The following is a 461,373-nucleotide window of genomic DNA, read 5'->3' on the forward strand; positions in this document are numbered from 1 at the left end:
ATAAGAGGAAACGTGCTATTGCAGCCTGATATCTTAAAACGTCTGCAAGAAGTCCAATTGGAGCGGATGAAGAAGCAGAGCAGTGATACGCAGCTGACAGAAAAGGAAGTCATTGTTCTAAAAGCCATTGCTAAAGGTCTTAAAAGCAAAGCGATTGCCTTTGATTTGGGTGTCTCTGAGAGAACTGTAAAGTCTAGATTAACGTCCATTTACAATAAATTAGGCGCGAATTCAAGAACTGAGGCAGTGACGATTGCCATGCAAAGAGGCATTCTGACATTAGACGAATAACATCATATATTTGAAATTTGCCCAAACGTACATGCCCGAATGTACGTTTTTTTTATTTCAATGTCAACTACAATGAGAAAGCAAAGAATGTTATCAAGCAATGTGCTGAAAGGAGATTATCATGTCTAGAATGTTATATAAATTAGGAGGATGGGTTGCTCGCAATCGCATAAAAGTAATATGTGCGTGGATCGTTGTGTTAGTTGCTTCGGTAGGCCTTGCAATCACGTTAAAACCAAGTTTTTCTGAGGATATGTCCATACCTGACACACCTTCGGAAAAAGCGATGGATATCATTCAAAAAGAATTTCCTCACGGTCCTGATAAAGGGAGCATACGGGTGATTTTCGGAGCTGAAGATGGAGAGAAACTTACTGCAGAGTCAGCCAAAAAAGCAATCGAAAATACGTTCAAGGAAATCAATAAAGATGATTCTGTTGACTCGATTGCAAGTCCTTTTGTTACAGGAACAATCGCGAAAGATGGCACCGTTGCCTATGCTGATATCAAGTATAAATCTTCAGCAGATGATATAAAAGATTACTCTATCAAACACTTAAAAGACAGTTTGAAATTGGCTGATGACGAGGGATTACAAACTGAGCTAAGCGGAGATGTACCAGGAGCCGAGATGGAGATAGGTGGAGTGTCTGAAATTGTCGGCATTATTTTGGCCTTTGTCGTTTTAGCCATTACATTCGGCTCCTTATTAATAGCAGGTTTGCCGATTTTAACTGCACTGATTGGATTAGGTGTAAGTATTGGACTTGTTTTGATTGGGACACAAGTATTTGATATTGCTTCCGTTAGTCTTTCATTAGCCGGAATGATTGGCCTTGCTGTTGGGATTGATTATGCTTTATTTATTTTTACGAAGCACCGCCAGTTTTTAGGCGAAGGTATACAAAAAAATGAATCAATCGCGAGAGCTACAGGAACAGCTGCGAGTGCAGTTGTTTTTGCCGGACTTACTGTTATCGTCGCACTTTGCGGATTGACTGTCGTTGACATTCCTTTTATGTCTGCAATGGGGCTGACAGCAGGGCTTAGTGTATTGTTAGCTGTCCTCGCTTCAATCACGCTTGTGCCTGCCGTCTTGTCGATAGCGGGGAAACGGATGGTTCCGAAATCAAACAAGAAAAAAGAAAAACAAAGCGCTGAAACAAATGTCTGGGGACGCTTTGTCACAAAAAATCCTATCATGCTAAGTGTATGCAGCATTCTCATTTTGCTTGTTATTAGTATCCCATCTATGCATTTGGAGCTGGGCTTGCCTGATGCAGGGATGAAAGCGAAGGATAATCCAGATCGTCGGGCTTATGACTTGCTTGCCGACGGTTTTGGAGAAGGATTTAATGGTCAATTAACAATCGTAGCGGATGCCACAAGTGTAACAGAAAATAAGGCGGAAGCCTTCGCAGATGCAGTGAAAGAAATAAAGGAACTAGACCATGTAGCGAGTGTCACGCCTGCAATGCCTAATAAAGAAGGGAACTTTGCCATCATTACGGTAGTTCCTACAACAGGTCCAAATGATGCAGCAACGAAGGATTTGGTAAAGGATGTACGCAGCTTATCAGATAAAAATAGGGTAGATTTGCTCGTTACTGGATCGACTGCAGTGAATATTGATATTTCAGATCGCCTTAATGATGCGATACCGGTGTTTGCTGTACTCATTGTTGGTTTTGCGTTTGTATTGCTGACAATCGTATTCCGTTCGTTGCTTGTGCCTCTTGTTGCTGTTGCGGGTTTCATATTGACGATGACAGCCACTCTTGGAATCTGTGTATTTGTTTTACAAGACGGGAATCTCATCGACTTTTTCAAAATACCTGAAAAAGGGCCGATACTCGCGTTCTTGCCGATTTTATCTATTGGGATACTGTTTGGATTAGCCATGGATTATCAAGTATTCCTTGTAAGCAGAATGCGTGAAGAATATGTGAAAACAAAGAATCCAGTACAAGCGATTCAAGCTGGATTAAAACACAGCGGTCCTGTTGTCACCGCAGCCGGCCTGATCATGATATTCGTTTTTGCTGGATTTATCTTTGCTGGTGAAGCTTCTATTAAAGCCAACGGATTGGCTCTTTCCTTTGGTGTGCTCTTTGATGCATTTATTGTACGAATGACACTGATTCCAAGTGTCATGAAGCTGATGGGGAATGCAGCCTGGTATTTGCCAAAATGGCTAGACAAGATTATTCCGAATGTGGACATAGAAGGGCATCAACTCACGAAGGAAATACAGCCAGAAATAGATCATGAACAAAAGAAACAAATCATGTAATAGAAAAAGCAGATCTTTTATGATCTGCTTTTTTTGCTTAACATTTATTCCCTGATCATGCTGTAGGCGATTTTATAGCCTTTCAATGTGGTAGTATTTAGAAGATGAAGCCGGCAGTTAAAAAGATGTTCAGATATTTTAAAAACAACAATTATTCAATTTTTATAGCGAGTAATGGCTTAATAGAGTATCAAAAAGCAATTGCGAGTTTTTATCAATGGACAGGTGGGTAAATGAAACATTTAGTATTCAACAAATACATATTCTTAATAAAAGTGATTTCGTTAATACTATTCTGCAAAAATACGTCATTCAACATGCAGCAGTTGTCGGAGACCGTCTATCTGACATATAAATGCGGCTAAAGATAATGGTTTGCTGGCAATCGGATGCCATTTTGATTTTGCAAAGGAAGAGGCCCAAGCTGACTTTGTCATACATGATTAATTGAGCTGGAAACATTATTGCCTGAGCTGAAATAGAGGATGCTAAGCGATAAGGCACCAGTGAATTTGCTGGTTTTGGAAAATAATCATTTATAGCCATTCATAGGGATTACAAACAAACATACCAAACGGTTTGATATGTTTTTGGGTTACAGCATTCATTTTAATAACTAATTACACTTACCGGTCCAAACTAGCCTAGATAATGTTATTCTTAACTATCTAATGATTCTGTTGAAGAAAGCATAACACTCATATATGGTTCTCTATTTTAATATACAAAGAATCATTGTCATCCTTACAATGATCTTGTTTTTTGTATGGATTTTGTATGGTACATTAAATATGTTGCTCAAAGGTGTGAATCAAAAAGGAGATCAAAAATGGGCTGTATTTCGTTCGGCCTTCCGATATACGATTCCGATTTAGGCAGGATTTTTATTTTTGGGGATTGCTTATGGAATCTTTATGCATTACTTAGGAATTCATGCAATCTATCCGAGCATCATGAGTTTCATCATTTTTACGGGATCAATGGAGTTTGTAGCCGCTCATTTTTTGCGAGGCGGTTTTGCAGAATTAAAGCTTGGGAGTCTAATTCATATGGTTCATGCACATGAAAAAAATCCTGTCTCGGCGACAATCCAGTTTTTTAACCGGCTAAACCAGTTGATCAGAACATCGCCCATGCGACAGAGATCAAACGCAGCAATCGCCCTGGATTCTATTGAATCGACATCTTACATGGCCAAAGTGAGATAACAGCCATGGATGCAATGTCTAATCGAAAGGATTATTATGTTATTTGAACTTGATAAAAATATGTAAGACTGACACAAGCTTATTATTTTAGAATCAACGCCGTGCCAATGCAAATAGCAGCTGCAATGTTTGCTGGTCATTTAAAAAAGTATTTACGGTAATCGGAGGATTTATCATGTCAAAGAAAGTTTCTTCTTCCTATATCATCATTATAGGATTAATGCTATTTGCATTGTTTTTTGGAGCAGGAAATCTCATTTTCCCGCCTATGCTTGGTCAAATGGCTGGAACAAATGTATGGATCGCCAATGCTGGCTTCTTAGTGACAGGAGTTGGCTTGCCATTGCTGGCAATGACAGCATTTGTTTTTTCAGGTAAACATAATCTACAATCGTTAGCCAGCCGTGTGCATCCAGTGTTTGGAATTGTGTTTACGACGATTCTCTATCTGGCAATCGGGCCTTTTTTCGCAATCCCGAGATCCGGGAACGTATCGTTTGAAATTGGAGTAAAACCTTTTTTATCAGATGATGCAGGCCCTGTTTCATTGATCATATTTACAATATTATTTTTCACAGTTGCATGTCTGTTATCACTCAACCCTACAAAAATTATTGATGTAGTCGGAAAATTTTTAACGCCAATTAAATTGACATTTATCGGATTGCTTGTAGTGGTAGCTGTTGTCCATCCAATCGGAACAATTCAAGCACCATCAAAAGGGTATACATCACATGTGTTTTTTAAAGGCTTTCAGGAAGGGTACCTGACTCTGGATGCCCTTGTAGCGTTTGTTTTTGGAATCATCATCGTGAATGCAATTAAAGAACAAGGTGCTGCCACCAAAAAACAGCTGGTGATCATTTGTGCAAAAGCAACTGCGATTGCTGCGACACTCCTAGCCCTTATCTATACGGCCCTTTCATATATGGGAGCCTCCAGCGTTGAAAAGCTGGGGCTTTTAGAAAATGGAGCCGAGGTTTTGGCTAAGGTTTCATCCTATTATTTTGGATCCTATGGTTCCATCATATTGGGCTTAATGATTACAGTAGCATGTCTGACAACAAGTGTCGGACTGATCACAGCGTGCTCTTCCTTTTTTCATGAATTATTTCCGAACATTTCGTATAAAAAAATAGCTGTAATGTTAGCAGTGTTTAGTACGCTTGTCTCAAATATAGGGTTAACTCAGCTCATTAAGGTGTCCATGCCTGTCTTAATGACGATGTATCCAATCGCGATTTCCTTAATCTTTTTAACGTTTTTGCATTCTGTATTTAAAGGGAAGGCTGAAGTGTATCAGGGCAGTTTACTGTTCACGTTTATCATTAGCCTATTTGACGGTTTGAATGAAGCTGGGATAAAAATTGAAGTCGTAAATCGCATTTTCACTCAGATTCTTCCTATGTACAGCATAGGGCTGGGATGGCTCATTCCAGCTATTATAGGGGGAATAGGCGGCTATATACTGAGTATGTTTCGAACAAAAAGATCATGATAAGCGCATTTATAAAACGAATAAAGGATTAATAGCGCTACTCATCTTCATAAATATTTTGATTTCCCTGGTCAGGGTACTAAAGAGTTGAACAATTACTCAGATCTGCAGGTGGAATAAAGCTCTTGTCCGCCTGCTTAATTGGGGGGAAGAAGATGGCTGATCAAAGAGAAGCTTTGTGTATGAGATTAGCAGAAATAGATAAACATGAAATATCGATACTTCGTGAGTTCCAGTTAGAACGGGAGAAGATCTTTTCAAGCTTAAGAGCATTAGAACGGTCTAGTAAAGAAAAGAAGCTCCCATCTCAAGTCGCGCTCGAACAAACAGCAAATGATGTAAAGACATATCGTGTAACATCAAAACCAATCCAACAGAAAAAAAGAAGACAGGGCAGAGCTGAATCAAAAGCCTCTCGTGAAGCAGCATTACACATATTAAAGCAGCAGGATAAGCCAATGAGCAGTATTGAGCTGAAAAGAAAGATTGAAAAGGAAACCGGTGTGCACATCTCTAATATGACATCATTTATGAATACTTTAATGAAAATGCACCCAGAGGTGAAAAAACCTTATAGAGGACAATATAGAATGATTTAATTCTTGCGTGGTATTCGGTTTCTGATTTCCAAAGGCTGAGCTTCATATTGTCTGATGCATAACAAGGTATCCTTGCTATTACGAATGTAGAACGGGGACTAAGGTAGTGGCAGGGAATGTCATTTTCACATGATACCAAGGGTTGTGAATACCTTGGTATTTTTTTTGTGCGTGTGTTGTGAAGTGAGCTGAGCTGCTGTCCGAAAACTGCCGCCTAGTCATTAGGGTTGGTTCATGTAGAAAAATAGAGCCCGATTAGAGAGACTTTATTATTGGAAAATATCCATACGGATACAATTCACTTCCTTATGAACCACTCACCATCTGTTTCACTGATAAAACATGGCGGCATTAGTGAATTCCGCTTTACTATCTGGAACACCCCCTTCCTTGAAGCCTGTGTTTGAAGCTCGACACTAAAAACGCAATCCAAATACATGAATCACGTAAATGACAATAGGCGGGATCAACAGGGACGGGAGCAGATTCAGCGTTTTAAACTTCTTAATTCCCAGAATGCTTAACCCTGAGCTGAGGATGAGTATGCCTCCTACAATTGTGATTTCGTTGATAAGGTCTGTATTGATTGCGCTCTCCATTACTTTAGCAAATAAATAGATGGAGCCCTGCCAGACAAATAATACAATGGCAGCCGCTGCGATTCCAAAACCAAAAGTCGAAGCAAGCACAATGGAGGTAATGCCATCTAACATCCCGTTTGTCAGGAGATACGTATAATTTTTATTTAGAGCCGCTTCAACAGGGCCCAATATTGACAGAGAACCTATACAAAATAATAAGATCGCAGTTGATAAACCCTCCGCTAAATTGCTTTTAGAGAATTTATTCACCAGCTTGTTGAATCGTAATTCCAGATTGATGCTTTGGCCAAGCAAACCTCCAAGGGCCAAACTCACGATAAAAAGAATGGGGTATTTACTATCAGGCAAATGCTGTGTAATCGCGTTGATCCCCAGCGCGACTGCAGCGAATCCCATTGCCTGCATCAGGATATCCTGGTATTCATCTTTAATGCCTTTTTTGAATAACCCGCCAATTATACTTCCTGCAATGATCATCACTGTGTTAAAAATGGTCCCAAACATAAGCTTTCTCCTCCAATAATGATTCCTGCATAAAAAATAAACCCTCAAGTTAGTAGAGAGTCAAGGGAGATTAAAAACATATTCATGAAATTTATTTGATGGGCAGCAGGATTTCAGTCACATAATTGTCTAGATTATTTGTAATCCCATAATCAATGAGTGTGATTTCGATTGAGTCTCCCGCTATCTCATAATGATGTTCGTTCATATATGCCAGTAACTGTTTGTAATATGGTTCGGCTTCTGGATGTGACCCTTTAAACCTGATTTGCAGATAGTCTCTTGGAGGAAAAATGATTTCGGATGAAGTTTCTTCATTTTCATCTTCAAGAATCATGAATATGCTGGAATATTTGTCGAACTGATTTGCTATTACATTTGCTGCTGAAATAGATAAACCGATCTTGCCTATAAATATATCCTCGTTCACATTCAGATGAGTTCTCAATTTGGCTAATGAATGTTCGATATCATGGCCGAGAATATACTCATGCTGTAAATAAGCCACACGTAATGCGGGAAGTTTGATTTTTGTAATGTGATGTAACGGCGTGTGGACGGCATCTTCTATTTGCATGATGCGGCGGGAGATCTTTTTTTCTATGCGTTCCAATTCTCTTTTTTTGCGATCAATTTCAGTTTGCTGGCTTTTCAGTAAATGAATCAGAGTGTTTGTATTTTGAGAATTATAAAAATCAAGAAGTTTATTGATTGGCAGGCCTAAAGCTCTCAAATACTTGATGGTATCCAACCGCTCGAACTGTTGGGTAGAATAAAATCTATAGTTCGTATGCTCGTCTTTATATTCCGGTTTCAAAAGACCAATTTCATCATAGTACCTAAGCGCAGAGACTTTCACATTGAATAGCTTTGAAACTTCTCCAATCGAAAAAAATTCCTTCATTTTAACAACCTTTCTGTTCATATGATTTATACATTCACATTATATAGTAAGGCGCGATAATGTCCGAACAAATTGACATTATCGAGGATAAAAAACATTTTTGAACAAACGGCATAAAGAAAAAGCTCCTTTTAAAAAGGAGCTTTTTCATTCTTCAAAATAAGGATTCACATGGATGAGCACTTCTTCAACATCTGGAAACTGTCTTTTGATTTCATTTCGGATTTCGCGGGCAATATCGTGTCCCTGTTTAATCGTCAAATCATGATCCAAAGATAGACGGACATCAAGCAATTTATAGTGGCCATGTTCTCTCGCGCGGATTCTATCGATTCGCTTTACTTGATCACATTGAAAAATAACAGCTTTATATTCCTCTATCAGCTCGGGAGCAACACTTTTCTCCATAAGAACATCAACAGACGGCCTGATTAATTCCATTGAAATCTTAAAAATAAGGTAAGCCACGATTGCACTGGCAATTGCATCGGCGTACAACAGATAGGACCATCCGCGGGTGTTTCCGACAATCGCCAATAGGACGCCGATAAAAGCGGCAAGAGAGGCAACGATATCGCCTTTATGATCGTATGCAATCGCTATAATCGCTTTGCTGTTCCATTTTTCCCCCTGCTTTATGGAATAACGATATAGGATCTCCTTAGCCACGTACGAAATCAGAGCTGCAAACAATGCGCTGTATTGTGGAACGCTTGGCCCTTCAACAAAGGACAGAATCGCTTCTATTAGGATATAAACGGATACGACCACTAAGATAATTCCTACAATCGCCTCACTAATGACTTCAGCTTTTCCATGCCCAAAAGGATGGTCTTGATCAGGCGGTTTATTGGAAATGCCGATCACTGCCAGGACAGCAATCGAAGCAACGACATCCGCTGCGGAATGGATTCCGTCTGCAAAAACAGCTTCACTATCGCCTATCAGCCCAAAAAAGACCTTTCCTGCCATTAAGATCAGATTGGCTATCAATGCAATCAAAGCAACCTTTTTGCTTATTTGTTCTCTTTCACTTGCCATTTTTTCCTCCTATAAAACTGCACAAAAAAATAGGAGTGCTTTTTATTCGCTCTCCGTATCCTTTCTTGTGTAATCACTTTGCTTATCATACCAATTCCATTTCGAGTGGGTCTATAGCAACGTTGTTTCCTGTTTACTAATAAATAAGGTGAAAGAAAAAAAGTTGGAGCCGGGCTAAAAGATCACACAGCAAACAAATAGGTTCTTATGTAACAAGCGGTGATGGTCAACTAAAATTCTGCTTCAGTGAAAAATTTCCACTTCATTTTTAAAAACCTGTTGACATTAGAATATCCGTGTTTTATTATTATCTCATATTCAAGATATTTTAATTCAAGATAAATTGCCAACGATCAAGCGTAAACCTGCGTGTTGCTGAATAATGTAGAGAATCTCAATCATTGTAAGTTCTTTTGAATTTCTGCAAGGTGATTTTTTATAAAGTAATATCTCGAATTCGAGATAAAAGGGGTGTATCGTAAATGACTGAATTTTCACAGCTAGTCAAAGAAAGAAGATCTGCAAGCAACTTCCTTCCAGATCATCCAATCACGAAAGATGAACTTAATGAGATGTTTGAATTGGTTGCATTGGCTCCATCGGCTTTTAATTTGCAGCATACAAAATATGTGACGGTTCTAGACCCGGATGTAAAAGAAAAGCTGAAACAGGCCGCAAACGGACAATATAAAGTGTTTAGCTCATCTGCGGTTCTTTTGGTATTAGGGGATAAGCAGGCATATCAGCAAGCGGCTGACATCTATGAAGGATTAAAGGTGTTAGGGATATTAAATAAGCAAGAGTATGATTACATGGTTCAAGACACCGTTTCGTTTTATGAAAACAGGGGAGAACAATTTAAGAGAGATGAGGCGATAAGGAATGCTTCACTTTCAGCGATGATGTTTATGCTGAGCGCTAAGGAAAAAGGCTGGGATACCTGCCCTATGATCGGCTTTGATGCGGAAGCCGTGAAACAGATTTTGAATATAGATGATCAATTTGAGGTTGTCATGATGATTACAATTGGGAAAGAAAAAACAGAGAGCAGAAGGCCGCGCGGCTATCGGAAGCCTGTAAATGAGTTTGTCGAGTATATCTAAATGAACGTTTAAAGGAGCGGATAAAAATGGCTAAAAAAACGATGGGAATCCATCATATTACAGCAATTGTCGGTCACCCTCAAGAAAACGCAGATTTCTACGCAGGAGTCCTGGGGCTTCGATTGGTCAAGCAAACGGTCAATTTTGATGATCCAGGCACGTATCATCTTTATTTTGGAAATGAAGGCGGGAAGCCGGGAACAATCATCACCTTCTTTCCGTGGGCGGGAGCCCGCCGAGGCATCATTGGAGATGGGCAAGTTGGCGTGACTTCTTATGTGGTGCCGAAGGGAGCTTTGGCTTTTTGGGAAAAGAGACTTGAAAAGTTCAACGTTCCATACACCAAAATCGAGCGTTTTGGAGAACAATATGTAGAATTTGATGATCCGCACGGCCTGCATGTAGAAATCGTGGAAAGAGAAGAAGGAGAAGCCAATACGTGGACGTTCGGAGATGTAACACCTGATGTTGCCATTAAAGGCTTTGGCGGTGCAACCCTGTTATCAGCGCAGCCTGATAAAACCGCTGAGCTATTAGAAAACATCATGGGGCTGGAACGAGTCGGCATGGAAGGAGACTTCGTTCGTTATCGTTCTGCCGGTGATATCGGAAATGTGATTGACCTTAAATTAACGCCTATTGGCCGCGGGCAAATGGGAGTCGGCACGGTGCATCACATCGCTTGGCGTGCTAGCGATGACGAAGATCAATTAGATTGGCAAAGATATATTGCTTCTCACGGATACGGTGTGACTCCTGTTCGGGATAGAAACTATTTTAATGCGATTTACTTCAGAGAACATGGGGAAATTCTGTTTGAAATCGCAACTGATCCGCCGGGCTTTGCACATGATGAATCACCAGAAACAATGGGTGGGAAATTGATGCTGCCTGTGCAGTATGAACCGCATCGAACACAAATTGAACAAGGGCTGCTGCCGTTTGAAGTGAGAGAGTTGGATGGATTTTAATGAATGCTGACGCATGATGAAAATAAAAGGCATATATTCAACAGATGATTGCTGGACGGTACTGGCGGCAAAGAATCAGACTGGTGCCTTTCAGCATATCATGTTACATGAAAAATAAGGAGAGATAAAAATGGAAGATGCAGGACTATTGCTTATTCGTATTATGATTGGTGTGGTGTTTCTGTTTTATGGATCACAAAAATTATTCGGCTGGTTTGGCGGATACGGGATTAAAGGAACCGGACAATGGTTCGAGTCAATTGGGGTTAAACCAGGTAACGTCGCGGCCGCTTTATCAGGTCTTGGGGAATTAGTAAGCGGAATTCTATTTATTTTAGGTGTGTTCCTCCCGCTTGGAGCTGCTATCATCACGATCATTATGTTAGGTGCTATCGTAAAAGTCCATGGAGCGAAAGGATTTGCGAATGGCGCCGGCGGTTTTGAATATAACGTGGTGCTGATTGCAGTCTCCATCGGGGTTGCACTCATCGGTTCAGGGGCTTACGCTTTGCATTTTTAATACGAAAGTATCTAAGAACAGTTACCGGCATGCGGTAACTGTTCTTTTGTTTTGCGATTTTCGGGCAAACTTGCAGGTACCCTGCAAAGCAAAAAAGCGGATATAATAAATATAAATGTGTATAGTGAATGATACGTATCGATGAGCTTGGTCATGAAAGACAGACCAATTTGAAGGAGTAAATGGATGAAAGAGATGACAGAATTACATTCATTAGATGCTATAGAGAATTTTATTAAACAGCATCAATTCAGTTTTATCTATATATCAAGGCCCGGCTGTACAGTATGTCACGCTGTTCTGCCGCAGCTCAGAATAGTCTTGGATCAGTTTCCAAATATCACATTGGGGCATATCAATGCTGACGATGTAGAAGAGGTCGCCGGCAGATTTTCAGTCTTCACCGTCCCTGTGCTTCTTTTGTTCATCGATGGGACTGAGTTTCTGAGAGAAGCCCGTTTTGTTCATTTTGAACAGCTCGAAGAAAGGCTGAAAAGGGTTTATCGGTTATATGAAGATGAATAAAGCTTTACGCTTTCCAAATGAAAAGGAGCTTTCTGAAATTGGGCTGGAGCAAATGAATCAATATGTTCTGCATTATAGAATGAGGATCAATCATGGGATATAAGTGATTGATCCATCAGCATATCAGTATTCCTCACTTCATCATATTTTCAGCAGCCATCCTGTGGAATATCTTGGGCTTGCATAGAAACATCACATCAAATCCAGCAAAATCATTTCTAAACAAACCAATAAGTGAAGCAAAAAAAGGGTGTTACAAGGTGTAGCATCCTTTTTGATTTTTTAGAAACAGTAATATTCAAATGACCATTCGACACTTTGTATACAATTAGCATCCATAGTGTAGGAAAGGGGCTTTATGAATGAAGAGCAAAGATGTTAAGAAAGAAGGGCATCATCGTGGGGATCGTCACAGGGGCAGAGGCGGTTCACAGCATCATGGACCAAAAACTTTTCGCCGCGGCAGGGCCATTGCCTTTTTAGAGATGATGCATTTGAAGCGCGCGACTATTAAGCAGCAGTTAGAACAGCCGGAATTCCAATCTATCCAGCAAATGCTTGTCGGCGAATTAAAAGCCATTGATATGGTGATCAACGAATTTATCCAGTTATTTGAAATACATGAAAGTGAAGCAAAGGATGTATCCGGAAAAGGTGAAGATACAGAGGCATCTTCAGAAAATGGAGAGAAAGGAAAGGAACCGAATGAAACAAATGAACAGTTATATTGATTCGTGTTTTCTAATGAAGATGATCTTTTGGAAGAAGTGGTTTCGTCCATCAAAGAAAATGGTATGCCTTCTATATCTGTATCTCCTTCTGCTGGAAAGCTGCACACCATGCTTGTGTCCATTTCAGGCGCCAAACATGTTCTGGAGATTGGGGCACTCGGGGGGGGGATAGCGGAATTTGCCTTGCCAGAGGATTCGGGAAAGAAGGAACCTTAACCTCTCTTGAATTAAAGAAGGAATATGCCGAGTTAGCGCACAGCAATCTAACAAAAGCCGCCTTTGGCGGTCAAGTCACATATATGACAGGTGCTGCGTTGCAAAGCCTTGAACAATTGGTCAAAAGTGATAAGCGATTTGATTTTTTCTTTATCGATGCTGACAAAGGGAATTATGAACAGTACTTGACACATTGCATTGAGCTTGCAAAGCCAGGTGCTGTCATTGTTGCAGATAATGTGCTTGCAGGTGGCAGTGTGGCAGATCAAAAAGGCTGCACCCCGGCGCCATACAGAAGTCATGAGGACATTCAATAAAACAGTGGCTCAGCATCCTCAGCTGGAATCCCTGCTGATCCCAATCGGCGACGGAATGACTGTTTCAAAAGTAAAGAAATAAACGAAAAACACCTGAGTGATTTCCTGACAAAAGGTGAGATACAAAAGCTGGAGAGGCACTTTCATCAAAATGTTTAAGAATTGGCTAAAAGCTTTTGGATAAGCTCTTGAAGTGAGTTTATCACTTGTTGACTCGAATATTGACTATTGGTGGAGCTTGTTTGACTAAAAAGGTTATATTGAAAAACAATTCCCTTATTCGATCCACCAACACCGGATTCTGATTTAGACATCGTTAGCGGACTGATAGAAAATGCGCCGCCAGTATTCGAGACGCTGTTTCCAGAAATCGAATGAATATTTGGATGTTTGTCCATTATATTTCTCCTCTCTCTGTATGAACTGCTTATTAGTTTACTCAGCGTGAGGATCGATTGGTTAAACGAAACGGTAAAAAATAACGTGAAAAAATCGAAAAGACGTCCAAAACAGGCGTCTTTTAATGCGGCTTATGAGGACTTGGTTTTACATTCTCATTGATTTTATCTATTCTAACCCTAACTGGCCGTTTGCTTCTAATGTCGCTTTTTTGACATCCGGTAGGTACTCTCTGAAGTCTCAGTTGCATTTCAAGCTGATCAGCTGTAAGCCTCATTTTTTTAAGTTTTCTGTATGTACATGTCTATTATCAATAACGATTCTCGCTTTTCCAGTTAGCCTTCACTTGAAGCCATTACATAAAGAGAGCAATCGTAAAGATTGCAGCTGCGATCAGTGTTTTGATGAGGTTGTGTTCGATGATGGGCTGAACGATAATCGTTCCGATAGAAATCCCGACATTCTCAGCAAGATGACATCAGATATAATGAGAACAAAATCTTCCCAAGTAAAGTTCATACTACCACTTGACCAGTTTAATTTAGATTTCTTTGAAATCCGAAAGGGTGGTCATTCATTCGTATAAGAATACCGGGCGGGTTCATTTGAGGATCATATTCACAGTCTCTCAACCATGACTGATTGTTGATTAGATGGTATAAATGTATCTTATTAAAGCCCTTTATCAAACGCGATGGTTTCGACTTGTCTTGGGTACGAAATGTGAAGAAGCCCGTTTAACAGCTGAAGCTGCAATAAATGGGATTCGGTGGCTTCAGGAAGATGAATCGTGCGCTCAATTTCGCCGTAATACCGTTCACGCAGCACCTCCATTTCGGCGGGAAAAACAGGCGTGATCGTTCCTTTGATCAGCAGCTGGGTTTTAGATATTAAGCGGATCGTTAATTCCTCTTCATACACACCGGGCATTTCCACAATGATAAAATTATTCTCTTCATCTTGATAAAAGTCATAAACGAACGTATAAGTATCGGAATCAAAAAATTGTTCTGGGGCTTTATGCTTGAGCACATTTGTCCAAAAATCACTTTGCTTATATTCATTCGTAATCTCAAGCCATTTTCGTATTTTTTCGATATCCATATGACGTTCTCCTTATATTTGATTTGCAATTGGTGCAGAAAAATTTCCGATTTTGTCTTGGTCACTGACGTCAGTATCAAGATTTCCAGTGTTTAAAAGCGAAGAAGAAGGCGAAAAATCCCCTAAAGAAAAGTTTGCTCCAAAATACTTGCTGTTCGCTGTATGACTGTTATGCAAAGTTGGACCGATATCCACATTCCCGTTTTGCGTAACTCCATTAACCTTAATATTCGCGATATTAATTTGATATGGCATAAACGATACCCCTTTAATCTAAGATTGGCGGCGGTACAATCGGAGGTGTATTAACATTGGATGTAGCAGAGCTGCCGATAGATGTCTGGTCATTAACATCAGGATCATTTAAGAAGTTTTCCATTACGGATTCTGTAGGTGATGTATCACCGAAAGAAGAGTTGATCCCTTGAGATTTATTATTGGCGGTATGGCTGTTATGCGCGGCTTCGCCTATTGTAATTGAACCATTGCCTGAAATGCTGTTGATCTTCAAATAATATAGATTGATTACTGTAGTCGGCATCCCATCACACCCTTCCATCATTCTGTACAGTACAGTATGCGCCGCTGCATCCAATTGTTCCTTGTATTGGGGATTCAATAAGCAGAAGAGAATGAGGCGGCCTGTATTAATGATATGAGGATAAAACGGGCGGCCAAGTCTGGATAAAAATGAAATTTATTGACATAAAATCCAATGGCATGAAATAATACTCACAAATAACATTACTTTTGAGTATCTTTTTGTGGAGGATGATCCTAGTTGAAAAGCAAAAAAGGACGTAAAGGGGAAGAAAGCCGGAAACGATTACTTAACGCTGCTGCTAATGAATTTGCGATTTGGGGATTTCATGAAACGAAAGTAAGTGAAATTGTGAAAAGAGCGGGACTGACGCAGCCTTCCTTTTATCTGTACTTTCAAAGCAAAGAAGCGATCTTTGAGGAGTTAATCAACGATTTTCACTCTCGTGTCAGAAAGCTGACAGAGTCACTCCTCCTAGAAAACGGATTACACACGGAGGATGTGTCAAAACGGGTGCTGTCTGCTGTGGAAACTGTTTTTCAATGTCTGGCTGAGGACAAGGATGTAACCAAGATCGGCTTTTTTCTCAACCCAGAGGCGAAACAAATGAAAAAAGACTTGGCGATGGCTTTGAAAGAAAACCTAGAAGCAGAACAGCGGCTTGGCTATTTTCACTCCGAGCTGGACATGGAAACGGTCGCTGAGTGTTTGATCGGCATGATCGAACATTTAACGGATTCCTTTTTGTTAACCGGAATAAAAGATCCGGCAAGCCTCGCCGCAGAGGTTGTAAATCTTTTAATATACGGGATGCTCCCAAAAGGGAGTGACGTAAGGTGATATCTATGATTATGAAAGTCAGTTTGGCAGCTTTTATGCTCGCGGGAGGCATCATAAAGGTGTTCCGCGTTCCCTTTCAAGTTGAGCATTGGCGGCATTATCAATATCCATTATGGTTTCTGACTGTTACTGGTATTCTTGAAATAGCCGGGGCACTTGCTATGACAGCGGGAATTTGGAATCGGTATGCAGCATTTGGAGCAGGCGTCCTGTTTGTCGTTCTCATGGCGGGAGCGGTTCATGCGCACATTGTTCGAGCGCATCAATCGCTTCTCATGACGATACCCGCAGCGATCTGTTTGATTATTTCGATCATGATCATTATTAGAGAGTTCACGTAAGCTTTTCTCTTATATTTCCACAGTCTTTTATTTTGGTTTGCAGGAAATCTATTTCTCTTATCGAATGATAGAGAGTCAGAGGCTTAAACCAGCTTATTTTTTATTTGTACGCAGTGATTGTCCGGCATTGGCTGGACTTTTTTCATAAGGAGGAAACAGGATGACGTTAACCTTGGAAGAGATGACTGTAGAAGAGTTCGAAGCATTTCGCGGGATGTCCGTGCAAAATTATGCGAAACAAAACATAAAATCGGGAACTTGGACAGAAAAGGAGGCGTTCGAAAAATCGGAGCAGGCATATGAAAACATGATTCCGGAGGGACGAAACAGCAGCAATCATTATTTTTGGAACATCACAAATGAACAAGGAGAAAGGATGGGGTGGCTCTGGCTGTATGCTGATCCGTTTCATCCGCAAAAGGAAGCGTTTATCTATTCCTTTGGATTGTATGAAGCCTTTCGCGGAAAAGGGCTGGCTCAATTGGCGCTTCAAACGCTGGATGAAAGAGCAAGAGAGCTTGGTGCGGAAAGACTTGCTCTTCATGTGTTTGCGCACAACGAGACAGCCGTCTATCTTTATCAGAAGATGGGATATGCCATGACCAATATACGTATGCGGAAACCGCTGTGCTGATAAAAGCTGCTTACTTAAGCGGTTTACCAAACACAATATGCCAATGTAGATGTTTAGAGTCCTGGTAAGCTCCTAAGTTGGTGATCACACGGCATGCGCCTTTTTCTTCCGTCACCATGGAAGCGACCTTTTGAATGACTCCCATTAATTCAAGAAGCAAGCCATGGTCGTGCTCTTCCAGGGTGATCAATGAGGAGATAAGGCTTTGTATGATAGTATGCCAATACGTTATCTGTCTCTAGTACCTTATTCACTTTCGTTTTGCCGCTAAAAACCTCATCACAGTAAAAGTCTTCAGTCATATGATCCATCCTCACTTTGTTTGTTTCATTTAATAATCTTCTGCATTTCTTCATCACCTCCCTTCTATTGTGGGAAATTTCCATTTGAATGATCAAGGGCCGCACACCCTTGATATTTTTTTGCCTATGAACATGAATTATCGCAGGCTTGATCGACGGCTAAAGGAGAGGCCTGCTGTTAAAAACAGCAAAAAAAGATTGACCTGTAAAATGTAAGGGGTTACAATTGAAAACAATTAGGAAAGACTTTCCCTGTTTTTAAATTAGTATTATAAATATTTTAGGAATTACTTTTATTTTCTAATGATATATAGGGAAAGACTTTCTTTATTTTCGCAGAATGGGAGTGGTAATCATGGGAAATGTACAGGTTGGGCTACTAGGTGCGGGACGGATGGGAGCTTTTCATGGAGAAAGTATTGCGTTCCGCGTGAAAGGGGCAGATTTGTATGCGGTTGCAGATCCGGTTCCGGGTAATGCAGAAGCACTAGCAAAAAAGCTCGGCTCAAATATTAAAGCGTTTACAGATCCGTTAGACATGCTGGAGCACCCGGATATTGATGCGGTCATTATTGCTTCGCCGGCAAGGACGCATGCCGCAAACATTATTGCAGCGGCAAAGAAGGGGAAAGCTGTATTTTGTGAGAAACCGATGGCTGTCACGCTGGAAGAAGCGGATGAAGTCATCAGGGTAGTGAATGAAGAGTCTGTTCCGCTTCAGATCGGTTTTAACAGACGTTTCGCTAAAGGCTTTCGCAGTGCGTATGAGGAAATCCGCGCAGGAAAAATCGGCACGCCTCAGTTAATGCGTTCCATCACAAGAGACCCGGCACTCGGTGATCCGACACCAATTCCTCAATGGACGATCTTCTTAGAGACGCTGATTCATGACTTTGATACGTTACTCTACCTCAATCCAAATGCGAAGCCGATTGAAGTCTATGCCGCTGCTGATGCGCTAGTCAGACCTGATTTTAAAGACAAAGGTTTTTTGGATACTGCAGTTGTCACGATCAAATTTGATAACGGAGCGATCGCAACGGCGGAAGCGAACTTCCAAGCCGTTTATGGATATGATGTCCGCGGAGAAGTGTTCGGTTCTGAAGGCATGCTGACCATCGGAGATATCCGCCATACAAACATGACAAGGTATAACAAAGACGGAGTCAGCTACAACACAATTCGCTACGACCAGGATTTATTATTTGATGCTTATGTTGATGAATTGCAATCGTTTGTTGATGCCGTTCGAAATAATAATCCAACCTCAGTAACAGGTGAAGATGCGCGTGCAGCACTTGCCATTGCCGCAGCTTGTATAGAATCTTGCAAAATGAAGCAGCCTGTCACATTAAAAGACGGAGTGCCGCAAACGGTTTGAGTTTTTCATAGAAGAAGCGCCTTTTTAAAAAGAAATTCCTGTCGGCATTCGTTTATACTAGAGAGGATCTATTTTATAAAGGTGGCCTTCTTAATGAAAACAACCATTTATGATGTTGCGAAGGAAGCAAACGTTTCAATCTCTACAGTTTCAAAGGTTCTTAATCATACAGGCAATATAAGTGAAAAAACGAAAAAAAGAATTTGGAAAGTGATTGAGGAGCTTCAATATCAGCCAAGTGTTGTGACTTCAACGAGAAAAATGATGAAGACCATCGGGCTGCTCATTCCTGACATCGCTAATCCATTTATGGCCGAGCTGGCCAGAGCTGTGGAGGACAGCGGCCGTAAAAAGGACTTTAGTGTCATCATATGCAGTACGGACAACAATTCACTGAGAGAAGAAGAATATATCACCATGCTGAAGCAAAAACATGTAGACGGCATTATTGTGGCGACGGGTCTCAAGAACAGTCAGGCGATACGTGAACTGATTGAAAGCGACATGCCTGTTGTCATGCTATCGAGAGATATACCGCATCTGCCTGTAGACACTGTAGTGGCGGATGATTTTAAAGGGGGATATGAGGCAGCCGTCCATTTAGCCCAATTAGGGCATACAAATATAGCTGTCATAGCAGAAAAGATTAACAATACATCAATTAAAAATCGTGTCATCGGCTTTAAAGAAGGACTGCAGGTTTCAGGAATCCAAATCGATGAATCAGCCATTCTGGACTGTCCGTATGACTTGTCAGCCAGTAAAGACATCAGTTTAAAGCTGCTTCATCAGAAACATAGGCCGACGGCTGTCTTTGTGACGACTGAGTTGCTTGGTTTAGGGGTTTTGCAGGCTGCAAGGCAGCTTCACATTTCTATTCCTTCATCTCTTTCACTGGTTGGGTTTGATAACAGCATCCTGGCAAAGATCAGTGATCCTCAGTTAACGACAATCGCACAGCCGACTGAAGAAATGGGAGAAAAGGCAATTGAACTGCTGATAGACGGCATGGCTCATTCAAAGCAAAAGAAAGCGGTACAGCGGGTGATGCTGTCTCCTTCATTAATCGTGCGGGATTCAACGGCCTCACTGTTATAACCCTTTTGGCATTGGGGGATCTTTCTCTAAAACGGAGGAATCTCCCTTGCTTAAACGTCAAATACTATAAGTTGGAGGTTTCTTGATGACATCCAAAAAGGCCTATATCAGTCTTATTTACTTTTTCGGGGCATTAGGAGGTTTGCTGTTCGGGTACGATACAGGTGTAATATCCGGCGCTCTGCTGTTTATAAGGGAAGACATGGAGCTGACTCCATTTTTAGAAGGATTAGTTGTCAGTGGAGTGCTGATTGGCGCTTTAGTTGGCGCAGCCTTTTGCGGAAGATTTTCCGATCGTTATGGCAGGAAAAAAACCATCATCTGGCTGGGTGTGCTTTTTACAATTGGAGCCATTGGAACAGGCCTGGCTCATAATATCGGAATATTATTACTATTCAGAATAGAACTGGGCATAGCGGTTGGAGGAGCCTCGGCAATTGTTCCTTTGTATTTGTCAGAAATGGCACCTGCCGCAATCAGAGGCAGAATCGCTTCATTGAATACACTGATGAATTCTTTCGGGATTCTCATGGCTTATATTGTGAACTTTGTTTTTTCATCTTCCGGCAGGTGGGATCTGATGCTCCTATTAGCAGTGATTCCCTCCTTCATTCTCATGGCCGGCATGTTTTTTATGCCTGAAAGCCCGCGATGGGTGTTGCAGAAAAGAAGTGAGGATGAAGCACGCCATATTTTGCTCCTGACGAGAGATCCGAAAACAATCGATGCTGAGATTCGCAGTATGAAAGAGATCAAGACGGAAGAGCGTGTTTCAATATCAATATTATTATCGCCGGCAATCAGGCCGATCTTATTTATCGGTATTGGGGTCGCCATCTTTCAGCAAGTGATAGGCACGAATACGATTATTTATTATACACCGACGATCTTAGAAAATGCGGGGTTCGGCGCTTCCAGTGCCATTGCAGGAACCATTGGCATCGGCATTATCAATGTCTTATTTACGATCCTCGGCTTGCTGCTGATTGATATGATAGGCCGAAGAAACCTCATGCTGATTGGCAATGTCGGAATGTCTTTGGCACTTGGTATTTTGGGGGTCAGTACGCTTTTCTTTCATGCACCCGGGTGGCTGCTGTTATCCTGCTTATGCTTGTTTATGGTAGCGTATTCAGCGAGCTGGGGAATGGTCGTTTGGGTTGTGCTGGCTGAAATTTTCCCGTTACACATCAGGGGGACGGCATTGGGGATCGCAAGTACTTGTCTGTGGCTGGCAAATATTGCGGTGTCGCTGTCCTTCCCGCTGCTTTTAGATCTGATTGGTACAGGTATTTTATTTCTCATGTACGGTGCCATTGGCGTCCTTGCCTTTCTCTTTGTCTATAAATTTGTGCCGGAGACAAAAGGCAAATCATTGGAACAGATTGAAGGAGAAATCATGTCAAAGAATACAGCTTCATCTTTCTAAAAGGGGGATTTCAATATGGGAAGAGAATATGGGTTATGCTTATGGACTTTCGGCAGCATTCCATTTGAACAAAAATGCCGGCTGGCTGCAGAAATCGGAGTAGACGGAGTTGAGGTCGAGGGGGATATTTCTCTGAATCCGAAAGAGCTTGCCGAAACACTGGCTGCTCATCATGTAAAGGTTTTATCGGTAACGCCAAGGAATGTGGATATTTCAAGCACGAATGAAGAGGTTCGGTCAAAGGCTGTACAATATTTCTTGGACTTACTGGACTGGGCTGTGGATTTAGGCGCTCCCCGTATCTGTCTTCACGGTGATGTCGGCAAAGTGAGAGGGAGCGGTGATGATGAGAGGGATTGGAGTTTATTGGTCGAAAGCTCTAAAAAGATTATGGCTAAAGCGGAGGAATTACAAATTCAGGTGGTATTCGAAGTATTGAACCGGTACGAAAATCATCAAGTGGTCACTGGCGAAGAAGCTCTACAATTCATACGTGATGTCGGCAGTTCCAAACTCGATGTTCTTCTCGATGCGTATCATATGAACATAGAAGAGGCTGATCCTGTGAAGGCCATTGAAATGACAGGGCAGAAACTCGGAGTCTATCACGTGGCTGATTCAAATCGCCAGGCCATCGGAAACGGCCATGCCAATCTGAAAGAGCAAATCGAAGCACTCCATTCTATCGGTTATAAAGGCCCGATTATTATGGAGATGGTGGCAGCCGGTCCTGACCCTTTTACTCCGGTAAAAGGAAATAGCTATCTGGAAGTGGTGACGGGGTACTTTAAGTCATCTCTAGAGACATTAAGGTCATGGGAAGGTTTGAAAATATAAAGAAAAAGGACAACATGTGTTGTTCTTTTTTTTTGTCAATATTCTATGGAGCTCCTCGCCTGTAACGACTAACCAAACTTATTTTCCTCCATTTAAATGAATCTGACTAATGTCAGTTTTTCAATTGAAAACCATTTAATAACAAATGATTATCATAAGTTTTTTATAAATTAACAGTTTACAATCTGACTAAGGTCAGGTAAAGTGAGTGTGACCAAATAAATCGATGAACAAAAAAGGAGAAGAAATCTGATGGAGGTACAAGTAGAAAAAATACATACTGCAAAAATGTGGTCCTTATCATTTATTTTTGTCACACTTTCAAATGCCTTTTTATTTATGGTGTTTGAAATGTTATTGCCGACATTGCCATTGTTTGTAACTGCTATCGGAGGAGGGGCAAAGCAAGTCGGATTGGTTACAGGTATTTTTATGATATCTGCCATTGCCATACGTCCTTTTGCAGGGGTTTTGGCAAAACGATTTAATAAAAAATATTTACTTATATTTGGAATTGTTATCAGTGCCTGCTCAACCGGTGCATATTATTTGGCGTCAGATGTGAGCGTCCTATTGCTCATTCGCTTAATACATGGTGCCGGTTTTGGATTAGCAACTACTTATTTTGCCACGATTGCCGCGGAAATTATTCCGAAGGAGCGCCGAGGTGAGGGGATTGGATATTTTGGGGTAGGCGAAACGATTGCAGTTTCGGTTGGACCTATGATTGGTATCGCAGCACTGGAGCTTTATGATTTTGAGAGGCTTTTTCTAGGCGGGATGTCCATTCTTTTACTGGCTGTGCTTATGGCTGCACTTGTGCGGAGGCGGCCTGAAGCAAAAGATACGGCTGAAAAGGGAATGGTAAAGGTAAAGGTGTTAGAAAGACGTGTGCTGTTTCCTTCGTTTCTTATTTTATTAGTAGGCATTGCTGCATCTGGGATCATGTCCTTCTTTTCACTCTATGCGATCGAAAAGGGTTTCCGAAGTGTCGGAATGTTCTTCTTTCTGATTGCGGCAGCCAGTTTTTTTATACGTCTTATCTCCGGGAAAGTATTTGACCGATTCGGAGCGGCAGCCATCCTTATTCCCGCATCAATATCTTCAATAGCAGGCCTTTCAATATTATATATTGCCCAAACCAATGCAATGTTTTTTACTGCGGCAATATGTTACGGTTTTGGGTTCGGCTCAATATTTCCGGCTATCCAGACATGGTGTATCAATCTTGTAGAAGAGCATGAACATGAGGATGCTATGGGGACATTCTTTAATTTTTTTGATATGGGTATTGGCGGAGGCTCGTTGTTATTAGGTGTGGTGGCAACGATCTATTCTTATCAGGAGCTTTATATCGCTTCCGTTTTGGTGTACCTGCTGTTTCTTTTATTATATATTTTATTTATCTGTTCCAAGAGAAAACGGAGAAATAATGTAGGGAGGGCAGAACAGTGACCCGTGAGAATATAAAACGTACAGCCGTTCGCCAATTTAATGAACTTGGCTACGAGGGAGTCAAAATGGCACATATTGCAAAAGAATTGGGAATTCGGAAACAATCTCTGTCCTACCATTTCTCGACAAAGAAGGATCTGCTGATGGAAGTATACCCCGAGATTGTTGAAGAAGAAGTAGCGTTTATCAATGATTTTTTTGAATCCCGAAAGCATTTGCCAGCCAAGAATCTTATATATGATTTTTTAAAAGAAACGCAGGTGCGCTTTCATGCTATGCCCAATGTAGCCTTTTTGCAGGCGATGTCGTTTAAGGCTCCTGCTGAAGTAAGTGACTTTATTTCAGCCCAGTACCTGATGTTTCTGCATGCTTTGAAAAGCCGGGTTGCACTTGTTTTTAAAGAATCGGACATCACCTGTCCGCCCGAGAAGTGTGCGATAGCCTTCATCACTCTTTTTGACGGTCTGAACATTCAGCTGGTATACGAGAATAAACAATCATTTGAGCGATCTTTAGAGATTTCCTTCGATATTTTTTGGCGAGGGCTGAAGGCGAAAACTTGAAAAATACCAAGGGCGAACAGCCCTTGGTATCCCTTACACGCTACTGATCCAGCTCTTTCATTCGTTTCGTAAGCTCATTGAAAGCCTGATCAAGCTCCTCGTACTCTTTATCATTCGGCGTCATAAAACTGAGCTTTCCCAGCACTTCTTGTCTTTCTGTTTCAAGCTTTAAACGAAGCTCTTCCCGGTCATTTCTTTCTGATGGAACGTCACTCAATTGCTTTTCGATGCCATTGTCCGAGATGACGAGTTTACTGTTTGTTGTTTTTTCGAGAAAGTATCGGTCATGTGAAACCGCCAGCAATGTGCCGCTATAGTGTGACAGTGTTTCTTCCAGTTGTTCGCGTGACGGCAGGTCGAGATGGTTTGTCGGCTCATCTAAAATCAGCACGTCTTTCTCCTCCAGAATATATGCCATCAGCTTGACCTTTACACGTTCACCCATACTCATATGCTTGATTGGCTCAGTCCATTGGGAAGCAGTAAAACCTAAGTGCCTCATCAGACTTTGAACGTGCCCTCTTGCTTTGTATGTTTCATTCTCAAATAACTCTTCCGGTGTTTGTTCTAAAGGTAAATCAAACACCTCCTGCGTTAAATAGCCGATATTTGCGGACGGTGACACCCACACACTTCCCTCAGCGGTTTCCTGTCCCAGAATGATTTTCAGTAATGTTGTTTTTCCGCTGCCATTGGGGCCTATGATCGCAACCTTTTCGCCGTGCTGAATTGTAAAATGTGCGTTTTTAAACAGGGTTCTTTCGCCAAAAGCCTTCGTTACATGCTGAACTTCTAAAAAACGTTTTCCTGTTTTTTTGGTTGTATCAATTGAAAAGCGGACAGTATATTTCGGCTCAACGGGTTCCGCCTTTACTTTTTCCAGTTCTTGTTCAAGCCGCTTCTGCTTAGATTTAACCTGGGCATCCGTACGCTTCGCTTTTACACGGTGATATTCTTTAAACCCTTCCTTTTTCGTCGATTGGGCGTGGGCTTTTTCCGACCATGAAGCAAGCTCATTCATTTGTGCTTCAATCCGTTCAACCATTTTTTGCTGCTTTTCATATTCACGCTGCTGGGCGAGTCTTTTCTTTTCTCGGTACTTCATATACCCAGAGTAATTTCCTTTGAATTCAATCAGGGTTTGAGCTTCAAGCGACCATATTTTTGTTGCAGCTTCGTCTAAAAAATAACGATCATGGGAAACAAGAATCACAGTGCCTCTATAACTTTTCAGCTGTTGAATGAGAAATTGCAAGCTTTCTTTATCAAGGTGGTTTGTCGGTTCATCTAATAGTAAAAGATCTGCATCCTCTGATAGTCCTTTCGCCAGCCGTGCTTTCAGTTTTTCACCGCCGCTTAACTGTTGGAAATCCCGGACGGGCACACGCCATTTCTCCAGTAATTTCTTTTCGGCAGGCGTCTGATCCGCAAAGCAATACGACGCGGTTTCCTGTTCAACCAACGTCATTTTTAACTCCTGCCGAAGGATTTGTCCCTGTGCAGGAGTTAAGTCATTGTGTATGAGGTGCAGCAGCGTAGATTTCCCAGCGCCATTTTTGCCGATAATCCCAATGATATCTCCCTGCTGAATACTGGCATTTACGTTTTTAAAAACAGTCATATCCTTCACTTCATAGCTGACATTTGTTAATGTTACGATCTCTTTCATTCATATCCCTCGCTTTAAAGGGAGAATAAAAAAATCCTCCCAAATGTGTTGGAAGGATTAGCCGCGCCGTTGCATGATCAAATAAGCTATTATTCATAAATAGCAATGTCGTATATATAGAAAATGGGCAGACTAATCCTATTTTTTCTGATTTGAAATATTGATTTCAAACGGTAAAAATAAGATTAGTTAATCATTGTCCACCCATCATCCCTTCTTGTTTTGATTACACGCACTATAGCATAACTTCAAATTCAAAAGCAAAGGTCATTTGTCATTTCTTTTCATTAAAAAACTCCTGCTCTCATTTCTGAGGCAGGAGCTGCGAATCTTATTGATGCTTCGCTTTTCTCACTTTATAAATCACAATCAGCAAAATAAACCAAACCGGCGTGACAAATAAGGAAACACGAGTATCCTGAGCCAATGCCAGCACAACTAGGATAAACGCCAGGAACGCAAGAATCAGGTAATTTGTAAACGGATAAAGCGGAAGCTTAAACTTGTTTGTTTTTGCTAATTCAGGTCTTGTTTTACGGTATTTCATATGGCAGATGACCGTAATACCCCAAATATAGATAAAGCAGACGGTTGAAATGCTTGTGATCAGGGTGAATACGCCTTCTGGCATGATGTAGTTTAACGTAACACCGATTAAAATCACGATAGCTGAAAAGAATAACGCATTTCTAGGTACTTTACGCGGAGTCAGTTTCGCCATTGATTCAGGCGCATTATGATCTTTCGCAAGGGAATAGACCATACGGCTTGTACTGAATACAGCGCTATTGCATGCTGAAGCAGCGGATGTCAATACAACAAAGTTGATAATGCTTGCTGCCCCGACGATGCCAACCGCGACAAACACCTGTACGAATGGGCTCTCGCTGGGATTGATGACATTCCAAGGATAGATACTCATAATCACGAGAAGAGCACCGATATAGAAAAGCAACACCCGGACAGGGATATTGTTGATCGCCTTAGGGATTACTTTTTCAGGGTTTTCTGTTTCACCGGCTGTCAGTCCGACCAGCTCAATGCCGACAAAGGCAAACACAACCATCTGGAACGATAGGATAAACCCGTGCATGCCATTCGGGAACATACCTCCGTGGCTCCAGAGATTTGTGAAACTGGAGACCCCAGTGCTTGTGGAAAAACCTTTAAATATCATCACAAGGCCAATGACGATCAGTGCCAAAATGGCAATGACTTTAATTAACGCAAACCAAAATTCTAATTCTCCAAAAAGCTTGACGGTTGCCAGGTTCATTATCAGTAATATGATCAGAGCGATTAAGCCGGGCACCCATTGCGGCACACCCGGGAGCCAATATTGAGTGTAGAGCCCGACGGCTGTCAGATCAGCCATTGCAATCGAAATCCAGCAGAACCAATAGGTCCAGCCGGTGATAAAGGCTGCCATATCGCCTAAATAGTCTTGTACAAAATCAACAAAAGAGTGATAGTTCAAATTCGATAACAGCAATTCACCCAGAGATCTCATAATTAAAAAGCAAATGATCCCTGTGATCATGTAAGCAAATAGAATCGACGGTCCGGCAAAATGAATCGATTTTCCTGAGCCGAGAAATAAGCCCGTTCCAATGGCCCCGCCGATGGCGATGAGCTGGATGTGCCTGTTTTTCAAGCCTCTCTCCAATTTTTGCTGATTTATATTGTCTTTCGTCATGTCGTCTGTCACTTTGTGTGTTCCTCCATTGAAAATTGTTTGTTGAGTCAGCAATATATTTTTAATGATTATTATAACACTAAAATTTCTATCTTTTTTACTATACAGGAAATATGAATAGAAATTTTAATGTTTTTGAACGACATCATAAAAAGCGGCTCACTTAGGAGCCGCTTTCTTTTATGCCATTTCTGTTTTTTTCATATACAGGTAGAGCCCATAATCTGTCGGAGCGGATGGGTAGCCTGTCTGCCGCAGCATTGCTGTGATATTGCCGCGGTGGTAAGTCCCGTGATTGACAACGTGGGGAACCAGCTCAGAAACAGTCGTTTTCATGATTCCGCCTGAGGGGTTTTGAATCTGAAGGGGCTTATTGAGCTGTTCTTTTTGCTGTAAAAATAATGTATAGCGCTCGGATAACGTCAGAAACAGGGCTTCCATTTCCTCCATTTCTTTTGCCTCTGTCTGTTCTTTGAGCTGTTCAGCTAATGCCAAAGCATCGGTCATGCTTTGGCCGGAAAACACTTCAATCCAGCCGAGATCAGAAAGATAAACATGAGACAACACATGGGATATCGACGGAAACACGCTTTGAATTTCTTGGCGATATACTTCTTTTGGAAGCTCTTTTAATCGGTTGAATATTTGCTGATTGGCCCAGACGTTATATTCATACAATTGTAATGAAAAATCTGACATGTTAAATTTCCCCTTTCGTGTTTCTAACGTCTATTATACACGAACAAGCGTTCTTGGTAAGGTGTTCGTAAATAAAATATGTTGACAGATATAGTTTAGGGGAATAAACTAATTGGCATTGATCATAAAGTTTAGAGGGGTAAACTATAATGAGGAGGGGAAGATGTTGAATGAACAAAAGCTATGTCAGGCCATAAACCTGTTTGTGGAAGTATTACTTGAAGGGACAGAGTTTGTGCATCATGAAATCAATCAGGATGTCTTCAAGCATATCTCAAGGGAACAGGCAGACCTGTTAAAAATTTTAAAAGTCAAGGGCCCAACCTCTCCTGGCAGCCTAGCCATGTATCAAAATGTACATAAAAGCGCGATTTCTAACAGACTGAAAAAGCTGCTCGATAAGGGATTGGTTGAATGGGATGACTGTCCAGCGAAAAGTGATAAGCGCTCTAAGCTTATTAACATCACAACCAGCGGTGAAACCATATTGGAAGAATTAGATTCTGCCATTTTTAACGCTCTCAAAGAGCTGATCGATGATATAGATGAGAAACACTTAAATTCTATCATAGAGATATTCACCATTCTAAAGAGCAAATTTAAAGGAGGAGATTCTGCAGAATGAGAGCAATCATCAAATTCAAGTGGGCAATTGCAGCGGTTATATTAGTACTTACCGTCGTTTTGAGTTTGTTTTCTCCGAACTTAACGGAGCTGGCCAATCAAAAGGGGCAGGCCCAGCTTCCTGCAGATGCTGTTTCAGAAAGAGCAAATGCCATTTTAAAACAAGCGGGAGAAGACAATAATTCGATCAGTATAGTCTTTACATTAGACCACGCTTTGAAGGAAGAAACAGAGGATCAGCTCCGGACAATGATCGATAAAGTCAAAAAGATCGACGGTGTAGAAGAAGTAACGTCTCCTCTGACAGCGGAAAAAGAAGTCAAAGACCAATTGATTTCAAAAGACAAGAAAACGGTTCTCATTCCTGTCACGATTACAGGTTCTGATAAAAAAGCGGAAAAAATCGCGGATGACATTTATACAATCGTTCCTGATGATGTGACGGCATATATTACGGGAGCCTCTCTTATCAATCAGGATTTCGCTCACAGCTCAGAGGAAGGGCTCAAGAAAACGGAAGTGATCACAGTCTGCTTGATCATTGGTTTACTGCTGATCGTGTTCCGATCTGTTGTGACGCCGTTTATCCCGATTGTGGTTGTCGGTTTCTCTTATCTGATCAGTCAATCCATACTGGGCATCCTTGTGTACAATGTTGATTTTCCTATCTCGACGTTTACGCAAACCTTCTTAGTCGCCATTCTGTTCGGGATCGGAACAGATTACTGCATTCTTCTTCTGACCCGATTCCGTGAAGAGTTAGCAAACGGGCATGACAAAAAAGAAGCGGCGCTTATCGCTTACCGTACAGGGGGAAAAACCTTATTTATCAGCGGATTTGCGGTATTGATCGGATTTTCCGCCTTAGGATTTGCGAAGTTTGCGATTTTCCAATCCGCAGTGGGAGTCGCAGTTGGAGTCGGAATTCTAATGATCATCCTCTACACATTGCTGCCATTATTTATGGTAACGCTGGGTGAAAAATTATTTTGGCCTTCTAAGAAAGTGCTGTCGCACAGTGACAACAAATTATGGGCGTTTCTCGGCAGATATTCCGTTGTGCGTCCGTTTCTGTTTATTGTCATCACGGTGATTATCACGCTTCCGTTCATTTTGACCTATGATGACCAGATTTCATTTGATTCGACTGCGGAAATCAGCAGCGATTATAAATCAGTAAAAGCTCTCGAGGCCATCAAGGATGGATTCGGTGAAGGGAAAGCGTTCCCGATCAATGTTGTCGTGAAAGGAGACAAGGATCTCACAACAGCTGATACAATCCCTTATCTCGGAAATATCAGCAAAGCGATCGAGAAAGTCGAGCATGTTGACTCTGTCATGACCATCACGCAGCCGACTGGTGAAAAAATCAAAGATTTATATATTGATAAACAGCTAGGCACGGTTTCAGACGGACTGGATAAGACGGTAAAAGGAATCACCGATGTCCAAAGCGGTTTAACGGATATAGAAAACGGGTTGAATCAAATGGCGGGGCAAACCGGCTCAGCCTCAAATAGCAGGTCCGGCGGTTCACTGGGTGATGCGGCAGACGGATTGGGCAAAATCAATCAGCAGCTGCAGCTCGTGAGCAAACAGATTTCCCAAACCGGCAATACTGCGCAGACCGTGCAGCAGCTTACGGCAATCAGCGGACAGCTTGGACAGATTCAAACCGGACTTGAACAAGCGAACCAGCAGCTCTCAGGCCAGCAGGCAGAAGCTGGAACGCTGACAGAAAGCCTGAAGAAGCTTGCCGGGGGCGTGAAGAGTGCTAATGATGGCCTGACGAAAATCTCTGACGGCATTACAGCTTCCAGTGATATGTTAGAGGACATGAGCAAAAGCTCAACCGTAAGGAATACAGGCATATTCATTCCTGATCAAGTAATGAAGGATAAAGACTTTAAGAAGTCAATTGACCAATATTCCTTTGCAGACGGCAAAGGCGTGCAATTAAGCGTCGTCCTGGACTCAAATCCTTATTCAGAACAAGCCATTGCAACAATAAACCAAATCAAAAAAGCTGTAGCAAACGAAGTTGACGGCACTCCTCTCGAGGATGCACAGATCGTATACGGCGGGGTCACGAGTGTGAATGCAGACTTAAAAGAGCTGTCTACAACGGACTTCTCCAGAACAATGGTGATCATGATTATTGGCCTGTTTATCGTGTTAACGATTTTGTTCCGTTCAATGATCATGCCGATTTATATGATCGCGTCACTGCTGCTGACGTACTATACGTCGATATCCATAACAGAATTAATTTTTGTAAACGGCTTAGGAAACGCCGGCGTCAGCTGGGCAGTACCGTTCTTCAGCTTTGTCATCTTGATCGCGTTAGGCGTAGATTATTCGATCTTCCTGCTGGACCGATTTAAGGAAGAGGTGCACCTTGGCATTGCGCAAGGTGTCGTCAGATCAATGAGCAAAATGGGATCCGTCATTATTACAGCGGCCATTATTTTGGCCGGAACGTTCGCAGCGATGATGCCTTCAGGCGTCAATACGCTGATGCAGGTGGCAAGTGTCATTATTATCGGGCTGCTGCTTTACGGCCTTGTCATTCTTCCGCTCTTCATTCCGGCAATCATCATGACCTTTGGCGAAGGCAACTGGTGGCCGTTTGGCAGGAAGAAAATCAAAGAATAACAGAGAGAAGAGTGATGAATGATCATCACTCTTTTTTTTTATGACTAAACGACAAAATAAATATCAAGGATTAACTTCAGACGTGTTAACCAAAAAATAGGTCAGACGATTGAACGGCGGCTGTATTTAAAATAAAGAGCCCGGAACATATTCCTGGGCTCTTTGTTTTATTTCCATTCTGCAATTGTATCAATCGGCAGACGGTAGGAAGCATAGCCTTCGTCTGCTGCTTTTCCGATAGAAAGAAGCATGACCGGTACATAACGTTCTTTATCTAATCCGAACGTTTCCGCGATGTTTTCTTTATCGTATCCGCCGATCGGGTTTGTATCGTAGCCGTGTGCACGTGCAGTCAGCATCAGCTGCATGGAAACAAGACCTCCGTCAATCAGGATCGTTTCGCGGTTCACCTGTGCCGGAAGCTTTTCAAAATGAGCGGTCAGCGCGGCGATTTGTCTGTCTTTGACCTCCTGCGGCATGTAACCGAGTTCCACGGCTTTTGAATAGATTTCTTCTAAGTAGTCTGCATTGTTCATGTCTGCAAATACAGCAATGACGGCAGATGATGTTGTGACTTGAGTTTGGTTAAAGCTTGCAAGCGGTGCGAGCTTTTCTTTTCCTTCCGGGCTGTCAATGACGAGAAAACGCCATGGCTGCGCGTTGACAGAAGATGGAGCAGTTGTTGCTTCTTCTAAGATTTCTGTCATTTCTTCTTTGCTGATTTTCACTGTCGGATCATAGTTGCGAATAGAACGGCGGCCTTTCATAATCTCCATAAAATCGTTTGTTTTGATCATGTTGATACACTCCTCTTATGCTTCAATATTGTCTATGTTGTTCCGCATACGCGCCAGCACGTCAATGAGCAGGCGGCGCTCGTCTGCACTTACATTTGCGAGCATTTCCTTCATGAAACGCTCCTTTTCTTTCTTCGAAGACTCGATTCGCTCTCTTCCTTGGTCTGTTAACCGAACAAGGGTGATGCGGTTGTCTTCAGGCTTGCGCCGTCTTGATACCATGCCTTTGGCTTCCAGCTGTTTCAGGTGTCTAGTAACGGCGGCGCTATCAATATTTACTTTCTTTTGAAGGTCGCTTTGACTGATCTCATCTGCATGATAAAGCAATGTCAGCAATTCCAAACGAGATTGGCTGATGCCCGTGCATGCCTCGAACTTCACGCCAATCACCTTGTTCACGCCTTGCAGCTGATATAAAACCTCGGCTTCCTCTGAACAAAATGACGCCAAAACCCATCCCTTCCTTCTTGTCAAAACTATTAATTGATATATCAATGATTGACTCGTCAACTAATATACAACGATTGATTTCATCTTGCAAGCCATTTGCATATTCGAAAAACCTCCCAGCGTATTTAACTGGGAGGTTGTTAGTCATCCTTGCGGCTCCGGATAGTACATCAGCAGAAAAAAACTGGCCGTTTCTTCAGATGAATTGATGTAGCTGTGCGGGGTTGCCCCTGTAAACTGCAAGGCGTCTCCAGAGGAGAGCATATGCTCCTGACCCTGCAGAATGACTGTTAATTCGCCTTCTTTAATTAAAATATATTCTTCTCCTAAATGTGTTTTTGCTTCATGTATACATCCAGGTTTCAGATCAACAACGTAAATTTCAAACTTTGTTTCAGGATTGTAGGGGAAAAAAGGATAGACGCTGTAGTTTTCTTCATTATCTGTAACAGGTTCGATATCCTGCAGATTGATTTTTCTAACTTTCGGCTTGTCTTCTTTCAGAAATACAGAAAAGGATACTTGAAGCCCGTTTGCGATCTTCCATAGCGTGGTGACAGTCGGGGTTGATTTCCCTTTTTCGATTTGTCCGAGCATCGCTTTACTGACACCCGTTAATTCAGAAACTTGATCAAGAGTCAGGTTCCTATTTTTTCTAAGCTTGACTAGATTCATTGCGATAATGGCTTGGATATCATCCATACATGTATCTCCTTACGTCAATATTCGCTTTATTATAACATATGGAAGTCTGTTATCACATTTTGTTGTCAGTTATAACATACGTGTGTATAATATGTTAGACGAGGAGGAGAACAGAATGATATCTGAAAAAGAAATGACTCATGCAAAAACTGACGAGCCAACATTCCTGCAGGGGTTTCAAGATTGTGTTCCGACGCTGGTCGGTTACATTAGTGTAGGCTTAGCTCTCGGAATCGTGGGGGTTGCGTCGCATTTAAGCGTGATGGAAATTGTGTTCATGTCAGGATTGGTTTTTGCAGGCGGCGCCCAATTCATTATGTGTGCATTGTTAGCGGCGAACAGCCCGATGTCCGCCATTATTCTGACTACGTTTATCGTGAATTTACGGAATTTTCTATTAAGTGCCGCGCTCGCTCCTCATTTTTCAAAGTATTCACTGGCGAAAAATGTAGGAATCGGCATGATGGTCACAGATGAATCGTTTGGTGTCGCTTCAAATAAGATTGTCAAAAACGAGCCGATTAACGATCGCTGGATGTTCGGTTTAAATCTTACAGCATATGCGTGCTGGGTGCTGTCTTGTGCGGCGGGTGCTGTTTTTGGCAAGTGGATTACCCATCCGGAATCGTTCGGACTAGATTTTGCGGTGACGGCTATGTTTTTAGCGCTGCTGGTTCTTCAACTAGAACATGTTGTGTCGGCGAAGCTTAAACATTATGTATCTCTCATTATCTATATGGTGATTGCCATGGTTGTGTTTTCTTTCTTTATGCCGTCTCATCTTGCGGTCATCATATCAACGTTCATCGTAGCCACAATCGGGGTGGTGACGGATAAATGAGTATCAATACATACATCTTGATGGTGATTATCGGCTGTGCGCTGGTCACAATGATTCCCCGCATCATTCCCTTTTTAGTTGTTCGGAATATTACTTTGCCGGAGCCCGTGCTCAAGTGGCTTTCCTATGTGCCGGTGTGTATATTGACAGCGCTTGTCGTAAAGGATTGTATGATTCAGTCTAATGATTCTCTTCAATTGAATTGGCCCGCAGCCGTCATCTTGATCCCGACTCTCTTGATTGCGATGAAAACAAAAAGTTTATCCATTACTGTGATCAGCGGTGTTCTTCTTATGGCGGGTTTGCGATTATGGGTATAGTACAACAGGAGCGGAACTCACTAGATCAGGGCAGAAGACCCTGATCTTTTTGTGTCTTTCGTTCAAGCTTTAAAGCTGCTTTCACAGGCTGAAAGTTATGATACAATATACAAATGTTTTACAGCTCCAATCCACCGCTGGAGTTGACATCGATTTTATATAAGGGACTAGGTTGAAGGGAAGGTTTGATAACATGCTGCACAATCCAACTGGAAAAGAACGCTTGGCATTGGCGTTTCTGCTCGGCATGCTTGCTATATTGGGCCCGCTTAATATAGATATGTATTTGCCAAGTTTTCCTGAAATCGCGGATGATTTATCAGCAAGTGCTTCACTTGTACAGTTAAGTTTAACAGCCTGTCTGGTCGGGCTTACGATCGGCCAGCTGATTGTCGGGCCGGTCAGTGACGCGCAGGGAAGACGGAAACCGCTATTAATCTGTATTTTTTTATTTGCATTATCTTCTCTGTTTTGTGCGCTGTCGCCCAATATTACAACATTAGTGGCTGCGCGTTTTTTACAGGGATTTACCGCTTCCGCAGGGCTTGTGCTGTCTCGCGCAATTGTCCGCGATGTGTTTACCGGAAGAGAGCTTTCTAAATTTTTCTCGCTGTTAATGGTCATTACAGCCGTTGCGCCAATGGTTGCGCCAATGACAGGCGGTGCCATTTTACTTTTGCCGTTCGCAACGTGGCATACGATCTTTCACGTGCTAACGATCATCGGATTTTTACTTGTTCTTCTGATTGCATTGAGGTTAAAAGAAACGCTGCCGCCAGAAAAACGGATTCCAAGCTCAATCGGAACATCTGTTAAAACGATGGGCAGCCTGCTGAAGGATCGATCCTTTATGGGGTACGCGTTAACGGTCGGGTTTATTCATGGGGGAAGCTTTGCATATGTGTCCGGTACGCCTTTTGTATACCAGGATATCTATGGAGTGTCGCCTCAGGTGTTTAGTATTCTTTTCGGCATTAACGGCCTGGCAATTATATCGGGCAGCTTTATTATCGGGCGCTTTGGCGGAATCATTCATGAAAAGAGCTTGCTTCGCATGGCGGTCATTACGGCTATGATTGCGACTGCTGTGCTTTTGACCATGACCATGATTCACGGCCCTCTCGCTACATTAGTCATATCTATTTTCATTTACATGATTACGATCGGCATGGTTCTGACCAGCACGTTTACGCTTGCCATGGAGAGGCAGGGGCACCGTGCCGGAAGTGCAAGTGCGCTGCTCGGAATGCTCCCGCTGCTCCTCGGTTCGATCGTGTCGCCGCTTGTAGGCATTAACGAGACGACAGCCATTCCGATGGGAGCGATCATGTTTGTGACAGCGGTCATCGGCGCACTGGCGTTTTTTGGATTAACGAAAGAACGAGCAGAGCAAAACTCATAAAAAAACCTGACATGAGGGACTGACCCCATAAGATGAGACAAATAAAAACACCTTCAAGTTTGAAAACGGATGATTGTTATCCGAAATTAGACTTGGAGGTGTTTTTTCTATGAGGACAAGAGTGAGTTATCCGGTTGAAGTGAAACAGCAGGCTGTAGAAATGAGATTGGCAGGCGTGCCTATGAAAGAGATCATGCAGAAATTGAATATTAAGTATAAGACACAGGTTCAGACATGGGTTAGATGGCATAAGGCTGGGGATATACATCGATTCGAACAGCCTGTTGGAAAGCAATACACTTACGGAAAAGGTCCAGAGTATTCTTCCGAATTAGAGAAACTGCTGGCAGAGAACCGTTATCTGAGACAACAGAATGAAGTTTTAAAAAAGTACAACGAATTGGAAAGGAAGTTGATAGCGAAACGTCAGTCGAACTTGTAGAAGTATTGCACAGCACAATGACCGTGCAGGATATCTGTATTCATTTAGGTATCTCTCGAGCGTCCTATTATCGTTGGAAGAAGAATCTGACGAAAGATTATCCCAAGCGCCATTTGGAAAAACAAATCGGCACGTTGTGCCGAGAGCACAGGTATCGATATGGATATCGAAAAATCACAGCCATACTAAAAAAGAGAATGCGTATTAACCATAAAACGGTTCAACGTATTATGCAGAAAAATCAATGGCAGTGCAAGGTTAAGGTGAAAAAGCGCAAGAAGAATGGGCAGCCATATGCCGTGGTCGATAATATATTGGATCGGAACTTTAAATCTGATCGCCCTCTTGAAAAACTAGTAACGGACATCACATATTTGCCTTATGGACAGAAACAATTGTACCTTTCCAGTATATTAGATTTATACAATGGAGAAGTGATTGCTTTTACGATTGGCGATAAGCAGGACACAGACTTTGTCTTAGACACACTTGATCAGCTGCCAACACTGCCTGAGAACTGCGTGTTACATAGTGACCAAGGTTCTGTGTATACATCTTACGAGTATCAAAAAGCTGTTAACACAAAAGGCATTACCATGAGCATGTCCCGCAAAGGGACGCCCGCTGATAATGCCTCCATCGAATCGTTTCATTCCTCACTAAAGTCTGAAACGTTCTATCTTAACAGCATTGATCGAACTACGACCGCCATCGTAGAACGCACTGTCATAGAATACATTCACTATTATAACAATATTCGTATTCAAACGAAACTAAACAACCAATCACCGATAAACTATCGGCAATTGGCTGTTTAAAAGGTGTTTTGATCCCTGTCTCAAAAACGGGGGTCAGTCCCTGACGTCAGGTTTCTTTATTTTATTTAGAATAACAACAGCAGGCCCGCAATCGCAGGAGTCAAGAAGATGGCTGATTTTAAGACCACCTTTGGCATGAGGTTGGTGAATTTCGCGCCTACATAGGCACCGCACATTGTGCCGACAAGAACCTTGATCAGCAATACATAATCGACAAATCCTTCTGTGATATATCCGATGCCTCCTCCTATAGCGAGAGGGATGATCACAAGCATAGTCGTTCCGACAGAATGGCGGATGGACAGGTTCAGCATAATCATTAAACCGATTTGAATAAAAGGCGCCGACCCGATGCCGAATGTGCCGGAAAGAACGCCTGCTACAATTCCTAAGATGACCGCTCTCGTATACGTTGAAAGAGAGCTTTGATTCACTTGAGCCTTCTCTTTTAAAAGAAATAATCTGATTAAAATGAGAATCGCTGATAAAAATAACATTCCCGCCGTCAAATAATGAAGCAAATCAGCCGGAATGAAAGATGTCAGCTTGGCGCCGAAAAATGAGCCAACCGCAGCAAAGCATCCGACTATTAAGCCGATTTTCATTTGAATGTTGCCCTCGCGATAATGGCTGTATGCCCCTGATAAGCTTGTAAAAGCCATGCCAGCGAGAGAAGTGCCTAAAGCCGTATGAATCGGGATATGGAAAAGAAGCGTTAAAAGAGCAATGACAAAGCCTGCTCCTCCGGCACCAATAAAGCCTAAAATAATTCCGAGAAGAAACATAACAAGAATAATGAGCATATTTTTTCCTCCATTGAAAAGATCTAAAAAAGTAATAGTGCGCTATTCTGGCGGAGGTATAGTGTCCTATTGACGAAGAAAAACATGACAGTTTTTCGGTTGCCAGTAGTCCGTCGACCGTCGTTCAGCAAACATATCGTACCTCAAATTCTGAGATCTGACAAGGCAGTTTGTTGCTTCCCATTACCATCTGTTATATGATTTTGATAAAGAAAAGCCCCTGAATATATTCAAAAGAGGTATTATATATGGACGATTTTAAATTAGACAAACCGACTCCTTACTACCTGCAATTTTATAACCAGCTGAAAAAAATGATCTTCAACGGGACTTTTAAGCCGGGGGAACGGATAAATGAAACACAGCTGGCGAAAAGCTTTGGCGTCAGCCGCTCTCCGATAAGAGAGGCCATGCGGCTGCTTGAGAAAGACGGTTTGTTAAAAGCAGATGACCGAAATGGATTTTCTATCACGTCGTTAACGGCAAAAGATGTAGATGAGATTTATAAAATCAGAATTCCGCTGGAGCAGCTGGCAGTCGAGTTAGTCATAGACGAAGCGGATGAGAAAGAGCTTGTCATGCTTGAAAAACAGCTTGAAGAAACAGAAAAAGCCATTCACAACGGAATGGAAGATACGGAAATCATCCATTTAAACCAAAAGTTTCATGAGCTGCTTGTTGATTTTAGCCATAACAGACATTTGAAAAATTTGCTTGAGCATGTAAATGATCTGATTCACTTTTGCAGAATCCTTAATTATACTGGCGACCACCGTGCAGAAACGATACTGAGTGAGCACCGCAACATATTGGAAGAAGTGAAAAAGAAAAACAAGGAAGCAGCCAAACAGTATGTGATGGCTCATTTCAATCATGACTGTGAGCATTTGAAGCGAGTGCTTGAAGAAGGAAAAGAGAATTGATTTGCGTGATACAGTACCAAGGGGAGCTGCTCCTTGGTTTTTTTGTTTTCACAAACATATAAAAGGGCTCCCGTTAATAACATTTTATGATGGATTTATTAACGAATAATGGGGGTTAAACATGTTTATCCATATCGTCCGGCCTGGTGATTCTTTGTTTTCCATAGGCAGAAGTTACGGTGCTTCTGTTGATCAAATCCGGGGTGTGAATGGGTTAGACGAAACGAATATCGTGCCGGGGCAGGCTCTTCTTATCCCTCTTTATGTATATACAGTCCAGCCGGGAGACACGCTGACCGCCATTGCGGCAAAAGCGTTTGTTCCCTTAGAGCGACTGCGGGCCGCAAACCCTGGCATCAGTCCAAATGCATTACAAGCGGGAGCGAAAATAACGATTCCTTCTATCTCAAATTACATTGCGGGAACGTTAAGTTTTTACGTCCTCCGAAACCCTGACCTCGATCGGGAATTAATCAATGATTATGCACCATACTCGTCTTCGATTTCAATTTTCGAATACCATATTGCACCTAACGGCGACATTGCAAACCAACTGAATGATGCGGCCGCTATTGAGACAACATGGCAAAGACGAGTGACGCCGCTTGCCACCATAACAAACCTTACATCAGAAGGCTTCAGTACAGAACTCGTTCACCAAGTCTTGAACAATCCGACAGCAAGAACCAATCTAGTTAACAATATTTATTACTTAGTCTCCACAAGGGGATATGGCGGTGTCACAATCGATTTTGAACAGGTGAGCGCCGCGGATCGTGATCTTTTCACTGGTTTTTTACGTCAGCTGAGAGATCGTCTTCAGGCGGGAGGGTATGTGCTGACGATAGCTGTTCCGGCAAAAACAAGCGATAATATCCCATGGTTGAGAGGCTACGATTACGGAGGAATAGGAGCGGTTGTCAATTATATGTTTATCATGGCTTATGATTGGCATCATGCCGGAAGTGAGCCGGGCCCTGTAGCACCGATTACTGAGATCAGGAGAACCATTGAGTTTGCGATTGCGCAGGTGCCGAGCAGAAAAATCATTATCGGAGTTCCGCTCTACGGGTACGACTGGATCATCCCGTACCAGCCGGGTACAGTTGCTTCAGCTATTTCAAATCAAAACGCAATCAAAACAGCGATGAGGTACCAAACCCCGATACAATATTCAGCAGAATATCAATCACCGTTTTTCCGGTACAGTGATCAGCAGGGGCGAACGCATGAGGTATGGTTTGAAGATGTCAGGAGCATGAGCCGGAAGATGCAGATCGTCCGCGAATACCGGTTGCAGGCTATAGGCGCTTGGCAGTTAACCTTGGGCTTCACGCCAGGCCCATGGCTTCTGCGGAAATTTTTTACGATCAGAAAGGTATAAAAAAAGGCACCAGGGCTCGGTGTCTTTTTTTGCTTCAGTCTAGAGGAGCAGAATAGTTCAATCATTTGTCCCTTGCGTGGGATTACGTCTCCATTTTACGATTAGTAGTAGTCTGATCAAACAAAGATTCAGAATACGATGTGAGAGGGAGTTGTCTAAATGAAGACAGTATTGATTTTAAATTTTCCTGCGGAAGGCCATGTGAATCCTACCTTAGGCATCACAAAAGCGTTTTCTGATAAGGGATATGACGTCCATTATATTTCCACTGAAAAATACAAAAAACGATTAGAAGCGGCGGGAGCAACTGTCCATCTTCACCGGGATCTGCTGCGAACAACACCTATTCATGTCGGTTCGCCCAATGGCATTCTTGAATTCTTGAAAATCCATATCAAAACCTCGCTGGATATTTTACAAATTGTGAAAGACTTATCTAAGAGCATTCAATTTGATTTTGTGTATTATGATAAATTCGGCGCGGGGGAATTGGTGAGGGATTACTTAGATATTCCAGGGGTTGCTTCATCAGCGTCCTTCCTGTTTGGCGAAGAGCATCTGAAAATCCTGCCGCTGCATCCTGACTCTGGAGCCCCGCTTGAGTTGGATCAAGAGTGCGAAGACCTTTTGGCAAAAATGAAAGAAACGTACGGTGTTGCCCCGAAAAACCTGGTTCAATTCATGAACAATAAAGGGGAATTGAATGTAGTGTATACAAGCCGTTATTTTCAGCCTGAAAGCGATCGTTTCGGGGATGAATGTCTGTTTATCGGCCCCAGCTTTCCAAAGAGAGCGGAAAAATCAGATTTCCCGATTGAACAGTTAAAAGATGAAAAGGTCATTTATATTTCAATGGGGACTGTTCTGGACAATACGGAGGAATTTTTCAACCTTTGTATTGATGCATTTTCTGGCTTTAACGGAAAAGTCGTCATCGCTGCCGGAGAAAAAGCGGACCTGACCAAATTAAAGAAGGCGCCGGAAAACTTTATCATCGCCCCATATGTCCCTCAGCTGGAAGTGCTGGAGCATGCCGATGTGTTCATTACACACGGCGGAATGAACAGCGTAAATGAAGGCATTCATTTCAATGTGCCTCTGGTTGTCATGCCTCATGACAAGGATCAGCCGATGGTGGCGCAGCGTCTCTCTGAACTCCATGCAGGCTATGTCATTTCTAAAGATGAAGTCGATGTACAAAAATTAAAACAGGGCGTAGATGAGGTTTTGCATCACGATCAATATACGGAAGGTATTAAAAAAATCAATCAAAGCTTCCAAGAGTCTATGAATATGGATGAAGTGATGGAGCGGATTGATGAATTCATTCGTCAAAAAAACAAATAAGCAAAGAACTCCCGTATCTGGTACGGGAGTTCTTCATTTAAAACTTGATTTTGATTTTTTGAGCATCACTGATTTTCTTATGGTTGTGGTCAAAGACGTCACTTGTTGTGATTTCGATCCACTTGATCTCTTTTTCTTTCTTCTTATCATCAGCATCTTCGTCATGTGCATGGCCGCTTGATGCGTTCACAATAAAGCCGAGATTTCCGGACTTTTCGGCTCCGCCTTCCAATTCGCCATTTAACTCTTCAAGATAAATGTCTTTGTTCCAATCAAAGGTTTCCCCTGTATTTGTTTTCATCAAGGCAATCGGCGCAACATTTACTTTCTTAGAAGATGTGTTCTTAATGTCAACGAAGACCTTAACGAAATCAAACTCTTCATCATGTGTTAACACATGAAAATAATCAATCATGCTGTAATCCGGACGCAAATGGATCAGCTTCATTTCTTTTACTGTTAACTCCACGTCGCCAATCTGATAGGTTTGATTCACTTGCTTGATATCCTTTAAAACAGCTTTTCCCTTGTCATCAGAAAACGTTTGGCCAACCTTCAGCAATGACCGGTCATCAGTTACTTGGGAATTAGGCTGATACTCATCTATACTGTCTTTTTGAGATGATGTGCTTTGCGGTGTGGCTTTTACCGCTTGCTCTCCGCCCGCACTTTGTTTTTCTGTATTGGCGTTCGATGAGCAGCCCGCAAGCACGATGGCAAAAACAAAAATTGAAAGAATTCTTTTCATGATGATTCCTCCATTAAAAAGAGAGCCCGTTACTTCATACAAGCAACGGGACACCTTGTATTCTTTTACTTATCGTTAATCTTAATGTTGTATTGTAAAGCCTTGAAGACATTTTTAGCGATTTGTGTATTATCGATTTGGCCGGCAAATGTCTCACTAGACGGTCCGTACGCATAGACGGGAACATCTTCACCAGTATGTCCGCCTGTCGTCCATCCAGTGTGAGAGCGTTTATTGAAAATCTCCTCGATCGCATTATCGATTTCAAGCACTTCTTTCGATTTTGCGGCTTTTTTAACAGATTGGATTTCTGATTCAGTTAAAGCCAATTTCTTTTGGTCAATATACGTTTTTAATGTTTTTTCAACATCTGCGCCGTCAGCGATTTTTTCTGCCATAAAGTCAGGTGTGCGTTTTGCGGCTTTAATTGGTTCACTGAACCAGTTGTAGATGCCGTCTGCACCGATGGAGTATCCGCCGGTCGAGTGGTCAGCCGTTGCCACAACCAATGTGTGCTTGTCCTTTTTGGCGAAATCAAGAGCCGCCTTATAAGCTTGTTCGAAGTCCTCCATTTCACTCATGGCGCCGACGATATCATTGTCATGCCCCGCCCAGTCAATCTGGCTGCCTTCCACCATGAGGAAGAATCCGTCTTTATCCCTGCTTAATTTTTTAATCGCTGTGTTTGTCATATCTTTTAATGAAGGAATGTCCTTCGTGCGGTCAATCTTTTTAGGCAGGCCGCCGTCAGCGAATAGGCCGAGAACTTGGCTGTCTTTATTTTTCAGCATGTCCTTGCGGTTATCCACATAGCTGTATCCCGCTTTTTTGAATTCCTTGATCAAATTGCGGTCCTTCCGGTCAAAGTTGCTTTTTCCTCCGCCTAGAAGGACATCAATTTTGTGCTTGCCGTTGACCATTTCATCAAAATAATCATCGGCAATCGAGTTCATATTTTTTCGGCTGTGATCGTGTGAACCGAAAGAGGCCGGAGTGGCGTGTGTAATTTCTGAAGTGGCCACAAGTCCTGTTGATTTTCCTTTCTCTTTCGCGGCTTCAAGTACTGTTTTGGCTTCTGAACCATCGTTATCCACAGCAATCGCATTGTTATATGTTTTGATCCCGGCTGACATAGCCGTTGCTGCAGATGCAGAATCTGTTACGTTTTGTTCTGGATCTTCAGGATAAGTCGTCTGCTGGCCGACAAGGTATTGATCAAAAGCGGTAGGCTCTACAAACTTTGTCTTTTTATTATCTTTTAAATAGCGATGAGCAGACGTATAGGACACACCCATACCATCACCAATCAGAACGATAACATTCTTAATTTCGTCTTGATTCCCCTTTTTCTTTTCCTGGGCGCTGGCTTCAGGCACACTGCCGCTGGCTAAGCTGCTGAACGCAATAGATGATAAAACCGCGATAGGCAGTAATTTCTTCGGGAATTTTTTCAACTGGATAACCTCCTAAAAATAGATGAATCTCAATGACAACCCCATTATATTTTTAAACTGTTAAGCTAGTGTTAATCGATTTTAAAGATTGGATTTACAAGAATAAGAGGATGACGGAAAATTGAGGAAAAGGGAGTGGGTTAAGTGAAGATGATTTGTGAATCAGGCCGGCTGAGTGATTATGTTTGTGAGTCGAAAGAAGTTGATTATTCCCATCCCATGATAAAGGAGAAGGCAGCTGAACTTTTTCATTCATCTCAAACAGAAATGGACAAAGCGAAAATTGCTTTTGAGTTCGTAAGGGATGAAATATCACATTCATGGGATATTCAAAGCAAACGAGTTACTTGTCATGCTTCAGATGTTCTGAGATTCAAAGAGGGGATTTGCTATGCCAAATCAAATCTTTTCGCTGCCTTACTGCGCGGAGAAGGAATTCCAACAGGATTCTGTTATCAAAGATTAATGCTGTTCGATACGCCGGACAAAGGTTATTGCATTCATGCTTTAAACGCTGTATATCTTTCTTCTGTTAGAAAATGGGTAAGGCTGGATGCCCGAGGGAATAAGGAGGGGGTCAATGCACAATTTTCGATTCATAAAGAGAGACTGGCTTTTCAGGTCAATGAGAGAATGGGTGAACAAGATAAGCCGATGATTTATACAAGTCCCCATTCAAAAACAGTAGCTGTATTAAATGGACATACAGATGCTTTAAAGATGTATCTATATCATTTACCGGATGATTTGTAAGCAGAAAGCAGGGATCTCTATGAGAATCCCTGCTTTTAATCAAATAAGGTCTTTTCATTAAGGGTAAACTGACTTGCGGAATAATGATTACCTTGCTTCCATTTCACTTCAATCGTAATATCATGGCCTTCAAGCTCATGTTCATCTATTCGCTCTAAAAAAGAAACGGACTCCTCTTTTGCGCTTCCATCGCGAGAAGTGCCGCCGGAATAATCTCGTATGGGGATTTCTGTATCAGAGCTCAGTAGAACCTCATCATCTTTTTTTACAATCAGTGATTCCACATAAGTGCTGTCTGCTTTATCTGTATCACCGATCCAATAAAGATTGCCGCTGTATTCATTCGGTGCATCTTCATTTTTTGTGAAAACAGCTTCCCAATTCCGATCTTTGCTTTCTCCCTGCCAGTTCGGATACTCCAATCGCACATAATGAATCAGCTGATAGGAAAAAAAGATCAAGCAGAAAGCCAATAATAGGGAAGCCGTGAAAATAAGAGGATATTTATAATGACTGGACATAAAAAACTCCTATTCGTTTAATCAATTACCTTTGAAAAAAGAATTTTATCCCGAATCAAAATGCCGTTTTCAGCTTTCTCGGGAATCTCCGGCTTGAGTCGCCTCGCTTCTTCAACTGCATTCGGAAACAATGCGGCGAATTGATAGCCTCTCTTTTGATAAAACGCCATCGCATGTACATTATCATTCGTTGTGATAAGCCTTGCATGTTTAGCCGTCTCTTCAACCTGCTGTAGGAAAGCTGTGCCGATTCCTTTCTTTTCAATGATACTATCTAATGAAATGATTTCACAATCTTTTCCATGTATCACGTATGTAATATAACCGATGATTTCGCCACCCTCATCTACAGCGGCATAGCCATCTAATTCATCACATCGAAAAATGCCGCTGGAAATCACCATCTCGGGTGACTCTCAATGCTTGGCAAAAAAATCGGTTATCGTATGTTTCGACAACTCACTGCTTGAGATAATCCTCATCCTCCTTTTAGAAAATGTGTAATATCATATATAACAATAACTAAAAAGATGTTGAGGTGACGGCATGGAAATCAACGATGTCATTTATGGGCAGCACCATATAGACAAGGTGCTGGAAGAGCTTATCAAGAGCGCGCCGGTACAAAGATTAAAAGGAATCTACCAAGGCGGAGCAAGCTTTTTAGTCAATCGAAAGTGGGATGTGACCCGGTATGAGCACTCTATCGGCGTGATGCTCCTCATCAAAAAGCTGGGAGGAACGATAGAAGAGCAGATAGCAGGCCTGCTTCACGACGTATCACACACGGCTTTTTCCCATGTAATCGATGTTGTCTTTGAAAATGAAGCGGAAGACTACCATGAAAATATCTTTCAACAAGTCATTGTTCACTCTGAGATTCCGGGAATTTTAGAAAAACACGGTTATGATGCTGAAGAACTTTTATCAGACGATACGAGATGGACATTGCTGGAACAGCCCGCACCAGAGCTCTGTGCCGATCGGACAGACTATACGCTGCGGGACATGTACCGATATGGGCACATTAGTCTGAGCGAAGCACAAACCTTTTTGGATCACCTCATTGTGAGAAACGGAAGGATGTTTCCGGATGGAATCGAAGCTGCCGAATGGTTTGTCCGGGTGTATTACATGGAGGTGATAGATTTCTTTTTGAATCCCGTGAATGTATATGGGTATGAATATTTAGCACAAACGTTGAAGGCTGCGTTACAGCATAATGTCATATCCGCAGAAGATCTGCTGAAAACGGATCAAGAGGTACTCGACATCTTGCACGCATCAAAAAATAAAGAAGTACTGAGCTTGCTTAAACATATTCATCCCCGCATCCAAGTAAAAGAAGATAACATTCAGTACGATTTCCATCAAAAGAAGAAAATGCGCCTCATCGATCCATCCATTTTTCATCATGACGAATGGGTCAAAGCATCAGCTGTATCCGAAAACGTCAGAAAAATGGGAGAGGCCGCTTATCAAAAAGCAAAAAAAGGTGTGTATATAAAAGTGTTACATCACTAATTGCCGCGTAACAGCGGCTTTTTTCATGTTTGACTATGCCAACCAAGGGGAATAGGACAAACTGTGGGAACGTTTTATGAGAATATCAGCGTATTTACATACCATTCGGGGGTATAGTATTATCGAAGAGCATGTTTGCTTGCAGATATGCGATTTTATTGTCTGCGGGCAAAAATCACAGTAAAAAATGAACCAAAGGAGAATGAACATGAAAATTACTAAAAAAGCACTGGGAATTCTGATGTTATCTCTTATTTTTGTTTTATCAGCTTGCGGCAATAACAATAGCACAAAAGAAAACACTCATGAAAATCATTCAGATTCGTCATCACATGAAGAAATGGAGCATTCCGGATCAGCTGACGTACCAGAGGGATTACAGGAATCTAAACATCCGAAATATAAAGTAGGAAGCCAAGTGGTCATCAATGCATCTCATATGAAAGGCATGAAAGGTGCCGAGGCTACAGTGACAGGAGCCTATGACACAACGGCGTATGTTGTCTCTTACACTCCGACAAACGGAGGGCAGCGCGTAGATCATCATAAATGGGTAATCCAAGAAGAAATCAAAGACGCGGGAGATAAAACATTAAACCCTGGAGATCAGGTGATTTTAGAGGCTTCTCATATGAAAGGCATGAAGGGAGCAACAGCCGAGATCGACTCCTCCGAAAAAACAACCGTATACATGGTTGACTATACATCGACAACGAGCGGTGGAAAAGTGAAAAACCACAAATGGGTGACCGAAGACGAGCTTTCAGCTAAATAATAAAAAATCCTCCTTTTACAAGGAGGATTTTTTAACTGTCTGAACAGGTCTTGTTAACGAAATTAAGGCAAACAGGACAGCGATAATGACAATCGATCCGCCGCACCATGCCGTTGAGACAACAGTACCCGTCTGATCCAAAACAACACCGCCAATGGCTGAGCCAAGGGCAATTCCGACTTGGAGGGCAGATGTATTAAAGCTTTGCTGAATGTCAGACGAATCTGGTGCAATTTCAATTAAATAGCTTTGTTGAGCCGGGGCGAGGCTCCAGCTCAGAAGACCCCAAATCACCATGACAGGCAAAAAGAAAATCATAGACGCTGTAGACAGCGGCAGTAAGAACATAATGATGGCAAAGGAACCGGTCACCAGCAAAATGCTCTTAAAGGAACCAAGCCGGTCAGAAAGCGCTCCTCCGAAAGGGCCTCCGCATACAGCAGATATCCCGAAAAGGAAATAACAAATGCTGACCCAGAAAGAGCTCAGGTGAAGAGTCTCTTCTAAAAACGGCGCAAAGTAAGCGTATAGCGTGTAGTGGCCAGCTAATGTAAACATCGTGACGAGGTGTGAACTCGCGATTTTCAGATTGCCAATCGTCTTGAGTTGTTCCCGGAAAGGAATCATTTTCTCCGCCGGTATTCGTTCAAAGAAGATTGAAATAATCAGCATGGAGACCAGTGCCAACAGGCCGATGCCAAGGAACAAAATGCGCCATCCGAAGGAGTTGCTGATTAAGATTCCGAGCGGCACGCCTAATGCGATAGCGGAGCTGAATCCCATAAAAATAATTCCGATTGCGCGGGCTCTGTATTCAGGCGCTACAATTTTCGGGGCAATCGTTAAAGAGAGCACAACAATCAGCCCTGTACTCATTGCTGCCAATACCCTAGATACCATCAGTGTTGCAAAATTAGGGCTGAAATAGGCGACAAGATTGCTTAGGAAGAAAACAAATAAGGCAATTAAATATAAACGCTTCCGCTCAATCTTCGCAGTCAATGCCAAAAGCAGCGGCCCTGACACTGCATATCCCAGCGCAAACACACTGATCAGCTGCCCGGCTGAGACAATGGAAATGTCTAAATCATTTGCGATCTGAGGAAGAATTCCTCCCACAATTAACTCAACCAATCCGACTGCAATCGTAGAAGCTGCAAGTAGGAAAACTTTAAAATTCATAACAAACTCCTTTACTTAAAAGTTTTGACAAATAAAAAAATCCTGATTACAAAAAATGTCATAAACAATTTTTGTAATCAGGATTTTACGGTTCCTGGTAGACACCCTCAAACCATATTATTGAGGTTATACAAGTGATAATAGCTATTTAATTGATTCGTTTCTGTTGATGAGTGTATCACATTATGAATGAATCTTCCATAGAAAAATTTACAAATCGATGAACCGGACAAGTAAATGATTATATTTATTTTTTAAAAGTATAGACATTTAAAAAATAATGACTATAATAAAAATTGTAAGCGTTTTAATCACAAGGGGGGATAGCAGTTGAAAAAAATATTACTGGCGTGCAGTTCAGGAATGTCTACCAGTTTATTGGTGACAAAAATGAAGGAATACGCACAATCCATCGGAGAGGAAGCGGAGATTTGGGCAGTCGGCCAAGATAAGGCGAAAGAAGATATGAGAAAAGCAGATGCCGTTTTGATCGGCCCGCAAATGAGCTTTCTGAAAAGCGAACTCCAAAAAGAGGCGGATCAATACAACATTCGGGTTGAAGTCATTGACATGATGGCCTACGGAATGGCAGATGGCAAAAAAGCGTATGAGCAAGCATTGTCCTTAATGGAGAATCAATAATGGAACAGATGAAAATCACGAATTTAACTGACGAACAAATCAGTTTTCAGCTTATCCTGCACAGCGGCAATGCCCGAAGCTCCATCATACAATCTCTGCGCACCTATAAGGAAGGGAACAAGGAGGAGGCGGATGCCCTCATTGCCAAGGCTGAGCAGGATTTATCCGCAGCCCATGACATTCACTTTCAAATGATACAGAAAGAATCCGGCGGGGAAGAGGCGGCTTTCTCCTTGCTGCTCATGCATGCGGAGGATCATCTGATGTCAACATTAACCATGAAAGAATTAGTGAAAGAACTGCTTGATCTCTTTAAAACAAAGAATCTATAAAAAAAATCGGGGTGGATAGGGTGTTCGAGAAAATCAGCCAATTCCTTGTTCCAATTGCAGGGAGGTTAAACAATAACCGCTATTTGCAAGTGCTGCGTGATGCATTCATGCTGGCTTTTCCGCTTACGATATTCGGTTCCATTTTTGTGGTGTTAACGAACCTGCCGTTCTTAAACAAAATCATGAATGCTTCAATGCTTACATCGTTTCAGTCTCATTTCGGCATTGCGTCCACAGCGACTATGGGCATTATGTCTGTCTTCGTCGTATTCGGGATAGGCTACTACCTGTCAAAAAGCTATCAGGTTGAAGCTGTATTTGGCGGCGCGATCGCTTTGGTATCCTTTTTGCTCTTAACGCCATTTATCGTTCAGCCGGAAACAGGAGATGCCATTACAGGGGTTATCCCGGTCGACCGTCTCGGTGCAAAAGGGATGTTTCTTGGCATGATTACGGCATTTCTTTCAGGTGAAATCTACAGAAGAATTGTTCAAAAAAACCTGACGATCAAAATGCCTGCCGGTGTTCCGCCTGCTGTAGCAAAATCATTTGCCGCACTTATTCCGGCTTTTATTACATTGACAGTGTTTTTGCTGATTAACGTTCTGGTGACACAGCTTTTTAAAACAAATATGCACGACGTTATTTATCATGCGATTCAGGCGCCGCTTGTCGGACTTGGAAGCGGTATCATCCCGACGCTGATTGCCGTGTTTTTCATTCAAATCCTTTGGTTTTTCGGACTGCACGGACAGATTATTATCAACTCCGTGATGGACCCGATTTGGAATACACTGCAAGTAGAAAACCTTTCTGCTTACACGGCGGGAAAAGAAATCCCTCATATTATTTCAAAACCGTTTATGGAGATTTATACAGTAGGGATGGGCGGAACCGGGATGACGCTTGCGATTGTGTTTACCATTCTCATATTCATGAAAAGCAGGCAGATGAAGCAAGTATCGAAACTCGGCCTCGCCCCCGGTATTTTTAACGTAAACGAACCGATTATCTTCGGGCTTCCGATTGTCATGAACCCGATCATTATTGTGCCTTGGGTGTTGGCGCCGATGGTTGTTACGCTCGTCACCTATCTGGCCATGTCAGCGGGGCTCGTTCCGCCTCCGACTGGTGTAACGGTGCCGTGGACGGTTCCATTATTCATTAATGGCATCATGGCGACGAACTCGATCATGGGGGGCGTGATGCAGCTTGTCAATCTGCTGATTGTCTTCGTGATATGGTTTCCGTTCCTGAAAGCAATGGATAAATTAAATCTGGCAAAAGAAAAGGAACAGGCTGTGCAGGAAACAGCTGCCCAGCAAAATGATAATAGTATCAAAATGTGACATAAGGGGAGAGAGACTTGGCACAAACAGAACAATATCGTTTTCCGAAAGATTTTTGGTGGGGCTCGTCCGCTTCAGCAACACAAACGGAGGGTGCCGCCGATAGAGACGGAAAAGGGCAGAATATATGGGATTATTGGTTTGAAAAAGAACCGCATCGTTTTTTTGATCATGTCGGGCCTGCAGCTACATCTCGATTTTACGACAACTATAAAGAAGATATCAGGCTGATGAAGGAGCTTGGCCACAACTCGTTCCGAATGTCGATTTCCTGGTCGCGTTTAATACCGGACGGAATAGGCGAGATCAATGTCAAAGCCGTGGATTTTTATAGTAGTGTCATTGATGAGTTGATCGTGAACGGAATAGAACCTTTTGTCAATTTGTTTCATTTTGATATGCCGATGGAACTTCAAAAAAACGGCGGCTGGGTAAACAGAGAAACGGTTGCCGCTTATGAAAACTATGCGAAAACAAGCTTTCGTTTATTTGGCGATCGGGTGAAAAAATGGTTTACGCATAATGAACCGATCGTCCCAGTAGAAGGCGGATACTTATATGATTTTCATTATCCAAACAAGGTTGATTTTAAAGAAGCCGTCCAGGTCGGATTTCACACAATGCTATCAAGTGCCCGAGCCATTCAGGCTTACAGGGAGATGAAGCAGGACGGAAAAATCGGCATCATCTTAAATTTGACCCCTTCATACCCAAGAAGCAGCCATCCGGCGGATGTAAGAGCAGGGGAAATAGCAGACGCGTTTTTTAACAGATCCTTTTTAGACCCTTCTGTCAAAGGGGAATTCCCAAAAGAGCTGGTTGAGATTTTAAAGAGCGAAGGCTTTTTGCCCTGCTATAAGAAAGAAGATCTTGAGGTCATCAAACACAATACGGTTGATCTGTTGGGTGTGAATTATTATCAGCCGAGACGTGTAAAGGCAAAAGAACATCTTCCGAATCCCGACGCTCCTTTTTTGCCCGACAGGTATTTTGATCCTTACGTCATGCCGGGCCGCAAAATGAATCCTCATCGCGGCTGGGAGATTTACGAAAAAGGCGTTTATGATATTTTGATCAATTTAAAAGAAAACTACGGGAACATCGAGTGCTTTATTTCTGAAAACGGGATGGGAGTTGAAGGCGAGGAACGCTTCAGGGATGAACAAGGCATTATTCAAGATGATTACCGGATTGAATTTATGAAAGAGCACCTCAAATGGATTCACCGTGCCATACAGGAAGGATCAAATGTAAAAGGCTATCACTTATGGACGTTCATGGACAACTGGTCTTGGACAAATGCCTATAAAAACCGATACGGGTTTGTGTCAGTCAACCTCGAGAAAGACGGGGAAAGGACCGTCAAAAAGAGCGGAAAATGGTTCAAAAAGGTTGCTGAGCAACACGGTTTCTAGATTTCCCAAAGATCCAGATCTTCCGGCAATCATCATGACGAATAGAGATCACGAACAGCCGCAACATTGATGAAATAGGGAAAAGAACTTATGATATCCGTAAAAGCTTATGTGATATCATACTCTAACAGCTGCCGGAGGATACCAATGAATAAATACGAAATCATTGCAAATGAAATGAGAGATAGAATCAAAAATAACGTATATCCGATTGATCAGCCCATTCCTGATGAAGTATCTCTTGCAAAAGAATTTAACTCAAGCCGCATGACGATGAAGAGGGCCTTGGATAATTTAGTTGCCGAGGGTCTGCTGTTTAGAAAACGGGGCCATGGCACGTTTATTATTCAATCAGCGATACAGGATGACCATGTCCATGTAGTCAGCAACGAGATTCTGGGATTGACTAACTTGTTGAAAGATAAGGAAATTAAAAGCAAGGTCATTCAGTTTGAAGTGCAATTTCCAACAGAGGAAGTGGCTGCCCATTTGTCCATCGATCAGAAGACACCCGTTTATTATCTCGTTCGGCTTCGGATTGTAGAGGGAGAGCCCTATGTCTTGGAAAAAACATATATGCCGACTCATTTAATACCGGGCATTAATGATGATGTTCTTCATGATTCGATCTACAACCACATCACAAACGAGCTGCAGCTCAAAATCGCCGGAACGCATCGGAAAATCAGAGCTTGCAAATCTGATCATATTGACCAGCAGCATTTGGGCTGCAAACAGGATGATCCAATTCTTGAAGTTGAACATGTGGGCTTCTTAGACAACGGCATTCCATTTGAGTATTCCTTTTCACGTCATCGGCATGACAAGTTTGTTGTTACTTCTGTAAACATACGGCGCTGATTGCGGAGACAACAAGGAGGCCATCTGCATGCTTGGCGGTATTGAAGCAGGCGGCACAAAGTTTGTTTGTGCTGTCGGTAAAGAAGATGGAACGATCATTGACCGGATAGAGTTCCCCACAACGATGCCGGATGAAACGATAGAGAAAGTGATTCGATATTTTCGCCAATTTTCTTTACAGGCTATCGGCATCGGCTCCTTTGGTCCCGTTAATAACGATAAAACCAGTAAAACATACGGAACCATTACGGCCACACCGAAAGCGGGCTGGAGACACTATCCCTTTTTGCAAACCGTTAAGAATGAAATGAAAATCCCAGTCGGTTTTAGTACGGATGTCAATGCTGCGGCGCTGGGTGAATTCCTTTTTGGTGAAGCGAGGGATCTCAACAGCTGCCTGTATATAACGATTGGCACTGGCATTGGTGCGGGCGCAATTGTAGAGGGCCGGCTCCTTCAGGGGCTGTCACACCCAGAGATGGGCCATATTTATATCCGGAGGCACCCGGATGATGTATACCAAGGAAAGTGCCCGTATCATAAGGATTGCTTTGAAGGTCTGGCTTCCGGTCCTGCCATAGAAGCGCGCTGGGGAAAAAAAGCTGCTGATTTATCAGAAATAACTCGAGTCTGGGAACTGGAAGGGTACTATATTGCCCAAGCGCTGGCTCAGTATATTTTGATCCTTGCACCTAAAAAAATTATTCTTGGCGGCGGCGTCATGAATCAGAAACAAGTGTTTCCTTATATTTATCAATATGTGCCGAAAATTATGAACAGCTACCTAGATTTTTCTGAATTATCAGATAGTATAAGAGATTATATTGTACCTCCACGTTTAGGCAGTAACGCCGGAATCATCGGCACGCTTGTTTTAGCGCATCAGGCTTTACAAGCAGAGCAAGCTTCCGGGGAGGTGCGGTCATGAAGCACCCTTTATTTTTGGAGCCTGTCTTTAAAAAGAGAATATGGGGAGGAACAAAGCTTCGGGATGCCTTCGGCTACGCGATACCCTCAGAAAAAACAGGTGAGTGCTGGGCCGTTTCTGCACATGCCCATGGCTCGTCGGCTGTTCAAAACGGCCCGCTGGCAGGAAAGACACTTGATCAAGTATGGCAGGATCATCCGGAGGTTTTCGGTTTTCCAGATGGAAAGGTGTTTCCGCTGCTGGTAAAGCTGCTGGATGCCAATATGGATCTCTCCGTGCAGGTACATCCTGATGATGATTATGCGATACTGCACGAAAACGGCGATCTCGGAAAAACGGAGTGCTGGTATATTATTGATTGCAAAAAAGACGCAGAACTGATTTTAGGCCATCACGCAAGCACAATGGAAGATTTTAAACGGCGAATGGAAAGTGGCGATTGGAACGGGCTGCTGAGGCGAATCAAAATCAACCCCGGAGATTTCTTTTATGTGCCAAGCGGTACGCTCCATGCCTTATGTGAGGGAACCCTTGTCCTTGAAATCCAGCAAAACTCTGATACAACGTATCGCGTATACGATTATGACCGCTGTAATGACCAGGGCCAAAAAAGAACTCTTCATATAGAAAAAGCCCTGGAAGTCATAACGATACCGCATATCGATAAAGTGCATACACCGAAAGTGAAAGAAGTTGGTAACGCGGTGATCACTGTTTATGTACAATCGGATTATTTCTCAGTTTACAAATGGAGGATTAGCGGCCGAGCTGTTTTTCCTTCTCATCAAACCTATTTGCTGGGGAGTGTTCTGAGCGGATCAGGACGAATCGTAAATAATGGTATTCAGTATGAGTACAATGCAGGCTCACACTTTATTTTGCCTGCGCAATTTGGCGAGTTTTCAATAGAAGGAACGTGTGAGTTGATGATATCTCATCCTTAATGAATGGGGGAATTGCATTTGTTTAAGAAACATACGATCTCTTTGCTCATTTTATTTTTACTTGCGTCTTGTATTACGGCAAAACCAATTGAAGCTCATACTGTGTCGCCTGTAAATCCTAATGCACAGCAGACAACAAAAGCAGTGATGAACTGGCTGGCTCATCTGCCGAATCGAACAGAAAACAAAGTCCTTTCCGGAGCGTTTGGAGGGTACAGTCATGACACATTCTCTATGGCTGAAGCTGATAGAATCCGAAGCACTGCCGGACAATCACCTGCTATTTACGGCTGTGATTATGCAAGAGGGTGGCTTGAAACTGCAAATATTGAAGATTCGATTGATGTAAGCTGCAACAGCGATTTACTTTCGTATTGGAAAAGCGGAGGAATCCCGCAAATCAGTTTGCACCTGGCGAATCCGGCTTTTCAGTCAGGGCATTTTAAAACACCGATCACAAACGATCAGTATAAAAACATATTAGATTCATCAACAGCGGAAGGGAAGCGGCTGAATGCTATGCTCAGCAAAATTGCTGACGGACTTCAAGAACTGGAGAACCAAGGTGTGCCTGTTCTGTTCAGGCCGCTGCATGAAATGAACGGTGAATGGTTTTGGTGGGGACTTACATCATATAATCAAAAGGATAATGAAAGAATCTCCCTATATAAACAGCTCTACAAGAAAATCTATCATTATATGACCGACACAAGAGGACTTGATCATTTGCTTTGGGTTTATTCTCCCGACGCCAATCGAGATTTTAAAACCGATTTTTACCCGGGGGCGTCTTACGTGGATATTGTCGGATTAGATGCATATTTTCAAGATGCCTATTCGATTAACGGATACGATCAGCTAATAGCGCTTAACAAACCATTTGCCTTTACAGAAGTCGGCCCGCAAAATGCAAACGGCAGCTTCGATTACAGCCTGTTGATCAATGCAATAAAACAAAAATATCCTAACACCATTTACTTTCTGGCATGGAATGATGAGTGGAGCCCAGCTGCAAACAAGGGTGCATCAGGTCTATATAACCACAGCTGGACACTCAATAAGGGAGAGATATGGAATGGTGATTCTTTAACGCCTATCGTTGAATGAATTCGAAGCAGAAGGTGCTCAAGAAATTTCTTGAGCACCTTCATACCTGATTAGGCATTCATATCGCCTAACCCAGGACTGTGTTCATTCGGCATTTCCGGAAGCACTGGTACAGGGAACCCTGCCGGAGGCTCTATTACTTGTAACTCTCCGCCATTTCTGCTCGGAGATGTTCCTTGAAAGATGTCGCCGATTCTTGTCTCATCCAATCTGAAATTAAACTGTGCATTGTGGTAGCCTAATTCAACATACTTTCTGCACTCAGGATATTTATTAATGTCGTAATTCGGCACGGGTAAGAGCTTCGCCCACTCAACACCCAATGTCTCGAGCGCTTTCGCAAACGCATTCTGGTGAGCATTGTCACGTACAATCAGAAAAGCAAGAGTCTCCCGAAACGTCTGGTTAGAACTCATTTCATAAATTCTTGTTTTTTGCAGCACGCCTGTTGACTCAAGAAGCAAGTTATCCAGCAGGTCTGTAATTAAGTTTCCATGGTTATACACCCATGACCCATTCCACGGATTGCCTCCTGCATCAACAGGAAGGGAACTTTGCGCCCCAATAATATAATGATGAGGATTAGCATGTTTAATCGCTTCATCAAGTGGTGCCTGATCTGCACCTTGACTGCCGACACCTGCACCGCCTGATTCATCTAATAAAGCATTAATTGTGTTTTGCACCAGTTCAACGTGGGCAATTTCCTCTAAAAAAATGCCACGGAGCAGATCGCGGTACTGTTTCTGTTTTCCTCTGAAATTAGAGCTTTGGAAAAAATACTGCATCATCGTACGCATTTCACCGTAATGTCCGCCTAATATTTCCTGCAGGACCTTAGCAGCTGCCGGGTCTGGCTTGTCCGGCTTAATGATATTTATCAGCACTTCTTTGTAGTAATACATAGCACACCTCATTTCTTTTCTAGTGATTGATTTCTTATATACTTTGTAAAAGGAGATAAAATATACGTATCACTAAGCTCGTAAAAGAATCTGAAAAAAATATAGATAAAGTGTTGACTGCAGAAATTGCACATGGTATATTATTAAACGTCGCTGATGAACAGCACGAAACAAAACGAAAACAAAAAAGTTTTCCTAAGGTGTTTACAAGTTTTTAAAAATGTGTATAATAAGAAAAGTCGAGTTAAAAAAAGATTCGATCTTCGAAAAAACATTTTAAAAAACCTCTTGACTTCAACATCAAATGATAGTATGATAGTTAAGTCGCTTAATAAGCGCCCGTAGCTCAATTGGATAGAGCGTTTGACTACGGATCAAAAGGTTAGGGGTTCGACTCCTCTCGGGCGCGCCAATATAAAGTACCACGCGGGTGTAGTTTAGTGGTAAAACCTCAGCCTTCCAAGCTGATGTCGTGAGTTCGATTCTCATCACCCGCTCCATTATTGAATGATCTTTGAAAACTAAACAAGACAAAACGTACCTGTTAATTCATTTTTTATAAAATCGCACAGCGATGTGCGTAGTCAGTCAAACTAAGGCCTGCACGACGCAGGTCACACAGGTGTCACCGCAGGATGCGGTGGACTTAACCTGTGATCCATTTATCGGAGAGTTTGATCCTGGCTCAGGACGAACGCTGGCGGCGTGCCTAATACATGCAAGTCGAGCGGACAGATGGGAGCTTGCTCCCTGATGTTAGCGGCGGACGGGTGAGTAACACGTGGGTAACCTGCCTGTAAGACTGGGATAACTCCGGGAAACCGGGGCTAATACCGGATGCTTGTTTGAACCGCATGGTTCAAACATAAAAGGTGGCTTCGGCTACCACTTACAGATGGACCCGCGGCGCATTAGCTAGTTGGTGAGGTAATGGCTCACCAAGGCAACGATGCGTAGCCGACCTGAGAGGGTGATCGGCCACACTGGGACTGAGACACGGCCCAGACTCCTACGGGAGGCAGCAGTAGGGAATCTTCCGCAATGGACGAAAGTCTGACGGAGCAACGCCGCGTGAGTGATGAAGGTTTTCGGATCGTAAAGCTCTGTTGTTAGGGAAGAACAAGTACCGTTCGAATAGGGCGGTACCTTGACGGTACCTAACCAGAAAGCCACGGCTAACTACGTGCCAGCAGCCGCGGTAATACGTAGGTGGCAAGCGTTGTCCGGAATTATTGGGCGTAAAGGGCTCGCAGGCGGTTTCTTAAGTCTGATGTGAAAGCCCCCGGCTCAACCGGGGAGGGTCATTGGAAACTGGGGAACTTGAGTGCAGAAGAGGAGAGTGGAATTCCACGTGTAGCGGTGAAATGCGTAGAGATGTGGAGGAACACCAGTGGCGAAGGCGACTCTCTGGTCTGTAACTGACGCTGAGGAGCGAAAGCGTGGGGAGCGAACAGGATTAGATACCCTGGTAGTCCACGCCGTAAACGATGAGTGCTAAGTGTTAGGGGGTTTCCGCCCCTTAGTGCTGCAGCTAACGCATTAAGCACTCCGCCTGGGGAGTACGGTCGCAAGACTGAAACTCAAAGGAATTGACGGGGGCCCGCACAAGCGGTGGAGCATGTGGTTTAATTCGAAGCAACGCGAAGAACCTTACCAGGTCTTGACATCCTCTGACAATCCTAGAGATAGGACGTCCCCTTCGGGGGCAGAGTGACAGGTGGTGCATGGTTGTCGTCAGCTCGTGTCGTGAGATGTTGGGTTAAGTCCCGCAACGAGCGCAACCCTTGATCTTAGTTGCCAGCATTCAGTTGGGCACTCTAAGGTGACTGCCGGTGACAAACCGGAGGAAGGTGGGGATGACGTCAAATCATCATGCCCCTTATGACCTGGGCTACACACGTGCTACAATGGACAGAACAAAGGGCAGCGAAACCGCGAGGTTAAGCCAATCCCACAAATCTGTTCTCAGTTCGGATCGCAGTCTGCAACTCGACTGCGTGAAGCTGGAATCGCTAGTAATCGCGGATCAGCATGCCGCGGTGAATACGTTCCCGGGCCTTGTACACACCGCCCGTCACACCACGAGAGTTTGTAACACCCGAAGTCGGTGAGGTAACCTTTTAGGAGCCAGCCGCCGAAGGTGGGACAGATGATTGGGGTGAAGTCGTAACAAGGTAGCCGTATCGGAAGGTGCGGCTGGATCACCTCCTTTCTAAGGATATTTATGGAATATAAGACCTTGGGTCTTATAAACAGAACGTTCCCTGTCTTGTTTAGTTTTGAAGGATCATTCCTTCGAAACGTGTTCTTTGAAAACTAGATAACAGTAGACATCACATTCAATTAGTAAGACAAGATATCACATAGTGATTCTTTTTAACGGTTAAGTTAGAAAGGGCGCACGGTGGATGCCTTGGCACTAGGAGCCGATGAAGGACGGGACGAACACCGATATGCTTCGGGGAGCTGTAAGCAAGCTTTGATCCGGAGATTTCCGAATGGGGAAACCCACCACTCGTAATGGAGTGGTATCCATATCTGAATTCATAGGATATGAGAAGGCAGACCCGGGGAACTGAAACATCTAAGTACCCGGAGGAAGAGAAAGCAAATGCGATTCCCTGAGTAGCGGCGAGCGAAACGGGATTAGCCCAAACCAAGAGGCTTGCCTCTTGGGGTTGTAGGACACTCTGTACGGAGTTACAAAAGAACGAGGTAGATGAAGAGGTCTGGAAAGGCCCGCCATAGAAGGTAACAGCCCTGTAGTCAAAACTTCGTTCTCTCCTGAGTGGATCCTGAGTACGGCGGAACACGTGAAATTCCGTCGGAATCCGGGAGGACCATCTCCCAAGGCTAAATACTCCCTAGTGACCGATAGTGAACCAGTACCGTGAGGGAAAGGTGAAAAGCACCCCGGAAGGGGAGTGAAAGAGATCCTGAAACCGTGTGCCTACAAGTAGTCAGAGCCCGTTAACGGGTGATGGCGTGCCTTTTGTAGAATGAACCGGCGAGTTACGATCCCGTGCAAGGTTAAGCAGAAGATGCGGAGCCGCAGCGAAAGCGAGTCTGAATAGGGCGCATGAGTACGTGGTCGTAGACCCGAAACCAGGTGATCTACCCATGTCCAGGGTGAAGTTCAGGTAACACTGAATGGAGGCCCGAACCCACGCACGTTGAAAAGTGCGGGGATGAGGTGTGGGTAGGGGTGAAATGCCAATCGAACCTGGAGATAGCTGGTTCTCTCCGAAATAGCTTTAGGGCTAGCCTCAAGGTAAGAGTCTTGGAGGTAGAGCACTGATTGGACTAGGGGCCCCTACCGGGTTACCGAATTCAGTCAAACTCCGAATGCCAATGACTTATCCTTGGGAGTCAGACTGCGAGTGATAAGATCCGTAGTCGAAAGGGAAACAGCCCAGACCGCCAGCTAAGGTCCCAAAGTATACGTTAAGTGGAAAAGGATGTGGAGTTGCTTAGACAACCAGGATGTTGGCTTAGAAGCAGCCACCATTTAAAGAGTGCGTAATAGCTCACTGGTCGAGTGACTCTGCGCCGAAAATGTACCGGGGCTAAACGTATCACCGAAGCTGCGGACTGTTCTTCGAACAGTGGTAGGAGAGCGTTCTAAGGGCTGTGAAGCCAGACCGGAAGGACTGGTGGAGCGCTTAGAAGTGAGAATGCCGGTATGAGTAGCGAAAGAGGGGTGAGAATCCCCTCCACCGAATGCCTAAGGTTTCCTGAGGAAGGCTCGTCCGCTCAGGGTTAGTCGGGACCTAAGCCGAGGCCGAAAGGCGTAGGCGATGGACAACAGGTTGATATTCCTGTACCACCTCCTCACCATTTGAGCAATGGGGGGACGCAGGAGGATAGGGTAAGCGCGGTATTGGATATCCGCGTCCAAGCAGTTAGGCTGGGAAATAGGCAAATCCGTTTCCCATAAGGCTGAGCTGTGATGGCGAGCGAAATTTAGTAGCGAAGTTCCTGATTCCACACTGCCAAGAAAAGCCTCTAGCGAGGTGAGAGGTGCCCGTACCGCAAACCGACACAGGTAGGCGAGGAGAGAATCCTAAGGTGATCGAGAGAACTCTCGTTAAGGAACTCGGCAAAATGACCCCGTAACTTCGGGAGAAGGGGTGCTCTGTTAGGGTGCAAGCCCGAGAGAGCCGCAGTGAATAGGCCCAGGCGACTGTTTAGCAAAAACACAGGTCTCTGCGAAGCCGTAAGGCGAAGTATAGGGGCTGACGCCTGCCCGGTGCTGGAAGGTTAAGAGGAGCGCTTAGCGTAAGCGAAGGTGCGAATTGAAGCCCCAGTAAACGGCGGCCGTAACTATAACGGTCCTAAGGTAGCGAAATTCCTTGTCGGGTAAGTTCCGACCCGCACGAAAGGCGCAACGATCTGGGCACTGTCTCAACGAGAGACTCGGTGAAATTATAGTACCTGTGAAGATGCAGGTTACCCGCGACAGGACGGAAAGACCCCGTGGAGCTTTACTGCAGCCTGATATTGAATGTTGGTACAGCTTGTACAGGATAGGTAGGAGCCTTGGAAACCGGAGCGCTAGCTTCGGTGGAGGCATCGGTGGGATACTACCCTGGCTGTATTGACCTTCTAACCCGCCGCCCTTATCGGGCGGGGAGACAGTGTCAGGTGGGCAGTTTGACTGGGGCGGTCGCCTCCTAAAAGGTAACGGAGGCGCCCAAAGGTTCCCTCAGAATGGTTGGAAATCATTCGCAGAGTGTAAAGGCACAAGGGAGCTTGACTGCGAGACCTACAAGTCGAGCAGGGACGAAAGTCGGGCTTAGTGATCCGGTGGTTCCGCATGGAAGGGCCATCGCTCAACGGATAAAAGCTACCCCGGGGATAACAGGCTTATCTCCCCCAAGAGTCCACATCGACGGGGAGGTTTGGCACCTCGATGTCGGCTCATCGCATCCTGGGGCTGTAGTCGGTCCCAAGGGTTGGGCTGTTCGCCCATTAAAGCGGTACGCGAGCTGGGTTCAGAACGTCGTGAGACAGTTCGGTCCCTATCCGTCGCGGGCGCAGGAAATTTGAGAGGAGCTGTCCTTAGTACGAGAGGACCGGGATGGACGCACCGCTGGTGTACCAGTTGTTCTGCCAAGGGCATCGCTGGGTAGCTATGTGCGGACGGGATAAGTGCTGAAAGCATCTAAGCATGAAGCCCCCCTCAAGATGAGATTTCCCATTCCGCAAGGAAGTAAGATCCCTGAAAGATGATCAGGTTGATAGGTCTGAGGTGGAAGTGTGGCGACACATGGAGCTGACAGATACTAATCGATCGAGGACTTAACCACATTTTGAATGATGTCACACCTGTTATCTAGTTTTGAGAGAACACTCTCAATTTGTTTGGTGGCGATAGCGAAGAGGTCACACCCGTTCCCATACCGAACACGGAAGTTAAGCTCTTCAGCGCCGATGGTAGTCGGGGGTTTCCCCCTGTGAGAGTAGGACGCCGCCAAGCTTTTATCTTAAATTATTATCATCGCGGGGTGGAGCAGTTCGGTAGCTCGTCGGGCTCATAACCCGAAGGTCGCAGGTTCAAATCCTGCCCCCGCAACCAAATATATAAATGATATAAGAAGTGCCCGAAGGGTGCAGCCAAAATCATTTTATACAAATATGGTCCGGTAGTTCAGTTGGTTAGAATGCCTGCCTGTCACGCAGGAGGTCGCGGGTTCGAGTCCCGTCCGGACCGCCATTATTGTAAACGAAACGATCATGTTTTCGTTTTTTTTTGTGTTTTCTTTTATTGTATCTTTCTGCTTGGTGTGATAACCAAGCTTTCTTTATATCGGCAATATCTTGGATATTCCAGCAAAATTCGATACACTAGGAAGAGTACATATAGGCATAAGCAGGTTGAAAGGAGGTTTTGGTTCATGGATGAATTTGATTTGATACATAGCATTACTCCGCGGACCATTCACCATTCTTCCGTTGATGTAGGAATAGGTGATGATGCAGCACTCTACACTGCGAAACACGGCGTTCAGGAAATTGTTTGTATGGATACTATGGTAGAAGATGTGCACTTTAAATTACACTATTCCTCACCTGAAGATATCGGGTATAAGGCGTTAGCCGTTAATATAAGTGATATTGCCGCGATGGGAGGCATTCCTAAATTTTATTTGGTATCACTTGCGGTACCTGCAAAATGGACGGAATCTGAAATCAAGGCAATGTATGAAGGAATGAATGAACTGGCGAAACTATATCATATGGATCTGATTGGCGGCGATACAGTCTCTACCTCTGATAAATTAGTCGTAACTGTCACTGTGATCGGTGAAGTAGAAAAGGGACGAGCTTGTTTGCGCAGCTTGGCAAGACCGAATGATATTGTGTTTGTAACTGGGGAAATTGGTTCATCTGCAGCAGGACTTTCTTTATTATTAGAGGAGAATAATCCTCAAAATTTATTTTTGGATACGGATTACTTTATCAACAGGCATAAACGGCCTCAGCCAAGAGTAAGCGTCGGGAGATTATGCTCGAGTATTAAGCGGGCAGCTTTAAATGATATCAGTGACGGATTAGCTAGTGAACTGAATGAGATTGCAGAAGCCAGCTGTGTTTCAATTGAAATTGATGAAAGCATCCTCCCGATCCATTCTGACTTGCCTAAGCTTCATTCTAACTGGAAAGAATGGGCTTTGTTTGGCGGAGAGGATTTTGAGCTGACTGGGACGGTTTCAAAGGAGGAATGGGAAGTGTTGAAGCAGGAGTGCAAAATTCGTCAACTGCCCATTACAAAGATTGGCCATGTCAGGGAAAAAACAGAATCCAACGTGATCCTAAAAACAGAAAAAACAACAATGGCCTTAGAGAAAAAAGGATATAATCATTTTAAATAAGACGGGTGACTCGTGTGAAGCAATTAAAGTGGAGAACTGTAAATCCTGAAGAAACAAAAGCGATAGCAAAACTTACGGCATCGTTTGCTAAGCCGGGAGACGTCCTGACATTAGAGGGCGATTTAGGTGCCGGAAAAACGACTTTCACGAAAGGTTTTGCGGAAGGACTTGGCATTACACGTGTTGTAAACAGTCCGACTTTTACAATTATAAAAGAATATAATGATGGCTCACTTCCTCTTTATCATATGGATGTGTATAGAATGGAAGACGAAAGCGAAGATTTGGGACTTGATGAATATTTTCACGGACAAGGTGTCTGTCTCGTTGAATGGGCCCATTTAATTGAAGAACAGCTTCCGCAGGAGCGACTGCAAATTGTCATCAAAAGAGTTGGTGATGATGAGCGGGAAATTACCTTTACTGCTGTCGGGAATCGGTATGAAATGCTTTGTGAGGAGATAAGTAGACATGACAATATTAGCAATTGATACATCAAATTATACGTTAGGCATTGCACTGCTTCGAGAAGATACCGTCATAGCAGAATACATTACATATTTAAAAAAGAACCATTCTGTAAGAGCGATGCCTGCTGTTCATTCATTGCTGAACGAATGTGATATGACACCGCAGGATCTATCTAAAATTGTTGTTGCCAAAGGCCCTGGTTCATACACAGGAGTAAGAATAGGTGTGACGCTCGCCAAAACACTTGCCTGGTCTTTACATATTCCGATTTCTGCTGTATCAAGCCTTGAGGCGCTTGCGGCAAATGGCCGGCATTTTGACGGTCTGATCAGTCCTATCTTTGATGCAAGACGGGGACAGGTGTATACAGGTCTGTATGAATACAAAAACGGGCTTTTGGAACAAGTGGTTCCTGATCAAAATGTGATGCTGGCCGAATGGCTGGAGATGCTAAAAGAAAAGGATCGCCCTGTTTTGTTTTTAGGTCATGATACTTCTATTCACAAGCAGATGATAGAGGATGTGCTTGGGACAAAAGGGATTGTTGGAGCTGCTGCTCAGCATAACCCGCGTCCTTCAGAATTGGCTTTTTTAGGGGCGGAAAAAGAAGAAGCTGATGTTCACGGGCTTGTCCCGGATTACTTGCGGCTGGCAGAAGCTGAAGCGAAATGGATTGAAAGTCAAAAGTAGGGTGATAGGATGAAAACAAAAGCAGCTGTCAGAAACATGCGGCTTGATGATATTGATCACGTATACGAAATCGAAACATCCTCTTTTACGTCTCCTTGGACGAAGGATTCGTTTTATCATGAGCTGATGGAAAATCCGTATGCTCATTATCTTGTGATTGAAAAGGACGGCCATGTTGCTGGGTATTGCGGGATTTGGATCGTGATGGACGACGCCCAAATTACAAATATAGCTATAAAACCCGAGTATCGCGGCCAGTCTTTAGGAGAAACGCTTTTTCGCTCAGCGATTGAACTGTGCAAAGAAAAAGACGCAAGACGGCTTTCGCTTGAAGTGAGGGTTTCTAATCATCCTGCTCAAGGCTTATATAAGAAGTTCGGGATGCAGCCCGGCGGAATAAGAAAGAACTATTATACTGATAACGGGGAAGATGCGTTAATTATGTGGGTGACGATAAATGAGTGAGCAAAAAGAGATTTACGTATTAGGAATTGAAACAAGCTGTGATGAAACAGCGGCAGCTATCGTAAAAAACGGGAAAGAAATCATATCAAACGTAGTAGCCTCTCAAATTGAAAGCCATAAGCGCTTTGGAGGCGTTGTTCCGGAAATTGCTTCCAGACATCATGTTGAGCAAATCACTTTGGTCATAGAAGAGGCTTTTCGTAAAGCTGGCATGACGTATAGTGATATTGATGCGATTGCAGTCACTGAAGGTCCGGGACTGGTGGGAGCGCTTCTTATCGGAGTGAACGCTGCTAAAGCATTGAGCTTTGCGCATAACATTCCGTTAGTTGGCGTCCATCATATAGCCGGTCATATATACGCGAACCGTCTTGTAGAAGAGATTGTGTTCCCGGCACTGGCGTTGGTCGTTTCAGGAGGCCATACGGAATTGGTTTATATGAAGGAGCACGGATCATTTGAAGTCATTGGAGAAACTCTCGATGATGCAGCAGGAGAAGCCTACGATAAAGTGGCGCGAACGATGGGACTGCCGTATCCGGGTGGACCGCAAATTGACAAGCTTGCTGAAAAAGGGAATGACAATATTCCGCTTCCTCGCGCATGGCTCGAAGAAGGCTCTTACAATTTCAGTTTCAGCGGGTTGAAGTCTGCGGTGATCAATACGCTTCATAATGCGTCTCAAAAAGGACAGGAGATTGCTCCGGAAGATTTGTCTGCCAGTTTCCAAAATAGTGTAATAGATGTCTTGGTAACAAAAACGGCGCGTGCGGCAAAGGAATATGGTGTCAAACAAGTCCTTTTAGCTGGAGGAGTAGCTGCAAATAGAGGCCTCAGAGCTGCATTAGAAAAGGAATTTGCCCAGCATGAGGGGATTACGCTTGTCATTCCTCCGTTAGCATTATGTACAGATAATGCTGCGATGATCGCTGCAGCTGGTACAATTGCTTTTGAGAAGGGAATTCGCGGTGCATATGATATGAATGGCCAGCCTGGCCTTGAATTGACTTCTTATCAAAGTCTCACGACCTAACGGAGTGAGGCTTTTTATCTGTTATTAACAGATAATTCTCAATTTATCCACATATCTGTTAGTAATTATGAAGATATCGATGGATAAAGGGCTGAAGACACTGTTAATAAAGTGGATAAATTCAGAATATTTTGTGGATAATGTGTATAAAGCGTTTACTTTGTTTGTTTATAAGGTTATTTTCTGTGGATAAAAAAGCACCTCTAAAAAGAGGTGCTTGACTTTTTTAATCTTCTTCTGTGGATAGTTCTTCCCATTCAGACAAAAGAGTTTCCAGCTCCTGATTGAGTTTCTCGTTGTCTGCATGGATGGCTTGTACCTTTTCATGGTCTTGATAGACTTCCGGATCACATAGCAATTCATCGTTATGACTAATGTTTTCTTCAATAGTTTGAACAGTGGTTTCAATTTCTTCAATCCGGCGGAGCCGTTGGCGCTCTTTCTTTTTCCATTCTTTTTCTTCCTCGTAAGAACGTTTGGAGTCAGACTTTACCGCAGCAGGCGTTTTTTCTATTTCCTCTTGCTGATTCATTTTCTCCAATTCAAGCTGCTCTGTTTTTTTCTCCGTATAATAATCGTAATCTCCCAGATACTCTTCTATATGATTTGAAGAAAGCTCCAATACTCTTGTGGCGATTCTGTTAATAAAATATCTGTCATGAGAGACAAATAACAGTGTGCCTGGATAATCAATCAGCGCGTTTTCAAGAACTTCTTTGCTGTCTAAGTCCAGATGGTTCGTCGGTTCATCAAGGATGAGAAAATTAGCTTTTTGAAGCATCAGCTTAGCAAGGGCCAATCTTGCTTTCTCACCCCCGCTCAGTGAATGGACGGGTTTCAGTACATCATCTCCGGAGAATAAGAAATTGCCGAGACAAGTTCGGATTTCTTTCTCCGGAAGACCAGGGTACTCATCCCACAGCTCATCAAGGACGCGTTTAGAGGAAGTCAGTTCAGCCTGCTCCTGATCATAGTAGCCGACACTGACATTCGAGCCGTATGAGATTGTTCCTTGATCTGGCTTTAGGGTGTCCATTAATGTTTTCAGCAATGTCGATTTACCGATTCCGTTAGGACCGACAAGAGCGGCGCTTTCTCCTCTTGTGAGCATGAACGACACTTCTGTTAAAAGCGGCGGCTGGTTTTCATAGCTGATTGTGAGATCCTGAACGCGCAGGACTTCATTTCCGCTCTGTTTTGTAATATCAAAATGAAAGTTTGCGGATTTTTCATCGCCGAGCGGTTTTGACATGACTTCCATTCGCTCCAGCTGCTTTCGGCGGCTTTGCGCTCTTTTTGTGGTAGAAGCTCTCGCAAGATTTCGGTCTACGAAGTCTTGAAGCTTTGCGATTTCATCCTGCTGCTTTTCATACACTTTAAGATCTTTTTCATACTGCGCGGCTTTTTGGTCGAGATAAGCGCTGTAGTTGCCGTGATATTTTTTGCTTTCAGCTCTTGATACCTCGTATACTTGGTTTACTACTTTGTCCAAAAAGTAGCGGTCATGCGAAACGATGAGAATGGCGCCTGAATAGCCTTGCAAATAATGTTCAAGCCAGGTTAGCGTATCAATATCGAGATGGTTTGTCGGCTCATCGAGAATGAGCAAATCAGGCTGTGTTAACAGAAGCTTACCAAGGGCCAGCCTTGTTTTCTGCCCCCCGCTGAGGCTTTGCACCTGTGTTGAATCGTCAAAATGGCTGAAACCAAGTCCGTGAAGCACAGATCTGACATCCGCTTCATATTGATATCCGCCTTTATCTTTGAATTCCTGCTGAAGCCGGTCATAGGTTTTCATGATGCTTTCCAATTCACCAGGATCAGCTGCCGCCATTTTTTCTTCGATAGCCCGCATTTCCTTTTCCATTGCTTTTAAGTGGTCAAAAACAGTCAGCAGTTCTTCTTTTATGGTAAGCTTAGAATCCAAGCCCGTATGCTGGGCAAGATATCCCATTGTAATATCTTTCGGTTTAATGAGTTCGCCCTTTTCATACGAAAGCTGGCCTGCGATAATTTTAAGCAGCGTGGATTTTCCCGCGCCATTTCTTCCTACAATGGCGACGCGATCACGATTTCTGACTTCCAGCTTTATATTGTTTAAAATAGTATCAGCACCAAATGATTTGGATAGCTGATTAACTTGTAAGATCATCATATTATTTCACCTCTGCTATAATAAGTTAAGTGTAGCTTATGAACCAGAAGTCAGCAAACAATACATTGGCTGAATAAGACATAGAGAAGAAAATAGTGTATGATCTGTTTAAGGAGAGTTTTAATATGAATGGATTTTCTCATTTTAATGAACAGGGCAGAGCCCAGATGGTGGACATCAGCGAAAAATCTTCGACTGTCCGTACTGCGGCGGCTGTTTCAAGCGTACACATGAAAAATGAAGTGTACGAGAAAATACAAAGTCATGATATCGGTAAAGGAGATGTACTGGCTGTTGCGCAGGTGGCAGGCATTATGGCCGCAAAGCAAACGTCGAATATCATTCCGATGTGCCATCCGCTTTCACTGAGCGGGGTAGATATATCGTTTGACTGGAAAATAAAAGAAGCAGAAGTTATACTTCATATAAAAGCACAGGTCAAAACGAAAGGGAGTACAGGTGTGGAAATGGAAGCGCTCACTTCTGCATCGGTGTGCGCTCTTACCGTTTACGATATGTGCAAGGCCCTTGATAAGGGAATGGTCATCGGCCCTACTTTCTTGCTGGAGAAGACAGGCGGGAAAAACGGTGACTTTAAAAGAGAACTATCCGAGTATAATGTGGAGGACCAAAAATGAATAAGGATCAATCAAAAATTCCGCAGGCGACGGCAAAACGGCTGCCGCTTTACTATCGCTTTTTAAAGAATCTGCATGCGTCAGGAAAACAGCGTGTATCATCCGCTGAACTCAGTGATGCCGTAAAGGTTGATTCTGCCACGATTCGCAGGGATTTTTCCTATTTTGGAGCTCTTGGCAAAAAAGGATATGGATATAATGTGGATTATTTGCTGTCATTTTTCCGAAAAACGCTTGATCAGGATGAGATGACAGACGTCATCTTGATTGGTGTGGGGAACTTGGGAACGGCATTTCTTCACTATAATTTCACAAAAAATAATAACACAAAAATTTCTATGGCTTTTGATATAAATGAGAGTAAAATAGGAACTGAGGTAGGCGGCGTGCCTGTCTATAACCTTGACGACCTTGAACAACACGTAAAAAATGAATCAGTTGCCATTCTTACAGTGCCAGCAGTTGCCGCTCAATCCATTACAGACAGATTGGTCGCGTTAGGAATCAAGGGAATCCTTAATTTTACGCCGGCCCGTTTGAATGTGCCGGAACACATTCGAATTCATCATATAGATTTAGCTGTAGAGCTTCAGTCACTGGTTTATTTCTTGAAGCATTATTCAGTTTTAGAGGAAATCGAATAGAGGGAAAGGAGGAGCCCAAATATGCCGATCGGTCCTGGAAGCCTTGCTGTTATCGCAATCGTTGCTCTGATCATCTTCGGTCCCAAAAAGCTGCCTGAACTGGGGAAAGCTGCTGGAGACACACTTCGTGAATTCAAAAATGCTACTAAAGGATTAACGAGTGATGACGAGGAAAAAAAGAAAGAAGATCAGTAAGTTAGGATGACACGAATGAAAGTGAATCAAATGTCGCTGCTGGAGCATATTGCTGAGCTTCGAAAACGATTGCTGGTTGTGGCGCTGGCATTTGTCGTTTTCTTTATCGCAGGATTTTTTTTAGCGAAGCCCATGATTGTTTATTTGCAAAAAACGGATGAAGCGAAGGAGCTTACGCTTAATGCGTTTAATCTGACAGACCCGCTTTTTGTGTTTATGCAGTTCGCGTTTATCATCGGGATTGTCCTAACCTCGCCGATTATTCTTTATCAGCTTTGGGCTTTTGTGAGTCCAGGCCTCTATGAGAAAGAGCGCAAAGTAACGCTCAGCTACATTCCGATCTCTATTTTGCTGTTTTTAGCGGGCTTATCTTTTTCATATTATATTTTATTTCCTTTTGTTGTTGATTTTATGAAGCGGATCTCTCAGGATTTGAATGTCAATCAGGTGATCGGAATTAATGAATATTTTCATTTTCTTTTGCAGCTGACGATTCCGTTTGGACTGCTGTTCCAAATGCCGGTCATCCTCATGTTTTTGACCAGGCTTGGAATTGTGACACCGATGTTCTTAGCGAAAATCAGAAAGTATGCGTATTTTACGCTGCTTGTGATCGCTGCCCTGATTACTCCGCCTGAGCTTTTGTCTCATATGATGGTTACTGTTCCGCTGTTGATTTTATATGAAATCAGTATTCTTATATCGAAGGCTGCCTATCGGAAAGCGCAGAAAAGCAGTGCTGCCGATCAGGACGTGTCTTCCGGACAATAATAAAAAATCCATTTCTCATGAGAGAAATGGATTTTCTTTATTTCTGGTTCTTTTTAATTTTAAATGAAAAGGCGAACATCTTAAAAGAAATGCTGATGTTGTAAGCGGCGAACACCATCAGCAGGATGGAGTAAAATGACCACATGCTGCCTGGCGAGCTTGCGGCAAGATAAGTAAAGATGCACCCTACGGCAAAGTAGATCATTCCCCAAACTACCGGGTTTCTCATAAAAATAATCCTCCAATAATCAATTGCATTTGTGTGCTCTGCTGTTCAAGGTAGTTCTGAACAGGCTCAAGCTGCATGATGACGACAAATGTATTCATCATGACATGGGCGAAAATCGGCACCCATATCCGTTTTGTTCTCGCATATAAAAATGCAAAGGTAAAACCCATTGCTGTATAAAGAAGAAGATGCTTCAAATCAGCGTGAACAATACCGAAAATAACCGAGCTGATCAGTCCGGCAAAGAAGAAATTCGTTTTTTCGTACAGTGTGCCGAAAATGATTTTTCTGAAGATGATTTCTTCTAATATAGGCCCGACGACAGAAGAAACCATAATCATGAGCGGGACTGCCTGAATGACATCTAGAATAGCTTGTGTATTTTCTGATTCTCTTCCGATGCCGAATACATAATATTCAATAGAGCCTGCTATTCCTTGAGAGAAAAGGGCAATGAAAAAACCGGCTATCGCCCAAAGGATAGAAAGTCCGACGGAGTCTTTCCGGCCGTTTCGAAGCGTTGTTTTCGGGACAGTTCGTAGAATAAGCAGAACGACTACGAGACAGGCGATAAAGCTGATAACGGACCATAATCCTTGTGCATGCAACATATTCTCCTTGGTAGGCTGTCCTCCGGCATAACCGAATTTAAATAACAAGGGAATCCCGATTAATGCGGAAAACTGCATGATGATATATGTCAAAATAATAAACCAATACTGTTTTCTCAAATGGTATGTACTCCTTTGTTAAATGGGTTTCGTTCATCTACAGCTATTGTAACATAATCGGAACGGGGGTGAAAAAGCTAAGGGATAAGGGAGCTGAAAAGAATCATGTAAGCGTGAAAAAATTTTTATCTTATCACTTGAAATTGGAAGGGAGATTCTTTATTATAAGAATTGTGTTAGCACTCTTTAGTGTCGAGTGCTAAAATTACATATTCATACTATTGAGGAGGTTATTACATTGTTAAAGCCATTAGGTGATCGCGTTGTCATTGAACTCGTAGAATCTGAAGAAAAAACTGCCAGCGGAATTGTGTTGCCGGATTCTGCAAAAGAAAAACCGCAAGAAGGCAAAATCGTGGCAGCTGGTTCAGGTCGCGTGTTAGAAAGCGGAGAGCGCGTTGCTTTAGAAGTAAAAGAGGGCGACCGCATTATCTTCTCAAAATACGCAGGTACTGAAGTGAAATACGAAGGTACTGAATACTTAATCTTACGTGAAAGCGACATTTTAGCTGTTATCGGCTAATTCTTAAATAAACAATACTTAAAACATTTGAGGAGGTCTTGTAAACATGGCAAAAGAAATTAAGTTTAGTGAAGAAGCTCGCCGCGCAATGCTTCGTGGTGTCGATGCACTTGCTGATGCTGTTAAAGTAACTTTAGGACCAAAAGGACGCAACGTGGTTCTAGAGAAAAAATTCGGTTCTCCGTTAATCACAAATGACGGTGTAACAATCGCAAAAGAAATCGAACTCGAAGATGCGTTTGAAAACATGGGTGCTAAGCTTGTTGCTGAAGTAGCCAGCAAAACAAATGACGTTGCCGGTGACGGTACAACAACTGCGACAGTTCTTGCGCAAGCAATGATCCGTGAAGGCCTTAAAAACGTAACAGCAGGCGCTAACCCTGTAGGCGTGCGTAAAGGTATGGAAAAAGCTGTAGCGGTTGCGATCGAAAACTTAAAAGAAATTTCTAAGCCAATCGAAGGCAAAGAGTCTATCGCTCAGGTTGCTGCGATCTCTGCTGCTGATGAGGAAGTCGGAAGCCTTATCGCTGAAGCAATGGAGCGCGTAGGAAACGACGGCGTTATCACAATCGAAGAGTCTAAAGGCTTCACAACTGAGCTTGAAGTTGTGGAAGGTATGCAATTCGACCGCGGATATGCGTCACCTTACATGGTAACTGACTCTGATAAGATGGAAGCGGTTCTTGACAATCCTTACATCTTAATCACAGACAAAAAAATCACAAACATTCAAGAAATCCTTCCTGTGCTTGAGCAGGTTGTTCAGCAAGGCAAACCATTGCTTCTGATCGCTGAGGATGTTGAAGGCGAAGCACTTGCAACACTTGTTGTGAACAAACTTCGCGGCACATTCAACGCAGTGGCTGTTAAAGCTCCTGGCTTCGGTGACCGCCGTAAAGCAATGCTTGAAGACATCGCTGTCCTTACTGGCGGAGAAGTCATCACAGAAGATCTTGGCCTTGACCTGAAATCTACTCAAATCACACAATTGGGACGCGCTTCTAAAGTTGTCGTTACAAAAGAAAACACAACAATCGTTGAAGGCGCTGGCGAAACAGACAAAATTTCTGCCCGCGTGACTCAAATCCGCGCTCAAGTGGAAGAAACAACTTCTGAGTTCGACAGAGAAAAATTACAAGAGCGTCTTGCGAAACTTGCTGGCGGCGTAGCTGTCATCAAAGTCGGCGCTGCGACTGAAACTGAGTTGAAAGAGCGTAAACTTCGCATCGAAGACGCCTTGAACTCAACTCGCGCAGCTGTTGAAGAAGGCATCGTATCCGGTGGTGGTACAGCGCTTGTCAACGTATATAACAAAGTGGCTGCAGTTGAAGCTGAAGGCGATGCTCAAACAGGTATCAACATCGTGCTTCGCGCACTTGAAGAGCCAATCCGTCAAATCGCGCACAACGCTGGTCTTGAAGGATCTGTCATCGTTGAACGCCTCAAAAACGAAGAAATCGGCGTAGGCTTCAACGCTGCAACTGGCGAATGGGTAAACATGATCGAAAAAGGTATCGTTGACCCAACAAAAGTTACACGCTCAGCTCTTCAAAACGCTGCGTCTGTAGCTGCAATGTTCTTAACAACAGAAGCCGTTGTCGCTGACAAGCCAGAAGAAAACGCTGGCGGCGCAGGAATGCCTGATATGGGCGGCATGGGCGGTATGGGTGGAATGATGTAATTTTGCTTACTGTATTCCACTAAATACGGTTACAAACCCTTGCATACTCTTTAATTGACCACGGGGAATGTGAGGATAAAACTTTCTTAAATAAGGGTCTAAATTAAAGGTTTCCCACGAGTTCTTTGAACTTTTGGGAAACCTCTTTTTGTCACATTCAAATAAATATTTCTTGTTGTATCTTCATCCCTGTGCCTTAATCGCTCCATTATTTGTAGAAACCCACTAGCTAACTTACTAGCTAATAGAGAGGTTTGAAGTATAGAGTAATTAACGGGGAGTAAGTTAAGTATGATTTTCTATTAATTAAAGTATAAAATTAAACGGATCTATAGTATTGTTAGTTTTCAGGTGTTAACAACTTATATTTTTACCCGTTATAGGTAAGGTTTTTATATCTGACAGATGCATAAGGTTTATTTAAATTTTTGGAGTTATACTCTTGTTTTTTTGATTTTAAATGAATGTCGTATTATTCTAGTTCTATTTAATTAGTGAATTAGTTTAAGAGATGTATAATTTATATTTTGAATAAATTTCACTTTCTTTTATTTTCCTTTTTCCTCTAATGTAGAAAGTCATTCATAAGTAAATTCTTCAAATGTATGCTACCTAGATTATTTTATTCTTAAAGACAGCAGTAGCAACTTCAATTTCTCTTTTAATTCGAAAAATCCCCTTTTTGGTATTCGCTCATGTTATTTTGAATTTATAGAAACTTTGTTTATTTCTGCTTAATTTATAAAATTTTCCTGAAAACATGATATAATGTCTATATATTATAGTATATAATTCATGGAGGAAAATATGGCCAAACTTTATTATGCGAAAGTTAATATAAATTCTAATATTTTTGATGTTTATGCTAAAAAAATCACTATTCAAGATATAATGAAAATGGTTTTTGATGCACTTGATGATAAAAGAGAATATAATAAAAAGGAAGTTAATACGTTCCTTGATGATCAGGGTGACACAAAAACAGTAGAGCGGGAAGAAATATACAACTTTTCAGAATTGAATAAAGTAGAGGATATTAATGAAAAATATATTACTGGTCGACTTGTTAAAAGGACGCCCACATTTGGAGAAGAATTTGACAGAGTATCACGGACTTCCAAAAAGGTAGTTCATAAGAATAATTCCATTAGTACTCTATTCTACTTTGATTTAGAAACAGAGATTGTAACTTTTTATTCTCGTCAAAAGTTAGGTTATAATCAGTTTATGGAAGCTTTTGAAAGCCTGTTAGATATTTATTTGGATAAAATCGGATTTAAGGTAATGTTAATTAAAGATCCATTCTCGATACAGGAACGGATGAAAATGTTACATAAAGTTAATAGAATAAAATCGACTATAATTCCTCCTAATGTAAATGAAGAAGAAATAAGGGCACTTCTAGAGAGGAAGTCGCAAGGAATGAAACATGCAAATATAACAAGAGAAACAAGAATTCTTGAAAGTCATAAGAAGAATGAAAAAGGTATAGATTTAAATTCAACAGAAGTAAAGGAAACATTAGAACTTAATGAAGCTTATAGTGCATATGGATACAGTAAATTAGAGGTGGATGGTGAAACAAAAGATGGTACCAGTCTAGTTTACGATTCTGATGAAAATTCTCCATATCAAACAACAATTCCAGATAGTAAAAAGGAAAATCTAGAAGGCTTCATTGAATACGTGAAGAAAGGTATCACTGCTTTATTAGCTAAGCGAACAATCGATAATCTAAAAAAATGAAGCTAAAGATTCAGAATGTCAAGGAAAATAAGTACAATGACTAATTATATGTTAGGGTGATGATATGGAAGCTAATGATTTCCCTAAAAGCTATACTTTTAAGGCTTTGTATAAAGAATTAGGGAAACCTAAACATATATTTAATTTTAAAAAGTTTGAAGGATACTTTTCCGTTATCTGTTCAGTAATATTAGTGATAATATGTTATAAATTTATTAACACTAATACTGAAAATAATATGGATTATATTGTTTCTACATTCCAGAATATGATTTTATATGCTATTGCCGGAATGCTAACAATGTTAGGCTTTGTGGTGAGTGGATTGGCGATAATTTCCGGAACAATAGGATATAAAGTTACTCATCAGATGGTACTTGAAAACAATTTTAAAACACTATTATCTATCTTATTTAGTTTTTACTATATTGGTTTTATTATTGGTATCTTAATTGTAAGTTATGTTTTTTGTTATTTTATCATGGGTATCAACATTCAATTTAATATGCCAGCATTCCTTTTATTGGTGTTTCTTTTATCTTATGGACTTTTCTTCACAATACTTTATGCAGTATCATTACTCGGAACTTGTATTAGCATGTTTACTATAAATTATTTTTACTCTAATACAAATGAAACCACAAATGAAGAAGTTGTTGAAGAAACTGCTATCAAAAATGATTTAAATATTATACTAAGTGATATAAGGTTCAATACAATATTAAATACTTTATTAAGCAAAAAGGTTGTAACAGAAGATGAATTCATTGATGGATTGAGCAAACGTATCAATGAGGATTGTCCGGAAGAATATAAAGTAGAAGTTAGAAGATTATTTAGAGAGTTTTATAAATTGGATAGGGATATTTAAACTTCTTTACTTTTATATCAACATTCAATTTGATTATTAGAGAAATGACTAAATTGTTAATATTTATAAAGAAGTTATTAGAATGACTAGTTTATAGAAACTTTGCCCCTAAAAATTTATAGCAGAGGGCCTTAATCAGTTATTCAACTAATAAGGCCTTTTTTGTTTATAAAAAGAGAAGGTGTGAGAGCGTTTGTTCCTAGATTGACCTTACACTTACAATACTACAATGTGATGTCACCATTTCCTTCAAGCATCATATCCAGTTCTTCCACCTCTCCCCGAATCCCAATCGCAGGCTCCCACGAATCAATCAAACGAATCGCCTTCTGATTAGCTTCCATCGCTTTCGTTTTCTCTCTTTTACGGTACAACAACTGTGCCATCCCATAATAATAATAGATCAACTCAACCTGATTCGCGTTATGTTTGTCATAGAGCATTTGCTCAAAGGCTCCTTCCGCTTTCTCAAATTGACCACATTTCACGTAAGCGACACCCAGATTGAAATAGGCTTCTATCGTTTTTTCGCCGCCGTACGTGGAGCTGATTTCATTTGCCGCTTCGTATAATTGAATGGCTTCTTCCTCATGGCCTCTCGCGAAGCTTAAGTCACCGCGAACCAGTAGAACCCTGTGTTGAATCGTAGGAGAAATCGGTTGATCTTCGATTTCGTTTAAAATGGTTTCTGCTTTTTCCTGTTGTCCGGCTTTTAAAAACAGTCTTGATTGCAGTGCGAGTCCCCAAACCTTTAGATCGTGAACGTCGTGCTCTGCCGCGTCTGATTGTTCCAGTATCTTTAAGCCAGCTTCAATTTGCTGTAAGGCCCCGTCTAAATCATTGACTTCCATCAGTGCCCAGCCAGCTGTGTCGATTCGGAAGTACGCTTCTCGTGTGTGTTTGCCTAATAGATGGGCGGCGTCGGCTGCTTTGCTTCCGTATTCGATTCGCAGAGGCAGGTTGATTCTGCTTAGAAAATGGCTGATACGGGTGATGAGTTCGATTAGGATTTCTTTTTGTCCGGTTTCGCTCGACCATTTGATGACCTTTAAGATGTTTGGCCATTCTTGTTTCATTTGATCTAAATTTCGTCCCAACAAATAGCTCCAATAGATGGAGTTTGGCTGTTCCCGCTTTAATTGGGTTGCGGCATAATCAATATAATAGTGCGCCCACCGGCTGCGGGCTTCTTTTTCATATTCGTGCTGTTCGGACAAGTGCTGTTCTCCGTAAGCGACAACGGTTTGATGCGCTAAGTACTGTGTTCTTCCTTCGCTTCGTTCCGGCTGAATCAGAGCAAAAGATCGCATTTGTTCAATTGCGTAATGAAAACGGCGAGCGTCTAATCCGGCCGCTGCCGCCAGGCTTTTTTCATCTGGCGGCTTGCTGAAAAAGCAAAGCGTCTGCCATAGCTTTCGCGTATCTTCGTTGCATCTGTCCCATGTGCGGCCAAAGAGGAACTCAAACAATTCCAGCAGAGAGTACCCCGCTTTTCCGAGCTCGTGAATCAGCTGCTGGGCGGGAATGTCATCGTCTGACATATAGGCGAGGCTGAGTGCCATGGCTTTCGGGTTTCCGGCAGTCGCTGAAATGAATTCGTACTTCAGTTCAGACGATAGATGTAACAGCTGCTCCAGCTTTTCCCGCTTATATGGGAGGTTGCATGTTTGTAAGCAGCGGTGCACTTCTTGCTGGAAAAATTCCAAGGCATCTGTTTGGTCAAGGCCGCTCAGCTGGATGGCTGCCATTTCTCCGAAGCTTTCCCGATAGGTTTGCTTTACGTTTTCCCGAGCTGTGAGGAGAACTTTCACGCCTTGCGGAAGGCTGGTGATAAATTCGTGAATCTCACGTTCTGCGGTATCGATGCTGTCAACAATCAGTAGTACTGGTTTTTCTCTAGTGTAATTGGCTAACGCATTGCGGACGACGAATCGTTTTTCATTGATTGATTTATCGATTTGTTCAGCGCGTCCGAGCTGATAGGCGATCGTATTTAAAAAATCGCTAAAGCTTAAGCCTTTCCAATCGGCGCTAACCCAGATGATGCTGTTGAATGCCGGCCAATCTGAAGTATCGTCGACACAGGAATAGGCGGCTTCAAGAGCGATTGTGGTTTTACCCATGCCGGCCCAGCCGGTGATTAAACAGACTGGTGACGGAGAAAGCATCCATTGCCGTATCGCTTCCATATCAAAGCTGCGACCGATGAAGTTTCCGGACCAGCGTGATGGTAAGTTATGCGTGATAGGCTGTTCTGAAAGCGCATTCGTTTCTTGGCCGGGGATATCATGAAACAGCCGCTTTACCGCTTTTTCAATATCGTTATCACTCGGTGCCCCGAATGACCCGTCTTTTCTCAGCGTCTTCGCTTTTTTCAAACAAGACGCTGCCCATACAGGCAACGGGGGTTTGATCACTGGAATGGTGGTGGTTTCCAGCAGGTTGGTCAACCACTCGATATCCAAGTCGGTCTTTTCGAGAATGATCCAGATCATTCCGAACAGTTTTCCGTCGTCGATTCTCCCGGGAATATAGTTTGCCCCCATCTGTCCGATCCAGCTTTTGATCGTGTTAGAGGAAACCCCCAGCTGGAGTGCGATTTTATCTATATAAGACTGTCCTGTTTTTTCGTTCTTTTTCCTTCTGACTTTATAATCAGGATGAAGTTTTAGCGTTTTGACGCCAGGTGCCAGCAGTTGTGCAAATTGTTTTCGGTTTTCAAGTTCAGCCATAAGCCTGCACCTCCTATTAGTACTATTTTATCAATCCAGCGTTTTTTGTATATGAGAAAATAGTAAAGTACAGTGCGGCTGTCCTTTTATACAGCAGGAAAGGCTGTTGAACGTGTTGCAAAGCAGATAAAATGGGGGCAGTAACAGAGAAAACAAAAATGTATGCACTTACATTTTATTTTCTAAAGAAAGGAATTTGCCAAATGACTCACACAGTACCTCAGAACATGAAAGCGGCTGTTATGCACAACACAAGAGAGATCAAAATTGAAACATTGCCTGTCCCTGACATCAATCATGATGAAGTGTTGATTAAAGTGATGGCTGTCGGAATTTGCGGATCGGATCTGCATTACTATACAAATGGCAGAATAGGCAACTATGTTGTGGAAAAACCATTTATCCTTGGCCATGAATGTGCGGGAGAAATTGCTGCTGTCGGATCAGCTGTCGATCAATTCAAGGTGGGAGACCGTGTCGCTGTAGAGCCGGGCGTCACGTGCGGACGCTGTGAGGCGTGCAAGGAAGGGCGCTATAATCTTTGTCCGGATGTGCAGTTTTTGGCTACACCGCCGGTAGATGGCGCGTTTGTCCAATATATCAAAATGCGGCAGGACTTTGTTTTTTTGATCCCCGATTCACTTTCCTATGAAGATGCTGCTTTGATCGAGCCGTTTTCTGTCGGCATTCATGCAGCGGCGAGAACGAAGCTACAGCCCGGATCAACAATTGCGATTATGGGGATGGGCCCTGTTGGGTTAATGGCTGTTGCGGCAGCTAAAGCATTTGGGGCAGGCACAATTATCGTGACCGACTTAGAGCAGCTGCGGTTAGAAGCCGCGAAAAAAATGGGAGCGACTCATGTCATCAATATCCGTGAACAGGACGCGCTTGAAGAAATTAAAACGATCACGAATGATAGAGGCGTTGATGTTGCTTGGGAAACAGCGGGGAATCCAGCGGCATTGCAATCTGCACTTGCTTCTGTGCGCCGGGGCGGGAAACTGGCGATTGTCGGTTTGCCTTCACAGAACGAGATTCCGCTCAATGTGCCGTTTATTGCGGATAATGAGATTGATATTTACGGGATCTTCCGTTATGCCAATACGTATCCAAAGGGAATCGAATTTCTCGCTTCAGGCATTGTGGACACGAAGCATCTAGTAACGGACCAATATTCGCTGGAGCAGACGCAAGAGGCGATGGAGCGGGCGCTACAATTTAAGAATGAATGTTTAAAAGTGATGGTGTATCCAAATCGCTGAGTGAACAGGGAGGATCTTTGTATTCTCCCTCTTGTTTACTGGAAATGAAAACGGATTCTTGGGGTGGGAAATGATGATTGAAACAGAAAAAGCAACGACATTGAAGGCGAAGCATCACGGTCTGTCCTGGTTTGAGCGAATCGGATATGGATTCGGCGATATGTCATATAATATTGTCTTTCAGTTTGTAAACGCATACTTATTATTCTATTATACAGACGTCGGCGGCATTCAGCCTGCGGTGATCGCAACGTTGTTTCTTGTTGTGCGGGTGCTGGATGCTATTTTTGACCCGATCATGGGATTGATTTTAGACAAAACGAACACAAGATGGGGAAAGGCAAGGCCATATCTGTTGTGGGTGGCATTTCCTTTTGCGCTTTTTACGGTTTTATGTTTCACGACGCCTCATTTCGGTGAGACGGGGAATATGGTATATGCGTACATCACCTATATTCTGCTGGGGATGTCCTTTAGTATGCAAACCATTCCGGTGAACAGCTTAACGGGGCGGATGACGAATTCTGTGGAGGAACGAACGGTTCTGACAACAACACGGATGATTTTGGTGTATATCGGCATCCTTTTATCTATTTCCTGTGCGACACCGCTTGCAACTGCTATCGGAGGAGAGGATCAGGCGTTTGGATTTCAGATGACAGCGCTCATCTATGCGGCGGTCAGCATCGTTTTGAATCTATTTAGTTTCTTTACTGTACGGGAGCGGATTCATCCTAAAAAGAGAAAAAAACAAGGGATCAAAAAGACGTTATCCGTTTTAATCCGAAACAAACCTTTGCTTATGTTAGTTTCATCATTTTTGGCTTTTGCGATCGGGTTTAATATTAAGCTCAGTACGATGGTGTACTATTTTACGTATAACGTAAATCATAAGGAATTTGTGTTTTTGGGAACTGTTTTATTTTTTGGAGCAGCGCTGATCAGCAATTTGTTTATTCCTTACTTTTCTGAGAAGTGGGGCAGAAAACAAGTTATGATGATCACGGCAGCTCTATCGCTTATTTCTTATGCCGGCCTGCATTTTACGCCGTATTCTTCTATTACACTCATTTTCATTTGGCTTTTCGCTTCGGGATTTTTCACAACGCCTTTAAATACGCTTGCTTGGGGAATGGTTGCGGATTGTGTCGATTATGCGGAATGGAAAACCGGAGTTCGCGCGGATGGTGTGGTGATTTCCAGCATGAGCTTTATTAATAAGCTGGGTGTTGCGTTAGCCGGGTCATTTTCGGCCATTTATTTAGGAATCGCCGGATATGTGGCGAATGCAGATCAGACAGTTACGTCATTGAATGCGATTAAAAATATGAATGCTTTGATTCCGGGATTTTTCATTTTGCTATCTATTATTCTCATCGCCTTCTATCCTTTAACGGAAAAAAGATATAAGCACATCATCTCTGAGCTAGAGCAAAGATCTGTAAGGTAAATATATGTAAAATTTTTAATATTCAATGTAAACGGTTGTATTTATGGCAGAAAGTAATATACTGAGACTGTAATCTAGACTTTATAAATGAGTGTGATAATATGCGTAGTCATTCTGTAGTTTGTATTGGAGAATTGTTAATTGATTTCTTTTGTACCGATGTTGACGTTGATTTAATGGAAGGGCGCCATTTCTTAAAAAGTGCCGGCGGTGCACCGGCGAATGTGTCAGCAGCCATTGCCAAGCTGGGCGGACAAGCTGCTTTCAGCGGAAAAGTGGGCAAGGATCCGTTTGGGTATTTTCTAAAGCAAACATTGGACGCTGTACACGTCGATACCTCTATGCTGGTCATGGATGAGAAAGCGCCTACAACGCTTGCTTTTGTTTCATTAAAACAAAATGGAGAGCGTGACTTTGTTTTTAATAGAGGCGCGGACGCTTTGTTTACTCTGGAGGACATTGACCAGGAAAAACTAAACGAAGCGAAAATTCTTCATTTCGGCTCTGCAACGGCACTGTTATCAGATCCGTTTTGCTCAGCCTATTTACGGCTTATGTCGATTGCGAAAGACAATGGACAGTTTATTTCGTTCGACCCTAACTATCGTGAAGATTTATGGAAGGGAAGGGTTTCAGAGTTTGTTAGTATCGCAAAAAAAGCGATTGCTGTAAGCGATTTTGTGAAAGTCAGTGACGAGGAGCTTGAGATTATCAGCGGTGTGAAGGATCATGAAAAGGGCGTTGCGATCCTTCATGAGATCGGAGCGAAAATGGTTGCTGTGACACTTGGGAAAAGCGGAACTCTTCTTTCGAATGGAAAAGATCATGAAATCATTCCAAGCATTCCGGTTACATCAATTGACTCAACAGGGGCGGGAGATGCTTTTGCCGGTGCGGCTTTATATCAATTGGCAAACTCGGATCACATTCAATCTGTAGATGCTGATTTTGCGAAGCTGCGTGAGATTGTGTCATTTGCCAATAAGGTGGGAGCTCTTGTGTGCACTAAAATTGGAGCGATTGATGCACTGCCCAGCATGGAAGAGATTGAAGTTTCTCTATAAAGATGAGGATGTTTCTTGAAAGTCTCTGGACTTTTGGGAGGCATCCTTTTTTATATTTATTTTTTTATTTTGCAGGTAAAAAGTTATGTATTTTTCTGTTTAAATGTCATTTTTTATTAAAAAAATGAAACTTTTAACGATAATAAATAGTATATGTAATAAAGGGTTTAACGAAATAGCTTCTAGGAGGAACGATATGATGAGTATAATTGGAAGATTCAAAGATATTATGTCCGCGAATATCAATGCTTTATTAGACAAGGCTGAAAATCCAGAGAAAATGGTAGATCAGTATTTAAGAAACATGAATAGCGATTTGGCTAAGGTTAAGGCAGAAACAGCAGCTGTTATGGCTGAGGAGCAGAGAGCAAAAAGAGAATGTCACGAGTGCCAGGCAGACATGGAAAAGATGGAAAGCTATGCAATGAAGGCACTGCAAGCGGGGAATGAGGGCGATGCGAGAAAATTCCTTGAAAGAAAAACATCTTTGGAATCAAAGCTTTCTGAGCTGCAGATGGCGAATCAAATTGCTGCAACCAATGCCGCACAGATGAGAAAAATGCATGACAAACTGGTTTCTGACATTGGAGAGCTGGAAGCACGCAAAAATATGATCAAGGCGAAGTGGGCAGTAGCGAAAACGCAAGAAAGAATGAACAAGCTTGGCGCTTCTGTTTCGAGTACAAGCCAATCAATGTCTGCATTCGGCAGAATGGAGGACAAAGTAAATAAGGCGCTTGATCAGGCCAATGCAATGGCTGAACTGAACAGTGCTCCGCAGGATGATATTGCTGATCTGACTGCAAAATATGACACTGCCGGCTCAAGTCAGGTTGATGATGAACTTGCGGCGTTAAAAGCGAAAATGATGCTGGATAAATAATACATAGGAGGCCGCAGCTTTCGGCTGCGGCACCATTTATCATAAGATTTGAGAGGGAACGGTAATGATAATATCTTATAAGTGTCCGAACTGCGGCAGTGATATGGCATTTGACAGTGAATCCGGCTCGTTATCCTGCGGCAGCTGCGGAAGACAGGACAATATTGAAAGCCTCCCGAAAGAAAACATTGCGGCGCGGTTTTCTGAAGATGAGGCAAAAGAATATCAATGTGAAAACTGCGGTGCCGTTTTGATCACGGAAGCTGAAACGACAGCGACGACTTGCAGCTTCTGCGGAGGTGCTGCAATACTTGCCGAGCGTTTATCAGGACATTTGGCACCGGCTAAGGTCATTCCATTTACAATCAGTAAACAAGAAGCGGAGCAGGCATTTCGAAAGTGGTGCAAAAAAGGCCTTCTGACACCAAGAGGATTCATGTCGGCCGATCGTATTAAAAGCATCACCGGCATGTATATTCCGTTTTGGATGTTTGATTTAAATAGTGAAGTACAGGTGAGGGCGAACTGTACCAGAGTCCATCAGTATGAAGAAGGGGATTATATTTGCACAGAAACAGAACATTTTGAAGCGTTTCGTGATATCAATCTCGATTATTTGAAAATCCCTGTCGATGCCTCTGAAAAAATGAATGATGAATTAATGGACAAATTGGAGCCTTATTCATACGATCAGCTGAAGGACTTTCAAACGGCATATTTGGCCGGTTATATTGCGGAAAAATACAATTATACCGATGAGGAGCTTTTTCCTAGGGCAAAAGAGAAAATCAGCAGTTATATAGATTCATACATACATTCTACTTTTTCCGGTTATACGTCGGTCAATGTGAGGGACAAACATATTCACACGAAAAATGTGAACAGCTTTTATGTTTTGCTTCCTGTTTGGATGGTCAGTTACGATTATGAAAGAGCAGAGCATATCTTTGCGATGAACGGCCAAACAGGAAAGGTTGTTGGAAAGCCGCCGATCAGTTCAGGAAAAGTGGCGGCATGGTTTAGCGGAATAGCAGGCGGGACATTTCTTGCATTGAAGCTCGTCTCATTGATGATGGGAGGCGGATTTTGATGCGCGGATTTTTAGGAAAAGCGATTCTTGTTGTGCTGGCTGTCTTCATGGTGATGCCGGTATTGGGGATCGAAGCGGCGAGAGCTTCTGAATCACAGCAGCATGTATATGATCAAGCCCATCTATTATCAAAAGCGGAAATCGGAAAACTTGAATCTCTCTCGGCAGAGCTGGGTGCAAAGAGGGACACTGACTTCATCATTATTACGACAAAAAGCACAAACGGTGAAGATATTGCCGATTATACCGGCGATTTTTATGATCGTTACGGGAAAGGCAGCACAGCCATTTTAACGATTGATATGGCAAACAAAGAAGTATTCATCGCGGGCTTCAAAAAAGCTGAACAGTATTTGGACAACAGCAGGCTAAACAGCATCAGAAATACGATTTCATCTGATTTATCAAATGAAGATTATTTCAAAGCTTTTAAGACCTATATTCAGCTTTCTTATAAAGATATGGGCATAAAACCGGGAGTCAATCCCGACAGCGTGTTCTTTACATGGTGGTTTCAGCTGGTAGCTGCCATCGCAGTCGGGGGAATCGCGGTTTCAATCATGCTTTATCATGCGGGCGGCAAAGTAACGGTTAATGGGAATACATATATGGATCATCGTACGTCTGATGTGATTGATCAATACGACACTTATATCAGAACGACTGTAACTAGAGAAAGAAAACCATCAAATGATAAAGACAGCGGCGGCGATGGCGGTGTTACGAAAGGCGGCACGTCATACAGCGGAAGCCGCGGCAGTTTCTAGTGGAAAAAAGTAGAGAAAGGAAGAGTTATGATGTCGTTTTTCAGAAACCAATTAGCAAATGTAGTAGAGTGGGAAGAATTTAGAGATGATATGATTTTTTATAAATGGAACAATCGTGAAATCAAAAAAGGGAGTCGTTTAATCATTCGTCCCGGACAGGATGCTGTCTTCTTGAACAATGGGCGAGTTGAAGGGATTTTTCAAGATGATGGCGATTATGATATTGAATCAGAAATTATTCCATTCCTTTCAACGTTGAAGGGCTTTAAGTTTGGGTTCAACAGCGGCATGCGCGCCGAGGTGCTGTTTGTCAATACGAAGGAATTTACCGTAAGATGGGGAACAAAGCAGGCGATCAATATTCCGGCAGCGGGAATGCCTGGCGGGATGCCAATTCGCGCAAACGGCACATTTCATTTCAAGGTGCAGGACTATATCAGCCTGATTGATAAAATCGCTGGCGTGAAGGATCAATACTTTGTAGAGGATATTAAAATCCGGATCACTTCTATTCTGGATCAGCTTCTTATGAAGTGGATCACAAGAGAAGGGAAAGATATGTTTAATCTCCAAGCCAACGCATTTGACATTGCGAAGGGGATTCAAGACGACTTAGATATGCAATTAATCAGCGACGGAATGACGATTACCGGTTTTCAAATCATGAGCTTTAACTACCCTCAAGAAGTTCAAGATATGATTACGAAGAACGCTTCCTACGGTATGGTTGGGGATGTAAACAAATACCAGCAAATATCAATGACGGATGGAATGGCATCCGGAAAGATGAGCGGAGGCGGAGCGGCTTCTGATATGGCTGGAATGATGATGGGAATGAATATGGCCAATCAGATGATGAATCAAATGAATCAAAATCAGCAGGTACAGTCATCAGGTTCACAGTCATCTGGCAACGGAAGCAAACCGAATTTCTGTCCGAACTGCGGAACAAAAACCGGTGAAGCCAATTTTTGCCCGAATTGCGGCCAGAAGCTTGTATAAACATCATGCAGTGAAAAGTCCGGAGTGATCAGACACTCGGGACTTTTTTACGCGTTGTCTATTGTCTGTTCCTGAACAGGCCATTTTCTGGCACCCGCTTGGACAATTCCCAGCAGCAATTGACGACGTTCCTTTAAAGAATTGACGGCAGTTTGAAATGTTTGCTTCGATAAAGCTGGTATGCCTGATTGTTGAAGTTTTGAGATGTCTGGTTCCGGCGGCGCTTGTTCAGCTGGATGGATATAGGCAGTATGAACGGTATCCAAGTAGTTTTTGATACTTGAGCGCGTTTCTTTGATGTGAAGCTGATTCGGCTGATATTGTTCAGGAATGCCGTATTTCAAAATGGTTAATGCCTCATCCAATACAGTGACAGCTATAATGGATGATTCCTGGCGCTGCGTGCTATGGTAAAAATGAAGGATAGGGAAGGCGTTATGCTGAGCGGTCAGCTTTCCCAGCTCTGATGAGATAGCGATAAGAAGAAAATCAATCTCGTGAAAATCTTTGCCGTTCCATGCATTCTGGACAATTTCTGTTCCATCACGCCCCAGACTCAATACACTTTGGGCAAATGAGCGCTTTTGATTAACAGCACTCAAGACGGAAATCAAATATGTGACAGAGAATGTGATGGTAAGCAGGCCTTGAGCCGTTTCAATAACCGTGACAAGCTTCCATAGGTCTCCGTTCGGTGCGAGGTCGCCATTTCCTAATGTAAACATGACATAACCGGAAAAATAAATTCGATCTGACCAGGATGCCGGTTCTTTAGATTGAGTTTCCACGAGTGAATGGGGGTCACTTGAGAAAATCAAAAACCACCCGCCCCAAAATAAAACGATCCATATCACTAACGTCAGGCATAACAGCAGAGGACCTGCTATGCTTAGAACCTTTGCATGGTCTCCGCTGATTTTACGGCAGCTTTTCCACAGCCATGCAGACAGACATCTTGTGATCGGGCCTGCACCGCTCTCTAACCATAATGTGGTCCATAAAAAATCAATCATCCCCGCTGTCAACAATAAAAGGCCTGCAATGATATAAACCTCATTCAATTTTGTTGCCTCCCCTAAGCCAGCCATCTTTTATTTTCTTTTCTATTTCCTTTTATCTTGAGTCTGAAACAATTGATCGAATGTTTGATAAGAGAGTCATTGCAGAGAAGATAAATAGGAGAAGTTACTCAACACTTAACCATTTTGTTTATAGTAGCAGATGAACAGAAACTCACAGAGATTTTGACTTGTTTTACGCAATTTCATGAAGAAAAAAGTTCATTTTCCCCTTGAATTGGTGATTTTTCTTTTATTGAGTAAAAAATTTTCAGAAATTTATATTGACTGAAAGCGTTTTTATAATTATGATGATATCAGATGTAACAAAAATGTCACTATGATATCACTATAATAGAACTATCAAATGACTATGAAGTAACAAATCACAAAGTATATGTGCAAGAAGTACTCACTGTTCTTTTAGCGAAAAAAATGAAATCGCTTTCAAGGGAGCTGACATGCTAAGAGGAAGGGAAGGTTATGAGGCCATTGGAGAAAAACATGATGAACTTTTTTCTGAAGCCTGCTTACGAAATGTGAGGAAGGCAGAAGCCCTAGAATAAGTTTTTGAAATACGTATTGATCGATTTTGAAAAAGACTGGGGGAAACAGTATGAATAAACAAGGCAATCAAATGTCATTTTTACGTACAATTATTTTAGTCTCGACTTTCGGCGGGCTCTTATTCGGTTATGATACCGGAGTGCTCAATGGAGCTTTGCCGTATATGGGAGAGCCGGACCAGCTTAACCTCAATGCCCTCACAGAGGGGCTCGTCACCAGTTCACTCCTTTTTGGAGCTGCGCTCGGTGCTGTGTTTGGCGGAAGGATGTCTGATTTTAACGGACGCCGCAAAAATATTTTGTTTCTCGCTGTTATATTTTTTATTTCAACGATCGGATGTACGTTTGCTCCAAATGTAACGATCATGATTATCTCCCGTTTTGTGCTCGGCATTGCGGTCGGGGGTGCATCAGTTACGGTTCCTGCTTATTTAGCGGAGATGTCTCCTGTGGAAAGCAGGGGGCGGATGGTGACGCAGAATGAATTGATGATTGTATCAGGACAGCTTTTGGCCTTTGTTTTTAATGCAATCCTTGGAACAACAATGGGAGACAACTCCCATGTGTGGAGATATATGCTGGTCATTGCGTCACTTCCAGCCCTATTCCTGTTTTTCGGCATGATCAGAATGCCTGAGAGTCCTCGCTGGCTCGTTTCTAAAGGTAGAAAAGAAGATGCTTTGCGTGTATTGAAAAAAATCAGGGATGAAAAGCGGGCGGCATCTGAGCTGCAAGAAATTGAATTCGCTTTCAAAAAAGAGGATCAGCTTGAAAAAGCGACGTTTAAAGATCTTTCGGTCCCATGGGTGCGCCGCATTGTGTTCATTGGGTTAGGGATTGCGATTGTACAGCAAATTACAGGTGTAAACTCGATTATGTATTATGGAACTGAAATTTTAAGAGATTCTGGTTTTCAAACGGAAGCCGCTTTAATCGGAAATATCGCCAATGGCGTGATTTCGGTATTGGCAACGTTCGTTGGAATCTGGCTGCTTGGTAAAGTAGGCCGCCGGCCGATGCTGATGACAGGCTTGATCGGTACGACAACGGCATTATTGCTGATCGGGATATTTTCACTTGTACTTGAAGGATCACCGGCTCTTCCATATGTGGTTCTTTCATTAACGGTTACATTCCTTGCTTTTCAGCAGGGTGCAATTTCACCAGTGACGTGGCTGATGCTTTCTGAAATTTTCCCGCTTCGCCTTCGCGGTCTGGGAATGGGTGTCACGGTATTCTGTCTGTGGATGGTGAATTTTGCAGTCAGTTTCACTTTCCCGATATTGCTGGCCGCCATCGGGCTGTCCACAACGTTCTTTATCTTCGTTGTATTAGGAATTTGCTCTGTACTGTTTGTGAAGAAGTTTTTACCGGAAACGAAAGGACTTTCGCTTGAACAGCTGGAGGAAAACTTCCGCGCTTATGATCGCGGCGAGGCGAAAAAAGATTCCAGCGCAGAAGTGATTGGATAAGATAAAAAAAGAATCCGCATACAGACGCGGATTCTTTTTGGTTTCAAATTAGTTAGGTCTGACAAGGATTTTGACTTGGTTTTTCTCTTTGATAAGAGCCCCGAAGCCTTCCTCAATCAAATCGTCTAATACGATTTTTTTCGTTACGAGTTTGTCCGCTGAGAAATAGCCTTCTTTCATTAATGACAATACAGCAGGGAATACGTCACGGTACCCGATGATTCCTTTCACTGTACGTTCTTTGATTACGATGTCGTTAGGGTGAATTTCAGCGCCTTTTTCCCAAATGCTGACGATGACTGTTTCACCGGCAATTGTAGTAGATTGGATCGCTTGCCGTAATACCACTGGAACGCCTGTGACTTCGAATGCTACGTCAACACCGCCTCCTGTACGTTCTGCAATCTCAGCGACTACATCGTCTGTTTTGGACGGATCAACGATGATCGCTCCAAGCTCCTCAGCTTTTTGCTGGCGTTCAGGTGAAAGCTCGACAGCATAAATATCAGTCGCACCGGCAGCTTTCAGCGCTTCAATCACCAGAAGTCCGATCGGGCCGCAGCCGAATACAGCCGCTTTGTCGCCGGCTTTGAGTTTGCTTGAGCGGACAGCATATAGAGCGACCGCAGAAGGTTCAACGAGCGCGCCTTGTTCATATGATAATTCATCAGGAAGTTTGAACAACAGTTCTTCATCTACAGAGACGTATTCAGAGAAACCGCCGCCTCCGCCGGCTAAGCCGAGGAATCCCATTTGTTCATCAAGGTTGTAGGCGCCCTGGTGGCCGTGTGTGGCAAAAATCGGTTCGACTACGACGCGGTCTCCAATTTTATAATTTTCAACGCCTTCTCCGACTTCAACAACTTCACCGGAGAATTCATGGCCCATTGTGACAGGTGCTGTTTCATTCGTTAATGGATGCGGTTTGTCAACCGGAATAAAGATCGGGCCGCCCAGATACTCGTGTAAATCACTGCCGCAGATGCCGCACCATTTGACTTTGATCTTTACTTTTCCCGGCTCCGTTTTTGGCTCTTCAATATTTTCAATACGGATATCCTTTTGGTTATGCCATCTTGCTGCCTTCATGGATTACCACTCCTATATCTTTTGATATGAGTAACATTCCGCACTGATCAATATGAACTGTTCACAAAATCGCCATTTTTAAAACCAAAAAAGAAATGAAATTTTTATATAATATAATTTATGTTTTTTTGAAAAAAGAAACTTTGAAGAAAAAAGAGTCTCGCACACTCTTTTTTCTTTAATATGAGAGAGTATGAGTCGTATACATAACTATGAATTTGGTTTGAACAATACGGTAATGGTTCGTTCATATTGAATGCGTTAACTACTCTATCAACAATTATAACGCTAACACTGCAATTATAATAGGATAATCTTCCATGGTTTATTTTAGCAGAGATAATTTTTCTGACTTTGTAACATTACTGTAAGGATATTGAAATAAAAAATCCCTGTTTCATCGTGTATAATTTTTCCTAGAAGTTAACAAACAGGGGGACGAAATGTTGAAGAAAGTCATTTTAGCCGCTTTTATCTTAGTAGGAAGTACTTTGGGAGCTTTCAGTTTTTCATCAGATGCCAGTGCGAAACATGTGAACGGAAATATTACTTGGTATAATGGAGTCGGGAAAAAAGGCTCTTCAGGTAAAAAACTTGGACATTGGGATTGTGCGACCAAGATCGGATTTGATGTTCCTAAAAACGGGACAAAAATCAGAGCTTATGCAAAAGCGAAGCCTAAAAAGGTAATTACGGTTTACAAAAATGATGTTGGCAGAATGCCTAATGCAGTACTGGATGTAAGCCCTAAAGCGTTTAAAGCGCTTGGATACCCATTAAGCAAAGGAAAAGTAGCGGGACATTACAGCTATTAATCTACATATATAATCTGTAAAGCAAGAAGCCACATTCTTGCTTTTTCTATTGGTGGAGATAAAAGATGAAAAAAAGAATCATATTATTGTTAACTGTCGTGATAGCAGCCGCTGTAGCGGGTTTTGCGTTTTATGCTGCAAAGGATAAAGGCCATGAGAGCACTGCTGGTGTTTCAGTACATGCGGAAAGCGGTGATAAACTGCTTGTTTCGATTACGAATACCGATCTGCAGACGAAGTATTATGAAAATGATAAGGTGATCCATGAGGAGAAGCTGACCAGCTATCCGGCATTTGCTTTGGATCAAAAGCAGCAAGTGCTCTATTATACGGGCAATAATGACCAAAATGAAATGAGGCTTTTTAAGCTGGATCTAAAGTCTAATAAAAAGACGATGCTTTATAAAGGCGCTGAGAGTGCGGACAGTTTGTTTTTGTCAAAAGACGGTTCAACCATCTATTTCCGCTTAGGAAAAGCGGACGAAAGCAATTTCCGGATTGCAGCTTTTGATCTGAAAACGAAGAAGTACAAAAACCTTTATCCTGCCGCTAATGATCAAGATGACACCGTCAGCAGCTTCTTTTATAACCAAAAAACAGATTCATTTGCATTGCTGCATTATTCTGTAGGAGAAGATTACAAGAAAACAGATGAAGCGAACGAAAAGGGAATCGATCCTGAACCGACAACGATTCATTTTGCGGCAGGCCATCAAAACAAATTTGATGAGCTGAAGAGCCTTGACCAGTTTATCAGCGATATTGCTGTTTCTGATGATGATAAACGGATTTTGTTTACATCATATACGCAGAAAGGCACGGAGCAAACCGCATCTATTAAGTTACTGAATGCGGATACGAAAAAATATGAAACCATCATTTCAAATCAAAAATCATTCAAGCTGTTAATTGACGCACAACCGCAGTTCTCTAAGGATGGAAAGAACATTTATTTTCTTGCCGAAGCCGAGGGGGCTAAAAAACTGAAGGATGAAACAGGGCGTGAAGCCAAGGTGCGGACGATTTATTCCTATAACTTTGAAAATAAGACGTTCAAAAAAGTATGGGAAAATCCAAACGGCATCATCAACAGCTTTTCTGTCATCAACTAATAAAAACCACTCGGCATGGGCTGAGTGGTTTTTTAATGGACGAGGTGCAGGGCTAATGATCCGAGCCATGTAAAGAGATGGATCAGAGGTATCGACAAAAACAGAAGTTCAACATAAGCGTTGATTGCAAGGTTCAGCTTTTTGAACCTAGCTCTTTTTTTCAAGTCTTTTTGCTGCTGGTTTGCGATCACGTTATCACCTCTTCAATATCCATATAATACCACACGAACAGACAAAAAGCCCTAAACATTTACAGTTTGGGCTTCTTTCAAATTTACGGACTCTTGCAATGAGAGGCTTTTATTCTGGATATAGAATTTGCGTCTCCGTTCGAGGATTGTTTGCTTGCAGGAGACTGCACTTGTTATAGGGAAGAGCTAGCTTGTTTTCGTTTGACTGTTGTTTTGGAGATTTACTAATGAACGGATGCCGTCGATCATTTTGCTTCCGCACAAAGGGCATGATGGCGAGTCACTGCTGGCAAAGTTTTTTCTGGTCCAGCCGTTGCAGTCTTCTTTTGTGCATTCCCATGTACTCACATCTTCTTTAGGCAGCGGTTCTTGATTACGTTTGTTATAGTAAGACATAAAGTCACTTCTTCCCTCATGTATTTTACTGCACATTTCTTATTGTCTCATACTTTTCCTCAATCTCCTAATTCCTTTTTCTTTATGGTTTTCCAATCAGACCATCTAAAAAGGAGAGGAGTGTACTGTTAAAAGCGTCGGACTCTTCTAAAAACGGGCAATGGCTGCTTTTAGAAAAGGTGACGAGCGTCGAGTTTGGAATATTGCTGCGCAAGTGTTCCCCAGCTGCTGTCGAGAAAAATTTCCGGTCTTCTCCGAAGCACAGCAATGTCGGCACATTGATGTTTTGAAGGGTGCCGCGGTAATCAGCAGCCGTTTGGTTAAATAAAATCGTGCTTGAAATGGCAGCCGGCTGTTTGAGGATTTCTGCCAGCATCCATTCTGTTTCTGTCTCGGCAGGCGGTTCTGCGAACATATTATGGATAAAACTCTCGTAGAATGGCAGCGGGTCAGTCTGAATGGCGTGCATCGCCGTTTTTAAGCCGTCAAAATCAAACGGGCCGTGTTCCCAGCCCTTCCACTGATAGTCGGAAGCGGATTGATCGATGATTACAGCTGCTTGTATGTTATCATTCCCAAATTGATTGAGATAATCCCATACGACGAAAGCGCCCATTGACCAGCCGGCAAGAACGGCATGATCGAGCTCCATTACTTTTAGAAATTCCCTTACGTCACGGGCATATTGAGAAATGGTGTGTCCGTGAAGCACTTTGTCAGATTCGCCGTGTCCTCTAAGGTCGAGACGAATACACTGATAATTGGCAGAAAGTGCTGAAAATTGTTTGTGGAAAAATTGTCCGCTCATCAGCACGCCGTGTATAAACAGGATCGGTGTACCACTCCCGTGCGTTTCATAATATAAGCGTGTCTGATCTTCTAATGTGATGTATGGCATGTTTTCCCTCCTTCTCTAGTTTCCGTCATGAGAATGACTGGCTGCTGTTGAGCTGATGATAGCAGCTGTCGCGGCTGCCTGCTGGGCTTGAATGACCGTTTCGATTGCGGTGTATAGTCCTGATTCCATCAGCAGATTTTTCTCCATATGCTCACTGAGATATAGGCTGACAGCAATTTTGAAATTCATTTCCTTTTGCCATTTAAATGCTTTTTCTTGGTTTAATTCGTGAGTGATGCCCAAAACGGTTTTGATATTTGGCTCTTCCAGAAATGTGAGAAGGGCAAGATCTGGATAATGGTAATCCTTTGGCTTTTTGAAAGAATCAGTGATGGATTGATATATATGTTTGCATTGGGAAACAAGCGTTTCAGGGTCTTTTTCACTTTGCAAGGCCAGAATATGGCTGACCTGGTGTAAGTACTGTCCTTTTTTAAACCCGTTGGCCGCCAGCAGCTGAAAGCATGTTTCCGCCTTGTTTACCGCCTGCAAACCTTTTCCGTTTTCGCCAAGAAGTACGGCAAGCGGAATATTCTGAGTTGAAGTGAGGAAATAATGATTTTTCTTCATCTGCTGATAAACAGATAGCCCCATGTTCATCTGTTCTCTTTTGTTTGTCGTTTCAGATTTGCCGGTGAGCAAGATCAGAGCGGAAAGGTACGTGAACATATCCCGCTTATATCCAAGCTTCACCATTTCATTGTATACATCGATGAAAGTATGAAACGTTTGTTTTGCCTCATGCTGAAAATGAATGTCCAGCATAGAAGCTACAGTAAAGCGGTGGTGCGAATTGAGTGTTGAGAAGCTGCTGATGTTTGATTTGATATAGCTGCTCAAATCATAAAAGCGCTGAAAGTCAAACTCTCTTTTATTCACAATATATGCAGAAGAAATGAGCATTAATATCTGATCGTGTGCAACTTTCCATTTTAATTTTGATTTTAATTCGGCATAAATGGAAATGTATTGTTTTGTTTTTTCATTTAGGTCGTTTGTCAGCATAAAAAGCAGCTCCTTTTTGCTGTTTTTATGTTATACGAAAAATGGGGCTATAAGTTTCATATAGAAAAAACTTGCCTGCGAGAGGCAAGTTTGTCGGGTTATTTACGGGGATCTGTTATATCCATCGGTCTCATCATGTCATAGTCTTCATGCTCAAGAATATGGCAGTGCCATACGTATCGTCCGCTGTACGGCCCGAATGTCGCCGCGATTCTCAGGACTTCACCTGCATGTGCTTGAATGGTGTCTTTCCAGCCCTTTTCACTTGGCGGCGGCGGGACAGCCGGGCCGGTGTAGGACAATTCCCCTCTTTCTTGATAACGCGCGATATCAAACGGACGCCGGTCTAACACACGGAAGGAGACCAAATGCAGGTGGATCGGATGTGTTCCGCGTGTCGGATTGACGATGGACCATATTTCAGTTGTGCCAGCTTTTGGTGCTTCTGTGACAGGATCGTGCCAGCGTTTGTTATTGAGAAGAAGGACGGGTCTGCCGTATTCGTCTTGGGTGCCTGCCAGTTTCAGTGTTCTGATGTTGTGTATTCTTTCATTCTGCACGGAAGGGTATGAGGCGAGGTACTTTGGCTTTCTGCTTTCGTCTTTTTGTGCCAACGGTTTTGTGACTCTGAATTGCATGATATTCGCATCTGTTTCTGGATTAACGTCACCTCCGCAGCCCTCGCTGTTTGCCAAGATGATTGATTGGCCTTCATAGGCTGTGAAGTCAATGATGATATCGTAACGTTCAGCGGGCGCAAGACTGAAAGAGTTCAGTTTTACAGAGCGCGGCAGGAGCCCTCCGTCTGAACCAATCTGAATAAACTCCCCGCCATTATCGAGTGACAGGTTATAGGTTCTCGTATTGGAGGCGTTGATGACGCGAAAGCGGTATTTCCTAGGTTCGACCTCCAAGTATGGCCATACCTTCCCGTTGACGAGTATGGTTTCTCCGCAAAAAGCCGGAACAATTGAAGGGTTAGGCAGTGACGGGGAAGGGTTTTCCGGCCCGCTTGGATAAAACAAAGAACCGTCCTCGTTGATCGTGCGGTCTGTGATCAGAAGCGGCACGTCGTATTCACCGGAAGGCAGCTTTAAGCGTTTTTCCTTTGGATCGTGAATAATATAAGCGCCAACAAGTCCGGCATAGACATTCAGCCTGGTGAGCGCCATGGCGTGATCGTGATACCACAAAATAGCACCGCGCTGCTGATTCGGATAATGATAAACCTCTCGTTTAAAGTAAGGGCCTGTTTGTTCAAAGTCTTTGGAAAACCAGGCCTCTGGATACCCGTCACTATCATCTGGCGTGACGCCTCCGTGTAAATGAACAACAGTCTTTACTTCTGGCTCTTCATGCTGGCTGTCACTGTGATGAATCGTGTGATCGATCGGAAGGAAATGCTCTGACGGAAGGTTATTCATCCATTTCACATACACGTTTTCGTTTCTTTTGGCCTCAATGGTAGGCCCGGGAAATAGGCCGTTGTAGCCCCACAGGTGGGTCGGGGGGAGATCGCGGTGAAGCTGATGGGCGCATTCCTCCATGGTGACTTCATAGTATGTTTTTTCTTTTGATTGCTGCACTGGCTTTAGTGTATCTGGGATTGGGAGAGCATCCACAAATTTTTCAAGTGTCATTTTCATCTGTCCTTATTTAAATTTTCCAAATTGGTATTATAGTTAATGATCATAAGGACGTGATGGTTACAAAAAAATCTGCGTGCCGCTGCCTTCCCTAAGAAGAAATAACAAAATCCTAAACGGCAGGTCGTTTAGGATTTGATCAGCATTTAAGGCAGGATGTCGGGCTGCTGTGTGACTGGCTTGGCTGCCGCTTTCTCGCTCACCTTCCGTTTTCTGAGCACCAGATAAGAAATCAGAACGATTCCCGTGATAACGCCTGTCAGCAGCAGCTCGTCTCTCATGGAATGAATAAACGCCATAGATACTAAAATTCCGCAGATGGCTATGATGGTTAAGTAGGTTAGGAAAGGGAAGAGCCACATTTTGATTTTCAATGCTTCAGGATTTGTTTTTTCGAGTTTTTTTCGCATTCTTAGCTGGGAAACAGCGATGACAAGATAGACGAGTAAAGCAATTGCGCCTGATGAGTTGACTAAGAATAAAAAGACGGTGTCCGGTGAAAAGTAGTTCATTACAACCGCGATATATGAGAAAAATGTTCCGGCGACAATGGCTTGTACAGGAACGCCTTTTTTGCTCAATTTCATAAAACGGCGCGGCGCTTCGTTTCTTTCTGCAAGCGAATACAGCATTCTGGATGTGGTGTACAAACCCGAATTCAGGCAAGAGAGTACTGCTGTGAGGACGATAAAGTTCATAATCTGTGCGGCTGCCGGCACTCCAATATGCTCAAGTACAGCGACGAAAGGGCTTTCTAAAATATTTGCTGAATTCCAAGGCAAAAGCGCCACAACAACGGCGATAGAGCCAACGTAAAAGACGATGATGCGCCATACAACGGATCGGGTCGCTTTTGTCACGGATTCGATCGGGTTGGATGTTTCTCCCGCTGCAATGGCAACAATTTCTGTTCCCATAAAAGAGAAGATGACAACGACAATGCCGAGCAATACGGAGCTGATGCCTTCCGGGAAAAATCCGCCTTTGCCTGTAATATTGGATAAACCCACTGGTTCACTGCCAGGCGCAAAGCCAAAAATAAAGGCAAAACCAACGATTAGAAACGCGATGATGGTAACAACTTTAATGAGGGAGAACCAATATTCGAACTCACCGAAAGACTTAACGGAGTAGACGTTAGTCAGGGTGAGCACGATCGTCAAGATCAAACTTGTCAGCCATAGCGGAATATCATGGAACCAGTATTGAATAATGCCAGCACCGGCAATGGCTTCGATTGCGATGACAATCACCCAGAAAAACCAATACAGCCAGCCGATTGTAAATCCTGCCCACGGCCCGATGGCATCATGAGCGTATTGAGAAAACGATCCGCTCGTCGGGTTTACGGCAGACATCTCACCGAGCATTCTCATGATAAAAATGACCAATAAACCGGCTAACGCGTAAGAAATAATGGCACCGGGTCCGGTCGAGTGAATCACTGAACCGCTGCCTACAAATAGGCCGGCTCCAATCACGCCGGCGATCGAAATCATTGTCATATGGCGGGTCTTTAATTCTTTTTTTAATCCTGATTGAGACTGGTTCATAAGTTGCCTCCTTTAAGAATGAAGTCATTACTGAATATTATGATAATTGAAACTCTATCATAAATATACAGTTTGTCGAAAATTCGTGTAAGAAAATATAACAGTTTATTTCAAATTTGTAGGGTTTTACTTACAAGTGTTTTCAGCAGATATGCTTGGAATAAAAGAAAAAATGTTTCTGTCATGATTCATTTTGTAGGCTGTTATAATTTCCTAATATACAGCAGATCACGAGATGTTTTGGTGTCATTGAATTTGAAGGTCTTTTTAGAGGAGAAAATAAATTGGTTTAGAGAAAAAATGTTCTATCGTCACTATTTTCCTGTGGCGGGTGAATCATGTTTCTGTAGACCCACTGCGGTTCAGCTTTGTATCATAATAATAGGAAAACGCGAGCGGAGAGGAGGTTTTGTATGGAGAGATATAACGAACTGAAAAAAGGAGAAACCGGGGCGCTGGTCAGTATTGCCGCGTACCTTGTTCTGTCCGCGATTAAGCTGATCATCGGTTATCTCTTTCATTCGGAAGCACTTACGGCAGACGGATTAAATAACACAACTGACATTATTGCTTCTGTTGCTGTGCTGATCGGCCTGCGCATCTCTCAAAAACCTCCTGACGAAGATCATCCATACGGCCACTTTCGGGCGGAAACGATTGCATCACTTATCGCATCTTTTATTATGATGGTTGTCGGACTGCAGGTGCTGTTCAGCGCCGGGGAATCTATTTTTTCTGCTAAACAAGAGACGCCGGATATGATTGCGGCTTGGACGGCAGCGGGCGGGGCAGCCCTGATACTTGCAGTCTACCAGTACAATAGAAGGCTGGCCAAAAAGGTGAAGAGCCAGGCGCTCCTTGCCGCGGCTGCTGATAATAAATCAGATGCGTTTGTCAGTATCGGTACGTTTATCGGAATTGTGGCTGCGCAATTTCACCTTGCTTGGATCGATACGGTCACGGCGTTTGTGATCGGTCTTCTCATTTGCAAAACGGCATGGGATATTTTTAAAGAATCATCTCACTCTTTGACAGATGGCTTCGACGTAAAGGACATTTCAGCTTATAAACAGACGATCGAAAAGATCTCGGGTGTAAGTCGTTTAAAAGACATTAAAGCGAGATACTTGGGCAGTACAGTCTACGTTGATGTGGTGATTGAGGTATCAGCAGATTTAAATATTACGGAAAGCCACGATATTGCCAATGAAATTGAGCGGAGAATGAAGGAGGAGCATGCGATTGATTATTCGCATGTTCATATGGAGCCTTTAGAACACAAGTAATTGAGCTTCCTGTCACAGGAAGCTTTTTTGTGTGATTTGTCCTGCTTTATTGGAAACAATTTGCTAGAATCGTTTTTTTATACAGATCGCTTTTTGTGGTAAAGTTAGGTTACAATATGAAGAATTTTGTAGATGACTAGGAGGAAAAGAATGGCATACCAAGAAGACCTGCATCCTTTGCTGGGGAAAGCAGTTGAACATATTAATAGAGTAATGGTTGGAAAACGAGACATCGCCATACTCAGCTTAGCAGCCATTCTTGCCAAAGGGCATGTGCTGCTTGAGGATGTACCCGGAGTCGGAAAAACGATGATGGTCCGCGCGCTGGCAAAGTCAATCGGCGCCGATTTCAAAAGAATCCAATTCACTCCGGATTTGCTGCCATCTGATGTAACAGGCGTATCCATCTATAATGCAAAAACGATGGAATTTGAATACCGTCCCGGCCCGATTATGGGAAATATCGTGCTGGCCGATGAAATCAACCGCACCTCTCCGAAGACACAGTCTGCTTTGCTTGAAGCGATGGAAGAGGGAAACGTAACGGTAGATGGCCATACGATGCCGCTTGCCGCTCCGTTTTTTGTAATGGCAACGCAAAACCCGGTCGAATATGAAGGGACCTATCCTTTGCCGGAAGCCCAGCTTGACCGTTTTTTATTCAAACTTCGCATGGGTTATCCGTCCTTTAAGGAAGAGTTGGACGTGTTATCTCTTCAGGAAAACAGCCATCCGATTGAGACGCTCGAGCCGGTTATAACAAAAGAAGACTTCATCCGTTTGCAGCGGGAAGTGCAAAATGTCCGCGCCGATGACAGCATAAAAGAATATATTGTTGAAATCGTGCAGAAAACGAGACAGCATGCTTCTGTTCAATTAGGCGTCAGTCCGCGTGGATCAATTGCTCTCATGAAAGCGGCCCAAGCATACGCGCTGCTACATCATCGCGACTATGTCATTCCGGATGATATTCAATATTTGGCTCCTTTTACGCTTCCACACCGGATGCTGCTGCAGCCTGAGGCGAAGTTTGATGGGATTGGGGCAGAAACGATTGTACGGGAGATCATGTCAGCTGTGAAGGTACCGGTTCAAAGGTCGTCGATCCACTGATGAAGAAGAAATTGCAATGGTTCGTATATGGGTGGAAGCTGATTGTATTAACGTTATTGACGGCTGCTGTTTTTTCTTACGCGATGTTTCAGGGCGGCTTTGTCAGCTGGTTTTTGTTTTACGCGTTTCTCCCTTTTGTCGTGTATGCCGGGCTGCTGGCGTTATATCCGCTCCGCTCTTTTCAGGCTTCACGGCAAATGGCCAAAACACAATTACATGCGGGGGACAGGCTGGGCGTGTCGGTTACGCTGAGAAGGAAGCTGCCGTTTCCCATGATGTATATGGTGATTGAAGATTGCCTGCCAGAAGGAATCGAGTCATTGAACCGAGACGAAGCCGTGGCCAAACGGCTCGTTTTTCCTTGGTTTAAACGGAGTATGACGATGTCGTATGAATTAGCTCGGGTACCGCGCGGAGAGCATCATTTTCATGCTGTCAGAGTGCGAACTGGGGATGTCCTCGGCTTGATTGAAAAAACAGCTTTTTATGAGCTGGAAGACACCCTATTTGTTTATCCATCCTTTCAGCGTCTTTCTTATCAGGTGAATGAGAAGCATCAGGAAGACGGTGTAAGCGGTTCTTCCCCTGTTCATCAGCACCATTCCGCAGTCGCAGCAAGTGTACGGAATTATCAGCCGGGAGACCGGTTTGCTGCATTAGACTGGAAAACTTCTGCACGGCGGAGCCAGCTGATGACGAAGGAATTTGAACCGTCTCGAAGCAAAAACCTATTTCTTCTGATGGACCGTTCTTCCTCTGAAGCATTCGAAGAGGTCGTTTCTGTGACAGCTTCAATTCTTCATTCTGTCTTAAAAAACGGCGTGGGGGCAGGCTTGGCCTCGGTCGGAAAGGAAAAAACGATTTTTCCAATTCAGGAGGGGGAGCATCATTTTAACCACATGCTTCGGCATTTAGCCGTCGCTCATTGTGATGCGGCTGACCCGGTAAGTCGATATGTACGGGAGGAGCTGGGGAAGCCATCTGTTCGCCAGGCTGACAAAGTGGTCGTCACGGGGCAGTTCACGGAAGATTTGCTGAACATCGCAGAAACCAGGGGAGGCCGGGTTACAGTGATACTGGCAAAAGAGAAAGATGCTGAACTTTCCCAAGCTGAAAATGTCATGATCGAACGGATGATGAAACGTCAAATCAGAGTTCAGGTCATGAGAGGCGGACGAGTTTCGCGTGTTGTTTAGAAAGAGAGGTGACGGGTGCACATGCCGCACGATGATCAGAAGGGAAGCCGTTTGAGCTTGCTGTTATTTTATTTTCTGGCGTTTTTATTGCTGTGGGAGTGGCTCAGGCCGCTTGACAGTTTTACAGATACGAAACATACGGGCTTTTTTAGTGTCTTTATCGGTTTGACGTTTCTGCTGACTTTTTTCAGGATGAGGTGGTTTGTCACCGTTCCTTTTTGTGTCATATTTACGTTGATCTCGATACACATCCTGTTTTATCAAGGTTCTATATTTGACTTGAGCTGGGTCAGCTCTTTTTTACAGGATATCTATTTGAATATTACGTTGATTCAATCAGGGCAATGGAATGACATGATTCCTTCGTTTCGGACCCTGCTGTTTTTTGTGCTGCTGTGGCTGTTGGTCTATCTCCTTCATTATTGGGTGATTTACCAGAGAAGAATTTTGTTTTTCTTTATCATGACAGTTGCGTATATTACGATTCTTGATACCTTTACGCCATATGATGCCACTTTTGCCGTCATCCGTATCGTGCTGATCGGCTTCTTTATGCTGGGCCTTTTATACTTAGACCGCATCAAGCTGATGGAAAGAATTACACTGCCAAAAACATCTGTCCTGAAATGGTTTCTTCCTTTATCTGTAATGGTTTTTTCTGCGGTGGGATTCGGACTTGCCGCTCCGAAATCAGAACCGGCTTGGCCCGATCCGGTACCTTTTCTCAAAAAAATCACGAATCAAGATCATGTGCCGGCTGGAGAAAGCAAAATCGGCTACGGGAACCATGATGAATCACTCGGCGGCCCGTTTCAGCAGGATGATACACCTGTTTTTACATGGCAGGGAAAAGAGCGTACGTATTTCCGTGTGGAAACGAAGGATACGTATACAGGAAAAGGCTGGATTGAAACAGACACAGGCATGTCCTATCAGCTTAGCGGAGGAAAAGTAGAAAATCTATGGTTTGACCATAAGGTTGCGACAGAGCGCAACACCGTCCGTGTAAAAGTCGATGAGCACTACGGGTATAACCATGTGATGTACCCGATCGGTGCAAAAACCATTCAGCCAAAGCGGGCTGTCTCACTTGAAATGAACGGGAACACGGAACAAATTTCTCCGATCAGTGAACAAGCCGGCGAGATCAGAAATATGGGGAGCTATAAAGTAACGTACAATTCCCCGGTCTACAAGCTGGATGAGCTGAGAAAGGTAAAAGTGAGAAACAACAGTGAGGAATACAGATTCAGCGACCGCTATATGCAGCTGCCGGATTCACTGCCTGAGCGGGTAAGAACCCTTGCGATCAAGCTGACTCAGGATCAAGATAATATGTTTGATAAGGTGAAAGCGGTCGAGGACTACTTAGGATCAAATGAGTTCACATATGAAACCGAAAACGTGTCCATCCCTAAGAATGATGAGGATTATGTCGATCAATTTCTGTTTGAATCAAAGATGGGCTACTGTGATAACTTTTCTTCCGCTATGGTGGTGCTACTGCGTTCGGCCGGCATTCCGGCCCGCTGGATAAAGGGTTATACGTCCGGTGAATATAAAGAAGCAGGAAACAAAAACGGCAGCATTTACGAAGTGACAAATAACAATGCCCATTCCTGGGTAGAGGTGTATTTCCCGGAACAGGGCTGGGTCACATTTGAGCCGACTAAAGGATTTACAAATCCGGCTGAGTTTACTTCCTCTGTCACAAAGGATTCTGGCAGCGAAAGCAGCAGCTCGCGGGAGAAAACAAAAGAGGAGCAGAAAGAAGAGAAAAAACAGCCGGAAAAAGAGGAAAAACAAAAGGAAAAACGGGAGCCAACTGGTTCTAAAAAGCCGTCCGCTTCACATACAAATGCCGGTGCGGGCTGGTATTTAGGACTTGCAGTTCTCGCAGTTCTCCTGGTGACAGCGGTATTGCTGTATGTTTTCCGTTCGTTATGGATTCCTGTTTTCATTGTGAGAAAATTGAAGCGGCGCAGCGATCAGTACGTGTTTTTTGAGGCGTATGGCGCGCTGCTGAAACAGCTGAAGAGAAGAGGACTGCCGAAACGAGACAGTGAAACGCTGCGTGATTATGCAAAACGAATCGATGGAAAATATGACTCAGAAGACATGTCAAAGCTGACATTACGCTATGAACGGGCGCTTTACAGAAATGAAGATTCGGCAGCACTTTGGAATGAATCCAGAGAGTTATGGGAAAATTTAATTAAAAGAAGATGGTCTTGACCGCTTATCAACGTGTTGTTAGAATTAGTGAATATTATCGGAGTCTGGAAGCGAGTTGCCTGACTCCGACAAAACGGCCTTGCCAAAGAGGGCGGAGCGAGCTTCATATCTGTCCTCGTTTTTTTCTGTGTCAAAAAACTTAGAGGAGATTAGGTGACAACCATGACAAAGTTAGTGAATGAAATGATTCTTGTCCTTGATTTCGGCAGTCAGTATAACCAGCTGATTACACGCCGTATCCGTGAATTCGGTGTATACAGCGAGCTGCATCCCCATACATTGACGGCTGAAGAAATTAAAGAAATGAATCCAAAAGGAATTATTTTATCCGGCGGTCCAAACAGTGTGTATGATGAAAACTCTTTCCGCTGTGACGAGAAAATCTTCGAGCTTGATATTCCTGTTTTGGGAATTTGCTACGGCATGCAGCTGATGACTCATTACCTTGGCGGTAAAGTTGAAGCGGCAAGCCAGCGTGAATACGGAAAAGCAAACATCCACATCGAAGGCACACCTGATTTGTTCAAAGATCTTCCGAACGAACAAGTGGTTTGGATGAGCCATGGCGATTTGGTTGTAGAAGTTCCTGAAGGCTTCACTGTTGACGCGACAAGCCATCACTGCCCGAATTCAGCGATGAGCAAAGCCGACAAAAGATGGTACGGCGTTCAATTCCACCCGGAAGTGCGCCACTCTGAATACGGCAATGACCTTCTGAAAAACTTTGTATTCGGCGTTTGCGATTGTGAAGGCAAATGGTCAATGGAGAACTTTATCGAAATCGAAATGCAAAAAATCCGTGAAACGGTCGGGGACAAACAGGTTCTTTGCGCGCTAAGCGGCGGCGTTGATTCCTCTGTTGTTGCTGTTTTGATTCATAAAGCGATCGGCGACCAGCTGACTTGTATCTTTGTAGACCATGGTCTTCTCCGTAAAGGCGAGGCTGAAGGTGTTATGAAAACATTCAGCGAAGGCTTTAACATGAACGTGATTAAAGTAGACGCGAAAGACAGATTCTTAAATAAACTAAAAGGCGTTTCTGACCCTGAGCAAAAACGCAAAATCATCGGTAATGAATTCATTTACGTGTTCGATGATGAAGCGGACAAGCTCAAAGGCATCGACTACCTTGCACAAGGAACGCTTTACACAGATATCATCGAGAGCGGTACTGCAACGGCGCAAACGATCAAATCTCACCACAATGTCGGCGGGCTTCCTGAAGACATGCAGTTTGAACTGATCGAGCCGTTAAACACGCTCTTCAAAGACGAAGTGCGCGCGCTTGGCACAGAGCTCGGCATTCCGGATGAAATCGTATGGCGCCAGCCTTTCCCAGGACCGGGCCTCGGAATCCGCGTTCTTGGTGAAGTAACAGAAGAAAAACTGGAAATCGTTCGCGAATCAGATGCGATTTTGCGTGAAGAAGTAGCAAATCACGGGTTAGAGCGTGATATCTGGCAATACTTCACTGTTCTTCCTGACATCCGCAGCGTTGGTGTTATGGGTGATGCAAGAACATATGATTACACAATCGGAATTCGCGCCGTTACATCAATCGACGGCATGACATCTGACTGGGCGCGTATCCCGTGGGATGTGCTAGAAGTCATTTCTACACGTATCGTAAACGAAGTGAAGCACATTAACCGCGTGGTGTACGATATTACAAGTAAGCCGCCTGCGACGATTGAGTGGGAATAATAATCAATTAACGGAAACCATCTTTTTGGCGATTTTGCCAAGAAGATGGTTTTTTCTGTTTATTACGAACAAAATCGAATTTCATCCGACTATTGTTCGTTTATTTATATTGTCATTTCAAATTGAAGTTGGTACAATAGACACAGAAATCAAATAAGATGAATTCGTATAATCGCGGGGATATGGCTCGCAAGTCTCTACCAAGCTACCGTAAATGGCTTGACTACGTAAACATTTCTTTCGTTTGATATAAATAAAACACGTTTATTTATTCAAACTGAAATCCGTCTGTAGTCAAGCGTCCCAAAATGTATTGGGGCGTTTTTTATTTGGCGTTTTCAGGACAGAATAAATAGCAAAGAGTGAAGGGAGTCAAATAGCTTGAAAACGTTTTTTCAGTTTGATGAGCTGGGCACCAGCTATCGCAATGAAATCATTGGCGGATTAACGACTTTTTTATCTATGGCATATATTCTGTTCGTCAATCCGATTACACTTGCTTTGGAGAGCGTGAAAGATTTTCCGGAGGCGCTGAGAATTGACCAAGGTGCGGTCTTTACAGCAACAGCGCTGGCGTCTGCAGCAGGCTGTATTTTAATGGGATTGATAGCGAGATATCCGATCGCCATTGCGCCCGGTATGGGGCTCAACGCGTTTTTTGCGTTTTCTGTCGTCCTTGGCATGGGCATTTCCTGGCAGGCAGCTTTGTCTGGTGTTTTTATTTCAGGTCTTATTTTTGTTGCTCTTTCTTTAACAGGTTTTCGTGAGAAGATCATCAACGCCATCCCGCCTGAGCTGAAATTGGCAGTCGGCGCGGGTATCGGCCTGTTTATTACATTTGTTGGATTACAAGGTTCAGGAATCATTACTGCAAACCCTTCTACCCTCGTCACCATCGGAAACATTCACAGCGGTCCTGTGTTGTTAACGATTTTCGGTGTGATTGTAACGGTTATTTTAATGGTGCTTCGCGTTAACGCGGGCGTGTTTATCGGGATGCTGTTAACAGCAGTTGCCGGCATGATTTTTGGTTTGGTTCCAGTACCGTCTCAAATCGTCGGAAGTGTGCCGAGCCTTGCGCCGACTTTCGGACAAGCTTGGATTCACCTGCCGGATATTTTCTCCGTACAAATGCTGATCGTCATTTTAACTTTCTTATTTGTCGGATTTTTTGATACAGCGGGTACACTTGTTGCTGTGGCAACTCAAGCTGGTTTAATGAAGGAAAACAAATTGCCGCGTGCGGGCCGTGCGCTTTTAGCTGATTCATCTTCCATTGTAATCGGTGCCGTGCTTGGTACGTCTACCACAACTTCTTACGTTGAATCAAGCTCAGGTGTCGCTGCGGGCGCCCGTTCAGGATTTGCGGCAATTGTAACAGGTATTCTCTTTTTACTGGCTACGTTTTTCTCGCCGCTTTTATCAGTCGTTACATCAAATGTAACAGCGCCGGCGCTTATTATTGTTGGTGCATTGATGGTGGCGCCGCTTGGCAAAATCGCTTGGGATAAGTTCGAGGTGGCCGTTCCCGCTTTCCTTACCATGATCATGATGCCGTTAACGTACAGCATTGCGACCGGGATTGCTATCGGATTTATTTTCTATCCGATTACAATGGTGTGCAAAGGAAAAGCCAAAGAGGTTCATCCGATCATGTACGGACTGTTTGCCGTATTTATCCTGTACTTTATCTTCTTAAAATAAGGAATGAAAACCAGCTGCCAAGGCGGCTGGTTTTTTTGTTGCAAAAGGTAAAACCATTTCATACGATATACCGTCATGTAGATGTGCCGCCATGCTTTACTTAAATGGAAATGACTTGACTGTTCAGGAAGGCTTCGGTACCTTATATAAGTGTTTTATTTTCTTGCTGAATGGTATTCCGCCGTATTTTTTTGATAGGAGTTGCTGACATGACGGAAGAAAGAAAAGAAACGTTTGAAGAAGAAGTTAACCAGAGTGAAAGAATAGATGCAGATGAAGAACCGCTATCGAGAATGTCCAGAAATGCCAGCAGGCAAAGCAAGCAGAAGCAAAAACAAAAGCAGAAACCGCACCAGGAACGCGGTGTATCAACTGCTAAAGACAAGCTTGCGTCTGTATGGGCAGCCATCAACAGATATTGCGGTTTTGCGTTCTCGATTTTGAAATCACCGGCGAAAACCGTCGTAGCGGATGGTTTTTCTCATTATAAGTATGGTTTGATTTCAATGCTTATATTCAGTATGATCTTTTCAATCGGGAACTGGTTTCAGTTAAAGGCGAGCTGGAATCGGCCGCTCGGTTTCGGAGAACGCCATCACGCTTTTTATGACGGATTTTTAGTCGTTCTTGTGTATTTGCTTCTCTTTTTCGCGGTAATGGTCTTAGCCGTATGGGCCGTCTCCCGCTATATGATGAAGCAGAAGGTGACGTTCAGGGAAGCGGCTGCCGGTTTGGGTTCATTGCTTGTACCAGTGATTGCTGTTTCAATCCTTTGGCTGATCTTTGCGATCGTGAATATCCCGATGCTGACAGTTCTGTTTACAGTGCTGATATTGTTTTCGATCTTTTTTATGATGGCGCTGTATGTGCAGCGTCTGTATCAGGCGGCACAGGATGCACCGATTGACTATATCTATTGTGTATTTGCTGTGGTTGCGATAGCGCTGCTGTTTGCGGCAGTGACTTGGCCGTTGATTTCTGAATATTTTACGGCGTCGCTGATTCCGCTTTAATGAAAAAACCGGCTAATCCAAGCCGGTTTTTTATGTCACACTTTTTACAAATATATCTAAAAAACATAGTTGATTTGTAGGATTAATCCATGTATGATAGGGAAAATGCTGTAAACGTCCAGCGCACAAACCTTTATGTTTAAGGAGGATGATGGACATGGCTGATTTACTTCGCCGAGCGATTAATCAAAAGAAACAATTTTTAAAAACCAAATTACTGCTCTCGGAATTTTATCAGGGAAGAGGGGAACAGCTGGCTCATTATACGCTGAGTGAGCTTGAGAAAGAATACAAGTCCCTTCTGAAAATGAAAAAAGAGATCTGACAATATATGAGAAGAGGTGAGTCTGCTGAAAAGCGGGCTTTTTTATTTTGATTTTGAAAAGGTGAGAAAGAGGGTAAACTACTACTGTTCACTCTCATAAAGCGTGTCGAAATATTTTCCTTAGGTTCATGGCCTCAGCTCATTGTAAACGACTCATTTCTCTAGTAGAATATGAATGCTTTATGCAAGATGAAGAGTAGGGGGATGAAATAAAATGATGCAAACCATCTTATCAAATGGGTTAGCCATGGTTCTCATAATTCTCATTATTAATATTGTCTATGTGTCATTTTTTACGATAAGAATGATTTTAACGCTGAAAGGCCAGCGTTATTTAGCGGCCGGCATCAGTACGATTGAAATACTGGTTTATGTGACAGGGCTGAGTCTAGTGCTCGATAACTTAGACCAGATTCAAAATGTGATCGCGTACGCGCTCGGTTACGGTCTTGGCGTGATTGTCGGCATGAAAATAGAAGAAAAATTGGCGCTTGGCTATATTATGGTCAATGTGATTACGAAGGAGCTCGATCTTGATCTTCCGAGGCAGCTCCGTGAAAAAGGCTACGGCGTGACAAACTGGGTGGCCGGCGGGCTTGAAGGTGACCGCACCGCCCTTCAGATTCTGACGCCGAGAAGATATGAACTTCAGCTATATGATACGATTAAAACACTTGATTCAAAAGCTTTTATTATTGCGTATGAACCAAAAACAATCCATGGCGGCTTCTGGGTCAAAGCGGTGAAGAAGAGGAGAATTAAAGAATAATGGCAAAGCCGAAGAAGAAAAAGTTTGAAGTAACAGAGCAGCAAACGATTGATGCGGTGCTTCAGCAAATGAAAGAAGAAGGATATCTGCCTGTAAGGCGAATGGAAGAGCCTATTTTTATGGAGAAAAAGGAAAATGGGACAATTCAGATCGTTCCGTGCGGGAAAAAAATCGTATTTGAAGGGAAATTGATCTAAAACACGAACATTAGTTGAATGAATTTTTGTATCGTTCGATAATATCGTTGACATTATCCATGTCCGTTGTTAAGATAAACATGAAATCAAAACACGACCTCATATAATCTTGGGAATATGGCCCATAAGTTTCTACCCGGCGACCGTAAATTGCCGGACTATGCAGGAAAGTGATCGATAAAACTGACATGGATATATCGCAGAAGCGAACGACTGACGATACATGTACCATGCCCGGTTTGTATTGCTTCCTCATAAGTGCAATGCAGAGCGGGTATTTTTTATTTTCTGAAAACAAAAGCATTAGAAGGTGGGAACAGAATGCAGCCGCTAGTAGGAATCATCATGGGAAGCACTTCCGATTGGGAGACAATGAAAAACGCATGCGACATACTTGACGAACTCAATGTTCCGTACGAAAAAAAGGTCGTTTCCGCTCACCGGACGCCTGATTTCATGTTTGAATACGCTGAAACTGCCAGAGAAAGAGGCATCAAGGTGATTATCGCCGGTGCCGGAGGAGCGGCCCATCTTCCAGGGATGACGGCGGCGAAAACAACTCTGCCGGTCATTGGAGTACCGGTTCAGTCCAAGGCGCTGAACGGGCTGGATTCACTTCTTTCTATCGTGCAAATGCCTGGAGGCGTGCCTGTTGCGACAACAGCCATCGGCAAAGCAGGCGCTGTGAACGCAGGCCTGTTAGCGGCGCAAATTTTGTCAGCTTTTGACGAAGACCTTGCCCGTAAGCTGGATGAGAGAAGAGAAAATACAAAACAGACGGTGTTAGAAAGCAGTGATCAGCTTGTCTAAACAAATCATCTATCCGGGAGCTGTAATCGGCATTATCGGCGGCGGCCAGCTTGGGAAAATGATGGCTGTGTCCGCCAAACAAATGGGGTATAAAGTCGCGGTCATTGATCCAGTGAAAGATTCGCCGTGCGGACAGGTTGCGGATATCGAAATTACCGCTCATTACAATGACCGTGAAGCGATTCGAAAATTGGCTGAAATCAGCGATATCATCACGTATGAGTTTGAAAACATCGACTATGATGCGCTGCATTGGCTAACAGGTCATGCGTATCTCCCGCAAGGAAGTGAGCTGCTGCTCATTACCCAAAACCGTGAAACGGAGAAAAAAGCAATTCAAGCCGCGGGCTGTGAAGTCGCGCCGTACAGCATCGTCAAAACAAAGGATGAACTGAAACAGGCGGTACAGGAGCTTGGGCTTCCAGCAGTCCTGAAAACATGCCGCGGCGGATACGACGGTAAAGGCCAAGTTGTAATCAAGGAAGAGGCGCAAATTGAGCAGGCTGCAGCTCTTTTAGAACACGGAACCTGCATTCTCGAAAGCTGGGTTTCTTTTAAAATGGAACTGTCGGTGATCGTCGTCAGATCGGTAAACGGCGAAATTGCAACATTTCCGGCAGCTGAAAACATTCACCACAACAATATTCTTTTCCAAAGCATCGTGCCTGCACGGGTGGAGGAAGGGATTCAGAAGAAGGCTGCTGATTTAGCCGTTAAGCTTGCAGACGAGCTTAACCTTGTCGGACCGCTTGCTGTTGAGACGTTCCTGACAGAAGACGGAGAGCTTTTGGTCAATGAACTGGCGCCAAGACCGCACAATTCAGGGCATTATACGCTGGACCTTTGCGAGACAAGCCAGTTTGAACAGCATATCAGAGCAGTATGCGGCCTTCCGCTCGGGAAAACAGATTTGCTGAAGCCGGGCATGATGGTGAATCTTCTCGGCGATGAAGTGAAGCTTGTGGAGGAAGAGCCGGAGCTTTTAAAAGAAGCAAAGCTATATATATACGGAAAACATGAAATCAAAAAAGGCCGCAAAATGGGGCATATTACATTTATGAAGCAGCCTGAAGACCATTGGATTCAGGAGATCACAAATAAATGGATGAATAGAGACGGAGGACAAGCAGAATGATCGAACGTTATTCAAGACCTGAAATGTCCGCGATTTGGACGGATGAAAACAGATTTCAAGCATGGCTGGAGGTAGAGATTCTTGCCTGTGAAGCGTGGGCGGAGCTGGGCGTCATTCCGAAAGAAGACGTAAAGGTCATGCGCGAGAACGCGTCATTTGACATCAACCGCATTTTAGAAATCGAACAGGACACGCGCCATGACGTTGTCGCTTTTACACGCGCCGTTTCCGAATCACTGGGTGAAGAAAGAAAATGGGTGCACTACGGCTTAACGTCAACTGACGTTGTTGATACTGCTCTTTCTTACTTATTAAAACAGGCAAACGATATTCTGCTCAAGGACCTTGAGAGATTTGTTGACATTATAAAAGAAAAAGCGAAAGAACATAAATACACAGTCATGATGGGGCGCACACACGGCGTACACGCTGAGCCTACAACATTCGGCTTAAAACTTGCGCTTTGGCATGAGGAAATGAAACGGAATCTTGAGCGTTTCAAACAAGCGAAAGAAGGCATCGAGGTTGGGAAGATTTCCGGCGCTGTCGGCACATATGCGAACATTGACCCGTTTGTTGAGCAATATGTATGTGAGAAGCTCGGATTGAAAGCAGCACCGATTTCAACTCAAACCCTTCAGCGTGACCGCCATGCTGACTATATGGCGACACTTGCTTTGATCGCGACAAGCATCGAGAAATTCGCAGTGGAAATCCGCGGACTGCAAAAGAGTGAAACACGCGAAGTTGAGGAATTTTTCGCGAAAGGGCAAAAGGGTTCATCTGCGATGCCGCACAAACGCAATCCGATCGGCTCTGAAAACATGACAGGCATGGCACGCGTGATCCGCGGCTACATGATGACGGCTTACGAAAATGTTCCATTATGGCATGAGCGCGATATTTCTCATTCTTCAGCAGAACGGATTATTCTTCCGGATGCGACAATCGCTCTGAACTACATGCTGAACCGCTTCTCTAACATCGTGAAGAACTTAACGGTCTTCCCGGAAAACATGAAGCGCAACATGGACCGCACACTCGGCCTTATCTACTCTCAGCGCGTGCTGCTTGCCTTGATTGACACAGGCCTGACTCGTGAAGAAGCCTATGATACAGTACAGCCAAAAGCAATGGAAGCGTGGGAAAAACAAGTGCCGTTCCGTGAACTTGTGGAAGCGGAAGAGAAAATCACGTCCCGTCTTTCTCCAGAAAAAATTGCTGACTGCTTTGATTACAACTACCATCTGAAAAATGTTGATCTGATCTTTGAACGTTTAGGTTTAGCATAGAAGAAGCTTTTAGGCGGCTTCTTCTATGCCGTCTTAGTTTGAAAATTCCCAACATTCGGGTTAGGAGGCCTTCCGTGAATATTGTGAAGAATGAACTTTTATATGAAGGAAAAGCAAAAAAGATCTACAAAACCGATGACGAAAACACGCTGTACGTCGTGTATAAAGACTCCGCCACTGCTTTTAACGGCGAGAAAAAAGCAGAAATCAGCGGAAAAGGGCGCTTAAATAACGAGATTTCAAGCTTAATTTTCAAACACCTTCATGCTAAAGGCATTAACAACCACTTTATCGAGCGTATTTCGGAAACAGAGCAGCTCATTAAAAAGGTAACGATTGTGCCGCTTGAAGTCGTAGTCAGAAATGTGGTAGCAGGAAGCATGTCCAAACGTCTCGGCATTCCAGAAGGCACAGAGCTTGAACAGCCGATTATCGAGTTTTACTACAAGGATGATGCGCTGGGTGATCCGCTTATCACAGAAGATCATATTTGGCTCTTAAAAGCAGCAACTCCTGAGCAGGTAGAAACCATTAAGTCCATTACAAAAACAGTAAATGAAGAGCTTCAAGCCATTTTCGACGATTGTCATGTCAGATTAATAGATTTCAAGCTTGAATTCGGTTTAGATGCAGACGGGCAAGTGCTTTTGGCGGATGAAATTTCACCTGACACATGCCGCTTGTGGGACAAAGACACGAACGAAAAGCTGGACAAAGATTTATTCAGACGCAATCTGGGAAGCTTAACCGACGCATACGAAGAGATTTTCAAAAGACTGGGAGGCATTCATCATGTATAAAGTAAAAGTTTATGTCAGCTTAAAAGAAAGTGTACTAGATCCACAAGGGAGCGCTGTCCAGCATGCCTTGCACAGTATGACTTATAACGAAGTTCAAGATGTGCGCATCGGAAAATACATGGAGCTTACCATTGAAAAATCTGACCGTGATCTTGACGTCCTGGTAAGAGAAATGTGCGAAAAACTTCTTGCGAATACAGTGATTGAAGATTACAGATACGAGGTTGAGGAGGTAGTCGCACAGTGAAATTTGCGGTGATTGTGTTACCCGGCTCCAACTGTGATATCGATATGTATCATGCTGTAAAGGATGAGCTCGGCCATGAAGTGGAATACGTCTGGCATGAGGAAACAAGCCTTGACGGCTTCGACGGCGTGTTAATTCCGGGAGGATTTTCTTACGGCGATTACTTGAGATGCGGCGCTATCGCCCGATTTGCGAATATTATGCCAGCTGTCAAACAGGCGGCCGCTGAAGGAAAACCTGTTCTTGGCGTCTGCAACGGATTCCAGATTTTACAGGAGCTTGGCCTTCTGCCAGGCGCAATGAGACGCAACAAAGATTTGAAGTTCATTTGCCGTCCGGTTGAATTAATTGTACAAAACGATGAAACATTATTCACATCTTCCTACGAAAAGGGCCAATCGATTACAATCCCGGTTGCCCACGGTGAAGGAAATTTCTACTGTGATGACGAAACGCTTGCTTCATTGAAAGAAAACAATCAAATTGCTTTCACATACGGCTCCAATATTAATGGAAGTGTCAGCGACATTGCCGGTGTCGTGAATGAGAAAGGCAACGTATTAGGCATGATGCCTCACCCTGAGCGCGCGGTCGATGAACTGCTTGGAAGCGCCGACGGTCTTAAATTGTTTCAGTCTATCGTGAAAAATTGGAGGGAAACTCATGTCACTACTGCTTGAACCAAGTAAAGAACAAATAAAAGAAGAGAAAATGTATCAGCAAATGGGTGTCAGTGATGATGAGTTTGCATTGATTGAATCCATTCTTGGCAGATTGCCGAACTACACAGAAATCGGAATTTTTTCTGTCATGTGGTCAGAGCATTGCAGCTACAAAAACTCAAAGCCGATTCTGCGTAAATTCCCGACAAGCGGAGAGCGTGTGCTGCAAGGTCCGGGGGAAGGCGCCGGAATCGTTGATATCGGTGACAACCAAGCGGTTGTGTTCAAAATTGAATCACATAACCACCCATCAGCTCTCGAACCTTACCAAGGCGCTGCGACTGGCGTAGGCGGCATTATCCGTGACGTTTTCTCAATGGGTGCCCGTCCAATCGCTGTATTGAACTCTCTTCGATTTGGTGAACTGACTTCACCGCGCGTGAAGTACTTGTTTGAAGAAGTAGTAGCGGGTATCGCCGGATACGGCAACTGTATCGGCATCCCGACAGTCGGCGGAGAAGTGCAGTTTGACAGCAGCTATGAAGGTAATCCGCTCGTCAACGCAATGTGCGTCGGTTTAATCAACCATGAAGACATCAAAAAAGGCCAGGCGAAGGGTGTCGGCAACACAGTAATGTACGTAGGAGCGAAAACGGGGCGTGACGGGATCCACGGCGCTACGTTTGCATCTGAAGAAATGTCTGATTCGTCTGAAGAAAAGCGCTCTGCTGTTCAAGTCGGCGATCCGTTTATGGAGAAGCTTTTGCTTGAAGCATGTCTGGAAGTCATCCAATGTGATGCGTTAGTCGGCATTCAGGATATGGGAGCTGCCGGTTTAACAAGCTCAAGTGCGGAAATGGCAAGTAAAGCCGGTTCTGGTATTGAGATGAATCTTGACCTGATCCCTCAGCGTGAAACAGGCATGACTGCGTATGAAATGATGCTTTCTGAATCACAGGAACGGATGCTTTTGGTCATCGAGCGCGGACGTGAGCAGGAAATTATCGATATTTTTGACAAGTACGAACTTGAAGCGGTTTCTGTCGGACGTGTAACAGATGATAAAATGCTTCGCCTCACACACAAAGGTAAGGTTGTATGTGAGCTGCCTGTTGATGCCTTGGCAGAAGAAGCTCCGGTTTACCACAAGCCTTCTCAAGAGCCTGCTTACTACCGCGAGTTTTTAGAGACAGACGTTCCGGCTCCCCAAATTGGTGATGCGAATGAAACGCTGAAGGCCCTCCTCCAGCAGCCGACGATTGCAAGCAAAGAGTGGGTTTACGATCAGTATGACTACATGGTGCGGACGAATACCGTTGTCGCTCCTGGGTCTGATGCGGGTGTTCTCAGAATCCGCGGAACGAAAAAGGCGCTGGCGATGACGACAGACTGTAACGCGCGTTATCTCTATCTCGATCCTGAAGTCGGCGGGAAAATTGCTGTCGCTGAAGCGGCGCGCAACATCATTTGCTCAGGCGCAGAACCGCTTGCAGTCACAGATAACCTTAACTTTGGAAACCCGGAGAAACCGGAAATCTTCTGGCAGATCGAAAAAGCGGCTGACGGCATCAGCGAGGCGTGCCGTGTTCTCAGCACACCGGTTATCGGCGGAAACGTATCGCTTTATAACGAATCAAACGGCACGGCGATCTACCCGACACCTGTTATCGGCATGGTCGGCTTAATTGAAGATACAAAACACATTACAACACAGCATTTCAAACAAGCGGGAGATCTCGTATACGTGATTGGCGAAACAAAACCTGAGTTTGCCGGAAGCGAGCTGCAAAAAATGACAGAAGGCAGTATTTACGGAAAAGCACCGCAAATCGATCTTGATGTAGAACTGTCACGCCAAAGAGCATTGCTTGATGCGATTAAAAAAGGCTTTGTTCAATCTGCGCATGATGTGTCTGAAGGCGGCTTAGGCGTAGCGATTGCAGAAAGTGTCATGACGACGGAAAATCTTGGCGCGAACGTGACTGTTGAAGGGGAAGCAGCATTATTATTCTCTGAATCTCAATCCCGCTTCGTCGTTTCAGTGAAAAAAGAACATCAAGCAGCATTTGAAGCAGCTGTGAAAGATGCAGTTCATATCGGTGAGGTAACAGCTGATGGTCTTCTGGCGATTCAAAACCAAGACGGACAACAATTGATTCATGCGCAAACGAAAGAGCTTGAGCGCGCATGGAAAGGAGCTATCCCATGCTTGCTGAAATCAAAGGCTTAAATGAAGAGTGCGGCGTATTTGGGATTTGGGGACATGAAGAAGCCCCGCAAATCACGTATTACGGACTCCACAGCCTCCAGCACCGAGGACAGGAGGGTGCGGGCATTGTAGCGACTGACGGTGAAAAGCTGACGGCGCACAAAGGCCAAGGGCTGATCACTGAAGTGTTTCAAAATGGTGAGCTTAGCAAAGTAAAGGGAAAAGGCGCAATCGGGCACGTTCGGTATGCGACGGCTGGAGGCGGCGGATACGAAAATGTACAGCCGCTCCTCTTCCGTTCCCAAAACAATGGCAGCTTGGCGCTTGCTCATAACGGAAACCTTGTCAACGCCACTCAGCTGAAGCAGCAGCTCGAAAATCAAGGGAGCATTTTTCAAACCTCTTCGGACACAGAGGTTTTGGCTCACCTGATCAAAAGAAGCGGCCACTTCACGCTGAAGGATCAAATTAAAAACTCGCTTTCCATGCTGAAAGGTGCATACGCATTCCTGATCATGACCGAAACAGAAATGATCGTCGCGCTTGACCCAAACGGGCTTAGACCGCTATCCATCGGCATGCTGGGCGACGCTTATGTGGTCGCATCAGAAACATGCGCATTTGATGTCGTCGGCGCAACGTATCTTCGTGAGGTAGAACCGGGAGAAATGCTAATCATCAATGATGAAGGCATGAAATCAGAGCGATTCTCTATGAATATCAACCGGTCCATTTGCAGCATGGAGTACATTTATTTCTCAAGACCTGACAGTAACATTGACGGCATTAACGTGCACAGTGCGCGTAAAAACCTTGGGAAAATGCTGGCTCAGGAATCCGCAGTTGAAGCTGACGTCGTAACAGGGGTTCCGGATTCCAGTATTTCTGCGGCGATCGGGTATGCAGAAGCAACAGGCATCCCGTACGAGCTGGGCTTAATCAAAAACCGCTATGTCGGCAGAACGTTTATTCAGCCGTCCCAGGCTCTGCGCGAGCAAGGCGTCAGAATGAAGCTATCAGCGGTGCGCGGGGTTGTGGAAGGCAAACGCGTCGTTATGGTAGATGACTCTATCGTGCGAGGAACAACAAGCCGCCGGATTGTCACGATGCTCAGAGAAGCGGGTGCAACAGAGGTGCATGTGAAAATCAGTTCACCGCCGATCGCTCATCCGTGCTTTTACGGCATTGATACGTCCACCCATGAAGAACTGATCGCATCTTCCCATTCTGTTGAAGAAATCCGTCAGGAAATCGGGGCGGACACCCTCTCATTTTTGAGTGTGGAAGGGCTGCTGAAAGGCATCGGCAGAAAATACGATGACTCTAATTGCGGACAGTGTCTCGCTTGCTTTACAGGAAAATATCCGACTGAAATTTACCAGGATACAGTGCTTCCTCATGTAAAAGAAGCAGTATTAACCAAATAAAACTTGAAAATGACATAAAGGCAGCGCAGTTCGGCTGCCTTTCTCTTTCTGCCCTCGTTCGGGGAGATATTTTGAAAAGCGCCTTAAAGGAGTGAATAGGATGTCTGAAGCATATAAAAACGCAGGAGTTGACATCGAAGCCGGATATGAAGCTGTAAAACGAATGAAAAAACATGTGGAGCGCACAAAACGGCTTGGCGTTATGGGCAGCCTCGGCGGTTTTGGCGGCATGTTTGACCTGTCTGAGCTTTCTTATCAAAAACCTGTTTTAATTTCGGGAACGGACGGTGTCGGCACCAAATTAAAGCTCGCTTTTTCCATGGATAAGCATGACACGATTGGGGTTGACGCTGTTGCGATGTGTGTCAATGATGTGCTGGCACAAGGCGCAGAGCCGTTGTTTTTCCTCGATTATTTAGCGGTCGGCAAAGCGGACCCTATGAAAATTGAGCAGATCGTACAAGGTGTAGCGAACGGCTGTGAGCAATCAGGTTCAGCCTTAGTCGGCGGCGAAACGGCTGAAATGCCGGGACTCTATACAGCCGATGAATACGATATTGCCGGTTTCTCAGTCGGAGTGGTAGAAAAGGACGAAATCGTGACTGGAGAAAACATCAAAGAGGGCCATCTTTTGATCGGCCTTAGCTCCAGCGGCCTTCACAGCAACGGATTTTCCCTTGTGAGAAAAGTGCTTCTGGATGATGCGGAGCTGGATCTTGATACAACATACGAACCGTTTGACCGCCCGCTTGGCGAGGAACTGCTTGAACCGACAAGAATTTATGTGAAGCCTGTGCTTGCCGCGGTGAAAAGCGGAAAAGTCGACGGCATGGCACACGTGACAGGCGGAGGATTCATCGAAAATATCCCTCGTATGCTTCCGGAAGGCTTAAGTGCGGAAATCGATCACGGCTCATGGCCGATTCCGCCGATTTTCTCTTTCCTGCAAGAGTACGGCAAGCTGAAGGAAGAAGACATGTTCAACGTCTTTAATATGGGCATCGGCTTTGTTTTGGCAGTCAAAGAAGAGCATCTGACAGATGTGATCGGAACGCTTGAAAGCCAAGGCGAAAAAGCCTATTTGATCGGGCGTGTGAAACAAGGCGAAGGCGTCACATTCGGCGGTGCGGCACTTTCATGAAAAAGTTTGCGGTATTTGCATCAGGAAACGGTTCAAACTTCGAAGCCATCGTCACGCGTTTGAAAGAGGAGAACTGGGATGCGTCCGTATCGCTCCTCGTTTGCGACAAACCGCAGGCGACAGTCATCGAACGGGCGGAAACATTTGAAATTCCATCCTTTGCATTTGAGCCCAAGTCTTATGAAAACAAGGCCGCATTTGAACGGGCCATTATCGAACAGCTTCATCTTCACAACGTTGAATTGATTGTTCTTGCCGGTTATATGAGGCTGATAGGTGATACGCTGCTTCAGGCATACGGAGGAAAAATCATTAACATTCACCCGTCACTTCTTCCGGCGTTCCCTGGGATCGACGCAGTCGGACAGGCGTACCGCGCGGGTGTGAAGGTGGCCGGAATCACCGTGCATTATGTCGATGAAGGAATGGATACAGGCCCGATCATCGCTCAAAAGGCAATCGAAATTGACGAACATGAGACATTGGAAACAATTGAACAGCGGATTCACAAGCTTGAGCATAAATGGTATCCGAGTGTAATTAAACAGCTATTAGGATTAAATAACAGAGGTGAAAAGGCATGACCATTAAACGTGCATTAATCAGTGTTTCAGATAAAACAAATCTCGTTCCTTTCGTAAAAGAATTAACAGAGCTTGGCGTTGAAGTGATTTCAACAGGCGGAACGAAAAAGCTTCTTCAAGAAAACGGTGTGAATGTCATCGGAATTTCTGAAGTGACAGGCTTTCCTGAAATTATGGACGGACGGCTCAAAACACTTCATCCGAATATTCACGGCGGTCTTCTAGCAGTTCGCGGCAATGAAGAGCATATGGCGCAGATCAATGAACACGGGATTCAGCCGATTGACCTCGTTGTCGTCAACCTCTATCCATTTAAAGAAACGATTTCTAAAGAAGATGTCACATATGAAGAAGCGATCGAAAATATCGACATCGGCGGACCGGGCATGCTGCGTGCGGCATCAAAAAACCATCAGGACGTGACGGTTATCGTTGATCCAGCGGATTACAACCCAGTGCTGAATCAAATCAAAGAAGAAGGCGGCGTATCCCTTCAGAAAAAACGCGAGCTGGCGGCAAAAGTATTCCGTCATACTGCGGCATATGATGCACTGATCGCTGACTATCTGACAAACGTTGTCGGTGAAAAAGAACCAGAACAATTCACTGTAACATTTGAGAAAAAACAATCGCTTCGCTACGGAGAAAACCCGCATCAGGAAGCAACATTCTATCAAACAGCACTTCCTGTTAAAGGCTCCATTGCGCAAGCGGAACAGCTCCACGGCAAAGAGCTTTCTTATAACAACATTAAAGATGCGGATGCGGCAGTTCAAATCGTCCGTGAATTCACTGAGCCTGCTGCGGTTGCCGTGAAGCATATGAATCCGTGCGGCGTTGGAACAGGGGAAACAATCTCAGAAGCGTTTGACAGAGCGTTTGAAGCGGATAAAACATCTATCTTCGGCGGCATTATCGCGCTGAACCGTGAAGTGGACAAGGCAACTGCCGAAGCGCTCCACAACATTTTCTTAGAAATCATCATTGCGCCTTCATTCAGCCAAGAAGCGCTTGATATCCTGACTGCGAAGAAAAATCTTCGTCTGCTGACACTTGATGTGACAGCTGCCGTTCAAAAAGAAAAACAGTTGACATCCGTTCAAGGCGGTCTGCTGATTCAAGATTTAGATATGCATGGCTTCGATGATGCTGAGATCAGCATTCCGACAAAAAGAGAACCGAACGAGCAAGAGTGGGAAGACTTGAAGCTTGCTTGGAAAGTCGTAAAGCATGTGAAATCAAATGCGATCGTTCTTGTGAAAGACAACATGACAGTCGGCGTAGGAGCAGGCCAAATGAACCGCGTCGGATCAGCGAAAATCGCCATTGAGCAAGCAGGTGAAAAAGCGAAAGGCAGCGCACTTGGATCTGATGCATTTTTCCCAATGCCGGATACTGTTGAAGAAGCGGCAAAAGCAGGCGTTACGGCTATCATTCAGCCGGGGGGATCTGTACGTGATGAGGATTCCATCAAAAAAGCGGATGAGTACGGCATTGCCATGGTATTCACCGGCATCAGACACTTCAAACATTAAGGGGATGAAAACGACGTGAATGTATTAATTATCGGTAAAGGCGGAAGAGAGCATACGCTGGCATGGAAGGTGGCGCAAAGCAGCCTCGTCGAGAACGTATTTGCCGCTCCTGGAAATGACGGCATGGCAGCTTCCGCACAGCTTGTAAACATTGAGGAAAGCGACCACGCCGGGCTTGTCTCGTTTGCAAAAGAAAATCAGGTCGGCCTGACCATTGTCGGCCCTGAGGTTCCTTTAATTGAAGGTCTGGTGGATGAATTCGAAAAAGCGGGTCTGCGCGTGTTCGGCCCGTCAAAAGCCGCGGCGATCATCGAAGGAAGCAAACAGTTCGCTAAGGATTTAATGAAGAAATACGACATACCGACCGCAGAATACGACACGTTTACATCCTTTGAAGAGGCGAAGGCATATGTGCAGGAAAAAGGCGCTCCGATTGTCATAAAAGCAGATGGACTTGCGGCTGGAAAAGGCGTTACAGTTGCCATGACAGAGGAAGAAGCGATTGCATGTCTGCATGATTTTCTTGAGGATGAGAAGTTCGGTGATGCGAGCGCGTCCGTTGTTATTGAAGAATTTCTGTCCGGTGAAGAGTTTTCTCTAATGGCATTCGTCAAAGGAGAAAAGGTGTATCCAATGGTGATTGCCCAGGATCACAAGCGGGCGTTTGACGGAGACAAAGGCCCCAATACGGGCGGAATGGGCGCTTACTCTCCAGTTCCGCAAATTTCGGAAGAAATGATCCGCCATGCTGTAGAAACCATCGTCAAGCCCGCTGCAAAAGCAATGGTGCAAGAAGGCCGTTCCTTCACTGGCGTTTTGTACGCGGGATTGATGCTTACTGAAAACGGCTCGAAGGTCATCGAATTTAATGCCCGTTTCGGCGATCCGGAAACACAGGTCGTGCTTCCGCGCATGGAATCTGATCTGGTACAGGTGCTTCTTGATCTTTTGGATGATAAGGAAGTTGACTTAAGATGGAAGGATACCGCGGCTGTAAGTGTTGTGCTTGCTTCAGAAGGGTACCCGGAAAGCTATGCAAAAGGCACGCCGATCGGCAGCCTTGCAGCGGAAACTGAGCAGGTTGTGGTCTTCCATGCCGGAACGAAAGCAGAAGATGGAGAGTTCGTCACAAACGGGGGCCGCGTCGCCAATGTGACGGCTTTTGATGAAACGTTTGAAGCGGCGAGAGACCGAGTGTATAAAGCCGTTGATGAGATCATCAAGCCCGGACTCTTTTTCAGAAAAGACATTGGGGCACGCGCTTTAAAGGCTGCTCAAAAATAAAATGATGAAAACCCGCAGATTGAGCTGCGGGTTTTTTATTATACAAAAGCGGGGTGGTGAGCGGAAGAAGAAAGTACAACCAGCGTGGTCGGTTTTCCGTGCGCCATCGAGGCATCAATAAAATCTTCAAGCGTATGTACCGATTCTGTCACCACTTTTGTTACATAGCTGTACATCCCTGTAATGCGGTGATTTTCTGCCACATCAGGATGCGCTTTTGCAAAGGCGGCGTAGTGCTTGCAGCTTTTCGGCTCCATTAGGATAAAAGCCGTAACATGCTTGTTTAGTTTTTCGTAACAGATATTCGCGCTATAGCCGGTAATCACTCCTTTGTCTTCCAGCTTCCTGACACGTTCCGCCGCGCTTGGCGAGCTGAGGCCGACGAGCTTTCCCAGCTCAACCATCGTTAATCTGCCATTTCGCTGCAAATGCGAGAGAATGTGAAGATCTGTATCGTCCATTTGTCTGGCTCCTTTACATGTTTAAGCGAATTCGTGAAAATTCCTTTTATCATAAGGTAATGCTGTTGATTTAACTTAATTGTAGCATATGGATGCCGTCTTATTTTTCTTATAATAAAGCCATCAACGGGAGAGGAGGAATCATGTTGCCAGAATTGCAGCGTTCGATCACTTGGATACAAGGGACGGCACTAACGATTGGGGCCGTTTTAGGCTGCGGGATATTAATCCTGCCGTCTGTCACTGCTGACGCAGCCGGTCCAGCTTCTTTATTTGTTTGGGTGTTCATGTCTTTCTTATCTTTTCTTCTTGTCGGCACACTGGCCCGGCTTGTGAAAATAGCACCCAGCGCGGGAGGAATTACGGCTTACGTGCAGCTGGCTTTTCAGAAAAAAGTCGGAGCGGTTTTGGGCTGGATCATGTTAGGGTCCGTTCCAATCGGCGTTCCCGTCATCGCTTTGACTGGCGCGCATTACGTCAGTTACGTTACAGAGGCTTCGGATTGGCAGATTACTTTGATTGCATGCTGTATGCTGGCTGTCTCTATTTTGCTTCATATGAGAGGCATTCAACTATCTGCGAACATCAGTACACTCGTCATTTGTGTCATCGTGTTTCTGCTTGTCACTTCTGTTGCCGTGTCACTGCCTCACGTTAAAGCAGCAGAATTCGAACCGTTTCTTCCGCATGGCTGGTCTGCCGCGGGATCTGTTTCAGTTATGATTTTTTTCTCTTTTGTAGGCTGGGAAATGATTACCCCATTGGCTGAGGAATTTCATCATCCTGAAAAAGATGTTCCAATCAGCTTGTTCTTGGGAGCGGCTTGTGTGGCAGGGCTGTATATCATGCTGTCATTTGTGACGGTGGGGACTCATTCATATGGAGAGAATGGAGAAATCGCATCGCTGGCCATGCTCATCTCAAAAGGAGCCGGGGAAAGCGGAGTATATGTAACGGTATGCTTAGCACTGTTTATCACATTCTCCACCATTCATGCCAATATTGCGGGTTTTTCCAGAATGGTGTACGCCTTGGCGAGAGAGGGGCACATTCCTGTATATTTCGGGAAACTCAGTGAGGCAAAACATACGCCTATCCGTGTATTAACAGCGCTTGCCGCAGTGTTTGGCTTAGTGCTTGGGGCATATGGCTTGTTTCAAATCGATTTGACAACTCTGTTAAAAGGGCCGAGTGCGGCATTCATCGCATCTTACATATGTACAATGGCGGCAGCCATGAAGCTGCTGAGCTGGCGAGATTCAGGCTGGTGGATGGCATTCGGGGCGTTTGCGGCGTGCGCAGTGATTTACTCTTTCAGCGGCTGGGCACTCCTTTATCCGGCAGCACTGGCAGCTGCAGGCTACCTCTATATGAAGACAAAGGAATGCCGTGAGAAAAAGCTTGATCACGTTTCGTGAGCAAGCTTTTTTGTTTATCTGTTTTGATGCTCCTGTTCGTTATTGCCGGAAGCGCTGTTTTGAACCATGTAGGTCACAGGGCAGAAGCGCAAAATTCCCGAACCTGCTTTCAAGGCCCCCATAAAGATGTAAAAGAGGTGCATTCTGCACCAAGGCTTTTTTGTAAACTTTGCGCTGGCGGCTGACATAATCGTCAGTCCGCAGGCGATTCTGAAGACGGCATTAACGAGACTGATGTTTGGTTTCATGGAAATCCGCTCCTTTTCACTTAAAAAAATTTTTTAATTGAACCTTCAAAAATTTGTAACGTTTTAACCGTGCGTGATGAGGAAGGATGTGATAACATGAGTCTAATACATGTAAAGGAGAGTATGTGAATGTCCGAACGCACCTTTAACTGGAAAAACAAAGACATCAGGGCACAGGTTGATGTTGTAGACTCAAAGCTGCTTCCAACGCTCCTTTTACGGAATGCTCTCGTCTTAAATCCATATGTAAAACAATGGCTGAAAAAAAACATTTGGATTTATCAGGACCGCATTGTTTATGTGGGTCATGAACTTCCGAATAGAGCCGAAGAAATTCATACGATTGATTGTGAAGGAAAATACATTGTGCCAGGGTATATCGAACCGCACGCACATCCTTTTCAAATATATAATCCCCAAACGCTGGCGGAATATGTGTCTCAATACGGAACAACGACATTTGTGAATGATAACTTATTTTTGCTTTTACAAAGCGGAAAAAAGAAAGCGCTTACCATTTTAAATGAACTCAAAAAGCAGCCTGTTCAATATTTTTGGTGGTCACGCTATGACCTCCAGACCGAGGTTCTGAATGAGGATCACGTTCTTCCGTTTGATGTCAGAAAGCAGTGGATTGAACATCCGGATGTGATTCAAGGCGGAGAAATGACCGGATGGCCTCGTTTGGTAGATGGTGATGATTTAATGCTTCACTGCATGCAAGCTACAAAGAAGCAGAGGAAACGCATTGAAGGGCATTTTCCCGGCGCTTCAGATAAAACGCTTACAAAAATGAAGCTGTTCGGAGCGGATTGTGATCATGAAGCGATGACAGGTGATGAAGTGATGAGAAGGCTGGAACTAGGCTACTATGTTTCTCTTCGGAACTCTTCCATTCGCCCTGATGTAAGAAAAATCTTGCAGGAGCTGCATGAGAAGGGTTTCCGCTATTATGACCATTTCTTTTACACGACAGACGGCGCGACGCCGAATTTCTATAAAGGCGGCATGACAAACGAACTGATCCGCATCGCGTTAGAAGAAGGAGTTCCGGCAATCGATGCCTACAATATGGCATCATTTAATATCGCAAAGTATTACCAAATGGATGATTATTTAGGAGTGGTCGGACCGGGAAGACTGGCATCGCTAAATATACTTGAAGATCCGTTAAACCCGAATCCCGTGACCGTTCTGTCAAAAGGGACCATCCTTCGTGAAGACGGCTGTGATTTGAAGGCGTTTACAAAGACGGGTTGGAGCAAAGGCGGTCTTGTCCCGCTTGAGCTTTCATATGATATGACGATGGATGATTTGCAGTTTTCCATGCCGATGGGCGTGAAAATGCGGAATGCGGTCATTATGGAGCCGTATATGATTGAGATCGACAATTCGATGGAACAGCTCTCATTTGACCATGATGAAAGTTATTTGACGATGCTTGACAGACATGGGAAATGGCGCGTCAATACGATGATAAAAGGCTTTGCCTCAAGCGTGCAGGGATTTGTGAGCTCCTTTACGACGACAGGCGATATTGTCGCGATCGGAAAAAATAAAGCGGATATGCTGCTCGCTTTCGCCCGCATGAAAGAGATCGGGGGAGGAATCGTCCTTGCGGAAAACGGGAACATTCTGCATGAAATTCCGCTTGCGCTGTGCGGCTGCGCCTCTTCGGAAGCGTATGAAGACGTGCTGGAGAAGGAACAAAAGCTGAGAGATCTTTTGACTGAAAGAGGCTACGAGTATTGTGATCCCGTCTATACGCTGCTCTTTTTGCAAAGTACGCACCTTCCGTATATACGCATTACGCCGAGAGGAATCTTCGACGTCATGAAAAAAACTGTACTCTTTCCATCGATAATGCGTTAAAATATAAAAGAGCGGGGAGCCGACATATGAAAAAATGGATGACAGGTTGCGTGCTGTGTTTCGTGTTTTTTCTGCTGGTATCCTGCCAGCAGAAGGATGCTGTCCCGGATGCTGAAAAGAAGCTGAAAGCTCCTTTGACGGGACTGGAGACTGAACAGAAGGTGACTGAACGCCGGCCTGTTGCTGTTGTGGTGAACAATCACCCGAAGGCGAGGCCGCAATCAGGACTGTCTAAAGCCGACATTGTCATAGAAGCGCTGGCCGAAGGGCAAATTACAAGATTTCTGGCCATTTTCCAAAGCCAGATGCCTGAAACTGTCGGACCTGTGCGAAGCGCGCGGGAATATTTCGTCACTCTCAGCAATGGCTTTGACAGCATATTTGTTCATCACGGCTGGAGTCCCGGCGCCAAAGAGCAGCTGGAATCCGGAGCTGCCGATTATATTAACGGATTGGATTTTGACGGAAGCTTATTTTGGAGAGCTGATTTTAGCAAACCGCCCCACAATTCCTACACGTCTTATGATTACATAAAAAAGGCGGCGGAACAAAAGGGATATGAGCTGAAGCGGGAAACAGATCCGCTGCTGTTTCAAACATCAGAAGCAAAACCTGCAAATGAATCTTACAATGTTCGGGTAGATTATGGAACAAAGAACGTTACAAATCTTGTCGAATACAAATATGATAAAAAAGCTGAAGCTTATACAAGAAGCTCTGATGGTGTCATAACGACAGACCGGGAAACCGGAAAGCCGGTTGCAATGCAAAATATTTTCATTGTTGAAGCCAGCCATCATACTATTGATCAAGATGGAAGGCGGGACATCGACCTGGAATCAGGGGGCAAAGGTCTGTTGTTTCAGCACGGAAACGTTATTGAAACAGACTGGAAACAAGTAAACGGTAGAATTGTGCCGGTAAAAGACGGCAAATGGCTGCCGTTTGTGCCAGGAAAGACTTGGATTAATATCGTGCCTGATCTCGATGCGGCTTCCATTAGTAAAGGAGAAGGTGTGTAACGATGCAAATCGATAAATTACGCGGCAAAGAGCTGGACCAGTTATTCAACTCGATCTTATCGCTGAAAGACCTGGAGGAATGTTACCGGTTCTTCGATGATCTTTGCACAATTAACGAAATTCAATCGCTGGCTCAGCGTCTTGAAGTGGCGCGCATGCTTCGCGAAGGAAACACGTATCATAAGATTGAAACAGAAACAGGTGCTTCCACGGCTACGATTTCCCGTGTGAAACGCTGCTTAAATTACGGAAATGACGCTTATGAAATGGCGCTTGACCGTGTGAAGGAAACTGAAACTGAGTCTTCTTCTAAATGACAGAGAACCGCCCTGCCGTTCGGCATGGGCGGTTTCTTTATGAAACAAATTGGTGGATCAGTTTGTCGATGTCGACGATGCTGCCATCCTCTTTTCGATAGACAACATGCTCCTTGGAAAAGCGGACCGGCGAATTGATGCCCGCTGCGGCTGCAAGGTTAAACAGCCCCTCGCGCAGCGAAATGACGTAATTGCAGACACGATGCTGTTTTTCCTCAACGCTCAGTGCTTTTTGCAGTTTTGGATCTGTTGTCGCTACACCTGCCGGACAAGTGTTGGTGTGGCAGACGAGAGCGCGGATGCAGCCGACTGAAAACATCATGCCCCGTGCAATGTTGACAAAGTCAGCGCCGAGGGCTAAAGCGACCGCGATTTTGTCAGGAGTCAGGAGTTTCCCGGAAGCAAAGATTTTCAGCTGGCCGCGCAAGCCATATTGTCTAAGGAGCGTATCAACAATAGGCAGCGCTGTCATAATCGGTAGGCCGACTGTGTCAGCGAGCTCATAAAAGGAAGCGCCGGTACCGCCTTCGCTCCCGTCGATCGTGATAAAGTCTGGATGCTGTCCGCTTTTCTGCATATGGGAGAAAAGCTCGTGCAATTCGTCAGGATGGCCTGCAACAATTTTGATTCCGACTGGCTTTTGCCCGACATCTCTAAGTTTCTCAATAAAGTCGAGCATTTCGGGAGCGCTTGAAAATTCATAAAAGCGGTTCGGGCTGTCAATCGATTTCCCCGGTTCGACATTCCGAATGTCTGCCACTTCTTCTGATACCTTGGCGCCATCCACATGGCCACCGCGGGTTTTCGCTCCTTGCGCCAGCTTCAGTTCAAAGGCTTTAATTTGGTCAAGCCTGCTTTTTCTTTTAAACTCCTCCCATGAAAATTCTCCGTTTCTTTTGCGCACGCCAAAAAGCCCCGGTCCGATTTGGCAAATGATATCGGCATTGCCCTTTAAGTGATACTCAGATAATCCTCCTTCACCGGTATTCATCCATGTGCCGCCTGCCTGATGAAGCCCTTTTGAGAGCGCCGTAATCGCCCGTTCTCCAAGGGAACCGTAGCTCATGGCAGACTGGCCGACTAATCCCTTCACATAAAAAGGCTTCTCGCATGTATGCTCACCGATCACCTGCACATCATCAGGGTGGAGAAAATACGGATCAGCCTTAATATGTTCGGCGTGTTCCTTGCGTTTGAATAGATTGTCAGCATCGATTTTATAGATTTGGGTTTCGATTTTAGGCGTTTGGTTTACATGCATTTCTTCTTTTTGTTTCGGAAAAAGAGCGTTACGGATATAAAAACCCGGTTTATCAAAATCTCTTACAGATCCAAAGCCCATCATTCTGCTTTTGTATTTGCCCGAGATGACGGTTTGTTCATATTCCTTTCGGGAAAAGGGCTGCTCCTCATTGTCATTGCTGTATAAATACTGCCTGAGCTCCGGACCGATTTTTTCAAAGATATATCGAAACCTTCCGATGACGGGATAGTTGCGGAGAATCGAATGCTCCTCCTGTTTTTCATCCTTTATGTAGATCCATACAAACAAAACGATGGGGATGGCAATAATCCCGATAATAAATGCGATGAGTGCAATAATGATGGATTCCATCTGTCACCCTCCCTTTTTATGTATCCATTTCCACAGTTGAACACTTTCCAAACAATAACAAAAGGGAATCTTTTGCCCAGACCTTGAAGCTATTGAAGGCTTTCTGGAGCTCTCTTTTTTATGGAAAAAGAATCAAAATACCTTTTTCAGTGAATAACGAGATTAACGGCTTTTTCCGTTTTTCCGCGCTAGGTGAATTTGTTATAATGTTTAAATGGTAACAAACGAATGGAGGAACGTATGACGTGTACGATGTAACGGAGTGGAAGCATGTCTTTAAACTCGATCCAAATAAAGATTTGCCTGATGAACAGCTGGAGATTCTTTGTGAATCAGGAACGGATGCGGTCATTATCGGAGGAAGCGATGGTGTGACAGAGGACAATGTCCTGCGGATGATGTCTAAGGTGAGACGGTTTTTGGTGCCGTGTGTCCTTGAGGTGTCAGCGATAGAAGCAATCGTTCCCGGCTTTGACTTATATTTTATTCCGAGCGTATTAAACAGCAAAAACACAGACTGGATTGTCGGAATGCACCAGAAAGCCATGAAGGAATACGGAGAACTGATGTCTATGGAAGAAATCGTGGCGGAAGGCTACTGCATCGCTAATCCTGATTGCAAAGCGGCGGCACTGACTGAAGCGGATGCTGATCTCAGTATTGACGATATTGTCGCCTATGCGCGTGTGTCTGAACTGTTGCGTCTTCCAATTTTTTATTTGGAATACAGCGGCGTGCTTGGAGACATAGAAGCAGTGAAGAAAACGAAGGCTGTATTGGAAACGTCCACCTTGTTTTACGGCGGCGGCATCAAGGATGCGGAAACGGCAAAGCAGTATGCTGAGCATGCTGACGTGATTGTGGTTGGCAATGCGGTGTATGAAGATTTTGACCGGGCTTTGAAAACAGTAGCGGCTGTGAAAGGCGAGTAGTAAATTGTACGGATTTGGTTTATGATAGAACATATGTTTTGTATAGGCGGGTGAACAAATTTTGAATTATATTAGCAATCAATTATTAAGCGGATTAAACCCCGTTCAGCAGGAAGCTGTCAAAACAACGGACGGGCCTCTCTTGCTGATGGCGGGAGCGGGAAGCGGAAAGACGCGTGTCCTGACACACAGAATCGCTTATTTAATGGCGGAAAAGCATGTGGCGCCGTGGAACATTCTGGCGATCACATTTACAAATAAAGCAGCACGCGAAATGAAAGAACGTGTGGAAAGCATTCTCGGACCGGGCGCGGACGATATCTGGATTTCCACATTCCACAGCATGTGCGTGCGGATCTTGCGCAGAGATATCGACCGGATCGGGATCAACCGCAATTTCTCCATCCTTGATACGGCAGACCAGCTTTCAGTCATCAAGGGGATTTTGAAGGAGCGCAATCTTGATCCGAAGAAGTTTGACCCAAGAAGCATTCTCGGCACAATCAGCAGTGCGAAAAACGAATTGACCGAACCGGAAGAATTCTCTAAAGTTGCAGGCGGCTACTATGATCAGGTCGTCAGCGATGTATACACTGATTATCAGAAGAAACTGCTGAAAAATCAATCGCTTGATTTCGACGACTTGATTATGACGACCATTAAATTGTTTGACCGTGTACCGGAAGTGCTTGAATTTTATCAGCGCAAATTCCAGTACATCCACGTCGATGAGTATCAAGATACGAACAGAGCCCAATACATGCTTGTTAAGCAGCTTGCAGAGCGTTTCCAGAACCTTTGCGTTGTCGGGGACTCTGATCAGTCGATCTACAGATGGCGCGGCGCGGATATCGCCAACATCCTTTCTTTTGAAAAGGATTACCCGAACGCCAGCGTGATTTTGCTTGAACAAAATTACCGTTCAACGAAACGGATATTGCGTGCGGCTAACGAGGTCATCAAAAACAACTCAAACCGCAAACCGAAAAATTTGTGGACGGAAAACGATGAAGGCATCAAAATTTCTTATTACCGCGGAGATAATGAGTTCGGCGAAGGACAGTTTGTGGCCGGTAAGATTCATCAGCTTCACAGCTCAGGCAAGCGGAAGCTGTCGGATATCGCCATTTTGTACCGGACAAACGCGCAGTCCCGTGTGATTGAGGAAACGCTTCTCAAAGCAGGCTTGAACTATAACATTGTCGGCGGCACAAAGTTCTATGACAGAAAAGAAATTAAAGACATTCTCGCGTACCTGCGTCTCGTATCCAATCCAGATGACGATATCAGTTTCACGCGCATTGTCAATGTGCCGAAACGCGGAGTCGGTGCGACATCACTTGAAAAAATCGCTTCGTATGCGGCGATGAACGGCTTATCATTCTTCCAAGCCATTCAGCAGGTTGATTTTATCGGCGTTAGCGCCAAGGCAGCTAACGCGCTTGACAGCTTCAGGCAGATGATTGAAAACCTGACCAATATGCAGGATTACTTATCCATTACAGAGCTGACAGAAGAAATTCTTGATAAGACGGAATACAGAGAAATGCTGAAGGCTGAGAAATCAATCGAAGCCCAAAGCCGTTTAGAAAACATCGACGAGTTCCTGTCTGTTACGAAAAACTTTGAACAGAAAAGCGAAGATAAGACACTTGTTGCGTTTCTGACAGACTTGGCGCTGATTGCAGATATTGATCAGCTCGACCAGAAAGAGGAAGAGTCAGGCGGCAAGGATGCAATCACCCTGATGACACTGCACGCAGCAAAAGGACTGGAGTTTCCGGTTGTTTTCTTGATGGGGCTTGAAGAAGGCGTCTTCCCGCATAGCCGTTCATTAATGGAGGAAGCGGAAATGGAAGAAGAACGCCGCCTTGCTTACGTTGGGATTACAAGGGCGGAGCAGGAGCTTTATCTGACCAATGCCAAAATGCGCACCTTGTTTGGCCGAACAAATATGAACCCGGAATCTCGCTTTATTGCTGAAATACCGGATGATTTATTGGAAAACCTAAATGAGAAAAAAGAAACGAGAGCGCCGTCTGCGAGAAAAATGCAGCCGAGACGCGGCCCTGTTTCACGTCCGGTATCCTACGCCAGCAAAACAGGCGGCGACACCTTAAACTGGGCAGTGGGAGATAAGGCCGGCCATAAAAAATGGGGAACAGGAACTGTCGTCAGCGTGAAAGGCGAAGGAGAAGGGACGGAGCTCGATATTGCCTTCCCAAGCCCAGTCGGCGTGAAACGCCTGTTAGCAGCATTTGCTCCTATTGAAAAGCAGTAATTGAAGAGGAAAGGAAGAAGCAGATGGACAAAGAAACAGCGAAGCAGCGGGCAGACGAACTGCGCCGCACCATCAACAAGTATAGCTATGAATATTACACCTTAGATGAACCGAGCGTCCCTGATGCTGAATACGACAGATTGATGCAGGAGCTGATTGCGATCGAGGAGGAGCATCCAGACCTCAGAACACCTGACTCTCCTACGCAGCGTGTCGGCGGATCTGTGCTTGAAGCGTTTCAGAAAGTCACACACGGCACGCCGATGCTCAGTCTGGGCAACGCCTTTAATGCCGATGATCTTCGTGATTTCGACCGCCGGGTGCGCCAGGCCGTCGGCGACGATGTGGCGTATAATGTGGAGCTGAAAATAGACGGTCTTGCTGTTTCTCTCCGTTATGAAGACGGCTATTTTGTCAGAGGAGCCACAAGAGGTGACGGAACGACGGGAGAGGATATTACGGAGAATCTGAAGACGATCCGCAATATTCCGCTCAAAATGAAACGTGATCTGTCGATCGAAGTGCGCGGCGAGGCGTATATGCCGAAGCGTTCGTTTGAAGCGCTCAATGAGGAACGGATCAAAAACGAAGAAGAACCGTTCGCCAATCCGCGAAATGCCGCCGCGGGATCACTCAGACAGCTCGATCCGAAAATTGCAGCGAAACGAAACCTCGATATCTTCGTCTACAGTATAGCGGAGCTTGACGAGATGGGTGTGGAGACGCAAAGCCAGGGGCTTGATTTTCTCGACGAAATCGGATTTAAAACAAACCAGGAACGAAAAAAATGCGACAGCATAGAAGAAGTTATTGCACTGATCGATGAGTTTCAGGCTAAGCGCGCTGACCTCCCGTATGAAATTGACGGCATCGTGATTAAAGTTGATTCTCTTGATCAGCAGGAGGAGCTCGGTTTTACGGCGAAAAGCCCGCGCTGGGCCATCGCCTATAAATTTCCTGCTGAAGAGGTCGTGACAAAGCTTCTCGACATCGAATTAAATGTCGGCAGAACGGGTGTAATTACGCCGACCGCCATTCTTGAGCCGGTAAAAGTTGCCGGCACAACGGTCTCAAGAGCATCCCTTCATAACGAAGATTTAATTAAAGAGAAGGATATTCGGATATTAGATAAGGTCGTCATTAAAAAAGCGGGCGATATCATTCCGGAAGTCGTGAACGTCCTTGTTGAACAGCGCACAGGAGAAGAAAAGGAATTCAGCATGCCGACGGAATGTCCTGAATGCGGGAGCGAACTCGTCCGCATCGAAGGAGAAGTGGCGCTTCGCTGCATTAATCCTGAATGTCCGGCACAAATCCGGGAAGGGCTGATCCATTTCGTTTCCCGCAATGCCATGAACATTGACGGGCTTGGCGAACGAGTTATCACACAGCTGTTTGATGAGAACCTTGTCCGCAATGTGGCGGATTTGTATAAGCTGACGAAGGAACAGGTCATCCAGCTCGAACGCATGGGCGAAAAATCCACTGAAAACCTGATTAGCTCCATCCAAAAATCAAAAGAGAACTCGTTAGAGCGCTTGCTATTCGGACTCGGCATCCGCTTTATCGGTTCAAAGGCCGCAAAGACGCTTGCCATGCATTTTGAAAGCTTGGAGAACCTGAAAAAAGCTTCAAAAGAGGAGCTTCTCGCAATCGATGAAATCGGTGAAAAAATGGCTGATGCGGTCATCACTTATTTTCATAAAGAAGAAATGCTTGATCTCTTGAATGAACTTCAGGAGCTGGGCGTAAACACACTTTACAAAGGCCCGAAAAAAGTAAAAGCAGAGGACAGCGATTCTTACTTTGCCGGTAAAACAATTGTTCTGACAGGAAAGCTGGAAGAACTGTCAAGAAACGATGCCAAAGCGCAAATCGAAGCGCTAGGCGGCAAGCTGACTGGAAGCGTCAGCAAAAACACAGACTTGGTCATCGCCGGAGAAGCGGCGGGAAGCAAGCTGACAAAAGCACAAGAGCTGAACATTGAAGTGTGGAATGAAGAACAGTTAATGGGAGAGCTAAAGAAATAAGAGGAGTGTTTTCTATTGAAAAAGACGTTGGCAATGGCGGCAACGGCGGCAGTGTTAATGCTGTCTGCCTGTTCGTCAGGTTTTGGGGGGGATAAGGAGGAAGAGATCACGCAAAAGACGGCGAAATCGTCAGAAAAAGCGATTGTCCCGAAATATAATATCTCTGACTCCTATTACAAAATGGTGCTGCCGTTTAAGGCAGGAAAAGCGCGCGGCTTAACAACGGAACAGCTGAATACAAGACTGGACATTGATGAGTTTGAAACAGGGCTGATGCGTCTTGCCCAAGATTCTTTCTCGACTGACGATTATCTGTTCCAAGAAGGACAATATTTAGATGAAGATACAGTATTAAGCTGGCTGGCACGGAAAAAAACAGGCTCTGATCTGAAAAAAGCCCAAAAAGAAGATAAAAACTTCAAAAATGAAGGCTTGAACCCAGCGCTTCCGAACTCCGGTTCAACAGAAGAAAAGAACGAAAACAGCCCGGTTTATTTAGCATCCATGCTGGAGCACGATTATTTAGTCAGAAAAGACAAGAATTCCATCCAGCTTGGCGGCGTGATGATCGGGCTGGCATTAAACTCCGTGTATTACTATCGTGAAAAAACAGGCGACCCTCAAAAAGAAGTGGAGATTAAGGACAGCACGCTTCGCGAGCAGGGAGAAAAAATCGCACAAGAGGTCATTAACCGCCTCCGTAAAAAAGATAACCTGAAGAATGTGCCGATCACAGTCGCGCTCTATAAGCAGGCTTCAAAAACATCGATTGTGCCGGGGAACTTCATCGCCAAAACAGAAGTCAAAGCTGGCTCCACGGATATCTCAAACTGGGATGACATAAACGAAAAATATGTATTTTATCCGGCGGATACAACGACAGCAGAAAAATACCCGGATGACACCGAGGTCTTTAAGCGGTTCAAAAACGCAATTGAAGAATATTTCCCGAACTACACAGGCGTTGTAGGTACAGCGTTATATGAAAATGATGAAATGTCGAAAATGAAGATTGACATTCCAATGCAATTCTACGGAAAAAGTGAAGTTGTCGCGTTTACCCAGTTTTTAACGGGTGAAGTGATGGATTACTACTCCAAGAGCTCAGTTGATGTCGAAGTCAATATCACATCCTCAGACGGACAGGAAGCGGTCATTATCCGCAATGCCGGAGATAAAGAGCCGACTGTTCACATTTATGACTGATAAACAAAGCAGAACCCTTGTGCCAATATGGCGCAAGGGTTTTTTTATGTTACAATTAGCAGGAAAAGGAAAAAAGATGCATTTTCGCTACTGCCGAAACACAAATTAGGGGGAGGTATGTTGATGCTGGAACTCGTGTGAAAACAATCAATATCAAATCAATAGCAAAGAAAGGGAGTTAGACGTGCATAAAGAAATCAAAAACATATTTCATGAAGATCAGGTTTTGGCAGAGGCTGCGATGAAATACGGTTTCTCAAACAGTCAGGTACGTTTTCTGGCTGATGCGGAAAACTATGTATATGAATTTATGAAAGACAATCAATCTTATATTTTAAAGATCACCCATACGATTCGGAGATCTTCTGATTATATTATGGGAGAAATGGAATGGCTTCGTCACCTTGCGGAAGGCGGGCTATCAGTTGCCAAACCGCTGCCGTCGCTGGGCGGAAAAGACGTTGAAGAAGTGCCAGACGGAAACGGCGGTTCATTTTTACTAAGAGTGTATGAGAAAGCGCCAGGGCAAAAAGTAGATGAATCGGACTGGAATGAAACGCTATTTTATGAGCTTGGCAGATACACAGGCGAGATGCACAGCCTGACAAAAAGCTATAAACTGAGCAATTCCGCTTTTAAAAGGCAGGAATGGGATGAAGAGGAGCAATTAAAGCTGAGAAAGTATGTGCCTGGAGAACAGACAAAAGTGTTTCAGCAAGCCGATTCTCTGATGAATGAACTGCGGCGGCTGCCGAAAAGCCGGGACAGCTACGGTTTGGTGCACGCGGATCTGCATCATGGCAATTTTCATTGGGATCATGGCAAAATCACAGCATTTGATTTTGATGATATCGGCTATAATTGGTTCATTAACGATATCAGCATTCTCCTCTACAATGTGCTGTGGTACCCGGTTGTGCCATATGAAGATAAAGCTGCGTTTACAGAAGAATTTATGACGCATTTCATGAAAGGGTACTGGGAGAAAAATGAACTTGATCCTGCATGGCTGGAAAGGATACCTGATTTCCTCCGCCTCCGCCATATGCTGATTTATGGACTGCTACATCAGATGTTTGACCTTAACGCAATAGGAGAAGAGGAAAAAGAAATGCTCGCCGGCTTCAGAAGAGATATAGAGAATGGCACACCGATCACAGCATTTGATTTTTCCGCACTGATGTAGATAGAAAAAAGCCAATGGGATTCTGTCCCATTGGCTTTTATAATGTATCACACTTTACGCCGACTACGCCTTCAATGTCTTTAATGTCATAGTAGACATCGGTCGTGTACCTGTTTTTATGGACGCGGACCTTCACTTCCATAATCGGAAATTCCTTTTCGCCCAGATCGTCGATCCGGACGGAGTGTGTTTTGATATCTCTTCTTTTCATTTCTTTTAAAATCTCTGTCATTTTGTCTTTATCAGAAAGCGACATTCTGATACGGATGTCTTTTTCCTGAAGGCGGTCTGGACCGATTTTTCTGACCACCCATGGGAGAAATTCCACGCTGATCAGGATGAACAGAAGACTGGCAAACGCTTCTTTATAAAATCCGGCTCCCGTTGCCAGCCCGAGCCCTGCTGCCCCCCAGATCATAGCTGATGTCGTCAGGCCGGAAATGACATCGTTGCTTTTCCGCAAGATGACACCGGCTCCGATAAACCCGACGCCGGAGATGATTTGTGCTGGCAGACGCAGCGGATCCATCATGATGCGGTAGTATTTAGGGAAATGATATGCCGCATTAATACTGACGATCGTCAGCATGCATGAGCTGACGGCGATAACGATACAGGTTTTTAATCCGAGCGGCTTATTTTTTAATTCGCGCTCAAGCCCGATGACCATGCCTATCAAAGTGGCAATGCCCAGTTTTAATAATATATCAGGATCAATATACCAGCTCAACAGCAACTTCCCCCTTCTCTAAGGTGTTTTTAAATAAATATGATTTTCTCACAGTATTTATAGCAAAACAAGAGCACAAAAGCCACCAAGCAGTGCTTGATGGCTTATTGCTTACTTTTTGCGTTTTAACAGCTTTTCCATGACACCGAATAAACGGTAAGAGGCTTTTGCAGGACGTTTTGTGATCAAGCTTCCGATAATACCCGCAATCATACTCAGGAAAAATCCTGGAATCATTTCATAGATGCCTGTAGAGTCAGCTAAACCAGTTGTAATCCAAATTAATACTGTCGCAGCTCCCACAACCATGGCTGAAAGGGCGCCCCATTCAGTCATCCGTTTCCAATACAGGCTCAGTAAAATGGCAGGCCCAAAAGCAGAACCGAATCCGGCCCACGCATAACCAACCAAATCAAGAATCGTGCTGCTTGGATTCAAGGACATGAGAATCGCAATGACCGCGATAATCAATACTGACAGCCGGCCGGTCATGACCAATTCTTTATCTGATGCTTCACGTCTGAAAAATGTCCGGTATAAATCTTCTGTCATTGCGCTCGCTGTTACCAGAAGCTGAGAAGAGATCGAACTCATAATCGCTGCTAAAATAGCAGACAGCAAAAATCCCGTAATTAATGGATGGAACAATATTTTAGAAAAAATAATGAAAATCGTTTCAGGATCACTTACAGCAACTCCGAATTTATGTGCGTAAGCCACACCGACTAAACCCGTTACGGTTGAACCAAGAATGGAGATAATCATCCAGCTCATACCGATTCTGCGCGCAGGTTTTAAATCCTTGATATGCTTAATCGCCATAAAACGGACGATGATATGAGGCTGGCCATAGTAGCCTAAGCCCCAGGCCAAATAAGAAATAATGCTAATGACGCTCGCGCCTTTAAAAATATCCAATAGCTTTGGGTCTACAGCTGTAATCTCATGTAAAGCAGGAGAAACGCCGCCCAGCTGGGTAAAAGCAACGATCGGCACAAGCACTAGTGCTGCAAACATGATCGCACCCTGTACAAAGTCAGTCAGACTGACAGCAAGGAAACCGCCAAACAGTGTATATAACACGACAACGCCTGCAGTCAGCAGGAGTCCAAGTGTATAATCGGCTCCAAAAGCAGATTCAAATAATCTTCCGCCTGATACCATACCTGAAGAAGTATACAGTGTGAAAAAGATCATAATGATTAAAGCTGATACAATTTTCAGCACTGACGAAGAATGCTGGAATCGTTTATCAAAGAAATCGGGAATCGTAATCGCGTCATCCGCCGCTTCCGTATACGCTCTAAGACGCGGAGCCAAAAGAAGATAGTTCGAATACGCGCCGATTGTCAAACCGAGTGCAAGCCATAGTGTCGACAAGCCTGTCGCAAACATTGCTCCTGGAATTCCCATCAGCATCCATCCGCTCATATCCGCCGCTCCGGCAGACAAAGCTGTGACAAACGGTCCGAGACCTCTTCCTCCAAGCATGTAATCGTTGATATCAGTTGTTTTCTTAAACGAGTACCAGCCGATTAACAGCATGGCAGTAAAATAAATTCCTAACGATATAATAATTTCAATACTCACATTTTACCCTCTCTTCATTTCTAATAATGTTGCATCACCTCTCAAATTGATGGTGCCAGTTAAGCAGCCTGGCGCAAGTGCAAACCCTAAAGTCATTCATTTGCAGGTGCACTTGTTAACTTAACCTAACAAAGTATTCCCGGCCATTCAAGCGATGAAACCTGAATCACCAGCTGAAAATACTATTGCAAACCTAGAAGGGAATAAAGAATGAAGCGTTTTCAAAAAATAATAAAAGTAAAAATATTCAGAAAAGTATTTCGTTTCTCCTTTGCCTCTTTTTAGTATAAAATATATAGGGTATTGTCTCGAAAACACAGGCCTGTCCCAAGGTGTTTTGTTGCTTTAGAGGGCTTGTTTTTGATATGATCAGTATTATATGACTTAACGGAGAAATATGTGGAGGTGGATCATATGTCACGAATTTCAATAGAAGAAGTAAAGCACGTTGCGCACCTTGCAAGACTTGCGATTACTGAAGAAGAAGCAAAAATGTTCACTGAACAGCTTGACAGCATCATTTCATTTGCCGAGGAGCTTAATGAGGTCAACACAGACAATGTGGAGCCTACAACTCACGTGCTGAAAATGAAAAATGTCATGAGAGAAGATGAAGCGGGTAAAGGTCTTCCGGTTGAGGACGTTATGAAAAATGCGCCTGACCATAAAGACGGCTATATTCGTGTGCCATCAATTTTGGACTAAAGGAGGGACACAAGAATGTCATTATTTGATCATAAAATCACAGAATTAAAACAGCTCATACATAAAAAAGAGATTAAGATTTCTGATCTGGTTGACGAATCTTATAAACGCATCCAAGCGGTTGATGATAAGGTACAAGCCTTTTTGGCATTAGATGAAGAAAGAGCGCGCGCGTACGCGAAGGAGCTTGACGAGGCGGTTGACGGCCGTTCTGAGCACGGTCTTCTTTTTGGTATGCCGATCGGCGTAAAAGATAATATCGTAACAAAAGGGCTGCGCACAACATGCTCCAGCAAAATTCTCGAAAACTTCGATCCGATCTACGATGCTACTGTTGTTCAGCGCCTTCAAGACGCTGAAGCGGTCACAATCGGAAAATTGAACATGGACGAATTCGCCATGGGGTCATCTACCGAAAACTCAGCTTACAAGCTGACGAAAAACCCTTGGAACTTAGATACAGTTCCCGGCGGTTCAAGCGGCGGTTCAGCGGCTGCGGTTGCTGCGGGAGAAGTTCCGTTTTCTCTTGGATCTGACACAGGCGGTTCCATCCGTCAGCCTGCATCTTTCTGCGGCGTAGTCGGATTAAAGCCTACATACGGACGTGTATCCCGTTACGGGCTCGTCGCATTTGCGTCTTCATTAGACCAAATCGGGCCGATTACTCGTACGGTTGAGGACAACGCATTCTTGCTTCAAGCGATTTCCGGCGTAGACAAAATGGACTCCACGAGTGCAAATGTGGACGTGCCTGATTTTCTTTCTTCATTAACTGGCGATATCAAAGGACTGAAAATCGCCGTTCCGAAAGAATACCTTGGTGAAGGTGTCGGCAAAGAAGCGAGAGAATCTGTACTTGCCGCGTTGAAAGTTCTTGAAGGCCTCGGCGCTACATGGGAAGAAGTGTCTCTTCCGCACAGCAAATACGCGCTTGCGACATATTACCTGCTGTCATCTTCTGAAGCGTCAGCCAACCTTGCACGCTTTGACGGCATCCGCTACGGCTACCGTACAGACAACGCGGACAACCTGATCGACCTTTACAAGCAAACGCGCGCTGAAGGTTTCGGAAATGAAGTCAAACGCCGCATCATGCTCGGAACGTTCGCTTTAAGCTCAGGCTACTACGATGCGTACTACAAAAAAGCGCAAAAAGTGCGTACCTTGATTAAGAAAGACTTCGAAGACGTATTTGAGAAATATGATGTTATTGTCGGACCGACGACACCGACACCAGCATTTAAAATCGGTGAAAATACGAAAGATCCGCTTACAATGTACGCAAACGATATCTTAACGATTCCGGTCAACCTTGCCGGCGTACCGGGAATCAGTGTGCCATGCGGATTAGCAGACGGACTTCCGCTCGGCCTGCAAATCATCGGAAAACACTTTGATGAAAGCACTGTATACCGTGTTGCTCATGCTTTTGAACAAGCGACAGACCATCATAAAGCAAAACCTGAACTGTAAGGGGTGAAAAAAATTGAACTTTGAAACGGTAATTGGACTTGAAGTCCACGTCGAGTTAAAAACAAAATCAAAAATTTTCTCAAGCTCTCCAACGCCATTCGGCGCGGAGGCGAATACGCAGACAAGCGTCATTGACCTCGGATACCCGGGCGTCCTGCCTGTTCTGAACAAAGAAGCCGTTGAATTTGCAATGAAAGCCGCTATGGCACTCAACTGTGAGATCGCAACGGATACGAAGTTTGACCGCAAAAACTATTTTTATCCGGACAACCCAAAAGCGTATCAGATTTCTCAATTTGATAAGCCAATCGGCGAAAACGGCTGGATCGAAATTGAAGTCGGCGGAAAAACAAAACGCATCGGCATCACACGCCTTCACCTTGAAGAAGATGCCGGAAAACTGACGCATACAGGCGACGGCTATTCTCTTGTTGACTTCAACCGCCAGGGAACGCCGCTTGTTGAGATCGTATCAGAGCCGGATATCCGCACGCCGGAAGAAGCGTACGCGTATCTTGAAAAGCTGAAGTCCATCATCCAATATACTGGCGTTTCTGACTGTAAAATGGAAGAAGGCTCACTTCGCTGTGACGCCAATATCTCTCTTCGTCCGATCGGCCAAGAGGAATTCGGCACAAAAACAGAATTGAAAAACTTGAACTCCTTTGCGTTTGTTCAAAAAGGTCTTGAACACGAAGAAAAACGCCAGGAGCAGGTTCTTCTCTCCGGCGGCGTCATCCAGCAGGAAACACGCCGTTACGACGAAGCAACGAAGAAAACCATTCTCATGCGTGTCAAAGAGGGATCTGACGACTACCGTTACTTCCCAGAGCCAGACCTTGTCGAGCTCTACATTGATGACGAATGGAAGGAACGCGTAAAAGCAAGCATTCCTGAACTTCCGGATGAGCGCCGCAAGCGTTATATCGAAGAGCTTGGATTGCCTGCATATGACGCGATGGTTCTGACGCTGACAAAAGAAATGGCTGATTTCTTCGAAGAAACCGTTCAAAAAGGCGCTGAAGCCAAACAAGCGTCCAACTGGCTGATGGGTGAAGTGTCAGCCTATCTGAATGCTGAGCAAAAAGAGCTTGCTGACGTTGCGCTGACACCTGAAGGCCTTGCCGGCATGATCAAATTGATTGAAAAAGGAACCATTTCTTCTAAGATCGCGAAGAAAGTGTTTAAGGAATTGATTGAAAAAGGCGGCGACGCTGAGAAGATTGTGAAAGAGAAAGGCCTCGTTCAGATTTCTGACGAAGGCGTGCTTCTGAAGCTTGTCACAGAGGCGCTTGACAACAATCCTCAATCAATCGAAGACTTTAAAAACGGGAAAGACCGTGCGATCGGATTCCTTGTCGGCCAGATTATGAAAGCGTCCAAAGGACAAGCCAACCCGCCGATGGTTAACAAAATCCTGCTTGAAGAAATTAAAAAACGCTAATAAAAAAAGCAGCCCGCAGAGGCTGCTTTTTTTATGGTCAAATCGAGATGAAAACAGAGATCAGAGTCCGAAGCTTTTCAATTTCTTTGTCGGTGGTTCCGGTTAAATTGGACAGCATGCCTTTAATAATCGGCTTGCGCGGTTTATCCTGAGACAGTTCTTCCTCGATGACCTCCAGCGATACAGTGATATCCTCGGGAAGCGTGCTGTTTTCTTTCACTTTCTGAATGTCCTCAAGGAGCTGGTCTTTCCCCGCAGGCATCGGTCTGAAAATGTCTTTTGGCACAATTGGATTGAGGGTTGAACGGTTCAGTCCCTGTACGAGGTCATCCAGTCTCTCGATGATAAAGGCTGAGATTTCTTCTGCATTGATATTGAGCTCTCCGTTAAATACCATCACATTCATATAGGAATGCACAATGCCTCTTGCCATGATGGAGAGGTCCGCTACGTACCGCTCGATTCCTTCGCCATAAGACGTCAGCAAGGCGTTCCGGTACAGTTTATCCGTTTCCGCGGTTATGTTGTAAAAGTATTGCTTGATTTCTTGATTCTCCGGAATGATATTTTCATTAAGCAAAAGAACGATAAAATCTTTATGATCGCGAAAATCCTCAAACTGAGCGCCAATTTGTTTTTTTAGCACTTCCTTAGGCGGTTTTCCGGCGAGATCCTCTTCTATATTTTTCATTTTTTTCATAGACATACCGATGTAATATTCACAGGCAGATAACAGCAGCGCTTCTTTCGATTTAAAGTGCAAATAAAAAGCGCCCTTCGAGATACCGCATTCACTAGCGATTTCCTGGATCGTCGTAGCTGCAAATCCTTTTTTCGCAAATAAATGAATGCTGGTTTTTATGATTCTCTCTTTTTTTTCATTCATGACGTGCTTCCCCTTAATCCTTGAAAAATTTAGTAAAATTTTCTGGTATATGAGTTGACGTTGTTGCGTTATAACGTTTAGTATTATATAGAATGACCAGTCAGTCAATAAAAAATGTAATGGAGGATATGATGAATCACGTTATTAATTTCGTTCTGAAAAACAAATTCGCCGTATGGCTGATGACGATTATTGTAACAGCAGCCGGCTTGTATGCGGGTATGAATATGAAGCAAGAATCCATTCCTGACGTGAACATGCCTTACTTGACGATCAGCACGACATATCCGGGCGCGACGCCTAGCCAAGTGGCTGATGAGGTGACCAAACCGGTTGAACAAGCGGTGCAGAATTTGGACGGGGTCAGTGTCGTGACTTCGACGTCCTATGAAAACGCATCGTCTGTCATGATTGAATATGATTATGAGAAAGATATGGACAAAGCGAAAACAGAAGCGGCTGAAGCATTAGAAAACGTCAGCCTGCCTGATGACGCGAAGGATCCGGAAATTTCACGCTACAGCTTGAACTCCTTCCCGATTCTGACGCTGAGCGTGTCCAGTGATAAAGACAATCTGCAAGAGCTGACGAAAAAAGTGGAGGACAGCCTCGTTCCTAAGCTTAAAGGCATAGAAGGCGTTGCTTCCGTCCAAGTATCGGGCCAGCAGGTGGAAGAGGTTGAATTCTCTTTCAAAGAAGACAAACTGAAAGAATACGGCCTTGATGAAGATACAGTCAAACAAGTGATTCAAGGTTCAGATGTGACAACTCCGCTTGGATTGTACACATTCGGAAATAAAGAAAAATCTGTCGTTGTAAGCGGCGATATTGAAACAATAAAAGATTTGAAGAATATGAGAATCCCGATGGCATCTGCTTCAAGTGCAGGCAGCGGCGCAGCATCTCAAGCGGCGGCGCAGAGCGCACAAGCCGCAGCACAGGCGCAGCAAAGCGCAAGCACAGATGTGCCGACGGTTAAGCTTTCTGACATTGCGACAATGAAAGATGTGAAAAAAGCCGAATCTGTTTCACGCACAAATGGAAAAGACAGCATCGGCATCAACATTGTTAAAGCAAACGATGCGAATACAGTAGAGGTTGCCGACAATGTCAAAGATGAGCTGAAGCAGTTCAAAGAAGACCATAAAGGCTTCGACTACAGCGCAACACTCGATATGGCAGAGCCGATTACACAGTCAGTTGAAACGATGTTAAGCAAAGCCATTTTCGGTGCTATTTTTGCGATTGTGATTATTCTCTTATTCTTAAGAGATATCAAATCAACATTAATTTCGATTATTTCTATTCCATTATCATTGCTGATCGCACTTCTTGTGCTGCAGCAGCTTGATATCACACTGAATATCATGACGCTCGGTGCCATGACCGTGGCCATTGGACGTGTGGTCGATGACTCTATCGTTGTGATCGAGAACATTTACCGCCGCATGAGACTCAAAGATGAGCCGCTCCGCGGAAAAGCCTTGGTTCGAGAAGCGACGAAGGAAATGTTTAAACCGATCATGTCATCGACGATCGTGACAATCGCGGTATTCCTGCCGCTCGCACTTGTAGGCGGACAAATCGGTGAATTGTTTATTCCATTTGCCTTAACGATTGTATTTGCGCTTGCCGCATCCCTGGTGATTTCGATCACGCTTGTGCCGATGCTCGCGCACAGCCTGTTCAAAAAATCATTAACGGGCGGGCAGGTCAAAGCGAAAGAACATAAACCTGGCAGACTTGCAAACATCTATAAAAAAGTATTGAACTGGGCGCTGAGCCACAAATGGATCACGTCTATCATCGCCGTTCTGATGCTCCTTGGAAGCTTGTTCCTCGTGCCGTTAATCGGTGCCAGCTACCTGCCGTCCGAGGAAGAAAAAACGATGCAGCTCACATACAGCCCAGAACCGGGTGAAACGAAAAAAGAAGCCGAAGCTGAAGCTGAAAAAGCGGAAAAAATCCTGCTTGACCGCAAGCATGTGGATACGGTTCAGTATTCATTAGGCTCTGGCAGCCCGCTTGCCGGGGGAGATTCAAACGGTGCGTTATTCTATATCAAATATGAAAGCGACACGCCTGACTTTGATAAAGAAAAAGACAACGTGCTGAAGAAAATCCAAGATCAGTCAAACCGCGGAGAATGGAAGTCGCAGGACTTCAGCTCTTCAGGCAATAACAATGAATTAACATACTATGTGTATGGCGATTCAGAAAATGACATTAAAGACACGGTCAAAGACATTGAAAAAGTCATGAAAGATGAAAAGGATCTGAAAAACGTAAGCTCAGGCCTTTCCAGCACATATGATGAGTACACTTTTGTCGCTGACCAAGAAAAATTAAGCAAACTCGGTTTAACTGCGTCTCAAATTTCTCAGGCCTTAATGACACAAACATCACAAGAACCGCTCACAACCGTGAAAAAAGACGGCAAAGAGCTTGATGTGAACATTAAGACAGAAAAAGACGAGTATAAGAGTGTGAAAGATTTAGAGAATAAAAAGATCACTTCTGCGACTGGCAAAGAAGTCAAAATCGGCGATGTCGCAAAAGTGAAAGAAGGATCAACATCTGATACTGTGTCAAAACGTGACGGAAAAGTCTATGCAGATGTCACAGGTGAGGTTACATCTGACAACGTTACAGCTGTATCAGCTGATGTCCAGAAGAAAATTGATAAGCTTGACATGCCTGATAACGTAACGATCGATACAGGCGGTGTTTCCGCAGATATCGCTGATTCCTTTACGAAGCTCGGTTTAGCGATGCTGGCAGCAATAGCGATCGTTTACCTTGTGCTCGTGATTACCTTCGGCGGGGCACTAGCGCCATTTGCGATTCTGTTCTCATTGCCGTTCACAGTCATCGGTGCCCTGGTCGGACTTTATGTATCAGGTGAAACGATCAGTCTGAACGCAATGATCGGTATGCTCATGCTGATTGGTATCGTTGTTACAAATGCCATTGTCTTAATTGACCGCGTGATTCATAAGGAAGCGGAAGGACTGTCTACGAGAGAAGCGCTCCTAGAAGCCGGCTCTACACGACTCCGTCCGATCCTGATGACAGCCATCGCGACAATCGGCGCCTTGATTCCGTTAGCGCTAGGTTTCGAAGGCGGAAGCCAGGTCATTTCAAAAGGACTCGGCGTCACGGTTATCGGCGGTTTGATCAGTTCAACGCTTCTGACACTCTTGATCGTGCCAATCGTATACGAAGTATTGGCGAAGTTCCGCAAGAAAAAACCGGGAACGGAAGAAGAGTAAAAAAACAAAAAGCCTCAGCTCTGCTGAGGCTTTTGTGCGTTTTCACCTGTAAGATTATGTACATTTTGTTGCGATTTTTTTAACTCATAGTATAATTAAAGGTTGTTAGTGTAAAAATGGATCGGATACTCTTAAGTAGGATGATGAGATAATGAAACGTGCACGCATAATATACAATCCGACTTCGGGACGGGAGATCTTTAAAAAGCATCTTGCCCAGGTCCTGCAAAAATTTGAACAAGCCGGCTATGAAACCTCCACCCATGCCACAACATGCGCAGGAGACGCAACGCACGCCGCCAAGGAAGCGGCATTGCGTGAGTTTGACTTAATCGTTGCAGCGGGCGGAGACGGAACGATCAACGAGGTCGTCAACGGGCTTGCGCCTTTAGACAACCGTCCGACACTCGGTGTGATTCCTGTCGGTACAACGAATGATTTTGCGAGAGCGCTCAATATTCCGCGTGAGGATATTTTAAAAGCGGCAGATACGGTCATTAACGGCGTTGCCCGCCCGATTGATATCGGACAGGTGAACGGCCAGTATTTTATCAATATTGCCGGAGGAGGCCGCCTGACGGAGCTGACGTACGACGTGCCAAGCAAACTCAAAACGATGCTCGGCCAGCTTGCTTATTACTTAAAAGGAATGGAAATGCTGCCTTCACTTCGTCCGACAGAAGTCGAGATTGAATACGACGGCAAGCTGTTTCAAGGTGAAATCATGCTGTTTTTGGTCACGCTGACAAATTCCGTCGGCGGGTTCGAAAAACTCGCGCCGGACTCCAGCCTGAATGACGGCATGTTTGATTTGATGATACTAAAGAAAGCAAACCTTGCTGAATTTATCAGGGTCGCAACGATGGCACTCCGCGGCGAACACATCAACGACCAGCACATTATTTATACAAAAGCGAACCGCGTGAAAGTCAATGTATCAGAAAAGATGCAGCTGAACCTGGACGGCGAGTACGGCGGCATGCTGCCGGGCGAATTCGTGAATCTGTACCGACACATTCACGTCGTCATGCCGAAGGAGAAAGCGGAACAGCTGGATGACTAAAAACTTGGCTTTAATAGGCCAAGTTTTTCTTTCGCTTAAAACAAGAGGTGAACATATATGAAAATGAAACCCCCAGTAGAAAAAAACGAATACTACGACGTGACATTTGAGGATTTGACCCACGAAGGAGCGGGCGTCGCAAAGGTTCAGGGCTTCCCGATCTTCGTGCCGAACGCCCTTCCGGAGGAAAAAGCCCAAATCAAAGTGACCCGAGTCAAAAAAGGGTTCGCCTTTGGCCGCCTGATTGAGCTGAAGGAAGAAAGCCCGCACAGAACTGACGCCCCATGTCCGATCTACAAGCAATGCGGAGGCTGCCAGCTTCAGCACATGACCTACGAAGGCCAGCTCTTGTTTAAACAGAAACAAGTCAAAGACGTCTTAGAACGGATCGGCAAGCTGGACCTGTCCAACGTCACCGTGCACCCGACACTCGGCATGCAAGACCCTTGGAACTACAGAAACAAAGCACAGGTGCCGGTAGGAGAACGAGAAGGCGGACTCGTCGCCGGATTTTATCAGCAAAGAAGCCATGACATCATCGACATGAGCGCCTGCCTGATCCAGCAATCTAAAAACGACGAAGCTGTCCAAGCCGTCAAAGACATTTGCGCCAAATACGGTGTCAAAGCCTACAATGAAGAACGCCACAAAGGCTGGCTCCGCCACATCATGGTCAGATACGGCGTTGTTACGGGCGAAATGATGATCGTTTTCATCACAAGAACAAACGATTTCCCGCATAAAGCGAAGATCATCGAAGACATCACAGCGCAATTCCCGCACGTCAAATCCATCGTGCAAAACATCAATCCAAACAAAACAAACGTGATTTTCGGAAACGAAACAAACGTCATCTGGGGCGAAGAATACATCTACGACCTCATCGGAGACGTCAAATTCGCCATTTCCGCCAGATCGTTCTATCAGGTCAACCCGGAGCAAACAAAAGTGCTCTACGACAAAGCGCTGGAGTACGCGGAGCTTCAAGGGGAAGAAACCGTCATCGACGCCTATTGCGGCATCGGAACGATTTCTCTATTCTTGGCTAAGCAGGCGAAAAAAGTGTACGGTGTAGAAATCGTGTCCGAAGCGATTGAGGACGCCAAGCGAAACGCTGAATTAAACGGCATCACAAACGCTGAGTTCGCGGTCGGGGAAGCGGAAACCGTGATTCCAAAGTGGTATGAAGAAGGCATCACGGCCGATACACTAGTCGTAGACCCGCCAAGAAAAGGCTGCGACGAAGCCCTCCTGCGGACGATTGTGGAGATGAAACCGAAGCGAGTGGTGTACGTGTCCTGTAATCCTGGCACGCTTGCAAGGGATTTGCGGGTGCTTGAGGATGGCGGGTATGCGACACGCGAAGTGCAGCCTGTTGATATGTTTCCGCATACGAATCATGTGGAGTGTGTGGCTGTGCTGGAGAGAAAAGATATATAAGAAATTTTTAAAAATAAAAGCCTCCCAAGATCAGGTGAGGCTTTTTATATGATCGTCGTCTTTTAGGTATCTCATTTCTATATAGAGGTGTTTGAAATAATGGCTAAAGTTTTAGATGATTCGAATTTAACCATACAAGAAAAAATGATTAAAGTAATAACAGAATATCATAAAGCTAAAAGAGAGATGTTTAAAGACCATCCTTTAGGGACACTTGTTCGTCATAAGATAAAGAAGTCTCTTTTTAAGGACGCCGAATTGGATCAAAAAATTTATCATATAGTAGGTTCGGTAGGACAAGGTAGATGGGCTGAGGTCCCATGGATCTCTGTCTTTATTAAGAACTTAACGATTTCAGCCACAAGAGGGTACTATATTGTATACTTGTTTAATGCAGATGGCAGTGGCTTTTATGTTAGTTTGAATCAAGGTTGGACATATTTTAAAGATAAATATGGAACAAAGCTAGGGAAGGAAAAAATAAAAAAAACAGCTTCTATGATTAGAGAAAAATTAAATACTATTCCTAAAAACATGAATCTTTTAAATATTGATTTAAAGGGCAAGGGTGATCTTGCTAGAGGATATGAACTAGGACATATATGTGGACGATACTATGATGTGAGTAATATACCTAGTAAGGAAACATTCATAACCGATTTACAAGAATTGTTGATTACATATAAAGAAATAGAAGGTCTGATTGGACAGAGATCGATAGAACAGTTCAATGATTTCATTTTATTACAGGAAGACGGACTATATATGGAAGATACGAATAATGAAGAGCAATATCAGCTAGCAGTTCAGCATTTTATTATATCTGAGAGTGTAAAAAACACATATAAAGTAAATCAAAAGAAAGAACGTCCAGAACCAATTTATTATAAAGGTGGACAAAAGCAATGGACAAGGAATGCAAGTCTAGCCTCAATGGCTATGATGCTTTCAAATTACACTTGTGAAATTGACGACTCCCATAAAACATTTATATCTAAATCTACCAATAAGCCTTTTGTTGAGTGTCATCATCTTGTGCCTATAGCTAAGCAAGATGAATTCCAATATGACTTGGATCAACTAGAGAACCTGGTAAGTTTATGTCCACTTTGTCATCGTCTTATACATTTAGGTAGAGATGAAGATAAAGAAAAACTTTTAAAAAAATTGTTTGATCAGCGAAAGGATCAATTGAAACGTATAGGTATAGAAATAACCTTTTCAGATCTTAAAGTGATTTACGGTTGTCAAAGCGAGTGAAATCATTTGTATTGTTTTTTTTGGAAGTATTAATCCTCTAATTATTGATTATAGCAGGTCTGTTGTTGCTATCAATAGTTTTAAGCGCATTATTGACTCTTGGTAATACTATAGTAAGAACTAATTTTGAAAACTGTTCATTTAGAAAAAGGTGAGGGTGGGGATATATCCAGAGCTCTGTTCTTAAACTTTTCGCCAGCTATTTAAAAGCTTTTCTGTTTTATGCATTTCTCTGAGCATCGGATTCATGTAGTCGTTAGCTGATTCTAGATATGCTCTTGTCAGAGTATTTAGTTTATTTTTAACTTTAGAGAGACCTTCTTCGAATTGTTCCTTTGTTGAATGTTGGATCTTTTTAATATGTTTTCACCATTGGAGTTGGATTCTTTTGATTAATTGTTTTTATTACTATGATTGTTAAATTTATTTGTTTTATTAATTCTTTTCTTACTGTCAAGGTGATGCTCCTTTTATAAAGTGAGATGAGATAAAAATAAAGCCCTCAAGTAAGAGGGCTTCATATTTATTTAGAATTTTTTACTTAAACATAGGATACTGCACCAATAAATTTAAATGAATAGTTTTTATCGTTTATTTCTTTCTCCCTGCCGTCATATTCAAAATTATATAAAAGAACTGCAGCATTGATTTGTTCAGGAATTGCGGTACCTATTATGTTCTCAAATCGAGGTAAGATGAAACTATCGTACGAACAGCCGCCAATTAGTTCAGATAAATTATTACAATTTTTTTTATGTGCTACTTTTTCTATAAAATCTTCATCTAAATCATCGATATCTATATCAAAGTCAATTAAAAATTGGGAAGGAAGAAAATCACCCTCATCTTCATTGTAATCTAATTCAACATATTTACTTAATGATTCATCATCATTTATACTTCCGATCCACAATGATACGAAATTTTGACGTTCCATATTAACCTCCTATTATTTAATCCTTAATCCTTCTGGCAGGGCTGCCGCTCCACCTTTTAGCCTATAGTTTGCCCAATTATTTAATCTTCGGACAAACATATTATAGTTTAAGGATGAATCAATAATTCCTAGCAATTCATTATGAGCAGCGGTTGAACCCAATCCTCCGTGTTTACCAATTGGATTCACAAACTCGACTTTGTTTATGGCAGTTCTTAAATCTCTAATTTGTTCAGCTGTAACTCCCCAATGTTTGAAAGTAGGGGCCCGAGAAACTAAATGCCATTCGTGCATGCCGCCGGGTGCTCTCAATTGTCTTTCAATTGCTCTTCTAATTTTCTTATCTGTCCAAAGCTCATCAAGTTGCTTCGTTGTTAATGAGTTAAACCAATTATTAAATTCACCACTTTTTACTGTAGGAATTATTGTTTTTCTAGGTTTCTTTATGTTCTGTGTTTTTCTTTCAGTTTTTTGTAAAGCATTTGATTTCTGTTCTTCAATTTCTTTTTTCAGAAGCGATGTATTCTTTACATTATGCGTATTCTCAATATCCTGAGCAATTCCTGCAAAAGCGACTTGATTTTTACCTTTTAATAAAGCACTGCTGAAATCTTTTGTTTTCTGGATTCCTGTCTTTACATGTTTAGTAGTAGCTTTTTCTCCGGCTTCAAGCACTTTATCTACTTTGGCAGCACCTGCTTTACCAAGTTTGCTTGTTACTTTCACAGCAGAGCCAGCGCCTTTTAGTCCAACGAGGCTCCCGACCACATAGGTAATATAATGAGATCTGGAGTATGCATCTCCGTTAACCATTTTATCATTCCATGAATCCGCTATGTTTGTCCATATGATTTTTGCATAGGAAGGTGTCTTCAATACAGTTGAAATTGTTTTGGCTAATTTTTGTTCTTCGGAGAGCTGGGAAAACTCCCAAGCCCCGACAGCTAAATCTTTAACGCCAGTCACAGTATCCTTAGCGACATCGTAGAGACCGACTCCAACTCCTTTCAGGACTTCCCATGTGGTTTCGCCAACTTCTTCGAGCTGTTTTGCTTGCTCAAGCTGTACCACATACTGTAACTGTGCAGGCTCAAGATTCTCATATCCAATCTTCTTCGCAATTTCTAAATATTCATCCGGATCTGATATACCATCCGCAAGTTTTTTCTTTAATTCTTTGATCTCACGTTCCTTCGCTTCCTCTTTCTTAATCTTCAAGTAAGCATCCGTCCGCTTTTCAATATCGCCTTTTTTCTTATGTATGTCACTCTCACGGTACGCCTTGGCGTTGTAGTGGATGGGTGTGGCGTTTTTGCCTTTGCCTGTTGCTTCTTGGAGCTTTTGGAAGTCGGACTTGATGAATTGTTCGTTTGGTTCTGACAGGGCGTATTCTGTCTTCAGGTCTTCGTCCAAGGCGTCCAATTTTTCCAGTGTTTTTTTGCGTTTGTCGTTGGCATCGGCCAGCTCGTCTTTGAAGGTTTCTGTTGAAAACAGGTCGAGCGGGAGGATGGCGTTGATATCGTGCAGGATGTCTTTCATCGCTTTTTTCTGTTCGGACATGATGGACTTCGATTTTTTATGGGCATTTGCCAGTTCGTGCTCCAGGAAGGACTCTTCGATGTATGAGTCTGAGAGGCCTTTGTCCTCGGCGGCTCCGGCGATGCTGTTGAAAAATGCGATTTTCATGTCAATATAGTCGATCCATTGGTCGGTGACGCCGACGTGGTCGTGATAGAAGGCTTTGATGTTGCTGGCGCCTTTTCCTGAGAATTCGCTGTCACTGAGATCAGCGACGCTTTTTAACGCTTTTCTCAAGTTGACCATTTGCGTTCTTAGTTCTTTATACTCTTTTGCACGGTCTGTTGCTTCAGAAAGCAGTGTTTTGGCTTCAAGTACTTTCATGACCATTTCCCTTCTTTTGTTCGCTCAATATCAAAATTTTACCACGGAGCGGGATGGGGGTGGGTGTGAGAACGTGTTTTGGTGGAAAAATGAGCCATTAGGCATGTGCCTATATACACAGATTTGATATGATGATGATAATCAATAAAAAGGGGAAGAGCTCATTTGGGTAAAGATTTCTTAATCATAAAGATCAAGGATATTCAAAAAGGCGACACGCTAACAAACCGCGCCTGCGGGAACTGGGATATGAAATTATCCAGGGCAAAGGAATGTAAACGGGCAATTGTTGTTCGGAGCGGTGTAATTTTAAATGTTTACAAGATCGTTGACGCTTGGGAATCTGATGAACCCGCCAAGATCACTAAAACGAATAATAGACCGGTTTCAATTGACAGAGTGCCGTGATTATTCTTATTTAATTGGCAGTACACTGAAAACAAAAACGCAAAATCCGGTTTCGAGTCTATCCTTAGAAACTTTAATGGAACTAGTAAAATAAAAGGAGCCCAGCATGTATCTCTATAAAGTAAACAACCAAAATCAGATAGAAGATATTCGCGAGAAACCCTTTAAAAAAGAAAAAGAGATTCAGGATTTATGTGAGACAAATCTTCAGCAGATGTTAGGTCTCAGGTTTGTAAAATCCGAATTCAGGATTAATAATTTCCGCATTGATACGTTAGCGTTTGATGATGAGACAAGTGCTTTCGTGATTATCGAGTATAAAAATACGAAGAACTTCAGTGTTGTTGATCAGGGCTACGCCTATTTAGCGGCAATGCTCAATCATAAAGCTGATTTTATTCTAGAGTACAATGAGAATCATGAACGTCCCTTAAAGCGGGATGATGTGGACTGGTCGCAGTCGAAGGTTATTTTTATATCTCCTGTTTTTACGGTGTATCAAAAGCAATCTATCCATTTTAAAGATCTGCCCATTGAATTATGGGAGGTGAAAAGATACGAAAATGATCTGATTCAGTTGAATCAAATGAAGGCTGATGGCGTCTCTGAGTCGATTAAGACCATTTCGCAGCAAAGTGAGACCATTCAAGAGGTCAGCAAAGAAATTAAAGTGTTTTCTGAAGAGGATCATCTTGCAGATAAGCCGTTTGACATCGTAGAGATTTATCAGCAGCTAAAAGAATTCATTTTAAACTTGGACGATCATATCTCAATCAAACCGACGAAGCTTTATATTGCGTTTACGTCAAATAAGCGAAACTTCGTTGATATTCTTCTTTTAAAAAGCGGACTTAAGGTGTGGGTGAATATGAAAAAGGGAGAATTGGATGATCCCGAAGAGAGAATGCGAGATGTCTCTGAGACCGGTCACTGGGGAAATGGCGACTACGAGGTTTTCATAAAGGACGACGAACACATTGAATATATCATGGGATTGATCAAGCAATCCTATGAGAAAAATAAGTGAGAACTTCCATTGAGAAGTTCTTTTTTTATTGGGTTACAAGGGAAATGTGCAGAGCATGTTGAAAACGATATAGAGTTTTGAACCATATACTGGAGCTGTTTATATGAAAAAGCGTTTTATACTATTGGGCTTGTTCGCAAGTGTTTTAATGTTGGCTGCATATATTTACTCTCAAAATAAGAACACATATCCGGTCACAACTTCCTCTATCCACCCCGAAGAAGACCGCATCTTTTTTATCTATTCCAACCCTCTCATAAAAGAGAGCACGCTGCTTTCGACCTCAACAGGCGAAAGATTTAACAGGCGCACCTTCAAGGTGGCGGATGTGCCTTACATTCAAACGAAATCTTACACAGCAACTGACATTGTATTATTAGCGGAGCATGAGCCTTTTTATTACACGCTGGAGAAGGATGTGATCAAAGAGCATCCGCTGTCAGATCCATTTGCGTTTTGGTATGAGGGGAAGGATGTCTCTGTTAAGGCCTATAACGTTGATACGACGGGGAATGAGATCCACATAAACGACAGAAAAACGAAAAAGAAACATCAGCTCACCTTGCCTTCGCTTGTCACGATGGGGTCGAGTGATGAGAACTATATTTATATCATTCAAAGCATGTCTATTTACGTGATCGACAGAAACACAGAGGAAATCATAGAGACCCTGAGCTTAGCCTCATACGCTGATAAATTCGCAGACTCGGAGGAATTTATTGTCGCGAGCTCGCAGCATGAACTGACTGTGATTGAAAAAGGGACATGGAAGACGACATATATTCCGTATCCTGATGATCTTGAATACGCTGATACCGTGTACTATGACAAAGAAAGCGGCAGGTTTTACGTGACGTACGAAGACAAAGAGGGTGAGGCGAACTTGCTGGAATATGGGAAGGATTTTTCTTTTCATACATACGACTTGAAATTCCCTTATATGGAGGGGAAGTTTAAGGGGAATCAACTGTATATTGTTGCCCAGGAAGAGCATAAAAAGGGCATTGGCGGATATGTGGGTGTGTTTGATATTCGATCTAAGGAGAAGCTTTATCAGTTTGATTTGCCTGAGGAATGGGTGAAGGTTCAGGATTTTGTTGTGGTTGACAATAAGTGAATGCGTAAATGACTAGAATGATATGGGACCCTTGCCTAAAGGGGCCTTTTTTGCCGAGAAAAACAAATTGACAGGATGAAAAAACAATTTCTTCCTTCTGTGTTGTTTTCAAAATTTGGGATTGATAGAATATGACATATCTTATAGAGAGGGAGGGAAGCCGTTGAGTCAAGCCATACCGTCTTCGCGTGTTGGTGTTAAAATTAATGAATGGTACAAGATGATTCGCCAGTTCAGTGTTCCGGATGCTGAGGTTTTGAAAGCGGAGGTGGAGCAGGACATTCAGCAGATGGAAGAAGACCAGGATTTACTGATCTATTATTCTCTCATGTGTTTTCGGCACCAGCTGATGCTGGATTATTTGGAGCCGGGACAAACATACGGGAATCGCCCTACAGTGACAGAGCTTCTGGAAACAATTGAAACTCCTCAGAAAAAACTCACAGGCCTTTTGAAATACTACTCTTTGTTTTTCCGCGGCATGTATGAATTTGATCAGAAAGAATATGTGGAAGCGATCGGGTTTTATCGCGAGGCGGAGAAAGAACTGCCGTTTCTGTCAGATGAAATTGAGAAAGCGGAATTCCATTTTAAAGTGGCAGAGGCGTATTACCATATGAAGCAAACCCATGTGTCGATGCATCATATCCTTCAGGCCCTAGACATTTATCATAAGCATCCCCTATACAGCATTAGAACAATCCAAAGCTTGTTTGTGATCGCCGGCAACTATGATGATTTCAAGCATTATGATAGAGCCCTCCCGCATTTAGAAACGGCGCTGGAGTTGGCAATGGATATTCAAAACGACCGATTTATCGCCATTTCTCTGTTGAACATCGCGAATAGTTATGACAGATCAGGAGACGATCAGATGGCTATACATCACTTTCAAAAAGCGGCGAAAGTAAGCAGGGAAACAGTCCCTGATCTGCTTCCGAAAGTCTTGTTTGGGTTAAGCTGGACATTATGTAAAGCAGGCCAAACACAGAAGGCGTTTCAGTTCATAGAGGAAGGATTAGAACATATTGCAACCTATCCAAATGCGGGGCCCCACAAACTCTATAGAGAATTGTATCTGTTCTTGCAGGCAGTTTACAAAGAGGTTGTTGACGAACGCAAAATTCATGATCTTTTAAGCTATTTCGAAAAAAAGAACTTGCACGCTTACATTGAAGCATGTGCCCGAAGTGCTGCGGCTGTTTTTGAAAGCCGCTGTCATTTTGAACATGCTGCTGCGTTTTATCGGAAAGTGCTGAAAGCGCAAGATGATATTCAAAAAGGAGAGTGTTTATATGCCTATTAAGAAAAAAGTGTTGATGTGCCTTGCTGTTACTCTAGTTTTCGGAAGTATTTCGTTTCCTTTCTTGACACAGTCCGGCGGATTTAAGGAATCAACAGATCGAAACACAACGTATATTGATCATTCCCCCCATCATTTCATAAGTGATCAGGAGAAGAAAGCCCTTAGCTAGGGCTTTTTTCTTGTTTTACGGAAAACGGTTGGCCTTTAATACCTCGGCATTCCTTCTATTTCTAGCGCAAGACACTCGAAACAACCAAACCATTTGAGGTATAATGGATAAAGTGAATAACAATATACAGATTGATATATATGAAAGAGAGTGGAGCATCATGGGCCGTAAGTGGAACAATATTAAAGAGAAGAAGGCGTCTAAAGACGCAAATACGAGTCGAATTTATGCGAAGTTTGGCCGTGAGATTTATGTGGCGGCGAAGCAGGGCGAGCCTGATCCGGAATCCAACCAGGCGCTGAAGGTTGTGCTTGAGCGCGCGAAGACTTACAGCGTGCCGAAAAATATCATTGAGCGTGCGATCGAGAAGGCGAAAGGCGGAGCAGAAGAGAATTTCGATGAGCTTCGCTATGAGGGCTTCGGTCCGAACGGATCAATGATCATCGTTGATGCGCTGACGAATAATGTAAACCGTACGGCGCCGGAAGTGCGTGCGGCGTTCGGGAAAAACGGCGGAAACATGGGTGTGAGCGGATCTGTTGCTTACATGTTTGATGCGACGGCTGTTATCGGTGTTGATGGCAAAACTGCTGACGAAGCGCTTGAAATCCTGATGGAAGCGGATGTCGATGTTCGTGACATTTTAGAAGAGGATGACAGTGTGATCGTATATGCCGAGCCGGATCAATTCCATGCGGTGCAGGAGGCATTTAAAAACGCGGGCGTTGAGGAATTTACAGTAGCCGAGCTGACCATGCTTGCACAAAGTGAAGTGACGCTTCCGGATGATGCGAAGGAACAGTTTGAAAAATTGATTGATGCGTTAGAGGATTTAGAAGATGTTCAGCAGGTGTACCATAACGTAGATCTTGGTGAATAAAAAAGGAGCAGACTGTCATGGTCTGCTTTTTTTATTGTCCATGAAATTGTTTTATCTGTGTTTAGGCGGATGTCTATACGATCTGTGAGGCCTTCTCATACGCTGGACTGTAACCTATGTGAAGGAGAGATTGGAATGACTGATTCAAGACACATCTGCTGCGGACCTGGTTTTGGCGCTTACCCAGGCTATGGTGCAGGCAGTTCGGGATTCGGCATGTACGGAGGCGCAGGCTATCCGGGCCATGGCATGTACACAGGGATGGGCTATCCAGGTTATGGAGGTTCAGGCTATCCTGGATATGGCATGTCTGGAGGATTCGGCGGTGGCTTCCCAGGCGGCGGCTATGGAGGCTATCCGAGCTCAATGAGTTATCCAAGCTACGGAATGCACCACGTTAATGATAGCCATCACCATCACTATCATGATGAAAATGGCGGACACCATGATCACCACCATCATGATGGAAATTATGGGCATCATCATCACCACCATGATGGAAACTACGGGCACCATCACCACCAAATGGGGCACTGGGGAAAAGACGGCCATAAATAAAAGGCGTGGAAGAACGGGCACTCTTGCTGATCAAGGGTGTTTTTTCTTCTTCCTTTTTCTTGACTGTTCAGTCTGGAAAAGGTAATATCTTCTTGTAGGAGGTGATATTCGTTTGGGAAGGAATAAAGAATTCGATACTGCACTTGTCCTGCATAGAGCGATAGAGGTTTTCGGAGAGTATGGCTACGAAGGCACTTCTCTTCAGGAGCTGCTCTCTCATTTAGGCATTGCGCGCCAAAGTTTGTATGATACGTATGGAACAAAGCGAGATTTGTTTCTGTCAGCTGTGAAGACATATCTTGAGGGGAAAAACGCTGCGGTTATCGAAAGACTTGAGGCGCCTGGATCTGTAAAGGAAGCCATTCGTGATATTTTTCAGGAAGGTGTCAATGTCCTCAAAGATCCGGAACGTGCGAAGGCGTGTTACATCATAAACAGCGCGATTGAGCAGATCCCGCATGATCCTGAGCTTGCCTCGTATTTTGAGGGACAATCAAAGCAGCTTGAGGACGCTTTTTATCAGGCGCTTTTAAGAGCGAAGGATCAAGGAGAATTGACTGGCGAAGATACTGATATATCGGCGCTTGCCCGATACTTGAATCAGAGCAGGCTGTCTCTGACGTTTGTCGCTAAAGTGACGGCTGATATGGACCGGCTTCAGGACCATGTTGACGTAAGTTTATCGGTACTTGATTAACATGTGGTAAAGGATTCTTTGCCCATGTATGCTCTTTTCGGATTGAATGGTCTAGAATAAAAATGAGGTGATGATGAATGCTGATGAATGAATTTGAAAAGGCATGTGAAACATTGAGAAAGTTTATGGCGTATATGCTAGAGAAGGACATGAAGAGCTGGACGGAGCTTTGGGATGAGAATGCCGTGTTTGAGTTTCCTTATGCGCCAGAGGGGTCACCAAAAAGAATAGAAGGAAAGGCGGCCATTTACGATTATATTAAAGATTATCCTAAGCAGATTTATCTTTCTTCGTTTACGGCTCCGACAGTGTACCGCTCAGCAGATACGAATACGATGATTGCGGAGTTTCAATGTGACGGCCATGTGATTAAGACTGGGCTGCCTTATCGTCAAAGCTATATCAGTGTCATCGAAACGAGAGACGGCCGCATTGTGCATTATAAGGATTACTGGAATCCGCTGGTTGTAAAAGAGGCGTTTGGAGGATCATTTTTGCAAACAGAGGAGAGTGGAAGATGATGAAACAGCAGCCGATTTTAATCACGGGCGGGACCGGCACAACTGGGAGCCGAATCGCCAGCCGTTTAATAGAGCTCGGGTACAGGGTGCGGATTGCTAGCCGGAAAAAGGGCGAGCTTGCTGATGCTGAGTATGTGTATTTTGATTGGAAGGATGCCTCAAGTTTTACGTCTGCTCTGGAACAGGTAAAACAGATCTATCTTGTTGCTCCGGTCGGTGTGTTTGACCCGGCGCCTTATGTGCTCCCGTTTCTACAGGAGGCAAAGCGGCTCGGTGCGGAGCGTGTGGTGATGCTTAGTGCGTCGGTTGTCCCTGAAGATGGCCCTGTGTTTGGTGCGCTTCATCAGGCTGTGCACGATTTTCCTGAATGGACGGTGCTGCGGCCTTCATACTTTATGCAAAATTTTATCAATGTCCAGCATCGAATGTCTATTCAAACTGAGGGGAACATCATCACGGCTTCGGGTGAGGGAAAGCTGGGGTTTATTGACGCTGATGACATCGCAGAAACGGCCGTGCGAGCTTTGATTGATGATGTTCCTCATCAAACATATCATATTCTGACAGGACCTGAGGCGCTGAGCTATGCCGAAGTGGCCGAGATCATCGGAGCTGCGGCGGGACGGCGGGTGGAGCATGTCAGCATTTCTCGTTCCGAGCTGCATAATCGGATGGAGGCAGCTGGTTTGCCGGCGGATTATGCCCGTTTTATGGCGGGGCTGGATGAAGCGATCCGCCATGGTGCGGAACATCGGGTAACGGATACAGTGAAGCGTGTGACGGGAAAAGAACCCCGTTCGCTGACTGAGTTTGCGGCTGCTCATGCTGCATACTGGAAACATTGATCTCATTTTGGACTGATTGATCTAGAAAGACCTTCGGCTCTGCCGAAGGTCTTCTTTTTATCGATTGAATTGAAAAAGTTTAGCCGCGTTTTCAGTCATAATCACGCCTCCTGCCTCATACCTATTAAGGTCATTGTTTTTGAGAAAGGAGGAGCCTGAATGAAGGATATGCAGCCGTTTACGCCTGTCAAATCATATACGCCCTTTCACAGCCGTTTTGATCCCTGTCCGCCCATAGGGAAGAAATATTACAGAACGCCCCCTAACCTTTATATGACCTTTCAGCCTGAGCATATGGAGCAGTTTTCGCCAATGGAGGCTTTGAGGAAAGGCACCCTTTGGAAGGATCTCTATGATTTTTATGAAAACCCTTATCGAGGGGGAGACGTACATGGCAAAAAAGATTGATGCCGAATACTACCGTCAGCTTGAGCAAATTCAGGCCGCGGATTTTGTGCTTGTTGAGTTGAGCCTTTATTTAAATACACATCCTCATGATGAAGACGCGCTGAAGCAATTCAATCAATATTCCGGCTATTCAAGGCACTTAAAAAGGCAATTCGAATCCTCTTACGGACCGCTTTTGCAGTACGGCAACAGCCCCGCGGGTGAGGATTGGGATTGGGGAAAAGGGCCATGGCCGTGGCAAGTATAAGGAGGAATGCTTGAATGTGGGTGTATGAAAAGAAGCTGCAATACCCTGTCAAGGTCAGTACGTGCAACCCGACGCTGGCGAAGTATTTGATTGAGCAGTATGGCGGAGCGGACGGCGAGCTGGCCGCAGCTCTCCGGTATTTAAACCAGCGTTATACGATTCCTGATAAGGTCATCGGCCTTTTAACAGACATCGGCACGGAGGAGTTTGCCCATTTGGAAATGATTGCGACCATGGTCTATAAGCTGACAAAAGACGCCACACCGGAGCAACTTCGTGAAGCGGGGCTTGGAGATCATTACGCCAATCACGATGGCGCGCTTTTTTATCACAACGCGGCGGGCGTTCCGTTTACTGCGAGCTATATCCAGGCGAAGGGTGACCCGATTGCCGATTTATACGAAGACATTGCTGCAGAAGAAAAGGCGCGGGCGACGTATCAATGGCTGATTGATATTTCGGATGATCCTGATTTAAACGATTCCCTGCGTTTTTTGCGTGAACGTGAAATTGTACACTCCATGCGCTTCAGGGAAGCGGTTGAAATTTTAAAAGAAGAGCGGGATAAAAAGAAGATTTTCTAATGGGCAGATTGGCCTCTCTTTCATACACCCTTTTACATACAGAGAAAATGGTCTGTTTTTGCTGTTTGGTCTGCATTATAATCAAGGTGTGTGTGCAAGCTTACTTTTTGATTGGGAGGCCTTTATGTCAGCTTTTAAGATTAAGAACGAAACGATTGCAGATGGATTTTACGCGTGTCCGGCTGTCTATGAGGATGCAGAATCGATTACTGGATTGCTCGTCCGAACAGCTGAATGGCTCCGGGATCGGGGTTCTAACCAATGGAGCGGACTGTTGGAAGGGCAAGATACACATGATATCACAGGTTCCATTGAAAATGGACATGTGTTTGTGTTTAAAAAAGACGAAGAGCTTGCGGCTGTCGTGATGCTGCTGCCTGAACCGAGCGAGTGGGACCGGACGCTTTGGGGAGACGATGGGCATGAGGAGTCCATTTATTTGCACCGCCTCGCAGTAAGCCGCCGGTTTGCGGGACAGGGGCTTGGAGCACGCGTCCTTCATTGGGCGGAGACGGGCATATACTTTCCGGGAAAAACACGGGTCCGGCTTGATTGTGTCGCTGATAACGATGCCTTGCATTCCTTTTATCGGCGTATGGGATATGAATTCATGGGTGCTGATGCATCCGGGTATCATTTGTTTGAGAAAGAGATTTCGGCAGAATAAGCGTCCTTTGCAGGAGGCTTTTTTGTCTTGTACAAAAAGGAGGATAGAGCTGTGGTCATTTTTTATGTAATAGGCCGGATACGTTACAGAAAAAGTTAAGGACGTCTGCTGCCTCTAATCATGTCGAAATTTACATAGGACAGCAGGAATTTTCTTTCGAAAGGAGAAATACTTATTACTCCAAATGAAAGCGTTTTCTGAAGCGGGAAGGTGATGTTGATGATACACAGTGTGACGAATGGGATGAATCGCTGTTGTACGTGGGTGATGAGACTGGCCTATTTGAATGTGCTTTGGATTTTGTTTTCTCTTGCAGGTCTGGTTGTGTTTGGGGTGATGCCTGCTACTGCCGCGATGTTTTCAGTGACGAGAGAATGGGCGAAGGGGAACACGGATGCCCCAGTGTTTTCTGTCTTTTTTCGGGCGTTTAAAAAGGAATGGCGGGCAGCACAGATCCTCGGGCTCATTCTTGTGACGGCCGGCCTGTTTTTGTTTGCGGATATGCGGATTGCGGCTCAGATGAATCAGCCTGTGCTCGTCAATGTGTTCCTGAGCATCAGCTTGATTTTCGCATTTGTTGTGCTGTATGTGTTTCCGGTGTTTTCTCATTTTGACGTGAAAATCAGAGAAGTGCTGAGCATCAGCTTTTTGATCGCCTTCAGCCGTCCGGCGGTGACGCTCATGATGGCGGCGGGCGCTGTCGGTGTGCTGTTTCTCGTGTTGTTTCACGTCACGTTTCTGCTGTTTTTCAGCGGGAGTTTACTGAGCCTGATCTTAACGAAGCTATCCTTTAAAGCGTTTCGGTCAATGGATCAGCGTCAGGAGAAAGAAAAGGCGGCATGAAAAAAAGAGCTGCTGGCTGGTACAGGCGGATGAAGATTAGGGATAAGCTGTTTGTGTTCCTTTCACTGATTATGGCTGTTTCCTTTTTGTTTGTATACAGCGGGGTGCAGTACGCCTTTCATGTGTATGATGAGCAAATTTACCGCAAATCCTCGGAGGTACTGCGGATGTCTTCTGAAAGGATCGAAGACGAGCTGAAGAAGATAGAGGATGTGTCATATGAAATCATTACAGACGAACAGATTCAGCGCATTCTGAGCATGCAAAACCGTGATGATACGTACGATCAGTATCAAATGAAGCAGGAGCTGTGGGATCAGCTGGCGGAATATGCCGGTGATGAAAAGTACATCGATTCCATTCATTTGATTGATGCCCGCGGCTCAGAGTATTCAGCGGGAAGCAGTTCTTCAGATCTTTTGAAGCAGGAGCAGGAAGAGGTGTTTAAACGGGCCAAAGCGAAAAATGGAAGAAATCTTTGGATGACGCTCGGCGGTTCCGATCCTGTCCTGATTTCAGCGCGGCAGATCAGATCCTATCACCAGCTGAGCTTGAACGGCTTGGGCATGGTGCTGATCCAAGTCAATGTGAAACAGATGATTCGTGATGTGCCGAAGGATTGGGGCGATTCGGTCGGAGACATCATGATTGCCGACCAAGGCGGGAATTTGGTGTATTCGGCAGATGCATCAGTGCTTGTTCCTGAGGCGGCAAATGAGACGCTAAAGCACCCCGGTTATGACTTGATAAAAAAGAATGGCAAACGTTACTTTATTTCTTTCCTTCAATCATCCTATCAAAATTGGAGCTACTATAACGTCATCCCCTTTGATCAGATGTTTGAAAAAATTTCCTTTATGAAAACGGTGATCGGCACGTGTTTTCTCCTGTTTTTCTGTGTGGTTTTGCTTTTCGGAAGGAAAATCGCCAACAGTATCACGGAGCCGATCGAGCAGCTTGTGTCCGCGATGAAATCGGTGCAGGACGGCGGCATTGAGGCGGGCGTATCGCTTTCTCTGCCGGAACATACACAGGATGAGGCTGGCATGCTGAACCGCCATTTTACTGTCATGATGAAACGGATTAACGAGCTTATGGAAGAAAATGTGGAAAAACAGCTCATCATTAAAGAAACCGAATTGAAGGCACTGCAAGCCCAGATCAACCCGCATTTTTTATATAACACGCTCGAATCCATCAATTGGCTGGCAAAGGCGAATCAGCAAAAGCAAATCTCAAAAATGGTGGAATCGCTCGGTTTTCTTCTTCGAAACAGTATTCATATGAAGAAAGATATAGTGACCATTCAGGAGGAGGCGGATATCGTTCTTCACTATATGACCATTCAGCGGTTTCGATTTGAAGAGCGCCTGAACTTCACTTTGGATATCGACGAAGAAGTGAAGCATTGCCTCATTCCGAAACTGACGCTCCAGCCGCTGGCGGAAAATGCGATTCAATACGCGCTTGAGCCCTTCACAAGGCCGTGCGCCATCCGCCTTCAGGCGAAAAAGATGAAGGACTGTGTCTGTATTACGGTCGAAGATAACGGGCCCGGCATGGATGAACGGATGCTTGAAACATCGGGCGGTAGAGGAATCGGACTTTGGAATATTCGTGAACGCATCCGGCTGACATTCGGAGAGCCGTACGGCTTGCGTATTCAGAGTGAGCAAGGAAAGGGAACGAGGATTGTGATCACTATACCGTGCCGAAATGAGGTGGCGTGATGTATAAGATATTGCTAGCTGATGATGAGAGGATTATTCTTGACGGAATGGCAGGAATCATTGAGTGGGAGGCGCTTGGAACTTCATTAATTGGCAAGGCGCAGAACGGGAATGAAGCATACGAGAAGATCTTACATAGGCAGCCGCATATCGTCATTACAGATATCAAAATGCCCGGCATGGACGGGCTTGAGCTGATCAAAAAGGTGTCAGCCGTGAGTCCGTCGGTTCAATTTATCGTCCTGTCCGGGTTTGGGGAGTTTGAGTACGCGAAGGAAGCAATGAAATACGGGGTCAAGCATTATTTGCTGAAGCCTTGCAATGAACAGCAGATTATCAGTTCACTGGAGGAAATCATTGCCGAACTGAAGCAGCATGAGGTGCGGAAAAAGAAAACCGCTCATCTGAAACATGAGCTCGATCATATTCGTTCTTTTGCTGCCGATCAGTACTTGGAGGGGGTGATCGCCGGTGTGGCCCAGTTGTCTCCGCCGCCTTCACTTGCCGAAAAAAAGGTCCGCCTCCTGATCTTAAAAGGGGAGCAATCTATTGATCTCACGGCCAGAAAGGCACTCGGGTCGGCGCTGACAGCGGTTTGCAGCAGCGGAGAATGGACCGTGCTCGCCGTGGAGGAAAATGCCGCTGAAAAGGCGGCGGACGTTTTCGCGGACCGCCAGATGGCAATCAGTCAGGCGGGAGAACTCCGGCACGCTGGGCAGCTGTTTCGCGACACAGCCGAAGCATCTGGTGACCTGCACGGAAGCGCAGTGATTTCGAAAATGATCAGGCTTGTTGCCGACGAACTCGGAAATCCGAATCTCTCCTTAAAATGGGCGGCGAAGGATATGCTGTTTATGAATCCTGATTATCTCGGGAAATTATTTAAACAGGAAACAGGAGAGAAATTTTCCCAATACGTTACACGAGTACGTCTTGAGCATGCGATGAAGCAGATGAAAATAAGGCGGGAAACGAGTGTATCAGAAATTGCAGAAGAAATTGGGTTTGGCGATAATCCGAAGTATTTCAGTCTCGTCTTTAAAAAATATACCGGTCTGACACCGTCAGATTTCAGAAGAAAACAGGGAGGCGCTTCCGCAGGATAGCCATCTCTGTTTTTTTTACTTTCGCCACTGTTTTTTGAGTGTTTCGCCCCATCCGAACACTTTAAAATAAAATGTAAGCACTTACATTAAAGGGGGGATTGGTTTGAAGAAGATTTGTTACGTGCTGTTAACACTTGTCTGCGTCTTTTTTTTCAGCGGATGTTCTTCAGGCGAAGAGGCATCGGGGAAAAAAGAAGACATTACGCTCAGAATCGCATGGTGGGGCGGGCAGCCAAGGCATGATTATACAACGAAGGTGATTGAACTATATGAGAAAAAGAATCCGCACGTCAATATTGATGCGGAATTTGCGAACTGGGATGACTATTGGAAAAAGCTCGCGCCGATGTCTGCCGCCGGCCAGCTTCCTGATGTCATTCAAATGGATACCGCTTATTTGGCACAGTACGGAAAGAAGAACCAGCTGGAAGATTTAACGCCGTATACAAAGGATGGAACGATTGATGTCAGTTCAATCGACGAGAATATGCTGTCGGGCGGAAAAATTGACAATAAGCTCTATGGGTTTACGCTGGGCGTCAACGTGCTGTCTGCGATTGCGAATGATGATTTACTGAAGAAAGCCGGTGTGTCCATCAATCAGGAAAACTGGGCGTGGGAGGATTACGAGAAGCTGGCGTATGACCTTCAGGAAAAAGCCGGCGTCTACGGCTCCAATGGAATGCACCCGCCTGATATTTTCTTCCCTTATTATTTGCGCACGAAGGGTGAGCGTTTTTATAAAGAAGACGGCACAGGCCTCGCGTATCAGGATGATCAGCTGTTTGTCGATTATTTTGAACGGCAGCTGAGGCTGGTGAAAGCGAAAACATCCCCAACACCTGATGAAAGCGCACAGATTAAAGGGATGGAGGACGACTTTATCGTCAAAGGCAAGTCAGCAATTACATGGAACTACTCCAATCAATATTTGGGCTTTGCCCGATTGACAGACTCGCCGCTGTCTCTTTATCTGCCGCCGGAGCAAATGAAGGAAAAAGCGCTGACGCTGAAGCCGAGTATGCTGTTTTCGATCCCGAAAAGCTCTGAGCATAAAAAAGAGGCCGCAAAGTTTATCGATTTCTTCGTCAACAATAAAGAAGCCAACATGCTGATCAAAGGCGAACGGGGTGTTCCGGTTTCTGACAAGGTGGCGGACGCGATTAAACCGAAGCTGAATGAGGAAGAAGCCAACATCATCGAATATGTAGAAACTGCATCAAAAAACATCAGCAAAGCCGATCCGCCGGAGCCTGTGGGAAGCGCGGAGGTCATCAAGCTGCTGAAGGATACGTCTGATCAGATTCTGTATCAGAAGGTATCGCCGGAAAAAGCCGCCAAAACGTTCCGGAAGCAGGCCAATGAGATATTAGAGAGGAATAACTGACGGGAAATGGGGCTGATGCAATGAAAAAAAGCCGGAGTATGAGAAAAGACAATCTGGCGGGATATGCTTTTATTTCTCCGTTTATTATCGGATTCCTATGTTTTACGGTGATTCCGATGGGGGCGTCCTTGTTTCTGTCCTTCACAAGCTATGACTTGTTTACGGCGCCGAAATGGATCGGGCTCGATAACTACAAGGAAATGTTTACGGGTGACGAAAAGTATTGGCAGTCACTGAAGGTGACGTTTACGTATGTGCTTGCCGGGGTTCCGCTCCGCCTCGGCTTCGCGCTTTTTATCGCTGTCATTTTAAACAATGCATCAAAAGGAACGGCCATTTACAGAACGCTCTTTTATCTGCCTTCGATCATCGGCGGGAGCGTGGCCGTGGCGATTATGTGGCGCAATATTTTTGGCAATGACGGGGTCATCAATGCGCTGCTGTTTTTTGTCGGGATTGATCAAAAAATTCTTTGGTACCAGGACCCGACTAGCGCGTTGTGGACATTGATTCTGCTGTCCGTCTGGCAGTTCGGGTCATCGATGCTGATTTTTCTGGCCGGGCTGAAAAACATTCCGTCTTCGTATTTGGAAGCGGCAAGCGTGGATGGGGCAAATCGGGTGCAGCGTTTCTTTAAAATTACGCTTCCGATCCTCACGCCGATTATTTTCTTTAATCTTGTGATGCAGACGATTTCTGCTTTTATGACATTTACACCTGCCTATATCATCTCGAAGGGCGAGGGCGGGCCGCTTGACGGGACGCTTTTGTATTCGCTCTATTTGTTCCAGCGGGCGTTCAACTATTTTCAAATGGGCTACGCATCGGCGATGGCGTGGATCATGCTCATCATTGTCGGGCTGATTACGCTGATTTTGTTTAAAACATCGTCATATTGGGTTCATTACGAGTCAAAGGAGGAATGACGGATGGAGCCGGTCAACCAGCCTGTCAGAGAAGCCCCGGTTTTTGAGAGAAAAAAAGCCGGGCGCGTCAGGCCCAAACGCATACTGTTCCATGTTTTTACGGCATCGCTGGCAGTGTTATTGCTGTACCCGGTCATTTGGCTGTTTGTCAGCTCGTTTAAGGAAAGCTCCAGTATTTTTACAACCTCTCATTCTCTCATTCCCGATCCTTTTATTCTCAGCAACTATGCTGAAGGATGGAAGGGCATTGCGGGGCAGCCGTTTCTGACCTTTATTAAAAACTCGGCGATCATTGTCGGCCTGTCAACAATCGGCGCCGTCCTGTCATCGGCTGTCATTGCGTACGGATTTGCGCGCATCCCGTTTAAGGGGAAAGCGTTTTGGTTCGCCTGCATGATGGGGACGTTAATGCTGCCGCATGAGGTGCTGATGATTCCGCAGTACATTTTGTTTGCGAAATTAGACTGGCTGAATTCTTTTAAACCGATTGTCGTTCCGCAATTTTTCGGGCATGCATTTTTTATTTTTCTGATGATCCAGTTTATCCGGACGATTCCCGTGGAGCTGGATGAAGCCGCGCGAATCGATGGCTGCGGGCGCTTTGCCTGCTTTTGGCGGATCATTCTTCCGCTGATTGCCCCAGCGCTTGCGACGTCTGCGATTTTCTCCTTCTATTGGAAGTGGGAGGAGCTGATTCAGCCGCTCCTGTATTTGAATAAGCCGGAGCTTTATCCAGTTTCGCTTGCGCTGAAGCTTTTCCTCGATACGGAATCTGCTTCGAACTGGGGCGCGATGTTTGCTATGTCGGCCGTCTCGTTATTGCCTGTGATTCTTGTATTCTTTTTGTTTCAGAAATATATCGTTCAGGGCATCAGTACGACCGGATTAAAATAAAAAAGGAGTGTTGCAGATGGCACAGCTTATCTTTGACGAAGAAAAGGTGACGTCCGTCATTGACCGGATCGTGAAACGGACATTTCAGATGGATTTTGCGTGGGATTGGCCGGGCGGCGTCGCGTTTTACGGCGTGGCGGAGGCTTATGAAGCGACGGAAAACGAGGAATATATCAATCTGTTAAAAACGTGGGTGGATGAGCAGCTGGAGGATGGGCTGCCGCCGCTTTCGATCAACGGGGTTTCCATCGGACATACGCTTTTGTTCCTCCACAAGGTGACGGGTGATCACGTATATTTGGAAACAGCGTGCGAGATGGCGGAGTATGTGCTGCATAAAGCGCCGCGCTTTGGCGAGGGGATTCTTCAGCATACGGTTAATTCGACAGAGTACGTGTTTCCTGAACAGGCATGGGCGGATACGCTGATGATGGCGGGACTGTTTATGCTGAGAATCGGGCGGGTGATGGAGCGTGAGGATTATTTTGAAGACGGCCTGCGCCAGTTTCACGGACATGAAGACGTGCTTCAGGACCCTGTCACGAATTTGTACTACCACGCCTGGGACAATAAAGCGCAAAATCATCTGTCGGGGATTTATTGGGGCAGGGCGAACGGCTGGGCGGCACTTACGATGGCGAAGGCGCTCCCGCTCATTGAGGTGACGCATCCTTCCTTTATGATCATCGACGGATCGCTCAGAGATCAGCTAAGCACGCTCGTCCGGCTTCAGGACGATACAGGGCTGTGGCATACCATTTTGGATGACCCGGATTCATATCTCGAAGTTTCGGCATCGGCTGGCATTGCCTCTGCTCTGCTGTCGAACGGAAAGCTGTATACGAAATATGTGCAGAAATCGCTTGCCGCCATTTTGGATGCGGTAGAAGAGGACGGACGGGTCAGCAAGGTATCGGCCGGAACAGCCGTCATGAAAAATGCAGAAGGATACAAACAGGTGCCTTACAAACGAATACAAGGATGGGGACAGGGACTTGCGCTGACGTTTCTTGCTGATGTGTTGAGAACGAAAAAACGCGTGTATCAGTAAAGATGGGGCGGGGGGAAAGGGATGAAAAAACAGCCTCAACAGAAGGAACGGGTTTCACGCTGGAAGGGAACGTATTTCAAAAGAAACTTTGTCTTCATTTTGCTGATTGCCTGTATTCCCGGATTGCTGACTGGCGGCGCTATCTACTTTCTTTCGATCGATAAGGTAGAGAAAGAGCTGCAGAGATCACATGAAACACAGGTGGCGCGTGAAGTCAGCCGAATGGATGAGAAACTGGGAGTGCTGGAGCTGACTCTCACCCAGATGGCATATGATTCTTCGCTGATGAACGGATTGGCCGAGAGGGATTTGGAGAAAGACTTTACGTTCTCCTATCAATTAACGAAAAAACTGTTTCTTTTACGGGACCAGCAGCCGCTGATCGAGCAGGCTTCCATCTTTCTGAACAGCCCCCGGCCTCTTGTACTGAGCCCTGAATACAGCGCTTTGACAGAACAGGAGGCGCTTCGCAAGTATCGCTCGCTGCTTGCCTCAGACAACAGTATTTATTGGAACCGATCCGGAAATCAAGCGATGCTGATCCAGCTCATTCCGGGCGCAGCGGAGAAACCGTTCGGCGCGATCATGCTGGCGGTTGATCCGAAAGAAATGGAGTCCATCCTACAAAGCTTGTCCCCTTATCCTGATGGCAGTGCGCTGCTTCTGGATCAAAATCAGGAGGTGCTTTTTCACGAGGGAGAAATAGATTTTGAAAAGACTTTACTTCAAGAGGTAAAAAAACAGCCGAAAGAGAAAGGCCATTTTCAGATGGAATGGGACGGCAAGGTGTATTCCGTCTCATTTGGAGAAATGAACCGCATGCATCAGCAGTGGACCTTTGTGTCAGCGGCGCCTCTTTCAGCCATTACAGCGCCGATGGTGTTTTTATCAAAAGTGATCATCGTGATGCTTGTCATTTGCATCTGCTTGGCGGTGTGCATGACGTGGTATGCATCAAAAAAAATCTATCGCCCCATTCAGCATTTGCTTGGCTTGTTTACCGGGGGAGAGAAGAAAACATGGCAGGCGTCCGGGCAGGATGAATTCAAGTGGATTGAAAAGCGATGGCATGATCTATCCCTTGAAAGCCAGAAACTTCAAAAGCAGCTCCTGCGGCAGACACCCCATATGAAAAAGAGTTTCTTTCAGCACCTCTTGCAGGGCGATTTTTACTATGACAACGAGAAAAGCCTCAGATCGCGGATGGAGGAGGCTGGATGGAGCATCGGAGAAAATGTGTTTCAGGTGCTTGATCTTCAGGTAACAGGCCTCCGCTGTGAAAAAAGCATCTTTCGTGCCGGTGATGAACAGCTTGCTGTATTTACGCTGACCAATCTGGCCGAGGAGCTTGCGGCAAAACGCTGTTTTCAGACCTCTATTCTTGATATCGGCCGGCTTTCCGTCACCTTGCTTGTGATGAAAACAAACAGCTCTGATCTGAAGGCGTATGTAAAAGAGCTGGCACGCCAATTTGACGATGTTACCGGATTAAGCCTGACCGGAACGATGAGCAGGAAGACGGAGCGTGTCACGGAGATCCCTGCTTTATTCCAAGATGTAAAAAGCGGTAAATCCCGCAGGCAGTTTGCCAACCGGCATCAGGTGCTTGATTTGCAGGCCGACTTCCCTCAGGGTGAGCAATCCGCCCCTTATTATCCTTTTGAACTGGAAAAACAAATTGTTCAGGCCATCCGGCTGGAAAGAAAACAGGAGGTCGAGGAATTGATACGTGTATGCATGGAGGACCTGGCGGAAAAGGCGGTCATAGACAGGCATGTGCACTCCGCCCTGATTCAGCTGTTTTCCCGCATTCAGGAGGATATTTTGCATTCCGGGCTCAATCCGAGTGACCTATTTCAGCATCGGGAGCTGCTTCTTGACATTTCAGAATTGCGCGAACCTAATGAAGCAACGGCCTGGCTGATGGATGCTGTGGTGACGCCTTACCTTTCCAAGCTTGAGGGCAGAAAAAACAGACAGCAAAAGCAGCTGGCGGATCGTGTCATCGCCATGATTCACGAACAGTATATGGCGGATATTTCGCTGGAAAGCTGTGCCGATGCGCTCGGCATGAATTCATATACGTTAAGCAAGGCATTTAAGCAAGTGACCGGCATTAATTTTATAGATTATGTGACCCAAATCAGAATCGAAAAGGCGAAAGAGCTGCTGGTGAATACGAATAAAAAAATTCATGACGTGTCGGAAGAAGTCGGCTACCGCCACAATTACTTCAATCGGATTTTTAAAAAACAGGTCGGCATGCCGCCTGGTGTCTTCAGGCAAATGTATCAGGAAACGCCGTGAAAGGAGAGAACATGTGATGGAGAAACCGATTCAAGTGTTTTTAGCGGGGGATTCCACCGTGAGTGACTGCCCGCCTCATGAAGCGCCGATGGCGGGGTGGGGGCAGGTATTCGGGCAATTGTTTTCTGAAGATGTGAAGGTGCACAATCACGCCAAAGGAGGGGCAAGCACCAATTCTTTTGTGGAGGAAGGAAGGCTTCAGGCGATTGCCGAGCGCATCAGACAGGGCGATTATTTGTTTATTCAATTCGGCCACAATGACCAGAAACCGCGCGGGACGAAGCCGTACTCTACGTTTCAGCAATTTCTCACCCTGTTTGCAGATACGGCACGCGAAAAGGGAGCGCATCCTGTCTTTGTCACATCGGTGCAGCGCCGCCGTTTTGATGAAAACGGACGGATCGAGCATACACTTGGCGAGTACCCTGATGCGATGAAAGCACTGGCGAAGGAGCTTGATGTGCCTGTGATTGATCTGCTGGCAAAAACAAAAGAGCTCTATGAAGCATACGGACCGGAGGAGTCGAAAAGATTGTTCGTTTGGTTTCAGCCGAATGAACATCCGAATTATCCGGACGGCATTGAGGACAATACGCATTTTTCAGAAAAAGGGGCAATGGAGGTTGCGAAGCTTGTGGCAGAAGGCATTGAAGAACTCGGTCTTCCGCTGAAGGATCATCTCGTGAGCCGGGAGGGAAAAGAATATGTATAAGGAAGGCGCGTGCCTGTACCGCAATCCGCTCCGGTCAGCAAGCGATGTGAAGGACTGGCGGATGGAGGGAGGCGGACAGATCACATTTGACGATCACCGCTTGCATCTGTCGCATGTTCAGGACGAAGCACACTTTGTCTATTGGTGCCCGGAAACGTTTCCGGATGGCATCATTGTGACGTGGGACTTCTCTCCGATTGAGCAGCCTGGGTTGTGTATGCTGTTTTTTGCCGCTGCGGGGATTGGAGGCGAAGATTTGTTTGATCCAAGTCTCAAGAAAAGAACGGGAAAATACCCTGAATATCATTCGGGGGATATCAATGCGCTCCACCTGTCGTATTTCCGCAGAAAATACGCGGAGGAAAGAGCGTTCCGCACCTGCAATTTAAGAAAAAGCCGCGGTTTCCATCTCGCCACGATGGGAGCCGATCCGCTCCCATCTCCAGACGACGCTGATTCCCCGTATCATATGAAGCTCATTAAAGACAAAGGCTATGTGCACTTTTCAATCAATGATTTGCCCGTTCTTGAATGGATGGACGACGGCAGCACCTACGGGTCTGTGTTAACAAAAGGGAAAATCGGGTTCCGGCAGATGGCGCCCATGAAAGCCGCTTATCGAGATTTTGCTGTGCATCAAGCGGTGAGAAGATGAGGACGACGGTAACGGATGCGCTTTATGCAGGCTGTGAAGCGGTGGTGAAAATTGCGTGGCTCAACGGGCTGTGGCTGTTGTTTACGCTTTTGGGCGGCGTTCTTTTCGGATGGGCGCCGAGCACTGCCGCGATGTGTGCCGTCATACGGAAATGGCTGATGGGGCAAAAGGATATCGCGGTGTTTCCGTTATTTCTCGATACCTACAAAAAAGAGTTTCTCAAGGTCAATGCAATTGGACTGGCGTTTGCGGCTCTTTTGCTCATATTGTCCGCGAATTATCATTATTTTTCTGCAAGTACGGATTGGCTGTCCTTTACCGTAACAAGCTGCACGTTGCTTGCGGGGCTTTTGTATATCATTGCGCTGATGTATGTATTTCCCCTTTATGTGCATTACCAGCTCCCGCTTCGCAAATATATTCCGCAAGCGCTGCTGTTTGGCGCCATGCGGCCGCTGACGACCGGATGTATGCTGATCGGGTGCGGGTTTGTCCTTTACCTGCTGTATACGCTCCCGGGCTTGATCCCATTTTACGGCCCATGTTTATTTGGGCTAGTGTCGATGTTTTTTGCTCTCAGAGGATTTCAAAAGACGGAGGCCCAGCACTACCAAGCCGGGTAACAAAAAAATGACAATCGCGCAAAAAAGTGCAGTGTCCGAAAAAGGCAGATGCAAAAAAGTGTAATTGAAGACAGCTCACAAAGCGCATAAAATCCAATTTAAGTAAGCGCTTACAGAAAAATGAGAAGGAGCTGTCTGATGATTAAACGAAGGAAACGCATATTTACCGCTGTTACGTTGCTGGTCTTGTTGGTGATGGGAGCCTCTGTATGTCCTGTGAAAGCAGAAGGAGCAGCGCGGCAGATGGAAGCGCTGAACCGGGGGCTTGTGGCGGTCAAGACGGACGGCGGCATTTTTGTCAGCTGGCGGTTTCTTGGCACTGAAAACGCATCTGTTTCGTTCAATGTGTACAGAGACGGACAAAAGCTGAATGCTGCGCCTGTCAAAACCACGAACTATGTGGATAAAAACGGATCGGCGGGCTCAACGTATACGGTTCGGGCTGTCGTAAACGGTACCGAACAGGCGGCTTCTGAAAAAGCCTCCGTATGGGCGCAGCCGTATCATTCCGTCCCGCTGGATAAACCGGCTGGCGGCACGACGCCAAAGGGTGAAGCTTACACCTACAGCGCCAATGACGCAAGTGTTGGCGATGTGGATGGTGACGGGCAATACGAGCTGATCCTGAAATGGGACCCGTCTAATTCAAAGGACAACTCACAGGATGGCTATACGGGTGACGTACTGATTGACGCCTATAAACTTGACGGAACGAAGCTATGGCGGATCAATCTCGGCAAAAACATCAGAGCGGGAGCGCACTACACCCAGTTTATGGTGTATGACCTTGATGGTGACGGAAAAGCGGAAGTGGCGATGAAAACGGCAGACGGGACAAAAGACGGCACGGGCAAAGTGATTGGAAATGCCACTGCTGATTACAGAAATGAACAGGGGCGTGTGCTTTCAGGGCCGGAATACCTTACTGTGTTTCAAGGTGCAACCGGGAAAGAGCTTGTCACAACAAACTTTGAACCGGCCCGCGGCAATGTGTCAGATTGGGGAGACAGCTACGGCAACCGGGTTGACCGTTTTCTCGCCGGCATTGCCTACCTCGACGGACAGCGGCCGAGCCTGATCATGACCAGAGGGTATTATGCCAAAACCGCGCTTGTCGCCTATAACTTCAGAGACGGAAAGCTGTCAAAGCTTTGGACGTTCGATTCTTCGAAGTCTGGAAATGAGGCGTTTGCCGGACAGGGGAATCACAGCCTGAGCATCGCTGATGTTGACGGGGACGGAAAGGATGAGATCATTTTCGGCTCAATGGCTGTTGATCATGATGGAAAAGGCATGTATTCAACTGGCTTAGGCCACGGGGATGCCCTCCATACCGGGGATCTTGATCCGAGCCGGCCGGGTCTTGAGGTGTTTCAAGTTCATGAGGACAAAAATGCAAAATACGGCTTATCCTTCCGTGATGCGGCAACCGGAAAAATCCTTTGGGGCGTTCATGCAGGCAAGGATGTAGGCCGGGGGATGGCTGCTGATATTGACCCGCGTTATCCGGGACAGGAAGTGTGGGCAAACGGTTCTCTTTACACAGCGAAAGGCGTCAAAATCGGAAGCAGTGTTCCGTCATCGACCAACTTCGGCATCTGGTGGGACGGCGACTTACTGCGGGAACAGCTGGACAGCAACCGAATCGATAAGTGGGATTATCAAAACGGTGTATCGAAAAATATGCTGACTGCATCAGGCGCGGCCGCCAACAACGGCACAAAGGCAACGCCGGCACTTCAGGCTGATCTGCTTGGGGACTGGCGTGAGGAAGTCGTGTGGAGAACAGAGGACAGCAGTGCGCTCCGCATTTACACGACAACCATTCCGACTGAGCATAGGCTGTACACGCTGATGCACGATCCTGTGTACCGGCTTGGCATCGCCTGGCAAAATGTCGCGTATAACCAGCCGCCGCACACAAGCTTCTTTTTAGGAGAGGGCATGGCGGAACAGCCAAAACCGAATATGTATACACCTTAATAGAAAGGGGGAAGGAACGGGCTGCACGCAGCCCGTTCCCATTAAAATGAAGCCAAAAAAGAGGCAGATGGAATACTTGACCAGAGGCTTAATTGCGGTCAAGACGGAGCAGGGCGTGTTTGTCAGCTGGCGTTTTCTCGGAACGGATCATGAGACGACGGCTTTTCACCTTTATCGGGATGGAAGGCGGATCACCCGCGAGCCTATCGCGGACAGCACCAATTTTCTCGATCAAAACGGAACGGCGGACTCTGTTTACCAGGTGGCGGCCGTCAATAAGGGACGGGAAGAAAAGCTGTCCAAAGAAGCTCCCGTCTGGCGGGAAAATGCCCTAGAGGTTCCGCTTAACAAACCGGAGGGCGGTATCACGCCGGACGGAAAGCCGTACACCTACAGCGCCAATGATGCCAGTGTCGGGGATGTGGATGGGGATGGGGAATATGAAATCATCCTGAAGTGGGACCCGTCCAATTCAAAAGACAACGCCCATGACGGATATACCGGGGAGGTTCTCATAGATGCCTATAAACTGGACGGCACCTTTTTGTGGCGCATCAACCTCGGCAAAAACATCAGAGCAGGCGCGCATTATACCCAGTTTATGGTCTATGACCTGGATGGTGACGGAAAAGCAGAAATCGCCATGAAAACAGCCGACGGCACAACAGACGGGAAAGGACACATCATTGGCGATGAGCATGCCGATTTTAGGAACGAACAGGGCAGAATCCTGTCCGGTCCAGAATATTTGACTGTGTTTAAAGGAGAAACTGGTGAAGCGCTCACGACCGTGGAATATGAACCGCCCCGCGGCAAGCTGGAAGATTGGGGAGATGGCTACGGAAACCGCATGGACCGTTTTCTCGCCGGGATCGCTTATTTGGATGGGGAGCGGCCGAGCCTCGTGATGGCGCGGGGCTACTATACGAGAGCTGTACTCGTGGCATACGATTTCAGAAACGGAAGGCTCAAAAAACGCTGGACATTTGATTCCAATCAGCCGGGCCATGAAGCGTATGCAGGGCAGGGCAACCACAGCTTGAGTGTGGCAGATGTTGACGGAGACGGGAAGGATGAAATCATTTACGGCGCCATGGCGGTTGATCATGACGGCACAGGCTTGTACACAACGGGGCTCGGACACGGCGACGCGATGCATGTAGGGGATCTGGATCCGTCCCGAAAAGGGCTTGAAGTGTTTCAGGTGCATGAGGATGCCTCGAAGCCGTACGGACTGTCGCTGCGTGATGCCGGAACCGGCGAGATTTTGTGGGGCGTTCATGCCGGAACTGACGTCGGCAGGGGCATGGCGGCTCATATAGACCCAAACTACAAAGGATCGCTCGTCTGGGGAATCGATCCGCCGGGCAATGACGGAATGTCATACGGCCTTTTTACCAGTAAAGGAGAAAAAATCAGTGACAAAGCGCCCATCTCAGCCAATTTCGCCATCTGGTGGGACGGCGACTTGGTCAGGGAGCTGCTTGATCATGACTGGGACGGAACGGCCGGCCGGCCGAAGATTGAAAAGTGGGATGCTGAAAACCGCTGTCTGAAGACGATTTTTCAGCCGGACGGCGTGCTGTCCAACAACGGCACAAAAGGAAATCCTGTTCTTCAGGCCAACCTGTTCGGGGACTGGCGGGAAGAAGTGATATGGAGAACGGAAGACAGCAGCGCGCTCCGCATCTATACAACGACACATCTCACCCGCCATCGCTTTTACACGCTTATGCACGATCCGGTTTACAGGCTCGGCATCGCCTGGCAGAACACCGCCTACAACCAGCCGCCGCACACGGGCTTTTACCTCGGAACGGGAATGAAAAAACCACCGAAGCCCGCCCTGTACATAGCGGGCAGCAAAGCGGAGGCGCCGCTATAGGAGGAACTACGAAGCAAAGGCCGAACAGTACGACAAGATGACTTATCAAAGGGCAGGACGACCAATGTTCAGGCGCTGAACTCACCGGTTTTTCAAGGGAAGAGCTGTCCATGATTGATGCCATATGAAACGAAAAAACGAGGGGGAATGAGAAATGGCAAATCACATTTATCTTGCTGGCGATTCGACTGTTCAAACGTATGGAGACAGCACAAATCAAGGGGGCTGGGGGCAGTTTCTCGGCTCGCATCTGCCGGAGCATATCCAGGTGATCAACAGAGCAATCGGGGGAAGAAGCTCGAAAACATTTGTGGAAGAGGGCAGGCTTCAGGCGATTCTTGATGTGATTGAGCCGGGTGACTGGCTGTTTGTGCAGATGGGCCATAATGACGCATCGAAAAATAAGCCGGAGCGCTACACCGAGCCCTATACCACCTATAAACAATATTTAAAGCAATATATCGCAGGCGCGCGGGAAAAAGGTGCCCATCCGCTTCTCATTACCCCTGTAGCCCGCTTTCATTATGAAAACGGCGTGTTTTTGAACGACTTTCCTGATTATTGCATTGCCATGAAGCAGACGGCTGCTGAGGAGAATGTCCAGCTCATTGATCTGATGGAGAAAAGCCTTGCTTTCTTTACCGAGAAGGGCGAGGAAAAAGTGTACACCTATTTTATGGTGTCAGAAGGAATGAACGATTACACGCACTTTACAAAAAAAGGCGCAAATGAAATGGCGAAACTTGTGGCAAAAGGCATAAAGGAGCTCGGCCTGCCATTGACAGAATCGATCATCAAAGAAGGGTGAAAAATGTGAGGAGAAAACTGTATCACGGTGCTTGCTATTATCCAGAACTATGGGATGAAGAGACGATTCAGCAGGACATTGACATCATGCGTGAAGTTGGCGTTAATGTTGTGCGGATCGGCGAATTTGCCTGGTCTGTCATGGAACCGGAAGAAGGAAAAATTGACGTCAGTTTTTTCAAAGAGATCATCACCCGGCTGTATGATAACGGCATCGAAACGATCATGTGCACGCCGACGCCTACACCGCCGATTTGGCTGTCGCACGGCCGGCCGGAGCGTATGCATGTTAACGAAAAAAGAGAGGTCATGGGGCATGGCTCCCGTCAGCATGCTTGTACGAACAACCCGTATTTCCGAAAAAAAGCCGCCATCATCACCACAAGCATCGCCAAGGAGCTTGGCCAGCTCCGGGGACTGATCGGCTGGCAGCTCGACAATGAGTTTAAATGCCATGTTGCAGAATGCATGTGTGAGACTTGCTTGCACTTATGGCATGACTGGCTCAGAAACCGCTATGGCGTGATTGAGCGGTTAAACGAGGCATGGGGAACCAATGTGTGGAGCGAAACCTACCAGACGTTTGAGCAAGTGCCGCAGCCGGGGCCAGCCCCGTTTCTGCATCACGCCTCTCTAAGCACAATGTATCAGCTGTTTTCAATGGAGATGATCGCTTCATTTGCGGATGAACAGGCCAAAATCATCCGCTGCTATTCGGATGCGCCGATCACGCATAACGGCTCTGTCATGTTCAGCGTGGACAATGAGCGGATGTTTCGGAATCTCGATTTTGCCTCCTATGATACGTACGCTTCGCAGGAAAACGCTTCTGCTTTTTTATTGAACTGTGATTTGTGGAGGAACTTGAAACAAGGGTGCCCGTTTTGGATTTTGGAAACGAGTCCGTCGTATGCCGCCTCGCTCGAAAGCTCCGCGTTTCCGCATGCCGATGGGTATTTACAGGCCGAAGCAGTATCTTCCTACGCCTTAGGAAGCGGGGGTTTTTGCTATTGGCTGTGGCGCCAGCAGCGTTCGGGCAGCGAGATTTCACACGGTTCGGTTCTCAGTGCCTGGGGCGAGCCGACCGTGGGCTACCAGAACGTGCTGGCAGTCGAGCGGGCAAGAAAGGACATCGAACAGGTGATTTTATCGACTGTGCCCGTTCAAGCCGAGGCAGCGATGACGTACTCCGACAGAGCAAAAGCATTTATCAAAACGGAGCCTCACCGGGGACTCCAGCACCGTACGCTTGTGACCCATTTTTATGAGCGTATTCTTAACACGGGGATACACCGTGACCTCATTCCGGAAGGCGTTCCACTGGACGGCTACCGCTTGCTGTTTACGCCATTTGTGCCGTATCTGTCTTCGGATTTTATCCAAAAAGCTTCGGCATTCGCTGAAGCTGGAGGCATCTGGATTGTTGGACCGCTGACAGGGGGACGCTCAAGCGAGCATACAATTCATACCGATTGCGGGCTTGGCGAACTTGAGAAAACAGCCGGGATCAAAACGCTGTTTACCTTTCCAATGAACGAGGTTGCGAATACAGGAAAAGCGTTTGGCATCACGGCGCCACTGGGGCTGTGGAGCGCGGTGTTTGATACAGAGAACGGAAACACCCTAGGCACGGTTGAGTCAGGACCGGCAGCAGGCCATGCTTTTCTGACAGAACGGAAGCACGGCAAGGGAAAAATCGTCATGCTCGGCTCGCTTCCATCCGGGAAAAAAGGGGATGCGATGCTGGAAGCGCTCGTCAGGCATTATGCCGCTGAAGCAGCCATTTCCGTTCGGTCGGATGTGACACCCGGCACGATCGTTGCCCCTCGCAAAGGCGATAACGGCCTTGTGTGGGTCATCGTGAATATGGATGGAAAAGGCGGAAGCGTAACATTGCCGGAAGCGGGAACGGATTTGTTGACGAACCGTTCGGAAAAAGCGGGGAGGCTGGCGGTCGGACCGCATGAATACCGTGTGATTCAGTTTGACAATCACAGCTGATTCTTTGCATCGAATCAGCTTTTTTCTATGGAGGGAGAGAACTGATGAAAAAGATGAAATGGTTATCAGAACAGCCAAAGGTGACAAGCGGTGTGACGTGGGGCGTGCCATGGAAAAAAGGAGAATTGAAAAAGGGTGACCGGCTGGCGCTTGTGAATGAAAACGCGGAAAGCCAATTTGTGCAAAACGAACCGTCGGCCTATTGGCCGGACGGGAGCATCAAGTGGACGAAGCACGCGGCAGTGTTCAGCGGACAGGACCATCGAAGCTTTGCAGTGCAAAAAGGAGAAGCTCCCAAGCCAGGTGAAACGCTCAGCATCAAAGAGTCAAAGCATGACATCCAAGTGAATACAGGAACGCTCGTCTGTGCCATCCATAAAACAGGCTCCGATCTTATTCAATCATTGCAGATTAACGGAAAGCCGATCGCCGCAGGCGGGAGGCTCGTTGCCATAAGAGAAACGAGAAAAGAGACGGCGGCGGAAACGGTTCTTTTTCGTGAAACGTCTGTCAGCCTCATCAAACGTGCGGCGCTTGAGATGCAAGGACCTGTCAAAACAGTGATCAAAATAGAGGGCGTGCATATCCTCAAAAAAACAAATGAAGAATGGCTGCCGTTTGTGGTCAGATTGATATTTTATGCCGGGCTGTCTGAAATCGGCATCGTACATACGCAGCTGATTGACAGGAATGGTAAACAAGAATTCATTAAGGGGCTCGGTATCGAATTTGACCTTTTTTTGGAAGGGGAGCCGTACAACCGCCATTTCCGTTTTGCGGGAGAGAAAGGGATGTACAAAGAACCCGCCCAGCTGTTTGGCACACGTAAATTCAATGAACGGTATCCTCTTTATCAAAAACAAATCAATGGTGAAACGCTGTTTCCAAGTGAAGAGCACAAGGAATGGTTTGCGCACGGCACACAGAACGCGGTTTGGAATGATGTCAAGCTCGTGCAGGATTCTAGTGATCATTACAGCCTGTCAAAACGGACCGGAAAAGATTATGCGTGGGTAGGCATGCTGCATGGCAGCCGGGCGAAGGGGCTTTGCTATTCGGGCGGCGAAAATGGCGGCATAGCCCTCGGTCTGCGGTACTTTTTTGAGAAATACCCGTCAGCACTGGAAATCACAGGCCTTGCCGGCAGCCACCCAAAAATGACCGTCTGGTTTTGGCCTCCGGATGGAGGGGCGATGGATTTGCGGCATTATACAGGAAACACCCATGTGGCCAGCGCGTATGAGGGCTTTGATGAAATGCGTTCTGATCCGACCGGCATTGCCAACACAAATGAAATCAGCCTGTCGTGCTTTTCGCATATGCCATCTGATGATGTCCTTCATACGCTCGCTGACAAATGGCAGGCGCCGCCGCTGCTTGTTTGTGAGCCGGACGTCTATTACGAATCAAAGGCGCTCGGGGTTTGGAGTGTCATTGACACATCTCATCCGCTCAAAAAAGAGCTGGAAGAACAGCTCGACGCCGCATTTCTATTTTACAAAAAGGAAGTAGAGCAGCGCAGATGGTACGGGTTTTGGCATTATGGCGATGTCATGCATACGTATGACCCGATCCGGCATATGTGGCGGTATGATCTCGGCGGGTATGCATGGCAAAATAATGAGCTCGTTCCGACCTTATGGCTGTGGCAGGCGTTTTTCCGCTCTGGCAGAGAGGATATCTTCCGTATGGCAGAAGCCATGACCCGCCACACGAGCGAAACGGACAGCTTTCACCTCGGGGAATACGCAGGGCTTGGCTCACGGCATAATGTTGTTCATTGGGGATGCGGCTGCAAGGAAGCGAGGATCAGCATGGCCGGGCTTTATAAATTCTATTATTATCTGACGGGAGATGAGCGGACGGGAGATCTTTTGACAGAAGTGAAGGACGCCGATTACGCTCTCATCAAAACCGATCCGATGCGCGCTTTTTATGAGAAAGGCGAGCACCCGACCCACGCCAGAACGGGACCGGACTGGGCGGCGTTTTGCTCGAACTGGCTGGCGGAATGGGAGCGGACCGAAAATCCGGCATATCTCAAAAAAATCGAAACGGGCATCAGCTGTCTGAAGCAGCTGCCGCTCCGCTTATTATCCGGTCCGACATTTGAATATGACCCGGAGACCTCGATGCTTCATCACATGGGAGATGGCATAGCGGGCGGATATCATATGATCATTGCCTTCGGCGCGCCGCAAGTGTGGATGGAGCTGGCTGAGCTTCTTGATGACCGGGAATGGGAGGAAATGCTAAGTGAATTCGGCGAATTTTACACACTCAGTGATGAAGAAAAACGGAAAAAAAGCGGAGGCGCTCTTCATGACAGGCATTTTCACTGGCCGATGTTTGCCGCTGCCATGGCCGCCTACGCCGCAAGAAAAAAACAAGACCAGAAGCTCGCCGCCAAAGCGTGGAATCTTTTGCTCGACGATAAGCTGAGCCATACGCCGCTACCGATCAAACCAGAGCGCATTGAGACATGGACGCAGCTGGAGGAGCTCCCGTGGGTGACAACGAACACCGTCTCTCAATGGTGTTTGAACGTCATAGCAGCGCTGGAACTGATTGGAGATTCCCTTCCGGCAAAAAAAGATACATCCGGCAAAAAAGGATAACAGACGGAATTTCATAGGAGAAATGGTGCAAAAAATGAAGATTGCAAGAATTTATGTAAGCGCTTTATATTAGGAGGGGCAAAGGGGAAATGCAAATTGAAAAAAGGGGGACTTACGCATCATGAAAAATAGAATGCGAAAAAAATGGCTGGCCTTGCCGCTCGCTGCCATGATGATCGCCGGATGCAGCCATTCGGAAACATCCAGTTCAGCAGGCGGTTCGAAAGACACGATTAAAATTATGGCGCCGCTCTTATCGCCGGAAAGCCCGAGTGAAAAGAGCCCTTCATTAAAAGCGCTCGAAAAATACACAGGCAAAGAGATTAAGGTCACATGGGTGCCTGATTCATCCTACAACGACAAATTCAACATCGTCATGGCTTCCGGAGAGATGCCTCATGCGATTGTGATTAAAGATAAATCAGCCGGCTTTATCAAGTCTGTCAAAGCAGGGGCATTTTGGGAGCTGTCTCCTTATTTAAAAGACTACAAGAATTTAAGCCAGGCAGATGAAAAGATTTTGAAGAACAGCTCGGTGAACGGCGAGGTGTACGGAATCTACAGAACGAGGGACCTGATCAGAGCGTGTATGATCATCAGAACCGACTGGCTTAAAAACGTCGGTCTAGATATGCCGGAAACGATTGATGATTTCTATGAAGTGCTGAAAGCCTTTAAGGAAAAAGATCCTGACGGAAACGGCAAGGATGATACGTACGGCATGGTCGTGCCGAAATGGATGGGGCTTGGCAACGGAAGCCCGTGGGATGTTCTGCAAATCTGGTTCGGCGCTCCGAACCGCTACGGCGTTGAAAACGGAAAGCTGATTCCTGATTTTACAACGAAGGAATACATGGATGCGCTCAAGTTTTTTAAAAAGCTTTATGATGAGGGCTTGATCAATAAGGACTTTGCGGTCATGGATTCAGCGAAGTGGAATGATCCGGTTGTGAAAGGAAAAGCGGGGATCATCGTTGATACCGGCTCCAGAGCGTCTCAAATCCAAAGCGCGATGGAGGAGGCGGATGAGTCGAACAAGGATGTGATTGATATCGTCGGCTCGCTTGAGGGGCCGAATGGCAAGCGCACCTTCCCGACATCCGGTTATTCAGGCATGATCGCGATACCAAAATCAAGCGTCAAAACCGAAAAAGAGCTGAAAGAGGTGCTGTCCTTCCTCGATAAGATGAATGATAAGGAAGCGCAGATTCTCACGAACAACGGAGTGGAGGGCCGCAATTACGAGCTCAAGGACGACGTATTCACTTCGCTTGAAAAAAACAACAAGTCTCTCCTGTATGAGCATGAAGGCTTGGCGCAGTTCAGCATGTCGATTCCGAAAAGCGAGTATTACATCGAAGACCAGAAAACAAAGCTCTTCCAGCATCGCAAGGACATCATAACTGAAGGAGAAAAAATAGCCGTCTTTAACCCGGCTGAGTCGCTTGTATCTGATGTCTATACCCAAAAAGGTGCCCAGCTTGACAACATTATTCTCGACGCGAGAACACAATTTATCATTGGAGAAATTGATGAAAAAGGGTTCGAGGATGCGGTGGAGCTTTGGAAAAAAAGCGGCGGCAATGACCTGATGAAGGACTTGAACAAATTGTATCAATCGTCAAAATAAACCGATGCGCCTGCCGTTCGGCGGGCGCACCGGTACCACGAAAGGAGAACAGATATGGAAACAGTGCCGAAGAAGGGAGATTCACCTGTTCTCACTGCTGGAAAAGGCATCAGCTGGATGGCTGCACTCAAACGGGACAAATGGCTTTATCTTCTTCTTATTCCCGGTCTGCTTTATTTTTTGATTTTCAAATACTTGCCGATGTGGGGCGTGCTGATCGCTTTTAAAGACTATTCGCCATATCTCGGCTTCTGGAAAAGCGAATGGGTCGGCTTTGATTATTTCAAAGACTTTTTTATGAACCCGGATTTTTTCCGGCTGCTGCGCAACACCCTCATGCTGGCGAGCCTGGACCTTTTATTTGCCTTTCCAGCGCCTCTCATTTTGGCCTTGCTTTTGAATGAGGTGAGAAAGGCCGTGTATAAAAGATGCATCCAAACCTTTATTTACGTGCCCCATTTTGTTTCATGGACAATCGTGGTCAGCATCACCTTTGTTTTCTTTACTGTCGATACAGGTGTGATCAACAAATTGATTATGAACCTGACAGGTGAGCAGATTTCTTTCTTATCGGACGCGGACTGGTTCCGGCCGATGATTGTGATGCAAAGCATCTGGAAGGAGACAGGCTGGGGAACGATTTTATTTCTGGCTGCGCTGGCGACGGTTGATCAGGAGCAGTATGAAGCCGCCATTATGGACGGAGCGGGCCGGTTCAGGAGAATGTGGCATATTACGCTGCCGGCAATCAGAAGCACCATTATCGTTTTGTTGATTTTAAGAATCGGCAGCTTTTTGAATCTCGGCTTTGAACAGGTGTATTTGATGACGAACTCGCTCAACCGCAGCGTGGCTGACATTTTTGACACGTATGTATACATGATGGGGATTACCCAAGGCGCGTACAGCTACAGCACAGCGGTCGGTTTGTTTAAATCGGTTGTCGGGATTATCTTGATTTTCGGCGCCAATTACATTGCGAAAAAGTTTGATCAGGAAGGATTGTTTTAGAGGAGGGAGAGGTATGGCTGAAATTCACACGATGCATAACACAAAAGCCGGACGGGTGTTTGACGTCTGCAACATTCTGTTTCTCGGCGGTGTCGGCGCGATTACCATTTTGCCGTTTTTGTACATTATCGCCGGTTCCTTTGCGACAGAAGCGGAACTCGCCCAGCGCAGCTTCTTTATATTCCCGAAAACCTTTACACTTGATGCTTACAAGTATGTGTTTTCGACACCGACGTTCATCCGAAGCATGGGCGTATCCATCTTCATTACCGTGGTCGGGACGGCTGTGCAGCTGTTTTTCACCTTTACGATGGCGTATCCGTTGGCGAAGCGGCATGTGAAGGGGCGGAATCTGCTGTTGAACCTGGTGATCTTCTCTATGCTATTTTCCGGCGGCATGATCCCGACGTACCTTGTCGTGAAATCACTTGGCCTTTTGGATACGTATTGGGCATTGATTCTGCCGATGGCGATTAATCCGTTCAACCTTATTATTATCAAAAACTTCTTTCAGCAGCTGCCCCGCGAGCTGGAGGAATCGGCAAAAATTGACGGCTGTTCCGAAATCGGCGTCTTCTGGCGGATCGCCTTGCCGCTGTCAAAGCCGGTTATTGCGACCTTTGCGCTGTTTTATGCGGTCGGGATTTGGAATGATTTCTTCCACGCTCTCTTATATATCAATGACAGTGCAAAATGGCCACTGCAAATGGTGCTCCGCCAAGTCACAATCTTATCGGATTTAACGGCGACCAATGGCGATACGATGCAAAATACCGTTCCGCCGGAGCAGGGAATAAAACTCGCCGTCATTGTCATTGCGACGCTACCGATTTTGGCGGTCTATCCATTCCTGCAAAAACACTTTGCAAAAGGAATGCTGATCGGTTCGGTGAAAGGCTGAGAAAGGGAGTGTGTCATATCAGTACGTTAGATCAAATTAAAATCGCCTATATCGGCGGGGGGTCTCAAGGCTGGGCCAGAAGCCTGATGAGTGATCTGTCGATTGATGAACGGATGTCAGGCACAGTGGCGCTTTATGATCTTGATTTTGAAGCCGCTCAGAAAAATGAAGAGATCGGCAATCACAGCGGAGACGGCAGATGGAGGTATGAAGCGGTTTCTACTTTGAAAAAGGCGTTATCGGGCGCGGATATCGTCATTATTTCCATTTTGCCGGGTTCACTGGAAGATATGGAAATCGATGTCCACTTCCCTGAGCGCTGCGGCATTTATCAGTCTGTGGGTGATACTGTCGGGCCGGGCGGGATCATCAGAGGCTTGCGGGCTGTTCCGATGTTTGCCGAAATTGCCCGGGCCATAAGAGACTACGCACCAGAATCATGGGTCATAAATTATACAAACCCAATGTCTGTCTGTACAAGAGTGCTGTATAAAGTGTTTCCGGGCATCAAAGCGATTGGCTGCTGCCACGAGGTATTCGGCACGCAAAAGCTGCTGGCGGAAATGGTCACAGAAAGGCTCGGAGTAGAGGTGCTGCGGCGCGAAGATATTCGCGTCAATGTACTCGGCATTAACCATTTCACATGGATCACGGAAGCCTCTTACCGCCATATTGATCTGCTGCCTATATTCCATGAATTCAGCGCGCATTATGGAGAATCAGGATATGAGCTAGAGGGGGAAAGCTGGAGGGACAGCGTCTTTCGTTCGGCACACCGTGTTGCGTTTGATTTATTTGAAATGTATGGCGCCATCCCCGCTGCGGGTGACAGGCATCTGGCAGAGTTTCTTCCCGGCCCTTACCTCAAACAGCCTGAGTTATGGAAATTTCATCTCACATCTGTATCATTCAGAAAACAAGACAGAGACGAAAAACGAAAAGAAACAGAACGATTAATCGTTCAAAAACGGGGCGTTGCCGGGAAAGCCTCGGGAGAAGAAGGCGTGAACATCATAGCGGCTCTCCTCGGATTGGGTGAAATCGTCACGAATGTAAATGTGCCGAATCAAGGGCAAGTTTCCAATCTTCCTTTACAAGCGATTGTCGAAACGAACGCCTTGATTACCCGCAACAGCGTCCAGCCGATTTTCTCTGGAGCGCTGCCAAAGGGTGTGGAAATGATTGCGACGAGGCACGTATCCAATCAGGAGGCAGTGGCGGAATCTGGTTTAACAAAAGATCGCGGCCTTGCATTTCAGGCGTTTCTCAATGATCCGCTTGTCACGATTGACCGCAGTGATGCAGAGCAGCTTTTCGATCACATGCTGGCAAAGCACCAACTGATGTGAAAATCTGCAGTTCTGGTTTAGAAAAAGTGCAGTTGACCATAATGGTAGTAGCTCTTAAGAAGTAGGTGCTATCAACGTGGGAGATTATCTGAATGTAGCAATAGAATTAGTTTGCGGTCTCGGTATTTTATTTGTCATTTTGAAGTTTCTTGGGAAAACCCAATTCTCTCAACTCACCCCGTTTGACTTTATTTCTGCCTTAATTTTAGGGGAACTGGTCGGAAATGCCGTCTATGATCATGAAATCAAGATTAAAGAAATTATTTTTGCTTCACTCCTATGGGGCTTGCTTATATTTTTGATTGAATTGATTACACAAAAACTAAAAGGAACCAGAAAGTTTCTAGAAGGCGAACCAAATATTGTGATTCATAAAGGAAAGCTGAAATACAAGATGCTGAAGAAAAACAAGCTCGATATTAATCAGCTGCAAAGCCTCCTGAGGCAAAAAGGCTGCTTTTCGATTCAGGAAGTGGAATATGCAATTCTGGAAACAAACGGGATGATCAGTGTGCTCCCGAAAGCCGATTTCGATAAACCGACCAGAAAAGATATGAACCTTCCGACAAAGGATGTATCTTTGCCGATTACGTTAATTCTTGATGGGGAGATTGTGTTTGATAACCTGGTGGAAGCGGGTGTGGATGAACAATGGCTGAAGCAATCGCTGCAACAGCATGGAGTTGAAAAGACTGAGGACGTCTTATACGCGGAATGGCATGCCAACCAGCCTCTTTATGTCATCACATATGAAAAAGGCAGTTCATCATGACCGTAAAAAGAGCTTGCAGCTGGTGCAAGCTCTTTTCATTATTCATGAGTCCCTTGTTTAACAGCTCTTACATGATACATGCTCACTTCAGTGCTGATCAGATAGTCAGGCTTTGGTTTACCTTTGTTCGCTTTATGGCCGGCGATATGTGCATCGCTTTTTTCCCATTGCTTCCAGTGATCCTCGGATTCCCAACGAATCATGACAACAACTTCCTCATCACCGCGGCGGACGTTTTTTTCAAGCACTGTCACATCAATTAAACCTTCTTGTTTTTCAATGATTCCTTCAGCGCTGAAACGTTCTATGACTTTATCTGCATGGCCTTCTTTTACCGTCATTTTTCTCAACTGAACAAACATCTGTCTCTCTCCAATCATTCTCATATATGAATGATTGTAAATGAAATTCATTCTCAATGTCAAAGAAAGCGCACGGCGGAATAGAACCGCCGTCGCATCGTTATTCTTTCAATAAAAATACATTGCCATCTTCGTCCTTAAATTGAACGAAGGTGCCCCACTCCATTTGATTGGGCTCACCAAGAAATTCTACACCGTTTGCTTTCATTTTCTCGTATGTACCAAAGATGTCTTCACATTCAAACACGATAGAAGCTTTCATTTGTTCAGAGCCTTTCATCATGGCTTTCGGATAAATGACTAAACGGGTCTGGGCTCCTTGTGGCGCAACCTCCAGCCAGCTTGCGTCAGGTCCCATCGGGTGGTCCGCCGCAATATCAAAGCCAACCTTCTCTGCCCAAAATTGCTTCGCTTTCTGCTGGTCTTCAACATATACAGCAACAGTTGCAATTTGTTTGATCATAGGGAAACCTCCAAGTTGAAAGATAATTATACTATAACCTGTTTACGGGCGAAGTAACATAAAAAAATCAGCCGGAAAAACCGGCTGATTATCGATTAATATGAGCAGCTCACAACATCTATCAGATTTGTGTCTAAGGCGAAATAAACCCAGCGGCGCCGTGAAGAATCCCAGTAAAATCCTCCGACGGATCTTCTGCCAAGAATGATCGGGTAGAACCAAAATGAGCTGCCGTTGGTTAACCAAACATAGGTAAACCGGAAGAGGCAAGGCTGAATGGCAACGGGTTCAACTAAATAAGCAACTCCCTGAGGGCTCTGCGGCTTTTTCGGTTTCGCCGGCTTTTTTGAAGGCGGGGGTCCCTGCGGCGCACCGCCGAAGCCAGGCGTAGCACCGCTGCCAATGCCAGGGCCGGAGCCGCCGCCGAAGCCAGGCACAGCCCCGCCGCCAATGCCAGGGCCGGAGCCGCCGCCGAAGCCAGGCACAGCCCCGCCGCCAATGCCAGGGCCGGAGCCGCCGCCGAAGCCAGGTACAGCCCCGCCGCCAATGCCAGGGCCGGAGCCGCCGCCAATGCCAGACCATGGGTAACCATCTGGATAACGATATTCGTAATCAAAAGCAGGCCATGGCTCATAAAAATGCCCGGCAAACATATAAGGATCAACATAATACATGTGATAACGTCCTTTCTCATTGTAAACTGTACATTTGCAATTTATGCGAGCGGACGTTTATTGGTGCATTCGCCTATGAATGAAATTGGAATGCGCTCAGGATGCAGAATCATTTGATTTTTCCCGAGTCCCATTCACAATTCCGATGTATCATTTTATAATGAAAGAGCTTCTATTATGAAAAAGGAGACAGACCGTGAATATCGATCAATTATTATATCAATATATCATAGACCACACGGCGGATATTACGGAGAAATGGTTCAGTTTGCGATGTCAGCTGAAAGGAGAGCTATATTCCGCCGACAATTTAAGTGAAGAAACGAAAAAGCTTTTAACCAAGCAGCATACGTTTACCAATATAACGATCGCAAGCGCATTCCTTGAGGATCAAACTGAGTTTCAAGAACATATGACAAAATGGGCGCAAACCGTTGCGAAAAACAGGGTTGAGCAAGATGTTCAGGTGCATGAGGTTGTGGAAGCCATATCAAACTCAAGAATCTCATTCTGGGATGCTGTCGTTGCGTTTATTAAAGAGAATCGGGATATCGTCACAGATGAGGATGCCGATCGATGGAACCGCATAGTGAATCAGGCGTTCGATAAGCTGATCATTGAATTTTCCGAGCAGTACCAAAAATTTATGCTGATGAGGCTCACATCTCAGCAGGAACTGATATCTGAGCTGGGCTGCCCGGTGATTTCCATTGCGGATGGAATCGGGATATTGCCCCTAATCGGCTCCATTGATACGAAACGGGCACAGGTCATTTTAGAAACAGTGCCGGTCCGCTGTATCGAGAGAAAAATCACAAGCCTTGTCGTTGACCTTTCGGGTGTTCCGATTGTGGATACCATGGTGGCGCAGCAACTGTACAACCTGTCAAAAACGCTTTTCTTATTAGGCGTCAAAGCCGTATTTTCAGGGATTCGCCCAGATGTGGCCCAGACATCGATTCAATTGGGACTTGATTTCAGTGAATATGAAACGTACGGCACGCTGAAGCAGGCATTAGAAAACATGGGTGTTCGCTGCATTGTTGAGGAATTGGAAGAAAACAAATAGGACGTTTGACCAGGCATATGATTGTCCGCCATCGGGTGATCATATGCCTTTTTGAATTGGTCAGAAAACACCATTGATTTATCGAAAAAAACATAATATTATAATTCTTATAAGAATACTATGAATTGAAATAAGTTCAACAGGGGGGAAGGTCTTTTGGTTTCAAAATCAACGATTGATCCGGAAGTGATTGAAAAAATAATCAGCTCGCTGGAAACACTCGATTTCGGCACCATTCAGATTACGGTTCATGATTCTCAAGTTACCCAGATTGAGAAAATAGAAAAGCACCGTTTTTCGCTGAAAAGGAAAGAACCAAAGTGATCGTATAAGGGCGTTTGTTTTCATTAAATTCTCCTTAAAACATATACATATTTCATCCAATTTTTATATAATAGACCTTTAAGATCATTTTTTAGGAGGATTTTTGACATGCAAGCTACGGTTTACGAGAGTAAGCAATCGATCATGCAGCGCATTTTGACAGTCTTTGTCTTCACACTGCTAATCGCGACTGTCGGTCTATTTATCGGCCAATTTGTTCCTGTCGCTTTGATGCTGCCGCTTTCTATTCTAGAAGTGGGGATGATTATTCTGGCCTTCTGGATGCGCAGAAGAAAAGCGGTCGGATATGCGTTTGTATATACATTCGCGTTTGTTTCCGGCATTACCTTATTTCCGATCGTCAGCCACTACGCTTCCATCGCCGGCGCCTATGTCGTGCTTGAAGCCTTTGGCTCTACATTTGTCATTTTTGCCGTTCTGGGCACAATCGGCGCAAAAATGAAGAAGGATTTATCCTTCCTGTGGTCATTTCTGCTGGTAGCGGTTCTCGCGCTGGCGGTGGTTGGCATTTTCAACATTTTCAGTCCATTAAACTCAGCGGCTATGATGGCGTATTCCGTTATCGGAACCATCGTCTTTTCCCTTTACATTTTGTATGATCTAAACCAAATCAAACACCGCCATATTACGGAAGACTTAATTCCGGTTATGGCATTATCGCTGTACCTTGACTTTATCAACTTGTTCATCAATCTGCTTCGCTTCTTCGGCATTTTGAGCAGTGATGATTAATCAGAGAGCGCCTGTCATTGGATAGGCGCTTTTTGCCATACATAAAAAGGGTGGTGGAGTTATGATGCAAAAACAACTGGGCGCTTATGTTTCCTTGGCAACAGCCATGGCGATCGTCGGCAGCTCGGTCGTCGTCGGCAAGCTGATGGTCGAGCGCATTCCGGTCTTTCTATCCTCGGGACTGCGTTTTTTGCTGGCTGCTATTGTATTGCTGACGCTGCTGTTTTACATTGAAAAAGGGTTTCCGGCTTTGACAAAAAAAGATGTGTTTGTATTGCTGGTACAATCATTCACAGGCGTGTTTTTGTTCAGTATTTGCCTGCTGTATGGTGTTCAATATACGACTGGAACGGAAAGCGGCATTTTGACAAGCACAACCCCGATGGTAATCGGTATTTTATCCTTTTTCCTGCTGAGAGAAAAAATAGAGAAAAAGACGCTGATCGGCATTATGCTGGCGGTTTGCGGTGTGCTGGCGATTAATCTATTTGGAGCGGGGAGCCAAGACGGGACGCCACATGCCTTATTTGGCAACATGCTAATCATTGCTGCAGTCATTGGCGAAGCGTTGTTTACATTGCTGGCCAAGCTGTTATCTCCGCATATTTCGGCATTGGCGATTTCGACCGTCGTATCGCTCTTCGGTTTTCTGTTTTTTCTACCGTTTTCTTTGTTTGAGGCCTCTTCATTTGATTTTAGCGTGCCAACAGTTTTGGATTGGTCGTATGTGTTGTATTACGCGCTTTTTGTCACCGTTTTGGCGTTTTACTTATGGTATAGCGGGGTGAGGAAGGTGCCAGCGGGGGTGTCGGGCATTTTCACATCCGTTCTTCCGGTCTCCGCAGTCATTTTGTCAGGTGTGATATTGAAGGAGCCGTTTGAGCTTGTGCATTTGATTGGCATCGCATGTGTCATCAGCGGCGTATTTGTTACGGTTATAAAGAAAAAACAGCCGGATACGTATCCGGCTTCAGAAGAGAAGACGCTGTAGCCTGTCCTGGTCGGACGGGTTTTTTAGTCTTTAAACACGCTTAGCTTTTCAAAAAGATCACCAAGCATCTTCACGAACATGTCTTTTTCCTCGTCGCTGTAGTTTTCCATGACCGCGGAGATTTTGCTGAAATGGCCGGGCAGAAATTGCTCAAGCCGTTCTTTGCCCTCCTTTGTGAGTTCAATGCTGATTCTTCGTTTATCCTCTGTGTGATGCCTGCGGCTGACAAAACCGTCCCTCGCCAGCCCGTCCAGCAGTCCTGTAATTGTTGCTTTCGTGACGTTTGATTGCTTGGCAAGCTCTGTCGGACTTAAGGTCTGATCCTTGGCATCAAAGAGCAACATCAAGATTTTGAATTTTCCTTCTGACAGCCCGCTGCCTGCAAAGTAATGCTCCATCACATGATTCATTTTTTTAGAGATATCAAATAGAGATAAAAACAATTCAAGAGAACCAGCGTCTATATTGGCATACGTCTCGGCGTGCTCTGTTATATGCTTATATTTCGGTAAATGTTTTAATTCCATGATAATAAGCTCCCGTACGTTCGTTGTGACACGATTATAAAGGAGCGAAAACCATAACGCAACTTGGATTGGAGATGATTGACAGCTTTTTGCGAGACATAGTAAAGTAATATAGTTAGGTGCCTAACTATGTATAGAGCTGAAAAGGTGGTTATTGATATGAAACATATTTTAATAGCAGGAGGCGGAATCGGCGGATTGTCAGCGGCCATTTCTCTTAGTAAGGCAGGGTTTTCTGTCACCTTGTGTGAAGCGGCTTCAGAAAACCGCAAAACAGGTGCAGGAATTCTTCAGCCGCAAAATGCACTGGCTGTCTTGAAAGAATTGGGCGTATTCGAAGAGTGCTGTAAGCATGGCTTTCAAACAGAATGGTTTAAAACGTTTGATGAACAGGGGAATTTGCTGTTTCAAGTCAGTGAATCCTTTTTAGATGACACACTTCCGGGACGCAATAATATCCTTCGAAAAACGTTAAATGACATTCTCATGAAGCATGCCAAGGCAGCGGGTGTAAACATCAAGTGGGGGAAGAAGGTTGTCGCCTATGAAGAAACGGCTGAATCGGTCACTGCCGTATGTGAAGACGGAGAAAAGATGAAGGCTGACATTCTGGCAGGCTTTGACGGCATTCACTCCGCTGTTCGCGATATAATGCTGCAAAAGGAGACGGAAAAAGAGCATCTCGGCATGGGGGCGTGGCGCTTTTATATCGAGTTTCCTGATTTTTCATTTGAGGACGCGACATTGATGTATAAAAGCGGAGACACACAAATTGGCGTCGTGCCATTGGCAGAACACGCTGGCTATGTCTTCGTCCTCCAGCCTTGCACGAGCGATTATTGGGATGAGGAAGATACCCGGTTTGATAGAGTAAAAGAGATTCTCTCTGGCTTTTCGGGGCTGGATTTTGTCACAAAGCATATGTCAAAAGAGCATCCTGTCATGTTTAACAAACTGGAACAGGTCGCAGTGCACGAGCCATGGCACAAAGACCGCGTCGTCATCGGAGGAGACGCCGCCCACGCCGGTGCGCCAACCCTGGCACAAGGAGCGGCAATGGCGATCGAGGATGCTATCGTCCTCGCCGAAGAACTCAAAAATCACGACGACATCAAAACCGCATTTCATGCGTATTACGAAAGAAGAGCCCCAAGAGCGCTCAAAGTCCAGAACCTTTCCTCAGAAATCGTCCGCCGCGGGCTGAAAGGAGAGCCGGGAGCGGAAGAGTTGATTGGGGAGTGCTATGCGGTGTTGAGGGAAGGGTATTAATAAAGAGGAAAAGTCCAGTTAACTTTCTGGACTTTTATATTTTCTCCTATAAATGATTAATATATCTATATAAACTATTTTTTTCTAATTGTAGTATAATTCATGTAAGAATATGAAATTTAATCATATGAAAAAGATACTTAATTTTTAAGTAAACTATAGATGTACTGTTTTATAAATACACGCACTGACGTGTTCGTTATACTTAGAAGAACATATTGAAATAGGACTTAGAGAGTTTTTTGTTTGAGAAAAAAAGTTAAGACCATTTTTAGGTTAATTTTAAAACTGTTGAAAATTCAGGGATTAAAGGGGGCATCTAACGTTGAATTTAATATCAAAAAGAAAGTTGTCAGAAGCTGTCGGTTGGTCAGAGAGTGGTGGGAGAAGGTGGATTAACTACTTTAGTGACTATATTCCACAAACTAAGAATGGAAATAGTATTTTATATAATGAAAGTTCAATAAAGGTTTTGAAAATTATAAAACAGCTCAGTGAAAGTGGTCTAACCCAAAAGGAGATTTTAAAATTAATCAGAGAAAAAGGACTGCCCAAGGATATTTACGAAGTTAGTGAAATAACTAAGAATGTAAATTCTAATCCGAATGATATACCCTTATCAAGAGAAATTATGATCCCCTTTTTGCTAGTAATAAGAGACAAAAAGCCCTACACTTCTAGCTATATTAACGAAGAATTAACTAAATATTTTATGTTAACCGAAGAACAAAGATCACGTTCTTACGAGAATAGTAAAGATTCTATTTTTATAACTAGGATAAGACAAGTAAGGTATGGACTGAAAAAATCCAATTACATAGAGGAAATAAGTCAATCAACCTACCAAATAACCCAAGAAGGTTTATCATTAATAAACGATAATCGTAATGAAATTCAAGAAGAAATTGAAGATATGGAGGAAGTAAAAGATCCATTTGAAGTAATGACAGAAAAGTTTGATGATATTAGAAAGGAACTGGCAAAATCAATTATTCAAAAGATTAAAAAAGCACATTGGAAAAAACTCGAATATATCATTGTTGAATTACTAGTAGCTATGGGTTATGGTGACGGTAAAATTACGGGTAAAACAAATGACGGTGGAATTGACGGTGTAATAAAAGAAGACAAATTAGGATTAGATAATATATATCTTCAAGCGAAACGTTGGGATAACCCTATTGGAAGAGAGTTGGTTCAAAGTTTCTCTGGTGCACTTGATGATATGGGAGCTAAGAAGGGAGTTTTTATTACAACTTCATACTTTACGAAAAATGCAATCGAGTATGCAGAACGATTACAAAGCAAGAAAATTGTACTTATTGACGGTGAGACTCTTGCAAAACTTATGATTGATTATGATATTGGAGTTAATATTAAAGAAAAGTTTTTTGTGAAGAAAATTGATTTTAGTTATTTTGACGAGGAATAAAGATTTCTATGGTCTTTATTTTTGGGGAATTAATTTGCTAATATAAGCATTTACCTTGATTGAATAGACATAAAGAAGGAGTACAGTTTTATTCCAATCTCCTTCTTTGTTTGTGACAATTTTTAAAGTTTCTTATTCAAACTTACAAATAGTAAGGCCATTTTAAAAAACAAAATCCGTGTTCTACATCAGGTATTGTTCAATGTAAAGATGCACTAATAATGTTCAGTTTTGTATTAATCTTCAATATTTTTCCTGTTAATTCTTTCTACAATCTCCCTTAAATCATCAGGCTTATAAAACTCCACCGGCGAACTCCCCTTCTCAAACGAAATCGTCTCGGCTTCAATCAGCGCGACATAGCGCCCGTTCACTTTTGCGAGATGAATCGAATCGCCAAAATCCGCTAGCAATCCCTTAATCTCGGTTTCTCCGACTTTCATTTTCAGTTGGGCCTCTGGTGTGTGCTCGATGATTTGGGCGGAGGCTTCGATCACTTGATGGGTGTCGAGACGCTCTTGGATTTCCCGTTTTTCGCTCGCTTCCCAAATTTCGATGTCTTGTTCAAATTGCTTGAGCTCTTCGCTGTTGTCTTCAAATGTCTCGTAGACGTGCTCCTGCACCATGTTCATGACCTGGTTTTTCATGATTTCCGGCATTGATTCGCCGTACTCGACGAATTTTAGAAAGTCCTCGAAATAGCGGGCGTGCGAGGCCTGGTGGATTTTCAGCTCGCCTTCCTCGACCATTCCCTCTTCGGGCATGTACGGGTATTGGATGCTTTTCATGTTTTTTGTCGTGATCGCCATTTCGACTTTTTTAATGAGGGAAGACGCGTCTGAGATGCGGGCGACCTTCGGCTCAAAATCACATTTCATTATGAAGACAAATGACTCGTCGAAGTATTTTCTCGGCACGGCTGAAGCGACGAGGAACACGCCGCCGCGGACTGCGCTCGTGTCGAGGTACGTGCGGACGAACTGCTCGCTCAGCTCGTTAAAGTCTTCTTTTGTTTCCGCCAGTCGCGCCTGGTTGAACATGTTGTAATTCGGGTTGGAATCGAGCTCGTGGCCTGGCTCGACGATAAAATGGCCGATTTTCGTCGGCACCTGTTCGGACTGCGGATGGCGGTCGGCTTTCCGTTTGACGATTTTTTTCAGCTCCCCGTCGAGAAAGTCCTTCAGCTCGCTTTCTTCAAATTCACCCGTATCAAGGGTTTGGAAGTGCTTGAACTGCTTGTTCGCCTGCTCATCCTTGCCTTCCACCTGTATGACATAAAAGGATAAAAATCGAATTTCAAAATCCATATATGAACTCACCTTATTCGCGTATTGTACAGCTTCTCAAGTATAGAAAAAACAGCGATCATGCGTCAATTGGGAGAATGGAATAATCATGGCCATGAAAGGGAAATGTAGTCAGATAGATTGCATTTCATACGGAAAGGAATGGTTCGATGAAGGAAACAAGCCCGATTCCTCAGCCTAAGACCTATGGTCCGCTCGGCAATCTGCCTTTAATTGATAAAGACAAACCGACACTGTCGCTGATCAAATTGGCAGAAGAGCAGGGCCCGATTTTTCAAATCCATACACCTGCGGGCACGACGATTGTAGTGTCCGGACACGAACTGGTGAAAGAAGTTTGTGATGAAGAGCGATTCGACAAAAGCATTGAAGGCGCCTTGGAGAAGGTTCGCGCGTTTTCCGGTGATGGATTGTTTACAAGCTGGACGCATGAGCCTAATTGGAGAAAAGCACACAACATTCTGATGCCGACGTTCAGCCAGCGGGCCATGAAGGACTACCATGAGAAAATGGTCGATATCGCCGTTCAGCTCATTCAAAAATGGGCCAGGCTTAACCCGAATGAAGCAGTCGATGTCCCAGGGGATATGACCCGGCTGACGCTCGACACAATTGGGCTGTGCGGGTTTGACTATCGCTTTAACAGCTACTACAGAGAAACGCCCCACCCGTTTATCAACAGCATGGTGCGGGCGCTGGATGAAGCGATGCACCAGATGCAGCGTCTTGATTTTCAAGATAAGCTTATGGTCAGAACAAAGCGCCAATTTCATCATGATATTCAAACAATGTTTTCATTAGTCGACAGCATTATTGCGGAACGGAGATCGAATGGAGATCAGGATGAAAAAGATTTGCTTGCCCGCATGCTGAATGTGGAAGATCCGGAAACAGGTGAAAAGCTCGACGATGAAAATATCCGCTTTCAAATCATTACGTTTTTGATTGCCGGGCATGAAACAACGAGCGGACTGCTTTCCTTTGCGATCTACTTTTTATTGAAGCATCCTGACAAACTGGAGAAAGCGTATGAAGAGGTCGACCGGGTGCTGACGGGTGCAGCGCCGACCTATAAACAAGTGCTCGAGCTGAAATACATACGGATGATTTTAAATGAATCACTGCGCTTATGGCCGACGGCTCCGGCTTTCAGCCTTTATCCAAAAGAAGACACAGTCATTAGCGGAAAGTATCCGATTACAACCAAAGATAGAATTTCTGTGCTGATTCCGCAGCTTCATCGTGATCAAGACGCTTGGGGAGAGGACGCTGAAGAATTCCGTCCAGAACGGTTTGAACATCAGGACCAAGTGCCTCATCATGCGTACAAACCGTTCGGAAATGGACAGCGGGCCTGTATCGGCATGCAGTTTGCCCTTCATGAAGCTACACTTGTGCTGGGCATGGTTTTAAAATATTTCACGTTAATTGATCATGAGAATTATGAGCTTGATATCAAACAAACCTTAACACTCAAGCCGGGCGATTTTCGTATCAGGGTTCAAACACGGCATCAGGAAGCCATTCATGCGGACGTTCCGGCAGCTGAAAAAGCGGCGCCTGATGAGCAAAAAGAGAAAACGGAAACAAAGGGCGCATCGGTTATCGGTCTTAACAACCGCCCGCTTCTCGTGCTGTACGGATCTGATACCGGCACCGCAGAAGGCGTAGCCCGCGAGCTTGCCGATACAGCCAGTCTTCATGGCGTAAGGACTGAAGTGGCACCTCTGAACGACCGGATTGGAAAGCTGCCGAAAGAGGGAGCGGTTGTCATTGTGACCTCGTCTTATAACGGAAAACCGCCAAGCAATGCCGGACAGTTCGTGCAGTGGCTTCAAGAAATCAAACCGGGTGAGCTTGAAGGCGTCCATTACGCGGTATTTGGCTGCGGTGACCACAACTGGGCGAGCACGTACCAGTACGTGCCGAGATTCATTGATGAGCAGCTTGCGGAGAAAGGCGCGACTCGGTTTTCTGCGCGCGGAGAGGGGGATGTTAGCGGTGATTTTGAAGGGCAGCTTGACGAGTGGAAAAAAAGCATGTGGACAGACGCCATCAAAGCATTCGGACTTGAGCTTAATGAAAACGCCGATAAGGAACGAAGCACACTAAGCCTTCAGTTTGTCAGAGGGCTGGGCGAGTCTCCGCTGGCTAGATCGTACGAAGCCTCTCACGCATCCATTTCCGAAAATCGTGAACTCCAGTCCGCAGACAGTGATCGCAGCACCCGCCATATCGAAATCACATTGCCGCCGGATGTTGAATATCGGGAGGGCGATCACCTTGGCGTATTGCCGAGGAACAGCCAAACCAATGTCAGCCGGATTCTTCACAGATTCGGCCTGAAGGGAACCGACCAAGTGACATTGTCGGCAAGCGGGCGCAGTGCGGGGCATCTGCCATTAGGGCGTCCTGTCAGCCTGCATGATCTTCTCAGCTACAGCGTCGAGGTGCAAGAAGCCGCCTCAAGGGCGCAAATACGGGAGCTGGCGGCATTTACAGTCTGTCCGCCACATAAGCGCGAATTAGAAGATCTGGCGACAGAGGGTATCTATCAGGAACAAATATTGAAAAAACGGATTTCTATGCTGGATCTGCTTGAACAATATGAAGCGTGTGATATGCCGTTTGAACGATTTCTAGAGCTTTTACGGCCGTTAAAACCGAGATATTATTCGATTTCAAGCTCTCCAAGGGTAAATCCTGAGCAAGCATCAATTACAGTTGGTGTCGTGCACGGCCCTGCGTGGAGCGGCCGCGGCGAATACAGGGGCGTATCTTCAAATTACTTAGCTGAGCGTCAAGCGGGTGATGATGTTGTGATGTTTGTCCGCACACCGGAATCCCGGTTTCAGCTTCCGGAAGACCCTGAAACCCCAATCATTATGGTCGGGCCGGGCACAGGAGTAGCGCCATTCCGCGGTTTCCTCCAAGCACGCGCAGCTTTAAAGCGGGAGGGAAAAGCGCTCGGCGAAGCTCATCTCTATTTTGGATGCAGGAACGATCATGATTTTATTTACCGTGACGAGCTTGAGCAGTTTGAAAAAGATGGAATCGTCACTGTCCACACAGCCTTTTCCCGAAAAGAAGGCATGCCGAAAACGTATGTCCAGCATCTCATGGCTGACCATGCAGAAACATTGATTTCGATTCTTGATCGCGGAGGCAGGCTCTATGTATGCGGTGATGGCAGCAAAATGGCCCCAGATGTGGAGGCCGGACTGCAAAAAGCGTATCAGTCTGTTCATGGCACCGGTGAACAAGAAGCACAAAACTGGCTGAAACATCTGCAGGATACCGGTATATATGCAAAAGATGTTTGGTCGGGGATTTAAAGACTGGAGATATCCAGTCTTTTTTTTGCTCTTTCGAAAAAATTGTGATTACGCTAAACATGAGTGCATACAATAGCCACAGTCCGCCAGAGGGCGGGCTTTCTGCAAAACCTATTTTTCGTTTTTGCTAGTTTATGTTATTCTTATACTCGGTATCTATTTCTTTTTTCAAAGGCACACATGACAAAAGAAACCCTTTTTTATTTCCGAGAAAAAATGTGAAACGAAATGAAGGCTTCTTTCGTCCAGTGTTTGGTCGAAATGGTTGCAATAAAATTGGTATGGTGCGAAGCATAAATATTCCGGCTTACCGCGGTGTATTTATTTGTTGTGTGATGCCTTGATTTTGTTTGGAAAGAAGGAATTGGAAGGCAGGATAAAGAGCAGGTAAATATGAATGAAGACTTAAAGTGTTTAAGAAAGTAGAGGTTGCCATGAAGAAACTTTTTTCTTACAAACTTAGCTTTTTTGTGCTGGCTGTTATACTGTTTTGGGCAAAAACGTATTTATCCTACAAGACTGAGTTTAATCTTGGGGTAAAAGGCACAACCCAGGAGATCCTCCTGGTATTTAACCCGTTCTCAAGCGCGGTCTTCTTTTTAGGACTGGCTTTGCTTGCGAAAGGGCGTAAATCAGCCATTATCATGCTGATTATCGATTTCGTAATGACATTTGTGTTATACGCAAATATTTTATTCTATCGTTTCTTTGACGATTTCTTGACATTCCCGAACATTAAACAGTCCGGAAATGTCGGAAACATGGGAGACGGGATTTTCAGTATCATGGCCGCTCATGATATTTTCTATTTCTTAGATATCATTATTTTGATTGCGGTATTGATCTGGAGACCTGAATTAAAACAATACAAAATGAAAAAACGCTTTGCATCTTTAGTGATCCTTTCCGGGGTCGCACTGTTTTTCATCAACCTGCACTATGCGGAAAAAGACCGTCCGCAGCTGCTGACAAGAACGTTTGACCGCAATTATATCGTGAAATATTTAGGTCTTTACAATTACACCATTTATGACGGTGTTCAGACGGCTCAAACGGAAACGCAAAGAGCCTACGCGAGCAGCGATGATTTAACAAGCGTCGAGAATTACACGACGTCTCACTATGCGAAACCGAATGCCGAGTACTTCGGCTCTGCCAAAGGCAAAAACATCATTAAGATTCACCTGGAAAGCTTCCAGTCATTCCTGATTGACTACAAGCTGAACGGTGAAGAGGTGACGCCGTTCTTGAATAAACTTGCACACGGCGGGGAAGATGTGACGTATTTTGATAACTTTTTCCATCAGACAGGCCAGGGAAAAACATCTGATGCCGAGCTGACAATGGATAACTCCATCTTCGGTCTTCCTGAAGGCTCCGCGTTTGTGACAAAAGGCGAAAACACATATCAGTCACTTCCTGCAATTTTGGATCAAAAGGAAGGCTACACAAGCGCCGTCCTGCATGGTGACTACAAATCGTTCTGGAACCGTGACCAGATTTACAAACATATTGGATATGATAAGTTCTTCGACGCAAGCAGTTATGATATGTCAGATGAAAACATCGTGAATATGGGACTCAAGGATAAGCCGTTCTTTACTGAATCGATTCCAAAACTTGAATCTCTTAAACAGCCGTTTTACGCCCATTTAATTACGTTGACAAACCATTATCCATTTAACCTGGATGAAGAAGATGCGTCCATTAAGAAAGCGACAACCGGTGATAAAACAGTTGATAATTACTTCCAGACAGCCCGTTATCTTGACGAGGCGCTTGAGCAATTCTTCAAGGAGCTGAAGGAAGCCGGTCTGTATGACGACTCAGTCATCGTGATTTACGGTGACCATAACGGTATTTCTGAAAATCATAACCGTGCGATGAAAGAAATTCTTGGAAAAGAGATCACAGATTATCAAAACGCGCAAAACCAGCGTGTGCCGCTGATGATCCGTGTTCCTGGCAAAAAAGGCGGAGTGAACCATACGTATGGCGGCGAAATTGATGTCATGCCGACACTTCTGCACTTACAAGGAATTGATTCGCAGAAATATATCAACTTTGGTACTGATTTATTCTCTAAAGACCACGACGATACAGTGGCGTTCAGAAACGGAGACTTCGTGACGCCGAAGTACACATCTGTCGACAATGTCATTTACGATACGAAGACTGGTGAAAAACTGAAAGCGAATGAAGAAACGAAGAATTTGAAAACAAGAGTGAACCAGCAGCTGAGTCTGTCAGACAGTGTCTTGTACAAAGACTTGCTGAGGTTCCACAAACTCAGCGATTTCACAGCCGTTGATCCGTCTGACTATCATTACGGCAAGGAAAAAGAAATTAAATAAAACGAGAAAGAGCCTTGAGCGGGCGCATTGCCTTCGCTCAAGGCTCTTTTTTTTGGTTACATAACCAACTTGAAAAAATAGATTCCATTTGGTCACCAAGGCCGCCTTTCTCTCATATCATTACAGTAGATTTTGAAACCGGTATTGAAGTGGACAAATTATCGGGGAAACGCCTTGATAGATTGTAAAGATGTCCAGGTTTCGAACTCAATATTCATAGAGATGAGGGGTAGAGATGAAAGCGGTCATTCTCTGCGGCGGAAAAGGAACGAGAATGAGTGAAGTCACGAATGACATTCCTAAACCGCTCGCCATGATAGGCGGCAAACCGATTCTATGGCATATTATGAAAATCTATCAGTACTACGGAGTAAACGAGTTTATTCTGCTTTTGGGCTATAAAGGAGAAAAAATCAAAGAATACTTTCTCGACTATGAATGGAAGCACAACAGCCTGACTCTCGACAGCTCTACGGGAGAGGTACAGATGCTGGGGCAGCCTGAAACGTGGAAAATTACGTTTTTGGAGACAGGGGAAGACACACTGACAGCCGGAAGAATCTTGCAGGCAAAAGACTATATCGGCGATGAAACGTTTCTGCTCACCTATGGGGACGGGCTGGCCAATATCAATCTTTTCCATCTCATCAGCTATCATCAGACAAAAGGGGCTGCCGCGACTGTCACCGGCATTGACAAAGTCTCGCAGTTCGGCACCTTGACGGTTGAGGACGGCATGGCGAAAACATTTTCTGAGAAGACATCAAGTGACGGAATCATCAACGGCGGATTCTTCGTTCTCAGTCCCAAGGTTTTCGATTATTTGCCGAAGGACGGGAACATGATGTTCGAAGATGAACCGCTGAAGAACCTTGCCAAAGACGGGGAGCTTGCCGTGTACCGCCATTATGGATTTTGGACGGCCATCGATACGTATAAAAATCTCTTAGAAGTCAACAAAATGTGGGATCAAGGACAACAAGTATGGAAGGTATGGTGAACTGATTTGAGTTTCTGGAAAAATAAAAACGTATTTGTTACGGGGTGTACAGGTCTTTTAGGAAGCTATTTGGTGAAAGAGCTGATCGAACAGGGCGCAAACGTTACGGGGCTTGTCAGGGATCATGTGCCTCAATCCAACCTTTATCAGGGAGAACATATCAAGAAAATGAACATCGTGCAGGGCTCTCTTGAAGACTTGCCTGTGATTGAACGCGCGCTTGGCGAGTATGAAATTGACACAGTCTTTCACCTCGCTGCACAAGCAATTGTCGGCGTGGCCAACCGCAACCCGATTTCTACCTTTGAAGCGAATATCCTCGGCACATGGAATATTCTCGAAGCCTGCCGGAAGCATCCGTTAATAAAGCGGGTGATTGTCGCTTCAAGTGATAAAGCTTACGGCGATCAAGAAAACCTTCCGTACGATGAAAATATGCCGCTGCAAGGCAAGCATCCGTACGACGTCTCAAAAAGCTGCGCAGATCTGATCAGCCACACGTATTTTCATACGTACGGGCTTCCGGTCTGCATCACGCGTTGCGGGAACCTGTACGGCGGCGGGGATTTGAACTTCAACCGCATCATTCCGCAGACGATTCAGCTTGTGCTGAACGGGGAAGCGCCGGAAATCCGCAGCGACGGGACCTTTGTCCGCGACTACTTCTATATTGAAGATGCTGTTCAGGCTTATTTGCTTCTGGCAGAAAAAATGGAAGAAAACAATCTTGCCGGAGAGGCCTTTAACTTCAGCAATGAGATCCAGCTGACTGTACTTGAACTGGTAGAAAAAATTTTGAAGAAGATGAACAGTGATCTGAAGCCGAAAGTGCTGAACCAAGGAAGCAATGAAATCAAACATCAATATTTATCCGCGGAAAAAGCAAGAAAGCTGCTGAATTGGACACCGGCCTACACCATTGATGAAGGACTTGAAAAAACGATTGAGTGGTATACGGAATTCTTCAAAAAGTAATGTGAAACGAGGTGAACATGACTGTGACCAGCGCGTATTGCACCGTTTTATCAAAAGGGAGATTATATCAGGCAGTCGCCTTATTTAAGTCTTTAGAGCAAGTTGACCAAGACAGTCCCATTTTTACGCTATGCATGGATGAAGATACGCACCGCGTCTTACAGAAACTGAAGATGAAGCAGCTGAATCTTGTGCCGGTGGCCGCGCTCGAAAATGAAATGCTTCTGAAGCTGAAGGAAACTAGAGATCAAAGCGAGTACTGCTGGACGATGAAGCCGATCTTTCTGCAAGCTGTGCTAAACAGCAATCCCGAGCTGGAGCGTATAACGTATATTGACGGGGATCTCTTTTTCTACGCTGATCCGTCGCCGATTTTTGAAAACCAGTCGGACTGTTCGGTGCTGCTTTCACGGGGGGATATCGTAATCCCTTCTTTTGAGAAAGAGCAGATTGACATGCTGCAGCGTCTTTTAGGCAAATATAACTCAGGCTTTATCAGCTTCAAGCATGATGATGCCGGCACGGACTGCCTGGAGTGGTGGAAGGAACGCTGTCTTGAGGAATGCAAAAATGCCCCGGGTGAAGGGAAATTCGGTGATCAGGGCTATTTGGATTATATGTCTGAGCTGTTTCCGAATGTGTGTGACATTACGACACCCGGTGTGAACATCGGCCACTGGAACTACGGACAGCATACGTTTTCCTGGGAGGATGGCCGGATTGTGCTGGAGGATGGCAGCCCGCTGATCTTTTACCATTTCAGCGGATACCGAATCGTCAGCATCAATCAAATCAAACAGATTCATGAAACAACCCGCACCGATCTGCCGTTTATGCATGAACTGTACCAAGAGACGCTGCCGCATATCATTCAGCACATCAAAACGTTAGACTCTGAATTTAACGGTTTTGCTTCAAAAGATGACAACAAATAAATGATTAAATACAGGAAGTGAAAATGAAGTGAAAGCAAGCGTTATTATTCCTGCATATAATTCAAAGGAGCGCCTGTATAACAGTCTTCTGTCATTAAACCAGCAGGAGTGCGATGAAGAATTTGAAGTCATTGTAGCAGACAATGGCTCTGAAGACGGGACGCTCTCAATGCTTGAGACATTTCAAGCAGACTTTCCGCTGATCTTTACACGGATTAAGGAAAACAGGGGCATTGCGTACGGACGAAATCAGGCAGTTCGCAATGCCAGAGGAGATATCTTGATTTTCCATGATAGCGATATGCTTGCGGCAAAGGACCTTGTGGCAAAGCATATTAAAGCCCATGAGAACGAAGAGAATCTCGTCGTGTGCGGTTTGTTTTGGAAACGGATCTACAGTTTTTATTATGAACGCTTTGAAGATGAACATAAGGAACAGCTCGCAAAGCTCGTAGACGAAATGCCGGAAAAAGACAAACAAAAGCTGCTGCAGGAAGCGGACATCAAAAACGGAAGCTTTCTGGATAAAAGCTTTGACCTCGATACCGATTTTATTGACGTGCTCAAGCGGATTTTAGAGGAGTACGGCGATGACCTGAAAGGCTATCATATGCCATGGCGCTTTTTTATCACGAATAACTCTTCTGTTAAACGCAAGCATGTGGTTGACCTCGGTTTATTTGATGAAGGCATTGTGCGGTACGGGTTTGAGGATTATGACCTCGGGATCAGACTTCATCAGGCCGGACTGACGTTCAGGCTGCATCGCGACATTGTCAGTGTTCATCAGGAGCACCCGAGCAATTGTAAGTCTGTAGACGATATTCGGGCAAACATTGCCTATATGTGCGATAAATACAACAATATTCGCTCCTTAGACGTTCATCTCGCTTTTAACGGGCCGTTCCCTCCTGACATGACGAACGGCATCATGGCTGATATTCATAAGCTTTTGGAATCTCAGAAATACGACTTGCTGCTGAATGTGTTTCTTGAGCTGCTCCATGTTGTTAAAGAGCGCAACATTGACCCGGATTGGCGAAAGAAAGCCCCAAGAGTGACGGCGAAAAGCTTTGATTTGCAAACTGTCCGTAAGCTTCTGCCAAAAGCGAAGAAAAAGCTTGGCGTGAACGATTTTGCCAACGCACTGTATGCGCTTGTCAACGATTTGCTGCACGTGGATCTTAGATAATTGGATGTGGTATAGTGAGTACATTTCATTTTTCAACGATAGTGTCAAGGACGCATATCTTTAAGCTGATGCCCATGATTCATTCTCTCCATGAGCATTGCGATGATTTTCATTTGTATGTGCTGTGTGTCGATCAGAAAGCGTATGAATTGCTTCAGCACGTACCATGGGAGCATGTGACCTTTGTACAGCTGCATGAAATGGAAGACCCGGAGCTGCTGCAAGCGAAAAGCAATCGAACGTTTCATGAATATTGCTGGACATTGAAGCCGGCCTTTCTGTTCCATGTCATGAGCAAGTGGGATGACGCAGAATACTTTGCTCATATGGATACCGATCTGTTTTTCTTTTCTGATCCGGCACGTATTTTTACGGAAAACCCAACGGCTTCTCTGTATTTGACCGATCACCGCAACTCGCCGCGGTTCATAACCTACTATGAGCGTACCGGCCGCTTTAACACAGGCTTTGTCGGTGCCGGGAATACGAAGGAAGCATATGAAGCGGTGTGGCAGTGGAGACAGGAGTGCATTGCATTTTGCACGGTAGAAATGGATACGGAACGAAAGACGTACGGCGATCAAAGATATGTGGAGAAATGGCCAGCGCAGTATAAGGGTGTGCATGTTGTCAAATCAATCGGAGCCAATACAGCGCTTTGGAATATCGAAAACTATAAAGTCGGGCATAAGGACGGCCGCGTGTATGTAGATGAAACGCCGCTGATATTCTATCATTTCTCCGGGTTTACACTCGTTACGGAAAAAGAGTTTAATCTTTGCTGGTATTACCGAATTGAAGATGAAGCGACAGTTGAAATGATTTATATGCCGTATGTTTTAAACCTGAAAAAATGGATTGACGAAATTCAGTCAGCGTTTCCGGACTTTGCGGACGGCTTTATCCCGAAGCACGCAGTGCCTGACACTCATTTTATACAGCTGGATTAAGAAACCCCTGCCGGATGGCAGGGGTTTTTCAGCTATGCCATTCTCTCAGCTTCTGATCGCTCGGCAATAGGAAGGCTAGGATGCCGAGGACAGGGAGAAAGGCAATGGCAATCATCGTCGGGGTCAGTCCTGCGGCGTCAATCAGAGCGCCCAGCGCCACAGCGCCGATCGCGCCCATCCCGAAGGCGAGCCCGACGGTCAAACCTGACATTGTGCCGATTTTTCCAGGGACAAGCTCCTGTGCGTAGACAACCGTTACGGAAAAGCTCGACATCAGAACCAAACCGATCAATGCAAGCACGCCATAGGCGAGCACCGGGCCGGCAAATGGAAGCACAATCGCCAGCGGCGCCGAGCAGAGCAGCGAACCGAGGATCACGAAGCGTTTTCCAAAACGGTCTGCAAGCGGGCCGCCGAGAAACGTGCCGACAGCGCCGAACAGCAAAAAGACAAAAATATAGCTTTGTGCCTGCTGAATGCTTACGTGATATGTATCCATCGCGTAAAACGTGTAAAAGTTGCCGATCGCACTCGTATACCAAGAACGTGCAAAAATGAGAAATATAATAATGATAAGAGCAGATACAACAGACTTGGTGATGGCCGTGTTTTCAGCTGTTTTCTTTTGTTTGCCTGACCTCTGGGCAAGGCTTCCGATACGTGCGGCATACCATCTCGCAATATACAGCAGAAACATAACCGCGAGCGCGGCGACAAGCGTGAACCAAACGGCGCCGAATTGTCCGAGCGGCACAAGAATCAGCGCGGTAATCAGAGGCGCCATCGCCTGGCCTGAGTTTCCGCCCACCTGATAGATCGACTGGGCGAGCCCGCGTTTTGTGCCGGCGGCCATATACGCCACACGGGAGCCTTCCGGATGGAAAATGGCGGAGCCTAATCCGATAAAAAACACACAGCATAAGATCGTTATGAATGAAGGGGCAAATGCAAGGCCCAAAATGCCGAGCATGCTGGCGGTCAAACCGATTGGCAACGCGTACGGCCGCGGCCGTTTATCGGTATACCAGCCGACGACAGGCTGCATCACAGATGACACCATGTTTAATGTGAAAGCGATGATGCCGAGCTGTGTAAACGTCAGGCTCATGGAGCGTTCCAAAATAGGGAACATGGCCGGAATCACGGCTTGCAGCGAATCGTTGAGCATATGGCAGATTCCGATGATAATCAAAATCGGATACACCGTGGTGCCGGGTTTTTGAACTGTTTTTTCTTTTAGCGGGGCGGCGATAGCCAAATGAGTCTCCTCCTTACATATATAGCCAAAGCATACCACCATATTATTCATAAGGTGAAGAATTTATCAAGAGGAAAAAAGACTCTTCTAAAAGAAACGCCGCCAGCATGATTAGCAGCTGACGGTATGTTCGATATTCAAAATGTGATACAGCTTTTCAAGCTTGTGAATCTCATAAGTTGGCATGATCTCTGACTCATTTATCTTCATGTCAGGGTTAACCCAGCAAGTATCAAGCCCGGCGAGCTGTCCGCCTTTGATATCAGCAGTGAGTGAATCGCCGATGATTAATGTGTGCTCTGCCGAAAATTGGGGAATCCGTTCAAATACGTAATCGAAGTATTCCTTCATCGGTTTTTGAAAGCCTGTATCTTCAGAAACGAAAATATCCTTGAAGAACGGAAATAATCCTGAATCACGGAGGCGCTTGTACTGTGTCTTAGACACGCCGTTTGACACGATATACAAATCAAACTGATGCTGTAGACTTGAGATGAGATCGAAGGCGCCGTCAATAAGCTGATGCCCTTCTTCAAGAAAGCTGCGGTATTTTTGTTCAAGCAAGGCACCATCCGCCTCATAACCATATTCCTTGAACAAAGCAGAAAAACGGGTGTTCAGGACTTCATCCCGTGTCATTTTTCCTTCTTCAAAGGCTCTCCACAAACTTTGATTGTTTTATACTGCGTCTTCATTTCAGCTGTTAAAGGAATAGTCTGATCTTCAAACAGCAAACGCAGCGCTAATGCTTCTGCCGCTTTAAAATCAAGGATGGTATCATCTACATCAAATAATAAAGTGCGGTATTGTTTCATCGGTTTGTCTCCCTTTCTCATATGTACTCAAAAGTATAGCACATAAAAAAAGGAAAAAGCCGGCGGGTGAGGCACCGCCGGCTGAAAAGAGATTATTTGTTTAATAAGCTGTGTTTTCTTGCATACAGGAAATAAACCAGCGTTCCGACAGCGATCCAGATGACAAATGAAAGCCATGTGACGCCGGGAAGGCTGTACATGAACCATAGGCAGATACCTGCACTGATAATCGGCACAACCGGAACAAACGGCACTCTGAAGGACGCTTTGATTTCCGGGTATTTCTTTCTTAACACAATGACAGCAATTGAAATGACCGTAAACGCCGCTAGCGTTCCCATGTTCACCAGGTGGGCCAGCGTTCCAAGGTTAATAAACCCGGCGATTCCCGCTGCAACGATACCAGTCAGCCATGTATTGCGGAACGGGGTTTTAAATGACGGATGAACCTTTGCGAACAATCCAGGCAGAAGGCCGTCTCTGCTCATGGCAAATGTCAAACGGACCTGAGCGTACAGCAAAGCGAGCATAACCGTCGTAATCCCGATAATCGCACCGACAGAAATAATTCCGGCAACAGCGTCCTGGCCGACGAATTTCAGCGCAAAGGACACCGGATCTCCGACATTCAATTTCGTATAAGGCATCATGCCTGTCAGCACAAGCGATACCGTGATGTACAGAACGGTACAAACGGCAAGAGCTGAAATAATGCCGACGGGCATGTTTTTTTGCGGATTTTTCACTTCCTCTGAAGCGTTAGACACCGCGTCAAACCCGAGGTACGCGAAGAACACAGTTGCCGCGCTGACAATGACGCCTTTCATCCCGAACGGCATAAAAGGAGACCAGTTATCCGGTTTGACATAGCCGAGGCCGACAATAATGAACAATAAAATGATCCCGATTTTCATCAGTACGATGACGTTGTTAAAACGTGTGCTTTCCTTGACGCCTCTGCTGACAATCGCAGTGATGATGAGAATGATCACTGCAGCCGGAAGATTAAACACGGCGCCCGGCGTGCTTCCTGGCGCTCCTGAGAGTGCAGCAGGAATATGAAGGTTGAAGCCGGCAAGCAGTGATTGAAAGTATGATGACCAGCCGGTGGCAACCGCTGATAATGCAATGACATATTCAAGCATGAGATCCCATCCGATTAAAAAGGCGAGCAGCTCTCCAAGTGTCACATAGGAGTATGAGTACACGCTTCCCGAAATCGGAATCGAAGACGAAAACTCAGCATAGCAGAAGGCAGCAAGCGCACAGGCGAGCCCGGCTAAAATAAACGATATGATAAGGGCGGGACCTGCACCGGTTGCAGCCACTGTTCCTGTAATGACAAAAATCCCTGTACCGATCACACAACCGATACCAAGCAAGGTTAAATCAAATGCGCTTAACGTGCGGGCAAGGCTTTTTGACTTGCTCTGCGCACTCAATGTTTCAAGCGGTTTTTTTCTGAATAATGAACTCATCAAAAGTTCCTCCTGGAAAATTCAAAATATTCTAATCATTATATACAGTTCTTGTTGTATTATATTGTCGAAATTTGGCGCAGTCAATCATATATTTTTCTGCTTTAAATGATAGAAGCAAAACAGCGTTGCCGTAAGATAGGATAGTAATTTATTACTAATAACATATTCAATTTTATGCAGGGCGAACCGATAGAAAAAATAGATTCGCCCAATTTTGACTTGCGGTTAAAAAGGAGATGCTGACCATGTTTCAATATGAAGAGTTGAATAAACAATTTATCGGCGGGAAATGGCAGGAGGGCAGCAGCCCAAATGTATTGGAAAACAAAAATCCTTATACTCAAAAAACATTCACAACCTTCCAAAAAGCGACTGTTGACGATGTAGATGAAGCGTACCGGGCAGCGGCGCTGGCGAAGAAAAAATGGGATGCGGTCAATCCGTTTGCAAAAAGAACCATTTTAGAAAAAGCCGTCACGTATATTGAAGAGAACGAAGAAGCCATCATTTATTTGATTATGGAGGAGCTTGGCGGGACAAGGCTCAAAGCGGCCTTTGAAATCGGGCTTGTCAAAAACATCATGAAAGAAGCGGCGACGTTCCCTGTCCGCATGGAAGGAAAAATTCTTCCGTCAACAATAGACGGCAAGGAAAACAGATTATATCGCGTGCCGGCAGGCGTTGTCGGTGTCATCAGTCCATTTAACTTCCCATTCTTTTTATCTATGAAATCAGTGGCGCCCGCGCTTGGCGCAGGCAATGGCGTTGTTTTAAAGCCGCATGAAGAAACGCCGATTTGCGGCGGTACGCTGATTGCGAAAATTTTTGAGAACGCGGGAATCCCAGAGGGGCTGCTGAATGTCGTTGTCACAGACATTGCAGAAATTGGAGACAGCTTTGTAGAACACCCGGTACCGCGGATCATCTCATTTACAGGTTCTACGAAAGTCGGCAGCTACATCGGCCAGCTTGCGATGAAGCATTTTAAAAAGCCGCTTCTTGAACTCGGCGGCAACAGTGCCTTTATCGTGCTTGAGGATGCGGATATCGAATATGCGGTCAATGCGGCAGTGTTCAGCAGATTTACCCATCAAGGGCAGATCTGTATGTCAGCCAACCGCGTACTTGTTCACTCATCAATTTATGATAAGTTCCTTGAAATGTATCAGGCAAAAGTGGAATCACTGAAAGTCGGCGACCCGATGGACCCTGATACGATTATTGGGCCATTAATCAACAGCAGACAGACGGACGGGTTGATGAAATCTGTTGAGAAAGCGATTGAAGAAGGTGCTGTTCCAGTCAAGCTTGGCGGATTTAACGGGACGATCGTGGAACCGACGATATTAAAAGATGTGAAACCGTTCATGAGCATTGCCAAGGAAGAGCTGTTCGGACCTGTCGTTTCCTTTATGAAGTTTGATTCAGAAGACGAAGCGGTGGATATCGCAAACGAAACGCCGTTTGGCTTGAGCGGTGCCGTACATACGTCAAATCTTGAACGCGGCGTGGCTTTTGCGAAGCGCATTGAAACAGGCATGATTCATGTCAATGACACGACAATCAATGATGAACCGAATGTGGCCTTTGGCGGTGAAAAGCAATCCGGTCTCGGCCGATTGAACGGCGAGTGGAGCCTTGAAGAATTTACGACACTGAAATGGATCTCGGTCCAGCACGAAAAACGCAGCTTCCCTTATTAATGAATAGGAGTGAATGGAATTGAGCATAAGAACGGAAAAAGAAACCGCAGATCTTCTGGACGCGTTTATCAAAGTAGCCCCTTATCTAAACAGCCTGGTCCAAGATGATATTACAATCGGCATTTACGATACGGAAAAACTGCTTGTGAATATACCGGCCAAAACCTTTTCTCTAAACGTAAAAGCCGGTGACCCGTTGCAGGAAGGGGATATTATCACAGATGCCATCCGCACCAATCAGAAGAAGACGAGCATGGTTCCGAAAGAATTGTTCGGCTTCCCATTGATTGCACGTGCCATCCCGCTCCACGACGAGAATGGAAGAGTGATAGGGGGCGTCGGCCTCGGAACGAGCCTTGAGGAGTCGTCAAAGCTGCATGATGTGGCGGAAAGCTTATCAGCTGTCGTTGAACAAACGGCCGCAGCCATTTCCGATATTTCTAATTCAATCAACGGGTTTTCAACTCAAATGTCGGGCATTTCCTCTCAGGCGAAAAAGGTAAGCGAAAGCGCCGGTGAAATCGCCGATATTTCAGTAACCGTGAAAGGCATCTCTGACCAAAGCAACCTGCTCGGCTTGAACGCCGCAATCGAAGCGGCGAGAGCAGGAGAGTCCGGAAAAGGCTTCTCTGTCGTCGCAGATGAGATCAGAAAGCTAGCGACGCATTCAAAAGAAAATGTCGGCCAGATTGACCAGATCACGAAAAAAATCCACAGCCTGCTGAAAGGGCTGGAGGAATCAATTGAGTCGATTAATCAGCATACAGACGGTCAAGCCGCTGCCGTTGAACAAATTTCCGCCACGATGCAGGAGATTTCAGGAAGTGCACAGCATCTCGCAAAAATGGCAGAAAAAGCGCTAGAAGAAGAATAAGAGACCGGGGACAAATGTTCCCGGTCTTTTTTCTATCCTGTATTTCCATGAAATTTGTCTGACGTTTTACTAGTTTTATTCCAGCGGCTGATTTAAAATGTACACATGAACTTACGTGAGGATTGATAGGAATCATGAGTATATTAAAAGCGGAAAATCTGTATAAAACATACGGAGATAAAACATTATTTGACCATATCTCCTTTCATATTGAAGAGAATGAGAGAATCGGATTAATCGGACCGAATGGAACAGGAAAATCAACGCTGCTGAAAGTGATCGCCGGCTTGGAATCTATTGAAGAGGGAGAAATTACGAAATCCGGCAGTGTGCACGTCGAATTTCTTCATCAAGACCCGAAGCTGCCTGCAGGGCAAACTGTGCTGGAGCATATCTATTCCGGTGAATCGGCTGTGATGAAAACCTTGCGTGAATATGAAAAAGCGCTGTATGAACTGGGGGAAGATCCCGAAAATGAACAGCGCCAGAAGCACCTGCTGGCGGCGCAGGCGAAAATGGATGCGAACAACGCGTGGGATGCGAACACCCTGGCGAAAACCGTATTGTCTAAGCTGGGCGTCAACGACGTAACAAAGCCAGTCAACGAGCTCTCAGGCGGCCAGAAAAAACGGGTGGCCATTGCCAAAAACTTAATTCAGCCAGCTGATCTGCTCATTTTAGACGAGCCGACGAACCATTTGGATAATGAAACGATTGAGTGGCTTGAAGGATATTTAAGTCAATATCCCGGCTCCGTCATGCTGGTGACGCACGACAGGTATTTCTTAAACCGTGTCACGAACCGCATTTATGAGTTAGAACGAGGCAGCCTCTACACGTACAAAGGCAACTATGAAGTGTTTTTAGAAAAACGAGCGGAACGGGAAGCGCAGGCTGAGCAAAAGGAAACGAAGCGGCAAAACCTGCTGCGCCGCGAACTGGCTTGGCTCAGACGGGGAGCGAAAGCCCGTTCCACAAAACAAAAGGCGAGAATTGACCGAGTGGAGACGCTTAAGGAGCAGAAAGGCCCCCAGTCATCGGGCTCACTCGACTTTGCGATTGGCTCCCACCGTCTTGGCAAACAGGTCATTGAAGCGGAGAACGTGATGATCGCTTATGACGGCCGCGTGCTCGTCGACCGCTTTAATGAATTGGTCATACCGGGTGAACGGATCGGGATTATTGGACCGAACGGCATCGGAAAAACAACGCTGTTAAACACCCTTGCCGGCCGTCATACTCCAGACGGCGGCCATATTACGATCGGACAGACGGTCAGAATCGGCTACTATACTCAGGATCACAGTGAAATGAATGGCGAGGTAAAGGTCATTGAATATATAAAAGAAACGGCGGAGGTCGTAAAAACAGCGGATGGCGATATCATTACAGCTGAACAAATGCTGGAGCGTTTCCTCTTCCCGCGTTCGATGCAGCAGACGTATATCCGCAAGCTGTCCGGAGGGGAAAAACGCCGTTTATACTTGCTTCAGGTTCTCATGCAGGAGCCGAATGTCCTGTTTCTCGATGAGCCGACGAACGATTTGGATACTGAAACATTAAGTGTCCTAGAGGATTATATCGATCAATTCCCTGGCGTCGTCATCACCGTATCCCATGACCGCTACTTCCTTGACCGTGTCGTCGACCGTTTGATTGTGTTTGAAGGAAATGGCGTCATTTCCCGCTTCCAAGGCTCCTACAGCGACTATATGGGGGAGTCAAAAGCGAAGAAAACCGCTGAAAAACCGGCAGCTGAAGTCAAACTGGCTGAAGCCGAGCCAAAGAAAAAACGAAAAAAGCTTTCTTACAAAGATCAGCTTGAATGGGACGGCATCGAAGATAAAATTGCCCAGCTAGAAGAGAAGCATGAGCAGCTCGAAGCTGATATCGCCGCAGCAGGCAGCGATTTCGGAAAAATCCAAGAGCTGATGGCCGAACAGGCCAAAACAGCGGAAGAGCTTGAGGCTGCTATGGACCGTTGGACAGAATTGTCTCTCATGATAGAAGAGCTGGAAAGCTAAAAAAGCGCGGCCCGCAGCAGGCCGCGCTTTTTTCACATAATGTACAAAAACGAACCTGCCTGCTTATGATAGGATGGAATTGTGTGTCAGCGGCACATGGAAAACTAACGGAGATGATGAAGTATGACATGGACGATCGTGATGTTAATCCTCATGAGTCTGGTGAAAATCGTATTAACCTGTCTTCCAACAGGCGTTATGGAATGGCTGCTCAGCAAATTCGCAGTGCACGCCAAGCTGAGTGACGAAAATGCTGTTCTCTCCCTAGATGGAAAACGTCTCGAAGGTGAAGAGAAACAGAAAGTGATTGACCAATTTAACGAAGCTGTCTTCCTGGAAAAGTATTATATATACCCAGGTGACGAAGAGCGTTATTTACATCCGGAAAACGGCGGCATGCCGCTGGTGATAGATACGAAAAAAGGCAAAAAAGATGTGAAGCTGTTTGTATACAGCTATGACGACCATATCGACGTCGTGAAGCAGTACAAGAAGAAAGTCATTGCGTATCAATTGCTTTCTGAAAGCCTTCAAAAGCAGCCTCTGTCAGTGACAGGAAGTTTGGCTTAAACAGGATAGTGAAAGACGGGTGATTGATGCACTCGTCTTTTTTATTGATTTTTAAAACTTAACGTTTACGTTAAGGTTCAAAAGGTGTATAATGGGAACAGAAACGGCGAAGGGGGATTTACCTTGGAATGGATGAAGATTGACCAAGTAGCCAAAAGAAGCGGGCTGACTAAGCGGACCATCCGGTTTTATGAAGAAATCGGCTTGATTCCAGCGCCGAAACGGACAGACGGCGGCGTAAGGCTTTATTCAGAGGATGATATGGAGGAGCTTGAGAAAGTCATCAGCACAAAAGAGGTGCTCGGTTTTTCCCTTCAGGAGCTTCAGCATTTCATGGAAACCAGCCGCCAGCTAGAGTTAAACAAAGAGGGGTATTTGTTGTCACTGGATCCTAAGGAACGGAAAGAAAAACTGGAGGAAATTCAGGAAACCCTGAATCACCAGTTGGATTTGATTGATGAGAAAATCCGCACATTCGAAAGCTTTAAAGAACGCCTGCAAGGCATGAAAGGTAAAGCGGAACGTGCCATTCAATCAATCGAATGAAAGTTTGCCAAACGCTATTTTTGTAGCGTTTCTTTTAATGGAATAAAGATGGAGGTCAGGTCAAATGGATAAGACAAAACAAGTGAATCAGAAAACGGGCTTGCTCAGTCAGCCGAAAGCTGTATGGGCTGTCGCGTTTGCCTGTGTAATTTCCTTTATGGGAATCGGGCTGGTCGATCCAATTCTTCCGGCAATTGCCGCACAATTACATGCTTCACCTAGTGAAGTATCACTCTTGTTTACAAGTTATTTACTTGTTACCGGATTTATGATGTTTTTCTCAGGAGCCATTTCCAGCCGCATCGGCGCGAAATGGACATTAATTCTCGGACTTATTTTTATTATTGTGTTTGCGGCGCTTGGCGGCAGCTCAAGTTCAATTGCTCAGCTAGTCGGCTATCGCGGCGGCTGGGGATTAGGTAATGCTTTGTTTATTTCAACAGCGCTTGCGGTTATCGTCGGCGTGTCAGTCGGGGGCAGCGCCCAAGCAATTATTTTGTATGAGGCTGCGCTCGGTCTCGGGATTTCTGTCGGGCCGCTTGCAGGCGGAGAGCTTGGAAGCATGTCATGGCGCGCACCGTTCTTCGGGGTATCTGTCCTGATGTTTATAGCGTTAATTGCGATTTCTTTCATGCTGCCGAAATTGCCAAAACCGGCAAAACGCGTCGGTGTGTTTGATGCCATGAAGGCGCTCAAATATAAAGGGCTATTGACGATGGCGGTATCTGCGTTCTTATACAACTTTGGATTTTTTATTTTGCTTGCTTATTCTCCGTTCGTACTGGATTTAGATGAACACGGTCTCGGATATGTCTTCTTCGGCTGGGGCCTTCTGCTGGCGATTACGTCAGTCTTTACGGCGCCGCTCGTGCACAAAGCGCTGGGCACAGTGCGTTCACTCGTCGTTCTCTTTATCGCCTTTGCGGCCATTCTCATGATCATGGGAATCTGGACAGATCATCAGACATTGATTATTACATGTATCGTTGTCGCCGGTGCTGTCCTTGGTATGGTCAATACGATTATGACGACAGCTGTGATGGGGGCTGCGCCTGTTGAACGATCAATCGCGTCTTCAGCCTACAGCTCAGTCCGCTTCATCGGCGGCGCACTCGCTCCGTGGATTGCGGGAATGCTGTCAGAACACTTCACCGCAAGCACACCATATACAGTAGGCGGAATCGTCGTTTTTGTCGGCATGCTTGTCCTTCTCATGGGACGTAAACATCTTGCCGGAGTTAAGGCGGGTCATTAATAACGAAAGACACTGCGCATATGCAGTGTCTTTTTTAATCATGGAACCTTCCCATTACAACCGTATTGTAGTAGTTTCCGTCAGAAAGCAATTTCTCCTTTTTTAAGATTCCTTCTGCTTCAAATCCGTATGTCTTATATAGTGAAATGGCTCTTTCGTTTGTTTCCAGGACATTCAGTGAGATTTTTTTAATTCCGTTGGTATCCGCCCAAGAGAGAGATTGCTGTAAAAGATGCTTCCCGATGCCATAACCCCAAAATTCTTTTAACACGCATACACCGAACTCCGCTTTATGCGAGGATCGCTTTAAGTCAGTTCCCTCACATCTGGAAAACCCCGCGAGCCTGTCCTGCACTTCAGCAACTAAAAATAAGTTTCTCTTTTTCTCAGTATCTTCCTTTATCCGTTGTTCAAAACTCGATGCATCTATGAAATCCTCACCCTTCTCGCGATCCATGTATTCCGTTTCTCCATCAATTTTCAGCCTTAATGCAGACAGCTTCTGTGCATCCTCTGCACAAGCTGATCGAATGGTGTATTGAAGTTCATTTACATTGAATTCTTTTTTGCCGATGATCATGTTATACCCCTTCACTATCAGTAAGTATTATTCGTTATAATGGCATTATAATCGAATTGGTGCAGGAAAGGACATCCGCTTCGGTCAGGCATCGACGCGGCGGGCATTTATCTTGAAGAAACTGAGGATGTATCCGTTCATTTACGATTGCCATATCAGGTGATGGTTCATGCTGAAGAGGGGACGTTTGCCATGGATAAGGCAAAGCCTGACGAATATGATCAGAAGTGTTTACAGGTGCTCTATCATTACATACACAGCGTCATGAAAAACAGCTTTTCGGTTGAATGGTTCACCGCATGGGCTGATGAAAAGAGAGCTGACACTTGATGAATTCACATCGCCATTGCAGCTCATTTTAAAAGACAGAGAGCTCCCGAGAATCGTTCAGAAAAAATGGCAGTAAAAAACCCGCCCTTCAGCAGGCGGGTTTTCTTCGATTTAAAGCACTTTTGTCGTCCAAGACTCGCAGTTCCATGTTTCTGTCGCGATATCTATATAAAACTCTGGCTCGTGGGAAATGAGCAGAATCGAGCCTTTATATTCTTTGAGGGCGCGCTTGAGCTCTTCCTTTGCGTCGACATCCAAGTGGTTTGTCGGCTCATCGAGCACCAGCAGGTTTGTTTCCGAATTGATCAGCTTGCATAATCTGACTTTTGCTTTTTCGCCTCCGCTTAATACGGAAACGCGGCTTTCGATATGCTTTGTTGTCAGTCCGCATTTTGCCAGAGCGGCACGGATTTCATACTGCGTGTAAGAAGGGAATTCGCTCCATACCTCTTCGATGCACGTATTGTTGTTTGTCTCCTTGACCTCTTGCTCGAAATAGCCGGTAAAGAGATGCTCGCCGCGTTCTACAGAGCCTTCAAGCGGCTGGATTTCGCCAAGCAGGCTTTTCAGCAAGGTCGTTTTTCCGATCCCGTTTGCGCCGTAAAGAGCGATTTTTTGGCCGCGCTCCATGCGGAGGTTGAGCGGACGTGATAGGGGGGAATCGTAACCGATTACCAGATCCTTCGTTTCAAAAATCAGCTTGCCTGACGTTCTCGCCGGCTTGAAGTGGAATTCCGGTTTTGGCTTTTCTGCCGCCAGCTCGATCATATCCATCTTATCGAGTTTCTTTTGGCGGGACATCGCCATGTTTCTCGTGCTGACACGGGCTTTGTTGCGGGCAACGAAATTCTTCAGCTCTGCGACTTCCTGCTGTTGCTTTTTGTAGGCGGCTTCAAGTTGCTGTTTCTTTACCTCGTAGACTTCCATAAACTGATGGTAGTCGCCGACATAGCGTGTCAGTTCTTGATTTTCAACATGATAAATCAGGTTGATGACGCTGTTTAAGAACGGAATATCATGGGAAATCAGGATGAACGCGTTCTCGTATTCCTGCAGATAGCGTTTCAGCCATTCGATATGCTGCTCATCAAGATAGTTGGTCGGCTCATCGAGAAGCAGAATTTCCGGCTTTTCAAGGAGAAGCTTGGCGAGAAGAACCTTGGTGCGCTGTCCGCCGCTCAGATCGGTGACATCGCGCTCTAATCCGATATCGCTCAAGCCGAGGCCGCGGGCGATTTCTTCCACCTTGGAATCAATGATATAAAAATCATTGTTCGTCAGCGCGTCTTGAATTACGCCGACTTCTTCAAGCAGCTTTTCGAGCTCGTCGGGATCAGCTTCACCCATTTTGTTGTAAATCTCGTTCATTTCTTCTTCCATCGCAAATAAATAATGGAATGCGTCTTTCAGGACGTCACGGATGGATTTTCCTTTTTCCAGCACGGTATGCTGATCCAGATAGCCGACACGGACATTTTTTGACCATTCGACTTTTCCCTCATCAGGTTCAAGCTTTCCGGTAATAATATTCATAAAGGTTGATTTTCCTTCACCATTTGCGCCGATCAGTCCGACGTGCTCGCCTTTTAACAGGCGGAAGGAGACGTTATTAAAAATGGCCCGGTCACCGAAGCCGTGGCTTAAATCCTTTACAGATAAAATACTCATGTTTACACCTCTATCGTTTGAACACGCACAATCGGCGTGAAATATTCACCCTTTTGATTATAAAGGAGGAATCGGAATGTTGAAAGGTATAGGAAAGAAAAAGAAAAATTGCGTTCCGGGCGAGGTTTTGAGATACTATGGAATAGATTTCAGGAATTGAGGAGAACAAAAATGACGCAAACTTGGCCATTTTTACATAATGCACAATCATTTATACAAGAGAATTGGAATGCTTCCGGCTTTCAAAAGCCAACCCCTGTTCAGGAGCAGGCAGCACAGCTGATCATGGACGGAAAGGATGTCATCGCGGAATCTCCGACAGGCACAGGCAAAACACTTGCATACGCACTGCCGGTCTTGGAACGGATCAAACCAGATCAGAAGCATCCGCAGACGGTGATTTTAGCGCCTTCGCGTGAGCTGGTGATGCAGATTTTTCAGGTGATTCAGGATTGGAAAGCGGGCTCAGAGCTGCGCGCGGCTTCCTTAATCGGCGGGGCGAATGTGAAGAAGCAGGTCGAAAAGCTGAAGAAACATCCGCATATCATTGTTGGTACGCCGGGCAGGGTGTTTGAACTGATTAAAACGAAGAAACTCAAAATGCATGAAGTGAAAACGATTGTACTGGATGAAACGGATCAGCTTGTCCTGCCGGAGCATCGCGAAACGATCAAGCAGATCATTAAAACGACATTAAGAGACCGGCAGCTTCTATGTTTTTCTGCCACTCTTAAAAAGGAAACAGAAGACGTGCTCCGTGAATTGACGCACGAGCCTGAGATTCTGAATGTGGCTAGAAGCAAAGCGGAAGCAGGCAAAGTGAAGCACCAATACCTCATTTGTGACCAGCGTGACAAAGTTAAGCTGCTGCAAAAGCTTTCAAGACTTGAAGGCATGCAGGCGCTTGTGTTTGTGAGAGACATCGGCAACCTGAGCGTATACGCGGAAAAACTGGCGTACCATCATGTCGATCTTGGCATTCTTCACAGTGAGGCGAAAAAGATGGAGCGGGCGAAGATCATTAAAGCGTTTGAACAGGGCGAGTTTCCGCTGCTGCTGGCGACTGACATTGCCGCGCGCGGCTTGGATATCGAAAACCTGCCGTACGTGATTCATGCTGATATTCCTGACGAAGACGGCTATGTTCACAGATCAGGCCGAACAGGACGGGCTGGGAAAGAAGGCAACGTGCTGAGCCTCGTAACGAAACTGGAAGAATCAAAGCTGAAAAAAATGGCGAAGAAGCTTGGCGTGGAGCTGAGTGAAGCTGTTTATGCAGGCGGAAAATTGAAGACGAAATAAAAAGGAGGGCGGAAAGCCCTTCTTTTTGTTGTAAAATAATAGAAAAAGGTTCGTGCGGGGTGAGGAGATGGCTTCAATAGACAGATTTCAAATATTGAAGGAGCCTGAGCTGAAAATTCTTGAACAATGGTTTGAAAATGAGGATACCATGCGAAGAATGGATGGGATGCTGCCATTAGATGTGTGGTATGCACGAGTGAATAAAGATGAAGACAATACTGTCATCATGGCATATGACGGGCAGCTGCCGGCAGGGATGGTTGTTATGGAGTTCGTGGGGGAGCGGGCGTATATTGGATTGATCGTAAATCCTTTGTGCCGGCTTCAAGGGTACGGAAAACAGATATTAAAAAAACTGCTGAATGACCCTGATTTTACTAGAGTGCGGGAATGGGCTGCATGCATTGAAGAAGACAATCGAATCAGTTTGGCTTGCTTTCAAGCAGCTGGATTTACTATGGAAGAACCTGATGAAGATGGCTTTCTCACTTTGATTCTTCGGACCTGACCATACACAAAAACAAGGAGGGCAAAAAGCCCTCCTTGTTTTCATTATCATGTCAGCTCGGATCACTGACTTTGATCAGCTGTTTTCCTTTATTTTCGCCTTTAAATAAGCCGAGAAACGCGTCAGGAATGTTTTCGAAGCCTTCTGTGATGGTTTCCTCGTAATGGAGCTTTCCGTCCTTCAGCCATTCGGCCAGCTGTTTTGCTCCCTCAGAAAAGCGATCGGAGTAGTCGCCTACAATAAACCCTTGCATTAGAGACTTCGTTTTGATCAGCTTCGATTGGACGCGAGGTCCTATGTCATCTGCTTCACTTTCCGCGTTGTAGGAAGAAATGGCGCCGCACACCGGAATGCGGGCAAATTCATTGAGCAGGTTCATGACCGCATCTGAAATCGGCCCGCCGACATTGTCAAAATACACATCGATACCGTCAGGACAAGCGTCTTCAAGCGCTTTCTGGATATCTTCTGCTGTTTTGTAATTGATGGCTTCGTCAAATTGCAGCTCCTGTTTTAAATACGCTATTTTTTCATCAGAGCCTGCGATGCCGACGACTCGCGCGCCTATGATTTTGGCAATTTGCCCGACCGCTGAACCGACGGCTCCCGCAGCTCCGGAGACGACCACGGTTTCACCTTCCTTCGGGCGCCCGATGTCCAGCAGTCCGAAATATGCCGTCAAGCCGGTCATTCCCAAAATGCCGAGATAGGCCGAAGCGGGAGCGAGGCTTGTATCAATTTTTCGCAAGGCAGACTCGCTGACAGCCGAAAATTCCTGCCAGCTGAGGTTTCCGATGACGATATCGCCTTTTTTCAGATGCTCACCGTCTGACACGACTTCAGCGATAACCCCGCCAGAGAGTGCTTCATCCAAGCCGAACGGTTCAACATATGACTTCGTATCCTGCATACGGCCGCGCATATAAGGGTCAACCGATACATAAAGCGTTTTGACAAGCACTTCACACTGCTGGGGTTCAGGGACGGGGATCGTTTCAAAGCGGAAGTCTTCATGAACGGGAACCCCTTGCGGACGTCTGGCTAATTGAATCTGCTGTTGAGTTTTTGTCATATTCATCCTCCTATTACTTGATTGACACCAATGTAACACGGACTAGTGATGAAATACAAAAGGTAAACCGGCATGCAAAAAAGGTTATAGAGGAACTTATGCTTTCTACAAGCTCTTTTGTTTTAAAAGTTCTCTTTAGTCATTTATCATTATTAGAAAAAAGAACAGAAAAAGAGCTTCTGCACACTAGTTAAGATTGGCTAGTGTATATGTCGATTCTTCTTCATATTCTTGCAAGCATCTGCTAGGGGGAGCTTAGTCGTTCACATTTTGCTTTCCCATCAATCTGCCATAGCAAAGTCTATGCAATTGTTTTGCATCTGCAAAGCATTGCTCAATTTTTTCACTTTTATGCTGAGTTTTTCTGAAACAGACAATCGATTGTACTCGACCATTTTCTTTTTCAATTTAGTAATGTTTACTTTTTAATAAAACACGCGGAAAAGCAAACGAAAACATATTAATTAAATTTTAGGTATTTATTAAAAGCTTATAGGTTTATTTACCTTTTTCTTGAATTGCAATTGAGAAAATCCATATATTGCGGACACTAATAAAAGAATACCTGCTGAAACATAAACTAAACGAACTCCAAGGAAATCTGAAATAGCTCCTATAGCCAGAATTGAAAACATAAAAATGAACTGTACTAAAGAAGACCTTGCAGACATTATATTAATTCGAGTTTGCTCGGTTGTTATGTTCTGAATAAATGTTTCTTGTGTAAGATCTCTTAATATATAAGCCGGCCCCATAAAGAGAACCAATATTAGAGCTAAGTATGAATTACTTATAAATCCATATATTAAAGTTAAACTTCCATATGAGACAGCACCAATTAACATAAAATTAATTAACTTATTTTGAAATCTCTCCGACAGCTTATATATTATAAATCCCCCTATCATCGAACCTAAATAGTATGCTCCATTAATAAATCCCCACCATGATTCTCCTTTATGCAAGACTTCGTTAACGAAAGCTAAAGAGACAGACCCTATCCAAATCATTCCTGCCCATGACTCAATTAAATCCATAATAATAATTGTTCTAAGTTTCTTTTGGCTAAATAAATACCGCCAACCACTTACTATACTCTTATTGGGAGAATTTTTTTCACGTATGACAGAATTAGCGTGGCCGTGTGGTAGACAAAATAAGAGAGAAATAAGAGATGTAAACAACAAAAAGATAGTAAGTATAATAGTATATCCCTCACCTAAAAATGCAATTATGAGACCACCTAAAGACCAGCCTACAAATTGAAAAGTTTGGTCCACTGTAGATAATAATCCATTTGCCTTTACTCTTTTATCAGGAGAGATTATTTCCCCTATAATTGCACTTTTTAAAGGTGAGAACCATCCATTAAAAAAGGAAATACAGCTAATAATAATAAAGACTAAAATGAGAGTTTGATTAGAGTAAGTTCTTAATAAAGAATAGAACAAACATATTAACAACAGCATTTGTATCAATTGAGAAATAATTATTGTAAGATGCAGTTTTAATCGAATTGTTATTAACGGTAATATAGCACTTCCAAAAATACGAAAAATAATACTTATTAATGTCACCATAGAGGCGATGGTTGTCGAATTGGTCATTTTAAACAAAAACGAAATCACTACCATAGTATATAGAGAAAAACCTAAATTTGTAGTGGTCTGGCTAAATAAAATAGAATAATAACCTTTACTCATATGTATCCTCCCTTGGAATAACTTTTCTCGGTAAAGAGCTTAAACATATTTAAACACCTTAAAACAACAAAAGTAAAGAAAAAATTTCCTTGTAAACTATTTACTTTTATTCTATTTATTGTTATTGTTTATTTAAGTTCTCTGACTATTCTATCAATAGCCAGGGAACCACATATCTTATTAAAGGGGGGAAAACCATGAAAAAATTAAGAAAAAACTGGAGAAAATCGATTGTTAGCCCGGTTCTTTATACTAATGAAAAATGGTAAACATTTAGGGAATAGCATTTAAATGCTATTCCTTATTTCAATAAACAAATCGGGAGGTTATCGTAAATTGACTCTATTAATGCAAGATCATAAATCAATTTACAATAAAGATATAGAAATATTAATTGAAGTTGAAGAACTTATTACTTTTGTTCCAGAAAATAACAAAAATGATTTTAAGAGTTTAATCGATAATAGAATTATGACTCTACTAAATAAAATTCAACACCCTGTAGCAGCTGAAAATGTGTTTGGTATGTGTATTGCTTATCCGAATACTTACATAAGGTATAGATTAATTGATTTCGTTGAAAAATGGGTACCTTATTTCTCTGCTGTAGAAACTATAATCAATCTAACGCAGGATCCGGATGATTTAGTTTCTTTTAAAGCTATGGATGTCTGTGCAAATCATAAAATTGAAGAATCGGTAGCATATTTGTCTTCGATCATTGATGATGTCAGGGAGAGTATAAGCTACCCTAAAAAACCTGTGGGATTAGGGGCCCAAAAAGTATTAAGTACATTATTAGATATATTCGGTGTTGAAAAATATGAAGAGCTAGTAATGCTAAAAAATTATTTTGATCAAAATGGTATCCTTCCTAATAACTTTGACTTTGAAGAAAAAATTCCTCAAAGTCTAATAGAGGAATTCGAAAAAACAGAAGAAGATGGGATGATTTTAATTCCGGGTGGCTTTTTTGAATTCGGTTTAAATGAAAATGAAATTCCTGACAAAACATTTAATTGGAAAGATGCTGTTCCTAGACAAAAAGTATGGTTACCTCCATTTTTTATTGATAAGTATCCTGTTACAAATAAAGATTATGATATCTTTACCGAGTTCATAGAGGAAAATGGGCATATATTCTGTCATCCTAATGAACCGCAGAATAAACAACATAGAAGAAATACATATTGGGATGATAGGTATTTAGATAATCATCCCGTTACAGGTATAGATTTTTATGATGCATTTGCTTACGCAAGATATAAGGGGAAAGAATTGCCAACCGAGTTTCAATGGGAAAAAGCTGCTCGAGGCGAAAAAGGTAATATCTGGCCTTGGGGAGATAAATTTGATCCTGCAAAGGTTCAATATGCTGGAAGTCTTTATAATGAACCCATTACTTCTTTAAAGTCCTGGAGAGAAAATTTATTAAAAGCTCATGCTGATAAAGAATTAAATCATTTAACAAGTGATATTTTTGAACAAAATGGTGAAAGTCCCTATGGAGTATGCGGTATGATCGGCGGAACATGGGAGTGGACTAGAAGTGAGCTTAAAACAAAGAGAGCTTTCCACCCTATTTTTGAGAATGTACCATTTAATAGTGTTAACTCATTTGCCGTTCTTAAAGGAGGATCATTCTTCTCTCATCCAGGCTTAATGTTCCCTTCCTTTAGAGCAAAAGATATTCCTTTCTGTCGACACAATGAAATGGGAATTAGATGCGTAAAGAATATTCCAGTATATAAAATTAGAGAATCAATTAATGGGCCAATTACTAATAAAGCAATTTATTAATCATCCTAGATTAGAGACTTGATAAAAGTATACTAACATTGTGTAATAATGTTCAGCTTGTAGAAAAAACAATGTTTTTTCTACAAGCTTTTATTTTAAATGTTTTTAATAATTATCGGATTGAGAATCAGAAAAAGAGACATTAAGCCCAAGCTTCGTTGTGTATTACGATTTTCAATATATTTTTTTGGAAAATATACAATATTCCGTTAATTTATATTTCAATTTTTAATTGAACCTGCAATAGCAAATCCCCTTACCACTGTTTTGATTCTTTCTTTTTCTGATACACAAGCTAATTTTGTCACTTTTTTTGGTCTTTCCACACATTTCGAGGGATGACTTACTATAATTCTTTCGGTCTTTTCTATGTCTTGTTGAGATTCGAAGAGATATACAACTTTAACAAGTTGGTCAATAAGAACAAATTTAATTTTATGTTAAGAGTATCTCGTGTGGAACATGAGAAGAATAACGTGTTTTTTTAGTTAAACATCAATTAAAATGTGAGAATGAAATATTATAAGGGAAAATGAAGGCTGTCAAGTTTCTCGACAGCCCTAGGCATTCCTCTCCTTTTTATGTCGCCCGTAATTTCGGGCACAGGCCCGTCGGCAGGCACATGGGCTTCTGGTCGATCGGGCTTCTCATGATGCAGCATTCCAAGCCGAAGACTTCACGGAAAAACGGCTGGGTAAACACATCTTCCGGTGTTCCGGCATTGTATATTTTTCCGTCCAGCACACTGATCAGATAGTCAGCATATTGAGCGGCCTGGTTTAAATCATGGAGCACCATCACAACGGTGCGGCCATGATCGCGGTTTAGCTTTTTCAGCAGCTCGAGCACTTCAATCTGGTGTGAAATGTCTAAATACGTGGTCGGTTCATCAAGCAAAAGCAAATCAGTGCCTTGCGCAAGCGCCATGGAAATCCATGCTCTTTGTCTTTGGCCGCCTGACAGGGCATCCAGTGTCCGTTCTTTCAGCTCAATCATGCCCGTTGCGTCCAGCGCCCACTCTACCATGTCGTGATCCTCTTGGGTATGCTTGGATAACAGCTTTTTGTGAGGATGTCTGCCGAAATAGCATAATTCCTCAACCGTCAATCCCTCAGGCGCCTGAGGAGATTGAGGAAGAATGGCCAGTTTTTTTGCGACTTCTTTTGACGACTGGCGGTGTATATCTTTTCCTTCTAATAAGACCGTACCGCTTTTTGGAGCCATCAGCCTGGCGAGCGATTTGAGGATTGTTGATTTCCCGCAGCCATTGGCGCCGATGAGCGCAGTGACTTTTCCTTCTTCTATCTTTAAATCGACTCCGTCAATAATCACTGTGCTGTCATATGAAAGAGTGAGCTGGTCTGCAGCCAGTTTTCCCATGGTATCCTCTCCCTATTGTTTCCTCGCTTCGAATTTCAATAAATATAAAAAATAAGGCGCGCCGATCACGGCTGTCAATATTCCGGCCGGTATTTCAACCGGAGGCATGATGCCGCGCCCTAACGTATCTGCAATTAATAATATAATAGCACCAATCAATGCTGATGCAGGCAGTAAATATTTAGCTTTTTCTCCGGTAAGCCGTCTGGCGATATGCGGAGCAAGCAAGCCAATAAAACCGATTGAGCCGACGACGGCTACACAGCTTCCCGCCAGTGCAACCGCGGTGAAAATCAGGATGAATCTCAGCCGGTTTGCGTTTTCGCCGAGACCCTGCGCAAGCTCATCACCGAGTGACATAAGATCCAGCTTCGGTATGAGAATGCAGACGATCGGAAAAAGAACCAAAAGCCATGGTGCAAGCAGCTTGACTTCTTCCCAGTTTCTTCCCCATAGGCTCCCTGTCAGCCAAATGAGTGCAGCATTCACGTCGCCCGGAAACTTGACCATCATATATTGCATCCCGGCGTGGCAAACCGCGCCTAAGGCAATGCCTGATAAAGCCAATGAAGAGGGCTGAATGCTTTTTTTGCGGGCTATCATTAATAATAGTACAGCAATAATGGCTGCTCCGGCAAATGCAGAGAACGGAAGCACGTACACCGGCGATTCAGGAAAGATCAGAATGACAGCCATCGCCGCAAGTCCGGACCCTTTTGAAATGCCGACAACGTCCGGGGAAGCGAGCGGGTTGCGGATGACACCCTGCAAAATCGCTCCGGCCGCGGCAAGCCCGGCACCGGCCAAAATCGCTAATATAATCCGTGGAAGGCGGTATTGCTGGATGATGAATTCAAAGGAATGATCCAGTCCCAACAAGTTCGTCACTACCGCATCCGGTGAAATGTATAATGCACCGAAGCCGATGCTGATGACGGACAGAACGATCAGAATCACGGCCAATATGAGTATCGCCAGCAAGGGGCGTTTTTGTTTTCTGGTTGTTTTCTTCATTTCAGATTTCGCCCTTTCCTTGCCAAATATAAGAAGAACGGTGTTCCGATAATCGCGGTGACGATGCCGACCGGTGATTCATAAGGAAATGCAATCCACCTGGCCAGAACATCTGCGTACACCAGCAATATGGCACCGAGCAGCGCCGAAAACGGAAGCACGTATTGATAATGTTCTCCGATCAGCTTGCGGACAATATGTGGAACGAGCAGTCCGACGAAGCCGATCGGCCCGGCGACAGCTACAGAAGCACCGGATAGAATTAAAATGATAAAGCTGATCAGAATCCGGATGCCGTTCATATTTTGCCCAAGCCCTTTTGCTGTTTCGTCTCCGAGACCAAGTACAGAAACAGAACCGGAAAACACGAGGGCAAGCCCGATGCCGATGACAGAAAACGGAGCGATGGTCATGACGTCCTGCCAATTGCTTCCGTCAATCGCGCCTGTCATCCAGTACAGAACATCCTCTCCCGACTCATTTAAAATAATGATGGCCTGTGTCATGGAGGAGAGGAACAGATGCACCGCCATTCCCGACAATGCCAGCTTGACAGGTGTCATTCCGCCGGATGAGGCAATCATATACACAATCGCGCCGCCTGCAGCCGCACCCGCAAAAGCGAATACAACGGAAGAATAGGGCGATGCCGGCAGAATGACGAGAGAAGCAACGACAAAAAGCGATGCACCCGCATTCACACCGAAAATTTGAGGTGAAGCCAGAGGGTTTCTGGTCATGGCCTGCATCAGCGCCCCTGCTACGGCCAGGCTGGCGCCGACGAAAACGCCGATCAATGTGCGGGGAAGGCGAAGAGTAGAGATGATGAGCTGTTCCTTTGAACCATCCCATACAAAAAGATATTTCAATGAATCTATGATGCCGATGTCTGAGGCTCCTACTGAAAGATTCAGCCCAAGCCCGAATATCAAAATGATCAGTGCGATGATGAACATCATCAGTCTTGATGATGAGCGCCGTTTGGGTGAATGATACAACAGTCTCACTTCCTTACTGCGTCTGGTTGCAAAAACGAAGAAGCAAGGATTTCCCCTCGCTTCTCATTTGTCCTATTTATTATACACTTTTTTAAGCACGTCTTTGGCGCTTGTTTCACTAGACTTGATGCCTCTGAATCTTGTCCAAGTGTCACGGTCCGCATCATAGACTTGTCCGTTTTTCACCGCTTTGAGATTTTTCCAGAGCGGGTTCTTTTTCCACTCATCTACAATTGTCTTGCCTTCGTTGGCTGAGATGAACAAAATATCAGGATCGATTTTGCTCAATTGCTCGAGGCTGACCTCTTGATAGGCGTTACCTGACTGCACAGCGTGTGTAAAGCCAAGCATTTTAAAGATTTCTCCGTCATAAGATGATGACGTATGAAGCTGGAAGGAATCTGCTCTTGCAACTCCGAGAACGATGTTGCGGTTTTCGTCTTTCGGGAGTTCCGCTTTTAGATCGTTGATGACTTTTTTGTGCTCGGCAAGCTTTTCTTTACCTTCATCTTCTTTATTTAATGCTTTAGCAATGGTTGTAAAGCTGTCGATCGTTTCGTCATATGTCGCTTCCCGGCTCTTTAATTCTATCGTCGGGGCGATTTGTTTCAGCTGTTTATAAATGTTTTTATGGCGCTCAGCGTCAGCGATAATTAAATCAGGCTTCAAGGAACTGATGACCTCAAGATTTGGTTCGCTGCGTGTGCCTACAGATGTATAATCAATGGAGCTGCCGACAAGCTTTTTAATCATATCTTTTTTGTTGTCATCGGCGATGCCCACCGGCGTAATGCCAAGATTGTGAACGGCATCCAAGAATGAAAGCTCAAGCACTACCACCCGCTTAGGTGTGCCGCTTACTGTCGTTTTTCCTTCTTCGTCATGGATTACTCTGGAATCCTTAGACTTGCTTTCGCTGCTCCCGCTGTTATTCTGGCTGGATGAACAGCCGGATACAATGAAGCAGGCGATTAATAAAACACTCATGATGGCAATCAACTTGTTAGAATAGGTGCGCATGTCATTCTTCCTTTTTTTAGATTTAGTAATGAGAATCATTATCACATGTAAACACTATAATAGCATGGCTCATCATGTCAATATTTTTTTAGTAAAGAAAGCTTCGGTTTTACTGCTTTCTCATGAAAGCATCATCAGACACAAATAAATGGTATACAGCATTGCCGTGTCTGCGGGATAAAAACGCATTGGCATTGGTTTTAGAGGTTTCGAGCATTTCAGCGTTGACATATGGAAGGAGAGCGCCGAGATAGCCGGACAATTTCTTTTCTATTTCTTCTGCGAGTGCGAATTCAATGTCGCCGATATTCATAATAATCGAGAAAACAAAGTCGATATCGATATGAAAATGTTCCTCAGCAAAGACCGCAAGCTCGTGAATTCCGGGTGAACAGCCGGATCGCTGATGAAAAATCTGTTTGACTAAATCACTCACAACCCATGCATTATATTGCTGTTCTGGTGAAAAATATTGCATTAGACATACCTCCTGCTTGTACGGATAAAGTGCAATTCATGATCGTTTGCTCCGCGCAGCGGTTTCTCTTTGATTTTGACTTTTCTGAAAATAGTTCCGTTCCTACCACTTTATCATGGGCCGAAAATAAATGGCTACTACCATTCTTCCTGTTTTTCTATTCAATGTTCTGGAATCTGTTTCGTCCATAGGTGATCGGGTATGAAAGAAATATAGTAATCATGAAGGAGGAATGTCGGAATGAAACCAGTTGTAAAAGAGTATACAAACGACGAACAGCTCATGAAGGATGTAGAAGAATTACAGCAAATGGGTGTTGCGAAAGAAGATGTATACGTCTTAGCTCACGACGATGACAGAACGGAACGGCTGGCAGACAACACGAACGCCAACACGATCGGAGCCAAAGAAACGGGTATCAAGCATGCGGTAGGAAACGTGTTTAATAAAAAAGGGGACGAGCTCCGCAATAAAATTCATGAAATCGGTTTTTCTGAGGATGAAGCCGCTCAATTCGAAAAACGTTTAGATGAAGGGAAAGTGCTTCTCTTTGTGACCGATAATGAAAAAGTGAAATCCTGGGCGTAATGCAGGGAAAAAACCCAAAAGGCCAACTTCGGCTTTTTGGGTTTTTTTGCGGTCTTTGCGGTGTAGTTTTGCAGAATGCCGCAATAAGATAGCGGAACATTTTCGGTTCTGGATGTCCCTCAATTTGCTATCATATCTTTGTGAGAAATTGGAATATAATCTCACAAAATAGAAAATGGGGGTTCATAGTGAATGAAAAAAGTGATGTTAGCCACGGCTCTGCTGTTAGGGTTGACTCCAGCTGGCGCGAACGCGGCGGATTTAGGCCATCAGACATTAGGATCAAATGATGGCTGGGGCGCGTACTCGACCGGTACAACAGGCGGATCAAAAGCGTCGTCCTCGAATGTGTATACCGTCAGCAACAGAAACCAGCTTGTCTCGGCATTAGGCAAGGACACCAACACAACGCCAAAAATTATTTATATTAAGGGAACGGTTGACATGAACGTCGATGACAATCTGAAGCCGCTTGGTTTAAATGATTATAAAGATCCAGAGTACGATTTGGACAAATATTTGAAAGCCTATGATCCTAGCACATGGGGCAAAAAGGAGCCGTCGGGGACACTAGAAGAGGCGAGAGCACGCTCTCAGAAAAATCAAAAAGCACGAGTCATGGTGGATATTCCTGCAAACACGACGATCGTCGGTTCTGGGACAAATGCCAAAATCGTGGGCGGAAACTTCCAGATCAAGAGTGATAATGTCATCATCCGCAACATCGAATTCCAGGATGCTTATGATTATTTTCCGCAATGGGATCCGACTGACGGCAGCTCAGGAAACTGGAACTCACAATACGACAACATCACGATAAACGGCGGCACGCATATATGGATTGACCACTGTACATTTAATGACGGCTCACGTCCGGACAGCACATCGCCAAAGTATTTCGGCAGAAAATATCAGCACCATGACGGCCAAACCGATGCCTCTAACGGCGCTAACTATATCACGATGTCTTACAACTATTATCACGATCATGATAAAAGCTCCATTTTCGGATCAAGCGACAGCAAAACATCTGATGATGGCAAATTAAAAATTACGCTTCACCATAACCACTACAAAAATATCGTCCAGCGCGCACCGAGAGTCCGCTTCGGACAGGTTCACGTATACAATAACTATTATGAAGGCAGCACAAGCTCCTCAGATTATGCCTTCAGCTATGCGTGGGGAATCGGAAAATCATCTAAAATCTACGCTCAAAACAATGTCATTGACGTACCGGGACTGCCAGCTGCTAAAACGATCAGCGTATTCAGCGGGGGAACGGCTTTATATGACTCAGGTACACTTCTAAATGGCACGCAGATCAGCGCATCGGCTGCAAACGGGCTGAGTTCTTCTGTCGGCTGGACACCGTCACTGCACGGCACAATCGATGCTTCCGCGAATGTAAAATCGAATGTTATATCTCAAGCGGGTGCGGGTAAACTAAATTAAGAAATGTAAAAACACAAAGGGCTGCTCACCTTTGTGTTTTTTAATTAATTAAAATGTTTATTAACTTAGTTAAGGAGTAGAATGGGAAAGGGGATCGGAAAACAAGTATATAGGAGGAGACCTATTTATGGCTTCAGAAAAAGACGCAGGAAAACAGTCAGCAGTAAAGCTTGTTCCATTGCTAATTACTGTCGCTGTGGGACTAATCATTTGGTTTATTCCCGCTCCGTCCGGACTTGAACCTAAAGCTTGGCATTTGTTTGCGATCTTTGTCGCGACAATTATCGGCTTTATCTCCAAGCCCTTGCCAATGGGTGCAATTGCAATTTTTGCATTGGCGGTTACTGCACTAACTGGAACACTTTCAATTGAGGATACATTAAGCGGATTCGGGAATAAGACCATCTGGCTTATCGTTATCGCATTCTTTATTTCCCGGGGATTTATCAAAACCGGGCTCGGTGCGAGAATTTCGTATGTATTCGTTCAGAAATTCGGGAAAAAAACCCTTGGACTTTCTTATTCACTGCTGTTCAGTGATTTAATACTTTCACCTGCCATTCCAAGTAATACGGCGCGTGCAGGAGGCATTATATTTCCTATCATCAGATCATTATCCGAAACATTCGGATCAAGCCCGGCAAATGGAACAGAGAGAAAAATCGGCGCATTCTTATTAAAAACCGGTTTTCAGGGGAATCTGATTACATCTGCTATGTTCTTAACGGCGATGGCGGCGAACCCGCTGATTGCCAAGCTGGCCCATGATGTCGCAGGGGTGGACTTAACATGGACAAGCTGGGCAATTGCCGCGATTGTACCGGGACTTGTAAGCTTAATCATCACACCGCTTGTGATTTACAAGCTGTATCCGCCGGAAATTAAAGAAACACCGGATGCGGCGAAAATCGCAACAGAAAAACTGAAAGAAATGGGACCGTTCAAAAAATCAGAGCTTTCCATGGTTATCGTTTTTCTTTTGGTGCTTGTGCTGTGGATTTTTGGCGGCAGCTTCAACATCGACGCAACCACAACCGCATTGATCGGTTTGGCGGTTCTATTATTATCACAGGTTCTGACTTGGGATGATATTAAGAAAGAACAGGGCGCTTGGGATACGCTCACTTGGTTTGCGGCGCTTGTCATGCTGGCCAACTTCCTGAATGAGCTAGGCATGGTGTCTTGGTTCAGTAATGCCATGAAATCTTCTGTATCAGGATTCTCTTGGATCGTGGCATTCTTAATCTTAATTGTTGTGTATTTCTATTCACACTACTTCTTTGCAAGCGCGACAGCCCACATCAGCGCGATGTATTCAGCATTTTTGGCTGTGATCGTGGCAGCGGGCGCACCGCCGCTTTTAGCAGCACTGAGCCTCGCATTCTTCAGCAACCTGTTCGGGTCAACGACTCACTACGGTGCTGGAGCGGCTCCAGTCTTCTTCGGAGCAGGCTACGTTCCGCAAAGCAAATGGTGGTCCATCGGATTTATCCTGTCGATCGTCCATATTGTCGTATGGCTTGTCATCGGCGGATTATGGTGGAAAGTACTAGGAATATGGTAGAAAGAAAAAGGCAGACACGGTCTGCCTTTTTTATTTTAAAGCAATTCCCTTATCTTCATTCAACTAATCTGCAAAACATATTTCCTCCTATTGTTTACCTTCAAAGATATGGATTTTGAAAAATGAGAAAATTCCCTATGAAAAATGGTATGATCTAGGTAGAAAGGACGGCTGGTGCTGTGGTGAAAAAGCGGTTCCATTTTTCCCTGCAAACAAAAATAATGGGGCTGATTGCGGCTCTGCTGGTTTTTGTCATTGGTGTGCTGACTATTACGTTAGCCGTTCAGCATACACAGGAACAACGGAGACAGGCAGAGCAGCTGGCGGTTCAGACTGCGAGAACCATATCTTATATGCCGCCGGCTAAAGAGCTCATTGAGAGAAAAGGCGGACATGCGGCTGAGAAGCAAGAGGTCATTGAACGAATGAAAGAACAGACTGGCGCGTATGCCATTTATGTGTTGGACGAAAAAGGAGACATTCGGAGCGCCTCGGGTAAAAGCGGCCAAAAGAAACTGGAGCGCAGCAGAGAAATTTTGTTTGGCGGCTCGCATGTTTCTGAAACAAAAGCGGATGGACGAAGAGTCATTAGGGGGAGCGCGCCGATTATTAAAGAGCAGAACGGATACAGCCAAGTGATCGGCAGCGTGTCTGTTGATTTTCTGCAAACCGAGACAGAACAAAGCATCAAAAAGCATCTGAGAAACTTGAGTGTGATCGCTGTGCTTGTGCTGCTGCTTGGATTTGCCGGTGCCGCCGCACTGGCGAAAAGCATCAGGAAGGATACGCTTGGCCTTGAGCCGCATGAGATCGCGGCTCTTTATCGGGAGAGGAATGCAATGCTTTTCGCAATTCGAGAAGGGATCATTGCCACCAATCGTGAAGGCGTCGTCACCATGATGAATGTATCGGCGGCCGAGATGCTAAAGCTTCCCGAGCCTGTGATCAATCTCCCTATTGATGACGTTATGCCGGGAGCCAAGCTGAAGAGTGTGCTTGAGCAAGGAGAAATGCTGCCGAACCAAGAGGTAAACGTCAATGATCAAACTTTTATTATCAATACGAAAGTGATGACTCAAGGCGGGCAGGCGTATGGGATTGTCGTAAGCTTTCGGGAGAAAACAGAGCTGAAAAAGCTGATCGATAAACTGACAGAGGTTCGCAAATATTCAGAGGATCTTAGGGCGCAGACCCATGAATTTTCAAATAAGCTTTACGCGATCTTAGGGCTGCTTGAGCTTGGTGAGTATGATGAAGCCATTGATCTGATTAAAGAGGAATACGCGATACAAAATGAGCAGCATGATATTTTATTCCATAACATCCATTCGCAGCAGGTGCAGGCGATTTTGTTAGGAAAAATAAGCAAAGCATCGGAAAAGAAGGTCAAGCTTTCTATTGATGAGAACAGCTCGCTCGCGCCTCTTCCTGCACATATCGGCTTGTCTCATCTCATTACGATTATCGGCAACTTAATTGATAACGCTTTCGAAGCTGTAGCGGATCAAAGCGTGAGGGAGGTATTGTTTTTCATCACGGATATGGGCCGTGATATTGTCATCGAAGTATCAGACACAGGGCCTGGTGTACCGCTTGATAAGACAGAAGCTGTGTTTGAAAGAGGTTATTCCTCAAAGGGGATGAAGAGAGGCTACGGTCTGGCCAATGTGAAAGACTCAGTGCGTGAACTGGGCGGCTGGATCGAACTGGCGAATCAAAAAACTGGCGGTGCGGTATTCACTGTGTTTATACCGAAGGAGGAATAAAGGGGGAATCCATTTGATTCACATCGCGATTGCGGAGGATGATTTTCGGGTTGCGCAAATCCATGAGAGATTGATTGAACAGCTTGATGGATTCAAGATTATCGGCAAGGCGGCCAATGCCAAAGAAACAATGGCGCTTTTGGAGAAACAAAAGGCTGATTTGCTTTTGCTGGATATTTATATGCCGGACGAGCTTGGGACCACATTGATTCCTGAGCTACGAAGCCGATTTCCTGAAGTGGATATTATGATTATCACAGCGGCTACAGAAACCCGTCATTTGCAGGAAGCGCTCAGGGCAGGGATTGCCCACTATTTGATCAAACCCGTAACGGCTGACAAGTTCAGACAGGTGCTGCTTCAGTATAAAGAAAAAAGGAAGCTGCTTTTGTCTCAGCCAGAGGTCAGCCAATCCATGATTGATCATATTTTCGGGAACAGTGTGAAGACATCTTTGCCGGCAGAGGATTTGCCGACAGGCATTAATTCGATTACACTGCGAAAAATTAAGGAAGCGCTTCGAACTGCGTCAGAAGGATTGACAGCGGAAGAGCTTGGAGAAAAAATGGGAGCGTCACGAACGACTGCCCGCCGCTATGCCGAGTACCTTGTGGCAAAGGATGAAGCAAGAGCCGAGCTTGAATACGGGATTATCGGCAGGCCGGAGAGAAAATATTATTTGGCGGCGGACTAGATATGAAAAAATGTATGATTCTATTGATTGCTTTATTGGTCTTTATGCAGGGGGACATCAGGCAGGCGGCTGCGCCGCGCCTGCCTGACGGGCCGATTGAAATTGTCGTCCCCGCTGAACCTTCTGGCGGCTGGGATGTCACAGCGCAGGCGATCCAAGCTGTTTTGAGGAAGAAGCAGATCGTGAAGGATGAGGTTCATATCGTCTATAAACCCGGCGGCGGGGGAGATAAAGGCTGGAAATATGTCAACGAAAGCAGCAAACAGACCATCAGCATGACGTCCAGTTTAATACTGAGCAATGATCTTCTTGGGCAAAGCAAATTGAAAATTGACGATTTTACTCCGCTCGCCATTCTCTCCAAGGAATGGCAGACGGTTGCATTGCCAAAAGGATCGGCGTTAACTAATGGCAAGGATTTGCTGAACGAGATTAAGATGCATCCCGGCAAGGTGAAAATCGGCTTTGCCCCGGGCCTTGGCAATGATGATCAGCTCTCGTTCGTCAGAGCGGCAGATATGTACGGCATTGACTCTTTTGACATTCAATTTTTGCAGTATGACAGCAGTGAACAGCTCATTCAGGCGCTGATCAGACATGAGATAGAAGCGGCTTCAATGACACTTTCTGAAGCGAAACCATATGAGCGGCACGGCGATATCATGTTAGCTGCTGTAACGTCTGATAAAAGACTTCCCGGTTTTCCTGATGTACCAACGTGGAAAGAGCAGGGGATTCCGTTTGTTTTTTCACATTGGAGAGGGGTTTTGGGTCCGAAAAACATGTCGGAGGAAGAGATTTCTTTCTGGGATCAAGCGCTAAAGAAGGTCACATCCTCGCCTGAGTGGAAGCGGAAAATAAATGAACTGGACTGGGAAAGCTTTTATTTGAACAGCAGGGAAACGAAACGGTTTCTTGACCAGCAATCCGCTTTTTACCAAAGCATTATGACAGGGAATTAAGATCCCGGCATTCCGGGATCTTTTTGATGTGCCCAAAAATGATCAAAAAGAACAAAACGGTTATAAAAAATTAAAAATACATAAAAACCAAATTATTTACTTGCGAGTGGTTTTCCCATACGATGGCAAAAAGGCAAGAAGGGGAGTAAGGGAGAAAAATGTAAGCGGATTCATTTAAGGGGGAATGGATGTGTTAGCAATTTTAGGCTTTCTCATGATGCTCGTGTTTATGGCATTGATCATGACAAAACGGCTTTCTGTTTTGACAGCATTAGTTTTGACGCCGATTGTGTTTGCACTTATCGCCGGATTTGGATTTACTGAAGTTGGGGATATGATGATTTCGGGGATTCAGCAAGTCGCGCCGACTGCGGTCATGATTATGTTTGCGATCTTATATTTTGGAATTATGATTGATACAGGGCTGTTTGATCCGATGGTTGGCAAAATTTTAAGCATGGTCAAAGGCGACCCGTTAAAAATTGTTGTCGGGACAGCGGTTCTTACGATGCTCGTCGCCTTGGACGGAGATGGCTCGACTACTTATATGATTACGACAAGCGCAATGCTTCCGCTCTATCTGCTGCTTGGCATCCGGCCGATTATCCTGGCGGGAATCGCGGGAGTCGGCATGGGAATCATGAACACGATTCCGTGGGGTGGCGCGACGCCGCGGGCGGCGAGCGCGCTGGGAGTTGATCCAGCTGAGCTTACAGGGCCGATGATTCCTGTCATTGCAAGCGGAATGCTTTGTATGGTGGCGGTTGCGTATGTGCTTGGAAAAGCGGAACGAAAGCGCCTTGGTGTGATTGAACTGAAACAGCCGGCCAATGCCAATGAACCGGCGGCTGCGGTTGAAGATGAGTGGAAGCGGCCGAAGCTTTGGTGGTTTAATTTATTGTTAACGCTTTCTTTAATAGGATGTTTGGTATCGGGTAAAGTCAGTTTAACCGTACTGTTTGTCATTGCGTTCTGTATTGCACTGATTGTGAATTATCCAAACCTTGAGCATCAGAGACAGCGCATCGCAGCGCACTCCAGCAACGTGCTGGCCATCGGCTCCATGATTTTTGCTGCGGGGGTGTTTACGGGGATTTTGACAGGCACCAAAATGGTTGATGAAATGGCGATTTCGCTCGTATCTATGATTCCTGAACAAATGGGCGGGTTGATCCCGGCGATTGTGGCCTTAACAAGCGGCATTTTCACATTCCTGATGCCGAATGACGCGTATTTCTACGGGGTGCTGCCGATTTTATCAGAAACGGCTGTCGCATACGGTGTGGATAAAGTGGAAATTGCCAGAGCCTCTATTATCGGCCAGCCGATTCATATGCTTAGCCCGCTTGTGCCGTCCACTCATTTGCTTGTCGGACTTGTCGGAGTTTCTATTGACGACCATCAAAAATTCGCCTTGAAATGGGCGGTTCTCGCAGTGATCGTCATGACGGCTATCGCTCTATTGATCGGTGCGATCTCTATTTCCGTATGATAATTCAGGCGTAATGACACACACTAACGGCATACAACATACCGGAGGTGTCATCATGAGTGATCCTTATATGCCGATGACTTCAGTCAGAAGCGGAACGGGGTTCGAAGCGGCAAAAGGGGTGCACGGCCTGACCGTGCAAATTGCGAATGTCTATTTTATTCAGCTGCCTTCTGAACCTCGCTCATTTGTTTTAATTGATGCCGGCATGCCTCAATCAGCCGGCATGATTGTAAATGAAGCCAAACAAAGATTCGGCGATGATTTTCAGCTGAAGGCGATTATCCTCACACACGGGCACTTTGATCATATCGGGGCGATAGAAGAAATCCTTGAGCATTGGGATGTTCCTGTTTATGTCCATTCTCGGGAAATGCCTTATGTAACAGGTAAAGAGGATTATCCTCCGGCTCGTCCTGACAGTAAGAGCGGGCTGGTCGCCAAACTGTCGCCGCTGTTTCCGCGGCACTCCATCGATATTTCCTCACATGTGCAGGCACTGCCGGAAGACGGCTCTGTACCGTTTCTTGACGAGTGGATGTGGATTGCGACTCCCGGACACACACCCGGCCATATTTCGTTATTCCGCGAGGACGGGCGCGTGCTTGTGGCAGGTGATGCAGTCATTACAGTGGAACAGGAGAAAATGGCAGACGTCTTGATTCAAAAACAGGAGCTTCATGGGCCGCCGGCTTATTTCACGCCTGACACAGGGACTGCTGCCGAATCCATTCAGAAGCTTGCCGGCCTTGAACCGGAAGCACTGCTGACGGGGCATGGCATACCGATGACCGGCAAAAACTTTCGCAGTGACTTAATTGAATTGGCAAATCGTTTATCGTCTCTTTGACACCCGCGGACACACGGGTGTTTTTTATTGTTTTCCAAGAAGATACAGAAAAATCATTTGTCTTCCGGCTTAAAAACGATACAATGAAAAGCATGAATGCGATTTGAAGGGGAGAGTTTGTTGGAAGAAAAAGAAATACTCTGGAACGAAGCGAAAGCGTTTATTGCCGCATGCTATCAGGAATTGGGAAAGGAGGAGGAAGTGAAAGACCGTCTCGATGGCATTAAAAGTGAAATTGACCGGACCGGAAGCTATGTACATACGAAGGAAGAAATCGAGCACGGGGCGAAAATGGCTTGGAGAAACAGCAACCGCTGCATCGGCAGATTGTTCTGGAATTCGCTGAATGTCATCGACAGACGTGACGTCCGGACGAAGGAGGATGTGCGGGACGCCCTCTTTCATCACATAGAAACCGCCACCAATAACGGGAAAATCAGGCCGAGCATTACGATTTTCCCTCCGGAAGAGAAGGGTGAAAAGCAAGTCGAAATCTGGAATCATCAGCTGATCCGGTACGCTGGATATGTATCAGACGGGGAAAGAATCGGTGACCCGGCTTCCCGTTCCCTGACCGCAGCCTGCGAGCAGCTTGGCTGGCGCGGAGAACGAACGGATTTTGACCTGCTACCGCTCATTTTTCGCATGAAAGGCGACGAACAGCCGGTCTGGTATGAGCTGCCGCGTTCACTTGTAATCGAGGTTCCAATCACACATCCTGAAATCGAAGCGTTTTCTGATCTGGAGCTGAAATGGTACGGCGTGCCGATTATTTCTGATATGAAGCTTGAGGTCGGGGGCATTCATTATAATGCTGCGCCGTTTAATGGCTGGTATATGGGCACGGAGATCGGAGCAAGAAATCTGGCAGATGAAAAGCGGTATGACAAGCTCAAAAAAGTGGCGTCCGTTATCGGCATTTCTACTGATTACAATACGGATTTATGGAAGGATCAAGCGCTTGTTGAATTGAATAAAGCTGTACTGCACTCGTATAAAAAGCAAGGTGTCAGCATCGTTGACCATCATACGGCCGCAAGCCAGTTTAAACGGTTTGAAGAACAGGAGGAAGAAGCGGGCAGAAAGCTGACGGGGGACTGGACGTGGCTGATTCCGCCGATTTCACCCGCTGCCACGCATATCTTCCACCGTTCCTATGACAACTCAATCGTTAAGCCGAATTACTTTTATCAGGATAAGCCTTACGAGTAAACAACGGAAAATCGATGATGGCCTTCAAGGCTGCGGGATTCTGTGACAGAGACGTCGGTAACCTTAGAGAAAGGGCTGCCTTTCTTTACAGCCTCAAGAAATGATTGTAAGGCGTTTTCCGGGCCTTCTGCCAAAATCTCGACACGTCCGTCATCACGGTTTTTGACCCAGCCGGCCAGTTTTCGCTTATCGGCTTCCATTTGAACAAAATAGCGAAAGCCCACACCTTGAACCCGGCCGCCTGCAACGATTCGGTATTGAAGCATGTAAAAACCACCTTTTCTTTTTATGATAATCAATCATTTTACAACCTGTAAAGGGGATGTGCTCGTATGAAGTCACTGCACTATCCAGTTCTTTCTCTTAATCTCGGAAAGCCGCAGACGCTTGAGTATGACGGCAAAAAAATCGAAACCGGCATCATGAAGCAGCCCGCTGAATCCTCTGTTATGCTGTATCGGGAAAACTTTGAAGGTGACGGACAGGCGGATCTCGTGAATCACGGCGGATCTGATAAGGCTGTCTGTGTCTACCCGGCCGAACATTATCCGTTTTGGAGAGAGCTTCTCTCAAGACCGTTGCCAAGCGCCGCATTTGGTGAAAATCTGACGGTCGCGGGCCTGACCGAGGAGAACGTTTGCATCGGGGATGTGTTCAAGCTTGATGAAGCTGTTGTTCAGGTCAGCCAGCCGCGCCAGCCGTGTGTAAAGCTGGCGAAAAAGTTGGGCGTAAAGGAAATGGTGCTCAAGGTTCAGCAAACCGGCTATACCGGCTTTTATTTTCGCGTGCTGGAAGAGGGCAGGGTGGCTCCCGGCGCCAAACTGGAATTGCTGTCCTAGGGTGAGAAGACATATCAGTCCAATTCGCAAATCGCATCAACTACCATGATGCAAAAAATCTCGCCGCCATTGAACGGATTTTAAGTGAAGACACACTGTCGGAAAGCTGGAGAGCGTCCTTTATGAAAAAAAGGGACAGGCTGCTGCCTATTGAATAGAAAAAAGCCGCGCATATCAACGAGCGCGGCTTTACCATTCTTATGATCATTTTTTCTTTGTTTCAAGCAGGTTGGCAAGAAAATAGGTTTTATAGCTTTGAAGCTTTCTTCCTTCGTGGTGCGTGATCCCCTGCTTTTTTAATTCTTCAACATACCAGCCTTTACTGCCGTAATGCATGTCAGAAAACTCCTTTCCCTATCTCTCCCAATGGAGAGGGTTTTACCAAGCGATTGGCATTGTAACATCTATGGAAAGATGCTGAAAAGAGATGCGGGAAAAACTGAGCCTTTCGCACTAGCTGTACGAATGTTCTTCTGTATGTATATGCCGAGTAAAAGCTGAATATGATTTAATGGCCGGTTAGTTTGATCATGACAACGCCGAATGTCATAATGCTGAAAACAATGCCGATATATGTGAGCATCCCGTTTTTTTTCTTCACGCCGTAAACGGTCATCATGATGCCTTCAATGAAAAAAATGATGCCAAAAATAATAAACCACATGCAGATAAAGGCTCCTTTCACAGACATAATAGTAGTGTAGCATATCTGGAAGAGCCGGGCTGCACAATATCAAGAAAGCCGGGCAGCATATGCGCCCGGCTCGTATTTTTATTGCTTATCAACCAATTTGACCAGCAGCTGTGCCAAATGTTTTTTCTCATCTTCATCCGCAACACCCCAAAGCTCTTGCAGCAGCATTTCTTCACTGTTGTGCGGCTCTTCATGCTTAGCGAGGTAGTCTCCCAGGATCGCGGCGCTTTTCACAAGCTTGCCGTCATCCAATCCCAGCTTTTTGCCTCTGTTAACTTGTTTACTCAAGTAGTCTTTAAATTCCTCAAAGTCTTTTAAAATTTCTTCTTTTGTTGCGCCATGCATTGCATTCATTTCGTTTTCAATTTGGATTTTTTCTTGATCTCTGTTCATTGCCATACCTCCTCCTGCGAATAGTGATGTTTTACCTGCAATTGGAGGAGGTTAAACCATCCGGCAGCCCGGAATGTGTTTTACAGTTTTGTCAGAATAATCGGTTCATCTTTTGTGATAACGATGGTGTGTTCAACTTGGGCAACCATGCTTTTATCCGGTGTCTTGAACGTCCAGCCGTCTCCAGCTTCAACAATCGTTTCCGCTTTCGTTGAAATAAACGGTTCAAGGGCGATGACTGTGCCGTTTTTGAAAAGCGCGTTATCAAACGGATCATAATAGTTCATGATGTGGTTCGGCGCTTCATGCAGGCTTCTGCCGATTCCGTGGCCGGTCAGGGTTTTAATGACGGTAAAGCCTTGAGAGCGTGCTTCATGATAAACGGCTCTTCCGATTTGGTTTTGGCGCTTTCCTGCTTTTGCCTGCTGCAGCCCTTTCTGAAAAGCGTCTTCCGCGCATTGGCAAAGCTTATGAAGGCGTTCTTCTCCTTCACCGAGCACAAATGAGATGCCTGTGTCGGAATAGAAGCCGCCAAATTCAGCGGAGATGTCAATGTTCACAAGATCTCCCGCTTTTAAAATTTTGGAAGTGCTTGGTATGCCGTGGGCCACTTCATCATTTACGCTGATGCATGTCACACCCGGAAAGTCGTATTCTTTCTCAGGTGCTGAAACGGCGCCATGTTCATCAAGCACCGCTTTTCCGATAAGGTCAAGGTCTTTTGTGCTCATGCCGGGCTCTGCCTTCCGTTTCATTTCTTCACGCGCCAGCGCGACGATTCTTCCGATTTTTTTCAGGCCTTCTAATTCTTGATCGTTTGTTACAATCATCTGTCATTCCCGCTTTCTTTTTAAATAATCTAGTTTAAGCTTACCACAACTGTCTTAAAAATAGGAAACACACGGACCTGAGAAAAAAGAAATACCCTGGGAAAATTGGTATAGATCACTAGATATCCTATATGGTATATTTGAAAAAAAGGGGTATGAGGGGGATGGGTATGCTTTCATTTTTACAAAAACTCGGGAAGTCATTTATGCTCCCGATTGCGGTTCTGCCTGCAGTCGGGATTATCCTTGCGCTTGGCAGAGAGGATTTATTTAATATCCCGTTTGTCTATCAAGCGGGGACGGCGGTGTTTGATCATCTGCCGCTTATTTTCGCGATCGGAATTGCCATTGGCATTTCAAAGGACAGCAATGGGGCCGCGGGGTTGTCAGGAGCAATATCATATCTGATGCTTGACGCGGCGACAAAGACAATTGATAAAACAAACAACATGGCGGTATTTGGGGGAATCATTGCTGGTTTAATTGCCGGCTACACCTATAATCGCTTTAAGGATACAAAGCTGCCTGAATATCTTGGATTCTTCAGCGGCAGACGGCTTGTGCCGATTGTAACAGCCATTATTACGATCATTTTAGCAGGCATATTCGGAGTTGTCTGGCCGCCGATTCAATCGGGCATTAACGAGTTTGGAGAATGGATGCTTGGGCTCGGCGGCATCGGGGCTGGCATATTCGGCCTGTTCAACAGGCTGTTAATCCCGCTTGGCCTTCACCACGTGCTGAACAATATTTTCTGGTTCCAATTCGGAGAATATAACGGAGTGACAGGAGATCTGGCGCGCTTTTTCGCGAAAGATCCGACAGCAGGGACATATATGACCGGATTCTTCCCAATCATGATGTTCGGTCTTCCGGCGGCGTGTCTAGCTATGGTTGCGACTGCAAAGCCGTCAAAACGGAAAGCAACTGCTGGAATGATGATCGGGTTTGCCTTGACTGCGTTTATCACAGGGATTACAGAGCCGATTGAGTTTGCATTTATGTTTTTATCTCCGCTATTATACGCTGTTCATGCGGTCTTAACCGGGCTGTCTTTATTTATCGTCAACTGGCTCGGCATCCGCTCAGGCTTCTCTTTTTCAGCCGGAGCCATTGATTATGTGCTCAGCTACGGAATTGCAGAAAAACCGCTGCTGCTGCTTCTGGTAGGTATATGCTATGCGGCTGTCTATTTTATCGTGTTTTATGTACTGATTAAGGCATTGAATTTAAAAACGCCGGGACGCGAAGACGATGATGTGGATGAAGTGCTGGATGAAAATACTGTTCAGGATGTCAATGAAAACATCATGCTGAAAGGGCTCGGCGGAAAAGAAAACCTTCAAACCATTGATCATTGCGCCACAAGACTGCGGCTGACTGTGAAGGATACCGCTTTAGTGGATGAAACGCTGCTAAAGAAAGCAGGCGCAAAAGGGGTCGTCAAATCAGGCGGGCAATCGGTTCAAGTGATCATTGGCCCGAATGTCGAATTTGCAGCGGAGGAATTGAGAGCTGCGGTGAAATAGAAAAAGCAGAGAGGCTAGCCTCTCTGCTTTTTCTTATTTATCTTCATCATCCGTTGACGTTTCGGAAGAATCTTCGTCATGTTTTGTGTAATCATAATCGGAAGGGTTCACCTTCGTAAAACCTTTCGGCTCATAGAACCGCAGCAGGTCTCCGTTTATGATTTTATCGGACATTTCAAGTTCCTTCTTGACGAGTGAGTCTTCTGACTTGTCGATTTCAGCTTCATCAAGCTCTTTTCCGGTTTTCGTATCGTAATACTTGCCGGATACTTTCGTGTACTTCGGTGAAATAAAGTCTCCGTTACGGAACGGAATCACTTCACGGTGTTCTTTAGATAAAATATCAGAACCGGACATCAGGTAGTCTTTCGTGTCCACTCCGAGCAAATGCAGAATGGTAGGAGCCACATCGACGTCTCCGGCATATTTATGAACTTGCTGGCCCTTCACGCCGGCAGCGTGGATAAAGAGCGGCACCCGTTGAAGCTGGGCGTTGTCATAATCAGTGATTTCATCTTTGCCAAGAACTTTAGCCATCGCTTTATTGTGGTTTTCAGAGATGCCGTAATGGTCTCCGTACATCACAATAACCGATTTATCATATAACCCGTCTTTTTTCAGGTCATTGAAGAATTGTTCAATGGACTGATCAAGGTAATGGGCTGACTGGAAGTAGTTGTTGACGACAGAGTCACCAAAGTCTCCAGCCGGGAAGTCTGTATCACCCTCATCCATTCCGAATGGGAAGTGGTTAGATAGGGTAATGAACTTCGTATAGAACGGCTGCGGCAGGCTTTCTAACAGCGGCATTGATTCTTTAAAGAACGGTTTGTCTTTCATGCCGTAGTTTTTCGTGTTTTCTTCGTTCATGTCATAGTAGGCAGAATCGAAGAACTTATCGATGCCTTCCGCTTTGTACATTTCGTTACGGTTCCAGAACGTCTGCGTGTTTCCGTGGAACGCAGCAGATGTGTAATCCTTAGACTTCAGAATCGCTGGAACGGATTGAAGCGTGTTTTGCGCTTTGTTTACGAAAACTGAACCTTGAGCCAGCGGGTACAGAGAGTTTTCCATCATAAATTCCGCATCAGATGTTTTACCTTGTCCCGTTTGGTGGAAAAAGTTATCAAAGTAGAACGTTTCGTTATCGTGTGCCAGTTTATTTAAGAATGGTGTGACTTCTTTGCCGTCAATTTTATAATCAATGATAAATGACTGCAAAGATTCAAGTGAAACGTAAATGACGTTTTTTCCTTCCGCTTTGCCGAAATACACGTTATTCGGCACGTCGTAATTGGCTTTCATGTAGTTTTCCACTTCCGTCACGTCGCTGGAATCGGCAAGCGCGCGCTGGCTGTTGGACTTGATATTCTGCACAGCGTCATAAATCGTAAAATTGTACGTGCCCAAGTATTTCACAAGATAGTTTCGGTCGAATGATCTTGTCAGCAATTCAGGTCTGTCTGATTCCGCAACTGCCAGGTTGATTAAGAACACAAGAATCGAAGATGCAAGAACGATTCGGAACGATTTTTTGCTGGACGTTTCGGCAGGCTTGTTCACTTTGATCGCCAAGATGATCAGAATGATCGTATCGATAAAGTAAAAGGCGTCAGTCGGTCTCATCAGCGAAAATGCGCTGTCACCGAGTTGGCCGCCGTTTGTTTTAGCCTGCATAATGACCGGAATTGTAATAAAATCATTGAAAAATCTGTAGTACACAATGTTTGCGTACAGTAAAAAAGACATTAAAAAATGAATCACTATAATGGCTGTCTGCTGTAATTTTTTCTTGAACAAGAGTCCAAAGCCAAGAAAGAACAAGCTTGAGCTTAAAGGATTCACAAAAAGCAATATTTTTTGTATCGTGTTGTCTATTCCTAAGTTGAAGTTCAGGACATAACCGACATACGTTTTGATCCATAACAGGACGACCGCAATTAAGAAGAAGGCCAGTCCTCTTTCTTTTATAAATGTTTTCATTGTTACACTCCTTTTTTCCGATCACAGTTCGAGCGAAACGATAGAAAAAACGAACGTATCCAATATAACACGAATCAGCGGATTAGAAAAGTGAAAATCGTCGGGTGGAGAAAGTGGCGAAAAACGCCGTCGAATCAACGTTTCGCTTGACATATTGCTAAATGTAAAATAAGGTTTCTTTCTAGAAATACAGGAATAAAATGGTACTTAGGGAGGTGTATGATAAAATATAAGGAAATAAATGAAAAGAGGTGAACTGATGGATTTTTCCCATATTGTGTCTGAAGATAAAATTAAGCGTGCCATCAAAGACGGAGAATTTGAAAACCTTCCGGGAATGGGAAAACCGCTGCCAAAGGATGACGCGGCACACTTGCCGGAATCGCTTCGCATGAGCTACCGTATGTTAAAAAATGCGGGAATGGCAGAGGACGAGGGCGCGCTCAAAAAAGAGCTCATGACCATCGACCATTTAATCGCAAAATGCTATGACGAAAAAGAACGTGAGCAATTAATCAGAAAAAAAAACGAAAAGCAGATGCTGCTTGATAAGCTTGTTGAAAAAAAAGGCATGTTTTCAAAGCCAGCGTCCGCTTTTTATAAGAATAAAGTATATGACCGGCTTGGACGAAACAGACCTTCTTCCAGCTGATTTGTCTTGTCTGAAGGATGGCGATTGATACAAGCCATCCTCTTTGTGTTCCAGTGGTCTCTGTCTAAAAGGTTTATGTTTAACCGTCTGTGGGGAAATGACTCATAAACGAAAAAAGGGTGATGGGATGGAACAACTATTGGAATGGATAGAGCGTATATCTGATTGGCTGTGGGGTCCGCCGCTAATCATCTTGCTGACGGGGACGGGATTGTACTTCACCATTTTGCTGAAATGTTTTCAATTTCGCTACCCCTTATACATTTTGAAGCAGACGATCGGCAGTGTAGGAAAAAAGCCGAAAGGAGAGGGCACAGTCACTCCGCTCCAGGCATTGACGTCAGCCCTCAGCTCAACGATCGGTGCGGCGAACATTGTCGGGGTGCCTGCCGCTATTATGTTTGGCGGACCCGGAGCGGTTTTTTGGATGTGGCTTATAGCCTTATTTGCCATGGCGATTAAGTTTTCTGAAAGTGTGCTTGCTGTTCATTACAGAGAAAAAAATGAGCAGGGGGAATTTGTCGGGGGACCGATGTATTACATAACAAAAGGGCTGCACATGAAATGGCTCGGCGTATTTTTCTCTGTTGCGCTGATCGTGGAGCTGATTCCGAGCATTATGGTTCAGGGGAATTCGGTTTCAGTCTCTCTTGCCGAAACATTTTCTTTCAATAAAATATATGCGGGAATCGGCATTGCGTTTTTGATCGGGTTAGTGGTAATAGGAGGGGTAAAGCGGATTGGAAAAGTAACAGAGTTTGTCGTGCCTCTTATGGCAGGGGCATACGTGGGAGCCGGTCTCCTGATTGTTCTGATGAATCTTTCATCAGTGCCGGCGTTTTTCTCTCTTATCTTTTCGAATGCGTTTACCTCTTCTTCAGCAGTTGGAGGATTCGCTGGTGCTGCCCTGGCTGAAACCGTTCGCTGGGGATTTGCCCGCGGTCTGTATTCTAATGAAGCCGGAATGGGAACAGCCCCGATTGCACATGCGGCGGCAAAGACTGATCACCCTGTAAGGCAAGGGTTCTGGTCTGTGATCGGAATTGTCATTGACACTTTAATCATCTGCACCACCACGGCTTTTATCGTCCTTTCATCCGGTGTCTGGACAGGGAAGAATGCCTCAAATGATCCGGCAGCACTGACGACGGCCGCATTTCAGCACTATTTTGGTTCTGGCGGAGGGTATTTCGTTTCGGTTTCTCTCGTTTTCTTTGTTGTATCGACCATTATGGTTGTCATTTTTTACGGCGTAAAGCAAGCTGAATTTCTGTTCGGGCGGCTGGCAGGACACGTGATCAAATTCGTTTATTTAGCGGCTATTATCATAGGTGCCGCAGGCGGAGCAAAAGCCATCTGGGGCATATTGGACTTAGCATTAGTTTTTATTGTTGTCCCGAATGTGATTGCGCTGCTGTTATTGAGCAGAAAGGTAAAAGCGCTATATACCGAATTTTTTACATCTGAACAGTATTACCTGAAAGATAGAGGGAAAACGAAACAGGACCCTGTTTATCAAACAAAAGAAGCCAAAAATTCTTAGCGTTTTGCTTTGGCGCCGAACATCGCTTTGCTTTTGATGATCAAATAGATGAATAAAGGCAGCAAAAAAGAAATCACCTTATTAATGATCGGCTTGATTCTATTAAAGTCGATCAGCTGATTTGTATTCAGGAAGAACCAAAAGCTGCATACAAGCGAAAACATGCCGGTTGGTGTATACATGGCTTTCAGGTCGATTTTTGAGTGTAAGAAGGAAAGCCCATATACCACAATATAAAGCGAACCGGCTATCTTCACCATAATGATCGGAATCCATAAGGGTGCGATGATCAGGTCTGAACGATCCAGGATACGACAATCACCATGGGGGCAGACGCAATTTCCGCTTCAGCGGCTGTCCCAATGACAAGAGCGCCGAGAATGCTGACCGTCTGGCCAACGGTTTTCGGCAGGCGCATCCCTCTTCACGGAGAGCCTCAAAAGAAATTTCCATAATCAATGCTTCTATGATGGCGGGGAAAGGAATCAGCCGTGCTGAACATTATACCCTGAAGCTTTCAGTGAAGCCCTCTCTTGATCCTCTAATGGTTGATTCTGTTATCGGTTATTCAATGCTTCTTCTTTGACCGCCTTTTATTTTTAAAATCAGGCATTTTGAATGCCCGTCTGCAAATAAACCCGCGTTCCCCTCAATGATGGATGCAGCCACTTTGCTTACACTAGTTTCTGACGCAACGCTTGAAATCGATAATGTGTTTTGCAGCGACTCTTCATGTTCATCTATCTGATCCGTCAGATGCCTCAAGAAAGGACGGAGGGCGTGATCCTGAATATGTTCAGATTTTACAATTCCTTCGATATAAATAAATCCGCACAGCCCGTTTCCAAAATCAAATTGTCTAAATACGATGTTTAAGCAGCCTTCTGTTAATAAGGTCAGAGTATCGAGGTTTTCCTTTAAATCGGGAGAGATCGGTCTGTCCTGATGTTCTTCAAGCTCTTTGATGAGCTTAAGCGCTTTATCGCGTTTATCCTGCTTTTTCAATGTCTTATTCAATAAGTGCTTGTGACTTTTAGAGTAACCTTGTCTGTCTGTTTCAGATATTCCTGGACTAGGATGAAAGCGCTATAAAAAATGGTTGACTACATGTATATACAGGAATACAATATAGTCATAAGTTGTATATACAAGTTATAAAAACGGATACGGAGGGGTTGGCATGGGGGAACTGAACAAATCGGCACGGCAGATTGTCGAAGCAGTCGGCGGTGCTGAAAATATTGCAGCGGCAACTCATTGTGTTACACGTTTGCGTTTTGCATTAATAGATGAAAGCAAGGTTGATCAAGAGGAACTTGATCAGATTGACGTTGTAAAGGGGTCGTTTTCGACAAACGGGCAGTTTCAGGTCGTGATCGGCCAGGGAACGGTCAACAAAGTGTACGCTGAACTGGTCAAGGAAACGGGGATTGGCGAGTCAACAAAGGATGAAGTGAAGAAGGCTTCAGAAAAAAATATGAATCCTTTGCAGCGTGCTGTGAAAACGCTTGCAGATATTTTTATTCCGATATTGCCTGCGATTGTCACGGCGGGTCTCTTGATGGGGATCAATAACATTTTAACGGCGCAGGGCATTTTCTTCAGTACAAAGTCGATTGTGCAGGTCTATCCGCAGTGGGCGGATCTCGCTAATATGATTAACCTGATTGCGGGCACGGCCTTTACGTTTCTGCCTGCGTTAATCGGCTGGTCTGCGGTCAAACGGTTCGGCGGCAATCCGCTCCTTGGCATTGTGCTTGGCGTTATGCTCGTGCATCCTGATTTGCTGAATGCGTGGGGATATGGCGCCGCAGAACAAAGCGGAAAGATCCCGGTATGGAATTTGTTCGGCCTTGAGGTGCAGAAAGTCGGCTATCAGGGACAGGTGCTCCCGATTTTGCTGGCATCCTATGTGCTGGCGAAGATTGAGGTGTTTTTAACAAAGCGTACACCTGAGGGCATACAGCTGCTCGTTGTTGCGCCGATTACGCTTCTCGTAACAGGTTTTGCTTCTTTTATCATTATCGGCCCGGTTACATTTGCGATCGGAAACGTGCTGACTTCAGGGCTTATCTCGGTGTTTGGCTCTTTTGCCGCACTGGGCGGTTTGTTATATGGCGGTTTCTACTCAGCGCTCGTCATTACCGGCATGCATCACACGTTTCTTGCAGTCGACCTGCAGCTCATCGGCTCAAAGCTTGGCGGCACATTTTTATGGCCGATGCTGGCGCTTTCTAATATCGCACAAGGTTCGGCTGCGCTGGCCATGATGTTTATCGTGAAAGATGAGAAACAAAAAGGCCTTTCCCTCACATCAGGGATTTCTGCTTATCTCGGTATTACAGAGCCTGCCATCTTCGGAGTGAATCTGCGATACAGATTCCCGTTTATCATTGCGATGGTCAGCTCCGGGCTGGCCGGAATGTATATTTCTTCTCAAGGTGTGCTGGCAAGCTCCGTCGGTGTCGGCGGCGTGCCGGGTATTTTCTCAATCATGAGCCAGTACTGGGGCGCGTTTGCAATCGGGATGGCTATTGTATTGATCGTGCCGTTTGCCGGAACATACGCGTATGCAAGATTCAAACATAAATAACTAATGGGGAGCGGGACGTGTTTTAGCGTTCCCTTTTCCCGTTTTTATTCTGAAAAATCGGTGGTGGAGACAGATGAAAACAGAACTAACGCCATGGTGGAAAAAAGCTGTGGTCTATCAAATTTATCCGAAAAGCTTTAACGATACGACAGGAAACGGTGTCGGCGATCTGAACGGCATTATTGAAAAGCTTGATTACTTAAAAACACTTCAGGTGGATGTGCTTTGGCTGACACCGATTTATGACTCTCCGCAGCAGGATAATGGGTATGACATTCGTGATTATTACTCGATTTATCCTGAATACGGGACGATGGAGGATTTTGAGCGGTTATTGTCCGAAGCCCATAAAAGAGGCCTGAAAGTCGTCATGGATCTTGTCGTCAATCATACGTCAACAGAGCACAAATGGTTTCAAGAGGCGATTTCGTCAAAAGACAGCCCATACCGTGATTTTTATATATGGAAAAACCCGCAGGAAAACGGTTCTCTTCCGACGAACTGGGAATCGAAATTCGGCGGCTCGGCATGGGAGCTTGACGAAGCATCGGGCCAATACTATTTGCATCTGTTTGATGTGACGCAGGCTGATTTGAATTGGGAAAATGAAGAGGTCAGAAAGCATGTCTATGATATGATGCATTTCTGGTTTGAAAAGGGAATAGATGGCTTCAGGCTTGATGTCATTAACCTGATTTCTAAAGACCAGCGCTTTCCGAATGCGGAAGACGGCGGTGACGGCCGTTCCTTTTACACTGACGGGCCGCGGGTGCATGAATTTCTGCATGAAATGAACGAAAAGGTGTTTTCACATTATGACAGTATGACGGTCGGTGAGATGTCTTCAACAACTGTAGATCATTGCATCCGGTATACAAATCCCAAAAATAAAGAACTTGATATGACGTTCAGCTTCCATCATCTCAAGGTTGATTATCCAAACGGTGAAAAATGGGCTTTGGCGCCGTTTGACTTTTTGAAGCTGAAGGAGATCTTATCCGAGTGGCAGACGGGAATGCACGCTGGAGGGGGATGGAACGCTCTGTTCTGGTGCAATCACGATCAGCCGCGCGTTGTATCTAGATATGGAGATGACGGCGCGTACAGGGTGAAATCGGCGAAAATGCTCGCTACCGCCATTCATATGATGCAGGGCACGCCTTATATTTATCAGGGCGAGGAGCTGGGAATGACGAATCCGAAGTTTGCTGATATCAGCTCGTATCGGGATGTCGAATCACTGAACATGTATCACGCTTTTAAGGAAAAAGGAATGCCCGACCAAGAGATCACAGCAATTTTACAGGCGAAATCCCGCGACAACTCCAGAACGCCTGTCCAGTGGGATGATACGGAGAATGGCGGTTTTACAACGGGCACGCCATGGATACCGGTCGCCGGCAACTATCGGGAAATCAATGCTGAAGCGGCGTTGCAGGATCAGAACTCGGTGTTTTACCATTATCAAAAACTGATTCAGATTCGAAAAACATATGACATTGTGACAGAGGGGACGTATGAATTAATCGCAAAGGATGATCCGAACGTTTTTGCGTATCTCAGACACGGCAGCAATGAAAAGCTGCTCGTGATCAATAATTTCTATGGGACAGAGGCAGCCTTTACACTGCCGGATTCTATAGCGCCTGACGAGTGGAAGGCAGAGGTGCTGCTGGCGAACGATGATGTGAGGGAAGAGCTGCAGAACATGACGCTCCGTCCGTATGAGTCCATTGTTTATCGTTTAACGAAACCGTGTTAAACTAAGCTGGGTGGTCCATAATGAAGGTGAATAAATTCATCACAATCTATAAAGACATCGCGCAGCAAATTGAAGGCGGCCGATGGAAAGCGGAAGAGATTCTTCCGTCTGAACATGAGTTGACCGCACAGTATGATACATCAAGAGAAACGGTCCGAAAGGCGCTTCACATGCTTGCGCAAAACGGCTATATTCAGAAAATCAGAGGGAAGGGCTCTATCGTTCTCAACCGTGAAAAAATGCAGTTTCCCGTCTCAGGCCTTGTCAGTTTCAAGGAGCTCGCACAAACGCTTGGCAAAGAAACGAAAACAACTGTACACAAATTCGGGCTGGAGCCTCCGTCAGAGCTGATCCAAAAACAGCTCCGGGCCAATCCGGATGACGACATTTGGGAAGTCATCAGGTCTAGAAAGATTGACGGGGAACATGTAATTTTGGACAAGGATTACTTTTTCAGAAAGCATGTGCCTCACCTGACGAAAGAAATTTGTGAAAACTCAATATATGAATATATTGAAGGAGAGCTGGGTCTTTCGATCAGTTATGCCCAAAAAGAAATTGTTGCCGAGCCATGTACGGATGAGGACAGGGAGTTGCTCGATTTACGCGGCTATGACCATATGGTCGTGGTGAGAAACTACGTCTTTTTGGAGGATACGAGTCTGTTTCAATATACGGAAAGCAGACACCGTCTCGACAAATTCCGATTTGTTGATTTTGCGCGGCGGGGAAAATGAGAAAGGCGCCTGCCTGCGGCAGCGCGCTTTTTTTGTTGGTATCAAAATTGATACTATCCAACAAAAATGTGCGTACTTTTACTTTTTATGATAATGGCTACAATAGAGATGAGAGTAACCATAAGGAGAGGTGTTTAACATGGCAGATATAAAGAAACAAATTCTCGATGCATACAATTTCAGACATGCGACAAAGGAATTTGACCCGAATAAAAAAGTATCAGACAGCGATTTTGAATTTATTTTAGAGACAGGAAGACTGTCTCCGAGTTCCCTTGGCCTTGAGCCTTGGAAATTTGTTGTCGTCCAAAATCCGGAATTTCGCGAGAAACTTCGCGAATACACATGGGGCGCGCAAAAACAGCTGCCAACAGCAAGCCATTTCGTTCTGATTCTTGCACGTACAGCGAAGGATATCAAATACGATGCGGACTACATCAAACGTCATTTAAAAGAAGTGAAACAAATGCCTCAGGACGTGTACGAAGGCTACCTCAGCAAAACGGAAGAGTTCCAGAAAAACGATTTGCATTTGCTTGAAAGTGACAGAACATTGTTTGACTGGGCATCAAAACAAACCTATATTGCACTTGGCAACATGATGACGGCCGCTGCGCAAATAGGCGTTGATTCCTGCCCTGTAGAAGGCTTCCAGTATGATCACATTCACCGCATTCTTGAAGAAGAAGGCCTTCTGGAAAATGGAAGCTTCGACATTTCTGTGATGGTGGCATTCGGCTACCGTGTACGAGATCCTCGTCCGAAAACAAGATCTGCTGTTGAAGATGTTGTGAAGTGGGTCTAAATAAAGAAAGCTGCTCGCTTAACGAGCAGCTCTTTTTTTATGCCTGATTCGCTCTATTCTGTTTTCTTCTCTGATGCAAGTACATTGCCGTTCCGAGCGCGCTGATCAGAAATCCGGCCAAGAGGATCGAGTACATAGATGTGGCTGTGTCCGGAAGCAGGCCGCCAGCGGGACTGTCCGTTCCTGATCCGCCTGACCCGTTTCCTCCAGAGCCATTTGTCGGTTCAGTGCCGGGAGGTGTATCATTTCCTCCGTTCCCGTCAGTCGGCTGTTTTCCGCCTGGTTTATCGGAGCCTTCGCCATTGCTGCCGTCATCACCGCCGGTCGGCTGATCAGACGGGAATGCCGGCGGTTTGTTGTTCTCACCGGAATTTAAGATCGTGTATTCGCTGAAGTGGTTTGTATATCCTGTCACGATATCATCGTCAACTGATCCGTTTTCTGTCTTTGTGAAAGCTTTCTTTTTCCGGTCGACGTGGTAAATGGCAGGATTATGAGCTTCTTCAATATCAAACATGCGAAGCGAAAGCTGTACGGGCTCCTTGAATGATTTCACTTCTTTTCCTTTTTGCTTCACTGTAAAATCATATACATCTCCGATAGACACGTCCAATTCACCGGTAGATTTGATTCCAATTACAGTGTCCGCGGTTTTGATGTTCGCCATTGGAAGCTTCATGCTGTACCAGTAGTTGAACACCGTCAATGAAGGATCTGACTCTCTTTCTTTCAAAAGTTTGACCTGATCTTCTTTTACTTTAAGATTGATAGGCTTCTCTTGAGATCCTTCATATGTTTCATAATAGACAAACGGCGTGTTGGCATTTTTAGCATAAATCGCAAATTTGTCTTCATCGAGAGTCCAGCTGCCATCCTTCTGCTTTGTCGGCAGGAATACTTCTTTGATGCGTCCTTCGATTTTAGGAGAGACCTTGTTTCCTAGTTTTTTCAGCTGTTCGGTGAAAATCTCGTAATCCACGTAGCCAAGGTCTTCACCATGGGATGCTTCCGTAAAGACAGAATATCCGTCTCCTCCGGCGCCGACAAAATTATTTGTTGCCACGCGGTAGGTATTGTCAGGATCAAGATTAACTGTTTTTCCGTCACGCGATTCCAATTTGACTTCAAGAACACGGTGTCCAGGTTCCTTGTTTAATGTAAACGTATACTGGATTCCGGCCACCTGAGGGAAGGCGCCGCCTCCGTTTTCCACATTGCTTAAGCCTTGTTCAAGGGCTTCTTTGATTTGTTTTCCGGTCAAATCGGCCACGTAAAGCGTGTTGCCGAACGGCATCACGTTCAGCACCTCGCCGAGTGTGATGTCGCCTTTGTCAATGCCGGCTCTGATGCCGCCGCCATTTGTTATCGCTATTCTGGCGCCGGCTGCTTCTTTCGCTTTTGCCAGCATGCCGTCTGCAATGAAGTTTCCGAGATTGGTTTCCTTCGTGCGCACATGCTCGCGCTGGCCGTCAAGCGCGACATCCGTGTATCCTACTTTTTCATTTTTCACGTCCTCTAATTCAGTTTTGAACTGATCGAGCTCTTTTTTGGCTTTTGCGTTTTCTTCTGTATGTTCATCAATTGGCAGCACGCTTAGATTTGATTTGTCTGTTTGCACCACGCCGTTTTCATCAAACACGACATCGACACGTCCCAAGTATTGTCCGTATTCTTTTGCCTGCGCCACAATCGTCGGTTCTTCGTTGTCCACGACCTCCATTTTGTCAACGAGGGTATGGGTGTGTCCACCGATGATCAAGTCAATGCCTTTCACTTTTTTGGCCAGCTCAAGATCACGGTTATGCCCGATATGGGTTAAAGCAATGATTTTGTTTACTTTTTCTTCTTCCTGAATCGCTTTGACGGTGTTTTGTGCTGTTTCAAAGGCATCATTGAAAACGATGCTTTTGCCCGGGCTTGATGTGGTGGCTGTATCTTCCGTTGTCAGTCCGAATACGGCGACTTTCTCACCGTCAACATCTAACAGAATGTAAGGGTGGATGCCGGGCTCTTTCTTTTCACCTGCCGTAAAGGTTTGCGGCTTTTTGACATATGATGTCAGCTTAGGCTCATTTGACACATCTACATTTGCGCTGACGAACGGAAATTCAGGTGCTTCAAAGTGATAGCGGTTCGCCGGGTCGACGGTTGTGCTGTTTCCGCTGAGAAAATCAGAAAGCACTGTCGGTCCTTTATCAAACTCGTGGTTTCCGAAGGTCATGGCGTCATAGCCCATCATGTTCATCAATTTCAAATCAGCTAAACCGTTCCATTTTGTGAAATACAAGTCGCCGGAAAATACATCTCCCGCATCAAGGAGAATGTTGTGGTCTGTTTCGCTTCGCACTTCGTTGATTTTCGTCATTCGTCTCGCCGCGTCATCGAGGTGAGCGTGCGTATCATTGGTGTGCATCACAGTCAGATCCCACAGTCCGTCTTTTGGAGGATCAGGATTTGAATCATCATCGAATTGCAGCTTGTACACACCATAGCCACTATTTTCAGACTCGCCTACATAAGCGACATCATCCGCTTTATCGGCAAACGGCTTAGCCAAAAGCGAGGATTCAAACGTCACATTCGTTCCGGAAACAGGCGCGATTGACCAGTTGTTGTCCGCTTTTGGATTGACTGTTTTTTGTTCGATAATGTAATCCATCAGCACCTGTCTGTTTTCAACTGCGGAGCCATGGACAATCTTATCACTCGTCAGGTGAGGGAAACCGCCGCCTCCGGACGCGCGATAATTATTTGTGACAACGAGAAATTCCTGATTCGGGCTGATTGCTTTGCCTTCATAGGAAAGGTTGATGATCCGGGATGAGTCCGCGTTGATCACTTTTCCGTTCTCATCGTACTTCGCCGGTTTTGTGACATCGACCTGATATGTGACACCGTCAATCACATCAAAATTATAGGAGCGGAAATTGTCATTCAGCAAGGCTTGATCGCCACCTTTTGACGGGTCAATTTGATTGAATTGGCCTGCTGACATCTCCAGCCAGTCCTTGACTTCGCTGCCTGTCAGCTTGACGATCTGAACAGTATTATCGTACAGATACAAGTCACCGACGTTTTTAATGGCAAGATCTCCAGCCGGAATATTCGTATAGTAATTGGCCCCGTTTCTTCCGCCTGCTTTAAACGGCGCTCCAGCGGACAAAATTGGGAGGTCCTTATACTTGGTATCCTTCATTTCCTTTTCGGCATACCATTTTTGCGCGTCGGTCACAACCTGAATGGAAGGGTCATCTTTGACCTGTGCAAAGAAGCTGTTAATATCTGCTTCTGTTTTGCCGACTGGTTTTCTGACATATTCCAGTGTGTTTTGGTGTGTTTGCTGAATGGTGTTTGTGACCGTTTCATTTCGGGATGTGACACTGCCGGCAATGGATTCAATACTGCCTTTGGAATCTGCCACCTTCCATGAGCCGTCCGTCTTTTCGAGTTTGAGGTCAATCACGCCTAAGTATTTGCCCCAGCTGCTTGGCATGACGACAGGAATGCCGTTAATCGTTCCGTTTTCAACATCGAATTGAGAAACACCCGCATACTCTGCGGAAGGGAAAAGTCCGTGCTGATGGCCCGAGATAATCGCGTCAATGCCTTTCGTTTTGGTGGCTAGGTCAAATACAGCGTTTTCCGCGCCTGGCGATTGCGCTTGCTTTTCAATACCGCTGTGGGCGAGGGCGATAATGACATCTGCGCCTTTCGCCTTCATTTTAGGGATCGTTTCATTGGCGGATTCTACGATATCCTGCACTTGCACCTGACCTTCGAGATGCTTTTTGTCCCACGTCATAATTTGCGGCGGGACAAAGCCTATGTAGCCGACTTTTACTATCTGCTCATTGCCGTTTTCGTCAGTGACGGCTTTTTCTTTAATGACATACGGCGTATAACGGTTTTCACCGCTTGTTGTTTTGACGTTGGCATTTACAATCGGGAAATCGGCCCCTTTGATCGTGCCGTCGAGAAAGTCGAGCCCGTAATTGAATTCATGATTCCCCAATGTGCCGGCGTCGTATTTCAGCGCATTCATGACACTGATGATCGGATGGGGTTTCGCGCCGGAGATAATGTCGTCTTTTTCATATTTCACCGCGTATTCGCCCAGCGGATTCCCTTGAATCAAGTCGCCGTTATCGACGAGCAGGGTGTTTGGGTTTTGCTCGCGGTGCTTTTGGATCAGCTGTGCCGTTCTTGCCAGCCCGAAATCCGTCGTTTCTTTGTCGCTGTAGTAATCGTAATCCATCATGTTGGCATGAATATCAGTCGTGGCCAAAATACTCAGTTGTACCTGAGGAGCCGCGCTTTCTTCTGCATGAATGGGTGGTGTTGGGAGGATTAGGCTAAGTATCATAATTGGGGGCAAAAGAATACGGAGAATGTTACCGACGTGTGTTCGTCTTTTCTGTATTCTCACCGGTTCTCCACCTTTCAACGAAATTTGTGTTACAGCTCCTATTGTAAGAATATTTTGTAACTATTTGTAGGTGTTTCTTTATGATTATTGTAAAAGGGAGAAAAATGAGTATTATGTAGCAGCATCAAACGACAAATGCTGGGTATTTATGCTTATCGTTTGTCAGATTCGCGGAATGTTTATTTTAGTGTGGCTGGGGTAGAGTGTTTTATGTAGGCATATTAAAGCGGGAGGTAATGATTCATGGGGAAAAAAATTGCAGTTGTTTTGACAGATTATTTTGAGGACAGCGAGTACACTGAACCTGCGAAAACCTTTAAAGAAGCGGGACATGAACTGACTGTCATTGAAAATGAAAAAGGAAAAACAGTAAAAGGCAAGCAGGGGAACGCGGAAGTGACGGTTGACGCGTCCATTGACGACGTAAACCCTTCAGACTTTGATGCGCTTTTGATTCCCGGTGGATTTTCGCCAGACCAGCTTCGCGCGGATGACCGTTTCGTCCAATTTGCAAAAGCGTTTATGACTGACAAAAAACCGGTATTTGCGATTTGCCACGGCCCGCAGCTTTTAATCAATGCGAAAGAGCTCGATGGCCGAAAAGCGACAGGCTATACGTCCATTCGTGTTGACATGGAAAACGCGGGTGCTGACGTTGTGGATCAGGAAGTGGTCGTTTGCCAAGATCAATTGGTCACAAGCCGCACACCGGATGATATTCCGGCGTTTAATCGTGAATCGTTAGCATTGCTTGAGAAATAAAAAAACGGACGCTCCCGGGCGTCCGTTTTTTGTTGCTTAGGCTTGAGCACCTGTCAGTTTCTTGTATCTGTAATATAAGAAGGCGGCTGCAGCTGTTCCGATGACTGCTATGCCGAAGTCGAACATAAAGATATGGGCGATGCCTTCCGATTTTGCGATGAGCCCCGTGGCAATCGGCAGCAGAATCGACGCGATGCTTGAAGCGGTGGCTACAATTCCGGTAACGGTTCCTTTTCGCTTCCAGAAAAGCTCTGTCATTAATGTAATGGTAATTTGAAACACACCCGCGGTAGAAAAGCCTAAGAAAAAGGCGGTGATGTCCAGCACAACCGGGACATGAACCGTCAGCATGACTGCGAGTGTACATAAAGTAATAACAGGATATAAGAGCGTAATCATGACCGGCTTTATCCATCTGTTCAGTAAAACGGCTAGTAATAATACAGATGTCAGAGATCCTATGCTGTAATAACTCAGCAATTGCACGGATGCTGATTCAGCTAAACCGGCAGACTTTTGCGCATAGCTCGGAAGCCAGATTTGAGAAACAGTAAATAAAGCCGTTGATGTAAAACCGATAATGATCAGTGCGGTGCCTTCTTTCTGAAAAACGGGTTCAGACAAGAAAGCGGGAGATTCCTGTTGGCCGCTGTTAGTTGGTTTCTGTTTCTTAGGAAACGAAAGTGTTGATAGATAAACGATATTCAGCGCATAGACCGCTGCCGGCAGATAAAAAGCAAATCCGTAAAACAGGCTGTGGTCTGACAAAAATGTGATCAAAAGCGGCAAAAGAGTGGCCCCAACAGACATAAAGGCTTTGACCAGGACATTCGCCGAGCCGGAAGCAGCCGGGAAGAGCTCGGTTAGGGCCGGATATGTTCCAGCGTCCATCGCTGAATTTGCGACTCCGGCTAATAAGGCGAACACAAACGCCAGTTCATAGCTCGGTGACAAAGGAATACCGACTAAAAAGACGGCCATAATTCCCGCAGAAGCGATAACAAGCGGCTTTCTGCCAATTTTATCTGATAAAACGCCGGAAATTCCGTATGTCAGCAGCTTGCCGAAGCCGATAGCGGCAATGACATAACTGATGCCGGTCGGGTCGGTATTCCACTGTTTCGTTAAAGAGGACATATTGGATGCCAGAATGATGTTGACCATCCCCAGAAAGAAGTAGTTGATATACATTCCGGATGCTGTTTTGATAACTGTCGTTTTCATGCTTGTACTCCTTCAAATCTTATTCGAACATTGTCATCAACAGGCATTTCTTTACCGGTCAAATAGCAGAAAGCGAAAACGTTCTGCCACAGTATCATGTTTGGCCGCCTGTTTCTTCCGGTTGTAAAAATAAAGTTCATGACGCATGTTTTAAGGAAAATTGGTTTTGGGGCAATGATAAAAAAGACTCGCCGAGTTTCCGGCCAGTCTCATTTATTTACGAAGTGAGGCTAGTTCTTGAGCAATCGCCTGCATTTCACTAGGGCTGAATGATTGTTTTTTCATCACCATGCTGTGAAGGTACGTGAGGTCTTCGATCTTTTCATCACTGAAATCCTCCGCTTTAATCACGCCGACGTTCAGCATGTTCAGTTTTTGGGAAATCTCTTCAATCATTTGAGTTAACGTTTCTGTATTTGGGCTGGACAAATGGTTCCATCCTTTCTTTGCGCGATATTCGGTATGTTTTATTCTAACAGAATTCGATCAGAAAAAAACCCTATTCTAAGAGCTTGCTGTTGATTTCAAAAAAGTGGAGACATCAGTTGAAAAGGAAATGAACATCCTACTAAGATATTGATGAAGGTTTCTTTTTAGAGAAATATGGGCAAAGAATAGGGAGGTTGCACAAGATGATAAGCGTGTTATTTGTTTGTTTAGGAAACATTTGCCGGTCTCCGATGGCGGAAGCGATTTTTCGGGACTTGGCAGCCAAAAAAGGATTAGAGGGGAAAATCAAGACGGACTCAGCCGGCATCGGCGGCTGGCACATCGGCAATCCGCCGCATGAAGGAACACAGGAGATATTGCGCAGAGAAGGAATCAGCTTTGAGGGCATGCTGGCGCGTCAAGTCAGCGAACAGGATCTGGCCGATTTTGTTTACATCATTGCGATGGATGCAGAAAATATCGGGAGCCTCAGAAGCATGGCGGGCTTTAAGAACACATCGCATATCAAAAGGCTGCTGGACTATGTTGAAGATTCAGATTTGGCTGACGTTCCCGATCCTTACTACACAGGGAACTTTGAAGAGGTCTGCCAATTAATCAAATCGGGCTGTGAGCATCTGCTTGCATCCATTCAAAAAGAAAACCAATTGTGAGTGAAAGGAGAATTTGCATGAACAACGAACGTTTAATGCTGAAAGGTATATTTCTCGGAGCTGCGGCAGGTGCGGCGTTATCGCTGCTCCATAAGCCGACAAGACAGGCATGCTGCATGAGATGGCTGACATGCAAGCATAAACTTTCACTGTACAAAAGCAATCCGGAGCTGTTGAAAAACACCGTCATCACAAAAGTGGATGAGGCCAAGAAGCTGGCCCAGACGCTGTCAAATGAAGTCGGCTTTGTAAATCAGCAGGTGAAAGAGCTGAAGAAAACAACACCGCAAGTGATGGAGCTTGTACAAGAAACGAAAGAGCATTTTTCAAAAAAGTGATCAAACATGCGAGGTGAGACGACATGAATTTTTTGAAAGAGCTTTTCAGCAGATACACCCTTCATGAAGGGCAAAGCAAATCAGCGGAGCTGGCGTATTTCTTTCTATTGTCGTTGTTTCCGTTTTTGATTTTTATGCTGACCCTCACTGCGTATCTGCCTATTTCTACCAATGATGTCCTGGGAGTTGTAAAACAATATGCTCCCGACAGTGCGATGTCCCTCGTTGAATCCATTACCCAACAAACCTTAAATAATCGAAATGGCGGCTTGCTGTCATTCGGGATTATCGCGGCTTTATGGTCTGCGTCTAATGGAATGAACGCCATCGTCCGATCATTAAACCACGCGTATGAAGTGGAGGAAAACCGCTCTTTTATCATTGTTCGTCTAACCTCAATTTTTCTGACAATCGCCATGGTATTTACGATTTTAGTGGCCCTGCTGCTGCCGGTATTCGGCCGGGAGATTGGAAGGCTCGCTTCAGATTTTGTCGGCGCATCGGATCTGTTTTTATCTATATGGGCCGCAATTCGCTGGGGTGTCAGCCCGCTTGTGCTGCTAATCGTTTTTTCCGCCCTGTATGTGATTGCGCCGAACAAAAAACTGTCCCTTCGGTTTGTCATGCCGGGTGCGGTGTTTGCGACCATCGGCTGGATCGTTGTCAGCACTCTGTTTTCGTTTTACGTCAGCACGTTTGCCAACTATAGCGCCACATATGGAAGCATCGGGGGAATCATCGTCCTGATGATTTGGTTTTACCTGAGCGGCATTTTAATTATTTTGGGGGGAGAAATCAACGCTCTTTTACATAAACGTAAAAAGCTTCCTGATGAAAATCCCTATCATTAGCGCACCCTATAAATGAACTTCGGTTCAAAAAAGAAGTCGGGGGGCTATCGTGATGACCAAGCATACAAAAAAAGGCGGAAGCCATAACAAACAAAATTCGAAAAGCAAATCGAGCAATAAAACAAGCGGAAGCGCCAACGGACAAAACGGCTATCATTAGCATAAAAGCCTCCTGACATGATGTCAGGAGGCTTTTCGATTAAGAAGATGAAGAATAGGTTTCAGCCGGTGACCAGCTTTTCGGTTTGCCCAGCACAAGGGCAAGCCACACAGCGCTAAGCGTAAGGGTAATGAAATAAAACAAGTTTGCGCTTTCAAATGTCTGCATATACCAGCCGCCGGCAATCGGACCGAGGATGCTGCCGAGACTGAATGTAATGCCGCAAAGCAGGTTCCCCGCCGGCAGCAGGTGGGACGGAAGCAGATCTGTCATATAGCTGATGCCAAGGGTAAAGGTGGATCCTACTGCCATTCCTGCAATAAAAAAGCAGCAGCCGATTATGTAAGGCAAAGGAAACACGCCGGCGATGAAAAAGCAGAGTGCCCTTGTCAGCAAAATCACAAGCAGCACATTCCGTCGCCCGTATTTATCGCTGAGGATACCGAGCGGAAACTGAAAGATTATGCTCCCAATCGCAAATGCGGGAAGGATCAGTGCCACTGCGTCTACAGATATCCCCAAACGGAGCGCATACACCGGAAAGCTTCCGTTTAGCGCCGTCTCCAGAAAGCCGTAGCCAAATGTAGGCATAAAGGCAACCCATCCAAACAGCATGGCTTGATAAAACCGCCTGAAACTATTGTCTGATTTGGTTTCGTGAGGACTGGTTTCCGGGTATGCATTTTGTAGAAAGAAAACAAAAAGCCACGCAAACAGACTGAAGCAGCCGGACACGATAAAAGGCAGCGACGGGCTCAGCTTGACAAGCGGAACCATGAACGGGCCCGCGGCAAAGCCAAGGCCGAAGGAAAGCCCGTAAATAGACAGATTTCTTCCGCGATTTTGTTTCGATGACATGGAGGTCACCCACGTTTGCGTAGAAAAGTGAAGCATGTGGTCGCCGATCCCGATAAACAGGCGAAGCAGGAACCAGATCCAAACCGAATGAAGCCAAATAAATCCGAACAAGCTTAAAATGACAATGCTTCCGCCAATGACGATCAGCGGCTTGAATCCGAGCTTTCTGAGCGGCGCTTCCATAAACGGAGAAGCCAAAAGCACGCCGATATACAATCCGGTTGCGTGCAGGCCATTGATGGCGGCCGATTCCCCATTTGTTTCAAAAATAATCGAGATGACAGGCAGCAGCATGCCTTGTGAAAACCCGGAAATGGAAACGAGCAAAACAAGGATAAAGAAATGAAATCGTGACATCGTGTTTTTCTCCTTATGTGGAATCTATGTTGATCGTACAATGATTTCCAAAAGCAGGCAACATGAAAAAAAGCTTATATCACAAGTAAACAATTGAACTCGTGTAATCATGATGATTTTTGTGAAGAATAAAAATAAAACAAGTCATATAAAAGGAGCCAACTCACCATGAATCGTATCTTTTTTATTTTAGTGGCGGCGGGGATTCCGCTTTCTGTGATCGGCAGTTTCATGCATTGGCCTTCTGCCATTCTCTTTGCAGTGTATTGCATAACAATTATCGCACTTGCAAGCTATATGGGGAGGGCGACAGAATCGCTGTCCATAATCGCAGGACCGCGGATCGGCGGTTTGCTGAACGCCACCTTCGGGAATGCTGTTGAGTTAATCATCTCTTTATTTGCACTAAAGGAAGGCCTGACAGGAATCGTGCTTGCCTCTTTAACCGGTTCAGTGCTGGGGAACCTGTTGCTGGTAGCGGGCTTATCGTTTTTTGTCGGCGGTTTAAAATATAAGCGGCAGGAATTTAATATCCATGATGCCCGCCATAATTCCGGTCTTTTGATTTTTGCCATCATTGTCGCTTTCGTGATTCCGGAGGTATTCTCCGTTGGTATGGGCGACGTGAGCAAGCTTAATTTAAGCATCGGCATCAGCATCATTTTGATTCTGTTATATGTGGCTGCTCTGTACTTTAAACTCGTTACGCACCGCGGTGTTTATCAGCCGAACAATGCCGCCCAGCATGTGGAAGAAGAGGAACCGGAATGGTCAGGCAAGGTGGCTACGATTGTCTTGTTTGCAGCAACGATTGCCGTGGCATATATATCCGAAAACCTGGTGCACACATTCCACTCGGTGGCCGAACAGTTCGGCTGGAGCGAGCTGTTTATCGGGGTCATCATCGTGGCGATTGTCGGTAATGCCGCGGAGCACGCGTCAGCCATCATTATGGCCTATAAAAATAAAATGGATATTGCAGTTGAAATCGCAGTCGGCTCGACGCTGCAGATTGCTATGTTTGTCGCACCGGTTCTTGTGATCTGTTCCATCTTTTTCCCGGTAAGCATGCCGCTAGTCTTTACACTGCCGGAGCTTGTTGCGATGGTATCATCGGTTCTCTTGATGATCGCGATTTCGAATGACGGGGATTCCAACTGGTTTGAAGGGGCGACACTGCTTGCCGCCTATGTCATTATGGCGATCGGCTTTTTCCTTCTATAACCTGAAAAAAGGATGGATAACAACAAACAGGGATGAAAAGACTAAGGGAAAATGCCATAGAAAGAGTGATATGATGAAAAAGCTATTTCATTCCACACTTATTGTGTTGTTATTCTTTAGTTTTTTCGGTGTTCAGCCCATCCACGCGAAAAAGCAGTTTAAGGTTCCTAATTCTGTCGCAAGCATTTCAAAGGAAAACACATATCCGAATGCTTCACAGGATCAGCCGATGCTTCAGCCGAGCAAGCTGGCAAAGGAATTGCTCGATCATTCTGAGGTGAAGATTGAAAACCCGCACCTTATCAAAATGCTGAATGAGTCCAACATATCCGGTACACCGCTTGCAGTCGGCTACCGGGCGACAATATTTCTCGGGAAATGGGCGCTCGGCTATGAATCAAATGAAACAGTCGCGAACTGGGAATATAAAAAAATCAACACAAACCGTGCAGATAACCGCGGCGGAAAAGAAACGGCTGAGATGCATTATGCCCAGGAACAGCAATACAAAGTGAAGGGCGGCTTGACAGCTAAGGTTCCAAATGCTGAAGATGTCAAAAGCATGATGATGCTGAAAGCGATGAAGAAAACGAACCTTCCGCTTGCATTTGATACGGTTGTCGGTGCGGGTACAAAGCGGGATCAAATTTATAAAGTCGCTCCTAAAAAACTCGGTTATCTAAATGCATATGCACCGGCTGTGAATGAAAAAGGAAAAGTGACTTACGGAGAAGTATACTTAGTGCTGAAAGGGAATAAACGAAAACTTGTCGTCAAAAATGTCACCTCACAGGGCATCGGCGCTTGGATTCCGGTTCAAGACCACCTCACGTTTAGCTTTCAGCTTTCCTCGCAGCCAAGATAAACAAAAAACTGATTCCAACTCGGAATCAGTTTTTTATTTATTGCGTTCTCTCAATTCTGACCGCTTCCTCAAGCATTTGCACATTGTTTTGGTACAGCTGGCGAACGAGAACCCGTCTTACTGCGAGGCTGGCGCTGAAATAATCATCATCTTTCACCATGCCTTTTACCGTAAATTCGACGCCGCGATTGATTTTATTCAATGCGGTGATCCCGTGGATTTGAAACGGTTCTGTTGGATTGCCGAATTCATCCCGCTTCAATGAATCCTGAAGCTCTTCATTCAGCATGTCACATGCTTCTTCCAATACGTTGTACACGCGGTCCGGATCTTCTTTAAAGCTGATGAGAAAGGATTCGGTAATCCTCATAAAATCGATATTATAGTTCTCTATCTGTCTGACCTCGCCGTTGCTGATGGTGAGCAGTTTCCCGCTCCATTCCCGGATTTGCAGCGAGCGAAGGCCGATTTCCTCCACAGTCCCGTTAAACAAATTGTTGACGGTGACATAATCGCCTTTGTGCAGCTGTCGTTCATAAATTAAGAACACACCCGCCAGCACGTCCTTGATCAGCGATTGGGCGCCAAAACCGATGACGATACCGGCTACGCCAGCCCCGGCTAATATTTTGCCGAAATCATGCACAAATAAAGAAATGACGTAAAAGATAAAACCAATCGTCGCCGTATACTGGGTGATAGAACGGACAAGGCTTTCAATCGTTTTTTCTTTTCTTTCTTCAATAAAGTCCGTCCGTTTAAAGAATAGCTGTACCAGCCGGTTGATGATAAAGACGCCGATCCAAAGGATAACAGCAACGAGGAGAATATCGACGATTTTATTCTGAAAAATTTCCGTGAGTGTTTCTTCCATCCACATCTAACTCCTGGCTTGACGTTTTGAGAAATCTGTATCTTGATAATAACTGTTTTTGACGAGAACATTCGGCCCGAGGCATCGGACATTCGGACAGTGGCAATTCAGCTCTTTCGCAAGCTTGGTCTCTCTCCATTTTTCATAGGCGGAAGGGAGGCTGTCCGTCTGAATATTGCCAAGCGGCGGTGTATCGCCGAAATCGGTCACGATAATGTTTCCGTCGAAAATGTTCACATTCAGGCGGGAACGGCCGTCAGGGTCATTTCTCACCGTGACGTTTTTCGCCGCGCGAAGCCGGCGAAGCAGCTTTTGATCATCTTCGTTCTGACTGCAGGCATAAAACGGCAGTGTCCCGAACAGCATCCACGTATTTTCATCACGGATATCCAGCAAGCGGTGAATGGCCTGTCTCATCTCTTTCAGACTCAGAGATTCAAGAGCGCTTGCGAAATCGCTTGGATACATCGGATGGACTTCGTGTCGCTGACATTTCATATCTTCTGTGATTTGTCGGTGAATATGCTCGATATGCGGAAGTGTGCGTTTATTTAGCATTGTTTCCGCAGATACCATCACCCCGGCATCGACTAACGTGCGGCTGTTTTCGATCATTTTTTCAAAATAGCGCGCGCGCTGTTCGAAGGTCGGTTTTCTGTCCATCATGGCAAAACCGATCTCAGCAAAATCCTCAACTGTACCCCAGTTATGAGAAATATGCAGCACATCAAGATACGGAATAATCCACTCGTATCGATCAATATCAAGGGTCAGGTTGGAATTGATCTGCGTCCGCACGCCCCGTTCGTGGGCGTATTTCAATAACGGAACGACATATTCTTTTACTGATTTTAACGAAAGCATCGGCTCTCCGCCTGTAATACTGATGGATCTCAGGCGCGGGATTTCCTCCAGTCGTTTTAACAGAAGATCTATTGGCAGAGCATTGGGGTCTTTAGGCTGCAATGTATAGCCTACAGCACAATGCTCGCATCTCATATTGCACAGTGTCGTCGTTGTGAATTCAACGTTTGTCAGCTGCATGTCTCCGTATTGGTCAACATCCATATAGGCTTCCCAAGGGTCAAACTCAGGTGTGATCGGACGCAGCTTCGTGTTTTGTGTCATGACTATCTAACTCCTTTATAAATGGGGCATACTAACGCTGCCAACAGTTAATTTTAGACCTGATTTGTCAAGATCGCAAGTAGCGCAGCGATTGAAAAACGGCAAAAAATGAGCTACCATAATAAAAAATGAATGGAGGAACAGAATGGGGAACGCCGTAAACAATAAGGATCAGCAGATTGATTATTTAAAGAACAGACTTGACATGTTTATGAACGTCATCGATTCATTAGACCCTGAAGCAACCGACGTTGAAGATATAGACAGGCTCATTAGCATGCTTGATGATCTGGAAGCCAAATACGAACGCTTTAAAAAAGACTGGGAATAAAACCGCGCGCACGCCGCGGTTTTTTGTTTGGCATAAAGCGTCAGTATAAAACGAAGCGCCTTTCTGTAAAATAAGAAAAAATGCAGAAGGAGCGCTGGCCATGAAATGGATGTGTTCAATATGCTGTGCCGCCGTCTTGCTTGCTGGGGGCGCAGCACAGGCGGAAGCGGTGCCGAATGAGCCGATCAATTGGGGCTTTAAACGAAGTGTCAACCATCAGCCGCCTGATGCCGGGAAGCAGCTGAACAGTTTAATTGAAAAATACGACGCGTTTTATTTAGGCAATACAAAGGAAAAAACGATTTACTTGACGTTTGATAACGGCTATGAAAATGGCTATACGCCAAAAGTGCTTGATGTCTTAAAAAAACACCGCGTAACAGGCACATTTTTTGTCACAGGGCATTTCGTAAAGGATCAGCCTGAGCTGATTAAACGAATGTCAGATGAAGGCCATATTATTGGCAACCATTCCTTTCACCATCCGGATTTAACCACAAAAACGGCTGATCAAATTCAGGACGAACTTGATTCAGTCAACGAAGAGGTCTATAAAATTACGGGAAAGCAGGACAACCTGTATCTGCGCCCGCCCCGCGGCGTGTTCAGTGAATACGTGCTGAAAGAAACGAAACGCTTAGGCTATCAAACCGTTTTCTGGTCGGTCGCTTTTGTTGATTGGAAAATCAACAACCAAAAGGGGAAGAAATATGCCTATGATCATATGATCAAACAGGCGCATCCAGGAGCCATTTACCTGCTTCACACCGTATCAAGGGACAATGCCGAAGCACTGGATGATGCAATCACAGATCTGAAAAAACAAGGCTACACATTTAAAAGCCTTGATGATTTAATGTTTGAGAAAGAAATGAAGCTGCCGTCTTTGTAACGAGAAGAGCCTCTCCTTTAAGGAGAGGCTCTCTTATTATTTTATACATTTGATAAGTGCGGCCCAATCCAAGTCTCCGAAGCCTTTTTCAATTCCGCTTTCAAAATGGCTCTTGGCCAGCTCGGCAAGAGGGAGGTTTGCAGAGACCTGTTCTGCGGCGGCGAGTGCCAGATTGGTATCCTTCAGCCCTAAAGACATTTTGAAACCGGCCGGCTCAAATTTCTGCTCGGCCATGATGGTTCCGTAATTTTGATAGACAGGAGAGCCAAAGAGCGCGCTGGCGATTTCTAAAAATTGTTTTTGTTCTAAGCCGTATTTTTCCATCATTAAGAATGATTCAGATAATGCCTCCAGCATGGACACGAGCAAGAAATTGATGCTGATTTTGGCCGCGTTTGCTGTCTTGCTTTCTTCGCCGACGTCAAATACCTGCTGGCTCAGGCTGTCAAGCAGTGGCTTGGCGGTTTGCTTCGCTTCCGCCGGTCCGGCTGTTATGATGCGGAGCGCGGCTTTGGCGGCGGCATCCGGTCTTCCGAGCACAGGAGCTGCGAGGAAGGATTGTTCTTTCTCCGCATGAGCCGCTGCGAGCTTTTCTGAGAACTCAACACTGATGGTGCTCATCGAGATGTGAATGCCGTTCTTGGCTAATCCTTCAATCAGCCCGTTTTCTCCGAATGTCACGGCGCGGACAGAATCGTCATCTGAAAGCATCGTTATGACAATATCAGCGGACTCTGCCGCCTGTCGCGGCGTATCAGCTGCTTGTGCGCCTTCTGTTACAAATTCTTCCGTCTTTTGTTTTGTTCGATTATAAACAGTCAATTCATAGCCTGCCTGAAGCACGTTTCGGGCAATGGGCTGTCCCATATTGCCGAGTCCGATCACAGCAATTTTCAATCTGATCACTCCCAGAACATTTTTTCCATTATAAACAAAATGAACATCATATGCATGGAAATCTGCTTGCCAACATAAAAAGAACAGCTTCACGCTGTCCTCATTTAAAAATTTTGAACCATCCTTTATGTAAAAACCATATCAACATCCCGATCACAAGCGCGGCCATCAGGCCAAGTACAGCAAAATATCCGTATTTCCAATGCAGCTCCGGCATGTTGTCAAAGTTCATGCCGTATACGCCGGCAATAAAGGTGAGCGGGATAAAAATGGTCGATACGATCGTCAGTGTCATCATAATCGCGTTCATCCGGTTTGAATTCAATGTCACGTAGCTGTCGCGCAAGTCGGACGTCATGTCACGATTGGATTCGACAATCTCAGACAATTTTAACAAATGATCGTATATGTCGCTGAAGTAGGCTTTCGTTTCCCGCTGCTCTTTCACATGGTCAAGGCTTAAAATCCGATAGAGCAAATCACGCATCGGAATAATGGTCCGTCTTAGATGCAAAAGGTCTGTCCTGAGATCAAACACCTCATTCATCAGTGTTCCGTACGTTTTGTGGGGCCGGCTCTCTTCAATTTCGTTCAGCCGGTCTTCAATTTTGTACACGAGAGGAAAATATTCATCAACAAGCTGATCCATAATCATGTAAGAGATATGCCCAGGCCCTTTTTTCAATATGTCCGGTGAAGCATACAAACGCTCCCGGACTTTGGCGATTCCGGGTGTTTCGTGTAAATGAAAGGTGACGACAAATCGTTCGCCTTGAAAAATATCAACTTCCTCCGTCTCAAGCGTTTCCTTATTCAGCGCATGAATCACGTAAAAGCGATAACCGTCATAATGGTCAAGCTTCGGCCGCTGCATATGCTGGAAGCAATCCTCAATGGCAAGCGGATGAAAATGAAAAAAATCTCTCAATAATGCCGTTTCCGTATCCTCCGGGCCATATAAATCAACCCAGTACCACGCAATATCAGGCTGTTCCACTCGTTCGATCGGTATATTTTTCAGCAGCTGATGCTCTGTTGTAATTGCCGTAATGTTGATCATAAACAACCCTCCACCTGCCATTATATCATGCGGCCTTTAGGAGAAAAGTATACGGTGTTCTGCCTATTTCCAGCGGCGTGTTATACTGGACAAAAAACGGAAAAAGGGTGGATTGCATGTGGAAGGAAAAAGTATCTGTCACGCCTCCGTACCATTTTGACCGCGTGTTGGACAGACTGTCTTTAGACCCTCTCAATGCGGCAGATAAAGAAACGCGGGAAATATGCGTGCCGATCAGAAACCAAGCGGGAGACGTGTGCATTGTGAAGGTACAGGCGTTAGGCCATGCGGATGAGCCTGAGTTTCTCGTCAGAGGAGAAACGGATCAGGATGAGATGATGAAGGAAATCAAGCGGATTTTTCAATGGGAAAATGATCTGCAGCACGTTCTCGATCATTTTTCGAAAACGAGTCTGTCCGCCATCTTTGAAGCACATGCAGGCACGCCACTTGTACTGGACTACAGCGTGTACAATTGCATCATGAAATGCATCATCCACCAGCAGCTCAATCTTTCCTTCGCTTACACGCTAACAGAACGGTTTGTCCATGCGTTTGGCGAACAGAAGGACGGCGTGTGGTGCTATCCAAAGCCGGAAACGATTGCGGAACTCGATTATCAGGATCTGCGCGATCTGCAATTCAGCATGAGAAAAGCGGAATACACCATTGATACGTCAAGGATGATCGCAGAAGGCACACTCGACTTGTCAGAGCTTCCGAATATGACGGATGAGGACATTATGAAGAAACTAATCAAAATCAGAGGCATCGGCCCGTGGACCGTACAAAACGTCCTCATGTTCGGCCTTGGACGCCCTAATTTATTTCCGCTTGCCGATATCGGACTCCAGAATGCGATCAAACGCCATTTTCAGCTGGACGATAAGCCGGCAAAGGATGTCATGCTTGCGATGAGCAAAGAGTGGGAGCCTTATTTAAGCTATGCGTCTTTGTATTTGTGGAGAAGTATAGAATAATTCGTCTGACAATGAAGGAAATCCTGCAAACGTGTTATACTAGTTAGATGTGAAAAAAACATTTCACTTTCTGCCATCTGCAGAAAGCTTCATATAGAAACGGAGAGAACAACGTGAACCAACAAAAAAAACAGGCGCCCGTTGAACTGAAAGTCGGACAAACCTTTCCTCTGACGATTAAGCGTCTCGGCATTAACGGAGAAGGTGTCGGCTATTTTAAGAAAAAAGTCGTCTTTGTGCCCGGCGCGCTTCCTGGCGAAGAGGTTGTCGTGCAGGCGACAAAGGTTCAGCCGAAGTTTTCGGAGGGCCGCATTAAGAAGATCCGCAAGGCGTCTGAGCACCGAGTGGCACCGCCTTGCCCTGTATACGAACAGTGCGGCGGCTGTCAGCTTCAGCACCTTGCATACAGCCAGCAGCTTCGGGAAAAACGCGATATCGTCATTCAGTCGCTTGAACGCCATACGAAGTTTAAAGTTGAAAACATGGAAATCAAAGAAACGATCGGCATGGACAACCCGTGGAATTACCGCAACAAAAGCCAATTCCAGATCGGGCGCTCGCAAAGCGGCAGCATCATCGCCGGCTTATACGGCCTTGATTCTCATGACATTGTGCCGATTAAAGACTGTGTCGTTCAGCATCCGGCAACCAACAAAACAACAGGCATCGTCCGCCGCATTTTAGAGGATTTCAATGTGTCTGTTTATAATGAACGGAAACGAAAAGGCGACGTTCGCACCATTGTGACAAGAGTCGGCTTTGAAACAGGCGAAGTGCAGGTCGTGCTTGTAACGGCAAAAGAAACGCTTCCGCACAAGGAAGAAATCGTCAAAGCGATCCAAAAGCGCCTGCCAGAGGTCAAATCTATTATCCAGAATGTAAACGGAGCGAAAACCTCAGTGATTTTCGGTGAGAAAACAAAACCGCTCGCCGGAAAAACAGTGATTCAAGAAGTGCTTGGCGACGTTTCATTTGAACTGAGCGCCCGCGCCTTCTTCCAGCTCAACCCGGAACAAACCGTCAAGCTGTATGACGAAGTGAAAAAAGCGGCGCAGCTGACCGGAAAAGAAAAAGTCGTTGACGCGTATTGCGGCGTCGGCACCATCGGCATGTGGGTAGCGGACGGAGCGAAGGAAGTCCGCGGCATGGACGTCATCAAGGAATCAATTGATGATGCCAAGAAAAACGCCAAAAAACACGGCATGACAAATGCCACATATGTCACAGGAACAGCCGAGCACTGGCTCCCGAAATGGACGAAAGAAGGTTTCCGCCCGGACGTCGTCATCGTTGACCCGCCAAGAACCGGCTGTGACAACACGTTCCTAGACACGATCAAAAAAGTCAAACCGAAACGCTTTGTCTACGTTTCCTGCAACCCATCCACGCTTGCGAAGGATTTGCAGGCGCTGTCGAAGGATTATCGCGTGGAGTATATTCAGCCTGTGGATATGTTTCCGCAGACGGCTCATGTTGAAGCAGTGGCGAGACTTGTATTAAAATCGTCTAACTAAAAAGAACATTTCCCAGTCATAAAATAGTTTTCCTAATAAGACCTGGATTTCGGTAAAATAAACAATTCCGATTTCCGGGTCTTTTTCGTGCGCAGCCCTTGTCCTGACTGTCTTTTCTCAAATTTGTCTTCCTTCTTTTCTCGGAGATCTTTATTTTAACTGGCGAAAAGAGTTGAAAAACGTGTTGAAAAGCGGGTGAAAAACAGCCAATTTTGAACAGAAAAAGTATGAAAATGGGGGTTCGGTAGATAAGATTGTATATAATTTATCCCCCTTCCTATAAGCAAAACTTTAAAATGTTTATTTTTCTAATTGGCAGTTATTTAATCGGAAAAATTTCCTTCCAGTATGATTAAAATACATGAGTAGAATGATGTAAAATCATAGATATATTTTTCATAATTTGTAAAATTATATATTGACTTGCAGTTATTACGTGTGAAATATTGATTATAGGAATATAAGGAAAGGTATGGCGTATATCATTTCAAGAGTCATTCGATTTAAAAAGTTGAAACATTGTAATAAACGAAAGAGGTGAAAATGATGGCCAACCCCATTTTAAAATGAATAACGTATGAGCACTACAACAATTAAATAATAGTGCCGAGACGATAACAACTATTACAGTAATACCTACAATGGTTATATCCTTGCGACAATCATGCTTCATAATATAATGATTTTAGATTGACACTTGTCTAAAAAGTATTGCAGAGAAGGAAATGGATAACTAAATGGATAAAGTATATAAAAAACGACCGTTATATAAAAGAAGTTGGTTTCAAACATTTTTGGCATTTTTAGTATCTCAGTTTTATTTTAATTTTGTAGAATTAACGGGATGGGGTCCTAAGTATAGAGAAATGAATGGATTCCCGGCAAACATAGTGGAACTAGATTTCTTTCAAACATATCTTTCATTCTATGATAATCCATGGTTTAATATTATTACTGTTTTCTTGGGAGTTTTCACTATTATACAAATAATTACAGGGATAACAAGGGATATTCGAAATTAAAACAATAACTTCTGATGCCTTATTTAATGATGAAAGAAAATGAAGACTTTCTTAATTAATCTTATGAGTGAAGACTGCGACACTTAGTCAGCAGTCTATTTTATTGGTTCCAGGATTACCGAATTATAACCCTATACAAATATATAGTAGGTTGCCACTTGCTGCGTTGGTTATTTTCTAAATCATGAGCAAATCCCAAATGGTTCAGATTAAAGTTCTTGCATTTTTTTAAGTAGGAGTTTATTTTCTCTTTTCTTTACTCCATGTGATTCACAAGTGGTAGCAGGCTTAAGTAGAGGTTTTTTCATTCTCTTGAGTACTCAGTTATACCACCCCCAACTCAATTTGCTTAATCAAAGTTTATCTCTTGAAATTAGTTTTTCCGCAAATATGATATTGAGATACGGATATGGTGTAGCGTTAAATATCTTATCTTCAATAACAGGACAATTATTTGCGTTGGTAATATGGAGAACTCATATGATATTCTATTTAGGTTGGAATACTTTTTATCCAAAAAGTTCAAAAGTAAGGCCACTAAGAAAGACGAAGGTCAGCGCCAGTGTTAACCACAATATAAAAAATAGGGTAGATAATCATCCCACGTGAAATGTTCAAAATTTACTATAGATTGATAAGAAATGCTTTCGCATGCGATAAGTGTAAAAAGAAAGCGTGGTTCAGTTTTTTAATATTGAGATAAAGGTATAGCCGTATCCCCTAATGAAAGGATTTGATTTTTGTTATGACAGAAAATTTCTGGCGTGAATTACCACGGCCGTTTTTTGTACTGGCACCAATGGAAGATGTGACAGATGTAGTTTTCCGGCATGTAGTAAGTGAAGCAGGCAGACCGGATGTGTTTTTTACAGAGTTCACAAACTCAGAGAGCTATTGCCACCCGGATGGGAAGGATAGCGTGCGCGGCCGTTTGACTTTTACAGAGGATGAACAGCCAATTGTGGCCCATATATGGGGAGATAAGCCTGAAAACTTCCGCCAAATGAGCATTGGTATGGCGGAATTAGGATTTAAGGGTCTAGATATCAATATGGGCTGTCCTGTGCCTAATGTAGCGGGCAATGGGAAGGGAAGCGGCCTTATTTGTCGTCCTGAAGTTGCGGCAGAATTAATACAAGCTGCAAAAGCAGGGGGATTGCCTGTAAGTGTGAAGACAAGGCTTGGTTACACAGATGTAGACGAATGGCGCGACTGGCTGACACACGTATTGAAACAAGACATTGCGAATCTTTCCATTCATCTGCGTACAAGAGCGGAAATGAGTAAAGTGGATGCGCATTGGGAACTCATCCCGGAGATTAAGAAACTTCGTGACGAGGTGGCACCAGATACCCTTTTGACAATCAACGGGGATATCCCTGACCGTCAAACTGGCTTGAAACTTGCTGAACAATACGGTGTTGATGGGATTATGATTGGGCGTGGTATTTTTACAAATCCATTTGCCTTTGAAAAGGAGCCGAAAGAGCATAGCAGCAAGGAATTGCTTGATCTCTTAAGGCTGCATCTGGATCTCCATGATCAATATTCAGCATTAGAAGCCCGTCCGTACAAGCCTCTTCCTCGCTTTTTCAAGATTTACCTCCGCGGATTCAGAGGGGCAAGTGAATTAAGAAATCAATGCATGAACACAAAGTCAACAGATGAAGTGCGTGCATTGCTCGATGACTTTGAGAGAAAGTATCTTGATGGGGTGGAGCCACAGTAAAAAGTGTTCCAATTCAAGGTAAAAGTGAAGTGGTACATTAAACTGGATTATTTCTGCAAATTTTTCACACGAGAAATTCGATATTCAGGGAGACATTCTGCCGAGAAGCTGTTGAAATAGAGGGATTATAAATGTAAGAGTCAAGATAGCAGGGACAATTTTCCTTGCTATCTTTTTTTATCTAAAAGGATAAGATAAAATACATGGTAATAATAGGAGATGGTGCGGATACAATGAAGGGGGAATTTGATGAAAGAATTTCCTATAATTGAAACAAAAAGATTATGTTTAAGAGAAGTAGACTTTGAAGATGCCAAAGATATGCTAACATATCTTTCAGATCAAGATGTTGTTAAGCCAATGGGGTTAGAACCCTTTGAAACAACTAGTGATGTTTGTAAAGAGATTAGGTGGTATAAATCCATATATGAAAAAGGTACAGGAATCAGATGGGGAATTACACTTAAAGATTCTGGCATAGTAATAGGAAGTTGTGGATTTCTTAATAGACTTGCAAAACATTATCGAGCTGAAGTTGGGTATGAATTAAGCAAAGATCACTGGAGAAAAGGAATAGTCAGTGAAGCATTAGAGGCTGTCGTCAAATATGGATATAACCACTTGCAGCTGGAAAGAATTGAAGCTCTTATTGAACCTTCTAATATCCCATCGATAAAACTAGTAGAAAAACAAGGTTTTAGCAGAGAGGGCTTGCTGAGACATTATGAATTTACTTGTGGTAAATTTGAAGATTTATATATGTATTCAATGATCAAAGAAGATTTAAAAACTGGTTTGGGAAAAGATAAATATGAACTTTAACTAATTTCTCTATTGTGAGAAACTAACCGCGATCTGGAAAACAGATCCCATTCTTGGCGGTTTTTGACCTGCGAAATGCCAAGGAGAAATTAAACAGGGCACTTGTTATTTTGGCTATTATATGAAACAGAAATAGGGGGAGAAAAATGAAACGACTATGCATCATCCCCTGCGGAAAGAAAAAAATATGGGACATCCATCCAGATACAGGGCCGGTAAGGGCGGAGGACGCCTATCTCAGCCCGTTTCATCAGGCGTGCGAGCGGTATGCGAAAGCATTTTTCGATGAGTGGGTGATTTTGTCGGCGAAGCACGGCTTTCTTCGCCCTGATGATATCGTATCGGGAAATTACGATGTGACTTTTGGCACCGCTCATCCGGAGATTATGACAACAGAGGAGCTGCGCCGCCAATTTTGCGAAAAAGGCTTTTCCGACATCGAAGAGCTTGTCATGCTTGGCGGAAAAAAATATCGAAGCGTCCTAAACGCCGTCATCGGCGAGCATCAGCATATCAACTGGCCGCTGTCACCGTACAAAGGCATTGGCTACATGCTTCAAGCACTAAAGCGGGCTGTTGAAGAAAAACAAGAATTGTAGCACAACATATCAAGGAAAGAGTGTGAACATGAAATAACTTGTGGTTGGCTTGATTGCCATTGTGGTATTCGGATGCGGACTATATATCTATCATGTATGGTTCGGTAACCCATTTACGAAAAATGCCGCAGAGCAAAAGCTTGTCTCTTATGTGAAACAAATCTATCCTAAAAAAGAAATCAAGATCACGAATGGGGTATATAACGCTAAAACCTCTGAATATGTATTCCAAGCAAACACCCAATCTCATCGCTACCCAATGTGTACGAAGGGATTTCTCCATCCTAAAGTAACGTGCGATGGAATTGAAGAAGCGTATACTGAATCAGTAGCAAAACATGTAAATGAAGAAGCATCGAAGGCAATCGAAGCAGACCTGAAAAAAGCGGTTCCGCAAGTCATAAAAGCTGATGCTGCTTTGAGTATCGAAAACGGCCAGTTCACGTTAGAACAAAATGGAACAAACAGCTCGCTGAATAAGCACCGATGAGCATGACGATTCAGTTAGATGCAAGCGGGGTATCAAAAACAGATGCCTCAAAGATGGCGGAAACAGTCAGAAAAACGCTTAATGAAACGGAATATACATATGCAAACGGCATCATAGACTGAATGCAGAAGGACGGGGACGGAGGTATTGGGTATGTCAAATATTCAATCGATTTTCTTCCGGAAACAGCTATTCAGCCAAACGATGCAGAGGAATTAGGCAGTTAAAGATTTCCGAGGAAATAAATACGTCGATCATTGTCAAAGACCGGGTGATGCCCGGTCTTTTTTGCATGTCATAAAACGAGACAAATGGATCAGATTGAGACAAAATGAGACACCTGTCTCAAACTGTCTCCAGTGTAAAAATGAAACGACTGATTTTACGGGCTCCAAAGACTGGCACGCTTCTTGCATTTATAAACGTGAACCCTAATTAGAAGGAGGCGCACAAAATGGAATTGTTAAAACGAGAAGGCTTGTCATTAACTGAGGAGAAAGCGCTGTGGATGTACCAAAAGATGCTGGAGATCAGGGGCTTTGAAGACAAAGTGCATGAGCTGTTCGCACAAGGAGTGCTTCCCGGATTTGTCCATTTATATGCCGGTGAGGAAGCGGTGGCTGTAGGGGTGTGCGCACATTTACATGATGGCGACAGCATTACAAGTACGCACAGGGGGCATGGCCATTGTATCGCCAAAGGATGTGATCTGGACGGCATGATGGCGGAAATTTTCGGGAAAGCGACCGGATTGTGTAAAGGCAAGGGTGGTTCTATGCACATTGCCGATCTCGATAAAGGTATGTTAGGGGCAAATGGAATCGTCGGGGGCGGATTTACGCTCGCATGCGGATCAGCGCTCACCGCTAAATATAAACAGACTGATAATGTAAGCGTTTGCTTTTTTGGAGACGGAGCAAATAACCAAGGCACCTTCCATGAAGGGCTGAACTTAGCGGCAGTATGGAACCTTCCTGTTGTATTTGTTGCTGAAAACAACGGCTACGGCGAAGCAACCCCATTTGAGTACGCGTCGGCCTGTGATTCAATCGCCGACCGGGCGGCTGCCTATAACATGCCGGGAGTGACGGTGGACGGAAAAGATATTTTAGCAGTCTACCAAGCAGCGGAGGAAGCGATTGAAAGAGCAAGAAACGGCGGAGGACCGTCTTTGATCGAATGTATGACTTACAGAAATTATGGCCATTTCGAAGGAGATGCCCAAACGTATAAAACGAAGGATGAAAGAGTTGAGCACCTTGAAGAAAAGGATGCCATTCAAGGCTTTAAAAACTATCTTTTAAAAGAAATAGATGTTAATAAACTGTCAGACATTGAACAGCGTGTTAGCAAATCGATTGAAAAAGCCGTCTCGTTCAGTGAAGACAGCCCATATCCGAAAGAGTCAGAGTTGCTGACAGACGTCTACGTGTCATATGAAAAAGGGGGAATGTGAGATGGCGAGAGTCATAAGCATGTCAGACGCGATCAATGAAGCGATGAAGCTTGCGATGAGAAGAGACGAAAATGTGCTTTTGATCGGTGAGGATGTCGCCGGGGGAGCGGCAATCGATCATTTGCAGGATGATGAAGCATGGGGCGGCGTGTTAGGAGTCACAAAGGGGCTTGTACAGGAATTCGGGCGCAACCGAGTGCTGGACACACCGATTTCTGAGGCGGGCTATATGGGTGCAGCTATGGCTGCGGCATCAACCGGGCTGAGACCGATTGCCGAGCTGATGTTTAACGATTTTATCGGCACGTGCTTTGACCAGGTGATTAACCAAGGGGCGAAATTCCGCTATATGTTCGGAGGAAAAGCGCAAGTCCCGATTACCGTCCGCACCACATACGGAGCGGGGTTCCGGGCAGCTGCCCAGCATTCACAGGCGCTGTATGGCCTTTTCACCAGCATCCCGGGGCTGAAGACGGTTGTTCCTTCTAATCCGTATGATGCCAAAGGCCTGCTGCTTGCAGCAATCGAAGACAATGATCCGGTGTTCTTCTTTGAAGACAAAACGTCCTATAACATGAAGGGCGAGGTGCCGGAAGATTATTATACAATTCCGCTTGGAAAGGCGGACATCAAACGCGAAGGCGGCGATGTCACGCTATTTGCAGTCGGCAAGCAGGTCAATACCGCGCTTGAAGCGGCGGCGAAGCTTTCAGAGAAAGGCATCGAAGCCGAGGTGCTGGATCCCCGCAGTCTGTCTCCTCTGGATGAGGAAGCGATTTTCACATCGTTAGAAAAAACAAACCGGCTGATCATCATTGATGAAGCCAATCCGCGATGCAGCATTGCCACGGATATTGCTGCGATTGTCGCCGACAAAGGCTTTGATTTGCTTGATGCGCCGATTAAACGGATTACAGCGCCGCATACACCAGTGCCGTTTTCACCAGTGCTTGAAGATCAATATTTGCCAACGCCAGATCAAATTGTCAGCGTCACGCTTGAATTGCTTGGCGAGCCGGCAATGAATTAAAGGGGGGACACAAATGGCGGTAAAAGTAGTGATGCCAAAATTGGGAATGGCCATGAAACAAGGGGAAGTATCGATATGGAATAAAAAAGTAGGCGACCCGGTTGAAAAGGGAGAAAGCATTGCCAGCATTCAATCGGAGAAAATTGAAATGGACATCGAGGCGCCTGAAAAAGGAACGCTGATCGATATCAAAGTAAAAGAGGGGGAGGAGGTCCCGCCCGGCACAGCGATCTGCTACATCGGGGACGCCAATGAATCGGTGCAGGAAGAGGCGAGCGCGCCTGCTGCTGAAGACAGTGTGCCGCAAGCCGTCCAGCCCGTCAAACAAGAAAACAAACCCGCAGCCTCCAAAAAAGAACGAATCAAAATATCTCCAGTCGCCAGGAAAATAGCAGAAAAGGCAGGATTAGACCTGAAACAGCTGAAAGGTACTGGACCAGGCGGACGAATCGTGAAGGACGACGTGACAAAAGCGCTTGCTGAACAGAAAAATGATCGGACAGAGCCGGTTTCTGAGCAGAAGGCGCAAGAAACGCCGGTGACAGGCATGAGAAAAGTTATCGCGGCCAGAATGCAGGAAAGCCTGGCAAACAGCGCGCAGCTGACGATTACGATGAAGGCTGATATCACCAAGCTGGCAGCCCTTCAAAAACAGCTTTCTCCAACAGCCGAAGAGCGGTACGGCACAAAGCTGACGATCACTCATTTGGTCTCAAGAGCCGCCGTTCTCGCTCTGCAAGCTCATCCTGCGCTGAACAGTTTTTATCAAAATGAGCGCATCATCACACATCCTCATGTGCACCTCGGAATGGCTGTGGCCTTGGAAAATGGATTAGTTGTGCCTGTGATCCGCAACGCTGATAAGAAATCGCTGATTGAACTGGCTCAATCCATCTCCGAAAATGCAAAAAAAGCACGCGAGGGGCGGGCGGGAAGCGAAGAACTGCAAGGCTCAACCTTCTCCATTACAAACCTTGGCGCTTTTGGAGTGGAGCATTTTACGCCGATATTAAATCCGCCGGAAACAGGCATTCTCGGCATCGGAGCAAGCTATGACACGCCGGTGTATCAAGGGGAGGAGATTGTCAGAAGCACGATTCTTCCGCTCAGCCTGACATTTGACCACAGAGCGTGTGACGGCGCCCCTGCCGCTGCATTCCTGAAGGCGATTAAAACATATTTGGAAGAACCCGCAGCATTAATTTTATAGGAAAAGCAGGTGAAGACGACATGACACTAGCCATTATCGGCGGCGGACCTGCAGGCTATGCGGCTGCGGTCTCTGCGGCACAGCAGGGCAGAAACGTGCTGCTCATTGACAAAGGCCAGCTTGGGGGAACCTGCCTGAATGAAGGCTGCATCCCGACGAAGTCTTTGTTAGAAAGCGCAAACGTTCTTGACAAAATCAAGCATGCCGACCACTTTGGAATTGAACTTCCAGCAGGTGAGATATCGGTTGATTGGAGCAAAATGCAGAACCGAAAACAACAGGTTGTCAGACAGCTTGTCCAAGGTGTTCAATACTTAATGAAGAAAAATCAAATACAGGTTGTGAAGGGGAAGGCCTCCTTTCTTTCTGACAGAAAGCTCTTGATCGAAGGAGTGAACGGAAAAGAAATCAGAGAGGCGGACCAAGTATTGATTGCATCCGGATCAGAACCGATCGAGCTGCCATTCGCGCCGTATGACGGCGAATGGATCATCGACAGCAAGGACGCGCTTTCTCTTTCTGAGATTCCGTCTTCACTTGTCATTGTCGGCGGCGGTGTTATCGGCTGTGAGTATGCCGGGCTGTTTGCCAGACTGGGATCGAAGGTGACCATCATTGAAACAGCCGGCCAGCTGATCCCGGCTGAAGATGAAGATATTGCCCGTCTGTTTCAGGAGAAACTTGAGGAAGACGGTGTTGAAGTGCATACCTCATCCCGATTAGAGCGGGTGGATCAAACGGCCAAAACAGCAATATGGAAAAGCGGGCAGCGGGAGTTTAAAACGAAGGCTGATTATGTACTCGTGGCGATCGGCAGAAAACCTCGTCTTGACGGATTACAGCTGGAGCAGGCTGGAGTTGATTTTTCTCCAAAAGGTATTCAGGTAAACGGTCACATGCAGACGAACGTGCCTCATATTTATGCGTGCGGAGACGCAATCGGAGGCATTCAGCTGGCCCATGCGGCTTTCCATGAGGGCATTATCGCTGCTTCTCATGCTTCCGGAAGGGATGTCAAAATCAATGAGAAACATGTGCCCCGTTGCATTTATACATCACCGGAAATCGCGTGCATCGGAATGACAGAACAACAAGCAAGAAGCGTATACGGGGATGTGAAGATTGGCGAATTTCCTTTTTCCGCAAACGGCAAGGCGCTCATTAAACAGCAAGCGGAAGGAAAGGTCAAAATCGTGGCAGAACCGGAATTCGGCGAAATCGTCGGTGTCTCAATGATTGGTCCTGATGTGACCGAGCTCATCGGTCAAGCGGCTGCGATCATGAATGGTGAGATGACCGCTGATATGGCGGAGCATTTTATCGCCGCCCATCCAACACTGTCGGAAACATTGCACGAGGCGCTGTTAAGCACGATCGGGCTTGCAGTACATGCATAATAAAGGAAAAAGCAGGCGTATGGATATAAGGCGCCTGCTTTTTTATTGTTGAAAGCGCTTTATTTTTCCCCTACAATAGATGAAAACGGCGTGTAAGGGAGGAGCGATCAAGGAAATGAATTCGGTCCCAAACGATTTGCAAACCTGGAAACGTTTTGTGAAAGACGGTGTGCTTGACGAAGCCCGATTAAGAAAGCGGATCGCCGAGTCATGGCATCGCTGCAAAAAAGCTGAGGTCAATCCTTATTTAGAAAAAGGCCCGAAGGTTTTACAGCAAACGGAGCTGGATCAGCAGTCAAAAAAACATTCATTCTTCCTGACGACCGCACAGCCTTACCTCGAAAAGCTGCTGCCTGCCATAAAAGAAATGGAAATGATGGCACTGTTAATTGATTCTGACGGTGTTGTTCTCGCATTGGACGGCCATCCCCGTGCGCTCTATGAAGCCAAACGCATCAACTTTGTCGAAGGCGCGTGCTGGACGGAAACGGCTGTCGGAACAAATGCGATTGGCACGGCGCTCCACATCAGTGAGCCGGTTGCAATACAAGGATCAGAACATTACTCCATCGCTTCCCATCACTGGAACTGTTCAGCCGCTCCGATTCACCATGAGGATGGCAGTCTTGCAGGTGTGATTGACATATCATGCCCGGCGGCAGGCGCGCATCCTTATATGCTCGGTATTGCCACGGCGATCGCCTATGCCGCGGAACGGGAACTGGCAGCTAAAAGCCGTGAGAAAGAGCTAGAGCTGATCAGCTGTTTTGGCGATAGGGCTGCATCCCGTGTGCCGATGGTGCTCTGCAATACCAAACAGCACATCATCAGCGCGAGCATACCGATTCGAACCTCAATGCCGGATTGGCAGGGCCGGCACCTGTATGAGGTGAAGGAACGGGGCTTCTCAATCGAAAAAGCCGTCACCATAGGGGATGGCGGCACTTGTTTTTATCTGTCGGAACAAAAGAAAAAGAAGGCGTTTCGATTCAATGGAGTCATTGGGCAAAGCGGCCGATCGCAAACAATGCTGAAGAACCTTGAACGAGCGGCTGCGGCGGATGCAACGGTTTGTCTGTCGGGGGAAACTGGCACGGGGAAGGAAGTCGCAGCCCGCGCGCTTCATGAAAACAGCGAGAGGCGGCACGGCCCGTTTGTTGCTGTCAATTGCGGAGCGATCCCGTCTGATTTGATTGAAAGCGAGCTGTTCGGCTATGCGGAGGGCGCTTTTACGGGAGCGAAACGAAACGGCTACAAAGGCGTCTTTCAAAAAGCGAATCAAGGCACCTTATTTTTAGATGAGATCGGAGAAATTTCCCACTCGATGCAGGTTGCGCTTTTACGGGTGCTTCAGGAACGTAAGATTACACCGGTTGGCGGGACGAAAGAAATTCCGATTGATATCAGAGTCATTGCCGCCACACATTGTGATTTACGCGAGCTTGCCGAAAGCGGGAAAATCAGAGAGGACTTGTTTTACCGCCTTCATGTCTATCCGATCGAGCTTCCTCCTTTACGCAACCGCCCCGAGGATATTCCAGACCTCTTTCAGTACTACAAACAGAAGAATCATTGGTCTGGCGAACTTCCCCCTGCTTTTTTGGATGTGCTGAAGCAATGGAGGTGGCCGGGGAATATTCGCGAGCTGTTCAATGTGTTTGAACGTCTTTCCATCAGGTTTCCGGACGGCCGGCTGAGGGATGAGCCGCTTACGGCTTTACTGGAAGCCGCAGGACTGCCGATCAGCCCGGCAGAAAAAAAGCCGGCTGCTGCCGGCGCGCTGACCCTTCGTGAGCAAATCCAAAAAGACATCATCATCAAGGCGCTTGAATCCGCACAAGGAAACGTCTCTCAAGCTGCCAAAATCAGCGGGATACCCCGGAGCACTTTCTACAAACGTCTGAAAAAATTCAATTTATTCGCTAAATCATAAAGCATACTTCCTTCAAGAAATGGAAACGTTATGTATGAAGGAGGGTGTTAGAATGAATAGTCAAAGGGCGAAAGAAATTGTAGAATCCCCCGACATGAAGAAAGTAACATATAACGGAGTTCCTATTTACATTCAGCACGTGAATGAAGAAAACGGAACAGCGAGAATTTATCCGCTTGATGAACCTGAGCAGGAGCATGAAGTACAGCTGACCAACTTAAAAGAGGACTAAACTAAAATGGCCCGCTTCATAAGCAGGCCATTTTGTTATCCGCGCGGCGCAAATAAAATCACACAGACGCCGATGAGACAAATGAATGCGCCGATCCAGTCATAGAAATCAGGTGTTTTCCGGTCGACAAGCCATCCCCATAGAACCGCAAGCGCGATGAATACCCCGCCATATGCGGCGTATACACGGCCGAAGGAAGGGAAGGACTGAAACGTCGGAAGAATGCCATAGACAATCAGGATCAGCGCTCCGGCGATCCCATAGCCGACTGGCTTTGCTTCTCTCAGCCACAGCCAAACTAAATACCCGCCGCCAATTTCGGCAAGCCCCGCCGCAAGAAATAATAGAATGGTAATCAGCATCACGCGCACTCCTCAACTTGCTTTATCTTTCATTATAAAGGAGGAGTGCTGTTAAAGCTTCGGATGATTCTCAAATTCCTTCAAATACGCCTTTCGCTGAATCTCCGTAAATTGGCCGATCCAATTGTTTTTCGCCTCATCACTCAGATGGGGGAGGATATAGCGTTCCACCGCTTCAAAAAACAGCGGATTGGCGATAATATTCCAGGTAGGGATGCGAACGACCTTTCCGTCAGTTTTCTCAATGATGATATCCTCAAAAAAGATCCCTTTCAGACTGTAATGATGCCGTCCCATATAAATCCGTTTGATCTCAGAAAAACGCGCACTGCGCTTTCTCGAGAAGATCTCGCCATCAGGCCCGGTCTTTACACTGAAAATGACATTTCCCCGGCTTGTAAATGCCGGGAAAGCCATAAAAAATGTGATCAAGCCATAAACAATTGCCATTAATCCGCCGCCCAAATAAAGCAGGGAATACTTAGATTCAAATGTAAGAGCTTCAGACACCAGCCATACTCCTACAATAAAAGCGCCCCCTGTGGCGAGGAACAGCCATATTCTAAAAAACATTCTGCTTTTGACCTTAATTACTTCATTGTTTTTCAATTGCTATTCTCCTTTATCGCTCTTTAGCAAAAAAGTATACCTTTTATAACATCCTTATTTGCTGGTACGATAGAAAATTCATTTTGAGTAATGCCTGTTACCAGCCAAGTATGACGGCTGCCAGGCAAGACGAAAGCCATGTCGGCCACTTCCGGCGAATTGTCTTTGTCATAAACAAGACGCATCAGTGTATCCATTTTCCCTTTTCGCAAAGCCAGATCATTTACAAATCGGGTAACGTCCTCTTGATGGTCATGTTTTTCAAGGAATTCTTTTAGGTAAGAGGGGTTGTCTGAAGCGCCCTCTAAGAGCTTCTCAAATTCATTTGATGTTAATCTCAGAAGCAAACCTCTGCTATTCTCTTCCTCTACTATATGTAAAAATTCATCTGTCTTAGTAAGCAGGCCTTCATTCGATTCTAGTTTTATAATGCGGTGGACTTGCTCGTCAAAAAGGAGTTCGTGAGAGTAGGTGCCGAATTTTGATACGTGGCAGGACACATTCTGTTCGGCGCCTTGCCCGTTAAATTTAGAAAGCTTCACTGTATAGTCAGCGTCGTTTAATACATGGATAAACGGACAGTACTCGTCCTTTAACCGATATTGATGATTCCGAAATTCCGCGGCATCCTTGGCTAAGAGTGAGCGGCACGCCGCTTCAAACAAAGCGCCGAGCTGTTCATCTTCTATCTCTGGAAAATAGGCCTGCTTCAAGGCCATTCCCTGTTCAAAAAACCCTTCGCTATAAAAACAAAATAAGAGTTCCTCTATGCTGATTGTAAACTGCTTCATTCATTATTCTCCTATCCAAATGAAAATTTCCCTTTAAGGAAATGGGTTGCGCCTTGTATAAGCGAGTCCGCTGTTTTCTTTGCTGTTTCCATTCCTTTTTTCGCGTTGTCTATCCCTTTATGTATCGTTTGATTCGCCGCATCTATCCCATCATTTACTGATTTGACGACTTTGCCGGCTGATTCCAATCCTTTCTTGGCAGTATCAACGACAGCGTGAATCGGTTCTTTCAGCTTTACAGCTGCTTTTTCAGCAAAGCCTGATGTGAATTTTGCGATTTTTTCTCCCACAAAACCTCCTACGGCTGATCCGATTGTGCCTCCGACTACTGTACCAACAGGGCCTAACACACTTCCAAGGGCACCGCCGACGACAGCGCCTGCCGTTGCCCCTCCTGCGATGAAAATAGTATTATTCACAGCATTCCCGACGGCCTTGGCGTTTTCACGCTTGAGAACTTCCGGTTTGTCTTGGTATTTTGCGTAATTTTCAGCAATTTTCAAGCCCGCTCCGAACGTTTCAGTCGCACCGGTGATCAGTGTGGCGGTAATGGCATTTCCTTTTGCGAATTTCAAGCCCGTTTTTCCGACATCCTTCAAAGTTGAGCGTACGCCGGCTTCATTAAGAAATCCTCTTGTGTAGCTTCTGACGCTGTTTGAAAAATCCACCGTATCCTGGGGGAAGTACTTTGTAAACTTTTTATGTACCAAATCTGAAAATGGCCGGTTTGTCTTTTTAAACAAATATTTAGGATTCAAAAGCACTCTGGCCGCTTTTTGATAATGTGAGCTGTCAACGGCCCTGGAAATGTCCAACAGAAGCTTTGAGTGCCGGGCGGTATGTAAGCCGCTTGGCTGTTTCACAAACTTTGTAAGCCCTAATCCGTAGTATTTTCCCTGAGTCAGCATAAGGGCGGTTAAGCTTGTCATCGTGCCGTATTTGTCGTAAGCGTTATAAAGCTTTCGCAAAATATCATCTTGTTGAACAAACTTGTCGCTCGTTTTTCTGATGAAAATCTCATTGTCACTCAGTTTGGTGACGAGCGCTTTCCCTGAGCTCCACGCATCGCCGACTCCGGAAAAACAGCTGCTGTAGCGGGGATCGCATTGCAAAATCATCTGCCCCAGCTCCAAATGCAGTTCCTTATATTTGTTTTCCATATCGGTTAATTCAGTGACAACATCATTTGCCAGCTGTTCGAGCTTATCCGGATCAACTGCAATGTTTCCTGACACACTGTTCACCCCCCGAGTTTATGTCTTTCCTCTCTTGCTTTACGTTCCAGTTCTTCCATTCTGACAATTTCAGCTTTTCGTTCTTCTATTTTGACGGCGGCTGCCTTCAGCTCCTGGCTTGTTTCAAGCAGCTCCTGTTCGAATTGGTCGTAGGAGGCTTTCGTTTCCTCGAAATCCTGTTCGAACGAGTCTCTTGCTTTTCCCTGCCAAGCATCCCCCAATGCAGATAACCGGGATTCAAGCAGCATTTTAGAGCTTCTGACCTGTTCCGCGGCCGCACTGTACTTGTTTGCCAGCTCAATGACTTTATATGAGTCCAACTTTTGTCCCCTGCCTTTTCTAAATTCACGCACAAATGGATGTTTTATATAAATGATTATAAATAATTCGGCATGTATCCGAATCGTACAAAAGAACCTTTTCATAAGAACTGGAAGGGCGTATATTCACTCAAATTTCACAGTTGGTGAGACTTTAAGATTACAAAAAAGGTAAAAAAATCAAATCTCCCAGACGTAAGGTAAGTGAGAAATTTCCCGCTCTATGGGAAAAAACACTAAAGTTGATCAAATGACCTAAGTGCGCCAAACGTGTTACGGGACGGGCCTTTCCATGGTATAAATGGAATTGTAAACGTTATCAAGGAGGTCGTCATATGAAGAAAAAATCATTCTCAATCGTAATAGCGGGCGGAGGGAGCACTTTCACTCCAGGGATCGTTCTGATGCTCTTGGACCATTTGGAGGAGTTTCCGATCAGAAAGCTGAAGCTGTATGATAATGATAAGGAGAGACAGGATCGCATTGCAGGCGCCTGTGACGTTTTTATCAGAGAAAAAGCGCCGGATATTGAATTTACAGCGACGACTGACCCGGAAGAAGCTTTTACAGATGTCGATTTTGTCATGGCGCACATCAGGGTAGGGAAATACGCAATGCGTGCGCTGGATGAGCAAATTCCGCTGAAGTACGGAGTTGTCGGCCAGGAGACGTGCGGGCCGGGCGGTATCGCATACGGCATGCGTTCAATTGGCGGCGTGCTTGAAATATTAGATTACATGGAAAAATATTCGCCTAATGCGTGGATGCTCAATTATTCTAACCCGGCGGCGATCGTAGCCGAAGCAACGAGACGCCTCAGACCGAATTCGAAAATTCTCAATATCTGTGATATGCCGGTTGGAATCGAAGACCGGATGGCGCAAATTCTTGGCCTGTCCTCAAGAAAAGAAATGAAGGTCCGCTATTACGGATTAAATCATTTCGGCTGGTGGACATCGATTCAGGATCAAGAGGGCAACGATTTAATGCCGAAGCTGAAGGAGCATGTATCTCAATACGGGTACATTCCGAAGACGGAGGCTGAAGCTGTGGAGACGAGCTGGAATGACACGTTCGCCAAAGCGCGTGATGTGCAGGCTGCAGATCCTGACACACTGCCGAATACGTATTTGCAATATTATTTGTTCCCGGATGATATGGTGAAAAAATCAAATCCGAATCATACGCGGGCAAACGAAGTGATGGAAGGGCGCGAAGCCTTTATTTTCAGCCAATGTGACATGATCACACGCGAGCAGTCCTCGGAAAACAGCGAAATCAAAATCGATGATCACGCATCATATATCGTTGATCTAGCCCGGGCGATTGCCTACAACACAGGTGAAAGAATGCTGTTGATTGTTGAAAATAACGGCGCGATTGCAAACTTTGACCCGACTGCAATGGTCGAGGTGCCATGTATTGTCGGCTCAAACGGACCTGAACCGATCACCGTCGGCACTATTCCGCAATTCCAAAAAGGGCTGATGGAGCAGCAGGTATCCGTTGAGAAACTGACTGTTGAAGCATGGGAGGAGAAATCGTTCCAAAAGCTGTGGCAGGCGCTGATCCTGTCAAAAACAGTGCCGAACGCGCGTGTAGCAAGGCTCATTCTCGAGGATTTAATAGAGGCCAACAAAGACTATTGGCCAGAGCTTGATCAAAGCCCAACTCGCATTTCATAACTGAAATTCCCCCATTTTCGAATCTGTAATTGTATATAATAGAAAGAAAATGGGGGGATCTGATATGCAGCTCGAAGAACTGATTAATCAGCACTACAGCAAATTAAATGACAACGATTTTCATATTTTAAAATATATATTGAATCACAAGCACACGTGCTATCACCTTGGAATCGACGCGCTGGCCAAAGCTTGCAGCGTATCGCGTTCCTCAATTTTACGGCTTGCCCAAAAGCTCGGTTTCAGCGGCTACAGTGAATTTCGCGTCTATTTAAAGTGGGAAGATCAGCCGGAAGAAGGCGAGAGTATGAGTTTTCAAAAGCTGCTTGACGATATTGAATCAAATTTGAAATTTTTAAGGACAAAGGACATGACGGAGATGTGCCAGCTGATTGATGAAGCTGACCGCATTTTCGTGTACGGATCTGGAAATGCGCAAAAGATATGCGCCCGCGATCTTCAAAGGATGTTTATTCCGCGCCATCGGTATCTCATTTTGATTGAAGACAGAAATGAATTTAATCTGATGCGCGATGATTTTAAAGTAAACGATCTGTTTATCATCATTTCTCTTTCCGGCGAAACACCGGAGCTGATTCCTCAGGCAAGAATGCTTTCTGCAAAGGGTATTCCCTTTATTTCCATTACGAATTTAAAAAACAATGTCCTCGCCCAGCTGACTCCGCATAATCTTTATGCGACAAGCAAACCTGTGACATTAAGCGATAAAACGGAAATTGTCGCTTTTGCACCATTTTTTCTCGTTGGCGAAGCATTGTTCCGCGCATATGTTGATTACAAAGAGGCAGAAAAAAATAACATTAAGTAGCAGGGGGTTCTGGTATGATGCAAAAGATCCAGCGCTTTGGAAGCGCGATGTTTGTGCCTGTTCTATTATTCGCGTTCGCCGGCATTATCGTCGGTGTCAGTACGCTTTTTAAAAATAAAACCCTCATGGGCCCGCTTGCCGATCCTGACGGGTTTTGGTATCAGTGCTGGTATATCATTGAGCAGGGCGGCTGGACAGTATTTAATCAAATGCCGCTCTTATTCGCCATCGGCATCCCGGTTGCTTTGGCGAAGAAAGCTCAGGCGCGCGCTTGTTTGGAAGCGCTTACGGTTTATTTGACGTTCAATTACTTTGTCAGCTCGATCTTGACGGTATGGGGAGGGGCATTTGGCGTCGATATGAACCAAGAGGTCGGCGGAACGAGCGGGTTAACGATGATCGCGGGCATCAAAACGCTTGATACCAACATTATCGGAGCCATCTTTATTTCTTCGATTGTCGTCTTTTTGCATAACCGCTATTTTGATAAAAAACTGCCCGATTTTCTCGGCATCTTTCAAGGCTCAACGTATATCGTGATGATTTCCTTCTTCATTATGATCCCGATCGCTTTGGCCGTGTCTTACATTTGGCCGATGGTTCAGACGGGAATCGGCTCGCTTCAAAGCTTCCTGGTTGCTTCTGGGGCGGTGGGCGTCTGGATATACACGTTTTTGGAACGGATTTTGATTCCGACCGGTCTTCATCACTTTATTTACACACCGTTTATTTATGGGCCTGCTGTAGCAGAAGGCGGGATCGTCACGTATTGGGCACAGCACCTCGGCGAATATTCGCAAAGCGCCAAGCCGCTGAAGGAGCTCTTCCCGCAAGGCGGATTCGCGCTCCACGGCAACTCGAAAATCTTCGGCATTCCGGGGATCGCACTGGCGTTTTACGTCACGGCCAAAAAGGAAAAGAAAAAACTTGTCGCAGGGCTGCTGATTCCTGTCACGCTGACAGCGATTGTCGCGGGCATTACAGAGCCGATTGAGTTCACTTTCTTATTTATTTCTCCTTTCTTATTTGCGGTTCACGCCCTGCTTGCTGCGACAATGTCGACGGTCATGTATATGGCCGGTGTTGTCGGAAACATGGGGGGTGGTTTAATCGAGGCGGTTACCCTGAACTGGATTCCGCTCTTTGGCAGCCACGGTATGACGTATGTGTATCAAATTTTGATCGGGCTTTCTTTTACAGCTATTTATTTTTTCGTCTTCCGTTTTCTGATCCTCAAATTCAATATTGCTACACCGGGACGGGAAATTGACGATCAGCAGGAAACAAAGCTGTATTCGAAAAAGGAATACAGAGAAAGAAAAAACAAGGATGAAACAGCTTCTGCTGCTGAAACGGCAGATGACACCGCTTTTCTTTATATTGAAGCGCTGGGTGGAAAAGACAATATCACTGAAGTGACAAACTGCGCCACCCGCCTCAGAGTCAGCGTCAAGGATGAAACAAAGGTTGAGCCCGACAGCGTATTCCGCGCGCTTGGCGCGCACGGCGTCGTCAGGAACGGGAAGGCGTTTCAGGTGATTATCGGATTGAGCGTGCCGCAGATGCGGGAGCGTGTAGAAAAAATATTGAATCAATAAAGCCAGCCCTCCTATTCGGGAGGGTTTTCGTTTGCCGTCAAAAAGACCGCCATAGTAAAGTAAAGAAAGAGACAATCGAGTAAAAAGGGGTTTGGAGGCTTTTACATGCAAAAGGCTTTATCGTTTTTAAAACCATACTCATTGCTGGTAGGAACTGCGTTGATTCTCATGTTGACTGAGCTTGCGGTTGAACTGATGCAGCCTTTATTAATCGCAAAAATCATTGACGATGGGATTTTAAAGCAAGATCTGCGGCATGTGTGGACATGGGGCGCGGTCATGGTCGGACTGACCGTGTTATCATTTGCGGCGGGAATGCTGAATTCCTTTTATGCCGCCCATGTCAGCCAAAGCTTTTCCTATGATACGAGAAAAGGGCTTTTTCAAAAAATCCAGTCCTTCTCTTATTCTACATTTGGACAGTTTTCATCCTCTTCTTATATCACAAGGCTGACAAACGATGTCACACAGGTTCAAAATATGATTTTTATGAGTTTGCGGTTTATGCTGCGGGCTCCATTAATGATTGTAGGCGGCATTGTGCTGTCGCTCGCCGTTAATGTGAAGCTCGGTTTTTTTCTGCTTGTGACCATTCCGATCCTGATCTTGTTTTTGCTTTGGGTATTAAAGAAGGGCGGGGCACTGTTCCGCTCAGTGCAGAAACGGCTGGATCAGGTGAACACCGTCATGCAGGAAAACTTAACAGCGATTAAGCTGATCAAAGCGCTGCTTCGCGGCAGCCACGAGGTCAAAAGATTTATCAAAGCCAACACGAGGCTGATGGAAAAAACAGTTTCAGCTTTTCAGCTTGTGGAATTCACGATGCCTGTGCTGATGCTGCTGATGAACCTCTGCATCCTTTTGATTTTGTGGGCAGGGGCCTTCAGTATCACGAACGGAAGTACTCAAGTCGGTGATGTTGTGGCGATTATTAACTACGCAACACGAATTACGGGCGCGCTTTCGATGTTTCCGTTTTTGATTATGATTTTCACCCGGGCGAAGGCTTCAGGGGATAGAATCGGCGAGGTGCTTGAAACGGAAGGCGATGAGCGGGAGGAAGGCATCATATCTGATCGTTTGTCGGGAAGGATTGAGTTTCAGCATGTATCCTTCCGTTATCCGGAAATGGATAGAGAAGCGCTGCGGAATGTCTCATTTTCCGCAAAAACGAGGGAAACGATCGCGATTCTCGGTGCGACGGGATCAGGCAAGTCCACCCTTTTTCAGCTCATTCCACGGCTTTATCAGCCGGATTCGGGCAGCATTTACATAGATGAAAAGCCAATTTATGATTTTCCGGCTGAAGGGCTTCGCAAGCAAATTGGATATGTCCCGCAGGAAGTGCTCCTGTTTTCCGGCACAATCAAAGAAAATATTGCTTGGGGCAAAGAAAATGCTTCACTTGATGAAATAATGGAAGCGGCCAAACATGCGCAAATTCATGAAACGATTATGAAGCTCCCAAATGGGTATGATACCGTGTTGGGACAAAGAGGCGTCAACCTGTCCGGCGGCCAGAAGCAGCGGATTTCCATTGCGCGGGCGCTGATCCGAAAGCCGGCCATCCTTCTTTTAGATGACAGCACAAGCGCGCTTGACCTGCAAACGGAGGCAAAGCTGCTTGAGGCGATCAGCACATATGAGTGCACAACTTTGATCATTACGCAAAAAATCACCACGGCGATGAAAGCTGATGAGATTTTGCTGCTTGAGGATGGCGAACTGATAGAAAAAGGCACGCACAGTGAACTTCTTTCTGAATCTGAGTTATACAAGCGCATTTACGAGTCGCAATTCGGAAGGGAGGGGAGCGAGTCATGCTAAAAGACATCCGCAAGCCTTTCCAATATCCCAAACTGCCAATCGACAAAAAAGAAGGCGCGAAAAAGCGGGCGAAAGCAAAGGATGCAAAAGGCACACTGAAGCGAATCTGGTCTTACTTGGCTGAACGAAAAGGACTGCTCATCCTTGTCATGCTGATGGTTGTCATCAGCGCGATATTCGGGCTCCTTGGCCCCTTTGTGATCGGAAAGGCCATTGACCATTTTATCGTCGGGAAAACGGTCAGCGGCTTAATTCCCGTTTTGCTCCTTCTGCTCGTCATTTACGTAATTCAGTCCCTGTCGCTCTGGTTTCAAAACTATTGGATGATTACGATCTCGCAGGGCACGGTTTTCAGAATGAGAAGCGAATTGTTCACCCATCTGCATGAGCTGCCGATTCCGTTTTTTGATAAACAGCGGCACGGCGAGCTGATGAGCCGGGTGACGAATGACATCGAAAATGTAAGTTCTACCTTAAACACGTCAGTCATTCAAATTTTGTCAAGCGTCATCACCTTTGTCGGGACGATTGCGGTGATGCTGTACATGAGCCCGCTCCTTACAGTGATTACGCTAACGATCATTCCGGTGATGGCCGCGAGCCTGAAATGGATCACCAACCGGACGGGAAAGCTGTTTAAAGAGCAGCAGAAAAACCTTGGTGAGCTGAATGGATATATTGAGGAATCTGTTTCCGGCGCAAAGGTCATCAAAGCCTATTCGCGAGAGAAGCAGATTACTGCCGAATTTCTCGAAAAAAACGCTGCGCTCAAGACTTCGGGCTTTTGGGCACAGACGATTTCTGGATTTATCCCGAAAGTCATGAACTCTTTGAATAACTTAAGCTTTACGATGATTGCGGCAATCGGCGGTCTGTTCGCGCTGAAAGGCTGGATCTCGATCGGCTCCATCGTTGTCTTTGCCGAGTATTCAAGACAATTCACACGCCCTTTAAACGATCTGGCCAACCAGTTTAATACAATGCTGTCCGCGATTGCCGGAGCTGAACGGGTGTTTGACGTGCTTGATGAAAAAGAGGAGCGCGAGGATGAAAAGGACGCCGTGCATCAGCCGATCAATACAGGCAGTATTGAATTCCGGGATGTGTCCTTCGGTTACGACGAGGGGCAGCAGACACTGAAGCATTTACAGTTTACCGTGCCCTCCGGACAGTCCATCGCGTTTGTCGGACCGACGGGAGCGGGGAAAACAACTGTCACAAATCTTCTCGCCCGTTTTTACGAACCTGATGACGGAAGGATTTTAATCGACGGTACCGATATTAAAACCCTCACTAGAGCAAGCCTAAGGAAAAACATGGGGTTTGTCCTTCAGGATTCGTTTTTGTTTCAGGGTACGATCAGAGAAAATATTCGCTACGGCAGGCTCGATGCTTCTGATCAGGAAGTCGAAGCGGCTGCAAAAACAGCGAATGCCCACAGTTTTATTGAAAGACTGCCAAAAGGATATGATACAGTGCTGACGCAAAACGGATCAGGCATCAGCCAAGGGCAGAAACAATTGATTTCCATAGCGCGGGCGGTGCTTGCCGATCCGGTTCTTCTCATCTTGGATGAAGCGACAAGCAACATTGATACCGTAACAGAAGTCAAGATTCAAGAAGCGCTCGCCCGTTTAATGGTGGGAAGAACAAGCGTCATCATTGCCCACAGGCTGAACACCATTCAAAGAGCGGACCAGATTGTGGTGCTAAAAGACGGCGAAATGATTGAAAAAGGCAGCCATGGCGAGCTGATCCGGCAAAAAGGGTTTTACAGTGACTTATATGAAAGCCAATTTGAGAAATAGACCTTTGTCCTGCACAAAGGTCTTTTTTGTTACAGTTTTATAGTACTTTTATTTCATTTTCGTAAAATGTAACAAAATTACTTGACGTAAACAAGTTATGTATATATACTAGCTTACATTAAGTAAGTGATAACATTTATCAAGGAGGATAAAATGAATAAATCATTTGAAATTGGCACATTACTTTTAAGAGTTATTACAGGTATTATCTTTTTTGTTCATGGTTTATCAAAGTTTCAGGGAATGGAGGGCACCATCCAATTTTTTGGCAGCATCGGCCTTCCAAGTTTTATGGCGTACGTCATCGCAGCGATTGAACTGGTAGGCGGAGTTCTTATCTTCTTCGGATTGGCTACACGTATTGTCGGTGTTCTGTTTGCCCTCACGCTGATCGGAGCCATCATTACAGTCAAGCTGAAAGCGCCTTTCATGGGCAATGCAGAATTTGATTACCTTCTGCTTTTAACATCAATCCATCTGGCTCTTTCTGGAAGCCGTTTCTTGGCGCTGGATCCACTTGTGTTTAAAGCAAAAAAGAGCGAAAACGTATCAGCATAAGAAAAGAGGCATACAGCATGACCAGCATTCATGAGGATACAAATATTGGCTATGTCAAACTCACAATCCGCAGCCTGGAGCGTTCCCTTCAGTTCTACTGTAACGTTATCGGCTTTCAAGTCTTACAAAAGACGGATCGCCAAGCTGAATTAACCGCTGACGGGAAACGTGTACTGCTTATTCTTGAAGAAAATCCGAGCGCCGTCGTCTTGCCTGAACGGTCTGTGACGGGTTTATATCACTTTGCGATTCTTCTTCCGAACCCGAAGGAACTTGGTATCGCGCTCGCTCGCCTGATTGAACACGGCATTGCAATCGGACATGGGGATCATGCTGTGAGCGAAGCACTCTACCTGTCTGATCCTGATGGAAACGGAATTGAAATGTATGCTGACCGCCCCCGCAGCACGTGGCAGCGTGATCAAGAAGGAAACTATGTCATGACGACAACCGCTGTTGACATCGAGGGTCTTATGGAAAAAGCCGGAGATGAGCGGAAAACAGCGCTTCCGAACGGTACCATCATCGGACACATTCATTTGCATGTCAGTGATTTGAACGAAGCAAAAGCGTTTTATACAGATGTGCTGGGCTTTGACATTGTCGGAGACTATGCAGGCATGTCCGCTCTCTTCGTTTCAGCTGGAGGCTACCACCATCATATTGGCTTAAACATTTGGGCTGGAAGAAATGCGCCGCCTAAACCGACAAATGCTAGCGGATTAGACTATTACACTGTTGTCCTGCCTCATCGAGAGGAACTCGATCGAGTGGCAGACCGAGTCAAACATGCCGGATATTCGATCGAAAAAACGGAAAACAGCTTCCGCGTGAAAGATCCTGTTTCTGGGGTCCATATTCTATTTGTGATTTGACTGTAATCCCTTTGCCGAAAAAACGGCAGGGGGATTTTTTATTTTTGTCCGCCTTGTTATGATGGGAGAACCAACTTGTTAGGAGGCGTTTACATGGAACTCAATCACCTTGTGACGGGCAAAATAGCATTAAATCAATATGTGCATCGCTTAGAGCAAAAGGGTGTTTCATTTTACGTCCACTATTGGGGGGCGATGACGAACCACTATAACACACTGCTTCATAAGCATTCCTTTTATGAAATTTGTTACGTCGTAAGAGGTGAAGGATATTACCTTGAAGGCGATCGTACATATCCGCTTCGTGAACAGACGATTTTTTTGTCAAAGCCGGAGCATTTGCACCAAATCAAAAGTGAAACAGGGCTGTTCCTTTTTTACGTCGCTTTCGAGCTGAGCGAGGATCAGTCAAGCGCCGAATGGATCAAAGTGATGGAAGAAGTGAAACAAAGCCCCTTTATCACAATGCAATTGAAAGATGGCGAACCGTCGGGCCTGCTTTGGAAAACGTTAATGCTGCAAGCAGCGCAGCCTGTCAATGCTTTTGACAAAGAGATCCTATCTCATTTGTCGCATGCATTGATCCTGTCATTAATCCAAACCTTTCTCCCGTCCGCCCAACGCCCGAAACAAAAGCAGCCCATTCACACATCTTCTGCTTTGCTGACAGAGGTGAAACTGCACATAAAAGACAATCTGTCACAGCCGTTAAAGCTGACGGATGTTGCCAGCCACTTTCATATCTCAGGGAGGCACTTATCACGTTTATTTGCAGCAGAACTGGGCGTCAGCTACTCAGAATTTGTCCAAAATGAAAAAATAAACAAAGCTGCCGAGCTGCTGAAATCAACGAATCTATCGATTAAAGAAGTAGCGGAAGAAATCGGTTTCTCAGTACATTATTTCACTCGCATATTTTCCGCCAAAATCGGCAGCTCACCAGGGCTTTTCCGCTCCCTTTATAAAGATTCAAAAATGACCGCATTTCAAATCAATAAACCTTTTCAAAAAATCGAACAGGCCAAGCCGCACGAATAAGATGTCCTGAAATGACAAAACAATGTCTTCATATGATAAAGACGCGAGAAATCTCGTTGTCTTATAATCTCTTTAGAAAGCGGTTACAAAAATGTGTGTTGCTGAAGGAGGGATACATTGGCTTATGCTTGGTGTCAGGTGCTCTGCCATTCTTGAAAGAAGGGGAAGAAAGCCGTGAGTACAAAAAAGAAAGAGGCTGTAAAAGAAAAAGAAAGCTTAGCTCATAAAGGGCTTTTACGAACGATTACATTGGTATCTACATTCGGCGGCCTGTTGTTCGGTTATGATACGGGTGTCATTAATGGGGCACTTCCTTTTATGGCAACTGTAGGTCAACTCAATCTTACACCTGTTACAGAAGGACTGATTGCGAGTTCCCTGCTTCTCGGGGCAGCCTTCGGGGCGATGTTTGGAGGACGTCTGTCCGATCGGCACGGCCGCCGAAAAACGATCCTTTATTTAGCCTTACTCTTCATCGCAGCCACACTTGGCTGTACCTTTTCACCAAACGCGTCCGTGATGATTGCCTTTCGTTTTCTGCTTGGACTGGCGGTTGGCTGCGCTTCTGTAACGGTTCCAACCTTTTTAGCGGAAATTTCGCCGGCAGAACACAGGGGACGAATCGTGACACAAAATGAACTGATGATCGTAATTGGCCAGCTTCTGGCATACACCTTTAACGCCATTATCGGTAGCACAATGGGGGAGAGCGCAAATGTATGGCGGTATATGCTGGTCATCGCGACACTTCCGGCTGTTGTGTTATGGTTCGGAATGCTCATCGTGCCTGAAAGCCCGCGTTGGCTGGCGGCTAAAGGCAGAATGGGTGACGCCCTGCGGGTGCTTCGGCAAATCCGTGAAGACAGCCGGGCACAGCAGGAAATAAAAGAAATCAAACATGCGATTGAGGGCACAGCAAAAAAGGCCGGCTTTCATGATTTTCAAGAGCCGTGGATCAGGCGCATTCTATTGATTGGGATTGGAATCGCCATCGTACAGCAAATTACCGGTGTCAATTCGATCATGTACTATGGGACAGAAATTCTGAGAGAAGCCGGTTTTCAAACAGAAGCTGCATTAATTGGCAATATTGCAAACGGTGTTATTTCAGTTATTGCGGTCATTTTTGGGATATGGCTTCTCGGCAAAGTCCGCCGCCGGCCCATGCTGATAATAGGACAGATTGGCACGATGACAGCCCTTCTGCTGATCGGGATTTTATCCATTGTCCTTGAAGGAACACCCGCCCTGCCGTATGTTGTGCTGAGTTTGACCGTTTTGTTTCTTGCGTTTCAGCAGGCTGCCATTTCTACGGTGACGTGGCTGATGCTCTCGGAAATCTTTCCTATGCATGTGCGGGGGCTTGGCATGGGGATCAGCACCTTCTGCTTGTGGACAGCTAACTTTCTCATTGGATTCACCTTTCCCATTTTGCTCAATCATATTGGGATGTCGGCGACATTTTTTATCTTTGTCGCTATGAATATCCTAGCGATTCTATTTGTGAAAAAATATGTGCCTGAGACAAAAGGGCGGTCACTTGAACAGCTTGAGCATTCCTTTCGCCAGTATGGCCGCCGCGCTGATCAGGAAATCCAAAATCAAACAACTCACTTATCGTAATCTGCAGATACCAGGAGGAATCTATCAATGAAACTATCTTATGTAACAGACAGCGTAGGACATTTGCCTTTTGAAGAAATGCTCGATTTTGCCGCGGAGCTTGGCATTGATACGCTTGAAATGACAACCGGAGGCTGGTCGCCTGCGCCTCACTTGAATCTTGATGAACTGCTGCAAAGCAGCCACAAAAGAGAAGAGTTTTCAGCAGCGCTGGAAAAGCGGAATATGACACTTTGCGCTTTAAACTGCTCGGGGAATCCTTTGGATCCAGGCGAACTGGGCAAATTGCACAGAGAAGTAACGGACAAAACGCTGGAGCTGGCTGGATTATTAGGCGTCAAAAAAGTGATCATGATGAGCGGCCTGCCAGCCGGCGGCCCGGACGACAAAGTGCCGAACTGGATCACATACACAGTGAGCTGGCCTCCCGTTTTAAAAGATATCCTCAACTATCAATGGGAAGATGTTGCGATTCCGTATTGGAAGGAGCTTGTCCAAAAAGCGGAAGCCTGCGGTGTTGAAAAAATCGCGCTTGAAAATTTCAGCTCTCAATTAGTCTATAATCCTGAGACTCTCTTTCGGCTCAGAAATGCAGTCGGCCGGATGGTCGGTTTGAATCTTGACCCGAGCCATTTATTATGGATGGGCGCAGACCCGATCATCGCGGCAAGGGAGCTCGGAGAAGCCATTCACCATGTTCACGGAAAAGATGTCAGAATTGAAAGACATTTAGCTGCGGTTAACGGGCTGTTAGAAACAAAAGAAGTGACAGATCCTGCAAACCGGGCATGGAATTATGTAGCTGTCGGCTGCGGACAGGATTTACAGTGGTGGAAGGAATTTTTTTCAGTCGTAAAAATGATGGGGTATGACGGTGAGGTTTCCTTAGAAATGGAGGACTTAACGATGTCACCGGAAGCGGGCATCCGCACATCGATAGAAGCTTTAAAACAAACCATCAGCCAATAGGAGGTTTTTCTGATGCTAAATGGAGAAAGAATCATTTCAAAACCGCTGCGCTGGGCAATGGTAGGCGGCGGGCGGCTCAGCCAGGTTGGATATAAACATCGTATTGGAGCGCTGAGAGACAATACTGCCTTTCAATTAACCGCAGGCGCCTTTGATATCGATGCCGAAAGAGGAAAAGACTTCGGGGTGAACCTCGGAGTGGATGAGGAACGCTGTTATCCCGACTATCAAACAATGTTTGCGGAGGAAGCGAAAAGAGAGGATGGCATAGAGGTTGTATCGATTGCCACTCCGAACGGCACTCATTATGAGATCTGTAAGGCAGCGCTTGAAGCAGATCTGCATGTCATTTGTGAAAAACCGCTGTTCTTCACTTCAGAAGAGGGCTATGAAATCAAAGCGCTCGCAGAGAAAAAAGGGAAAATTGTCGGCGTGACATACGGTTTTTCCGGCAATCAAATGCTCCTTCAAATGCGTGCGATGATTGAGCAGGGCAAGGTCGGCGATATTCGTGTGGTTGACTTACAGTATACACACGGTTTTTGTGCAGCAGATGAGGGCGAGAACATAAGCGCTGCACAGAAATGGCGTGTCGACCCTGCGATCGCCGGGCCAAGCTTTGTGCTGGGCGATTTATCTACCCACACGTATTATATGTCGCAGCTCATTATGCCGCAGATGAAAATCAAAGAACTGCTGTGTGACCGCCAGAGCTTCGTCGGCAGCCGCGCGCCGCTGGAGGACAACGCACATGTGCTCATGCATTATGAAAACGGAGCGGTCGGAACGATGTGGACATCATCAATCAATGCCGGGTGTATGGATGGCCATAGAATCCGGATTGTCGGCTCAAAAGCAAGCATCGAATGGTGGGACAGCAAGCCAAACGAACTAACGTATGAAGTGCAGGGAGAGCCGATTCAGACACTCGTTCGCGGCATGCCGTATTTAGACGGTGCGTGCAGTGCTGATGAACGTCTGGGCGCCTTACACAGCGAAGGGCTGTCAGACGCGTGGGCCAATATTTATCTTAAGTTTGCCGTTGCGATTGATGCGAAAAACCGCGAAGATCAAGAAACCTTGAACAACTTGGTGTATCCTGACATTGATGCAGGAATCGAGGGAATCCGCTGGATTGAGAATTGCGTGCGTTCAGCAGACCAAGGATCAGTATGGGTTGAATTCAAATAAATAAACGAAAGCGCCGCATATGACATTAAGTTCATATGCGGTTTTTATTTTCCAGAAACTCCTGTCAAAAATGACCTGAGGCAGGTATGATAAGAAGGGAATTGGGGAACGGGAGTGATGAGTGTGAAGGCTCTTATATTTACTAGGATATTCACCCTAATGGTAAGCTGTTCGGTTTACTTTTTTCTTGTAAAAGATGACCGTTGGTTTGAGTATTTGTTCATCGCTGGTGGTGCAGGTGTGTTCTTAGCAAATCATCTCTTATTAAGAGTAGAGAAATATGGCATTTTGTTTTGTCTGATTGATATTGCAGTTGGCTTTTCGTTCGGTTTTATGTTTCCGGGTACAGGTTTATATATCACATTGCTCAGCCCGGTTGCAGTTACCTTTTTTCTGAAGGGATTTGACCGAAAAACAGTATGGTCTGTCCTGTGTTTTTGTTTTATGATGTGGCTGATTGTGCTAATCCGCACATATCGTATGTTCGGCGATGAATATGTTATGGATCATTGTATCAGCATGACATTCGTTGTCTTTTGCGGAGTCGTCGGCAAATTAATCCGCAAGCTTTTGGATGCGCAGGAAACGGCAAAACAGCAGTTTCAGGAACTGACGGAGTCCCATCTAGCGCTGTCTGCTGCACACCAGGAGCTGCATTTATATGCGAAGCAGGTTGAAGAGCTGACTGCCATTCATGAGCGGAACAGAATGGCAAGAGAAATCCATGATACAGTAGGACACAAAATGACGGCGCTCCTCGTCCAGCTGCAGCTTCTGCGTGAATGGCAAAAAAGAGACAGCCAAAAAGCGGAGAAGACTGTCGGGGTATGTGAAACGCTTGCCCGTGAAGCGCTTGATGCTGTCCGCTTATCAGTACGCACCCTGCAAACGGAAAACGATCATTCGTTAATCGATTCACTGAAACAGCTGACAGAAGACTTTTATAAAAATGCAGGAGTCACAACCGAATTTGCGGTCAGCGGCGATCCGGCGATGATCCCGCTGTCTCTTCATCCGACTCTGGTCAGAACGGTGCAGGAAGCATTGACCAATGCCAAACGGCACGGCGGCGCCACAGTCTGTTCGATACAGCTTGCCTGCACAACGGACAGAATCAGCCTTGTCATTAAGGATGACGGAAAAGGAAATCCCGAGGCAGCACTCGGCTTTGGCCTTTTGAACATGAAAAAGCGGGCGGCAGAGCATGGCGGAATGATTCGCTTTGAGAGCGAACGGAATCAAGGATTTACAGTAATCGCGGAATTTTCACTGGTCAATAAAAAATGGAGCTTCGGGCCCGCGCAGCAAAAGGAGAGTTTATCATGATTAAGATCATCATTACCGACGATCAGGATATCGTCAGAGAAGGGCTGGCGTCCTTGCTCCAGCTCCGAGATGAGCTCGATGTCATCGCCACGGCGCGAAACGGACAGGAAGCCTTCGAAAAGGCGAAAGAGCTAGAACCGGATATCGTGTTAATGGACATCCGCATGCCGGTTTCCAACGGGGTGGAGGGAACAAAATTAATCACAAGCTCGCTGCCCGGCGTAAAGGTTTTGATGCTGACAACCTTCAAGGATTCAGAGCTGATTGCAGAAGCGCTTGAAGAAGGAGCGAGCGGGTACCTGCTGAAGGACATGTCAGCCGATACGATTGTAAAAGCGGTGATGACTGTACAATCTGGCGGAATGGTGCTTCCTCCGGAACTGACTGCTCAAATGCTGAATGAATGGAAGCGTGAAAAACAGCTGAAAGGAATAAACGAGAAAGAAAAACCTAAGGAGCTTCTCGACCTGACCGAACGCGAAATGGAAGTTCTCGCTGAGCTTGGCTACGGGCTGAATAATAAAGAAATTGCTGAGAAGCTGTTCATTACAGAAGGCACAGTGAAAAATCACGTTTCTAACATTATCAGCAAACTGTCTGTTAGAGACAGAACCCAAGCCGCCATCTATTCGGTCAGATATGGTGTATCTGACTTTTGACATATGACATTCAGCATAAGCGTTTGTCTGAAAAGGCCTTTTACAGGCCTTTTTTTCATGCCTTACATTCTATCTGGCGCTACATGCCGCACGCCCTTCTTTTATCTACAATGGCAATGGGATTAAAAAAGGAGTGAAACGACGTGCTGCAAGCAGAAAACATCAAAAAGGCATACGGGAAAAAAACAATTGTGAAAGGCATTTCTTTTTCCCTGCAAAAGGGGGAGTCGTTCGGGCTGCTTGGGCCAAACGGTGCGGGAAAGTCCACAACCATCTCGATGATTTCCGGCCTCGTGCCGCATGACAGCGGGAACATCACAGTGGGCGGCTATGTCATCGGAAAAGAAACGGCCAAAGCGAAACAAAAAATCGGCGTTGTCCCACAGGAAATTGCTTTATATCCGACGCTGACGGCTCATGAGAATCTTATGTTTTGGGGGAAAATGTACGGACTGACGCACGGCGATGCCAAAAAAAGATCGGCAGAGGTCCTTGAATATGTCGGCCTGACTGAGCGGGCCAAAGATAAAATTGAAACGTTCTCAGGCGGAATGAAACGGAGAATCAACATCGGTGCTGCCTTAATGCACAAGCCTGAGCTTCTGATCATGGATGAACCGACTGTCGGTATTGATCCTCAATCGAGAAATCATATTTTAGAAACGGTGAAACAGCTCAATGAAACCGGCATGACGGTGATCTATACGAGTCATTACATGGAAGAGGTCGAGTATTTATGCGACCGGATTGGCATTATTGATCAGGGAGAAATGATTGCGATCGGCACAAAAACCGATTTGTGCAGCCGCCTTGGAGGCGATACCATCATTCAGCTCACTGTCAGCGGGATCGATGAAGCGTTTCTTTTTGCAATCCGTTCCCTGGCCCATGTGAATGATGTGACAGTACATGAGTCAGAACTCAAAATTGACATTTCTGCGGCTCATCATGAAAAAGTCGTTACCAATTTGCTTGCGGAGGCCGCTGCCCATCATACAAACCTGCTGTCTCTTCAGGTGCAGGAACCAAATTTGGAGCGCTTGTTTCTGAATTTGACCGGGCGCACTTTGCGGGATTAAGGAGGTATCGCTATGAAAAAAAGCATATGGATCGCATGGAAAGATGTCAAAATCAGAATCACGGACAGAAAAGGGTTTATGATGCTTATCTTAATGCCGCTGATCCTGACCTGTATTTTAGGGGCGGCGCTTGGATCGGTTGTTGACGGTGGCAGCCAGGTTGATGACATCAGAGTCGGCTATGTCCAATCAGACCAGTCAGAAGCAGTAAACATGTTTAAAACAGATGTGCTCAAAAAAATGAAGTCGATAAAGGTCACACAAGCCAGCAGCGAAGACGAGATAAAGAAGCTGCTTGATGAAAAGAAAATTGATGTCGGTATCGTCATTCCGAATCAATGGGAAGCCGGCAAAACTTCAGCTTTTGTTTATGCGGATCCTGATCAAACATTAAAAAGCTCCATCATCGAAACAGCCGCCGCATCTTTCATAGACCAATATAAAGCGGTAAAAGAAGCCGCTTCAGCCTCAATGGACTACATCAGCAAAACGGCAGCTGTAAAACAAGGAAAACTTGATCCTTCACATTTTGCCGAAAAGCTGGTAAAGACACTTGAAAAAGAAACGGGTGACAAACTTACTATTACGGAAAAATCAGTCGGCAGCAAGGCCGTGACCAGCTTCCAATACTATTCGGCAGCAATGCTTTGCATGTTCATGCTGTTTCATATGACAGTCGGGGCGAAATCATTTTTACAGGAAAAGGAGACGGAAACGCTTGCCAGAATGCTGATGACGCCTGCGCAAAAATACGCCATTCTCTTCGGAAAATGGCTCGGAACCTATCTGTTTGCCATCATACAATTTTTCATATTTCTGATTGTCACGATCAATGTATTTGGTGTGGACTGGGGCGGCAATCTGCTGTTTGTAAGTGTACTCGGGCTTGCTTACGCTGCAGCTGTATCAGGTATTGCAATGCTGCTTGCATCGTGCATCAGCGATATGAAATCTGCAGATGCGATAGGCGGCTTTGGCATTCAATTGCTTGCGGTTCTCGGCGGGTCCATGCTGCCGCTGTACCAATTTCCGGACTTCTTACAGTCTGTATCCAAAGCGGTGCCGAATCGATGGGCGCTTGACGGCTTTCTTTCTTTAATGGAAGGGGGAGGCTGGGCTGACCTTCAAAAGCCTGTGCTTCTTTTTGCCGCGATCGGCCTTTGTTCACTCATGCTTGGTATCAGACGGCTTCATACAAGATAAGGAGGTACACCAAGGTGAAAAAAATCATAGCCATTTGCGGCATTGAGCTTTCTCTCATTTTCAAGAAGCGGCAGAATTATTTGATGATGTTTGCTGCCCCGCTTTTGCTGACCTTTGTATTTGGGAGTATGCTCGGCAGTAATGATGACAAGCTGCGCCTTGCAATCGTTGATCAGGACGACACGATTCTCTCACAGCATTATATTCGGCAGCTGAAGGCACACGATGGTATGTACACATTCGAAAACATGTCTGAAAGCAAAGCGTCAGAAAAGCTGAAGCAAAAGAAAATAGCTGGGATCATCGTCATTTCTCACTCGTTCCAGGCACAGCTCGAAAAAGGAAAAAATCCTGAGCTGATCTTCCGTCACGGCCCGGAGCTGTCGGAAGCGCCTATGGCCAAACAGTATGCGGAAAGCACATTGGCAAAGCTCAATATTCAGGTTTCCGCGGCGAAAACGGTGGCTCAGGCAGCGGGGGAGAACTGGAAGGCAGCTTATAAAACAGTTATTGCCAAAGATCATGAAGATGCAGCACCAGTCGTAAAACAGAAGGCACTCAGCGATAAAAAAGAAGGCGCAAGTGACACAGCCTCAAGAGCAGCAGGCTTTTCCATCCTGTTTGTCATGTTGACAATGATGGGGGCAGCGGGAACGATTTTAGAAGCAAGAAAAAACGGCGTCTGGTCCAGATTGCTTACAGCCCCTGTCAGCCGAATGGAAATCGGTGCAGGGTATGTGCTGTCCTTCTTTGTCATTGGCTGGATTCAATTTGGCATCTTGCTTCTTGCATCCCATTGGCTGTTTGGCATCAACTGGGGCAACCCTGCTGCAGTTATTGTGTTAGTATCGTTTTTTCTGCTGACCGTTGTCGGCATTGGATTGGTGATTGCGGCCAATGTCAGAACGCCGGAACAGCAGCTTGCGTTTGGCAACTTGTTCGTCATCGCAACGTGTATGGTAAGCGGAATGTATTGGCCGATAGACATTGAACCGAAATTTATGCAGTCCATCGCTGAATTTCTTCCGCAAAAGTGGGCGATGAGCGGGCTGACTGAGATTATGGCTAACGGTGCCCACGTCACAGATATTCTCGGGATCTGCGGCATCTTGCTTGTTTTCGTAGCAATTACCTTCACAGTGGGGCTGAAAGCGCTCCGCGCCTAAAAAACATCTGCCTTCGGGGCAGATGTTTTTTGCAATCATTTTGCTTTTTCTGCAAGCTTCAGTCTCTGTTCCAAATGCTGTTTCACGGAAGGCCAGTCGCTGTCGATGATGCTGAAAAATACTGAATTGCGAAATGTTCCGTCTTTTCTGATCATTTGGTTTCTCAATATGCCTTCTTTAACTGCTCCCAGCCGTTCAATCGCCTTTTGCGATCTGATATTCCGCTCATCTGTTTTGAACTGCACCCGAATCGTGTTCAGGTGTTCAAAGCAGTATTGTAACAGCAAATATTTGCATTCAGTGTTGACCGAGGTGCCCCACACCGATGGGTGAAACCATGTCCAGCCGATCTCAAGGCTCCTTGCAGCGGACGACATATACAGAAATCGCGTCGTTCCGACGATTTTGCCAGTTTCACGCTGAATAATCACGAATGGAAATTCTGCTCCGGACTCTTTCGTTTGCAGCGCTTCCTCAACAAAAGCCTCCATACCATGCAGCGTTGTGATCGTTTTCGGTAAATGGGCCCAGATGTTTTCATCATTTGCAGCTTCATATAAACCTTGAATATGGCTTTTGTCCATCGGCACCACTCGAATCAGTTCCCCTGTTAATTCGTGCAATGTCACATTCATCGTTCGTCCCCCACATTAAGTATTGGAGCAGCCTGAAGGCCGCTCCTGGTTAACCCTTATCTATCATAGTTAAAATCGATTCAAGCCAAGAAACGTAATTTTTCTCCCGCTCCAGCGCTTTCGTCAGCACGAGATAGTGGCCGAAGTCCGGTGAAGAAAACGACATCGGCTCCGCTGAAGCCATAAGCTTTTCATAGCTTCCCTGCAGATCAGACAGCTTGGCCTTGCGTTTCAGCAGTTGGTCTGTGAACAAATCAGAAGCCTCCTGCCGCGATAGACAAGAAATGAAATAAGCCTTCAGCATAAATTCATCCTTCACCGTCTCCGGTATCGGCTGGTGGCGGATCAGCCAGTCATGCAGCTCCTGCTTTCCGCTGTCTGTCAGGGTGTACATCTTTTTCTCCAGCTTTGTGCCTTGAATTGTTGTCCGGAACGTGATAAACCCTTCATCGGTCAGTTTTTTGAGCTCAGGATAAATCTGGCTGTGCTTGGCACTCCAAAATTGGCCGAGCTCCTCTTTAAAATAACTTGTAATATCATATCCGCTCAATTCGCCTTTTCGCAAAAGCCCTAATATAGCGTATTTTAATACTCTCATGCTATCCTCCGTGTCTATGGCTGTTTCGCAAAAAAGATGAGCAAGTGCCCATCTGTGATCCTAACTGCCTATTCCCCTTATTATAGAAAAGGGAGAAAGGGAACACAACCGGTCTACTTGTGAAATTAAGATAAACGGTATGTAATGATTTCAGAAGGCAGCAGATTCATCTCTATTGATCATATAAAAATAAGATTTTTAAATTTAATTTTCAGAAAAAATATTAACTATATTGATGTTTTATGTATAATAGGAAATTGATGGTATAAACATTTTAAGGGGGAATGAATGTGAAAAAAATATTTATGACATTCGCTATCTGTTTATCGCTGATTCTATCAGTTCTAGCCACTTCGCCGTCAAGCGCAAAAGCGGAATCAGTACATAATCCTGTCGTTCTTGTTCATGGAATAAGTGGTGCCTCATACAACTTTTTCGCTATTAAAAACTACTTAATTTCTCAAGGCTGGCAAAGCAACAAACTGTATGCAATTGATTTTTATGATAAAACAGGAAACAACCTAAATAACGGCCCGCAGCTTGCTTCATATGTTGACCGCGTTTTAAAAGAAACGGGAGCCAAAAAAGTAGATATTGTGGCTCATAGTATGGGAGGCGCTAACACGCTGTACTATATTAAATATTTAGGCGGGGGCAATAAGATTCAAAATGTCGTAACACTTGGAGGGGCTAATGGTTTAGTATCTTCAACGGCGTTGCCGGGTACGGATCCTACTCAAAAGATCCTCTATACATCTATTTACAGCCTAAATGATGAAATTGTAATCAATAGCTTGTCTCGATTACAAGGAGCGCGTAACATCCAGCTTTATGGCATCGGCCATATTGGCTTGCTTTCAAATAGTCTAGTGAACGGCTATATCAAAGAAGGGCTGAATGGCGGGGGCCTTAATACAAATTAATATCTCCATAAAAAACCTGCAGTCACCGTTACAGCAGGTTTTTTGCATTTATCTAGCAATCTCGTCTGAGAAAGATACGCCAAAAAGTCAGAGGCTTTTATGGACTTAGTCAATAATACATACTCCAATTTATGACATCAGGCACTTTTTTAAATAAAGCAGACATGTTAAGGTACAACCATCGATTTCTAAAAATTTGAAATAAAAGGAGCGCTGCTATGCAAATTAAAGAAATTTTTATGATCCGCTGCATTTCGTGCTTAAGTGTCGTCTTGCTCCATATCATTTCAATGGTCCTGATGCTTCAGGCAGAAGCTCTTGCAGATATTTCTCACACTGTTGATTCTTTTCGCACACTCCTGATGTTCAGCACGCCCGCTTTTATTTTCATCTCTGAATTTTTACTGGCCCGGTCTTATCCTGACGGGGTGCCGGACGGTTTTTTGAAGAAGCGGGGGAAAGTGATTTTCGTTCCTTTTTTATTTATCGCGGCTATCGATGCGCTACTGATGACCAGTGCGATGGGGGGAGAGATAACCTTTCTTGCGTTTGTGCAAAAGTACCTGGCGAACGTATTCTTAGGAAACTTTATCGGATACTTCATTCTCGTCATCTTTCAATTTTACATTCTGCATATGATATTTCATGAGTATCTAAAAAAAGCATCGCCCAAATGGGTGCTGTCCATCTCATTTGTGGTGACAGCTGCTTATTTAAGCTATTTCTCAGCAGTCAGTCCGGCTCCTGCTTCTGAAGAGGGCGGGTCGTTTCCGTTCTTCTGGGTTCCGTTCGCAGGCTGGCTTTTCTACTTTTGTCTTGCCTACTATTGCGGAAAAGAGTACAAGCGCTTTTTAGCGCTGCTGAACCAACACCGCTGGGCGGTATATGGCGCCGCAATTGCTTCTGGTGCGCTCGTTGTCGCTGTTTCTTATGTCGGCGAAATCGGCATGATCAGTTCAAAACGGCCTGATATCATGCTGTATTCAACAAGCATGATTTTCCTGTGCTTTCACTTGTTTTCTAAAATAAAGCAAGTGCCGAAAATCATGATGTTTATCAGCAACTATTCCTTTTCGATTTATCTGCTCCATGCTTATTTTATGATCATAGGCTACGTGTTGCTTTTAAATATGCCCGAAATACCTGCCGTACCGGCTGTTCTCCTGTTGTTTGCCGTGTGCACAGTCGGCCCGATCCTCACCTCATGGGCGCTGAATAAGTTCAAATACGGTTATTTATTTGTAGGGAAGATCTATCAGCCAAAGCAGAAGAAGGTAACAGTCGAAGTGCGTGATCACGCAGGGTGAAAAACAAGCGGCAGGAGAGAGGCTCCTGCCGCTTGTTGTATGTTTTTTTACTGTAGAACTGATTAAATCATACAGCACGCACAATCTTTTTCTTGTAAAATAAAGGAGAAGATTGAAAAGAAGGGGGAACATGCATGGTAACAGATAACCTAAGCTACCCAATAGGAGAATACAAGCCGAGGGAATCCATATCGAAAGAGCAAAAAGATGAATGGATTCAAGCGCTTGAAAAAGTGCCTGCCAAACTGATGCAAGCTGTAGAAGGCATGACGGACAGCCAGCTGGACACACCGTACCGAGACGGGGGATGGACCGTTCGGCAAGTTGTTCACCATCTGGCTGACAGTCATATGAATGGCTATATCCGTTTTAAATTAAGCTTGACAGAAGAGACACCGGCCATCCGTCCGTATGATGAAAAAGCATGGTCGGAGCTTAAAGACTCCAAAACAGCGGAGCCGAGCGGTTCACTCGCGCTTTTACAGGAGCTTCATGGGCGATGGACGGCTCTTCTCCGCACTCTGACGGATCAGCAATTTCAGCGCGGATTTTACCATCCCGATACAAAGGAGATCATGACCCTAGAAAACGCGCTAGGGCTGTATGTCTGGCACTCACATCACCATATCGCTCATATTACGGAGCTTTCCAAACGGATGGGTGGTCTTAACGCTTTTGCCGACGGAAAGCCGGAAGACTGATTGCTGCAATCACCAGCAGAGAAATCACAGCAGCCGCCGCATATAAATGATCATAGCCGCTGGCAACACTAGCATGAATGGCATCGCTTATCGCGGTTTTGACTTCAGGCACGGGAATGCGTTCGATTTGTTCTTGTAAAGAAGAAACATTAGAATTGTCGATCTCCGGAATCATTTGCATCGCCTTTTCTGAATGTCCGCTGTCCGATAAGCGGCTGCTGATCTCATCACCTATTTGATTAAACCCGGCTGTGATAAAGCCTGCATAAAGAGTAGGCGCCAAGGTCAGGCCAATTTGCCTTACCAATGAAAGCGTGCCGAGCGCTGTGCCCTTATTGGTTTTAGCCGCCTCTGATACAAGGACGTTCAGCGGCGCGCCTAACAGAAAGCCAAAACCGATCCCAGCTACCACACTTGCGATCACAAACTCCCATTTCTCCGTCACCCAGAGCGGAAATAAAGCAAATCCCGCACATGAAATGATTCCCGAAAGAACAACGGTTTTCACCGGCCCTTTTTTGTCGGTGAGCGCTCCGCCAAGCCAAGCGCCGATGCCGGAAGCTAACGCAAGCGGTGTCATCCAATAGCCTGCTTTTGCGGCAGGGACATCCAAATACTGCTCAACATATGACGGGATAAAAATGACCGCCGCCAAGAGTCCCCCGGATAACAAACCGATGATAAGCGTGCGCTGAAACATGTGATTCCGCAGCAGAGAATACGCCAAAATCGGATCGCCCCCGCGCATTTCAACCCTCTTTTCAAACGAGATAAGCGCTGCAAAACAGAGAATGCCAAAAACAATACACCCATAAACCTCCGGATTTCCCAAGCTGTTTAAAAGATTTGCCCCGTCAAGATTCGTCATGCCGTACATCACAGCTAAAATCGACAGGGACAGAAGGAAGATTCCGGCCGTATCGAGGCGCTTAGCTTCAGGCGCTTTTGTTTCCGCAATAAAATATACACCGAAAACAACCAATAATACCGCAATCGGCAAATTAATTAAAAACAGCCAATGCCAAGAACCGGTCCAATCAAGGAGAAAGCTTCCGATATTCGGTCCGAGCACAGCGGCCATCCCGTTCATCGCGCCAAGCAGCCCGAGTGCTTTTCCCTGTTTTTCCTTTGGAAGGGTAGCGAGAATGTGAGAGCTGCCGATAATGAAAATCCCGCCGCCCCCAAGCGCCTGAATCAGCCGTGAGATCAGAAAGAGCGGGAAGCTTTGGCTCAAAGCAACAAGCAAAGAACCAAGTCCGAACAGGCAAACCTCAATCAGGAAAAGTTTCTTTCTGCCGTAGCGATCGGAAAGCTTTCCGACGATCGGCACACTGACGCTAAGGCCAAGCGTATAAAGGGTAATGCCCCATGATCCCCAGGAAGGAGAAACGGCAAACGACTCGTTTATCGTTGTTAAAGCAGCAGAAATAATTCCGTTATCCAGCGCAGCCATAAACACACCAATCGTAAACAGGCTGATCGCCCACTTTTGGCTTTTCTGCTCTGTCAATGCTTCAGACATATTCATCAACCCCCTTTTTAGTTCACTTTAAATACATTATTCATTTTAAATGAACTAAATGTCAAATAAAAAAAGCCTGCCACCGCGCTTTGCGGATGACAGACTTACAGATTTTATTCATTTTTCGCTTTCTCTAATGCTCTTGAAAGGATAGACAGCCCTTCGGAAACAGCCTGCTTTTCTTCAGGGGACAGCAGCTCCAATGAACGCTTCAGTTTCAGATGACCCTTTTCATAAAGCCCCCGAAAAATATTTTTTGCATTCTCCGTCAACTGAACAACGACTGAACGGCGGTCCTCTTCAGAATGTGAGCGTTTGACAAACCCTGACTTCTCAAGGCGGTCAAGCAGTCCTGTTGTATTGGACAGGGAAGCCCCCATTTTTTCTGCAATGTCGCTGACCTTCAGTGTTCCATGGTTGTTTAATAGCATTAGCACTTTCATTTGAGGCATGCTCATATCAAGCTTCATCCACTCGGACACATCACCGAGACCGGCAGAGGTTAGTACTTTCATATAGAGCACCCATATTTCCCGTTCCTCAGATGAAAGAATGTCTTCGTTTAATACCGTTGTATCATGTAGATTGTATTCCATTTCATCACTTCCTCATCATTCACTCCTCTTACCATATTACTCGATTTTCACTCCTGAAAGAAAGTGAGCAGAAACCGCATGCGGGACTTTGTCCGAAAAATAACGGTAGTGTATAATGAGTTGGAGATTATTGGGGGAGAAGATCGAACTAGATTATGATTGGAGAGACCATTGCTGATTAAAAAGAATGCTTTATCAATTTTAAAAATCGTTTTTCCTATTGCTGTTTTATTATTTGTTATTTATCAATCGAAAAAAGAACTGACAAATCTGTCATTCAAACGCACGCTCATGGTCATCAACGGGCTTGAGCGAACGGACTTATTCATCCTTGTATTGATCGGCTTGCTGGCTGTTGCGGCCATGTCGCTGTATGATTACGTCCTGAAATACTCACTGCGCCTATCGATCACAAACGGAAAGGTATTCAGGGTTTCCTGGATCGCCAATTCATTTAATAACGTCCTCGGATTCGGCGGATTAGCCGGAGTCGGGTTAAGAATGATGTTTTATAAAGAGCATACGAAAGACCATAAGGCGCTCGTCAAAGGAATCGCCTGGCTTACATCATCTATGCTGCTCGGATTATCAGTTTTCAGCATTTTCGTCGCCGCACGAGTGCTGCCAGTGGATGAAGTGATTAATGAAAAGCCTTGGCTGTGGGCAGTCGTTATCGGTTTCGCACTGATTTTGCCGGTATCTTTGGCGGTGGCCAAAATAAAAAGCCGCAAAGGCGGAGACGAAGAGAATGCGGATAAAGTGAAAAATCCGATTTTCGCTTATATCGGCGCTTCCGTTGCCGAATGGCTTATGGCTGGAATCGTCATCTATCTGTCATTGTTCGCTATGGGCATTCATGCTGATATCAGGTATGTGTTCGGAGTGTTCGTCATTGCGGCGATCGGAGGAATGATCAGCCTCGTGCCGGGCGGCTTCGGCTCGTTTGACCTTTTGTTTTTGCTCGGGATGGAGCAGCTTGGCTATCATCAGGAGGCTATTGTTACTTCTATTGTTTTATACAGGCTCGTCTATTCATTTATCCCATTCGTTTTGGGACTGTTCTTTGCTGCCGGCGATCTGACCGAAAATACAATGAAACGGCTCGAAACGAACCCGCGTATCGCACCGGCAATTGAGACGACAAACGTTTTGCTTGTCGTACAGCGGGCGATATTAGTGAAAATTTTGCAAGGTTCACTTTCGCTTATTGTGTTCGTTGCAGGCCTGGTTGTCCTGGCTTCAGTATCCCTGCCGATTGACAGGCTGACCGTCATACCGCACATTCCGCGCCCAGCGCTTTTGCTGTTCAACGGCCTGTCCTTAAGCTCAGCGCTCATTCTGCTGATTTTGCCGATCGAGCTTTATAAACGGACAAAACGCTCCTATACGATGGCCATTACAGCGCTTGTTGGCGGCTTTGTGTTCAGCTTTTTAAAAGGACTTAACATCAGTGCGATATTCGTTCTGCCGATGATTATCGTATTGCTAGTGCTTTTGAAAAAACAATTTGTCCGAGAACAGGCATCCTATACGCTGGGCCAATTGATATTTGCTGTGGCGCTGTTTACCGTGGCACTCTTTAACTACAATCTGATCGCGGGCTTTATTTGGGACCGGATGAAGAAGGTGTTGCGCCACGAATATTTCGTCCACAGCGATTCTCATATCACGCATGCGACGATCATGGCGATTATCATCGTGCCGCTGTTCTTCTTCATATTTACAATGGTTTATCATAAGAAGACAAAACCAATCGGGGAAAAAGCTGATCCCGAACGCCTTGCTGTGTTTTTAAATGAAAAAGGCGGCAACGCGCTGAGCCATCTCGGCTATCTTGGAGATAAGCGGTTTTATTTTTCAAGTGACGGGAATGCACTTCTTCTGTTTGGAAAAATCGCCAGAAGGCTGGTCGTGCTCGGCGATCCGTCAGGCCAAAGAGAATCGTTCCCGCTTGTGCTGGAAGAATTTCTGAATGAAGCGCATCAGAAGGGATTCAGTGTTCTGTTCTATCAAATTGAACGAGAGGACATGGCGCTGTATCACGATTTTGGCTATAACTTCTTTAAGCTGGGCGAGGAAGCCTATGTGGATTTAAACACGTTTACCCTGACAGGGAAGAAAAAAGCCGGCCTTCGGGCAATCAATAACCGATTTGAGCGGGAGGAATATACCTTCCATGTGGATCATCCCCCATTTTCTGATGCGTTTTTGGAGGAACTGAAACAAATCTCAGATGAATGGCTCGGCTCGAAAAAGGAGAAGGGATTCTCGCTCGGATTTTTTGATCCCTCATATTTACAGAAAGCGCCGATTGCCTACATGAAAAATGCAGAAGGAGAGATCGTTGCATTTGCAAATGTCATGCCGATGTATCAGGAAGGAGAGATATCGGTCGATCTGATGCGCTACCGCGACGACGCCCCGAACGGCATTATGGACGCATTATTCATCCGCATGTTTTTATGGGCGAAGGAGGAAGGCTGCACGTCGTTTAACATGGGAATGGCGCCCTTGGCCAATGTCGGCACCGCCTTTACATCCTTCTGGTCAGAACGATTTGCCGCTGTCATTTTTAATAATGTCAGATACATGTACAGCTTCAGCGGGCTCAGGGCCTTTAAAGAAAAATACAAACCGGAATGGCGCGGAAAATACTTGGCGTACCGGAAAAACAGATCTCTTTCCGTCACCATGTTCCTCGTCACGCGGCTGATCGGTAAAAGCAAAAAAGACTCCGTCTAACCAGACGGAGTCTTTTTTTATTTCGTTTTTAAGAAATAACTTTCAATATCATCAAGCAGATAGTTTGCGGCTTTAATTCCGCCTGCGGTTGTCCATACGACGTCATCGACTTCATGGGCGTTACCTGATTTCACGGCCTTCAGGTTTTTCCATAATGAACTGCTTGTCCACTGATTGGCCCATTTTTCATTTTCTTTTGCATTATCGGCTTTATACGTGAAATAAAAAAGCACATCGGCATCCATATCAGGAATGGACTCTTTACTGTCAGTTGAGAACGTAAATTGGTCCTTCTGTTTCTTGAACAGCTCCACTTGTTTTTCAGGGCGTTTGAAGCCAAGCTGGTCTAAAATAATCCCCGAGAATGAATCGGTATAATAGATTCTTGACTCGCCGGATAAAAAGCGTACGACAGAAACTGTTTTGTTAGTCTGGTCGCCAAGCTTGTCTTTCAAATCAGAAACGCGTTTATCAAAATCAGCAATGACTTCCTTGCCTTTGTCCGCCTTATTTACCGCGTTGGCGTATAGAGTCAGATTATCTTTCCAGTTCCCAGCCAAAGATTCAGCGAAAACGGTTGGCGCAATCGCATGTAGCTGATCATAAATTTTTTCCTGGCGTACTTTGTTGCCAATAATCAAGTCAGGCTTTAGTTCTGCGATAGCTTCCACATTCGGTTCCGTTTCAAGACCGACGTTTTTAACACCTTTCATGTCATCTTTCAGATAGTCATACCACGGGTCGCCCTTCCATGACTTTACGGCTCCAACCGGCTTAATGCCAAGCGCTAAGAGCGCCTCTGTTCCTTCATTTGTTAAAACCACAATCCGTTTTGGATTGGCGGGAATGTTGTCTGATGTCCCCATTGCATGTTTAACCGTTCTGGTTTTGCTGCTTGATCCCGCGTTGTTGCTTGAACTTTCTGAACTATTACAGGCAGAAAGCACCGTAACGGCCATTAAAAATACGAATAGCATGCTGATATGCTTTTTCATCTTTTTCCTCCCGATATTGAAATTCATTATCATTTAGATCATAATAAGCAGTGTTAAGAGTGTCAATCCCTAATTAAGGATTATTCTCAAAAACAAAGATTACATAGTAAATAACTAGGAGAATTAGATCATGATCTGCAAAAAGGCATCTTCAAAATGGATTGTGTTAGTATGTCTGATTTTGATTTTACTGGCGGCTGTCTGCGCAAGCATCCTTTACGGCTATACAGGTACGTCATGGGGACAGGTCTATCAGGCGTTTACTTCCTTCAACGGAACAAATGAGCATGTCATCATCAAAGACGTCAGGCTTCCGCGTGCTTTGGTTGCCACAGTTGTCGGCGCCTCGCTTGCAGCCGCGGGCGCTCTCATGCAGGCGCTCACAAAAAATCCGCTTGCGTCACCAGGCATTTTCGGTATTAACGCCGGTGCCGGCTTTTTTATTGTTGCCGGCTCATTTTTTCTGCATATTCAATCAACTCAGGCACTGGTATGGAGCTCGTTTCTCGGGGCAACATTTACTGCCGCGATCGTCTATGCCGCAGGCTCTCTGGGAAGGGAAGGGCTGACGCCAATCAAACTGACGCTGGCGGGAGCTGCCATGGCGGCCATGTTTTCTTCTCTGACACAAGGCTTGCTTTCTGTCAATGAACTCGAGCTTGCTCAAGTGCTTTTTTGGCTGACCGGCTCTGTGCAGGGCAGGAGTCTGGATCTGCTGGTGACAATGCTCCCATATGCAGCCGCAGCGCTTTTGGTCAGTTTCTTTCTTGGCCAAAAAATCAATCTCCTCGTCATGGGAGAAGATGTGGCAAAAGGACTCGGCCAAAAAACGGGCCTGCTGAAATTTGTGATGGCGCTTTGTGTTGTCTTGCTTGCCGGATCTGCTGTCGCCATTGCCGGGCCGATTTCATTTATTGGCATCATTATTCCGCATTTTGCCCGATTTATCGTCGGTAATGATTATCGTTGGGTTCTGCCGTTTTCCGCTGTTTTGGGTGCGATTTTGCTTGTAGCTGCGGATATCGGGGCGCGATATATCATTATGCCTCAGGAAGTTCCTGTCGGGGTCATGACAGCCATCATCGGTATGCCTGTGTTTGTGTACATCGCAAGAAGGGGGGCAAAACTATGAAACTTCGTTTTGGCGTTACCGCTGCTGAAAAGAAAGCATGGATCGTCTTTTTTGTTTTACTGGGATTAACAGCGGTCGTACTGGTGATAAGCGCCGGTCTCGGACAACGGTTTATTCCTCCCTGGGATGTAGCAAAAACATTCTTTGGTGCAGGTTCAAAGCTGGATGAGCTGATGATCATGTCATTCCGTATGCCAAGGATTTTGACCGCTTTATGCGCCGGCGTCTGCCTGGCGGCGGCAGGCGCGATATTGCAGGGTCTCGTCAGAAACCCTCTCGCATCTCCGGATATTATCGGAATAACGGGAGGAGCGGCGGTAGCAGTCGTGCTTTTGATGATGTTCTTCTCAGACCGCAGCAGTTCACTTACGATCAGCCTGTCATGGCTTCCGGCGGCCGCATTTATCGGCGCCTCAGCTGTTGGACTCATCGTCTATTTACTGGCATACAAAAATGGCGCCTCCACATTTCGGCTGGTGCTTATCGGGATCGGATTTTCAATGTCGGCGCAGGCGCTGACTACCCTGCTGATGATTAAAGGCCCAATTTACAGAGCGTCACAAGCCAATGTGTATATTACAGGGTCAGTTTATGGGTCAAACTGGCAGCATGTAAAAATAGCTATTATCTTATCTGTCATTCTCTTATTTACTTGTTTTATCGCGCTAAAAAATATGAATATACAGGTACTGGGCGAAGATATTGCGGCTGGTGCGGGAAGTGCCGTGCAGCGAAATCGTTTTTTCTTGCTCCTTTTGAGTACGGCTCTTACGGGCTGTGCGGTTTCGGTTGCCGGCACAATCGGTTTTGTCGGGCTGATGGCGCCCCACATTGCAAGGCGTCTCGTCGGCTCGTCTTATGGAGCGCTGCTCCCGGCGTCGGCACTCATCGGGGCATTGCTCGTCTTAACAGCTGACATCGTCGGCAGAACCTTATTTGCTCCGGTGGAAGTGCCCGCTGGCGTCTTTACAGCAGCTATCGGCGCACCTTATTTTATTTATTTGCTCTATAAAACGAGAAACTCTTGATTGTTACTCCCATTTTCTAAAAAAGAAAATGGGTTTTTTGTTAATAACTGAAAATTCATAATCATTTTTGCTATACTGACAGAGACATTGATAAAGAAAGGGCGGCAGACAAGTGAAAGAAATAGAGGTATTAAAATATGAAGCATTTACAAGCAGTCCCGACAAAGGAAACCCCGCAGGTGTCGTATTGCATGGAGACGATTATACTGAAGAAGAGATGCAGATCATAGCTGAGCGTGCTGGATATTCAGAAACCTCCTTTATCCGGAAAAGCGAGTCGGCTGATCTTGAACTCCGTTACTTTACCCCTGGACACGAAATGAATTTGTGCGGTCATGCAACAGTTGCTTCTCTTTACGCATTATGTGAAAAAGGAATGCTGGAGAGCGATAAAACGTACAGCATCCAGACAAAAGCCGGTATCCTGCCTGTGAAGATTTCTGAAAAAGACGGCCGCATTCATATCACGCTTGAACAGGCTTCTCCGCAATTCAAACCATTTACAGGCAATCAGAAAAAACTTGCGGCCGCATTGGGAATCACGGAAGAGGATTTTCATGAGGACCTTCCGATTGTATTTGGCAGCACTGGCATATGGACAGCCATCATTCCGCTTGCATCATTAGAGGCCTCCAAAAAAATGGTGCCCGATAACAAACAATTTCCGGAAGTGTTAGTAGATCTGCCAAAGGCTTCAGTCCACCCGTTTACCTTTGAAACCGTTCATCCTGACAGCGACCTGCATGGGCGCCACTTTTCATCCCCATATTCAGGAACGATAGAAGACCCTGTGACGGGCACAGCATCCGGTGTGATGGGGGCTTATATGAAACAGTACGGCAATACCAAGCAGCGTGAATTTATCATTGAACAAGGGCAGGAAATCGGGAAAGACGGAAAAGTGGAAATCGAAATTAACGAAGAAGGCGATCATGTGAAAGTGAACATGACAGGAACGGCTGTATACTCAGAAACCCGTATTCTTAAAATCTAATACAGATGATGGTTTACAAAAAGATACACTTTCCGTTATCATTATGAATGATAATCATTTTCAATTGCTTAGGAAGGTGAGACGGTATGCCTCAATCCGAACAGATAGATCAACATTCAGCACTGCGGGACATCATACGCAGCAGAAGATCGATTCGAAAATTTAAACAAGAGCCCGTGCCTTCAGCAGTCATTCTTGACATGCTTGAAACGGCAAAATATGCGCCAAATCACAGAGTGACAGAGCCATGGAGATTTATTTACGTTTCCAGTGAAACAGGAAAAACAAACCTGATCAACACATTTGCAGCATTCTCTAAGAAATCCAAGCCGGATATGACAGAGGAAAAGCTTCAAAATTTCAAAAACACACTTGGACGCGTCCCCGGATTTCTGCTCGTCGTGTTTCAAGAAGATGAAAACGAAAGAGCGCGAGACGATGATTTTGCGGCAACCAGCTCATTGATCCAAAATCTTCAGCTTCTTGCCTGGGAAAAAGGAATCGGCATGGTTTGGAAAAGCGGAAAAATCCTTTACGACAAAGAAGTGCATCAGGCCTTTGGTTTACAGGATAATGAACGATTCGCCGCCATCATACAAACGGGCTATCCTGACGAAGCACCAGAAGTGAAAAAACGCACGCCGATCCGTGAACGGTTCACCGACATGTAAAAAACCCCCTGTCTCAAACGGAGACAAGGGGGTTTTTCATTAACGATTTTTCTTTTTCGCTCTGTTGTCTGCTGCTTTTGCACGCTCTTGCGCTTCGCGGTCATCCGCATCAGCAAGCTCGCTTGAATATTCTTCGTAAACGCCGTCAGTTTCCCTTTTTAATGCGTCGGGAACTTGAGGAAGCTTTTGTTTGTTTTTATCACGGTTTTTGTGGATATGATTTCTGCCCATATCAAATTCCCCCTAAAAAGTGATATCAAACAAACATAGTATCTGGCATAAAGGGGCTATGTATTCCTATTTCCGCTTAGCAGCTTTTTCCGCTTTTTTAAATTCGCCTGAATAAAGAACTTCTTGCATTTTCTTCAGGTTGGCGCCTTGCTGATGCTTCTCCCTCTTCTTTTCCATAAAAAAGGACCTCCTTCAACCATGTTATTCTTAAGGTTGACGCTTCCTTCCGTTTTTATACAGTCTTTCGGACCGTTATCAGCTGTGAGAGTGCAAATTCAAGGTCCGAATATGTAAAACGAAATCCAGAGATCATCGCTTTTTTAGGCAGAGCGCGCTGTCCTTTCACAATCAGAAGACTCATTTCACCCAATGCTTTTGATAAAAAGAATTCCGGAACAGGGAGCCAGTGCGGGCGATGCTTCACCCGTGCAATCGTTTTTCCGAATTGTTTCATTTCCACGGGATTGGGCGCAGTGACATTCATGGGTCCTGAGATGCCGGTGTTTTCGATCGCATATAAGATCAGCTGGGCCGCGTCCTCGACATGAATCCATGACAGCCACTGTCTGCCCGTTCCGGTCGTTCCGCCGGCCAGAAGCTTATAGGGAAGAACGATGAGCGGGAGAGCGCCTTTTTCCCCAAGCATCACGCCAAATCTCGCATAAACTGTCCGGATGCCCATCGCCTCAATTTTCTGTCCTTCCTTTTCCCACAAATGTGCAGTATGGCTGAGAAAATCCTCATCTGACGTTGCAGAATCCTCTGTGAAGGTTTTCTCAAGACTAGTGCCGTAAATGCCCACGGCACTGGCTTGGATCATCGTCTTCGGTTTTTCCTTCTGTTTATCAATAAGCCGCTGGACTTCACGCGTCGCATTGATACGGCTGGAGAGAATGTGCTGCTTCGTTTTTTCTGTCCAGCGGCCAAAAATCGATTTTCCTGCAAGATTTACCCAGACATCAATATGAGGAAGTTCCTGCTCCGGCGCAGCTCCCTCTGTCAGCCATTGGACATATGTGATATTTTTTTGTTCAGTTTCCCTTGCGTTTCTTGATAAAATATAAACATGGTGTCCCTGCCGGGTAAGAACGCCCGTCAGATGCTGGCCGAGAAAACCGGTTCCGCCCGTCATTGCTATATTCATGAACATCTCTCCTCATCGTTCTAATAAATATACTGTACCTCATTTTAATAAAAGAAAACGCGTTTCAGGCCTGAGAAGGGAGATTAAGATGCCATTTATCACAAAAATTTCAACGCAAAAAAAGAATACGGAACGCTTCAATATCTTTCTCGATGAAAAATACGCCTTCAGTGTAGACGCGGACGTACTCGTGAAATTTGAGCTTAAAAAGGGAAAAGAACTTGATGACCTTGACATCATTGAGATTCAATACGGTGATGAAGTGAAAAAAGGCTTCAACCGTGCGCTTGAATTTTTATCCTACCGAATGAGGTCAACGAAAGAGGTAGAGGACTATTTAAAGAAAAAAGAAACCCCGGCCCCTGTCATAGCGGAAGTCATCCATAAGCTGAACGACTATAAATACTTAAACGACCAGGAATTTGCCGTAGCCTATGTTAGCACCCACAAAAAAACGAATGGAAAAGGTCCTGACGTTTTGTTCAGAGAGCTGAGAGCGAAGGGAATCGGCGACGATACAATTAAGGAGGCGCTGAGTTCCTTTTCCTTTGAAGATCAGACGAGAGAAGCGGTCAAGCATGTTGAAAAGCTTCTCAAAAAGGATAAAAAACTTTCAACAAAAGAACTCAAACAGCGCGCCCAAATGCAGCTACAGCGCAAGGGCTTCTCATTTGATGTCATCAGCGCGGCGCTGGAGCAGATTGAATATGAAAATGATGAAGACACAGAGAAAGAAGCGCTGCGCCTTCACGCGGAAAAAGCGTTTAGAAAATACCGCTATGACGGCTCATATGAAAGCGCCATGAAGGTCAAACAATTTTTATTCCGTAAAGGATTCTCACTCGATTTAATCGAGCAATTTCTGCAGGAAGAGGAGTAGCTGAAAAAAATGGAGAAACGATACAGTCAAATGACACCGCACGAACTCAATACCGAAATCGCATCACTTTCAGAAAAAGCAAGAAAAGCCGAACAGCATGGCATCATAAACGAATTGGCAGTGCTCGAACGGAAAATTACGATGGCAAAAGCATATTTGCTGAACCCGGAAGATTTCACACCGGGAGAAACGTATCGTGTGGAAGACTCTGAAGACGAGTTTACCATCAGCTATTTAAATGGCGTTTTCGCATGGGGATACAGAACTTCGTCCCCACAACAAGAGGAAGCGCTGCCAATCTCAGTATTGCAAGAAAAGAAATAAGCGTAACAAGGAGGCTGGATATCAGCCTCTTTTTATGTGCAGCACATTTACACGAAATCTTAAAGAAAAAATCATTGAATTCACTCCAAAAATCTTTTAAGATGAAACTCGTTGTTTTTTAAAATCGAAGGAGGCGATGACGTTGAGTATCAAAAACCCATCTGTAAAATTTATTATATTTGTTCTTATGATTTGTACATTTTCAATCGGATACACAGAATACGCAGTGATGGGTATTTTGACGTCGATTGCCAATGACTTTCATATACAGGTTTCATCTGCGGGGCTTCTTGTCACGGCCTATGCGGCAAGCGTCTGTTTGACTGGCCCGATTGTCACCATCATTTCCGTCAAGCTCCCGAGAAAGCCTGTGCTGCTTGGGCTGATGGCGATTTTTATCCTTTCCAACCTGATGAGCGCGCTGGCGCCGAATTTTGCAGTATTGGCTGTCTCAAGAATTTTATCTGCATCCATTCACGGCGCTTTCTTTGCGATCGCCATGGTATTTGCCAGTGAAATGGTTCCGCCAGAGAAACGAGCGGCTGCGGCAGCGTCTATGAACGGCGGGCTGACAGTAGCTCTAATGCTTGGTGTTCCATTCGGTTCTTTTCTAGGAGATGTCCTGAATTGGAGAGCTGTGTTTTCCATCATTACGGCCCTTGGTGTCATCGGATTCTTAGGCCTCATGGCTGCTGTGCCGAACAGAAAACCAAAAGTGATCCCAAAGCTTATGAATGAGTGGGGGGTATTTAAACACAAACAAGTGCTGTACTCCTTCGCGATTACGATTTTAGGCTATTCCGGCGTCTTTATCGCCTACACCTTTATCGAACCGATTTTGAGACATTCAGCCGGATTCGGCACGGTCGGTATTACAGGCGCTCTCTTTGCGTACGGATTGGGAGGCGTTGCAGGGAATTTCTTTGCGGGAAAAGTGCCGCTTCCTTTGCTGACTCGAACGATGATCGGCGTGATGATCGGTTTGATCGGTGTGCTGGCCGTATTTCCTTACATCTCCATTTACCCGGCTGCAGCCATTGTTGCAACGTTCTTATTTGGAGCATGTGCATTTGGCACACCGCCTCTGCTGCAAACGAAGGTCATTTCCTCATCTGAGAGCGGCACAACTATTGCCGCCGCTGTCAGCGTATCAGCATTTAACCTTGCTAATGCGCTAGGTGCGTGGATCGGCGGAATGATTTTAAGCGGAACAGGCTCTTATTCCTGGCTGTTCGCTGGAGGAGCGCTTATGACGGCATGCGGGCTCGTGCTTTCTACCTTCGCACATTTATCTGAAAAGAAGAGCGTCTATGAGTATCAAGTCAATAAAGGGTAAAAAACAGCTGCAGCGCATGCAGCTGTTCTTCTTTACCGTTTGCCGGAGGCTCTCATTCTTTCTTGAGGATGCTGATTGATTGATCCGTCAGCACGCTTTGAAGCATAGTCATCCTTTGCTCTCGGTTCACCCTGAAATTTATTTTCGTTTTCGTAAGGAAATCCTTTTTCTTTATTCCGGACCATGTCATTTCCCCCTAGGTTCGAGATCAAAAAGTTGCGTCTTTCCAAATGAAGACGTAAGGTTAGTATATGGAGAACAGCACGTTTTAAAGCGTCATTTATTTCCTGAAGAAAGGAGACTGCACACATGGATACGTATATTGAGAAACTGACAAATCTGCTTCTGGAAAAGAACGATATGATTAGCTATATACAGGCAAAATCATGGGTGGAATTGTTATGGAGCGATTTCGAAGCAACTTATGCAAAAGCCGGACACGCCTATCAGGGTGAAAAAATGACAGAGAAAATCGTCACACAATGGATCGAAAACTATGGCGGCCAGCTCCACCTTTTCCAAAGCTCCCGTGACGACGTAAATGATTACTTAAACCAAAGCAGAGGCCTTTTGCATTAAAAAAACCTGCCGTTATCATCCGGCAGGTTTTTTCATTTCCTTAAAATTACCTTAACAGGCGGAAAAAATAAACAAAACGTGTTTCGCCCGCCGGTCAATCAGGGAATACCACTTATATCTTGTCAAATGCGAGGAGGAGCTTTATATGAAAAAGAAACAAGTAATGCTCGCTTTAACAGCTGCCGCAGGACTGAGTTTGACAGCACTTTATTCCGCTCCCGCAGCACAAGCTGCGCCCCTTCACGACATATCTGTCAGCATGCCATCATCCGATTCTTACATCATAAAAGCAGGAAAGCTGAATGTCCGGACCGAGCCAAATCATAAAGGCAAAATTCTTGGCACTTTATCATCAGAACAAAAAGTCACAGTCAATGGTTTCGCAAATGCCGATTGGGCTCAAATTCAATTCAAAGGAAAAAAAGCATATATTTCAACACACTTCTTAATGAAAACCGCAAGCCAAGCGAAAACAGCGAAACAGACAGCCTTCTATGCACCGACACCTGAAAACGGAAAAGCAAAACAGCTCTCATCCGGCACAGAGGTGACATTACTTGGATGGGGATTCAGTGAAAACGGCGGATTTGACTTCACATGGGCTTTCGTTGATTATGCCGGAGTCAAGGGATATATTCAGTCAAAGGACTTACAAATACGATAAATAAGGCAGGCTGAGGCTTGTCTTTTTGCCTATGTATGAAACATTTCTTCTTTCTGCACGTAACAATGAGAAAGGAGATGATGATATGGCTGGTTTAGTCGGCGGAGGGCTTATGATCATTGCGGGTATACTGATCAAACTGTTTCCTCCCGAATCCATCAACAGTGTGTACGGATACAGAACGAGACGTTCAATGTCAGATCAAAGATTATGGGATGAAGCGAACCGTTACAGTGCATCATTGATGATCCTGTCAGGCCAGGTGATTGCGGGAATGGGGTTGCTGCTGAGATCAAACTTGATCATTCTTCAGCTTATCCTGCTGCTTGCCGCCTGTGTCATTACGTTTATGCTAACGGAGAAAAGGCTGAAAAACATGACGTACAGTCAAGGAGGAGATAGAAGTGGACGGAGTTAAATGCCAGTTTGTCAAAACAAACGGAATCACGCTCCACGTTGCGGCCGCAGGGCCGGAGGACGGCCAGTTAATTGTCCTGCTCCATGGATTTCCAGAGTTTTGGTACGGCTGGAAAAATCAAATCAAACCGCTCGCCGATGCGGGTTACCGGGTCATTGCTCCCGATCAGCGGGGCTACAATCTCAGTGACAAACCGGACGGAATTGATTCATATCGGATTGACACATTAAGAGATGATATCATCGGGCTTATTTCCCAATTCACAGATGAAAAAGCAATTGTCATCGGGCATGACTGGGGAGGAGCTGTCGCATGGCATCTGGCTTCCACGCGCCCGGAATATCTAGAAAAGTTAATTGCCATCAATATCCCGCACCCACACATCATGAAAACCGTAACGCCGATTTATCCGCCGCAATGGCTGAAAAGCTCGTATATCGCCTTCTTCCAGCTGCCCGACATACCGGAGGCATCACTAAAGGAAAATGATTACGAAACATTAGACAAAGCGATTGGATTATCGACCCGTCCTGAGCTTTTTACGTCAGAGGATGTCAGCAAGTACAAAGAAGCGTGGAAACAGCCCGGTGCGCTGACAGCTATGCTGAACTGGTATAGAGCCCTCAGAAAAGGAAGCCTTTCAGAGAAAACCGCTTACGAAACAGCACCTTACCGGATGATCTGGGGAATGGAAGACCGCTTTTTAAGCAGAAAGCTTGCGAAAGAGACGGAAAGGCATTGCCCGAATGGACATCTCATTTTTGTTGATGAAGCTTCCCATTGGATTAACCACGAAAAACCGGCCATCGTCAATCAGCTTATTCTGGAATACCTTTACCTTAAAAAACAATAAGTCAGAATTTCTCTTCATCCGTCTGTCATAATGGCAGACTTTTTCTGTGCGTTTTTTTCATAGTCCGTTTTAAACATGACAAAATAAAAATGATGAATGTCACCATAAAATGTAACAAAAAACAGGTTTAAACGACTTTTAAAAAAGGAATAGCCTTACTGAAGATTTGTCTACAACTCCCCCTAAGGCAATACTTAAATAGAATAAAAAAGAAGGTGCCTTAATGAAGCAAGGATTAATCTCGATTATTATCCCGTCTTACAATGAAGGGTATAATGTCAAACTCATTCATGAATCTTTGAAAAAGGAATTCAAGACCATTCATTATGACTATGAAATTTTCTTCATAAACGACGGAAGTGTTGATGACACGCTTCAGCAGATCAAAGACTTGGCAGCCGGATGCAGCCGGGTAAAATACATATCTTTTTCTCGGAACTTCGGAAAAGAAGCCGCAATTCTTGCGGGCTTTGAACATGTTCAAGGCGAGGCGGTTATTGTAATGGACGCCGATCTGCAGCATCCGACCTATTTGCTGAAGGAATTTATCAAAGGCTATGAAGAAGGCTATGATCAAGTCATTGCCCAAAGGAACAGAAAAGGAGACAGCCCTGTCCGCTCCCTCCTGTCATCTCTTTATTACAAGTTCATCAATAAAGCGGTGGAGGTTGATTTGCGTGACGGTGTCGGAGACTTTCGGCTGTTAAGCCGCCAAGCTGTGAACGCTCTTTTGAAGCTGAGCGAAGGCAACCGCTTCTCCAAAGGTCTGTTTTGCTGGATCGGCTTCGACCAGAAAATTGTGTTTTATGAAAATGTCGAACGAAAAAACGGCACATCCAAATGGTCGTTCAGCAGTCTGTTTAACTACGGAATGGACGGCGTCGTTTCATTTAACCATAAGCCGCTGAGAATATGCTTTTATACCGGCATTTTCATCTTGCTGCTTTCCATCATTTATATCATTGCCACATTCGTTAAAATTCTGACTAACGGCATTTCTGTACCCGGATATTTCACAATTATTTCAGCAGTGTTATTTCTCGGCGGGGTCCAGCTGTTAAGTCTCGGAATCATAGGCGAATATATCGGCCGAATCTATTATGAAACAAAAAAACGCCCGCATTATTTAATTAAAGAAGCGAATATCCCGAACAAAGACCTGCCTGAAACGAACGAATTGAAAAGCATGCGGCGTCTGACAAAAATGCACTGAAATCACCAAGCGCCATTGGCAGTGCTTTTTTGCATGTCTACCATCTTAAAAGCAAGACTGGAGAAATTATATGAAAAGAAAATATGTCATGATCTATGCGGCCAGTCTGCTGGTTTCCGTTCTGGCACACGCTTTTTTTGTGAAAGAATGGACAGACGGCAGATATATGACAGGTCCGGGTGACGGACTTGCGCAAATGATCGTATTTAAAAAATTATTATTTGACCAATATACACACGGGAATTTTTTCTATAATTATTCATTCGGACTCGGCGGCGGCACGTTCAGTCAGCTCGGCTATTATTTTTCTGCTTCCTTTCTCTTTCTTGTGGTGTCTGCCGCCGTCTGGCTTCTTCAAGCTGTCCAGCTGATCGGAGAAGCGGATACGCTTTTTTGGGCGGAGTCAGCTGTTTTTATCAGTATTTTCAAACTGAGTCTGATCATTTTTACAGCCGCATCTGTTTTTCACTATCTTCTCAAACACAGAGCGGCGTCGTTTACGGGAGCCGTATTATACGGTGCCTCAATCATTTATTTCCGCCACGAAGCGTATTGGGAATTCTTTACCGATACAATGATTTGGCTTCCGCTGCTTGTTCTCGGAGCAGAAAAAATCATCAGAGAGCGGCGTCCGGCATGGTTTATCATTGCGTGCTCGCTGACGTTAATCAACAACTTTTACTTTGCATACATAAACCTCATATTCATCGGGATCTACGTGCTGTTCAGATGGCTGATCCGACTGGAAAAGCATGAAGAGAAAAAATGGATTCAATGCAGAATGTTTTTGATTTCAGGCCTCATTTCTTTTGGCATCTGTGCGGCGGCGTTTGTGCCAGTGGTATACGGTTATTTAAACAACCTGCGCCCACCGTACAGCCAGAAAATAGAGTGGCTTAATTTCGATGATAATATCTTATTTTCGAGCCGGATCATTATTGTGCCGGCAGCCTTTCTGTTGTTTTTATTTATTGTTTCTTTTTACAAAAACCGCGTGTTTCGTCTCTTTGCCGGATTGAGCCTGCTGTTTATTCTTTTTCATTTCAGCCCGTATGCGGCAAGCGTATTTAACGGTTTTTCCGCCCCGCAAAACCGGTTTGAATATGTTCTGGCCTTTACCATTGCGGGAGCAGCTGCGGCAGGCCTGTCACAGCTGTCTGAACTGAAATGGAAAGAACTGCTCCCGGCCATAGCTGTTGCCCTGATTCTTTACTTGTATCATATCCAAAGGTATAAGCTGGATATATGGAAACCTGCGAATGAAAGCATTCTATTGCTCTTATTCCTGACAATCGCAGCCTTGTTTGCTGCAGCTTTTGCGAAAAAAAGGGCAAAGGTGGCTGTGTACGTTGTGATTATTCTTTCTTCGCTGTTTGTTGCCAACACCTATCAAAAATACGCACTCTCAGAAGGCGGCGGGCTGGACAGTGTGACAAAAGCATATCTTACGGGTGAGGAATACAAAGGGCAAGAATCATCTGAGCTCATCAGGCGTTTGCAGAAGGAAGACGATGATCCGCTCATGAGAATCGATTGGATGAACGGGGTTCGCAATAATACGCCAATTATTTACGGGTTTAATGGATTCAGCGCTTATTCCAGCATCTTAAACAAACATCTGCTAACTTTCTATTGGAATGATTTGAGCATCGATATGGGGAGAGAAAGCGTCAGCCGTTATGCGTCATTGGGAGACAGGGCGAATTTATACAGCCTGCTTTACGGCAAATATTATATGACGGAAAAAACAAACGAAGCCAGCGTCCCGTACGGTTTCAAGAAGCATTTGGAATCAGAGCATTACGTGGTTTATGAAAATCAATACATGCTTCCTTTCGTCAAAACAGCCGATGCCATTTACAGTGAAAGCGAGCTGGACAAATTGCCCGCTCTTGCGAAAGAACAAGCGATGATGAAAGGAATTGTACTAGCAGATCCATCGGGGAAAACGGAGCAGGCGCCAAAACTGGCCAATCTGATTCCCAAGTCCGATATCACCGCAAAACATGCCCAGTATGAAAACGGACTGCTTACCGTAACTGGAGAAAACGGAGGAGAACTGATCATCACTCCGAAACAGGCGTCATCCTCTCCTGGAGACTACTATGTCAGCTTTTATTTGAAAAGCAAAGCAAAAGACAAAGGATTTACGTTAAGAGTCAATGATTATGTCACAACAAGGAAATCGAACCAATCGATTTATAAAACCGGAGTAAATGATATCACAGTCAGAGTGCCTAAATCAGACCATATTTCAATCAAGCTTCCGAAAGGAACGTATGAGCTTAAAAATATAGCGCTCTATGAAGAAAATTACCAAACGCTGAAGAGCGCTGTGCTGCAAAATAAAACAGACAAAGATGACAATCTGAAATGGGATAAAAATAAGCTGACGTTCGCGTATCGTCTTCCAAAAAATCAATACATCATGCTTCCGATCCCCTATGAAAAAGGCTGGGAGTTGAAGATTAACGGGAAAACACAGACGATCGAAAAAGCGGATTATGCATTCATAGGCTTCAAGGCGCAAAAGGGAGACAATCACATTGAGCTGGCCTACTATCCGCCATACTTCAAAATATCGGCGCTCATATCTCTCATCAGTCTGCTGCTTGCTGTTTTATATATAAGACGAAAAAAGCCCGGCTCTAAATAGAGCCGAGCTTTAATTTTTTCTGAAGCTTTTCTTCGCTGAATATCCATCCCGTATAGGACGAGCGAATCGTGAGATCATGGCCGATATGAACGATGGCCACAAACGGATAATGGCCTTTGCTCCGATAACGCAGGTCAATAAATCTCACCTCATAATGATCTTTAAACGTATCGACTTCCCACCGGTAAACCGGAGAAAATGACAAAAACGCCGCGATGTTATCATCCTGCTTTGCCGCATGCATCACTTCGGTTTCAGGAACAGGCACCCGATTAAACGTATCCAGAATCACTACATGCCCCTCCATGCTTCTTCCTACATAGAAAGCATGGGCTGTCGTAACTGCGATCCGCCATTGCCTGAATTTCATCGTCGGAGAAATAATAATGCTTTCGATCTCATCATGAATCATCTCATGAAGCTTCCGTTTAATTCTCAGCTGCATGATCAGGCGCACCAAATAATAGCCTGCCAATATGATATATAAGCTGAGAAACGTGATGCCGGGACTGCCGCCCGCATACCAAATCGCGATAGCCGCCAGATGGCTGATGAAAATAAACGGATCAAACGTATTAATCAGCCCGAGCGCAACCCATTTTTTCGAAAACGGACGTATGGCCTGTGTTCCGTACGCGTTGAATATATCAACAAAGACATGCAGCACGACTGCCAGCAGTGTCCACAGCCACAGGTGCAGAAAATCGGCCTGCGGATAAAATAAATACAGAATCGCCGGAATGATGATAGACCAAAACAAAACGGCGGGAATTGAATGGGTAAATCCTCTGTGATTTCTTATATAAACAGCATTATTTTTAAGCTTTAACACAGTATCAATATCCGGAGCCTGAGAGCCCGCAAGCGTTGCGATCATAACAGCGTGAGCCATTGCCGGATCTGATCCGACAACAGGGTCAAGCGTCGCAATACCGCCAAGTGCGATGCCCATGACGACATGTGTGCCCGTATCCATAGGTGACCTCCTTGCAGGATTGTCCTGCACATTCACTTTTGTAAGATATTCCCCATTTTCATATACCCAATTTTTAACCCGATTCAATCGTTCTCATATGTTTCCGCTTTTTCTTTACTTCTATTTAATGTAACATATTATCGTACTGTGCCCTTAGTGTACAACAAAAAACAGTCTAAAGAAAAGCGGGGCGCGAAAGACTGGGGAGAAACACATATGAATGTACTTGAAGACAAATTAAAACAAAAAGACATACAGCGATTTCGCGATGATTTAATCTCATGGTTCGAACGGGAGCAGCGCGTTCTGCCGTGGAGGGAGGACCAAGATCCATACAAAGTGTGGGTATCTGAAGTGATGCTGCAGCAAACGAGAGTAGAGACAGTGATTCCTTACTTTCTGCGGTTTGTGGAACAATTCCCGACAGTGGAAGCGCTCGCTGATGCTGATGAAGAAAAAGTGCTGAAAGCATGGGAGGGGCTCGGCTATTATTCGCGAGTCAGAAACCTGCAAAGCGCGGTAAAAGAAGTGAAACAGGAGTACGGCGGCATTGTCCCTTCAGAAGAGAAAGAGTTTGGCGGCTTAAAAGGTGTCGGCCCTTATACAAAGGGAGCTGTGCTGAGCATTGCCTATAATAAACCGATTCCCGCGGTTGACGGAAATGTAATGCGTGTCATGTCCAGAATTCTTTCCATTTGGGATGATATCGCCAAACCGAAAGCAAGAACGATCTTTGAAGACGCAGTCCGTGCATTTATTTCCAAAGAAAAACCTTCAGAGTTCAATCAAGGCCTGATGGAGCTTGGAGCCTTGATCTGTACGCCAAAATCACCTTCATGCCTGCTATGCCCTGTTCAGAAGCATTGCTCAGCATTTGAAGAAGGCACTGAACGGGAGCTTCCGGTAAAAAGCAAAAAGAAAAAGCCCGGGATCAAAACAATGGCCGCGATCGTACTGACTGATGAAGATGGACAAGTGTATATACACAAACGGCCGTCAAAAGGTTTGCTCGCTAACCTGTGGGAATTCCCTAATCTTGAAACACAAAAAGGGATCAAAACCGAGCGTGAACAGCTCACTGCATTTTTAGAGAACGAATGCGGGATACAAGCTGATATCAGTGATCTGCAAGGTGTAGTTGAGCACGTTTTCACCCACCTGGTATGGAATATTTCTGTGTTTTTCGGTAAAGTAAAACAAGTGTCGGATACCTCAGAGCTGAAAAAAGTAACGAAGGAAGAACTCGAACAATTTGCGTTCCCGGTATCACATCAAAAAATCTGGAAGATGGCAGTGGAAGCAGCCGCATACTCGGCTGCTCCGTAAACAATTGTTAATCGTAGGAGACGCGCGTGCCGTGGCTGTAGTCCGCTTCATTGCGCTTCATTCCGCCGCGCGCTTCAATTTCTTGCGTTAATTCACGGTATTTTGATTGGCCTTCTTCGTTCAAATAAGGCATAATTTGCTGAAAGGCATGATGAAAATAGGCGAGTTCACTGTTTTTCCAATCTTCTTTGGAAACCATGTTTAATTCGCTCATATCACGTCCGACATACATAACAGAAGACCCCCTTTTAAGTTCTTACCATTATTGTTTGTGGAAATAAAAGAACTATACGCTACAAGGAGATGAGGAAAAATGGAACAAAATAAATGCGCACTCGTAACAGGGAGCAGCCGCGGTGTCGGAAAAGCGGCCGCGATCAGACTTGCTGAGAACGGCTATAACATTGTTATTAACTATGCACGAAGCAAAAAAGCCGCTTTAGAAACAGCGGAGGAAATCGAAAAGCTTGGCGTCAAAGTGCTTGTTGTAAAAGCAAACGTAGGACAGCCGGCAAAAATCAAAGAAATGTTTCAGCAAATTGATGAAACGTTCGGCAGACTTGATGTTTTTGTTAATAATGCCGCTTCAGGCGTTCTGAGACCTGTCATGGAACTAGAAGAAACTCACTGGGACTGGACGATGAACATTAATGCGAAAGCATTGCTTTTCTGTGCTCAGGAAGCGGCCAAGCTAATGGAAAAGAACGGAGGCGGGCATATCGTCAGCATCAGTTCATTAGGTTCGATCCGCTACCTTGAAAACTACACCACGGTTGGTGTATCAAAAGCGGCGTTAGAGGCTTTAACCCGTTATCTTGCGGTTGAGCTCTCATCAAAACAAATTATCGTCAATGCCGTATCAGGCGGAGCGATTGACACAGATGCGCTCAAACACTTCCCGAACAGAGAGGATCTGCTTGAGGATGCGCGTCAAAACACGCCTGCAGGACGCATGGTCGAAATTAAAGACATGGTTGATACTGTTGAATTTCTAGTCTCTTCCAAGGCTGACATGATCCGCGGACAGACAATAATCGTTGACGGCGGACGCTCACTGCTCGTTTAAAAATTTTTAAAAAAGAGGAATAGCTATACGATCACCTGCACATTCTAATGACCGTGGAGGTGATAACAATGGCTAACTCAAACAATTTCAGCAAAACAAACGCACAACAAGTTAGAAAACAAAACCAACAATCAGCTGCTGGTCAAGGTCAATTCGGCACTGAATTTGCTAGCGAAACAAACGCTCAGCAAGTCAGAAAACAAAACCAGCAATCAGCTGCTGGCCAACAAGGTCAATTCGGCACTGAATTCGCTAGTGAAACTGACGCACAGCAGGTAAGACAGCAAAACCAATCTGCTGAACAAAACAAACAACAAAACAGCTAATCACTGAAACAGAAAAAAGCACTTCATCTTCGGGTGGAAGTGCTTTTTTTTTGTTTGTAAAACGACAAAACTTGTGAAAGGTCTACAGAATGAGTCAAAGGGTTTGCTGTATTGGGATCGAAATGATAAAAGGAGGAAACGTTTATACTTTCACCAGGCTGAAGGAGGAACCGATGACGGAATTTGAAAAGCTGGTAAGCGAACAGATGAAAACGATGGATAAGCTTCTCGATCTCCAATCAGAGCTCGACCGCTGCAAACAAATTGAAGCAGAACTCCGGCATTTGGAAAGGGATGCAAGGCTGCGCGGTATTCAGGATGAAATTGCGGTAAAACGGAAACATCTTGCCGATATACAGGATATGTTTCAAAAGCAGACAGAGCAGGTGATTCGTTCTTATCGCAGCTCAGAAAAGCCGTCTTCCTTTGTGTAGAGCAGGAATGTGCCATTCCCCGGCCGGAATGGCTCTTTTATTTTCATTTTTCAATTTGTAACGTTATAATAGGTAAAAGACGTTGTCGGTAAGCAAATTTGGACATACTAACTGTAGGGCTTTATAGAAAGTAGGGGAGAAATATGGGTTATCCCAAGGAAGGAGAAACCATTCAAATTCACAGCTATAAGCATAACGGGCTGATTCATAGAATTTGGAATGAGACAACAATCTTAAAAAGTACAGAAATGTGTGTCATCGGAGCCAATGACCGGACGATGGTAACCGAATCAGACGGCCGGACATGGATAACCAGAGAGCCCGCAATCTGTTATTTTCACGCAAGACAATGGTTTAATGTCATCGGGATGCTGAGGGAAGACGGGGTTCATTACTATTGCAACATCAGTTCTCCGTTTGCCTATGATGGCGAAGCAATTAAATATATTGATTATGACCTAGATGTTAAGGTTTTTCCTGACATGACCTACAATATTCTCGATGAAGACGAATATGATGATCATCGGAAAGCCATGAATTATCCAAAAGAAATCGACAGTATTTTAAGAGACTACTTAAACACGCTGCTCCATTGGATTCACCAGCGTCAGGGACCGTTTGCGCCCGAGTTTGTCGATATGTGGTATGAACGGTATTTGCGCTATACAAAATAATGGTTACGTAAAAACCTGTTGCGGGGTACAACAGGTTTTTCACATGGGCTCACACACATCATGGTAAAGAGAGAGGGGGAATCAACGTGGGGGTTATGAAACGCTACATGCAATTCGTCAAACCTTATAAGAAGCAAATTTTCGTTACAGTGTTAATCGGGATCGTAAAATTCTCCATTCCGCTTGCTCTCCCATTGCTTCTGAAGTACGTAGTTGACGACATTATTCAAGGAGGCGGCACAGCCAGTGACAAAACAACGTCATTGTTCACCATTATGGCGATTATGTTCGCCTTATTTTTAATTTTACGCCCGCCTGTTGAATACTATAGGCAATATTTTGCCCAGTGGACAGCCAGCAAGGTACTCTACGATATAAGAGCCAAGCTGTTTGACCATATACAGAAATTGAGCCTTCGTTTTTATGCGAATACAAGAACAGGGGAAGTCATTTCCCGAGTGATCAATGATGTGGAACAAACAAAGGATTTTGTCATCACAGGCCTGATGAATATTTGGCTTGATATGCTGACGATTTTGATTGTGATCTCTATCATGCTGACACTGGACATTAAATTAACGCTGATCTCTATCGTTTTATTCCCATTATACGGCATATCAGTGAAGTATTTTTACGGCCGTTTAAGAAAGCTGACAAGGGAGCGATCGCAGGCGCTAGCTCAAGTGCAGGGACATTTGCACGAGCGCATTCAAGGCATGCCGGTCATCAGAAGCTTTGCGATAGAAGATCATGAACAGGCTAATTTTAATGAGAAAAACAGCCATTTCTTAGATAAAGCCATCAGCCACACGAATTGGAATGCCAAAACCTTTGCGGTCGTTAATACCATTACAGATTTGGCGCCGCTCATCGTCATTGCGTGTGCCGGCTATTTTGTCATTAATGGACCGCTGACAGTCGGAACAATGGTCGCGTTTGTCGGATATATTGACAGAATGTACAACCCTGTGAGAAGGCTGATCAATTCCTCTACAACATTGACACAATCAATCGCATCAATGGACAGGGTGTTTGAATTTATTGACGAGCCATATGAACTCACTGACAAACCAAATGCCATTAAAGCTGACCAGATCCGTGGAGGAGTGGAATTTCAAAACGTTTCGTTTCAATATGAAAAGGAAAAAGAAAACATTCTCCATGATGTCTCTTTAAAAGTAAATAGAGGAGAAACCGTAGCTCTTGTCGGCATGAGCGGAGGAGGTAAATCAACGCTCGTCAGCCTGATCCCGAGATTTTATGATGTGACTAGCGGCAGACTGCTGATTGACGGAACTGATATTCGCGATTATGAGGCGAGAAGCCTTCGCAACCAGGTTGGCATGGTGCTTCAGGATACCTTTTTATTCAGTGAGACGATTCGGGAAAATATCGCAATCGGCAAACCTGATGCACCCCTTGAAGAGATTATTGAAGCTGCCAAAGCTGCCAATGCCCATGAATTTATTATGAGTTTTTCAGAAGGGTATGAGACCCGGGTGGGAGAAAGAGGCGTTAAGCTGTCAGGCGGACAAAAGCAGCGGATCTCAATCGCGCGGGTATTTCTGAAAAATCCGCCGCTCCTTATTTTAGATGAAGCGACATCAGCTCTTGATCTGGAAAGTGAGCATTATATTCAAGAAGCGATGGACAAACTGGCGAAGGACAGAACAACTTTTGTTGTCGCCCACCGTTTATCGACGATCACACATGCGGATAAGATTGTCGTCATGGAAAACGGTACAATCATCGAAATCGGAACTCATGATGAACTCATGGACTATGACAGTCAATACAAGCACTTATTTACCATTCAAAATTTGAGCTGAACATCAATCTTATATCCTTTTAACGAAGGATATAAGATTTTTTTGTATATAAAAAACCCGGCTGGTTAACCGGGTTACTCTTCTGTTTCTATTTCGCAGTCTTTCGGATGATACGTTTGAAAACTTGTGATGAGTGTTTCTAAATGTTCGAGCTGCTCGCGGTATTCTACGGCACTTGCCATAATATTGAGCATGTTGTAATCAATAAGCTCATCATCCGTGTTTTGCTGATTTTTTAAAAATGACTTTGTTAAAAGTTGCTTATATCGAATGCCTTCTTCATCCGCGTCATCATGCGGCTTGATTTTGCCGACAAACCTCATCAAAATCAGTTCATGCCAGTAAAGCAGGTAATCAAGCTCTTCAGTCAGTGTTTCCTGAAACTCTTCCGGCATATGATAGATCTCGTTTTCCAGACGATGCAGCTTCTTCAATGTATCAAGCGCCCGATTTGCAGTAATAATGGCCTGTCTGAACAGGACAAGCTTTCTTGATTTCACATAAGTCGTTTTCTTAAAGTAACTTCTTTCTTCTTTATATAGAAGATATGTCTGATCAAGCTTGATCATTTTTTCTTTCAGTTTTTCAATATCCTCTTTCAAAATCGAATGCTCTGTTGACTGCCGCATGGACAATCTGATCCACTTCATAATTTCTTCGGTGTTTTCGACGGTATTATGAATCAGCTTTGTTTCGTACTTAGGAGGCAAAAACACAAGGTTGACGATAAAGGAAGAAAGCACCCCTAAGATGACTGTGCTTGTTCTGATCAGCGCGAACATTAAAAAGTCGTCACCGGCAGATTCTAATATCGCAATGACTGTTACAAGAGCAATTGAAATTGTATGTTCAATTTTAAGTTTCAGCATGATTGTAATGACAATAACTGCTGTTAACCCGATCATAATCGGGCTGGGTCCGAAAATAAGGCCGAACACTGTGGCAATCACAGCTCCGATGATATTTGCCTGAACCTGGTCAATAATAATGAGAAAAGAGCGGTAAATCGACGGCTGGATCGCAAATATCGCTGCAATTCCAGCGAAAATCGGCGCGGGAAGCCCGATCCACGAAGCCAAATAAAGGGCAAGTGTAATCGCAATCCCGGTTTTGAAAATGCGGGCACCAAGTTTCATTGGTTTGTGCGTGCATTCCTTTCTATAGTAAATTGTGTGACATAGCAAATGGCTAATCCTTAAAATTCCCGGTTAGTTTATTTGCTAAACAATTAAGTAATATACAGGGATCAATACAAATATTCAAGCTATTTTTCTAGAAAAAGACCAAAATCTTACACGTTATTTGAATCCATAAAAAAACAGGAGCTCAATGCTCCTGTCCAAGGTGTCAAATTCTAGTTTTTAAGATGTTTAAAAGCATCCTCGACCGCTGCGAGCGTGTCTTTAATATCTTGCTCTGTATGTGCTGTTGTAATAAACCAGGCTTCATATTTAGAAGGTGCTAAATTAATTCCGCGTTCCAGCATCAACTTGAAAAACGTAGCGAATGTTTTTCCGTCACTGCGTTCAGCCTGCTCGTAATTTTCGACTTTCTCATCAGAGAAATAAACCGTGAGTGCGCCTTTTAAGCGGTTGACAGTAATCGTGATGCCGTGTGTTTCTGCGTGCTGTAAAATGCCTTCCTCCAGCATAGCGCCAAGGTGATCAAGCTTTTCATACACGCCTTCCTCTTTGAGCACTTCCAGGCAAGCGATGCCTGATAGGATGGAAGCGGGGTTCCCGGCCATTGTTCCGGCCTGATAAGCCGGTCCAAGCGGGGCTACCTGCTCCATGATTTCTTTTTTGCCGCCATAGGCGCCAATCGGAAGTCCGCCGCCGATAATTTTTCCGAGTGCTGTTAAATCCGGTTTCACCTGTAACAGATCCTGCGCGCCGCCATACATAAAGCGGAAAGCCGTAATGACTTCATCGTAAATAACGAGAGCGCCCGCATCGTGTGTCAGTTCATTTACTTTTTCCAAGAAGCCCTCTTTCGGCTCAACAATTCCGAAGTTGCCGACAATCGGCTCGACGAGAACCGCCGCGATTTCACTGCCCCATTTATCAAGGGCCGCTTTATAGCTTTCAATATCATTAAATGGAACTGTGATCACTTCGTTTGCAATGCTTTTTGGTACACCGGCTGAGTCTGGTGTGCCAAGAGTAGATGGGCCGGAACCGGCGGCGACAAGCACAAGATCCGAATGTCCGTGGTAACAGCCTGCAAATTTAATGATTTTTGTCCGGCCTGTATATGCGCGAGCCACGCGGATAGTCGTCATAACAGCTTCTGTTCCCGAATTGACGAATCTTACTTTGTCCATAGCAGGAATGGCTTCTTTGAGCATCTTTGCAAATGTAACCTCATGTTTTGTCGGTGTTCCATACAATACGCCGTTCTCTGCTGCATTTTTAATCGCTTCTGTAATATGCGGGTGGGCATGTCCGGTAATGATCGGACCGTAAGCCGCTAAATAATCGATGTATTTGTTGCCGTCCACATCCCAAAAATAAGCGCCGTTTGCTTTTTCCATTGCGACGGGAGAACCGCCGCCGACTGCTTTATATGATCTAGACGGGCTGTTTACACCGCCGACAATGTGTTCTAATGCCTCATTGTGAAGTTCAATTGATTTTGTATGCAAGAATAAAAACCTCCTATATCTCCATGCGTCCTTTCTATTGTAGCATGCTTCCGAACAAGAACAATGGATTCGGTCTTAAGATGCAAGGGACGACGGTTGTAATCTGGACAAGAATTGGATACGCTTAATAAAAAAACATCCGGAGGTAACGTAATGACTATAGAAATCGGACAAAAAGCACCTGATCTTGAGTTAAAAGGCGATCATGGGGAAACAGTAACTTTATCGGATTATAAAGGAAAGTATATCGTGCTTTACTTTTATCCAAAAGACATGACACCGGGATGCACAACTGAAGCATGCGATTTTCGGGACAGCCATGAAAGCTTCGCTGAACTGGATGCCGTTATTATCGGCGTCAGCCCCGACAGCCAGGAAAAACACGGAAAATTTAAAGAGAAGCATAACCTTCCTTTTCTGCTTCTTGTTGATGACGAACATAAGCTGGCGGAAGCGTTTGATGTATGGAAGCTGAAGAAAAACTTCGGGAAAGAATATATGGGGATTGAGCGCTCCACTTTTTTAATTGATAAAGAAGGCCGGCTCGTTAAAGAATGGAGAAAGGTAAAAGTGAAAGACCATGTAGCCGAAGCGCTTCAAACGCTCAAAGATATGTCGGAAAAGTAAATGCGTCTATCAGCCTCAAATGATATGCTTACTTTTACCCTGATATCAATTGACAAATTATCGTAGAAAGAGTTACACTAATTATAAACATTACAATGTAAGAATTTTTTTTAGAAGAGAGGTGCATGACGGATGGCTGCACATGAACTAAAAGAAGCCTTAGAAACGTTGAAGGAAACCGGAGTTCGCATTACTCCTCAACGTCATGCGATTCTGGAATATCTCGTTAACTCTATGGCTCATCCAACAGCGGACGATATATATAAAGCTCTGGAAGGGAAATTTCCTAACATGAGCGTAGCGACGGTATATAACAATTTGCGTGTGTTCCGGGAATCCGGTTTGGTAAAAGAGCTCACATACGGTGATGCTTCCAGCAGATTCGATTTTGTCACATCCGATCACTATCACGCGATTTGTGAAAACTGCGGTAAAATTGTGGACTTCCATTACCCGGGCCTTGACGAAGTGGAGCAGCTCGCTGCCCATGTCACGGGCTTTAAAGTAAGCCACCACCGTTTAGAAATTTACGGCGTCTGCCAAGAGTGTTCGAAAAAAGAAAACCATTAAAAATAAGCTGACCGCACGAAACGGTCAGCTTATTTTATTTGGACATTTTCTTTTTATTATAAGATTCATCAAATTCTTTTCCTTCTAAGCCTTTATCTAAAGTCAGCGGCTCTCTGCAATGCATGCACATATCTACTCTTCCCAAAACCTTTGTCTCTTTTTCACAGCCCGGACATATGACGCGAACCGCTTTGGTTGAAAGCATTCCGATCCAAAAGTAAACAACCGTGCTGAGACCGATGGATAAAAGCCCAAGTATCATAAACAAACTAGATAGCAAAACTGACTCTTTGAAAAAGATACCGATGTACATAATGATAAACCCAACGAAAACCAAACTTAACGCAAATGTTCTGATTTTATTAATTTTGCTGGAGTATTTCGCCATGTCCATCCCCCTCTGATTTAACTATAGCACAAACCCAATGGGATTTTCTTCATGTTTTCGGTTGAACTGGAATTTATATATGGAGACTTACTGTGAATTTGTTTATAATAGTTCAATGTGTTTAGAAAAAGAGGGATTTCGTTTTGACCATAGAATTGAATCAAATAGAGAATAAAAAATTTTGAACAATTGCATTGGAGGAATAGTGATGGATAATCTTCTCCGTCCAATTTACCAAGAAAGAGCAAGTCATCCCAATACATTGGCTGTCATTATGATTGAGAGAAGAAACAAAACATCTTCCTTAACAGATAACTTTGATGCTGCTTTGCTGGTGATTGTAAAGGAGGCTGACGAGCCTGTTTTTATAAAGCATTATGAATTTGATCAAAAAACAGCTTCTTTGCATGTCGTAACAGATTCTCAGATTCAAGAATGGATTTTGCTCGGGACAAATAGAAGAATCATAGATTGGATTGTCAATGGCAGAGTCTTGTTTGATCGTAACGAATACATTGTCGAGCTGATTGATAGGCTCAATACATTTCCGTTTGCCGAACGCAAACTGAAGATCGGGCTCGAATACGGCAAATTAATCAGAAGATATGTTGAAGGCAAAGCTTTTTTTGAAGCCAATCAATTTTTAGATGCCTACAACGCGGTTGTTCATGCGCTGCACCATTTAGCGCGTATTGAAGTAATCGACAGGGGATTCCATCCGGAAACCACGGTATGGAGCCAAGTGCGCCAGATGGAGCCTCAAGTGTATAAATTATATTCCGAGTTGATTGAAAGCCACGAGAGCTTGGAAAAAAGACTCGAATTATTATTCTTAGCAAATGATTTTCTCATCCATTCCAAAGCTGAGATCGGTTCGGCTCATCTTTTCGAAGTAATGAATGAAAAAGACATTTGGCAATTCGGTGAGTTTCTTCAGCATCCTGACTTAAAGCACTTCACCCAAGACCTTGGCGTTATGCTTGATTACCTGACGGACAAGGGACTTATCAACGTCTGCCAGATAGAAACAAAAGGGCAGGCTGTTTATCATCGAGGATATTCTTTTAAAAAAGATATTGACTCTGATTCTTGACCGTGTTATATTATTAAACGTCGCTGATGCGCTTCTGAAAAACAAGCTCACAGCGGCGGAGAAATAAATTAAAAAAACATTTGACATAAGAAAGTCAAAATGTTATATTAATAAAGTCGCTTCGACAAGAAGTGAAAATGATCTTTGAAAACTAAACAAGACAAAACGTACCTGTTAATTCATTTTTTATAAAATCGCACAGCGATGTGCGTAGTCAGTCAAACTAAGGCCTGCACGACGCAGGTCACACAGGTGTCACCGCAGGATGCGGTGAACTTAACCTGTGATCCACTTTATCGGAGAGTTTGATCCTGGCTCAGGACGAACGCTGGCGGCGTGCCTAATACATGCAAGTCGAGCGGACAGATGGGAGCTTGCTCCCTGATGTTAGCGGCGGACGGGTGAGTAACACGTGGGTAACCTGCCTGTAAGACTGGGATAACTCCGGGAAACCGGGGCTAATACCGGATGCTTGTTTGAACCGCATGGTTCAAACATAAAAGGTGGCTTCGGCTACCACTTACAGATGGACCCGCGGCGCATTAGCTAGTTGGTGAGGTAATGGCTCACCAAGGCAACGATGCGTAGCCGACCTGAGAGGGTGATCGGCCACACTGGGACTGAGACACGGCCCAGACTCCTACGGGAGGCAGCAGTAGGGAATCTTCCGCAATGGACGAAAGTCTGACGGAGCAACGCCGCGTGAGTGATGAAGGTTTTCGGATCGTAAAGCTCTGTTGTTAGGGAAGAACAAGTACCGTTCGAATAGGGCGGTACCTTGACGGTACCTAACCAGAAAGCCACGGCTAACTACGTGCCAGCAGCCGCGGTAATACGTAGGTGGCAAGCGTTGTCCGGAATTATTGGGCGTAAAGGGCTCGCAGGCGGTTTCTTAAGTCTGATGTGAAAGCCCCCGGCTCAACCGGGGAGGGTCATTGGAAACTGGGGAACTTGAGTGCAGAAGAGGAGAGTGGAATTCCACGTGTAGCGGTGAAATGCGTAGAGATGTGGAGGAACACCAGTGGCGAAGGCGACTCTCTGGTCTGTAACTGACGCTGAGGAGCGAAAGCGTGGGGAGCGAACAGGATTAGATACCCTGGTAGTCCACGCCGTAAACGATGAGTGCTAAGTGTTAGGGGGTTTCCGCCCCTTAGTGCTGCAGCTAACGCATTAAGCACTCCGCCTGGGGAGTACGGTCGCAAGACTGAAACTCAAAGGAATTGACGGGGGCCCGCACAAGCGGTGGAGCATGTGGTTTAATTCGAAGCAACGCGAAGAACCTTACCAGGTCTTGACATCCTCTGACAATCCTAGAGATAGGACGTCCCCTTCGGGGGCAGAGTGACAGGTGGTGCATGGTTGTCGTCAGCTCGTGTCGTGAGATGTTGGGTTAAGTCCCGCAACGAGCGCAACCCTTGATCTTAGTTGCCAGCATTCAGTTGGGCACTCTAAGGTGACTGCCGGTGACAAACCGGAGGAAGGTGGGGATGACGTCAAATCATCATGCCCCTTATGACCTGGGCTACACACGTGCTACAATGGACAGAACAAAGGGCAGCGAAACCGCGAGGTTAAGCCAATCCCACAAATCTGTTCTCAGTTCGGATCGCAGTCTGCAACTCGACTGCGTGAAGCTGGAATCGCTAGTAATCGCGGATCAGCATGCCGCGGTGAATACGTTCCCGGGCCTTGTACACACCGCCCGTCACACCACGAGAGTTTGTAACACCCGAAGTCGGTGAGGTAACCTTTTAGGAGCCAGCCGCCGAAGGTGGGACAGATGATTGGGGTGAAGTCGTAACAAGGTAGCCGTATCGGAAGGTGCGGCTGGATCACCTCCTTTCTAAGGATATTTACGGAATATAAGACCTTGGGTCTTATAAACAGAACGTTCCCTGTCTTGTTTAGTTTTGAAGGATCATTCCTTCGAAACGTGTTCTTTGAAAACTAGATAACAGTAGACATCACATTCAATTAGTAAGACAAGATATCACATAGTGATTCTTTTTAACGGTTAAGTTAGAAAGGGCGCACGGTGGATGCCTTGGCACTAGGAGCCGATGAAGGACGGGACGAACACCGATATGCTTCGGGGAGCTGTAAGCAAGCTTTGATCCGGAGATTTCCGAATGGGGAAACCCACCACTCGTAATGGAGTGGTATCCATATCTGAATTCATAGGATATGAGAAGGCAGACCCGGGGAACTGAAACATCTAAGTACCCGGAGGAAGAGAAAGCAAATGCGATTCCCTGAGTAGCGGCGAGCGAAACGGGATTAGCCCAAACCAAGAGGCTTGCCTCTTGGGGTTGTAGGACACTCTGTACGGAGTTACAAAGGAACGAGGTAGATGAAGAGGTCTGGAAAGGCCCGCCATAGAAGGTAACAGCCCTGTAGTCAAAACTTCGTTCTCTCCTGAGTGGATCCTGAGTACGGCGGAACACGTGAAATTCCGTCGGAATCCGGGAGGACCATCTCCCAAGGCTAAATACTCCCTAGTGACCGATAGTGAACCAGTACCGTGAGGGAAAGGTGAAAAGCACCCCGGAAGGGGAGTGAAAGAGATCCTGAAACCGTGTGCCTACAAGTAGTCAGAGCCCGTTAACGGGTGATGGCGTGCCTTTTGTAGAATGAACCGGCGAGTTACGATCCCGTGCAAGGTTAAGCAGAAGATGCGGAGCCGCAGCGAAAGCGAGTCTGAATAGGGCGCATGAGTACGTGGTCGTAGACCCGAAACCAGGTGATCTACCCATGTCCAGGGTGAAGTTCAGGTAACACTGAATGGAGGCCCGAACCCACGCACGTTGAAAAGTGCGGGGATGAGGTGTGGGTAGGGGTGAAATGCCAATCGAACCTGGAGATAGCTGGTTCTCTCCGAAATAGCTTTAGGGCTAGCCTCAAGGTAAGAGTCTTGGAGGTAGAGCACTGATTGGACTAGGGGCCCCTACCGGGTTACCGAATTCAGTCAAACTCCGAATGCCAATGACTTATCCTTGGGAGTCAGACTGCGAGTGATAAGATCCGTAGTCGAAAGGGAAACAGCCCAGACCGCCAGCTAAGGTCCCAAAGTATACGTTAAGTGGAAAAGGATGTGGAGTTGCTTAGACAACCAGGATGTTGGCTTAGAAGCAGCCACCATTTAAAGAGTGCGTAATAGCTCACTGGTCGAGTGACTCTGCGCCGAAAATGTACCGGGGCTAAACGTATCACCGAAGCTGCGGACTGTTCTTCGAACAGTGGTAGGAGAGCGTTCTAAGGGCTGTGAAGCCAGACCGGAAGGACTGGTGGAGCGCTTAGAAGTGAGAATGCCGGTATGAGTAGCGAAAGAGGGGTGAGAATCCCCTCCACCGAATGCCTAAGGTTTCCTGAGGAAGGCTCGTCCGCTCAGGGTTAGTCGGGACCTAAGCCGAGGCCGAAAGGCGTAGGCGATGGACAACAGGTTGATATTCCTGTACCACCTCCTCACCATTTGAGCAATGGGGGGACGCAGGAGGATAGGGTAAGCGCGGTATTGGATATCCGCGTCCAAGCAGTTAGGCTGGGAAATAGGCAAATCCGTTTCCCATAAGGCTGAGCTGTGATGGCGAGCGAAATTTAGTAGCGAAGTTCCTGATTCCACACTGCCAAGAAAAGCCTCTAGCGAGGTGAGAGGTGCCCGTACCGCAAACCGACACAGGTAGGCGAGGAGAGAATCCTAAGGTGATCGAGAGAACTCTCGTTAAGGAACTCGGCAAAATGACCCCGTAACTTCGGGAGAAGGGGTGCTCTGTTAGGGTGCAAGCCCGAGAGAGCCGCAGTGAATAGGCCCAGGCGACTGTTTAGCAAAAACACAGGTCTCTGCGAAGCCGTAAGGCGAAGTATAGGGGCTGACGCCTGCCCGGTGCTGGAAGGTTAAGAGGAGCGCTTAGCGTAAGCGAAGGTGCGAATTGAAGCCCCAGTAAACGGCGGCCGTAACTATAACGGTCCTAAGGTAGCGAAATTCCTTGTCGGGTAAGTTCCGACCCGCACGAAAGGCGCAACGATCTGGGCACTGTCTCAACGAGAGACTCGGTGAAATTATAGTACCTGTGAAGATGCAGGTTACCCGCGACAGGACGGAAAGACCCCGTGGAGCTTTACTGCAGCCTGATATTGAATGTTGGTACAGCTTGTACAGGATAGGTAGGAGCCTTGGAAACCGGAGCGCTAGCTTCGGTGGAGGCATCGGTGGGATACTACCCTGGCTGTATTGACCTTCTAACCCGCCGCCCTTATCGGGCGGGGAGACAGTGTCAGGTGGGCAGTTTGACTGGGGCGGTCGCCTCCTAAAAGGTAACGGAGGCGCCCAAAGGTTCCCTCAGAATGGTTGGAAATCATTCGCAGAGTGTAAAGGCACAAGGGAGCTTGACTGCGAGACCTACAAGTCGAGCAGGGACGAAAGTCGGGCTTAGTGATCCGGTGGTTCCGCATGGAAGGGCCATCGCTCAACGGATAAAAGCTACCCCGGGGATAACAGGCTTATCTCCCCCAAGAGTCCACATCGACGGGGAGGTTTGGCACCTCGATGTCGGCTCATCGCATCCTGGGGCTGTAGTCGGTCCCAAGGGTTGGGCTGTTCGCCCATTAAAGCGGTACGCGAGCTGGGTTCAGAACGTCGTGAGACAGTTCGGTCCCTATCCGTCGCGGGCGCAGGAAATTTGAGAGGAGCTGTCCTTAGTACGAGAGGACCGGGATGGACGCACCGCTGGTGTACCAGTTGTTCTGCCAAGGGCATCGCTGGGTAGCTATGTGCGGACGGGATAAGTGCTGAAAGCATCTAAGCATGAAGCCCCCCTCAAGATGAGATTTCCCATTCCGCAAGGAAGTAAGATCCCTGAAAGATGATCAGGTTGATAGGTCTGAGGTGGAAGTGTGGCGACACATGGAGCTGACAGATACTAATCGATCGAGGACTTAACCTACATTTTTGAATGATGTCACACCTGTTATCTAGTTTTGAGAGAATAAGTTTTTTCATAAAAACACTTGATTTTCTCAAGAATACATAGTATAATGTTAAATGTCACTGAAATTGTCTGGTGATGATGGCGAAGAGGTCACACCCGTTCCCATACCGAACACGGAAGTTAAGCTCTTCAGCGCCGATGGTAGTCGGGGGTTTCCCCCTGTGAGAGTAGGACATCGCCAGGCAGACTTCATTCCGCAGTAGCTCAGTGGTAGAGCTATCGGCTGTTAACCGATCGGTCGTAGGTTCGAATCCTACCTGCGGAGCCATTATTGGAGAGCTGTCCGAGTGGTCGAAGGAGCACGATTGGAAATCGTGTAGGCGGTCAACTCCGTCTCAAGGGTTCGAATCCCTTGCTCTCCGCCACTGATACTTATACATAATTACATTTGAAAGTCTGGGCCCGTTGGTCAAGCGGTTAAGACACCGCCCTTTCACGGCGGTAACACGGGTTCGAATCCCGTACGGGTCATTATATGATGGAGGATTAGCTCAGCTGGGAGAGCATCTGCCTTACAAGCAGAGGGTCGGCGGTTCGAGCCCGTCATCCTCCACCATTATCATCGCGGGGTGGAGCAGTTCGGTAGCTCGTCGGGCTCATAACCCGAAGGTCGCAGGTTCAAATCCTGCCCCCGCAACCAAATATATAAATGATATAAGAAGTGCCCGAAGGGTGCAGCCAAAATCATTTTATACAAATATGGTCCGGTAGTTCAGTTGGTTAGAATGCCTGCCTGTCACGCAGGAGGTCGCGGGTTCGAGTCCCGTCCGGACCGCCATTTAAATAATAAGGCTCGGTAGCTCAGTTGGTAGAGCAACGGACTGAAAATCCGTGTGTCGGCGGTTCGATTCCGTCCCGAGCCACCACCTATGCCGGTGTAGCTCAATTGGTAGAGCAACTGACTTGTAATCAGTAGGTTGGGGGTTCAAGTCCTCTTGCCGGCACTGTTTTTTCAAAACTTAATGTGGAGGGGTAGCGAAGTGGCTAAACGCGGCGGACTGTAAATCCGCTCCCTCAGGGTTCGGCAGTTCGAATCTGCCCCCCTCCACCATTTATAGGGGCATAGTTTAACGGTAGAACAGAGGTCTCCAAAACCTCCGGTGTGGGTTCGATTCCTACTGCCCCTGCCAAATTTATGACATCTTGAGATTATGGCGGTTGTGGCGAAGTGGTTAACGCACCAGATTGTGGCTCTGGCACTCGTGGGTTCGATTCCCATCAATCGCCCCATATTATCATTGGGCTATAGCCAAGCGGTAAGGCAACGGACTTTGACTCCGTCATGCGTTGGTTCGAATCCAGCTAGCCCAGTCTCACTTTTTATATTAATTGCATATGATGTATGAAGTCCCTTAAAAGATGCGGAAGTAGTTCAGTGGTAGAACACCACCTTGCCAAGGTGGGGGTCGCGGGTTCGAATCCCGTCTTCCGCTCCAATTACGGCGGCATAGCCAAGTGGTAAGGCAGAGGTCTGCAAAACCTTTATCCCCGGTTCGAATCCGGGTGTCGCCTTTCTTTTGCCGGGGTGGTGGAATTGGCAGACACACAGGACTTAAAATCCTGCGGTAGGTGACTACCGTGCCGGTTCAAGTCCGGCCCTCGGCACCAATTTTACTTACATGGTAAGTTGAATTGGTGTTTGTGTTTTATCATTATAACTAATCATATTAATGATCTACCTGTGTAGATCATTTTTTTATTGCTTTGATTTATGCAGCTAAGTTACGTTCCGATACGTGATCATAAAGCTGCTTGAGTTATTATGTTTAGTTAAGTCTCTTAATCCTTTTTTATTTTATATTTCCAAAAAAACTTTTTTGAAATACGTTGACACTTTGTAAGATCCATGATATATTTATATTCGTCGGTTAGATACGATGTAAAACTTGCCGGTGTGGCGGAATTGGCAGACGCGCACGACTCAAAATCGTGTTCCTTCTGGAGTGTCGGTTCGACCCCGACCACCGGTATACTGAAAAAAACCTGTTTCTTATACAGAAACGGGTTTTTATTTTTTATCAAAGAAAAGGAGCCTATCTTAATTGAGGCTCCTTTTTACCATTCACTCAGCGTATTGGTCTATGATCTCTTCTAGTACCTCTTTAAGCTCTTCTGCATCTTCAAGCTCTGATTGGCTGAAACGGACGCGTACAAGCTGTTCTCCGTCATTATACATCTCTTCCAGCCATCCTCGCAGTCCTCTGGCCCTGCGGTCGACTTCGAAAATGATTTCTAAACCGTCTTCGTCTAAAAGGAAAATGAGCTCTAATTCATCAAACATCTGACGATAATATCCGGAAGTCGGAACGAACTCGAATTCTTGAACGAATGGAAGACGGCGCTGGAAGTAGGGCGCTTGTTCACAATCTGCTTCGTTAAGACGGAAACCTAGGTTTTCGATTGCTTCCAGCACACTTTCAATCCAAGGGTGCGCTTCAACGAAAATGCGGTCTTGGTCGGATTTATCGATACCGCCTTGTATATCAAGGTCTGTCACTACGGCGACCTCTACTTTCCCTACAGTAATCGGTGTATCAAGAGGGAGGGTGAATGAGAACGGAAATTGATACTCTTCTCCAGGCTGAATGGTGAATGAACCAGTGACCTGAAAAGAATGAATTGTAGCGTATTTCCGGTGTTCTTCATCGTCTTTTACAATGACGTACCGTGTGTTAAGCTGTAAATCAATATAGCGGATGTCCTGAGCGATTTTCCCGCCTTTGACATGGACAGTTCCCCGTACTTCTTCTCCTGGATAATATGCGTCTTTCTCTAAAATTGTTTCTACTTTTGCAGCACCGATACCAGCACTTGCTGCAAGCTTCTTAAAAAATGACATGTTAGATCTTCCCCTTTTTCTTTTTCTCAACAGAAATACGTAAGAAGGAAGAAAAAAGATTCATTTGATTCATACTTTTTACCTATTATTCGTCCGGCCTAGGGACAGACTAAGAATACTATTGAAAGCAAAGGAGCGGATTGAAATGGATAAAGAAAGTATGGTTGCTGATGAATTACACAGAATGTTTTTGGCTGGTGAGCTGCAAATCACGATAGAGGAGGATATAAACAATATTTCCGAAAGGCTGAGAAACGGCGATCTCAGTTTAGACCGATTAAGCGGTGAAGACGCGTTTATAAAAGAAACGGTAAACGAGGCTTTAAGAAGAGTGGAGCAATAAAAGGGAGAGACGGGATCTGAAAGATGAGATTCCGTCTTTTTTTGTGACTTTGTTACAGTTCTCTGCAAGATAAAAGCAAATCGATTTGAAATGGCTTACTCAGGAGCCAGCCTTTTTCCATCAGAAGTTCAGATAGTTCCCCATGCAGATGAACAGCTGCATCTAATTGATCATGCAACGCTGTTCGGAGGTCGGGGTTTGCAGTTTCCGTTATTGCGACAGTGTACTTTTTAATGATGATTTGTATTGTCGTTAAGCAATCAAGAATCATTATAGGTATGATTGGGGTTGAAAAATCGTTCAATGCCTTCACCGCCTGTTAGTGGGTTTTATCTTTTAGATCTTCCTATTGAGAAGTATTTAGCCTTGTTTCATGGATTTATACAAAATGCTATAATGATTAACAAATTTTTTCGGGGAGTGGGATGATGAAACAGATTATTGCGATGGGCGGCGGGGGTTTTTCGATGGAACCGGAAAATTTGTCCCTCGATCAATATATCATCAATCAATCGGGACGGAAGTCGCCTCGCATTTGTTTTTTGCCGACGGCGAGCGGTGATTCCCAAAACTATATTCAGCGGTTTTATCATGCTTTTCAAACACTGGATTGTGTGCCGTCTCATTTATCCTTATTTAAGCCGCCGACAACAGACTTCATTTCTTTTGTTATGGAAAAGGACGTGATTTATGTTGGCGGGGGAAATACGCGGAATATGCTTGTGCTGTGGAAGGAATGGGGGCTGGATCTTATTCTCAGAGAGGCATGGAAGAACGGGGTGATTTTAGCTGGATTAAGTGCCGGTGCGATCTGCTGGTTTGAAGAAGGAGTGACAGATTCGGCAGGACCGCTGACAAGTATGAAAAGTTTAGGTTTTTTGCAAGGGAGCTTTTGTCCTCATTATGACGGTGAAAAGAACCGGAGGCCGATATACCATCAGTTGATATCTAACGAATTCTTGTGCGATGGCTATGCGGCGGACGATGGAGCGGCTCTCCATTTCATAAATGATCAGCTGTTTCAGACTGTGAGTTCAAGACCGGGTGCAAAGGCATATCGGGTGATGAGGGGTGAACATGAGATTTTTGAAATCCCGCTGCGGGTCAAATATTTGGGTTGAATTAGCTGAATATTTTCTATATTCCTCTTTTTTTTCGATTGGTTTTATGTTAAGATGAGTCCGAAATCAATAGTTACTGGGGGTGCCCGTTTTCGGGCTGAGAGAGAAGGTAAGCTTCTTAACCCTTTGGACCTGATCTGGTTCGTACCAGCGTGGGGAAGTAGAGGAATTGTTTTTATTATTGTCGTGCTGGGCAATAATATGTTTCTTTCTGACTGTAACCGGGTTCATTCACTTGAATCCGGTTTTTTGTGCTGGTTATGGGCTTGATTTTGTCCTTTCAAAAGAAGAGAGGGGAAGGATCAATGATGCAAAACGATTCAGTGCAGCAAGCCAACATTTCCATTATGTCGAGTTTTTCGGGGAGTAAGAAAGTATACGTGGAGGGTTCTTCCTCGGACATCCAAGTGCCGATGAGGGAAATCGCCTTAAGTCCGACGACAGGATCGTTCGGCGAAGAGGAAAACGCGCCTGTGCGTGTCTATGATACAAGCGGACCGTATACTGACCCTGATGTGACCATTAATATTCAAGAAGGATTAAAGCCGCTCCGCCAAAAATGGATCACAGAGCGTAACGATGTGGAAGAATATGAAGGACGGACTATAAAACCAGAAGATAACGGTTATAAAAAGGCAATCCCAAACAAAAGCTACCCAGAACTAAAGCGGAAACCGCTGCGGGCGAAAGCGGGTCAAAATGTCACCCAAATGCATTATGCCAAAAAGGGGATCATTACACCTGAGATGGAGTTTATCGCCATTCGCGAGCATGTATCTCCCGAATTTGTCAGAGATGAGGTAGCAAGCGGCCGGGCGATCATTCCTTCAAATATTAATCACCCTGAAAGTGAACCGATGATTATTGGCCGGAATTTCCATGTGAAGATTAATGCGAATATCGGGAATTCAGCGGTTACGTCATCAATTGAAGAAGAAGTGGAAAAAATGACGTGGGCCATCCGCTGGGGAGCGGATACGATGATGGATCTATCTACCGGTAAAGATATTCATACGACGCGTGAATGGATTATTCGCAATTGCCCTGTGCCTGTGGGAACTGTTCCGATTTATCAGGCGCTTGAAAAAGTAAACGGCGTAGCGGAGGATTTAACGTGGGAGATTTACCGTGATACGCTGATCGAGCAGGCAGAGCAGGGAGTGGATTATTTTACGATTCACGCGGGTGTTTTGCTGCGGTATGTCCCGCTAACCGCCAAACGGACAACAGGAATCGTGTCACGCGGGGGAGCGATTATGGCACAGTGGTGTCTAGCCCATCATCAGGAAAGCTTTTTGTATACTCATTTTGAAGAAATCTGTGAAATCATGAAAACGTATGATATTGCTTTTTCTCTTGGGGACGGGCTTCGCCCCGGATCAATCGCTGATGCCAATGACGAAGCGCAATTTGCTGAATTAGAGACCCTCGGAGAACTGACGCAAATTGCCTGGAAGCATGATGTTCAGGTGATGATTGAGGGACCGGGGCATGTGCCGATGCATAAAATCAAAGAGAACGTCGATAAACAAATGGACATTTGCAAAGAAGCGCCTTTTTACACATTGGGGCCGCTGACGACAGATATTGCGCCGGGCTATGACCATATTACTTCAGCGATCGGAGCGGCGATGATCGGCTGGTATGGGACAGCAATGCTTTGTTATGTAACGCCGAAGGAGCATTTGGGGCTGCCAAACCGTGATGATGTTCGTGAAGGGGTCATTACATATAAAATTGCTGCGCACGCAGCAGATCTTGCAAAAGGGCATCCCGGAGCGCAAATACGGGATGATGCGTTATCGAAAGCCCGCTTTGAATTCCGTTGGCGAGACCAGTTTAATTTATCTCTTGATCCGGAAAGAGCGCTTGAATATCATGATGAAACACTGCCGGCAGAAGGAGCAAAAACCGCTCACTTTTGTTCAATGTGCGGGCCGAAGTTTTGCAGCATGAGAATTTCTCAGGATATTCGGGATTATGCGAAGGATAAAAAGCTTAGTGAATGGGATGCCATTCAAGAGGGAATGAAAGAAAAAGCTGAAGAATTTGTGAATCAAGGCAGCAAGCTGTATAAATAATAGATTGACAGGCGAAATGGAATACGTTTTAATATAGCTAATAAATATTTCCAGTATTTGCTGATCGGGACACCGAAGGCTCTTATCTTTTAGATAAGGGCCTTTTTTGTATGAAAAAGGAGGGATCATTGATGGGAATCAAAAAAGAGAAGGGGAGAAAACGATTTAGGAAGCGAAAAATATATGGGAATCAGATTTTGCCGCTTGATCTTCTGATTGCAAAAAATAAACGAGAGATCATGAACAGCGCGGAGCTTATGGAGGAAATTTATATGAAGATTGATAAGAAGCATACGGCAGTGCGTAACTAAATATAAAAAAACCCGCTAATTACAGCGGGTTTTTACATTTCTATTAAGCATCTTTTTTAATCGGCAATCCAAGGCCTTCTGCCACGCGTTTTCCGTATTCAGGATCCGCTTTGTAGAAATGCTCGATTTGGCGAAGTTTGATTTCTTCTTTTTCTACCGGCTTCATGGCGTTTACGATATTTTCAACAAGGCGGGCACGCTCATCTTCGCTCATTAAACGATAGAGGTCACCGGCTTGTGTGTAGTGGTCGTTGTGATCGTAGCTTACGCTGTCAGCGATTCCTTGTACCGGATATGCTGCTTGTTTATCCTCAGGTGACTCTTTCGGACCGCCGAAGCTGTTAGGCTCGTAATAAACAGATCCGCCACCGTTATTGTCAAAACGCATTTGTCCGTCACGCTGATAATTGTTCACTTCGTTGCGTGCGCGGTTGATTGGCAGTGCTTGATGGTTTGCACCGACACGGTAGCGGTGTGCATCATGATAAGCAAACAGCCGGCCTTGAAGCATTTTATCTGGAGAAACATCAATACCAGGCACGAGTGTACCAGGTGAGAATGTCGCTTGTTCTACTTCTGCAAAGTAGTTTTCCGGATTTCTGTCTAGAACCATGCGTCCGACTTCGATTAACGGATAGTCTTTTTGAGACCAAACTTTTGTGACATCAAACGGATCGAAGCGATACGTATTTGCATCTTCTAAAGGCATGATTTGCACATATAGTTTCCATGCAGGGAAATCACCGTTTTCAATTGCGTTGAAAAGATCTTCTGTATGGTAATCAGGGTTTTCACCGGCAATTTTTGCTGCTGTATTGACATCAAGGTTTTTCACGCCTTGTTCTGTTTTAAAGTGATATTTAATCCATACGCCTTCGCCTTCGGCATTTGTCCATTTGAATGTATGGCTTCCGAAGCCGTGCATGTGGCGAAGTGTCGCAGGAATTCCGCGGTCTGACATCAGAATTGTCACTTGGTGCAGTGATTCTGGTGAAAGTGACCAGAAATCCCATACAGCTGTAGGGTTTTTCAAGTGTGTTTTTGGATCTCTTTTTTGTGTATGGATGAAATCAGGGAACTTAATCGCATCGCGGATGAAGAATACCGGTGTATTGTTACCGACGATGTCGTAGTTTCCTTCTTCAGTATAAAATTTAACAGCAAATCCGCGCGGGTCGCGAACGGTGTCAGCCGAGCCAAGTTCACCGGCAACTGTTGAGAAACGGATGAACAACGGTGTCCGTTTGCCGACTTCAGAAAGGAAAGCGGCTTTCGTGTATTTTGTTACATCATTTGTCACTTCAAAATATCCGTGTGCGCCTGCTCCTTTGGCGTGAACGACACGTTCGGGAACACGTTCTCTGTTGAAATGGGCCAATTTTTCGAGTAAATGTACATCTTGGATTAAAGTTGGTCCGCGAGAACCGGCAGTCATTGAATTTTGATTATCTCCAACCGGAGCGCCCCAGCTAGTTGTCAGTTTATTTGAACTCATGTCATCACCTCTTGAAATTTATAAGAACATAATATCATCTCTAAGTAAAAAGTCAATATTATTTTATAATTATTATAAAATAGTCATTTCTATTAAGGGATATAAAGTATTAAAAATGTTGATAAACCCTTGTCATAACAGCTTATAAGAGAGAAAAAGTTTTTTGGAGAAATGATTTTTTCTTCTCTATTTGCGAATCAAGCAGATTAAGTGATAAACAAGAATCCAAAAATCTTGTTTGAAAAAAGAGTTGACACATCGGAATAGTTTGAATTAACATGATATTCAAACAAAAAACAATTGGGCAGCTGATCGGACCGCCGAAGGCTCTCATCTCTACAACGAACAGAGATGGGGGCCTTTTTGTTTTTGTAGAAGGCGGGGTTGGCAGAAAGAGAGGGATAAAAGTGGCTGTGATCATCAGCATCAAAGAAAAGACATTCGTTCAAGAGGGCCGCAAAACAACGGTCTTGGAGAACATTCAATTATCAATCGCACCAGGTGAATTTCTTACGCTCATCGGACCGAGCGGGTGCGGAAAAAGCACGCTGTTAAAGATTATTGCGGGGCTTGATTCAGATTATGATGGGAGTGTTGAAATTAACGGACGCAGCGTAACAGTTCCGGGTATTCAGCAAGGATTTATTTTTCAGGAGCACCGCCTCTTTCCATGGCTGACGGTTGAGCAGAATATTGCCGCCGATTTGAACTTGAAAGATCCAACAGTCAAACAGAAGGTGGATGAACTGATTGAGATTGTCAGATTGAAAGGATCGGAGAAAGCATACCCGCGCGAGCTGTCAGGCGGTATGTCACAAAGAGTCGCTATCGCACGGGCTCTTCTGCGGGAGCCTGAGGTCCTGCTTTTAGATGAACCGTTTGGTGCACTCGACGCTTTTACTAGAAAACACCTGCAGGACGTGTTGCTGGATATATGGAGGAGGAAAAAAACAACGATGATTCTCGTGACTCATGATATAGATGAATCTGTTTATTTAGGAAATGAGCTTGCGATCCTTAAGGCCAAACCGGGGAACATCCATAAGGTGATGCCCATTCATCTGGCGTATCCGCGAAACCGGACGACTCCGGATTTCCAAGCGATCAGACAGAAAGTGCTGTCGGAATTCGAGAAAACAGAAGATCTAGAGTACGCTGAAGGATCAGGGATATAGAAAGGGCGGAAGCAGAAATGAAAAAAGGACTCATTGTATTGGTTACCGTTTTTTTTCTGCTGGCAGGCTGTGGAGCAAATGGAGCCAGCAGTGACAACAAACAATTGAAAGAAATTCGAATCGGTATTCAGCAAAGTTTAAGCCCGCTTTTGATTGCGAAGGAGAAAGGCTGGTTTGAAGATGCATTTGAAAAAGAAGGCATCAAAGTGAAATGGGTGGAGTTTCAAAGCGGTCCGCCCCAATTTGAAGGCCTTGCGGCAGACAAACTTGATTTTTCTCAAGTCGGCAATTCTCCTGTGATCGCTGGACAGGCGGCAGGCATTGACTTTAAAGAAATCGGTTTGTCTCAGGACGGATTGAAAGCAAACGGCATCCTTGTCAATCAAAACAGCGGCATTCAGGACGTCAAGGACTTAAAGGGGAAGAAAATTGCAGTCGCCAAAGGCAGCAGCGGTTTTGATTTTCTGTATAAAGCACTTGATCAAGTGGGATTGTCAGCTAATGATGTGACGATTATTCAGCTTCAGCCTGATGAAGCGGCCTCTGCGTTTGAAAACGGATCTGTTGATGCCTGGTCCATTTGGGAGCCGTACTTGTCTTTAGAAACAATCAAACACGGAGCAAACATCCTTGTGAACGGGGAAAGCACAGATTTATATTCACCCGGATTTACTTTAGTAAGAACAAAGTTTGCCGAAGAGCACCCGGACGAAGTAGTCCGTTTTCTGAAGGTGTTTAATAAGGCTGTTGTGTGGCAAAAGGAACACCTGGATGAAGCCGCTGACTTGTATGCAGACATTAAAGGTCTCGATAAAAAGGTCGTCGAAAATGTGTTGAAAAATACTGAACCTCTGAATGAGATCATCAGTGACGACATTGTGAAAGCACAGCAGGAGACAGCAGATTTTCAATATCGAACGAAGGCGATAGACAAGAAGATTGATGTGAAAGAGGTTGTGGATAACACATTTATTAAAAAAGCGTTAAAGGAAAATTCCTCCGGAGGTGATCAATGATGAAAGCAGAGGCTGCAGGCTCGCTGCCGAAAACGAATGCGGAAGCGGTGCGAAAAAAGCCCCGAAGGATGAAATACGACTGGATGAAGGGGCTTTTGCTGCCCGCTGTCATTATCGCCATCTGGCAAATCATCGGCGGCCTTGGGGTAGTGTCCGCTACAGTGCTGCCCACACCCGTTGCGATCGTCCTGACGTTTAAAGAGCTTATTTTGTCCGGTGAGCTGTTCGGTCATCTGCAAATCAGCATCTATCGGGCGGCGCTTGGTTTTTTGCTTGGCGCGGGGCTTGGCTTGATTATCGGGATTTTGGCCGGATTCTCAAAACGGACGGAGCTGTATCTTGATCCGTCATTGCAAATGCTCAGAACCGTTCCCCATCTGGCGGTCACGCCGCTGTTTATTTTATGGTTCGGTTTTGATGAGGTATCTAAAATTTTGCTGATTGCGCTCGGTGCTTTTTTTCCTGTCTATATCAATACATTTAACGGCATCCGCGGAGTTGACGCGAAGCTGTTTGAAGTCGCCCGGGTGCTTGAATTTAAATGGTATCAGCAGATTTCCAAAGTGATATTGCCGGCATCCCTGCCAAATATATTGCTCGGCATTCGCTTATCGCTCGGCATTGCATGGCTTGGACTTGTTGTAGCAGAGCTGATGGGCTCAAGCTCAGGAGTCGGTTATATGATCATGGATGCAAGACAGTTTTCACAAACGAACAAAGTGTTTGCCGGGATTATCATTTTTGCGGTGGTTGGAAAGCTGACGGATTCCTTTGTCAGGCTGCTTGAACGAAAACTGTTAAAGTGGAGAAACAGTTACGAAGGGTAATATACGTAAAGGGGAGATGGATATGGAAATTCTTTGGTTTATACCGACTCATGGAGACGCGAGATATTTAGGATCTGAAAGCGATGGACGGACTGCGGATCATCTTTACTTTAAACAAGTCGCGCAGGCGGCTGACAGGCTGGGGTATACGGGTGTTCTTCTGCCGACGGGAAGATCGTGCGAGGACCCATGGCTTACAGCATCGGCTTTGGCAGGAGAAACAAAGGACTTAAAGTTTTTAGTCGCGGTAAGACCCGGTTTAATGCAGCCTTCTCTAGCAGCCAGAATGACATCTACCTTAGACCGCATTTCAGACGGCCGGCTGCTGATCAATGTTGTGGCAGGAGGCGATCCGTACGAGCTGGCTGGAGATGGCCTGTTTATCAGCCATGATGAACGCTATGAAGCGACAGAAGAATTTTTAACCGTTTGGCGGAGACTTTTGCAGGGAGAAACGGTTTCCTATGAAGGAAAGCATATAAAAGTGGAAAACAGCAATCTGCTCTTCCCGCCGCAGCAAGCGCCGCATCCGCCTATCTATTTCGGAGGATCGTCACAGGCGGGGATTGAAGCTGCCGCAAAGCATACAGACGTGTATTTAACGTGGGGCGAGCCGCCTGAACAAGTAAAAGAAAAGATTGAGAGAGTCAAAAAGCAGGCGGAAAAAGAAGGGAGATCCGTTCGATTCGGCATTAGGCTGCATGTCATTGCCCGTGAAACCGAACAAGAGGCGTGGGAAGCGGCTGAGCGCTTGATCAGCCACTTGGATGATGACACCATTGCCAAAGCGCAGGCAGCTTTGAGCCGTTACGATTCTTCAGGCCAGCAGCGGATGGCGGTCCTTCATCAAGGCGATCGGACGAAGCTTGAAATCAGCCCGAATTTGTGGGCGGGGATCGGCCTGGTCAGGGGCGGGGCAGGAACAGCTCTTGTCGGTGATCCGCAGACTATTGCCGACCGGATAACGGAGTACCAGGCACTCGGCATAGAATCGTTTATATTCTCTGGCTATCCGCATTTAGAAGAAGCATATTATTTTGCAGAGCTTGTGTTTCCGCTTTTGCCGTTTGAAAATGAGCGCACGAGAAAGCTTCAGAACAAAAGGGGAGAAGCCGTCGGGAACACTTATTTTGTCAAAGAGAAAAATGCGTCAGTTTAAGTAAAACACAGCCCCCAAACATGGTATGATATTCAAATAAAGGGGGCTGTTTTTCTGAAAACATTGATAAGCGCAGCAGTCATTTGCCTGATAGCTATGCTGTCAGCATGCGGACATTCAAAGCAGATGGAAATCAAAGCAGCGGACATATCAGATCTTGAAAAAAACAGAATGGATATTGCAGCTTCACAGGCATTCACTGCCGAAGCCGTTAATATCAGTGAAGGTATTTCTTCAGCTGACATGTACATCGAACATTATCAAAAAGGAAAGCTTATTGAGACGATTGGTCCGGTAAGTGCAGATTATTCAGAGAAAAAACCCGATACATTACAATTTGTTTATTTTGAGAATGAAGAGGGAGAAGGAAAGACTAAACGCAGCACTGTTCATTTTGGCATTGTTGATAAACAGGGAAATACAGCGGCCAGTTCATCTGTGAAACGTGACGATAGCGCAACACAGGAAATGACTCAGAATATTTCATCGGCGGTACCGATTTCTTTCGAGAAACCTGTTTTGATCGGCAGCAGTATAAAAGGGACTGACGAGCCAATGCACACCTCTGAACATAAAAAAGAGCTTATTAAGCATCAAGATGCGTTACTGTATTATGTGGAATTGCATCATTAGAAACGGGCGGCTCAGGCCGTCTGTTTTACAAAGCGGTATGCTTGCTTTTTTGAATGGTGCATGATACATTTTAAATCGTAATAATTTCGATTTAAAAAGGAGGCTATGTGTCTTGGCTAAAAAGTCAAAAGTGGCAAAAGAGTTAAAACGCCAACAGCTTGTTGAACAATACGCTGATATTAGACGCGAGTTGAAAGAAAAAGGAGATTACGAGGCACTCAGCAAGCTGCCAAGAGATTCAGCACCGGGAAGGCTCCACAATCGTTGCATGGTAACGGGGCGCCCGAGAGGATATATGAGGAAGTTTAAATTGTCCAGAATCGCTTTCAGGGAACTGGCTCATAAAGGCCAGATTCCCGGTGTGAAAAAAGCGAGCTGGTAAGAAAAACTCCGGCCGATTACAGCGCGCCGGAGTTTTTTTCGTTTTTCTTGAAAGAGATGACATAGGATAGGTGCTGGATGATCATGATGATAAACACAATAATAATAGGGAAAAACGGAATACGCGATTGAAAAAGCGGATAAAAAATGAGAAGAACCGCTGCGGCAGGAAGCGAGAAGTAGACGGCGATATATGACGCGCGGCATGCTTTTGCCGTCATCATCTTCTCTCTTTCGTCCTGCTCTTCAAATTCATCAGGCAGAAGAAGCTTTTTTGCAGCAGGGCGGCTTTTCTTCTGTAAGTACAAATAAACCGCAGACGCCGCAACAAACAGAATAAAGGGAGTGAGGTTTAATTCAAACACCATCTCGCCGCTCTTTGTGCGGATAAAGGATGCAATGCCTTCTGATGCTTCAAAGTATGCAATCAGCGTCCAGCATGCAAGGCCAAATAAAACAAGTTGAAAAGCTGCTTTTGTTTTCATGCTCATCTTAGTTTTCCTCCTCTAACCAAAAGACATCCTCCATTTTCATGGAGAAAGCTTTGCAGATTTTCAGTGCTAACAACAGTGAGGGAACATAATCGCCTTTTTCGATAGCTGCCACAGTCTGTCTTGTAACGCCGACCGTTTCTCCGAGTTTTTCCTGAGAATAGCCGAGGCGTGCCCTCAGCTCTTTTACTTTATTTTTCATCATGACGTCTGTCCCCTTCACATTCTCGATTGATTATATTGTATAGTATACTTAACATTATGTAAACGTGACTTAACACTTTACAAAAAGAAAACTTTTTTTCGACAAAATTTTTATATTCTCTTGACGAAAAATTAATAAACGTGTAATATAAAACAAGTCAGCGGTACTGTTACTGAAAAACACAAATGCGGGTGTAGTTTAGTGGTAAAACCTCAGCCTTCCAAGCTGATGTCGTGAGTTCGATTCTCATCACCCGCTCCATACATACGTTATTAACGCAGTGTTTCGTTTCTTAGATAAACGAAGTATTGCGTTTTTTTATGTAAAAAAGAACACGTCATTCGTGTTCTTTTACGTAAGCCAATGTACTGTATGGGCACCGCCGTGAATTTGTTCAAACATTTTCGTTAATGATGATAAGAGTTTAACAGCGCTGCTTTTTTCAATGGATGGCGGGAAAAAAATGATTTGCAGCATTTTCTTCGTCTCGTTTGAAACGGGATAGCGATTGACGCTGTTTTTTAAATTGCCAAATATGCCATTTTCATCAGAGAAAAGCAGTATGTTTTCTTTTTCTCCCAATGAGATTCGGACTGGCTCATGAAGCTTGCTGGCATCATAAATCATAATGGGCAGAGAATATTTTAATGCGAAAAAATCGATGGTGTCATGGGCTGAATCCTTGCTTTCCATGAATTGTTCTTTGGATATTGGGATCAGCATGTCTTCCATTGGGGTTGTTTCTCCCTCAAATGTAGGGTTAAGCTGTTTAAAGAGTTCCCGCCATTCCTTGACGAAGGATTCATCAGATATTCCGCCGTCCGCATAATCGAAAAACAGGGATTCTTGAAATAGGCGAAGCCTGCCTTTCAGCATTTGCGGAGAGGAGCCGACTTCGATATTCTTATAAATCACAGCCGCCGCATGTAAGCCGGCCGCACGTTCAGTAATAACAGAATCAAGTTTGATATTCACTAGCATTCACTCCAGTTACGTGATATCAACCTATTATAAACGCTGTATCGTTTTATCACAAAGAAAGGAGGCTGTGCAAAACATGAACGTTTATCAGCTCAAAGAAGAATTAATTGAATACGCGAAAAGCATTGGCGTGGACAAGATTGGTTTTACGACCGCTGATACATTTGACAGTTTAAAAGACCGTTTGGTTCTTCAAGAATCACTCGGCTATCTCTCTGGCTTTGAAGAGCCTGATATCGAGAAAAGGGTGACGCCGAAGCTGCTTTTGCCGAAAGCGAAATCAATTGTGGCGATCGCTCTCGCATATCCTTCCAGAATGAAGGATGCGCCGAGAAGCACGAGAACGGAGCGCAGGGGCATTTTTTGCAGAGCCTCCTGGGGCAAAGACTATCACGATGTGCTGAGGGAAAAGCTCGATCTGTTGGAGGAATTTCTGAGAAGCAAGCATGAGGATATCAGAACAAAGTCAATGGTAGATACAGGTGAATTGTCTGATCGGGCGGTTGCAGAACGGGCCGGCATCGGGTTCAGCGCGAAAAACTGTATGATCACAACGCCTGAGTATGGCTCATATGTGTATTTGGCGGAAATGATCACAAATATACCTTTTGAGCCTGATGTGCCAATTGAAGATATGTGCGGGTCCTGCACGAAATGTCTGGACGCCTGTCCGACGGGAGCACTTGTAAATCCGGGACAGCTGAATGCGCAGCGCTGTATCTCTTTTCTGACCCAGACGAAAGGATTTTTGCCTGATGAATTCCGGACAAAGATTGGAAACCGCCTGTATGGGTGCGACACGTGTCAAACGGTGTGTCCTCTCAATAAGGGGAAGGACTTTCATCTTCATCCGGAAATGGAGCCGGACCCTGAGATAGCCAAACCGTTATTGAAGCCGCTCTTGACCATCAGCAACCGCGAATTTAAGGAGAAATTCGGACATGTCTCAGGTTCTTGGCGCGGAAAAAAACCGATTCAGCGAAACGCCATTCTCGCCCTTGCCCACTTTAAGGATGCTTCCGCACTGCCTGAATTGACGGAACTGATGCATAAGGACCCGCGTCCTGTTATCAGAGGAACAGCTGCATGGGCGATCGGTAAAATCGGAGACCATGCATACGCGGAAGAGCTTGAAAAAGCGCTGGAAAAAGAGAAGGATGAAGAGGCAAAGCTGGAAATTGAAAAAGGAATTGAGTTGCTAAAAGCTTCAGGCATGACTAAACAAGGCCTGTCCTGACATACGTATAGAACAGAAGGGAAAAACACTTGAGATGCATCCAAGTGTTTTTTCTCTATAAAAAAGTATGGTGGGTGGGGTGAGCTTGAAGCACATTTTAGAACAATTAGCGGAGGAGCGGCTGAGCTATTTGGTTAACGGGCATGCTATGAGACAAGAGTCTGAAGTCGGAGACCTTGAAGTCATGGAGCGAAAGAAGAAGCTTCTGGAAAAACGTAAAGTTGACATCATAAAAGCGAAAGCAAAGGCCGTCATCGATCATGTGCGGGTTGAGGATGACGGAACGACCTGCCTTACGTATACCATCCATTATGAATACGTGTGTAAAGAGCATGATGACAGCTTGTATATGGAAGAGCATATAGAGGAGCGGGTAGCTTTCCTTTATGATCATATTTTGATTAGTGATCAGGAAATTGCGAAAAAGCCGGCTGGATTTCATGAAGGGACCAGTATTATTGACTATTCTCAAGAGGAAAGGGAAGCGTTTGGCAGAGCCTTTCAATACGATCGTCTCGGCGCTGTGCAATATGCCGAGAAATTTTGGAACAAGCGCAACCCGGCTTATAAAAATTTCAGCGATAACTGCACGAATTTTATTTCACAGTGCCTTCATGCGGGAGGCGCACCGATGCGCGGCCATCCGAACAGAGGGTCAGGCTGGTGGATGAAACAAAGCTCATGGAGCTATAGCTGGACGGTGGCTCATTCTATGAAAATGTATTTGTCGAATTCAAAGGCCGGTCTTCGTGCGGTGCGGGTGAAATCTGCGGAAGAGCTGATGCCTGGCGATGTGATTTGCTATGACTTTGAAGGAGACGGCCGGTTTAATCATACAACGATTGTTGTGGCGAAGGACAAAGGCAATATGCCGCTTGTCAACGCCCAGTCCTATGACAGCCGGATGAGGTATTGGTCATACGAGGATTCTACGGCATACACGCCGTCAATACGATATGCCTTTTTTCATATCGTTGATGATACGACAAAAGACTAATTAATGATATAATGATGGGCGGATAAGAAAAACAGAGGTGAACATTGTGGCATTACATGTCGTTTTATATCAACCAGAAATTCCCGCCAATACAGGGAATATTGCACGTACTTGTGCAGCAACCAATACAACGCTCCACCTGATTCGTCCGCTCGGCTTTTCAACGGATGATAAAATGCTGAAGCGTGCCGGACTCGATTATTGGGAGTTTGTTAACGTTGTGTATCATGATTCGTTAGAAGAATTGTTTGAGGAATATCAAAAAGGCCAGTTTTTCTTTATCACGAAATTCGGCCAGCAGCCTCATACATCGTTTGATTACACTGATCTTGACGAGGATTATTTCTTTGTATTCGGAAGAGAAACAAGCGGTTTGCCAAAGGATTTAATTCAAAATAACATGGACCGCTGCCTGCGTCTTCCGATGACAGAGCACGTTAGATCGTTAAATCTGTCCAACACTGCGGCGATTCTCGTTTATGAAGCGCTGCGCCAGCAAAATTACCGTGATTTAAAATAGTGAAAAAATCCGCTCATCGATGATGGGCGGATTTTTTTTGTGCTGCGAGAGATGCTTTGTTTTGTTTTTTGGGCTTAACAACGTAACAGTGTTATGTTACAATGTATCCATCAAAGGAGCTGGACTTATGGAAGAACAATTAATCTCTAAAAAAGAATTGCTTGAAAAAACATCGATTTCATACGGTCAGCTGTATCGGTGGAAGCGGAAAAACTTAATTCCTGAGGAATGGTTTATTCGCAAATCCACTTTTACAGGGCAAGAAACGTTTTTTCCGAGAGAGGATATTTTAAAACGCATTTCAATGATTCAAAAGATGAAGGAAAATTTGTCATTGGATGAAATGAGGGAAATGCTGTCGCCGAAAATGAAGGATGTCAGCATGACCGCTGATGAATTGATTCAGAAAGGATTGATTTCAAGAACTGCTCTTGATGTTTTTTCAGAAGGCGGAGGAAATTCGGTTTTTTCTTCTCGAGACCTGCTATCGCTGTATGTACTTGAAGGGCTCCTGCAGTCCGGAAATGTCAGTCTGGAAGAAGCAAAAATGGCTGCAGAGGTGTTAAAGCAGCATGATACTGAAGAGATCAAGAATCAGACGGAGCTGATTGTGCTGCGGAAGCTCGGTGTCACAACTTGTTTTATAGCGGCTGCAGCGGACAGCATTCTGTTTGAATCGTCCGTCAAGGTTGTGGAACGGGTGGATTTAGTAAAAGCGTCAGAGGAATTAAAAACAACATATATACAGGAGGGCCATCAATGGATGTAATGGAAAAGCTGGTGATAAACGGATCAGGAAGTTCAAAGGGAGGAACATTTCAATCAGTTGAAATAAACGGCAGCGGAACAGTGGCCGGGGACGTGGAGTGTGACACTTTTTCTTTTAATGGAACCGGAAAAGCTGACGGCAGCGTCAAAGCGAAAGCGGTAACCATCAGCGGTTCAGGAAAGATACATGGAGACGTTGAAGCAGAATCAATTCGGATTAACGGAACAGGTTTTATTCAAGGAGAGGTTTCCGCAAAACAATTGAAAATCGCTGGATCATCAACATTTGGCGGGACAGTCAAGGCTGATGGCATTGACATTAGCGGAAAAGCGGTCATGGAAGCGGATTGTGAAACGGAAACCTTCCAATCGGAGGGGAAATGCAAAGTCAGCGGGCTTTTAAATGCTGATGAGGTGACCATTAAGCTTTCTGCCGGGGAAAGTTATGTGCGGGAAATCGGATGCCGCCATCTTCAAGTGACCGGCAGAAAAGGAATGCTGACATTGCTCAGACTAATGCCGCAGCCTGTTTTAACGGCTGAACTGATCGAAGGTGATGTCATTGAACTGACAAATACAAAGGCGAAAACCGTGCGAGGAAATAAAGTGAAAATCGGTCCGGGTTGCCAGATTGAAACCGTTGAATACAGCGGGGACTATACTTGTGATCCGAGCGCATCGGTCGAAACATGCACGAAGATGTGAGGAGGATCGTAATGGAGACAACAAAACTGGGAAATTTAAAATTATATGGTGCCGGACATGCTGCAGGCGGCGCATACCACCATGTCAGCATTAAAGGTGAAGGTGTAATCGGTGAAGGGCTGTCTGCCGCGGGCTGCCGCATATTCGGAACAGGCCTTTTTCTCGGGGAAGCAGAGACTGAGCGGCTGCGTGTATTCGGAGAAAGTGAATGTAAAGGCAATCTGACAGCCGGCAGAATCAATATTTACGGCACAATGAAAGTCAGCGGCTCACTTCAATTTGATCGATTCAATCTAAAAGGCCTGACTGAAATTTGCGGGAATATGACTGGAGAATCGTGCGATGTGAAAGGGAAGCTTAGCGTTAAAGGTGATTGTGAAACGGAAATGTTCCATGTCACAGGTTGCGTTGATGTATCAGGTTTATTAAATGCGGGTGATATCAAGCTTGGATTGAGCCATGATGTAAGCCATGTGCGGGAAATCGGCGGAACAACCATTACAGTGAAAAGACGCGCGAGCTTTTTTAACCGGAAGAAAGTGAAACTGATTGCCGACGTCATAGAAGGAGATCAGGTTTATTTGGAGAATACCGAGGCGGCAGTTGTCAGGGGAAAAGAAGTGATCATCGGGGCGGGCTGCAGCATCGGAACAATTGAGTACAAAAATATATGCGAATGTGATCATCATTCAAAGATTAAAGAAAAAACAAAATTATAAAACATTGTTCTGTTATACAAAAAGGGTGCTCTTATGAGGAGCACCCTTTTTTATTCTTTTCCCGGCTTGCTATCGTACCCTGCGGTAAAAATTGATACTAAAAAAGTGACAATGACACCCATCATGATGATTGTTTTCACCGTCTCTCCCCCTCTTCAATTTTTCCGTGCTGTCCGAGTCTGGATGATTCTGTATTTTTCTTTATTATGAACGGTCGCGGTCTGCCTTGTCAACGCCGTATAAGTATCTTTATTTTTAAGAAACCAAAGCATGTATCACGAGATGGCGGCATAGATTGTATCAAAGTACCTTATTTGCATAGCGCATCAAACATGATGGAGGAGGTCCTTATGGATATATTAAAGAAAATTGAACAGTACAGAGAGGAAGAGCAGCGGCTGAAATGGGAAGGAACATTCGCCGATTATTTGGAGATTATTAAAGAAAATCCAATGGTTGCGCAATCTGCTCATTCTCGTGTTTTTAATATGATAAAAGACAGCGGGATAGAGGAGATTGACGGACGTAAGAAGTACAGCTTTTTTGACCGCGAGCTGTTCGGGCTTGAGGAATCTTTGGAGCGTCTGGTGGAAGAGTATTTTCATCCGGCCGCGAAACGGCTTGATGTTAGAAAGCGGATTCTATTGCTGATGGGACCTGTGAGCGGCGGTAAATCCACGCTGGTCACGATGCTCAAAAAAGGTCTCGAAGCGTACACCTTGACGGATAATGGCGCTGTATATGCGATTAAAGGCTGCCCGATGCACGAGGACCCTCTACATTTAATCCCCCATCATTTGCGTGATGACTTTTACAGAGAATACGGCATTAGAATAGAAGGAAGTCTTTCTCCTTTAAATGTCATGAGGCTGGAAGAAGAGTACGGAGGAAGAATTGAGGATGTGAAGGTTGAACGCATCTTCTTTTCAGAAGATAAGCGTACGGGAATTGGAACATTCAGCCCGTCTGATCCGAAATCTCAGGATATTGCCGATTTGACGGGAAGTATTGATTTCTCAACCATTGCCGAGTACGGTTCAGAATCAGATCCGCGCGCATACCGGTTTGACGGAGAGCTGAATAAAGCGAACCGCGGGATGATGGAGTTTCAGGAGATGCTGAAATGTGATGAGAAATTTCTCTGGCATTTGCTTTCATTGACACAGGAAGGGAATTTTAAAGCGGGGCGATTTGCGTTAATTTCTGCTGATGAGCTGATCGTGGCTCACACGAATGAAACGGAGTATCGCTCATTTATTTCTAATAAGAAGAATGAAGCCCTGCATTCGAGAATCATTGTAATGCCGGTCCCTTATAATTTAAAAGTGTCTGAGGAAGAGAGAATTTATGAAAAAATGATCGCGGAGAGCGATGTATCGGATGTTCACATTGCCCCGCATACGTTGAAGGTCGCTGCGATGTTCTCGATTCTTACCCGATTAAAAGAACCGAAGCGGTCGGATATCGATCTGGTCAAGAAAATGAGACTGTATGATGGAGAAAGTGTGGAAGGATATAATTCTGTCGACGTTGAGGATATGAAAAAAGAATATAATGATGAAGGCATGAGCGGCATTGATCCGCGGTACGTGATCAACCGGATTTCTTCAACGATTATCAGAAAAAATATGGAGTCGATCAATTCTCTTGATGTTCTTCGTTCCTTAAAAGAAGGTCTTGATCAGCATCCTTCGATTTCAAGCGAGGACAGGGAGCGGTATTTGAATTTTATTTCTGCTGCCCGCAAGGAATATGACGACATTGCGAAAAAAGAAGTTCAAAAAGCGTTTGTGTACTCATATGAAGAATCAGCTAAAACACTTATGGACAATTATCTCGATAACGTAGAGGCCTATTGCAATAAAAACAAGCTTCGTGATCCTTTGACAGGAGAAGAAATGAACCCTGACGAAAAGCTGATGAGATCAATCGAAGAGCAGATTGGCATTTCGGAAAACGCCAAAAAAGCGTTCCGCGAAGAAATCTTAATCCGTATCTCGGCTTATGCGAGAAAAGGTAAACGGTTTGATTATAATTCTCATGAAAGGCTGCGTGAAGCCATTCAGAAAAAGTTGTTTGCTGATCTGAAGGATGTCGTTAAAATTACGACGTCAACAAAAACGCCGGATGAGCAGCAGCTGAAAAAGGTAAATGAAGTCGTGGCCCGTTTAATTGATGAACACGGCTACAACTCGACGAGCGCCAATGAGCTGCTGAAATATGTCGGCAGCCTGCTGAACCGATAAGCAACGTGACCCGTCCGAATAGGGCGGGTTATTTTGTCCCATTTTCTAAATAGTTTGTCAATTAACCGTGCTTTTGTGCATATGATGAATATAAATCTTTTCGAAAGACTTGTTTCATAATCTGGCACAAGCCGGAATACGTATGTATCACGACCACAAATGGTTAAGGAGGGGAATTCATGTCCCAAAATGACAGCGGCCATTTTTTGATTTCTGAGGAAAACTGGTCCCTCCATCGCAAAGGCTTCGATGACCAGCAGCGCCACCAGAAAAAAGTGCAGGAAGCGATCAAAAATAATCTTCCGGACCTCGTGACTGAGGAAAGTATTATTATGTCTAATGGAAAAGATGTAGTGAAGATCCCAATCCGTTCACTGGATGAGTATAAAATCCGTTATAACTATGATAAAAATAAACACGTAGGGCAAGGAGAAGGCGACAGCCAGGTTGGAGATGTTGTGGCCCGGGATGGATCAGACAAAAAACAGGGGCCTGGAAAAGGGCAGGGCGCCGGTGATCAGGCAGGCGAAGATTATTATGAAGCAGAAATTTCATTAATGGATTTAGAAGAAGCGCTTTTTAAAGAATTAGAACTTCCAAACCTTCAGCAAAAAGAGCGGGACAATATCATTCATACAGATATTGAATTTAATGATATCCGTAAAACAGGGTTAACCGGTAATATTGATAAGAAAAGAACAATGATGTCAGCTTTTAAACGAAACGCGATGTCAGGGAAGCCATCGTTCTATCCGATTTACCCGGAGGACCTGAAGTATAAGACGTGGAATGACATAACAAAGCCCGAGTCAAAAGCCGTCGTCTTAGCAATGATGGATACAAGCGGCAGTATGGGGGTTTGGGAAAAATACATGGCCAGAAGCTTCTTTTTCTGGATGACCCGTTTTTTGCGAACGAAATATGAGACTGTTGAAATTGAATTTATTGCCCATCATACAGAAGCAAGAGTCGTGTCGGAGGAGGACTTCTTCTCAAAGGGAGAAAGCGGCGGAACAATCTGTTCTTCCGTATACCGGAAGTCGCTTGAGCTTATTGACGAAAAGTACAATCCCGCCCGCTACAACATTTACCCGTTTCATTTTTCTGACGGTGACAACCTGACATCTGATAACGCGCGCTGTGTGAAACTGGTCAATGATATTATGAAGAAGGCCAATCTTTTCTGCTACGGCGAGGTCAATCAGTACAACAGGCATTCAACGTTAATGTCTGCATATAAAAATGTGAAAGACGAGAAATTTAAGTACTATATTTTAAAACAGAAGTCTGATGTTTTTCAGGCGCTGAAGAACTTTTTCAGAAATGAAGAGTCCGGAGTAAGCCATCAATTTTCGTAATGAAAAGCCCATTTCAGGGCTTTTTTTTATTTAATAAAAGTAAGAAAGCGGTTGCGAAAAAAATACGAGAAAAAAAGAGATTTTTCCTTTGACAAATCTTCTTTCATTTATTAATATTTTATCTTGTGAACTATTATTGAGGAATGAGGTGAAAAGGAGTTGACTGAATCAGAACGTGCTTTGCTCACTTTTGAACAGCTCTTTGATACGTCTCGGGCTATCTATAAAAAGCAGAAGAAGATATTGGAGATTGTACTTGAGCCTTTTGATATTACAGTCCTTCAATATTTACTGATGTTTAAAATTCATCAAAGCGGAAGCACGCCGCTCAGTAAGCTGGCCATGTCTCTTGATCTTAAGCCTGCTTCTGTGACCCGGATGACCGATATCCTGTATAACCGGCAATTGATGAATCGATATGACAGTCCGGCTGACCGCCGTATCGTAATGATTCAGTTAACCGAAGAGGGGGAAGAACTTTTACAGAAAGCCGCTGTGAAATACGCAAAAATGGGCGCGAGCCTGTATCAGGAGCTTGACACGTCTCAGCTTCAATATTTGCGCAAGCTTGCTGGGAGCTTATCGAAGCTCGCTGAAGGCTGTTCAGAAAAAAGCGGTAATTGAAAACTTCCCACATATTTTCACCATCTTTCCACAAAATGATAGAGGATGAAACGAAAGGAGAAAAACAAAATGAACAGAGGACGTTTAATTCTGACCAACATTATCGGTTTGATTGTTGTTCTTGCAATTATAGGCGGAGGTGCTTACTACTATTATCAAAGCACAAACTACGTAAAAACAGATGAAGCAAAAGTAGCCGGCGATATGGCTGCTATTACAGCTCCAGCAGCAGGTAAAGTATCTGACTGGGATCTTGAAGAAGGAAAAACAGTGAAAAAAGGCGACACAGTTGCAAAAATCAAAGGTGAACAAACTGTTGACGTAAAATCCATTATGGATGGAACAATTGTGAAAAACGAAGTGAAAAACGGACAAACCGTACAAGCTGGTACAACAATTGCACAAACGATTGACATGGACAACCTATACATCACAGCAAACATTAAAGAAACAGATATTGCGGATATTGAAGTAGGAAATAGTGTAGACGTAGTAGTGGACGGAGATCCTGATACAACTTTTGACGGTACTGTAGAAGAAATTGGCTATGCGACTAACTCAACTTTTGATATGCTTCCATCTACGAATTCAAGCGGAAACTACACAAAAGTAACACAAAAAATTCCTGTTAAAATTTCAATCAAAAACCCATCTGATAAGGTGCTTCCTGGTATGAATGCATCTGTTAAGATTTCTGAGTAAAACAGATCAGTCATCACACCATGAAAGGAGGTTGTCTTAGATGGCTACAGGCAAAGAAAAAAATGCAAAAAGCCCTATGTCATTGCTAATTGTGCTAATGGCGGGTTTATTTCTGGCAATTCTAAACCAAACACTGCTTAACGTTGCAATGCCGCACTTAATGACTGAATTTGGCGTAAGTGCAACGACGATTCAGTGGCTCACAACAGGTTACATGCTTGTTAACGGTGTCTTGATTCCGTTATCTGCGTTCCTGATTACGCGCTTTGGTCAACGGAGTCTCTTCCTCGTTGCCATGTTCTGTTTTACGCTCGGTACGTTAGTCTGCGGTATCGCACCTAACTTCTCTACCATGCTGATCGGCCGTTTGATCCAGGCTGTAGGCGGAGGTATCTTGCAGCCGCTCGTTATGACAACCATTCTGTTTATCTTCCCTCCTGAAAGCAGGGGGAAAGGAATGGGGATTTTCGGACTTGCAATGATGTTTGCTCCTGCGGTCGGCCCGACTCTTTCTGGGTGGATCATTGAGAATTATACATGGCGCATTATGTTTTACGGCCTTGTGCCGATCGGTGCCATTATTATTATTGTGGCTTTCTTCATCTTTAAAAACATGGTGGAACCGCAAAAAATCAAACTCGATACTCTCGGAGCGATTCTTTCTATTGTCGGTTTCGCATCTCTGCTATACGGTGTCAGTGAAGCCGGCTCTGACGGCTGGACTGATCCTATTGTATTATCAACAGTGATTATCGGCGTCATCGCAATTATTGCGTTTGTTGTTCAGCAATTGCGCCATGATGATCCGATGCTTGATTTCAGAGTGTTTAAATATGACATTTTCTCACTCTCGAGTGTCATTAATATCATTATTACAGTGGCACTTTACACTGGTATGTTCCTGTTACCGATCTATCTGCAAAACCTGGTCGGCTTTACGGCGCTTCAATCCGGTCTGCTTCTGCTTCCAGGTGCGATCGTTATGCTGATTATGTCACCGATCTCAGGTATTTTGTTCGATAAATTCGGACCGAGACCGCTTGCGATTATTGGGCTTCTCGTGACAGTGGTAACAACATATCAATATACGCAATTAACAATTGATACACCATATACGCACATCATGCTGATCTACTCAATTCGTGCATTTGGTATGTCTCTCTTAATGATGCCAGTCATGACAGCTGGGATGAACCAGCTTCCAGCCCGTCTGAACAGTCACGGAACGGCGATGAGCAACACGCTTCGCCAAATCAGTGGATCAATTGGTACAAGCTTAATTACGACGATTTATACAAACCGTACGACATTCCATTATTCACAAATTGCAGATAAAACAAGCACGGCGGACCCGAACTTCCTCCATGCATTCCAAAATGCAGTTTCGAATTTAATGGTGAATATGAATGTACCTTATGAAACAGCGAAAACGTATGTTTACACTCATATTTATAAACACGCGTCACTCGATTCAAACGTCATGGGGATTAATGACGCCTTTATGTGGGCAACATTATTCTGCGTAGCAGGATTAATTTTAAGTATCTTCCTGCGTGACGTCAGAAAAGATAAATTGCGTAAGAAGAAAAAAGAGGAGCTTTCATTACTTCCTGCTCCAAAAGAAGCTAAGGAATCTTAATCTGTACAGGGAGGTTTCCTGAATGAAAATTTATGTAGTGTATGATAGTGAAGGCGAACATACTAAGGTGCTTGCAGAAGCGATTGCTGAAGGCGCGAGAGAAAACGAGGCGGCTGAGGTATTGATTGACCATGTCGATCAAGCAGATATCCGCAAGCTGAAAGATATGGATGCGATTATCTGGGGATGCCCAGGGCATTTCGGAACAATCAGCTCCGGTCTTAAAGCTTGGATAGACAGGCTTGGCTACTTGTGGGCTGAAGGCGAGCTGATCAACAAAGTCGGCGCTGTTTTCTGCACAACGGCAACAACACACGGCGGTTTGGAAATGACAATGCACAACTTAATCACGCCGATGTTCCACCAAGGCATGATCGTTGTCGGTCTGCCTGGCAACGTGCCAGAAAACGCACTGTACGGCTCTTATTACGGAGCAGGCGTCACTTGTCCGGTTGACAGTGATGAGTTAATGTCTGAGGAAGGTATTCAGCTTGGACGCGCCTTAGGAAGACGCGTCAGCCAAGTCACAGGAAACCTAACAGCAGGACAGTAAGGAGAGGTTGAAATGGCCATTATTATAGCAATTATTGCTGCTGTCATTGTCATTGCGGGCCTTATTACATTTAACGTCCGCAACGCCTCTCCTGGACCCGAGAAGCAAGAAGCAACCGAAAGAATCGCCCCTCCAGAAGAGGAAAAAAACGAAGCGCAATACCCAGCTGAAGCAAGGGCTGCCGAGCATACGCCATCCGTTGTAAAAAACGATTCTCCAAAAGAGAAACGAGAAACAATGGGTGATGATATTTACAGGCAGGCGCTGCAAAAGTTTAAGCATTCTGATGAAGATCAGGCAGAAGAAGAGGTCACTGAAGAAAGTGACAAAATGCAGGACCGCAGCTATCGTGATGCACTGCTCTCCATGAAAAATAAGAAAAAGTAATCAAAAAGGCAAATCCGTTTACTCATGGCGGATTTGCCTTTTTTTTTGTTGTTTATATGTATGAAATATATTTTTTATCAAATAAATCCATGGAATATGTTGTATAAGGGTTTGATCTAGTGTACTATGTTACTCATACACCGAGGATTCTTCCGGGAGGTAAAGACATGGACTCTTTTTTAGGTTTGTTAAAGAAAGATATCAAGCTTTCAAGAATGTGGCTGCTAGTATGGATATGCGGAATCATTTTCTTATTGGGAACAGGCCATATTATAGCTTCTCGCACGAAAGAGCCTCTAGTCATTTTTGGTTTCTTTGTTGCAGTTGCTTTTTTTCTGCTTTTCCTATCTCCTGTTTTTGTGTTTTATCATCTTCGCAAAGAAGGGAAATCACAGCTTTGGCTGTACAATCCAAATGGCGGCTTCTGGCTGTTTTCTTCTAAATTGGCAGCATCTTTGCTCTATCAATTTCTGATTCAATTGGCATTAACGGCTTACGGTATTTGGATTTATCATATGCTCTCTGTAAATAATCTGCTGGAGCATCAAGTTGATATAACTAGTACAGCTACTTTGTTGAATATGTATGGGCTTATTTCTTCGTTAGATATGTCAGTAACAGTCATTGTGTTTTGGACTGTTTTTCACTCTCTCAGGAATTGGCGCGGAATGCGGTGGGCTGCGATGGTTCTGTTGGTCGCAGTGTGGTTCTTCTTCGATGAATACATCATAAGCCCTTTGGTTGAATCTCAAAAGCATTTCTGGCCGGTAACAGTCTATTGCAATTTTGAATTCCACTTCCACAACGTTTGGAGATTGGAATTAAAACCTATACATCTGTCTGTACTAGGGTTTCCTATTGCTATAATCATCACGGTCTTGCTGCTCATCATGGCTTCAAAACTGCTTGATCGTAAAGTAGAGGTGTGAATATGGACAATCATTTCCAATCCTCGAAACCGATTTATCTGCAAATCGCAGATCAGATCTTTTATCGGCTGGTCAGGAAGGAGTTGCTCCCAGGAGACAAGCTTCCTTCTGTAAGAGAAATGGCGATTCAAACCAAGGTAAATCCCAATACAATTCAAAGAACATACAGTGAGATGGAAAGGCTGGGTATTGTGGAGACAAGAAGAGGTCAAGGCACATTTATTGCGGAGAAAGCAGAAATCGTAGATGAGCTGAAGGACAGGCTGACACGGGAAGTACTGGAAGGCTTTGTGAAGCAAATGACAGAGCTGGGGCTAACGAAAGAGGAAATGGTAGAAAGGATTAAAACATTCACTGAGGGGAGCTAAAATGGAAATCAACTTAGAACATGTATCAAAAAAATACGGCCGCCACACCGCCGTCAATGATGTATCGATCACCTTATCATCCGGACGAATTTATGGACTGATCGGACCGAACGGCAGCGGCAAGTCAACAACCTTAAAAATGATGGCTGGCCTTCTCTTTCCTACTTCAGGATTCGTAAAAGCGGATGAAAAGCTGGTTACGAGAGATATGGTGCGTCAAACGGCTTATCTTACAGAGCTTGATATGTTTTATCCGCACTTCACTGTAAAGGATATGGTGAATTTTTATCAGTCACAATTTCCTGATTTTCAAACAGAACAAGCTTATAAGCTGTTGAATGAGATGCAGCTTGATCCGGAAAAAAAGATCAAAAAGTTATCAAAAGGAAATCGGGGAAGGCTGAAAATCGTCCTTGCTTTAGCAAGACGGGCATCTGTCATCTTGCTTGATGAACCTTTTTCCGGGCTTGATCCGATGGTCAGGGACTCCATCGTAAACAGCCTGGTGTCATACATTGATTTTGAGCAGCAGATTGTCGTGATCGCAACGCATGAGATTGATGAAATTGAAACTTTGCTAGACGAAGTAATCATACTTGCAAATGGAGAAAAAGTTGCTCAGCGTGATGTGGAAGATATTCGTGAGCAGGAAGGCATGTCTGTATTGCAATGGTTTAAATCAAAAATGGAAGTTTGCTAGAGGAGGAATTCGATGAAAACAGTATTGGAATTGAAAAATGTAACAAAGAACATCAGAGGCCGAACGATCATTGATCATCTGAGTTTTTCGATTCGTGAAGGCGAAGTATTCGGTTTTTTGGGGCCGAACGGAGCAGGTAAAACGACAACCATCCGGATGATGGTGGGGTTAATGAAGCTGTCAAAAGGTGATGTGCTCATTTGCGGCCAATCAATTACGAAAGAGTATGCCAAGGCGATTAAGCATATTGGGGCTATTGTAGAGAATCCAGAGCTGTATAAATTTTTGAGCGGATATAAAAATCTCCAGCAGTACGCAAGGATGGTCAAGGGTGTCACGAGGGAAAAAATTGATGAAGTCGTTGAGCTGGTCGGTTTAACAGACAGAATCCATGACAAGGTGAAAACGTATTCTCTTGGGATGAGACAGCGTCTTGGCTTGGCACAATGTCTTCTTCATGATCCGAAAGTGCTGATTTTGGATGAACCGACAAACGGCCTTGATCCGGCGGGGATCAGGGAAATCAGAGATCACTTGAAGAAGTTGACGCGAGAAAAAGGAATGGCTGTCATCGTCTCAAGCCACCTGCTGTCAGAAATGGAACTGATGTGTGACCGAATTGCGATTCTGCAAAAAGGAAAGCTTATCGATATTCAAAATGTGAGAGATGAAATCACTGATGAGAACGATACATATTTCTTTCAAGTTGAGCAGCCGAATGAAGCCGCTTCTGTTCTGAAGGAGTACAATTTGGTGAAGAAGGCAAATGGTGTAGAAGTCAAACTGGCTAAAGACGAAGTCCCTGCGGCTATTGAATTGCTGGTGATGCAGCAAGTCCGCATTTACGAAGTTAAAGTAGTGACAAAATCGTTAGAGGACCGTTTCTTGGAAATAACAGGTGAAGCAAAAGAGGAGGTTCAACATGCTTAATTTGATTTATAATGAGTGGATCAAAATTTTCAGCCGTGCCGGAACATGGGTGATGATCGGGATTCTGGGATTAACAATGGTTGGATTTGCATTTCTGGCGAATCATTTTTCTGCTGGTGATTCAAATCTCCATTGGAAACAAGAACTCCAAGCGGAAAACACCGTACTGAAGAAAGAAATCAAAGAAAATCCTTCACTGAAAGGTGAATATGAAGAAACAATCACACTTAACAACTATCGTATAGAGCATAACATCCCTGGTGACACAGGCTATACTGTATGGTCTTATGTAACGGATTCAGCAGGCTTTACAATCCTTACCGGGCTGTTTACCATTATTATCGCAGCCGGAATTGTCGCGAACGAATTTAATTGGGGAACCATAAAGCTATTAATGATCCGCCCGCTCAGCCGTTTTCAGATTTTGCTCTCCAAATATATTACAGTTCTCTTGTTTGGTTTCTTATTGCTGTTTATTTTATTTATAGGTTCTACTTTGCTGGGACTGATCTTTTTTGGGACAGGCGGTGACACTGCCGCGAATATTCATTTAATCTATAAGGATGGCCATGTCATTGAGCAAAACATGATGGGGCATTTGGCCACAACGTATCTTTCTGAATCCGTCGCGGCTTTAATGGTGGCGACGATGGCATTTATGCTGTCCGCTGTATTTAGAAACAGCTCTCTTGCAGTAGGGTTTTCCATCTTTTTGTTGGTAGCCGGTACGACTGCCACTGCATTTATTGCAGCGAAATTTGACTGGGCGAAGTATATATTGTTTGCTAATGTAAATTTGTCTCAGTATGTAGATGGCACACCGTTAATAAAAGGGATGACTATGACGTTCTCTATCAACATGCTGGTGATCTACTTTATCATCTTCCTGTTGCTTGCTTTCGGAATCTTCATGAAACGGGATATTGCAAACTAATGAAAAAAAGCTGTTTTGCTTATGCAAAACAGCTTTTTTATCGAAATAAAAACTGCAGGTTTGCACCTGCAGTTTTTCATATCAATTTATGCTTACGCTTCTTTAGTAACGTTAGCAGCTTGTGGTCCGCGGTTTCCTTCAACGATTTCAAAAGAAACAGCTTGGCCTTCTTCTAAAGTTTTGAAGCCTTCGCCTTGAATAGCAGAGAAATGAACGAATACATCGTCTTGACCTTCTACTTCGATGAATCCGAAACCTTTTTCAGAGTTGAACCATTTTACTTTACCTTCTAACATGAAATTTCCTCCTAAAGCGATCATAACGCTTAAATTCACTATTCTTGCTCTTAACAAACTTTCAAGACGAAAACTCTTACAAAACTTTCTTCTTAAAGATAGTTCGAACAAAAATAATTACCTTTACTCTACCAGTAATCTTCAGAAAAAACAACTGCTAAATGAAACTTTTTTCGGAAAATACCATATTTATTTTTCAATTTGATATTTATTTACGGAAATTCATCTGTTTTCTCGATATGTGATCATACGTTTGCCTTAGTATTCCTTCTTTTCGGGAAGACAATGTAATAGGAATTGACAACCTTATTGGATATGAGTAAGGTAAAAGTTAATCAATATTACAAATGACAACGTTTATCAACTAAGAGAGCGTATGATTTTTATGTCTGATATTGCTTGCATGCTCTAATACATAGATAGGAGTATGGTCACAATGAAAAAGTGGCTTATATGCAGTTTCGTTGTTGTTCTTCTCGTTTCATTTACAGCATGCTCACCGTCAGCAGAACATGAAACGATAAAAATCGGAATTGCTGAGTCTGACGAGGCAATATGGAACTATATTGCTAAAAAAGCTGAAGAAGCAGGGCTGGATATTCAGCTGATACCTTTTTCTGATTATGCGGAGTCTGATATCGCGCTTGCTAACAAAGAAATTGATGCCAACGCCTTTCAAAACATTTCATTTTTTCAGTCGTTCACTCAAAAATACAAACTTAAGCTGGAACCGCTCGGTACGACATACATAACGCCTATGGGCATTTATTCAAAACGGTATAACCGATTCCAAGATATACCACGAGGAGCTGTCGTTTCTGTACCGGATAAAGCACTCGATTTTGGCAGGGCGCTTACGGTGCTTAAGGAGGCAGGGTTGCTAACGTTGAAAAACGGATTTAACGGAACAGGTTCAGTCGATATGATTAAAGATAATCCGAGGCACCTGAAATTAAAAGCCGTCCGGCAACAGGATGTAGCGAGCGGCACCGACGTGTTTGTCATGAAACCGTCTGAAGCAAAAAAAGCGGGACTGAACCCGGAAAAACATGCCATAAAGAGCGGTGGACTAATGTCTAAGGAAGAGATGAATTTGATTGTTGTCAGAGCGGAGGACCAAGATCGGGAAGCGCTGCAAACCATTCTTGAGCTCTATCAAGCTGATGATACAGCGGCATTTATAGAAAAAGAATATCAGGGGGATCTTGTCCCGGCTTTTCTGCCTTTGAAACGTCTTTCAGATTGGAAGAATGAATTCGAACATTGAATTCATTCTTTTTTTTCTGAAAAACATACTTTGTTTCGTCCCGTTTCTTTCGCTTTGTACAGCATTTGATCGGCAAGAATCGGCAAGGATTCTGGATGCTCCGTATTATTAGGATAATGAGAGGCCCCCAGTGATATCGTAACTGACAGCTCTTCACCATTTGTTAATCTAATTGGTGCGTCACTGACAGCACATCTGATCCGTTCTGCGATCTGGGCTGCTTTATCAAGCGTACAGTTCGGCAGGAGCACGGCAAATTCTTCACCGCCAATCCGTGCGGCAGGATCAGTATTTCGGATGCTCTGCTTCAGACGTGAGCCCAGCTCTTTCAGCACCTGATCTCCTTCATGATGGCCGTATTGGTCATTGATGGTTTTAAAATGGTCGATATCCATATAAATCAGTGCGAATTGAAAATGCGGGGTATTGGCCGCCTGTTGATATAGAGCTTGTGTGATTTCTTCAAACTTTCTTCGGTTATAAATGCCTGTTAAAAAGTCAAAGTGCGCCTGAAACTTATATTGTTTAAAAAGAAGATGTGCATTTGTTTCATGATCAATAATATATAAACTGAGCATGCCGCCCGCTATTGAGACGATCCAAAAATATAAGTGAAGTTCATTTGAATGTAAATCTATAAGAAAATAAAAGGAAAAGGAGATCATACTATTTGTGATCATTAAAAGATAGAAAGCATGTTTTAATTGGACTTTTTTTCTTCTAGAAACAATGAGTGACGGGATGGCAGCGATACAAATGATAATAACCGAGTATATTGCAGATGTGTTCATCGTGATCAGCATGCGGCCTGCAGCGATCATAACCAAGGCCGTTGCCGTTGAAACCCAGCCCCCATAAAGAGCGGCAATCATAATAGGGATATTTCGAAGATCAATGATTGAATGCTGATAGGTAAATCCAAAAACCATTAGAATAACCCCGAGCAAACCGCAGGCCAGTCCTTTAACAGCTTGGAAGGATATGCTGTCTTTTTTATGTACTAACCTTTCTTTAAACAGGTGGGTGAAGAGATAATTAAATGTGATTAAAATGGTCAAGTTTACAAACAGTTCTTTCAGCAAATATTATCACCCTTATATAAGGTACTAAAGATGGAAGGGAAAGAAAAGAACAAAAAAGGGATTATATAAGGTTTTTTTACTTGAATCCTTAGTTTAAATAATTCGCACTTGACCTATCGGAATTAGTGTAATATAGTAAATGAGAAAATTTGAAGGGAGAGTTTACCTGCTTTGGAGACTTTACTAGTTGTATTACATGTATTTATTTTACTTTTACTTATCTTAGGGCTTTTTGTGATGCAGAAAAAACATGTTTCCTTCTCTAAACGTGTATTTACTGCGCTGGGGCTGGGGATTGTATTCGGATTTGCGCTTCAGCTGATTTACGGCCCGACTTCAAATATAGTCATTCAAACAGCGGACTGGTTTAATATTGCCGGTGGCGGGTATGTCAAATTGCTTCAAATGGTTGTCATGCCGCTCGTTTTTATTTCAATTCTTGGTGCATTTACAAAGCTGAAGCTGACAAAAAATCTCGGAAAAATCAGCGGTTTGATTATCGGGATATTAGTAGCGACAACAGCTGTAGCGGCAGCTGTCGGTATTGCCTCCGCGCTTTCTTTTGACCTACAGGCGATTCAGGTTGACCAAGGGGATACAGAGCTTTCGCGGGGACAGGAACTTCAGCAGAAATCAGAAGATATGACAGCGAAATCGCTGCCGCAGCAGATTGTTGAACTGCTGCCGGGAAACCCGTTTTTAGATTTTACGGGAGCTAGACCGACTTCAACGATCGCGGTCGTTATTTTTGCCGCTTTCCTTGGAATGGCATTCCTCGGTGTGAAGCATAAACAGCCGGAACAGGCAGAAACATTTAAAAAAATGGTTGATGCCGTTTATGCCATTGTCATGCGTGTTGTTACCCTCATTTTGAGACTGACGCCTTATGGGGTGCTGGCCATTATGACAAAAACGATTGCGACGAGTGATATTGACAGCATTCTAAAATTAGGGATGTTTGTGGTTGCTTCGTATGCCGCGTTAATCACAATGTTTATCATTCATTTGCTGCTGCTGACGCTCAGTGGTTTGAATCCGGTTGTTTATTTGAAGAAGGCGCTGCCTGTACTTGTATTTGCTTTTACTTCACGGTCAAGCGCGGGTGCTTTGCCGCTAAATATTAAAACACAGAAAAGCATGGGTGTGCCGGAAGGAATCGCAAACTTTGCCGGTTCGTTTGGTCTTTCAATCGGGCAAAATGGATGCGCCGGCATTTATCCTGCGATGCTGGCGATGATGATTGCTCCGACTATCGGCCAAAATCCGTTTGACCCGGTGTTTATTATCACAGTTATCGCAGTCGTTGCCATCAGCTCCTTCGGTGTTGCCGGAGTTGGCGGCGGAGCGACATTCGCGGCGCTTCTTGTTTTATCATCATTAAATATGCCTGTCGCACTCGCAGGTTTATTAATCTCAATCGAACCGTTAATCGACATGGGGCGTACTGCTCTGAATGTCAGCGGAAGTATGACATCTGGCCTCATTACGAGTAAGGTAACGAAGGAAATTGATCCAGGTATATTCAATGATCAATCCAGAGTGATCGAAGCCGAAGAAGCGTAACATATGAAAACGTGTAATCCATCTTGGATTACACGTTTTTTTTAACGTCCGGGTTCTAAGTCCTCAAGCATTTCCATCATGGTGTTGTCGTCCATCACATTCATTGCGCTTTGTTCAAATTGAATGGGTTCAGCATAATGCGGCTGTCTTTTTTTCGCTGCTGTCTCAGTTTGCCTAGTTTGAGTCTGTGTATGCTGATGCTGGGTTTGCTGCGCTCCGGCATGCTGATGCTGACGGCCATTTTGCTGTTGGCTTTGATTTTGCGAACGTTCCTGATTATTACCGCCGCCAAGTGCTTGTTTGACCATATTTCCTACATTAGAAGCATCAAACATGTTATTTTTAGAATTTTGTCTGTTCATTTGTCCTGTAATAAACCCGCTGATTTTTTGGCGGATCTGTGGTGATAAAGCAGCAATAAGCATAGTTGACCCTATAATCATTGCTGCGGGGCTGAGTCCTCTTCGCTGATTGAACAACGTGATCCCTCCTTTATAAGTGTATTGATATTTTCCCCTCTAATTAGACAAATTAACCGCTTTATTTCCCGGGAAAGCATTTCCGTTATTTTTTCATGCATAATTAGAGCCAGTTAGAAAAACCTATAAGTAAAGTGATAAAGGAGGAATTCACATGCTTGGAAAAAAACAAGTCCTTGCGTCCATGCTTCTTATCCCTTTGCTTATGACTGGCTGCGGTATGGCCAATCAGGGTGAGGGCAGACGTGATAATGCAAATCCAGAAAACGTTAACTACCGCAATCCGGCAAACGATAATGGCACAAGAAATATTAACGATGCCAATAATAATCGTGACAATGTCGATAATAATGTAACTGACAATGTCAACGATAACGGCAACAACAACAACGGTAATGATAACCGTAAATTAGAAGTTGCTGACGACGCTGCCGATAAAATCACAGATATGAAAGAAGTAAAACATGCAAATGTAATTGTTGCCGGAAATCAAGCATATGTTGCGGTTGTATTAACAAATGGAAATAAAGAAGTTGGAAAAGATCTCAAAAAGAAAATTTCTGATAAAGTGAGAGACACCGATAAAAACATGGATAATGTTTACGTTTCTGCGAATCCAGACTTTGTAGACCGAATGCAGGGATATGGCGAGCGGATACAAAATGGCGATCCGATTGCAGGATTCTTTGATGAATTCAGTGAAACTGTACAGCGTATATTCCCGCAAGCTGAATAAATGAAAAAAGCCGCATAATTTGTGCGGCTTTTTCTTTGCGTTAATGACACACCGCGAATGCAGGCTGCATAGAGTAAAAATAAAAGGTACAAGACGGACCGGCTCAGGGAGGGAGACGTTTGCGGGATGGCATAGGAAAGCGTGCGGCATCCGCTCTATTCCTGTGCGGAGTCCTTGTGATGCTGGCTGTAAGCTCGGCCATCGTATCAAGCACGATGTATATACTGTCTTTGCCAGGGCAGGCATCTGGTATAACAAAAGAACAAGTGACGAAGCACATGAAGAAAGAGTCATTCAAACAGGCCGATATTTATTACACTTCTAAGGAAAAGTCCTTACTGCCATTGACGAAAGATACACTTGAATATGCGGTCAGTATTAATCAGATTATAATTGGATATTCGAACCAAAAGCCTATTGATATTATTTTTTTTCCTAATGAAAAACAGATGGAGGCTTACTCCGGTTTACTGGATGTCGTCGGTTTTTATTCTGAAAGGGAGCAGCTGATCGGATTGTTGCCTGAAGAGAAAAAGAAACTTTTAGAAGGTGACGAAGTAGCGGTTTATTTGTACCAGAGATTGTTGATTCATGAATACACGCACCATGCGTTTCACCAGAAATTGAAGGAGCTTGAAGCAGATCCCGATGAGTTTCCGTTATGGTTTCACGAAGGGTTAAGCGAGTGGATCGCGAACTATGAATTGCTCATAGATCCGATCACGTTTTCTGTCGTGCCCTTTGACCGTTTGCAGACAGATCAAGATTGGCAGAAAGCCCGAGCTGAATATGACACTGATGTCTATTTGCAAAGCTTTTATATGGTCAATGAGCTGACGGACAGATACGGGATAGACATTATTTCAGAACTGATAAAGCAAACGGCAAAAAAAGGGGACTTTAAAAAAGGATTTCAATCGGCAACAAAGGAAAGTCTTGATCAGTTTGAAAAAGATTTTAAGAAAACATTTGAAGAAAACAGTGCGGCATTGGATAGTATTTATCCAATGCCTTTGTTATTAATGAAGTCCTTGCTGGCCCATACCGCCTTGAGTTGGAGGCATTTGTCCTTGTGCCGGAGCAAATGAATTTCTCAATTGTTCCATATCCTGCGCATCTAGCTGAGGAACTTGGTAATAGCCGTGTTTGTTTTGGTATAGGAAAATTTCAAAAGCCATTTCAACATACTGCTGAATTTGCGCAGATAGTACGCGTCTTACGGCTGGGTTTGTCATTTCCAGAGAAGCCATCGTCAGCATAGAAGCCTGTGCTTTAACTGCGCAAAGCATTTGTCGGCTGATGATGCTGTCATCAATATCATTCATGGATTGAACAGGTTTTTTAGGCTGTGACGGCTGCATGCCGTAAACAGTCTGGTTGTCTTCCTTCATCATATAAGTTGCTGTTTTTTGTGAAGGTTCGCTTCCTGTTTTGAAGCATTCTGCAGTTAAGTTATATTGAGACGTAATGAATTGATGTTGACGATCAAGGATGTTTAATAATTCCTGATCCTTACAAAATTGTCTCAGCATCATAAACTGATCAAGTACAGTAAGTGTTCCGGAAAGCACCTCGTGCATATCAAACATTTCATGTCCGCCGTGATTTTTATGCGGCTTGCCAGGAATACCTTTGTTCATTTGGGATTGTTGCTGCTGATTTAACTGATCCAAACCGAATTCCTCCTTTTTTTTCAGATCAGCTGTATTTTGTGTCAGTCTGTCGCGATTTATGCAGAAGCCTGAAAGGAATTATATGCTGTCTGTCGAAATGATAAGCAGACAAAGTCGTTGTCATAATGTGTATCTTAAGGGAGGAAAAATGATGAGGCGTATTCTGCATATTGTGTTGATCACGGCATTGATGTTCTTACATGTAATGTACACGTGCGAAGCTGTAAAGGCAGCTGAACCGCAACAGCCGATATCGGTTGATAAGGCGATACAGCAAAAAGAAGGACAGGCGCTTGTCGAAGGATATGCTGTCGGCCAGGCTGTTTCCCCGCAGAACTATAAGCTGACAAGCCCTTTTTCAAATGATTATAATGTCGCGCTGGCAGACAGTAAAACCGAGACATCGTCCGATCACATCCTTCCCGTTCAAATCCCCTCCGCCTTCAGAAGCCAATTTGGGCTGCAAACCAATCCGCTTCTTCTTGGAAAAAAGATAACTGTTCAAGGAAAGCTTGAAAATTACTTTAACACGACAGGACTTAAGAACGTTCAGTCGATGGACTTAACTGACGACGCGAAAACTCCGCCAGCTGAACAGCCAATGACGATAAATGAAGCGCGGGGACGACTGAATGAAGAAGTAACGATAAAAGGGATCGTCACTGCTGATCAAAGCGCGATCGGAGGCGGGAAGCTGTCGACCTTTATGCAGGATAAAACCGGAGGCATTAACATTTATTCGCCTTCCCCTAAACAATTTCCCGAATTAAAAGAAGGCATGGATGTCACGGTAACAGGGAAAGTCACGACATACCGAGGGCTGACAGAAATCGTTCCAAACTCATCAGGCATCAAAATCAACCAGTCAAATCAACCTATCCCCGCTCCTAAACATTTAACAATAAATGAACTGATTAACAGCAGTCTTGGTGATCAGTTTGAAGGCCGCCTTGTGACACTAAAAGCATTTGTTTCCTCAATTCCAAATTCTCCTGCCGGCGGGGGTTATAATGTAACGATGGTAGATGAAGACCATCATGCGATGACGCTCCGGGTTATGAATGAAACAGGGGTGATAGACGAACTTGATGAGGGCAAATGGTATGAATTTACCGGTGTGTTAAGCAGATACCAATCCTTTCAGCTGCTAACGCGAAAATCGTCTGACCTGAAGCTGCTTAAAGAACAGCCCGCACCTCCGTCTGCGGAGGGTGAATATGAAGGTATTGTTGACCGGGTTGTTGACGGCGATACCATTCATCTTAAAACTCCAGTACTTGGAACGACAAAAATCAGGTTTGTAAATGTAGATACACCTGAAACGTATCACACACCCAAAAATGAAGCGGACGAAAATCAAATAAGATTTGGCAAAAAAGCATCTGACTATCTAAAAACGGTTCTGTCTCCAGGAGATAAAATTACTGTCAAGGTCGGAAGTGAAGCCAAGGATAACTATGGCAGACTTCTTGCACAGGTCATAACCGAATCGGGTTCAAACGTGAACTTAGAGCTTGTAAAAAATGGCTATGCTCCGACGTATTTTATTTGGCCGGTTGACAATGAAGGGGATTATCAGCAGTTTCAAGCTGCCGTAGCTGCTGCGAAAAAAGAGCAAAAAGGAATTTGGAATGAAGACGATCCCCTCTTGGAAATGCCGTTTGAATTTAGAGCCAGAGAGCAGGGGAAAGGCCTGACAAGATATGTGGGAGATTCATCAAATAAAACATATGTGCAGCCAGCTGACTGGAAGCAGGTAGCTGTGGAAAACAGAATTTTCTTCGCCTCAGTAAGTCAAGCGGAGAACGCAGGATATAAAAAGAGGCAAACGGCACCTCAAGAAAGTGTGCCGCTTAGAATTCTCAGCATGAATGATTTGCATGGCAAGATCGACCAGCAATATGAGCTTGATCTCGATGGGAACGGAACTGCAGACGGCACTTTTGGACGCATGGACTATGCCGCCGCATATTTGAAAGAGAAAAAGGCCGAAAAGAAAAACACGCTGATTGTGCACGCGGGAGATATGATCGGAGGCAGCTCTCCAGTTTCATCTCTTCTTCAAGATGAACCGACTGTAGAGCTGATGGAGGACATCGGATTTGATGTCGGAACTGTCGGCAACCACGAGTTCGATGAAGGTACGGATGAACTGCTGAGGATCTTAAATGGCGGAGATCACCCGAAAGGCACGAGCGGATATGATGGACAGAACTTTCCCCTTGTATGCGCCAATTGTAAAATGAAATCTACAGGAGAGCCCTTTTTGCCGGCATATGACATCATAAATGTGGAGGGCATACCCGTTGCTTTTATCGGGGTTGTCACACAGTCGGCCGCGGGCATGGTCATGCCTGACGGAATAAAAAACATCGAGTTTACAGATGAAGTAACAGCGGTGAATGAGGCGGCCGAAGAGCTGAAGAAAAAAGGCGTGAAGGCCATCGCGGTTCTCGCACATATGTCAGCCGAACAAAATGGTGCCGCAATTACCGGTGAATCTGCTGATCTTGCAAACAAAACAGATTCTGAAATCGACGTCATTTTTGCAGCGCATAATCATAAGGTTGTTAACGGTGAAGTGAATGGAAAACTGATTGTTCAGGCGTTTGAATATGGAAAAGCGATAGGTGTTGTTGATGTAGAGCTCGATAAAACGACAAAAGACATTGTCAATAAGTCAGCGGACATCGTATATGTCGACCAAAGTAAAATAAAACCGGATGCCAGTGCGTCAGCCATTTTAAAGAAATACCAAACACTTGCTGAACCGATTATCAGCGAGGTTGTCGGCGAAGCGGCTGTTGATATGGAAGGGGGGTATTCGAATGACGGTGATACGCCTCTTGGAAACCTGATTGCGGATGGTATGCGAGCGGCCATGAAAACGGATTTTGCTCTTATGAATGGCGGCGGAATACGGGAAGCGCTGAAGAAGGGTCCCATTACGTGGGGAGATCTTTACAATATCCAGCCGTTCGGAAATGTGTTAACGAAGCTTGAGATTAAAGGAAAAGATTTAAGAGAGATTATCAATGCGCAAATCTCGCCGGCTTTTGGTCCTGACTACAGCATCAGCGGGTTTACGTATACGTGGGACAAAGAAACCGGAAAAGCTGTCGATATAAAATTGGCAGATGGCACCGAGATACAGCCCGAAGCCACATATACATTAACCGTCAACAATTTTATGGCGACGGCGACAGGAACCAAATACCAGCCAATCGGATTGCTTGGGAAAAATCCGGTGACAGGGCCTGAGGATTTGGAAGCGACAGTTGCTTATGTGAAGAGCTTTGATGAGCCAATTGCTTATACAAAAGAGGGAAGAATTAAGCTTGCTGAAGCGAGTGACATTGAAGACCCTGTAACAGAAGACCCAGTTACGGATGAGCCGGGAGATGCCCCGGGAACGGAGCAGCCGGTTAAAGAGGATCCAGAGCCTGGGGAAGACCAGACTGATATAAAAGAGACTCCAGATACTGTGCCGGTTCATCAGCTGAAGCCTACAGACATTTTGAGATTAGGTGAAATACCGAGCGGTGAAAAATATACTGACACAGCCGGCAAGATCAGCACATTGCCTTTACAAAATGGAACTGCGAAAGGCGGGTCTGATCATCAGCTTCCGGATACATCAGCGGGCTACTATAACTTTATGGTAATCGGTGCGGCGGTGACACTGTCCGGAACTTATCTATATGTCAGAAGAAAAAGGAGCGCCTCCAGAACGTGAAAAAGGTTATTCCACTCGTCATCATTGCGGTCGGTCTTTTGATCACAGGCTATGGGGGCCTTAAATTGATCGATACGAATATGAAGACCGAACAGACATTAAAAGAAGCAAAACTGGCGGCTGAAAAGCCGCAGGAAGGCTCGGGCACAAAACAAAGCGCAGGTCATGCAGAGAACAAAGCATCATTTAAGCCTGAGACCGGCCAAGCGAGCGGCATTTTAGAAATACCTAAAATCAACGCGGAGCTTCCGATCGTGGAGGGCACCGATGCAGATGATTTAGAAAAAGGTGTCGGGCATTACAAGGACAGCTATTATCCTGATGAAAATGGGCAAATTGTGCTGTCGGGACATCGGGATACCGTTTTTCGCCGGACGGGAGAGCTGGAAAAGGGGGATCTGCTTCGTATACTCCTGTCATATGGAGATTTCACATATGAAATTGTGAAAACAAAAATTGTCGATAAAGATGACACATCCATTATTACGCTCCAGCATGAAAAGGAAGAGCTCATTCTGACGACCTGCTATCCGTTTTCATATGTCGGAAACGCCCCGAAGCGTTATATTATATACGGAAAACGAGTCACTTAAAAAGCCGCAGTCAAGTCCTGCGGCTTTTCTTCATGAAAAATATGTGTCGCAAAGGTTTTCTATATCAGCTGGGAAAGGCGCTTCGGCAACAATCTGCTCGCCGGTTATCGGGTGAACGGCTTGTACCTTTTTGGCGTGGAGCGCCTGTCTGTTTAGCAGCTTGCTCCCGCCTCCATAAAGCGAGTCTCCTGTCAGCGGATGGCCGATGCTCGCCATATGAACACGAATTTGGTGTGTTCTTCCTGTTTCCAGCTCTAATTCCACGAGCGTCAGTCGCTCTTTCGCATTGCTGGCAATCACCTTGAAATGCGTGACGGCTGTTTGTCCGCCTGGTGAAACCCGGCGTCTTGTCGGATGTGATCTGTCTCTGCCAATCGGTGAATCAATTGTACCTTTTTTTGACTTTAGCTGTCCTTCAGCGATGGCGGTATACGTTCGTTTTAGCGTCTTTTTCTCTAACTGCTGATCCAGGATGGCGTGTGCCAAACGATGCTTGGCAAAAACGATTGCGCCAGATGTATCCTGATCAAGACGATGGACGTGGCGCACCTTGCATATTTCCCCATTCACCTGATAATGGTATGCGATCAAATTAGCCAGTGTGCCGGTTTGGCCATCCTCATTCGGATGGGTCGCTATGCCTGCAGGTTTATTGACGATAAGCATATGATTGTCCTCAAATAAAATATCAAGCTCTCCATACTCTGGTATGACGGAGGATTCTTCACTTTCCTGAAGATTAATGAACACACGGTCTCCTTTTTTGACGATAACATTATTTATGACGGATTCGTGATTGACCTTTACCCGATGATGGGACATCCAGTCTTGAATCACGGGTTTAGAGGCTTTAAGCGCTGTTTTCAGTACAGAAAACAGCCATTGGCCATCTTGTTTTTCATTGATGAGGAGCTCAAGCCCTCTGCCTTTTTGTTTCATGTTAAATGGCTCCTTTTCGATGCGGAAGGCTGCTGTTTCTCATAGGAAACACTTACCTTAGCTTTCGTGTTTTTTTCTGTGCTATTCTTGATTAAGACTTAGGATATTCGATGGCAAGAAAGGTGATTGACGTGAGAATTGTGAACGCAGCAACTACAGAACAGGAGAGCTTTATCAAGGAGCTGTCAATGGAGCTGATCCATGATGTATTTCCTCTTTATTTCTCCGAACTGGACATTCAGCGCTTTAAAAAGAAAGGCGTTCTGTCTTTAAATAACCATTATTACCAAGGAACATTAAAAGAAGCATTTCAAATTATGGCTTGTCTGCAAATGATACATATTATCTTGACAAAGCCTTCGCCGCACACTGATTTGAATGATCAGGCGATTTTTGAAAAAAACAGCAAGATGCTGAATGATTTTGGGATTTATTTTCCGTTTGCTTTTTCTGACTTTCAAACGAAGACAAACAAAGCCTTCTTCGGTCACAGAAGGCTGATATAATCAGGCAGCAAGAGCTTTTCCACTTTCAGAAAAGCTCTTTTTTGTATCAGAGAAATCATATCATAAAACCTTTCCTCTAACTCCCTTTTTAATCGGCACGTGTCTGAACATACTAATGATTGAAAGGGGTGCTGACAATGAGTTCAGTAAGAAATACAATGACAACGCAGGTGGCAACCGTTTCTCCGAATCAAACGATTCAGGAAGCGGCTTCTCTCATGAAACAGCATAACGTCGGGGTAATTCCCGTTGTAGAGCAAGGTGTTTTAAAAGGAATGCTGACTGACCGTGACATTGCATTAAGAACTACAGCTCAGGGCCGAGATGGCCAGACACCCGTTTCAGAAGTGATGTCAACAGACCTCGTATCGGGAAATCCTAATATGAGTCTGGAAGACGCGTCGCAGCTGATGGCCCAGCACCAAATCCGCCGCCTTCCTATTGTAGATCAAAACAATCTAGTCGGGATCGTTGCGCTTGGAGACCTGGCAGTCAATCAGATGTCGAACGAGTCTGCTGGAGAAGCGCTGACAAACATTTCTCATCAAAACATTCATTAATAAGAAAGAGCTTGCGGTGTGCAGGCTCTTTCTTCACATAAACCTTACTTTTTGAAAGCAGACATGTTTCGGGGTATAGTGAGTGTATACATATGTCTCAATTTGGACTAAAGGAGTTGTACGCAGTGATTAAAGCGTTAATTTTTGATTTTGACGGACTTATTCTTGATACAGAAACACACGAATATGAAGTCCTTCAGGAAATATTTGAGGAACACGGCTCAGTCCTTCCGTTATCCGTCTGGGGAAAGGTCATTGGAACAGCCGCGGGATTTCGGCCGTTTGAATATTTAGAAGAGCAGATCGGCAAAAAGCTGAACCATGAAGAGCTGACAACATTGCGAAGAGAACGGTTTGCGAAACGCATGGAAACAGAAAAAGCAAGACCGGGTGTCGAGGCGTATCTGAATGCGGCAAAGGATTTAGGCTTAAAAGTAGGCCTTGCCTCCAGCTCTGATTATAAATGGGTATCGGGCCATTTGAAGCAAATCGGCCTGTTTGATGATTTTGAGGTCATTCAAACGGCGGATGATGTGGAAGAGGTGAAGCCGAATCCTGAACTATATTTATTGGCCGCAAACAATCTTGGCGTATCACCATCAGAATGTCTCGCGTTTGAGGATTCTGTCAATGGTTCGATTGCTGCGAAAAGAGCGGGGATGAAGTGTGTCATCGTCCCGAATAAAGTAACAAGCACCTTGATGTTTGAAGATTATGATCACAGGCTTGAATCAATGGCGGAGATGGAACTCGCCCTATTGCTTGATCATCTGAATAAACAACAATAGAAAGGAGCGAGTAGATTGTCTGAGAAATTAGATTTGACCCGTTTTGAAAAGAAAATGGTCATTCGCAATATCGAAGAGCAAGACATCGACAAGATTATCGATCTTCAAAAGGACTGCTTTCCGGGAATGGAGCCTTGGAAGCGGGAGCATTTAATCAGCCATCTGGAACATTTTCCCGAAGGACAGTTTTGTGCAGAATTCGAAGGTGAAATTATCGGTTCGTGCTCAAGTCTCCTGATTAATTTTGATGAATATGATGACCGCCATACGTGGCAGGACATTACAGATGATGGTTATATCACCAACCATAATCCGGACGGCTTGAATATGTACGGAATTGAGGTCATGGTGCATCCGAAATACAGACGAATGAAGATCGGCCAACGTTTGTACGAGGCGAGAAAGGACTTGGCCAGACGCTTAAATCTGAAAAGCATTATCATAGGCGGACGGATCCCGAACTATCATAAATATGCAGAAGAAATGACGGCGAGAGAGTATGTTGAACAGGTGACTCGCCACCAAATTTACGATCCGGTCCTATCTTTTCAGCTGATGAACGGCTTTACCCTTATGCGAATTAATCCGAACTATCTCCCGGATGATACAGCTTCGATCAAGTATGCGACGCTGATGGAATGGAACAATGTCGATTATCTTCCGCAGCAGACAAAACGTTATTATAAATCGGCGTTCCCTGTGAGAATCTGTGTGATCCAATATGAAATGAAGAAAATTTATTCCTTTGAGGAATTTGCGAATCAAGTAGAATACTATGTCGATGTCGCTTCTGACGCGAGATCTGATTTTGCGGTGTTCCCGGAAATTTTCACAACCCAGCTCATGTCTTTCCTTGAGGAACGGTCACCGAGCTTGGCGGTACAGAGAATTACCGAGTATACGGAAGATTACATCAGCCTATTTACTGATTTGGCTGTGAAGTACAACGTCAACATTATAGGCGGATCTCATTTCGTTGAAGAGGAAGGCAAGATTTATAATATCGCTTACCTGTTCAGACGGGACGGAACGATCGAGAAGCAATATAAACTCCATATTACGCCGAATGAACGCAAATGGTGGGGGATCAGCGCAGGAGACCAAGTTCGCGTGTTTGATACGGACTGCGGAAAAATCGCGATCCAGATCTGTTATGACATTGAATTTCCTGAGCTTGCCCGGATTGCGGCTGATAAAGGGGCCAAAATCATCTTTACGCCATTTTGTACAGAAGACCGTCAAGGCTATTTGCGTGTCAGATACTGTTCGCAGGCTAGAGCGGTTGAAAATCAAATTTATACGGTTATCTCTGGAACGGTTGGAAACCTTCCGCAAACGGAAAACATGGATATCCAATACGCCCAGTCAGGCATCTTTGCCCCGTCTGATTTTGAATTCGCCCGAGACGGCATTGTCGGCGAAACAAACCCGAATATTGAAATGGTCGTCATCGGCGATGTTGACCTGGAAATTCTCAGAAGACAGCGCCAAAACGGTACAGTGCGCCAGTTAAAAGACAGACGGCGTGATGTTTATCATATTCAATATAAAAAATAATCCCGAAACCCGCCTGAAAATGGCGGGTTTTTTTATTAAAAACGGAATTGAAACGATTACGCGCTTTCTTTAAAATAAAAGTAAATTGTATATCGGAAAAGAAGGTGCCTTATGGAGTTTCTGCTTGTTTTAGTTCCTGTTTTCGGAATTTTCGCAATTGGTTATATCGGACAGAAAACGCTCGGCTTTGATATTCAAACGCTGTCCAAAATGTCCTTATACTTAATGTCTCCTTTTCTGGCATTTGATACGTTCTATACTAACAAGCTGACGATGGATTATGTCTATCTCTCTATTTTTGTGCTGGGGCTTTGCCTGGTTCTTGTTCTATTTGTCTACTTTTTATCTTTTTTTCATAAGTATCCGAACCAAGATCGCTGTGCCATGATCCTGTCATCCGCTTTTATGAATAACGGCAATTACGGAACGCCTGTTGTCCTGCTGGTGTTTGGGACAGCCGGCCTGGACACGGCCGTTGTGTTAATGGTGTTGCAGCAGTTAATCATGAGCACGATCGGCTTGTATTATGCGGCAAAAGGAGGTTCGGAGGAAGGCGGATTTAAAATGGTCATGACCCGGGTTATCCGTATGCCTGTTGCGTACGGGGCACTTTTAGGCGCAATTCTTCAGCTTATGCATATTTCAATTCCTAAAGAGTTAATGACAGGAATTGAGCTGGTCGGAAATGCAGCCATTCCTACGATTATGATCATTCTAGGCATGCAGCTTGCATTGATTTCTTTTAAGCATATTGAATACAGAAAAATTTCTTATTCATTGCTTTTGAAGCTGATGGTATCTCCGGTGATTGCGCTAGGCTTCACATTGATATTGCCGGTGGATGACATGACAAAACAAATCATGATTGTCGTCGCCGCCATGCCGACAGCTGCTAACACGACTTTAATGGCTGTCCAGTTTAATACAAGGCCGGAAGTCGTTTCGAGCGCAACCTTTATCAGCACGATGCTGAGTATTGTCACTTTGCCTGTTCTGCTTTGGATGCTGCATCCCCTTTCTTCTTGAGAAAGAGGATGTTTTATTATTTCCGGGGTTTATTGACTCTAACTCCGTCTGGCTTTATATTGAAGGCAGGGAAATCATCACCAAGACATCACATAAGAGAAGGTCTGTTTCAATTGAATTGGCACTTTAGTGAACGCTAATGAAATGGAGATGATGGGGATGGAAAACATTCAGCAAAATCAGGGATTAAAGCAAAAAGATGAGCAATTTGTGTGGCATGCCATGAAGGGAGCGCATCAAGCGGACAGCCTGATTGCCCAAAAGGCCGAAGGTGCCTGGGTGACCGATATAGATGGACGCCGCTATTTGGATGCGATGTCCGGTTTGTGGTGTGTCAATATTGGTTACGGGAGAAAGGAGCTTGCGGAGGCTGCCTATGAGCAATTAAAGGAGCTGCCTTACTACCCGCTAACGCAAAGTCACGCACCGGCGATTCAACTGGCGGAAAAGCTGAATGAATGGCTTGGCGGCGATTATGTCATCTTTTTTTCCAACAGCGGATCGGAAGCAAACGAAACTGCTTTTAAAATCGCCCGCCAGTACCATCTGCAAAACGGCGACCACAGCCGTTATAAATTCATCTCAAGATACAGAGCATATCACGGCAACACATTGGGAGCGCTCTCAGCTACCGGCCAGGCGCAGCGAAAATATAAATATGAGCCTTTAAGCCAGGGGTTTCTGCATGCAGCTCCTCCAGATGTATACCGGAATCCTGAGGATGCCGACACGCTAGAAAGCGCAAATGAAATTGACCGCATCATGACATGGGAATTAAGCGAAACGATTGCCGGGGTCATCATGGAACCCATCATTACTGGCGGAGGCATCTTAATGCCGCCGGACGGATATATGAAGAAGGTGGAGGACATTTGCCGCCGTCACGGAGCTCTTTTGATTTGCGATGAAGTCATCTGCGGGTTTGGACGGACAGGCGAGCCATTCGGATTTATGCATTATGGCGTGAAGCCTGATATCATTACGATGGCAAAGGGAATCACCAGCGCGTATTTGCCATTGTCAGCGACTGCTGTTAAACGGGACATTTTCGAAGCGTATCAAGGTGAAGCTCCCTATGACCGTTTCCGCCACGTGAACACATTCGGCGGAAGCCCGGCTGCCTGTGCATTGGCGTTGAAAAACCTGCAAATTATGGAGGACGAACAGCTGATTCAGCGATCCCGCGACCTGGGAGCAACGCTTTTAGGTGAGCTTCAAGCCCTAAGAGAACACCCGGCAGTCGGAGATGTTAGAGGAAAAGGACTGCTGATCGGAATCGAGCTCGTCAAAGATAAATTGACAAAAGAGCCGGCTGATGCCGATAAAGTAAACCAAGTGGTTGCGGCGTGCAAAGAAAAAGGGCTGATCATCGGCAAAAACGGCGATACAGTCGCCGGCTACAACAACGTCATCCAGCTCGCCCCGCCATTTTGCCTGACAGAAGAGGACCTTTCCTTTATCGTGAAAACGGTGAAAGATAGCTTTCAGACGATTTAATATAAAAGTGATTTGTTAAAGGAGCACACAATGAGTTTTCACAACCAGCCCATTTTACCGGCTATTCGCAATATGAAGCAATTTGATGAGTTTTTGAACAGTTCATTTTCCTACGGTGTTATTCTTGATATTCATCTCGGCCAGCTGAAGGGCGTGATCAGAGAGGCACAAAAGCATGGAAAGAACATGATGGTGCACGTCGATCTCATTCAAGGGATCAAGCATGACGAGTACGGAGCGGAGTTTATTTGCCAGGACATCAAGCCCGCCGGGATTATTTCCACAAGATCGAACGTGATTGCCAAAGCGAAGCAGAAGAAAATTTATGCCATTCAGCGCCTATTTCTGCTTGATACAAGCGCGATGGAGAAAAGCATGGAGTTTGTCGGCAAGCATAAGCCAGACTTCATTGAAGTGCTGCCAGGCATCGTTCCGTCACTCATTCAAGAAATTAAAGAGAAAACGGGGATTCCCATCTTTGCTGGCGGTTTCATCCGTACGGAAGAGGATGTAGAACAGGCCTTAAAAGCGGGGGCTGTTGCTGTTACAACATCAAATACTAAATTATGGAAGAAATATGAAAACTTTTTGAACGGAAAATGATTGACACCGCTTTCATCCACTGATACAATTGCACTAGGTTAATACATTGTGATGGAGAACTCGGAGACCACAGCAGCTCTTTACGGTAAATGTTTATGCACCCGTAAAGCGGTTTGTTGTGGTTTTTTATTCTCTTCTTCTCTATCATACTTCTTAATCGTGACTTTAGGAGGAATGTGCTATGACAGCATTTTGGGGAGAAGTCATCGGTACGATGCTGCTTATCATTTTTGGGGCAGGTGTTTGTGCAGGTGTCAATTTAAAGAAATCGCTTTCATTCCAGTCTGGCTGGATTGTTGTTGTATTTGGGTGGGGATTGGGTGTTGCCATGGGCGCTTATGCAGTTGGCGGCATCAGCGGAGCCCATTTGAATCCGGCGCTAACGATAGCGCTTGCATTTGTGGGAGATTTTCCATGGAAAGAGGTTCCGGTTTATATTGCGGCGCAAATGATCGGAGCGATCATCGGTGCGGTGATTATTTATCTGCATTACCTGCCGCATTGGAAGTCAACGGATGATCCTGCTGCCAAGCTGGGTGTTTTCTCAACAGGTCCCAGCATTCCGCATACATTTGCAAACGTTTTAAGTGAAGTCATTGGGACATTTGTCCTTGTGCTTGGAATCTTGGCCATTGGGGCAAATCAATTTACAGAAGGGCTTAATCCTTTAATCGTCGGTTTCCTCATTGTAGCGATCGGTATTTCTCTAGGAGGCACCACCGGCTATGCGATTAATCCTGCCCGCGACTTAGGTCCGCGGATTGCACACGCTTTTCTTCCGATTCCGGGCAAGGGATCATCAAACTGGAAATACGCATGGGTTCCGGTAGTCGGCCCGATCTTGGGCGGATCATTCGGCGGCGTATTTTACAACGCTGCATTTAAGGGGCACATCACAAGCAGCTTCTGGATTGTAAGCGTTATATTGGTTGTGGTATTGTTAGGGCTATATATCTATACGAAATCACATTCTGCTAAAACATTATCAAATTCAAAATATATTTAATCAAAGGGGAGACACCTTATGGAAACGTACATTTTATCCTTAGATCAGGGGACGACAAGTTCAAGAGCGATTCTGTTTAACAAAGAAGGCAAAATCGTTCACTCCGCTCAAAAGGAATTTACACAATACTTCCCGCATCCAGGCTGGGTTGAGCATAATGCGAATGAAATTTGGGGATCAGTGCTCGCTGTTATTGCATCAGTCATTTCTGAATCGGGAATCAGCGCTTCTCAAATTGCCGGCATCGGCATTACGAACCAGCGTGAGACGACGGTTGTGTGGGATAAGGATACAGGAAAACCTGTCTATAATGCAATCGTTTGGCAGTCCAGACAGACGTCCGGCATTTGTGAGGAACTTCGTGAAAAAGGATATAATGATAAATTCAGAGAAAAAACTGGGCTTTTAATCGATCCATACTTTTCCGGCACGAAGGTGAAGTGGATTTTAGATAATGTAGAAGGTGCAAGAGAAAAAGCGGAAAAAGGTGAGCTGCTGTTTGGAACGATTGATACATGGCTCATTTGGAAAATGTCAGGCGGAAAAGCGCATGTGACCGATTACTCCAATGCCTCCAGAACGCTGATGTTTAATATTTACGATTTAAAATGGGACGATGAACTGCTCGACATTCTAGGCGTACCGAAATCCATGCTCCCTGAAGTGAAGCCGTCTTCCCATGTGTATGCGGAGACTGTTGATTATCACTTTTTCGGAAAAAATATCCCGATTGCGGGAGCGGCAGGCGACCAGCAGTCCGCATTGTTCGGCCAGGCGTGCTTTGAAGAAGGCATGGGGAAAAACACATACGGCACTGGATGTTTCATGCTGATGAATACAGGGGAAAAAGCAATTAAGTCCGAACACGGGCTTTTGACGACAATCGCTTGGGGCATTGACGGAAAAGTTAACTATGCGTTAGAAGGAAGCATTTTTGTTGCAGGCTCTGCCATCCAGTGGCTGAGAGACGGATTGAGAATGTTCCAAGATTCATCGCTTAGCGAAACTTATGCAGAGAAAGTGGATTCGACTGACGGCGTATATGTTGTTCCGGCATTTGTCGGATTGGGAACGCCTTACTGGGACAGCGACGTGCGCGGTTCGGTTTTCGGCCTGACAAGAGGGACAACAAAAGAGCACTTTATTCGTGCGACACTGGAGTCATTGGCTTATCAGACAAAAGATGTGCTTGACGCAATGGAAGCAGATTCAAACATTTCATTAAAGACGCTTCGTGTAGACGGAGGGGCTGTGAAAAATAATTTCCTGATGCAGTTCCAGGGAGATCTTCTGAATGTTCCTGTGGAGCGTCCGGAAATTAATGAAACAACTGCGCTTGGCGCAGCCTATTTGGCAGGTATTGCTGTGGGATTCTGGAAGGACCGTTCTGAAATCGCGAACCAGTGGAATCTGGATAAACGGTTTGAACCTGAACTAGAAGAAGAAAAACGAAATGAGCTGTATAAAGGCTGGCAAAAAGCCGTCAAAGCAGCTATGGCTTTTAAATAAAATCATACTATGATATAATGGTTACAAGTTAATAAGAACGGTCCTGAGATGAGGAGAGACCACAGCACCAAAGTGTAAGCATGCACTTTGGCTGTTGTGGTCTCTTTTTCTATTTACACACCGTGACAACAAGGAGGAGCAATAATGAAACATCAATTTTCAAGTCTTGAAAGAGATCGCATGCTGACAGACATGACGAAAAAAACCTATGATCTATTTATTATCGGAGGAGGAATTACAGGAGCGGGAACAGCTCTTGACGCGGCATCAAGGGGAATGAAAGTCGCGCTTAGCGAAATGCAGGATTTCGCGGCGGGAACATCAAGCCGATCAACTAAATTGGTTCATGGCGGCTTGCGCTATTTAAAACAATTTGAAGTGAAAATGGTTGCTGAAGTAGGGAAAGAGCGGGCGATTGTTTATGAAAACGGCCCGCACGTCACTACCCCGGAATGGATGCTGCTTCCGTTTCATAAAGGCGGTACATTCGGTTCATTCACAACCTCTATCGGTTTAAGAGTTTATGACTTCTTAGCAGGTGTGAAAAAATCAGAACGAAGAAGCATGCTTTCAGCAAAAGAAACGCTGCAAAAAGAGCCATTGGTGAAAAAAGACGGCTTAAAAGGCGGCGGGTACTATGTGGAATACCGTACTGACGATGCAAGACTGACAATCGAGGTCATGAAGGAAGCAGTCAAATTCGGGGCAGAGCCTGTGAATTATTCAAAAGTGAAGGAGCTCCTTTACGAAAAAGGCAAAGCAGTTGGCGTATTAATTGAAGATATGCTGACAAAGAAAGAATATAAAGTGTACGCGAAAAAAATTGTCAATGCGACAGGCCCTTGGGTCGACCAGCTCAGAGAAAAAGACCATTCAAAAAACGGAAAGCATTTGCAGCATACAAAAGGCATTCACCTTGTATTTGACCAGTCTGTCTTTCCGCTGAAACAGGCAGTATATTTCGATACACCTGACGGCCGTATGGTATTTGCGATTCCTCGTGAAGGCAAAACATACGTGGGAACAACAGACACTGTTTATAAGGAGGCGCTGGAGCATCCGCGAATGACAACGGAGGATCGTGATTACGTCATCAATTCAATCAATTACATGTTCCCGGAACTGAATATCACTGCGAATGACATCGAATCCAGCTGGGCGGGGCTGCGTCCGCTGATTCATGAAGAAGGCAAAGACCCTTCTGAAATTTCACGGAAAGACGAGATTTGGACATCTGACTCAGGCTTGATCACCATCGCCGGCGGGAAGCTGACAGGATACAGAAAAATGGCGGAGCACATCGTCGATCTTGTGCGCGATCGCTTAAAAGAAGAAGGCGAAAAGGATTTCGGTCCATGTAAAACGAAAAACATGCCAATCTCAGGAGGGCACGTCGGTGGTTCGAAAAATCTTATGTCCTTCGTTACAACGAAAACAAAAGAAGGAATCGCAGCCGGCTTATCAGAAAAAGACGCAAAACAGCTGGCGATCAGATACGGCTCCAATGTAGAGCGTGTATTTAATCGCGTGGAAGCATTGAAAGATGAGGCCGCGAAACGCCACATTCCGGTTCATATTCTTGCTGAGGCAGAATACAGTATAGAAGAAGAGATGACCGCAACACCTGCTGACTTCTTTGTCCGCAGAACGGGACGTTTATTTTTTGATATCAATTGGGTAAGAACATATAAAGATGCCGTTATTGATTTTATGAGCGAGCGATTCCAATGGGATGAGCAGGCAAAAAACAAACATACAGAAAACCTCAACAAGCTTTTACACGATGCGGTTGTACCGCTCGAACAATAAATCATAACGGGCTGTCTCTCAGCCCGTTATTTCTTTTTACGTGCCGAAAGTGCCAGACCCCAGGTTAACAAGTGACAGAGGCACCCGCTTCATATAAAATAATGGCATAAGCTGATACATAGGAGGACGAATATGACTTGGAGAAAGAGCTATGAACGTTGGAAACAGACAGAACATTTAGATCCGGAACTTAAAGAGCGCCTCACTGAATTAGAGGGGAATGAACAGGCTCTTGAGGACTGCTTCTATAAAAACCTTGAATTCGGTACCGGCGGAATGCGCGGAGAAATCGGCGCCGGGACGAATCGGATGAATATTTACACTGTGCGCAAAGCATCAGCCGGGTTTGCGGCATACATCTCGCAGCAAGGTGAGGAAGCGAAAAAACGGGGCGTTGTCATTGCTTATGATTCCCGCCATAAATCGCCGGAGTTCGCGATGGAAGCGGCAAAAACACTTGCGACACAAGGCATCCAAACATACGTCTTTGATGAGCTTCGCCCGACGCCGGAGCTGTCATTCGCTGTCAGACAGCTGAACGCCTATGGGGGAATTGTGGTAACGGCAAGCCATAACCCGCCTGAATATAACGGCTACAAAGTATACGGGGATGACGGCGGCCAGCTGCCTCCAAAGGAAGCGGACATCGTCATTGAGCAGGTAAACGCGATTGAAAATGAGCTGACGATCACAGTCGACGATGAAAATGCGTTAAAAGAAAAGGGCTTAATCAAGATCATCGGTGAAGACATTGATAAAGTCTATACAGAAAAATTAACGTCCATTTCCGTTCATCCTGAATTATCCGGAGAAGTAGATGTAAACGTTGTTTTTACACCGCTGCATGGAACTGCAAATAAACCGGTCAGACGCGGTCTTGAAGCACTCGGCTACAAAAATGTAACGGTTGTCAAAGAACAGGAGCTGCCGGATTCAGACTTCTCTACTGTTACCTCTCCAAACCCGGAAGAGCATGCGGCATTCGAATATGCCATTAAGCTTGGGGAGGAACAGAACGCAGATATTCTCATCGCAACAGACCCTGACGCTGACCGTCTCGGTATAGCAGTGAAAAACGAACAAGGCCAATATACAGTACTGACAGGAAACCAAACCGGTGCGCTGCTGCTTCATTACTTGCTTTCTGAAAAGAAAAAACAAGGCATCCTTCCTGACAACGGTGTCGTTCTCAAAACAATCGTCACAAGTGAAATTGGGCGTGCGGTCGCTTCTTCATTCGGTCTTGATACGATTGATACGCTGACAGGCTTTAAGTTTATCGGTGAAAAGATTAAGGAATACGAGGCATCAGGCCAGTATACCTTCCAATTCGGTTATGAAGAGAGTTACGGTTACTTAATTGGGGATTTTGCCCGCGACAAGGATGCCATTCAGGCGGCGCTTTTGGCAGTTGAGGTTTGCGCCTTTTATAAAAAACAAGGAATGTCATTGTATGAAGCGCTCATCAACCTCTTTAACGAGTACGGCTTTTACCGTGAAGGGCTGAGATCCCTGACGTTGAAAGGAAAACAGGGGGCAGAGCAAATTGAAGCGATCCTTGCTTCCTTCAGACAAAATCCGCCGCGAAAAATGGCCGGCAAACAGGTTGTGACAGCCGAAGATTACGCTGTAAGCAAACGGATGCTTTTGAAGGAAAACAAAGAAGAAGCGATCGACTTGCCAAAATCAAATGTACTGAAATACTTCCTGGAAGACGGGTCTTGGTTCTGCCTTCGTCCTTCCGGAACTGAGCCGAAGGTCAAATTCTATTTCGCCGTAAAAGGAACCTCTTTAGAAGACAGTGAAAAGCGTCTTGCCGCTCTTTCTGACGATGTAATGAAGACGGTAGATGACATTGTAGAGGCTACAGCAAAATAATTCGAGTATAAGCTGGATCATTGTAAATGATCCGGCTTTTTTCTTTTTCTCATCCAAAAGTCTGAAAGAAAATCCTCCCTCAAGCGAAGTAGAGACATACAAAAAACTGGTATAATCTAAAATAACAAGACCAATGCCGGAGTGAGAAACGTGAGCAAAACGAGGATGGAAAAATTAAAAACGCTGAAAACGATTGCGGAAACCTTAAATCAAGGGCACGATGTCAAAGCAACACTGGATGAGGTTTTAAAAGAATTGCTGAGTCTGACGAACCTTCAATCCGGCTGGATTTTTCTGATCGAAGAAGACGGGTCCTATACGTTAGCGGCCGACGCTTATCTGCCCCCGGCTTTAAGCCGTAAGGAAAAAGTGCTGATGTGCGAAGGGGAGTGCTACTGCCTGACAAAATTCAATAACGGGGGGCTTAGAAGGGCGGCTAATATCATGAACTGCAAGCGCATAGAATCAGCCAAGGAACTGCACTGTTTTGACACAGAAGGGATTACGCATCATGCAACTGTGCCCTTAGAGGACGGGGACAGGAGATTCGGGTTGTTAAATGTAGCGTCGGCCGGAAAAACCATGTTTGATGAGGAAGAGCTGCATTTACTCGAATCTGTCGCCTTTCAGATCGGAACGGCAATACAGCGCATGAAGCTTTCTGAATATAAACAAAAAAATGCTCTTTTAATGGAACGCAACCGCCTCGCTCAGGAGCTTCACGATTCTGTCAATCAAATGCTGTTTTCCGTCAGTTTAACTGCCAGAGCGGCAAAAACACTGACAAAAGATGAGAATTTGCAGCAGATGATTGATTTCATTCAAAACCTATCACAAGACGCGCTCGCAGAAATGAAAGCGTTAATTTGGCAGCTTCGCCCCGGAGGATTGGAAAAAGGGCTATCTGAAGCCATTAAAAGCTATGGCGCGCTCATTGGATTGAATGTCATTTTTACACAAAAAGGCTGTCCTGTTCTTACCGATGAGCAGGAGCATATGCTGTGGCGTGTTGTTCAGGAAGCTTTAAATAACTGCAAAAAGCACGCCGGAACTGATACGGCGTATGTCAGTCTGACTGCTTCTTCGTGCCATGTAGAGCTGAGTATCATCGATCATGGGGCAGGGTTTTGCTATGAAGCGCATGAAGGTCTGCCTTCACTCGGCATCAAGGGTATGAAAGAACGGGTGGAAAAAGCAGGCGCGGAGTTTTTGATTGAGTCAGAACTTGGAGCGGGGACAAAGCTGTCCATTAGGCTCCCGCTTACCAATCAGAAAGGAAGGACAGTACAATGAAAATTGTAATTGCGGATGACCACCATGTTGTCAGAAAGGGGCTTCGTTTTTTCTTTGCCACCCAGGGTGATATTGAAGTTGCAGGCGAGGCGGCAACCGGAACAGAAGCTCTTCGTGTCATCGAAGAGACAAAACCTGATCTTGTGCTGATGGATCTGTCTATGCCTGAGATGGACGGCATTCAAGCCATAAAAAAAGCAGTACAGCAATTTCCGGGGATCAATATCATTGTGCTGACGAGCTACTCCGATCAGGAGCACGTCATCCCCGCGCTTCAGGCAGGTGCGAAGGCGTATCAATTAAAGGATACGGAGCCCGAGGAATTGGTGAAAACACTAAGACAAGTGCATGCCGGCCAATACAAGCTTTCTTCAGCTATTATGCCCCATGTGCTCACACATATGAGAAATCAGCATGGTTCGGAAAAAGAAAAATTTTATCAATTAACACGCAGGGAAAAGGACGTTCTGAACGAAATTGCGAACGGGAAAAGCAATAAAGAAATCGCGGCAGCCTTGTTTATTTCAGAAAAAACAGTGAAAACCCATGTGTCAAATCTTTTAGCAAAGCTTGAAGTGGCCGACCGCACGCAAGCAGCGCTTTTCGCAGTGAAATATAACTTGAATGGAGAGATTACGAAATGAACATGTTAGTCATAAACGGTACGCCTAGAAAACATGGAAGAACGAGAATTGCCGCATCCTATATTTCAGCGCTGTATCACACGGACTTAATTGATCTAAGCGAGTTTATATTGCCGATTTTTAACGGAGAAGCGGAGCAATCTGCACTTTTGCAGGTACAGGAGCTTAAGCAGCGCGTCACTAAAGCGGATGCAATTGTCTTATTATCTCCTGAATATCACAGCGGCATGAGCGGCGCTTTAAAAAATGCGCTGGATTTTCTAAGCAGCGATCAATTCAAATATAAGCCCGTGGCATTATTGGCAGTGGCGGGAGGCGGAAAAGGCGGCATCAACGCGCTGAATAATATGAGAACGGTAATGCGGGGTGTCTACGCCAATGTCATTCCGAAGCAGCTCGTGCTTGATCCCGTGCACTTTGATATTGAAAATGCTGAAGTGACGGAAAAAATAAAGGTCAGCATAAAAGAGCTTGTCGAAGAACTCAGCATGTTCGCAAAAGCAGGAAATCCCGGCGTCTGAACGCCGGGATTTGTTTATGTGAGCAAGGCTAATTGATCTTCGTAGGTCAGCTCTGTGGCATGATCAATATAACGGAGAAGGGAATACAGCATCTTTTCAAGAACGGCGTAATCCTGTTCAAAATGATACGCATGCAGAAAATGTTCGATTCGTTTTGATAACAAATCATCCTCTGTACGCACCATTAAAATTAATAAATTATCCCATTGAGAACGATGGGTGTAATACAGCGCTTTATCGTAATCGGCATAATCCATGAATCGCTTCTCCTTTCTTGTGTGAGAAGTTCATGATTAGTTTATGCCGCATCCCATGTTATTGACGGGGCAAAACTTGGCGTCTGCGGCAGTACAGGGATAGCAATATGAGGGAGACATAAAATCAAAATGCCTGAATGAAGCTGTCGCTTTTGGAAAACCTATGATAGAACATAATCTGGGTACAGGAGACTGAAAACATGAAATCTCTGCCGTATACCATTGCGCTTCTTTTTTGCGGATTGATCATCTTGTCAATGGCCGCAAAAGGACATTCAGCGGACACAGACGAGTCCGTTCAAAAGTGGGAACAGCTCGCCTGGAGCAAAATTCAGGATGAATATAAGGGTGCTTCATTTTCTGATTACGCTTATATGGGGCGGACCGAGGTGAATGATGAGCAGACGAAAGATGTTTTTCGGGTGACGGTCAGACAGAAAGCTGATACCTTTTCTGTTCGGGCCGAAGTCTATTTTCATCCGGTGACAAAGCATATGATCAGCATCAACGTCTTTAGGCTCTAATCAAAAAAACTGTACAGCCGCTAAGGCCATACAGTTTCTGTTTTTAGAAATATCGTTTTGCACCAAGATAGCGCTGTTTCCAGTAAGAGTTGTTCATACTGGAAATGACAACTCCGGAATCGTTGGCATTAATAAATTCCCCGTTTCCAAGATAAATTCCGACGTGGGAAGGGCCGGCTTTATATGTTGTGAAGAAAACGAAGTCTCCGACAGCAGGCTGGCTGACAGATTTCATTGTGTTCCAATATCCGGCTGCCGTTAATCTAGATACGGATGTAACTTTGTTCAGTGCATAGTAAATGAATCCGCTGCAGTCAAACCCGGCCGGTGTCGTGCCTCCCCAGCGATACGGAACCCCAAGCTGCTCTTTAGCGGCGGCAATCATTGTGTTAATCTTCGCGCTTGTTGAGCTGGAAGTGCTTGAAGAACCGGATGAAGAAGAGGATGAAGATGAAGCTTTTCCGGTAATGACCAGCTTTTGGCCAACCTGCAAGACATCTGTTTTTAAATTGTTTTTCTCCCGAATCTGCTGAGCTGTTACATTAAACTTTTGAGCAATCACCCATAAGGAATCGCCGCTTTTCACCGTGTATGTAGTCGTCGTGCTTGAGCTAGCATTTGACGAAGAAGACGATGATGAAGTGCCTGAAGATGCTTGACCTGTCAGCTTCAGCACTTGCCCGACGTACAGCATGTCTGATTTCAGATTATTGCTGTTTCGGATTTGCTGTACAGTCAGGTTATAGTTGTTTGCAATTTTCCAAAGTGAATCTCCGCTTTTTACAGTATAATTCTTTGTTGCTGAAGTTTGGCTCGAATTGGATGAAGTGTCTTTGGAAGACGTATTAGAGCCGCTTGATTTTGTTTTCAACACTTGATTCACATAAATGGTGTCTGATTTTAAGTTGTTCAAGACCTTCAATTCAGCGACGGACATATTGACTTTGTTTGCAATTTTCCAAAGCGAATCTCCAAGCTGCACCTTGTATGTTCCGGTAGAAGATGAAGAGCTTGAGCTCTTATTGGAATTGCTTTTTGTACTGGAACTAGAGCTTGAGCTTGAAGAAACCGTACCGGCTACCTTTAATTTCTGACCTGCACGAATCATGTCGCTACTTAGTCCGTTTAATTTTTTCAGTTCCTGCACCGTCATTTTATACTCATTTGCGATCAGCCAAAGTGAATCTCCGCTTTTCACTGTGTAAACAGAACTTCCGCTCTTCTTGGTTGTTGAGCTTGAAGTAGATGAAGTGCCTGAATTGCTGTCCGGAATGGTAAGCGTCTGGCCGATAGACAGAACAGTAGTCGAAAGATGGTTGGCGGATGTGATAGCCGCCACACTTGTGTTGTAGTTTTGGGCCAGTTTCCATAAAGAATCTCCGCTTTTGACCTTAATCGTTGCTGCTTCAGCTGGTGTCACTGCTAAAGTTGTACTGACAATCGCAGATGCTGTCAGCCCTGCTGCTAATTTCTTTTTCATCTGAGCTCTCCTTTTTCCCCCAATGATTTTGAATATGCTGTTTCTTTTTTATATCGGCAGGTTCGCCCCATCGTTTTGCCTTTTTTGAAAAACAGCCATATTATCTTAACAAAAAGGGGGAAAAAGGGCATAAAAAAAGAAGGAATCATGATCATTCCTTCATTCTTAAAAGCTTCATGATGTCTTCTTTGTTTTTGACAAGGTCGCGCAGTGTATAGTTGTCCAAAACCGCAAGATAGGCCATAAGCGCTTCATTCAGCACATGTTTTAAGCCGCACACCGGGGAAATAACGCAGAGATTCTTGTTTACATCAAAACATTCAACAATATTAAAATCGTCTTCCGTTTTTCTGACAACCTCACCGATGTTGATGTCTTCAGGGTCCATGCCTAAGCGGATACCGCCGCCTCGTCCGCGTATTGTTTCTACATAGCCGAGCTGGCCGAGCCTGTATATCACTTTCATGAGATGATTTTTTGAAATAGAATACGTTTCGGCAATCTGTTTTATATTCGAAAGTTCTCCGGGACGTTCTGCGGCCAGAAAAATCAACACTCTTAATGAGTAATCTGTATAATTTGTTAACTTCATAATAAGACCTCGTAATAAGACATTTTCTATATCTTATCATAATCGATTGAAAAATGAAAAAAAAGGAATTTTTCACTGAAAAAACGTGCACCCTGCTGGGTACACGTTTTTGATTACATGTTATTCGGCGGATTTTGGTTTTTACGGTTCTTGTCAATTTCGGTGTTTTGCATTTTACGTTCAAATGCAGACAGATAACGCGATGCAAAATCCTTTCCGCCAAGGCCAAAGGATAAACCGAAGGCGAGTGCGAAGCCGCTAAGCACGATGATGAACGCGGAATTGACGATTGTGGCAGCGACACCAAGCTGGTCAAGGGCCATAAAGAAAGCAAGTGCGATAACCGTATATTTAGCAATCGCCGCTAAAGACTTGAATTCCTGGCCTTTGATTATGCTTGCGAGCACTTTTCGCACCAATTCCCCGGCGTAAAGGCCGATGCCGAGAATGAATACAGCGACAAGGACATTCGGCAGATACGCGATGATGCCAGTCGCAATCTCTACGAGAAAGTGCAGCTGAACAATTTGCAGCGCCTCGGCTGTAAACAGCAGAATGACAATGATTTGCGCAATCATACCGACAACTTGAGACAGGGACAGCTTGGCAGGCGTTCCTGTTTCCATGCCCATTTTTCCTAATACAGAATCAAAGCCTGCGCGATGGAGGAGTCCGGACACCATGGTGTTTACCCATTTTCCTGCCCACATACCCGCTAAAACAAGCACGATGGCAATGATGATGTTCGGAAGCATGTTTAAAATGGTATTCAGCATAGAGACAGCCGGTTTCGAAATGCCGGCGACATCCAGCTGGTCAAGCGCTGAAATGACAACTGGTATTAAAATCAGCACATAAGCGATTGTTCCGATGACTGCAGAAAGACTTGTATCTTTTAAGTAAATAGATAAACCCATACGTGCGGCGAATCTTTCCGTACCGATGCTTGCAAGGAAATTCGTAATGATGTCACGTACAAGACGGGCAACAAGCCAGCCGATTAAAACGATAAGCGCGGCGGCAAATAATTTCGGCAGAAAAGCAAGCACGCTTTCCATCATATTTGTAAACGGACCTGAAATGCCGCTGATTTTCAAAGAAGATAAAACCCCTGGCAGGAAAACAAGCAGCACGAGATAAAAGACAATTTGCGAAGCGGCATTGACTGCCTGATGAATATCTTTTCCTTCAGACACCAAATTCCACTTGCGCAGCTTGTCACTCGTGTTCAGCTTCATCCCGATTTTTTTAACAAGGAAGCTCAATACAGAGGCTGCAGCCCATCCTAACAGCAAAATGAGTCCAGCCTTCAGCACACTCGGGATAGCTGCTGTAATTGCGGAAAGCATGCTGACAAACGGTGACGCCACTGATGTCAGGTGCAAAATGTTAAAGAATAAAATAAAGACGATAATCAATGCGATAAAATAAACGACCTTGCTTATGACTTTTTCTGAGGAATAGCGTGATGGCTTTTTCCCAGCAAAGAGCTTGTCGTCAATTTTTGTTTTTCTGAGCCCTTTGTAAACCGCCTTTTCAATGATTTTAGCGATAGCCCATCCGATTAATAAGACGAGTAAAGCAATGATTAAGTTTGGCAGCTTACTGAGATAAGAAGAAAGCATGTCTGCTACATTCAATTGGTATCGCTCCTTTTTTTCGTAATATGGTGTGTTTTTACCCACTGGCACAATCGGCAAACAGCTGAATGTGCCGAGCGAATTTTTTTCTGCCCAAGCGAGGCTATCATCTTTTGTCAGGCGGGCTCATACATTATAGATAAGTCCAAGTAGGGGGGATTCGGTTGAACGCGGAGGAGAAGAAGGGATTACAGCGGGCAATTGAGGAAATTACCGAAATTGCAAAAGGATTCGGCCTTGATTTCTACCCGATGAGATATGAAATCTGCCCGGCTGAAATTATTTATACATTCGGCGCGTACGGGATGCCGACAAGATTCAGCCACTGGAGCTTCGGGAAGCAATTTCACAAAATGAAGCTGCATTATGATCTTGGATTAAGCAAGATTTATGAGCTGGTCATTAACTCAGATCCATGCTACGCTTTTTTGCTGGACAGCAACTCACTGATCCAAAATAAATTGATTGTCGCTCACGTTCTGGCCCATTGTGATTTCTTCAAAAACAACTGCCGATTCCAAAACACGAAGCGCGATATGGTGGAAAGCATGGCGGCAACGGCCGAGCGGATTAAACATTATGAACAGGTTCACGGGATAAAAGAAGTAGAAGCTTTTTTAGACGCAATCCTTTCGATTCAGGAGCATATCGATCCGTCTTTGGTCCGTCCGAAGCTTCTATGGAGTGTGGATGATGAGGAAGAGGATATTGAAGAGGCAGCGACGCCATACGATGATCTATGGTCTTTGGATGAAAAGAAACCGAAAAAACAAGTCAAAAAATCGAAAAAACCTTTCCCGCCGCGGCCGGAAAAAGATATTCTGCTTTTTATCGAGGAGCACTCCCGGGAGCTAGAGCCGTGGCAGCGTGATATTTTAACGATGATGAGAGAGGAAATGCTTTATTTCTGGCCTCAGCTGGAAACAAAGATTATGAATGAGGGCTGGGCTTCCTATTGGCACCAGCGAATTATACGTGAGCTTGATTTAACCTCAGATGAAGCGATAGAGTTCGCCAAGCTGAATGCAGGTGTCGTTCAGCCGTCCAAAACAGGCATCAATCCTTATTATTTAGGGCTGAAAATATTTGAAGACATTGAGGAGCGGTACAACAACCCGACGGAAGAAATGAAGAAAATGGGCGTGAAGCCTGACTCAGGCAGGGAGAAAATGTTTGAGGTCAGGGAAATTGAATCCGATATCTCTTTCATCCGCAATTACTTAACAAAAGACTTAGTTATGCGCGAGGATCTTTATTTGTTTCAAAAACAGGGCAGAGATTATAAAATCGTCGACAAAGAATGGAAATCGGTACGCGACCAGCTCGTGAGCATGCGGGTAAACGGCGGGTTTCCATATTTGACAGTAAACGACGGCGATTACATGAAAAATAACGAGCTCTATATTAAGCATTGGTATGAAGGCATAGAACTGGATTTGAAATATTTGGAGAAAGTGCTCCCTTATTTATTTCAGCTTTGGGGAAGAAGCGTACACATCGAGTCTGTGCTTGAGGATAAGGAGGTCATGTTTTCGTACGATGGAAAAGGTGTTCACCGCAGGTATTTATAAAAAAAGAGGATGCAGCGTTCTGCATCCTCTTTATTTTCCTGTTTTTAACATCTTAAATATGATGTGTGCCTGATCGGTATTATTAATCAGTCCACGGAATTTTTCTTTTCCGGGGCCATACGCGTATACTGGTACTTCTTCGCCGGTATGATCGGTACTCGTCCAGCCGCTGTTAGATCGTGTGTTAAAAATCTTGATGATGGCTTTGTAGGCGCCTTTGCTTTTGTCAGCCTGTGCAGCAGCTTCAACACTTTTGATTTCTTCTGATGTAAATTTCAGATTTGTATAGCGGGCGAGCACATCTTTGACCGGTTTGCCTTCACTGATTTTTTTGGCCATAAATTCAGGCGTTTTTTTCGCGGAGAGAATCGGCTCCGCGTGCCAATTCTTTTCGCCGTTTGCACCAATGGCAAAGCCGCCGGTTGTATGGTCAGCAGTTGCGATGACAAGTGTATGTTTATCTTTTTTCGCAAAATCAATCGCGGCTTTATAGGCCTGTTCAAAATCTTTAACCTCGCTCATGGCTCCGACTGTATCATTGTCATGGGCCGCCCAGTCAATTTGGCTGCCTTCGACCATCAAGAAAAATCCTTTTTTATTTTGATTCAGGCGGTCAATTGCTGAAACCGTCATGTCTTTGAGAGATGGTGTTTTGCTGTCACGGTCGAGTGCTTTAGCAAGCCCTCCGTCTGCGAAAAGCCCGAGCACCTGCTGATCTTTATTTTTCTTCAGTGCTTGTTTTGTTGTTACATAGCTATAGCCGGCTTGTTTGAATTCCTTCGTCAAATTTCTGTCCTTGCGGTTAAAATACGATTTTCCGCCGCCAAGCAAAACGTCTATTTTTTGTTTGCCTTTTATTTTGTCATCCATATAGCTGTTGGCGATTTGGTCCATGTTTTTCCGTGATTCATTGTGGGCGCCATATGCGGCTGGAGTGGCGTGGTTAATTTCAGACGTTGCGACAAGCCCTGTTGACTTGCCTTGCTGTTTGGCCTCTTCAAGTACTGATTTTACTTTTTTTCCGTTTTTATCGACGCCAATTGCATTGTTATATGTCTTAACGCCTGTCGCTAATGCTGTTCCGGCAGCTGCTGAATCTGTAATATTATAGTCAGGGTCATCCGGGTGCGTCATCATCATGCCTGTCAGATTCGGGTCAAACTCCGTTAACTTCGGGTTATTCGGTGTTTCACCGTTATTTTTTAGGGAACGGTAGGCGTTTATGTAAGGAGTCCCCATGCCGTCACCGATCATCACAATGACATTTCTGATCTCGGCTTTGTCTTGTTTTTTGGCGCTTGCCGTTTCGGTTTGCTGCAGCTCGGCTCCGGCAAAGATCCCAGCTGTAAGGACAGAAACAGCGGCGATTGGCAAAAGTTTTGATTTCATGTTTTGAAACAAATTCATTTTTTGCATGCCTCCTTAAATGTATTCTGTTTATCATGTTAGGGAAATTTTGTTAAATGTGGCTGTTGATCATGTAAACATTAAGTAAAGCATTGTAAGGAAATGAAAAACGTCGTTTCGTTATTTTGCCTTAGTTGGTTCAAAGCATTCATTTTTCAGAAAAATCTTTACCTCTCTGTCCTTGCATGATATGTTTGTTTAAATAAAAAAACTGCGGATAACCGCAGCTTTCCTCGTATATTCTTTATCACACATTCTTCCATAAGTGAGTGGACCCCGAAAGTTTTTCATTTATTTCCTTTAAGTTGAAAAACATCCCAAAAAACATGACAAAAGCACTCGTTTTTTGTCACCTTTGAAACGAAAATGAAATATTTAATACCCTTAAAAACTTTTTTTAGGAACGAATAATTAAGAAATTTGTCGCATGAAGTCAAGACTATTTCTGTTGGGAATCTATCCTTATAATAGAAAACAATAAGATTAATTTAAAAAAAGAGATACATATATATAGATTTAACATTTGGGGAGGAAAATATGAAAAAGCAAATCATTACAGCTACGACAGCAGTTGTTTTAGGATCGACATTATTTGCAGGAGCGGCATCTGCACAAAGCATCAAGGTGAAAAAAGGCGACACTTTATGGGATCTTTCAAGAAAATATGACACTACGATCAGTAAAATTAAATCAGAGAACAACCTTCGCTCAGACATCATTTATGTAGGGCAGACTTTATCGATTAACGGCAAATCTACAAGTTCAAAAAGCAGCAGTTCTTCATCATCTTCTACATACACAGTAAAGAGCGGGGACAGCCTTTGGAAAATTTCGAAAAAATACGGCATGACAGTCAATGAACTGAAAAAACTGAATGGCTTAAAGTCAGACTTGCTTCGTATCGGACAAGTCCTGAAACTGAAAGGTTCAGCAAGTTCAAGCAGCTCAAGCTCATCAAGCGTATCAACATCTTCAAGTTCAACTTCAACTTATAAAGTGAAGCGCGGGGACAGTCTGTCTAAAATCGCAAAGCAATACGGTACGACCGTTAGCAAATTAAAAAGCTTAAACGGCTTAAAATCAGATGTAATCTATGTCAACCAAGTGTTGAAAGTAAAAGGAACAAGCACAAGCTCAAAACCTGCTTCTTCCAGCTCTTCATCATCTTCAAGCAGTAAAGCATCATCTACCACATCACTTAATGTGAGCAAGCTGGTTTCTGATGCCAAAGCGTTAATCGGAACGCCATACAAATGGGGCGGAACGACAACTTCCGGCTTTGACTGCAGCGGATTCATTTGGTACGTGCTGAATAAACAAACAAGTGTGGGCAGAACAAGCACTGCGGGATACTGGAGTTCTATGAAGAGCATTTCCAGCCCGTCTGTCGGAGATTTTGTCTTCTTCACAACATATAAATCCGGCCCTTCCCACATGGGAATTTATGTCGGGAACAACAGTTTCGTACATGCAGGATCTGACGGCGTACAAATCAGCAGCCTGGACAACAGCTACTGGAAGCCTCGTTACCTCGGTGCGAAAAGATTCTAATTTTAAAGGAAACCCGTTCATTGGAACGGGTTTTTTCATTAGACGGAGCACATCCGTGTTGGTTGCTCCTAAAAATGAAAATGTGATAGAAAATCCAAGAATTTTTTTTCTTTCTTATTTTCATAAAGGGCGATTGCGTAAGCGCCGGCATAGGGCAGCTGTATTGATTGATAAGGGATTCTGATCATCTGTTTCTCTGCCAATTCACGCTTTACTGTAGATAAGGGCAGAAATGAAACTCCAAGTCCTTCCTTGATAAACCGTTTCGTTATATGTGTTTGTGTCACTTTCATTGTTCTCACAAATGGAAATGTCACTCTGACTTGACGGAGCAAGTCGTCCCAGTAATCAGGATGATTGTGGGTCAAAAGCAGGTACTGCTCGAGCACCTCTTTGGCATCAATTTCTTTGTCATCTATGAAACGCTGATCAGGGGGGGCAACAAGGACAACAGGGTCTTTATATAAACAGTGGCAGGTTAAAGAGGAAGACTGTACCTTTAAACAGCTCAGTCCGATATCTGCTTCCCCGGCTTTAATCTGCGACGCGATTTCTGCCGATTCGAAAATCGTAACTGCCATTTCTGTTTCCGTATTCATCGCTGTGTACCGCTTCATGACAGAAGGAAGCACAGTATCTGCGATAAGCGGAGAAACTGCGAGCTGTAAGGTTTGAGAGTAGCCTTGTCTCACTCTGTGAAGCTCTGCCATGCTGTTTTCGTAATCATCAAGAAGCCGCAGCGCATACGGCAAATAAGCCCTGCCTTCATCAGTCAGCTGGATCTGCCTGCCTTTTCGCTCGAACAGCTTGCAGCTGATTTCTTTTTCTAATTGCTTGATATGTACGGTCACAGTGGGCTGAGATAAAAAAAGCGTTTCCGCTGTTTTTCGGAAGTTTTCATATTTCGCAGCGGTCACAAAGGTGTGAAGCCATTTGAAATCCATTTCTATTCTCCCTCTGATTAATATTTTTAATTAATTCCCTTTAAAATATTCAATATTTTTTAAATATTATATTTACTATAATAACAGAAAAGGATAGGGGGAATACAAATGGTACATTACGGATTAAAGGGAATTACATGTGTGGAGACATCTATCAGCCATATTGATGGTGAAAAAGGCCGTCTGATTTACAGAGGCCATCATGCAAAAGACATCGCGCTGAATCATAGCTTTGAAGAAGCCGCTTATTTGATTTTATTTGGAAAACTGCCGTCACCTGAAGAGTTGCATACATTTGAAGGTAAGCTGGCTGCGGAGCGGTACCTGCCGGAACACATCGAGCGCTTGATTCAGTCACTGCCAAACAACATGGACGACATGTCGGTGCTGAGAACGGTTGTTTCAGCATTGGGGGAAAATGCATACTCGTTTCAACCAAAAACTGAAGAAGCGATTCGGCTGATTGCAATCACGCCTTCTATCATTGCGTACAGAAAACGATGGACGCGCGGTGAACAGGCAATTGCGCCATTTTCCCAGTACGGACATGTCGAAAACTACTATTATATGCTCACAGGTGAACAGCCTTCAGAGGCAAAAAAGAAAGCGCTTGAAACATATATGATCCTGGCCATAGAGCACGGCATGAACGCATCCACTTTTTCGGCACGGGTCACATTATCCACAGAGAGTGATTTAGTGTCTGCCGTCACTGCTGCTCTCGGCACGATGAAAGGCCCGCTGCACGGAGGCGCTCCTTCTGCGGTAACAAAAATGCTTGAAGACATTGGAGAAAAAGAAAATGCTGAAGCATATCTGACAGAAAAACTCGAAAAAGGAGAGCGCCTGATGGGATTTGGCCATAGGGTGTACAAGACGAAGGACCCGCGGGCAGAAGCTTTGCGGCAAAAAGCAGAAGAGGTGGCCGGCAATGACCGCGATCTTGATCTTGCGCTGCATGTAGAAGCAGCAGCGATTCGTTTGCTTGAAATCTACAAACCGGGACGTAAGCTGTATACAAATGTTGAATTTTATGCGGCGGCTGTCATGAAGGCGATTGATTTTGAGGATGAATTGTTTACACCGACCTTTTCAGCAAGCAGAATGGTAGGATGGTGTGCCCATGTGTTGGAGCAGGCAGAAAACAACATGATCTTCCGTCCATCAGCGAAATATACAGGCTTCATTCCTGAAGAAGTTCTTTCTTAACATATTTTGTCGTTTATTCGCTTCTATGGCGTGGTAACGTTCAGTATCAACCACATGTCTAGGAGTGATGAATATGAACCCAATGGACAGACAAACAGAAGGGCAAGCGCCGCAGCATCAGGACAGACAGCCGGGCATTGAGTCAGAAATGAACCCGCTGCCTCTGTCAGAGGACGAGGATTATCAAGGGAGCGGAAAGCTGAAAGGAAAAGTCGCGATCATTACCGGGGGCGACAGCGGAATAGGGAGAGCAGCTGCTATTGCGTTTGCTAAAGAAGGGGCTGATGTCTCCATTCTATACTTAGATGAGCATTCGGACGCAGAAGAAACGCGTAAACGGATCGAAAAGGAAAATGTCCGCTGTCTGCTTATCCCGGGAGATGTCGGGGACGAGAACCATTGTGAACAAGCTGTGCAGCAAACCGTAGACCATTTTGGCAAACTTGATATATTGGTGAACAACGCCGCTGAACAGCATCCGCAGGACAGCATTCTCAATATTTCAACAGAACAGCTGGAAAAAACATTTCGCACAAACATTTTTTCCATGTTTCATATGACGAAGAAAGCTTTGCCTCACTTGAAAGAGGGGAGTGCAATTATTAATACGACTTCGATTACCGCTTATGAAGGGAATACGGCGTTAATTGATTACTCCAGCACAAAGGGTGCGATTGTCTCCTTTACGCGATCCATGGCGATGTCGCTTGCGGATAAAGGCATCAGAGTGAATGCGGTAGCGCCCGGCCCGATTTGGACACCGCTTATTCCGGCGACATTCCCTGAGGAAAAAGTGAAACAGCACGGTTTGGATACCCCAATGGGAAGGCCGGGACAGCCGGTTGAGCATGCAGGCGCCTATGTCCTGCTGGCATCTGACGAATCTTCCTATATGACAGGGCAGACCATTCATGTGAATGGCGGCCGTTTTATTTCATCATAATGAACGAAAACCAGCATGATGGCTGGTTTTTTTATGTTAGGAGAAATTTAAAAATAAAAATTTGTCGATTTTTCTAACAATTCTGTTTTCATTTTTGTGATTTTATATATAATATTGAATAGGAGAAAGGAATGATTTGCGACCGGTACAAATAGAGTAGAAAAAAAGAAAAATGACCAATGTCGCTCATGAATTCAGAAAATTCAAATAAAATATATAAAAATAGATCATTAGTCTAGGAGTTGAAGGGGAATGAAAGGGAGCGTATTTAGGAAGAAAAGCATACAGGATTTAATTGCTGCGACGAGTGGTGAAAAATCTTTAAAAAGAGAATTAGGGGCATTCGATTTAACATTGCTTGGAATCGGAGCCATTATTGGCACAGGGATTTTTGTGCTGACGGGAACAGGTGCAGTCACGGCCGGTCCTGGGCTGACCATTTCATTTGTTGTGGCGGCGCTGGCTTGTTTATTCGCCGCCCTGTCTTACGCAGAATTTGCTTCAAGTGTGCCTGTTTCGGGTTCGGTGTATACATTCACTTATGCGACATTGGGTGAGCTTATGGCCTTTATTATCGGGTGGGATTTAATTTTGGAATACATGCTGGCGGTAAGTGCAGTGTCAGTCGGCTGGTCTGGTTATTTCCAATCGTTTTTATCAGGGCTCGGCATTCATCTTCCGGTTGCTTTAACAGCGGCACCGGGGGCAGTGAAAGGCACCTTTACCATGTTTAATCTGCCTGCATTCGTCATTGTAATGGCGATAACGTTTTTGCTTTATTTAGGCATTAAAGAATCTAAAAGAGTCAACAACATCATGGTCATCTTGAAAGTGCTGGTCGTTCTGCTGTTTATCGCTGTGGCAGCCGTTTACGTGAAGCCGCATAACTGGCAGCCGTTTATGCCGATGGGCTTTGGCGGCGTATTCAGTGCAGCTGCGCTCGTATTCTTTGCTTTTATCGGATTTGATGCTGTATCCTCTGCTGCGGAAGAGACGAAAAATCCTGCGAAGGATCTGCCTAAAGGCATCATATTCTCTTTATTGGTTTGCACGATTTTATATGTCACCGTATCAGCGATCATGACAGGGGTTATCCCGTTTGCTCAGTTTGCGGGTGTGGATCATCCGGTTTCTCTCGTTCTTCAAAGCGCCGGGCAAAACTGGGTGGCAGGCATCATTGATATTGGCGCCGTTTTGGGAATGACAACCGTTATGCTCGTGATGCTTTATGGACAGACACGCGTCATGTTTGCCATGTCGCGTGACGGACTGGTGCCTGGCTCACTTTCTAAAGTACACCCAAAGCACAAAACACCTTATGTGGCCACTTGGTTTTTCGGAACGATGTCGGCGCTTCTCGGCTCACTTGTTCCGCTGGATGAACTTGCAAAGCTGGTAAACATCGGGACGCTGTCAGCGTTTGTGCTGATTTCTGTGGCAGTTATCGTTTTGAGAAAGAAACAGCCGGATCTTCCGAGAGCCTTTAAATGCCCAGGGGTTCCAGTGATCCCAGGCCTGGCGATTCTGTTCTGCCTGTTCTTAATTTTAAATCTTGGATGGGTGACGATTGTACGCTTCCTTGTGTGGCTGTTAATCGGCTTGGCAATCTATTTCCTGTATTCAAGAAAGCATTCAAAATTAAATCAATAATCTTTCGATAAAAGAGAGCGGTGATTCAGGCCGCTCTCTTTTATATTCTTGATCATGAATATATAGAAATGAAGACAAAAATAAGAGATAATATAGGCTGGAAAGGAAGTGACGTTTATTGTCTGAGCAAAAACCAGTCCAATGGGCTTCGAAAATCGGTTTCGTCATGGCAGCCGCCGGCTCGGCCATCGGCTTGGGCGCGATATGGAAGTTCCCTTATGTAGCGGGAACCAATGGAGGAGGAGCCTTTTTTCTTATCTTTGTGTTATTTACCATCCTCTTAGGCTATCCGCTTTTAGTGGGGGAATTTCTTTTTGGAAGACGGAACCAGACGAATGCCATTGATGCATATAAAAAAGAAGCGCCGCGAACAGCTTGGTTTCTTACAGGGTGGGTCGGCGTAGCCGCATGTTTCTTAGTACTGTCGTTTTACAGTGTAATCGGAGGATGGATTTTGCTGTATATCTTGAAGACAGCATCAGGTTCACTGTCCGGACTTTCTCAAGCGCAGTATGGCACCCTTTTTGCTTCTATTATCCAAAATCCGGTGCAGACGCTCGCGGCTCAGTTTGTATTTATGGTGCTGACTGTCTTGGTAGTCGCCAGAGGGGTTCAAAAAGGGATTGAACGGGTCAGCGCGGTGATCATGCCGATTTTGTTTATATTGTTTATTCTTCTCGTTCTTCGGTCTCTCACACTTAATGGTGCGATGGAAGGCGTGAAATTTTTGCTTGTGCCTCATTTCGGCGATCTGACTCCGGAATCCATATTATTCGCGCTGGGACAGGCCTTCTTTACGTTAACACTGGGGGTTTCGGTGATGGTGACTTACAGCTCTTACTTGCCGAAAACACAAAATGTCCCTCGTTCGGCAGCCTCCATTGTCGTGATGAATATCATTGTGACACTCTTGGCGGGTTTGGCCATTTTCCCGGCGGTTTTCTCATTCGGCTTTCAGCCAAATGAAGGTCCGACACTGCTATTTACAGTGCTTCCGGCCGTATTTGAACAGCTTCCGTTCGGCACGCTGTTTTTTATCGGCTTTCTCGTTGCGTTTTTATTTGCAGCCTTAACCTCAGCGTTTTCGATGGTTGAAATTATTGTCGCCACAATCGGAAAAGGGAACGAAAAGAAGAGAAAAAAACTGTCATGGGCGAGCGGGCTTTTGATTTTCTTGGTCGGAATCCCTTGCTGCTTGTCGTATGGTGTATTGAGCGATGTCCACATATTTGGTAAAACGTTTTTTGACATTGCCGATTTTACCGTCAGCAATGTTTTAATGCCATTAGGGGCTCTGTTAATTTCTCTTTTTATCCCGCTCAAAATTTCGAAGCGCGAGCTCTGGGAAGAAATGAGAAGCGGATCAAATGCAGGTAAAGCATTCTTTTACACATGGTTTTATTTGCTTCGTTTTATCGTGCCATTAGCCATTATTATTGTATTCTTAAATTTAATCGGGATTTTATCCTTTTAAAAAACAAGCTCCGTTTCCGGAGCTTGTTTTTTATTTAATAAGACGATATCAACGGCGCCCATGCCGTTTTCAGTTTTTCGATACCGAGCCTGATGTCCCCTTCTGACAAACCGCCATAACCGATTAAGACAGAAACAAATGGCGGCTGTCCTTTATATGAGGGGGATACGGGATAGATGGTTACGCCGTTGTCGGCGGCAGCTTTAATCGCTTCTTCTTCACTGACTGGAAACAAAAGCCGCAGCAGGATGTGAAGCCCGGAGTTTTTACCGAGAATCTCAACGCTGTTTCCCAGTTCAGAGCGTATGGCATCTAACAGGACAGCGTGTTTTTTTCGGTATAAGGCTCTCATTCTATTTACGTGCTTTTGCCACTCTCCGCTTTCGATGAAGTCTGCCAGTGCCATTTGTGAGTGGAAAGAGACCGTTTGCTTCATTAACTGAGCGTTTTTTCTGACCGGTTCCATGAGTGCAGGGGGCAGAATCATGTAGCTGAGCCGCAAGGAGGGCAAAAGTGGCTTTGAAAAAGTGCCGAGATATATGACTCTGCCATTCGGATCAAGACCCTGCAAAGACGGAATAGGCTGGCCGCTGTAACGAAATTCTCCATCGTAATCATCCTCTATAATGAACGAGTTTGCTTCTTTTGCCCATGCCAGCAGCTCCTGTCTGCGGGTTATCGTCATAATGGTCCCAAGCGGGAACTGATGCGAAGGAGTCGTATACATGAGATACGGATTGTGGCGTTTAAGCTCACCCGACAGGACGCCTTCTTCATCAGAACAAATCGGAATGACATTCATGCGATTTGCTTCAAACATCCTTCTTGACCGGTGAAAACCCGGTTCTTCAAAACCGATTTTTGTTCCTGGCTCAAGCGTAAGGCAAAGAACCTGCAGAAGCACGGTTGTTCCTGCGCCAATAATGATCTGCTCTGGCTCGCAATGTACTCCTCGTGACAGCCTGACAAAACGGGCAATCATGTGCCTGAGTTCAGGTTCTCCTTGTGGGTCGCCAGAGGTGTGAAACGATCCGGAATAGCGATCCAGACTTTTTGCCGTACTTTTTCTCCAGGCGTTAAAGGGGAAGTGGACATGATCAACATTGCCTTGATGAAAGTCAATAGCAGGTGCTTTATTTTCAATTATAACCTGTCGCATAGACTGCTGAAAATGGTCAGGAGCCGCCGGGAAGTCTGCTTCTACTCCCGCCGCGAACCAGCCGATTTTTGGCTTGCTTTTGACATAGCCTTCAGCAGTTAATTGCTCGTAAGCACGTTCGATTGTTGCCGTACTGACACCGAGCGAGCCGGAGAGCCTGCGTTTTGACGGAAGCTTTGTTCCCTTCGTGATTCGCGCGTGTGAAATTTCTTGTTTGAAAAAGGTATAAAGCTGCTCATACAGCGGTGTTTTGCTTTTTTTATCAAGAAACGGCGTGATATCCATCTCATATCTCCTTTGTATCTGGCATGGTCAACTTTTCTAATATTGGCTATTTGGCAAATGCCATTTATTCGCTATGATCATTGTAACGAAAGGAAAGGGGATTGAGAAGATGATTCATATGAAACAACTAACCACGATAGAAGAATGGGCCGAGTCGTATCCGGTAATGAGTGAATTGAGAACAGAACTGGATGAAGAGACATATTTACAAAGGCTTGAAGCCTGTGTGCAGAAAGAATCGTATATGCTGTTTGCCTTATATGAGGATACAGCAATCAGGGCGCTGTGCGGCGCGCTGCCGAGAGTTTCCATTCATAAAGGGGAGCACTTATGGATTGCGGATCTTGTGACAACCGCGCCTTGCCGATCAAAGGGATACGGCAAAATGCTTTTAGATTATGCCGCAGACTGGGCGAGAAAAGCCGGATTTGGCTTTGTCAGTCTTTCATCTGGCCTTCAGCGTAAAGACGCACACCGGTTTTATACAGACAAAATGGGTTTTACTATAGAAAGTTACCTGTTTCGAAAGCAGGTGTAATTAAAAAAAGACGCCTGAAGAGGCGTCTTTTTCTTTTAAAAGCCAAACTGTAAATTGGTATCTACAGATACAATGGTATACACACAAATGATCACAAAGAGATTCAAGATGACGCCGAGCAGGCCGGGGCCTGTGCGTCCTCTCTTGATGAAGAGTTCAATAACGCCAAACGGAACGGCAGCCATGGCGAACGGAAGCATTTGATAGGAATAAAATGTGACGTTGCTGATAATCGCCAAATTCAGTAAGAGCAGGGACAGAACCGCTGTCCCGACAGAGATCCAGCCGAATACATTGTGTTCTTTAAAAATTCTTACCAGTTCCATAATTCCACCTCGCCGACATTCGCTGATTTTACAGATTTGTTTTTCAGCATGCGCTGGATTTCCTTGGTTGGTCCTGTAACGACCGACCCGTATACATTGACACCGTTTTTCTCGACATAATCCAATCGGTTATCCACATTCAGGTCTTTTCGTTTTGAAATGACCTGCGCCCATTTTTCGTGCTTGGACATGAATTTCAGGGCGTTGATAAACTGATCGCCATTTGACTTGCCTTTTGTATTAAGTGCGGCCAAGAACTTTGAATCCTTCCCAGGATAGCCAAGAGGTTCTGTGTACACTGTCTCATTTGTATTTTTCTCTGTTTCAATTGCATTCCACAAGAAGCTCACATCATAGCCTTTGAACTTGTTATACACTTCTTTTGTCGGGTATGCACGGTCATATGAAAGATAGACCTCGGAAACCGTTCCTTCAGGTAATGTCTTTAACGTTTTTTCTGCTTTTGCAGTTGTTTGTTCTGATGCATTTGATGGGTGTGTAAAGTAATGGCCGGTTTTATTCACTTCTAAGTCATAGTAGTTAACGGCCGGCGCTTTCACTTTATCATAAAACATTTCAACCCGTTCATTCCCTACGGCAGCTGTCTTCGTGCCGATTTGCTTTTGCAGCGGGAATTCCGTATTCATGCCAAACAGCTTTACTTGGCTTTTCAGTCCGGATGTATCGACAAGAACATTCGGCATGGTCAGGGCTACAGTGACTGCGGCGGTTTCCATAAACTCATTGCCAGTGCTGTGTTTTCCTCCCATTCCGTAATAGAGGTAGCTTCCCAGCGTACAAAGCGGCAAAATCATCAATGTCGAAATGACGGCAAGTACAGAAATTCGCAAATAAGACTTGCGTTTGCCGTAGGCTAAAATCGCTTTTTGTTTTTCAGGACTGATGCTGACATCCCAATCGTTATCGTCCTCTAGCTCGCTGTCAATCAGTTCCTGATACACTTCTAGCTTCTCAAGTTCTTCCTCAAATGCGGTCATTTCCTGGTCGCTCATTTCCCCATTTTTATATTGATCAAAACGCTTTTTAAATTCTTCATTCATCATTAACACCTCTATTATAAAGTGCTTTCAGCCGCTGTCTGGCGCGAAATAAAACACTTTTAAAATTCGCCTCTGAAATATTCATAATATGGGATGCTTCTTTGTAATTTAACTCTTTTAAATAATATAGCGTTAAGGCCTCCCGATAATTATCGGGGAGCTCGGACATATAACCAGTCAGCACTTCCTTTATCTCTACCTGATGGGCAGGGCTCTGAACAGCATTTTGAAAGAGGCTTCCGATCAAGTCATCAGATATGGTTACTTCTTTCTTATGCTTTCTGACGTAATCAATGAAGGCGTTTCGCGCCACTTGAAAAAGCCAGGGCTTTACTTTGCTGTGATCATAGGAGTGAATGTGTATGTATGCCCGCATAAAGGTTTCCTGCAGCAAGTCTTCGGCAAGATGCTTGTCTTTAGTCATGGAGAGCAGGAACCTATAAACATCATTCATGTACATTTGGTAAATTTCATCGATCGTCACTGCCTTTTCTCCCCTCTATCTTATACACGCATAAGAAAGGTTTAAAGTTGCACATTACGTGCAAACGGCTTTTTTATACCTAATCAAACACCATTCCTATATAGTAACCAAAAATGGCCGCGAAAGATAGTACCGAGAAATGTTTAACATTTTTGCCAGAGGGGAAAAGATAGTGAAAAAGTGAAGGAGTGGCATAATGGAATATACCAGTATTGCAGATACAGGAATCAAAGCCTCCAGAATCGGCCTCGGTACATGGGCGATTGGCGGAACGATGTGGGGAGGCACTGACGAAAAAACATCCATCAAAACAATCCGCGCCGCTCTTGATCAGGGGATTACACTGATTGACACCGCGCCGGCTTATGGCTTCGGGCAGTCCGAGGAAATCGTCGGCAAGGCGATCAAGGAGCACGGCAAAAGAGATCAGGTGATTCTCGCAACGAAAACGGCTCTGGACTGGAAGAACAACCAGCTGTTCCGTCACGCGAACAGAGCGAGAATCATAGAGGAAGTCGAGGCTTCTTTGAAGCGGCTTCAAACGGATTATATTGATCTTTATCAGGTGCATTGGCCTGATCCGCTTGTGCCAATTGAAGAAACGGCAGAAGTAATGAAGGAATTATATGATGCGGGGAAAATCCGGGCGATTGGCGTCAGTAATTTTTCAGTTGAGCAAATGGATACATTTCGCGCCGCTGCACCGCTTCATACGGTACAGCCTCCATATAATCTGTTTGAAAGAGAAATCGAAGAGAATGTTCTTCCGTATGCAAAAGACAAACAGATCACAACGTTATTATACGGCAGTTTATGCAGAGGGCTGTTAACAGGAAAAATGACCGAAGAGTATCCATTTGAGGGCGACGATCTGCGAAATCACGATCCGAAATTCCAGAAGCCCCGCTTTAAAGAGTATCTTTCCGCTGTCAAACAATTGGATGAGCTGGCGAAGACACGTTATGGAAAATCAGTGATTCACTTGGCCGTCAGATGGATCTTAGATCAGCCGGGAGCGGATATTGCTCTTTGGGGAGCAAGAAAGCCTGAGCAGGTTGAGGCGGTATCAGAGATTACAGATTGGACGCTGAGCAGTGAAGATTATAACAACATCAATGCCATATTAGAAAATACGATATCAGACCCGGTCGGGCCGGAGTTTATGGCACCGCCGACCAGGGAGGAAATATAACAAAAGCTGAGGGTGAATCCTCAGCTTTTTAGCGTTTTAACCGGAGAAATCATAAAAATTAGTACCAGGTAATAAAAAATGTTGTTATAATAAGTAACAGTAAGAATCATTGATTACGACAAAGGAAGTGCGATATGTATAAGTTTTGTGCAAATGCTTTAAAAGTTATTCTTTCTCTTCGCGGAGGAGTGAAGGTGTATAACAAAGAAAACCTTCCGGCCGATTCAGGTTTTGTCATCGCGTGTACACACTCCGGCTGGGTTGATGTGATCACACTCGGAGTCGGGATTCTTCCTTATCAAATACACTACATGGCGAAAAAAGAGCTTTTTCAAAATAAATGGATCGGTTCGTTTCTGCAGAAAATTCATGCCTTTCCGGTAGATCGGGAAAATCCCGGGCCAAGCAGTATTAAAACACCGATTAAGTTGCTGAAAGAAGGAGAGATCGTCGGTATCTTCCCAAGCGGAACAAGAACCTCTGAGGACGTGCCTTTGAAAAGAGGTGCGGTGACGATTGCGCAAATGGGGAAAGCGCCGCTCGTTCCCGCTGCTTATAAAGGGCCCTCAAGCGGAAAGGAATTGTTCAAAAAAGGAAAAATGAAGCTTATTATCGGTGAGCCTCTTCAGCAGGCTGATTTTGCCCACCTGCCGTCAAAGGAAAGACTTGCAGCTATGACAGAGGCTTTGAATAACAGTATTAAAGAACTTGAAAAGAAGCTTGAGCAGTTATAAACCATCAGTACTTCTACTCACTAATTTCCCGATTGTTTATAAGTTCCTCGGCAATTAGCTATACTAATTGAGGAATTGACTATTGGGAAAGGTTACGGAAAATGAAAAAAATCATCGTAGTCGGAGCTGGAATTCTGGGAGCGTCAACTGCATATCAGTTAGCCAAAATGGGGGCTGAGGTTCTTGTTATAGATCGGAAAGATAAGGGACAGGCCACCCATGCGGCGAAAGGCATTATTTGTCCGTGGCTGTCACCCAGGCAAAATCAGGCGTGGTACAGAATGGCAAAGGCAGGAGCACACTTTTACCCCAGCTTCATAGAGGAGCTTAGAAAAGAAGGCGAGAAAGAAACGGGTTATGCTCCTGTTGGTGCTCTTAGTATCCATCACGAGAAAGAAAAGGTAGAGAAAATTGAAAAACGGGTGCAGGAACGCAAACAAGATGCCCCGGAAATCGGTGAGATTTCCTTTCTATCTGAAATGAAAACCGCTGGCATGTTTCCGCTGCTGGCTAAACGGTACCATTCCATTCATATAAGCGGAGCTGCCCGAGTGGATGGCGAAGTGCTGAGAGATGCATTAGTGCGTTCAGCTCAAAGAATGGGCGCCGTTTTTTTAACAGGCGATGCCAAACTTCAATATCATGCGAAACGAGTGACAGGAGTAACCGTGAGTGATGAACGTTATGCTGCTGATGAGGTGATTGTTTGTGCAGGTGTATGGGCAGAGCAATTGCTGGAACCTTTGGGCATTCGCTTCAAAGTAAGCGTGCAAAAAGCGCAAATCGTATATGTGCAGGTTCCGGCCGCAAATGATATGGACAGCTGGCCGGCTGTGATGCCGCCTTCTAAGGAATATCTGTTAGCTTATGCTGACAAGAGAATAGCCATCGGAGCAACTCGTGAAGATGACATAGAAGGACATGATGTACGGATAACGGCCGGCGGGCTGCAGGAATTGTTGAACAAAGGTTTAGAAATGGCTCCTGGTTTAGCAAATAGCACCTTTCAAGAAGCAAGAGTCGGTTTACGCCCCTTTACACCAGGTGATGTGCCGGTGATCGGACCCCTTCCCGGCTGGGATGGGATCATAGCAGCAAATGGCCTTGGATCGTCAGGTTTGACAATGGGGCCCTATATGGGGCTGCAGCTGGCAAAGCTGGCTCTCAAAATGGATGTAGACATCAATTTAGAAGATTATGATATAAAAAAAGCAGCAGACGTTCATTGAACATCTGCTGCTTTTTGTTTTTATATTTTGGATAATGAAAGCTGATCCTCTGGCAGTGCTTTGAGTGAGCCGTCATTGTTTAATACAGAACGCCATGTATAACGCGGTTCATAACCAAGGATCTTTTTCGCTTTATCGATTGCCATCAGCGTTTCATATCCTTTTATATCTCTTTTTAAAGAGACATCCGGGAAAAACCGCTTAACTAAGTCTTCACTCGGTTCTTTCATGATGGTGTCCGGCGCAGTAATATGGAAGACATCGTTCCCGAGATTATTTTTTTCGACTGCAAGGAGGCAAGCGTGTGCTGCATCTCTTACATCGCAATACGCCCATGCATTTTTCTTTTGTATCTCTTTTTGCTGCTCGTTCCAGTGCATGCCAGGGATTTTTTCGTACTCATCAGGCTCATATATATTCGCAAAACGGAGAGTGACAATTTGTGTTTTGGTAAGCTTTGAATACATATCTGAGAGAATTTCAGTCAGCCGTTTTGCCATGGCATACGATGATTTTACGATCGTCGGGTGCTCCTCGTCTACAGGAAGGTAGCTGAGCTCTTTCGGGACAAACGGATATCCCAGCACCGTTTCACTTGAGGCCCATACCAGCTTAGGGATTTTAAAATCTTTACAGGCTTCCAAGACATTAAAATTAACGAGCATATTATTTTCAAATATCGCCTGGGATGTATTCCTGACATCGGTCGGGATATTCCCGAGGTGGACCACAGCATCACAGCCCATAATAAGCTGGCATACCTGGCCATAATCCCGCAAATCTGCTTGAATAAATTTTTTCGATGCTGATTCTTCTCTTAATAATCGATCTGACGCTGTCACATCGTGGCCGGCCTCCAATATTGTTCTTACGGCCCACCGTCCTATTTTGCCTGCTGCCCCAGTTACCACTACTTTCATGTTTTCACTCCTTTTTCTTGTTTTAAATGAGATCGAACCCCCTGATTAGACTTCCCGAGGATTAGCGTTTTATTAGCAACAGTTTTCATAGGAGCAGAATGGGGAGGCTAAAACAAAACATAATAAAAAAGACACCTCAATAAAAGGTGTCTTTTCACATTATGCTTCTTTCGGTTCTCCAGCTTCGACCAGCTCTTCAGCCGCAAGCTTTTTAACTTCAATATAAGCGACGTGGTGACCGTCAATTTCGTTGATGATAAATTCGCAGCCTTCTTCAATGATAGAATCGCCTTTTTCAACATCGTATTTTTGGGTAAGGAACCAGCCGCCGATTGTATCGACTTCTTCGTTCTCTAAATGGATGCCGAGCAGGTCGTTTACTTGATCGATCAACACTTTTCCGTCAAGAATATAATGGCCTTCGCCGATTTTGCGGATTTCGTTGATTTCATCAATATCAAATTCATCGCGGATTTCGCCGACGATTTCTTCGATAATGTCTTCAACCGTCACGAGCCCGGCAGTCCCGCCGTATTCATCAGACAGGATGGCCATGTGGACCCTTTCTTTTTGCATTTTGACAAGCAGATCTTGGATCGGCGCAGATTCAATGACATGAATGATCGGGTTGACGAATTGAGAAATGGTGGAATCAACAGATACCTCGCCGCTGATGCAGGCGGTCAGCACTTCTTTAATATTAATAACCCCGATAATGTTATCCTTATCGCCCTCTTCTACAGGGTAGCGGGTATATTTTTCAATCTGAATGATGTCCATCATTTCAGAAATCTTGATATCATGCGGAAGGCTGACAATTTCGGTCCGCGGAATCATAATTTCTTTCGCGAGCCTGTCATCAAATTCAAAGATTTTATTCACATATTTAAACTCTGACTGGTTAATTTCACCGCTTTTATAGCTTTCAGACAGAATGATTCGCAGCTCTTCTTCAGAGTGAGCGAGTTCGTTTTCTGAAACGGTCTCCAGGCCAAATGCTTTTGTCAATAACCGTGCGGAATTGTTCAAAAGCCAAATGAACGGGAACATAATGCGGTAAAACCAAATCAACGGTTTCGCAAACAGCATAGACACTGCTTCCGCCTTTTGGATAGCGACTGTCTTAGGTGCAAGTTCTCCGACAACAACGTGCAGGAACGTGATAATGGCATACGCAAAAATAAACGATATGACATGTGAAAGGGAACCTGGAACGTTCAATTGTACGAAAAGCGGGTGAAGCATCCTTTCAATCGTTGATTCACCTAAAACCCCTAATCCGATGGAAGTCAATGTAATTCCGAGCTGACACGCAGATAAATATTCATCAAGATGCGTGGTCACTTTTTTTGCGGCTATTGCTGCTTTATTTCCTTCCGCGATCAGCTGATCGATCCGTGAGCCTCTGATTCTGATAATGGCAAACTCAGATGCCACGAAAAATGCCGTCAGGGCGATTAAAACAGCAACTAAAATCAAATTCACTATGTCCAATTAGAACCTTCATTCTAGCAATGAGAATGAAGGTAACACCTCCTGTTAGATAGAATGGTTTTAACTTAACAGCAGCATAAATGATTGGAACACGGCGAGCTTTTCGGGCGGGAGCTTGCTTTTCAGCTTGTCACGATCCTCGGGCTTCAGCCGTTCAAACCGATGCAAGATTCCGGAGATGTTTTGATTCATATGATCAATTTCTAATGCCAGATTTCCAATTTCATCATCAAGTTTAGCTGAAGAGGGAAACTGGTTCTCCAGTCGATCTTTAATATCGGACAGGGCCAATCGCTGCTTCTTACAATCTACAATAAATATAAGCCGTTTGAGTGCATTTTCGTCGTAGTAACGGTAATTTGAACAGGATCTGGCCGGCGTAAGCAGACCGATATTCGTATAATAATCAACTGTTCGTTTCGTTACTCCGGCAAGTGCCGCTAGTTCACTGATGCGATAAGTCTCAGCCCCATCTATATCCCTCCCAACCATCACGTTATAGTTATGAGAATAGTTTAATATATGAATGGTGTCTTGCACAAGTTTATTGTTTTTTTCCAGACGGGAACTGGAAGTTGTGGAATTCATCATCTGATTGAAGTAACATAGAAAGATAGAATTTTCAAACTTTTATATGAGGAAGGGACAGATGATATTGGCTGGGTTATCCCGGGAAATTGAAGAAAACTTAAATAAAGGCTCATGGATTCGCAAGCTGTTTGATGAAGGCGCAAGGCTGAAGAAAGAGTTCGGGGATGACCAGGTATTTGATTTTTCACTCGGCAACCCGATTGTTGAACCGCCTGAAGCTTTTAAAAGAGCGTTAATAGAGGAAGCTGAAAAAGGCCATCACGGATACATACAAAACCAAGGGCTTCCGGCAGCGAGAGAAAAAGTCGCGCAATTTCTGGCTTCCCGTTTTGAAGCAGAATTCTCGGCGGAACGCGTCGTCATGACGGTGGGCGCGGGTGGCGCATTAAATGTCGCGTTAAAAAGTATCGTAAACCCGGGAGAAGAGGTCATTATTCTCGCACCTTATTTTGCCGAGTATAAATTGTATATTGAGAACTACGGTGGAAAGGCTGTCAGCTGCCCGTTGACGTCCCGGTTCGAGATCGATATTGAAGCGGTAAGGCAATCGATCAATCCAAAGACGAAAGGGCTGATTCTCAATACACCTCATAACCCGACAGGTACCGTACTCAGCCAGAAAAATATAGATGATTTAGGCGCTTTATTAAAAGAAATAGAAGAGAAGAGCGGCCAGACGATTTATGTGCTGTTTGATGAACCGTACAGTCAATTAATCTATGATGAAGAGCTGGCAAATCCGTTTCAATCGTATCATCGTGTGATCTTGGCGAGCTCATTCAGTAAGGATCTTGGTATAGCCGGGGAGCGGCTCGGGTATATCGGTTTAGACAGCAAGATGCCGGATGCCGGCCTTTTGATCAACGCTTTTGTGTACTGTAATCGAACGCTTGGATTTGTGAATGCGCCTGTCATGATGCAGCGGGCTGTGGCAAGAATGGGTGATTTAAGAGTAGACGCAAGCGCTTATAAAGAGCGCAGGGATTTAATGGTCGGCATTTTAAAGGAAGCCGGTTTTGAATTTGAAATGCCAAAGGGTGGCTTCTTTGTTTTTCCGAAATCGCCAATTGAGGATGAAGTCGCATTTTGCGTGCATGCCGCCCAAAAATACAAACTATTAATCGTGCCGAGCAGCGGTTTTGGAATGAAAGGGCACTTCCGTTTATCCTTCAGCGTGCCGACCGAGCAGATTAAAAACTCACGGGATATTTTCATATCCTTATATAGGGATTTTGCTTAGGAAAGCAAAGAAAAAGAAAACGGCTTTAAATGCTGTTTTCTTTTTTATTCACAAAACCCTTCCTCTTCCAATCCAAACAGGCAATAGAATTGACAGGCTGTGCCTGACAAAAGTCTAAAAATTAAAAATCATTTTTGGAATGAGTTGTGTTACAATAAAATATACAAATTATAATCAAACTTTGACTTGGAGGTGGTATGATGGGGCCCTCTGCTTAGGCTACAATACACCGCGTACCTCAATGTTAAGGAAAAATGATTATATCAGGAGGTGACTCCTTATCCTTTCCATGAGGGGGATAAGGTTAAATGGACGATATTGACAGTCTGATTTTAATTGGCGTGCTCATTGCTTTAACCGCGTTTTTCGTTGCGAGCGAGTTTGCGATTGTTAGAGTAAGGAGATCCAGAATAGATCAGCTTATAACGGAAGGAAACAAACGGGCGATACTCGCAAAGCGTGTCATTACAGATTTGGATGAATATTTATCCGCATCCCAGCTGGGCATTACATTGACATCAATCGGGCTTGGCGTGTTGGGGGAGCCGGCATTTGAACGGCTGCTGCATCCATTGTTTGAACCGCTCGGCCTGCCGGAATCGGTTTCTCATGCGATCTCATTTGCGGTCGCATATGGCTTGATTACATTCCTGCACGTTGTTGTAGGTGAGCTTGCCCCGAAAACGGTCGCGATTCAAAAGGCTGAACAGCTGACCTTGCTGATAGCGGGTCCATTGCGTTTATTCTATTTGCTCCTGTTTCCGTTTATTTGGATCCTCAATGGATCGGCGCGGTTTTTATGCGGCATGTTCGGTTTAAAGCCTGCGTCAGAACATGACGGTTCCCATTCTGAGGAAGAACTCAGAATGCTGTTGTCTGAGAGTTTAAAAAACGGAGAGATTAATCCGTCTGAATATAAATATGTAAATAAAATTTTCGAATTTGATAATCGGATCGCCAAAGAAATTATGATACCGCGGAAGGAAATGGCAGCTGTGTCAACAGAGATGACAATGGCCGAGATGCTTGAAGTCATGCTGAAGGAAAAATACACGCGCTGGCCTGTCACAGATGGGGACAAAGACAGTGTCATCGGTTTGGTTAATACGAAGCATTTGTTTTCCGATTTGCTGTTTATGACAGAAGAGGAACGAATGAAGATGACGATCCATCCGTATGTGCGACCCGTAATCGAAGTGATGGAAACCATCCCGGTTCATGACTTGCTGATTAAAATGCAGCGCGAACGTATTCATATGGCCATATTGTCTGATGAATACGGAGGAACCTCGGGACTTGTGACGACAGAGGATATTCTTGAGGAAATTGTCGGCGAGATCAGAGATGAATTTGACGAAGATGAACAGCCGCTGATCCAAAAGCTTGGCGATCGCCATTATGTGATGGACGGAAAGGTTCGGATCGATCAGGTGAACAGCCTTCTTGGCGCATCGATTCAAGAGGACGTCGATACGATCGGCGGACTGATATTAAAAGAAAACATCGATATTGAGGCTGGTGAATCCATCCGCATCGGTTCATATACGATAAAGGTGCTGAAGATGGACGGCCGATTAATCAAACAAATCGATATAAAAGAAGAAGCTGGCAACACAACCGGGATTACGGCGCACCACACGCTGCCAATGCCCGAGCCTGTGATGCTGAACAGTGCAACCTTGAGCGAGAAATAAGCTCAAGGTTTTTTTACGTTGCAATTGTCCAGCCGCACCAAAATGCCAAAAGCGACCCGCAAATCGTCAGGGCGATGTACAGGATGCTTTCCATTACGCGTTTGGCCAGCAGGAGCTGAACACTTTCAACGCTGAAAGTGGAAAAGGTCGTGAAGGCGCCAAAAAAACCCGTGCCGATGATGAGGGAGGCCGAAGCATTTGTACCGTGAAGCCCTGTGAATATTCCAAGCCCGAGAGCTCCGAGAATATTGACTGTTACTATGCCGATGGGCAGGCTGAGACCTTTGGATTTGGCGGTTATGACATTGCCAACCCAGAAGCGCAGCATCGCGCCAAGACCGCCCGCTATGAAGATACCCGCTAGTGTCATCTTTCCTGCAGCCCCTTTCTTAGCAGAATGCCTGCTATGCGCCGTCCCGCCAGAACGCCAATCAGTGCAAGAACGATTCCCGATATCAGTGAGACTGCCATATACAAAACAGCCAGTGAGGATTGTGCTTGCAATAGCATCACCGTTTCTTTAGAAAACGTAGACATTGTCGTAAATCCGCCGCAAAAGCCGGTGCCTAAAAAAGCCGACAGCAGAGGCCGTTTTGCCCTGATCATAAAAAAACCGGTCAGAATGCCTAATAGAAGGCTGCCTGCCGCGTTTTCCAGCCAGGTTGCTGCCGGGAATTGATCGGTGTGTATCCACATGTTTAATCCGTATCGGAGGCAGGCGCCAAGCGCGCCTCCGATAAAAACTGCGCTATATATTTTCATGTTTTCCATCCTTTTTGATGAAATCCGGGTAGTCTGTTACGATGCCGTCCACACCCATGGCTTGTAATTTTGCTGCTATCTTTTGATTCTTGACAGTCCATGCGAATACTTTTAAGCCATTTTTATGGGCGGAAGCGATCATCAGCCGGTTGAGTCGTGTGTATTTTATATTGACATAGTTTGCGATAGATTGGCAGGCCTTCAGCTGATTTCTGGACAGCATGCCAAAATTGGGCCTTGTAATGACTGCTGTCGGAATCGATGGATAAAGCTCACGGAACCTCTGGACGGAGCGGAATTGAAAGGATTGGACAATATTGTTGATAGAAAAAGAAAATTGCTCTAACAGCTGTCCCACTTCTTCTTCAATTCCGACTTGAGATGGATGGCCTTTTAATTCAATTAAAAGGCCGATTTTTTTATGGTAGCGCCTAAGTACCGCTTCCAAGGTTGGAATGCGCTCTCCCTGAAAAGCGGGGCCGTACCAGCTTCCTGCATCGAGCTTTTGCAATTCCTCCAATGTAAAATCCTTAACAAAACCCGAGCCGTTTGTTGTTCGGTCAACCCTGTCATCGTGTATCACAACAATCTGCCTGTCTTTTGTAAGCTGGACATCCAGTTCGATCATATCTGCATTCTTTTCCGCCGCAAGGTCAAATGCGGCAAACGTATTTTCCGGAGCGTAACCTGATGCTCCGCGATGGGCAATGGTGTACAAGCTAAGTCAGCTCCTCGTATGGGCATTTCTGTTATTGTATCAAATCCATATATGCGCGGCGATACAAACTGGTGAATTTTTTCTGCCATAATCGGAATGGTCCGGGCTGAGGGCTGCGTATAACTAAAAAAAGACACTCAGCGCATCAGAACATATTTCGCCAGGAAATTAGGCCTTTCGACATATTCACAAAACATTCTGTTACTTTATAATAGCAAAAAAGGAGGCGAGATCATGGGAAAAGGGAGAATCAGAGTGGAGGAAAGAATTAAAGCCGAAACGGATGCTGAAATGCAAAAAGCAACTCTCCTTGATCAGACACAAACGAAAAAAAGTAAGTGACTGTCCCTATTGAATCTGGCTGATAGATGAATTGAGAAATGACCCCGGCGGAACGCCGGGGTTTTGTGCTGTAAAAAGACATTTAGAAGAGCATCTTTACGAATCTTTTAGTATAATAAACATTCGATTTAAATAGAAGGGAGACTGTCATGCCAGATTATCTGCAGCAATATTTCACGCTTGATAAAATCATACAAATCGGCATCAGCTTGGCGATTTTGCTGGTGTTTCTTATACTCAGAAAATTGTTCACAAGATATTTCTTTAACCTGCTTTTTAATTTGACAAACCGGCCGAAAACAGAAATTTTCAAACAGGTGGTTCTGGCGTTTGAAAAGCCGGCCAGATGGTTTTTTGTTGCCTTAGGGCTGTTTTTAGCGATCCGGTATTCACCGTTTTTAGACGAACAAATGCCGGTCATCAGCAAAATATATCGCTCACTGATTGTTGCGTTATTGTGCTGGGGGCTTTGTAATTTGACCGCAGCGTCGTCGTTTATTTTCCATAAGGTGAATCAGCGCTTCGAGCTGGACATGGATGACATTCTGGCGCCGTTTTTATCCAAATTGCTCCGTTTTGTCATCATTGCGCTCAGTGTCAGTGTGATCGCTCAGGAATTCAATTATGATGTCAACGGGTTTGTGGCGGGCCTAGGTCTTGGCGGGCTGGCTTTTGCGCTTGCAGCGAAGGATACCATCAGCAACTTCTTCGGCGGTATCATTATCATTACTGAAAAGCCGTTTACCATCGGTGACTGGGTGGAGACGTCGACAGTAACCGGATCAGTAGAAGATATTACCTTCAGGAGCACGAGATTCAGAACAGCACAGGGGGCGCTTGTAACGGTGCCGAACTCTACGCTGTCGATGGAAGCGATCACGAACTGGACGAGAATGACCAAACGCCAGATCACGTTTTCCATCCATGTGTCCTATGCAACGCCGATTGAGAACCTTGAACGCTCCATTCGTTCTCTCAGAACCATGCTCTTAGAACATGAGGGCGTTGATAATGAAACGATCATGGTCAACTTTGATACGTTTGCCGACAGCTACTACAATTTATTTTTCAACTTCTATACAAAAACAACGGTTTGGGCTGAAAACCTTGATGTTAGAGAGGATATCAACTATAAAATTATTGAAATTCTCGCCGCAGAAGGTGTTGAGTTTGCATACCCCGGCCAAATGGTTTTTGTAAAGCAAAAGCACCAAAACGATCCGTTCCAAGTCAATCTGAATAAAGAGGAAAAGGAACGGGCTTAAAAGGGAAAGACTTCGTCTGACAGAGGCGGAGTTTTTTTCGTGGTAAAATAAGAGAAAAAAGGCGGTGTTGAGTTGGAAGCATTCAGAAATATTTTAAATGAAGCGCAGCGAATTATCGTGCTGACCGGAGCGGGGATGAGCACAGAATCAGGGATTCCCGACTTTCGTTCAGCCGGGGGCATTTGGACGGAGGATGCCTCAAGAATGGAAGCGATGAGCCTTGATTACTTTTTACACCATCCACGTCTGTTTTGGCCTAAATTCAAAGAATTGTTCCAGATGAAAATGAGCGGCAGCTTTGAACCGAATGAAGGGCACTTGCTTTTAGCTGAGCTGGAGAAAGAAGGGAAGCAGGTCGATATTTTTACGCAAAACATTGACGGTCTCCATAAAAAAGCCGGGAGCAGACATGTGTACGAACTGCATGGCTCTATCCAGACAGCAGCTTGTCCGGCATGCGGCGCCCGTTATGATCTCCCTCATTTGCTGGAGCGGGAGGTGCCAGAGTGCACGGCGCCCGGAAAAGATGGTGACATTTGCAGAACGGTATTAAAAACCGATGTTGTTCTCTTTGGCGATGCCGTCTTGCACTTTGACACCCTTTATGAAAAGCTGGATCAAGCAGATCTTTTATTGGTCATCGGCACGTCTCTCGAAGTTGCTCCGGCGAGATTTGTGCCTGAGGACGCAAGCCGGATTCCCGGCCTGAAGAAAGTCATCATTAACCTCGAGCCGACGTATTGCGACAGCTTGTTTGACATGGTTATCCATCAAAAAGTTGGGGAGTTTGCCCAAAGTTTGGGGATAAAAAAGTGAGGCCGCCATATGCGTGCGCCTCACTTTTTTATTCATGAACAGGAACCATGGTGTCCTCTAACACTCCGAAGGAATAGCCTTTTTCTTTTAGTTTATTGATTAATGCCGGCAGCGCGTTTACGGTAGCGGGAAGATCATGCATGAGAATGACATACGGCCTGCTTGAATGGCTGTGTTCCATATTCTCAAGCTGCTGTAATACTGCCGTCACATATTTTGAATTCCGGTATTTCCAGTCCATGCTGTCAATCGTCCAATCCCAGTACACAAAACCGTCTTTCTCAAGATTGCGGATTTGTGAAGCGGTCAGTGACGGCTTGCTCCCGTATGGCGTTCTGACAAGATCGGTTTTATATCCTGTAATGTCTTGCAGCGTGTCACGCGCCTCCTGCATTTCTTTTAACGGAGATGTCGGTGTTTGATAGAACAATTTGTTATTATGGGTGACGCCGTGTAAACCGAGGGCGTGGCCTTCCTTTTCTGCCCTTTTCACCGCTTGTTTGAATTCGTTCATCCGCGGTGACAGCATAAAAAATGTCGCTTTTACATCAGCGCTTTTCAGTACGTCGAGCAAGCGGGTTGTATAGGCTGACGGGCCATCATCGAAGGTTAAGTAAACCGTCTTATCTCCCATGTTCTGCTTTGTCTGCAGATGTTTGATCAGAAGATCGGGGGAGTCGTTTTTCAGCTTCAGGCTTTCCTTCTCATTGCGAAGCTGGCCGTTTGTGGTGACAGTGACTTCCTTTGCTTTCGATGAGCTGTTGGAATACCCCAGAATCACCATAAGCAAAAGCAGCACACATAAAACTGCTAAACTTGCAAATTTAAAAGCAAGCGAAACTGCAGAAGGAGAAGCGTCTCCTCTTGTTTGTCGCATAACAATCTCTCCATTGGCATAAAATCTCTACATACTGCTGTACAGCAGGCAGCTTATGAAGATGCCATATGTTTACAACCTATGTATTACCAGTCAAGTATACAGGAATAAAACTGGAAAGAACATAGAAAATTTGTCGAAATATCAGATTTTAAGGAAAAAATAAACTCCTTCCCGCTATAGATCTCTTGGATCTTTCTGTTTTTCAGCTAGTCCAATATGGTAGAATAAGTGACAATGACAGCTAGAAAAACATCAGGGAAATCTCGAAAAGGGAGGGCTATTATGAAGGTTTTAGTCAACGGCCAGCTGATCGAACGCAGCGAAGCTTCGATCGATTTGGAAGATCGCGGTTATCAGTTTGGTGACGGTATCTATGAGGTTATCAGGGTGTACAAAGGGGTATTGTTCGGCTTGCGCGAGCATGCGGAGCGTTTTTTCAGAAGTGCGGCTGAAATCGGAATGTCACTGCCGTTCAGTATAGAAGATTTAGAGTGGGACCTGCAAAAGCTTGTACAGGAGAATGCGGTTAGTGAGGGAGCGGTATACATTCAGACAACAAGAGGTGTGGCGCCGCGAAAACACCAGTATGAATCTGGACTTAAGCCGCAGACTACTGCTTACACATTTACCGTGAAAAAACCGGAGCAAGAGCAGGCATACGGAGTGGCAGCCATTACAGATGAGGATCTTCGCTGGCTGAGATGCGACATTAAAAGTCTGAATTTACTGTATAATGTTATGACCAAGCAAAAAGCCTATGAAGCAGGAGCGTTTGAAACGATTTTACTAAGAGATGGCACTGTTACGGAAGGTACATCCTCTAACGTTTATGTTGTGATCAATGGGACGGTGCGAACGCATCCAGCTAATCGGCTCATTCTCAATGGAATTACACGGATGAATATTTTAGGGCTTATTAAAAAGAACGGGATCGAGCTTGAAGAGACGCCTGTCAGTGAGGAAGAACTGAGACAGGCGGAAGAGATCTTTATTTCGTCAACGACGGCAGAGATCATTCCAGTCGTGACGCTAGATGGAGAATCGGTCGGAAGCGGTGAACCCGGACCGGTGACAAAACAGCTTCAGGCTGCTTTTCAAGAAAGCATTCAGCAGGCAGCAAGCATTTCATAATGAAACATAAAAAAAGAGCCCGCTTTGCACGCGGAGCTCTTTTTATTTTTTAATAAATCCAACCAAAATGGAGATCATCGGCGATATATAGAGGAAGAACGTAAACGGGATATAGTCTATGACGGGAACACCAAGTGCGCTCGCCATAAAAGCACCGCATACTCCCCAAGGGATCAACGGATTCATTAATGTCCCGCCGTCCTCTAAGGATCTGGAAAGAAATTTTCGCTGGATGTTTTGTTTGTCGTATAAGGTTTTAAATGATTGTCCCGGTATTAATATTGAAAGATACTGTTCTCCGGTTGCCAAATTGATGCCGATGCTTGAACAGACAGTTGCCGCAATCAGCTGGCCTTTTGAGCGGATGCCTTTCATGACACCTTCCAATAGCGCGGAAATCAATCCGATTTTCTCCATCAGCCCGCCGAGTGCAAAAGCAATCATAATGAGCGAGACTGAGCCCATCATGGATTGCAGTCCGCCTCTGTTAATGATTTTAGCGGCGGCCTCATTGTCAGTTTCGAACGTCGTGCCATTTTGCAAAGCTGTCATAAACGCCTGCAGGCTGCTGTCAGGTACAAAAATAGCAGTCAAAATTCCCGAGGAAATAATTCCGGCAGTCAGCACGGGAATCACGGGCACACGCCTAACCGCCAGCAAAACGACTAAGAGCGGTGAAAGAAGCGCCCACGGCGTTACGTTTGCGGCATCCTTGATTCCGGTTATGACATGTTGAATATCATCGGTTGAAGCAGTGTCCGCTGACACAGATAAACCGAGAAAGTAAAACAGCACGACGGTGATGAGCAAAGCCGGAATAGTAGTGCCCATCATATGGCGAATGTGTTCAAAGATTGGTATTTCGCCTATGCCGGCGGCAAAATTGGTTGTGTCCGACATCGGCGACATTTTATCACCAAAGCATGCGCCGCATATGACCGCGCCTGCCGTCCATTCAAGCGGAACGCCGGCCGCGCTCGCCACTCCGATCAGCGCGACCCCAATCGTGCTCACAGTTGTCAGGCTTGAGCCGACAAGCGTGCTGATGATCATGCAGGAAAACAAAGCAGTCAAAAGAAGGTGGCTGGGTTCAATAAAGGAAAGGACATAAACCGTTACGGACGGTATTGCGCCGCTGTACATCCAAGCGCCGATTAAGATGCCGATCAGCGCCAGAACGATAATTGGCTGTACGCCGTTCTTGATCCCATCTGTAATCCCTTTTTCTAAGGACTTCCAGGAAAAACCGAACCATAAACCGGCAGCTGAAAGCATGATAACACATAGAAACAGCGGGATATGTGGTTCTGTATGAAGCAAGAATAAGCAAGAAATAATGATTCCTAACATAAATATAAATAAACCGACGGCTAACGGAAACGTCAGCTTTTTTTGACAATCCAAAATAACACCCCATATTTATCTTTAATGCTTTTGTGCTTTTGGGCACGAAAGCATTATAACAGAAAAAAACGAAAATCTATGTTTTTTCACAATTATGAATTTAAAAAAGCGAGCACAGGGCGTGCTCACTTTACAATCAGGACGGGTATATCCGATTTCGCTGATAGCTTTTCACTTACACTTCCGAATATTAGCTTTTTCAGCCTGTTTTGGTCTCTGCTTCCGGTTACGATCATATCGGCAGAAATGCGGTTTGCATACTCGATAATTGATTCAGCCGGATCGCCTTCTAATATATCAATATTTCCATCAGCCTGCTGGTCATTCAGCATCATTCTGGCTTCGGCGATGACTTCTTCCGTACGGTCTTCATAGATCATTGGCTCAGGTGGTGCAACATCTGATATCAGCGGATCAGGAACACTTGTCATGCCTCCGCCAATATAGCTTGCCCCTGCTGCAGGCCTCGGCGGGTCGATGATGGTCTGATTGTCTTTCATATCATGTGAATGGGCGACGGTAATGGCAGCATTTACGGTTTTAGCAAGATCGATGGCTGTCTGCAGCGCTTTCTTACTATTTTCACTTCCGTCAAACGCAACGATGATACGGTCAGCATGAAACATCATTCTCACCCTTTCAAAAACGTCTTACAACACAATACCCGGATTCGAGTACAATTAACCTTTTCCTATTCAAGTAATGATTGACAAAAAAAGGTTTTGTTTATATGATGAAAAAAAGATGAAATCAGAATGGAAGGAGGGTTTGCTATGCCAAGGAATTTGCGTGTTTGCAAAACAGTTTCATATTGGTGCGGCAAACCCCATGTTCTGTTTGATTGAACGGTTTTTTCAGTCTAGCCGCGCGCTGAAAAGCGCTGTGCATATCATATCGGTTAAAAAAGGCATGGAGCTGACGCTTCATGCCTTTTTTATATACAAAATCTAAGGAAAGACAGGTGTATGGGATGTGAAGACAAATACAGAGGCGAAGGCAGCTCATGTCAAACTAAACGAAAAAAGCAGCAAGGAAAAAATAGAAGGCGGCTGATGAGATAAAGGAGATGGGGATCGATGTTTTCAGTATTGAAAAAGCTTGGCTGGTTTTTTAAAGCGCACTGGCTGCGCTATACGATTGCAATTGTGCTTTTATTAGGAGTCAATGTCATTGAAATGTTTCCGCCTAAGCTCTTGGGGAACGCCATAGATGATATGAAATCGGGGGCGTTTACTGCGGAAGGGCTGCTGTTTTATATCGGTATCTTTTTTGTGCTGACGGCGGTCGTATATGTCATGTCTTATTTTTGGATGCACCAGCTGTTCGGCGGAGCGAATGTGATGGAGAAAATTCTCCGTACGAAGCTGATGGGGCATCTTCTGGCCATGTCGCCGCCGTTTTATGAAAAAAACCGGACAGGCGATTTGATGGCACGGGGGACGAATGATCTTCAGGCTGTCAGTTTAACGACGGGGTTTGGCATCTTGACATTAGTCGATTCTACGATGTTTATGATGACGATCTTTTTGACGATGGGATTTCTGATCAGCTGGAAGCTGACCTTTGCCGCCATTATCCCGCTTCCTATTATGGCGATTGCAATCAGTCTATACGGAAGTAAAATTCATGAACGGTTTACGGAGGCCCAAAATGCGTTCGGGGCGCTGAATGACAGGGTGCTTGAATCTGTTTCGGGCGTCCGGGTGATTCGCGCGTATGTACAGGAAACAAATGATGTCCGCCGGTTTAATGAAATGACCGCAGATGTTTATCAGAAAAATATGAAAGTGGCTTTTATTGATTCGCTGTTTGAGCCGACAGTCAAGCTTCTTGTCGGTGCCAGCTATTTGATCGGGCTCGGCTACGGAGCGTTTCTTGTGTTCCGGAACGAGCTGACGCTTGGCGAGCTTGTTTCCTTTAATGTTTATCTCGGCATGATGATTTGGCCGATGTTTGCAATCGGTGAACTCATTAATGTGATGCAGCGGGGCAATGCGTCATTAGACCGGGTAAATGATACCCTTTCTTATCAACCGGACGTGATGGACTCAAAGCAGCCCGTTGAATTGAAAGAGCCTGGAGATATCGTTTTCAGCCATGTCAGCTTTACATATCCAAGCTCAACAAGCGGCAATATTCAAGATATTTCGTTTATGGTACGAAAAGGGCAGACTGTCGGGATTGCCGGTAAAACCGGGAGCGGAAAAACAACGATTATTAAGCAGCTTTTGCGCCAGTACCCTGCCGGTGAAGGGAGTATCACATTCTCAGGCGTACCGATTCAGCAGATCCCTCTTGACCGGCTCCGCGGATGGATCGGATATGTGCCTCAGGATCATTTGCTGTTTTCACGGACGGTAAAAGAAAATATTTTATACGGAAAACAGGATGCAAGTGATGAAGAGGTTAAGCAAGCCATTGCCGAAGCACATTTTGAAAAAGATTTACACATGCTTCCATCCGGTTTGGAGACGATGGTTGGTGAAAAAGGGGTGGCGCTGTCCGGCGGGCAAAAACAAAGAATTTCGATTGCGAGAGCGCTTATGGCGAATCCGGAGATTTTGATCCTGGATGATTCGCTTTCTGCCGTAGATGCCAAAACAGAGGCAGCGATTATCAGGAATATCAGAGAAAACCGCAAAGGAAAAACGACATTTATTTTGACGCACCGTTTATCCGCGGTAGAGCATGCTGACCTGATCCTTGTGATGGACGGCGGCGTGATTTCTGAGAGAGGCACGCATCAAGAACTAATGGCGAATAATGGGTGGTACCGGGAACAATATGAAAGACAGCAGCTGTTCACTGCGGAAGAAGGGGGAGCAGGGGCATGAAAACAGGAAAAACGTTATGGAGATACGCACTCCTATATCGAAAATTGCTGATCACTGCCGTCCTATTGCTTGCGGTCGCCGTCGGGGCAGAACTGACCGGGCCGTTTATCGGCAAAAAAATGATTGACGATCATATCCTCGGCATTGAAAAAACATGGTATGAAGCTGAGGAAAAAGATAAAAACGCCGTTCAGTTCCATGGCACTTCTTATGCCAGAGAAGACCGTATCAGGGGACCTGTTTCTCAAGAAAAAGAAGCGCATATTTATCAAGTGGGAATGGCGTTCTATTTTGTTGATCAGGCTGTCAGCTTTGACGGGAACAGAACGGTTTCTGACGGAAAGCTGACAATCACAAATGGAGACAAGAGCCGGACATATGCTGCCGAAAAGCTGACAAAAGAGGAGCTTTTCCAGTTCTATCAGCCGGAAATAAAGGGAATGGTGTTTTTGATCTGCCTGTATGGGGGCTTGCTTGTGTTTTCGGTTTTCTTTCAATATGGACAGCATTATTTGCTGCAGATGAGCGCCAATCGGATTATTCAAAAGATGAGGCAGGACGTGTTTTCGCACATACAGAAAATGCCGATTCGCTATTTTGACAACCTTCCGGCCGGCAAAGTGGTTGCGCGGATTACCAATGATACGGAGGCCATCAGGGATTTGTATGTCACAGTGCTGTCAACATTTGTGACAAGCGGAATCTATATGTTCGGGATATTCACGGCTTTGTTTCTGCTGGATGTTAAGCTCGCGTTTGTGTGCCTGGCAATTGTGCCGATTATCTGGCTGTGGTCGGTCATATACCGGAAATACGCATCTTATTACAATCAAAAAATCCGCTCGATCAACAGTGACATTAACGCAAAAATGAATGAGTCCATTCAAGGCATGACAATTATTCAAGCTTTCCGTCATCAAAAGGAAACAATGAGAGAATTTGAGGAATTAAATGAATCTCATTTTTATTTTCAAAACAGGATGCTGAATCTAAACTCCTTAATGTCCCATAATCTTGTCAATGTGATCCGGAACCTTGCGTTTGTCAGTTTGATCTGGCATTTTGGCGGTGCAAGCCTGAATGCGGTCGGGATTGTTTCCGTCGGTGTGCTGTACGCGTTTGTCGATTATTTAAACCGGTTATTTCAGCCGATCACAGGTATCGTCAATCAGTTTTCAAAGCTGGAGCTGGCACGGGTTTCTGCCGGGCGTGTTTTCGAACTGCTTGAAGAAAAGAATACGGAAGAAGCGGGTGAACCGGCGAAGGAGCGCGCGTTGGGGCGGGTTGAATTTCGTGATGTGTCATTTGCTTATCAAGATGGTGAAGAGGTATTAAAACATATTTCCTTTACCGCGCAAAAAGGCGAAACCGTAGCGCTTGTCGGCCATACCGGATCAGGAAAAAGCTCGATTTTGAATCTCCTGTTTCGTTTTTATGATGCGCAAAAAGGGGATGTTCTGATTGATGGGAAAAGCATTTACAACATGTCAAGACAGGAACTCAGATCCCATATGGGCATTGTGCTTCAGGACCCGTACTTGTTCTCGGGCACGATCGGATCTAACGTAAGTCTGGATGACGAAAGAATGACCGAAGAAGATATCAAAATAGCACTGCGGCAAGTCGGTGCCGAGCCGCTTCTGGAAAAGCTTCCAAAAGGCATTAATGAACCCGTGATTGAAAAAGGGAGCACGCTATCCTCTGGAGAGCGGCAGTTAATTTCTTTCGCAAGAGCTTTGGCATTTGATCCCGCCATTTTGATTTTAGATGAAGCGACGGCGCACATTGATACAGAGACAGAGGCCGTGATCCAGAAGGCGCTCGATGTCGTCAAACAAGGACGCACCACTTTCGTCATCGCTCACCGGCTTTCAACAATCAGAAACGCGGATCAGATTTTGGTCCTCGATAAAGGAGAAATTGTTGAGAGAGGAGATCATGAGGAATTGATGGCAGTCAAAGGCCAATATTATCAAATGTATGAGCTGCAAAAGGGCCAGAAACATTCCATTGCATAACGCTCAAAAACCCAAAACAATCATGTTTTGGGTTTTTTTATGTAGTTAATAAGCCAGTCCGGCGCGGTATCCGACGTACTCTCCTGTAACGAGCTCACGATATAGAAAATCAGCAGTATCGCCGACCGAAATGCTCGTGCCGCCCTCCGGCAAAACGTCACGCTCTACACGATAAACGCCGGTTGCTGTTCCGTCCGGGAGGTAAGTGGGACAGATAATTGTCCAGTCTAACGAGGAATCTTTTAGCATTTCGTATACTTTTGCATGCTCCTTGGCTGCACGGGTTAGCTTTCGTTTCGATTCATTTGTTTCAAACCGGTATTTTCCTGGTTCATATCGGGAATCAAGAATGCCTGCGGTACCGATCGTAATCAGCCGTTTGATATGCTGTTCTTTCATAATGGCGATTATATTTGCCATCGCTGCGGACAGGGTATCATCACCATCTGTGCCGAGACAGCTGATCACGATTTCAGCATCCTTCACAACTTTTTTCACATCTTCCCGGAGGCGCGCGTTCCCCATGACGATTCGGTCTTTTGGAAGGGGAAGCTCAGCATGTTGAGATCTGACCAGAGCGTAAATGTCAAACTGTTCATCTGCGGCAGCTTGTTTTAAAAAGGCTTGTCCGACGCGGCCGCTGGCACCAAATAAAGCGATTTTCATCAAAAAACCTCCTTGCCCCTCATTATAAAAGGATGTTCTCAGTTTGAACAGCGCGGGAAAGAATACCTGTACAAATAGACAGAACGATGGGAAACATATTCATGAATCATGGATATACTTACGAACTGAACCAGCTCCCAATTCACAAAGGCGATGAATGCCACCCTTATTCCCTCCCTTTTTTTCTAGGGTATGTGGAGTAGGAAAAAAGGGTGACAAATATAAAGAGAGCGCGGAAACCGCGCCCTCTAAAGCCATATATTGAATTGTTATTGAACTCTGCCGCCCATTTGCTGCTGAGCGAAAGATACCAAACGTTTTGTGATTTCTCCTCCGACAGAACCGTTAGCGCGGGAAGTTGTATCCGCTCCAAGGTTAACGCCGAATTCAGAAGCGATTTCAAGTTTCATTTGATCGATAGCCTGAGCTGCGCCAGGAACTAGTAAGTCATTTGAAGAGTTTTGGTTAGCCATGTGTAAAATCTCCTTTTTGTTTAGTATGGTTGGGTTAACTGGAGTTGCACCAGTCTGTGGACCCGTCTCGGGTGTCACTGCCGCTCGGCGTAACCCAATGCTTGCCGGCTTGTTACTAGTATTATGTTAAAATGGCCGGAAACTCATGCGGAGAATTGAGTGGTAAATCTTGAGAAGGCATAAAAAAAGCTTAGCCGTTCAGGCTAAGCTAGTCATAAATATGAAAAAGCATCAGTTCATGTATCTCGTTTGTAAGAGCAGGCTCGTCAGCGCGGGCGGGAAACAAATCTCCCCATTCAATCTCACCGCTTTTATGATAGATGCCTTCATAATGGGTTCCTTTATAATAAAACGAAATTCTCCATCCGGGCAGCTTTTCTTTTTGGAACAAAGGTTTCCAGCTGAAATGAGAAATCATTACGGCCACGCTCCTTAAAATTGATATCAATTGACCTGAATACGAACGAATTGTGTTCATTGTACCACTGTTTCAAAACATCATTGAAGAGGTCTTTGTGATGCAGTTTGTCCCAGCTTTTGACAAAGATAAGCCCGCTTTATCAAAAAAAGCGGGACAGATTACGAAGGCCACAGCGCATCATGGGAGGTGATCGCCTTCTCGGATAGATATGACGCGTATTCAAAGCTTCTTCGTTTTGTCAGAGAATCAACATGATGCAAATTCGGATGAGAAAAGATACTGCGGCCCGGACGTGAATTTGCTTCAAACATCCATACCTTACCGTTCTGATCAATGCCAAAATCGAAACCGATCTCCCCGATAAACCCCTCGATATGATCATGAAGCACATGACTTGCCGTCAGTGCCGCAGCAGAAAGCTTTTTAATGACCTCAATTCTTTCAGCGGGATCATCGTATACTTCTGCAAGTGTTTTTACTATTCCTCCATTAGAAAGATGTGTTGTAATGCTGTTTTCTCCGGAAATTTTGACGGCTATGGCTGTCACCGTCCATTTCCCTTTTCTGTTTTTATTCGTATGGACACGGAAATCCGCTGGTTTGCCTTGAAATTTGATCAGATCCACACCTTGCTGAATGAGAAAGTCAGACGGGTCGTGCTGTTTTCGAAATTCTGCCAGAAATGCGGCGGCATCGGAATAATCGATTGAAGAAAACGTTTTGGCGTCATTTGTATGTTTCACCGTCAGGCCGTCGTCTGTTTTTGTCAGCTGATAAATGCCGGTGCCGAGTGCTCCGTTAGCCGGTTTAATATAAACTTTTTTGTATGCAGCGCAGAGCTCATCAATCCGCTCCTCAGATGGTGTCAGCTCGGATTTCGGTAAGAAAGGGGCTGTTCTCGGATCTTGTTCGAGCAGTTGGTGAACGCTCCATTTATTGAAAAACGTTTTATTAAACCATGGAATTTGATATTCATCGATCAGTCTCTTTTTTGTATGTTGCAAGAGAAGCGAATCTTCAATTTTTCGGTTTGGCAAACGGTCATAAACGACGTTCGGCAGTGGGACGATTTTTTTCTCCCAGCCGTTTTCTCTGTAGAGGAGCCCCTCAATCGTGCCTTCCTTCCAATTGATTTGGTGCGCGCCAAAAACGAAGCAGTAGCCCCCGGCTTGCTCGTGTAACGTGACGAGCTTAGAAAAAAAGAGAGAACGATCCTTAAAAGGACGCTCAAGAGATACGGTAAACCCCGCCGTAAAGATGCCGATTAGCGGCCCGATATGCACCGTATGGTCATGAATCAGAATGTCAGCCCTGCTTCGGTGGGGAAGCAAAAGCTCATGAAATAGATTTTCAGAGAGAAGCACGGTTTGGTCCAAGTGCTGTCTGTAAGAAACGTGGCATCTGACAACCTTCGTCCCGAACGCGGCATGCAAAAGTCCGTTTCGCTTCAGCGAAGAGGGCAGGAACAGGGTATTTTCACTGTTTTTGTCTATGCCGATCAAAAACCGTTTACGATTCACGCGGAAGAACTCCTTTCTGGCTTTGCTCAGAAAACAGATATTGGCAGCGCTTTAGGGGACAAGTGTACAGCTGTTCTTTTTGCTCGGGAGAAACACGCAAGATTGACTTTCTGCCCGGCTTGGAATTGATATCCAAGATCCAAATTCTTCCGTCCTTCGCAAGGCATATATCAAGCCCGAGTTCAAACAGCGGCCCGTAGCGCTCGTCAAGATAATACGGAACCGACTGTGTAATCGAGAACACGTCATCAAGTAAGACCACTTGCTGTTTTTTCGGTATATCTTCAAACCAAGAATCAAATGTCAGCGCATCAGATCCGCCAGACAAGTTGGCCAGCAGCCCGTGTTTGTATCCGCGTCTCACTGCCTTTCCGACTGTATTCCATTCACCTGCTTCGTTTTTTTCCATGAACAGGCGGATATCACACGGATATTGTTCCTTATCTTGAATATTTAAGTAAGGCTGAAGCAAATATTGGTGCTGAAGTACTTTTTTGCACCATGTTTTAAAAGAAGCCTGGTTGGAAAAGGTTTTTGTCTGCTTATCTTTTCCGATGTGATACGTAGCGGTAATGTTTTTCTTGCCCAGCTCCAAAAGAATCACGCCTCTGCCTCCTGCGCCGAATGCCGGTTTTAAGATGCAGGCTTTTTCTTTGGATAAGAAGGAGTGAATTTGTTCATAACGGCTCACCTTCATCGTTTCCGGAATATAAGGATTGATCACAGCATGCTGCTGCAGATCATGAAGGACGGTCCACTTATCGGGAAGACCCCGCCCGATAAATTCCGTTTTCGGATATTTTTTGAGCCACTCAACGATAGGTTTTGCTTTTTGGGATTGTGAATCCTTGCCGTAAAAACAGCGGTCATAAATATAATCTGGAATTGCCATTTCAGTTTCATTCCATGTTCTGCTGGCCGAATGATAAACCGATGCTTTGACACGCAAGGTGTCAGGAGAAATATCAAACGGTGTAAACCGGATGAAACGTATGCCAAATTCGGGTGCTCTCTTGGCCAATTCTGCGGAATAGTCCGCTTCATGCTGGCGGGTTAAGGACATAAAACCGAGTGTTATCATGGTGAGACTCCCCCTTTTATTCAAAAGCTGCTGGCGGGTGTCAGCAGCTTTACGCTAAATACATTCAGGATGAACGCAGCTGACGGTATTCTACTTTACAGATTACGATTCTTCACCTTGCCCTATTCCAAAAGAACAAGCTGATTTTCTGACAACAGGAATTTGTCTCCTCGTTTGCTAAGTGATTGCATGAGCATCTATAATACGAATAGGTACATCATCTATATGAAAATAAGCTGAATGACAGATGGAGGAAGATGAATAGGAATGGGTATTGCAGGAACCTTTATTTTTATGATCGTGATCGGCGCTGCTATTGGCGCGGTGACCAATCATTTAGCAATTCAAATGCTATTTAGGCCCTATAAGGCGTACTATTTGTTTGGAAAACGAGTCCCTTTTACCCCCGGGCTGATTCCGAGACGACGGGATGAACTTGCAAAACAAATGGGACTGATGGTAGTCAATCATCTCTTAACCCCTGAGGGCATTAAAAAGCGGCTCGTATCTGATGCAGCCAAAACGCAGGCTCTTCAAGTCGGAGAACAGCTGATTCAAAAGCTGTCACTTTCTGAAGTGACAGTAAAAGAAGCGCTTGAAAAAGCTGGGGTGAAGCGTCCTGATGAAGCGGCAGACGCATGGATCAGTCGTTGGACGGATGATAAACTGAATGAGCTTTTCCGCCAATACGAGCACCAATCGTTAAAAGACCTGGTGCCTTTGGAAGTGCAGGAAAAGCTTGAGGAAAAGATCCCGATGATTTCAGGATATATATTGTCACGCAGTGCCAGTTATTTTGAAAGTGATGAAGGAAAAATCCGTCTCGGCAATATGATTGATGGCTTTTTGAAAGAACGCGGCATGCTTGGAAGCATGGTACAAATGTTTCTGGGTAATACAAGCCTTGCGGACCGCGTACTGCCGGAGCTGCTGAAGTTTTTGCGGAATGAGGAAACAAATAAACTGCTTTCTGATCTCTTGAAAAACGAATGGGGCAAGCTGAGGGAGTATACGTTTTATGAAGCAGACGAAAAATGGAATGCAAAAGCGCTCATTTTCAGCCTGAAACGAAGAGTGCTGCAAACATTTTCGACTGCTCCTTTCTTCGACAATACGATTGGCACACTTACCGTCCGCTATGAATCTGAGCTGACCGAGCAAATGCTGCCGGCACTATTAGACAAATTGCTTGAAGGGGTTTCGGCTAATCTTGAAAGTGTCTTAAAACGGATGCGCCTTGAGGAAATCGTCAAGGAGCAGGTGGATCAGTTCCCGGTGCAGCGGCTTGAAGAAATGGTGCTGTCCATTTCAAAAAAAGAATTTAAAATGATTACCTATTTGGGAGGCCTTCTCGGCGGAATCATAGGTGCAGTTCAAGCGTTGTTTGTCACCCTTTTTTAAGAAGACATGGTTCTTGAATAATGAAAGGAGCTCCACAGTCTGTTATAGTGGAGTGGTATGTCTAAACGGCA

At 44.9% G+C, this 461,373-nt stretch carries 422 protein-coding genes, 21 tRNA genes, 6 rRNA genes, 18 pseudogenes and 4 riboswitches (1 of these 471 running past the window's edge); of the genes and pseudogenes, 337 read left to right on the top strand and 130 right to left on the bottom strand.

From position 1 onward, the window contains the following. From ydfI to GYO_RS25370, 6 genes and pseudogenes are all read left to right on the top strand, one after another. Positions 1 to 291, top strand: the 3' end of a protein-coding gene (ydfI, locus tag GYO_RS25350) for a two-component system response regulator YdfI (RefSeq protein ID WP_014112807.1). Its footprint begins 351 nt before the window's first position; the window shows 291 of its 642 coding nt (coding positions 352-642); its start codon lies off the left edge, out of view; the stop codon is at positions 289 to 291. Between the two features lie 121 nt (positions 292 to 412). Beyond that, a complete protein-coding gene (locus GYO_RS25355) occupies positions 413 to 2,584 on the top strand; it encodes an MMPL family transporter (RefSeq protein WP_014112808.1) in 2,172 nt (723 codons plus the stop codon). Positions 2,585 to 2,694: 110 nt separating this feature from the next. Then, positions 2,695 to 3,066: pseudogene (locus tag GYO_RS44060) on the top strand (nucleosidase); the annotation flags it as partial. 309 nt (positions 3,067 to 3,375) lie between these two features. Next, positions 3,376 to 3,645: pseudogene (locus GYO_RS43605) on the top strand (AzlC family ABC transporter permease); the annotation flags it as partial. Between the two features lie 322 nt (positions 3,646 to 3,967). Next, on the top strand, positions 3,968 to 5,290 hold the full coding sequence (brnQ, locus tag GYO_RS25365) for a branched-chain amino acid transport system II carrier protein (RefSeq protein WP_014112812.1): 1,323 nt from the start codon (positions 3,968 to 3,970) through the stop codon (positions 5,288 to 5,290). A 155-nt stretch (positions 5,291 to 5,445) separates the two neighbouring features. Further along, positions 5,446 to 5,889, top strand: coding sequence for a Rok-like winged helix domain-containing protein (locus tag GYO_RS25370; RefSeq protein ID WP_014112813.1), 444 nt, complete (start codon positions 5,446 to 5,448; stop codon positions 5,887 to 5,889). A gap of 416 nt (positions 5,890 to 6,305) precedes the next feature. Here GYO_RS25370 and GYO_RS25375 read toward each other — a convergent pair whose 3' ends face one another. From GYO_RS25375 to mneP, 3 genes are all read right to left on the bottom strand, one after another. Then, positions 6,306 to 6,995 carry a DUF554 domain-containing protein gene (locus GYO_RS25375; protein WP_014112814.1) on the bottom strand — a complete coding sequence of 230 codons (690 nt, stop codon included), beginning with the start codon at positions 6,993 to 6,995 and terminating at the stop codon, positions 6,306 to 6,308. A 91-nt stretch (positions 6,996 to 7,086) separates the two neighbouring features. Further along, positions 7,087 to 7,899, bottom strand: coding sequence for a MerR family transcriptional regulator (locus GYO_RS25380; RefSeq protein WP_014112815.1), 813 nt, complete (start codon positions 7,897 to 7,899; stop codon positions 7,087 to 7,089). Between the two features lie 147 nt (positions 7,900 to 8,046). After that, entirely contained in the window at positions 8,047 to 8,940 is an 894-nt protein-coding gene (mneP, locus tag GYO_RS25385; protein ID WP_014112816.1) for a manganese transporter MneP, read from the bottom strand. 482 nt (positions 8,941 to 9,422) lie between these two features. Between mneP and GYO_RS25390 the strand changes: the two genes are divergently transcribed. From GYO_RS25390 to GYO_RS25420, 6 genes and pseudogenes are all read left to right on the top strand, one after another. Then, positions 9,423 to 10,043, top strand: a complete 621-nt coding sequence (locus GYO_RS25390; RefSeq protein WP_014112817.1) for a nitroreductase family protein — start codon at positions 9,423 to 9,425, stop codon at positions 10,041 to 10,043. A 26-nt stretch (positions 10,044 to 10,069) separates the two neighbouring features. Next, the gene (locus GYO_RS25395) at positions 10,070 to 11,014 is read left to right on the top strand and encodes a ring-cleaving dioxygenase (RefSeq protein WP_014112818.1); all 945 of its coding nucleotides are present in this window, start codon (positions 10,070 to 10,072) and stop codon (positions 11,012 to 11,014) included. Positions 11,015 to 11,144: 130 nt separating this feature from the next. Next, entirely contained in the window at positions 11,145 to 11,534 is a 390-nt protein-coding gene (locus GYO_RS25400; RefSeq protein ID WP_010333166.1) for a DoxX family protein, read from the top strand. Positions 11,535 to 11,720: 186 nt separating this feature from the next. Continuing rightward, positions 11,721 to 12,059, top strand: coding sequence for a thioredoxin family protein (locus GYO_RS25405; RefSeq protein WP_014112819.1), 339 nt, complete (start codon positions 11,721 to 11,723; stop codon positions 12,057 to 12,059). A 362-nt stretch (positions 12,060 to 12,421) separates the two neighbouring features. Then, positions 12,422 to 12,790, top strand: a complete 369-nt coding sequence (locus GYO_RS25415; RefSeq protein ID WP_014112822.1) for a hypothetical protein — start codon at positions 12,422 to 12,424, stop codon at positions 12,788 to 12,790. Next, a pseudogene (locus GYO_RS25420) lies at positions 12,765 to 13,405 on the top strand (O-methyltransferase). The gene GYO_RS25415 and the pseudogene GYO_RS25420 overlap by 26 nt, the downstream one beginning before the upstream one ends. 73 nt (positions 13,406 to 13,478) lie before the next feature. Here GYO_RS25420 and GYO_RS25425 read toward each other — a convergent pair. The 4 genes from GYO_RS25425 to GYO_RS25445 all read right to left on the bottom strand — a co-directional run bounded on the left by GYO_RS25425 (position 13,479) and on the right by GYO_RS25445 (position 15,367). Then, positions 13,479 to 13,721 carry a spore germination protein gene (locus GYO_RS25425; RefSeq protein WP_041520866.1) on the bottom strand — a complete coding sequence of 81 codons (243 nt, stop codon included), beginning with the start codon at positions 13,719 to 13,721 and terminating at the stop codon, positions 13,479 to 13,481. 673 nt (positions 13,722 to 14,394) lie between these two features. Next, on the bottom strand, positions 14,395 to 14,826 hold the full coding sequence (gene cotP / locus GYO_RS25435) for a spore coat protein CotP (protein WP_014112825.1): 432 nt from the start codon (positions 14,824 to 14,826) through the stop codon (positions 14,395 to 14,397). A 12-nt stretch (positions 14,827 to 14,838) separates the two neighbouring features. Beyond that, on the bottom strand, positions 14,839 to 15,081 hold the full coding sequence (locus tag GYO_RS25440) for a spore germination protein (protein WP_014112826.1): 243 nt from the start codon (positions 15,079 to 15,081) through the stop codon (positions 14,839 to 14,841). Positions 15,082 to 15,094: 13 nt separating this feature from the next. Continuing rightward, complete coding sequence (locus GYO_RS25445) at positions 15,095 to 15,367, bottom strand: spore germination protein (RefSeq protein ID WP_041520868.1); 273 nt, start codon at positions 15,365 to 15,367, stop codon at positions 15,095 to 15,097. A 240-nt stretch (positions 15,368 to 15,607) separates the two neighbouring features. On the opposite strand from GYO_RS25445, the gene GYO_RS25450 reads away from it, so the two are divergent. The 3 genes from GYO_RS25450 to GYO_RS25460 all read left to right on the top strand — a co-directional run bounded on the left by GYO_RS25450 (position 15,608) and on the right by GYO_RS25460 (position 17,182). Next, on the top strand, positions 15,608 to 16,207 hold the full coding sequence (locus tag GYO_RS25450; protein ID WP_014112828.1) for a TetR/AcrR family transcriptional regulator: 600 nt from the start codon (positions 15,608 to 15,610) through the stop codon (positions 16,205 to 16,207). Next, positions 16,204 to 16,548, top strand: coding sequence for a DoxX family protein (locus GYO_RS25455; RefSeq protein ID WP_041520869.1), 345 nt, complete (start codon positions 16,204 to 16,206; stop codon positions 16,546 to 16,548). The genes GYO_RS25450 and GYO_RS25455 overlap by 4 nt, the downstream gene beginning before the upstream one ends. Positions 16,549 to 16,708: 160 nt before the next feature. Then, entirely contained in the window at positions 16,709 to 17,182 is a 474-nt protein-coding gene (locus tag GYO_RS25460) for a GNAT family N-acetyltransferase (protein WP_014112830.1), read from the top strand. 10 nt (positions 17,183 to 17,192) lie between these two features. Here GYO_RS25460 and GYO_RS25465 read toward each other — a convergent pair. Beyond that, positions 17,193 to 17,484, bottom strand: a pseudogene (locus tag GYO_RS25465) (HIT family protein). A 355-nt stretch (positions 17,485 to 17,839) separates the two neighbouring features. Between GYO_RS25465 and GYO_RS25470 the strand changes: the two are divergent. The 6 genes from GYO_RS25470 to GYO_RS25495 all read left to right on the top strand — a co-directional run bounded on the left by GYO_RS25470 (position 17,840) and on the right by GYO_RS25495 (position 24,247). Continuing rightward, complete coding sequence (locus GYO_RS25470) at positions 17,840 to 18,865, top strand: Gfo/Idh/MocA family oxidoreductase (protein ID WP_014112831.1); 1,026 nt, start codon at positions 17,840 to 17,842, stop codon at positions 18,863 to 18,865. 93 nt (positions 18,866 to 18,958) lie between these two features. Beyond that, a complete protein-coding gene (locus GYO_RS25475; RefSeq protein ID WP_014112832.1) occupies positions 18,959 to 19,963 on the top strand; it encodes a LacI family DNA-binding transcriptional regulator in 1,005 nt (334 codons plus the stop codon). An 85-nt stretch (positions 19,964 to 20,048) separates the two neighbouring features. Continuing rightward, the gene (locus GYO_RS25480) at positions 20,049 to 21,392 is read left to right on the top strand and encodes a sugar porter family MFS transporter (RefSeq protein ID WP_014112833.1); all 1,344 of its coding nucleotides are present in this window, start codon (positions 20,049 to 20,051) and stop codon (positions 21,390 to 21,392) included. 15 nt (positions 21,393 to 21,407) lie between these two features. After that, positions 21,408 to 22,229: a sugar phosphate isomerase/epimerase family protein gene (locus GYO_RS25485; protein WP_014112834.1), complete on the top strand. Its 822-nt coding sequence runs from the start codon at positions 21,408 to 21,410 to the stop codon at positions 22,227 to 22,229. Positions 22,230 to 22,481: 252 nt separating this feature from the next. Further along, positions 22,482 to 23,684, top strand: coding sequence for an MFS transporter (locus GYO_RS25490; protein WP_014112835.1), 1,203 nt, complete (start codon positions 22,482 to 22,484; stop codon positions 23,682 to 23,684). After that, complete coding sequence (locus GYO_RS25495; RefSeq protein WP_014112836.1) at positions 23,681 to 24,247, top strand: TetR/AcrR family transcriptional regulator; 567 nt, start codon at positions 23,681 to 23,683, stop codon at positions 24,245 to 24,247. The genes GYO_RS25490 and GYO_RS25495 overlap by 4 nt, the downstream gene beginning before the upstream one ends. Positions 24,248 to 24,287: 40 nt before the next feature. Here the strand turns inward: GYO_RS25495 and vmlR are convergent, their stop codons facing one another. The 3 genes from vmlR to dinB all read right to left on the bottom strand — a co-directional run bounded on the left by vmlR (position 24,288) and on the right by dinB (position 28,311). Then, positions 24,288 to 25,916: an ABC-F type ribosomal protection protein VmlR gene (gene vmlR, locus GYO_RS25500; protein ID WP_014112837.1), complete on the bottom strand. Its 1,629-nt coding sequence runs from the start codon at positions 25,914 to 25,916 to the stop codon at positions 24,288 to 24,290. A gap of 331 nt (positions 25,917 to 26,247) precedes the next feature. After that, entirely contained in the window at positions 26,248 to 27,624 is a 1,377-nt protein-coding gene (locus tag GYO_RS25505; protein ID WP_014112838.1) for an amino acid permease, read from the bottom strand. Between the two features lie 168 nt (positions 27,625 to 27,792). Beyond that, the gene (gene dinB / locus GYO_RS25510; protein WP_014112839.1) at positions 27,793 to 28,311 is read right to left on the bottom strand and encodes a damage-inducible protein DinB; all 519 of its coding nucleotides are present in this window, start codon (positions 28,309 to 28,311) and stop codon (positions 27,793 to 27,795) included. Positions 28,312 to 28,477: 166 nt separating this feature from the next. On the opposite strand from dinB, the gene GYO_RS25515 reads away from it, so the two are divergent. Both GYO_RS25515 and GYO_RS25520 read left to right on the top strand, forming a co-directional pair. Continuing rightward, entirely contained in the window at positions 28,478 to 28,936 is a 459-nt protein-coding gene (locus tag GYO_RS25515; RefSeq protein WP_041521136.1) for a MarR family transcriptional regulator, read from the top strand. Then, positions 28,933 to 31,590 carry an MMPL family transporter gene (locus tag GYO_RS25520; protein WP_014112841.1) on the top strand — a complete coding sequence of 886 codons (2,658 nt, stop codon included), beginning with the start codon at positions 28,933 to 28,935 and terminating at the stop codon, positions 31,588 to 31,590. The genes GYO_RS25515 and GYO_RS25520 overlap by 4 nt, the downstream gene beginning before the upstream one ends. A 167-nt stretch (positions 31,591 to 31,757) precedes the next feature. Here the strand turns inward: GYO_RS25520 and GYO_RS25525 are convergent, their stop codons facing one another. From GYO_RS25525 to GYO_RS25535, 3 genes are all read right to left on the bottom strand, one after another. After that, complete coding sequence (locus GYO_RS25525; RefSeq protein ID WP_014112842.1) at positions 31,758 to 32,387, bottom strand: nitroreductase family protein; 630 nt, start codon at positions 32,385 to 32,387, stop codon at positions 31,758 to 31,760. A gap of 15 nt (positions 32,388 to 32,402) precedes the next feature. Next, positions 32,403 to 32,897: a MarR family transcriptional regulator gene (locus GYO_RS25530; RefSeq protein WP_080010056.1), complete on the bottom strand. Its 495-nt coding sequence runs from the start codon at positions 32,895 to 32,897 to the stop codon at positions 32,403 to 32,405. A gap of 84 nt (positions 32,898 to 32,981) precedes the next feature. Then, entirely contained in the window at positions 32,982 to 33,539 is a 558-nt protein-coding gene (locus tag GYO_RS25535; protein WP_014112844.1) for a helix-turn-helix domain-containing protein, read from the bottom strand. Positions 33,540 to 33,657: 118 nt separating this feature from the next. Between GYO_RS25535 and GYO_RS25540 the strand changes: the two genes are divergently transcribed. From GYO_RS25540 to GYO_RS25560, 4 genes are all read left to right on the top strand, one after another. Further along, the gene (locus tag GYO_RS25540) at positions 33,658 to 34,383 is read left to right on the top strand and encodes an AzlC family ABC transporter permease (protein WP_014112845.1); all 726 of its coding nucleotides are present in this window, start codon (positions 33,658 to 33,660) and stop codon (positions 34,381 to 34,383) included. Next, positions 34,380 to 34,703: an AzlD domain-containing protein gene (locus GYO_RS25545; RefSeq protein WP_014112846.1), complete on the top strand. Its 324-nt coding sequence runs from the start codon at positions 34,380 to 34,382 to the stop codon at positions 34,701 to 34,703. Before GYO_RS25540 ends, GYO_RS25545 begins: the two co-directional genes overlap by 4 nt. Positions 34,704 to 34,896: 193 nt before the next feature. Then, positions 34,897 to 36,105: a Bcr/CflA family efflux MFS transporter gene (locus GYO_RS25550; RefSeq protein ID WP_014112848.1), complete on the top strand. Its 1,209-nt coding sequence runs from the start codon at positions 34,897 to 34,899 to the stop codon at positions 36,103 to 36,105. Positions 36,106 to 36,214: 109 nt separating this feature from the next. Further along, positions 36,215 to 37,365 (top strand): IS3 family transposase gene (locus tag GYO_RS25560; RefSeq protein ID WP_087941763.1). Its coding sequence is split into 2 segments (ribosomal slippage): positions 36,215 to 36,488 and positions 36,488 to 37,365, totalling 1,152 coding nucleotides; the frame shifts between segments, so codons are not numbered across the junction. A gap of 65 nt (positions 37,366 to 37,430) precedes the next feature. On the opposite strand, the gene GYO_RS25565 is transcribed toward GYO_RS25560, so the two are convergent. After that, a complete protein-coding gene (locus GYO_RS25565; RefSeq protein WP_014112851.1) occupies positions 37,431 to 38,168 on the bottom strand; it encodes a sulfite exporter TauE/SafE family protein in 738 nt (245 codons plus the stop codon). Between the two features lie 248 nt (positions 38,169 to 38,416). On the opposite strand from GYO_RS25565, the gene GYO_RS25570 reads away from it, so the two are divergent. From GYO_RS25570 to GYO_RS25580, 3 genes are all read left to right on the top strand, one after another. Beyond that, the gene (locus GYO_RS25570) at positions 38,417 to 39,091 is read left to right on the top strand and encodes a GntR family transcriptional regulator (protein ID WP_041520871.1); all 675 of its coding nucleotides are present in this window, start codon (positions 38,417 to 38,419) and stop codon (positions 39,089 to 39,091) included. Positions 39,092 to 39,212: 121 nt separating this feature from the next. Then, complete coding sequence (locus tag GYO_RS25575) at positions 39,213 to 40,475, top strand: glycoside hydrolase family 18 protein (RefSeq protein ID WP_014112853.1); 1,263 nt, start codon at positions 39,213 to 39,215, stop codon at positions 40,473 to 40,475. Between the two features lie 159 nt (positions 40,476 to 40,634). After that, positions 40,635 to 41,822, top strand: a complete 1,188-nt coding sequence (locus GYO_RS25580) for a macrolide family glycosyltransferase (protein ID WP_014112854.1) — start codon at positions 40,635 to 40,637, stop codon at positions 41,820 to 41,822. A 37-nt stretch (positions 41,823 to 41,859) separates the two neighbouring features. Here GYO_RS25580 and GYO_RS25585 read toward each other — a convergent pair whose 3' ends face one another. Continuing rightward, entirely contained in the window at positions 41,860 to 42,570 is a 711-nt protein-coding gene (locus tag GYO_RS25585; protein ID WP_041520872.1) for a membrane lipoprotein lipid attachment site-containing protein, read from the bottom strand. 65 nt (positions 42,571 to 42,635) lie between these two features. After that, positions 42,636 to 44,024, bottom strand: coding sequence for an alkaline phosphatase family protein (locus GYO_RS25590; protein ID WP_014112856.1), 1,389 nt, complete (start codon positions 44,022 to 44,024; stop codon positions 42,636 to 42,638). Between the two features lie 144 nt (positions 44,025 to 44,168). On the opposite strand from GYO_RS25590, the gene GYO_RS25595 reads away from it, so the two are divergent. Continuing rightward, a complete protein-coding gene (locus GYO_RS25595) occupies positions 44,169 to 44,777 on the top strand; it encodes a transglutaminase-like domain-containing protein (RefSeq protein ID WP_014112857.1) in 609 nt (202 codons plus the stop codon). 35 nt (positions 44,778 to 44,812) lie between these two features. Here GYO_RS25595 and GYO_RS25600 read toward each other — a convergent pair whose 3' ends face one another. Then, on the bottom strand, positions 44,813 to 45,298 hold the full coding sequence (locus tag GYO_RS25600; RefSeq protein ID WP_014112858.1) for a DUF4944 domain-containing protein: 486 nt from the start codon (positions 45,296 to 45,298) through the stop codon (positions 44,813 to 44,815). A 17-nt stretch (positions 45,299 to 45,315) separates the two neighbouring features. Further along, positions 45,316 to 45,780: pseudogene (locus tag GYO_RS25605) on the bottom strand (GNAT family N-acetyltransferase). Positions 45,781 to 45,844: 64 nt separating this feature from the next. On the opposite strand from GYO_RS25605, the gene GYO_RS25610 reads away from it, so the two are divergent. Both GYO_RS25610 and GYO_RS25615 read left to right on the top strand, forming a co-directional pair. Beyond that, positions 45,845 to 46,822, top strand: a complete 978-nt coding sequence (locus tag GYO_RS25610; RefSeq protein ID WP_014112860.1) for an HD domain-containing protein — start codon at positions 45,845 to 45,847, stop codon at positions 46,820 to 46,822. A gap of 158 nt (positions 46,823 to 46,980) precedes the next feature. Then, positions 46,981 to 47,597: pseudogene (locus GYO_RS25615) on the top strand (YdhK family protein). A 15-nt stretch (positions 47,598 to 47,612) separates the two neighbouring features. Here GYO_RS25615 and pbuE read toward each other — a convergent pair. Then, a complete protein-coding gene (pbuE, locus tag GYO_RS25620; RefSeq protein WP_014112862.1) occupies positions 47,613 to 48,779 on the bottom strand; it encodes a purine transporter PbuE in 1,167 nt (388 codons plus the stop codon). A gap of 54 nt (positions 48,780 to 48,833) precedes the next feature. Then, positions 48,834 to 48,933: riboswitch (purine riboswitch) on the bottom strand. Positions 48,934 to 49,109: 176 nt separating this feature from the next. Between pbuE and GYO_RS25625 the strand changes: the two genes are divergently transcribed. The 8 genes from GYO_RS25625 (at position 49,110) to gmuG (ending at position 56,357) form a co-directional block, all read left to right on the top strand. Then, the gene (locus GYO_RS25625) at positions 49,110 to 49,421 is read left to right on the top strand and encodes a PTS sugar transporter subunit IIB (protein WP_014112863.1); all 312 of its coding nucleotides are present in this window, start codon (positions 49,110 to 49,112) and stop codon (positions 49,419 to 49,421) included. After that, positions 49,421 to 49,753 (top strand): PTS sugar transporter subunit IIA, encoded by a 333-nt coding sequence (locus GYO_RS25630; RefSeq protein WP_014112864.1) that lies wholly within the window; start codon positions 49,421 to 49,423, stop codon positions 49,751 to 49,753. The genes GYO_RS25625 and GYO_RS25630 overlap by 1 nt, the downstream gene beginning before the upstream one ends. 20 nt (positions 49,754 to 49,773) lie before the next feature. Further along, complete coding sequence (gene celB / locus GYO_RS25635) at positions 49,774 to 51,102, top strand: PTS cellobiose transporter subunit IIC (RefSeq protein WP_014112865.1); 1,329 nt, start codon at positions 49,774 to 49,776, stop codon at positions 51,100 to 51,102. 17 nt (positions 51,103 to 51,119) lie between these two features. After that, complete coding sequence (gmuD, locus tag GYO_RS25640) at positions 51,120 to 52,517, top strand: 6-phospho-beta-glucosidase GmuD (RefSeq protein ID WP_014112866.1); 1,398 nt, start codon at positions 51,120 to 51,122, stop codon at positions 52,515 to 52,517. Positions 52,518 to 52,664: 147 nt separating this feature from the next. After that, positions 52,665 to 53,378 (top strand): transcriptional regulator GmuR, encoded by a 714-nt coding sequence (gmuR, locus tag GYO_RS25645; RefSeq protein ID WP_014112867.1) that lies wholly within the window; start codon positions 52,665 to 52,667, stop codon positions 53,376 to 53,378. A gap of 28 nt (positions 53,379 to 53,406) precedes the next feature. Further along, entirely contained in the window at positions 53,407 to 54,306 is a 900-nt protein-coding gene (locus GYO_RS25650; protein ID WP_014112868.1) for an ROK family protein, read from the top strand. Continuing rightward, positions 54,303 to 55,250, top strand: a complete 948-nt coding sequence (gene manA, locus GYO_RS25655; protein WP_014112869.1) for a mannose-6-phosphate isomerase, class I — start codon at positions 54,303 to 54,305, stop codon at positions 55,248 to 55,250. Before GYO_RS25650 ends, manA begins: the two co-directional genes overlap by 4 nt. 18 nt (positions 55,251 to 55,268) lie before the next feature. Then, positions 55,269 to 56,357, top strand: a complete 1,089-nt coding sequence (gmuG, locus tag GYO_RS25660) for a mannan endo-1,4-beta-mannosidase (protein WP_014112870.1) — start codon at positions 55,269 to 55,271, stop codon at positions 56,355 to 56,357. A gap of 50 nt (positions 56,358 to 56,407) precedes the next feature. Here the strand turns inward: gmuG and GYO_RS25665 are convergent, their stop codons facing one another. Then, entirely contained in the window at positions 56,408 to 57,262 is an 855-nt protein-coding gene (locus tag GYO_RS25665) for a manganese catalase family protein (RefSeq protein WP_014112871.1), read from the bottom strand. Between the two features lie 335 nt (positions 57,263 to 57,597). On the opposite strand from GYO_RS25665, the gene GYO_RS25670 reads away from it, so the two are divergent. The 12 genes from GYO_RS25670 to tsaD all read left to right on the top strand — a co-directional run bounded on the left by GYO_RS25670 (position 57,598) and on the right by tsaD (position 66,796). Continuing rightward, positions 57,598 to 57,674: transfer RNA gene (locus tag GYO_RS25670), tRNA-Arg, on the top strand. Between the two features lie 14 nt (positions 57,675 to 57,688). Further along, positions 57,689 to 57,762, top strand: a tRNA-Gly gene (locus tag GYO_RS25675). 162 nt (positions 57,763 to 57,924) lie between these two features. After that, positions 57,925 to 59,474 (top strand): 16S ribosomal RNA (locus GYO_RS25680). A 169-nt stretch (positions 59,475 to 59,643) separates the two neighbouring features. Further along, a 23S ribosomal RNA gene (locus GYO_RS25685) occupies positions 59,644 to 62,571 on the top strand. 54 nt (positions 62,572 to 62,625) lie between these two features. Then, positions 62,626 to 62,741 (top strand): 5S ribosomal RNA (gene rrf, locus GYO_RS25690). Together the 16S, 23S and 5S rRNA genes with 4 tRNA genes alongside form the textbook arrangement of a ribosomal RNA operon. Before the next feature lie 22 nt (positions 62,742 to 62,763). Continuing rightward, positions 62,764 to 62,840: transfer RNA gene (locus GYO_RS25695), tRNA-Met, on the top strand. A 61-nt stretch (positions 62,841 to 62,901) separates the two neighbouring features. Further along, positions 62,902 to 62,978, top strand: a tRNA-Asp gene (locus GYO_RS25700). A 181-nt stretch (positions 62,979 to 63,159) separates the two neighbouring features. Then, positions 63,160 to 64,137, top strand: coding sequence for a thiamine-phosphate kinase (thiL, locus tag GYO_RS25705; protein WP_014112872.1), 978 nt, complete (start codon positions 63,160 to 63,162; stop codon positions 64,135 to 64,137). Positions 64,138 to 64,151: 14 nt separating this feature from the next. Further along, on the top strand, positions 64,152 to 64,628 hold the full coding sequence (tsaE, locus tag GYO_RS25710; RefSeq protein WP_014112873.1) for a tRNA (adenosine(37)-N6)-threonylcarbamoyltransferase complex ATPase subunit type 1 TsaE: 477 nt from the start codon (positions 64,152 to 64,154) through the stop codon (positions 64,626 to 64,628). After that, the gene (gene tsaB / locus GYO_RS25715; protein ID WP_014112874.1) at positions 64,609 to 65,298 is read left to right on the top strand and encodes a tRNA (adenosine(37)-N6)-threonylcarbamoyltransferase complex dimerization subunit type 1 TsaB; all 690 of its coding nucleotides are present in this window, start codon (positions 64,609 to 64,611) and stop codon (positions 65,296 to 65,298) included. Before tsaE ends, tsaB begins: the two co-directional genes overlap by 20 nt. A gap of 9 nt (positions 65,299 to 65,307) precedes the next feature. After that, the gene (rimI, locus tag GYO_RS25720) at positions 65,308 to 65,763 is read left to right on the top strand and encodes a ribosomal protein S18-alanine N-acetyltransferase (protein WP_014112875.1); all 456 of its coding nucleotides are present in this window, start codon (positions 65,308 to 65,310) and stop codon (positions 65,761 to 65,763) included. Then, positions 65,756 to 66,796 carry a tRNA (adenosine(37)-N6)-threonylcarbamoyltransferase complex transferase subunit TsaD gene (tsaD, locus tag GYO_RS25725; RefSeq protein WP_014112876.1) on the top strand — a complete coding sequence of 347 codons (1,041 nt, stop codon included), beginning with the start codon at positions 65,756 to 65,758 and terminating at the stop codon, positions 66,794 to 66,796. Before rimI ends, tsaD begins: the two co-directional genes overlap by 8 nt. Positions 66,797 to 67,022: 226 nt before the next feature. On the opposite strand, the gene GYO_RS25730 is transcribed toward tsaD, so the two are convergent. After that, the gene (locus GYO_RS25730) at positions 67,023 to 68,951 is read right to left on the bottom strand and encodes an ABC-F family ATP-binding cassette domain-containing protein (RefSeq protein WP_014112878.1); all 1,929 of its coding nucleotides are present in this window, start codon (positions 68,949 to 68,951) and stop codon (positions 67,023 to 67,025) included. Between the two features lie 125 nt (positions 68,952 to 69,076). Between GYO_RS25730 and moaC the strand changes: the two genes are divergently transcribed. Genes moaC through tatCy form a run of 4 tightly spaced genes read left to right on the top strand, consistent with a single transcriptional unit; the run spans position 69,077 to position 71,199 of the window. Then, entirely contained in the window at positions 69,077 to 69,589 is a 513-nt protein-coding gene (moaC, locus tag GYO_RS25735; RefSeq protein WP_014112879.1) for a cyclic pyranopterin monophosphate synthase MoaC, read from the top strand. Continuing rightward, entirely contained in the window at positions 69,586 to 70,233 is a 648-nt protein-coding gene (locus GYO_RS25740) for a redox-sensing transcriptional repressor Rex (protein WP_003225686.1), read from the top strand. The genes moaC and GYO_RS25740 overlap by 4 nt, the downstream gene beginning before the upstream one ends. Positions 70,234 to 70,254: 21 nt before the next feature. Continuing rightward, positions 70,255 to 70,428 carry a sec-independent protein translocase protein TatAY gene (gene tatAY / locus GYO_RS25745; RefSeq protein ID WP_003225684.1) on the top strand — a complete coding sequence of 58 codons (174 nt, stop codon included), beginning with the start codon at positions 70,255 to 70,257 and terminating at the stop codon, positions 70,426 to 70,428. Positions 70,429 to 70,434: 6 nt separating this feature from the next. Continuing rightward, positions 70,435 to 71,199, top strand: coding sequence for a sec-independent protein translocase protein TatCy (gene tatCy, locus GYO_RS25750; protein WP_072565844.1), 765 nt, complete (start codon positions 70,435 to 70,437; stop codon positions 71,197 to 71,199). Between the two features lie 37 nt (positions 71,200 to 71,236). Here the strand turns inward: tatCy and GYO_RS25755 are convergent, their stop codons facing one another. Continuing rightward, positions 71,237 to 71,428 carry a YdiK family protein gene (locus GYO_RS25755; RefSeq protein ID WP_003225680.1) on the bottom strand — a complete coding sequence of 64 codons (192 nt, stop codon included), beginning with the start codon at positions 71,426 to 71,428 and terminating at the stop codon, positions 71,237 to 71,239. Next, a complete protein-coding gene (locus GYO_RS25760; RefSeq protein WP_014112881.1) occupies positions 71,425 to 72,159 on the bottom strand; it encodes a CPBP family intramembrane glutamic endopeptidase in 735 nt (244 codons plus the stop codon). The genes GYO_RS25755 and GYO_RS25760 overlap by 4 nt, the downstream gene beginning before the upstream one ends. Before the next feature lie 238 nt (positions 72,160 to 72,397). Between GYO_RS25760 and groES the strand changes: the two genes are divergently transcribed. The 4 genes from groES (at position 72,398) to GYO_RS25780 (ending at position 76,980) form a co-directional block, all read left to right on the top strand. Then, positions 72,398 to 72,682 (top strand): co-chaperone GroES, encoded by a 285-nt coding sequence (gene groES / locus GYO_RS25765; protein WP_003155970.1) that lies wholly within the window; start codon positions 72,398 to 72,400, stop codon positions 72,680 to 72,682. 46 nt (positions 72,683 to 72,728) lie between these two features. Then, positions 72,729 to 74,363, top strand: coding sequence for a chaperonin GroEL (gene groL, locus GYO_RS25770; protein ID WP_014112882.1), 1,635 nt, complete (start codon positions 72,729 to 72,731; stop codon positions 74,361 to 74,363). Positions 74,364 to 75,170: 807 nt separating this feature from the next. After that, positions 75,171 to 76,109 carry a DUF4747 family protein gene (locus GYO_RS25775; RefSeq protein ID WP_014112883.1) on the top strand — a complete coding sequence of 313 codons (939 nt, stop codon included), beginning with the start codon at positions 75,171 to 75,173 and terminating at the stop codon, positions 76,107 to 76,109. A gap of 64 nt (positions 76,110 to 76,173) precedes the next feature. Next, positions 76,174 to 76,980 carry a hypothetical protein gene (locus tag GYO_RS25780; protein WP_014112884.1) on the top strand — a complete coding sequence of 269 codons (807 nt, stop codon included), beginning with the start codon at positions 76,174 to 76,176 and terminating at the stop codon, positions 76,978 to 76,980. 224 nt (positions 76,981 to 77,204) lie between these two features. Here GYO_RS25780 and GYO_RS25785 read toward each other — a convergent pair whose 3' ends face one another. Further along, positions 77,205 to 79,712: an NB-ARC domain-containing protein gene (locus tag GYO_RS25785; RefSeq protein ID WP_014112885.1), complete on the bottom strand. Its 2,508-nt coding sequence runs from the start codon at positions 79,710 to 79,712 to the stop codon at positions 77,205 to 77,207. Between the two features lie 203 nt (positions 79,713 to 79,915). Between GYO_RS25785 and gutB the strand changes: the two genes are divergently transcribed. The 7 genes from gutB to GYO_RS25820 all read left to right on the top strand — a co-directional run bounded on the left by gutB (position 79,916) and on the right by GYO_RS25820 (position 87,233). After that, entirely contained in the window at positions 79,916 to 80,977 is a 1,062-nt protein-coding gene (gene gutB / locus GYO_RS25790; protein WP_041521137.1) for a sorbitol/xylitol/iditol dehydrogenase GutB, read from the top strand. A gap of 73 nt (positions 80,978 to 81,050) precedes the next feature. After that, positions 81,051 to 82,427, top strand: a complete 1,377-nt coding sequence (locus tag GYO_RS25795) for an MFS transporter (protein ID WP_014112887.1) — start codon at positions 81,051 to 81,053, stop codon at positions 82,425 to 82,427. Positions 82,428 to 82,528: 101 nt separating this feature from the next. After that, on the top strand, positions 82,529 to 83,491 hold the full coding sequence (locus tag GYO_RS25800) for a carbohydrate kinase family protein (RefSeq protein ID WP_014112888.1): 963 nt from the start codon (positions 82,529 to 82,531) through the stop codon (positions 83,489 to 83,491). A gap of 199 nt (positions 83,492 to 83,690) precedes the next feature. Further along, positions 83,691 to 84,374, top strand: a complete 684-nt coding sequence (locus GYO_RS25805; protein ID WP_041521138.1) for a PspA/IM30 family protein — start codon at positions 83,691 to 83,693, stop codon at positions 84,372 to 84,374. A 64-nt stretch (positions 84,375 to 84,438) separates the two neighbouring features. Beyond that, on the top strand, positions 84,439 to 85,464 hold the full coding sequence (locus GYO_RS25810; protein WP_014112890.1) for a TFIIB-type zinc ribbon-containing protein: 1,026 nt from the start codon (positions 84,439 to 84,441) through the stop codon (positions 85,462 to 85,464). Further along, positions 85,464 to 86,231: a TPM domain-containing protein gene (locus GYO_RS25815; RefSeq protein ID WP_014112891.1), complete on the top strand. Its 768-nt coding sequence runs from the start codon at positions 85,464 to 85,466 to the stop codon at positions 86,229 to 86,231. The genes GYO_RS25810 and GYO_RS25815 overlap by 1 nt, the downstream gene beginning before the upstream one ends. Positions 86,232 to 86,261: 30 nt before the next feature. Next, positions 86,262 to 87,233: an SPFH domain-containing protein gene (locus GYO_RS25820; RefSeq protein WP_041520874.1), complete on the top strand. Its 972-nt coding sequence runs from the start codon at positions 86,262 to 86,264 to the stop codon at positions 87,231 to 87,233. A 47-nt stretch (positions 87,234 to 87,280) separates the two neighbouring features. Here GYO_RS25820 and GYO_RS25825 read toward each other — a convergent pair whose 3' ends face one another. Continuing rightward, complete coding sequence (locus tag GYO_RS25825; RefSeq protein WP_014112893.1) at positions 87,281 to 88,294, bottom strand: potassium channel family protein; 1,014 nt, start codon at positions 88,292 to 88,294, stop codon at positions 87,281 to 87,283. Positions 88,295 to 88,907: 613 nt separating this feature from the next. Here GYO_RS25825 and iolT point away from each other — a divergent pair. Then, entirely contained in the window at positions 88,908 to 90,329 is a 1,422-nt protein-coding gene (gene iolT / locus GYO_RS25830; RefSeq protein ID WP_014112894.1) for a myo-inositol transporter IolT, read from the top strand. A gap of 48 nt (positions 90,330 to 90,377) precedes the next feature. Here iolT and bdhA read toward each other — a convergent pair whose 3' ends face one another. Then, positions 90,378 to 91,418 carry a (R,R)-butanediol dehydrogenase gene (gene bdhA / locus GYO_RS25835; RefSeq protein ID WP_014112895.1) on the bottom strand — a complete coding sequence of 347 codons (1,041 nt, stop codon included), beginning with the start codon at positions 91,416 to 91,418 and terminating at the stop codon, positions 90,378 to 90,380. 443 nt (positions 91,419 to 91,861) lie between these two features. Here bdhA and walM point away from each other — a divergent pair, with 443 nt between their 5' ends. Next, positions 91,862 to 92,233 carry a cell wall metabolism protein WalM gene (gene walM, locus GYO_RS25840; RefSeq protein ID WP_014112896.1) on the top strand — a complete coding sequence of 124 codons (372 nt, stop codon included), beginning with the start codon at positions 91,862 to 91,864 and terminating at the stop codon, positions 92,231 to 92,233. Positions 92,234 to 92,298: 65 nt separating this feature from the next. Beyond that, positions 92,299 to 93,345 carry a PD40 domain-containing protein gene (locus GYO_RS25845; RefSeq protein ID WP_014112897.1) on the top strand — a complete coding sequence of 349 codons (1,047 nt, stop codon included), beginning with the start codon at positions 92,299 to 92,301 and terminating at the stop codon, positions 93,343 to 93,345. Between the two features lie 32 nt (positions 93,346 to 93,377). Here GYO_RS25845 and GYO_RS25850 read toward each other — a convergent pair whose 3' ends face one another. The 6 genes from GYO_RS25850 to gabP form a co-directional block, all read right to left on the bottom strand. Then, positions 93,378 to 93,536 (bottom strand): hypothetical protein, encoded by a 159-nt coding sequence (locus GYO_RS25850; RefSeq protein WP_014112898.1) that lies wholly within the window; start codon positions 93,534 to 93,536, stop codon positions 93,378 to 93,380. A 186-nt stretch (positions 93,537 to 93,722) separates the two neighbouring features. Further along, positions 93,723 to 93,932, bottom strand: coding sequence for a cold-shock protein (locus tag GYO_RS25855; protein ID WP_003219370.1), 210 nt, complete (start codon positions 93,930 to 93,932; stop codon positions 93,723 to 93,725). Between the two features lie 82 nt (positions 93,933 to 94,014). Beyond that, positions 94,015 to 94,830 (bottom strand): alpha/beta fold hydrolase, encoded by an 816-nt coding sequence (locus GYO_RS25860; RefSeq protein WP_014112899.1) that lies wholly within the window; start codon positions 94,828 to 94,830, stop codon positions 94,015 to 94,017. A gap of 15 nt (positions 94,831 to 94,845) precedes the next feature. Beyond that, on the bottom strand, positions 94,846 to 95,835 hold the full coding sequence (locus GYO_RS25865; RefSeq protein ID WP_014112900.1) for a DUF4003 family protein: 990 nt from the start codon (positions 95,833 to 95,835) through the stop codon (positions 94,846 to 94,848). Between the two features lie 98 nt (positions 95,836 to 95,933). Next, entirely contained in the window at positions 95,934 to 97,475 is a 1,542-nt protein-coding gene (gene cotA, locus GYO_RS25870; RefSeq protein WP_041521139.1) for an outer spore coat copper-dependent laccase CotA, read from the bottom strand. Positions 97,476 to 97,627: 152 nt separating this feature from the next. Beyond that, positions 97,628 to 99,034, bottom strand: coding sequence for a GABA permease (gabP, locus tag GYO_RS25875; RefSeq protein WP_014112901.1), 1,407 nt, complete (start codon positions 99,032 to 99,034; stop codon positions 97,628 to 97,630). A 413-nt stretch (positions 99,035 to 99,447) separates the two neighbouring features. On the opposite strand from gabP, the gene mneS reads away from it, so the two are divergent. The 22 genes from mneS to purD all read left to right on the top strand — a co-directional run bounded on the left by mneS (position 99,448) and on the right by purD (position 123,702). After that, positions 99,448 to 100,320: a manganese transporter MneS gene (gene mneS, locus GYO_RS25885; RefSeq protein ID WP_014112902.1), complete on the top strand. Its 873-nt coding sequence runs from the start codon at positions 99,448 to 99,450 to the stop codon at positions 100,318 to 100,320. Between the two features lie 150 nt (positions 100,321 to 100,470). Then, complete coding sequence (locus GYO_RS25890; RefSeq protein WP_014112903.1) at positions 100,471 to 101,433, top strand: AAA family ATPase; 963 nt, start codon at positions 100,471 to 100,473, stop codon at positions 101,431 to 101,433. Beyond that, positions 101,433 to 102,629 (top strand): DUF58 domain-containing protein, encoded by a 1,197-nt coding sequence (locus tag GYO_RS25895; RefSeq protein ID WP_014112904.1) that lies wholly within the window; start codon positions 101,433 to 101,435, stop codon positions 102,627 to 102,629. Before GYO_RS25890 ends, GYO_RS25895 begins: the two co-directional genes overlap by 1 nt. Before the next feature lie 21 nt (positions 102,630 to 102,650). Further along, complete coding sequence (locus tag GYO_RS25900) at positions 102,651 to 104,864, top strand: DUF4129 domain-containing transglutaminase family protein (protein WP_014112905.1); 2,214 nt, start codon at positions 102,651 to 102,653, stop codon at positions 104,862 to 104,864. A gap of 162 nt (positions 104,865 to 105,026) precedes the next feature. After that, positions 105,027 to 106,568: a glutamine-hydrolyzing GMP synthase gene (gene guaA / locus GYO_RS25905; protein WP_014112906.1), complete on the top strand. Its 1,542-nt coding sequence runs from the start codon at positions 105,027 to 105,029 to the stop codon at positions 106,566 to 106,568. Between the two features lie 144 nt (positions 106,569 to 106,712). Further along, positions 106,713 to 106,814: riboswitch (purine riboswitch) on the top strand. Between the two features lie 135 nt (positions 106,815 to 106,949). Next, positions 106,950 to 108,272, top strand: coding sequence for a hypoxanthine/guanine permease PbuG (gene pbuG / locus GYO_RS25910; protein WP_014112908.1), 1,323 nt, complete (start codon positions 106,950 to 106,952; stop codon positions 108,270 to 108,272). 209 nt (positions 108,273 to 108,481) lie between these two features. Next, positions 108,482 to 109,285: a DUF6574 domain-containing protein gene (locus tag GYO_RS25915; RefSeq protein ID WP_014112909.1), complete on the top strand. Its 804-nt coding sequence runs from the start codon at positions 108,482 to 108,484 to the stop codon at positions 109,283 to 109,285. Between the two features lie 157 nt (positions 109,286 to 109,442). Further along, on the top strand, positions 109,443 to 109,610 hold the full coding sequence (locus tag GYO_RS25920; RefSeq protein ID WP_014112910.1) for a Fur-regulated basic protein FbpA: 168 nt from the start codon (positions 109,443 to 109,445) through the stop codon (positions 109,608 to 109,610). 214 nt (positions 109,611 to 109,824) lie between these two features. Continuing rightward, entirely contained in the window at positions 109,825 to 110,379 is a 555-nt protein-coding gene (locus tag GYO_RS25925; protein WP_041520875.1) for a DUF2179 domain-containing protein, read from the top strand. Further along, the gene (locus GYO_RS25930) at positions 110,379 to 110,576 is read left to right on the top strand and encodes an NETI motif-containing protein (RefSeq protein WP_014112912.1); all 198 of its coding nucleotides are present in this window, start codon (positions 110,379 to 110,381) and stop codon (positions 110,574 to 110,576) included. Before GYO_RS25925 ends, GYO_RS25930 begins: the two co-directional genes overlap by 1 nt. 79 nt (positions 110,577 to 110,655) lie before the next feature. After that, positions 110,656 to 110,757: riboswitch (purine riboswitch) on the top strand. A gap of 140 nt (positions 110,758 to 110,897) precedes the next feature. Then, positions 110,898 to 111,386 carry a 5-(carboxyamino)imidazole ribonucleotide mutase gene (purE, locus tag GYO_RS25935; protein ID WP_003219405.1) on the top strand — a complete coding sequence of 163 codons (489 nt, stop codon included), beginning with the start codon at positions 110,898 to 110,900 and terminating at the stop codon, positions 111,384 to 111,386. Beyond that, complete coding sequence (gene purK, locus GYO_RS25940) at positions 111,379 to 112,521, top strand: 5-(carboxyamino)imidazole ribonucleotide synthase (protein ID WP_014112913.1); 1,143 nt, start codon at positions 111,379 to 111,381, stop codon at positions 112,519 to 112,521. The genes purE and purK overlap by 8 nt, the downstream gene beginning before the upstream one ends. Further along, a complete protein-coding gene (gene purB / locus GYO_RS25945; RefSeq protein WP_014112914.1) occupies positions 112,518 to 113,813 on the top strand; it encodes an adenylosuccinate lyase in 1,296 nt (431 codons plus the stop codon). The genes purK and purB overlap by 4 nt, the downstream gene beginning before the upstream one ends. A 74-nt stretch (positions 113,814 to 113,887) precedes the next feature. Beyond that, entirely contained in the window at positions 113,888 to 114,613 is a 726-nt protein-coding gene (gene purC, locus GYO_RS25950) for a phosphoribosylaminoimidazolesuccinocarboxamide synthase (protein ID WP_014112915.1), read from the top strand. Then, positions 114,606 to 114,860 (top strand): phosphoribosylformylglycinamidine synthase subunit PurS, encoded by a 255-nt coding sequence (gene purS, locus GYO_RS25955; protein WP_014112916.1) that lies wholly within the window; start codon positions 114,606 to 114,608, stop codon positions 114,858 to 114,860. The genes purC and purS overlap by 8 nt, the downstream gene beginning before the upstream one ends. Then, the gene (gene purQ, locus GYO_RS25960) at positions 114,857 to 115,540 is read left to right on the top strand and encodes a phosphoribosylformylglycinamidine synthase subunit PurQ (RefSeq protein ID WP_014112917.1); all 684 of its coding nucleotides are present in this window, start codon (positions 114,857 to 114,859) and stop codon (positions 115,538 to 115,540) included. The genes purS and purQ overlap by 4 nt, the downstream gene beginning before the upstream one ends. After that, entirely contained in the window at positions 115,524 to 117,752 is a 2,229-nt protein-coding gene (gene purL, locus GYO_RS25965) for a phosphoribosylformylglycinamidine synthase subunit PurL (protein WP_014112918.1), read from the top strand. The genes purQ and purL overlap by 17 nt, the downstream gene beginning before the upstream one ends. Next, a complete protein-coding gene (gene purF / locus GYO_RS25970; protein WP_014112919.1) occupies positions 117,728 to 119,158 on the top strand; it encodes an amidophosphoribosyltransferase in 1,431 nt (476 codons plus the stop codon). The genes purL and purF overlap by 25 nt, the downstream gene beginning before the upstream one ends. 100 nt (positions 119,159 to 119,258) lie before the next feature. Next, positions 119,259 to 120,299: a phosphoribosylformylglycinamidine cyclo-ligase gene (gene purM / locus GYO_RS25975; protein WP_014112920.1), complete on the top strand. Its 1,041-nt coding sequence runs from the start codon at positions 119,259 to 119,261 to the stop codon at positions 120,297 to 120,299. Next, positions 120,296 to 120,883: a phosphoribosylglycinamide formyltransferase gene (gene purN, locus GYO_RS25980; RefSeq protein WP_014112921.1), complete on the top strand. Its 588-nt coding sequence runs from the start codon at positions 120,296 to 120,298 to the stop codon at positions 120,881 to 120,883. Before purM ends, purN begins: the two co-directional genes overlap by 4 nt. Next, a complete protein-coding gene (gene purH / locus GYO_RS25985; RefSeq protein WP_014112922.1) occupies positions 120,880 to 122,418 on the top strand; it encodes a bifunctional phosphoribosylaminoimidazolecarboxamide formyltransferase/IMP cyclohydrolase in 1,539 nt (512 codons plus the stop codon). The genes purN and purH overlap by 4 nt, the downstream gene beginning before the upstream one ends. Positions 122,419 to 122,433: 15 nt before the next feature. Then, positions 122,434 to 123,702 (top strand): phosphoribosylamine--glycine ligase, encoded by a 1,269-nt coding sequence (gene purD, locus GYO_RS25990; RefSeq protein WP_014112923.1) that lies wholly within the window; start codon positions 122,434 to 122,436, stop codon positions 123,700 to 123,702. A 38-nt stretch (positions 123,703 to 123,740) separates the two neighbouring features. Here the strand turns inward: purD and GYO_RS25995 are convergent, their stop codons facing one another. Beyond that, a complete protein-coding gene (locus GYO_RS25995) occupies positions 123,741 to 124,163 on the bottom strand; it encodes an Lrp/AsnC family transcriptional regulator (RefSeq protein ID WP_014112924.1) in 423 nt (140 codons plus the stop codon). 143 nt (positions 124,164 to 124,306) lie between these two features. On the opposite strand from GYO_RS25995, the gene GYO_RS26000 reads away from it, so the two are divergent. Continuing rightward, positions 124,307 to 125,581 (top strand): APC family permease, encoded by a 1,275-nt coding sequence (locus GYO_RS26000; RefSeq protein ID WP_014112925.1) that lies wholly within the window; start codon positions 124,307 to 124,309, stop codon positions 125,579 to 125,581. Between the two features lie 14 nt (positions 125,582 to 125,595). Here GYO_RS26000 and GYO_RS26005 read toward each other — a convergent pair whose 3' ends face one another. After that, complete coding sequence (locus tag GYO_RS26005; protein WP_014112926.1) at positions 125,596 to 125,829, bottom strand: YgaP family membrane protein; 234 nt, start codon at positions 125,827 to 125,829, stop codon at positions 125,596 to 125,598. A 129-nt stretch (positions 125,830 to 125,958) separates the two neighbouring features. Here GYO_RS26005 and GYO_RS26010 point away from each other — a divergent pair, with 129 nt between their 5' ends. From GYO_RS26010 to GYO_RS26020, 3 genes are read left to right on the top strand one after another with little or no spacing between them, the layout of a single operon-like run. Further along, positions 125,959 to 127,701 (top strand): adenine deaminase, encoded by a 1,743-nt coding sequence (locus tag GYO_RS26010; protein WP_014112927.1) that lies wholly within the window; start codon positions 125,959 to 125,961, stop codon positions 127,699 to 127,701. A gap of 26 nt (positions 127,702 to 127,727) precedes the next feature. After that, the gene (locus tag GYO_RS26015; RefSeq protein WP_014112928.1) at positions 127,728 to 128,723 is read left to right on the top strand and encodes a DUF3048 domain-containing protein; all 996 of its coding nucleotides are present in this window, start codon (positions 127,728 to 127,730) and stop codon (positions 128,721 to 128,723) included. Between the two features lie 2 nt (positions 128,724 to 128,725). Continuing rightward, entirely contained in the window at positions 128,726 to 129,040 is a 315-nt protein-coding gene (locus GYO_RS26020) for a YerC/YecD family TrpR-related protein (protein ID WP_003219429.1), read from the top strand. 37 nt (positions 129,041 to 129,077) lie between these two features. On the opposite strand, the gene GYO_RS26025 is transcribed toward GYO_RS26020, so the two are convergent. Beyond that, positions 129,078 to 130,655, bottom strand: a complete 1,578-nt coding sequence (locus GYO_RS26025) for an FMN-binding glutamate synthase family protein (RefSeq protein ID WP_014112929.1) — start codon at positions 130,653 to 130,655, stop codon at positions 129,078 to 129,080. A 245-nt stretch (positions 130,656 to 130,900) separates the two neighbouring features. On the opposite strand from GYO_RS26025, the gene pcrB reads away from it, so the two are divergent. From pcrB to GYO_RS26050, 5 genes are all read left to right on the top strand, one after another. Further along, positions 130,901 to 131,587 carry a heptaprenylglyceryl phosphate synthase gene (gene pcrB / locus GYO_RS26030; RefSeq protein ID WP_014112931.1) on the top strand — a complete coding sequence of 229 codons (687 nt, stop codon included), beginning with the start codon at positions 130,901 to 130,903 and terminating at the stop codon, positions 131,585 to 131,587. 61 nt (positions 131,588 to 131,648) lie between these two features. After that, on the top strand, positions 131,649 to 133,868 hold the full coding sequence (pcrA, locus tag GYO_RS26035) for a DNA helicase PcrA (RefSeq protein WP_014112932.1): 2,220 nt from the start codon (positions 131,649 to 131,651) through the stop codon (positions 133,866 to 133,868). A 23-nt stretch (positions 133,869 to 133,891) separates the two neighbouring features. Then, the gene (ligA, locus tag GYO_RS26040) at positions 133,892 to 135,898 is read left to right on the top strand and encodes an NAD-dependent DNA ligase LigA (RefSeq protein WP_014112933.1); all 2,007 of its coding nucleotides are present in this window, start codon (positions 133,892 to 133,894) and stop codon (positions 135,896 to 135,898) included. A 15-nt stretch (positions 135,899 to 135,913) separates the two neighbouring features. After that, positions 135,914 to 137,104 (top strand): CamS family sex pheromone protein, encoded by a 1,191-nt coding sequence (locus tag GYO_RS26045; protein WP_014112934.1) that lies wholly within the window; start codon positions 135,914 to 135,916, stop codon positions 137,102 to 137,104. 184 nt (positions 137,105 to 137,288) lie between these two features. Then, positions 137,289 to 138,290: a phosphotransferase enzyme family protein gene (locus tag GYO_RS26050; RefSeq protein ID WP_014112935.1), complete on the top strand. Its 1,002-nt coding sequence runs from the start codon at positions 137,289 to 137,291 to the stop codon at positions 138,288 to 138,290. Between the two features lie 37 nt (positions 138,291 to 138,327). Here GYO_RS26050 and GYO_RS26055 read toward each other — a convergent pair whose 3' ends face one another. Further along, positions 138,328 to 139,026: an MgtC/SapB family protein gene (locus GYO_RS26055; protein WP_072181537.1), complete on the bottom strand. Its 699-nt coding sequence runs from the start codon at positions 139,024 to 139,026 to the stop codon at positions 138,328 to 138,330. Positions 139,027 to 139,131: 105 nt separating this feature from the next. After that, a complete protein-coding gene (gene opuE, locus GYO_RS26060) occupies positions 139,132 to 140,610 on the bottom strand; it encodes a sodium/proline symporter PutP (protein ID WP_014112937.1) in 1,479 nt (492 codons plus the stop codon). Between the two features lie 414 nt (positions 140,611 to 141,024). Here opuE and gatC point away from each other — a divergent pair, with 414 nt between their 5' ends. Genes gatC through gatB form a run of 3 tightly spaced genes read left to right on the top strand, consistent with a single transcriptional unit; the run spans position 141,025 to position 144,232 of the window. After that, entirely contained in the window at positions 141,025 to 141,315 is a 291-nt protein-coding gene (gatC, locus tag GYO_RS26065) for an Asp-tRNA(Asn)/Glu-tRNA(Gln) amidotransferase subunit GatC (protein ID WP_003219442.1), read from the top strand. 15 nt (positions 141,316 to 141,330) lie between these two features. Beyond that, a complete protein-coding gene (gatA, locus tag GYO_RS26070; RefSeq protein WP_003242878.1) occupies positions 141,331 to 142,788 on the top strand; it encodes an Asp-tRNA(Asn)/Glu-tRNA(Gln) amidotransferase subunit GatA in 1,458 nt (485 codons plus the stop codon). A 13-nt stretch (positions 142,789 to 142,801) separates the two neighbouring features. Continuing rightward, positions 142,802 to 144,232 (top strand): Asp-tRNA(Asn)/Glu-tRNA(Gln) amidotransferase subunit GatB, encoded by a 1,431-nt coding sequence (gene gatB / locus GYO_RS26075; protein ID WP_003219444.1) that lies wholly within the window; start codon positions 142,802 to 142,804, stop codon positions 144,230 to 144,232. 18 nt (positions 144,233 to 144,250) lie between these two features. Here gatB and GYO_RS26080 read toward each other — a convergent pair. Next, positions 144,251 to 145,118: pseudogene (locus GYO_RS26080) on the bottom strand (TetR/AcrR family transcriptional regulator); the annotation flags it as partial. Positions 145,119 to 145,249: 131 nt separating this feature from the next. On the opposite strand from GYO_RS26080, the gene srfP reads away from it, so the two are divergent. From srfP to GYO_RS26100, 4 genes are all read left to right on the top strand, one after another. Beyond that, positions 145,250 to 148,390: a surfactin resistance protein SrfP gene (gene srfP / locus GYO_RS26085; RefSeq protein WP_041520876.1), complete on the top strand. Its 3,141-nt coding sequence runs from the start codon at positions 145,250 to 145,252 to the stop codon at positions 148,388 to 148,390. A gap of 151 nt (positions 148,391 to 148,541) precedes the next feature. Continuing rightward, the gene (locus GYO_RS26090; RefSeq protein ID WP_003219448.1) at positions 148,542 to 149,453 is read left to right on the top strand and encodes a diacylglycerol kinase; all 912 of its coding nucleotides are present in this window, start codon (positions 148,542 to 148,544) and stop codon (positions 149,451 to 149,453) included. Positions 149,454 to 149,510: 57 nt separating this feature from the next. Continuing rightward, positions 149,511 to 150,893 carry a 23S rRNA (uracil(1939)-C(5))-methyltransferase RlmD gene (gene rlmD, locus GYO_RS26095; RefSeq protein WP_014112941.1) on the top strand — a complete coding sequence of 461 codons (1,383 nt, stop codon included), beginning with the start codon at positions 149,511 to 149,513 and terminating at the stop codon, positions 150,891 to 150,893. A 99-nt stretch (positions 150,894 to 150,992) separates the two neighbouring features. Further along, positions 150,993 to 152,153: an MrcB family domain-containing protein gene (locus tag GYO_RS26100; protein ID WP_014112942.1), complete on the top strand. Its 1,161-nt coding sequence runs from the start codon at positions 150,993 to 150,995 to the stop codon at positions 152,151 to 152,153. Between the two features lie 183 nt (positions 152,154 to 152,336). On the opposite strand, the pseudogene GYO_RS26105 reads toward GYO_RS26100, so the two are convergent. From GYO_RS26105 to GYO_RS26115, 3 genes and pseudogenes are all read right to left on the bottom strand, one after another. Next, positions 152,337 to 152,610 (bottom strand): annotated as a pseudogene (locus GYO_RS26105) (hypothetical protein). Positions 152,611 to 152,694: 84 nt separating this feature from the next. Further along, positions 152,695 to 153,090, bottom strand: coding sequence for an immunity 22 family protein (locus GYO_RS26110; RefSeq protein ID WP_014112943.1), 396 nt, complete (start codon positions 153,088 to 153,090; stop codon positions 152,695 to 152,697). A 12-nt stretch (positions 153,091 to 153,102) separates the two neighbouring features. Then, entirely contained in the window at positions 153,103 to 154,992 is a 1,890-nt protein-coding gene (locus GYO_RS26115) for a ribonuclease YeeF family protein (RefSeq protein WP_014112944.1), read from the bottom strand. Positions 154,993 to 155,157: 165 nt separating this feature from the next. Here GYO_RS26115 and GYO_RS26120 point away from each other — a divergent pair, with 165 nt between their 5' ends. The 35 genes and pseudogenes from GYO_RS26120 (at position 155,158) to GYO_RS26290 (ending at position 191,617) form a co-directional block, all read left to right on the top strand. Then, entirely contained in the window at positions 155,158 to 155,400 is a 243-nt protein-coding gene (locus GYO_RS26120; protein ID WP_014112945.1) for a hypothetical protein, read from the top strand. Between the two features lie 106 nt (positions 155,401 to 155,506). Further along, positions 155,507 to 156,427: a DUF5655 domain-containing protein gene (locus GYO_RS26125; RefSeq protein ID WP_014112946.1), complete on the top strand. Its 921-nt coding sequence runs from the start codon at positions 155,507 to 155,509 to the stop codon at positions 156,425 to 156,427. A 103-nt stretch (positions 156,428 to 156,530) separates the two neighbouring features. Further along, positions 156,531 to 157,544, top strand: a complete 1,014-nt coding sequence (locus tag GYO_RS26130; RefSeq protein ID WP_014112947.1) for a hypothetical protein — start codon at positions 156,531 to 156,533, stop codon at positions 157,542 to 157,544. 163 nt (positions 157,545 to 157,707) lie between these two features. Then, positions 157,708 to 158,850: a response regulator aspartate phosphatase RapH gene (rapH, locus tag GYO_RS26135; protein ID WP_041520877.1), complete on the top strand. Its 1,143-nt coding sequence runs from the start codon at positions 157,708 to 157,710 to the stop codon at positions 158,848 to 158,850. Continuing rightward, positions 158,840 to 159,019 carry a phosphatase RapH inhibitor PhrH gene (phrH, locus tag GYO_RS26140; RefSeq protein WP_041520878.1) on the top strand — a complete coding sequence of 60 codons (180 nt, stop codon included), beginning with the start codon at positions 158,840 to 158,842 and terminating at the stop codon, positions 159,017 to 159,019. Before rapH ends, phrH begins: the two co-directional genes overlap by 11 nt. A gap of 160 nt (positions 159,020 to 159,179) precedes the next feature. Then, the gene (locus GYO_RS26145) at positions 159,180 to 159,899 is read left to right on the top strand and encodes a YebC/PmpR family DNA-binding transcriptional regulator (RefSeq protein WP_041520879.1); all 720 of its coding nucleotides are present in this window, start codon (positions 159,180 to 159,182) and stop codon (positions 159,897 to 159,899) included. A gap of 135 nt (positions 159,900 to 160,034) precedes the next feature. Then, a complete protein-coding gene (locus GYO_RS26150) occupies positions 160,035 to 160,457 on the top strand; it encodes a hypothetical protein (RefSeq protein WP_014112949.1) in 423 nt (140 codons plus the stop codon). Between the two features lie 112 nt (positions 160,458 to 160,569). Then, positions 160,570 to 161,154 (top strand): TetR/AcrR family transcriptional regulator, encoded by a 585-nt coding sequence (locus tag GYO_RS26155; protein ID WP_014112950.1) that lies wholly within the window; start codon positions 160,570 to 160,572, stop codon positions 161,152 to 161,154. A 77-nt stretch (positions 161,155 to 161,231) separates the two neighbouring features. Further along, entirely contained in the window at positions 161,232 to 161,675 is a 444-nt protein-coding gene (locus tag GYO_RS26160) for a nuclear transport factor 2 family protein (protein WP_014112951.1), read from the top strand. After that, positions 161,672 to 162,540, top strand: a pseudogene (locus GYO_RS26165) (NmrA family NAD(P)-binding protein). Before GYO_RS26160 ends, GYO_RS26165 begins: the two are co-directional and overlap by 4 nt. A 139-nt stretch (positions 162,541 to 162,679) precedes the next feature. Continuing rightward, positions 162,680 to 162,928: a spore coat-associated protein CotJA gene (gene cotJA / locus GYO_RS26170; RefSeq protein ID WP_014112953.1), complete on the top strand. Its 249-nt coding sequence runs from the start codon at positions 162,680 to 162,682 to the stop codon at positions 162,926 to 162,928. Next, positions 162,912 to 163,175 (top strand): spore coat protein CotJB, encoded by a 264-nt coding sequence (cotJB, locus tag GYO_RS26175; protein ID WP_041520881.1) that lies wholly within the window; start codon positions 162,912 to 162,914, stop codon positions 163,173 to 163,175. Before cotJA ends, cotJB begins: the two co-directional genes overlap by 17 nt. Positions 163,176 to 163,189: 14 nt before the next feature. After that, the gene (gene cotJC / locus GYO_RS26180) at positions 163,190 to 163,759 is read left to right on the top strand and encodes a spore coat protein CotJC (RefSeq protein WP_003219494.1); all 570 of its coding nucleotides are present in this window, start codon (positions 163,190 to 163,192) and stop codon (positions 163,757 to 163,759) included. Positions 163,760 to 163,883: 124 nt separating this feature from the next. Next, positions 163,884 to 164,426, top strand: a complete 543-nt coding sequence (locus GYO_RS26185; RefSeq protein WP_014112955.1) for a GNAT family N-acetyltransferase — start codon at positions 163,884 to 163,886, stop codon at positions 164,424 to 164,426. 213 nt (positions 164,427 to 164,639) lie between these two features. Continuing rightward, positions 164,640 to 165,269 (top strand): YesL family protein, encoded by a 630-nt coding sequence (locus tag GYO_RS26190; protein WP_080010057.1) that lies wholly within the window; start codon positions 164,640 to 164,642, stop codon positions 165,267 to 165,269. Continuing rightward, positions 165,266 to 166,999 carry a two-component system sensor histidine kinase YesM gene (gene yesM / locus GYO_RS26195; RefSeq protein WP_014112957.1) on the top strand — a complete coding sequence of 578 codons (1,734 nt, stop codon included), beginning with the start codon at positions 165,266 to 165,268 and terminating at the stop codon, positions 166,997 to 166,999. Before GYO_RS26190 ends, yesM begins: the two co-directional genes overlap by 4 nt. Continuing rightward, positions 166,999 to 168,105: a response regulator transcription factor gene (locus tag GYO_RS26200; RefSeq protein ID WP_014112958.1), complete on the top strand. Its 1,107-nt coding sequence runs from the start codon at positions 166,999 to 167,001 to the stop codon at positions 168,103 to 168,105. Before yesM ends, GYO_RS26200 begins: the two co-directional genes overlap by 1 nt. Positions 168,106 to 168,208: 103 nt before the next feature. Beyond that, positions 168,209 to 169,492, top strand: coding sequence for an ABC transporter substrate-binding protein (locus tag GYO_RS26205; protein ID WP_014112959.1), 1,284 nt, complete (start codon positions 168,209 to 168,211; stop codon positions 169,490 to 169,492). Next, positions 169,489 to 170,418: a carbohydrate ABC transporter permease gene (locus GYO_RS26210; protein ID WP_072182254.1), complete on the top strand. Its 930-nt coding sequence runs from the start codon at positions 169,489 to 169,491 to the stop codon at positions 170,416 to 170,418. Before GYO_RS26205 ends, GYO_RS26210 begins: the two co-directional genes overlap by 4 nt. 3 nt (positions 170,419 to 170,421) lie before the next feature. Next, on the top strand, positions 170,422 to 171,312 hold the full coding sequence (locus GYO_RS26215) for a carbohydrate ABC transporter permease (protein ID WP_014112961.1): 891 nt from the start codon (positions 170,422 to 170,424) through the stop codon (positions 171,310 to 171,312). Between the two features lie 16 nt (positions 171,313 to 171,328). Beyond that, positions 171,329 to 172,363, top strand: a complete 1,035-nt coding sequence (gene yesR / locus GYO_RS26220) for a rhamnogalacturonyl hydrolase YesR (protein WP_014112962.1) — start codon at positions 171,329 to 171,331, stop codon at positions 172,361 to 172,363. A 21-nt stretch (positions 172,364 to 172,384) separates the two neighbouring features. Then, complete coding sequence (yesS, locus tag GYO_RS26225) at positions 172,385 to 174,670, top strand: transcriptional regulator YesS (protein ID WP_014112963.1); 2,286 nt, start codon at positions 172,385 to 172,387, stop codon at positions 174,668 to 174,670. Between the two features lie 13 nt (positions 174,671 to 174,683). After that, complete coding sequence (rhgT, locus tag GYO_RS26230; RefSeq protein ID WP_080010058.1) at positions 174,684 to 175,382, top strand: rhamnogalacturonan acetylesterase; 699 nt, start codon at positions 174,684 to 174,686, stop codon at positions 175,380 to 175,382. After that, on the top strand, positions 175,375 to 176,037 hold the full coding sequence (locus GYO_RS26235) for a YesU family protein (protein ID WP_014112965.1): 663 nt from the start codon (positions 175,375 to 175,377) through the stop codon (positions 176,035 to 176,037). Before rhgT ends, GYO_RS26235 begins: the two co-directional genes overlap by 8 nt. Beyond that, positions 176,034 to 176,660, top strand: a complete 627-nt coding sequence (locus GYO_RS26240; protein ID WP_014112966.1) for a YesL family protein — start codon at positions 176,034 to 176,036, stop codon at positions 176,658 to 176,660. Before GYO_RS26235 ends, GYO_RS26240 begins: the two co-directional genes overlap by 4 nt. Before the next feature lie 138 nt (positions 176,661 to 176,798). Further along, the gene (rhgW, locus tag GYO_RS26245) at positions 176,799 to 178,643 is read left to right on the top strand and encodes a rhamnogalacturonan lyase (protein WP_014112967.1); all 1,845 of its coding nucleotides are present in this window, start codon (positions 176,799 to 176,801) and stop codon (positions 178,641 to 178,643) included. A 46-nt stretch (positions 178,644 to 178,689) separates the two neighbouring features. Next, positions 178,690 to 180,528: a rhamnogalacturonan exolyase gene (gene rhgX, locus GYO_RS26250; RefSeq protein ID WP_014112968.1), complete on the top strand. Its 1,839-nt coding sequence runs from the start codon at positions 178,690 to 178,692 to the stop codon at positions 180,526 to 180,528. A gap of 154 nt (positions 180,529 to 180,682) precedes the next feature. Further along, the gene (locus GYO_RS26255; protein ID WP_014112969.1) at positions 180,683 to 181,336 is read left to right on the top strand and encodes a rhamnogalacturonan acetylesterase; all 654 of its coding nucleotides are present in this window, start codon (positions 180,683 to 180,685) and stop codon (positions 181,334 to 181,336) included. 5 nt (positions 181,337 to 181,341) lie between these two features. Then, entirely contained in the window at positions 181,342 to 183,336 is a 1,995-nt protein-coding gene (yesZ, locus tag GYO_RS26260) for a beta-galactosidase (RefSeq protein ID WP_014112970.1), read from the top strand. A 44-nt stretch (positions 183,337 to 183,380) separates the two neighbouring features. Next, positions 183,381 to 185,954, top strand: a complete 2,574-nt coding sequence (locus GYO_RS26265; RefSeq protein WP_014112971.1) for an exo-rhamnogalacturonan lyase family protein — start codon at positions 183,381 to 183,383, stop codon at positions 185,952 to 185,954. A gap of 121 nt (positions 185,955 to 186,075) precedes the next feature. Further along, positions 186,076 to 187,584, top strand: coding sequence for an extracellular solute-binding protein (locus GYO_RS26270; protein WP_014112972.1), 1,509 nt, complete (start codon positions 186,076 to 186,078; stop codon positions 187,582 to 187,584). A gap of 54 nt (positions 187,585 to 187,638) precedes the next feature. Then, a complete protein-coding gene (locus GYO_RS26275; protein WP_014112973.1) occupies positions 187,639 to 188,595 on the top strand; it encodes an ABC transporter permease in 957 nt (318 codons plus the stop codon). Positions 188,596 to 188,608: 13 nt separating this feature from the next. After that, positions 188,609 to 189,496 (top strand): carbohydrate ABC transporter permease, encoded by an 888-nt coding sequence (locus GYO_RS26280; protein WP_014112974.1) that lies wholly within the window; start codon positions 188,609 to 188,611, stop codon positions 189,494 to 189,496. A gap of 8 nt (positions 189,497 to 189,504) precedes the next feature. After that, a complete protein-coding gene (lplD, locus tag GYO_RS26285) occupies positions 189,505 to 190,845 on the top strand; it encodes an alpha-galacturonidase LplD (RefSeq protein WP_014112975.1) in 1,341 nt (446 codons plus the stop codon). A gap of 76 nt (positions 190,846 to 190,921) precedes the next feature. Continuing rightward, a complete protein-coding gene (locus GYO_RS26290) occupies positions 190,922 to 191,617 on the top strand; it encodes a DUF421 domain-containing protein (protein WP_014112976.1) in 696 nt (231 codons plus the stop codon). A gap of 38 nt (positions 191,618 to 191,655) precedes the next feature. Here the strand turns inward: GYO_RS26290 and hmoA are convergent, their stop codons facing one another. The 3 genes from hmoA to GYO_RS44005 form a co-directional block, all read right to left on the bottom strand. Further along, complete coding sequence (gene hmoA, locus GYO_RS26295; RefSeq protein ID WP_003239990.1) at positions 191,656 to 191,979, bottom strand: heme-degrading oxygenase HmoA; 324 nt, start codon at positions 191,977 to 191,979, stop codon at positions 191,656 to 191,658. A gap of 100 nt (positions 191,980 to 192,079) precedes the next feature. Continuing rightward, on the bottom strand, positions 192,080 to 192,442 hold the full coding sequence (locus GYO_RS26300) for a VOC family protein (protein ID WP_014112977.1): 363 nt from the start codon (positions 192,440 to 192,442) through the stop codon (positions 192,080 to 192,082). 95 nt (positions 192,443 to 192,537) lie between these two features. Further along, positions 192,538 to 193,116, bottom strand: coding sequence for a hypothetical protein (locus tag GYO_RS44005; RefSeq protein WP_014112978.1), 579 nt, complete (start codon positions 193,114 to 193,116; stop codon positions 192,538 to 192,540). Positions 193,117 to 193,312: 196 nt separating this feature from the next. On the opposite strand from GYO_RS44005, the gene GYO_RS26310 reads away from it, so the two are divergent. The 4 genes and pseudogenes from GYO_RS26310 (at position 193,313) to GYO_RS26325 (ending at position 196,253) form a co-directional block, all read left to right on the top strand. Further along, on the top strand, positions 193,313 to 194,185 hold the full coding sequence (locus GYO_RS26310; protein ID WP_014112979.1) for an STAS domain-containing protein: 873 nt from the start codon (positions 193,313 to 193,315) through the stop codon (positions 194,183 to 194,185). 156 nt (positions 194,186 to 194,341) lie between these two features. Beyond that, positions 194,342 to 194,509, top strand: coding sequence for a YezD family protein (locus tag GYO_RS26315; RefSeq protein ID WP_014112980.1), 168 nt, complete (start codon positions 194,342 to 194,344; stop codon positions 194,507 to 194,509). A gap of 108 nt (positions 194,510 to 194,617) precedes the next feature. Beyond that, entirely contained in the window at positions 194,618 to 195,262 is a 645-nt protein-coding gene (locus tag GYO_RS26320) for a Bax inhibitor-1/YccA family protein (RefSeq protein ID WP_014112981.1), read from the top strand. After that, positions 195,262 to 196,253: pseudogene (locus tag GYO_RS26325) on the top strand (DMT family transporter). The gene GYO_RS26320 and the pseudogene GYO_RS26325 overlap by 1 nt, the downstream one beginning before the upstream one ends. A 23-nt stretch (positions 196,254 to 196,276) precedes the next feature. Here the strand turns inward: GYO_RS26325 and yetL are convergent. Next, positions 196,277 to 196,780 carry a transcriptional regulator YetL gene (gene yetL / locus GYO_RS26330; protein WP_014112983.1) on the bottom strand — a complete coding sequence of 168 codons (504 nt, stop codon included), beginning with the start codon at positions 196,778 to 196,780 and terminating at the stop codon, positions 196,277 to 196,279. A gap of 159 nt (positions 196,781 to 196,939) precedes the next feature. Here yetL and GYO_RS26335 point away from each other — a divergent pair, with 159 nt between their 5' ends. Together GYO_RS26335 and GYO_RS26340 are read left to right on the top strand one after the other, a co-directional pair. After that, a complete protein-coding gene (locus GYO_RS26335; protein WP_041521141.1) occupies positions 196,940 to 198,049 on the top strand; it encodes an FAD-dependent oxidoreductase in 1,110 nt (369 codons plus the stop codon). Positions 198,050 to 198,374: 325 nt separating this feature from the next. Next, a complete protein-coding gene (locus GYO_RS26340; protein ID WP_041520883.1) occupies positions 198,375 to 199,481 on the top strand; it encodes a restriction endonuclease in 1,107 nt (368 codons plus the stop codon). Positions 199,482 to 199,717: 236 nt separating this feature from the next. Here the strand turns inward: GYO_RS26340 and GYO_RS26345 are convergent, their stop codons facing one another. Then, positions 199,718 to 200,788 (bottom strand): DUF3900 domain-containing protein, encoded by a 1,071-nt coding sequence (locus GYO_RS26345; RefSeq protein WP_014112986.1) that lies wholly within the window; start codon positions 200,786 to 200,788, stop codon positions 199,718 to 199,720. Positions 200,789 to 200,937: 149 nt separating this feature from the next. Here GYO_RS26345 and cypD point away from each other — a divergent pair, with 149 nt between their 5' ends. From cypD to GYO_RS26380, 7 genes are all read left to right on the top strand, one after another. Next, complete coding sequence (gene cypD / locus GYO_RS26350; protein ID WP_014112987.1) at positions 200,938 to 204,123, top strand: bifunctional P-450/NADPH--P450 reductase; 3,186 nt, start codon at positions 200,938 to 200,940, stop codon at positions 204,121 to 204,123. Positions 204,124 to 204,557: 434 nt separating this feature from the next. Beyond that, on the top strand, positions 204,558 to 206,477 hold the full coding sequence (ltaS1, locus tag GYO_RS26355; RefSeq protein ID WP_003222974.1) for a lipoteichoic acid synthase LtaS1: 1,920 nt from the start codon (positions 204,558 to 204,560) through the stop codon (positions 206,475 to 206,477). Positions 206,478 to 206,712: 235 nt separating this feature from the next. Further along, positions 206,713 to 207,477, top strand: coding sequence for a glucose-1-phosphate cytidylyltransferase (locus GYO_RS26360; protein WP_014112990.1), 765 nt, complete (start codon positions 206,713 to 206,715; stop codon positions 207,475 to 207,477). A gap of 6 nt (positions 207,478 to 207,483) precedes the next feature. Next, positions 207,484 to 208,452: a GDP-mannose 4,6-dehydratase gene (locus GYO_RS26365; RefSeq protein WP_014112991.1), complete on the top strand. Its 969-nt coding sequence runs from the start codon at positions 207,484 to 207,486 to the stop codon at positions 208,450 to 208,452. A 23-nt stretch (positions 208,453 to 208,475) separates the two neighbouring features. After that, positions 208,476 to 209,387, top strand: a complete 912-nt coding sequence (locus GYO_RS26370) for a putative nucleotide-diphospho-sugar transferase (protein ID WP_041520884.1) — start codon at positions 208,476 to 208,478, stop codon at positions 209,385 to 209,387. Positions 209,388 to 209,415: 28 nt separating this feature from the next. Beyond that, complete coding sequence (locus tag GYO_RS26375) at positions 209,416 to 210,579, top strand: glycosyltransferase family 2 protein (protein WP_041520885.1); 1,164 nt, start codon at positions 209,416 to 209,418, stop codon at positions 210,577 to 210,579. Positions 210,580 to 210,593: 14 nt separating this feature from the next. After that, a complete protein-coding gene (locus GYO_RS26380; protein WP_041520886.1) occupies positions 210,594 to 211,529 on the top strand; it encodes a putative nucleotide-diphospho-sugar transferase in 936 nt (311 codons plus the stop codon). Positions 211,530 to 211,557: 28 nt separating this feature from the next. Here GYO_RS26380 and GYO_RS26385 read toward each other — a convergent pair whose 3' ends face one another. The 3 genes and pseudogenes from GYO_RS26385 to bcaP (GYO_RS26395) all read right to left on the bottom strand — a co-directional run bounded on the left by GYO_RS26385 (position 211,558) and on the right by bcaP (GYO_RS26395) (position 215,080). Continuing rightward, on the bottom strand, positions 211,558 to 212,787 hold the full coding sequence (locus tag GYO_RS26385; protein WP_014112994.1) for an MFS transporter: 1,230 nt from the start codon (positions 212,785 to 212,787) through the stop codon (positions 211,558 to 211,560). Between the two features lie 111 nt (positions 212,788 to 212,898). Beyond that, positions 212,899 to 213,602: pseudogene (locus GYO_RS26390) on the bottom strand (YjjG family noncanonical pyrimidine nucleotidase). A gap of 92 nt (positions 213,603 to 213,694) precedes the next feature. Then, positions 213,695 to 215,080, bottom strand: coding sequence for a branched-chain amino acid transporter BcaP (gene bcaP / locus GYO_RS26395; protein ID WP_014112995.1), 1,386 nt, complete (start codon positions 215,078 to 215,080; stop codon positions 213,695 to 213,697). 248 nt (positions 215,081 to 215,328) lie between these two features. Here bcaP (GYO_RS26395) and yfmT point away from each other — a divergent pair, with 248 nt between their 5' ends. From yfmT to GYO_RS26425, 6 genes are all read left to right on the top strand, one after another. Further along, positions 215,329 to 216,786: a benzaldehyde dehydrogenase gene (gene yfmT / locus GYO_RS26400; protein WP_014112996.1), complete on the top strand. Its 1,458-nt coding sequence runs from the start codon at positions 215,329 to 215,331 to the stop codon at positions 216,784 to 216,786. 469 nt (positions 216,787 to 217,255) lie between these two features. Next, entirely contained in the window at positions 217,256 to 217,660 is a 405-nt protein-coding gene (locus tag GYO_RS44300; protein ID WP_369888597.1) for a methyl-accepting chemotaxis protein, read from the top strand. Between the two features lie 134 nt (positions 217,661 to 217,794). Further along, a complete protein-coding gene (locus GYO_RS26410; RefSeq protein WP_014112998.1) occupies positions 217,795 to 219,684 on the top strand; it encodes an ABC-F family ATP-binding cassette domain-containing protein in 1,890 nt (629 codons plus the stop codon). A gap of 123 nt (positions 219,685 to 219,807) precedes the next feature. Beyond that, on the top strand, positions 219,808 to 220,254 hold the full coding sequence (locus GYO_RS26415; protein ID WP_014112999.1) for a YfmQ family protein: 447 nt from the start codon (positions 219,808 to 219,810) through the stop codon (positions 220,252 to 220,254). Between the two features lie 123 nt (positions 220,255 to 220,377). Then, positions 220,378 to 220,800, top strand: a complete 423-nt coding sequence (locus GYO_RS26420) for a MerR family transcriptional regulator (RefSeq protein ID WP_003223002.1) — start codon at positions 220,378 to 220,380, stop codon at positions 220,798 to 220,800. Between the two features lie 64 nt (positions 220,801 to 220,864). Then, positions 220,865 to 222,055: an MFS transporter gene (locus GYO_RS26425; RefSeq protein ID WP_014113000.1), complete on the top strand. Its 1,191-nt coding sequence runs from the start codon at positions 220,865 to 220,867 to the stop codon at positions 222,053 to 222,055. 34 nt (positions 222,056 to 222,089) lie between these two features. Here the strand turns inward: GYO_RS26425 and GYO_RS26430 are convergent, their stop codons facing one another. Next, a complete protein-coding gene (locus tag GYO_RS26430) occupies positions 222,090 to 222,635 on the bottom strand; it encodes a GNAT family N-acetyltransferase (protein WP_014113001.1) in 546 nt (181 codons plus the stop codon). Positions 222,636 to 222,827: 192 nt separating this feature from the next. Between GYO_RS26430 and GYO_RS44065 the strand changes: the two genes are divergently transcribed. After that, positions 222,828 to 222,965, top strand: a complete 138-nt coding sequence (locus tag GYO_RS44065; RefSeq protein ID WP_014113002.1) for a hypothetical protein — start codon at positions 222,828 to 222,830, stop codon at positions 222,963 to 222,965. Between the two features lie 111 nt (positions 222,966 to 223,076). Here the strand turns inward: GYO_RS44065 and GYO_RS26445 are convergent, their stop codons facing one another. Beyond that, a complete protein-coding gene (locus tag GYO_RS26445; RefSeq protein WP_014113004.1) occupies positions 223,077 to 224,633 on the bottom strand; it encodes an ABC-F family ATP-binding cassette domain-containing protein in 1,557 nt (518 codons plus the stop codon). A gap of 171 nt (positions 224,634 to 224,804) precedes the next feature. Between GYO_RS26445 and GYO_RS26450 the strand changes: the two genes are divergently transcribed. Further along, entirely contained in the window at positions 224,805 to 225,935 is a 1,131-nt protein-coding gene (locus tag GYO_RS26450) for a DEAD/DEAH box helicase (RefSeq protein ID WP_014113005.1), read from the top strand. 67 nt (positions 225,936 to 226,002) lie between these two features. Continuing rightward, positions 226,003 to 226,443, top strand: coding sequence for a GNAT family N-acetyltransferase (locus tag GYO_RS26455; RefSeq protein WP_014113006.1), 441 nt, complete (start codon positions 226,003 to 226,005; stop codon positions 226,441 to 226,443). Between the two features lie 52 nt (positions 226,444 to 226,495). Here GYO_RS26455 and GYO_RS26460 read toward each other — a convergent pair whose 3' ends face one another. Both GYO_RS26460 and GYO_RS26470 read right to left on the bottom strand, forming a co-directional pair. Next, positions 226,496 to 227,515, bottom strand: coding sequence for an NADP-dependent oxidoreductase (locus tag GYO_RS26460; protein WP_014113007.1), 1,020 nt, complete (start codon positions 227,513 to 227,515; stop codon positions 226,496 to 226,498). 482 nt (positions 227,516 to 227,997) lie between these two features. Next, on the bottom strand, positions 227,998 to 229,218 hold the full coding sequence (locus tag GYO_RS26470) for an MFS transporter (RefSeq protein ID WP_014113008.1): 1,221 nt from the start codon (positions 229,216 to 229,218) through the stop codon (positions 227,998 to 228,000). A gap of 336 nt (positions 229,219 to 229,554) precedes the next feature. Between GYO_RS26470 and GYO_RS26475 the strand changes: the two genes are divergently transcribed. Continuing rightward, positions 229,555 to 231,018 carry a formylglycine-generating enzyme family protein gene (locus GYO_RS26475; RefSeq protein ID WP_014113009.1) on the top strand — a complete coding sequence of 488 codons (1,464 nt, stop codon included), beginning with the start codon at positions 229,555 to 229,557 and terminating at the stop codon, positions 231,016 to 231,018. Positions 231,019 to 231,597: 579 nt separating this feature from the next. On the opposite strand, the gene yfmF is transcribed toward GYO_RS26475, so the two are convergent. The 5 genes from yfmF to GYO_RS26500 all read right to left on the bottom strand — a co-directional run bounded on the left by yfmF (position 231,598) and on the right by GYO_RS26500 (position 235,908). Further along, on the bottom strand, positions 231,598 to 232,398 hold the full coding sequence (yfmF, locus tag GYO_RS26480) for a Fe(3+)-citrate ABC transporter ATP-binding protein YfmF (RefSeq protein ID WP_014113010.1): 801 nt from the start codon (positions 232,396 to 232,398) through the stop codon (positions 231,598 to 231,600). Between the two features lie 12 nt (positions 232,399 to 232,410). Then, a complete protein-coding gene (yfmE, locus tag GYO_RS26485; protein ID WP_014113011.1) occupies positions 232,411 to 233,412 on the bottom strand; it encodes a Fe(3+)-citrate ABC transporter permease YfmE in 1,002 nt (333 codons plus the stop codon). After that, on the bottom strand, positions 233,409 to 234,410 hold the full coding sequence (gene fecD, locus GYO_RS26490; protein WP_041520887.1) for a Fe(3+) dicitrate ABC transporter permease FecD: 1,002 nt from the start codon (positions 234,408 to 234,410) through the stop codon (positions 233,409 to 233,411). The genes yfmE and fecD overlap by 4 nt, the downstream gene beginning before the upstream one ends. 72 nt (positions 234,411 to 234,482) lie before the next feature. Beyond that, the gene (gene yfmC, locus GYO_RS26495; protein ID WP_014113013.1) at positions 234,483 to 235,430 is read right to left on the bottom strand and encodes a Fe(3+)-citrate ABC transporter substrate-binding protein YfmC; all 948 of its coding nucleotides are present in this window, start codon (positions 235,428 to 235,430) and stop codon (positions 234,483 to 234,485) included. A 109-nt stretch (positions 235,431 to 235,539) separates the two neighbouring features. Beyond that, positions 235,540 to 235,908, bottom strand: a complete 369-nt coding sequence (locus GYO_RS26500) for a YfmB family protein (RefSeq protein ID WP_014113014.1) — start codon at positions 235,906 to 235,908, stop codon at positions 235,540 to 235,542. 240 nt (positions 235,909 to 236,148) lie between these two features. On the opposite strand from GYO_RS26500, the gene GYO_RS26505 reads away from it, so the two are divergent. The 9 genes from GYO_RS26505 to nosA all read left to right on the top strand — a co-directional run bounded on the left by GYO_RS26505 (position 236,149) and on the right by nosA (position 246,491). After that, on the top strand, positions 236,149 to 236,496 hold the full coding sequence (locus GYO_RS26505) for a YflT domain-containing protein (RefSeq protein ID WP_003223026.1): 348 nt from the start codon (positions 236,149 to 236,151) through the stop codon (positions 236,494 to 236,496). Between the two features lie 192 nt (positions 236,497 to 236,688). Beyond that, entirely contained in the window at positions 236,689 to 237,951 is a 1,263-nt protein-coding gene (locus GYO_RS26510) for a pectate lyase (protein WP_014113015.1), read from the top strand. Between the two features lie 127 nt (positions 237,952 to 238,078). After that, a complete protein-coding gene (locus GYO_RS26515; protein ID WP_014113016.1) occupies positions 238,079 to 239,515 on the top strand; it encodes an anion permease in 1,437 nt (478 codons plus the stop codon). A 179-nt stretch (positions 239,516 to 239,694) separates the two neighbouring features. Continuing rightward, positions 239,695 to 241,281, top strand: coding sequence for a two-component sensor histidine kinase CitS (yflR, locus tag GYO_RS26520; protein WP_014113018.1), 1,587 nt, complete (start codon positions 239,695 to 239,697; stop codon positions 241,279 to 241,281). A 13-nt stretch (positions 241,282 to 241,294) separates the two neighbouring features. Next, positions 241,295 to 241,975: a two-component response regulator CitT gene (gene citT / locus GYO_RS26525; RefSeq protein ID WP_014113019.1), complete on the top strand. Its 681-nt coding sequence runs from the start codon at positions 241,295 to 241,297 to the stop codon at positions 241,973 to 241,975. Between the two features lie 2 nt (positions 241,976 to 241,977). Continuing rightward, positions 241,978 to 242,937, top strand: a complete 960-nt coding sequence (locus tag GYO_RS26530; RefSeq protein ID WP_014113020.1) for a tripartite tricarboxylate transporter substrate binding protein — start codon at positions 241,978 to 241,980, stop codon at positions 242,935 to 242,937. Positions 242,938 to 243,127: 190 nt separating this feature from the next. Next, positions 243,128 to 244,429 (top strand): Mg(2+)/citrate complex secondary transporter CitM, encoded by a 1,302-nt coding sequence (citM, locus tag GYO_RS26540; RefSeq protein WP_003242978.1) that lies wholly within the window; start codon positions 243,128 to 243,130, stop codon positions 244,427 to 244,429. A 55-nt stretch (positions 244,430 to 244,484) separates the two neighbouring features. After that, complete coding sequence (locus GYO_RS26545; RefSeq protein ID WP_014113022.1) at positions 244,485 to 245,279, top strand: MBL fold metallo-hydrolase; 795 nt, start codon at positions 244,485 to 244,487, stop codon at positions 245,277 to 245,279. A gap of 120 nt (positions 245,280 to 245,399) precedes the next feature. After that, complete coding sequence (gene nosA, locus GYO_RS26550) at positions 245,400 to 246,491, top strand: nitric oxide synthase (RefSeq protein ID WP_014113023.1); 1,092 nt, start codon at positions 245,400 to 245,402, stop codon at positions 246,489 to 246,491. On the opposite strand, the gene GYO_RS26555 is transcribed toward nosA, so the two are convergent. Further along, positions 246,482 to 246,757 (bottom strand): acylphosphatase, encoded by a 276-nt coding sequence (locus tag GYO_RS26555; RefSeq protein ID WP_013307940.1) that lies wholly within the window; start codon positions 246,755 to 246,757, stop codon positions 246,482 to 246,484. The genes nosA and GYO_RS26555 overlap by 10 nt on opposite strands. A gap of 66 nt (positions 246,758 to 246,823) precedes the next feature. Between GYO_RS26555 and GYO_RS26560 the strand changes: the two are divergent. Continuing rightward, a pseudogene (locus GYO_RS26560) lies at positions 246,824 to 247,488 on the top strand (MOSC domain-containing protein). 46 nt (positions 247,489 to 247,534) lie between these two features. On the opposite strand, the gene GYO_RS26565 reads toward GYO_RS26560, so the two are convergent. From GYO_RS26565 to map, 4 genes are all read right to left on the bottom strand, one after another. After that, positions 247,535 to 247,666 (bottom strand): YflJ family protein, encoded by a 132-nt coding sequence (locus GYO_RS26565; protein WP_014113026.1) that lies wholly within the window; start codon positions 247,664 to 247,666, stop codon positions 247,535 to 247,537. Between the two features lie 172 nt (positions 247,667 to 247,838). Then, complete coding sequence (locus GYO_RS26570; RefSeq protein WP_014113027.1) at positions 247,839 to 247,994, bottom strand: hypothetical protein; 156 nt, start codon at positions 247,992 to 247,994, stop codon at positions 247,839 to 247,841. A gap of 108 nt (positions 247,995 to 248,102) precedes the next feature. Then, positions 248,103 to 248,417: a DUF3243 domain-containing protein gene (locus tag GYO_RS26575; RefSeq protein ID WP_014113028.1), complete on the bottom strand. Its 315-nt coding sequence runs from the start codon at positions 248,415 to 248,417 to the stop codon at positions 248,103 to 248,105. A gap of 80 nt (positions 248,418 to 248,497) precedes the next feature. Then, the gene (gene map / locus GYO_RS26580) at positions 248,498 to 249,247 is read right to left on the bottom strand and encodes a type I methionyl aminopeptidase (protein ID WP_003223067.1); all 750 of its coding nucleotides are present in this window, start codon (positions 249,245 to 249,247) and stop codon (positions 248,498 to 248,500) included. Positions 249,248 to 249,417: 170 nt separating this feature from the next. Here map and nagE point away from each other — a divergent pair, with 170 nt between their 5' ends. Then, the gene (nagE, locus tag GYO_RS26585; RefSeq protein WP_014113029.1) at positions 249,418 to 250,776 is read left to right on the top strand and encodes an N-acetylglucosamine-specific PTS transporter subunit IIBC; all 1,359 of its coding nucleotides are present in this window, start codon (positions 249,418 to 249,420) and stop codon (positions 250,774 to 250,776) included. A gap of 33 nt (positions 250,777 to 250,809) precedes the next feature. Here nagE and ltaS read toward each other — a convergent pair whose 3' ends face one another. Then, positions 250,810 to 252,759, bottom strand: coding sequence for a lipoteichoic acid synthase (gene ltaS, locus GYO_RS26590; RefSeq protein WP_014113030.1), 1,950 nt, complete (start codon positions 252,757 to 252,759; stop codon positions 250,810 to 250,812). Positions 252,760 to 252,863: 104 nt separating this feature from the next. Here ltaS and GYO_RS43675 point away from each other — a divergent pair. From GYO_RS43675 to GYO_RS26600, 3 genes and pseudogenes are all read left to right on the top strand, one after another. Next, positions 252,864 to 253,014: pseudogene (locus tag GYO_RS43675) on the top strand (hypothetical protein). Between the two features lie 4 nt (positions 253,015 to 253,018). Beyond that, on the top strand, positions 253,019 to 253,411 hold the full coding sequence (locus tag GYO_RS26595; RefSeq protein ID WP_041520888.1) for a DnaJ family domain-containing protein: 393 nt from the start codon (positions 253,019 to 253,021) through the stop codon (positions 253,409 to 253,411). Between the two features lie 127 nt (positions 253,412 to 253,538). Continuing rightward, entirely contained in the window at positions 253,539 to 254,954 is a 1,416-nt protein-coding gene (locus GYO_RS26600) for an alanine/glycine:cation symporter family protein (protein WP_014113032.1), read from the top strand. Here GYO_RS26600 and GYO_RS26605 read toward each other — a convergent pair. Then, positions 254,951 to 255,262: pseudogene (locus GYO_RS26605) on the bottom strand (endospore germination permease); the annotation flags it as partial. The gene GYO_RS26600 and the pseudogene GYO_RS26605 sit on opposite strands and share 4 nt — an antisense overlap. After that, positions 255,262 to 255,959 (bottom strand): annotated as a pseudogene (locus tag GYO_RS43255) (spore germination protein); the annotation flags it as partial. The pseudogenes GYO_RS26605 and GYO_RS43255, both read right to left, overlap by 1 nt. 175 nt (positions 255,960 to 256,134) lie before the next feature. Here GYO_RS43255 and treP point away from each other — a divergent pair. The 4 genes from treP (at position 256,135) to GYO_RS26630 (ending at position 260,851) form a co-directional block, all read left to right on the top strand. Further along, the gene (treP, locus tag GYO_RS26615) at positions 256,135 to 257,547 is read left to right on the top strand and encodes a PTS system trehalose-specific EIIBC component (protein WP_014113036.1); all 1,413 of its coding nucleotides are present in this window, start codon (positions 256,135 to 256,137) and stop codon (positions 257,545 to 257,547) included. Positions 257,548 to 257,620: 73 nt separating this feature from the next. After that, on the top strand, positions 257,621 to 259,309 hold the full coding sequence (gene treC / locus GYO_RS26620; protein ID WP_041520889.1) for an alpha,alpha-phosphotrehalase: 1,689 nt from the start codon (positions 257,621 to 257,623) through the stop codon (positions 259,307 to 259,309). A 20-nt stretch (positions 259,310 to 259,329) separates the two neighbouring features. Beyond that, positions 259,330 to 260,046 (top strand): trehalose operon repressor, encoded by a 717-nt coding sequence (treR, locus tag GYO_RS26625; protein WP_014113038.1) that lies wholly within the window; start codon positions 259,330 to 259,332, stop codon positions 260,044 to 260,046. A 139-nt stretch (positions 260,047 to 260,185) separates the two neighbouring features. Then, entirely contained in the window at positions 260,186 to 260,851 is a 666-nt protein-coding gene (locus GYO_RS26630) for an NAD(P)H-dependent oxidoreductase (protein ID WP_014113039.1), read from the top strand. Between the two features lie 37 nt (positions 260,852 to 260,888). Here the strand turns inward: GYO_RS26630 and GYO_RS26635 are convergent, their stop codons facing one another. Further along, the gene (locus GYO_RS26635) at positions 260,889 to 265,277 is read right to left on the bottom strand and encodes a multifunctional 2',3'-cyclic-nucleotide 2'-phosphodiesterase/3'-nucleotidase/5'-nucleotidase (protein ID WP_080010060.1); all 4,389 of its coding nucleotides are present in this window, start codon (positions 265,275 to 265,277) and stop codon (positions 260,889 to 260,891) included. 243 nt (positions 265,278 to 265,520) lie between these two features. Between GYO_RS26635 and yfkM the strand changes: the two genes are divergently transcribed. Then, complete coding sequence (yfkM, locus tag GYO_RS26640) at positions 265,521 to 266,039, top strand: general stress protein 18 (protein ID WP_014113042.1); 519 nt, start codon at positions 265,521 to 265,523, stop codon at positions 266,037 to 266,039. A 36-nt stretch (positions 266,040 to 266,075) separates the two neighbouring features. Here yfkM and GYO_RS26645 read toward each other — a convergent pair whose 3' ends face one another. Together GYO_RS26645 and GYO_RS26650 are read right to left on the bottom strand one after the other, a co-directional pair. After that, positions 266,076 to 267,263, bottom strand: coding sequence for an MFS transporter (locus tag GYO_RS26645; protein ID WP_014113043.1), 1,188 nt, complete (start codon positions 267,261 to 267,263; stop codon positions 266,076 to 266,078). A 213-nt stretch (positions 267,264 to 267,476) separates the two neighbouring features. Then, on the bottom strand, positions 267,477 to 267,692 hold the full coding sequence (locus tag GYO_RS26650) for a DUF1128 domain-containing protein (protein ID WP_003223104.1): 216 nt from the start codon (positions 267,690 to 267,692) through the stop codon (positions 267,477 to 267,479). Between the two features lie 203 nt (positions 267,693 to 267,895). Here GYO_RS26650 and yfkJ point away from each other — a divergent pair, with 203 nt between their 5' ends. The 3 genes from yfkJ to GYO_RS26665 are packed head-to-tail and all read left to right on the top strand — an operon-like array spanning position 267,896 to position 269,555. Then, the gene (yfkJ, locus tag GYO_RS26655; RefSeq protein WP_014113045.1) at positions 267,896 to 268,366 is read left to right on the top strand and encodes a protein-tyrosine-phosphatase; all 471 of its coding nucleotides are present in this window, start codon (positions 267,896 to 267,898) and stop codon (positions 268,364 to 268,366) included. A 17-nt stretch (positions 268,367 to 268,383) separates the two neighbouring features. Continuing rightward, on the top strand, positions 268,384 to 268,704 hold the full coding sequence (locus tag GYO_RS26660; protein WP_014113046.1) for a hypothetical protein: 321 nt from the start codon (positions 268,384 to 268,386) through the stop codon (positions 268,702 to 268,704). Between the two features lie 23 nt (positions 268,705 to 268,727). Further along, positions 268,728 to 269,555 carry a YihY family inner membrane protein gene (locus GYO_RS26665; protein ID WP_014113047.1) on the top strand — a complete coding sequence of 276 codons (828 nt, stop codon included), beginning with the start codon at positions 268,728 to 268,730 and terminating at the stop codon, positions 269,553 to 269,555. 199 nt (positions 269,556 to 269,754) lie between these two features. Here the strand turns inward: GYO_RS26665 and GYO_RS26675 are convergent, their stop codons facing one another. Continuing rightward, positions 269,755 to 270,930: an MFS transporter gene (locus tag GYO_RS26675; RefSeq protein WP_014113048.1), complete on the bottom strand. Its 1,176-nt coding sequence runs from the start codon at positions 270,928 to 270,930 to the stop codon at positions 269,755 to 269,757. 168 nt (positions 270,931 to 271,098) lie between these two features. Between GYO_RS26675 and cax the strand changes: the two genes are divergently transcribed. Both cax and GYO_RS26690 read left to right on the top strand, forming a co-directional pair. Next, positions 271,099 to 272,154, top strand: coding sequence for a calcium/proton exchanger (gene cax, locus GYO_RS26685; protein ID WP_014113049.1), 1,056 nt, complete (start codon positions 271,099 to 271,101; stop codon positions 272,152 to 272,154). Between the two features lie 70 nt (positions 272,155 to 272,224). Further along, the gene (locus GYO_RS26690; RefSeq protein WP_014113050.1) at positions 272,225 to 273,019 is read left to right on the top strand and encodes a YfkD famly protein; all 795 of its coding nucleotides are present in this window, start codon (positions 272,225 to 272,227) and stop codon (positions 273,017 to 273,019) included. 37 nt (positions 273,020 to 273,056) lie between these two features. Here the strand turns inward: GYO_RS26690 and mscC are convergent, their stop codons facing one another. Then, positions 273,057 to 273,899, bottom strand: coding sequence for a mechanosensitive ion channel protein MscC (mscC, locus tag GYO_RS26695; protein WP_072565944.1), 843 nt, complete (start codon positions 273,897 to 273,899; stop codon positions 273,057 to 273,059). Continuing rightward, entirely contained in the window at positions 273,900 to 275,021 is a 1,122-nt protein-coding gene (gene yfkAB, locus GYO_RS26700) for a radical SAM/CxCxxxxC motif protein YfkAB (protein WP_014113052.1), read from the bottom strand. A 145-nt stretch (positions 275,022 to 275,166) separates the two neighbouring features. Between yfkAB and GYO_RS26705 the strand changes: the two genes are divergently transcribed. Together GYO_RS26705 and pdaA are read left to right on the top strand one after the other, a co-directional pair. Beyond that, positions 275,167 to 275,352 carry an SE1561 family protein gene (locus GYO_RS26705; protein WP_003223132.1) on the top strand — a complete coding sequence of 62 codons (186 nt, stop codon included), beginning with the start codon at positions 275,167 to 275,169 and terminating at the stop codon, positions 275,350 to 275,352. A gap of 100 nt (positions 275,353 to 275,452) precedes the next feature. Beyond that, a complete protein-coding gene (gene pdaA, locus GYO_RS26710) occupies positions 275,453 to 276,244 on the top strand; it encodes a delta-lactam-biosynthetic de-N-acetylase (RefSeq protein WP_003223134.1) in 792 nt (263 codons plus the stop codon). A 36-nt stretch (positions 276,245 to 276,280) separates the two neighbouring features. Here the strand turns inward: pdaA and GYO_RS26715 are convergent, their stop codons facing one another. Continuing rightward, positions 276,281 to 277,141, bottom strand: a complete 861-nt coding sequence (locus tag GYO_RS26715) for an NAD(P)-dependent oxidoreductase (protein ID WP_041521143.1) — start codon at positions 277,139 to 277,141, stop codon at positions 276,281 to 276,283. 100 nt (positions 277,142 to 277,241) lie between these two features. Continuing rightward, a complete protein-coding gene (corA, locus tag GYO_RS26720) occupies positions 277,242 to 278,201 on the bottom strand; it encodes a magnesium/cobalt transporter CorA (protein ID WP_014113054.1) in 960 nt (319 codons plus the stop codon). Between the two features lie 116 nt (positions 278,202 to 278,317). On the opposite strand from corA, the gene GYO_RS26725 reads away from it, so the two are divergent. The 13 genes and pseudogenes from GYO_RS26725 to GYO_RS26785 all read left to right on the top strand — a co-directional run bounded on the left by GYO_RS26725 (position 278,318) and on the right by GYO_RS26785 (position 292,615). Continuing rightward, complete coding sequence (locus GYO_RS26725; protein ID WP_014113055.1) at positions 278,318 to 279,181, top strand: DNA-3-methyladenine glycosylase family protein; 864 nt, start codon at positions 278,318 to 278,320, stop codon at positions 279,179 to 279,181. Positions 279,182 to 279,294: 113 nt separating this feature from the next. After that, positions 279,295 to 280,695, top strand: coding sequence for a 23S rRNA (uracil(1939)-C(5))-methyltransferase RlmD (rlmD, locus tag GYO_RS26730; RefSeq protein ID WP_014113056.1), 1,401 nt, complete (start codon positions 279,295 to 279,297; stop codon positions 280,693 to 280,695). A 737-nt stretch (positions 280,696 to 281,432) separates the two neighbouring features. Next, positions 281,433 to 281,717, top strand: a complete 285-nt coding sequence (locus GYO_RS26735; RefSeq protein WP_041520891.1) for a YfzA family protein — start codon at positions 281,433 to 281,435, stop codon at positions 281,715 to 281,717. Between the two features lie 745 nt (positions 281,718 to 282,462). After that, positions 282,463 to 283,446, top strand: coding sequence for a tRNA dihydrouridine synthase (locus GYO_RS26740; protein ID WP_014113057.1), 984 nt, complete (start codon positions 282,463 to 282,465; stop codon positions 283,444 to 283,446). 249 nt (positions 283,447 to 283,695) lie between these two features. Further along, entirely contained in the window at positions 283,696 to 284,268 is a 573-nt protein-coding gene (locus GYO_RS26745; protein ID WP_014113058.1) for a GNAT family N-acetyltransferase, read from the top strand. Between the two features lie 146 nt (positions 284,269 to 284,414). Continuing rightward, positions 284,415 to 284,867, top strand: coding sequence for a DUF6884 domain-containing protein (locus GYO_RS26750; protein ID WP_014113059.1), 453 nt, complete (start codon positions 284,415 to 284,417; stop codon positions 284,865 to 284,867). Positions 284,868 to 284,907: 40 nt separating this feature from the next. Beyond that, positions 284,908 to 285,584 (top strand): annotated as a pseudogene (locus GYO_RS26755) (YfjL-like protein). 227 nt (positions 285,585 to 285,811) lie between these two features. Beyond that, positions 285,812 to 286,813 carry an acetoin:2,6-dichlorophenolindophenol oxidoreductase subunit alpha gene (gene acoA / locus GYO_RS26760; RefSeq protein ID WP_014113061.1) on the top strand — a complete coding sequence of 334 codons (1,002 nt, stop codon included), beginning with the start codon at positions 285,812 to 285,814 and terminating at the stop codon, positions 286,811 to 286,813. 1 nt (position 286,814) lies between these two features. Continuing rightward, positions 286,815 to 287,843 carry an acetoin:2,6-dichlorophenolindophenol oxidoreductase subunit beta gene (gene acoB / locus GYO_RS26765; protein WP_014113062.1) on the top strand — a complete coding sequence of 343 codons (1,029 nt, stop codon included), beginning with the start codon at positions 286,815 to 286,817 and terminating at the stop codon, positions 287,841 to 287,843. Between the two features lie 13 nt (positions 287,844 to 287,856). Beyond that, entirely contained in the window at positions 287,857 to 289,053 is a 1,197-nt protein-coding gene (gene acoC / locus GYO_RS26770; RefSeq protein WP_014113063.1) for an acetoin dehydrogenase complex dihydrolipoyllysine-residue acetyltransferase, read from the top strand. A 20-nt stretch (positions 289,054 to 289,073) separates the two neighbouring features. Beyond that, the gene (acoL, locus tag GYO_RS26775) at positions 289,074 to 290,450 is read left to right on the top strand and encodes an acetoin dehydrogenase complex dihydrolipoyl dehydrogenase (protein WP_014113064.1); all 1,377 of its coding nucleotides are present in this window, start codon (positions 289,074 to 289,076) and stop codon (positions 290,448 to 290,450) included. 115 nt (positions 290,451 to 290,565) lie between these two features. Beyond that, entirely contained in the window at positions 290,566 to 292,383 is a 1,818-nt protein-coding gene (gene acoR / locus GYO_RS26780) for an acetoin dehydrogenase operon transcriptional activator AcoR (RefSeq protein WP_041520892.1), read from the top strand. A 52-nt stretch (positions 292,384 to 292,435) separates the two neighbouring features. After that, the gene (locus tag GYO_RS26785; protein WP_003239795.1) at positions 292,436 to 292,615 is read left to right on the top strand and encodes a small acid-soluble spore protein H; all 180 of its coding nucleotides are present in this window, start codon (positions 292,436 to 292,438) and stop codon (positions 292,613 to 292,615) included. A 35-nt stretch (positions 292,616 to 292,650) separates the two neighbouring features. On the opposite strand, the gene GYO_RS26790 is transcribed toward GYO_RS26785, so the two are convergent. The 5 genes from GYO_RS26790 to GYO_RS26810 are packed head-to-tail and all read right to left on the bottom strand — an operon-like array spanning position 292,651 to position 295,932. After that, on the bottom strand, positions 292,651 to 292,980 hold the full coding sequence (locus tag GYO_RS26790; RefSeq protein WP_079288914.1) for a YnfA family protein: 330 nt from the start codon (positions 292,978 to 292,980) through the stop codon (positions 292,651 to 292,653). Positions 292,981 to 293,028: 48 nt separating this feature from the next. Continuing rightward, a complete protein-coding gene (locus GYO_RS26795; protein WP_014113067.1) occupies positions 293,029 to 293,586 on the bottom strand; it encodes a YfjD family protein in 558 nt (185 codons plus the stop codon). 23 nt (positions 293,587 to 293,609) lie between these two features. Then, entirely contained in the window at positions 293,610 to 294,377 is a 768-nt protein-coding gene (locus GYO_RS26800; RefSeq protein WP_014113068.1) for a YfjC family protein, read from the bottom strand. Positions 294,378 to 294,388: 11 nt separating this feature from the next. After that, positions 294,389 to 295,612 carry a YfjB-related protein gene (locus GYO_RS26805; RefSeq protein ID WP_014113069.1) on the bottom strand — a complete coding sequence of 408 codons (1,224 nt, stop codon included), beginning with the start codon at positions 295,610 to 295,612 and terminating at the stop codon, positions 294,389 to 294,391. 5 nt (positions 295,613 to 295,617) lie between these two features. After that, entirely contained in the window at positions 295,618 to 295,932 is a 315-nt protein-coding gene (locus tag GYO_RS26810) for a WXG100 family type VII secretion target (protein ID WP_014113070.1), read from the bottom strand. 335 nt (positions 295,933 to 296,267) lie between these two features. On the opposite strand from GYO_RS26810, the gene glvA reads away from it, so the two are divergent. The 16 genes from glvA (at position 296,268) to lnrN (ending at position 315,366) form a co-directional block, all read left to right on the top strand. Continuing rightward, on the top strand, positions 296,268 to 297,617 hold the full coding sequence (glvA, locus tag GYO_RS26815; protein ID WP_014113071.1) for a maltose-6'-phosphate glucosidase: 1,350 nt from the start codon (positions 296,268 to 296,270) through the stop codon (positions 297,615 to 297,617). Between the two features lie 64 nt (positions 297,618 to 297,681). Continuing rightward, positions 297,682 to 298,446, top strand: coding sequence for a MurR/RpiR family transcriptional regulator GlvR (glvR, locus tag GYO_RS26820; RefSeq protein ID WP_014113072.1), 765 nt, complete (start codon positions 297,682 to 297,684; stop codon positions 298,444 to 298,446). A gap of 14 nt (positions 298,447 to 298,460) precedes the next feature. Beyond that, positions 298,461 to 300,044: a PTS maltose transporter subunit IIBC gene (malP, locus tag GYO_RS26825; protein WP_014113073.1), complete on the top strand. Its 1,584-nt coding sequence runs from the start codon at positions 298,461 to 298,463 to the stop codon at positions 300,042 to 300,044. A gap of 105 nt (positions 300,045 to 300,149) precedes the next feature. Beyond that, the gene (locus GYO_RS26830) at positions 300,150 to 301,871 is read left to right on the top strand and encodes an ABC transporter ATP-binding protein (RefSeq protein ID WP_014113074.1); all 1,722 of its coding nucleotides are present in this window, start codon (positions 300,150 to 300,152) and stop codon (positions 301,869 to 301,871) included. Continuing rightward, complete coding sequence (locus GYO_RS26835) at positions 301,865 to 303,679, top strand: ABC transporter ATP-binding protein (protein ID WP_014113075.1); 1,815 nt, start codon at positions 301,865 to 301,867, stop codon at positions 303,677 to 303,679. Before GYO_RS26830 ends, GYO_RS26835 begins: the two co-directional genes overlap by 7 nt. Before the next feature lie 153 nt (positions 303,680 to 303,832). Continuing rightward, entirely contained in the window at positions 303,833 to 304,237 is a 405-nt protein-coding gene (gene catD, locus GYO_RS26840) for a DoxX family oxidoreductase CatD (protein ID WP_014113076.1), read from the top strand. A gap of 17 nt (positions 304,238 to 304,254) precedes the next feature. Then, complete coding sequence (gene catE, locus GYO_RS26845) at positions 304,255 to 305,112, top strand: catechol 2,3-dioxygenase (RefSeq protein WP_014113077.1); 858 nt, start codon at positions 304,255 to 304,257, stop codon at positions 305,110 to 305,112. Between the two features lie 93 nt (positions 305,113 to 305,205). Further along, a complete protein-coding gene (locus GYO_RS26850; RefSeq protein ID WP_014113078.1) occupies positions 305,206 to 306,150 on the top strand; it encodes an AraC family transcriptional regulator in 945 nt (314 codons plus the stop codon). A gap of 174 nt (positions 306,151 to 306,324) precedes the next feature. After that, positions 306,325 to 307,773, top strand: a complete 1,449-nt coding sequence (locus GYO_RS26855) for a sugar porter family MFS transporter (RefSeq protein ID WP_014113079.1) — start codon at positions 306,325 to 306,327, stop codon at positions 307,771 to 307,773. 27 nt (positions 307,774 to 307,800) lie between these two features. Continuing rightward, positions 307,801 to 308,742: a sugar phosphate isomerase/epimerase family protein gene (locus GYO_RS26860; protein WP_014113080.1), complete on the top strand. Its 942-nt coding sequence runs from the start codon at positions 307,801 to 307,803 to the stop codon at positions 308,740 to 308,742. 9 nt (positions 308,743 to 308,751) lie between these two features. Next, a complete protein-coding gene (locus tag GYO_RS26865; protein WP_080010061.1) occupies positions 308,752 to 309,933 on the top strand; it encodes a Gfo/Idh/MocA family protein in 1,182 nt (393 codons plus the stop codon). Between the two features lie 123 nt (positions 309,934 to 310,056). Beyond that, complete coding sequence (gene lnrJ, locus GYO_RS26870; protein ID WP_041521144.1) at positions 310,057 to 311,259, top strand: two-component system sensor histidine kinase LnrJ; 1,203 nt, start codon at positions 310,057 to 310,059, stop codon at positions 311,257 to 311,259. Further along, positions 311,256 to 311,918 carry a two-component system response regulator LnrK gene (gene lnrK / locus GYO_RS26875; protein ID WP_014113083.1) on the top strand — a complete coding sequence of 221 codons (663 nt, stop codon included), beginning with the start codon at positions 311,256 to 311,258 and terminating at the stop codon, positions 311,916 to 311,918. The genes lnrJ and lnrK overlap by 4 nt, the downstream gene beginning before the upstream one ends. A gap of 143 nt (positions 311,919 to 312,061) precedes the next feature. Further along, entirely contained in the window at positions 312,062 to 312,997 is a 936-nt protein-coding gene (gene lnrL, locus GYO_RS26880; protein ID WP_014113085.1) for a linearmycin resistance ATP-binding protein LnrL, read from the top strand. 12 nt (positions 312,998 to 313,009) lie between these two features. Continuing rightward, positions 313,010 to 314,200, top strand: coding sequence for a linearmycin resistance permease LnrM (gene lnrM, locus GYO_RS26885; protein ID WP_014113086.1), 1,191 nt, complete (start codon positions 313,010 to 313,012; stop codon positions 314,198 to 314,200). 14 nt (positions 314,201 to 314,214) lie between these two features. Further along, the gene (lnrN, locus tag GYO_RS26890) at positions 314,215 to 315,366 is read left to right on the top strand and encodes a linearmycin resistance permease LnrN (RefSeq protein ID WP_014113087.1); all 1,152 of its coding nucleotides are present in this window, start codon (positions 314,215 to 314,217) and stop codon (positions 315,364 to 315,366) included. Positions 315,367 to 315,401: 35 nt separating this feature from the next. Here the strand turns inward: lnrN and GYO_RS26895 are convergent, their stop codons facing one another. Beyond that, positions 315,402 to 316,001 (bottom strand): GNAT family N-acetyltransferase, encoded by a 600-nt coding sequence (locus GYO_RS26895; protein WP_014113088.1) that lies wholly within the window; start codon positions 315,999 to 316,001, stop codon positions 315,402 to 315,404. Positions 316,002 to 316,050: 49 nt separating this feature from the next. Then, complete coding sequence (gene padR / locus GYO_RS26900; RefSeq protein ID WP_014113089.1) at positions 316,051 to 316,599, bottom strand: transcriptional regulator PadR; 549 nt, start codon at positions 316,597 to 316,599, stop codon at positions 316,051 to 316,053. A gap of 290 nt (positions 316,600 to 316,889) precedes the next feature. On the opposite strand from padR, the gene estB reads away from it, so the two are divergent. From estB to bstA, 3 genes are all read left to right on the top strand, one after another. Further along, on the top strand, positions 316,890 to 317,522 hold the full coding sequence (gene estB / locus GYO_RS26905) for an esterase EstB (RefSeq protein WP_014113090.1): 633 nt from the start codon (positions 316,890 to 316,892) through the stop codon (positions 317,520 to 317,522). Positions 317,523 to 317,740: 218 nt separating this feature from the next. Continuing rightward, the gene (locus GYO_RS26910) at positions 317,741 to 318,829 is read left to right on the top strand and encodes an acyltransferase family protein (RefSeq protein ID WP_014113091.1); all 1,089 of its coding nucleotides are present in this window, start codon (positions 317,741 to 317,743) and stop codon (positions 318,827 to 318,829) included. A gap of 134 nt (positions 318,830 to 318,963) precedes the next feature. Continuing rightward, the gene (gene bstA / locus GYO_RS26915) at positions 318,964 to 319,530 is read left to right on the top strand and encodes a bacillithiol transferase BstA (protein ID WP_014113093.1); all 567 of its coding nucleotides are present in this window, start codon (positions 318,964 to 318,966) and stop codon (positions 319,528 to 319,530) included. Here bstA and GYO_RS26920 read toward each other — a convergent pair. Together GYO_RS26920 and GYO_RS26925 are read right to left on the bottom strand one after the other, a co-directional pair. Then, a complete protein-coding gene (locus GYO_RS26920) occupies positions 319,496 to 321,052 on the bottom strand; it encodes an MFS transporter (RefSeq protein ID WP_014113094.1) in 1,557 nt (518 codons plus the stop codon). The two genes, bstA and GYO_RS26920, sit on opposite strands and share 35 nt — an antisense overlap. A gap of 113 nt (positions 321,053 to 321,165) precedes the next feature. Beyond that, entirely contained in the window at positions 321,166 to 321,648 is a 483-nt protein-coding gene (locus GYO_RS26925; RefSeq protein WP_014113095.1) for a MarR family transcriptional regulator, read from the bottom strand. 171 nt (positions 321,649 to 321,819) lie between these two features. Here GYO_RS26925 and mprF point away from each other — a divergent pair, with 171 nt between their 5' ends. Further along, complete coding sequence (gene mprF / locus GYO_RS26930) at positions 321,820 to 324,390, top strand: bifunctional lysylphosphatidylglycerol flippase/synthetase MprF (protein WP_014113096.1); 2,571 nt, start codon at positions 321,820 to 321,822, stop codon at positions 324,388 to 324,390. 17 nt (positions 324,391 to 324,407) lie between these two features. Here mprF and GYO_RS26935 read toward each other — a convergent pair whose 3' ends face one another. Beyond that, entirely contained in the window at positions 324,408 to 325,385 is a 978-nt protein-coding gene (locus GYO_RS26935) for an ABC transporter substrate-binding protein (protein ID WP_014113097.1), read from the bottom strand. A gap of 130 nt (positions 325,386 to 325,515) precedes the next feature. On the opposite strand from GYO_RS26935, the gene GYO_RS26940 reads away from it, so the two are divergent. The 4 genes from GYO_RS26940 (at position 325,516) to GYO_RS26955 (ending at position 329,210) form a co-directional block, all read left to right on the top strand. After that, positions 325,516 to 326,517, top strand: a complete 1,002-nt coding sequence (locus GYO_RS26940) for a FecCD family ABC transporter permease (protein WP_014113098.1) — start codon at positions 325,516 to 325,518, stop codon at positions 326,515 to 326,517. Continuing rightward, the gene (locus GYO_RS26945; RefSeq protein ID WP_014113099.1) at positions 326,514 to 327,545 is read left to right on the top strand and encodes a FecCD family ABC transporter permease; all 1,032 of its coding nucleotides are present in this window, start codon (positions 326,514 to 326,516) and stop codon (positions 327,543 to 327,545) included. Before GYO_RS26940 ends, GYO_RS26945 begins: the two co-directional genes overlap by 4 nt. Before the next feature lie 112 nt (positions 327,546 to 327,657). Continuing rightward, positions 327,658 to 328,539, top strand: coding sequence for a PhzF family phenazine biosynthesis isomerase (locus GYO_RS26950; protein ID WP_014113100.1), 882 nt, complete (start codon positions 327,658 to 327,660; stop codon positions 328,537 to 328,539). Positions 328,540 to 328,625: 86 nt separating this feature from the next. Beyond that, on the top strand, positions 328,626 to 329,210 hold the full coding sequence (locus GYO_RS26955; protein ID WP_014113101.1) for a nitroreductase family protein: 585 nt from the start codon (positions 328,626 to 328,628) through the stop codon (positions 329,208 to 329,210). Between the two features lie 39 nt (positions 329,211 to 329,249). On the opposite strand, the gene GYO_RS26960 is transcribed toward GYO_RS26955, so the two are convergent. From GYO_RS26960 to GYO_RS26970, 3 genes are all read right to left on the bottom strand, one after another. Then, a complete protein-coding gene (locus tag GYO_RS26960) occupies positions 329,250 to 329,441 on the bottom strand; it encodes a YfhD family protein (RefSeq protein WP_014113102.1) in 192 nt (63 codons plus the stop codon). A 66-nt stretch (positions 329,442 to 329,507) separates the two neighbouring features. Next, positions 329,508 to 329,618, bottom strand: coding sequence for a YfhE family protein (locus tag GYO_RS26965; protein ID WP_003223230.1), 111 nt, complete (start codon positions 329,616 to 329,618; stop codon positions 329,508 to 329,510). A 55-nt stretch (positions 329,619 to 329,673) separates the two neighbouring features. After that, positions 329,674 to 330,585, bottom strand: coding sequence for a TIGR01777 family oxidoreductase (locus GYO_RS26970; protein ID WP_014113103.1), 912 nt, complete (start codon positions 330,583 to 330,585; stop codon positions 329,674 to 329,676). Between the two features lie 88 nt (positions 330,586 to 330,673). Here GYO_RS26970 and recX point away from each other — a divergent pair, with 88 nt between their 5' ends. From recX to GYO_RS26990, 3 genes are all read left to right on the top strand, one after another. Next, entirely contained in the window at positions 330,674 to 331,465 is a 792-nt protein-coding gene (recX, locus tag GYO_RS26975; RefSeq protein ID WP_014113104.1) for a recombination regulator RecX, read from the top strand. Between the two features lie 9 nt (positions 331,466 to 331,474). Beyond that, positions 331,475 to 331,789, top strand: coding sequence for a YfhH family protein (locus GYO_RS26980; RefSeq protein WP_014113105.1), 315 nt, complete (start codon positions 331,475 to 331,477; stop codon positions 331,787 to 331,789). A gap of 142 nt (positions 331,790 to 331,931) precedes the next feature. After that, complete coding sequence (locus GYO_RS26990; RefSeq protein WP_014113106.1) at positions 331,932 to 333,125, top strand: MFS transporter; 1,194 nt, start codon at positions 331,932 to 331,934, stop codon at positions 333,123 to 333,125. Between the two features lie 32 nt (positions 333,126 to 333,157). On the opposite strand, the gene GYO_RS26995 is transcribed toward GYO_RS26990, so the two are convergent. Beyond that, positions 333,158 to 333,310, bottom strand: coding sequence for a small, acid-soluble spore protein K (locus GYO_RS26995; RefSeq protein ID WP_003223241.1), 153 nt, complete (start codon positions 333,308 to 333,310; stop codon positions 333,158 to 333,160). Between the two features lie 124 nt (positions 333,311 to 333,434). On the opposite strand from GYO_RS26995, the gene GYO_RS27000 reads away from it, so the two are divergent. The 6 genes from GYO_RS27000 (at position 333,435) to GYO_RS27025 (ending at position 339,508) form a co-directional block, all read left to right on the top strand. Further along, on the top strand, positions 333,435 to 333,704 hold the full coding sequence (locus GYO_RS27000) for a YfhJ family protein (RefSeq protein ID WP_014113107.1): 270 nt from the start codon (positions 333,435 to 333,437) through the stop codon (positions 333,702 to 333,704). A gap of 145 nt (positions 333,705 to 333,849) precedes the next feature. Continuing rightward, positions 333,850 to 334,368, top strand: a complete 519-nt coding sequence (locus GYO_RS27005; RefSeq protein ID WP_014113108.1) for an SH3 domain-containing protein — start codon at positions 333,850 to 333,852, stop codon at positions 334,366 to 334,368. 85 nt (positions 334,369 to 334,453) lie between these two features. After that, the gene (locus GYO_RS27010) at positions 334,454 to 334,786 is read left to right on the top strand and encodes an SdpI family protein (protein ID WP_014113109.1); all 333 of its coding nucleotides are present in this window, start codon (positions 334,454 to 334,456) and stop codon (positions 334,784 to 334,786) included. Beyond that, positions 334,773 to 335,639, top strand: coding sequence for an alpha/beta fold hydrolase (locus GYO_RS27015; protein WP_014113110.1), 867 nt, complete (start codon positions 334,773 to 334,775; stop codon positions 335,637 to 335,639). Before GYO_RS27010 ends, GYO_RS27015 begins: the two co-directional genes overlap by 14 nt. Before the next feature lie 223 nt (positions 335,640 to 335,862). Then, positions 335,863 to 336,852: a glycosyltransferase family 2 protein gene (locus GYO_RS27020; RefSeq protein WP_003223250.1), complete on the top strand. Its 990-nt coding sequence runs from the start codon at positions 335,863 to 335,865 to the stop codon at positions 336,850 to 336,852. Positions 336,853 to 336,922: 70 nt separating this feature from the next. Next, the gene (locus GYO_RS27025; RefSeq protein WP_014113111.1) at positions 336,923 to 339,508 is read left to right on the top strand and encodes a YfhO family protein; all 2,586 of its coding nucleotides are present in this window, start codon (positions 336,923 to 336,925) and stop codon (positions 339,506 to 339,508) included. Here GYO_RS27025 and GYO_RS27030 read toward each other — a convergent pair. Next, positions 339,501 to 340,484 (bottom strand): metal-dependent hydrolase, encoded by a 984-nt coding sequence (locus GYO_RS27030; RefSeq protein WP_003223253.1) that lies wholly within the window; start codon positions 340,482 to 340,484, stop codon positions 339,501 to 339,503. The genes GYO_RS27025 and GYO_RS27030 overlap by 8 nt on opposite strands. Positions 340,485 to 340,700: 216 nt before the next feature. On the opposite strand from GYO_RS27030, the gene mutY reads away from it, so the two are divergent. Next, on the top strand, positions 340,701 to 341,810 hold the full coding sequence (mutY, locus tag GYO_RS27035; RefSeq protein ID WP_041520895.1) for an A/G-specific adenine glycosylase: 1,110 nt from the start codon (positions 340,701 to 340,703) through the stop codon (positions 341,808 to 341,810). Between the two features lie 7 nt (positions 341,811 to 341,817). On the opposite strand, the gene yfhS is transcribed toward mutY, so the two are convergent. Beyond that, positions 341,818 to 342,042, bottom strand: a complete 225-nt coding sequence (yfhS, locus tag GYO_RS27040; protein ID WP_003223257.1) for a mother cell protein YfhS — start codon at positions 342,040 to 342,042, stop codon at positions 341,818 to 341,820. Positions 342,043 to 342,123: 81 nt separating this feature from the next. Here yfhS and fabL point away from each other — a divergent pair, with 81 nt between their 5' ends. The 5 genes from fabL (at position 342,124) to GYO_RS27065 (ending at position 346,139) form a co-directional block, all read left to right on the top strand. Next, positions 342,124 to 342,876, top strand: coding sequence for an enoyl-[acyl-carrier-protein] reductase FabL (gene fabL, locus GYO_RS27045; RefSeq protein WP_014113113.1), 753 nt, complete (start codon positions 342,124 to 342,126; stop codon positions 342,874 to 342,876). Between the two features lie 68 nt (positions 342,877 to 342,944). Continuing rightward, a complete protein-coding gene (gene sspE / locus GYO_RS27050) occupies positions 342,945 to 343,202 on the top strand; it encodes a gamma type acid-soluble spore protein SspE (RefSeq protein WP_014113114.1) in 258 nt (85 codons plus the stop codon). 173 nt (positions 343,203 to 343,375) lie between these two features. Then, a complete protein-coding gene (locus GYO_RS27055) occupies positions 343,376 to 343,636 on the top strand; it encodes a YgaB family protein (protein WP_014113115.1) in 261 nt (86 codons plus the stop codon). A 143-nt stretch (positions 343,637 to 343,779) separates the two neighbouring features. Then, positions 343,780 to 344,310: a nucleoside tri-diphosphate phosphatase gene (gene ntdP / locus GYO_RS27060; RefSeq protein WP_003223272.1), complete on the top strand. Its 531-nt coding sequence runs from the start codon at positions 343,780 to 343,782 to the stop codon at positions 344,308 to 344,310. An 86-nt stretch (positions 344,311 to 344,396) separates the two neighbouring features. Beyond that, the gene (locus GYO_RS27065; protein WP_014113116.1) at positions 344,397 to 346,139 is read left to right on the top strand and encodes an ABC transporter ATP-binding protein; all 1,743 of its coding nucleotides are present in this window, start codon (positions 344,397 to 344,399) and stop codon (positions 346,137 to 346,139) included. A gap of 74 nt (positions 346,140 to 346,213) precedes the next feature. On the opposite strand, the gene GYO_RS27070 is transcribed toward GYO_RS27065, so the two are convergent. After that, positions 346,214 to 347,275, bottom strand: coding sequence for an aromatic acid exporter family protein (locus GYO_RS27070; RefSeq protein ID WP_014113117.1), 1,062 nt, complete (start codon positions 347,273 to 347,275; stop codon positions 346,214 to 346,216). A 218-nt stretch (positions 347,276 to 347,493) separates the two neighbouring features. Continuing rightward, the gene (locus GYO_RS27075) at positions 347,494 to 348,783 is read right to left on the bottom strand and encodes a glutamate-1-semialdehyde 2,1-aminomutase (RefSeq protein ID WP_041520896.1); all 1,290 of its coding nucleotides are present in this window, start codon (positions 348,781 to 348,783) and stop codon (positions 347,494 to 347,496) included. 153 nt (positions 348,784 to 348,936) lie between these two features. Here GYO_RS27075 and bcp point away from each other — a divergent pair, with 153 nt between their 5' ends. After that, positions 348,937 to 349,410 carry a thioredoxin-dependent thiol peroxidase gene (bcp, locus tag GYO_RS27080; protein ID WP_003223280.1) on the top strand — a complete coding sequence of 158 codons (474 nt, stop codon included), beginning with the start codon at positions 348,937 to 348,939 and terminating at the stop codon, positions 349,408 to 349,410. Positions 349,411 to 349,542: 132 nt separating this feature from the next. Then, positions 349,543 to 349,980 (top strand): peroxide-responsive transcriptional repressor PerR, encoded by a 438-nt coding sequence (gene perR / locus GYO_RS27085; RefSeq protein ID WP_003223285.1) that lies wholly within the window; start codon positions 349,543 to 349,545, stop codon positions 349,978 to 349,980. 34 nt (positions 349,981 to 350,014) lie between these two features. Here the strand turns inward: perR and GYO_RS27090 are convergent, their stop codons facing one another. Further along, a complete protein-coding gene (locus tag GYO_RS27090) occupies positions 350,015 to 350,368 on the bottom strand; it encodes a YgzB family protein (protein ID WP_014113119.1) in 354 nt (117 codons plus the stop codon). A 208-nt stretch (positions 350,369 to 350,576) separates the two neighbouring features. Here GYO_RS27090 and GYO_RS27095 point away from each other — a divergent pair, with 208 nt between their 5' ends. The 20 genes from GYO_RS27095 to GYO_RS27195 all read left to right on the top strand — a co-directional run bounded on the left by GYO_RS27095 (position 350,577) and on the right by GYO_RS27195 (position 358,416). Next, positions 350,577 to 351,461: a nucleotidyltransferase-like protein gene (locus GYO_RS27095; RefSeq protein WP_014113120.1), complete on the top strand. Its 885-nt coding sequence runs from the start codon at positions 350,577 to 350,579 to the stop codon at positions 351,459 to 351,461. Positions 351,462 to 351,754: 293 nt separating this feature from the next. Then, a 16S ribosomal RNA gene (locus tag GYO_RS27105) occupies positions 351,755 to 353,304 on the top strand. A gap of 169 nt (positions 353,305 to 353,473) precedes the next feature. After that, positions 353,474 to 356,401, top strand: a 23S ribosomal RNA gene (locus GYO_RS27110). A 113-nt stretch (positions 356,402 to 356,514) separates the two neighbouring features. Continuing rightward, positions 356,515 to 356,630 (top strand): 5S ribosomal RNA (gene rrf / locus GYO_RS27115). A gap of 9 nt (positions 356,631 to 356,639) precedes the next feature. After that, positions 356,640 to 356,714 (top strand) — tRNA-Asn (locus GYO_RS27120). A 5-nt stretch (positions 356,715 to 356,719) separates the two neighbouring features. Next, positions 356,720 to 356,811, top strand: a tRNA-Ser gene (locus GYO_RS27125). 34 nt (positions 356,812 to 356,845) lie between these two features. Further along, a tRNA-Glu gene (locus GYO_RS27130) sits at positions 356,846 to 356,917 on the top strand. A 9-nt stretch (positions 356,918 to 356,926) separates the two neighbouring features. Next, positions 356,927 to 357,002, top strand: a tRNA-Val gene (locus GYO_RS27135). A gap of 7 nt (positions 357,003 to 357,009) precedes the next feature. Beyond that, a tRNA-Met gene (locus tag GYO_RS27140) sits at positions 357,010 to 357,086 on the top strand. Between the two features lie 61 nt (positions 357,087 to 357,147). Next, positions 357,148 to 357,224, top strand: a tRNA-Asp gene (locus GYO_RS27145). 12 nt (positions 357,225 to 357,236) lie between these two features. Continuing rightward, positions 357,237 to 357,312 (top strand) — tRNA-Phe (locus tag GYO_RS27150). Between the two features lie 5 nt (positions 357,313 to 357,317). Beyond that, positions 357,318 to 357,390: transfer RNA gene (locus GYO_RS27155), tRNA-Thr, on the top strand. 22 nt (positions 357,391 to 357,412) lie between these two features. Further along, a tRNA-Tyr gene (locus GYO_RS27160) sits at positions 357,413 to 357,497 on the top strand. A 5-nt stretch (positions 357,498 to 357,502) separates the two neighbouring features. Then, positions 357,503 to 357,576 (top strand) — tRNA-Trp (locus tag GYO_RS27165). A 24-nt stretch (positions 357,577 to 357,600) separates the two neighbouring features. Then, positions 357,601 to 357,676, top strand: a tRNA-His gene (locus GYO_RS27170). Positions 357,677 to 357,685: 9 nt separating this feature from the next. Then, positions 357,686 to 357,757, top strand: a tRNA-Gln gene (locus GYO_RS27175). A gap of 50 nt (positions 357,758 to 357,807) precedes the next feature. Then, positions 357,808 to 357,882: transfer RNA gene (locus GYO_RS27180), tRNA-Gly, on the top strand. A 5-nt stretch (positions 357,883 to 357,887) separates the two neighbouring features. After that, positions 357,888 to 357,958 (top strand) — tRNA-Cys (locus tag GYO_RS27185). A 7-nt stretch (positions 357,959 to 357,965) separates the two neighbouring features. Beyond that, positions 357,966 to 358,054: transfer RNA gene (locus GYO_RS27190), tRNA-Leu, on the top strand. Between the two features lie 280 nt (positions 358,055 to 358,334). Continuing rightward, positions 358,335 to 358,416, top strand: a tRNA-Leu gene (locus GYO_RS27195). Positions 358,417 to 358,508: 92 nt separating this feature from the next. Here the strand turns inward: GYO_RS27195 and spo0M are convergent. Further along, the gene (gene spo0M / locus GYO_RS27200) at positions 358,509 to 359,285 is read right to left on the bottom strand and encodes a sporulation control protein Spo0M (protein WP_014113121.1); all 777 of its coding nucleotides are present in this window, start codon (positions 359,283 to 359,285) and stop codon (positions 358,509 to 358,511) included. Positions 359,286 to 359,424: 139 nt separating this feature from the next. Here spo0M and GYO_RS27205 point away from each other — a divergent pair, with 139 nt between their 5' ends. Continuing rightward, complete coding sequence (locus GYO_RS27205; protein ID WP_072183711.1) at positions 359,425 to 359,628, top strand: hypothetical protein; 204 nt, start codon at positions 359,425 to 359,427, stop codon at positions 359,626 to 359,628. 52 nt (positions 359,629 to 359,680) lie between these two features. Here the strand turns inward: GYO_RS27205 and GYO_RS27210 are convergent, their stop codons facing one another. Continuing rightward, a complete protein-coding gene (locus GYO_RS27210; RefSeq protein ID WP_044059171.1) occupies positions 359,681 to 359,899 on the bottom strand; it encodes a spore coat protein in 219 nt (72 codons plus the stop codon). A gap of 157 nt (positions 359,900 to 360,056) precedes the next feature. On the opposite strand from GYO_RS27210, the gene GYO_RS27215 reads away from it, so the two are divergent. From GYO_RS27215 to GYO_RS27225, 3 genes and pseudogenes are all read left to right on the top strand, one after another. After that, on the top strand, positions 360,057 to 360,749 hold the full coding sequence (locus GYO_RS27215) for a Type 1 glutamine amidotransferase-like domain-containing protein (RefSeq protein WP_014113124.1): 693 nt from the start codon (positions 360,057 to 360,059) through the stop codon (positions 360,747 to 360,749). Between the two features lie 68 nt (positions 360,750 to 360,817). Continuing rightward, positions 360,818 to 360,925: riboswitch (TPP riboswitch) on the top strand. A gap of 132 nt (positions 360,926 to 361,057) precedes the next feature. Further along, positions 361,058 to 362,830 carry a phosphomethylpyrimidine synthase ThiC gene (gene thiC / locus GYO_RS27220; protein WP_014113126.1) on the top strand — a complete coding sequence of 591 codons (1,773 nt, stop codon included), beginning with the start codon at positions 361,058 to 361,060 and terminating at the stop codon, positions 362,828 to 362,830. 131 nt (positions 362,831 to 362,961) lie between these two features. Continuing rightward, positions 362,962 to 363,160: pseudogene (locus GYO_RS27225) on the top strand (FbpB family small basic protein). A gap of 24 nt (positions 363,161 to 363,184) precedes the next feature. Here GYO_RS27225 and katA read toward each other — a convergent pair. After that, a complete protein-coding gene (gene katA, locus GYO_RS27230; RefSeq protein ID WP_003239645.1) occupies positions 363,185 to 364,636 on the bottom strand; it encodes a catalase KatA in 1,452 nt (483 codons plus the stop codon). A gap of 407 nt (positions 364,637 to 365,043) precedes the next feature. On the opposite strand from katA, the gene GYO_RS27235 reads away from it, so the two are divergent. The 6 genes from GYO_RS27235 to rpsN all read left to right on the top strand — a co-directional run bounded on the left by GYO_RS27235 (position 365,044) and on the right by rpsN (position 369,828). Next, positions 365,044 to 365,811, top strand: a complete 768-nt coding sequence (locus tag GYO_RS27235) for an ABC transporter ATP-binding protein (protein WP_041521147.1) — start codon at positions 365,044 to 365,046, stop codon at positions 365,809 to 365,811. A gap of 17 nt (positions 365,812 to 365,828) precedes the next feature. Next, on the top strand, positions 365,829 to 366,827 hold the full coding sequence (locus tag GYO_RS27240) for an aliphatic sulfonate ABC transporter substrate-binding protein (RefSeq protein WP_014113129.1): 999 nt from the start codon (positions 365,829 to 365,831) through the stop codon (positions 366,825 to 366,827). After that, on the top strand, positions 366,824 to 367,654 hold the full coding sequence (locus tag GYO_RS27245) for an ABC transporter permease (RefSeq protein ID WP_014113130.1): 831 nt from the start codon (positions 366,824 to 366,826) through the stop codon (positions 367,652 to 367,654). Before GYO_RS27240 ends, GYO_RS27245 begins: the two co-directional genes overlap by 4 nt. Before the next feature lie 22 nt (positions 367,655 to 367,676). Then, positions 367,677 to 368,813 carry an FMNH2-dependent alkanesulfonate monooxygenase gene (gene ssuD, locus GYO_RS27250; RefSeq protein ID WP_041520899.1) on the top strand — a complete coding sequence of 379 codons (1,137 nt, stop codon included), beginning with the start codon at positions 367,677 to 367,679 and terminating at the stop codon, positions 368,811 to 368,813. 63 nt (positions 368,814 to 368,876) lie between these two features. Next, entirely contained in the window at positions 368,877 to 369,446 is a 570-nt protein-coding gene (locus GYO_RS27255; protein ID WP_503826129.1) for a YgaN family protein, read from the top strand. 112 nt (positions 369,447 to 369,558) lie between these two features. After that, positions 369,559 to 369,828: a 30S ribosomal protein S14 gene (gene rpsN, locus GYO_RS27260; protein ID WP_014113133.1), complete on the top strand. Its 270-nt coding sequence runs from the start codon at positions 369,559 to 369,561 to the stop codon at positions 369,826 to 369,828. A 16-nt stretch (positions 369,829 to 369,844) separates the two neighbouring features. Here rpsN and GYO_RS27265 read toward each other — a convergent pair whose 3' ends face one another. Continuing rightward, complete coding sequence (locus GYO_RS27265; protein WP_014113134.1) at positions 369,845 to 370,318, bottom strand: hypothetical protein; 474 nt, start codon at positions 370,316 to 370,318, stop codon at positions 369,845 to 369,847. A 1-nt stretch (position 370,319) separates the two neighbouring features. Next, the gene (locus GYO_RS27270) at positions 370,320 to 370,520 is read right to left on the bottom strand and encodes a helix-turn-helix transcriptional regulator (protein ID WP_041521149.1); all 201 of its coding nucleotides are present in this window, start codon (positions 370,518 to 370,520) and stop codon (positions 370,320 to 370,322) included. Between the two features lie 190 nt (positions 370,521 to 370,710). Between GYO_RS27270 and GYO_RS27275 the strand changes: the two genes are divergently transcribed. Next, positions 370,711 to 370,784 (top strand) — tRNA-Gly (locus GYO_RS27275). Between the two features lie 90 nt (positions 370,785 to 370,874). Here the strand turns inward: GYO_RS27275 and GYO_RS27280 are convergent. After that, positions 370,875 to 371,498 (bottom strand): B3/B4 domain-containing protein, encoded by a 624-nt coding sequence (locus GYO_RS27280; RefSeq protein ID WP_014113136.1) that lies wholly within the window; start codon positions 371,496 to 371,498, stop codon positions 370,875 to 370,877. Positions 371,499 to 371,580: 82 nt separating this feature from the next. Between GYO_RS27280 and queG the strand changes: the two genes are divergently transcribed. From queG to GYO_RS27375, 18 genes and pseudogenes are all read left to right on the top strand, one after another. Further along, positions 371,581 to 372,741: a tRNA epoxyqueuosine(34) reductase QueG gene (gene queG / locus GYO_RS27285; RefSeq protein WP_014113137.1), complete on the top strand. Its 1,161-nt coding sequence runs from the start codon at positions 371,581 to 371,583 to the stop codon at positions 372,739 to 372,741. 67 nt (positions 372,742 to 372,808) lie between these two features. After that, on the top strand, positions 372,809 to 373,738 hold the full coding sequence (locus GYO_RS27290) for an amidase domain-containing protein (RefSeq protein WP_079288699.1): 930 nt from the start codon (positions 372,809 to 372,811) through the stop codon (positions 373,736 to 373,738). A gap of 37 nt (positions 373,739 to 373,775) precedes the next feature. Continuing rightward, the gene (gene trmL / locus GYO_RS27295; RefSeq protein WP_072183318.1) at positions 373,776 to 374,258 is read left to right on the top strand and encodes a tRNA (uridine(34)/cytosine(34)/5-carboxymethylaminomethyluridine(34)-2'-O)-methyltransferase TrmL; all 483 of its coding nucleotides are present in this window, start codon (positions 373,776 to 373,778) and stop codon (positions 374,256 to 374,258) included. Between the two features lie 127 nt (positions 374,259 to 374,385). After that, the gene (locus GYO_RS27300) at positions 374,386 to 375,027 is read left to right on the top strand and encodes a YhbD family protein (RefSeq protein ID WP_014113139.1); all 642 of its coding nucleotides are present in this window, start codon (positions 374,386 to 374,388) and stop codon (positions 375,025 to 375,027) included. After that, positions 375,018 to 375,731, top strand: coding sequence for a bactofilin family protein (locus GYO_RS27305; protein WP_014113140.1), 714 nt, complete (start codon positions 375,018 to 375,020; stop codon positions 375,729 to 375,731). The genes GYO_RS27300 and GYO_RS27305 overlap by 10 nt, the downstream gene beginning before the upstream one ends. 11 nt (positions 375,732 to 375,742) lie before the next feature. Then, complete coding sequence (locus tag GYO_RS27310) at positions 375,743 to 376,450, top strand: hypothetical protein (RefSeq protein ID WP_014113141.1); 708 nt, start codon at positions 375,743 to 375,745, stop codon at positions 376,448 to 376,450. A gap of 350 nt (positions 376,451 to 376,800) precedes the next feature. Beyond that, positions 376,801 to 378,696 (top strand): serine/threonine protein kinase PrkA, encoded by a 1,896-nt coding sequence (prkA, locus tag GYO_RS27315; protein WP_003224051.1) that lies wholly within the window; start codon positions 376,801 to 376,803, stop codon positions 378,694 to 378,696. Between the two features lie 179 nt (positions 378,697 to 378,875). Beyond that, the gene (gene yhbH, locus GYO_RS27320) at positions 378,876 to 380,054 is read left to right on the top strand and encodes a sporulation protein YhbH (RefSeq protein ID WP_014113143.1); all 1,179 of its coding nucleotides are present in this window, start codon (positions 378,876 to 378,878) and stop codon (positions 380,052 to 380,054) included. A gap of 159 nt (positions 380,055 to 380,213) precedes the next feature. Then, positions 380,214 to 380,678 carry a MarR family transcriptional regulator gene (locus tag GYO_RS27330; RefSeq protein ID WP_014113144.1) on the top strand — a complete coding sequence of 155 codons (465 nt, stop codon included), beginning with the start codon at positions 380,214 to 380,216 and terminating at the stop codon, positions 380,676 to 380,678. A gap of 35 nt (positions 380,679 to 380,713) precedes the next feature. After that, positions 380,714 to 381,380, top strand: a pseudogene (locus tag GYO_RS27335) (biotin/lipoyl-containing protein). 40 nt (positions 381,381 to 381,420) lie between these two features. Beyond that, positions 381,421 to 383,019, top strand: coding sequence for an MFS transporter (locus GYO_RS27340; RefSeq protein ID WP_014113146.1), 1,599 nt, complete (start codon positions 381,421 to 381,423; stop codon positions 383,017 to 383,019). A 22-nt stretch (positions 383,020 to 383,041) separates the two neighbouring features. Then, complete coding sequence (locus GYO_RS27345) at positions 383,042 to 383,572, top strand: NAD(P)H-dependent oxidoreductase (RefSeq protein WP_014113147.1); 531 nt, start codon at positions 383,042 to 383,044, stop codon at positions 383,570 to 383,572. 12 nt (positions 383,573 to 383,584) lie between these two features. Next, positions 383,585 to 383,959: a hypothetical protein gene (locus tag GYO_RS27350; RefSeq protein WP_014113148.1), complete on the top strand. Its 375-nt coding sequence runs from the start codon at positions 383,585 to 383,587 to the stop codon at positions 383,957 to 383,959. Positions 383,960 to 384,126: 167 nt separating this feature from the next. Next, complete coding sequence (locus tag GYO_RS27355) at positions 384,127 to 384,888, top strand: hypothetical protein (protein ID WP_014113149.1); 762 nt, start codon at positions 384,127 to 384,129, stop codon at positions 384,886 to 384,888. 2 nt (positions 384,889 to 384,890) lie between these two features. Next, positions 384,891 to 385,256 (top strand): GntR family transcriptional regulator, encoded by a 366-nt coding sequence (locus tag GYO_RS27360; protein WP_014113150.1) that lies wholly within the window; start codon positions 384,891 to 384,893, stop codon positions 385,254 to 385,256. A 1-nt stretch (position 385,257) separates the two neighbouring features. Beyond that, entirely contained in the window at positions 385,258 to 385,956 is a 699-nt protein-coding gene (locus GYO_RS27365) for an ABC transporter ATP-binding protein (protein ID WP_014113151.1), read from the top strand. 12 nt (positions 385,957 to 385,968) lie between these two features. Next, positions 385,969 to 386,886, top strand: a complete 918-nt coding sequence (locus GYO_RS27370) for an ABC transporter ATP-binding protein (RefSeq protein ID WP_014113152.1) — start codon at positions 385,969 to 385,971, stop codon at positions 386,884 to 386,886. Further along, positions 386,879 to 387,820 carry an ABC transporter permease gene (locus GYO_RS27375; protein WP_014113153.1) on the top strand — a complete coding sequence of 314 codons (942 nt, stop codon included), beginning with the start codon at positions 386,879 to 386,881 and terminating at the stop codon, positions 387,818 to 387,820. The genes GYO_RS27370 and GYO_RS27375 overlap by 8 nt, the downstream gene beginning before the upstream one ends. Positions 387,821 to 387,912: 92 nt before the next feature. Here GYO_RS27375 and cspB read toward each other — a convergent pair whose 3' ends face one another. Then, complete coding sequence (cspB, locus tag GYO_RS27380; RefSeq protein WP_003224086.1) at positions 387,913 to 388,116, bottom strand: cold shock-like protein CspB; 204 nt, start codon at positions 388,114 to 388,116, stop codon at positions 387,913 to 387,915. 436 nt (positions 388,117 to 388,552) lie between these two features. Here cspB and GYO_RS27385 point away from each other — a divergent pair, with 436 nt between their 5' ends. Further along, positions 388,553 to 389,383 carry a MetQ/NlpA family ABC transporter substrate-binding protein gene (locus tag GYO_RS27385; protein WP_014113154.1) on the top strand — a complete coding sequence of 277 codons (831 nt, stop codon included), beginning with the start codon at positions 388,553 to 388,555 and terminating at the stop codon, positions 389,381 to 389,383. Between the two features lie 2 nt (positions 389,384 to 389,385). On the opposite strand, the gene dgcK is transcribed toward GYO_RS27385, so the two are convergent. Then, positions 389,386 to 390,465 (bottom strand): diguanylate cyclase DgcK, encoded by a 1,080-nt coding sequence (gene dgcK, locus GYO_RS27390; protein WP_014113155.1) that lies wholly within the window; start codon positions 390,463 to 390,465, stop codon positions 389,386 to 389,388. Between the two features lie 171 nt (positions 390,466 to 390,636). On the opposite strand from dgcK, the gene tcyP reads away from it, so the two are divergent. Further along, positions 390,637 to 392,028, top strand: coding sequence for an L-cystine transporter TcyP (gene tcyP, locus GYO_RS27395; protein ID WP_014113156.1), 1,392 nt, complete (start codon positions 390,637 to 390,639; stop codon positions 392,026 to 392,028). Between the two features lie 41 nt (positions 392,029 to 392,069). On the opposite strand, the gene GYO_RS27400 is transcribed toward tcyP, so the two are convergent. Further along, positions 392,070 to 392,471: a hypothetical protein gene (locus GYO_RS27400; protein ID WP_079288719.1), complete on the bottom strand. Its 402-nt coding sequence runs from the start codon at positions 392,469 to 392,471 to the stop codon at positions 392,070 to 392,072. A gap of 190 nt (positions 392,472 to 392,661) precedes the next feature. On the opposite strand from GYO_RS27400, the gene GYO_RS27405 reads away from it, so the two are divergent. Together GYO_RS27405 and GYO_RS27410 are read left to right on the top strand one after the other, a co-directional pair. Further along, a complete protein-coding gene (locus tag GYO_RS27405; protein ID WP_014113158.1) occupies positions 392,662 to 393,243 on the top strand; it encodes a YhcN/YlaJ family sporulation lipoprotein in 582 nt (193 codons plus the stop codon). A gap of 119 nt (positions 393,244 to 393,362) precedes the next feature. Continuing rightward, on the top strand, positions 393,363 to 394,331 hold the full coding sequence (locus GYO_RS27410) for a gluzincin family metallopeptidase (RefSeq protein WP_014113159.1): 969 nt from the start codon (positions 393,363 to 393,365) through the stop codon (positions 394,329 to 394,331). Here GYO_RS27410 and GYO_RS27415 read toward each other — a convergent pair. Continuing rightward, positions 394,263 to 394,916: a spore coat protein gene (locus tag GYO_RS27415; protein ID WP_041520902.1), complete on the bottom strand. Its 654-nt coding sequence runs from the start codon at positions 394,914 to 394,916 to the stop codon at positions 394,263 to 394,265. The two genes, GYO_RS27410 and GYO_RS27415, sit on opposite strands and share 69 nt — an antisense overlap. Positions 394,917 to 395,067: 151 nt before the next feature. Between GYO_RS27415 and yhcR the strand changes: the two genes are divergently transcribed. Both yhcR and srtD read left to right on the top strand, forming a co-directional pair. Then, positions 395,068 to 398,652 (top strand): sortase-dependent nonspecific endonuclease YhcR, encoded by a 3,585-nt coding sequence (gene yhcR, locus GYO_RS27420; protein WP_041520904.1) that lies wholly within the window; start codon positions 395,068 to 395,070, stop codon positions 398,650 to 398,652. Continuing rightward, positions 398,649 to 399,245, top strand: coding sequence for a class D sortase, LPxTATN-specific (gene srtD, locus GYO_RS27425; RefSeq protein WP_014113162.1), 597 nt, complete (start codon positions 398,649 to 398,651; stop codon positions 399,243 to 399,245). The genes yhcR and srtD overlap by 4 nt, the downstream gene beginning before the upstream one ends. Positions 399,246 to 399,275: 30 nt before the next feature. Here srtD and GYO_RS27430 read toward each other — a convergent pair whose 3' ends face one another. Next, on the bottom strand, positions 399,276 to 400,184 hold the full coding sequence (locus tag GYO_RS27430) for an RluA family pseudouridine synthase (protein ID WP_014113163.1): 909 nt from the start codon (positions 400,182 to 400,184) through the stop codon (positions 399,276 to 399,278). A 110-nt stretch (positions 400,185 to 400,294) separates the two neighbouring features. On the opposite strand from GYO_RS27430, the gene GYO_RS27435 reads away from it, so the two are divergent. The 14 genes from GYO_RS27435 to GYO_RS27500 all read left to right on the top strand — a co-directional run bounded on the left by GYO_RS27435 (position 400,295) and on the right by GYO_RS27500 (position 415,381). Beyond that, on the top strand, positions 400,295 to 400,690 hold the full coding sequence (locus GYO_RS27435; RefSeq protein WP_014113164.1) for a YhcU family protein: 396 nt from the start codon (positions 400,295 to 400,297) through the stop codon (positions 400,688 to 400,690). 137 nt (positions 400,691 to 400,827) lie between these two features. Beyond that, positions 400,828 to 401,250 carry a CBS domain-containing protein gene (locus tag GYO_RS27440; RefSeq protein WP_014113165.1) on the top strand — a complete coding sequence of 141 codons (423 nt, stop codon included), beginning with the start codon at positions 400,828 to 400,830 and terminating at the stop codon, positions 401,248 to 401,250. A 125-nt stretch (positions 401,251 to 401,375) separates the two neighbouring features. Beyond that, a complete protein-coding gene (locus GYO_RS27445) occupies positions 401,376 to 402,038 on the top strand; it encodes an HAD family hydrolase (protein ID WP_014113166.1) in 663 nt (220 codons plus the stop codon). A 15-nt stretch (positions 402,039 to 402,053) separates the two neighbouring features. Further along, positions 402,054 to 403,595, top strand: a complete 1,542-nt coding sequence (locus GYO_RS27450) for a bifunctional GNAT family N-acetyltransferase/carbon-nitrogen hydrolase family protein (protein ID WP_014113167.1) — start codon at positions 402,054 to 402,056, stop codon at positions 403,593 to 403,595. A gap of 111 nt (positions 403,596 to 403,706) precedes the next feature. Next, complete coding sequence (locus tag GYO_RS27455; protein ID WP_014113168.1) at positions 403,707 to 404,621, top strand: AEC family transporter; 915 nt, start codon at positions 403,707 to 403,709, stop codon at positions 404,619 to 404,621. A gap of 144 nt (positions 404,622 to 404,765) precedes the next feature. Then, on the top strand, positions 404,766 to 406,118 hold the full coding sequence (locus GYO_RS27460) for an aspartate aminotransferase family protein (protein WP_079996528.1): 1,353 nt from the start codon (positions 404,766 to 404,768) through the stop codon (positions 406,116 to 406,118). Between the two features lie 30 nt (positions 406,119 to 406,148). After that, entirely contained in the window at positions 406,149 to 406,721 is a 573-nt protein-coding gene (gene glpP, locus GYO_RS27465) for a glycerol uptake operon antiterminator GlpP (protein ID WP_014113169.1), read from the top strand. Between the two features lie 181 nt (positions 406,722 to 406,902). After that, complete coding sequence (gene glpF, locus GYO_RS27470; RefSeq protein WP_014113170.1) at positions 406,903 to 407,727, top strand: glycerol uptake facilitator protein GlpF; 825 nt, start codon at positions 406,903 to 406,905, stop codon at positions 407,725 to 407,727. Between the two features lie 18 nt (positions 407,728 to 407,745). Next, entirely contained in the window at positions 407,746 to 409,236 is a 1,491-nt protein-coding gene (glpK, locus tag GYO_RS27475) for a glycerol kinase GlpK (RefSeq protein WP_014113171.1), read from the top strand. A 141-nt stretch (positions 409,237 to 409,377) separates the two neighbouring features. Beyond that, complete coding sequence (gene glpD / locus GYO_RS27480) at positions 409,378 to 411,045, top strand: glycerol-3-phosphate dehydrogenase (protein WP_072182529.1); 1,668 nt, start codon at positions 409,378 to 409,380, stop codon at positions 411,043 to 411,045. A 132-nt stretch (positions 411,046 to 411,177) separates the two neighbouring features. Next, on the top strand, positions 411,178 to 412,923 hold the full coding sequence (locus tag GYO_RS27485; RefSeq protein WP_014113173.1) for a phospho-sugar mutase: 1,746 nt from the start codon (positions 411,178 to 411,180) through the stop codon (positions 412,921 to 412,923). Positions 412,924 to 413,073: 150 nt separating this feature from the next. Continuing rightward, positions 413,074 to 414,216 carry a GAF domain-containing sensor histidine kinase gene (locus tag GYO_RS27490; RefSeq protein ID WP_014113174.1) on the top strand — a complete coding sequence of 381 codons (1,143 nt, stop codon included), beginning with the start codon at positions 413,074 to 413,076 and terminating at the stop codon, positions 414,214 to 414,216. Further along, on the top strand, positions 414,213 to 414,860 hold the full coding sequence (locus GYO_RS27495; protein ID WP_014113175.1) for a response regulator: 648 nt from the start codon (positions 414,213 to 414,215) through the stop codon (positions 414,858 to 414,860). The genes GYO_RS27490 and GYO_RS27495 overlap by 4 nt, the downstream gene beginning before the upstream one ends. After that, positions 414,857 to 415,381, top strand: coding sequence for an NADPH-dependent FMN reductase (locus GYO_RS27500; RefSeq protein ID WP_014113176.1), 525 nt, complete (start codon positions 414,857 to 414,859; stop codon positions 415,379 to 415,381). The genes GYO_RS27495 and GYO_RS27500 overlap by 4 nt, the downstream gene beginning before the upstream one ends. Before the next feature lie 14 nt (positions 415,382 to 415,395). On the opposite strand, the gene GYO_RS27505 is transcribed toward GYO_RS27500, so the two are convergent. Continuing rightward, positions 415,396 to 415,638, bottom strand: a complete 243-nt coding sequence (locus GYO_RS27505) for a YhdB family protein (protein ID WP_003224139.1) — start codon at positions 415,636 to 415,638, stop codon at positions 415,396 to 415,398. Between the two features lie 200 nt (positions 415,639 to 415,838). On the opposite strand from GYO_RS27505, the gene GYO_RS27510 reads away from it, so the two are divergent. Further along, the gene (locus GYO_RS27510) at positions 415,839 to 416,162 is read left to right on the top strand and encodes a YqzG/YhdC family protein (RefSeq protein WP_014113177.1); all 324 of its coding nucleotides are present in this window, start codon (positions 415,839 to 415,841) and stop codon (positions 416,160 to 416,162) included. Positions 416,163 to 416,205: 43 nt separating this feature from the next. Here the strand turns inward: GYO_RS27510 and lytF are convergent, their stop codons facing one another. The 3 genes from lytF to GYO_RS27525 form a co-directional block, all read right to left on the bottom strand. Then, a complete protein-coding gene (gene lytF, locus GYO_RS27515; protein ID WP_014113178.1) occupies positions 416,206 to 417,642 on the bottom strand; it encodes a peptidoglycan endopeptidase LytF in 1,437 nt (478 codons plus the stop codon). A 151-nt stretch (positions 417,643 to 417,793) separates the two neighbouring features. Beyond that, positions 417,794 to 418,234, bottom strand: a complete 441-nt coding sequence (gene nsrR / locus GYO_RS27520; protein ID WP_014113179.1) for a nitric oxide-sensing transcriptional repressor NsrR — start codon at positions 418,232 to 418,234, stop codon at positions 417,794 to 417,796. A gap of 113 nt (positions 418,235 to 418,347) precedes the next feature. Then, positions 418,348 to 419,874, bottom strand: coding sequence for a mechanosensitive ion channel (locus GYO_RS27525; protein ID WP_014113180.1), 1,527 nt, complete (start codon positions 419,872 to 419,874; stop codon positions 418,348 to 418,350). A gap of 164 nt (positions 419,875 to 420,038) precedes the next feature. Here GYO_RS27525 and spoVR point away from each other — a divergent pair, with 164 nt between their 5' ends. After that, a complete protein-coding gene (spoVR, locus tag GYO_RS27530; protein ID WP_041520906.1) occupies positions 420,039 to 421,445 on the top strand; it encodes a stage V sporulation protein SpoVR in 1,407 nt (468 codons plus the stop codon). A gap of 30 nt (positions 421,446 to 421,475) precedes the next feature. Here the strand turns inward: spoVR and phoA are convergent, their stop codons facing one another. Continuing rightward, positions 421,476 to 422,861 (bottom strand): alkaline phosphatase PhoA, encoded by a 1,386-nt coding sequence (gene phoA / locus GYO_RS27535; RefSeq protein WP_079288684.1) that lies wholly within the window; start codon positions 422,859 to 422,861, stop codon positions 421,476 to 421,478. A 528-nt stretch (positions 422,862 to 423,389) separates the two neighbouring features. Between phoA and lytE the strand changes: the two genes are divergently transcribed. Continuing rightward, positions 423,390 to 424,403, top strand: a complete 1,014-nt coding sequence (gene lytE / locus GYO_RS27540) for a peptidoglycan endopeptidase LytE (RefSeq protein ID WP_014113182.1) — start codon at positions 423,390 to 423,392, stop codon at positions 424,401 to 424,403. A gap of 68 nt (positions 424,404 to 424,471) precedes the next feature. On the opposite strand, the gene citR is transcribed toward lytE, so the two are convergent. Next, positions 424,472 to 425,347, bottom strand: coding sequence for a transcriptional regulator CitR (gene citR / locus GYO_RS27545; RefSeq protein WP_014113183.1), 876 nt, complete (start codon positions 425,345 to 425,347; stop codon positions 424,472 to 424,474). A 108-nt stretch (positions 425,348 to 425,455) separates the two neighbouring features. Between citR and citA the strand changes: the two genes are divergently transcribed. From citA to GYO_RS27565, 4 genes are all read left to right on the top strand, one after another. Next, a complete protein-coding gene (gene citA / locus GYO_RS27550) occupies positions 425,456 to 426,556 on the top strand; it encodes a citrate synthase CitA (RefSeq protein WP_014113184.1) in 1,101 nt (366 codons plus the stop codon). A 73-nt stretch (positions 426,557 to 426,629) separates the two neighbouring features. Beyond that, the gene (locus tag GYO_RS27555) at positions 426,630 to 427,499 is read left to right on the top strand and encodes an SDR family oxidoreductase (protein WP_014113185.1); all 870 of its coding nucleotides are present in this window, start codon (positions 426,630 to 426,632) and stop codon (positions 427,497 to 427,499) included. A gap of 252 nt (positions 427,500 to 427,751) precedes the next feature. Continuing rightward, positions 427,752 to 429,149: a branched-chain amino acid transporter BcaP gene (gene bcaP, locus GYO_RS27560; RefSeq protein WP_014113186.1), complete on the top strand. Its 1,398-nt coding sequence runs from the start codon at positions 427,752 to 427,754 to the stop codon at positions 429,147 to 429,149. A gap of 118 nt (positions 429,150 to 429,267) precedes the next feature. Continuing rightward, a complete protein-coding gene (locus tag GYO_RS27565) occupies positions 429,268 to 430,623 on the top strand; it encodes a sodium-dependent transporter (RefSeq protein WP_014113188.1) in 1,356 nt (451 codons plus the stop codon). A gap of 34 nt (positions 430,624 to 430,657) precedes the next feature. On the opposite strand, the gene pdxR is transcribed toward GYO_RS27565, so the two are convergent. Next, a complete protein-coding gene (gene pdxR / locus GYO_RS27570; RefSeq protein ID WP_014113189.1) occupies positions 430,658 to 432,067 on the bottom strand; it encodes a MocR-like pyridoxine biosynthesis transcription factor PdxR in 1,410 nt (469 codons plus the stop codon). A gap of 109 nt (positions 432,068 to 432,176) precedes the next feature. On the opposite strand from pdxR, the gene GYO_RS27575 reads away from it, so the two are divergent. Further along, a complete protein-coding gene (locus tag GYO_RS27575) occupies positions 432,177 to 432,605 on the top strand; it encodes a GNAT family N-acetyltransferase (protein ID WP_041520907.1) in 429 nt (142 codons plus the stop codon). Positions 432,606 to 432,640: 35 nt separating this feature from the next. Here GYO_RS27575 and GYO_RS27580 read toward each other — a convergent pair whose 3' ends face one another. From GYO_RS27580 to sigM, 3 genes are read right to left on the bottom strand one after another with little or no spacing between them, the layout of a single operon-like run. Next, positions 432,641 to 432,931, bottom strand: a complete 291-nt coding sequence (locus tag GYO_RS27580) for an anti-sigma-M factor (RefSeq protein ID WP_003224169.1) — start codon at positions 432,929 to 432,931, stop codon at positions 432,641 to 432,643. Next, entirely contained in the window at positions 432,919 to 433,995 is a 1,077-nt protein-coding gene (locus tag GYO_RS27585) for an anti-sigma factor (RefSeq protein ID WP_072183560.1), read from the bottom strand. Before GYO_RS27585 ends, GYO_RS27580 begins: the two co-directional genes overlap by 13 nt. Continuing rightward, entirely contained in the window at positions 433,985 to 434,476 is a 492-nt protein-coding gene (gene sigM / locus GYO_RS27590) for an RNA polymerase sigma factor SigM (RefSeq protein WP_003224177.1), read from the bottom strand. The genes GYO_RS27585 and sigM overlap by 11 nt, the downstream gene beginning before the upstream one ends. A gap of 196 nt (positions 434,477 to 434,672) precedes the next feature. Between sigM and GYO_RS27595 the strand changes: the two genes are divergently transcribed. From GYO_RS27595 to GYO_RS27605, 3 genes are all read left to right on the top strand, one after another. Then, positions 434,673 to 435,668, top strand: a complete 996-nt coding sequence (locus GYO_RS27595) for an aldo/keto reductase (protein WP_014113192.1) — start codon at positions 434,673 to 434,675, stop codon at positions 435,666 to 435,668. A gap of 134 nt (positions 435,669 to 435,802) precedes the next feature. Further along, on the top strand, positions 435,803 to 436,402 hold the full coding sequence (locus GYO_RS27600; RefSeq protein WP_003224182.1) for a 1-acylglycerol-3-phosphate O-acyltransferase: 600 nt from the start codon (positions 435,803 to 435,805) through the stop codon (positions 436,400 to 436,402). A 101-nt stretch (positions 436,403 to 436,503) separates the two neighbouring features. Then, complete coding sequence (locus GYO_RS27605) at positions 436,504 to 437,631, top strand: NAD(P)/FAD-dependent oxidoreductase (protein ID WP_014113193.1); 1,128 nt, start codon at positions 436,504 to 436,506, stop codon at positions 437,629 to 437,631. Positions 437,632 to 437,651: 20 nt separating this feature from the next. Here the strand turns inward: GYO_RS27605 and GYO_RS27610 are convergent, their stop codons facing one another. From GYO_RS27610 to cueR, 3 genes are all read right to left on the bottom strand, one after another. Then, a complete protein-coding gene (locus GYO_RS27610; RefSeq protein ID WP_003224186.1) occupies positions 437,652 to 438,551 on the bottom strand; it encodes an NAD-dependent epimerase/dehydratase family protein in 900 nt (299 codons plus the stop codon). A 159-nt stretch (positions 438,552 to 438,710) separates the two neighbouring features. Beyond that, entirely contained in the window at positions 438,711 to 440,045 is a 1,335-nt protein-coding gene (locus GYO_RS27615) for a hemolysin family protein (RefSeq protein WP_041520908.1), read from the bottom strand. Between the two features lie 60 nt (positions 440,046 to 440,105). Further along, entirely contained in the window at positions 440,106 to 440,537 is a 432-nt protein-coding gene (gene cueR / locus GYO_RS27620) for a Cu(I)-responsive transcriptional regulator (RefSeq protein ID WP_032727347.1), read from the bottom strand. Positions 440,538 to 440,694: 157 nt separating this feature from the next. On the opposite strand from cueR, the gene GYO_RS27625 reads away from it, so the two are divergent. Continuing rightward, the gene (locus GYO_RS27625) at positions 440,695 to 441,876 is read left to right on the top strand and encodes a pyridoxal phosphate-dependent aminotransferase (RefSeq protein WP_014113196.1); all 1,182 of its coding nucleotides are present in this window, start codon (positions 440,695 to 440,697) and stop codon (positions 441,874 to 441,876) included. Positions 441,877 to 442,184: 308 nt separating this feature from the next. After that, the gene (locus tag GYO_RS27630; RefSeq protein ID WP_014113198.1) at positions 442,185 to 443,570 is read left to right on the top strand and encodes a hemolysin family protein; all 1,386 of its coding nucleotides are present in this window, start codon (positions 442,185 to 442,187) and stop codon (positions 443,568 to 443,570) included. A 13-nt stretch (positions 443,571 to 443,583) separates the two neighbouring features. On the opposite strand, the gene crcB is transcribed toward GYO_RS27630, so the two are convergent. Genes crcB through GYO_RS27645 form a run of 3 tightly spaced genes read right to left on the bottom strand, consistent with a single transcriptional unit; the run spans position 443,584 to position 445,050 of the window. After that, positions 443,584 to 443,940 (bottom strand): fluoride efflux transporter CrcB, encoded by a 357-nt coding sequence (gene crcB, locus GYO_RS27635; protein ID WP_014113199.1) that lies wholly within the window; start codon positions 443,938 to 443,940, stop codon positions 443,584 to 443,586. Further along, positions 443,937 to 444,332: a fluoride efflux transporter FluC gene (locus tag GYO_RS27640; RefSeq protein WP_014113200.1), complete on the bottom strand. Its 396-nt coding sequence runs from the start codon at positions 444,330 to 444,332 to the stop codon at positions 443,937 to 443,939. Before GYO_RS27640 ends, crcB begins: the two co-directional genes overlap by 4 nt. Then, positions 444,319 to 445,050, bottom strand: coding sequence for a glycerophosphodiester phosphodiesterase (locus GYO_RS27645; RefSeq protein ID WP_014113201.1), 732 nt, complete (start codon positions 445,048 to 445,050; stop codon positions 444,319 to 444,321). The genes GYO_RS27640 and GYO_RS27645 overlap by 14 nt, the downstream gene beginning before the upstream one ends. A gap of 234 nt (positions 445,051 to 445,284) precedes the next feature. Between GYO_RS27645 and GYO_RS27650 the strand changes: the two genes are divergently transcribed. From GYO_RS27650 to GYO_RS27660, 3 genes are all read left to right on the top strand, one after another. Continuing rightward, positions 445,285 to 445,392: a YhdX family protein gene (locus GYO_RS27650; RefSeq protein WP_003224203.1), complete on the top strand. Its 108-nt coding sequence runs from the start codon at positions 445,285 to 445,287 to the stop codon at positions 445,390 to 445,392. Between the two features lie 149 nt (positions 445,393 to 445,541). Next, positions 445,542 to 446,657 carry a small-conductance mechanosensitive channel protein MscY gene (gene mscY / locus GYO_RS27655; protein WP_014113203.1) on the top strand — a complete coding sequence of 372 codons (1,116 nt, stop codon included), beginning with the start codon at positions 445,542 to 445,544 and terminating at the stop codon, positions 446,655 to 446,657. A 72-nt stretch (positions 446,658 to 446,729) separates the two neighbouring features. Beyond that, the gene (locus tag GYO_RS27660) at positions 446,730 to 447,473 is read left to right on the top strand and encodes an NAD-dependent protein deacylase (RefSeq protein WP_014113204.1); all 744 of its coding nucleotides are present in this window, start codon (positions 446,730 to 446,732) and stop codon (positions 447,471 to 447,473) included. 28 nt (positions 447,474 to 447,501) lie between these two features. Here the strand turns inward: GYO_RS27660 and GYO_RS27665 are convergent, their stop codons facing one another. After that, entirely contained in the window at positions 447,502 to 448,350 is an 849-nt protein-coding gene (locus GYO_RS27665) for a polysaccharide deacetylase family protein (protein ID WP_014113205.1), read from the bottom strand. A gap of 285 nt (positions 448,351 to 448,635) precedes the next feature. Here GYO_RS27665 and dat point away from each other — a divergent pair, with 285 nt between their 5' ends. Then, entirely contained in the window at positions 448,636 to 449,484 is an 849-nt protein-coding gene (gene dat / locus GYO_RS27670) for a D-amino-acid transaminase (RefSeq protein ID WP_014113206.1), read from the top strand. A 42-nt stretch (positions 449,485 to 449,526) separates the two neighbouring features. Here the strand turns inward: dat and nhaC are convergent, their stop codons facing one another. Together nhaC and GYO_RS27680 are read right to left on the bottom strand one after the other, a co-directional pair. Then, the gene (gene nhaC, locus GYO_RS27675) at positions 449,527 to 450,888 is read right to left on the bottom strand and encodes a Na+/H+ antiporter NhaC (RefSeq protein ID WP_014113207.1); all 1,362 of its coding nucleotides are present in this window, start codon (positions 450,886 to 450,888) and stop codon (positions 449,527 to 449,529) included. 125 nt (positions 450,889 to 451,013) lie between these two features. Further along, positions 451,014 to 451,514, bottom strand: a complete 501-nt coding sequence (locus GYO_RS27680; protein WP_014113208.1) for a universal stress protein — start codon at positions 451,512 to 451,514, stop codon at positions 451,014 to 451,016. 163 nt (positions 451,515 to 451,677) lie between these two features. Between GYO_RS27680 and GYO_RS27685 the strand changes: the two genes are divergently transcribed. The 3 genes from GYO_RS27685 to bmrD all read left to right on the top strand — a co-directional run bounded on the left by GYO_RS27685 (position 451,678) and on the right by bmrD (position 455,740). Next, positions 451,678 to 451,839, top strand: coding sequence for a hypothetical protein (locus GYO_RS27685; RefSeq protein ID WP_041521150.1), 162 nt, complete (start codon positions 451,678 to 451,680; stop codon positions 451,837 to 451,839). Between the two features lie 125 nt (positions 451,840 to 451,964). Beyond that, entirely contained in the window at positions 451,965 to 453,722 is a 1,758-nt protein-coding gene (gene bmrC / locus GYO_RS27690; RefSeq protein ID WP_014113210.1) for a multidrug ABC transporter ATP-binding protein BmrC, read from the top strand. Further along, positions 453,719 to 455,740, top strand: a complete 2,022-nt coding sequence (bmrD, locus tag GYO_RS27695; protein ID WP_014113211.1) for a multidrug resistance ABC transporter ATP-binding protein/permease BmrD — start codon at positions 453,719 to 453,721, stop codon at positions 455,738 to 455,740. Before bmrC ends, bmrD begins: the two co-directional genes overlap by 4 nt. Positions 455,741 to 455,785: 45 nt before the next feature. Here the strand turns inward: bmrD and GYO_RS27700 are convergent, their stop codons facing one another. From GYO_RS27700 to spaC, 6 genes are all read right to left on the bottom strand, one after another. Next, entirely contained in the window at positions 455,786 to 456,406 is a 621-nt protein-coding gene (locus tag GYO_RS27700) for an NAD(P)-dependent oxidoreductase (protein ID WP_014113212.1), read from the bottom strand. Between the two features lie 38 nt (positions 456,407 to 456,444). Next, positions 456,445 to 456,570, bottom strand: a complete 126-nt coding sequence (locus tag GYO_RS43280) for a hypothetical protein (RefSeq protein ID WP_014113213.1) — start codon at positions 456,568 to 456,570, stop codon at positions 456,445 to 456,447. A gap of 105 nt (positions 456,571 to 456,675) precedes the next feature. After that, positions 456,676 to 456,879 carry a beta type acid-soluble spore protein SspB gene (gene sspB / locus GYO_RS27705; RefSeq protein WP_003233287.1) on the bottom strand — a complete coding sequence of 68 codons (204 nt, stop codon included), beginning with the start codon at positions 456,877 to 456,879 and terminating at the stop codon, positions 456,676 to 456,678. Between the two features lie 208 nt (positions 456,880 to 457,087). Next, positions 457,088 to 457,306, bottom strand: coding sequence for a YheE family protein (locus GYO_RS27710; RefSeq protein ID WP_072566014.1), 219 nt, complete (start codon positions 457,304 to 457,306; stop codon positions 457,088 to 457,090). Between the two features lie 152 nt (positions 457,307 to 457,458). Next, positions 457,459 to 458,820 carry a YheC/YheD family endospore coat-associated protein gene (locus GYO_RS27715; protein ID WP_014113215.1) on the bottom strand — a complete coding sequence of 454 codons (1,362 nt, stop codon included), beginning with the start codon at positions 458,818 to 458,820 and terminating at the stop codon, positions 457,459 to 457,461. Continuing rightward, positions 458,810 to 459,901, bottom strand: coding sequence for a spore coat associated protein SpaC (gene spaC, locus GYO_RS27720; RefSeq protein WP_014113216.1), 1,092 nt, complete (start codon positions 459,899 to 459,901; stop codon positions 458,810 to 458,812). The genes GYO_RS27715 and spaC overlap by 11 nt, the downstream gene beginning before the upstream one ends. A 267-nt stretch (positions 459,902 to 460,168) precedes the next feature. Here spaC and GYO_RS27725 point away from each other — a divergent pair, with 267 nt between their 5' ends. Then, entirely contained in the window at positions 460,169 to 461,302 is a 1,134-nt protein-coding gene (locus GYO_RS27725; RefSeq protein WP_014113217.1) for a DUF445 domain-containing protein, read from the top strand. The last annotated feature ends 71 nt before the right edge of the window (positions 461,303 to 461,373 follow it).

The sequence above is a fragment of the Bacillus spizizenii TU-B-10 genome, assembly GCF_000227465.1.
Lineage (GTDB): Bacteria > Bacillota > Bacilli > Bacillales > Bacillaceae > Bacillus > Bacillus spizizenii.

Coding starts and splice junctions, on each gene's coding strand:
- GYO_RS25355 (WP_014112808.1), top strand. CDS start 413: ATGTCTAGAATGTTATATAAATTAGGAGGATGGGTTGCTCGCAATCGC.
- brnQ (WP_014112812.1), top strand. CDS start 3,968: ATGTCAAAGAAAGTTTCTTCTTCCTATATCATCATTATAGGATTAATG.
- GYO_RS25370 (WP_014112813.1), top strand. CDS start 5,446: ATGGCTGATCAAAGAGAAGCTTTGTGTATGAGATTAGCAGAAATAGAT.
- GYO_RS25375 (WP_014112814.1), bottom strand. CDS start 6,995: ATGTTTGGGACCATTTTTAACACAGTGATGATCATTGCAGGAAGTATA.
- GYO_RS25380 (WP_014112815.1), bottom strand. CDS start 7,899: ATGAAGGAATTTTTTTCGATTGGAGAAGTTTCAAAGCTATTCAATGTG.
- mneP (WP_014112816.1), bottom strand. CDS start 8,940: ATGGCAAGTGAAAGAGAACAAATAAGCAAAAAGGTTGCTTTGATTGCA.
- GYO_RS25390 (WP_014112817.1), top strand. CDS start 9,423: ATGACTGAATTTTCACAGCTAGTCAAAGAAAGAAGATCTGCAAGCAAC.
- GYO_RS25395 (WP_014112818.1), top strand. CDS start 10,070: ATGGCTAAAAAAACGATGGGAATCCATCATATTACAGCAATTGTCGGT.
- GYO_RS25400 (WP_010333166.1), top strand. CDS start 11,145: ATGGAAGATGCAGGACTATTGCTTATTCGTATTATGATTGGTGTGGTG.
- GYO_RS25405 (WP_014112819.1), top strand. CDS start 11,721: ATGAAAGAGATGACAGAATTACATTCATTAGATGCTATAGAGAATTTT.
- GYO_RS25415 (WP_014112822.1), top strand. CDS start 12,422: ATGAAGAGCAAAGATGTTAAGAAAGAAGGGCATCATCGTGGGGATCGT.
- GYO_RS25425 (WP_041520866.1), bottom strand. CDS start 13,721: ATGGACAAACATCCAAATATTCATTCGATTTCTGGAAACAGCGTCTCG.
- cotP (WP_014112825.1), bottom strand. CDS start 14,826: ATGGATATCGAAAAAATACGAAAATGGCTTGAGATTACGAATGAATAT.
- GYO_RS25440 (WP_014112826.1), bottom strand. CDS start 15,081: ATGCCATATCAAATTAATATCGCGAATATTAAGGTTAATGGAGTTACG.
- GYO_RS25445 (WP_041520868.1), bottom strand. CDS start 15,367: ATGCCGACTACAGTAATCAATCTATATTATTTGAAGATCAACAGCATT.
- GYO_RS25460 (WP_014112830.1), top strand. CDS start 16,709: ATGACGTTAACCTTGGAAGAGATGACTGTAGAAGAGTTCGAAGCATTT.
- GYO_RS25470 (WP_014112831.1), top strand. CDS start 17,840: ATGGGAAATGTACAGGTTGGGCTACTAGGTGCGGGACGGATGGGAGCT.
- GYO_RS25475 (WP_014112832.1), top strand. CDS start 18,959: ATGAAAACAACCATTTATGATGTTGCGAAGGAAGCAAACGTTTCAATC.
- GYO_RS25480 (WP_014112833.1), top strand. CDS start 20,049: ATGACATCCAAAAAGGCCTATATCAGTCTTATTTACTTTTTCGGGGCA.
- GYO_RS25485 (WP_014112834.1), top strand. CDS start 21,408: ATGGGAAGAGAATATGGGTTATGCTTATGGACTTTCGGCAGCATTCCA.
- GYO_RS25490 (WP_014112835.1), top strand. CDS start 22,482: ATGGAGGTACAAGTAGAAAAAATACATACTGCAAAAATGTGGTCCTTA.
- vmlR (WP_014112837.1), bottom strand. CDS start 25,916: ATGAAAGAGATCGTAACATTAACAAATGTCAGCTATGAAGTGAAGGAT.
- dinB (WP_014112839.1), bottom strand. CDS start 28,311: ATGTCAGATTTTTCATTACAATTGTATGAATATAACGTCTGGGCCAAT.
- GYO_RS25520 (WP_014112841.1), top strand. CDS start 28,933: ATGAGAGCAATCATCAAATTCAAGTGGGCAATTGCAGCGGTTATATTA.
- GYO_RS25525 (WP_014112842.1), bottom strand. CDS start 32,387: ATGATCAAAACAAACGATTTTATGGAGATTATGAAAGGCCGCCGTTCT.
- GYO_RS25535 (WP_014112844.1), bottom strand. CDS start 33,539: ATGGATGATATCCAAGCCATTATCGCAATGAATCTAGTCAAGCTTAGA.
- GYO_RS25540 (WP_014112845.1), top strand. CDS start 33,658: ATGATATCTGAAAAAGAAATGACTCATGCAAAAACTGACGAGCCAACA.
- GYO_RS25545 (WP_014112846.1), top strand. CDS start 34,380: ATGAGTATCAATACATACATCTTGATGGTGATTATCGGCTGTGCGCTG.
- GYO_RS25550 (WP_014112848.1), top strand. CDS start 34,897: ATGCTGCACAATCCAACTGGAAAAGAACGCTTGGCATTGGCGTTTCTG.
- GYO_RS25565 (WP_014112851.1), bottom strand. CDS start 38,168: ATGCTCATTATTCTTGTTATGTTTCTTCTCGGAATTATTTTAGGCTTT.
- GYO_RS25570 (WP_041520871.1), top strand. CDS start 38,417: ATGGACGATTTTAAATTAGACAAACCGACTCCTTACTACCTGCAATTT.
- GYO_RS25575 (WP_014112853.1), top strand. CDS start 39,213: ATGTTTATCCATATCGTCCGGCCTGGTGATTCTTTGTTTTCCATAGGC.
- GYO_RS25580 (WP_014112854.1), top strand. CDS start 40,635: ATGAAGACAGTATTGATTTTAAATTTTCCTGCGGAAGGCCATGTGAAT.
- GYO_RS25585 (WP_041520872.1), bottom strand. CDS start 42,570: ATGAAAAGAATTCTTTCAATTTTTGTTTTTGCCATCGTGCTTGCGGGC.
- GYO_RS25600 (WP_014112858.1), bottom strand. CDS start 45,298: ATGTCCAGTCATTATAAATATCCTCTTATTTTCACGGCTTCCCTATTA.
- GYO_RS25610 (WP_014112860.1), top strand. CDS start 45,845: ATGGAAATCAACGATGTCATTTATGGGCAGCACCATATAGACAAGGTG.
- pbuE (WP_014112862.1), bottom strand. CDS start 48,779: ATGAATTTTAAAGTTTTCCTACTTGCAGCTTCTACGATTGCAGTCGGA.
- GYO_RS25630 (WP_014112864.1), top strand. CDS start 49,421: ATGGAACAGATGAAAATCACGAATTTAACTGACGAACAAATCAGTTTT.
- gmuR (WP_014112867.1), top strand. CDS start 52,665: ATGAATAAATACGAAATCATTGCAAATGAAATGAGAGATAGAATCAAA.
- GYO_RS25650 (WP_014112868.1), top strand. CDS start 53,407: ATGCTTGGCGGTATTGAAGCAGGCGGCACAAAGTTTGTTTGTGCTGTC.
- manA (WP_014112869.1), top strand. CDS start 54,303: ATGAAGCACCCTTTATTTTTGGAGCCTGTCTTTAAAAAGAGAATATGG.
- GYO_RS25665 (WP_014112871.1), bottom strand. CDS start 57,262: ATGTATTACTACAAAGAAGTGCTGATAAATATCATTAAGCCGGACAAG.
- thiL (WP_014112872.1), top strand. CDS start 63,160: ATGGATGAATTTGATTTGATACATAGCATTACTCCGCGGACCATTCAC.
- tsaB (WP_014112874.1), top strand. CDS start 64,609: ATGACAATATTAGCAATTGATACATCAAATTATACGTTAGGCATTGCA.
- rimI (WP_014112875.1), top strand. CDS start 65,308: ATGAAAACAAAAGCAGCTGTCAGAAACATGCGGCTTGATGATATTGAT.
- tsaD (WP_014112876.1), top strand. CDS start 65,756: ATGAGTGAGCAAAAAGAGATTTACGTATTAGGAATTGAAACAAGCTGT.
- GYO_RS25730 (WP_014112878.1), bottom strand. CDS start 68,951: ATGATGATCTTACAAGTTAATCAGCTATCCAAATCATTTGGTGCTGAT.
- moaC (WP_014112879.1), top strand. CDS start 69,077: ATGAATGGATTTTCTCATTTTAATGAACAGGGCAGAGCCCAGATGGTG.
- GYO_RS25740 (WP_003225686.1), top strand. CDS start 69,586: ATGAATAAGGATCAATCAAAAATTCCGCAGGCGACGGCAAAACGGCTG.
- tatAY (WP_003225684.1), top strand. CDS start 70,255: ATGCCGATCGGTCCTGGAAGCCTTGCTGTTATCGCAATCGTTGCTCTG.
- tatCy (WP_072565844.1), top strand. CDS start 70,435: ATGACACGAATGAAAGTGAATCAAATGTCGCTGCTGGAGCATATTGCT.
- GYO_RS25755 (WP_003225680.1), bottom strand. CDS start 71,428: ATGAGAAACCCGGTAGTTTGGGGAATGATCTACTTTGCCGTAGGGTGC.
- groL (WP_014112882.1), top strand. CDS start 72,729: ATGGCAAAAGAAATTAAGTTTAGTGAAGAAGCTCGCCGCGCAATGCTT.
- GYO_RS25775 (WP_014112883.1), top strand. CDS start 75,171: ATGGCCAAACTTTATTATGCGAAAGTTAATATAAATTCTAATATTTTT.
- GYO_RS25780 (WP_014112884.1), top strand. CDS start 76,174: ATGGAAGCTAATGATTTCCCTAAAAGCTATACTTTTAAGGCTTTGTAT.
- GYO_RS25785 (WP_014112885.1), bottom strand. CDS start 79,712: ATGGCTGAACTTGAAAACCGAAAACAATTTGCACAACTGCTGGCACCT.
- gutB (WP_041521137.1), top strand. CDS start 79,916: ATGACTCACACAGTACCTCAGAACATGAAAGCGGCTGTTATGCACAAC.
- GYO_RS25795 (WP_014112887.1), top strand. CDS start 81,051: ATGATTGAAACAGAAAAAGCAACGACATTGAAGGCGAAGCATCACGGT.
- GYO_RS25800 (WP_014112888.1), top strand. CDS start 82,529: ATGCGTAGTCATTCTGTAGTTTGTATTGGAGAATTGTTAATTGATTTC.
- GYO_RS25805 (WP_041521138.1), top strand. CDS start 83,691: ATGAGTATAATTGGAAGATTCAAAGATATTATGTCCGCGAATATCAAT.
- GYO_RS25810 (WP_014112890.1), top strand. CDS start 84,439: ATGATAATATCTTATAAGTGTCCGAACTGCGGCAGTGATATGGCATTT.
- GYO_RS25815 (WP_014112891.1), top strand. CDS start 85,464: ATGCGCGGATTTTTAGGAAAAGCGATTCTTGTTGTGCTGGCTGTCTTC.
- GYO_RS25820 (WP_041520874.1), top strand. CDS start 86,262: ATGTCGTTTTTCAGAAACCAATTAGCAAATGTAGTAGAGTGGGAAGAA.
- iolT (WP_014112894.1), top strand. CDS start 88,908: ATGAATAAACAAGGCAATCAAATGTCATTTTTACGTACAATTATTTTA.
- bdhA (WP_014112895.1), bottom strand. CDS start 91,418: ATGAAGGCAGCAAGATGGCATAACCAAAAGGATATCCGTATTGAAAAT.
- walM (WP_014112896.1), top strand. CDS start 91,862: ATGTTGAAGAAAGTCATTTTAGCCGCTTTTATCTTAGTAGGAAGTACT.
- GYO_RS25845 (WP_014112897.1), top strand. CDS start 92,299: ATGAAAAAAAGAATCATATTATTGTTAACTGTCGTGATAGCAGCCGCT.
- GYO_RS25855 (WP_003219370.1), bottom strand. CDS start 93,932: ATGTCTTACTATAACAAACGTAATCAAGAACCGCTGCCTAAAGAAGAT.
- GYO_RS25860 (WP_014112899.1), bottom strand. CDS start 94,830: ATGCCATACATCACATTAGAAGATCAGACACGCTTATATTATGAAACG.
- GYO_RS25865 (WP_014112900.1), bottom strand. CDS start 95,835: ATGCTGACAAACGACCTAAATGAAAAAACAAAACAATACATTTCCATT.
- cotA (WP_041521139.1), bottom strand. CDS start 97,475: ATGACACTTGAAAAATTTGTGGATGCTCTCCCAATCCCAGATACACTA.
- gabP (WP_014112901.1), bottom strand. CDS start 99,034: ATGAACCAGTCTCAATCAGGATTAAAAAAAGAATTAAAGACCCGCCAT.
- mneS (WP_014112902.1), top strand. CDS start 99,448: ATGGAGAGATATAACGAACTGAAAAAAGGAGAAACCGGGGCGCTGGTC.
- GYO_RS25890 (WP_014112903.1), top strand. CDS start 100,471: ATGGCATACCAAGAAGACCTGCATCCTTTGCTGGGGAAAGCAGTTGAA.
- GYO_RS25895 (WP_014112904.1), top strand. CDS start 101,433: ATGAAGAAGAAATTGCAATGGTTCGTATATGGGTGGAAGCTGATTGTA.
- GYO_RS25900 (WP_014112905.1), top strand. CDS start 102,651: ATGCCGCACGATGATCAGAAGGGAAGCCGTTTGAGCTTGCTGTTATTT.
- guaA (WP_014112906.1), top strand. CDS start 105,027: ATGACAAAGTTAGTGAATGAAATGATTCTTGTCCTTGATTTCGGCAGT.
- GYO_RS25915 (WP_014112909.1), top strand. CDS start 108,482: ATGACGGAAGAAAGAAAAGAAACGTTTGAAGAAGAAGTTAACCAGAGT.
- GYO_RS25920 (WP_014112910.1), top strand. CDS start 109,443: ATGGCTGATTTACTTCGCCGAGCGATTAATCAAAAGAAACAATTTTTA.
- GYO_RS25925 (WP_041520875.1), top strand. CDS start 109,825: ATGATGCAAACCATCTTATCAAATGGGTTAGCCATGGTTCTCATAATT.
- GYO_RS25930 (WP_014112912.1), top strand. CDS start 110,379: ATGGCAAAGCCGAAGAAGAAAAAGTTTGAAGTAACAGAGCAGCAAACG.
- purE (WP_003219405.1), top strand. CDS start 110,898: ATGCAGCCGCTAGTAGGAATCATCATGGGAAGCACTTCCGATTGGGAG.
- purB (WP_014112914.1), top strand. CDS start 112,518: ATGATCGAACGTTATTCAAGACCTGAAATGTCCGCGATTTGGACGGAT.
- purS (WP_014112916.1), top strand. CDS start 114,606: ATGTATAAAGTAAAAGTTTATGTCAGCTTAAAAGAAAGTGTACTAGAT.
- purL (WP_014112918.1), top strand. CDS start 115,524: ATGTCACTACTGCTTGAACCAAGTAAAGAACAAATAAAAGAAGAGAAA.
- purF (WP_014112919.1), top strand. CDS start 117,728: ATGCTTGCTGAAATCAAAGGCTTAAATGAAGAGTGCGGCGTATTTGGG.
- purM (WP_014112920.1), top strand. CDS start 119,259: ATGTCTGAAGCATATAAAAACGCAGGAGTTGACATCGAAGCCGGATAT.
- purN (WP_014112921.1), top strand. CDS start 120,296: ATGAAAAAGTTTGCGGTATTTGCATCAGGAAACGGTTCAAACTTCGAA.
- purH (WP_014112922.1), top strand. CDS start 120,880: ATGACCATTAAACGTGCATTAATCAGTGTTTCAGATAAAACAAATCTC.
- GYO_RS25995 (WP_014112924.1), bottom strand. CDS start 124,163: ATGGACGATACAGATCTTCACATTCTCTCGCATTTGCAGCGAAATGGC.
- GYO_RS26000 (WP_014112925.1), top strand. CDS start 124,307: ATGTTGCCAGAATTGCAGCGTTCGATCACTTGGATACAAGGGACGGCA.
- GYO_RS26005 (WP_014112926.1), bottom strand. CDS start 125,829: ATGAAACCAAACATCAGTCTCGTTAATGCCGTCTTCAGAATCGCCTGC.
- GYO_RS26010 (WP_014112927.1), top strand. CDS start 125,959: ATGTCCGAACGCACCTTTAACTGGAAAAACAAAGACATCAGGGCACAG.
- GYO_RS26015 (WP_014112928.1), top strand. CDS start 127,728: ATGAAAAAATGGATGACAGGTTGCGTGCTGTGTTTCGTGTTTTTTCTG.
- GYO_RS26020 (WP_003219429.1), top strand. CDS start 128,726: ATGCAAATCGATAAATTACGCGGCAAAGAGCTGGACCAGTTATTCAAC.
- GYO_RS26025 (WP_014112929.1), bottom strand. CDS start 130,655: ATGGAATCCATCATTATTGCACTCATCGCATTTATTATCGGGATTATT.
- ligA (WP_014112933.1), top strand. CDS start 133,892: ATGGACAAAGAAACAGCGAAGCAGCGGGCAGACGAACTGCGCCGCACC.
- gatC (WP_003219442.1), top strand. CDS start 141,025: ATGTCACGAATTTCAATAGAAGAAGTAAAGCACGTTGCGCACCTTGCA.
- gatA (WP_003242878.1), top strand. CDS start 141,331: ATGTCATTATTTGATCATAAAATCACAGAATTAAAACAGCTCATACAT.
- srfP (WP_041520876.1), top strand. CDS start 145,250: ATGAATCACGTTATTAATTTCGTTCTGAAAAACAAATTCGCCGTATGG.
- GYO_RS26090 (WP_003219448.1), top strand. CDS start 148,542: ATGAAACGTGCACGCATAATATACAATCCGACTTCGGGACGGGAGATC.
- rlmD (WP_014112941.1), top strand. CDS start 149,511: ATGAAAATGAAACCCCCAGTAGAAAAAAACGAATACTACGACGTGACA.
- GYO_RS26100 (WP_014112942.1), top strand. CDS start 150,993: ATGGCTAAAGTTTTAGATGATTCGAATTTAACCATACAAGAAAAAATG.
- GYO_RS26110 (WP_014112943.1), bottom strand. CDS start 153,090: ATGGAACGTCAAAATTTCGTATCATTGTGGATCGGAAGTATAAATGAT.
- GYO_RS26115 (WP_014112944.1), bottom strand. CDS start 154,992: ATGAAAGTACTTGAAGCCAAAACACTGCTTTCTGAAGCAACAGACCGT.
- GYO_RS26125 (WP_014112946.1), top strand. CDS start 155,507: ATGTATCTCTATAAAGTAAACAACCAAAATCAGATAGAAGATATTCGC.
- GYO_RS26130 (WP_014112947.1), top strand. CDS start 156,531: ATGAAAAAGCGTTTTATACTATTGGGCTTGTTCGCAAGTGTTTTAATG.
- phrH (WP_041520878.1), top strand. CDS start 158,840: ATGCCTATTAAGAAAAAAGTGTTGATGTGCCTTGCTGTTACTCTAGTT.
- GYO_RS26145 (WP_041520879.1), top strand. CDS start 159,180: ATGGGCCGTAAGTGGAACAATATTAAAGAGAAGAAGGCGTCTAAAGAC.
- GYO_RS26150 (WP_014112949.1), top strand. CDS start 160,035: ATGACTGATTCAAGACACATCTGCTGCGGACCTGGTTTTGGCGCTTAC.
- GYO_RS26160 (WP_014112951.1), top strand. CDS start 161,232: ATGCTGATGAATGAATTTGAAAAGGCATGTGAAACATTGAGAAAGTTT.
- cotJA (WP_014112953.1), top strand. CDS start 162,680: ATGAAGGATATGCAGCCGTTTACGCCTGTCAAATCATATACGCCCTTT.
- cotJB (WP_041520881.1), top strand. CDS start 162,912: ATGGCAAAAAAGATTGATGCCGAATACTACCGTCAGCTTGAGCAAATT.
- cotJC (WP_003219494.1), top strand. CDS start 163,190: ATGTGGGTGTATGAAAAGAAGCTGCAATACCCTGTCAAGGTCAGTACG.
- GYO_RS26185 (WP_014112955.1), top strand. CDS start 163,884: ATGTCAGCTTTTAAGATTAAGAACGAAACGATTGCAGATGGATTTTAC.
- GYO_RS26190 (WP_080010057.1), top strand. CDS start 164,640: ATGTTGATGATACACAGTGTGACGAATGGGATGAATCGCTGTTGTACG.
- yesM (WP_014112957.1), top strand. CDS start 165,266: ATGAAAAAAAGAGCTGCTGGCTGGTACAGGCGGATGAAGATTAGGGAT.
- GYO_RS26200 (WP_014112958.1), top strand. CDS start 166,999: ATGTATAAGATATTGCTAGCTGATGATGAGAGGATTATTCTTGACGGA.
- GYO_RS26215 (WP_014112961.1), top strand. CDS start 170,422: ATGGAGCCGGTCAACCAGCCTGTCAGAGAAGCCCCGGTTTTTGAGAGA.
- yesR (WP_014112962.1), top strand. CDS start 171,329: ATGGCACAGCTTATCTTTGACGAAGAAAAGGTGACGTCCGTCATTGAC.
- yesS (WP_014112963.1), top strand. CDS start 172,385: ATGAAAAAACAGCCTCAACAGAAGGAACGGGTTTCACGCTGGAAGGGA.
- GYO_RS26235 (WP_014112965.1), top strand. CDS start 175,375: ATGTATAAGGAAGGCGCGTGCCTGTACCGCAATCCGCTCCGGTCAGCA.
- GYO_RS26240 (WP_014112966.1), top strand. CDS start 176,034: ATGAGGACGACGGTAACGGATGCGCTTTATGCAGGCTGTGAAGCGGTG.
- rhgW (WP_014112967.1), top strand. CDS start 176,799: ATGATTAAACGAAGGAAACGCATATTTACCGCTGTTACGTTGCTGGTC.
- rhgX (WP_014112968.1), top strand. CDS start 178,690: ATGAAGCCAAAAAAGAGGCAGATGGAATACTTGACCAGAGGCTTAATT.
- GYO_RS26255 (WP_014112969.1), top strand. CDS start 180,683: ATGGCAAATCACATTTATCTTGCTGGCGATTCGACTGTTCAAACGTAT.
- GYO_RS26265 (WP_014112971.1), top strand. CDS start 183,381: ATGAAAAAGATGAAATGGTTATCAGAACAGCCAAAGGTGACAAGCGGT.
- GYO_RS26270 (WP_014112972.1), top strand. CDS start 186,076: ATGAAAAATAGAATGCGAAAAAAATGGCTGGCCTTGCCGCTCGCTGCC.
- GYO_RS26275 (WP_014112973.1), top strand. CDS start 187,639: ATGGAAACAGTGCCGAAGAAGGGAGATTCACCTGTTCTCACTGCTGGA.
- GYO_RS26280 (WP_014112974.1), top strand. CDS start 188,609: ATGGCTGAAATTCACACGATGCATAACACAAAAGCCGGACGGGTGTTT.
- hmoA (WP_003239990.1), bottom strand. CDS start 191,979: ATGTTTGTTCAGTTGAGAAAAATGACGGTAAAAGAAGGCCATGCAGAT.
- GYO_RS26300 (WP_014112977.1), bottom strand. CDS start 192,442: ATGATCAAACAAATTGCAACTGTTGCTGTATATGTTGAAGACCAGCAG.
- GYO_RS44005 (WP_014112978.1), bottom strand. CDS start 193,116: ATGTATTATGTTGATCCTTATATGTTTGCCGGGCATTTTTATGAGCCA.
- GYO_RS26320 (WP_014112981.1), top strand. CDS start 194,618: ATGCAAGCTACGGTTTACGAGAGTAAGCAATCGATCATGCAGCGCATT.
- yetL (WP_014112983.1), bottom strand. CDS start 196,780: ATGGAATTAAAACATTTACCGAAATATAAGCATATAACAGAGCACGCC.
- GYO_RS26335 (WP_041521141.1), top strand. CDS start 196,940: ATGAAACATATTTTAATAGCAGGAGGCGGAATCGGCGGATTGTCAGCG.
- GYO_RS26345 (WP_014112986.1), bottom strand. CDS start 200,788: ATGGATTTTGAAATTCGATTTTTATCCTTTTATGTCATACAGGTGGAA.
- cypD (WP_014112987.1), top strand. CDS start 200,938: ATGAAGGAAACAAGCCCGATTCCTCAGCCTAAGACCTATGGTCCGCTC.
- ltaS1 (WP_003222974.1), top strand. CDS start 204,558: ATGAAGAAACTTTTTTCTTACAAACTTAGCTTTTTTGTGCTGGCTGTT.
- GYO_RS26360 (WP_014112990.1), top strand. CDS start 206,713: ATGAAAGCGGTCATTCTCTGCGGCGGAAAAGGAACGAGAATGAGTGAA.
- bcaP (WP_014112995.1), bottom strand. CDS start 215,080: ATGAGTTCATTATTCAGAAAAAAACCGCTTGAAACATTGAGTGCGCAG.
- yfmT (WP_014112996.1), top strand. CDS start 215,329: ATGTTTCAATATGAAGAGTTGAATAAACAATTTATCGGCGGGAAATGG.
- GYO_RS44300 (WP_369888597.1), top strand. CDS start 217,256: ATGTCGGGCATTTCCTCTCAGGCGAAAAAGGTAAGCGAAAGCGCCGGT.
- GYO_RS26410 (WP_014112998.1), top strand. CDS start 217,795: ATGAGTATATTAAAAGCGGAAAATCTGTATAAAACATACGGAGATAAA.
- GYO_RS26415 (WP_014112999.1), top strand. CDS start 219,808: ATGACATGGACGATCGTGATGTTAATCCTCATGAGTCTGGTGAAAATC.
- GYO_RS26425 (WP_014113000.1), top strand. CDS start 220,865: ATGGATAAGACAAAACAAGTGAATCAGAAAACGGGCTTGCTCAGTCAG.
- GYO_RS26430 (WP_014113001.1), bottom strand. CDS start 222,635: ATGATCATCGGCAAAAAAGAATTCAATGTAAATGAACTTCAATACACC.
- GYO_RS44065 (WP_014113002.1), top strand. CDS start 222,828: ATGGATAAGGCAAAGCCTGACGAATATGATCAGAAGTGTTTACAGGTG.
- GYO_RS26445 (WP_014113004.1), bottom strand. CDS start 224,633: ATGAGTATTTTATCTGTAAAGGATTTAAGCCACGGCTTCGGTGACCGG.
- GYO_RS26450 (WP_014113005.1), top strand. CDS start 224,805: ATGACGCAAACTTGGCCATTTTTACATAATGCACAATCATTTATACAA.
- GYO_RS26455 (WP_014113006.1), top strand. CDS start 226,003: ATGGCTTCAATAGACAGATTTCAAATATTGAAGGAGCCTGAGCTGAAA.
- GYO_RS26460 (WP_014113007.1), bottom strand. CDS start 227,515: ATGACAAAAACTCAACAGCAGATTCAATTAGCCAGACGTCCGCAAGGG.
- GYO_RS26470 (WP_014113008.1), bottom strand. CDS start 229,218: ATGAGTAAAGGTTATTATTCTATTTTATTTAGCCAGACCACTACAAAT.
- yfmF (WP_014113010.1), bottom strand. CDS start 232,398: ATGGGAAAACTGGCTGCAGACCAGCTCACTCTTTCATATGACAGCACA.
- yfmE (WP_014113011.1), bottom strand. CDS start 233,412: ATGAAGAAAACAACCAGAAAACAAAAACGCCCCTTGCTGGCGATACTC.
- yfmC (WP_014113013.1), bottom strand. CDS start 235,430: ATGCGCACCTATTCTAACAAGTTGATTGCCATCATGAGTGTTTTATTA.
- GYO_RS26500 (WP_014113014.1), bottom strand. CDS start 235,908: ATGCAATATTTTTCACCAGAACAGCAATATAATGCATGGGTTGTGAGT.
- GYO_RS26505 (WP_003223026.1), top strand. CDS start 236,149: ATGAAACCAGTTGTAAAAGAGTATACAAACGACGAACAGCTCATGAAG.
- GYO_RS26510 (WP_014113015.1), top strand. CDS start 236,689: ATGAAAAAAGTGATGTTAGCCACGGCTCTGCTGTTAGGGTTGACTCCA.
- GYO_RS26515 (WP_014113016.1), top strand. CDS start 238,079: ATGGCTTCAGAAAAAGACGCAGGAAAACAGTCAGCAGTAAAGCTTGTT.
- GYO_RS26530 (WP_014113020.1), top strand. CDS start 241,978: ATGAAAAAATGTATGATTCTATTGATTGCTTTATTGGTCTTTATGCAG.
- GYO_RS26545 (WP_014113022.1), top strand. CDS start 244,485: ATGAGTGATCCTTATATGCCGATGACTTCAGTCAGAAGCGGAACGGGG.
- GYO_RS26555 (WP_013307940.1), bottom strand. CDS start 246,757: ATGCTTCAATACCGAATCGTTGCAGGCGGCCGGGTTCAAGGTGTGGGC.
- GYO_RS26565 (WP_014113026.1), bottom strand. CDS start 247,666: ATGCATTACGGCAGTAAAGGCTGGTATGTTGAAGAATTAAAAAAGCAG.
- GYO_RS26570 (WP_014113027.1), bottom strand. CDS start 247,994: ATGTGGTTTATTATTTTTGGCATCATTTTTTTCATTGAAGGCATCATG.
- GYO_RS26575 (WP_014113028.1), bottom strand. CDS start 248,417: ATGAACAGAGATCAAGAAAAAATCCAAATTGAAAACGAAATGAATGCA.
- map (WP_003223067.1), bottom strand. CDS start 249,247: ATGATTGTAACAAACGATCAAGAATTAGAAGGCCTGAAAAAAATCGGA.
- nagE (WP_014113029.1), top strand. CDS start 249,418: ATGCTTTCATTTTTACAAAAACTCGGGAAGTCATTTATGCTCCCGATT.
- ltaS (WP_014113030.1), bottom strand. CDS start 252,759: ATGAAAACATTTATAAAAGAAAGAGGACTGGCCTTCTTCTTAATTGCG.
- GYO_RS26595 (WP_041520888.1), top strand. CDS start 253,019: ATGGATTTTTCCCATATTGTGTCTGAAGATAAAATTAAGCGTGCCATC.
- GYO_RS26600 (WP_014113032.1), top strand. CDS start 253,539: ATGGAACAACTATTGGAATGGATAGAGCGTATATCTGATTGGCTGTGG.
- treP (WP_014113036.1), top strand. CDS start 256,135: ATGGGGGAACTGAACAAATCGGCACGGCAGATTGTCGAAGCAGTCGGC.
- treC (WP_041520889.1), top strand. CDS start 257,621: ATGAAAACAGAACTAACGCCATGGTGGAAAAAAGCTGTGGTCTATCAA.
- treR (WP_014113038.1), top strand. CDS start 259,330: ATGAAGGTGAATAAATTCATCACAATCTATAAAGACATCGCGCAGCAA.
- GYO_RS26630 (WP_014113039.1), top strand. CDS start 260,186: ATGGCAGATATAAAGAAACAAATTCTCGATGCATACAATTTCAGACAT.
- yfkM (WP_014113042.1), top strand. CDS start 265,521: ATGGGGAAAAAAATTGCAGTTGTTTTGACAGATTATTTTGAGGACAGC.
- GYO_RS26645 (WP_014113043.1), bottom strand. CDS start 267,263: ATGAAAACGACAGTTATCAAAACAGCATCCGGAATGTATATCAACTAC.
- yfkJ (WP_014113045.1), top strand. CDS start 267,896: ATGATAAGCGTGTTATTTGTTTGTTTAGGAAACATTTGCCGGTCTCCG.
- GYO_RS26660 (WP_014113046.1), top strand. CDS start 268,384: ATGAACAACGAACGTTTAATGCTGAAAGGTATATTTCTCGGAGCTGCG.
- GYO_RS26665 (WP_014113047.1), top strand. CDS start 268,728: ATGAATTTTTTGAAAGAGCTTTTCAGCAGATACACCCTTCATGAAGGG.
- GYO_RS26675 (WP_014113048.1), bottom strand. CDS start 270,930: ATGTCACGATTTCATTTCTTTATCCTTGTTTTGCTCGTTTCCATTTCC.
- cax (WP_014113049.1), top strand. CDS start 271,099: ATGAATCGTATCTTTTTTATTTTAGTGGCGGCGGGGATTCCGCTTTCT.
- GYO_RS26690 (WP_014113050.1), top strand. CDS start 272,225: ATGATGAAAAAGCTATTTCATTCCACACTTATTGTGTTGTTATTCTTT.
- mscC (WP_072565944.1), bottom strand. CDS start 273,899: ATGTGGATGGAAGAAACACTCACGGAAATTTTTCAGAATAAAATCGTC.
- yfkAB (WP_014113052.1), bottom strand. CDS start 275,021: ATGACACAAAACACGAAGCTGCGTCCGATCACACCTGAGTTTGACCCT.
- GYO_RS26705 (WP_003223132.1), top strand. CDS start 275,167: ATGGGGAACGCCGTAAACAATAAGGATCAGCAGATTGATTATTTAAAG.
- pdaA (WP_003223134.1), top strand. CDS start 275,453: ATGAAATGGATGTGTTCAATATGCTGTGCCGCCGTCTTGCTTGCTGGG.
- corA (WP_014113054.1), bottom strand. CDS start 278,201: ATGATCAACATTACGGCAATTACAACAGAGCATCAGCTGCTGAAAAAT.
- GYO_RS26725 (WP_014113055.1), top strand. CDS start 278,318: ATGTGGAAGGAAAAAGTATCTGTCACGCCTCCGTACCATTTTGACCGC.
- GYO_RS26735 (WP_041520891.1), top strand. CDS start 281,433: ATGGATAAAGTATATAAAAAACGACCGTTATATAAAAGAAGTTGGTTT.
- GYO_RS26740 (WP_014113057.1), top strand. CDS start 282,463: ATGACAGAAAATTTCTGGCGTGAATTACCACGGCCGTTTTTTGTACTG.
- GYO_RS26745 (WP_014113058.1), top strand. CDS start 283,696: ATGAAAGAATTTCCTATAATTGAAACAAAAAGATTATGTTTAAGAGAA.
- GYO_RS26750 (WP_014113059.1), top strand. CDS start 284,415: ATGAAACGACTATGCATCATCCCCTGCGGAAAGAAAAAAATATGGGAC.
- acoA (WP_014113061.1), top strand. CDS start 285,812: ATGGAATTGTTAAAACGAGAAGGCTTGTCATTAACTGAGGAGAAAGCG.
- acoB (WP_014113062.1), top strand. CDS start 286,815: ATGGCGAGAGTCATAAGCATGTCAGACGCGATCAATGAAGCGATGAAG.
- acoC (WP_014113063.1), top strand. CDS start 287,857: ATGGCGGTAAAAGTAGTGATGCCAAAATTGGGAATGGCCATGAAACAA.
- acoL (WP_014113064.1), top strand. CDS start 289,074: ATGACACTAGCCATTATCGGCGGCGGACCTGCAGGCTATGCGGCTGCG.
- acoR (WP_041520892.1), top strand. CDS start 290,566: ATGAATTCGGTCCCAAACGATTTGCAAACCTGGAAACGTTTTGTGAAA.
- GYO_RS26785 (WP_003239795.1), top strand. CDS start 292,436: ATGAATAGTCAAAGGGCGAAAGAAATTGTAGAATCCCCCGACATGAAG.
- GYO_RS26800 (WP_014113068.1), bottom strand. CDS start 294,377: ATGAAGCAGTTTACAATCAGCATAGAGGAACTCTTATTTTGTTTTTAT.
- glvA (WP_014113071.1), top strand. CDS start 296,268: ATGAAGAAAAAATCATTCTCAATCGTAATAGCGGGCGGAGGGAGCACT.
- glvR (WP_014113072.1), top strand. CDS start 297,682: ATGCAGCTCGAAGAACTGATTAATCAGCACTACAGCAAATTAAATGAC.
- malP (WP_014113073.1), top strand. CDS start 298,461: ATGATGCAAAAGATCCAGCGCTTTGGAAGCGCGATGTTTGTGCCTGTT.
- GYO_RS26830 (WP_014113074.1), top strand. CDS start 300,150: ATGCAAAAGGCTTTATCGTTTTTAAAACCATACTCATTGCTGGTAGGA.
- GYO_RS26835 (WP_014113075.1), top strand. CDS start 301,865: ATGCTAAAAGACATCCGCAAGCCTTTCCAATATCCCAAACTGCCAATC.
- catD (WP_014113076.1), top strand. CDS start 303,833: ATGAATAAATCATTTGAAATTGGCACATTACTTTTAAGAGTTATTACA.
- catE (WP_014113077.1), top strand. CDS start 304,255: ATGACCAGCATTCATGAGGATACAAATATTGGCTATGTCAAACTCACA.
- GYO_RS26850 (WP_014113078.1), top strand. CDS start 305,206: ATGGAACTCAATCACCTTGTGACGGGCAAAATAGCATTAAATCAATAT.
- GYO_RS26860 (WP_014113080.1), top strand. CDS start 307,801: ATGAAACTATCTTATGTAACAGACAGCGTAGGACATTTGCCTTTTGAA.
- lnrK (WP_014113083.1), top strand. CDS start 311,256: ATGATTAAGATCATCATTACCGACGATCAGGATATCGTCAGAGAAGGG.
- lnrM (WP_014113086.1), top strand. CDS start 313,010: ATGAAAAAAAGCATATGGATCGCATGGAAAGATGTCAAAATCAGAATC.
- GYO_RS26895 (WP_014113088.1), bottom strand. CDS start 316,001: ATGAATGTGACATTGCACGAATTAACAGGGGAACTGATTCGAGTGGTG.
- padR (WP_014113089.1), bottom strand. CDS start 316,599: ATGAGAGTATTAAAATACGCTATATTAGGGCTTTTGCGAAAAGGCGAA.
- GYO_RS26910 (WP_014113091.1), top strand. CDS start 317,741: ATGCAAATTAAAGAAATTTTTATGATCCGCTGCATTTCGTGCTTAAGT.
- bstA (WP_014113093.1), top strand. CDS start 318,964: ATGGTAACAGATAACCTAAGCTACCCAATAGGAGAATACAAGCCGAGG.
- GYO_RS26920 (WP_014113094.1), bottom strand. CDS start 321,052: ATGTCTGAAGCATTGACAGAGCAGAAAAGCCAAAAGTGGGCGATCAGC.
- GYO_RS26925 (WP_014113095.1), bottom strand. CDS start 321,648: ATGGAATACAATCTACATGATACAACGGTATTAAACGAAGACATTCTT.
- GYO_RS26935 (WP_014113097.1), bottom strand. CDS start 325,385: ATGAAAAAGCATATCAGCATGCTATTCGTATTTTTAATGGCCGTTACG.
- GYO_RS26940 (WP_014113098.1), top strand. CDS start 325,516: ATGATCTGCAAAAAGGCATCTTCAAAATGGATTGTGTTAGTATGTCTG.
- GYO_RS26945 (WP_014113099.1), top strand. CDS start 326,514: ATGAAACTTCGTTTTGGCGTTACCGCTGCTGAAAAGAAAGCATGGATC.
- GYO_RS26955 (WP_014113101.1), top strand. CDS start 328,626: ATGCCTCAATCCGAACAGATAGATCAACATTCAGCACTGCGGGACATC.
- GYO_RS26960 (WP_014113102.1), bottom strand. CDS start 329,441: ATGGGCAGAAATCATATCCACAAAAACCGTGATAAAAACAAACAAAAG.
- GYO_RS26965 (WP_003223230.1), bottom strand. CDS start 329,618: ATGGAAAAGAAGAGGGAGAAGCATCAGCAAGGCGCCAACCTGAAGAAA.
- GYO_RS26970 (WP_014113103.1), bottom strand. CDS start 330,585: ATGAATATAGCAATGACGGGCGGAACCGGTTTTCTCGGCCAGCATCTG.
- recX (WP_014113104.1), top strand. CDS start 330,674: ATGCCATTTATCACAAAAATTTCAACGCAAAAAAAGAATACGGAACGC.
- GYO_RS26980 (WP_014113105.1), top strand. CDS start 331,475: ATGGAGAAACGATACAGTCAAATGACACCGCACGAACTCAATACCGAA.
- GYO_RS26995 (WP_003223241.1), bottom strand. CDS start 333,310: ATGGTCCGGAATAAAGAAAAAGGATTTCCTTACGAAAACGAAAATAAA.
- GYO_RS27000 (WP_014113107.1), top strand. CDS start 333,435: ATGGATACGTATATTGAGAAACTGACAAATCTGCTTCTGGAAAAGAAC.
- GYO_RS27005 (WP_014113108.1), top strand. CDS start 333,850: ATGAAAAAGAAACAAGTAATGCTCGCTTTAACAGCTGCCGCAGGACTG.
- GYO_RS27010 (WP_014113109.1), top strand. CDS start 334,454: ATGGCTGGTTTAGTCGGCGGAGGGCTTATGATCATTGCGGGTATACTG.
- GYO_RS27020 (WP_003223250.1), top strand. CDS start 335,863: ATGAAGCAAGGATTAATCTCGATTATTATCCCGTCTTACAATGAAGGG.
- GYO_RS27025 (WP_014113111.1), top strand. CDS start 336,923: ATGAAAAGAAAATATGTCATGATCTATGCGGCCAGTCTGCTGGTTTCC.
- GYO_RS27030 (WP_003223253.1), bottom strand. CDS start 340,484: ATGGATACGGGCACACATGTCGTCATGGGCATCGCACTTGGCGGTATT.
- mutY (WP_041520895.1), top strand. CDS start 340,701: ATGAATGTACTTGAAGACAAATTAAAACAAAAAGACATACAGCGATTT.
- yfhS (WP_003223257.1), bottom strand. CDS start 342,042: ATGTATGTCGGACGTGATATGAGCGAATTAAACATGGTTTCCAAAGAA.
- fabL (WP_014113113.1), top strand. CDS start 342,124: ATGGAACAAAATAAATGCGCACTCGTAACAGGGAGCAGCCGCGGTGTC.
- sspE (WP_014113114.1), top strand. CDS start 342,945: ATGGCTAACTCAAACAATTTCAGCAAAACAAACGCACAACAAGTTAGA.
- GYO_RS27055 (WP_014113115.1), top strand. CDS start 343,376: ATGACGGAATTTGAAAAGCTGGTAAGCGAACAGATGAAAACGATGGAT.
- ntdP (WP_003223272.1), top strand. CDS start 343,780: ATGGGTTATCCCAAGGAAGGAGAAACCATTCAAATTCACAGCTATAAG.
- GYO_RS27070 (WP_014113117.1), bottom strand. CDS start 347,275: ATGAAACTTGGTGCCCGCATTTTCAAAACCGGGATTGCGATTACACTT.
- bcp (WP_003223280.1), top strand. CDS start 348,937: ATGACTATAGAAATCGGACAAAAAGCACCTGATCTTGAGTTAAAAGGC.
- perR (WP_003223285.1), top strand. CDS start 349,543: ATGGCTGCACATGAACTAAAAGAAGCCTTAGAAACGTTGAAGGAAACC.
- GYO_RS27090 (WP_014113119.1), bottom strand. CDS start 350,368: ATGGCGAAATACTCCAGCAAAATTAATAAAATCAGAACATTTGCGTTA.
- GYO_RS27095 (WP_014113120.1), top strand. CDS start 350,577: ATGGATAATCTTCTCCGTCCAATTTACCAAGAAAGAGCAAGTCATCCC.
- spo0M (WP_014113121.1), bottom strand. CDS start 359,285: ATGTCATTTTTTAAGAAGCTTGCAGCAAGTGCTGGTATCGGTGCTGCA.
- GYO_RS27210 (WP_044059171.1), bottom strand. CDS start 359,899: ATGATTCTTGATTGCTTAACGACAATACAAATCATCATTAAAAAGTAC.
- GYO_RS27215 (WP_014113124.1), top strand. CDS start 360,057: ATGAAACAGATTATTGCGATGGGCGGCGGGGGTTTTTCGATGGAACCG.
- thiC (WP_014113126.1), top strand. CDS start 361,058: ATGCAAAACGATTCAGTGCAGCAAGCCAACATTTCCATTATGTCGAGT.
- katA (WP_003239645.1), bottom strand. CDS start 364,636: ATGAGTTCAAATAAACTGACAACTAGCTGGGGCGCTCCGGTTGGAGAT.
- GYO_RS27240 (WP_014113129.1), top strand. CDS start 365,829: ATGAAAAAAGGACTCATTGTATTGGTTACCGTTTTTTTTCTGCTGGCA.
- GYO_RS27245 (WP_014113130.1), top strand. CDS start 366,824: ATGATGAAAGCAGAGGCTGCAGGCTCGCTGCCGAAAACGAATGCGGAA.
- ssuD (WP_041520899.1), top strand. CDS start 367,677: ATGGAAATTCTTTGGTTTATACCGACTCATGGAGACGCGAGATATTTA.
- GYO_RS27265 (WP_014113134.1), bottom strand. CDS start 370,318: ATGAGCATGAAAACAAAAGCAGCTTTTCAACTTGTTTTATTTGGCCTT.
- GYO_RS27270 (WP_041521149.1), bottom strand. CDS start 370,520: ATGAAAAATAAAGTAAAAGAGCTGAGGGCACGCCTCGGCTATTCTCAG.
- queG (WP_014113137.1), top strand. CDS start 371,581: ATGAACGTTTATCAGCTCAAAGAAGAATTAATTGAATACGCGAAAAGC.
- GYO_RS27290 (WP_079288699.1), top strand. CDS start 372,809: ATGGTGGGTGGGGTGAGCTTGAAGCACATTTTAGAACAATTAGCGGAG.
- GYO_RS27300 (WP_014113139.1), top strand. CDS start 374,386: ATGGAAGAACAATTAATCTCTAAAAAAGAATTGCTTGAAAAAACATCG.
- GYO_RS27305 (WP_014113140.1), top strand. CDS start 375,018: ATGGATGTAATGGAAAAGCTGGTGATAAACGGATCAGGAAGTTCAAAG.
- GYO_RS27310 (WP_014113141.1), top strand. CDS start 375,743: ATGGAGACAACAAAACTGGGAAATTTAAAATTATATGGTGCCGGACAT.
- prkA (WP_003224051.1), top strand. CDS start 376,801: ATGGATATATTAAAGAAAATTGAACAGTACAGAGAGGAAGAGCAGCGG.
- yhbH (WP_014113143.1), top strand. CDS start 378,876: ATGTCCCAAAATGACAGCGGCCATTTTTTGATTTCTGAGGAAAACTGG.
- GYO_RS27340 (WP_014113146.1), top strand. CDS start 381,421: ATGGCTACAGGCAAAGAAAAAAATGCAAAAAGCCCTATGTCATTGCTA.
- GYO_RS27345 (WP_014113147.1), top strand. CDS start 383,042: ATGAAAATTTATGTAGTGTATGATAGTGAAGGCGAACATACTAAGGTG.
- GYO_RS27350 (WP_014113148.1), top strand. CDS start 383,585: ATGGCCATTATTATAGCAATTATTGCTGCTGTCATTGTCATTGCGGGC.
- GYO_RS27355 (WP_014113149.1), top strand. CDS start 384,127: ATGGACTCTTTTTTAGGTTTGTTAAAGAAAGATATCAAGCTTTCAAGA.
- GYO_RS27360 (WP_014113150.1), top strand. CDS start 384,891: ATGGACAATCATTTCCAATCCTCGAAACCGATTTATCTGCAAATCGCA.
- GYO_RS27365 (WP_014113151.1), top strand. CDS start 385,258: ATGGAAATCAACTTAGAACATGTATCAAAAAAATACGGCCGCCACACC.
- GYO_RS27370 (WP_014113152.1), top strand. CDS start 385,969: ATGAAAACAGTATTGGAATTGAAAAATGTAACAAAGAACATCAGAGGC.
- GYO_RS27375 (WP_014113153.1), top strand. CDS start 386,879: ATGCTTAATTTGATTTATAATGAGTGGATCAAAATTTTCAGCCGTGCC.
- cspB (WP_003224086.1), bottom strand. CDS start 388,116: ATGTTAGAAGGTAAAGTAAAATGGTTCAACTCTGAAAAAGGTTTCGGA.
- GYO_RS27385 (WP_014113154.1), top strand. CDS start 388,553: ATGAAAAAGTGGCTTATATGCAGTTTCGTTGTTGTTCTTCTCGTTTCA.
- GYO_RS27400 (WP_079288719.1), bottom strand. CDS start 392,471: ATGATTATAGGGTCAACTATGCTTATTGCTGCTTTATCACCACAGATC.
- GYO_RS27405 (WP_014113158.1), top strand. CDS start 392,662: ATGCTTGGAAAAAAACAAGTCCTTGCGTCCATGCTTCTTATCCCTTTG.
- yhcR (WP_041520904.1), top strand. CDS start 395,068: ATGAGGCGTATTCTGCATATTGTGTTGATCACGGCATTGATGTTCTTA.
- GYO_RS27430 (WP_014113163.1), bottom strand. CDS start 400,184: ATGAAACAAAAAGGCAGAGGGCTTGAGCTCCTCATCAATGAAAAACAA.
- GYO_RS27435 (WP_014113164.1), top strand. CDS start 400,295: ATGGCAAGAAAGGTGATTGACGTGAGAATTGTGAACGCAGCAACTACA.
- GYO_RS27440 (WP_014113165.1), top strand. CDS start 400,828: ATGAGTTCAGTAAGAAATACAATGACAACGCAGGTGGCAACCGTTTCT.
- GYO_RS27455 (WP_014113168.1), top strand. CDS start 403,707: ATGGAGTTTCTGCTTGTTTTAGTTCCTGTTTTCGGAATTTTCGCAATT.
- GYO_RS27460 (WP_079996528.1), top strand. CDS start 404,766: ATGGAGATGATGGGGATGGAAAACATTCAGCAAAATCAGGGATTAAAG.
- glpP (WP_014113169.1), top strand. CDS start 406,149: ATGAGTTTTCACAACCAGCCCATTTTACCGGCTATTCGCAATATGAAG.
- glpF (WP_014113170.1), top strand. CDS start 406,903: ATGACAGCATTTTGGGGAGAAGTCATCGGTACGATGCTGCTTATCATT.
- glpK (WP_014113171.1), top strand. CDS start 407,746: ATGGAAACGTACATTTTATCCTTAGATCAGGGGACGACAAGTTCAAGA.
- GYO_RS27485 (WP_014113173.1), top strand. CDS start 411,178: ATGACTTGGAGAAAGAGCTATGAACGTTGGAAACAGACAGAACATTTA.
- GYO_RS27495 (WP_014113175.1), top strand. CDS start 414,213: ATGAAAATTGTAATTGCGGATGACCACCATGTTGTCAGAAAGGGGCTT.
- GYO_RS27500 (WP_014113176.1), top strand. CDS start 414,857: ATGAACATGTTAGTCATAAACGGTACGCCTAGAAAACATGGAAGAACG.
- GYO_RS27505 (WP_003224139.1), bottom strand. CDS start 415,638: ATGGATTATGCCGATTACGATAAAGCGCTGTATTACACCCATCGTTCT.
- GYO_RS27510 (WP_014113177.1), top strand. CDS start 415,839: ATGAAATCTCTGCCGTATACCATTGCGCTTCTTTTTTGCGGATTGATC.
- lytF (WP_014113178.1), bottom strand. CDS start 417,642: ATGAAAAAGAAATTAGCAGCAGGGCTGACAGCATCTGCGATTGTCAGT.
- nsrR (WP_014113179.1), bottom strand. CDS start 418,234: ATGAAGTTAACAAATTATACAGATTACTCATTAAGAGTGTTGATTTTT.
- phoA (WP_079288684.1), bottom strand. CDS start 422,861: ATGCAAAAAATGAATTTGTTTCAAAACATGAAATCAAAACTTTTGCCA.
- lytE (WP_014113182.1), top strand. CDS start 423,390: ATGAAAAAGCAAATCATTACAGCTACGACAGCAGTTGTTTTAGGATCG.
- citR (WP_014113183.1), bottom strand. CDS start 425,347: ATGGATTTCAAATGGCTTCACACCTTTGTGACCGCTGCGAAATATGAA.
- citA (WP_014113184.1), top strand. CDS start 425,456: ATGGTACATTACGGATTAAAGGGAATTACATGTGTGGAGACATCTATC.
- GYO_RS27555 (WP_014113185.1), top strand. CDS start 426,630: ATGAACCCAATGGACAGACAAACAGAAGGGCAAGCGCCGCAGCATCAG.
- bcaP (WP_014113186.1), top strand. CDS start 427,752: ATGAAAGGGAGCGTATTTAGGAAGAAAAGCATACAGGATTTAATTGCT.
- pdxR (WP_014113189.1), bottom strand. CDS start 432,067: ATGGATATCACGCCGTTTCTTGATAAAAAAAGCAAAACACCGCTGTAT.
- GYO_RS27575 (WP_041520907.1), top strand. CDS start 432,177: ATGATTCATATGAAACAACTAACCACGATAGAAGAATGGGCCGAGTCG.
- GYO_RS27580 (WP_003224169.1), bottom strand. CDS start 432,931: ATGGAACTGGTAAGAATTTTTAAAGAACACAATGTATTCGGCTGGATC.
- GYO_RS27585 (WP_072183560.1), bottom strand. CDS start 433,995: ATGATGAATGAAGAATTTAAAAAGCGTTTTGATCAATATAAAAATGGG.
- GYO_RS27595 (WP_014113192.1), top strand. CDS start 434,673: ATGGAATATACCAGTATTGCAGATACAGGAATCAAAGCCTCCAGAATC.
- GYO_RS27600 (WP_003224182.1), top strand. CDS start 435,803: ATGTATAAGTTTTGTGCAAATGCTTTAAAAGTTATTCTTTCTCTTCGC.
- GYO_RS27605 (WP_014113193.1), top strand. CDS start 436,504: ATGAAAAAAATCATCGTAGTCGGAGCTGGAATTCTGGGAGCGTCAACT.
- GYO_RS27610 (WP_003224186.1), bottom strand. CDS start 438,551: ATGAAAGTAGTGGTAACTGGGGCAGCAGGCAAAATAGGACGGTGGGCC.
- cueR (WP_032727347.1), bottom strand. CDS start 440,537: ATGGTTGGGAGGGATATAGATGGGGCTGAGACTTATCGCATCAGTGAA.
- GYO_RS27625 (WP_014113196.1), top strand. CDS start 440,695: ATGATATTGGCTGGGTTATCCCGGGAAATTGAAGAAAACTTAAATAAA.
- GYO_RS27630 (WP_014113198.1), top strand. CDS start 442,185: ATGGACGATATTGACAGTCTGATTTTAATTGGCGTGCTCATTGCTTTA.
- crcB (WP_014113199.1), bottom strand. CDS start 443,940: ATGACACTAGCGGGTATCTTCATAGCGGGCGGTCTTGGCGCGATGCTG.
- GYO_RS27640 (WP_014113200.1), bottom strand. CDS start 444,332: ATGAAAATATATAGCGCAGTTTTTATCGGAGGCGCGCTTGGCGCCTGC.
- GYO_RS27650 (WP_003224203.1), top strand. CDS start 445,285: ATGGGAAAAGGGAGAATCAGAGTGGAGGAAAGAATTAAAGCCGAAACG.
- mscY (WP_014113203.1), top strand. CDS start 445,542: ATGCCAGATTATCTGCAGCAATATTTCACGCTTGATAAAATCATACAA.
- GYO_RS27665 (WP_014113205.1), bottom strand. CDS start 448,350: ATGCGACAAACAAGAGGAGACGCTTCTCCTTCTGCAGTTTCGCTTGCT.
- dat (WP_014113206.1), top strand. CDS start 448,636: ATGAAGGTTTTAGTCAACGGCCAGCTGATCGAACGCAGCGAAGCTTCG.
- GYO_RS27680 (WP_014113208.1), bottom strand. CDS start 451,514: ATGTTTCATGCTGACCGTATCATCGTTGCGTTTGACGGAAGTGAAAAT.
- bmrC (WP_014113210.1), top strand. CDS start 451,965: ATGTTTTCAGTATTGAAAAAGCTTGGCTGGTTTTTTAAAGCGCACTGG.
- bmrD (WP_014113211.1), top strand. CDS start 453,719: ATGAAAACAGGAAAAACGTTATGGAGATACGCACTCCTATATCGAAAA.
- GYO_RS27700 (WP_014113212.1), bottom strand. CDS start 456,406: ATGAAAATCGCTTTATTTGGTGCCAGCGGCCGCGTCGGACAAGCCTTT.
- sspB (WP_003233287.1), bottom strand. CDS start 456,879: ATGGCTAACCAAAACTCTTCAAATGACTTACTAGTTCCTGGCGCAGCT.
- spaC (WP_014113216.1), bottom strand. CDS start 459,901: ATGATAACACTCGGTTTTATGTCCTTAACCCGCCAGCATGAAGCGGAC.
- GYO_RS27725 (WP_014113217.1), top strand. CDS start 460,169: ATGGGTATTGCAGGAACCTTTATTTTTATGATCGTGATCGGCGCTGCT.